Origin of the sequence: Enterobacter sp. UNJFSC 003 (assembly GCF_036903355.1) — a bacterium.
Classification (GTDB): Bacteria; Pseudomonadota; Gammaproteobacteria; order Enterobacterales; family Enterobacteriaceae; genus Enterobacter.
The window spans coordinates 1-384008 of the sequence record NZ_JBAKHK010000004.1; the positions used below are offsets into that span (position 1 = coordinate 1).

352 protein-coding genes, 3 tRNA genes, 7 pseudogenes, 1 riboswitch and 1 other annotated feature are annotated in these 384008 nt (G+C 53.8%); of the genes and pseudogenes, 205 read left to right on the forward strand and 157 right to left on the reverse strand.

Annotated features, from left to right (window positions below):
* Window positions 1–147: 147 nt before the first annotated feature.
* From V5P19_RS12010 to V5P19_RS12025, 4 genes are all read right to left on the reverse strand, one after another.
* The gene (locus V5P19_RS12010; protein WP_023334327.1) at window positions 148–582 is read right to left on the reverse strand and encodes a DUF3828 domain-containing protein; all 435 of its coding nucleotides are present in this window, start codon (window positions 580–582) and stop codon (window positions 148–150) included.
* A 1-nt stretch (window position 583) separates the two neighbouring features.
* Complete coding sequence (locus tag V5P19_RS12015) at window positions 584–946, reverse strand: hypothetical protein (protein WP_017383896.1); 363 nt, start codon at window positions 944–946, stop codon at window positions 584–586.
* Between the two features lie 260 nt (window positions 947–1206).
* Window positions 1207–2211 carry an ornithine carbamoyltransferase gene (gene argF / locus V5P19_RS12020; protein WP_334403512.1) on the reverse strand — a complete coding sequence of 335 codons (1005 nt, stop codon included), beginning with the start codon at window positions 2209–2211 and terminating at the stop codon, window positions 1207–1209.
* On the reverse strand, window positions 2181–2276 hold the full coding sequence (locus V5P19_RS12025) for a hypothetical protein (RefSeq protein WP_213014347.1): 96 nt from the start codon (window positions 2274–2276) through the stop codon (window positions 2181–2183). Before V5P19_RS12025 ends, argF begins: the two co-directional genes overlap by 31 nt.
* 99 nt (window positions 2277–2375) lie before the next feature.
* On the opposite strand from V5P19_RS12025, the gene rraB reads away from it, so the two are divergent.
* The 6 genes from rraB (at window position 2376) to V5P19_RS12055 (ending at window position 7269) form a co-directional block, all read left to right on the forward strand.
* Window positions 2376–2801, forward strand: coding sequence for a ribonuclease E inhibitor RraB (gene rraB / locus V5P19_RS12030; RefSeq protein ID WP_334403514.1), 426 nt, complete (start codon window positions 2376–2378; stop codon window positions 2799–2801).
* A 46-nt stretch (window positions 2802–2847) separates the two neighbouring features.
* Complete coding sequence (miaE, locus tag V5P19_RS12035; protein ID WP_334404152.1) at window positions 2848–3606, forward strand: tRNA isopentenyl-2-thiomethyl-A-37 hydroxylase MiaE; 759 nt, start codon at window positions 2848–2850, stop codon at window positions 3604–3606.
* A gap of 30 nt (window positions 3607–3636) precedes the next feature.
* Complete coding sequence (locus tag V5P19_RS12040; protein ID WP_334403516.1) at window positions 3637–4368, forward strand: topoisomerase II; 732 nt, start codon at window positions 3637–3639, stop codon at window positions 4366–4368.
* Between the two features lie 106 nt (window positions 4369–4474).
* Window positions 4475–4559, forward strand: a tRNA-Leu gene (locus tag V5P19_RS12045).
* 198 nt (window positions 4560–4757) lie between these two features.
* Entirely contained in the window at window positions 4758–6008 is a 1251-nt protein-coding gene (locus tag V5P19_RS12050; RefSeq protein ID WP_334403518.1) for an integrase arm-type DNA-binding domain-containing protein, read from the forward strand.
* A 229-nt stretch (window positions 6009–6237) separates the two neighbouring features.
* On the forward strand, window positions 6238–7269 hold the full coding sequence (locus V5P19_RS12055) for a DUF4917 family protein (protein ID WP_334403520.1): 1032 nt from the start codon (window positions 6238–6240) through the stop codon (window positions 7267–7269).
* A 130-nt stretch (window positions 7270–7399) separates the two neighbouring features.
* Here V5P19_RS12055 and V5P19_RS12060 read toward each other — a convergent pair whose 3' ends face one another.
* The 4 genes from V5P19_RS12060 to V5P19_RS12075 are packed head-to-tail and all read right to left on the reverse strand — an operon-like array spanning window position 7400 to window position 14418.
* On the reverse strand, window positions 7400–10417 hold the full coding sequence (locus tag V5P19_RS12060) for a type I restriction endonuclease subunit R (protein WP_334403522.1): 3018 nt from the start codon (window positions 10415–10417) through the stop codon (window positions 7400–7402).
* Window positions 10410–10649: a hypothetical protein gene (locus V5P19_RS12065; protein WP_193134946.1), complete on the reverse strand. Its 240-nt coding sequence runs from the start codon at window positions 10647–10649 to the stop codon at window positions 10410–10412. Before V5P19_RS12065 ends, V5P19_RS12060 begins: the two co-directional genes overlap by 8 nt.
* Before the next feature lie 11 nt (window positions 10650–10660).
* A complete protein-coding gene (locus V5P19_RS12070) occupies window positions 10661–12004 on the reverse strand; it encodes a restriction endonuclease subunit S (protein WP_193134947.1) in 1344 nt (447 codons plus the stop codon).
* A 5-nt stretch (window positions 12005–12009) separates the two neighbouring features.
* Complete coding sequence (locus V5P19_RS12075) at window positions 12010–14418, reverse strand: class I SAM-dependent DNA methyltransferase (RefSeq protein ID WP_334403525.1); 2409 nt, start codon at window positions 14416–14418, stop codon at window positions 12010–12012.
* Between the two features lie 626 nt (window positions 14419–15044).
* Between V5P19_RS12075 and V5P19_RS12080 the strand changes: the two genes are divergently transcribed.
* Genes V5P19_RS12080 through V5P19_RS12090 form a run of 3 tightly spaced genes read left to right on the forward strand, consistent with a single transcriptional unit; the run spans window position 15045 to window position 17568 of the window.
* On the forward strand, window positions 15045–15728 hold the full coding sequence (locus tag V5P19_RS12080) for a WYL domain-containing protein (protein ID WP_334403527.1): 684 nt from the start codon (window positions 15045–15047) through the stop codon (window positions 15726–15728).
* 38 nt (window positions 15729–15766) lie between these two features.
* Entirely contained in the window at window positions 15767–16771 is a 1005-nt protein-coding gene (locus V5P19_RS12085; protein ID WP_334403529.1) for a GTPase, read from the forward strand.
* Between the two features lie 11 nt (window positions 16772–16782).
* Window positions 16783–17568 (forward strand): hypothetical protein, encoded by a 786-nt coding sequence (locus V5P19_RS12090; protein WP_334403531.1) that lies wholly within the window; start codon window positions 16783–16785, stop codon window positions 17566–17568.
* Between the two features lie 219 nt (window positions 17569–17787).
* Here the strand turns inward: V5P19_RS12090 and V5P19_RS12095 are convergent, their stop codons facing one another.
* Both V5P19_RS12095 and V5P19_RS12100 read right to left on the reverse strand, forming a co-directional pair.
* The gene (locus V5P19_RS12095; protein ID WP_334403533.1) at window positions 17788–18006 is read right to left on the reverse strand and encodes an AlpA family phage regulatory protein; all 219 of its coding nucleotides are present in this window, start codon (window positions 18004–18006) and stop codon (window positions 17788–17790) included.
* A gap of 91 nt (window positions 18007–18097) precedes the next feature.
* Window positions 18098–18745 carry an inovirus Gp2 family protein gene (locus V5P19_RS12100; protein WP_334403535.1) on the reverse strand — a complete coding sequence of 216 codons (648 nt, stop codon included), beginning with the start codon at window positions 18743–18745 and terminating at the stop codon, window positions 18098–18100.
* A gap of 522 nt (window positions 18746–19267) precedes the next feature.
* On the opposite strand from V5P19_RS12100, the gene V5P19_RS12105 reads away from it, so the two are divergent.
* The 8 genes from V5P19_RS12105 (at window position 19268) to V5P19_RS12140 (ending at window position 26055) form a co-directional block, all read left to right on the forward strand.
* Window positions 19268–20224, forward strand: a complete 957-nt coding sequence (locus V5P19_RS12105) for a hypothetical protein (RefSeq protein WP_334403537.1) — start codon at window positions 19268–19270, stop codon at window positions 20222–20224.
* A gap of 148 nt (window positions 20225–20372) precedes the next feature.
* A complete protein-coding gene (locus V5P19_RS12110) occupies window positions 20373–21194 on the forward strand; it encodes a DUF932 domain-containing protein (RefSeq protein ID WP_334403539.1) in 822 nt (273 codons plus the stop codon).
* Window positions 21195–21265: 71 nt separating this feature from the next.
* A complete protein-coding gene (radC, locus tag V5P19_RS12115) occupies window positions 21266–21736 on the forward strand; it encodes a DNA repair protein RadC (protein WP_334403541.1) in 471 nt (156 codons plus the stop codon).
* Between the two features lie 12 nt (window positions 21737–21748).
* Entirely contained in the window at window positions 21749–22072 is a 324-nt protein-coding gene (locus tag V5P19_RS12120) for a type IV toxin-antitoxin system YeeU family antitoxin (RefSeq protein ID WP_334403543.1), read from the forward strand.
* Between the two features lie 35 nt (window positions 22073–22107).
* Complete coding sequence (locus tag V5P19_RS12125) at window positions 22108–22428, forward strand: TA system toxin CbtA family protein (protein ID WP_334403546.1); 321 nt, start codon at window positions 22108–22110, stop codon at window positions 22426–22428.
* Between the two features lie 113 nt (window positions 22429–22541).
* Window positions 22542–23372 carry a DUF4942 domain-containing protein gene (locus V5P19_RS12130; RefSeq protein ID WP_334403548.1) on the forward strand — a complete coding sequence of 277 codons (831 nt, stop codon included), beginning with the start codon at window positions 22542–22544 and terminating at the stop codon, window positions 23370–23372.
* 76 nt (window positions 23373–23448) lie between these two features.
* Window positions 23449–24456 (forward strand): restriction endonuclease, encoded by a 1008-nt coding sequence (locus V5P19_RS12135; RefSeq protein WP_004108748.1) that lies wholly within the window; start codon window positions 23449–23451, stop codon window positions 24454–24456.
* A 345-nt stretch (window positions 24457–24801) separates the two neighbouring features.
* The gene (locus V5P19_RS12140) at window positions 24802–26055 is read left to right on the forward strand and encodes an integrase arm-type DNA-binding domain-containing protein (protein ID WP_334403552.1); all 1254 of its coding nucleotides are present in this window, start codon (window positions 24802–24804) and stop codon (window positions 26053–26055) included.
* Window positions 26056–26152: 97 nt separating this feature from the next.
* Here V5P19_RS12140 and V5P19_RS12145 read toward each other — a convergent pair whose 3' ends face one another.
* Window positions 26153–27433, reverse strand: a complete 1281-nt coding sequence (locus V5P19_RS12145; protein WP_334403554.1) for a hypothetical protein — start codon at window positions 27431–27433, stop codon at window positions 26153–26155.
* Window positions 27434–27479: 46 nt separating this feature from the next.
* Window positions 27480–28184 carry a hypothetical protein gene (locus V5P19_RS12150; protein WP_334403556.1) on the reverse strand — a complete coding sequence of 235 codons (705 nt, stop codon included), beginning with the start codon at window positions 28182–28184 and terminating at the stop codon, window positions 27480–27482.
* 127 nt (window positions 28185–28311) lie between these two features.
* On the opposite strand from V5P19_RS12150, the gene V5P19_RS12155 reads away from it, so the two are divergent.
* Window positions 28312–28548 (forward strand): hypothetical protein, encoded by a 237-nt coding sequence (locus V5P19_RS12155; RefSeq protein WP_334403558.1) that lies wholly within the window; start codon window positions 28312–28314, stop codon window positions 28546–28548.
* A 5-nt stretch (window positions 28549–28553) separates the two neighbouring features.
* Here V5P19_RS12155 and V5P19_RS12160 read toward each other — a convergent pair.
* Window positions 28554–29117 (reverse strand): annotated as a pseudogene (locus tag V5P19_RS12160) (phage polarity suppression protein).
* 28 nt (window positions 29118–29145) lie between these two features.
* Window positions 29146–29274: a hypothetical protein gene (locus V5P19_RS12165; protein ID WP_334403560.1), complete on the reverse strand. Its 129-nt coding sequence runs from the start codon at window positions 29272–29274 to the stop codon at window positions 29146–29148.
* Between the two features lie 419 nt (window positions 29275–29693).
* Here V5P19_RS12165 and V5P19_RS12170 point away from each other — a divergent pair, with 419 nt between their 5' ends.
* The 3 genes and pseudogenes from V5P19_RS12170 to V5P19_RS12180 all read left to right on the forward strand — a co-directional run bounded on the left by V5P19_RS12170 (window position 29694) and on the right by V5P19_RS12180 (window position 32796).
* Window positions 29694–30644 (forward strand): HNH endonuclease signature motif containing protein, encoded by a 951-nt coding sequence (locus V5P19_RS12170; protein WP_334403562.1) that lies wholly within the window; start codon window positions 29694–29696, stop codon window positions 30642–30644.
* 212 nt (window positions 30645–30856) lie between these two features.
* Window positions 30857–31088: pseudogene (locus V5P19_RS12175) on the forward strand (hypothetical protein); the annotation flags it as partial.
* Window positions 31089–31371: 283 nt separating this feature from the next.
* Entirely contained in the window at window positions 31372–32796 is a 1425-nt protein-coding gene (locus tag V5P19_RS12180) for a DNA cytosine methyltransferase (protein WP_334403564.1), read from the forward strand.
* 49 nt (window positions 32797–32845) lie between these two features.
* Here V5P19_RS12180 and V5P19_RS12185 read toward each other — a convergent pair whose 3' ends face one another.
* Window positions 32846–34045, reverse strand: coding sequence for a type II restriction endonuclease (locus tag V5P19_RS12185; protein WP_334404155.1), 1200 nt, complete (start codon window positions 34043–34045; stop codon window positions 32846–32848).
* 528 nt (window positions 34046–34573) lie between these two features.
* Here V5P19_RS12185 and V5P19_RS12190 point away from each other — a divergent pair.
* A complete protein-coding gene (locus tag V5P19_RS12190) occupies window positions 34574–35275 on the forward strand; it encodes a hypothetical protein (RefSeq protein WP_334403566.1) in 702 nt (233 codons plus the stop codon).
* Window positions 35272–35706 (forward strand): hypothetical protein, encoded by a 435-nt coding sequence (locus V5P19_RS12195; RefSeq protein ID WP_334403568.1) that lies wholly within the window; start codon window positions 35272–35274, stop codon window positions 35704–35706. Before V5P19_RS12190 ends, V5P19_RS12195 begins: the two co-directional genes overlap by 4 nt.
* A gap of 37 nt (window positions 35707–35743) precedes the next feature.
* Here the strand turns inward: V5P19_RS12195 and V5P19_RS12200 are convergent, their stop codons facing one another.
* Both V5P19_RS12200 and V5P19_RS12205 read right to left on the reverse strand, forming a co-directional pair.
* Window positions 35744–36328, reverse strand: coding sequence for a class I SAM-dependent methyltransferase (locus tag V5P19_RS12200; RefSeq protein WP_334403570.1), 585 nt, complete (start codon window positions 36326–36328; stop codon window positions 35744–35746).
* Window positions 36328–37341 (reverse strand): HNH endonuclease, encoded by a 1014-nt coding sequence (locus V5P19_RS12205; protein ID WP_334403572.1) that lies wholly within the window; start codon window positions 37339–37341, stop codon window positions 36328–36330. Before V5P19_RS12205 ends, V5P19_RS12200 begins: the two co-directional genes overlap by 1 nt.
* Window positions 37342–37798: 457 nt before the next feature.
* Between V5P19_RS12205 and V5P19_RS12210 the strand changes: the two genes are divergently transcribed.
* The 20 genes from V5P19_RS12210 (at window position 37799) to V5P19_RS12305 (ending at window position 59887) form a co-directional block, all read left to right on the forward strand.
* Entirely contained in the window at window positions 37799–38266 is a 468-nt protein-coding gene (locus V5P19_RS12210; RefSeq protein WP_334403574.1) for a SymE family type I addiction module toxin, read from the forward strand.
* A 67-nt stretch (window positions 38267–38333) separates the two neighbouring features.
* On the forward strand, window positions 38334–38696 hold the full coding sequence (locus V5P19_RS12215) for a hypothetical protein (protein WP_334403576.1): 363 nt from the start codon (window positions 38334–38336) through the stop codon (window positions 38694–38696).
* A 184-nt stretch (window positions 38697–38880) separates the two neighbouring features.
* On the forward strand, window positions 38881–39168 hold the full coding sequence (locus V5P19_RS12220) for a hypothetical protein (RefSeq protein WP_334403578.1): 288 nt from the start codon (window positions 38881–38883) through the stop codon (window positions 39166–39168).
* A 762-nt stretch (window positions 39169–39930) separates the two neighbouring features.
* Entirely contained in the window at window positions 39931–43320 is a 3390-nt protein-coding gene (locus V5P19_RS12225; RefSeq protein WP_334403580.1) for a filamentous hemagglutinin N-terminal domain-containing protein, read from the forward strand.
* Between the two features lie 88 nt (window positions 43321–43408).
* Entirely contained in the window at window positions 43409–45031 is a 1623-nt protein-coding gene (locus V5P19_RS12230) for a ShlB/FhaC/HecB family hemolysin secretion/activation protein (protein ID WP_334403582.1), read from the forward strand.
* A gap of 17 nt (window positions 45032–45048) precedes the next feature.
* A complete protein-coding gene (gene acpS / locus V5P19_RS12235) occupies window positions 45049–45417 on the forward strand; it encodes a holo-ACP synthase (RefSeq protein ID WP_334403584.1) in 369 nt (122 codons plus the stop codon).
* Window positions 45418–45437: 20 nt separating this feature from the next.
* Window positions 45438–46193: an SDR family NAD(P)-dependent oxidoreductase gene (locus V5P19_RS12240; protein ID WP_334403586.1), complete on the forward strand. Its 756-nt coding sequence runs from the start codon at window positions 45438–45440 to the stop codon at window positions 46191–46193.
* Window positions 46194–46196: 3 nt separating this feature from the next.
* Complete coding sequence (locus V5P19_RS12245) at window positions 46197–46754, forward strand: 3-hydroxyacyl-ACP dehydratase FabZ family protein (protein WP_334403588.1); 558 nt, start codon at window positions 46197–46199, stop codon at window positions 46752–46754.
* An 11-nt stretch (window positions 46755–46765) separates the two neighbouring features.
* Complete coding sequence (locus V5P19_RS12250; protein WP_334403590.1) at window positions 46766–47047, forward strand: phosphopantetheine-binding protein; 282 nt, start codon at window positions 46766–46768, stop codon at window positions 47045–47047.
* A 29-nt stretch (window positions 47048–47076) separates the two neighbouring features.
* Window positions 47077–48237, forward strand: coding sequence for an aminomethyltransferase family protein (locus V5P19_RS12255; protein ID WP_334403592.1), 1161 nt, complete (start codon window positions 47077–47079; stop codon window positions 48235–48237).
* A gap of 102 nt (window positions 48238–48339) precedes the next feature.
* Window positions 48340–50898, forward strand: coding sequence for a beta-ketoacyl-[acyl-carrier-protein] synthase family protein (locus tag V5P19_RS12260; RefSeq protein WP_334403594.1), 2559 nt, complete (start codon window positions 48340–48342; stop codon window positions 50896–50898).
* 4 nt (window positions 50899–50902) lie between these two features.
* Window positions 50903–52120, forward strand: coding sequence for a beta-ketoacyl synthase (locus V5P19_RS12265; RefSeq protein WP_334403596.1), 1218 nt, complete (start codon window positions 50903–50905; stop codon window positions 52118–52120).
* Between the two features lie 18 nt (window positions 52121–52138).
* Complete coding sequence (locus V5P19_RS12270; protein WP_334403598.1) at window positions 52139–53089, forward strand: ATP-binding protein; 951 nt, start codon at window positions 52139–52141, stop codon at window positions 53087–53089.
* A gap of 10 nt (window positions 53090–53099) precedes the next feature.
* Complete coding sequence (locus tag V5P19_RS12275; protein ID WP_334403600.1) at window positions 53100–53807, forward strand: ABC transporter ATP-binding protein; 708 nt, start codon at window positions 53100–53102, stop codon at window positions 53805–53807.
* The gene (locus V5P19_RS12280; RefSeq protein ID WP_334403602.1) at window positions 53791–54438 is read left to right on the forward strand and encodes a hypothetical protein; all 648 of its coding nucleotides are present in this window, start codon (window positions 53791–53793) and stop codon (window positions 54436–54438) included. The genes V5P19_RS12275 and V5P19_RS12280 overlap by 17 nt, the downstream gene beginning before the upstream one ends.
* The gene (locus tag V5P19_RS12285) at window positions 54439–55749 is read left to right on the forward strand and encodes an ABC transporter permease (protein WP_334403604.1); all 1311 of its coding nucleotides are present in this window, start codon (window positions 54439–54441) and stop codon (window positions 55747–55749) included.
* Window positions 55750–55758: 9 nt separating this feature from the next.
* Window positions 55759–56547 carry an outer membrane lipoprotein-sorting protein gene (locus V5P19_RS12290; RefSeq protein WP_334403607.1) on the forward strand — a complete coding sequence of 263 codons (789 nt, stop codon included), beginning with the start codon at window positions 55759–55761 and terminating at the stop codon, window positions 56545–56547.
* Window positions 56544–57932: a hypothetical protein gene (locus tag V5P19_RS12295; RefSeq protein WP_334403609.1), complete on the forward strand. Its 1389-nt coding sequence runs from the start codon at window positions 56544–56546 to the stop codon at window positions 57930–57932. The genes V5P19_RS12290 and V5P19_RS12295 overlap by 4 nt, the downstream gene beginning before the upstream one ends.
* Before the next feature lie 10 nt (window positions 57933–57942).
* Window positions 57943–58875 (forward strand): ACP S-malonyltransferase, encoded by a 933-nt coding sequence (locus V5P19_RS12300; RefSeq protein ID WP_334403611.1) that lies wholly within the window; start codon window positions 57943–57945, stop codon window positions 58873–58875.
* A gap of 10 nt (window positions 58876–58885) precedes the next feature.
* Window positions 58886–59887: a hypothetical protein gene (locus V5P19_RS12305; protein WP_334403613.1), complete on the forward strand. Its 1002-nt coding sequence runs from the start codon at window positions 58886–58888 to the stop codon at window positions 59885–59887.
* Between the two features lie 88 nt (window positions 59888–59975).
* Here the strand turns inward: V5P19_RS12305 and V5P19_RS12310 are convergent.
* Together V5P19_RS12310 and trpS are read right to left on the reverse strand one after the other, a co-directional pair.
* Window positions 59976–60119 (reverse strand): annotated as a pseudogene (locus V5P19_RS12310) (hypothetical protein); the annotation flags it as partial.
* 28 nt (window positions 60120–60147) lie between these two features.
* Window positions 60148–61149 (reverse strand): tryptophan--tRNA ligase, encoded by a 1002-nt coding sequence (gene trpS, locus V5P19_RS12315; protein WP_334403615.1) that lies wholly within the window; start codon window positions 61147–61149, stop codon window positions 60148–60150.
* Between the two features lie 199 nt (window positions 61150–61348).
* Between trpS and fosA the strand changes: the two genes are divergently transcribed.
* The gene (fosA, locus tag V5P19_RS12320) at window positions 61349–61774 is read left to right on the forward strand and encodes a FosA/FosA2 family fosfomycin resistance glutathione transferase (protein ID WP_334403617.1); all 426 of its coding nucleotides are present in this window, start codon (window positions 61349–61351) and stop codon (window positions 61772–61774) included.
* Here the strand turns inward: fosA and V5P19_RS12325 are convergent.
* A complete protein-coding gene (locus V5P19_RS12325; RefSeq protein WP_334403619.1) occupies window positions 61760–62767 on the reverse strand; it encodes a LacI family DNA-binding transcriptional regulator in 1008 nt (335 codons plus the stop codon). The two genes, fosA and V5P19_RS12325, sit on opposite strands and share 15 nt — an antisense overlap.
* 185 nt (window positions 62768–62952) lie before the next feature.
* Between V5P19_RS12325 and V5P19_RS12330 the strand changes: the two genes are divergently transcribed.
* Together V5P19_RS12330 and V5P19_RS12335 are read left to right on the forward strand one after the other, a co-directional pair.
* Window positions 62953–64041 carry a cellulase family glycosylhydrolase gene (locus V5P19_RS12330; RefSeq protein ID WP_334403621.1) on the forward strand — a complete coding sequence of 363 codons (1089 nt, stop codon included), beginning with the start codon at window positions 62953–62955 and terminating at the stop codon, window positions 64039–64041.
* Window positions 64042–64091: 50 nt separating this feature from the next.
* Window positions 64092–65441, forward strand: coding sequence for an MFS transporter (locus tag V5P19_RS12335; protein WP_334403624.1), 1350 nt, complete (start codon window positions 64092–64094; stop codon window positions 65439–65441).
* A gap of 45 nt (window positions 65442–65486) precedes the next feature.
* On the opposite strand, the gene V5P19_RS12340 is transcribed toward V5P19_RS12335, so the two are convergent.
* From V5P19_RS12340 to V5P19_RS12355, 4 genes are read right to left on the reverse strand one after another with little or no spacing between them, the layout of a single operon-like run.
* A complete protein-coding gene (locus V5P19_RS12340) occupies window positions 65487–66308 on the reverse strand; it encodes an alpha/beta hydrolase (protein ID WP_334403626.1) in 822 nt (273 codons plus the stop codon).
* Between the two features lie 30 nt (window positions 66309–66338).
* Window positions 66339–67958 carry an MFS transporter gene (locus tag V5P19_RS12345; RefSeq protein WP_334403628.1) on the reverse strand — a complete coding sequence of 540 codons (1620 nt, stop codon included), beginning with the start codon at window positions 67956–67958 and terminating at the stop codon, window positions 66339–66341.
* Window positions 67955–68362, reverse strand: coding sequence for a DoxX family protein (locus tag V5P19_RS12350; protein WP_334403630.1), 408 nt, complete (start codon window positions 68360–68362; stop codon window positions 67955–67957). Before V5P19_RS12350 ends, V5P19_RS12345 begins: the two co-directional genes overlap by 4 nt.
* On the reverse strand, window positions 68362–70233 hold the full coding sequence (locus V5P19_RS12355; RefSeq protein ID WP_334403632.1) for an amidohydrolase: 1872 nt from the start codon (window positions 70231–70233) through the stop codon (window positions 68362–68364). Before V5P19_RS12355 ends, V5P19_RS12350 begins: the two co-directional genes overlap by 1 nt.
* 220 nt (window positions 70234–70453) lie before the next feature.
* On the opposite strand from V5P19_RS12355, the gene V5P19_RS12360 reads away from it, so the two are divergent.
* The 5 genes from V5P19_RS12360 to V5P19_RS12380 are packed head-to-tail and all read left to right on the forward strand — an operon-like array spanning window position 70454 to window position 77677.
* The gene (locus V5P19_RS12360) at window positions 70454–71140 is read left to right on the forward strand and encodes a hydrolase (protein WP_023315321.1); all 687 of its coding nucleotides are present in this window, start codon (window positions 70454–70456) and stop codon (window positions 71138–71140) included.
* Between the two features lie 59 nt (window positions 71141–71199).
* Window positions 71200–71421: a DUF1427 family protein gene (locus V5P19_RS12365; RefSeq protein WP_334403634.1), complete on the forward strand. Its 222-nt coding sequence runs from the start codon at window positions 71200–71202 to the stop codon at window positions 71419–71421.
* On the forward strand, window positions 71418–71678 hold the full coding sequence (locus tag V5P19_RS12370) for a XapX domain-containing protein (RefSeq protein WP_334403636.1): 261 nt from the start codon (window positions 71418–71420) through the stop codon (window positions 71676–71678). Before V5P19_RS12365 ends, V5P19_RS12370 begins: the two co-directional genes overlap by 4 nt.
* 23 nt (window positions 71679–71701) lie before the next feature.
* On the forward strand, window positions 71702–72082 hold the full coding sequence (locus tag V5P19_RS12375; RefSeq protein ID WP_334403639.1) for a response regulator: 381 nt from the start codon (window positions 71702–71704) through the stop codon (window positions 72080–72082).
* Between the two features lie 9 nt (window positions 72083–72091).
* Complete coding sequence (locus V5P19_RS12380) at window positions 72092–77677, forward strand: AAA family ATPase (protein ID WP_334403641.1); 5586 nt, start codon at window positions 72092–72094, stop codon at window positions 77675–77677.
* 8 nt (window positions 77678–77685) lie between these two features.
* On the opposite strand, the gene V5P19_RS12385 is transcribed toward V5P19_RS12380, so the two are convergent.
* Entirely contained in the window at window positions 77686–78303 is a 618-nt protein-coding gene (locus V5P19_RS12385; RefSeq protein WP_334403643.1) for a response regulator, read from the reverse strand.
* 188 nt (window positions 78304–78491) lie between these two features.
* Window positions 78492–78878 (reverse strand): VOC family protein, encoded by a 387-nt coding sequence (locus tag V5P19_RS12390; RefSeq protein WP_334403645.1) that lies wholly within the window; start codon window positions 78876–78878, stop codon window positions 78492–78494.
* Window positions 78879–78966: 88 nt separating this feature from the next.
* Between V5P19_RS12390 and V5P19_RS12395 the strand changes: the two genes are divergently transcribed.
* The 4 genes from V5P19_RS12395 (at window position 78967) to foxA (ending at window position 84081) form a co-directional block, all read left to right on the forward strand.
* Window positions 78967–79569 carry an ATP-dependent Clp protease proteolytic subunit gene (locus V5P19_RS12395; protein WP_334403647.1) on the forward strand — a complete coding sequence of 201 codons (603 nt, stop codon included), beginning with the start codon at window positions 78967–78969 and terminating at the stop codon, window positions 79567–79569.
* 114 nt (window positions 79570–79683) lie between these two features.
* Window positions 79684–80805 carry a cupin domain-containing protein gene (locus tag V5P19_RS12400; RefSeq protein ID WP_334403649.1) on the forward strand — a complete coding sequence of 374 codons (1122 nt, stop codon included), beginning with the start codon at window positions 79684–79686 and terminating at the stop codon, window positions 80803–80805.
* A gap of 86 nt (window positions 80806–80891) precedes the next feature.
* On the forward strand, window positions 80892–81851 hold the full coding sequence (locus tag V5P19_RS12405; protein ID WP_334403651.1) for an AraC family transcriptional regulator: 960 nt from the start codon (window positions 80892–80894) through the stop codon (window positions 81849–81851).
* A gap of 139 nt (window positions 81852–81990) precedes the next feature.
* On the forward strand, window positions 81991–84081 hold the full coding sequence (gene foxA, locus V5P19_RS12410; RefSeq protein WP_334403654.1) for a ferrioxamine B receptor FoxA: 2091 nt from the start codon (window positions 81991–81993) through the stop codon (window positions 84079–84081).
* A gap of 48 nt (window positions 84082–84129) precedes the next feature.
* On the opposite strand, the gene V5P19_RS12415 is transcribed toward foxA, so the two are convergent.
* On the reverse strand, window positions 84130–85545 hold the full coding sequence (locus V5P19_RS12415; RefSeq protein ID WP_334403656.1) for a PLP-dependent aminotransferase family protein: 1416 nt from the start codon (window positions 85543–85545) through the stop codon (window positions 84130–84132).
* Between the two features lie 176 nt (window positions 85546–85721).
* Between V5P19_RS12415 and V5P19_RS12420 the strand changes: the two genes are divergently transcribed.
* Window positions 85722–85883, forward strand: coding sequence for a DUF1127 domain-containing protein (locus tag V5P19_RS12420; protein WP_334403657.1), 162 nt, complete (start codon window positions 85722–85724; stop codon window positions 85881–85883).
* Window positions 85884–85930: 47 nt separating this feature from the next.
* Here V5P19_RS12420 and V5P19_RS12425 read toward each other — a convergent pair whose 3' ends face one another.
* Together V5P19_RS12425 and V5P19_RS12430 are read right to left on the reverse strand one after the other, a co-directional pair.
* Window positions 85931–86185, reverse strand: a complete 255-nt coding sequence (locus V5P19_RS12425; protein ID WP_334403658.1) for a DUF4282 domain-containing protein — start codon at window positions 86183–86185, stop codon at window positions 85931–85933.
* A gap of 78 nt (window positions 86186–86263) precedes the next feature.
* Window positions 86264–87652 (reverse strand): PLP-dependent aminotransferase family protein, encoded by a 1389-nt coding sequence (locus V5P19_RS12430; RefSeq protein WP_334403659.1) that lies wholly within the window; start codon window positions 87650–87652, stop codon window positions 86264–86266.
* Between the two features lie 102 nt (window positions 87653–87754).
* Between V5P19_RS12430 and V5P19_RS12435 the strand changes: the two genes are divergently transcribed.
* A complete protein-coding gene (locus tag V5P19_RS12435; protein WP_008501331.1) occupies window positions 87755–88234 on the forward strand; it encodes a carboxymuconolactone decarboxylase family protein in 480 nt (159 codons plus the stop codon).
* Here the strand turns inward: V5P19_RS12435 and V5P19_RS12440 are convergent.
* The gene (locus V5P19_RS12440; RefSeq protein ID WP_334403660.1) at window positions 88221–89123 is read right to left on the reverse strand and encodes a LysR family transcriptional regulator; all 903 of its coding nucleotides are present in this window, start codon (window positions 89121–89123) and stop codon (window positions 88221–88223) included. The genes V5P19_RS12435 and V5P19_RS12440 overlap by 14 nt on opposite strands.
* 100 nt (window positions 89124–89223) lie before the next feature.
* On the opposite strand from V5P19_RS12440, the gene V5P19_RS12445 reads away from it, so the two are divergent.
* The 7 genes from V5P19_RS12445 (at window position 89224) to V5P19_RS12475 (ending at window position 94842) form a co-directional block, all read left to right on the forward strand.
* Complete coding sequence (locus tag V5P19_RS12445) at window positions 89224–90639, forward strand: aldehyde dehydrogenase family protein (RefSeq protein ID WP_334403661.1); 1416 nt, start codon at window positions 89224–89226, stop codon at window positions 90637–90639.
* A gap of 76 nt (window positions 90640–90715) precedes the next feature.
* Window positions 90716–91039 (forward strand): antibiotic biosynthesis monooxygenase, encoded by a 324-nt coding sequence (locus V5P19_RS12450; RefSeq protein ID WP_334403662.1) that lies wholly within the window; start codon window positions 90716–90718, stop codon window positions 91037–91039.
* Window positions 91032–91427, forward strand: a complete 396-nt coding sequence (locus tag V5P19_RS12455; protein WP_334403663.1) for an amino acid-binding protein — start codon at window positions 91032–91034, stop codon at window positions 91425–91427. Before V5P19_RS12450 ends, V5P19_RS12455 begins: the two co-directional genes overlap by 8 nt.
* Window positions 91402–92097 (forward strand): winged helix-turn-helix domain-containing protein, encoded by a 696-nt coding sequence (locus V5P19_RS12460; RefSeq protein ID WP_334403665.1) that lies wholly within the window; start codon window positions 91402–91404, stop codon window positions 92095–92097. Before V5P19_RS12455 ends, V5P19_RS12460 begins: the two co-directional genes overlap by 26 nt.
* A 144-nt stretch (window positions 92098–92241) precedes the next feature.
* Window positions 92242–92712 carry a MarR family transcriptional regulator gene (locus tag V5P19_RS12465; RefSeq protein WP_334403667.1) on the forward strand — a complete coding sequence of 157 codons (471 nt, stop codon included), beginning with the start codon at window positions 92242–92244 and terminating at the stop codon, window positions 92710–92712.
* Window positions 92709–93776: an HlyD family secretion protein gene (locus tag V5P19_RS12470; protein ID WP_334404157.1), complete on the forward strand. Its 1068-nt coding sequence runs from the start codon at window positions 92709–92711 to the stop codon at window positions 93774–93776. The genes V5P19_RS12465 and V5P19_RS12470 overlap by 4 nt, the downstream gene beginning before the upstream one ends.
* Window positions 93766–94842, forward strand: coding sequence for a DUF2955 domain-containing protein (locus V5P19_RS12475; RefSeq protein ID WP_334403669.1), 1077 nt, complete (start codon window positions 93766–93768; stop codon window positions 94840–94842). Before V5P19_RS12470 ends, V5P19_RS12475 begins: the two co-directional genes overlap by 11 nt.
* Here V5P19_RS12475 and V5P19_RS12480 read toward each other — a convergent pair.
* Complete coding sequence (locus V5P19_RS12480; RefSeq protein WP_334403671.1) at window positions 94839–96110, reverse strand: DUF445 domain-containing protein; 1272 nt, start codon at window positions 96108–96110, stop codon at window positions 94839–94841. The two genes, V5P19_RS12475 and V5P19_RS12480, sit on opposite strands and share 4 nt — an antisense overlap.
* Window positions 96111–96334: 224 nt before the next feature.
* Between V5P19_RS12480 and V5P19_RS12485 the strand changes: the two genes are divergently transcribed.
* From V5P19_RS12485 to V5P19_RS12495, 3 genes and pseudogenes are all read left to right on the forward strand, one after another.
* Window positions 96335–96703 carry a tlde1 domain-containing protein gene (locus V5P19_RS12485; protein WP_334403674.1) on the forward strand — a complete coding sequence of 123 codons (369 nt, stop codon included), beginning with the start codon at window positions 96335–96337 and terminating at the stop codon, window positions 96701–96703.
* Between the two features lies 1 nt (window position 96704).
* On the forward strand, window positions 96705–97220 hold the full coding sequence (locus V5P19_RS12490) for a hypothetical protein (RefSeq protein WP_334403676.1): 516 nt from the start codon (window positions 96705–96707) through the stop codon (window positions 97218–97220).
* Window positions 97221–97712: pseudogene (locus tag V5P19_RS12495) on the forward strand (Hcp family type VI secretion system effector).
* A 21-nt stretch (window positions 97713–97733) separates the two neighbouring features.
* On the opposite strand, the gene V5P19_RS12500 reads toward V5P19_RS12495, so the two are convergent.
* On the reverse strand, window positions 97734–98360 hold the full coding sequence (locus V5P19_RS12500; protein WP_334403678.1) for a LysE family translocator: 627 nt from the start codon (window positions 98358–98360) through the stop codon (window positions 97734–97736).
* A gap of 48 nt (window positions 98361–98408) precedes the next feature.
* Complete coding sequence (locus V5P19_RS12505; RefSeq protein WP_334403681.1) at window positions 98409–99152, reverse strand: AraC family transcriptional regulator; 744 nt, start codon at window positions 99150–99152, stop codon at window positions 98409–98411.
* A 154-nt stretch (window positions 99153–99306) separates the two neighbouring features.
* Between V5P19_RS12505 and V5P19_RS12510 the strand changes: the two genes are divergently transcribed.
* The gene (locus V5P19_RS12510; protein ID WP_334403683.1) at window positions 99307–100677 is read left to right on the forward strand and encodes an NAD-dependent succinate-semialdehyde dehydrogenase; all 1371 of its coding nucleotides are present in this window, start codon (window positions 99307–99309) and stop codon (window positions 100675–100677) included.
* A gap of 57 nt (window positions 100678–100734) precedes the next feature.
* Here the strand turns inward: V5P19_RS12510 and V5P19_RS12515 are convergent, their stop codons facing one another.
* Window positions 100735–101280 carry a YfaZ family outer membrane protein gene (locus V5P19_RS12515; protein WP_334403685.1) on the reverse strand — a complete coding sequence of 182 codons (546 nt, stop codon included), beginning with the start codon at window positions 101278–101280 and terminating at the stop codon, window positions 100735–100737.
* Between the two features lie 549 nt (window positions 101281–101829).
* On the opposite strand from V5P19_RS12515, the pseudogene V5P19_RS12520 reads away from it, so the two are divergent.
* A pseudogene (locus V5P19_RS12520) lies at window positions 101830–102522 on the forward strand (hypothetical protein).
* 231 nt (window positions 102523–102753) lie between these two features.
* A pseudogene (locus V5P19_RS12525) lies at window positions 102754–103147 on the forward strand (Hcp family type VI secretion system effector).
* Between the two features lie 47 nt (window positions 103148–103194).
* Here V5P19_RS12525 and yjiA read toward each other — a convergent pair.
* From yjiA to hpaG, 14 genes are all read right to left on the reverse strand, one after another.
* Window positions 103195–104148, reverse strand: coding sequence for a GTPase (gene yjiA, locus V5P19_RS12530; RefSeq protein WP_334403687.1), 954 nt, complete (start codon window positions 104146–104148; stop codon window positions 103195–103197).
* A 10-nt stretch (window positions 104149–104158) separates the two neighbouring features.
* Complete coding sequence (locus V5P19_RS12535) at window positions 104159–104362, reverse strand: YbdD/YjiX family protein (RefSeq protein WP_003856610.1); 204 nt, start codon at window positions 104360–104362, stop codon at window positions 104159–104161.
* 66 nt (window positions 104363–104428) lie between these two features.
* Window positions 104429–106582: a carbon starvation CstA family protein gene (locus V5P19_RS12540; RefSeq protein WP_334403690.1), complete on the reverse strand. Its 2154-nt coding sequence runs from the start codon at window positions 106580–106582 to the stop codon at window positions 104429–104431.
* 216 nt (window positions 106583–106798) lie between these two features.
* Window positions 106799–107689 (reverse strand): WYL domain-containing protein, encoded by an 891-nt coding sequence (locus V5P19_RS12545; protein ID WP_334403692.1) that lies wholly within the window; start codon window positions 107687–107689, stop codon window positions 106799–106801.
* Window positions 107690–107867: 178 nt separating this feature from the next.
* The gene (locus V5P19_RS12550) at window positions 107868–108380 is read right to left on the reverse strand and encodes a 4-hydroxyphenylacetate 3-monooxygenase reductase subunit (protein ID WP_334403694.1); all 513 of its coding nucleotides are present in this window, start codon (window positions 108378–108380) and stop codon (window positions 107868–107870) included.
* 17 nt (window positions 108381–108397) lie between these two features.
* Entirely contained in the window at window positions 108398–109960 is a 1563-nt protein-coding gene (gene hpaB / locus V5P19_RS12555; RefSeq protein WP_334403696.1) for a 4-hydroxyphenylacetate 3-monooxygenase, oxygenase component, read from the reverse strand.
* Window positions 109961–110107: 147 nt separating this feature from the next.
* Window positions 110108–111025 (reverse strand): 4-hydroxyphenylacetate catabolism regulatory protein HpaA, encoded by a 918-nt coding sequence (hpaA, locus tag V5P19_RS12560; RefSeq protein ID WP_334403698.1) that lies wholly within the window; start codon window positions 111023–111025, stop codon window positions 110108–110110.
* 9 nt (window positions 111026–111034) lie between these two features.
* Window positions 111035–112387 carry a 4-hydroxyphenylacetate permease gene (gene hpaX, locus V5P19_RS12565; RefSeq protein ID WP_334403700.1) on the reverse strand — a complete coding sequence of 451 codons (1353 nt, stop codon included), beginning with the start codon at window positions 112385–112387 and terminating at the stop codon, window positions 111035–111037.
* A gap of 21 nt (window positions 112388–112408) precedes the next feature.
* On the reverse strand, window positions 112409–113206 hold the full coding sequence (gene hpaI, locus V5P19_RS12570; RefSeq protein WP_334403702.1) for a 4-hydroxy-2-oxoheptanedioate aldolase: 798 nt from the start codon (window positions 113204–113206) through the stop codon (window positions 112409–112411).
* 9 nt (window positions 113207–113215) lie between these two features.
* A complete protein-coding gene (gene hpaH, locus V5P19_RS12575; protein WP_334403704.1) occupies window positions 113216–114019 on the reverse strand; it encodes a 2-oxo-hept-4-ene-1,7-dioate hydratase in 804 nt (267 codons plus the stop codon).
* Between the two features lie 8 nt (window positions 114020–114027).
* Window positions 114028–114408, reverse strand: coding sequence for a 5-carboxymethyl-2-hydroxymuconate Delta-isomerase (locus V5P19_RS12580; protein ID WP_334403706.1), 381 nt, complete (start codon window positions 114406–114408; stop codon window positions 114028–114030).
* A gap of 9 nt (window positions 114409–114417) precedes the next feature.
* Window positions 114418–115269 carry a 3,4-dihydroxyphenylacetate 2,3-dioxygenase gene (hpaD, locus tag V5P19_RS12585; protein WP_334403708.1) on the reverse strand — a complete coding sequence of 284 codons (852 nt, stop codon included), beginning with the start codon at window positions 115267–115269 and terminating at the stop codon, window positions 114418–114420.
* A gap of 2 nt (window positions 115270–115271) precedes the next feature.
* Complete coding sequence (gene hpaE, locus V5P19_RS12590) at window positions 115272–116738, reverse strand: 5-carboxymethyl-2-hydroxymuconate semialdehyde dehydrogenase (RefSeq protein WP_334403710.1); 1467 nt, start codon at window positions 116736–116738, stop codon at window positions 115272–115274.
* Window positions 116735–118012 carry a 4-hydroxyphenylacetate degradation bifunctional isomerase/decarboxylase gene (gene hpaG / locus V5P19_RS12595; RefSeq protein ID WP_334403712.1) on the reverse strand — a complete coding sequence of 426 codons (1278 nt, stop codon included), beginning with the start codon at window positions 118010–118012 and terminating at the stop codon, window positions 116735–116737. Before hpaG ends, hpaE begins: the two co-directional genes overlap by 4 nt.
* Window positions 118013–118281: 269 nt before the next feature.
* Between hpaG and hpaR the strand changes: the two genes are divergently transcribed.
* The gene (hpaR, locus tag V5P19_RS12600) at window positions 118282–118722 is read left to right on the forward strand and encodes a homoprotocatechuate degradation operon regulator HpaR (protein WP_334403714.1); all 441 of its coding nucleotides are present in this window, start codon (window positions 118282–118284) and stop codon (window positions 118720–118722) included.
* Window positions 118723–118807: 85 nt separating this feature from the next.
* Window positions 118808–120472, forward strand: a complete 1665-nt coding sequence (gene tsr, locus V5P19_RS12605; protein ID WP_334403716.1) for a methyl-accepting chemotaxis protein — start codon at window positions 118808–118810, stop codon at window positions 120470–120472.
* Here tsr and V5P19_RS12610 read toward each other — a convergent pair whose 3' ends face one another.
* The 19 genes from V5P19_RS12610 to V5P19_RS12700 all read right to left on the reverse strand — a co-directional run bounded on the left by V5P19_RS12610 (window position 120473) and on the right by V5P19_RS12700 (window position 135703).
* Entirely contained in the window at window positions 120473–120982 is a 510-nt protein-coding gene (locus V5P19_RS12610) for a GNAT family N-acetyltransferase (RefSeq protein WP_334403718.1), read from the reverse strand.
* 29 nt (window positions 120983–121011) lie between these two features.
* Window positions 121012–121485 (reverse strand): hypothetical protein, encoded by a 474-nt coding sequence (locus V5P19_RS12615; RefSeq protein WP_334403720.1) that lies wholly within the window; start codon window positions 121483–121485, stop codon window positions 121012–121014.
* Between the two features lies 1 nt (window position 121486).
* A complete protein-coding gene (locus tag V5P19_RS12620; protein WP_334403723.1) occupies window positions 121487–122227 on the reverse strand; it encodes a winged helix-turn-helix domain-containing protein in 741 nt (246 codons plus the stop codon).
* A 127-nt stretch (window positions 122228–122354) separates the two neighbouring features.
* Window positions 122355–123311, reverse strand: a complete 957-nt coding sequence (locus tag V5P19_RS12625; protein WP_334403725.1) for a spore coat protein U domain-containing protein — start codon at window positions 123309–123311, stop codon at window positions 122355–122357.
* The gene (locus V5P19_RS12630; protein ID WP_334403727.1) at window positions 123302–125125 is read right to left on the reverse strand and encodes a fimbria/pilus outer membrane usher protein; all 1824 of its coding nucleotides are present in this window, start codon (window positions 125123–125125) and stop codon (window positions 123302–123304) included. The genes V5P19_RS12625 and V5P19_RS12630 overlap by 10 nt, the downstream gene beginning before the upstream one ends.
* Window positions 125122–125532: a hypothetical protein gene (locus V5P19_RS12635; protein WP_334403729.1), complete on the reverse strand. Its 411-nt coding sequence runs from the start codon at window positions 125530–125532 to the stop codon at window positions 125122–125124. Before V5P19_RS12635 ends, V5P19_RS12630 begins: the two co-directional genes overlap by 4 nt.
* Window positions 125513–126289 carry a molecular chaperone gene (locus tag V5P19_RS12640; protein ID WP_334403731.1) on the reverse strand — a complete coding sequence of 259 codons (777 nt, stop codon included), beginning with the start codon at window positions 126287–126289 and terminating at the stop codon, window positions 125513–125515. The genes V5P19_RS12635 and V5P19_RS12640 overlap by 20 nt, the downstream gene beginning before the upstream one ends.
* 2 nt (window positions 126290–126291) lie before the next feature.
* Window positions 126292–126789 (reverse strand): spore coat protein U domain-containing protein, encoded by a 498-nt coding sequence (locus V5P19_RS12645; RefSeq protein ID WP_334403733.1) that lies wholly within the window; start codon window positions 126787–126789, stop codon window positions 126292–126294.
* A gap of 32 nt (window positions 126790–126821) precedes the next feature.
* On the reverse strand, window positions 126822–127364 hold the full coding sequence (locus V5P19_RS12650) for a helix-turn-helix transcriptional regulator (RefSeq protein WP_334403735.1): 543 nt from the start codon (window positions 127362–127364) through the stop codon (window positions 126822–126824).
* Complete coding sequence (locus V5P19_RS12655) at window positions 127361–127999, reverse strand: EAL domain-containing protein (protein ID WP_334403737.1); 639 nt, start codon at window positions 127997–127999, stop codon at window positions 127361–127363. Before V5P19_RS12655 ends, V5P19_RS12650 begins: the two co-directional genes overlap by 4 nt.
* A 179-nt stretch (window positions 128000–128178) precedes the next feature.
* Window positions 128179–130470 (reverse strand): phosphatidylglycerol--membrane-oligosaccharide glycerophosphotransferase, encoded by a 2292-nt coding sequence (gene opgB, locus V5P19_RS12660; RefSeq protein WP_334403739.1) that lies wholly within the window; start codon window positions 130468–130470, stop codon window positions 128179–128181.
* A gap of 269 nt (window positions 130471–130739) precedes the next feature.
* Window positions 130740–131222: a DUF2501 domain-containing protein gene (locus V5P19_RS12665; protein WP_334403741.1), complete on the reverse strand. Its 483-nt coding sequence runs from the start codon at window positions 131220–131222 to the stop codon at window positions 130740–130742.
* 84 nt (window positions 131223–131306) lie between these two features.
* Entirely contained in the window at window positions 131307–132044 is a 738-nt protein-coding gene (dnaC, locus tag V5P19_RS12670; RefSeq protein WP_334403743.1) for a DNA replication protein DnaC, read from the reverse strand.
* Window positions 132041–132586 carry a primosomal protein DnaT gene (dnaT, locus tag V5P19_RS12675; protein WP_334403745.1) on the reverse strand — a complete coding sequence of 182 codons (546 nt, stop codon included), beginning with the start codon at window positions 132584–132586 and terminating at the stop codon, window positions 132041–132043. The genes dnaC and dnaT overlap by 4 nt, the downstream gene beginning before the upstream one ends.
* Window positions 132587–132709: 123 nt before the next feature.
* Complete coding sequence (locus V5P19_RS12680) at window positions 132710–133138, reverse strand: organic hydroperoxide resistance protein (protein ID WP_334403747.1); 429 nt, start codon at window positions 133136–133138, stop codon at window positions 132710–132712.
* Window positions 133139–133222: 84 nt separating this feature from the next.
* A complete protein-coding gene (locus V5P19_RS12685; RefSeq protein WP_334403749.1) occupies window positions 133223–133675 on the reverse strand; it encodes a MarR family transcriptional regulator in 453 nt (150 codons plus the stop codon).
* 41 nt (window positions 133676–133716) lie between these two features.
* Window positions 133717–134358, reverse strand: a complete 642-nt coding sequence (locus V5P19_RS12690; RefSeq protein WP_334403751.1) for a TetR family transcriptional regulator — start codon at window positions 134356–134358, stop codon at window positions 133717–133719.
* A 104-nt stretch (window positions 134359–134462) separates the two neighbouring features.
* Window positions 134463–134936 (reverse strand): threonine/serine exporter, encoded by a 474-nt coding sequence (locus tag V5P19_RS12695; RefSeq protein WP_334403753.1) that lies wholly within the window; start codon window positions 134934–134936, stop codon window positions 134463–134465.
* Window positions 134927–135703, reverse strand: a complete 777-nt coding sequence (locus V5P19_RS12700; protein WP_334403754.1) for a threonine/serine exporter ThrE family protein — start codon at window positions 135701–135703, stop codon at window positions 134927–134929. The genes V5P19_RS12695 and V5P19_RS12700 overlap by 10 nt, the downstream gene beginning before the upstream one ends.
* A 403-nt stretch (window positions 135704–136106) precedes the next feature.
* Here V5P19_RS12700 and V5P19_RS12705 point away from each other — a divergent pair, with 403 nt between their 5' ends.
* Both V5P19_RS12705 and bglJ read left to right on the forward strand, forming a co-directional pair.
* A complete protein-coding gene (locus V5P19_RS12705) occupies window positions 136107–136844 on the forward strand; it encodes a LuxR C-terminal-related transcriptional regulator (protein WP_334403756.1) in 738 nt (245 codons plus the stop codon).
* Window positions 136841–137476: a DNA-binding transcriptional activator BglJ gene (gene bglJ, locus V5P19_RS12710; protein WP_334404159.1), complete on the forward strand. Its 636-nt coding sequence runs from the start codon at window positions 136841–136843 to the stop codon at window positions 137474–137476. Before V5P19_RS12705 ends, bglJ begins: the two co-directional genes overlap by 4 nt.
* Window positions 137477–137513: 37 nt before the next feature.
* On the opposite strand, the gene V5P19_RS12715 is transcribed toward bglJ, so the two are convergent.
* On the reverse strand, window positions 137514–137972 hold the full coding sequence (locus V5P19_RS12715; RefSeq protein WP_334403758.1) for a YbaK/EbsC family protein: 459 nt from the start codon (window positions 137970–137972) through the stop codon (window positions 137514–137516).
* 328 nt (window positions 137973–138300) lie between these two features.
* Here V5P19_RS12715 and V5P19_RS12720 point away from each other — a divergent pair, with 328 nt between their 5' ends.
* Window positions 138301–139647 carry a PTS sugar transporter subunit IIC gene (locus V5P19_RS12720; protein ID WP_334403760.1) on the forward strand — a complete coding sequence of 449 codons (1347 nt, stop codon included), beginning with the start codon at window positions 138301–138303 and terminating at the stop codon, window positions 139645–139647.
* Between the two features lie 133 nt (window positions 139648–139780).
* Here V5P19_RS12720 and fhuF read toward each other — a convergent pair whose 3' ends face one another.
* Both fhuF and V5P19_RS12730 read right to left on the reverse strand, forming a co-directional pair.
* Complete coding sequence (gene fhuF / locus V5P19_RS12725) at window positions 139781–140569, reverse strand: siderophore-iron reductase FhuF (RefSeq protein WP_334403762.1); 789 nt, start codon at window positions 140567–140569, stop codon at window positions 139781–139783.
* 94 nt (window positions 140570–140663) lie between these two features.
* Window positions 140664–141728 carry a diguanylate cyclase gene (locus V5P19_RS12730; protein WP_334403763.1) on the reverse strand — a complete coding sequence of 355 codons (1065 nt, stop codon included), beginning with the start codon at window positions 141726–141728 and terminating at the stop codon, window positions 140664–140666.
* Between the two features lie 215 nt (window positions 141729–141943).
* Between V5P19_RS12730 and V5P19_RS12735 the strand changes: the two genes are divergently transcribed.
* Window positions 141944–142213 (forward strand): DUF1435 family protein, encoded by a 270-nt coding sequence (locus tag V5P19_RS12735; protein ID WP_334403765.1) that lies wholly within the window; start codon window positions 141944–141946, stop codon window positions 142211–142213.
* Window positions 142214–142253: 40 nt separating this feature from the next.
* Here V5P19_RS12735 and V5P19_RS12740 read toward each other — a convergent pair.
* The 3 genes from V5P19_RS12740 to rsmC all read right to left on the reverse strand — a co-directional run bounded on the left by V5P19_RS12740 (window position 142254) and on the right by rsmC (window position 143652).
* Window positions 142254–142339 (reverse strand) — tRNA-Leu (locus tag V5P19_RS12740).
* A gap of 28 nt (window positions 142340–142367) precedes the next feature.
* Window positions 142368–142454 (reverse strand) — tRNA-Leu (locus tag V5P19_RS12745).
* Between the two features lie 166 nt (window positions 142455–142620).
* Complete coding sequence (gene rsmC, locus V5P19_RS12750) at window positions 142621–143652, reverse strand: 16S rRNA (guanine(1207)-N(2))-methyltransferase RsmC (protein ID WP_334403767.1); 1032 nt, start codon at window positions 143650–143652, stop codon at window positions 142621–142623.
* A gap of 102 nt (window positions 143653–143754) precedes the next feature.
* Here rsmC and V5P19_RS12755 point away from each other — a divergent pair, with 102 nt between their 5' ends.
* The 8 genes from V5P19_RS12755 (at window position 143755) to V5P19_RS12790 (ending at window position 150117) form a co-directional block, all read left to right on the forward strand.
* The gene (locus V5P19_RS12755; protein ID WP_334403769.1) at window positions 143755–144168 is read left to right on the forward strand and encodes a DNA polymerase III subunit psi; all 414 of its coding nucleotides are present in this window, start codon (window positions 143755–143757) and stop codon (window positions 144166–144168) included.
* Window positions 144137–144580 carry a ribosomal protein S18-alanine N-acetyltransferase gene (gene rimI, locus V5P19_RS12760; RefSeq protein ID WP_334403771.1) on the forward strand — a complete coding sequence of 148 codons (444 nt, stop codon included), beginning with the start codon at window positions 144137–144139 and terminating at the stop codon, window positions 144578–144580. Before V5P19_RS12755 ends, rimI begins: the two co-directional genes overlap by 32 nt.
* A gap of 19 nt (window positions 144581–144599) precedes the next feature.
* Window positions 144600–145277, forward strand: a complete 678-nt coding sequence (gene yjjG, locus V5P19_RS12765) for a pyrimidine 5'-nucleotidase (RefSeq protein ID WP_334403773.1) — start codon at window positions 144600–144602, stop codon at window positions 145275–145277.
* 90 nt (window positions 145278–145367) lie between these two features.
* Window positions 145368–146957, forward strand: coding sequence for a peptide chain release factor 3 (gene prfC / locus V5P19_RS12770; RefSeq protein WP_334403775.1), 1590 nt, complete (start codon window positions 145368–145370; stop codon window positions 146955–146957).
* Window positions 146958–147261: 304 nt separating this feature from the next.
* A complete protein-coding gene (gene osmY / locus V5P19_RS12775) occupies window positions 147262–147879 on the forward strand; it encodes a molecular chaperone OsmY (RefSeq protein WP_334403777.1) in 618 nt (205 codons plus the stop codon).
* Between the two features lie 122 nt (window positions 147880–148001).
* Entirely contained in the window at window positions 148002–148163 is a 162-nt protein-coding gene (locus V5P19_RS12780; protein ID WP_003856556.1) for a DUF1328 domain-containing protein, read from the forward strand.
* A 122-nt stretch (window positions 148164–148285) separates the two neighbouring features.
* The gene (locus tag V5P19_RS12785) at window positions 148286–149338 is read left to right on the forward strand and encodes a patatin family protein (RefSeq protein WP_334403780.1); all 1053 of its coding nucleotides are present in this window, start codon (window positions 148286–148288) and stop codon (window positions 149336–149338) included.
* A complete protein-coding gene (locus tag V5P19_RS12790; protein WP_334403782.1) occupies window positions 149335–150117 on the forward strand; it encodes a TatD family hydrolase in 783 nt (260 codons plus the stop codon). The genes V5P19_RS12785 and V5P19_RS12790 overlap by 4 nt, the downstream gene beginning before the upstream one ends.
* Here the strand turns inward: V5P19_RS12790 and V5P19_RS12795 are convergent.
* Both V5P19_RS12795 and V5P19_RS12800 read right to left on the reverse strand, forming a co-directional pair.
* Complete coding sequence (locus V5P19_RS12795; RefSeq protein WP_334403785.1) at window positions 150112–150972, reverse strand: YjjW family glycine radical enzyme activase; 861 nt, start codon at window positions 150970–150972, stop codon at window positions 150112–150114. The two genes, V5P19_RS12790 and V5P19_RS12795, sit on opposite strands and share 6 nt — an antisense overlap.
* A complete protein-coding gene (locus V5P19_RS12800; protein WP_334403787.1) occupies window positions 150947–152482 on the reverse strand; it encodes a YjjI family glycine radical enzyme in 1536 nt (511 codons plus the stop codon). The genes V5P19_RS12795 and V5P19_RS12800 overlap by 26 nt, the downstream gene beginning before the upstream one ends.
* 262 nt (window positions 152483–152744) lie before the next feature.
* Between V5P19_RS12800 and deoC the strand changes: the two genes are divergently transcribed.
* The 4 genes from deoC (at window position 152745) to deoD (ending at window position 157005) form a co-directional block, all read left to right on the forward strand.
* Entirely contained in the window at window positions 152745–153524 is a 780-nt protein-coding gene (deoC, locus tag V5P19_RS12805) for a deoxyribose-phosphate aldolase (protein WP_334403789.1), read from the forward strand.
* A 55-nt stretch (window positions 153525–153579) separates the two neighbouring features.
* Entirely contained in the window at window positions 153580–154902 is a 1323-nt protein-coding gene (gene deoA / locus V5P19_RS12810; protein WP_334403791.1) for a thymidine phosphorylase, read from the forward strand.
* A gap of 53 nt (window positions 154903–154955) precedes the next feature.
* Window positions 154956–156179, forward strand: coding sequence for a phosphopentomutase (deoB, locus tag V5P19_RS12815; RefSeq protein ID WP_334403793.1), 1224 nt, complete (start codon window positions 154956–154958; stop codon window positions 156177–156179).
* A 103-nt stretch (window positions 156180–156282) separates the two neighbouring features.
* Window positions 156283–157005, forward strand: a complete 723-nt coding sequence (gene deoD, locus V5P19_RS12820) for a purine-nucleoside phosphorylase (protein WP_010427122.1) — start codon at window positions 156283–156285, stop codon at window positions 157003–157005.
* 61 nt (window positions 157006–157066) lie between these two features.
* On the opposite strand, the gene lplA is transcribed toward deoD, so the two are convergent.
* Both lplA and V5P19_RS12830 read right to left on the reverse strand, forming a co-directional pair.
* Window positions 157067–158083, reverse strand: a complete 1017-nt coding sequence (gene lplA / locus V5P19_RS12825; protein WP_334403796.1) for a lipoate--protein ligase LplA — start codon at window positions 158081–158083, stop codon at window positions 157067–157069.
* 39 nt (window positions 158084–158122) lie between these two features.
* Window positions 158123–158767 (reverse strand): YtjB family periplasmic protein, encoded by a 645-nt coding sequence (locus tag V5P19_RS12830; RefSeq protein ID WP_334403798.1) that lies wholly within the window; start codon window positions 158765–158767, stop codon window positions 158123–158125.
* A gap of 117 nt (window positions 158768–158884) precedes the next feature.
* Between V5P19_RS12830 and serB the strand changes: the two genes are divergently transcribed.
* Genes serB through nadR form a run of 3 tightly spaced genes read left to right on the forward strand, consistent with a single transcriptional unit; the run spans window position 158885 to window position 162521 of the window.
* On the forward strand, window positions 158885–159853 hold the full coding sequence (gene serB / locus V5P19_RS12835; protein ID WP_334403800.1) for a phosphoserine phosphatase: 969 nt from the start codon (window positions 158885–158887) through the stop codon (window positions 159851–159853).
* 11 nt (window positions 159854–159864) lie between these two features.
* The gene (radA, locus tag V5P19_RS12840; protein WP_334403802.1) at window positions 159865–161250 is read left to right on the forward strand and encodes a DNA repair protein RadA; all 1386 of its coding nucleotides are present in this window, start codon (window positions 159865–159867) and stop codon (window positions 161248–161250) included.
* A gap of 38 nt (window positions 161251–161288) precedes the next feature.
* Window positions 161289–162521 carry a multifunctional transcriptional regulator/nicotinamide-nucleotide adenylyltransferase/ribosylnicotinamide kinase NadR gene (nadR, locus tag V5P19_RS12845; protein WP_334403804.1) on the forward strand — a complete coding sequence of 411 codons (1233 nt, stop codon included), beginning with the start codon at window positions 161289–161291 and terminating at the stop codon, window positions 162519–162521.
* A gap of 54 nt (window positions 162522–162575) precedes the next feature.
* Here the strand turns inward: nadR and V5P19_RS12850 are convergent, their stop codons facing one another.
* Entirely contained in the window at window positions 162576–163577 is a 1002-nt protein-coding gene (locus V5P19_RS12850; protein WP_334403806.1) for a zinc-binding alcohol dehydrogenase family protein, read from the reverse strand.
* 108 nt (window positions 163578–163685) lie between these two features.
* Here V5P19_RS12850 and V5P19_RS12855 point away from each other — a divergent pair, with 108 nt between their 5' ends.
* Window positions 163686–164585, forward strand: a complete 900-nt coding sequence (locus V5P19_RS12855; RefSeq protein ID WP_334403808.1) for a LysR family transcriptional regulator — start codon at window positions 163686–163688, stop codon at window positions 164583–164585.
* 41 nt (window positions 164586–164626) lie between these two features.
* Here the strand turns inward: V5P19_RS12855 and ettA are convergent, their stop codons facing one another.
* Window positions 164627–166294 (reverse strand): energy-dependent translational throttle protein EttA, encoded by a 1668-nt coding sequence (ettA, locus tag V5P19_RS12860; protein WP_334403810.1) that lies wholly within the window; start codon window positions 166292–166294, stop codon window positions 164627–164629.
* Between the two features lie 227 nt (window positions 166295–166521).
* Here ettA and sltY point away from each other — a divergent pair, with 227 nt between their 5' ends.
* Entirely contained in the window at window positions 166522–168459 is a 1938-nt protein-coding gene (gene sltY, locus V5P19_RS12865; RefSeq protein ID WP_334403812.1) for a murein transglycosylase, read from the forward strand.
* A 55-nt stretch (window positions 168460–168514) separates the two neighbouring features.
* Window positions 168515–168844, forward strand: a complete 330-nt coding sequence (gene trpR, locus V5P19_RS12870) for a trp operon repressor (protein WP_334403815.1) — start codon at window positions 168515–168517, stop codon at window positions 168842–168844.
* On the opposite strand, the gene yjjX is transcribed toward trpR, so the two are convergent.
* The gene (gene yjjX, locus V5P19_RS12875; RefSeq protein WP_334403817.1) at window positions 168835–169350 is read right to left on the reverse strand and encodes an inosine/xanthosine triphosphatase; all 516 of its coding nucleotides are present in this window, start codon (window positions 169348–169350) and stop codon (window positions 168835–168837) included. The two genes, trpR and yjjX, sit on opposite strands and share 10 nt — an antisense overlap.
* A gap of 48 nt (window positions 169351–169398) precedes the next feature.
* On the opposite strand from yjjX, the gene gpmB reads away from it, so the two are divergent.
* Window positions 169399–170046: a 2,3-diphosphoglycerate-dependent phosphoglycerate mutase GpmB gene (gpmB, locus tag V5P19_RS12880; RefSeq protein WP_008502057.1), complete on the forward strand. Its 648-nt coding sequence runs from the start codon at window positions 169399–169401 to the stop codon at window positions 170044–170046.
* On the opposite strand, the gene robA is transcribed toward gpmB, so the two are convergent.
* Window positions 170043–170912 carry an MDR efflux pump AcrAB transcriptional activator RobA gene (gene robA / locus V5P19_RS12885; RefSeq protein ID WP_334403818.1) on the reverse strand — a complete coding sequence of 290 codons (870 nt, stop codon included), beginning with the start codon at window positions 170910–170912 and terminating at the stop codon, window positions 170043–170045. The genes gpmB and robA overlap by 4 nt on opposite strands.
* A 211-nt stretch (window positions 170913–171123) precedes the next feature.
* On the opposite strand from robA, the gene creA reads away from it, so the two are divergent.
* Genes creA through creD form a run of 4 tightly spaced genes read left to right on the forward strand, consistent with a single transcriptional unit; the run spans window position 171124 to window position 175131 of the window.
* The gene (creA, locus tag V5P19_RS12890; RefSeq protein ID WP_334403820.1) at window positions 171124–171594 is read left to right on the forward strand and encodes a protein CreA; all 471 of its coding nucleotides are present in this window, start codon (window positions 171124–171126) and stop codon (window positions 171592–171594) included.
* Window positions 171595–171608: 14 nt separating this feature from the next.
* Window positions 171609–172298: a two-component system response regulator CreB gene (gene creB / locus V5P19_RS12895; RefSeq protein ID WP_334403822.1), complete on the forward strand. Its 690-nt coding sequence runs from the start codon at window positions 171609–171611 to the stop codon at window positions 172296–172298.
* On the forward strand, window positions 172298–173722 hold the full coding sequence (gene creC / locus V5P19_RS12900) for a two-component system sensor histidine kinase CreC (protein WP_334403825.1): 1425 nt from the start codon (window positions 172298–172300) through the stop codon (window positions 173720–173722). Before creB ends, creC begins: the two co-directional genes overlap by 1 nt.
* A gap of 56 nt (window positions 173723–173778) precedes the next feature.
* On the forward strand, window positions 173779–175131 hold the full coding sequence (gene creD, locus V5P19_RS12905) for a cell envelope integrity protein CreD (protein WP_334403827.1): 1353 nt from the start codon (window positions 173779–173781) through the stop codon (window positions 175129–175131).
* Window positions 175132–175177: 46 nt separating this feature from the next.
* Here creD and arcA read toward each other — a convergent pair whose 3' ends face one another.
* Window positions 175178–175894, reverse strand: a complete 717-nt coding sequence (gene arcA / locus V5P19_RS12910; RefSeq protein ID WP_003856501.1) for a two-component system response regulator ArcA — start codon at window positions 175892–175894, stop codon at window positions 175178–175180.
* A gap of 95 nt (window positions 175895–175989) precedes the next feature.
* Here arcA and yjjY point away from each other — a divergent pair, with 95 nt between their 5' ends.
* The 7 genes from yjjY to V5P19_RS12945 all read left to right on the forward strand — a co-directional run bounded on the left by yjjY (window position 175990) and on the right by V5P19_RS12945 (window position 182764).
* A complete protein-coding gene (gene yjjY / locus V5P19_RS12915) occupies window positions 175990–176130 on the forward strand; it encodes a protein YjjY (protein ID WP_001541509.1) in 141 nt (46 codons plus the stop codon).
* Window positions 176131–176529: 399 nt separating this feature from the next.
* Window positions 176530–177216 (forward strand): tRNA/rRNA methyltransferase, encoded by a 687-nt coding sequence (locus V5P19_RS12920; RefSeq protein ID WP_334403829.1) that lies wholly within the window; start codon window positions 176530–176532, stop codon window positions 177214–177216.
* Window positions 177217–177427: 211 nt separating this feature from the next.
* A complete protein-coding gene (gene thrL / locus V5P19_RS12925; protein ID WP_015572623.1) occupies window positions 177428–177496 on the forward strand; it encodes a thr operon leader peptide in 69 nt (22 codons plus the stop codon).
* Window positions 177435–177552 (forward strand) — a sequence feature (Thr leader region). (Overlaps the previous gene by 62 nt.)
* Before the next feature lie 24 nt (window positions 177553–177576).
* Window positions 177577–180039, forward strand: a complete 2463-nt coding sequence (gene thrA / locus V5P19_RS12930) for a bifunctional aspartate kinase/homoserine dehydrogenase I (protein ID WP_334403831.1) — start codon at window positions 177577–177579, stop codon at window positions 180037–180039.
* 1 nt (window position 180040) lies between these two features.
* Entirely contained in the window at window positions 180041–180970 is a 930-nt protein-coding gene (thrB, locus tag V5P19_RS12935; RefSeq protein WP_334403833.1) for a homoserine kinase, read from the forward strand.
* Between the two features lie 3 nt (window positions 180971–180973).
* Window positions 180974–182260, forward strand: coding sequence for a threonine synthase (gene thrC / locus V5P19_RS12940; protein WP_334403835.1), 1287 nt, complete (start codon window positions 180974–180976; stop codon window positions 182258–182260).
* A gap of 201 nt (window positions 182261–182461) precedes the next feature.
* Complete coding sequence (locus V5P19_RS12945) at window positions 182462–182764, forward strand: DUF2502 domain-containing protein (RefSeq protein ID WP_334403837.1); 303 nt, start codon at window positions 182462–182464, stop codon at window positions 182762–182764.
* A gap of 31 nt (window positions 182765–182795) precedes the next feature.
* Here V5P19_RS12945 and yaaA read toward each other — a convergent pair whose 3' ends face one another.
* Both yaaA and V5P19_RS12955 read right to left on the reverse strand, forming a co-directional pair.
* On the reverse strand, window positions 182796–183569 hold the full coding sequence (gene yaaA / locus V5P19_RS12950) for a peroxide stress protein YaaA (RefSeq protein ID WP_334403839.1): 774 nt from the start codon (window positions 183567–183569) through the stop codon (window positions 182796–182798).
* Between the two features lie 66 nt (window positions 183570–183635).
* Window positions 183636–185066, reverse strand: coding sequence for a sodium:alanine symporter family protein (locus tag V5P19_RS12955; RefSeq protein ID WP_334403841.1), 1431 nt, complete (start codon window positions 185064–185066; stop codon window positions 183636–183638).
* Between the two features lie 262 nt (window positions 185067–185328).
* On the opposite strand from V5P19_RS12955, the gene tal reads away from it, so the two are divergent.
* The 3 genes from tal (at window position 185329) to V5P19_RS12970 (ending at window position 188392) form a co-directional block, all read left to right on the forward strand.
* A complete protein-coding gene (tal, locus tag V5P19_RS12960) occupies window positions 185329–186282 on the forward strand; it encodes a transaldolase (protein ID WP_334403843.1) in 954 nt (317 codons plus the stop codon).
* A 110-nt stretch (window positions 186283–186392) separates the two neighbouring features.
* The gene (gene mog, locus V5P19_RS12965) at window positions 186393–186980 is read left to right on the forward strand and encodes a molybdopterin adenylyltransferase (protein WP_334403846.1); all 588 of its coding nucleotides are present in this window, start codon (window positions 186393–186395) and stop codon (window positions 186978–186980) included.
* Between the two features lie 122 nt (window positions 186981–187102).
* Window positions 187103–188392 (forward strand): MFS transporter, encoded by a 1290-nt coding sequence (locus V5P19_RS12970; protein WP_334403848.1) that lies wholly within the window; start codon window positions 187103–187105, stop codon window positions 188390–188392.
* A 48-nt stretch (window positions 188393–188440) separates the two neighbouring features.
* Here V5P19_RS12970 and satP read toward each other — a convergent pair whose 3' ends face one another.
* A complete protein-coding gene (satP, locus tag V5P19_RS12975; protein WP_334403851.1) occupies window positions 188441–189007 on the reverse strand; it encodes an acetate uptake transporter in 567 nt (188 codons plus the stop codon).
* Between the two features lie 295 nt (window positions 189008–189302).
* Here satP and dnaK point away from each other — a divergent pair, with 295 nt between their 5' ends.
* The 4 genes from dnaK (at window position 189303) to nhaR (ending at window position 194754) form a co-directional block, all read left to right on the forward strand.
* Window positions 189303–191216 carry a molecular chaperone DnaK gene (gene dnaK / locus V5P19_RS12980; protein ID WP_334403853.1) on the forward strand — a complete coding sequence of 638 codons (1914 nt, stop codon included), beginning with the start codon at window positions 189303–189305 and terminating at the stop codon, window positions 191214–191216.
* An 84-nt stretch (window positions 191217–191300) separates the two neighbouring features.
* Complete coding sequence (gene dnaJ / locus V5P19_RS12985; protein ID WP_334403856.1) at window positions 191301–192446, forward strand: molecular chaperone DnaJ; 1146 nt, start codon at window positions 191301–191303, stop codon at window positions 192444–192446.
* Window positions 192447–192620: 174 nt separating this feature from the next.
* Window positions 192621–193796 carry a Na+/H+ antiporter NhaA gene (gene nhaA / locus V5P19_RS12990; RefSeq protein WP_334403858.1) on the forward strand — a complete coding sequence of 392 codons (1176 nt, stop codon included), beginning with the start codon at window positions 192621–192623 and terminating at the stop codon, window positions 193794–193796.
* Window positions 193797–193854: 58 nt separating this feature from the next.
* Window positions 193855–194754, forward strand: a complete 900-nt coding sequence (nhaR, locus tag V5P19_RS12995; protein WP_334403860.1) for a transcriptional activator NhaR — start codon at window positions 193855–193857, stop codon at window positions 194752–194754.
* Window positions 194755–194811: 57 nt separating this feature from the next.
* On the opposite strand, the gene rpsT is transcribed toward nhaR, so the two are convergent.
* Window positions 194812–195075 carry a 30S ribosomal protein S20 gene (gene rpsT / locus V5P19_RS13000; protein WP_003856458.1) on the reverse strand — a complete coding sequence of 88 codons (264 nt, stop codon included), beginning with the start codon at window positions 195073–195075 and terminating at the stop codon, window positions 194812–194814.
* Between the two features lie 101 nt (window positions 195076–195176).
* Between rpsT and V5P19_RS13005 the strand changes: the two are divergent.
* From V5P19_RS13005 to V5P19_RS13050, 10 genes and pseudogenes are all read left to right on the forward strand, one after another.
* Window positions 195177–195395 (forward strand): annotated as a pseudogene (locus tag V5P19_RS13005) (DUF2575 domain-containing protein).
* A gap of 7 nt (window positions 195396–195402) precedes the next feature.
* Window positions 195403–196341, forward strand: coding sequence for a bifunctional riboflavin kinase/FAD synthetase (gene ribF / locus V5P19_RS13010; protein WP_334403862.1), 939 nt, complete (start codon window positions 195403–195405; stop codon window positions 196339–196341).
* 34 nt (window positions 196342–196375) lie between these two features.
* Window positions 196376–199192, forward strand: coding sequence for an isoleucine--tRNA ligase (gene ileS, locus V5P19_RS13015; protein ID WP_334403864.1), 2817 nt, complete (start codon window positions 196376–196378; stop codon window positions 199190–199192).
* Complete coding sequence (gene lspA, locus V5P19_RS13020) at window positions 199192–199692, forward strand: signal peptidase II (protein WP_334403866.1); 501 nt, start codon at window positions 199192–199194, stop codon at window positions 199690–199692. Before ileS ends, lspA begins: the two co-directional genes overlap by 1 nt.
* A 52-nt stretch (window positions 199693–199744) precedes the next feature.
* Entirely contained in the window at window positions 199745–200194 is a 450-nt protein-coding gene (gene fkpB / locus V5P19_RS13025) for an FKBP-type peptidyl-prolyl cis-trans isomerase (protein ID WP_334403869.1), read from the forward strand.
* A 1-nt stretch (window position 200195) separates the two neighbouring features.
* Complete coding sequence (gene ispH, locus V5P19_RS13030; RefSeq protein ID WP_334403871.1) at window positions 200196–201146, forward strand: 4-hydroxy-3-methylbut-2-enyl diphosphate reductase; 951 nt, start codon at window positions 200196–200198, stop codon at window positions 201144–201146.
* Between the two features lie 205 nt (window positions 201147–201351).
* Window positions 201352–202173 carry a 4-hydroxy-tetrahydrodipicolinate reductase gene (gene dapB / locus V5P19_RS13035; RefSeq protein WP_334403873.1) on the forward strand — a complete coding sequence of 274 codons (822 nt, stop codon included), beginning with the start codon at window positions 201352–201354 and terminating at the stop codon, window positions 202171–202173.
* Between the two features lie 453 nt (window positions 202174–202626).
* A complete protein-coding gene (carA, locus tag V5P19_RS13040; protein ID WP_334403874.1) occupies window positions 202627–203775 on the forward strand; it encodes a glutamine-hydrolyzing carbamoyl-phosphate synthase small subunit in 1149 nt (382 codons plus the stop codon).
* An 18-nt stretch (window positions 203776–203793) separates the two neighbouring features.
* Entirely contained in the window at window positions 203794–207018 is a 3225-nt protein-coding gene (gene carB, locus V5P19_RS13045) for a carbamoyl-phosphate synthase large subunit (RefSeq protein ID WP_334403876.1), read from the forward strand.
* A gap of 139 nt (window positions 207019–207157) precedes the next feature.
* Entirely contained in the window at window positions 207158–207391 is a 234-nt protein-coding gene (locus V5P19_RS13050; protein WP_334403878.1) for a YgdI/YgdR family lipoprotein, read from the forward strand.
* 47 nt (window positions 207392–207438) lie between these two features.
* Here the strand turns inward: V5P19_RS13050 and V5P19_RS13055 are convergent, their stop codons facing one another.
* A complete protein-coding gene (locus V5P19_RS13055; RefSeq protein WP_334403880.1) occupies window positions 207439–210324 on the reverse strand; it encodes an autotransporter outer membrane beta-barrel domain-containing protein in 2886 nt (961 codons plus the stop codon).
* 375 nt (window positions 210325–210699) lie between these two features.
* Between V5P19_RS13055 and kefF the strand changes: the two genes are divergently transcribed.
* From kefF to folA, 3 genes are all read left to right on the forward strand, one after another.
* A complete protein-coding gene (gene kefF, locus V5P19_RS13060) occupies window positions 210700–211230 on the forward strand; it encodes a glutathione-regulated potassium-efflux system oxidoreductase KefF (protein ID WP_334403882.1) in 531 nt (176 codons plus the stop codon).
* On the forward strand, window positions 211223–213088 hold the full coding sequence (kefC, locus tag V5P19_RS13065; protein ID WP_334403884.1) for a glutathione-regulated potassium-efflux system protein KefC: 1866 nt from the start codon (window positions 211223–211225) through the stop codon (window positions 213086–213088). The genes kefF and kefC overlap by 8 nt, the downstream gene beginning before the upstream one ends.
* Before the next feature lie 114 nt (window positions 213089–213202).
* The gene (folA, locus tag V5P19_RS13070; protein ID WP_334403886.1) at window positions 213203–213682 is read left to right on the forward strand and encodes a type 3 dihydrofolate reductase; all 480 of its coding nucleotides are present in this window, start codon (window positions 213203–213205) and stop codon (window positions 213680–213682) included.
* A gap of 38 nt (window positions 213683–213720) precedes the next feature.
* Here folA and apaH read toward each other — a convergent pair whose 3' ends face one another.
* The 6 genes from apaH to lptD are packed head-to-tail and all read right to left on the reverse strand — an operon-like array spanning window position 213721 to window position 220450.
* Window positions 213721–214569, reverse strand: coding sequence for a bis(5'-nucleosyl)-tetraphosphatase (symmetrical) ApaH (apaH, locus tag V5P19_RS13075; protein ID WP_334403888.1), 849 nt, complete (start codon window positions 214567–214569; stop codon window positions 213721–213723).
* Window positions 214570–214573: 4 nt separating this feature from the next.
* A complete protein-coding gene (gene apaG, locus V5P19_RS13080) occupies window positions 214574–214951 on the reverse strand; it encodes a Co2+/Mg2+ efflux protein ApaG (protein WP_334403890.1) in 378 nt (125 codons plus the stop codon).
* Window positions 214952–214954: 3 nt separating this feature from the next.
* A complete protein-coding gene (gene rsmA, locus V5P19_RS13085) occupies window positions 214955–215776 on the reverse strand; it encodes a 16S rRNA (adenine(1518)-N(6)/adenine(1519)-N(6))-dimethyltransferase RsmA (protein WP_334403892.1) in 822 nt (273 codons plus the stop codon).
* Window positions 215773–216762 (reverse strand): 4-hydroxythreonine-4-phosphate dehydrogenase PdxA, encoded by a 990-nt coding sequence (gene pdxA / locus V5P19_RS13090; RefSeq protein ID WP_334404161.1) that lies wholly within the window; start codon window positions 216760–216762, stop codon window positions 215773–215775. Before pdxA ends, rsmA begins: the two co-directional genes overlap by 4 nt.
* The gene (gene surA, locus V5P19_RS13095) at window positions 216759–218045 is read right to left on the reverse strand and encodes a peptidylprolyl isomerase SurA (RefSeq protein ID WP_334403894.1); all 1287 of its coding nucleotides are present in this window, start codon (window positions 218043–218045) and stop codon (window positions 216759–216761) included. The genes pdxA and surA overlap by 4 nt, the downstream gene beginning before the upstream one ends.
* 53 nt (window positions 218046–218098) lie before the next feature.
* Complete coding sequence (gene lptD / locus V5P19_RS13100; RefSeq protein ID WP_334403896.1) at window positions 218099–220450, reverse strand: LPS assembly protein LptD; 2352 nt, start codon at window positions 220448–220450, stop codon at window positions 218099–218101.
* 240 nt (window positions 220451–220690) lie between these two features.
* Between lptD and djlA the strand changes: the two genes are divergently transcribed.
* Window positions 220691–221509, forward strand: a complete 819-nt coding sequence (gene djlA, locus V5P19_RS13105; protein ID WP_334403899.1) for a co-chaperone DjlA — start codon at window positions 220691–220693, stop codon at window positions 221507–221509.
* Between the two features lie 31 nt (window positions 221510–221540).
* Here djlA and rluA read toward each other — a convergent pair whose 3' ends face one another.
* The 6 genes from rluA to araB form a co-directional block, all read right to left on the reverse strand.
* Window positions 221541–222200 (reverse strand): bifunctional tRNA pseudouridine(32) synthase/23S rRNA pseudouridine(746) synthase RluA, encoded by a 660-nt coding sequence (rluA, locus tag V5P19_RS13110; protein WP_334403901.1) that lies wholly within the window; start codon window positions 222198–222200, stop codon window positions 221541–221543.
* 12 nt (window positions 222201–222212) lie between these two features.
* Entirely contained in the window at window positions 222213–225119 is a 2907-nt protein-coding gene (gene rapA, locus V5P19_RS13115; RefSeq protein ID WP_334403903.1) for an RNA polymerase-associated protein RapA, read from the reverse strand.
* Window positions 225120–225247: 128 nt separating this feature from the next.
* Window positions 225248–227605, reverse strand: a complete 2358-nt coding sequence (polB, locus tag V5P19_RS13120; protein ID WP_334403905.1) for a DNA polymerase II — start codon at window positions 227603–227605, stop codon at window positions 225248–225250.
* 74 nt (window positions 227606–227679) lie between these two features.
* Entirely contained in the window at window positions 227680–228375 is a 696-nt protein-coding gene (gene araD, locus V5P19_RS13125) for an L-ribulose-5-phosphate 4-epimerase (RefSeq protein ID WP_334403907.1), read from the reverse strand.
* A 47-nt stretch (window positions 228376–228422) separates the two neighbouring features.
* On the reverse strand, window positions 228423–229925 hold the full coding sequence (gene araA, locus V5P19_RS13130; protein WP_334403909.1) for an L-arabinose isomerase: 1503 nt from the start codon (window positions 229923–229925) through the stop codon (window positions 228423–228425).
* Between the two features lie 10 nt (window positions 229926–229935).
* Window positions 229936–231645 (reverse strand): ribulokinase, encoded by a 1710-nt coding sequence (gene araB, locus V5P19_RS13135; protein WP_334403911.1) that lies wholly within the window; start codon window positions 231643–231645, stop codon window positions 229936–229938.
* A gap of 336 nt (window positions 231646–231981) precedes the next feature.
* On the opposite strand from araB, the gene araC reads away from it, so the two are divergent.
* Entirely contained in the window at window positions 231982–232827 is an 846-nt protein-coding gene (araC, locus tag V5P19_RS13140; protein ID WP_334403913.1) for an arabinose operon transcriptional regulator AraC, read from the forward strand.
* A gap of 128 nt (window positions 232828–232955) precedes the next feature.
* Window positions 232956–233723 (forward strand): DedA family protein, encoded by a 768-nt coding sequence (locus V5P19_RS13145; RefSeq protein WP_334403914.1) that lies wholly within the window; start codon window positions 232956–232958, stop codon window positions 233721–233723.
* Here the strand turns inward: V5P19_RS13145 and thiQ are convergent.
* From thiQ to sgrR, 4 genes are all read right to left on the reverse strand, one after another.
* Entirely contained in the window at window positions 233720–234415 is a 696-nt protein-coding gene (thiQ, locus tag V5P19_RS13150) for a thiamine ABC transporter ATP-binding protein ThiQ (protein WP_334403916.1), read from the reverse strand. The genes V5P19_RS13145 and thiQ overlap by 4 nt on opposite strands.
* Window positions 234399–236009: a thiamine/thiamine pyrophosphate ABC transporter permease ThiP gene (thiP, locus tag V5P19_RS13155; RefSeq protein ID WP_334403918.1), complete on the reverse strand. Its 1611-nt coding sequence runs from the start codon at window positions 236007–236009 to the stop codon at window positions 234399–234401. Before thiP ends, thiQ begins: the two co-directional genes overlap by 17 nt.
* Window positions 235985–236968 carry a thiamine ABC transporter substrate binding subunit gene (gene thiB / locus V5P19_RS13160; RefSeq protein ID WP_334403920.1) on the reverse strand — a complete coding sequence of 328 codons (984 nt, stop codon included), beginning with the start codon at window positions 236966–236968 and terminating at the stop codon, window positions 235985–235987. The genes thiP and thiB overlap by 25 nt, the downstream gene beginning before the upstream one ends.
* A 31-nt stretch (window positions 236969–236999) precedes the next feature.
* Window positions 237000–237100, reverse strand: a riboswitch (TPP riboswitch).
* Window positions 237101–237136: 36 nt separating this feature from the next.
* On the reverse strand, window positions 237137–238792 hold the full coding sequence (gene sgrR / locus V5P19_RS13165; RefSeq protein WP_334403922.1) for an HTH-type transcriptional regulator SgrR: 1656 nt from the start codon (window positions 238790–238792) through the stop codon (window positions 237137–237139).
* 88 nt (window positions 238793–238880) lie between these two features.
* On the opposite strand from sgrR, the gene sgrT reads away from it, so the two are divergent.
* Together sgrT and V5P19_RS13175 are read left to right on the forward strand one after the other, a co-directional pair.
* Window positions 238881–239033, forward strand: coding sequence for a glucose uptake inhibitor SgrT (gene sgrT, locus V5P19_RS13170; protein ID WP_334403924.1), 153 nt, complete (start codon window positions 238881–238883; stop codon window positions 239031–239033).
* Window positions 239034–239152: 119 nt separating this feature from the next.
* Window positions 239153–240331 carry a sugar efflux transporter gene (locus V5P19_RS13175; RefSeq protein ID WP_334403927.1) on the forward strand — a complete coding sequence of 393 codons (1179 nt, stop codon included), beginning with the start codon at window positions 239153–239155 and terminating at the stop codon, window positions 240329–240331.
* A 58-nt stretch (window positions 240332–240389) separates the two neighbouring features.
* On the opposite strand, the gene leuD is transcribed toward V5P19_RS13175, so the two are convergent.
* From leuD to leuL, 5 genes are all read right to left on the reverse strand, one after another.
* Window positions 240390–240995 carry a 3-isopropylmalate dehydratase small subunit gene (gene leuD, locus V5P19_RS13180; protein WP_334403929.1) on the reverse strand — a complete coding sequence of 202 codons (606 nt, stop codon included), beginning with the start codon at window positions 240993–240995 and terminating at the stop codon, window positions 240390–240392.
* 10 nt (window positions 240996–241005) lie between these two features.
* Window positions 241006–242406, reverse strand: a complete 1401-nt coding sequence (gene leuC, locus V5P19_RS13185) for a 3-isopropylmalate dehydratase large subunit (protein ID WP_334403931.1) — start codon at window positions 242404–242406, stop codon at window positions 241006–241008.
* Between the two features lie 2 nt (window positions 242407–242408).
* Window positions 242409–243500, reverse strand: coding sequence for a 3-isopropylmalate dehydrogenase (gene leuB / locus V5P19_RS13190; protein ID WP_334403933.1), 1092 nt, complete (start codon window positions 243498–243500; stop codon window positions 242409–242411).
* On the reverse strand, window positions 243500–245071 hold the full coding sequence (leuA, locus tag V5P19_RS13195) for a 2-isopropylmalate synthase (RefSeq protein ID WP_334403935.1): 1572 nt from the start codon (window positions 245069–245071) through the stop codon (window positions 243500–243502). The genes leuB and leuA overlap by 1 nt, the downstream gene beginning before the upstream one ends.
* Before the next feature lie 91 nt (window positions 245072–245162).
* Window positions 245163–245249, reverse strand: a complete 87-nt coding sequence (gene leuL, locus V5P19_RS24725; protein WP_071830037.1) for a leu operon leader peptide — start codon at window positions 245247–245249, stop codon at window positions 245163–245165.
* A gap of 637 nt (window positions 245250–245886) precedes the next feature.
* Here leuL and leuO point away from each other — a divergent pair.
* The 24 genes from leuO (at window position 245887) to mutT (ending at window position 273064) form a co-directional block, all read left to right on the forward strand.
* Window positions 245887–246831 carry a transcriptional regulator LeuO gene (gene leuO / locus V5P19_RS13200; RefSeq protein WP_334403937.1) on the forward strand — a complete coding sequence of 315 codons (945 nt, stop codon included), beginning with the start codon at window positions 245887–245889 and terminating at the stop codon, window positions 246829–246831.
* Between the two features lie 19 nt (window positions 246832–246850).
* Window positions 246851–246979, forward strand: a complete 129-nt coding sequence (locus V5P19_RS13205) for a hypothetical protein (protein ID WP_334403939.1) — start codon at window positions 246851–246853, stop codon at window positions 246977–246979.
* A 230-nt stretch (window positions 246980–247209) separates the two neighbouring features.
* The gene (gene ilvI / locus V5P19_RS13210) at window positions 247210–248934 is read left to right on the forward strand and encodes an acetolactate synthase 3 large subunit (RefSeq protein WP_334403940.1); all 1725 of its coding nucleotides are present in this window, start codon (window positions 247210–247212) and stop codon (window positions 248932–248934) included.
* A 1-nt stretch (window position 248935) separates the two neighbouring features.
* Window positions 248936–249427: an acetolactate synthase small subunit gene (gene ilvN, locus V5P19_RS13215; RefSeq protein WP_006173870.1), complete on the forward strand. Its 492-nt coding sequence runs from the start codon at window positions 248936–248938 to the stop codon at window positions 249425–249427.
* Window positions 249428–249606: 179 nt separating this feature from the next.
* On the forward strand, window positions 249607–250611 hold the full coding sequence (gene cra, locus V5P19_RS13220; protein ID WP_334403943.1) for a catabolite repressor/activator: 1005 nt from the start codon (window positions 249607–249609) through the stop codon (window positions 250609–250611).
* Between the two features lie 601 nt (window positions 250612–251212).
* Window positions 251213–251671 carry a division/cell wall cluster transcriptional repressor MraZ gene (gene mraZ, locus V5P19_RS13225; RefSeq protein WP_014882537.1) on the forward strand — a complete coding sequence of 153 codons (459 nt, stop codon included), beginning with the start codon at window positions 251213–251215 and terminating at the stop codon, window positions 251669–251671.
* Between the two features lie 2 nt (window positions 251672–251673).
* A complete protein-coding gene (gene rsmH, locus V5P19_RS13230; protein ID WP_334403946.1) occupies window positions 251674–252615 on the forward strand; it encodes a 16S rRNA (cytosine(1402)-N(4))-methyltransferase RsmH in 942 nt (313 codons plus the stop codon).
* Window positions 252612–252977 (forward strand): cell division protein FtsL, encoded by a 366-nt coding sequence (gene ftsL / locus V5P19_RS13235; RefSeq protein ID WP_014830643.1) that lies wholly within the window; start codon window positions 252612–252614, stop codon window positions 252975–252977. The genes rsmH and ftsL overlap by 4 nt, the downstream gene beginning before the upstream one ends.
* A gap of 15 nt (window positions 252978–252992) precedes the next feature.
* A complete protein-coding gene (locus tag V5P19_RS13240) occupies window positions 252993–254759 on the forward strand; it encodes a peptidoglycan glycosyltransferase FtsI (RefSeq protein ID WP_334403949.1) in 1767 nt (588 codons plus the stop codon).
* On the forward strand, window positions 254746–256233 hold the full coding sequence (gene murE / locus V5P19_RS13245) for a UDP-N-acetylmuramoyl-L-alanyl-D-glutamate--2,6-diaminopimelate ligase (protein ID WP_334403951.1): 1488 nt from the start codon (window positions 254746–254748) through the stop codon (window positions 256231–256233). Before V5P19_RS13240 ends, murE begins: the two co-directional genes overlap by 14 nt.
* Window positions 256230–257588, forward strand: coding sequence for a UDP-N-acetylmuramoyl-tripeptide--D-alanyl-D-alanine ligase (murF, locus tag V5P19_RS13250; protein ID WP_334403953.1), 1359 nt, complete (start codon window positions 256230–256232; stop codon window positions 257586–257588). Before murE ends, murF begins: the two co-directional genes overlap by 4 nt.
* Window positions 257582–258664 (forward strand): phospho-N-acetylmuramoyl-pentapeptide-transferase, encoded by a 1083-nt coding sequence (mraY, locus tag V5P19_RS13255; RefSeq protein ID WP_003856353.1) that lies wholly within the window; start codon window positions 257582–257584, stop codon window positions 258662–258664. The genes murF and mraY overlap by 7 nt, the downstream gene beginning before the upstream one ends.
* A 2-nt stretch (window positions 258665–258666) precedes the next feature.
* A complete protein-coding gene (murD, locus tag V5P19_RS13260; protein WP_334403954.1) occupies window positions 258667–259983 on the forward strand; it encodes a UDP-N-acetylmuramoyl-L-alanine--D-glutamate ligase in 1317 nt (438 codons plus the stop codon).
* The gene (ftsW, locus tag V5P19_RS13265) at window positions 259983–261227 is read left to right on the forward strand and encodes a cell division protein FtsW (protein ID WP_334403956.1); all 1245 of its coding nucleotides are present in this window, start codon (window positions 259983–259985) and stop codon (window positions 261225–261227) included. The genes murD and ftsW overlap by 1 nt, the downstream gene beginning before the upstream one ends.
* Window positions 261224–262288, forward strand: a complete 1065-nt coding sequence (gene murG, locus V5P19_RS13270) for an undecaprenyldiphospho-muramoylpentapeptide beta-N-acetylglucosaminyltransferase (RefSeq protein WP_334403958.1) — start codon at window positions 261224–261226, stop codon at window positions 262286–262288. The genes ftsW and murG overlap by 4 nt, the downstream gene beginning before the upstream one ends.
* Window positions 262289–262345: 57 nt before the next feature.
* Window positions 262346–263821 (forward strand): UDP-N-acetylmuramate--L-alanine ligase, encoded by a 1476-nt coding sequence (murC, locus tag V5P19_RS13275; RefSeq protein WP_334403960.1) that lies wholly within the window; start codon window positions 262346–262348, stop codon window positions 263819–263821.
* Complete coding sequence (locus V5P19_RS13280; RefSeq protein ID WP_334403962.1) at window positions 263814–264734, forward strand: D-alanine--D-alanine ligase; 921 nt, start codon at window positions 263814–263816, stop codon at window positions 264732–264734. The genes murC and V5P19_RS13280 overlap by 8 nt, the downstream gene beginning before the upstream one ends.
* A 1-nt stretch (window position 264735) precedes the next feature.
* Window positions 264736–265578 (forward strand): cell division protein FtsQ, encoded by an 843-nt coding sequence (gene ftsQ / locus V5P19_RS13285; protein WP_334403964.1) that lies wholly within the window; start codon window positions 264736–264738, stop codon window positions 265576–265578.
* Entirely contained in the window at window positions 265575–266831 is a 1257-nt protein-coding gene (gene ftsA, locus V5P19_RS13290) for a cell division protein FtsA (RefSeq protein ID WP_010426970.1), read from the forward strand. The genes ftsQ and ftsA overlap by 4 nt, the downstream gene beginning before the upstream one ends.
* A 63-nt stretch (window positions 266832–266894) precedes the next feature.
* Window positions 266895–268046 (forward strand): cell division protein FtsZ, encoded by a 1152-nt coding sequence (ftsZ, locus tag V5P19_RS13295; protein ID WP_131633946.1) that lies wholly within the window; start codon window positions 266895–266897, stop codon window positions 268044–268046.
* 101 nt (window positions 268047–268147) lie between these two features.
* On the forward strand, window positions 268148–269065 hold the full coding sequence (lpxC, locus tag V5P19_RS13300) for a UDP-3-O-acyl-N-acetylglucosamine deacetylase (RefSeq protein WP_334403970.1): 918 nt from the start codon (window positions 268148–268150) through the stop codon (window positions 269063–269065).
* Window positions 269066–269345: 280 nt separating this feature from the next.
* Window positions 269346–269849, forward strand: a complete 504-nt coding sequence (gene secM / locus V5P19_RS13305; protein WP_334403972.1) for a secA translation cis-regulator SecM — start codon at window positions 269346–269348, stop codon at window positions 269847–269849.
* A gap of 59 nt (window positions 269850–269908) precedes the next feature.
* A complete protein-coding gene (secA, locus tag V5P19_RS13310) occupies window positions 269909–272614 on the forward strand; it encodes a preprotein translocase subunit SecA (RefSeq protein ID WP_334403974.1) in 2706 nt (901 codons plus the stop codon).
* 57 nt (window positions 272615–272671) lie between these two features.
* A complete protein-coding gene (gene mutT / locus V5P19_RS13315; protein ID WP_334403976.1) occupies window positions 272672–273064 on the forward strand; it encodes an 8-oxo-dGTP diphosphatase MutT in 393 nt (130 codons plus the stop codon).
* A 33-nt stretch (window positions 273065–273097) separates the two neighbouring features.
* On the opposite strand, the gene yacG is transcribed toward mutT, so the two are convergent.
* From yacG to coaE, 3 genes are read right to left on the reverse strand one after another with little or no spacing between them, the layout of a single operon-like run.
* Complete coding sequence (gene yacG / locus V5P19_RS13320; RefSeq protein ID WP_334403978.1) at window positions 273098–273292, reverse strand: DNA gyrase inhibitor YacG; 195 nt, start codon at window positions 273290–273292, stop codon at window positions 273098–273100.
* Window positions 273293–273301: 9 nt separating this feature from the next.
* Window positions 273302–274045: a cell division protein ZapD gene (zapD, locus tag V5P19_RS13325; RefSeq protein WP_334403980.1), complete on the reverse strand. Its 744-nt coding sequence runs from the start codon at window positions 274043–274045 to the stop codon at window positions 273302–273304.
* Window positions 274045–274665, reverse strand: a complete 621-nt coding sequence (coaE, locus tag V5P19_RS13330) for a dephospho-CoA kinase (protein ID WP_334403982.1) — start codon at window positions 274663–274665, stop codon at window positions 274045–274047. Before coaE ends, zapD begins: the two co-directional genes overlap by 1 nt.
* A 228-nt stretch (window positions 274666–274893) precedes the next feature.
* Between coaE and V5P19_RS13335 the strand changes: the two genes are divergently transcribed.
* Complete coding sequence (locus V5P19_RS13335; protein ID WP_334403984.1) at window positions 274894–275937, forward strand: GMP reductase; 1044 nt, start codon at window positions 274894–274896, stop codon at window positions 275935–275937.
* A gap of 33 nt (window positions 275938–275970) precedes the next feature.
* Here the strand turns inward: V5P19_RS13335 and hofC are convergent, their stop codons facing one another.
* From hofC to nadC, 4 genes are all read right to left on the reverse strand, one after another.
* Window positions 275971–277155 carry a protein transport protein HofC gene (gene hofC / locus V5P19_RS13340; RefSeq protein ID WP_334403986.1) on the reverse strand — a complete coding sequence of 395 codons (1185 nt, stop codon included), beginning with the start codon at window positions 277153–277155 and terminating at the stop codon, window positions 275971–275973.
* Window positions 277145–278527: a type II secretion system protein GspE gene (gene gspE, locus V5P19_RS13345; RefSeq protein ID WP_334404163.1), complete on the reverse strand. Its 1383-nt coding sequence runs from the start codon at window positions 278525–278527 to the stop codon at window positions 277145–277147. The genes hofC and gspE overlap by 11 nt, the downstream gene beginning before the upstream one ends.
* 12 nt (window positions 278528–278539) lie before the next feature.
* Window positions 278540–278977, reverse strand: coding sequence for a prepilin peptidase-dependent pilin (gene ppdD / locus V5P19_RS13350; protein ID WP_334403988.1), 438 nt, complete (start codon window positions 278975–278977; stop codon window positions 278540–278542).
* 174 nt (window positions 278978–279151) lie between these two features.
* Window positions 279152–280045: a carboxylating nicotinate-nucleotide diphosphorylase gene (nadC, locus tag V5P19_RS13355; RefSeq protein ID WP_334403990.1), complete on the reverse strand. Its 894-nt coding sequence runs from the start codon at window positions 280043–280045 to the stop codon at window positions 279152–279154.
* Window positions 280046–280132: 87 nt separating this feature from the next.
* Here nadC and ampD point away from each other — a divergent pair, with 87 nt between their 5' ends.
* Both ampD and ampE read left to right on the forward strand, forming a co-directional pair.
* A complete protein-coding gene (ampD, locus tag V5P19_RS13360; RefSeq protein ID WP_334403992.1) occupies window positions 280133–280696 on the forward strand; it encodes a 1,6-anhydro-N-acetylmuramyl-L-alanine amidase AmpD in 564 nt (187 codons plus the stop codon).
* The gene (ampE, locus tag V5P19_RS13365; protein WP_334403994.1) at window positions 280693–281547 is read left to right on the forward strand and encodes a beta-lactamase regulator AmpE; all 855 of its coding nucleotides are present in this window, start codon (window positions 280693–280695) and stop codon (window positions 281545–281547) included. The genes ampD and ampE overlap by 4 nt, the downstream gene beginning before the upstream one ends.
* Before the next feature lie 18 nt (window positions 281548–281565).
* Here ampE and V5P19_RS13370 read toward each other — a convergent pair whose 3' ends face one another.
* The 3 genes from V5P19_RS13370 to aroP all read right to left on the reverse strand — a co-directional run bounded on the left by V5P19_RS13370 (window position 281566) and on the right by aroP (window position 285458).
* Window positions 281566–282516 (reverse strand): family 43 glycosylhydrolase, encoded by a 951-nt coding sequence (locus V5P19_RS13370; RefSeq protein ID WP_334403996.1) that lies wholly within the window; start codon window positions 282514–282516, stop codon window positions 281566–281568.
* 10 nt (window positions 282517–282526) lie between these two features.
* Window positions 282527–283924 (reverse strand): MFS transporter, encoded by a 1398-nt coding sequence (locus V5P19_RS13375; protein ID WP_334403998.1) that lies wholly within the window; start codon window positions 283922–283924, stop codon window positions 282527–282529.
* Between the two features lie 163 nt (window positions 283925–284087).
* The gene (aroP, locus tag V5P19_RS13380; RefSeq protein ID WP_334404000.1) at window positions 284088–285458 is read right to left on the reverse strand and encodes an aromatic amino acid transporter AroP; all 1371 of its coding nucleotides are present in this window, start codon (window positions 285456–285458) and stop codon (window positions 284088–284090) included.
* Window positions 285459–285994: 536 nt separating this feature from the next.
* On the opposite strand from aroP, the gene pdhR reads away from it, so the two are divergent.
* The 4 genes from pdhR (at window position 285995) to lpdA (ending at window position 293081) form a co-directional block, all read left to right on the forward strand.
* A complete protein-coding gene (gene pdhR, locus V5P19_RS13385; RefSeq protein ID WP_131633930.1) occupies window positions 285995–286759 on the forward strand; it encodes a pyruvate dehydrogenase complex transcriptional repressor PdhR in 765 nt (254 codons plus the stop codon).
* 123 nt (window positions 286760–286882) lie between these two features.
* On the forward strand, window positions 286883–289546 hold the full coding sequence (aceE, locus tag V5P19_RS13390; RefSeq protein WP_334404004.1) for a pyruvate dehydrogenase (acetyl-transferring), homodimeric type: 2664 nt from the start codon (window positions 286883–286885) through the stop codon (window positions 289544–289546).
* A 14-nt stretch (window positions 289547–289560) separates the two neighbouring features.
* Entirely contained in the window at window positions 289561–291459 is a 1899-nt protein-coding gene (gene aceF, locus V5P19_RS13395; RefSeq protein ID WP_334404006.1) for a pyruvate dehydrogenase complex dihydrolipoyllysine-residue acetyltransferase, read from the forward strand.
* A gap of 197 nt (window positions 291460–291656) precedes the next feature.
* Window positions 291657–293081 (forward strand): dihydrolipoyl dehydrogenase, encoded by a 1425-nt coding sequence (gene lpdA / locus V5P19_RS13400; protein ID WP_334404165.1) that lies wholly within the window; start codon window positions 291657–291659, stop codon window positions 293079–293081.
* A 73-nt stretch (window positions 293082–293154) separates the two neighbouring features.
* Here lpdA and V5P19_RS13405 read toward each other — a convergent pair whose 3' ends face one another.
* A complete protein-coding gene (locus tag V5P19_RS13405) occupies window positions 293155–293946 on the reverse strand; it encodes a DUF2950 family protein (RefSeq protein WP_334404008.1) in 792 nt (263 codons plus the stop codon).
* A 10-nt stretch (window positions 293947–293956) separates the two neighbouring features.
* On the reverse strand, window positions 293957–295534 hold the full coding sequence (locus V5P19_RS13410) for a DUF3300 domain-containing protein (protein WP_334404010.1): 1578 nt from the start codon (window positions 295532–295534) through the stop codon (window positions 293957–293959).
* Window positions 295535–295943: 409 nt separating this feature from the next.
* On the opposite strand from V5P19_RS13410, the gene acnB reads away from it, so the two are divergent.
* The gene (acnB, locus tag V5P19_RS13415; protein WP_334404012.1) at window positions 295944–298541 is read left to right on the forward strand and encodes a bifunctional aconitate hydratase 2/2-methylisocitrate dehydratase; all 2598 of its coding nucleotides are present in this window, start codon (window positions 295944–295946) and stop codon (window positions 298539–298541) included.
* A 189-nt stretch (window positions 298542–298730) separates the two neighbouring features.
* On the forward strand, window positions 298731–299093 hold the full coding sequence (yacL, locus tag V5P19_RS13420) for a protein YacL (RefSeq protein WP_334404167.1): 363 nt from the start codon (window positions 298731–298733) through the stop codon (window positions 299091–299093).
* A gap of 31 nt (window positions 299094–299124) precedes the next feature.
* Here yacL and speD read toward each other — a convergent pair whose 3' ends face one another.
* From speD to V5P19_RS13435, 3 genes are all read right to left on the reverse strand, one after another.
* Complete coding sequence (speD, locus tag V5P19_RS13425; protein ID WP_334404013.1) at window positions 299125–299919, reverse strand: adenosylmethionine decarboxylase; 795 nt, start codon at window positions 299917–299919, stop codon at window positions 299125–299127.
* Window positions 299920–300789, reverse strand: a complete 870-nt coding sequence (gene speE, locus V5P19_RS13430) for a polyamine aminopropyltransferase (protein ID WP_334404015.1) — start codon at window positions 300787–300789, stop codon at window positions 299920–299922.
* A 103-nt stretch (window positions 300790–300892) separates the two neighbouring features.
* Window positions 300893–301240, reverse strand: coding sequence for a YacC family pilotin-like protein (locus V5P19_RS13435; RefSeq protein WP_025756784.1), 348 nt, complete (start codon window positions 301238–301240; stop codon window positions 300893–300895).
* A 145-nt stretch (window positions 301241–301385) separates the two neighbouring features.
* Here V5P19_RS13435 and cueO point away from each other — a divergent pair, with 145 nt between their 5' ends.
* Window positions 301386–302945 carry a multicopper oxidase CueO gene (cueO, locus tag V5P19_RS13440; protein WP_334404171.1) on the forward strand — a complete coding sequence of 520 codons (1560 nt, stop codon included), beginning with the start codon at window positions 301386–301388 and terminating at the stop codon, window positions 302943–302945.
* Between the two features lie 78 nt (window positions 302946–303023).
* On the opposite strand, the gene V5P19_RS13445 is transcribed toward cueO, so the two are convergent.
* Window positions 303024–305414: a glucose/quinate/shikimate family membrane-bound PQQ-dependent dehydrogenase gene (locus V5P19_RS13445; protein WP_334404017.1), complete on the reverse strand. Its 2391-nt coding sequence runs from the start codon at window positions 305412–305414 to the stop codon at window positions 303024–303026.
* 205 nt (window positions 305415–305619) lie between these two features.
* Here V5P19_RS13445 and hpt point away from each other — a divergent pair, with 205 nt between their 5' ends.
* Window positions 305620–306156: a hypoxanthine phosphoribosyltransferase gene (gene hpt / locus V5P19_RS13450; RefSeq protein WP_334404019.1), complete on the forward strand. Its 537-nt coding sequence runs from the start codon at window positions 305620–305622 to the stop codon at window positions 306154–306156.
* A 72-nt stretch (window positions 306157–306228) separates the two neighbouring features.
* Here hpt and can read toward each other — a convergent pair whose 3' ends face one another.
* Entirely contained in the window at window positions 306229–306891 is a 663-nt protein-coding gene (can, locus tag V5P19_RS13455) for a carbonate dehydratase (RefSeq protein WP_334404021.1), read from the reverse strand.
* A 107-nt stretch (window positions 306892–306998) separates the two neighbouring features.
* Between can and V5P19_RS13460 the strand changes: the two genes are divergently transcribed.
* The 4 genes from V5P19_RS13460 (at window position 306999) to V5P19_RS13475 (ending at window position 310548) form a co-directional block, all read left to right on the forward strand.
* Entirely contained in the window at window positions 306999–307925 is a 927-nt protein-coding gene (locus tag V5P19_RS13460) for an ABC transporter ATP-binding protein (RefSeq protein ID WP_334404023.1), read from the forward strand.
* A complete protein-coding gene (locus V5P19_RS13465; RefSeq protein ID WP_334404025.1) occupies window positions 307922–308692 on the forward strand; it encodes an ABC transporter permease in 771 nt (256 codons plus the stop codon). Before V5P19_RS13460 ends, V5P19_RS13465 begins: the two co-directional genes overlap by 4 nt.
* A 104-nt stretch (window positions 308693–308796) precedes the next feature.
* A complete protein-coding gene (locus tag V5P19_RS13470) occupies window positions 308797–309237 on the forward strand; it encodes a PTS sugar transporter subunit IIA (RefSeq protein WP_334404027.1) in 441 nt (146 codons plus the stop codon).
* Window positions 309238–309300: 63 nt separating this feature from the next.
* Window positions 309301–310548, forward strand: a complete 1248-nt coding sequence (locus V5P19_RS13475) for a polysaccharide deacetylase family protein (RefSeq protein ID WP_334404029.1) — start codon at window positions 309301–309303, stop codon at window positions 310546–310548.
* Between the two features lies 1 nt (window position 310549).
* On the opposite strand, the gene panD is transcribed toward V5P19_RS13475, so the two are convergent.
* The 16 genes from panD to thpR all read right to left on the reverse strand — a co-directional run bounded on the left by panD (window position 310550) and on the right by thpR (window position 324820).
* Window positions 310550–310930, reverse strand: a complete 381-nt coding sequence (gene panD / locus V5P19_RS13480) for an aspartate 1-decarboxylase (RefSeq protein WP_263610053.1) — start codon at window positions 310928–310930, stop codon at window positions 310550–310552.
* 57 nt (window positions 310931–310987) lie between these two features.
* Window positions 310988–311839: a pantoate--beta-alanine ligase gene (panC, locus tag V5P19_RS13485; RefSeq protein ID WP_334404034.1), complete on the reverse strand. Its 852-nt coding sequence runs from the start codon at window positions 311837–311839 to the stop codon at window positions 310988–310990.
* An 11-nt stretch (window positions 311840–311850) separates the two neighbouring features.
* Window positions 311851–312642, reverse strand: a complete 792-nt coding sequence (gene panB / locus V5P19_RS13490; protein WP_334404036.1) for a 3-methyl-2-oxobutanoate hydroxymethyltransferase — start codon at window positions 312640–312642, stop codon at window positions 311851–311853.
* 116 nt (window positions 312643–312758) lie between these two features.
* Window positions 312759–313976 (reverse strand): fimbrial protein, encoded by a 1218-nt coding sequence (locus V5P19_RS13495; RefSeq protein ID WP_334404039.1) that lies wholly within the window; start codon window positions 313974–313976, stop codon window positions 312759–312761.
* Complete coding sequence (locus tag V5P19_RS13500) at window positions 313969–314571, reverse strand: fimbrial-like protein (RefSeq protein WP_334404041.1); 603 nt, start codon at window positions 314569–314571, stop codon at window positions 313969–313971. Before V5P19_RS13500 ends, V5P19_RS13495 begins: the two co-directional genes overlap by 8 nt.
* 9 nt (window positions 314572–314580) lie before the next feature.
* Complete coding sequence (locus V5P19_RS13505; RefSeq protein ID WP_334404043.1) at window positions 314581–315168, reverse strand: fimbrial protein; 588 nt, start codon at window positions 315166–315168, stop codon at window positions 314581–314583.
* Window positions 315169–315183: 15 nt separating this feature from the next.
* A complete protein-coding gene (locus V5P19_RS13510) occupies window positions 315184–315726 on the reverse strand; it encodes a fimbrial protein (RefSeq protein ID WP_334404045.1) in 543 nt (180 codons plus the stop codon).
* Window positions 315723–318353: an outer membrane usher protein gene (locus V5P19_RS13515; RefSeq protein WP_334404047.1), complete on the reverse strand. Its 2631-nt coding sequence runs from the start codon at window positions 318351–318353 to the stop codon at window positions 315723–315725. The genes V5P19_RS13510 and V5P19_RS13515 overlap by 4 nt, the downstream gene beginning before the upstream one ends.
* 29 nt (window positions 318354–318382) lie before the next feature.
* Complete coding sequence (locus V5P19_RS13520) at window positions 318383–319123, reverse strand: fimbrial chaperone (RefSeq protein WP_334404173.1); 741 nt, start codon at window positions 319121–319123, stop codon at window positions 318383–318385.
* A 70-nt stretch (window positions 319124–319193) separates the two neighbouring features.
* Window positions 319194–319760 carry a fimbrial protein gene (locus V5P19_RS13525; protein ID WP_334404049.1) on the reverse strand — a complete coding sequence of 189 codons (567 nt, stop codon included), beginning with the start codon at window positions 319758–319760 and terminating at the stop codon, window positions 319194–319196.
* Window positions 319761–320067: 307 nt separating this feature from the next.
* On the reverse strand, window positions 320068–320556 hold the full coding sequence (folK, locus tag V5P19_RS13530) for a 2-amino-4-hydroxy-6-hydroxymethyldihydropteridine diphosphokinase (RefSeq protein ID WP_334404051.1): 489 nt from the start codon (window positions 320554–320556) through the stop codon (window positions 320068–320070).
* On the reverse strand, window positions 320553–321947 hold the full coding sequence (gene pcnB / locus V5P19_RS13535) for a polynucleotide adenylyltransferase PcnB (RefSeq protein WP_334404175.1): 1395 nt from the start codon (window positions 321945–321947) through the stop codon (window positions 320553–320555). Before pcnB ends, folK begins: the two co-directional genes overlap by 4 nt.
* 42 nt (window positions 321948–321989) lie before the next feature.
* Window positions 321990–322880 (reverse strand): tRNA glutamyl-Q(34) synthetase GluQRS, encoded by an 891-nt coding sequence (gene gluQRS / locus V5P19_RS13540; RefSeq protein ID WP_334404052.1) that lies wholly within the window; start codon window positions 322878–322880, stop codon window positions 321990–321992.
* Between the two features lie 59 nt (window positions 322881–322939).
* Window positions 322940–323395: an RNA polymerase-binding protein DksA gene (dksA, locus tag V5P19_RS13545; RefSeq protein WP_003829221.1), complete on the reverse strand. Its 456-nt coding sequence runs from the start codon at window positions 323393–323395 to the stop codon at window positions 322940–322942.
* 176 nt (window positions 323396–323571) lie between these two features.
* Window positions 323572–324276 (reverse strand): DNA/RNA nuclease SfsA, encoded by a 705-nt coding sequence (sfsA, locus tag V5P19_RS13550; RefSeq protein WP_334404054.1) that lies wholly within the window; start codon window positions 324274–324276, stop codon window positions 323572–323574.
* Complete coding sequence (gene thpR / locus V5P19_RS13555; RefSeq protein WP_334404056.1) at window positions 324266–324820, reverse strand: RNA 2',3'-cyclic phosphodiesterase; 555 nt, start codon at window positions 324818–324820, stop codon at window positions 324266–324268. Before thpR ends, sfsA begins: the two co-directional genes overlap by 11 nt.
* Before the next feature lie 73 nt (window positions 324821–324893).
* On the opposite strand from thpR, the gene hrpB reads away from it, so the two are divergent.
* The 6 genes from hrpB (at window position 324894) to fhuB (ending at window position 336155) form a co-directional block, all read left to right on the forward strand.
* The gene (gene hrpB, locus V5P19_RS13560) at window positions 324894–327323 is read left to right on the forward strand and encodes an ATP-dependent helicase HrpB (protein ID WP_334404058.1); all 2430 of its coding nucleotides are present in this window, start codon (window positions 324894–324896) and stop codon (window positions 327321–327323) included.
* A gap of 144 nt (window positions 327324–327467) precedes the next feature.
* Window positions 327468–329990: a bifunctional glycosyl transferase/transpeptidase gene (gene mrcB / locus V5P19_RS13565; protein WP_334404060.1), complete on the forward strand. Its 2523-nt coding sequence runs from the start codon at window positions 327468–327470 to the stop codon at window positions 329988–329990.
* A 237-nt stretch (window positions 329991–330227) separates the two neighbouring features.
* A complete protein-coding gene (gene fhuA / locus V5P19_RS13570) occupies window positions 330228–332438 on the forward strand; it encodes a ferrichrome porin FhuA (RefSeq protein WP_334404063.1) in 2211 nt (736 codons plus the stop codon).
* Window positions 332439–332488: 50 nt separating this feature from the next.
* Window positions 332489–333286 carry a Fe3+-hydroxamate ABC transporter ATP-binding protein FhuC gene (gene fhuC / locus V5P19_RS13575; RefSeq protein ID WP_334404065.1) on the forward strand — a complete coding sequence of 266 codons (798 nt, stop codon included), beginning with the start codon at window positions 332489–332491 and terminating at the stop codon, window positions 333284–333286.
* Window positions 333286–334176 (forward strand): Fe(3+)-hydroxamate ABC transporter substrate-binding protein FhuD, encoded by an 891-nt coding sequence (gene fhuD, locus V5P19_RS13580; protein ID WP_334404067.1) that lies wholly within the window; start codon window positions 333286–333288, stop codon window positions 334174–334176. The genes fhuC and fhuD overlap by 1 nt, the downstream gene beginning before the upstream one ends.
* Complete coding sequence (gene fhuB, locus V5P19_RS13585; RefSeq protein ID WP_334404069.1) at window positions 334173–336155, forward strand: Fe(3+)-hydroxamate ABC transporter permease FhuB; 1983 nt, start codon at window positions 334173–334175, stop codon at window positions 336153–336155. The genes fhuD and fhuB overlap by 4 nt, the downstream gene beginning before the upstream one ends.
* Window positions 336156–336248: 93 nt before the next feature.
* Here fhuB and hemL read toward each other — a convergent pair whose 3' ends face one another.
* Complete coding sequence (gene hemL / locus V5P19_RS13590) at window positions 336249–337529, reverse strand: glutamate-1-semialdehyde 2,1-aminomutase (RefSeq protein WP_334404071.1); 1281 nt, start codon at window positions 337527–337529, stop codon at window positions 336249–336251.
* A 112-nt stretch (window positions 337530–337641) separates the two neighbouring features.
* Here hemL and clcA point away from each other — a divergent pair, with 112 nt between their 5' ends.
* Together clcA and erpA are read left to right on the forward strand one after the other, a co-directional pair.
* Window positions 337642–339042: a H(+)/Cl(-) exchange transporter ClcA gene (clcA, locus tag V5P19_RS13595; protein ID WP_334404073.1), complete on the forward strand. Its 1401-nt coding sequence runs from the start codon at window positions 337642–337644 to the stop codon at window positions 339040–339042.
* Window positions 339043–339128: 86 nt separating this feature from the next.
* Complete coding sequence (erpA, locus tag V5P19_RS13600) at window positions 339129–339473, forward strand: iron-sulfur cluster insertion protein ErpA (protein ID WP_234675557.1); 345 nt, start codon at window positions 339129–339131, stop codon at window positions 339471–339473.
* 92 nt (window positions 339474–339565) lie between these two features.
* On the opposite strand, the gene V5P19_RS13605 is transcribed toward erpA, so the two are convergent.
* The 3 genes from V5P19_RS13605 to mtnN are packed head-to-tail and all read right to left on the reverse strand — an operon-like array spanning window position 339566 to window position 341711.
* The gene (locus V5P19_RS13605; protein WP_334404077.1) at window positions 339566–340189 is read right to left on the reverse strand and encodes a TRIC cation channel family protein; all 624 of its coding nucleotides are present in this window, start codon (window positions 340187–340189) and stop codon (window positions 339566–339568) included.
* Between the two features lie 30 nt (window positions 340190–340219).
* Window positions 340220–341020: a vitamin B12 ABC transporter substrate-binding protein BtuF gene (gene btuF, locus V5P19_RS13610; RefSeq protein ID WP_334404079.1), complete on the reverse strand. Its 801-nt coding sequence runs from the start codon at window positions 341018–341020 to the stop codon at window positions 340220–340222.
* Window positions 341013–341711 (reverse strand): 5'-methylthioadenosine/S-adenosylhomocysteine nucleosidase, encoded by a 699-nt coding sequence (gene mtnN, locus V5P19_RS13615; protein ID WP_334404081.1) that lies wholly within the window; start codon window positions 341709–341711, stop codon window positions 341013–341015. The genes btuF and mtnN overlap by 8 nt, the downstream gene beginning before the upstream one ends.
* An 83-nt stretch (window positions 341712–341794) precedes the next feature.
* Here mtnN and dgt point away from each other — a divergent pair, with 83 nt between their 5' ends.
* The 3 genes from dgt (at window position 341795) to cdaR (ending at window position 346198) form a co-directional block, all read left to right on the forward strand.
* Window positions 341795–343309 (forward strand): dGTPase, encoded by a 1515-nt coding sequence (gene dgt / locus V5P19_RS13620; protein WP_334404083.1) that lies wholly within the window; start codon window positions 341795–341797, stop codon window positions 343307–343309.
* A 132-nt stretch (window positions 343310–343441) separates the two neighbouring features.
* Complete coding sequence (gene degP, locus V5P19_RS13625) at window positions 343442–344887, forward strand: serine endoprotease DegP (RefSeq protein ID WP_334404085.1); 1446 nt, start codon at window positions 343442–343444, stop codon at window positions 344885–344887.
* A 153-nt stretch (window positions 344888–345040) separates the two neighbouring features.
* Window positions 345041–346198 (forward strand): DNA-binding transcriptional regulator CdaR, encoded by a 1158-nt coding sequence (gene cdaR / locus V5P19_RS13630; RefSeq protein WP_334404087.1) that lies wholly within the window; start codon window positions 345041–345043, stop codon window positions 346196–346198.
* Window positions 346199–346269: 71 nt separating this feature from the next.
* On the opposite strand, the gene V5P19_RS13635 is transcribed toward cdaR, so the two are convergent.
* The 4 genes from V5P19_RS13635 to map all read right to left on the reverse strand — a co-directional run bounded on the left by V5P19_RS13635 (window position 346270) and on the right by map (window position 351157).
* Complete coding sequence (locus V5P19_RS13635; protein WP_064324896.1) at window positions 346270–346656, reverse strand: DUF3461 family protein; 387 nt, start codon at window positions 346654–346656, stop codon at window positions 346270–346272.
* A gap of 111 nt (window positions 346657–346767) precedes the next feature.
* Window positions 346768–347592, reverse strand: coding sequence for a 2,3,4,5-tetrahydropyridine-2,6-dicarboxylate N-succinyltransferase (gene dapD / locus V5P19_RS13640; RefSeq protein WP_008501915.1), 825 nt, complete (start codon window positions 347590–347592; stop codon window positions 346768–346770).
* Between the two features lie 32 nt (window positions 347593–347624).
* On the reverse strand, window positions 347625–350300 hold the full coding sequence (gene glnD, locus V5P19_RS13645) for a bifunctional uridylyltransferase/uridylyl-removing protein GlnD (RefSeq protein ID WP_334404091.1): 2676 nt from the start codon (window positions 350298–350300) through the stop codon (window positions 347625–347627).
* A gap of 62 nt (window positions 350301–350362) precedes the next feature.
* A complete protein-coding gene (gene map, locus V5P19_RS13650) occupies window positions 350363–351157 on the reverse strand; it encodes a type I methionyl aminopeptidase (protein WP_234675565.1) in 795 nt (264 codons plus the stop codon).
* Window positions 351158–351477: 320 nt separating this feature from the next.
* Here map and rpsB point away from each other — a divergent pair, with 320 nt between their 5' ends.
* The 20 genes from rpsB to tilS all read left to right on the forward strand — a co-directional run bounded on the left by rpsB (window position 351478) and on the right by tilS (window position 374956).
* The gene (gene rpsB, locus V5P19_RS13655) at window positions 351478–352203 is read left to right on the forward strand and encodes a 30S ribosomal protein S2 (RefSeq protein WP_334404094.1); all 726 of its coding nucleotides are present in this window, start codon (window positions 351478–351480) and stop codon (window positions 352201–352203) included.
* A 117-nt stretch (window positions 352204–352320) separates the two neighbouring features.
* Window positions 352321–353172, forward strand: a complete 852-nt coding sequence (gene tsf / locus V5P19_RS13660; RefSeq protein ID WP_334404095.1) for a translation elongation factor Ts — start codon at window positions 352321–352323, stop codon at window positions 353170–353172.
* A 149-nt stretch (window positions 353173–353321) separates the two neighbouring features.
* Window positions 353322–354047, forward strand: coding sequence for a UMP kinase (gene pyrH / locus V5P19_RS13665; protein WP_334404097.1), 726 nt, complete (start codon window positions 353322–353324; stop codon window positions 354045–354047).
* 167 nt (window positions 354048–354214) lie between these two features.
* A complete protein-coding gene (gene frr, locus V5P19_RS13670; RefSeq protein ID WP_006173607.1) occupies window positions 354215–354772 on the forward strand; it encodes a ribosome recycling factor in 558 nt (185 codons plus the stop codon).
* A gap of 93 nt (window positions 354773–354865) precedes the next feature.
* Entirely contained in the window at window positions 354866–356065 is a 1200-nt protein-coding gene (gene ispC / locus V5P19_RS13675; RefSeq protein ID WP_334404100.1) for a 1-deoxy-D-xylulose-5-phosphate reductoisomerase, read from the forward strand.
* A gap of 185 nt (window positions 356066–356250) precedes the next feature.
* Window positions 356251–357009, forward strand: a complete 759-nt coding sequence (ispU, locus tag V5P19_RS13680; protein ID WP_334404102.1) for a (2E,6E)-farnesyl-diphosphate-specific ditrans,polycis-undecaprenyl-diphosphate synthase — start codon at window positions 356251–356253, stop codon at window positions 357007–357009.
* Between the two features lie 12 nt (window positions 357010–357021).
* Window positions 357022–357879 carry a phosphatidate cytidylyltransferase gene (cdsA, locus tag V5P19_RS13685; RefSeq protein ID WP_334404104.1) on the forward strand — a complete coding sequence of 286 codons (858 nt, stop codon included), beginning with the start codon at window positions 357022–357024 and terminating at the stop codon, window positions 357877–357879.
* 11 nt (window positions 357880–357890) lie between these two features.
* Window positions 357891–359243 carry a sigma E protease regulator RseP gene (gene rseP, locus V5P19_RS13690; protein ID WP_334404106.1) on the forward strand — a complete coding sequence of 451 codons (1353 nt, stop codon included), beginning with the start codon at window positions 357891–357893 and terminating at the stop codon, window positions 359241–359243.
* A 31-nt stretch (window positions 359244–359274) separates the two neighbouring features.
* Window positions 359275–361692 (forward strand): outer membrane protein assembly factor BamA, encoded by a 2418-nt coding sequence (gene bamA, locus V5P19_RS13695; protein ID WP_334404109.1) that lies wholly within the window; start codon window positions 359275–359277, stop codon window positions 361690–361692.
* Window positions 361693–361814: 122 nt separating this feature from the next.
* Window positions 361815–362309 (forward strand): molecular chaperone Skp, encoded by a 495-nt coding sequence (gene skp / locus V5P19_RS13700; RefSeq protein ID WP_334404111.1) that lies wholly within the window; start codon window positions 361815–361817, stop codon window positions 362307–362309.
* A 3-nt stretch (window positions 362310–362312) separates the two neighbouring features.
* Complete coding sequence (lpxD, locus tag V5P19_RS13705) at window positions 362313–363338, forward strand: UDP-3-O-(3-hydroxymyristoyl)glucosamine N-acyltransferase (RefSeq protein ID WP_334404113.1); 1026 nt, start codon at window positions 362313–362315, stop codon at window positions 363336–363338.
* A 103-nt stretch (window positions 363339–363441) separates the two neighbouring features.
* Window positions 363442–363897: a 3-hydroxyacyl-ACP dehydratase FabZ gene (gene fabZ, locus V5P19_RS13710; protein ID WP_334404115.1), complete on the forward strand. Its 456-nt coding sequence runs from the start codon at window positions 363442–363444 to the stop codon at window positions 363895–363897.
* Window positions 363898–363900: 3 nt separating this feature from the next.
* Entirely contained in the window at window positions 363901–364689 is a 789-nt protein-coding gene (lpxA, locus tag V5P19_RS13715; protein WP_334404117.1) for an acyl-ACP--UDP-N-acetylglucosamine O-acyltransferase, read from the forward strand.
* On the forward strand, window positions 364689–365837 hold the full coding sequence (lpxB, locus tag V5P19_RS13720) for a lipid-A-disaccharide synthase (protein WP_334404119.1): 1149 nt from the start codon (window positions 364689–364691) through the stop codon (window positions 365835–365837). Before lpxA ends, lpxB begins: the two co-directional genes overlap by 1 nt.
* Window positions 365834–366430, forward strand: a complete 597-nt coding sequence (gene rnhB / locus V5P19_RS13725) for a ribonuclease HII (RefSeq protein ID WP_334404177.1) — start codon at window positions 365834–365836, stop codon at window positions 366428–366430. Before lpxB ends, rnhB begins: the two co-directional genes overlap by 4 nt.
* A gap of 38 nt (window positions 366431–366468) precedes the next feature.
* Complete coding sequence (gene dnaE / locus V5P19_RS13730; protein WP_334404122.1) at window positions 366469–369951, forward strand: DNA polymerase III subunit alpha; 3483 nt, start codon at window positions 366469–366471, stop codon at window positions 369949–369951.
* 12 nt (window positions 369952–369963) lie between these two features.
* The gene (gene accA, locus V5P19_RS13735) at window positions 369964–370923 is read left to right on the forward strand and encodes an acetyl-CoA carboxylase carboxyl transferase subunit alpha (protein ID WP_112012869.1); all 960 of its coding nucleotides are present in this window, start codon (window positions 369964–369966) and stop codon (window positions 370921–370923) included.
* Between the two features lie 100 nt (window positions 370924–371023).
* Window positions 371024–373156 (forward strand): lysine decarboxylase LdcC, encoded by a 2133-nt coding sequence (locus V5P19_RS13740; protein WP_334404126.1) that lies wholly within the window; start codon window positions 371024–371026, stop codon window positions 373154–373156.
* Window positions 373157–373222: 66 nt separating this feature from the next.
* Window positions 373223–373612 carry a VOC family protein gene (locus tag V5P19_RS13745; RefSeq protein ID WP_334404128.1) on the forward strand — a complete coding sequence of 130 codons (390 nt, stop codon included), beginning with the start codon at window positions 373223–373225 and terminating at the stop codon, window positions 373610–373612.
* A 57-nt stretch (window positions 373613–373669) separates the two neighbouring features.
* A complete protein-coding gene (tilS, locus tag V5P19_RS13750) occupies window positions 373670–374956 on the forward strand; it encodes a tRNA lysidine(34) synthetase TilS (protein WP_334404130.1) in 1287 nt (428 codons plus the stop codon).
* Window positions 374957–374984: 28 nt separating this feature from the next.
* Here the strand turns inward: tilS and rof are convergent, their stop codons facing one another.
* Both rof and V5P19_RS13760 read right to left on the reverse strand, forming a co-directional pair.
* The gene (rof, locus tag V5P19_RS13755) at window positions 374985–375245 is read right to left on the reverse strand and encodes a Rho-binding antiterminator (protein ID WP_334404132.1); all 261 of its coding nucleotides are present in this window, start codon (window positions 375243–375245) and stop codon (window positions 374985–374987) included.
* A complete protein-coding gene (locus V5P19_RS13760; protein WP_006173580.1) occupies window positions 375232–375432 on the reverse strand; it encodes a YaeP family protein in 201 nt (66 codons plus the stop codon). Before V5P19_RS13760 ends, rof begins: the two co-directional genes overlap by 14 nt.
* Window positions 375433–375628: 196 nt before the next feature.
* Here V5P19_RS13760 and V5P19_RS13765 point away from each other — a divergent pair, with 196 nt between their 5' ends.
* From V5P19_RS13765 to nlpE, 3 genes are read left to right on the forward strand one after another with little or no spacing between them, the layout of a single operon-like run.
* Window positions 375629–376174, forward strand: coding sequence for a YaeQ family protein (locus tag V5P19_RS13765; protein WP_334404134.1), 546 nt, complete (start codon window positions 375629–375631; stop codon window positions 376172–376174).
* On the forward strand, window positions 376171–376593 hold the full coding sequence (arfB, locus tag V5P19_RS13770; protein ID WP_334404136.1) for an alternative ribosome rescue aminoacyl-tRNA hydrolase ArfB: 423 nt from the start codon (window positions 376171–376173) through the stop codon (window positions 376591–376593). Before V5P19_RS13765 ends, arfB begins: the two co-directional genes overlap by 4 nt.
* A 34-nt stretch (window positions 376594–376627) precedes the next feature.
* The gene (gene nlpE / locus V5P19_RS13775) at window positions 376628–377326 is read left to right on the forward strand and encodes an envelope stress response activation lipoprotein NlpE (protein WP_334404138.1); all 699 of its coding nucleotides are present in this window, start codon (window positions 376628–376630) and stop codon (window positions 377324–377326) included.
* A gap of 50 nt (window positions 377327–377376) precedes the next feature.
* On the opposite strand, the gene proS is transcribed toward nlpE, so the two are convergent.
* The 6 genes from proS to metN all read right to left on the reverse strand — a co-directional run bounded on the left by proS (window position 377377) and on the right by metN (window position 382956).
* Window positions 377377–379095, reverse strand: coding sequence for a proline--tRNA ligase (gene proS, locus V5P19_RS13780; protein ID WP_334404140.1), 1719 nt, complete (start codon window positions 379093–379095; stop codon window positions 377377–377379).
* A 112-nt stretch (window positions 379096–379207) separates the two neighbouring features.
* Window positions 379208–379915, reverse strand: coding sequence for a tRNA (N6-threonylcarbamoyladenosine(37)-N6)-methyltransferase TrmO (gene tsaA, locus V5P19_RS13785; RefSeq protein ID WP_334404141.1), 708 nt, complete (start codon window positions 379913–379915; stop codon window positions 379208–379210).
* The gene (gene rcsF / locus V5P19_RS13790) at window positions 379912–380316 is read right to left on the reverse strand and encodes an Rcs stress response system protein RcsF (protein WP_334404143.1); all 405 of its coding nucleotides are present in this window, start codon (window positions 380314–380316) and stop codon (window positions 379912–379914) included. The genes tsaA and rcsF overlap by 4 nt, the downstream gene beginning before the upstream one ends.
* Window positions 380317–380422: 106 nt before the next feature.
* Entirely contained in the window at window positions 380423–381238 is an 816-nt protein-coding gene (gene metQ, locus V5P19_RS13795; RefSeq protein WP_334404145.1) for a methionine ABC transporter substrate-binding lipoprotein MetQ, read from the reverse strand.
* Window positions 381239–381278: 40 nt separating this feature from the next.
* Window positions 381279–381932, reverse strand: coding sequence for a methionine ABC transporter permease MetI (locus tag V5P19_RS13800; RefSeq protein ID WP_334404147.1), 654 nt, complete (start codon window positions 381930–381932; stop codon window positions 381279–381281).
* A complete protein-coding gene (gene metN, locus V5P19_RS13805; RefSeq protein WP_334404148.1) occupies window positions 381925–382956 on the reverse strand; it encodes a methionine ABC transporter ATP-binding protein MetN in 1032 nt (343 codons plus the stop codon). Before metN ends, V5P19_RS13800 begins: the two co-directional genes overlap by 8 nt.
* Before the next feature lie 188 nt (window positions 382957–383144).
* Here metN and gmhB point away from each other — a divergent pair, with 188 nt between their 5' ends.
* Window positions 383145–383711, forward strand: a complete 567-nt coding sequence (gmhB, locus tag V5P19_RS13810) for a D-glycero-beta-D-manno-heptose 1,7-bisphosphate 7-phosphatase (RefSeq protein WP_334404150.1) — start codon at window positions 383145–383147, stop codon at window positions 383709–383711.
* The last annotated feature ends 297 nt before the right edge of the window (window positions 383712–384008 follow it).

A 384008-nucleotide genomic window follows, 5' to 3' on the forward strand; every position in this document is an offset into this window, starting at 1 on the left:
GTGATGCTCACCGGTAACCTCCCGATGATCAGTCGGGGATCTTCTCCGCCTGAGCGGAGAAGATCAAGACATAAGGGGCGGGGTGAGGGCATCAGGCCGCATCGTCACCCGGCAACAAAGGCGTCTCCATTATTGTTAGCGGGGGCATCAATTATTATCCCGAGCGGCGACAGACTGAATTTTCCAGATCCCATCTTCTTTCACCATGCAATCAATGACTGTGTGCTGGGTCTTTTTGCCAAACGTGATATTCACGTTTACACAGACCGGGTCTGAATCATACGAATCAATAGCCACATTCTCAGCCCAGTCCTCGCCGATATACTGCGATTTCATAAAAAAATCAGCCTCGTAAAATTCAGCGTCGGCATAACGGGGATCGTCTGCATGACGTAATTTTTTCATGGTGCTGGCCGTAACGAACTTATCGATTTCATTTCCCTGTTGGATGGGATAACGATCGTTGTTCACCTGTTTGACGTACCAGCGATTGAATTCAAGGGCGCGCTGCATCGGTATCTGAAAATCTTCGGCCCCCAATGCGGCTGTGCTGAATAACACAATTAAGATGAGCTTATTCATATTAATAATGCCTGTATAAGGTTATTGCTGGCTGAAGTTGGCGATAGGTTGGCCCCGGGTACAGTGTTCTCTGTTTAAAATCTGAATACCAGGTTCCAGCGCCATCGTAAATACAGACGTGCCCGTACTGATTCGGGCCGGGCAAGGCATCAATCACCGCGATATCCCCCTCTATGGGGGTGCCATAGACTTTTGAGAACCCTGCTTTTTCAAGAGAACGCCAGAAATCCTTAGCGTTTGCCCCTTCGATTTTAAGCCCTCCGGCTCGAATGGCGGCGGCGATTGCTCGAGCACAATAGTGTCCAGTATGGGTTAGTGCGTGGCTACGGGCGTATGACACAGCTTCATGCTTATTCCATGACATAAATAATCCTTATTAACGAAATGCAGAAATAAGGAAATATTACGCCGATAATATACACTGATTTGTAATTGATAATGAATTGATATTAACCATCATCTATCCAATAAATAATGGATAATAAAATCATAAATACATATTATGGTTGATGGATATCTGTGGGGTGTATCAGAAAAATAATTTTTTATGCCAATAGGCTGGAAATGATTATCTGCTGAGAAATAATTCAGCAGATAATCACCATCTCAAAATGGAAGAAAGGATCACTCCCCAAGCGTCGCCACCATCACCGCCTTAATTGTATGCATCCGGTTTTCCGCCTGGTCGAACACGATGCTCGCCGCCGACTCAAACACTTCGTCCGTCACTTCCATCCCGCCGTGCAGGTCGAACTCTTTCGCCATCTGCTTGCCGAGCGTGGTCTGGTCATCATGGAACGCCGGCAGACAGTGCAGGAACTTCACGTTCGGGTTGCCGGTGAGCGCCATCATCTGCGCGTTCACCTGATACCCGCGCAGCAGCGCAATCCGCTCCGCCCACTTCTCTTTGGCTTCACCCATCGACACCCACACGTCGGTATAGATAAAGTCCGCGCCCTTCACGCCCGCCGCCACATCTTCCGTCAACGTGACCTTGCCGCCGTTCTTCTGTGCCAGCGCGCTGCACTCCGCCACCAGGCTCTCTTCCGGCCAGCAGGCTTTCGGGGCCACCAGACGCAGATCCAGCCCGGTCAACGCCGCGGCTTCCAGCATGGAGTTACCCATGTTGTTACGCGCATCGCCCGCATAGACCAGCGTCATATCGTTAAATGCTTTGCCCGGCAGGTGCTCCTGCATGGTCAGCAGGTCCGCCAGCAGCTGCGTCGGGTGGAACTCGTTGGTCAGCCCGTTCCACACCGGCACGCCCGCGTACTGCGCCAGCGTTTCCACCACGTCCTGGCCGTGACCGCGATACTGAATACCGTCGTACATCCGCCCCAGCACGCGCGCGGTGTCCTTAATTGACTCTTTATGCCCAATCTGGCTGCCGCTCGGCCCTAAATACGTGACGCGCGCGCCCTGGTCAAATGCGGCAACTTCGAAAGAGCATCGTGTACGGGTTGAGTCTTTTTCGAAGATGAGCGCGATATTTTTACCGGTAAGCTTTTGTACTTCCTTGCCATTTTTTTTATCGGCTTTGAGCTGTGCGGCAAGGGTCAGCAGAGAAGTGAACTGTGCAGGGGTAAAGTCGAGCAATTTCAGAAAGTGTTTCTTGTACAGATCAGACATTTTATCCTCACATGGCGAACGCCACTTATTGAATTAAAATTCACTTTATATGTGTAATTATTCATTTGCAACCCCGTTTCACAAATCTTTCCAACAAAGGTGGAGGCAAACCCGTCCGTGTGTGAAAATAGAAGTATCTGCCGCACTTTAAAGAGGAATGAGCCATGGCAAACCCGGAACACCTGGAAGAGCAACGCGAAGAGACGCGTCTGATTATTGAAGAACTGCTGGAAGACGGTAGCGATCCGGACGCGCTGTACACCATCGAGCACCATTTCTCTGCGGATGATTTTGAAGCGCTTGAAAAAATGGCGGTGGAAGCGTTCAAGCTGGGTTACGAAGTGACCGAGCCGGAAGAGCTGGAAGTGGAAGAGGGCGACACCGTCATCTGCTGCGACATCCTGAGCGAAGGCGCGCTGAAGGCGGACCTGATCGACGCCCAGGTCGAACAGCTGATGAACCTGGCCGAGAAATTTGAAGTGGAATACGACGGCTGGGGAACCTACTTCGAAGATCCGAACGGTGAAGACGGCGAAGAAGGCGACGACGAAGATTTCGTCGACGAAGACGACGACGGCGTGCGTCACTAAGCGTTTCAGGCGGTGGCCCATGCCACCGCTTTTTCAAGGCAGAACCATGGATTACCCGCAGATACTCGCCCCCGTACTCAACTTCCTCCAGTGCCCGACCCCGCAAGCATGGATTGATAAAGCCCGCGACCCGGCTAACCTGCCGCTGCTGCTCACCGACCACATGGTGTGCGAGCTCAAGGCCGCCCAGACCGCGCTGCTGCTGGTGCGCAAATACGTCGCCGATGAAAGCGGTGCCGACGCGCTGCTCGACTGGCTCAAACCCTACGAAGCCTTCACCTTTCGCGACGGCCCGGAGCCGGACTTCATCGCCCTGCACAGGCAGATTAGCAAAAGCGTGATGCCCAAAACCGACGACCCGTGGGGCCAGGCGCTTATCGACAGCATGGTGCTGCTGATTAAAGAAGAGCTGCACCACTTCTGGCAGGTGCGCGAGGCGATGCTGACCCGCGACATTCCGTACGTCAAAATCACCGCCAGCCGCTACGCCAAAGGGATGCTGAAGGAAGTGCGCACCCACGAACCGCTGACGCTGATCGACAAGCTCATCTGCGGGGCGTACATCGAAGCTCGCTCCTGCGAACGCTTCGCCGCGCTGGCCCCGTTCCTCGACGACGACCTGCGGACGTTCTATCTCTCGCTGCTGCGCTCGGAAGCGCGGCATTATCAGGACTACCTGACGCTGGCCCAGCAGGTGAGCGACAAGGATATCTCACCGCGAATAAAGCTTTTTGGTGAAATTGAAGCCACACTTATCTCGACACCGGATAACGCGTTTCGCTTTCACAGCGGCGTGCCGCTGTAACCCGGCATAACTCAAGGATAAGGATGCGAGATGAATAAAACGTGGATCCGTACCATCATGGTTGTCGTCGTGGCCGCCGCCGTGGCGTTCTGGGTATTCTTCGACAAGCAGCGTCAACAGCACACGCCCGAACAGCAGCTTGAGACCACGCTCAACACCATGCCTGCCTGGCAGGTGATTAAGGAGCAAGAGCCTGCGCTGCATCAGCGCATTCTTGACCAGATTGCCGCCCTGCAAAAGGCCGGCGAGCCGGAGCAGCAGATTATCGACACTATCCAGCCGCAGATCCTGCACCTGCAGATGACGCGCCTGCAAAGCGCGCCAGACGCTAACGTGGTGGCGTATATGACCATCAATATGGAACAGACCGCTGCCATTCAGAAGGTGAGCGACGATGCCTGTTTCCGTTTCCTCTACCCGGCGGTGAAGGGCGGCATCAACCCGATGCGCGTGCTGGATAACGAGATCATGGCGCGACGCATGCAGGCCGACGCCGACATGATGCGCGCGGCCTACGGCAAAGACCACCACACGGTGACCCCGGCAGAACGTGAAGCCGCCGTAGCGGACGTGCGCCCAATTATGAAATCACTTGCGGATAAATACGGCGAGGACATCCAGCTGCTGCAGATGCCGGAGAAAGCGGCGGGCAAAGAGAAGCTTTCCTGCGACATGGTGCAGGATATGTGGGCGAAGGTGCTGAAGCTGCCTGAGCCAAAGGCTGCAGGGGTGATTAGACTGGCGGTTTCCGAGCTGGATTGACGGGATGCGCTGGTTTTTTGGGCACTTAGCGTGGGTTTAACGCGTCGCCGCTTGCATGGCGGCGCGCGACAGGTATAATCCACAACGTTTCCGCATCCCCTTCAGTGCCGAAGTGGCGAAATCGGTAGACGCAGTTGATTCAAAATCAACCGTAGAAATACGTGCCGGTTCGAGTCCGGCCTTCGGCACCATCGGAACATCAATAGACGTCAACGGACGTCTTTTTTTGTGCCTGAAATCCAGTATCCGCAAGGCTTTCCTCGCTTTTTCACTCAACCTAAGTCAACCTGATTCAATCTACATCAACTTACTGATGCGGGTACAACTGCGGGTATATCCCGGTTCGATAATGTTTGTACCCACACAGAACCCTTGAAAGGATACTCATCATGGCTCTGAGTGATGTGAAGGTTCGTTCGGCAAAGCCTGAAGCAAAAGCCTACAAACTGACTGACGGTGATGGCATGGTTTTGCTGGTTCACCCTAACGGCTCCAAATACTGGCGACTGCGTTATCGCTTTGGCGGTAAGGAGAAGATGCTGGCGCTGGGGAAATATCCTGAAGTGTCGCTGGCGGATGCTCGGGCACGCAGGGATGAGGCCCGTAAGCTGTTAGCTAATGGCGTCGATCCAAGTGAGAACAAGAAAGCCGTTAAGGTAGAGCAGGAGCAAGAGGCGATAACGTTTGAAGTGGTCGCCAGAGACTGGCATGCCAGCAATCAGAAATGGTCTGAGGCGCATAGTGCACGAGTGCTGAAGAGCTTGGAGGATAACCTCTTTGCTGCCATTGGGAAGCGGAACATTGCGGAACTGAAGACGCGGGATCTTCTTGTACCCATCAAAGCGGTGGAGTCATCCGGGCGTCTCGAAGTTGCGGCTCGTTTGCAACAGCGGACTACCGCGATTATGCGCTTTGCTGTGCAGAGTGGTTTAATCGACTACAACCCCGCGCAAGAGATTGCCGGTGCGGTTGCTACGGTGAAAAGACAGCACCGTGCTGCATTAGAACTTAACCGTATTCCTGAATTACTTCACCGCATCGATCGCTACTCTGGCAGACCGTTAACTAGGTTGGCAGTGGAACTCACTTTGTTGGTCTTCATTCGTTCGAGTGAACTGCGTTTTGCTCGCTGGTCAGAAGTAGATTTTGAAACGGCTATGTGGACGATTCCGGGCGAGCGTGAGCCACTGGAAGGAGTCAAGCATTCTCAGCGTGGTTCAAAGATGCGGACACCTCATCTTGTTCCCTTATCGCGTCAGGCCTTAGTTATTCTGGAAAAGATCAAATGCATGAACGGGAACCGAGAGCTGATTTTCGTGGGCGATCATGATCCTCGTAAGCCGATGAGTGAGAACACGGTTAACAAGGCTTTGCGAGTTATGGGCTATGACACCAAAACGGAAGTCTGTGGGCATGGTTTCAGAACGATGGCGTGTAGTTCGTTGATTGAGTCGGGGCTGTGGTCGAGGGATGCGGTAGAGCGGCAGATGAGTCACCAGGAGCGTAACTCAGTACGTGCAGCTTATATCCATAAGGCCGAGCACTTGGATGAACGCAGACTGATGTTGCAGTGGTGGGCGGATTATCTGGATGCTAATCGGGTGAAGGGGATAAGTCCGTTTGATTTTTCGAAAAAATAATTGAAATGTGCTGAGATACTTTGATGAAAAATCTCAGTGCATTTTCCTATAAGTGTATGATTATTAATCACTATAACATATTTTCTTTCATTTGAAGATCTTCTGCTTATGTAAATGTGATGAAGATTACAGATGTTTACTATCGACTTCTTTAGTCTTAGTGCTGTGAATAATAGCGAATATATCCAAGCTTGGATTGTTTTTAGGAATAAAGAATTAAATGGAAATAATGAGTTTTGAGGAAGTAATTACTTATCTACCTAAGAAATCTCGGCCATACTCCCTACTTATGGGGAATGGTTTTAGTATGGCCTATGATAACGAAATATTCTCTTATAATGCCCTCTACAACTTTTTAACTTCAAGAGATGATCAATTAATAAATAAACTTTTTGATGTGATAAAAACTAAAAATTTTGAATTAGTAATGCAGCAATTAGATACAACATTGGCTTTATTAAAGGCTTTTGGCTCGGATGATAAGTTGCAGAGTGATATTATTTTAGCAAGCAAAAAGTTGAAAGACGGTTTGCTAAGTTCGATACATCAACTTCATCCTGAGCATGTATATAAAATCCCAGAGAAAAAGATAATTGCTTGTGCTGAATTCTTAAATTTATTTATTAAAAGCGGCGGGCATGTTTTTTCTACGAATTATGACATGTTATTATATTGGACCCTTATGAGAAAGCATGTTGAAAATGCTATCGATGGCTTTGGTCGAGAGATAGAAAATCTTGATGAAGTGCTCCGTGGAGAAACGCCAGAATATTCTGATCTTGTGTGGGGGCCAAACATAGAGAACCAAAATGTTCATTATTTACATGGTGCTTTACATATTTTTGACTCAGGGATTAATATCGAAAAGGAACAATATGATCAAAGTAATTTTTTATTAGAGAAGATTAAAAAAAGACTTGATAGAGGAAGTTATCCAATTTTTGTAACAGCCGGAAATGGAGATGAGAAACTTAGTCATATTAGGCATAATAGATATCTATCACATTGCTTTGATAAATTATCATCATTAGATGGCTCTTTGATTACTTTCGGTTTTAACTTTGGTGAGTATGATGAGCATATCATTGATGCGATCAACAAAGCCACCCATGCTCAAAATAAAACACCTCCAAAACTATGGAGTGTGTATATCGGGGTTTATTCTGATAATGATGCGGAACATATTCGTTCAATTCAATCAAAATTCCACGCGAAAGTGAAAGTTTTTGATGCAAAAACAGTTAATGTTTGGGGTGTTTAATTTAAATACTGTAGCGGTTTTCTTATGGCATGAATTAAGTTGAGGTTTATTAACCTCAACTCTTCTTCAATTCTAATTTTTTCGCTGATCTTATCAACAAATACAGAATTATCTCTGGGGAAGCTCCAATTTACTCGCCGATCATTCGTTGCATGCTTTGTGTCCAGGATGCTTTGAATGCTGAGTCCCCTGCGAACAGTTTATAAAGCTCCAGCTCATCCTTACGTCGTTGCAACATGATCTCTTTAAGCATCTTTTCAAAAGCCAAATTTCTGTTATGTGGATCAGGATTATTTTTATACTTAGACTCAAAATCAGGGTGATTACGAATGCTCTCAGCAATGTTTATAAACTTCACTTTCTGCTCTTCAGGCGTAGCGCTCCACCCCTGGAACCATCTCTCATTGAAGGTGCGAATTATTTCGTCTAATGGATCTTTTTCCTTTTCACTGCTATGTGCTCCACGTGGATTTGGGTTTTGTGGATCAAGCTCCGCTTCCTCATCGCTCAACTTGATTGTGTGATTGAGCTTCACACGCTGCAGCCCATAGGAACTCAAATCAACAGAATCTAAAAGCTCATCAATGGCATCTGCATCAGGGTCTTCAACTTTCAGCTTAGGTATGAGGAATTTCAAGAACCAGAACAGTTTCTCCCAAGTCACCATCTCATAAGGCATGATAGAGGCCATTTGCCCATAGATTTTCACGAATTGTTTGGCTTTAATTTTGAAATCAACTTTAGCTTCAGGTTCGAGTTCTAACTCATAGTCAAAACGAGCTGCTGCAACATCGATTATCGGGCTAAGAGTCTGGGCATCCTCATTATTAAAGTAACGAATTACAAACTCTTCAACTTCATGCCACTCATAAACCCCAACATCATCCATTTCATCTTTTAACTCATGCAACACGTTGATATCGGTGGCTTGCGACAAAGATGTGGCTGTATAAAACGGATCAAATGCTAACTGAATGTCTTCCACAGAATTGAAGAAATCCAGTACAAACAAATCTTCTGTTTTCTTTCCAAACTTGGGTGCACTACGGTTGAGTCGCGACAATGCTTGCACACACAAGACGCTAGCTAGCTTTTTATCCACATACATCGCGCAAAGCTTTGGCTGGTCAAATCCGGTGAGATATTTGTTGGCGACAACTAAAAGTCGATATTCATCAGTATCAAACATATCTTTAGTATCAGTTTCGGCAAAGCCATTGATATCGGCTTCAGTGTACTCAATTCCATCAACTTCTTTCGTACCCGAGAATGCAATCAGAATTTTAAATGGGTTGCTTTGTTCTTCAAGTATACGTTTGATGGCTTTGTAGTAACGAATGGCAGTCTCAATGTTTTGAGTTACTACCATTCCTTTTCCTTTGCCTTTGAGCTTTTTCGCATTTACCACGTGAGGCACAAAATGCTCCAACATGATCTCTGCCTTCGTATCAATAGTCTGCTGACTGCGCTCAACATAGGCTCTAAGTTTTTTCTGGGCTTTTTTAGTATCGAACTCTGGGTTGTCAGCTATCGATTTTTCAATCTCATAATAACTCTTGTAAGTCGTATAATTGGCAAGCACGTCCAGAATAAAACCTTCTTCTATCGCTTGTTTCATCGAGTAAAGATGGAAGGGTTTAAATGCACCATCTTCCTGACGCTCTCCAAACTTTTCTAGCGTGCTGTTTTTCGGCGTTGCCGTAAACGCCAGATACGATGCATTACCTCGCATTTTACGCGACTTCATTGCCTGAAGAATTTTATCCTGGGCATCTTCAGTCTCTTCAACTTCAGCCTTACCCATTGCTCGGTTCATGTTGTCATGTGCTGAACCTGACTGAGAACTGTGTGCCTCATCGATGATCACGGCGAAACGCTTATCACTCAGATCGGCAATACCATCAATGATAAACGGAAATTTTTGAATCGTCGTAATTATGATTTTCTTGCCGTTTTCAAGTGCTTGCTTAAGCTCAGATGATTTGTGCGCAGGGGCAATAATATTTTTTACCTCTGAGAACTCTTTAATATTATCCCGCAATTGCTTATCTAACAGACGTCTGTCAGTCACGACAATCACAGAGTCGAATAAAGGTTGCTCCAGGCTTTTACCACCGGCCACGGCTTTGGTAGAAGGATAGGTCTCAATAAGCTGATAGGCAGCCCAGGTAATTGAATTAGACTTACCAGAACCAGCTGAGTGTTGAATTAAATATGTCTGACCAACGCCATGAGTGGCCGCATGATCGACCAATTTTCTGACAACATCTAACTGGTGGTATCGAGGGAAAAACAAGGTTCGCTTCTGTAATGGCTCTTTGCTTGTGCCATCAAGACGGACAAAATGCTGAATGATGTTGGCTAGGCTTTTTTTGGTAAATATTTCTTGCCATAGATATGCCGTTTTGTGGCCAGCTGGGTTAGGGGGATTACCCTGGCCAAGATTGTGTCCTTTATTGAACGGCAAGAAAAATGTATTGCTTCCCGCCAACTTCGTGGTCATATAGACCTCGTCCGTATCCACTGCCATATGCACCAGACAACGACCAAAGGTCAGTAATGGCTGAGTAGCATCACGATCGTCACGATATTGCTTTTGCCCATGGTAGCGAGCCGTTTGTCCCGTCCAGGCATTTTTTAACTCAAGGGTGATTAACGGTATACCGTTGATGAACAACACCATGTCTATTTCTTGTAAAGGATTCGCTACCGAGTAACGTACCTGCCTGGTACAACTAAAAACGTTATCAGCAAAGTTTCGCTTTACCTTCTCACTACTGCTCGCCAATGGTACTGGGTAGAGCAAAATGAAGTGGGCATCATCTACACTCAGGCCTTTCTTGAGTACGTGCAAAATACCGTGCTTTTTGATTAGCCGATCAAACCGTTCCAATAACTTGCGTTGCCAATCTGCTGGATTATTTTTTTGTAATTTAGTCAGTTCAGCTTCCTGTGTCTTTTCTAGAAATTTCCAGAAAAAACGCTCATCAATGGCATATTGCATATTAAAGTCACTAGAAGCACCAATGACATACCCTGCACCGGAGAACTGGGGGCTTAGGCCACCTTTGAGCTCTTCAGTACTGATACCTACCAAACATTTTTCAATGGTTGACTCTAATGCTTGTTCATTGGTTTGACTAACCATAGTTGTAAGATCCCTTATTCAAAATATCTCTATCTAGCGCCAAAAGATCCAGATGTTCACGGGCATCACCAAAACTATCTCCCTTTAGTACCATCTGCAGTTCTTTGCTTAGTGCTTCAGGTCGGTACGCCGTCAATTTCTTAAGACGTTTGTGTGCGGTAAAGCCCCGAAAGCCACATTCGCTGAGCTTTTTGGCCTGAACCTGGCTGGTTTGATAATTCCCCGTGAACATATTACAGCGTCCTATTGTTCCGCCATCTCGGGTGTAATTTTTATTTTGCCTGTTACAGCGCTATTGATCAGAGTGGTTTTGTATTCTTTTAGTTTTTCTATTTGTGCCAACAACAGCTCGATACCCTCATCAGAAGATGTCATAAATGAGCTGACGTAATTCGCAATCTCACGCTGCTCACGGATTGGAGGAATAAACAAATCTACTTGTGAAAAATTATCGAAATTCAAATCCTGCCCGTCTCGAATAAAGCTCGCGGTTTGTTGCAAGGCAGCAATGTAGGAGGGGAGTTTTAATAAATACCCATAAAATGTAGGGTCAATTTCCTCTAATGCTTTAAGAACAACATAGGATGATCGAATACAGCCTTGCGCCCAGGCTCGCTCTAAGCCGCCCTGGAAGCTTCTCATGCTAATTACAAAATCATCCTTTTCGACATGCTTTCTTTTATCCAAATGGAATTGAATTTTAACAACGCGCTTACCTGTTAATTCTTCGTATTGCTCTTGAGGAATGACACCATAAGCCTGTGTAGCTGAAAGCTGAACATCATCTTTCCATGCTCGCTCTTTTCTTTGTGTAAATAGAAATTTACTTCTGCGAACTTCCCAGTGCTCTGGAATCTTGCCAATCCAATCAACACGGGAGTCTTTCAACGGTACGTTTGGATCAAGTCCTTGCGTGACTGCCTGTTGAATGATGATTTGTTTACGCTCTCTCAGCAGGTTGATTTCCTGTTCTTTGATAGCTATCGCTTCGTCGATTTGAGTCGTTTTTTTGGAAAGGAAATTTGCGATATCAATTTGAATGTATTTTTCAGGAATGCAAAAGAATTCTTTTAAATAAGACCTTGTATCCAGATTCTGGATGCCTGTTGTTTGTTTTATAGAGGCATAATTCACGCCTCTACTATACAAGGTGAAGAAGACATATTTCAAATATAGAGAGTCCACCCAATTTTTCGGTGTCATTTTTGCAACGAAATTTGATGTAACTGCTGGATAATTTTTATCAAATAAAACCACTCTGCCAACTAGAGTCTTATCCCCCCCGCCAGATTTCTCTATAAGTAGGTCACCTTTATTTAATAAACGACCTTGGCGATCTTTTTCTGGAATTGATCTGTAAGTAAGTTTCTGATCTGAAATATCTAATCTGATATCATCAAAATCAGCAACTCTGACAACAACTAACTCATCCGAGCCATTTGGGTCATTACCCCATAAACCATTAACATATCCATGTACCGTATTTTTTAATCGTGTAAGATTCCAGTCGGCAGGTATTTCCCCCAACCATTCGACCCCGGAGTCCTTATATTCTTTGTGATTTGGTATTAATGCTGAATTGTTCATCAAGCCTATTCCTCTACCTTAGTCACATTCACGTCAATGATTTGTGCAATTAAGCCTTTGGCTTTTTCCTCCAGACTAATAATATCCTTTGCCACTTCTTCTAGGCTTCTGAGGGTATTGTAACGGTAGAAATATTTGTTAAAGCTGATTTCATAGCCAATTTTGACGGAATCTAGGTTAATCCAAGCTTCATCGACATGCGGTTTTACTTCATCGAGAAAATATTGATAAATGCTTTGTTTCAATGGAACAGACTCAAAGTCACGAAGATCAGCATTAGTCTCGTAAGTAATGTATTCGCCTTTTTTCCCGCTTGGGTAGTAACCGAAATCAGGCAAGTCATCTACTTCGCATTCATAGCGGTCAAGCAGATCATTTAATTTATCACCGCTTAGCTTAACGACTTTTTTAACTACTTTCTTTGCTGATTCGTCATACCAACTGACGGCATTCAAGATAGCATTTTTCTCAGATGCAGATAACTTTACACCGCTCACTTTAAGTGATTTATCGACAAGATTCGTAAATTCATTAAAATCATCAAATTCATTAGCGCCAATGTCAGACATCAGTTTTTGAGCGGTTTCCAGAACGGCTCTAAGTGCCAGCCAATGCTTGACATCAAGCAGTTTGGCCCTGACTTTTGCATTTAAGCTAATTTCGTTCCCTTCACACCAGGCGAAGATATCTTTCTCAATGGATTTCAGGAAACTCTTTTTCTTATCACTGCCGAAACCAGTATTTTTATAGACATTATCACCATATTCGGCATACAAGTGCATCATGACGTCGCTAAACTGCTTATCAAAACGCAATGGTGCAATGGCCTCTTGAGTAAAGCGTGCTTTACGCCGGTCTGGACGTTCAATAGTGACTTTATAGTAACCAAAGTTATCATTGCTAAATACTTTACTGGCAATACCAATAGGGTCATTATTTGTGTCTAACTGCCTTTCAACATCTATGCAGGAAAGGTAGGTATTGGTGATCTCAGTGATATGTTCAGGTGCAAATTCGCAGTTTTTATTGCCTAAATTTTTGCGCAGTTTGCGATACAGTAAACTGGCATCAATCAACTGCACTTTGCCTTTTCGAGAGACGGGCTTATTGTTGTTAATAACCCAAATGTAGGTAGTAATACCTGTGTTATAGAACAGGTTATTAGGTAATTGAACGATGGCGTCCAGCATATCGTTTTCGATAATAAACCGGCGAATATTACTCTCACCACTGCCCGCATCCCCTGTAAATAAGGATGAGCCATTATGAACAGATGCGATCCGGCTACCAAGTGGGCTGACGCCGGGATCTTTCATCTTGTTGACCATTTCCATTAAGAACAGTAGCTGGCCATCACTTGAGCGTGGTGTGGCATCAACTACCTCAACGTTACCCCAATAGTCTTTCAGGCTTACTTTAAAGCGAGGGTCAATTACATCATTTCCGTCTTTGATGTGCTTCTGCTCTGATGCCCAACTTTTTCCGTAAGGTGGGTTGGACAACATAAAGTCAAATCGCGAGGAAGCAAATTCGTCTGTAGATAGTGTTGAGCCTACTTTGATGTTCTCAGGGTTATTACCTTTAATCATCATGTCTGATTTACAGATAGCGTAGGTTTCGTCGTTAATCTCTTTGCCGAACAAATAGATATCCCGGCTGTCGTTGGGATACTTCTCTTCAATGAAATTCTGAGACTCAGTCAACATACCGCCACTACCACAGGCCGGGTCGTAAACAGTCATGGTGAGTGGAAGCTGGTCCTTCACCGGATCAAAAACCAAGTGCGTCATCAGCTCGATCACTTCCCTGGGCGTAAAGTGTTCACCGGCTTCTTCGTTGTTTTCTTCATTAAACTTACGGATCAACTCTTCGAACACATAGCCCATACCCAAGTTGGTGAGGGCTGGCATCTTGTTGCCATCAGGATCTTCCACGATTTCTGGCGTTAAATTGATGTAAGGGGAGACAAATTTTTCAACCACATCCAACAGAACTTGCTTCGAAGCCATGTGGCGAATTTGTGACTTAAGGTTAAAGCATTCAATGATTTCTTTAACGTTATCGCTAAAGCCAAGTAAGTACTCTTCAAAGTTTACCAAGAGTATTTGCTGATTGTTCGTTGCGGTGCTAAACAGTGACTTCAATGTCCATTTTGACGTGTTATAAAACACATAGCCACTGACTGATTTTAAGGGCTCATCATCAAGCTCTGTAGCTTGCATCTCTTCTTTTTGGAACTTAACTTCCGCCAACACAGCTTCCTTGGTTGGCTCTAATAAAGTATCCAAACGTCGCAAAACCACCATAGGTAAAATCACATCGCGGTACTTACCTCGAACGTACACATCGCGTAAGCAATCGTCGGCAATGTTCCAAATAAAAGAGATAAGCTTGTTGTGTACACTATGATCCATTTTTCTTCCTAATCACTGCTCATTTTTACATCTGAATGAAGAGCTAAACTTGGCCTACATGACTCTTGGTATATTCACACAAAGGTACAAGCAGCCAACGATAGTTTCGAATCGTCCCAGTTTAACCAAGTACGCTCCTTAGTCCAGCCCTAAGCTAGTATGGAAAGATCTTGTTAACGAACAGCTTGATATTCATGCTGTATCATGTAGCAGATGGCTACATTCTCGGCCGTTATAGCTGCTTCAGAGCACTGCTTGTAACTACTGCATTTCTCCATGTTTTTAGCCACTCAAGAGAAATCTCACCATAGATCACCTACAGCAACGCAATCATTGCAAGGGTATATATTGGTTTATAACTATTTTCAGAACTAAATCATTTTCGTGAGCAGCAGATATTCTCTTTTTGACAATGCGGAATGCGACAGGTTGTGTCGTTTTTCTGATGATGCTTCCGCCTTGCAATTAACTAATTAACTTACATTTCATAACGTTAGATGGCTGCAGTTATCCCCATCATTTTTTCAATCCACCTCCCTTTGGTACGACATAACGTGTCGAACCAGTACGTCATAATCTCCCATATCAATATCAGGTTATTTTGGGAGTACGGGACTGTTCTCACCATGAAAACACGACATGATCATTATGACCGCCTGTCTGTCAGGTTATCGGTCATTATCAGCCGTTTACTGGCTGGCCAATCCTTGGAATTGAAAGCTCTGGCAAATGAGTTCGGTGTTTCAGAGCGCACTCTGCAGCGGGATTTTCAGCAGCGTCTAATCCATCTGGATCTTGAAAATTTCAGTGGCAGTTATCGACTTATCCGGCGAACGGGTCGAGAGCATTTGCCCAATACCTTCGCGTTTATCCTTAACTCTGGGATTTCGGGGATCATTCCGGCTCAGAACCGCAGATTAATCCGGTTGATTACCAGCAGCCCAGGGGGCTCTCCATGTCTTATCGGGCATGGCGGGCTGCCATCGCCAATCACGCAGACCACCTGTTTTCTGGAACTGGCCGAAGCTATCCGTGACTACCGGGCCGTTACGCTATTAGTCAATGGTAAGAGTTACGAAGGAGTGGCTCCTCGCCGCCTGATCTTCCAGTCCCGAAACTGGTTTCTTGTAGCTACTCGAGCGAGAAAGCTACAGGTGTTTCGGATGGAAGATGTTAACGCTGTGACTGTTCTTGACACCTCTTTTCGCAGAAAGCCTGAACTTGATGCACTCACCGCCAGTGAGGAGTTTATTTCGGCTCTTCCTCACTTTCGTTTTATCAGCGACGTTATTCACACCTTTAGAGAGTAGCTGGCAACGTTCATTTCAACTTAAGCAAGGAGACCTTTATGGGTGACCCGGTAAAGGGTGAAGGCCGGATGATTACTGATGCTAATGGCATCACCAGAAGAGAAGGCGGGATTTCAGGGATATGGAACAATATGTTTAATGATAGCAACGCGATAAAAGCCGACAGCCCGCCGCTCATACCTGACATCAGGGATATTCTCGATGTTTTCCCTCAGTCACTGCGGGAAAACCTGGTTAACAAAATCAGTGAAGCTATCGACTATGAACCCGTTATTGGTGTTATGGGAAAGACCGGCGCAGGTAAATCAAGCGTGTGTAATGCGCTATTCCAGGGCGAAGTGTGTGCAGTCAGTGACGTTGAAGCCTGTACGCGTGAGGCCCAGGAACTGCGCATACGGTTTGGTAAACGTTCGCTGAAGATCATTGATATCCCCGGTGTCGGTGAGAATGCTTTACGCGATGAAGAGTACGAAGGTCTTTACCGTACTTTGCTTCCCTCACTGGATCTCATCCTTTGGGTGATAAAAGGCGATGATCGAGCTTTTTCTGCAGATGAGCATTTCTACAACAATGTCCTGCTGCCTGCAGGTGGTGGTGAGCGCGTTTTGTTCGTCCTCAACCAGGTGGATAAAATTGAGCCCTTCCGTGAGTGGGATACACACCTGCATCAGCCGTCCCCGGCACAGCGCATCAACATCGAAAAGAAAGAAGTCTACATTACTGAACGATTTGGCTTTACGCACTATCCGGTGATCCCCATTTCCGCCGATGAGGGCTACAACATCCTTCGTCTGGTCGAAACGATGATCCGCGCTTTGCCCGATCGGGCTAAAAGCAGCACCGCCTCGCAGTTTAAGGAAGAGTTCAAAACCGAAGAGGTAAAGACGGAAGCGAAAGGCGGCTTTGCCAGCGTGATCTCCGGGATACTTGACGACGTTATTGATTCTGTTCCGTTACCAAAGCCCGTCAAAGAGCTTGCCCGTAAGGGGAAAGATAAGGTTATCGAGTGGGCGGGTAACGTCTGGGACCATTTTTTTGGATAAGGAAGCATTTAATGAAACCACTAATTGTTCCTGCATTGTTTATATCGTTATTTGCTGCCCAGTCTGCTCATGCAGCCGGAGGCTACGACTTGCAATGCATGCTTGAAAACGGCGAGCAAATGACGCTCAGTCATGCCAGTCATACTGTTTATATCAGTTTTGAAAAGCCCGGTGGTGATTCCGAAGAGGGAGGTTCAGTCATTAAACTGGACATTCCTTCCGGTGAGGCGAAGCAAACTGTCATCGCTAAATCAGAGGCGGGAACCGCTTCTTTCATACTTCGCGGAGAAAGTGACGATATCGAAGGCGCTGTTGCTGTCAATTATTCGGAATATGATGGTACAGGCGATGCTTATTACACGACCATGAATTCACTCGGGCAGGAAACCAGCACCGTATCCTGCAAACCCGGTACGATTAACGTTTCCAGGAGTCTCCTCCAGAACGGTATTAATGGCGTGGGTAGCCAGCAGGCGAATAAACCAGCTCCTTCTCAACAACAGCAGGCACAGCAACCTACGACACCTCCGTTTAAAGTACAGTTCGGCAGCACAGTCAGCAATGAAGGCTGGAATACCAGATATGGCGTTATTCAGCTCACTATCACTGAGGACAACGTGGTACTGAAATCCATTCGGGTTAACCGGGGGAACTGTAAAATGGAGAGCGTCGGTAACAGAACTCTGCCAGCCAAATATCAATTCGGTGATGTGGCCACGTTCAAATATATGAAATGTGACCGTATTATCGAAGCCAGTATTGCGACCGATTCCGGTAGCTGGACCTTCAATAATTAAATTTAACTATGGTGAGTCCGGGGGAGTAAGTGTCAGTCAATTATCTGACACCTCCCCTTTTAAATTATATTTAACCTCGCTGGGATGTCATTCATTTCATCCCTACAGCGCCCCTTGACAAATAACGCGTAGCAACAGCCCTGCCAGACGTTTACTGACATAGCGCTTGTGTCGGGTTACTGTTTACGGATAAGGCGTGTGGAAGTGGCCTCAAGGGCATTATTTGCGGGATTCTTCTATGCGCTCCATCAGCCAGCGCCTGACATCACTTTCCCGCCAGCGGGAACTGCGGCCAAACTTGATGGGGCTCGGGAACAGACCGTCCTTAATCAGCTTGTAGAACCACTTATCGGTTAGACCCGTGAAGGTGGTGATGAAGACCATATCCACCAGCTTATCGTTCATCAGGTCGGTATCGGGAGTCGGAAGATTGTTCATGACGATTGTCCTTCTGTCTTTGAGTAGATAAAAGACAGGAGCAGAACTAACCTGTTGATTTAAGGTCATGTTGCGTGCTCCGTCATTACAATCACTTCTCCGGTAATAAATTACTTTTCGCTTTGGCCTTAAACTGACTACAGCCAAAATTACGCTCACCGTCGTCATTTTCTTTGGAGCGTTTTTTGGCGAGGTAGCAGATCCTCTTCAGGTAATCCTCATAATCAGGACTGTGAGTTCCCTCTCTGCGGTTCAGCTCAAATACACCTGCCAGATGATAACTTACGCTCTCCTTCGCTTTACCCTTCAGTTTCAGCGCGTGGCACCACGCCTTAGCTGCCATCGTTAGCAATAATCCTCTTCCGGTACCCTTAACCCCAAGTTTCATCATCATGCAACTGAACACCTCACGGTTAACCAGCAGCGCCAGGTGATAATGCTTATTGCCATTAAGCTCACCGAACTCTCTGGCCCATGCGTAATACACCGGGCAAGGGTATATGCGTTTACCTTCTCTGCTGCGTCTCTTCAGATAAGCGGCTATTTGTGCCTTAAGAGAGGCAATAAAACGGGTTATCACCGCAGATTCATATCCCTTATGTTGGTTATGCTGCGGCAGGCTTAAATCTAGCCCGAAGGCTAGAACACGGGCATGTTCATTCATCACGAAGGCTGTCAGCGCTTCAAGACGCTGCATATAGTAAGCATTCTTCTCGCTGTTACATTCTTTAAGTATCATTTCCGGGCTCTCATGTTGTAGGTAACATACCCATGTGAGCCTCGGTAACTTTTAACGCAGGTAAAGGACGATCAAAGAAAACACTGCCTCACTCTACAACTGGCTTGAGCCTCTGCTGATAGCTTTACTCTCTCTTAACGGTTCTATACTCACTTCCCTGTGATCCCTATTCCTGCTCATACTGTAGAGAACAACAATAGACATATAATTATTACCGGCAGTAAAGAATCACTGATATCGCCGCCTGCTACCTCGTACGCCCCTGCTGTATTGGGTTTTCTGGCTGTTATTACTCCCGCCATTCGGACTAAAACCACTCTTAAGTTATCCCGGTACGCTGACTACGGGCTATTTCTTGCCTAGGTTTACAGATGAACATTTTACTGTCGCTCATGCCACCATACCGGATATTGCCGAAAGTAGTTGCTTTTGTATGAAACACTCTCTTGATTTAAGACACTTTTTAAAAAAGTGCAGCACTGTTAAAATCTAAAAAGTGCTGCACCTTTTAAGGAATGTGTGATGGTAAGTAAAAAAAGGATAACGGTTAATCTTTCCTATCCTGAACTTCATCAGATGATAGTGAGTCTGGCGAAGAGAACGGGTAGTAGTAGTTCGGCTGTTATTCAGGACATGATTTTGGATGCCTTGAAGTACAGGATGGAAAACGATGCACTTTTACCTTCAGGTAAACTGGTGGCGAATAAAAATCTGGTGCCGGAAAAGGTTTTCAATGCAGGTTTTGAAATCAATAATTTGACTATTGATGGAAGAGTTAGGGGGGCAACCGATCCATTTCATCACTTGTTCCAAAGAGGGGAGTTTATCGAGACGCTGCCTTACATTACTTTTTCCGGCATGCCAAACCCGGTGAAAGCAATCAATAGTAGAGAAATACTAGAACGAGTGATTTCATACCTCCAGGCACGACTTCATGTTCTTGATAATACTGATTTCAAACCAGAGTTGTTTTTATTTTTTATAGGGAAGGTAACGGTAAAATATAAACAGTACACCGCTGACGGCCTCGAAGTAAAAATTGGTTATTCATGTAAGGTGATTCCTGTGCGCAGTAACAGATCAAATGGCGATGAAGTACTTTTGTTCGATCTGAGTAACATTAAGTACAGAACTTTCCATGACATGGCCAAAAATGGATGGAACAGGAAAAAACATTCACACCAGTTGTATATTAATGGGCTGGAAGGCATGCGTGGGGGCGGTTTTTTTGTCGGGGTTTTGTATGAGCCGCAATCACCAAATGAACTGGCTACTCCATCAGAGGGAGACTTTATTAGCAGCACAGGTCTCAGATATCGATTTTTTAGTCACCCATCAACGGTTAAAATCATAAAGGATCATTTTCCGAAATTAGTCACTATTGACCCGAATGGAACCACCTACACAGTAAAAGAAAAAACTATACAAGATTTGGACACGCTCAACCGGGCTATCAGGAAGCAGAATGCTGGCTGGTAATATTTAAATTACAGTCATTTTTATCTCTGTACTATCCGTGTGATCTCACCCGAATTTAACACACTCTTTTTTCACCGTTCACTTTCAGAAAAGACCATGCCTCACTCTGAGGCATGGTCTTTTTTTATATCTCAATAAGGAACTAATAATGACACGTTTAGCCGGCCGCTTCGGTGCGGTCAATCTCGTTCGACGCGACCGCCCGCTAACCCGCGATGAATTGGCGCATTATGTGCCGAGTGTATTCAGCGAAGAAAAGCATGAATCCCGCAGCGATCGGTATACATACATTCCGACCATTTCCCTACTTGATAACCTGCAACGTGAAGGCTTTCAGCCATTCTTTGCGTGCCAGACTAGAGTCCGAGACCAGAGCAAACGCGAACATACAAAGCACATGCTACGTCTGCGTCGCGAAGGACAGATCACTGGCAAGCAGGTGCCTGAAATCATACTGCTTAATAGCCACGACGGCTCCAGCTCATACCAGATGCTACCGGGGTTATTCAGATCGGTTTGCCAGAATGGGCTGATTTGCGGTGAGAGTTTTGGTGAGGTGCGGGTGCCGCATAAAGGCAATGTGGTGGAGAAAGTCATTGAAGGGGCTTACGAAGTACTGGGGATATTGGACCGAGTGGAAGAGAAGCGCGATGCCATGCAATCGCTAATGTTACCGCCGCCAGCACAGCAGGCGATGGCGAAAGCAGCATTAACCTATCGCTTTGGTGAAGAGCATCAGCCAGTGACGGAATCGCAAATCCTATCCCCACGCCGCTGGCAGGATGAAAGTAACGACCTGTGGACCACTTATCAGCGTATTCAGGAAAACCTGATTAAAGGCGGTCTGTCTGGACGAACCACTAAAGGTAAACGCGCCCATACACGAGCTGTTAAAGGTATCGACGGTGATGTAAAGCTCAACCGTGCTCTGTGGGTGATGGCTGAGAATATGCTACAGCTTGCTTCATGAACCTTTTTTATTATCCCTTCCCCCCGGCCTTGCCAATAAACCGGCGAGGCTTTTTGTTTTAAGGAGCAAATATGTCTGTATTCAATTTATCTCCGGTATTTCCTACAAACGAGCAACGCATCATTCGTCGGGCGTTACGACTGCTGGAGAAATATCAGCGTCAACCGAGTGAGCCATTTACTTCCACCAGCTTCACTAAGACCTGGCTGCAATTACAGATGGCTCATCAGGAGCGTGAAGTTTTTATCGTGATGTATCTCGACAATCAGCACTGCCTGCTGGGATGCGAAACACTGTTTACCGGCACACTCAGCCATACCGAAGTGCATCCCCGCGAAGTGGTTAAATTGGCCCTGAAACACAATGCCGCTGCGGTAATTCTGGCGCATAACCATCCGTCAGGTACGACAGAAATCAGTCAGCAGGATAAACACATCACCCAGCGGATAGTGAAAGCGTTAGCACTGGTAGAAGTGCGAGTGCTGGATCATTTGGTTGTTGGGAATGAAGTGGTTTCTTTTGCTGAGCAGGGTTTGCTTTAAACGGAGGTGTTCATGTCAATCACACCACCTCATGAATGGGGTCTACAAAGCGATATCACCCCACGATTTGGCGCGAGATTAGTTCAGGAAGGCAACCGGCTGTATTACCTGGCTGACAGGGCTGGATTGACGGGCAGTTTTAGCCCGATACACCTGCAGAAATTAGATCTGGCTTTTCCGCTGTTTGTAGAACAACTGGAAAATATGCTGCGTGCTGGCGAACTAAATTCACATAAGCAACATCAGGTGACCATTCAACTTGCTAGTTTAACCTGTATAGCTGATACCCGTGGAAGCTGCGGTTACGTTTACATTTCTATTTATACAACCCCGTAACACCTTCTCTATTCTTTTTTCTCAGGATTCTACACATGCACATTTCAACTGTACCGGCCACGGTGCCGGTTTCGTCACGCCTGTCGCCCGTACAGGTGTGGAAGCAACTGTTAACGTATCTGCTGGATCACCATTACGGCCTGACACTTAACGACACGCCATTCCATGACGACGCGGCCATTGAGGAGCATATCGACGCGGGAATAACGCTTGCGGATGCGGTTAATTTCCTCGTGGAACGTTATGAACTGGTACGTATCGACCGTAAAGGATTTACATGGTATGAGCAGACATCATTCTTGACCGCTACCGATATTCTCAGAGCCAGGCGAGCTACCGGATTAATAAATACCTGAATTCTTCGAGCCTCATTCCTGATTTTTACCTCTGAACTTCCCACCTTTTGTATTCATCGCATAATGCGCCTGCCACTCCCGGCAGGCGTGTTTGCTTTAATGGACGATTAACGATGCAAACAGAACCCGATGTATTAACGGAGCACAATGAACTCATCCTTTCGACTAGTATCGAGCGCGTTGTCACAGGCCGAGATACCGCCCTGAAACAGATCGAACAGCTCATTCAGCAGCTTGATGCCATTTCAGGGTTAACCTCAGAAATTGGCGGTGGTACAGCGCAAGACTGGGCGATGAAGCCAGGGCACCGCTACGATAGTTGGCTGACTGAGAAGGCTGATAAAGCGATGCCTGCCGTCACCCGCAATATCGACAGTAGTATCTGGCGCGATTTGATGCTGAAGTCCGGCATGATGGCCTTAATGGATGCGCAGGCTCGCGACCAGTGGCATAAGAACCTGGAGGAAGGCGATCTTCCTGCTATCAGTGAGGCGAACATTCTCAGTACTTTTGAACAGTTACATCTGAACAAAATGGAAGTCTTTGAGCGCGGGATCATTAACGTCTTCAAAGGCCTGTCGTGGGATTATAAAACCAATAGTCCCTGCAGCTTTGGTAAGAAGATCATCATCAATAATCTGGTGAGCCACAATCGCTGGGGATTTAGTCTGAACTGGGGTTGGCGGAGGGATCAGTTGGCTGACTTGGAGCGAATGCTGTATTTACTGAGTGGTAAATCAATACCTGACAACCGTAGCGATATAACTACTCGGTTGATGGCGCATATTCGAGATAACCCGGATAAGGATGTTTATGAAGATGAGTTCTTCCGTATTCGCTACTTTCAGAAGGGCACTGCGCACTTGACTTTCAAGCGCCTGGATTTGGTCGAGAGGATGAATGATATTATCGCTAAACACTACCCAGGAATGTTAGCGAAGTAGTTTTGGAGAGTTTTGACGCCTACGGCGAACAAGCTTATGATCCAGCTTAATTTCTTTTCCTAATGAAGGGCCGGGTATGGGCAACAGAATGTGGATGATCCGCGGTGACGGCGGCAAGCTCTATGACGATTTTCGCGATAAGCAAATTGTAGGCATCGGTTGGTCTCAGCTGGCTCCATTAGTCAAACCCGGCCTGTCCCGAGCCCAGTTACTCGCCTTATACCAGGAGGCAGATCCCTTAACAAAGCTGGGAACAGCCCGTTCTGGTGCATCGCAGGTCTGGCGTTTTGTGAATGAGATCCAAAAGGGTGATTGGGTTATTACCTATTCGCCAGCCAACCGTACTTATTTGCTAGGCAAAGTTACTTCAGACTTCCAGTATCATCCTGAATGGGTGGAAGAGGGGATGGGTATCGCTCGGCAGGTTAAATGGAATACTCAAGAAATCGACCGTGATAGACTGTCTGTTGCTACCAAAAACACATTGGGTTCTACGCTGACGGTTTTCCAGCTTCCAGAATATGCGCTAGAAGAGCTTTTGCAGGATAAGAAACCCACTGCAGATGTAATTACTCAGAATCCAATTGCGATGGATGAAGATGAGGTTGTTTCTGATCCGCTTCGCGATATGGAAATGCTGGCGTTTGAGGGTATCAAAGATCGTATCAACTCTCTTGACTGGGATGAGATGCAAAATCTTGTTGCCGGAGTTTTACGCAGTATGGGCTATAAAACGCAGGTCTCACCTGCGGGAGCCGACCGGGGTAAAGACATCATTGCTTCACCTGATGGGTTCGGTTTTGAAAATCCGCGTATCATCGTTGAAGTAAAGCACCGCAGGGAACAGATGGGAAGCCAACAGATACGCAGCTTTATCGGCGGCCGCCATAAAGACGATCGCGGGCTTTATGTTAGTACAGGGGGTTTTACGAAAGATGCTCGATATGAAGCCGACCGTTCGACAATACCACTGACGCTCTGGACACTTGATGATCTCGTCCGTGCGCTTATTGAGAACTACGAACAAGTTGATATCGAGACTAAACTTTTGGTGCCTCTGAAGAAAACTTTCCTGCCTGCCTGAATCTTGCTTTGATAGCCATATCGGTGTTCTACTGGTGTGGCTTTATACCCACTTGCAATGTCTATTTTTTGTACGGATTTTAACTTGTGGGTACAAGTGCGGGTATAACTATTTATCCCTGTTTATAAACTACATTGATATCAGTCTATTGGGTGTGAAATTCGAGTCCGGCCTTCGCACCATTAGTACTTCCAAGACCATCCGAGAAAGTCCACCAAACCCTTTAAAATCAATGCTTGCAGCGATTTTTATGTCCTGAGTCGTCCGAGGTTGTCCGTTGAAATCCGGATGTCATTGGGGGCATAATTGGGGGCATCTTAACTTCGATTAGTAATGTGCCCCCAAATGAAGCTCAACGCCAGACAGGTCGAGACCGCAAAGCCAAAAGACAAAACCTATAAAATGGCCGATGGCGGCGGTTTGTATCTCGAGGTTTCGGCTAAGGGTTCTAAATACTGGCGCATGAAATACAGACGCCCATCAGACAAAAAAGAGGATCGCCTCGCTTTTGGTATTTGGCCTACTGTGATGCTTGCTCAGGCAAGAGCAAAGCGCGACGAAGCTAAAAAGCTGTTAGTGCAGGGCATTGACCCAAAAGCCGAACAGAAAGAAGCTCAGGCCGAGAATTCGGGGGCATATACGTTCGAAACCATTGCTCGTGAATGGCATGCCAGTAACAAGCGCTGGAGTGAAGACCATCGATCACGTGTTCTTCGATATCATGAGCTTTATATTTTCCCTCATATCGGTTCGTCCGACATTCGCCAGCTCAAAACCAGCCACCTGTTAGCCCCGATTAAAAAAGTTGATGCCAGTGGAAAGCATGACGTCGCTCAGCGCTTGCAACAGCGTGTCACGGCCATCATGCGTTATGCCGTACAGAACGATTACATCGACTCAAATCCAGCCAGTGATATGGCCGGTGCACTATCGACAACCAAAGCGCGACATTACCCCGCCTTACCCTCAAGCAGGTTCCCTGAGTTTCTTGCTCGTCTAGCTGCATATCGTGGCCGGGTAATGACACGGATTGCGGTCGAGCTTTCCTTACTCACTTTTGTACGTTCCAGTGAGTTGCGTTTCGCGCGTTGGGATGAATTCGACTTCGATAAATATCTTTGGCGAGTACCTGCAAAACGTGAAGAAATTAAAGGGGTACGTTACTCGTACCGTGGCATGAAGATGAAAGAGGAGCATATTGTACCGCTTAGCCGACAGGCGATGAGTTTGTTAGACCAGCTTAAGCAGATTAGTGGAGATAAAGAGCTGCTTTTTCCGGGGGATCATGATGCGACTAAGGTCATGAGTGAAAACACTGTAAACAGCGCATTGCGTGCAATGGGATATGACACGAAAACCGAGGTCTGCGGACACGGTTTTAGGACGATGGCGCGTGGTGCATTGGGTGAGTCAGGGTTATGGAGTGATGACGCGATTGAGCGGCAGTTGAGCCACACAGAGCGTAATAATGTACGTGCAGCTTATATCCATACTTCTGAGCATTTGGATGAGCGTCGTATGATGGTGCAATGGTGGTCAGATTACCTTGATGCAAATAAATCGAACGAAGTGAGTCCATACGATTATGCTAAAATTTAAAAGAAGTAAATTATTAAAAGGTGATTTTTATTAGTTAATGTGAATATTGAAGCATCAATGGTTAAACGATGCCTCAATATATACATTGCTGTTATTTCTACTCTTCTATTATTTCATCTTCTAAATTTTTGAGTATTTCGCCTAAGGCATCATGTGGTAAAATACTTGCATCTGATATGTATTTTATTTCTACTTGTTGAAATCGACTGCGCCAATTATCAATTGTCTTGGGTATTTTTGTTTTCCAGTTAACATCATTGGTGAAATATTTAATATCATTGTCATCCAAATATGCCAGCCATATTCCTCCTTCTGAAGAGAGCATTATTATTCCCTCCATATAGGTATACATTCCTCTAACTCCGCCATAAAAAACTTTGGCCTCGAAAGTATCTAGGTTTTCGTCTTCACCGATACCTTCCATTCTCTTTTTAAAATCAAAATAATATGAACCTAAAACATTGTAAATTCTTTGTAAATCAAGTTCGTTTAGAAATCCTAATTCAAAAAGGTTATCGCTGGACCATTGGAATTCACCACAAAATATTACACCCATACCTCTATGGCTTGAACAATCAGCTGTTTCATCTATAGTCAGAAATTTTTTTCCATCTATTATGTTACGTCTGAAACTGATTTCACCATATTCACCATTCTGGTTTTGTATTTTTGCATACGCCATATCTCTTGAGACAAAGACAGCTTGTGATGTTATCTTACCAGAATGAGAACCACTATAAACTGAAAGATCAAATAAAAAACCAGCGGAGGACGTTTCTCTTATGAATAAATGCCCTCCATAGCTTCTATTATGATTGTAATTAATCCATTCGCCCCACCATATAGGAGCACTTGAACCGCTTTGTAACGAACCGACGCTTGAGTCTCTCAGTGCATATTTTAAAGCATGTTCAAGTCTGCCTTGTAATATACCTCTTACTTCAGACTTGGTATCATCTTGTGGACCGTAACTATAAGTGACAACTCTGCGCCCGCGTAAATCAAACGGCAATTCCTCTGGCCCACCAAAAAATGTGTTCTGTATAAGAATAATTCTATCCCACCCTAATTGAGAAATAGCGAATCCTAGCTCAATTAAAACATTTGGGTTTGAAGTTTTTTTGCTACTCTCAGAAGCGTTAATAATCGATACATCTGCTATAAAAACATCTGAGGTCGATATTTTTTTAAAAATCGTATCGCTTATTGACGGCGAACCAGGGGTTCCAGCAGTATCTCGATCCAGGACAGGTTCAACGGTTTCACTTGCATCTTTTTTTATGGCAGATAACGATTTTTTTAAAGCGTCCTCAATTATATTTCTGTTTGATTTTGCAGGTAAATCGGATTGCCAAGAGTAAAATATTGTTCTTTTCATTTGTAACTCCTCAATAATGGTTTTTTAATCGCATTAGTGTTATTTATTACCAACTCACCATCGGTTCTGTTTTTTTCATTTCATCAAGTTCTGTTTGGCATCTAAGAAGAAGTACACTACTGGTGTCAATTTTAAACTTCATAAACTTACTATTACTAATTTCATCTATATAGAATAAAGCCTTGCCGTTGTTGCATTGTCTCAAGATAAACTTGTCTTGGTATCGCCCAACTACAACTTTTTCATCATCTGTTTGCCAAATGCTACCTGGGAAAAAACTATGGTAATTAAGCCCGAAGAAATAGGAGAAACTTAGGAAGGCTAGGACTGTTAACATACATGGTTTAGCATTTAATGAATAATATACAGTTTCTTGCTTAATAGCTTTTGGAATTAAGAATAACAAGCATATAAAAAGAATGTAACTAGTGCCAAGATTTATTACAGCCATGACATTTAGGGGCTGGTGATAGCTTAAGACAGCAATTCTTATAAATTTTGTGATGAATGCCACAGTAACAAATAAAATGAAAAATTTAGTTGGTATACGTATAAATAGAGTTAGCGTGATGAGTGTTATTATTACAATTGACAGTTTAAGTAAGGTGTTAATAACTTCATTTGTATCTAAATAAATATAATATGACGGATAGCCAAAAAACATAGCTTCGCCACTTTTGAAAGCATAAACTGAAATGAACATCATTATTGAAAGGATTGTGGCTGCTGAGATCTCATTCTTAATTTTCATGATTACCCTGTATTTTAATATTTAATCATCATCTAATGATGAAAATTTAAGATTCATCATTTTGTTACTTCAATTTCGAATCAGCTCAATGTAACTGTATTACAAGTGTTATAAGGCTACATCATTTATGATTGAAAGGTCATCAATTTCTAATAATGCTTTTGATGTTGGCGCGCAATGCTCTCCCCGCCACGCCTGCCCGCTTAAGGGGGCGCTTTTAATGCAGGTGCATGACCGACCTCAGGGCACGCCAGTGCTGGCGCTGTCGGGGAATTCAGTGTCGGTAAAACGCATGCAAAACCATGCACCTTATGCATGCATGGCTTTTTTACGTAAAAATAGCGGGATTTTCGGGGCTTTTTAGGCGGACTATTGCGCGGCCAGTTCTGCACGGCGGCGGGTGTCATTCAGGCTCTGTGCGGGTGTGAATTTTTCACGATTATCATCGCGCGAAGCCGCGTCAGGTCTGAATCCGATGGCCGTTAAAATGTCATTATCCTGCACCGAATAATTAATTTTTTCACCGGCGGTCAGCCAGACCTACAGCGCCTCACGCAGATAGTCGAGTGAGTGCTGCATGGCGCAGCGCTGAATGGCGGAATGTTGCCCGGAATAATTCATCAGTTCCGGGGCAAGGGCGGCGGCCAGCTCCGCACCGTGCGCCTGCATAAAATCATTCAGACGGTTACGGATGCTGATGCGCTGCACCTCCTCATGCGAGCGAATATAACGTCCGGCAGCCTGATTTATTTCCCACTTTTTCACGTCGATAATCTCGCGCAGCGTTTGCAGGCTCCGGTCGCTGTGCCCGCTGCCGGCAAGCTGTTCGCGGTATGCCTTTTCGGGCTGCGTCAGTTCATCCCGGCGTTGCAGCCAGGTGGATTTGTTTGCCTGACAGGCCTCAAAGGCTTTCTGTAGCGTCAGTGTGGTCACGTATGTTTCTCCTGATGTCTGGCCTTGCTCACGCACCGGAACGTTTAACGGTGACCGCCGGTGCGGGTACAGGGATAACCGGCTCAGTAACCGGTGAACGGATAATTCCGTCAACGGATTCAAGCGTACGGAAGGTTGCCGAACACTTGATGCTCATGGACTGACGGTGATCCGGGCGTGTTCCATAACGTTCTCATGTCGTCGTGTTGTTTCCTAGCTAGGGCGAGCTAGGTGGATTTTGGAGTGGCTAAGGCTTGCGGCACTGTGAGCAAAGCCAGTAACAGAAATGGTGAGCTTTAACTCATGATAATAGTCTAAACAAGCTTGTTCAGGGCAGGGTAGAACAAGGGCAGGTCAATATTCGGCTAAGTATTCGTTTGTGAATAAAAATATTTGCTCCAGTTGGCTTGGTTTTATACTATCTATTTTGAGAGTGAGAAAAACGTATCAATTTCTGCGCTAAATCGTAAAAATAATGTAATGATATTTATGTGTGGGATGGTGAATTATTTTTATTGTATAAATTAATTTGTTATAATGGGTCGAGATTGTGAAATATTCAACTAGGATATAGGTATGAAAAATAAAAGGGCTTGGGCCTTTAAAACAATAAGTAAAAAAGAACTAGTTTATCGTGGTAATGATGGCTATGATGATAATCCATTTGAGTCGTATTCTTATGATAATTTGGTTGCTAATCATAAGCAAGTTGAATCTGGGGATGTTGTTGTAATATATAACAGAGAGCGTGTTATTGGGGTGGCGGTAATAACCTCTCTTATCAAAGAAGATTCTCAAAAAGAAATAAATCAATGCCCTATAAATAACTGTAATGCAGAAAAAATAAGAACCAGAACTAGCAAGAAACCCGAATGGAGATGTAGTAATGGCCATGAATTCGAAAAACCATTAAAAAAAACCATACCTGTAATAAAATCCACGGCATTCTATTCTAATAACTTTAAAATACTAAAAATGAATTATCTTGAGCTGGAGGGTAAAATAATAAACCATAACAAACAATTATCTATCCAGGAAGTAAAATTTGAATGGGCAAAAGATCTATGGGAAGGAAATGGGCGTTATATCGATAATTTAGAAAGCATGGAGGCTAGTGAACCTGAAGCCCTATTCAATAAGGAGGATTTAAGAGAGGTAGTTAATCGTTCTATTAAACAAAGACGAGGACAACGTTCGTTTAGGGAAAAACTTCTCAAAAAAAATAATCATTGCGCTATAACTAAATGTGCGGTTTTAGATATTCTTGAAGCCGCTCATATCTATCCATATAGAAATAAATCACATAACCATATAAGTAACGGTATTTTACTTAGGGCTGATATACATACACTTTTTGATCTTGATTTAATAGCTATTGAGCCTAAGAACTTCACTGTTCATATTAATGAAAAACTTAAAAAAAGTGAGTATTCGATTTATGAAGGTAGTATTCTTAGTATTTCCCACAAACTGTCACAAGATGCATTAGAGGAAAGATGGGAAATATTTATGGATAAAAATAAATAAGTTAAAAGTTTCTAGAATGGTTCATACATATGAATATTATAAACTAAATATAAGACAGCTTTATGGCAGTTCCTTTTCGATAAAAAACTCACAATACAACAGGGGATGTTAATTACTTATAATCACCGTTTATAACTCCCTGCAGCCATCAAGACCGTCATCTAAACCATAAGGCGGTAGGTAGAAACATCAGCATTATGGTACAAGCAATGGCTGCGTTCGAGAAACCGAATGCCATAGGTATTGCTACAAAACTAGTCGATCGTGTTTATACAAAATTGTTATTGATGATATGGTTTGCTGTGCGTGGGGTCGCTCAACTGGTTTAGTGCGCCATGTGAATGACGAAATGAACGATACGATCCATCGATGGTTTAGAGCGATGATGAGCTGAAGGGCGAGATTGACTCTATTTATAATAGCCTTGAGAAGCGTCAGGTTTAGGACAGCGATTTTATAAGCCTCTTACCGGTATTTCTTTAGGGAAAGTTGGATGGAGCTACCGGGTTTTAAAGATTAACTAATTGATTTTTGTATTATTTATTATGCGCTATACCGTGATATTCACTACGCATGCTGCATGTATACCACTTAGAAACATCATTAGCTAAATCTCATAATTACTACTCTCTGTTGAATCCATATACTGATCAAATATCCAGAATAAATCGTTTCATCTGGGTCAAATGAGTGATATATTTTCACCCATAAACCCCTAGGAGGCGTTATGTCTGAATTCGATTTATTTGCTCAGGAACTGCTCGAAAAAGCAGAAGCTGAAGAAAAACAACAACAAGAGCGCGACAGGAAGCTGATTGATCGGGTACTTGAAATTTACGACCAGAAGTATGTCGCAGAACTGCTAAGAAAAATAGGTAAAAACGAGTGGAGTCGCGAAACTCTTAACCGCTGGATAAATGGCAAGTGTGAGCCAAAATCGCTCACTATGGCAGAAGAAGCGCTGTTACGGAAAATGCTGCCGGAACAACCCGCTCATCATCCTGACTATGATTTCCGCTTTATTGACCTGTTTGCTGGGATTGGTGGTATACGTAAAGGATTCGAGGCCATCGGCGGGCAATGCGTTTTTACCAGCGAATGGAATAAAGAAGCGGTACGTACCTACAAAGCAAATTGGTACAACGATGAAGACGCACACACATTCAATCTGGATATCCGCGAAGTCACGCTAAGCGGAGAAGAAGGCATCTCAGAAGAGAAAGCCTATGCCCATATCGATCAACACATCCCGGATCATGACGTCCTGCTGGCCGGTTTTCCCTGCCAGCCATTCAGTCTGGCGGGTGTAAGTAAGAAAAACTCTCTCGGACGTGCACATGGATTCGAATGTGAAGCGCAGGGCACTCTGTTTTTCGATGTTGCCCGCATAATCAAGGCTAAGCAACCAGCCATTTTTGTGCTGGAAAACGTGAAAAACCTTAAGAGCCATGACAAAGGCAAAACGTTTAAAGTCATTATGGATACCCTTGATGAATTAGGCTATGAAGTCGCTGATGCCAATATTACAGGGAAAGATGATCCTAAAATTATTGATGGTAAAAATTTCCTGCCACAACATCGTGAGCGTATTGTTCTGGTCGGATTCCGCCGTGACCTCAATATCCATCAGGGATTCACTTTAAAGAATATTCATAAATTCTACCCTGAGAAAAGACCAACGTTTGGTCAGCTTCTGGACCCTGCGGTTGACAGTAAATATATCCTGAGCCCTAAGTTATGGGAGTATCTCTATAACTATGCTAAAAAGCATGCTGCCAAAGGTAATGGGTTCGGTTTTGGTCTGGTTGATCCGAATAATGAAAATAGCGTCGCGAGAACATTATCCGCTCGTTACCATAAAGATGGATCTGAAATTCTCATCGACAGAGGATGGGATAAAGAACTCGGCGAAATCGATTTCTCTAATCCAGAGAATCAGGAACAAAGACCAAGAAGACTGACGCCTCATGAATGCGCCAGATTGATGGGTTTTGAGCAACCCGGTGGCAAGCCATTCCGGATCCCCGTTTCCGACACCCAGGCCTATCGCCAGTTTGGGAACTCAGTGGTCGTTCCCGTTTTTGAAGCCGTGGCGAAACTGCTTCAACCTTATATTATTAAAGCCGCAGCAAACAAGGCGACAAAAAAATAATATAAACAGATCCCCCGGAATTTATCCGGGGGATAACAGTATAAAATATTCAATCGACATACAATGATTTAGTTTCATTGATAAATGTGTCTAAAGAAATAAGATATTCCCGGATAGCTTTCGGGTACTTATCATGAAGGCTACTGGGTACAACCAACCTCACTCTTTCCTGCTGCATCTCCTGAAATTGAGCAACGGAAACACCTTCCTGAAGGGTAAAGAGATAAATGTCCTGAATTCTATCAGCTTCATTTAATATCTGCCGCCAGCGATCTTTACAGGTCGTTTTTACTGCCAACATGCGAAGCTTCTGCTCAGGGAACGTCTCATCGTGATAAGCTTGCGCAGAGGGGAATAAAAAATCTGGCTTCTTATTTCCTTCTGTTACGGCCTGAGTCTCAAAAGTATTCAGCCCATGCTCATTAAAAAGTTGTTCAAGATGCAGCTCAAGTGATTTACCGGCTCGTGATTTTCGTCTGTTGCTCACGGAATTCGCCAGAGCAATAAATTCATTAACGGAACCAAACCCAGACTGAACTATGCCCAGCACATGCATTTCCTCCACCAGTAGGAAAATTTCATACTCAACACGACGACGTTCAATCAGTTGCTTATCCGGACCTACGACATTTGGGGAATAGTGAGCTGCTGCATACTGGATAATTTCCTTACCTGAAGGGAAATTTGTTCTCCACTCCTCAGGAAGACGATACCCATTGGAAACTGGTTCTTTTAAGGCCAGGCCGCCCAGAATCTCATTTGCGGGGCCATAGACCCACGATCCAGGAACAATTTCTCCGAGCGATGACTCAACGATATCTTCTTCTTCTGCGTCATGACACACCCAAATATCAACAAATTGGCTATCAGATCCCTGATGGTGATCAAACGCCAATAATGCCAGCGCTCCCGTATTCTCCAGGTCTTGCAGAGGATTCTTTCCTCCCCCCCATCGAGTGATACGCTTTTCATTTCGGGTCTTACCAAAGAAACGACCATTGTAAAAAATGGCCCTAGCCTCGCTGTCCGGGCAGCTGTGCGAGGAGGTATGCGCATTCAGCCTTACGGACGGGTTAAGATCCCTTGTATGATTAATTGAAGGGAAAAGATGTCCAACAATGCCAGAGGGTATGTAAATGCCAACCTGATGTCCGCCCGTCGCACCGGTGTCGTTGGCTGACAAGCGCTTGATGAACATAAAGGTGTCACTGGTTGATTTATCTAACAGCCATGAATGTAGCCCCGACATCATCACTTCCTCGCTGTAAAAATATCGCTGATTTTTAGGCGGTTATCCTGCCACAGCTCTGCTTTAGTGAATACTCACTATGCCGTTTTATTTGATGTTGTTATTTTATTCATTCTCCCGGATTTAGCTCAGATTCCGGAAAACCTTATAAACCATTTCTGACCGTTTCTGATCTCTCGGCTAAGAGTTTTTCAAGCTCAGTGGTTCGCAGGTCATGCGTTCACAGACTAACTAATCGTGTGTATTGCTCGCCAAGGCCGCATGAATGTGCCGGTGGATTATTACTAAGCGAATCAGAAAATCGATACTGGAAAAGCTCTAAAACGGTGGTTGATTTTAGTTGGCCACTGCAAAAAATGTACCTTCAGGATCTGGAGTACCTGCAGACCAATCAGCTTTTATCTTTACTCGTCAGTACATCTTGCTCTTCATCAAACCCACCTGCGACTTCATTCTCCATAAGTTGTCTGGACTGCCAAAAAAATCGTCTATAACATAGCCAGTTAGACTACATATGGAGATGTAAGCATGAGCACCAGAAGAGAGATAAAGGATGGGGCACTCTTTGACGTTCTCGACAGAGGGATCGTCTACACCGAGGCGTTGGGCTGGCTTGATATGGGACATGCCCGTGGCAATGATGTGGCAACGCTCAAACGTCAATTCGTTGAGGGAGAGCGTAGCGGTAAGCAGTCCTATTCCGTCATGTATCGTCAAGATATGGGCGTCTTAAAATTCAAATCGCGGTTCGGCGTCGGGAAGTTCTCTCACTGGGGAATTAAGCGTGGCCGGAGCACCGACGACATTAACAGAATCATGCTGGCGATGATGATGAACACCGCATCCAGATTCGAAGGTCTGCAAAGCCTGCGTTCATTCTCCTGGTATACGGACAGCGGCTTTAGCGGTGAGGATTTAGTGTCTGACCTGTTCGGGTTCTACCGGGCAATTATTCCTGGCCGGTACGGCTATCGGCTCAAGCCTGTGAGCTATGAATCAGCCGTTCGCCGCTGGGATTATTACGGCGCTATCGGTTCCCATAAAAACCGTGGCTTCCGCCCGATTCTCTTTCCTGATCCACAGGATCAATGTGTGCGGCATCAGCCGTATATGGTCAATCTTCCGCATTTTATGACATGGCTTCGGCCGTGGGACGATTTCGCATCCGGAGTGGTGAAGGTCATTACAAATGATGGGACATCGCTCTCATTCATTGGGGCTAAATTATGAAAATCCTTTTAAAAGTCCTGAAGTGGTGTGCACTCTCTGTTGTCACCGTCTTTATCCTCGGATGGTTGTTTGTCTGGCTCGTGGCATCGGCCTCTGATGAAACGAAGGTTTACACAGAAAATGACTTTTTCCACTATCACACGCTGACTGACAAGGATATTGAAAACGCCCCGCGTGTTACGGAAGATTACTATTTCGAGGCGCATCCCGGCGATGGTTATGCCCCTTCAAATAGCATCTTTTTTAAAGGGGCCACTGGTGCAGCACCGTTGCGCGCGTATCTCGAAACGCTGGGATACACGAAGGAAAAGCGTCGCCTGGGGGATAAGGAAATCTGGTCAAAACCCGATCAGGTAAAAGGGGATATTTTCTATCTGTACTTCAACGCCGCTACGGGTGAAGTTGAGCTGACCAAAGTGATGAATTACTGAACTCACTTATTCCGTGGCGATTTACATCGCCTGATGATCAAGCTGCGTTTTTTCGTAATATCCCATTCAGCCATGTCTCATTCCTGTCTGGGCGGTTATCCTGAGTCGCCCACAGCGAAGCTATCTCCATCCCCGGAATCGCCTTCAGCAACTCCTGCAATCCCTCTTCATCCAGATCCGTAAACTGTCTTTCACCCTGCACGCGTTCACCGTTGCCATACTTAAAGGACACGTACCAGACGCCGCCAGGCTTAAGCGCATCCGCAAGTTTTTGCATCACGGCAGGCAGCTCAGAAGAGGGGACATGCAGCAAAGAGGCACAGCACCAGATCCCATCGTACTGCGCTTTAGCGTCGATCTCTGAAAACGCCATCAACTGCACGGGTAGCCCGGTATGTTGCCTTGCCAGCTCCACCATCGCGGAAGAGGCATCAAAAGCATCCACTTGATAACCCATCTCATGAAAGGCTTTTGCGTCCCGGCCTGAACCGCAGCCAGCATCCAGAACCCGCGCACCGTGTGGCAGGTGTTGGGTAAAGGCCTCGTAAAGCGGGGTCATATCGACATTGACCGTGCCATCGAAGAAATCCTGTGCGTGGTTCTGATAGTAGTGAAGTGTCATTAAAACGTTGCCTCGCCTTCCGCGTTGGGTTTCCAGGTGTGGATAAGTTTGTCCAGCGCGGCCTGCCAGTTACGCTGAAGAAAGCTTTGCCGTGCTTCAGGACGCTGCCCTGTCTGTAGAACAATCGTCTCATGCAACGGCAGTTTGCTCAGAATAAAATACTCATTGCGGGTGTGTAACCGCTGCAGGAGTCTGAGCTCGGGAATGCGTGCAGATTTGCCTTCGACGCCACGGTTACAACATCGACAGGCCAGCACCAAGTTCCATACGCCGTTAATATTGCTCACTTCTTTGCGGGCAGCCCAGGGAATAAAGTGGTCGACGTCCGCCAGTTCTGCGTCTCCCGGTACCAGGCTGATGGGTTTGAAGCAGTAAAAACACCGTCCTTTCTGGTAACCATTCAGGCTGTTGCGACAGCTGGTGATGTCTACACGACGTGCGTTCACCTTCGTGAACAGCAGCTGATTATCTTCATCGAACTCCACGCCCACAAGATTGCGTGAAATCCCCATCGACCAGGCCTGTTCTACCAGGTTCCAGCGGGCATTGGTTTCAAAGGCGAGGTTTTTATACTGCAGGCGTTCGCCCAGTAAAAAGAAGTTATCCGTCAGGCGGATCCCGTTGTTGGTTTTGCGCTCATCAAGAAAAAAACGTTTATCGATCTCGCCCTGGTTCACGTAATGAAAGGCATCAATCACGTTGTTAAAGCCAAGGCGAACCGTCGCGTCAATGAGCTGGGCGTGGGTGATTTCACCTCTGTTGAACTTCAGACAGGTTTCCAGAAATTGGCTGCTGCGGGAGGTGATCTGTTTTGGCGCATGTTTCAGGTGCTCGCAAAGATAGCGGCTGAACGGCACGGCAAGCTGGTCGAGCGTAATCAAATCGCTGCCCGTCTTATCCACTTCATACAACGCTGACGCCAGCGCAAATTTGTAAGATGCGACATTCCTTCCAAAGAGGATCACACCACGCCAGTAGTTCTCAAGCGTCGGATCGGCCTGATAAAATTCCATCGATGAAGTCCTGTTACGGTTGGCTGGGCAGGGCGTTACTAAAGCCTGTAACAGGATCACATAACAAAATCAGGGTGATGTAAATCGTTAATCTATTGGTTTGATGAATTTTTGAGAGATATGTGAGAAAGGTGTAGCGGCAATTGATGCGGCATTAGCGCCAGATTTGCGAACGAACAGATATCTGGAAGAGGTGAGTTGAAGTGATTTTCAGGCCAAAGCGTTGTCGTTTATCGCATTAAAAATAACCAAATCTATTTCCTGAATCCTCCTCGCAAATTCCAAATTTACCCCACCCAAAACCGCTGTATTTATATTCAGCACGGTATAATGAGCACCAGAAATTACGCCGAACGGCAAAGGAAGTATCAAAGAAATTTAAACGAGGAATTCGCGATATGAAGGTGCTGCAACACCCCCATACCGCTAACCACAAACAACTGAAAAGGAGTTGAAAATGGCTGCGACGAATTTTAAGCCAGAGTTTACTGTTTGCAAAACAGAATCAGACGCTTTCACCGGCATGATTGAAAACCGCGAGCTGGTGCGCAAAAACAGCGCCCGCCGACTTCACGGCAACCAGCTCAACGCGGCACCCATTCATCCTCGCGCAGAGACGCCTAAAGACAGTGCTGCCTGCTGCGAACTGTATGCACGGATAGATATGAAATATCTTCTTCTGGGCGGCGACTGGTTAACCCGTGCGGGCTTTATCAACGGCATGCCCGTAAAAATCCGGGCTATGAAAGACTGCATTGTGATTACGCCACAGCATACAAGAGAATTATGGGGATGCCTGGAAGGTATGAGCGTGGTGAATATAAATAAGCAGAAAGTCGCGCAGTGGTTAAAAACGTTTCCGGGTGCGTTGAATGATACTGGGGATATACCTGTGGTGAAGCGCGGAACTGGTCTGGCAGAATAAGAATAATATCTAAAATTTCCCTTCATTAATCCTGTAAAAGGATAAGTTAATACGGACGTGAATACACATGTCCGTATTTTTCATTTTTTATGAATTATCTAACTCTGCTGGTGCACTCAATAAATCGGTTGTAACATTACCTGCAAAGCGACAGGAAGGTCTGATTATGCTTCATGCAAAGTTAAAAAATAATATCCTTATTGGTCTGGCATGCCTCATTGCTTCCTTCTTTATCGTCCTGTTTCCCCTGGGAGGCTTACTCGATTACTTATCTCAAGCCAGCAATGATTTTTTAAATCGCACCGGTTTGGGGTTTGCTGATGGTGAAGCAGACCCATCATTCCTGTGGGTGTTGGGTGGGATGATGGTTGTCGTTACCGCTTTACTGATGTTCATCATCCGAAAGATATGCAGCCTGAAACGTGCTTGAGATATTTCATTGGCACTTTCTATGACACTCCCCTCAAAAGTCCTAGAGTGGTGCACACTGGGGGTTGCCACGGTGTTTATCCTCGGATGGCTGTTTGTCTGGCTTGTGGCATTCGGTTCTGATGAGACGATGGTTTACACGGGAAACGATTTTTTCCACTACCACACGCTGACAGACAAGGATATTGAAAACGGAGGGTTATGCACCTTCAAATAGTATCGTTTTTAAAAGGGCTACCGGGGTTGCACCGTTGCGCGAGTATCTCACCACGCTGGGATATGTGAAGGAAAAGCGCAGCCTTGAAGAAAAGGAAATCTGGTCAAAGCCCGATCGCTTAAACGGCGATCTGTTCTTCCTGTACTGTAATGCCTCCACGGGTGACGTTGAACTGACCAAGGTGATGATTCACTTAGTTGACCAACTCTGCCATTCCTCCGCACTCACTCCCTGCCAGTGCGCACACTCCCCCTGAACCATCAGCACATTCCTAATAAGATTATTCTCGCACTCTAAATTCAATGAAAAAGCACGCACCTTGTGACCTATTCCGCTGATTTTTTCTCAGTATATTCCTGCTGGAGTTATGAGGTATAAAAGCCTTTTATTAAGATATTCTAATAAATATAAGAACAGAGCTTATAAATACCTAAGAAATATCCCGCATTATTTATTTCTGTACGCTGTTTTTCGCTGAAAATATCAGCGCATCAATGTTGCCAATTCAAAAAAAGGCGCTAGAATGATCTTCAAATGGTTGTTGCAATTAGTAATATTAACGTTTATGCAGGTCATTAATCTGCATGCAGAATGATTCGCGGTTATTCTTGCGTGACGGCATGGCCGCTCCGAACAGGAGCCTTGGTGTGGCGGCGGTATAAGCCGTGGGAAATTATTCACGCTGCTATTTATAGCATTGAGCGAGGTGCGGCTGTATTTAATATGTATGCCTGCACGAACGCTGAATACTTATGACGGATAAAACTTGCAGGTCACGTTTTCAATACGGAAAACGCGGTCATCTTCTCTGACCAAGCGTTAACGACGTTAGGCAAGAGGAAAACAACGCTGAGCCAGCAGGTTAAACACTATGTTCAATACAAACTCTACAATTCTGGATTAAACACAAAGGGGAGAGAAGGAGGTTTATTCGTCAAGGGAAATGAGAGAGTGATTTAGCGTAGAGATGTCACATTTCAACATGGATTTAATTATTCCGTTATAAGAGTAGCTTATTATGAATAGTAAAAAAAATAGCACCCCGCGCTTCGACATGAACTGGCACCCGGTTGCGGCTGCGGTTCTGTTGGCGCTGCCAATCGTCGCGCAGGCCGCGGACATCAGTATTAAAAACGGTGTTGTCGGGTCAGCGAACAATGTACCGGTCATTAATATCAACACCGCCAACGACAAAGGCCTTTCTCATAACGTTTACGATAAGTTAAACGTGGGAAAGGAAGGGTTGATCTTCAATAACAGCGCTACCGGCGCTAACACCACGCTCGGCGGTAATATTCAGGGTAACAGCAACCTGGCGTCCGGGACGGCGAAAGTCATTCTTAATGAAGTGACGTCTAAAAATGCCACGGCCATCAACGGCATGATGGAGATTGCTGGCGACAAAGCTGACTTAATTATTGCCAACCCTAATGGCATCACCGTGAACGGCGGCGGGACGATCAATACCGGCAAGCTGACGCTGACGACCGGCACGCCCGATCTTCAGGACGGCCAGGTGGCGGGTTATTCCGTTAACGGCGGCACCATCACCCTTGGACAAATGACGACGGCCAGCCCGACGGACATTCTGGCCCGTAACGTCGTGGTCTCCGGTAAGGTCACTGCCGGTGAACTGAACGTGGTGGCAGGAAACAACTACGTTAATTCAGCGGGCCAGGCGACCGGCACCGTTTCTGCAAGCGGGTCACGTAACACCAACAGCATTGACGTGGCTGCCCTTGGCGGTATGTACGCCAAAAAAATCAACCTTGTGAGTACCGAAAACGGCGTTGGCGTACGCAACCTGGGCCTGATCTCGGCGGGTTCGGATGGCGTGAACATCGACTCGAAGGGCCAGCTGCTGAACAGCAATGCGCGAATTGAAACCTCTGGTCAGATTAATATCAAGACCAACGGCGCGCTCAACAACACCACGGGGGCCATTGCGTCTACCGGTTCTATCGCGCTGGATACCAACAAAAACAGCCTGGTGAATACCCGCGCGGGCAATATTTCTACCTCCGGCGATCTGTATATCAACAGCGGCGCTATCGATAACACCAACGGTAAACTGGCCTCGTCGGGGACGCTGGCGGTTGATACCAATAACGCCACCCTGACTAACTCAGGCAAAGGAAACACCGTCGGGATCGAAGCGAGTATCGTGGCGCTGAAAACCGGCACCCTGAACAACAGCAACGGCCAGATTAAGGGTGGGTATGTGGGTCTGGAATCGACTGCCCTTAACAACAACAGCGGGCTGGTAGATTCTCTCGGCAATGTCGACGTGATCAGTACCGGCAACGTCGACAACACCCGCGGCCTGCTGCGTTCTGCCGGCGGTTACACCAAAATTTCCGCTAAAGGTGCGGTTAATAACGGTACGACCAAAACGGCGGACACCTCCAGCAATGACTCCTTAGGGATTATTGCCGAGAAGGGCGTGCAGATTGCGGCGAACAGCATCAATAACAACGGCGGGCAGATGGCGTCAAATGGCGATATCTCCCTGGAAAGCAACGGCGCCATTGATAACTACTCGGGCAAGCTGAACTCGTCTGCCAACGTGATCGCGAAAGGAAGCTCCCTGCGTAACGACAACGGCGGCCTCTCGGGTAAAGGTGGCGTCAGCGTATCGACAACGGGCAATATCACCAACTACATCGGCGTTATCAGCTCAGAAGAGGGTGACGTCGCGCTGGGCGCCAATACCGTCAATAACTACGGTGGCTTTATGATGGGGCAAAATATTGGCATCGATGCCCGTGGCGACGTGAATAACAACACCGCGATGATCGTTGCCAGCAAAGCCCTGACCGTGAAGGCCAATAACACTATCGATAACCGTAACGGTGATAATTTCGGTAACGCGTTTGGCCTCTATTTCGGGATGCCTCAGCAAAAAGGCGGCATGATCGGTAAAGGGGGCGTTTCGCTTACCGGTAACAATATTTACAACAATACCAGCCGCATCGTCGCCGAGAATGGCCCGCTGGCCGTGCAGGCTAAAGGGAATATTGATAATACCCGTGCATTGCTGACGAGCGGGGCAGATGCTGTCCTGAAAGCCGGTGGGGTGTTCTATAACAACTACGCGACGACCTACGCCGCGGGCAATCTGAATATCGATACCGTTTCGCTGGAGAACTACAGCAACGGTACGTTAATTGATAACAACGCGACGGGGATTATTGCTTCAGATAAGGATCTTGTTCTGAATGTGAATAACAACGTCAATAACTACGGCTGGATCAGCAGCAAGGGCGATGCGATCGTCAACGTGCTCAAAGGCGTTTTCTATAACCGTAACACGCTCGCTGCCGAGAAATCGCTGACCCTTTCCGCGCTGAACGGCGTGGAAAACTTCAAAAATATCTCTGCGGCCGGCGGCGATCTGACGATCTCCACCCAGCGCCACGTCACCAACAACAATAACAGCAATATGGTGGGAGATAACGTCACCCTCACCGCAGTTAATGATATTAACAACCGCGGAAACATTGTGGGCGATTCAGACCTGATCGTGAAAACGAACGGCAACCTGAATAATAACCTCACCATGAGGGGCGACGGTGATGTCTCCATCAGCGCCAACAGCATTAACAACAACAATGCGACCCTCAAAGCGAACGGTAATATGACGCTGGCGACGACCGCTAACGTGAGTAATAGCCGCGGAAGCATCACCGCTGCGACGGGCGATCTCAGCATCGTGTCAGCGAAAGGCAATCTGGATAATACCTGGGGAATGTTGACCAGCGGTGCCAACGCGATCGTTAAAGCCGCCGGTGTGTTTTACAACAACTATGCCACGACCTGGAGCGCGGGTAACCTGGACATCACGGCCAGCACGCTCTACAACGCCAGCAACGGCAGCATGGCAAACAACACCGCGACGGGCGTCATTGCGTCAGATAAGAACGTAACGCTGAACGTGGATAACAGCTTCACCAACTATGGCTGGATCAGCAGCAAAGACTCGCTGAACGTCAATGTTCAGAAAGGGGTGCTGTACAACCGTAATACGCTCTCCGCAGACAATGCGCTGGCGATTAATGCCCTGAACGGGGTTGAAAATTTCCAGGACATGGTCGCGGGCACTCGCGTGAGTATTGATACGCAGAGACATGTCACCAACAACACCCGAAGCAATATTCTCGCGCAGAATATCGCGATTAATGCGGTAAGAGACATTAACAACCGCGGCAATATTGTCGGTGATTACAGCCTGACGGCAAAAACCTCTGGCAATATCTATAACTACCTGAACATGCTCAGCTATGGCGTGGCGGGCGTCACGGCGAATAATGTGACCAACAGCGGCAAAGACGCGGTATTAGGTGGGTTAACAGGCTTGGAATTGAACGCCAATAAAGTCACCAATACCGGGACGATTGTCGGTATTTAATGTTTAAGCCGTAACACAAGGCAGCAGCTATCTTCTGTTAACACCAGGTCGGAACGAGACCCTGCTGCCTTTATTTTTGAGAAAGTAAATGGAATTACGATTCAAAATATTCTGGCTGTCGCTACTGTTGGTCAGTGTCTGCTCCTACGCCGAGGATGATATTAATCATCTTATTAAGCAGCAGCATAATGCCGATTTAAGCGCCTTTAAAGAACAGAAGGTACAGCGCCAGGACGTGTATTCCAGTACCGATCGTAAAGTATTCAAGCTGGACGACCTGCCAGAAGAAGAACACTGCTTTACGATTAATACGCTGAAGCTTGAAAACGATTTTTTGAAGCACAAAACCGACCAGGCGATAAAAAAGGAGATCCTCGGTCGTTGCGTCGGGAGCGTTGGCGTAGTGAAGATAGCGACTGCCCTGCAGGATTATTATATCAACGCGGGCTATATCACGACGCGCATTACGCTGCCGTCACAAAATATCGCTTCCGGTACCCTGACGTTGAACGTTGAGGCGGGGAAAATCGAGAAGGTCGTTATTGAAGCCGATGATGTTAACCCGTGGATATTACCGTTTAAGAGCGAAGATATCCTCAATATCCGCGATATTGAGCAAGGGCTGGAGACTCTACAGCAGGTACCGAATGCCAACGTAAAAATCAATATCGAACCCGGTACCCGGCATGGCTACAGTACCGTGCGCATCACAACCGATCGCACGAAGAACTGGAATCTGAGAGCGAGCTACAGCAATTGGGGCGACAAGCAGACAGGGCGATATTTGACTTCGGCGGTGGGCTATTTATACAACACGGCCCGGCTGAGCGACCTGTTTTATCTGGCCGGGACGCGCAGCACAACAGGGCAATACGAGAGTGTGAGTGGTTACTACGCGGTTCCTGTGGGCTACTGGAACTATTCGGTCTTCTACAGCAGCAGCACGTCGCGCCAGACCATTCCGCTCAGCTATACCTCCGTGGAATACGTGGGAAAGAGCGATTACTGGAGCGCAAAAGCCTCGCGTACGGTTTACCGGGATAAAACCCGCAAAGTGACCGGTAATGCCGAGCTCATTCGGCGCAAGTCCGGGTACAAAATTGACGGTCAGGAACTGGTATTGCAAAAACGCAATATGGATAACGTCAGGCTGGGCATTAACTATAAACAGCAGCTGAATAATGCCTACTGGGATTCGACGCTGTCATGGCAGCGTTTTATTACCTGGTTTGGTGCCGATAAGACGCCGGACATGGTGTATGGCGACGTCAGCTCGGTTAGCCAACTTTTCAATCTGGAAAGCAGCTATTCGCGCCAGCTTGGAAACACTGTTTACAGCGCCACGTTTTTTGCGCAGTACTCACCGCGAGATCTCACCTTACAGGATCAGATGACCCTGGGTGAACGCTGGAACGTGCGCGGGTTTGAAAATAGCGTGGGCCTGAACGGTAACAGCGGCTATTACCTGCAAAATACGCTCTACCATCCGGTGGGTTTTATGAATGCCAACTACTATTTCGGGTTTGATATTGGGCAGATAAAAAAGGACAGCGCGTATGGCGATGAATTTCTCGCAGGCTCTGCGGTGGGTATACAAGGCAATGTGAAAAGTCTGACCTGGGATACCTCCCTGTCAGCACCGGTAAAATACCCGGGCAATATGGATGTCGACAAGATTAACGTTAACTTCAATATTTCATATCAGCTATAGCAAGGATGAAGGCCATTATGCGCATCGGAACGGATATCGTTGAGGTTACGCGAATTAATCGCGCGATAGACAACGGGAAAATTGATTTTCTGTCTCGGGTGTATACCGGGCAAGAATTAATAAAGATTAACCTTGACGATCTTAACGTCGAACGTGCAGCCGGATTCTGGGCGGCAAAAGAGGCGGCGGTAAAGGCGCTTGGGTGTGGTTACCGGAAGGGAATTACGTTTCATGATATCGAAGTGACGCACGATGATGACGGTTGCCCCTATTTTATTTTCAGCGAGCGAATAAAAGGGATGCTGGCAGAAAAAGGGCTCGTCAATAACTCACTGACTATTTCACATTGCCAGACCCATGCGATAGCGATTGTCATACTTTATTAATCAAATTATTTGTGAATGCTATGTATCAATATAACGACCTTAAGCAAAAAACGGTGTTGGTTACCGGTGCCAGCGGTGATATCGGCCTGGCGATCTGCGCGACGTTTCTGGATCAGGATTGTGACGTTTTTGCCCTCTATAAATCCAATGCTGCACCGTTGGCTGAGTTAAAAGAGCACCATCCTGCCGGGGAAAAACTCTCGCTTATTCAGTGCGATCTTGCCGAGCCGCAGGACGTTGCCGCGCTCTGCGCGCGTCTCACGGAAACGGCCGGAAAACTCGACGTTCTGGTGAATAACGCCGGGGTCGTGAAAGATAGCCTGTTTGCGTCGATGAGCTTCGCGGATTTTAGCCAGGTGATGGACGTTAACATGTTCAGCACGTTCCGCCTGATCAAAGAAGCGCTGATGCTGCTCCGCTCGGCGGAAAGCCCGGCGATCATTAATGTCGCCTCCATTGCTGCCCTTATCCCGAGCATAGGACAGGCGAACTACAGCGCGTCTAAGGGCGCGATCCTCGGCTTTACCCGCACCCTGGCCGCAGAGCTTGCCGCGTATGGGATTCGCGTCAACGCCGTCGCGCCGGGAATGATTGAGTCAAAAATGGTGAAAAAGGTATCCCGCACGGTCGTGCGCGGGGTAACCAACTCCATTCCCCTGCGTCGCCTGGGACAATGTGAGGAAGTGGCAAACACCATCGTTTACCTAAGCTCTTCCGCTTCCAGCTATATCGTCGGTCAGACCATCGTTATCGATGGCGGCCTGGTTATGCGGTGATCTATGTCCAGATACGTGATACCCGCAAAGATCTTTCTGGAAATGGGCGGCTGGCGTCAGCCTCTGCTGATGGTCGATCGCATTGACGATTTTAAATACGGTGAGAATGGCTTTGTGAAAGTGACGAAACACGTCGCCTTTAACGAGCCTTATCTGCTGGGGCATTTCCCCGACGACCCTATTATGCCAGGGGTGATCATTGCCGAAATATTTGGTCAGGCCAGCGAGTATCTCTCATTTTTAACCGATATTTGCGACCTCTATCAGGCCCGGTTTAATGAGGCGCTGATGTCCCTGCGCGACATTCATGCCCACATTACGACAGACGAGATGCTGGCGATTATCCGCGAGCGGCGTGCCCAGGTACGCGGCGTGCTGGCCGCACAAAACCTGAAGTTTAAGGATATCGCTTACCCCGGCGACTCCATTGAGGTCACGAGCAAGTTAGCTTTTTCTGATGCCAACGGCTTCAAACACTACTCCGTGTCGGCGCACGTGGGTAAAAGGCTGATTAGCCATGGCACCATTATTAATTACCGCGAAACTAAACCCCCTCTGTGAGAGAGAAAACCATGACAACGATGAACGACGCTATTCAGCAACGCAGGGAAGTACTGCGTAAGATCAAACAGGAAATTATTCAGCGTTTAAATATTCAGCGTGAGGAGTCGCAGATTGATGACGACACTGCGCTGTTTGGCAACGGCTTAAAACTTGATTCCGTCGATGCCACTGAAATTGTGGTGATGCTGGATAAAGTGTTCGGTATTAAGGTCGGTGAAAGCGATGACCCTTCTTATATGAGAAGCATCAACAGCCTCACCACGTTTATTATCCAGAAGCTAAACGCGTAATTTTCCCCTTTGACTGACAGGATCACGTTATGACGTCTTTGTACGATCTCCATTTGCAGAATAACGCCGTAATGGGCGTTTATAATCATCACTCCGTGCCCGCAGCCTATCATGACCCGATGGTAGAATATAAAGCCGTACGCGAAAACGCGCTGCTGGTGGATTATTCCCATATGTCCATCATCAGCGTCATGGGGGATGATGCATGGGCCCTGGTGAATTATCTGGTTTCTGCCGATGTCTCTATTATTCGCGACGAACAGGCGATTTACTCCCTGATCCTGAATGAAGACGGCACCATTCGCGGTGATGTCTACGTCCTGTGTTCTTCAGAGGGGTATTACATCATGTCGGAGAATATTCCTGCCGATGCGCTGATGGCGAGCCTAACCGCGCTGCTGGAGAAAGCAGACGAGCTCGATATTCAGGACATCCCCGAAATCTGCGACATGCGTGAACAACGTTGGGGAGCCATTCTGCTCGAAGGTCCGTACGCCTGGGAGCTGATGGCGGAAATTCACGGCTTCGATGTGATTGGCCTGCCGTATTACGAGTACATGAATACCGATGATGGACTGATGGTGCTCCGCTGCGGCAAACACGGCGAATTTGCGTACATGGTTATCGGCAATGAGGAGACGTTGCTTGAGCAGTGGCTGCAGCTTCAGCAGTCAGGCGGTAAATATCATCTGCAGACCGGCGGTCTGGACTATCAGAAAATCGTGCGTATCGAAAACCCGGGCTGGGACGCGAGCCTGCTGGCCGACTACAGCCTCAACCCTGTAGAGCTGCAGATGCAGTGGGCGGTTCAGTACGATAAAGAAGGGTTTGTTGGGCAGGAGGCGGTACAAGCGCTGTCGCAGCAGGCCGGTTCGCGCAAGATGATTGGTATGATCGCCGAAGAACCCTGTTCAGGCATTGCGGCGGGCGATAGCGTGCAGGTTAACGGCCAGGAGATTGGTCGCGTGGTTAATGCCGTATTCTCGCCTGCTCTGCAGCGCTTTATTGCCCTTGCGCTGCTTGAAAGCGACTACGCCTGGTCTGATGTGGCGGGGTATACCCTTCAAACCGGTACCGAAACGGTGGTCGCAAGAACAAAGAGTATGCCGTTTATTTATAACCTGAGCATGCTGGTGAATCCGACTGAACACAGCTTTGTGGATGCGTCAAAAGCGAAAAGCGCATTGTAATTCATTCTTTATAAAAACAGCCGGTGGGGAATAGGCAGGGATAATTGCGCCTGTATTCCACCTTGACTGTTTTATTATCTGTACATGGCGGTACGGTGATTTATGAAAACAAACAGGAAACGCGTTGTTATTACCGGGATGGGCATCTTATCTTCTCTGGCTGATAACCTTGAGGATTTTAAAGACGCTTTGGTAAATAAGCGAAACGGCGTGGCTGACAGCAAACGCTTTTCAACATGGTTTGAAAATGCCAGAGCGGCTGAAGTGCTGCATGAAATCGATTATTCAGAACTCCCGGACGAGATAATTGATTCGCTCGATAATGCGGCGCTGTGGGCTTATAAAGTGGGCAAGGATGCGCTGCGTCAGGCGGGTCTGGTTAATAATAAGACACAGCTTAAAGAGACCGGCTTAATTGTGGGCGTCTCTTCTGCCGGTACAGAGGCATTTTTGCCGCTGTTTGAGCAGCGCCTGGGCGATTTTTCCCTGCGTAAGGCGCTCTTTTCGGGCGGCTTTTCCTCCTGTTGTTCCAGCGTGTCGACCCTGCTTGGGTTGCAGGGGGGCGTCGAGCTGGTCGCCACCGCCTGCACCGCCAGCCCGAATGCGGTGGGCATGGCTTTTGACTACATCCAGAACGGCAAAAACAAAACGATGCTGGCAGTCGGCACAGAGCCTATCTACCTGCCGACCTTCGCCGGGTTTTATGCCCTCAACGTCATGCACCCTGAGGCCTGTACGCCGTTTTCGGGTCAGTCCGGCATGTCGATTGGCGAAGGCGCGGGCGCGCTACTGCTTGAGGACTACGACCACGCCGTGGCGCGTGGCGCCACCATTTACGGTGAGATCCTCTCGTATGCCACCTCCTGCGATGCTTTCCACGAGACCGGGCCCGATCCACGCGCCAGCGGTGCCGTGCAGGTTATGCGCAAAGCCATGGAAAATGCGGGTATCACTCCCGATAGGATTGACTATGTCAATGCTCACGGTACCGGGACCGAAGCCAACGACCGTATCGAAACGCTGGCGATGAAAAAAGTCTTTGAAGGCCATGCGATGCCGCCGGTGAGTTCGACCAAATCTTACTTTGGCCACAACATCGGTGCCGCGGGCATTGTCGAGCTCATCGCCTGTCTGGTGACGCTGCCTGACAGCCACATCTTGCCCACCCTGAACTTCACCACGGCGCGTCCGAACTGCGATCTGGACTATGTGCCTAACGCCTTTCGCGAGCAGAAGATTAACCTCTTCATGAAGAACAACTACGCCTTTGGGGGAAATAACTGCAGCATGATCGTGAGCATGGAACCCGGTTCCGTTCCGGTCAGCAGCTTCGACCAGAAGCGGGTCGCCATAACCGGCACCGGCGCGGTTTCGGCAATCGGGCACACCGTGAGTGAGATCCTGGAAAGCGTCTGGAAGCGCAATCATACCGTTGTGCTGGGAGAGGTCACCTTCCCGGAAGACACCCTGGAAGAGGCGAAAGCGCTGCTGACGGTTCTGGAAGAAACCCACCAGTTTGAATTGCTGTTTGGTGATGCGTTCAGCCTGGACGCCGCGCCGCGCCCGGAAGAGAACGCGCAGTTTAAAACCTTCCAGGTGACCGACCTGGAGCCACGCAAGCATCTGCGCCGCTTTGACCCGCGTAAAGCGACGCGTGGCGGCACCTTTGCACTGATTGCGCTGTCCGAAGCGCTGGACCAGGCGAAGCGCAAAATCAAGCGTGATGGCGATGCGTTGGGCCTGGTGATGGGGATGTCCAGCGGTCCGGAGGAGACAACCTACAAATACCTGCAAAGCCTGAAGCCAGACCCCCGTAAGGTCCGGACCTCAGAGTTTCCCGGCTCGCTAATGAATGCGATTCCGACCTTCTGCGGCATTTCTGAAGGGATCAAGGGTTACACCACCACGCTTGCCACCGGGGAGAACGCGGCGCTGGGGGCATTGACTTACGGCTATGAAATTGTGCGTCAGAACCTGCAGCCGCAGGTACTGGTGGGCGGGGCGGATGAGTATTTCCCGTCAATGGCGATGTACATGAATGCGGTGACGCAAAAGCTCCACATGACCTCCAGCGCGGGTGATTATCAGATCTACGGCAAAGCGGCGAAAGGCTATGTGCCGGGTGAGGGAGCCTGCATGCTGCTGCTGGAAGATCCTCAGCGGGCGCACGCGCGCGGGGCGGAGGTGCTGGCGGAGGTCGTCGGGTACGGTAAAGCCTGTAGCAACAGCTACTTTGATGCATCCCTGCACGGTGAAAAAGCATCATCGATGGCGCTCGCCATTGCCCGCGCGCTGGCCGATGCCGGTATCGGGGCGCAGGACATTGACCTTGTGTGCGGCACCAGCAACGGTAGCCCTGATAGCTCGCGCATTGAAGTCGAGGCCATTTATGCCGCCTTTGCCGACGCGAAACCGGATGTGCCGGTTGTGAACTATAACGCCTGCTTTGGTTTTGTCGCCTCCGCCGCCGGTTTGCTCAATCTGATGGTCATTCTTGACTGCTTTAAAAAGCAAGCTGTCCCCGCCATTCCGCATACCCTTGAGTTTTTCGATTCACGAATCAACTTTGTGCGAGAACCGCTGCAGCTGGAACTCAGGCAGGTATTACTCGTAGGGGCGACGGAAGGTGGGAACTATTACGCGTTTGTGATTAAAGGATAACACCGTGGACAATGCCGCTATCATTTCAGGGTTCAGTTCCTGCTTACCCTTTGCCGAAGACAGCCTTCAGCTCATTCATAACCTGAAGCGGGGAATGCGCGTTGAAACAAACGCCTGGTTCAGGTCTGACGACGAGGCAATAAAGTGTGGGTTTAGCGGGAATATCCAGGTCGCCACGCTGGACCATGTGGGTGATAGCGCATTCGATCTGCTCCTTCGCCTGATCGATGATGCTCTCGGCCAGGCGGCACTGGAGGCGCACTGTTTGGCCGAGAGTAACGTACGGGTATATTTGACCGGTATCGGCCCGCGCGTCGACGGTATGGCCTTCAAAAGCTTCTATAACAAAAATGATGTGGAAGATATTCATCTTTCAACATCATTAATGCAGCTGCACGTTGAGAATATGTCGCAGGATCGTCTGGCAGGCGACCTTGCGCGTCGATATCGGCTGCGCCATTTGCCGCCGAATATGAACTGCACCAGCAACTCGTCGCTGACGGCGATCCATTTAGGCTGTCAGGCCATCGAGCATAAGGGTATCGATCTGGTACTGGTGGTTAACTGTTCAAAAATTAAAACGCAGGATCTTTGGTTTCTCACGACCCAGTCCATGCTGGATAGCGATCCTGTTCAGCCCTTCGGTGAGAACAGCAAAGGGGTCTTGTTTGCAGAGGGCTTTAGCGTTCTGCTGCTCGAAAGCGCCCGCCACCGGCGAGCGCGCCAGCGCAGCGGTGGGATACGTTTGCAAAGCACCTATATGCAAATCAGCGCCGGCAGAAGTAACGACAGTTCATGGCTCAGCACCAACATGGTGAAAGTCATGCAGCAGGCGATCCAAAAAGCGGAGATTAATGCTGGCGATCTGGCCGCGATTATTCCTCACGGCAACGGATCGTCCATTAGTGATAAAGCCGAAGCGAAAGCCATCGCCATATTGAGTGACGGGATGCCGATTCCCGTTCTCGCCTATAAAGGCCAGATCGGCTATACCGCCACCGGCTCGGGAATGATTGATTTAATTATTGGGCACCACACGTTATCCCAGCGCGAAATTATTTCTCCCGTCGCCAATGACGCCATTATTGAGACCGTTGCGCAGCAGCTATGGGTGGATCGCGAGGTCACGCCCCATGCGCAATCCCATCTCCTGAAAATGGGGATCGGGGTGGATGGTTCCATTATTGGTGCAGTGATGTCAGATACGCATTCAGGGCGGTAGACAATCGTGGAAAAGCCTATGTATTTATCGTCATTTTCGATGGTTGAGCCAGAAGAGACATTTTATTTTTATCAGCCAAGCTGGCTGAATGCCTGGGAGGCGCATTTATACAATAAGGCGCTGAAGTCTTCCCATGTTAACGGCTGGGGCCTGAAACGCTTTGGCACCGAGGCGGGGCGGTATGCCGGAGAGATGATCCGAAATCCGCAGTATCAAAAATACCTCGAGGCGATGGAACAGTCGGCGGAGGAGGCGCTGCTGGCGCTGCCCGCCAAGGAGCGCATGAGATTATTGAAACGCCGTACGGCGTTTATCTACGTCGATTCCTGGGGCGAGTCGGGACCGTTTGAGAATATCGCCAGCGCCCTGCATATTTCGGCGATCGATACGCTGCCAAAGAATCTGGTCAAACGATTCGCGATTAACGGGCCTACCTGCAAAATCCGCGGTGAGAAGCAGGCCTTTATGCAGGCTGTCTCTCTGGCGAAGGATTACCTGGGCTGGGACGTGTTTGATTACGTGGTGATCTGCGCGGCGTATCGGGCGATCCCCATCCTGGTATTTTCTGACGAGGATCGTCCTCTCACCGGCAGAGAAAATCGGCGCGGCAAGGCGGAAAACGTCAATTTAACCGTCGAACGCACCGGGTGCTTTATTTTCAGCAGTCAGGAAAGCGCGATAAAGGTGAGCGGCGGGCACTATCTTATGGCGGAGACCCTCGAGAACCCGGGGGATGCGAGACGCATTGCCTATGCGGGCGTGCGAAACGATCTGCTGCAGCGTTCAGCAGTGCCTGAAGAAAACCTCCTGAACCTGGCGGAGACCTACGGCGCCAGCGGGTGTCTGACGCCTGCATTGAGCTTCGCCTGGATAACGCAGCACGCCTCTACGGCAGGAAACCTTAGAACAGTCGTCCCGGACAACGTGTTGGGGTACAGCTATTTTGACATCGACTATGACAAGGAATAACGGCAACGCTATGAGCAAAATAATAAACGCGCTCCCTATGCTCTCGTTAAATAATATCTATAAGCACTATGGCGAGGGTGACGGCAAAGTCGACGCATTAAAAAATATCAGCCTGGACATTGCAAAAGGGGAATTCCTGGCACTGTGCGGGCCATCCGGCAGCGGTAAAAGCACGCTGCTGAATATTTTGTCAGGTATTGATAAACCCAGCGGCGGTACCGTTCTGTTCCTGAATAAATTGCTGAATAACCTGAATGAAGAACAGCTTTCAGCCATCCGCGGGAAGCATTTAGGTTTTATCTTTCAGTTTTTTAATTTAATCCCGGTGCTGACCGTCTTTGATAACGTCTATTTCCCGCTGGTGCTGAATGGGCATATCTCTAAAAACGAGGCGAAAGCACGGGCGCTGCAGTTTATTGACAGCGTCGGTCTGGGCGCGTTTACGGATCGTAAGCCGGGGCAACTTTCCGGTGGGCAGCAGCAGCGGGTGGCCATCGCCAGAGCGCTGGCGCACGAACCGCAGATTGTCATCGCCGATGAACCTACCGGCAATCTCGATCTGGGAACGGGAGAAGCCATTCTGGATCTGCTGTTGAAAATTAATCAGGACACACAGACCACTTTTATCATCTCTACGCACTCAAGCCAGCTAAAAGCGCGTGCACGGCGGGTGGTTGAAATTAAAGACGGAGAATTAGTTCATGATTCGCAACGGTAATTTTTTCCTGCTTTGCGGATGTGTGCTTTATCTGCTGCATAGCGGAACCGCCAAGGCGTCAACGATCCCCGTGGCTGAACGGGTCATACAGCACGGGCTTCCGACCCAGCCCGGCGCGTTGGCCGAGGTGACTCAGGCACTGTTTACGGAGTACAGCCGCAATGACAATCCCCTTTCGCTGGTGTTTTACGCCTACGGCATGCTCCGGCAGGCCGATTATTTTCTGACAACTAACGATCTCATTCGGGCGTCAGAATACGCCAAAACCGGCTTTTTTTATCTTGATGAAGCGGTTGAACTGCATGAAGACAACCCGAGAGTCCGCTATTTGCGCGCACGGGTTGATGCATGGCTGGCGTCTGATTTAGGGCGTTGCGTCATCACGCTCAACGATACCGCAGTGATGCTAAATAACGCGACGGGGTTCAGCGCTGGGCTGGTGGAGCATATTAAAGGGATGCGCTATCGCGCGCTGCTGAGCTGTAAGCAGCCCCAGCAGGCAAAAACGTTGCTAACGGAAATTAAAAAACAGGATCCCGACGCGGCGGCGGCGCTGGTATCAGGCCACGCACCGGAATGGGATACCGCCGAAGTCACTCAGATAATGTTACCACTGGTGGAAGGGAAATAAATGGTCTGGCAAATGGTTTTAGCCACTGTGGTTGTTATGGGCATTCTGTTTTTTGTGCTGTGGTGCGCAATATATTGCTCGCGAGACGTGAAGTTTGCTTTTTTAAACCTCTTCCGGCACAAGCGTCGATCGTTTTCTACCCTTGCTGCGATTATGCTGGGTGGGATATCGATATTTCTGTACGGCGGTTTTATCGATTACTCATTCTGGATCCTGAAAGAGCAAACCATTCGAACCAACGTGGGCCATGTTCAGATCTACAAAAATAACTATTTTGAAACGTCAAATAAAAACAAAAGCCTTATTAATGATTATCGGGCGTTGAAAAAGGCGATCCTCAGCGAACCGGAACTGGCGAAGTCTATCTCAACCCTTTCCGGACAGCTGGAGTTCTCAGGGGTGATTTCGCAGTACGAGAGCGAAACCTCGAGTTATTTTTCTGCGCTTGGCGTGGAGCCATTGCCGGCCTTAAAGCTGGGCGCGTTTGATAAGCTTATTTCAGGCAGCGACCTTTCGCGGGTAAAAACCCATGAAATTACCCTCGGCAGCGGACTCGCGAAAACGCTCAATGCCCATTACGACGACTGGCTAGACGTATTGGTGGTTAATGCCCATGGCGGGCAGGGCGCATTATCCCTGAAGCTGCGCGGCGTGTTTCAGTCGGGCATTAAGGATTACGATGATGTGGCAATGAAAATCCCGCTTGATACTGCGCAGCGTATTATGGGAACCGACGGCGTCAGCAAAATCCTGATCCTGCTCAATGAGGATGATACGGCAGCATTCTGCGACAGGCTGCGCCTGTTTATTTCCCAACATAATCTGCCGCTGATCGTCAAAGACTGGAAAGAGGTTTCGCTTTTTTATCAGCAGGTTGAAGGGCTACTAGCCGGGATTTATTTCTTTATTAAGCTCATCGTCAGCCTGATTGTCATCTTTATGATTAGCAACGCCATGACGATGAACATTATTGAGCGCACCCGGGAAATAACCACGCTCAGGGCGATTGGCCTAAAGCCGCTGCACGTTACGCGACTTTTTTTATTAGAGGGTATTTTTACCGGCATGATGGGGGCCGCCGGGAGCCTTGCGATCGGTTACGCCATTGCGGCGGTCATTAATCTTCAGGGAATTCCCATGCCGCCGTCACCGGGACAATCTCAGGGATATACGGCATTCATTAAAACGGACACGCTGGCGCTTAACTGGATAACGCTGGTACTGCCGATATTAACGGCGGCCGGCGCCTCGGTACTGCCCGCCCTGCGTGCCTCCCGGCTGAATATTTCGGATGCGTTTAAATTCTCGTAAGGAAGCGACATGTTAAGCAAGATGACTATCACGCTAGGGTTATGTTTGACCGTCTTTTCGTCCTGGGTTTATTCCTCTCCTGTGGATGAAAAAGCCCTGGAAATTATCCGTCGGGCTGACGAGGTGCGCTCCCCGAATAAGCCTTTCCGCTATACCCTGACGATTAGCGAATATAAGGCGGGTGCGGCTCAGCCTGAGAATAAACAGATCCTTGATATCTCTATGCGCTTTATTAAGCCGGATGGCGAGACAAAAGCGGATGCCCGTTCGCTGGCGCGGTTAATCTTTCCGCCGCGGGACAGAGGAAAAGTGCTGTTCTCGGACGGGTATGCGCTGTGGTTCTATACGCCTGAGCTGCGCCGCCCCGTTCCGGTTTCGCCACAGCAGCGGCTCATTGGGCAGATAGCCAACGGGGACGTGATCGTCACCAATTTTGAGTACGCCTATCGTGCCACCCTGCAGGGAGAGGTTCCTTGTGGCGATAAGATCTGTTATTCGCTGCTGCTTGAACGCAAATCTGCCGAGGCAACCTGGCCAAAAATTCGCTACTACGTCGAGAAAGAGGGCGATAACCGTCCTTTCAAGGCATCGTATTACTCTCTCGACGATCGGTTGTTTAAAGAGGTGACGTACCATGATTTTAAACCGGTGCTGGGCAGAATGCGCCCGACAAAAATTGTGGTACAGGACGCCCGAAGCGGTAAACGTTATTCCGTTATGGAATACAGTGATATTCGCCTGGAATCACTGCCTGAATCTTGGTTTACCCGTGAGTCCATCATGCGTGGTGTGCAATGAAACGCGTGCTGGCGAGGATAGCCCTTGTCCTGTCCAGTGCGCCCCTGAGCCTGCTGGCCGGGTGCTTATCCGGTACTGACGTTGCGCAAAATGCCACGGTGACGTTGTTTGAGCAGATGTCATACGTCAAGAAGCAGACCTCGCCGTGGCAGATTAACGGTAAAAATCCCTACGCCCGCAACAATGTTTTTAACGATGCGGGTATCAACATTGCCAGCCATTGCGCGCTTATCGATAACGCGCTGAACCTTGATTTTTCGCTCTACGGGCTGACCTGGTACGGCGCTCGTCCGCTGGGCGCGTTTGAAGACGATGACCGCCGTTCCAGGGCGATCATCGAAAAACTGCGCGTAATGTACAGTATCTCCGACCAGGTCCAGCTTGAAATGGGCAAGCTAAAACCGAAGCCGGGCCTTTTTTTCCTGCGTTCGCCTGCCGATCTCGTGAGCCAGTATTACGGGGGCTTCAAGCCCACGCGGCTTTATGACCCTCAGATGAGATCGGCGTATCAGTCCTCCTCGTGGGGGGCCACGCTGTCTGCGGACGATCGGCAGCATGCCGTATCCCTCAGCGTGGTGCCGAAGCTGTCGACGATTGATAAACGCTACCTCTCCTCCAGCGCCTGGTCAGACAACCAGCGTGGCAACAGCAGTGAAGCCTGGCTACTGAGCTACGCGTCGCACCAGTTTCGCGATCACACTCCCGGCGTGCGCGTTCTGCTCGGCGATTCCCAGTCGATCGCGCTTTCCGATAGCGTCACCTGGACGCCGCAGGTGACGTTTAAGGGAGAGATGGCGTTTCACCGCGGGCAGCGCTGGCGGCACCTTTCCGACCGGCAGCGCCAGGCGCTGGAGCGATATGAGTTTCCGTCGTCGCTTTACGGCACTGAGGATAAGCCGGGCGTTGAGCTGGCAGTGGGGGGGGAATATACCGCCGATAACTTCTCTCTTTTCGGGCTGGAATATTATTTTCAGAGCGAAGGGTATTCTCGTTCCGAGTGGCAAAAGCAGAACGAACTGTTGCGCTTTCTGAATGCCCGCACCGGCTACGATCCGCTGGATAAGGCGTTCGACTCGTATAAATACCTCATGTCCTCTGAAATCAGTAACACCGGCAATAAGGGCATGCTGCAGAGGAAACATTATCTCAACGCCTGGGGAAGCCTGCAGGCAGGAGGGCAGATCGCGTTGCAGCCTTACATGGTACTGAATCTTGTTGACGCCAGTACCTTGGCTGGTCTCCACGTTAGCGCGCCGCTGAGCGCCATAAACAACAATCTGGAAGCGTTTGGCGGACTGTATGCCGCGCTGGGAGGGGCCGATTCGGAGTTCGCTCTCTTTGGTGAGGCCGTCGGTATGTATGTTGGCCTGAAATATTATTTATAAGGAGATAACGATGACGCTTAATCATTTTGAACATCCCGTGGTGCTGCTTTTTTCCGGGCAGGGAAATCCAGTGACCGGAATGGGAAGCGATCTGTGGGACATAAATGCTGTAACGAAGCGGATCTGGGATTGCGCCAGCGATATTTCCGGCAAGGATCTCCGTCGGCTATGTCTTCGGGGGCCGATGAACAGGCTGATTCAGACGCCGGTACAGCAGATGGCGGTGACAGCCATCAACGTGACGCTGTTCAGCCTGTGGAAAGAGCGTTTTCACCGGACGCCAGTTATCGGCTCCTGCGGGCATAGCGTAGGGGAATACAGCGCGCTGTATGCTGCCGGGGCGCTTTCGCTGGAAACGTTGTTCCGCACGATCCATTTTCGCGCCAGCACGATGGACGCGGTCAGCAAGGTGCATAAAGGGGCGATGCTGGCCCTGAAGGGCATTACGCATACGCAGCTCTCGGAGACGATCTCCCGCTCGGGCATCGCGCTGGATATCAGCTGCGATAATACCCCTCTCCAGCAGGTGATTGGCGGCACGCCGACCGCGCTCAATGAGTTCGCCAGCGTTCTGCTGCAAGAAGGCTATAGCCCTATTAAGCTGGGCGTGAGCGGTGCCTGGCATACGCGCTTAATGGAGGAGGGCGTTCAGCCGATGCGCGATTTCCTTGCCGGGCAGCCCATAACCGCGCCAGAACATGAGGTATTGATGAACGTGACGGCCCGGTCTGAGAATAAGCAGGAGAAAATAAAAGAAAATCTGGCGCTGCACCTGACCCATACGGTGAAGTGGCGCGATACGCTGTCGTACTTTTTGCATCACGACAGCCGCCCGCACGTTGTTGAAATGAGCAACAAACCCTACCTGGGACAGATGCTTAATGATTTTCCTGGGGGCGTTTCTTCCCCGGTTGTCCACTGCAGAAAAGCACTCGAGATGTAACGGTAGCGCTATGATCCCTGATTATTTAACGTTTATTCGCTTTCAGGATAAAAGAAACCTGCTTTTTATTTATATTGTCACGCTGATCCTGCTGGGGTTTTACGGCAAAAATAGCGGCTTCTCGTTCACCCGCGAGGATGCCTGGTGCGTGAGCGGTATATTAGCGCTGGTGCTCTACGCGTTTATTGCCGATCTCCGGGCGTACTGGGCCTATAAGTGCGTGGTCAAAAATGTTGACCTGAGCTGCTTCCTGGGCGAGGAGAGGAAAGAGAGGATGCGTTTTCTCTTTGCACCCTTCACGGTTCTTGCTGGAGCCGCGCTGCTATTTTGCGGGTTAACCTGGGGGCTTTTTTCCCTTGTGCCGCCGGACATGGCGCTTGTTGCTGTGGCGATTGTGGCGCCGCTGCTCATCTGGGGCATATTTGCCCTACTGCGCCCTGTTTATATCAGGCAGGTCATCGTCTCTGCGCGAGATACCATCAAATACAGGCGGCTTACGGGTTATCTGGCGGTGGCGGTTGTCATGTCCCTCATGATGAATTTACTGACGATCGCGCCGCTCGGTAAACGTGCAGAGTTCGATCTTTATGGGCATTACTTTACCCTCAAAGCCATTATCACCATGCTCATACTCTGTGCGGTAGTGCTGGCGATTAATCTGTTATTTTTACGTTTTACCAAACGCTATGTCTTTCTTGGGCATCTGTTCCTGAATGAGATTGACCTCTCCTTTTCGCCATCTCTGCCCTGGCGTTCGCTCTATGTAAAGCCGCTATGGCTGAGGCTAGCTATCCTGCTGGTGGTGGAGTTTGCGTGGCTGCTCCTGGTCGGACTTGTCGTGACGCTGGCGGGATGGTCGCTGTGGTTCGAGGCCTATTTTTTGCTCTGCTACGCTCCTTGTCTGGCCTATTACGCGCTGCACGCCCGGTGGAAATGGCATCACGATTTTATGATGTCATGCGATATGTGCCTTCGCTGGGATGAGATAAAAAGGCAAAACGCGTTATGGTAAGCGGGTAAGAACAACCGGTACCCCCGGCCCTATCTTCACCTCCTGCAGTTGCCGAAAGGGGGCTTATAATGTGAAAGCCCCCTTTAATTCAATAGCGACTAACCGACCGGACACCATGGAACCTCCTGCCATTTGGTTTTTTATTAACTTTCTTCATGATTTGATTAAATACAGGTTTCCCTTCTGAATAACCTGCATGGATAGCATCTACGAAGGGCTGGACGGCATCAGCGCCGCCCAACCTCAATCAACTCACCTAATCAAAACACCGGTACCCCCAGCCCCACCTTCACCTCCCTCAACGTCCTCTGCGTCACCCCCTGCGCCCGTTCCGTGCCGCGCTTCAGCATCGCCATTAGCTCCCCTTTATCCCGCATATACATCGTCCTCCGCTCCCGCATCGGCGCAATCAGCTCCTGCAAACACGCCTCCAGCTCGTTCTTGCACGCCCGGTCGCCCAGCCCGCCCGCCTGATAGTGCGCCTTCATCGCCGCCACTTTCTCCTTGTCCGAATGAAACGCGTCGAGCCAGGTAAACACCACGTTCCCCTCTATCTGCCCCGGGTCGCTCACTTTCAGGTGGTTCGGGTCGGTGTACATCGCGCTCACCGCACGGTGAATGGTCTCTTCGCTGGCCGAAAGGCGCAGCGTGTTGCCCAGCGATTTCGACATCTTGGCGCTGCCGTCGATGCCGGGCAGGCGGCCGGTGTCGCTCAGCATCGCCTTGCAGTGCCGCAATACCGGGGCGGGGAGCAGGCTGTTCATCTTGTGCACAATCTCGTTGGTCTGCTCAATCATCGGCAACTGGTCGTCGCCGACCGGCACGCACTCGGCCTTAAATGCGGTGATGTCCGCCGCCTGGCTGATGGGGTAGGCCATAAACCCGACCGGCAGCGAGCGGGCGAAGCCTTTCTGCACAATCTCGTTTTTCACCGTCGGGTTACGCTCCACGCGGGCGACGGTGACGATGTTCATATACAGCATCGTCAGCTCGGCGAGGGCGGGCAGGGCGGACTGCAGACAGATCGTGGTCAGGTTCGGGTCGATGCCGGCGGCGAGGTAGTCGGCCAGCACTTCGGGGATGTTGTCGCGAATTTTCTGCGGGTTGCTGCCGTTGTCGGTCAGCCCCTGCAGGTCGGCAATCAGCACAAACTGGTTATGCGTCTGCTGCAGCGCTACGCGCTGGCGCAGCGATCCGACGAAGTGGCCGAGGTGTAGCGGACCGGTTGGGCGATCGCCGGTGAGGATAGTTTGCGGGTTCATAAAGACTCCTTAATGTGCAATTGCCGAAAGGGGTCTTAGAAATGTGAAAGCCGCCTTTCGGCGGCTATCTGAAAATGGGGAAACCAACTCCGAGCCGCCTTTAGGAAGGCAGCCACCAGCGGTTTACGGTGAGCACGGGGTGGTTTATGTTCATGCTTTTACCGTACCACGTCCGGCACGAAAAACAAAAGGGCACGTCATGCTGCAATCACTCAATCATCTGACCCTCGCGGTCAGCGACCTGCAAAAAAGCATCACCTTCTGGCACGAGCTGCTGGGGCTTGCGCTGCACGCCCGCTGGAATACCGGGGCCTATCTTACCTGCGGCGATCTGTGGGTCTGCCTGTCATACGATGCGGCTCGCAGGATCCTGCCGCCGCAGGAGAGCGACTATACCCATTACGCGTTTACCGTCGCGGAGGAGGATTTTGACGCGCTCTCGCAAAGGCTTAAGCTGGCGGGCCTCACCGTCTGGAAGCAGAACAAAAGCGAGGGGGCGTCCTTCTATTTTCTCGACCCGGACGGGCACAAGCTGGAGCTGCACGTGGGCAGCCTCGCCGCGCGGCTGGCGGCGTGTCGCGAGAAGCCCTACGCGGGCATGGTGTTTACCTCAGACGAGGCTTGATGCGCGTACCTTCAGCCGGCCCGCCAGCGTTACGTGCGTGGCGGCATCTTCCTGATGGCACAGGTACTCCACAGCGAGCCGTCCCAGCTCGCTGTAGGGCAGCTGGATACTGGTCAGCGGCGGGGTGAGCTGCTCGGAAATCTTCTGGTCGTCGTAGCCCGCCAGCAGCATGTCCTGCGGGATGCGCACGCCGTTCACCGCCAGCGCCTGATAGCAGCCAATCGCCAGCCAGTCGCTGGCGCAGAAGATAGCGTCCGGGCGCTCGTCCAGTTCCAGCAGCGAAGTGGTGGCGGTAAAGGACTCGCTGAACTGCCAGTTAGTCTGGCGCACCAGCCCGTCGTCGCACGCTAATCCGGCCTGCTGCAGCGCGGCCTGGTAGCCTGCCAGACGCTGGCGGGAGGCTTCCATCCAGCTCTCGCCGGTGATGTGGGCGATGCGCGTGGCCCCGCAGGCGATGAGGTGTTTAGTCACCTGGAAGGCGTTGGCGTAGTCGTCCGGGATAAACGACGGCAGCAGCGGCGAGCCGGGGTCCCGCTGGTTGAGCAGCACCAGCGGGAGGCGGGTGCAGTCCTGAAACTCAGTCATGTCGACCAGCGTGGTGACTGGCGACGCGAGAATAATCCCGATGCAGTTGCGCTTCTCCAGCTGGCGAATGATGTTCAGCGCCAGCTCGATGTCGTCGCCGTAGTCGTAGACGGTGAGCAACGTTTCGTTGCGCCACGCCGCTTCCCGCGCCTGGCTGATGGCGTCGATAAACGGGTCGAAGCTCTGCATGGAGCTCACCAGCAGGGCGATCTCCTCCTGGTTGCGCGGAGCGTGAACGGCGGGGAGGCGGTCGTAGCCGAGCTCGGTGGCGACGTTAATCACCCGCTGGCGGGTGTCGTCGCTGAGCTTGATGTTACGGGACTGGTTAAGCACCAGCGATACCGTCGCCTGCGACACGCCCGCCGCCCGCGCAATATCGTTCATCGTCACTTTCGTTTTTCGCTTCATCCGTCCTCTCCCTTTCGCGACTTCGCATCATACCCTAACCGCACGCTTTAGCGCCGCCGATCACGTTTCTCATTCATCGAAGCGTGAACTTTGTGAGGAGCATCGCTTTTCTCAATGCCGTGATTTGCGCATTTATCCCGCAACTAATATTTATTAGCTAAATATTATCAGCAAGAGGACGCGTAATGAAAGAGCAGTGGAGCAGGGAGCAGGCACAGGCGTGGTATCAGCAGAAAGGCTGGCTGTGCGGGTTTAACTATCTGCCGTCGACGGCGGTGAACTGGACCGATATCTGGCAGCAGGAGACCTTCGACGCCGACACCATCGACCGCGAGCTGGGCTGGGCGGCGGACGCGGGCTATAACACCCTGCGCATCAACCTGCCGTTTATCATCTGGGAGCACGACCGTGATGGGCTGATGGCACGCATCGATCGGTTCTTAACCATTGCAGACGATCGCGGGTTCAGCACCATGCTCACCCTGATGGACGACTGCGGCTTTTCCGGCGACGAGCCGTACCTTGGCCCGCAAAAGCCGCCGGTACCGGGCAAGCACAACAGCCAGGCGGCGGCGAGTCCGGGGCGCGATAGGGTGTGCGATCCCGACTGCTGGCCGCAGATTGAGCGCTATATCCGCGACGTTGTCCGCCAGTTCCGCGAGGATAGGCGCGTTCTGCTGTGGGATCTCTACAACGAGCCGGGCAACCGCGGCATTTTCGCGACAGGCACGCAGGAGGTGCAGTACGACGCGAAGCTGGAGACCTGCGCCCATAAGCTTATGAAGCTCGCGTTCCAGTGGGTGCGTGAAGAAGATCCCACCCAGCCGCTCACCGTCTGCGCGTGGCGTCTGCCGCCGGAAGAGGAGGTCGAGACGTTCTTCCGGCATCCGCTGGACCAGACCGCGCTGGCGCTTTCGGACGTGGTGAGCTTCCACGCCTACACCCATACCGGGCGCATGACGGCGATTATTCAGCAGCTGCAAGAACTCGGTCGCCCGCTGTTCTGCACCGAATGGCTGGCGCGCCACGTCGGCAGCACTGTCGAGGAGCAGCTTCCGCTGATGTACATGGCGAAGGTCGCGCCGTACCAGTGGGGGCTGGTGCGCGGCAAAACCCAGACGTGGCTGCCGTGGCCGGTAGTGATGAAGGAGTCCACGGACTACTGCCGTCTGTGGTTCCACGACGTGTTCGAGGAGAACGGCATTCCGTTCTCGCGCCGTGAAATCACCCTGATGCAGCAGCTGCGCAAGATCGCCCCGATGGTGCAGGGCTAATAATATCGACCCGGCGGCCGACCGCCGGGCAACCAGGCAGGCATATATCAATGGCAACGACAATGAAAATACCGTCTCGCGAGCTGTGGTCTTATTTTGGTTATGGATTAGGTCAGTGTTTTAGCTTTGGTTTAGTGGGTTCATTTATTAACTATTTTTACACCGACGTGCTGGGGATCTCGGCGCTGGCGGCGAGCACCATCTTCCTGATTGCCCGCGCGTGGGATGCGGTTCACGATCCGCTTTTTGCCAGCATTATGGATACCATTAACAGCCGGTTCGGCAAGTTTCGCCACTTTTTGCTGATTGCCCCGCTGCTGATTACCGGCGTCACGCTGCTGGCGTTTTATAAAATCGAAGCGGACATGACCACCAAAATACTCTACGCCGGGGTGACGTATATCCTGTGGGGAACGCTGTACGCCATCTCCGATATCCCATTCTGGTCGATGTCGTCAGTGATGACTAACGACTCCGCCCAGCGCACTCGCGCGGTCACGGCGGCGATGCTGGGGGTGAACGCCGGGATTGCCTGCGCCAATATCTTCTTCCCAAAGCTGGCGGCGTTCTTCGCCCAGTACAGCAACGATAAAGGCTACTTTATGGCGGCGCTGGTGATGATGCTGGTGGGACTGCCGCTGATGCTCAACGGCTTTATGCAGATCAAAGAGCGCGTGCCGCCGAGCCCGGAAAAGGTGACCATCCGCGACACCTTCCACAACCTGCGCCAGAACAAGCCGCTGTTTATCGTCCTGCTGTCGTTCTTCTTTTGCGTGTTCCACAACGTGGCGGGCGGGCTCTATATCTACTTCTTTATCAATAACCTGGGCGACGGCAGCCTGCAAATGGCGATTGGCGTGATGGGGATAGTCGCGGCGGTGCTGTGCCTGGTCGCGCCGATGCTGACGCGCCGGATGCAGAAGCGGAAGCTGTTTATGCTCCTCTGCGGGCTGGACGTGGCGGTGCGCGTGGTGATGTGGTTTGTCGGGTATCAGCAGGTGACGATGCTGTTTATTCTGCTCGGCCTGAGCACGCTGTTCGTGATGATGACCAACATCCTCACCTCGTCGATGATTGCCGACACCATCGAGTACGCGGAGTACCACACCCACAAGCGCTGCGCGGCGATCACCTTCTCCGGGCAGACCTTTACCGGCAAGATGTCGGTGGCGGTGGGCGGCGGGTTAATCGGCGTGTTTCTGACGATGATTGGCTACGTGCCGCAGGCGCAAACCCAGAGCGAAGGCGTGCTGTCCGGGTTGTTCTTCGGGATTTGCCTGTTGCCGGCGATTGGGTCGCTGATCCGAATGGGCTTTATGTCACGCTTTACCTTTACCGAGGAGAAGCACGCGGAGATTTGTCGGCTGCTGGCGGAGCGTCGGCAGATCGCGGTGAATTAAACCGAAACGCCGGGCGGCGGCTGCGCCTTACCCGGCTTATAAGACTTAAAGCGACTTCACAAACGCCAGCAAATCCTCGTTGAGCTGGTCCTGGTGGGTCAGCGCGAAGCCGTGCGGCGCGTTGTCGTACACCTTCAGCGTGGCGTTTTTGATCATCTCTGCCGCCACTTTGCCGGTGGTTTCAAACGGCACGATCTGGTCATTGCTGCCGTGAATCACCAGCGTCGGCACGTCGATTTTCGCCATATCCGGGCGGAAGTCGGTTTCGCCAAACGCGGTTACGCAGTCGATGGTGCCTTTCAGCGATGCCAGCAGCGCGATGTTCAGCGTCTGGGCTAGCGCACCTGCAGAAACGGTCTGCCCGGCGTTGATACCGTAGAACGGGGTGGCGAAGTCGCTGATAAACTGGGCGCGATCTTTACGCAGCCCGTCGCGAATGCCGTCGAATACGCTCTGATCCACGCCCTGCGGGTAGCTGTCGGATTTGCCGAAGATCGGCGTTACCGCGCCCAGCAGCGCCAGACCGGCCACGCGCGCGCTGCCGTAGTTGTTGATGTAGCGCGTCACATCGCCGCCGCCCATGGAGAAGCCCACCAGCGTCACGTCCTGCAGATCCAGCGTGGTAATCAGGTCGTTTATGTCTGATGCAAACGTATCGTAGTCGTAACCGGTCCACGGCTGATCCGAGCGGCCAAACCCGCGACGGTCAAAGGCGATGGCGCGGAAGCCGCGCTCTGCCAGGTAGTTCAACTGGCTGTCCCACATGTCGCCGTCCAGCGGCCAACCGTGGCTGAAGAGAACCGGTTTGCCCGCGCCGCCGTCTTTGTAATAAATCTGCGTGCCGTCTTTTGCCTTAAACGTTGCCATAGTGCATACCTCTACAGGTGATTGTTATGTTTATACCGGCGTGACCAGGTAACGAATGGCCGGTGATGTTGTGCCCTGATGGAAAGCCAGAACGCGGCTCTGCAACAGGAGGTCATTCATGGTGTGGCGTTCCTGCTGGCGCAGATGCTCAATCCAGGAACCCATCAGGAAGGTCTCGATAAACAGGCCCGGACGTTCGATATCTTCATATACCGCCCAGCTCATCGCCCCGGCGCGACGGCGCACCCGGCGCAGCTCGTGCACGGCCTGTAAAAACGCGTTCGCGTTCTGTGGGTCGATGATGTACTCGTGCGACACCAGCACCGGACCGCGCTCGTTCGGCAGGTCAATCTCGACGCCGTCCAGCGGCTGACCGCTCAGGTCGAGGTTCAGTTCCGGATCCTTCTCCAGCTTCCAGCGGAACACGGTGGCGCTTGCCAGCACCATGCCCAGCGTGGCGATTACCAGCGAGGTTGGGGTGCCAAACTGCGAGGCGAGTTGGCCCCAGACGGCACTGCCTGCGGTCATCGAGCCAAAGAACACGGTCAGATACACCGCCAGCGCGCGGGCTTTGACCCAGCGTGCCGCGCTGCGCTGGGCGCCGAGGTTCAGGGTCGAGAGCACCGCTATCCACGCGAAGCCGGTGAAGAACTCAAACAGGTTGAGCAGCCAGAAGTGGCGTACGAACGCCAGCGCCAGCAGGGTGAGGGCAAACGTCAGGCTGGCGGCCACCATCAGCCGATCGGCGTTCAGCCGCTGGCGCAGGCGCGGCAGCAGGATCGCCCCGGCGATAGCGCCCAGGCCAATGCAGGCCAGCATTACGCCGTAGCCCGCCGGGCCTAACCCCAGCTCGCGACGAGCCACCAGCGGCAGCAAGGCCCAGCCCGCGCTGCCAAAGACGAAAAAGGCGACGGTACGGATCAGCACGTTGCGCAGCACCGGGGCGGCGTGAACGTAGCGAATGCCGGAGCGTACCGCAGAGAGGAAATGCTCCGGCGGCAGACGCTGCACCGACGGGGCCGGACGCCAGCGCCACAGCACCCACGCCACGCCCATCACCGACAGCGCGTTCAGGGCAAACACCATCCACGGCCCGGCCAGCGACAGCAGAAAACCGCCCAACGCGGGACCAATCGCCCGGCTGATGTTCACCCCGAGCGAGTTAAGCGCCACGGCGGATCCCAGCTCCGGCTTGCTCACCAGGTCAGGCACAATCGCCTGGAACGGCGGCGAGCTCATGGCGGCTCCCACGCTCAGCATAAACGTCGCCACCAGCAGTACGGCGGGCGTGACGTGTCCGGTGAAGGAGAGCACGGTCAGCCCGACGGCGGCGATAAAGACCCACAGCTGGGAGAAGAGCAGGTATTTTCGGCGGTCGACGATATCCGCCATTACCCCGGAGGGCAGGGCGAAAAGGAACATCGGCAGGCTGCTGGCCGCCTGCACCAGCGCGATATCCAGCGGATCGGCGCTGAGCATCAGCATGCTCCAGTTGATGCCGACGTCGCTCATCCATGAGCCGACGTTAGAGACTACCGTGGCGATCCACAGCATGCGGAACACCGGCTGGCTAAGGGGCTGCCAGGGGGAAACCGTCTGCGCGGATGTCGGCTCTACGTGCGCGTCGCGAACGTCGTTAACCTGCGTCATGCAAATCTCTCCGATGCGCTACGCTGCAGCCGCCACTGGCCCGGTCCGGTAAGGGCAAGCGTGGTGAAGATAATCAGCAGCAGCCAGCCAAACTGCCCTTCGGCAATCGACCAGTTCGGATGCACCGCCAGCATCGCCACCAGCAGCACGGCGATAATCGGCAGACAGGCCAGTCGGGTGTAAATGCCCACAATGATAAACACCGGGCAGATCACCTCGGCGACGATCGCCGGGATCAGGCTGGCGTACGGCCCAAAGCCAAACGGATCTTCGATGCGCGTCAGCTCTTCGCTGAAGTGAAACACCTTCGGCAGTCCGTGAACGTACAACAGTAGGAGGCTGCCGGTCAGACGCAGGAAGAACAGCCCCAGATCTATCCGGGGCGAAGCAAATGTATTTTTCATCAGAATGCAAAGCAGCTGCAGCCCAGCGCCCCCCAGAAAGCGTTATCGTCGGATACCGGCATCTCTGACGTGCGCGCAAAGTCGTGCTGGTGGCTGTGAACCCCGCACGGGCCGCTGCAGTGGTGGACGGCGGCCATGCCCACGCGTGCGGCCTGCGGCGGCGCGCTGCGGTAATGGCCTGGGACGTTCACCACCGGAGACCAGTCGGGCAGTACCGGAATGGCCGGCGGGGCGAGCGGGCCAAAGGTGCCAGCGGCATAGACGATATCGCCGTTCACCACGGTGAGGACCGACTCGATCCCTTTGATCTCTTCTTCCGGCACGCGGAAGTAATCTTTGCTCAGCACGGCCAGATCGGCGAGCTGGCCCGCTTTGATCTGCCCTTTTTGATTCTGCTCGCTGGAGAACCACGCGCTGCCCTGGGTCCAGAGCATCAGGGCGGTGTCGCGATCCAGACGGGCGCTGTGATCGTACATCTGCATGCCGCCGACGGTACGGCCAGATACCAGCCAGTAAAGCGCGGTCCACGGGTTATAGCTCGCCACGCGGGTCGCATCGGTGCCTAAACCCACCGGCACGCCGGTCTCCAGCATTTTCGCGACAGGCGGGGTATGGCGTGTGGCTTCGATGCCGTAACGCTCGGCAAAGTATTCGCCCTGGAAGGCCATACGGTGCTGCACGGCAATGCCGCCGCCCAGCGCTTTGATGCGGTCAATGTTGGCCTGCGACACGGTTTCAGCGTGGTCGAAGAACCAGTGCAGCCCGTTGAAGGGGATATCGCGGTTAACTTTTTCGAACACGTCCAGCATGCGGCTGATGGACTCGTTGTAGGTGGCGTGCAGGCGGAACGGCCAGCGATGCTCTACCAGATGGCGCACCACGCGCTCCAGCTCGTCTTCCATGCCCGGCGCGAGATCCGGACGCGGCTCAAGGAAATCTTCAAAATCGGCGGCGGAGAAAACCAGCATCTCGCCCGCACCGTTGTGGCGGAAGAAGTCGCTGCCCTGGCCCGGCGTGAGCATGTCGGTCCATTTTTCAAAATCTTCCAGCTCGTGGCCCGGACGCTGGGTAAACAGGTTATAGGCGATGCGAAGGGTCATCTGCTTTTTCTCGTGCAGCTCGGCAATCACCTCGTAATCTTCCGGGTAGTTCTGGAAACCGCCGCCCGCGTCGATGGCGCTGGTCAGGCCAAGACGGTTCAGCTCACGCATAAACTGGCGCGTAGAGTTGATCTGCTGCTCCAGCGGCAGCTTTGGCCCTTTCGCCAGCGTGGCGTAGAGGATCATGGCGTTAGGACGGGCAATCAGCATCCCGGTCGGGTTGCCGTTGGCATCGCGCTGGATCTCGCCGCCCGGTGGGTTTGGCGTGTCTTTGGTGTAGCCGACCACCTTCAGCGCCGCGCGGTTAAGCAGGGCGCGGTCGTACAGGTGCAAGATAAAGACCGGGGTGTCCGGCGCGGCGTCGTTGATCTCGTCCAGGGTCGGCATGCGGCGTTCGGCAAACTGGAACTCGGTCCAGCCGCCCACCACGCGCACCCACTGGGGCGACGGCGTGCGCAGGGCCTGCTCTTTCAGCATCCGCAGGGCGTCGGCCAGGGACGGCACGCCTTCCCAGCGCAGCTCGAGGTTGTAGTTCAGCCCGCCGCGGATCAGGTGCAGGTGCGAGTCGTTCAGGCCGGGGATGGCGGTGTGGCCTTTTAAGTCGACCACTTTGGTGCCGTCGCAGTGGTGTTGCATCACCTCGGCGACGGTACCCACTTCCAGAAATTTTCCGTCGCGCACGGCAACGGCTTCCGCGACAGGGTTCTCGCGATCGACGGTGTGAAACTGGCCGTTAACCAGAATGAGATCGGCTTTACCGAGGGTAACCATAACTGCTCCTGACTGAGAGGGGAATGGTCAGGATTATGGGAACCGGTTTCGGCAAAGATCCAGTTATACAATAGGATAGGTATACCAAAGTATAACTATACCTAAGGTTAACTATACGAAGAGATAATTACGCCTGAAGGAGGGGGAACATAGGATGGGGTCGACTTTATCGCCGCGCTGTTCGCGACGATTTTCTTTCATAACCTCACTGGAAAATCCTATGACCACTTCAAAGCTCGAAGTCTTAACCCCTGCGAACTGTCAGATTATTTTCATCGACCACCAGCCTCAGATGGCGTTTGGCGTGCAGTCTATTGACCGTCAGGTGCTGAAAAACAACACCGTAGCGCTGGCGAAGGCGGCAAAAGTGTTCAACATTCCGACCATCATCACCACCGTTGAGACCGAAAGCTTCTCCGGCAACACCTATCCGGAGCTGCTGGACGTGTTCCCGGGCCAGGACATTCTTGAGCGTACCTCCATGAACTCCTGGGATGACCAGAAGGTGCGTGACGCGCTGAAAGCCAACGGCAAAAAGAAAGTGGTGGTTGCGGGTCTCTGGACCGAAGTGTGTAACAACAGCTTTGCCCTGTGCGCGATGCTGGAAGGCGACTACGAAATCTACATGGTGGCGGACGCGTCCGGCGGTACCTCTAAAGAAGCCCACGACTTCGCGATGCAGCGCATGATCCAGGCGGGCGTGATCCCGGTGACCTGGCAGCAGGTAATGCTGGAATGGCAGCGTGACTGGGCGCATAAAGAAACCTACACCGCGGTGATGGATATCGTGCGCGAGCATTCCGGCGCCTACGGCATGGGCGTTGATTACGCCTACACCATGGTGCACAAAGCACCGTCTCGCCAGAAGAGCGAGCACCGTACCTTAGCGCCGGTTCCGGCTCGCTAAGTCCCGGCGGCGGGCTGGTCCCTCATCCGGCTCGCCACTGATTGCTTTCGGAGTTCACGATGAGTACAGGGTTGATATCCCTCGCTGCAGGCGTCTTAATTGGCCTGATGTATGCCGTGCTGAAGGTGCGCTCCCCCGCGCCGCCCGCGCTGGCGCTGATTGGCCTGCTCGGCATGCTGGCAGGTGAACAGGCGATGCGTCATCTGTTATCCCGCGACGGCGCGGCCAGCGTGCAGGTGATCGTGCCGCAGGTTCAACACCCGACAGGAGCGTCATCATGAAGGCCTGGATAATTTCGCTGGTGTGTGGCGTAGTGGCTGGGGTAATTTACGCCCTGCTCGACGTGCATTCGCCGGCTCCCCCGGTCGTCGCGCTGCTTGGCCTGTTCGGCATGCTGGTGGGCGAACAGCTGATCCCGGTTGGGCGTCGTTTACTGAGCCGCGAACCGCTTACCCTGGCCTGGTTTCGCCATGAGTGCGTGCCAAAAATCAGCGGTACTGCCCCCCCTGCGCCCGCGAAGGACAGTCGCGACGCGTAATGTTTTGTGTGAGGAAAGACAGCATGACGCTGCCGTGGCGCATTGCCATCATCGATGACGAACGTTCCGTCCGCAGCGGGTTGAGTAATCTCCTGCAGTCGGAAGGGTATGTGACCGATACCTTTGATTCGGCAGAGGTGTTTCTGAGCCACCCTCTTGCGCTGTCCAGCGCAGCGCTGGTGATAACGGACATTAAGCTTCGCGGCATGAACGGCCTGGAGCTGTTCGACAAGCTTCGTCTGCTGGCCGCACCACCTCCTCCCGTGCTGTTTATCTCCGGTCATGCTGATGAAAATATGCAGCGGTACGCTCTCAGCCTGGGCGCCGCTGCTTTTTTGCGTAAGCCTATTAACATCGATATTCTGCTGGATCACATTCAGCGGGAGCTGGCCCGCCGACAATAAGGATCGCGGATGAACAAAAACGATCGGCCTGCATTTTGGCCCGCCCAGGGGAATCTCCATGAAGGGCGGGCTTTTGTACTCAAAGAGGATGTGATTTTTACCATGCTGGCGCAGGAGGGAGGGATCTCCTGGATGAATGCGCGCCATCCTCAATCCGGCGGTTCGTTTATTATTGCCACCGCGGCCAGCGATGAAGAAGAAGAGCGGGCGACGCGCCTGCTTAAAAATGAATTTGCCTTGCGCGATCGGCTTCAGGACAGCTGGGCTATCCGCGCCGTGGCGTCCACCCAGTATCGGGGACGTTTTGCGCTGGTGTACGCGCCTTTTTCCTTTGAACTGCTGGCGCGCCGGGCGGGCAGGGCCATTTCCGGCATCCCCCGTTTTATCGAGCTGGCGATCCGTATCTGCGTGCCCCTGCGTCAGATGCATCTGCAGAACCTGATCCACGGTGATATCAAGCCCGGCAATATTTTTGTTCATCACGATGCCACCTGCCGACTGGGCAGCTTTGGCCTCTCCAGCAATACGTCCGAGGCATTTTCGCAGACCCGGCTTGCGGTTTCCGGCGGGACGCCAGCCTATATGTCCCCTGAGCATACCACCCGCACCCAGCGCCCCGTCGACGGCCGCAGCGATCTCTACAGTCTCGGTATGGTGCTGTACGAGCTGCTGACCGGACGCCTGCCGTTTGAATTGAGCGCGCACGACCAGACAAACTGGGCGCACTATCACATTGCCTCCGAGCCGCTTGCACCGGGCGTAGTGCGCCCGGACGTCCCCGATATGCTGTCGACGATCATTCTCAAGCTGCTGGAGAAGAAGCCTGAGAACCGCTACCAGACGGTCGATGGCCTGATAGCCGACCTCCGGCGCTGCCAGGCCACGCTGACCGTAGAAGGCGAAATTGTCAGCTTTACCCCGGGCCAACAGGACCGTACGCCGGCGATGCCGCTAGCGGAAGCCCTTTTTGCCGCCCATCCGCAGGCCGGTGAGGTGATCGGTGCCTTCGAGCGGGTGGGGCAAAACAGCCTGCCTGAACTGGTGGTTATCGGCGGCCCTTCCGGGATCGGTAAATCCTCCGTGATTGCCACCGCGCTCAAGGCGCTACAGCAGCGCAAGGTGCTGCTGGCCGTGGGCAAAGTCGATCAATTTTCTCCCACGTTACCCTATGGGGTATTGAGCTCGGCGTTCCGCTCCCTGACGCTGCACCTGCTTGGCCTGCCTGCTGACGAGGTAGCGAAGTGGAAAACGCGTTTAGCCCGTGCCCTGGAAGGGTACGAAGAGCTGGCGGTCAGCCTTGTGCCCGAGCTCAACCTGCTGCTGGAAAACAAGCCGCGCCTGTCAGCAGATACGTTTTCCATCGACGCCCGGGCGCGCTTCAACCACATGGTGCAGGCGTTGGTTAAAGCCTTTGCCACGCAAGGGGCGCCGCTGGTGCTGCTGCTGGACGATATCCAGTGGATAGACGCCGTCAGCCTGCAAACGCTTAGCGATCTTCTGGCCACCTGCGGCGCTATTCCGCTGCTGGTGGTCGTGGCCCATCGCGAACTCGGCTCGTTACCGGACGCTAACCTGCAAAAACAGCTGGCGAGCCTGCCGGATGCAGCACAACATGCCACCACCATTGTTCCGCAGCCGCTTTCGGTCAAGGCCGTGGCCCGCTGGCTGGGGGGGATTTTTCACGCCCGCAGCGCCAGCACCACCGATCTCGCGATCCTGATTCATGAGAAAACCGGCGGCAACCCGCTCTTCGTGCACGAGTTTTTCCGCCGCATCGTCGATGACGGGCTGGTCGTTCAGAACATCCATCAGGGCAAGTGGCATTACGATCTGCAGGCGATCCGCGCCCGGCATTACACCGAAAACGTGGTGACGCTGGTGCTTGAACAGCTGGAAGAGATGCCTGACGAAACGCGTCGCCTGCTGGGCAGCATCGCCTGCCTCGGCGGTACGGGCGAGCTGGAGATGATATGCCGCGTGGTGGGGATGTCGGTGGCGGAAATCCGCTACGCGCTCCACCCGGCGGTCAGCGCCCAGCTGATTGTGCTCACGGAAAAAGAGTACGCCTTCACCCACGATCGGGTTCAGGAGGCCGCGTTTGCGCTGTTGGATCAGAATGAGAAAAGCCGTCTGCACCTGACCACCGCCAGCCTGCTGGCCGAGGCCGCACGTCTCGCCGCGGGCAACGAACTGCTGTTCCGCGCCGTCCACCATGTGACCGCCGCGCTGGACTGCATTCAGCCAGCTCCCCAGCGCCAGATGTTCCGCGAGCTGAGCCTGCTGGCCGCCCGGCGTGCGAAGCGCACCGGTGATTACGCTTCAGCGCTGAGCTATATCCAGACGGCCAGAGCCCTGGGCAATGCCGGGACGGTGACGGACTTCATGCTGGATATCGAAGAGGCAGGCTGCGAGTTTGCGCTGGGGCATCTGGATCGCACGCGCGAACTGTGCGACGCCATTCTGGGCTCCCCGGGTGGGCTTACGGAGAAAGCGCTGGCGGCAAACCTGCTGGCAGAAGTCTATCTCCGTCAGTCAGATATTCGTCTGGCGCTGGAGGCGGCCCTCTGCTGGCTGGGCGTGTTTGGTATTCAGATCGGCCGTTATCCGGAAAACGCGGATTGCGACGAAGCCTGGGCGCAGTTTTGCAATCGAACCGGCGGCGCGGCGCAAAACCCGTTCGCACAGCTTGCGCTGATGGAGAACGCCGAGACCGAAGCGGTAATGAATTTGCTCTACAGCGCCAGCATTTTCGCCAGCTTCACCTGCCCGCGCCTGCACTTCTTGCTGCTTTGCCGGATGATGCACCTGACGCTCGACCACGGCATTACCGGGGCATCCACCACCGCAATGGCCTGGTTTGGGGTGCTGATTAGCCACCGTTACGCCGAATACCGACTGGGCTTCCAGTACGGTTCACTGGCCCGAGAGCTGGTGCATCGCCATGGCTATGATGCGTTTGAAGCCAAAACCCTGCTGCCGCTTGACCAGCTAAGCGTGTGGACGCAGCCGCTGTCGTTCACCATCGAGTGTGCGAAAGCCTGCTTCACCTCCGCCGTCACGCACGGCGACATGACGATGGCCTGCTTTGCGGCGTGTCATCAGGTGATCAACTTCCTCACCCGCGGCGATCATCTCGACGGGGTGCTTACCAGCATCGATCGCGGCCTGGCCTTCGTGCGCAAAAGCCACTTCCAGGACGTTGAAACCATCCTGATGGTTCAGCGTCACTACGTGGAGTTTCTGCGCACGCCGGTCATTGGCACCTGGAGTGCGGCTCAGGCTTTGCCTGACGATCTGCTGCCCGCGCCACCGGAACAGGCCCCTGAGCAAACCTCGACCATGCTGTTCTGGTACTGGCTCTATCGCGGCATCGCGCACTTTACCTGCGGCGAATACGTCGAGGCGCAGGCGGAACTTGAGAAGGCAGGGTGGTACGCCTGGTCGGCCCCCGGCCATATTCATCTGCTGGATTACCATCTTTACAGCGCGCTGGCGCTGTCGCGGCAGCTCACGCCGGAGACCTTTTCGGCGGATTACCGCCGCAGCATTCACTCTCACTACGACAACATTGCTCTCTGGGCGCGGATCAATCCGGGGACGTTTGCTGACAAAGAGGCGCTGATCTACGCCGAAATCGTCCGCCTTGACGGGATGAACAGCATCGCGCTGGAGCAGTATGAAAAGGCGGTGCGCCTTTCGCGAGAGGGCGGATTTAACCCGATCAACGCCCTCGCGCACGAGCTGGCGGGGCGTTTTGCGCTGGTTTGTGGCTACCCGACCGCGTCAGATGCCCATTTTCGCGGGTCGATTGCCGCCTGGGGTCGCGCCGGCGCGCAGGCCAAGGTCCGCCAGCTTGAGCAGGATTTCCCGCACCTGCAGGCGTGCGGTCAGGCCAGCGCCTACGACACGGTGGCCTTTGCCCAGAACGAGGTGATCCGCGATCTGCAGAGCGTGATCAAGGCTTCCCGCGCGCTGTCGGAAGAGATCAACCTCGAACGCCTGATTGAAAACCTGATGACGCTTCTCCTCGAACGCGCCGGCGCGCAGCGCGGCTTGCTGCTTCGCGTGAGCGAAAACCACCTCCCTGAAATTGAAGCCAGCGCGTGGACCAGCGCCGACGGCGTGCGGGTGCGGATCCTCAAAGAGGCGCCGGTGGCGACGGATATGCCGCTGTCCGTGCTGGCAGCGGTGATCCGCACCGGGCAGGAGATCCGCACCGGCAAGCCGGAGGCGTTCCATCCGTTTAGCCAAGATCCGTATCTGGTGACCTCGGGGGCGGCGGTGATGTGCGTGCCAATGTTTAAACAGGCGCGCCTGGTGGGCGTGCTGTATCTGGAAAACCGCCTGATGCCTGAAGTCTTTACCGCCGAGCACTCCCGCGTGGTGAGCCTGCTGGGCGCGCAGGCGGCGGTATCGCTGGAAACGGCGCGTCTGTACGCCGAGCTGCTGACGGAGAACATTCACCGTCGGCGCGTGGAGAAAGAGCTGCGAGCCAGTCAGACCTCGCTGATGCTGGGCGAGCAGATCAGCCATACCGGCAGCTGGCGCTGGGAGCTGGAGCAGGATCTGATGTTTATGTCGGAAGAGTACGCCCGTATTCTTGGCCTGCCTGAGCAGCAAAAGATGATCTCGATGGCGGAGTTTCTGACCTTCGTTCACGAGGACGATTATGCCCGTATCAGCGCCCTCGTGACCCAGAGCGTCAGCGACGGGCTGTCGATGCGGGCCGAGTTTCGCATCATCCGCACCGACGGCTCCACCCGCTATCTGCTGGGCATTGGCGATCCGGTGGGCGTCGGTAGCGAGGTGAACGAGTATTACGGCATCATCACCGACATCACCAGCCAGCGTGCAGCGGAAGACGCGATGCGGATGGCTCAGGCGGATCTCGCCAGGGTCTCCCGCGCCACAACCGTCGGACAGCTCACCTCATCTATCGCCCATGAGGTTAATCAGCCGCTGATGTCCATCGTCTCAAACGCCGGTGCAAGCCTGCGCTGGCTCAACCGCGAGCCCGCCAGGCTGGATAAGGTGCGGGAAGGGCTGGAAGAGATCGCCGCAGAGGGCGAGCGCGCGGGGGAGATCATCCGCAGCATTCAGTCCCTGACGCGCAAGCAAGATCCGACGTTTTCACGTATCGATCTGCATTACCTGCTCCACCACATCATCATGCTGTCCCGCAGCGAGCTGGAGCTGCGACACATTAGCGTAGATTATCTGTTGAATGCACGGGACAGTTTTATCATTGGTGACAGCGTGCAGATCCAGCAGGTGTTGCTCAACCTGGTGATGAATGCGGTGGAGGCGATGGCGGAGATTAAAGATCGTCCGTGCAGCATTACCCTTTCCACCAGCAACTGTGCCGAAGGGAAAGTGATCGTGGAGATTGCCGATACCGGCAGCGGCATTGAGCCAGAGCGGATGGAGCAGATTTTTGACTCCTTCTACTCCACCAAGGCGCAGGGCATGGGGATGGGGTTGACCATCAGCGCCAGCATCATTGAACGGCACCGGGGAAAACTGAGCGCCAGCCGCAGAATGCCACACGGAACGGTATTCACCTTCGCGCTGCCCCTTGCCGGTGAAGAGGCGTAACGGCGCGGCTATTCCGCTGCCAGGGTTTTGGTCAGGCGCTCGACGGCCCTGACCAGCTCGGCGACCGAACGCACCTGCATTTTCTCCATCACCCTGCGGCGATGCACTTTCACCGTAATTTCACTTACGCCCAGTTCGGCGGCGATCTGCTTGTTCAGCAGGCCGCTGATCGCAAGCTGCAGCACTTCATGCTCGCGTGGGGTGAGGGACATATGGCGTTGCTTCAGGGCATAGTGCTCTTTCAACTGAACGGCGTTGTTCTGCGCCAGGCGTAACGCCGATTCGATGGAATCAATCAGCGCGGTAGATTCAACGGGCTTGGTGAGAAATTCGTAAGCGCCGCCCTTGATGGCCCGGACGGACATGGGAATGGTGCCATGACCGGTGAGAAAGATAATGGGGATCTCTCGTCCGCTGGCCTTGAGGGCGTCCGCCACGTCAAAGCCGCTGATCGCAGGCATCTGCATATCCAGGATCACGCAGGAGGGGAGGTCTTCAAAAGGGTGCTGGAGAAACGATTGTGCGGATGAGAAGCCGACGGCGCGCAGGTCCGCAGATTCCAGTAGGCTGACCACGGATCGCCTGACAGTGTCATCGTCATCAACCACATATACAATGTGTTCCATTCACCGCCCCGGTGTGTGATCGGTAAAAAATCGAGAAGAAAAGCAGCCTCTTAGTGACCTAAGAGACTGTTTGCTATGCTCATTCATACTAACACATTAGATATCATTATCATTTATGAATATGATAATGATATGAATATGGAGTGTAATAAAAATGTGGCGAAATGGTTAGGAATGAAACGCTGTTTTTATGCACCCACCAGCTCAATGCGGTTTCCGTCCGGGTCTGCAATCACCGCTTCATAAAAACCATCTCCCGTCATACGCGGTGCGCTGAGCAACGTGCCGTTTGACTGCGCCAGCCCCGCCATGCGGTCAACCTCGGCCTTATCGCCGACGTTGATAGCAATATGCGCCCAGCCAACATATTCCGGGTGTGAGGGTGCGTCCGGCACGGCCGGGAGCGTCATCAGCTCGACAGTCGGGCCGCTGTCCAGGGTAATAAAGTGCGATTCAAATCCAGGACGATTTTTACTGACGTAACGCGCGTTGCTGCGCCCGCCAAAAACGGTTTCCCAGAACTGAACCTGAGCCTCCAGGCTGCGGGTCCAGAGTGCGACATGTGCAATGTTCATAATAACCCTCGATGTTTTTGTCAGAGGACGTAGACGGGTAAAACAGGCTACACTCTGATTTTGAGCGCGACAAGCTGAGGACATAACAATGCACTACACACTCAAAAGTGACGATAAAGAAAAAACGGAAGGAACAAACGGCGCGGGCGCTCTGCAGCAAAAACTGCTGGAGTCCCGCTCGATTGTGATCTCCGGCGAGATTAACCAGGAACTGGCGCAGAAAGTCATCACCCAGATGATCCTGCTGCAAAGCGTGAGCAACGACCCTATCAAGCTGTACATCAACAGCCAGGGCGGCCATGTGGAAGCGGGCGATACCATCCACGACTTCATCAAATTCATTCGCCCAGACGTGCATGTGATTGGCACCGGCTGGGTGGCGAGCGCCGGGATCACCATCTTCCTCGCGGCGAAAAAAGAGCACCGCTACTCCTTGCCGAATACCCGCTTTATGATCCACCAGCCGCTGGGCGGCGTGCGCGGTCAGGCAACGGATATTGAAATTGAGGCGCGTGAAATTATCCGCATGCTGGATCGCGTGAACAAGCTGATTGCTGACGCCACCGGCCAGCCGCTGGAAAAAGTGAAAAAAGACACCGACCGTAACTTCTGGATGTCTCCGGCAGAAGCGCTGGACTACGGCATTGTGGGCAAACTGATTACCCATTATGACGAGTTGAAGCTGGACTGATCCTCAAGGCCGGACGTCTGAGCCGGCCTTCTCTCCTCGTTTGACCCATGACAAGTTCCCTCTGAACCGCCTCATCTATAATCGCGCCTGTTTCCCTTCTCACTGGTGTTAACCATGGCGTATCAACTGAACCTGAACTGGCCTGAATTCCTCGAAAAATACTGGCAAAAAAAGCCGGTCGTGCTGAAAAATGCCTTCCCGAATTTTGTCGATCCTATTACCCCGGACGAGCTGGCCGGTCTGGCGATGGAGCCGGAGGTTGATAGCCGCCTGGTCAGTCACGCCAACGGTAAATGGCAGGCCAGCAACGGTCCGTTTGAGCACTTCGATAATCTGGGCGAAACCGGCTGGTCGCTGCTGGCGCAGGCGGTAAACCACTGGCACATGCCTGCCGCTGAGCTGGTGCGTCCGTTCCGCGTGCTGCCGGACTGGCGTCTTGACGATCTGATGATCTCCTTCTCCGTGCCTGGCGGCGGTGTGGGCCCGCATATCGATCAGTACGACGTGTTTATCATTCAGGGGATGGGCAGCCGCCGCTGGCGCGTGGGTGACAAGCTGCCGATGCGTCAGTTCTGCCCGCATCCGGCGCTGCTGCACGTCGATCCGTTTGAACCGATCATCGACGAAGATCTGGCCCCCGGCGATATCCTCTATATTCCGCCTGGATTCCCGCACGACGGCTTTACCCACGAGACCGCGCTCAACTACTCCGTCGGCTTCCGTGGGCCGAACGGCCGCGACCTGATCAGCAGCTTTGCCGATTACGCGCTGGAAAACGATCTGGGCGGCGAGCATTACAGCGATCCGGATCTAACCTGTCGTGAACACCCTGGCCGCGTGGAGCAGTACGAACTGGATCGCGTTCGCCAGATGATGATCGACATGATCGCCAACCCTGACGATTTCACCCGGTGGTTTGGCAGCTTTGTCTCTACGCCACGCCACGAGCTGGACGTCGCCGCCGCCGAGCCGCCGTACGCGCCAGAAGAGGTGCTGGACGCGCTGCAGGGCGGTGAAACGCTGTCGCGCCTGAGCGGACTTCGCGTGTTGAACATCAACGGCAGTTTCTTCATCAACAGCGAACGGCTGGAAACGGTAGACGCGAAGGCGGCGGATGCGCTGTGTCGCTACACCGAGTTTGGCCAGGCGGAGCTGGGGGATGCACTGAATAACCCGGCGTTTGTGGAAGAGCTGACCGGCTTGATTAACCAGGGCTACTGGTACTTCGACGAGTAATCGCCCAGGTAACCTCTGCGGCGACGTAGCGTTTGCGCCGCCGCAGTGTTAAGGTTTTCCCGTTAATCGCCCACGCAAACGCCACTATGACTCACTCTACGCACGTCAGCTCGTCCACCAAGCGCCTCTTCTGCGTGAAAGACTTTATTGGCTTCGGCGAGCGCTACGGTATCGATTACCGCTTCCCCCAGCTACATGATGCCGATGCCGTCGGCAGCCCGGTGCTGCACGGTGACGTGGAGGAGATGACGCTCTCCTCGGGCATTTCGCTGACCCACTCCGACGTTCGCGTATTACAGCCTTACGAAACAACCTCTCGCCACAGCAGCCCGCTCTATATGCTGGTGGTGCTGGAAGGATCCGTCACGCTGACGCTCAGCGGCAACGAATATGTGGTGCGATCCGGTATGGCGTTCAGCTCCCGCCTCAGTGAAGAGCAGGTGATGAGCGCGCGGCACGATGCGGATAGCACTCTGAAGACGCTCTCGTTTGGTGTGTACCCTAATGACGCCCGGCGTGAAAGCCTGCTGGAATCGCTGCTTCTGGAATGGCAAAGCCTGAATGCCTCTACCTTTGTCTGGCAGGTTCCTGGATTCGTGCTGTCCGGCATTCAGCATGCACAGCAGCAGGGCGTGAGCGCGTTAACCCGCAGGCTGCTGCTGGAAGGGCTGATGTATCCGCTGCTTGGACATGGCCTGCATCAGCGCCAGCAGCACCGTCCGTGTCGGCCAGAGCATGTTCGTCTGGAACGCGTGCGGAGCAGGCTGGAACAGTCGCCCGAACAGAATCATACCCTCGCCGAACTGGCCGCCCTTGCGGCGATGAGCCAAAGCAGCCTGCGCAGCAAGTTCCGCCAGCGCTATGGTTGCACGCTCTTTGATTATCTTCGCGATTGTCGTCTCGCGCTGGCGCGTCGCTATCTGCTGGAAGGCTACAGCGTGCAGCAGGCGGCGTGGATGTGCGGCTACCAACATGCCACGAATTTCTCTACCGCGTTTCGCCGCCGCTACGGTATTTCACCGGGAGAGATCCGCAACGCGCGCTAACGCACTTTCCCCGTTCCTGCTAACGCTTCCCGTGCTGTTTGTCATCGCGCATACGTAACCTGGCGGCAGGCATAGCCGTTTGCCCTCTCAAAAAGGTAATAATTCTTATTAACAATAAGAGAACTCTTTGGAGAAGGTCATGTTTGCTAAATCGCGTTTGGCACTGCTGGTGGGATGGGTTACCGGTAGCGTCGCTTTTCCTTTACTGGCGCAGGATGCCCAAAAAACGGATACCGTGGTGGTGACGTCGCAGATGCAGTCTGCGGCCACCAAGCTTGAAACCCCTGATATCGAAACCCCGCAGTCGGTCTCTATCGTCACCCGCGAGCAGTTTGAAGAGCAGGGAGCAACCAGCGTGCGTCAGGCGGTGAGTTACACGCCGGGGGTTTACAGTAACCAGATAGGTGCCTCAAACCGCTTTGACTATATCGTGTTGCGCGGCTTCTCCGACGGCAGCCTGGATAACATCTATCTCGATGGTCTGAAGATGATGGGAGACACCAACTCCCATAGCTCGCTGGTGATCGATCCCTGGTTCCTGGAAAATGTCGAAGTGGTACGCGGCCCGGCCTCCGTACTGTACGGTCGCTCATCGCCGGGTGGGATTGTGGCGCTTACGTCCCGTAAACCGTCGTTCGATCCGGGCGGGGAGATCAAGCTGTTCGCCGGTAACAATAACCAGCGCGGGGCGATGTTCGACGTCACCGGTCCGGTTGACGATAACGACCGCGTGGCGGTGCGCCTCAGCGGGATGACCCGCTACGCCGATTCCCAGTTCGACCCGCTGAAGGAAGAACGTTACGCGCTGATGCCGAGCCTGACCTGGCGCATCACTGATAATACCCGTCTGGAACTGATGGCCTATCTGCACCGCGATCCGGAAGGCGGCAGCCACTCCGGCCTGCCGTACGAAGGCACCGTCGTGCCGCACTACGGCAAGAAAATCTCCAACACTTTCTTTGAAGGCGAGGATGATTATGACAAATACGATCGTCGTGAAAACATGGTGGGCTACAACATCGAGCACATGTTCGATAGCGGCTGGTCGGTTCGTCAGAAGCTGCGCTATGCGCACACCAACGTTGAATTGAATCAGGTTTACGCCGCAGGCTGGCTGAATGAAACCGAGCTTAACCGCGGCTATTCCGGGTCCGACGAGAAGATGAATGCCATCACGCTGGATAATCAGGTCGACGGCAGCTTTGATACCTGGGCGGTGAACCACCGCGTGCTGATCGGGATGGACTACCAGGATCGCAGTAACAACACCACCGGATATTACGGTGGATTCCCGCCCATCAACGCGTTCAATCCGGTCTACGGCGCGAAGCCGGACTACATCACGCAGTACAGCCAGGAAAAGCACAAGCTGCGCCAGACGGGCTATTACCTGCAGGATCAGATGTCCTGGGACCGCTGGCGTCTGACGCTCGGCGGGCGTTACGATCGGGTGAGCGTGTCGAATATCGACAACTTCAACCATACCCGCAGCGATCTGGATAAGAACAACTTCAGCAGCCGCGCGGCGCTGCTGTATCTGTTTGATAACGGCGTAGCGCCTTACGTGAGCTACTCAACCGCCTTTACGCCGACCAGCTTTGCCGACGAGCAGGGCAATATCCTGGAGCCGATGAAGGGCAAGCAGTGGGAAGCTGGGGTGAAATATGAGCCTGAGGGGATGAACAGCCAGTTCAGCGCTTCGGTGTTCCGCATCAACCAGAAGAACATTGCCACCAAAGAGGAGCCGACCGATCCCTACCGCTCGATCGGTGAAATCGAGTCCGAAGGGGTCGAGCTGGAAGCGATTGGACAGCTGACGGACAGCCTGCGCATGCAGGCGGCGTATACCTATACCGACATTCGCTATAAGAAAAGCAGCCCGGAAGAGCAGGGCAAGCGCGCCGTTTATGCCCCGCGTAACATGGCCAGCGCCTGGCTGAGCTACGACGTTAAAACGGGCCCGCTCGACGGTCTGACCGTCGGTTCGGGCGTACGCTATGTGAACGGTGTCACCAGCGATCGTCAGAACACCCATACGCTGCCGTCGTATACGCTGGTGGATATGGTGGTGGGATATGACCTGTCTCACGTTGGGCTGACGGGCGTGAGCGCGCAGCTGAACGTCAATAACCTGACGGACAAGCGCTACGTGGCGGCGTGTAACTCGCTCTCATACTGCTATTTTGGCGCAGAACGCAGCATTGTGGGCAGCGTTTCCTGGACATTCTGATTCGTTAGCCATTGCCCGGTGGCGCTACGCTACCGGGCAAAAAAACCATTACTCTTCCATTGCAATCACGATCGCCTCGCCCATCTTCTTCAACGCATCGCGATTTTTATCCGTTGGCGGTATGGCCACGTTAATGCGCAGGCAGTTGCGGTACTTCCCGGAGGCGGAAAACAGCGATCCGGCCGCCGCCTGGATCTTCAGCCGACACAGTTGCTTGCTCACGCACACCATGTCCACCTTCTCCGGCAGCTCAACCCACAGCAAAAAACTCCCCTGCGGGCGGGTTACGCAGATCTCAGCCGGAAAATATTGCCGCACCCAGCAGGTGTAGGTTTCCATATTCTGCTGATAAATCTGACGCATACGCCGCACGTGACGATGGTAATGGCCGTCGCGGATAAACGCCGCCACCGCCATTTGCGTCCCGGGCACGTTGAACCCGCCCGCGGCGTATTTCATGTGCATCACCCGGTCGTAATAACGTCCCGGCACAATCCAGCCGACGCGCAGCCCCGGCGCGACGGTCTTGGTAAACGAACTGCAGAGCAGCACGCGGCCGTCGATATCCATGGAGTGAATCGTGCGCGGGCGCGGGTATTCCGCCGCCAGTTCGCCGTAAATATCATCCTCGACGATGACGATATCGTGCCGCTGGGCCAGCGCCAGAACCTGCTTCTTACGCGCTTCCGGCATAATAAACCCGAGCGGATTATTGCAGTTGGGCACGAGGATCACCGCCTTGATGGGCCACTGCTCCAGCGCCAGTTCGAGGGCTTCAACGCTGATCCCTGTTTCCGGATCGGTCGGAATTTCAATCGCTTTGATGTCAAACCCGCGCAGCATCTGCATGGTGCCGTGAAACGACGGTGACTCTACCGCCACGATATCACCCGGCTTGCAGATGGAGAGCAGGGCAATCGACAGCGCGCCGTGGCAGCCGTTGGTAATAACGATTTCGTTTGCCGCCACGGTTGAACCGCCGTCCAGCATCAGGCGGGCGATCTGCTCGCGCAGTTCCAGACGACCGTCGAGCACGTCATAGCTCAACATCTCGGCAGGGTTATGCTGCGCAATGCGGCTCATCTCGCGCCACAGAGGTTTCAGGCTTGGCTGATTAACGTCCGGCGAGCCGCCGCCGAAGGAGATCATCTCTTTGTCGGCGCGGGCGTCCAGCAGCATCATCACTTCATCCCACTGGGTCACGTCGACAGGGCGTTGCACCGGGCGCGTCATGGCCGGGACGGGAGGCTTTGCTTTGGGAGGTGAGACAAAATAACCGGAGCGCGGCTGAGGGGTAATCAGCTGCAGATTTTCCAGAATCTGGTAAGCCTGCTGTATGGTACTGATACTCACGCCGTGCTCCTGGCTCAGCGCACGCACCGACGGCAGACGCTCGCCGCTGCGATACAGCCCCTGTTGAATGCGTTCTGCCAGAAGGTTGGCCAGATATTGATAGCGCGTCATGCTGTATCCTTTGTTTTCACCATACAGATTATAAAACCAGTACAGATTGCCACACAAAATGGCATGCAGATACCGTTTTAGCGGATCTGTATGTTAAACAAAAGTTTTTTTTGAGTCTGTATTGCTGAGGGGGATTTCCACGATGATAAGGTCACTGGCACCGAGAGGAGAACATCATGGAATTCTACGCGCATCGTTCAAAACGTCCGTTTATCGCATTTGTCTGGATCGGAAAAACGATCTGCAACTGGTATCGCATCAACCGGACGCGTCGCATCTTGAGTCAGATGAGCGACGAGCAGCTTAAGGACGTTGGGTTATCCCGCAATGACATTTGATCCGTAGGCCGGGTCAGGCGCAGCCGCCGCCCGGCACATCCGGCGAATTATTCGACGGATTTTACCGACGTGTTTTCGGCGATACGACGCAGGTATTCGTTGTTCTTAAAGGCAACCATGATCAATTCGAACATTACGCGACACCCGATCAGGCTGAAGATCATACCGAAAAAGCCCGCGATGAGATGTTCTGTGAACATGGAGTACACGCCGCCGATAAAAATAAGCAGCATGGCGATCCAGTAGAAAAAGACCAGCACGCGTGGCGTTAATAAATAGTCGAACCCCAGAATGGATTTCATTTTCTTTTCCTTAGAAATATAAAGTCTTGCGATTATATTGATAACCCATGTTGGTGCCTTTCGTATAGCTATCTGAATTCAGAGTAGTAATTCCAGCGTTTCTTGTTTCGGCCTCTCGAGCAGCGCCAGCGCTTCCTCGTACGTGCGTACGTTGTTGTATCCCATCACCAGCCCGTAGCGCTTGCCGGACCCGCGATACCACTCTGACAGGGCATTCACCTGCAGCTGCTGCGCCTGCCAGCATTGCGCGATCTCCCGGTCGCAGCTTCCTTTCGCCAGAAAGGCCACAACATGCATTCCGCCGTCGTTTTGCTCGGTGAAAAACAGGTCGCCATACACCGCTTTCAGGGCGGCAATCATCCAGTCTCGCCGGGTCTGGTACAGCGCACGCATTTTCTTGAGATGACGGAAAAAATGCCCTTCGTTGAGAAACGCGGTGAGGATCTTTTGCGTCAGCACCGGCTGGCCGCTGGCGACGATGTCCGCACAGTCGGTAAAAGCCTCAACGGTGCTGGCGGGCATCACGACGTAGCCCATCCGCAGTGACGGCATAATGGTTTTGCTGAAGGTGCCCATAAAAATCACCCGGTCATGTCGGTCGAGGCTTTTCAGCGACGGCAAAACCTTGCGGGTATAGTGAAATTCGCCGTCGTAATCGTCCTCAATAATCCACGCGTCGTTCTGAGTCGCCCAGTCAAGAAGCTGTTGTTTACGGGGCAGGGAAAGCGTGACCGCCAGCGGACTTTGGTGCGACGGCGTGATGATGGCAAAGCGGGCATCGCGATGATGACGCAGCAGGTACTCGGTATCGATGCCTGCACGATCGACCGGCACGGTGTGCAGGCGGGGGACGATCCGCTTGAGCAACTGCTGGCCCATGAAATAGCCCGGGTCCTCAAAGACCACTTTGTCGCTGCGGCTGGCGAGCGTGTCCAGAATCAGGCGCAAGCTGCCGCTGTAGCCGCTGGTGATCAGCACCTGTTCAGCGGTGCAGGAGAGGCCGCGCGAGATATTCACATAGCGTGCAATCGCCTCACGCAGCGGATACCAGCCGAGAACCGGCGGGTTGAGCATCTCTTCCTGGCGCATGGAGCGTGTGGCCTGGCCGGCCAGCAGCAGCCATTTTTTGTACGGAAAACTGTCGAGAGACGGAATGCCCGGGCGTAAAAAACCGGCCCGCTCGCGCTGGCTGATGAGCGAGGCGGGAAGCGTCCCGGTGGGGTGTTCTGCGGGTGCACTTTTGGCGGGCAGCAACAGATCCGGGTTCACCCGCGTGCCGCGCGCGCCCTGGCTCACCAGATATCCTTCGCCCGTCAGGATCGCGTACGCGGTTTCGACGGTTTTACGCGCTACCTTCAGCTCTTCGGCCAGCACGCGAATGGCGGGCACTTTGTCGCCAGGCTTGAGTACACCGCTTGCGATGTTGTCCCGATAGCGGGCGTAAATCTCGTGATAGCCTGACTTCATGTCCTACCTCATTTCATTATTTTTGTATCTTTTTACTATGTCATATTGCCGGTACATTTACCTCATCGCATGACATATGCCGCCTACAAAAGAGGAAAGACCATGAGCACTCGCGTAAACCACCATAAAGCGACACCGGCCCTCGCCAACGCGCTGTCCGCCCTGAGCATGGAAGTGGCGAAAACCTCCATCGATCCGGCGCTGAAGCACCTGATCGACATTCGTGTGTCGCAGCTGAACGGCTGTACCTTCTGCCTGGATATGCACTCGAAAGAGGCCAAAATCGCCGGGGAACGCGAGCTGCGCCTTTACCACCTGGCAGCATGGCGCGAATCGCCGCTGTTCAGCGCCCGCGAGAAAGCCGCGCTGGCGTTTACCGAAGCGCTGACCCAAATCGGCGTTCACGGGGTGAGCGATGCGCTGTACCGCAGCGTGGCGGAGCACTTCTCGGACGTGGAGATTTCAGAGCTGAACTTCGCCATCGTGGCGATCAACGCCTGGAACCGTCTGGGCATCACATCGCGCATGGCGCCTGGCTCGCTGGACGCGGCTTATGGGCTGAATAAGGCTAACCTGGAATAATTCCGCGCTCGCGGATCATCGCCACCAGCGCGCGTAATCCTGGCGGAACGTGGCGATGGCCAGGATAATAAAGGCGCAGCCCGGCAAAGGGCTGCGACCAGTCGTGTAATACGCTCATCAGTTCCCCGCGTTTCAGCTCATCCTGTATATAGAGTTCCGGCAAAAATCCTACCCCTAATCCGGCTTTCACGGTGCGGATAGCGGCGAAAAGATCGGACGTCGCAAACCGCGGCGGCACGGTCAGGGCGTATTCCTCACCGCGACGCGCCAGCTCCCAGCGGTAGATCCCACCGTGAGCCATACGCATGCCGATCCCCTGATGCAACAGCAGATCGTCAGGCGTTTGTGGAATACCGTGACGCTGAAAATACGCTGGCGTGGCGGTGACGAGCTGGCGGATCTCACCGGTTAGCGGCACGGCGATCATGTCCTGCGGCACGGATTCTTCAAGGCGGATCCCCGCGTCATAACCTTCGGCGACGATGTCGATCGTTCGCGCTTCGCTCACCGTCTCCACGCGCATTTTTGGGTAGCGGATCATAAAGTCGATCAGCAGCCGATCCAAAAAAAGCGCGCCAATATTGTGCGGCACGTTCAGGCGGATCGTGCCGGCGGGTTCCCCGGTGTCGCTGTGAAGTTCTTCGCCAGCCAGGCGAATTTCCTGTAATGCCGGGCCGATGCGCGCCACGTATCGCTGCCCTGCGTCGGTAAGCGCTACGCTGCGGGTGGTGCGGTTAAAAAGGCGAGTCTCAAGGCGGCTTTCTAGCCCGGCGATTGCATTACTCACTGCTGTGGCGGACATGCCCAGCTCCTGCGCCGCGCCGCGAAAGCTGCCCCGGCGCACTACCGCCATCACCACTTCCAGCGCTGTCAGACCTGAACGATGCATAGATTATCCTGAAAATCGGTACACCCTTTGCAGCATACCGTGGATTATCGTAGCGGAGAAGCCGTGCCAGACTGTGCCCATCCAGCCTGAGGAGGTTTATATGCACCATATCGAACAGATCTTTATTAACGGCGAGTTTGTTATCCCGCACGGTACGGAACGTTTTGATTTGTACAACCCGGCAACGGCGCAGGTGATGGGGCAGGTCCGGCTAGCGGACGAGGTTGACGCAGAGCGTGCGATTGCTGCCGCCAAAGCGGCCTTCCCGGCATGGTCGCAGACCTCAAAACAGGCGCGCATTGCCGCGCTGAAACGCATGCATGCAGCCGTTGCTGTCCGTCACGATGACCTGCTGGCAGCGGTTATTGAAGAGTACGGTGCGCCCGCCTCGCGCTCGGCGTGGATGGCCAGCTATCCGGCGGACGTGATTGCTCAGGCCATTGAGGCGCTGGAGGCATTTGAGTTCGAGAAGACGGCGGGTGCCGCGACGGTACAAATGACGCCGCTTGGCGTGGCGGGGCTTATCACCCCATGGAACAGCGACGCGGGCTTTATCTGCGGCAAACTTGCGGCAGCCCTTGCTGCGGGGTGCACGGCGGTGATTAAACCCAGCGAGATGAGCGCGCTGCAGACCCGGGTTATCACCGAGGCGCTCCGCGATGCCGCGCTGCCCCCGGGCGTTTTTAATATCATCACGGGCCGGGGGGAGACGGTGGGTGAGATCCTCAGTCGTCATCCGGACGTAGCAAAAATTTCGTTTACCGGTTCGACCAACACCGGCAAAGCGATCCTGCGTAACGCGGCGGAGAGCTTTAAGCGCGTTACGCTTGAATTGGGCGGCAAATCGCCGACGATCCTGCTTGATGATGTCGATCTGAAGCTGGCGATCCCGCGGGTTATCCAGGCCGGGTTTATGAACAGCGGGCAGGCTTGCGTGGCCGGGACGCGCATCCTGGTACCGCTGTCGCGGAAAGTGGAAATCGAGGAGGCGCTGGCGCTGGCCGTCACGGGAGTGAAATCCGGCGATCCGCGCGATAATGCGACGGACGTCGGGCCGATGGTCAGTGAAAAACAGTGGCAGCGGGTACAGGGCTATATTCGCAAAGGAATTGAAGAAGGCGCGCGCCTGCTGGCGGGTGGAGAAGGACGGCCAGCCGGTACGCAGCACGGGTGGTTTGTTCGCCCGACGCTGTTTACCGAGGTGAGCAACCAGATGACCATTGCCCGAGAAGAGATTTTTGGCCCGGTGCTGTGCATCATTCCTTATCAGGATGAGGCCGAGGCGATCGCCATTGCTAACGATACGGAGTACGGCCTGAGCGCGCTGGTGTTGGGCAGGGACGTGGAGTGTGCGCGTCGTGTGGCGCAGCAGATCCTTTCTGGTCGGGTGCTGGTGAACACGCTTGCTCATGAACCGAAAGCGCCATTTGGCGGGTTTAAGCACTCCGGCGTGGGGCGTGAAATGGGCGAGTGGGGAATCGGTGCATTTATGGAGCCGAAGTCGATCCTTGGTTAAAACACTTCGCTCCTCACCGAAGCATCACGCTTTCCGATCCTGCACGCTCTGCTGAACATCACAACGGAGAGACCCCATGATCGCAGTCCTTTTCGAAGCCAAAGCCGAGCCTGCTCATCAGGCGCGCTATCTGCAGCTGGCCGCCGAACTTACCCCCCTGCTTGTGGGTATCGAGGGCTTTATCGATATCGAACGATTCCAGAGCCTGACGACCAAAGGCAAAATCCTCTCCCTCTCCTGGTGGCGGGACGAAGACGCTATCCGTAACTGGAAACAGAACGTGCTTCACCAGGCCGCGCAGGACGAGGGGCGAGAGTCGATCTTCGCGCACTACCGAATTCGCGTGGCGCAGGTCGTGCGGGAATACACCTCTGAAACTGGGGGGCGTGCGGATGTATGACGTTCATGTGATGTTTAACGATACGCCAGGGGAACTGGCGCGCTTTGGTCAACTGCTGGGGCGTAACGGCGTTGGGCTGGAAGGCGGCGGCGTCTTCGGCACAGAGGCGCATTTCCTGGTTGATGAGGGTGAAAAAGCCCGTATTGTCCTGCTTGAGGCGGGATTCAGGGTGCAGGCGGTGCGCAAACCGCTGATCGGCAAACTGAAGCAGGAACGGCCCGGCGAGCTGGGCGAGATAGCAGCAGCGCTGGCCACACAGGGCGTGTCTATCCTGACTCAGTACAGTGACCATGCAAACCACCTTATTCTGCTGACGGATAATGATAAGCTGGCCGCAGAGATCATCAAACCCTGGGCGCCCCATGCTAAAGACGAGCTTACCTCCTGACAGCGGCGCGGTACTGGAACACGCCATCGCGACGGTAGCTGCCGCGATGGCCGATCCGTCGCGCGTGAAAATGCTCTGCGCGTTGATGGACGGTCGGGCGTGGACGGCTACCGAGCTGAGCACGGCGGCGGATGTCGCCCCTTCTACCGCCAGCGGACACCTCGCCCGGCTGCTGGAGGGGAAGCTCATTAGCTGTCTTTCGCAAGGGCGGCATCGCTACTATCGTCTCGCGGGGCATGACGTGGCGGAGCTGGTCGAGCAGATGATGGGGCTTTCCTGGAGCCGTATCGCGCCGCCGGAAACCCGCACGCCGACATCGATGCGTGAAGCACGCACCTGTTATGACCATCTGGCGGGTACCGTCGCCGTGCAGATCTATGATTTCATGCAGGCGGAGCGCTGGCTTGAGGCAGACGGCACCGCGCTGACTCTGTATGGGCGCGAGCAGTTCCTGAAGCTCGGTATTCCATTAAGCCCCCACCCGCGACGCAAGGCCTGCTGTGGATGCCTGGACTGGAGCGAACGACGGTTCCATCTGGGCGGTGAGGCGGGCGCCGCTTTATTTACCTGTCTGGACGCTAAAGGCTGGATCCAGCGGGTTGCGGGTTATCGGGAGGTTGTGGTGACGCCTGCGGGCAGGCGCGCCGTTAAGCGTCATTTTAGCCGCTAACATGCCCGGTGGTGCTGCGCTTATCGGGCTGACCTAACCCTCTCACCGGCCGTTCCTTTCGCAATTCCTGCTCTTTCAACTCTTGTTTCTTGATACTTACCCTGATAACTATTATCTTGCCGGGGTAATACGAGAGGATTTCCTATGAGTGAAGAAGCGCTGTTTAGCCGCAGGCCGATGGGCATGCGGATGGCAATGGTCGTGCGCCAGTGGCGTGCGGTGATAGATGATGCCATTCTCGATACCGGGTTAACCCAGTCGAGCTGGACGGTAATGATGCAGCTTCAGCAGCTTGGGGAGAACGTCTCGGTCAGCGAGCTGGCGGAAGTGCAGGGAATCGAGCTGCCGCCGCTCATGCGTACGCTGACCCAGTTGGAGAAGCAGGGTTACCTGCTGCGCACCGTGTCGCCTTACGACAAGCGTATCCGGCTGCTGACGCTGACGCCTGAGGGAAAGGGCGTTCTTGAAAGGTTGACTCAGGTTATTGAGACATTTCAGGCTCGCGTATCGCAAAACATCGCGCCGGAACATATCGACATTTTCAGCGCTACATTGAATCAAATCGCCTGCAATTTGCGGACAATCCGCGAAGAAGATAACAAGACCGAAAAATAATGACTCCTGAACAAAAGTTTGCCCGCTGGGTAAGGGTAAGTATTGCCTCTTTCCTGCTGATGTTTGTCTACTTTATCGTCGCGGATATCTGGATCCCGCTGACGCCGGACTCCACCGTGATGCGCGTGGTGACGCCGGTGTCTGCGCGTGTCTCCGGCTATGTGGCGGCCGTCCACGTGCATAACAACAGCCAGGTAAAGAAAGGCGATCTGCTGTTTGAGCTGGATGATACGCCGTTTCGCAACAAGGTCGAAGCGGCACAAATCGCGCTGGAACAGGCTCGTCTTTCCAACGATCAGCTGGATGCGCAGATCGCCTCTGCCCAGGCCAGCCTGAAAACTGCTGTGCTAACCGCGCGCAACGATAAAGTGACCTTCGATCGTTACCAGAAGCTCAGCACACTGCAGAACGTCTCGCAATCCGATCTGGATAAAGTGCGCACCGCCTGGCAGAGCAGCGAGCAGTCCGTCAGCTCCCTTCAGGCGAACATCCATAATCTGCGTATCCAGCGCGGCGAGCGCGATGAACACCGCAACGTCACGCTGCAAAAATACCGCAACGCCCTTGATGAGGCGGAGTTAAACCTTGGCTGGACGAAGGTCTATGCCCAGGTGGACGGCACGGTGAGTAACCTGCAGTTAAGCCCTGGCTTTTATGCTTCTTCCGGTTCGGCGTCGCTGGCGCTGGTGAACAACCAGATTGATATCGTGGCGGATTTTCGTGAAAAGAGCCTGCGTCATACCCATCAGGGCACCGACGCGGCAGTGGTGTTTGATGCCTTTCCGGGGCGGGTGTTCCGCGCCCACGTGACCAGCAGCGATGCGGGGATCCTCGCCGGGCAGGAAGCGGTGAACGGTGAGCTGTCTCAGCCGGAAACCTCGAACCGCTGGGTACGCGATGCCCAGCGCATGCGCATCCACGTGGCGCTGGACGAAGAATTGCCGAAGCATTTGCCGACCGGCGCGCGCGCTACCGTGCAGCTCTACAACAGTGAAGGGCCGTTCGCGCGCTTCTTCTCCGGCATGCAAATCCATCTGGTGAGCCTGCTTCACTATGTCTATTAGTACTCTGGCGCGGGTGTTTACCCCGCACGGCAATATCGTCTACACGGCAAATGACTTTCGTCAGACCCTGCGCATCGTCTTTGCCGGGATGATTGCGCTCAGCGTCTCCAGCTTTTACAACACCACCTACGGCGTCTTTTTCGTGGTCTACCCGATCATGCTCCTGTCGCTGGTGCCGGTATTTAACCGCCACGTGGCGAAGCAGTTTATCTTTAGCGCCTCGCTGAACTGCGTCGAAATGGTGCTTATCATCGGCTATCTGTCGCAATGGCCGGTCATCATGACGCTGGTGGTGTTTGCCCTGTACGTGATGCGATTTCGTTTTATGAGTAAGGGGCCTCTTTTCCTGTTCGGATCGATGGGCGTGGTGTGCCAGAGCGTGATGCTCAACTTTATGAGTTATCCCACCACCAGCTGGCACACGCTGCTGTTTTCCAATATCGAAGCGAGCGTGATGGCGGTGTGCCTGAGCGCGCTGATGAACTATCTGCTGCCGGACGTTGAGCCTCGCAAGCCGCCGCCGCTGATTGAGAAAGACGACGCCCGCGTGCGCCATGAGTCGCTGCTCTCCGGCACTGTCGCGACGCTGATTTTCGTTGTTTTTCAGATGAGCGATCTGAGCGACTCGCTTTCGGCGCTAATGGCGGGGGTATTAATCCTGTTCCCGATGCACTATCGCGGGGCGGTGATGAGCTCCGTGTGGCGCGTGGTTGGCGTGGTGCTGGGGTGTCTCTATATTCTGGTGGTACAGCTGATTCTGTACGATCACAGCAGCCATATGCTGCTGATGATGCCGCTCATCGGCCTCGGGCTGGCGTTTGGCGCGCGGCTGCACGTGATGGAAAAGGTCGGTGCAGGCGTTGGCTTTGCCAGCATCACCACCATCGGCATTATGTTCGGACAGAATATGCACCCGGACAGCGACCTCGTGTTTAGCGATCTGTACCGCATCACCTCCGTCACCTTTGCGCTGGTGACGACCCTGACGATGGTGTTTCTGGTGCACCTGATCCTCAATCGCTTTGAGGCGACGCGCTACGTCATTGCGCCGCCAAAAGCGGATTAATGCGCAAGCACGGCGGGCAGTTGCGAAAGTAAAAACAGGATCAGGCCAATCGTCCCGCCCACCAGCGTGCCGTTGACGCGAATAAACTGCAGATCTTTGCCGATGTTGAGCTCAATCTGGCGGGACATGTCTTTGGCATCCCAGCTTTTGACCGTGTCGCTAATGTGGCGCGTAAGAAACGCCGCGAAATCCGGCGCCACGCGGTGTGCAGCCTGTTCCAGATGCTCGTTCAGGGACGCCCGCAGGTTGGCATCATTGGAGAGCGTTTCGCCAAACCAGAGTCCGGCATTGGCGATGCGCTGCTTCACGCGTGAATCTTCACTTTGCATATCGCTTTTCAGCCACTGGCGCAGGTCGGCCCACATCTCGCCCAGATAGCGGTTAAACGCTTCGTCGTTCTTCAGGTAGTGCTTGATGTTCTCCGCTTTCTCCGCCATTTCCGGATCGTTTTTCAGGTTGTCGATAAACTTCAGCGTAGCGCGGTCGAACGCCTGGCGGATCTGGTGCGTGCGGTCGTGGCTGATATCGTCCAGCAGGGCATTTACCGCGTTCGAAACCATCTCCGCACTCTGGTCGCCCAACCACTCGGTGGGGAGCACCATCGCCTTGCGCGGGTGCTCGGTCTTCAGCCAGTGGACAATCTGAGTGGCGATAAATTCTCGCGAGCTTTCGCGCTGAATCAACGTAATCAGGCGGTTAATAATGGCGTCCAACAACACCTGATGGCGGTTATTTTTGGTCATGCTTTCCAGCATCGCGGCGCTGGTCTCCGTGAAGTCGACTTTATCAATGGCCTTATGCACCGCCCGTTTGAGCAGGCGCTGGATGCGCCCGTCGTCGGTGAGTTCCAGAAAACCGCTCATCACCTGTATCAGATGCTGCCCGACCCGCTGGGCGTTGTAGGGCTTGCTGAACCAGCTACCAATCATTTGCGCCGGTTCGTAGCGCCGGATCAACGCCACCAGCGACTGGGTATCAAGAAACTTTTCCTGCACGAACAACCCAAGGTTGTCGCCGATTCGGTCTTTATTTCTCGGGATGATCGCCGTATGGCGGGCGATAAATGGAATCGGCACCCGGCGGAACAGCGCGACCACCGCAAACCAGTCTGCCAGCGCCCCAACCATCGCCGCCTCGGCAATGGCCTTCGCACCGCGTACCCAGAAGGTTTGTGGCAGAAAGAGAGTGGTGATAAACGCCGCGACGGCAATCAGCAGCAGCGACAGCGCCAGCAGCTTGGCGCGTTTGAGTTCGGTATGTTTTTCCATGGGTTAAGGATAGAGGTAAGTGAACCAAAAGTGCAAAGCTTGTGTTAAGTGAGGAAGATGTATTCTCTGGGTGAACAGGCCGCTATTATATTAAAAATATATGCATTGAAATTATCCATTATTAATTTTCTATATTTTTGTGCTCATTCATTATCGACCGAGAGGTTTTGTGACCGTTGAGATGATTTTAACTCTCTGGATAGTCATAAGATAAAGGACAATGAGTGAAGGCGGCGTTATTAATGACATGGGAATATAAAGTATCGACAGGGGTATTAAGTCACAATGGAGAATTTGTTACTAACTGCTATAGCGGTGCTGGCGAATCGAAAGATAAACCTGAATGCGAACGACAACGAAACAGTGGGCCCATACCAAGAGGTGTTTATTTTATTGCCGGGTGGAATAATCACAAAAGTGCAGAGGCAATTATCCTTGAACCTATAGCGGGGACCAATACTTTTGGTCGAGATCATTTTCAAATCCATGGCGATAAGAAAGGTCAACTACCAGGTGCAGCATCTGCAGGTTGTATCATTATGAACGGTCAGGACAAACGACATATGATTCGGGTAACACAATACTGGTGGTGAGATGATGAAATATCGCATTGTATTTTTCTTCTTGTTTTACCCCCTATGTTTATTTGCAAACGGTCATCTACCTGAACAGATTTTGCAAATGATAAATGACAACGGTGCCAGGTCAGTTGTAACGGAACTGGATGCAAATGATCGCGGTGAGTCGGCAGGGTGGAATCTTGTGATCCCGGAGATAAGTAAAGGTACTCATGCATGGTTAGCAGTAGCGAGTGCACTTGAACCAGGTGTGGATGCCAGTACGGCTGAAGATCTGAAAGCGGCTCTTTCTAAAGCTATCCCACATAATCCTGCAGGTGTGTTGGCAATCTTAAAAGACGATAAACCGTTGCTCACAATTGCACAGATCTGCGCTTTCGCAAATTTTCCGGAGACAGAAGCAGAGAGCAATAAGCTTTTTGTCGATTCAATCAGGGAGATGTTTAAGATTAAAAGCACAGAGGGTAAAAAATGTCTCGCCGTTATGATCGAAACCGTTGAACACTCAGTTCCCTTCGATAAGGATATTTAAATGGCTATTCCAGTATATATGTCATTAACTGACGAGATGGGTAATATCATAAAAGGCAGCGTGAGTGTCAAAGACCGTGAAAACCAGATTGAGGTTTCGGGACTCTTTCATAATGTGAGTTATCACTCTGACCTACATAATGGAAGAGCAGTGAGCAAGCGCCAGCATCGTCCTTTTCTTATTGAGAAAGAAATTGATGCTTCAAGCGTTTTGCTAAACAAAGCGTTGAGTACAGGGGGGAACGCTCAGGAAAGCGGCTATTGATCTTTACAGAATTAATAATGCCGGCCAGGAAGAAATCTATTTTACGATAACGCTGGAAGAGGTGAAGATAGTCACATTGTTTTCATTGATGCATGACGTTAAAGATACTTATCATGAAAACAAGGGCATCTTGAGCTTATTCTGCTTCGTTATGAAAAGATCACCTGGCACTATCGTGACGGTAACGTTATCCATTCTGATGATTGGGATTATCGGTTAGGCGCTTAAGAAGAACAGGTTAAAATCCGTTCATAGCAACCGCCACAACACCCCACCACCAAACGCCATCAGCACCACCCCTGCCGTGCGCTCAATCAACCAGAGCGAGCGGCTGAGTTTCTGTTGAACCGCGGGCATCCCCATCAGCGACACCAGCGCCAGATCCCATACCAGCACCACCATCACCATCCAGACGCCGCATGTCGACTGCTGAAGCAGCGTGACGTCCGGCCCCAGTAGGGCCGTCATCAGCGCCAGATAGAACAGCGCATTCTTCGGATTAAGCAGCGCCGAACCGAGCCCCAGCAGGAACTGCTTGCGCAGCGGGGGAAAGCGCTGGTGGGTTTCATTCAGCGCCAGTACTTGAGGTCGGCTGCGCACCAGATGCGAACCTATCCACAGCAGATACAGCGCGCCGCAAAGTTGGATAAGCGTAAACAGCCACGTAAACTGGCGAAGCGCACTCCAGCCGAGAATCACCAGCAGGATATACACGCCGTTGCCCGCGGCGATGCCCAGACACAGTCCGGCGCTGCCGCGCAGTCGGTAGCGTGCGGCGTAGCCCACCAGCAGGAAGAAATCCGGGCCCGGGCTTAACAGGGCAAAAAAATGCGCCAGCGCCAGGGCGAGAAAAGCGGAAGGGAATAACAGTTCCATAGCAACCTCATTGTGAAAATCTGAGGTCAGACTACGGTGATGCAAACGCTATTTATTGTCCGATATTGATCTGCCGGTGGCGTACTGGCGAGGCGTGGCGGCGGTATAGCTCACGAAGGTTTTATGGAAATGGCTCTGATCGGCAAAGCCGCTCTGATAGCCGACGTCGGCGAGGTCATCTCCGGCGCGCAGGCGTGCTTTAGCGAATTCCACGCGCGAGACGTTGAGAAAATTGCCCGGCGTCAGCCCGGTATCCTGTTTAAAGGTGCGTATTAGCGTCTCCTTACGCAGTGAAAATCGTTGTGCAAGCTCGTCGAGTGACGGCGGTGAACTCAGGTCAGAGAGATAGGCCTGCCGTAACTGCTGGCTGGTGGGACGCAGGGGAGGCAAGACATCGGCGCGATGGGGAAGTGCAGAGAGCAGCGCGTCCAGGGCCGGTGCCGAAAATGTCTCGACAATATCAAGGTAATGATTAAACAGCGTTTCGTTTCGAATCACCTCTAGCGCGAGAGGAAGCTCCGCATCGACATAAAGCATGTGGTAGCTGCGCGGCTGTCCCGCTATCGGGTTGCAGCTGTGAGGAACATAAGCCGGGATGACGATGATATCGCCAGGATTAAGCATGTACTCCCTGTCATAAACTGTGCAGCATGTTTGGCCTTCCATTATCGCCCCGATCGCGTGCTGGGGGTGACAATGACGCTTATAGGCCTGGGTGCTCTGCCACGAGCTGCGCAGTTCAAGGCCGAAGGCGCGATGGAAGGTCTGCTGAACGTGTCGGGTAGCCGTCATAGGAACTCCTGTTGGGAATAATTTTTTATACCATGTCTGCGGGCCAACGGGCAGCCGCTCGTTAAGAACGTTCCGGATATACCCAACTTTACGTCCATAGCCAGTCATGTTGACTACCCTTAATACCCTAAGCGGTAATTTAAGGAGATTCGATATGGCTTATCAGACAGTAAATCCTGCCACCAACCAGCTCATCAAAGAATATCCCTCCCACACTGATGCAGACATCGAGGCGGCGCTGAACGCCGCCGATGCGCTTTACCATTCCGACTGGGCGAAAGGCGATATTGAGCAACGTCTGCCGGTGCTGCATAAGCTCGCCGATCTCATTGACGAGCGCGTGGAGGAGCTGGCAAAAATCGCCAGTCAGGAGATGGGTAAGCTCATCGAACAAAGCCGTGGCGAAGTGAAGCTGTGCGCGCAAATCGCCCGCTATTATGCCGATAACGCGAAGCAGTTCCTGGCGCCAGTGAAGTACAAGACCGAGCTGGGTGAAGCCTGGGTGGAACATCACCCCATCGGCGTGCTGATGGCCGTTGAGCCGTGGAACTTCCCTTATTACCAGCTGATGCGCGTTCTGGCACCCAACCTGGCAGCGGGCAACCCGGTTATCGCCAAACATGCCAGCATCGTGCCGCACTGTGCGGAGACGTTTGCACACCTGGTGCGTGAAGCCGGTGCGCCGGAAGGGGCCTGGACGAACCTGTTTATCTCTTCGGATCAGGTCGCGAACATCATTGCTGACGAGCGCGTGCAGGGTGCTGCGCTGACGGGGTCCGAAAAAGCCGGTAGCGTGGTCGCGGCGCAGGCGGCGAAGCATATAAAGAAATCGACCCTCGAACTGGGCGGTAACGATGTGTTCGTGGTGCTGGACGATGCCAACCTGGATAAAGCGGTGAAGATTGGCGTTAACGCGCGGCTCAATAACGCCGGGCAGGTCTGTACCGCAGCGAAGCGTTTTATTCTTCACGAGAAAATCGCCGACGCGTTCCTGACCCAATTCACCGAGGCGTTTAAGCAGGTGAAAATTGGCGACCCGCTGGACGAGAGCACCACTCTGGGGCCGCTGTCATCTAAAGATGCGCTGGAGACATTGACCAAACAGGTCAACGAAGCGGTGAAAAACGGTGCGAAACTGCACTATGGCGGTAAGCCGGTTCAGCGTGACGGGAGTTTCTTTGAGCCAACCATACTGACGAATATCTCCCGCGACAACCCGGCGTACTTCGAAGAGTTCTTCGGCCCGGTAGCGCAGATATACGTGGTGAAAAGTGACGACGAAGCGATCGCGCTGGCGAACGACTCCCACTATGGTCTGGGCGGCGCGGTGTTCAGCGAGGATATTGAACGGGCGAAGAAAATGGCGTCGCGTATTGAGACCGGTATGGTGTACATCAACTGGCTGACTGATACGGCGGCAGAACTGCCTTTCGGCGGCGTGAAGCGTTCCGGCTACGGGCGCGAGCTGTCGGATCTGGGGATCAAAGAGTTTGTGAACCAGAAGCTGGTGGTCGTGCGTAAGTAACCTGAGTCAAAAAAAAAACCTGCCAACTGGCAGGTTTTTTTTGGTCTGTGCGCAGGCTTAGAAGCTTACGCCGCCGCCGAAGTAGGCGCCGTCGATCAGGGTGTGGTTTGGACGACCGTCTTTACCATCAACGCTCACGTGGCGATAACCCACTTTCAGCGTAACAGGTTTGATAGGGGACCAGCTTACGCCGCCGTTCGCTTCGACGTAGTTTTTCACGCTGTTGTTCAGCCCGTCTGGTGCAACGTAACCTTCACCAAACACGTTAATGCTGTCGGTCAGGGCCACGTTCACGCCGCCGCCAATCGGGAAGGCTACGCCGTTATCGCCTTTTTTCGGGCCGATATAGATGGCTTTCGCGCCTGCATTCAGCATCACCGGGCCGACTTCGACGTTGTAACCTGCGCCAACGCCACCGGTCTGGGTGCCGTCATCGGTATTTTTGAGCCAGTTACCTTCGGTATACAGGCCAGAAGAGGATTTGCCCATTTCCACATTCAGGTTGGTAAAGTTTTTACCCTGTTCGATGCTGCCGCCCATTGCCAGTGCGGAGCCCGATACGGCGGTCAGTGCGGAAAGGATAAGAACGTTGAGCTTTTTCATGAGTGTTTCCTCGTCATCAAATTAATCTGAGGACACCTTAACAAGCGATGTTTATGACTGCAAATGTGATGGAGGTCGCGGTTTTATGCTGACTTTGTTAATGAAACTGTTTTTGGATGTTGTTAGATAGTTGGTTAATCACAACGTCAATACGTAATGTTTTGGCGTTTAGAATAAGTTTAATTTTTTTTCTAAACAGAGGTTGAACGGGCAAAGGATATTGATTCAATGTGCATTAATTGAATTTCTAATAATTTCCAAATGTGTTTCAGTTGTAATGGATAAATACGTAAATTTACATTTATCTGATTAAAGTCTACTCAATGAGGCATCATATATACGTATTGAAAGCACGAATTTTTTGCCGTGAATTACATAAGGCCAGAAAGAAGGCATGTAGGACGTTTGTGATTTTTAGGTTGGTTGAAACGATCTCTTATCCATTTAAATTCTGATCGCGATCGCAAAGGGAACGTTGCATCTCCATTTACTCGATACCGGGTTGTATATACACTTTTTCCAGGATGGAATTAATGCCAGGGAGAGACCCTGTATTACAGGAACGACGTCATTCGTTATTTACAGTCAAACAATATTCTCGCATCGAAACTCGACCACGCGGTCGTGGGCGTAAGGGACGCGGTAGCTAACCAAATTGGGACAATCGAGGCGGGCGTAAAGCGGGCACTTTATTACACGTCCTGCTTTACGGATGAGTATCAGGATGTTTGTAAAAGGCAACGAACTGAAGACCTACGATTTCTCTACGGTGTAACCTATCTTTTACAACAAAGAGATGTTGTTTATGAAATACTCAAAGTATATTTTGAAGAAATATTTAAGCATCGAACCTCTGAACAGCTAGAGCGTATTAAGCATATGTTGATGGCGGCGAATGTGCATAAAGCTGCTAGCTCGCTTTCCCGTGTAGGGTTCACATTAGCTACGGCGACGTCTGTCGCTATGGGTCTGGGTCTTAGGCATGAGTTGAGTGTCTTTACAGGACGAGTAGCGGGTACAACTACTGTTGTTGCTAGTTTGTAGGGGGTTGTGCAGAAGGCAGCAGATAGCGCCTAGAGCCTCCATTTTACGCATCCCTCTTACTATGCGGCTTTATAGATGCAGGCGTTAGAAATGATGTATTTCTTAATCGAACCTGTATTTGAACGTGTAGGGGCATTAAAAGAACAATGGGCTTCAGACAGGGATATTGTAAATGTTATTACAAAGATGATTAAGTAGGGTGAATGATATACATAAAGAGAATGTTACTGTGGTTAGGTCGTCAATTATTTGCATTTTATGCACCGCAAGCATGCGTAATTGTCTTTGCGGTATCTTATATATATTTTTTTCGAGAGGGTCCTCTTTGGCCTATTGGTCTATTTTCAATATTCATAATATATATATGCCATTACGTGAAATGGTAAAAGTACGGGCACTGGTTTTGCGAAATATTAATAAGGAAATGATATGTCTACCCCCGCACACTTATGGCTCGATGATGAAAATGGTTCCCCCATTGACGGTGGCTGTTTAATGCCAACGCGTTCACAGTCCTATCACTATCGTCAAAGAATTCGACCAGACGACCCCTATCCTCTATCGTGCTGTCTGTGAAGGCCGTACCCTGAAGAAAGCAACCATCAAGATGTACCGCATTCTGGAGTCCGGCATCGAGGCTGAATATTTAAACATCATTCTTGAGAACGTAAAGCTGACAACGGTTTCGCCTTATTTGTCGCCTAATGGTCTGAGCAGCACACATCTGGAAACGCTTGAATTACGTTATGAGTCGATTACCTGGAAGTACACGCAAGGAAATATTATTTATCGCGATACATGGAACGATCGATGCACTGCCTGATGCCAACACCCTAACCCTCTCCACAAGGAGAGGGTTAGGGACCGGCGCTATTGACGTAATCCCGCAAACGCCGCCCGAATCTCTTCTTCCGGCAGCGCCAGCCCAATAAACACCATGACGCTTCGCGGCGCTTCCTCGCCCCACGGGCGATCCCAGTCGGCACTATATAAGCGCTGCACGCCCTGGAACAGCAGGCGATTCGGCTCGCCGTCAATCCACAGCATCCCTTTGTAACGCAGCAGCTTGTCGGCAAAGGAGAGCAGCAGATTTTCCATCACGCGTGAGACGTCGCTGATATCCACCGGGTAATCCAGTTCGACCACAATCGATGAGACGTCATTTTGCTTGTCGGCCATAAAGTGGAAGCGCGGTGTCGACGTGACGTTCTCTTCCAGCATAAAGCCGTTGGTATTAAACAGCTGAGACAGGTCGATGTCACCGTGGGTCACGGTGAATATCGGCGCGCGGGAATTAATACGCGTCAGACGATCGCGCAGCGTTTCGCTGTTGCCCGCCACGTCGGTTTTGGTCAGCAGGATGCGGTCGGCGTAACCCACCTGAGACTGGGCGATCGTGAACTGGTTCATCTGCTCATCAGCGTGTACTGCATCGACCAGCGCAATCACGCCGTCCAGCAGGTAGCGCTGGCAGAGGATTTCATGAGAGAAAAAGGTCTGAATAATCGGGCCGGGATCGGCCATGCCGGTGCATTCAATCACCAGACGGTCGAAGTCGATGTCACCGTGGTCGCGGCTGTCGAGCAAATCGAGAAGGGCGTCTTCTAATTCGTTAGAGCGGGTACAGCATATGCAGCCGTTGGTCAGGGTTTTGATCTGGGTAGCGCGATCGCCAATCAGCTGGTCGTCTACCGAGACTTCGCCGAACTCGTTTTCGATGACGGCGATTTTGAAGCCGTGCTGTTCGTTCAGAATGTGGCGCAGCAGGGTAGTTTTACCTGCGCCGAGAAAACCGGTCAGCAGGGTGACGGCAATCGGGGTCATGGTCTCTCCTTTAGCAGCAGCGTACGCCGCCTTCTCCACTTCCGCCGTAGCGTGCTTCCTGACGCTCGCGGAAGAATTCGGTGTAGGTCATGTACGGCTTATCCGGATGATTGGTCTTCATATGCTCAACGTAGTTGTCATAGTCCGGAATGCCAATCAGCATTTTCGCCGCCTGACCGAGATATTTTTTCGCTTCGCCTAAGTTACCAAACATAATACGTCCTGATAAGAAAAAGCCCGGTGGCGCTACGCATACCGGGCCTACAGTTACCGTGCTCGCTTAATGGTGTGAAGAGGTCTTCACGCCGCCTTCCGGCACGGGTACGTAAGGGGTTTCTTTATCCGTACGGCCCTCGGCGTTACGCACGTTCATCCAGGTTTTGATGCCGTAGAAGATGATGCTGTACACCACCACCAGGAACAGAATGCTCAGACCCGCGTTGGTGTAGTTGTTCACCACGATATGGTTCATGTTGGCAATCTGCTGCGCGGTGAGGTCTGCGCCGCCTGCGGCAATCTTCTCTTTGTACTGGTTAGCCATAAAGAAGAAGCCTTCCAGCTGCGGGTTGGCACTGAACAGCTTCAGGCCAAGCGCCCAAGTGGTGCAGAGCAGCAGCCACAGCGCAGGTACCACGGTCACCCAGATGTATTTGGTGCGCTTCATCTTCACCAGCACGACGGTGCCGAGCACCAGCGCAACCGCTGCCAGCATCTGGTTAGAGATACCGAACAGTGGCCACAGACTCTTCACGCCGCCCAGCGGGTCGACAACGCCCTGATACAGCAGATAACCCCACAGGCCTACACAGCCCGCAGTGCCCAGTACGCCCGCCACCAGAGAATCGGTTTTCTTCAGGAACGGCACGAAGTTACCCAGCAAGTCTTGCAGCATAAAGCGGCCAGCGCGGGTACCAGCGTCAAGGGCGGTCAGGATGAACAGCGCTTCGAACAGAATACCGAAGTGGTACCAGAAGCCCATGTCCGCCCACGGCAGCACCTTGTGGAACACGTGTGCGATACCTACGGCCAGCGTCGGTGCGCCACCTGCACGGTTCAGCACGGACGGTTCGCCGATGTCTTTCGCGGTTTGCATGATCTGCTCAGGGGAAATCACAAAGCCCCAGGAGCTGACGGTCGCCGCAGCGTGTGCGCTCGCGTCTTTCAGCTGGGCCATGATCAGCGCCGCGTTGTCGCCGCCCATTTCATGCAGGTTTGGCATGGTGATGCCCAGGCCTGCAGGAGGGGTGTTCATCGCGAAGTAGAGGCCCGGTTCGATAATGGACGCGGCAACCAGCGCCATGATTGCCACGAAGGATTCCATCAGCATGGCACCGTAGCCGATCAGACGCGCGTCTTTCTCATTTGCCAACAGCTTAGGCGTGGTACCAGACGCAATCAGGGCGTGGAAGCCAGAGACCGCGCCGCAGGCGATGGTGATAAACAGGAACGGGAACAGGGCGCCTTTCCACAGTGGACCTGTACCGTCGATGTACTGGGTCACTGCCGGCATTTTCAGATCCGGGTTAATCACCAGGATACCGATCGCCAGACCGACGATAACGCCGATTTTCAGGAAGGTTGCCAGGTAGTCACGCGGGGCCAGAATCAGCCAGACCGGCAGCAGCGCGGAGATAAATGCGTAGCCGATCAGCGCGAAGGTGATGGTGGTGTCTTTAAAGGTCAGCGCCGGGCCCCAGTACGGGTCGTGCGCGATCACGCCGCCGAAGTAGATGGAGGCAACCAGCAGCACGATACCAATCACCGACACTTCACCCACGCGTCCTGGTCTCAGGAAGCGCATATAGATACCCATGAACAGCGCAATTGGCACGGTAGAGCAGACGGTGAAGACGCCCCATGGACTTTCCGCCAGCGCTTTCACCACGATTAACGCCAGCACCGCAAGGATGATGATCATAATCAGGAAGCAGCCGAACAGGGCGATAGTCCCCGGCACGCGGCCCATCTCTTCCTTGACCATCTCACCCAGAGAGGCGCCGTTACGGCGAGAGGAGATAAACAGCACCATAAAGTCCTGCACCGCACCCGCGAGCACAACGCCCGCGAGCAGCCACAGGGTGCCTGGCAGGTAGCCCATTTGGGCAGCCAGAACCGGGCCGACCAGCGGACCTGCACCGGCGATCGCGGCGAAGTGGTGGCCAAACAGCACGTAGCGGTTGGTTGGCACGTAGTTCAGGCCGTCATTGTTAATGACCGCCGGCGTGGCACGCGTCGGGTCAAGCTTCATGACCTTCTGCGCGATGTACAAGCTGTAGTAGCGATAAGCCACAAGATAAACGGAAACAGACGCAACGACGATCCACAGGGCGCTTACGTGTTCGCCCCGGCGTAATGCGACAACGGCCAGACAGAAAGCGCCGAGGATCCCGAGTAATGCCCAGGGCACGTGCTTCATGAGTTTTTTAGTATCCATAATAGACCTGGTTTTTATGTGAAGAAAAAAGGGTCAAGGTTCGTTTTTGAGGAGGTATTGATTAATGCTGAGCCGATCTTGCCAGATTGTCGCGCGTGTAAAGGAAGGTAAATGGGTGAGTGGTTGAAAGTGCGAGGTGAGCGGTCAAAGACGGCGGTGAGTGGTTCAGGCTCGCCGCCAGTGGGGGGGATTATGTGATTGTGATCACGTAGTTAGCTATGCCACGGTCGTTGCCAGATAGGTTTCAAGCGTCGAAACCAGCTTCTCCTTCAGCCACTCAGGCTCAAGGATCTGAATATTTGGCAGCCAGTAGAACAGCAGCGGCAGAATTTGATTCTCATGGGCTGCCTGACAGCGGACGGTGACGCCGTCGTTTCGCTCATCCAGCAATTCTTGTTCCGGCAGCAAGTCGCGGCGTTTGAAGTAGTGTGAAATAATAGTATTAATAAATATTTTCACTTCGAAAGTATCTTCAGATACCCAGGGATCGAGGCTTTTTTCCAGCAGCTCAACCGCATGCGGATCGGGAGTAAAAGTGTCGTTAAGAATATCAAGCCAGCTAATCTGACTCAGCGAGAACGATTTTATCCTGCTATTTTCGGTGGCTTGTAAATACCAAATGTTTTTTTTGTTAATCAGTTTGTATGGATTAATCAGTCGGGTTTTGCCTTTATAAACGATCTGACAAATATGACGATGTGTAATCGATTTCTCAATTTTGGGCAGATGGCGCTGAATATCGCGTTGGACGGTGTGCTCCGCTTCATTGTTGAGAATAACAATATGATTTTCGTCAACGCGGTTTTCAAGTTTCTGCCAGAACTCCGTGTTTCTGTCAGGGAAAAAGCTATCGGCATTCAGGAAGTTAGCAAGAGTGTGGTGGAGTCCTTGCCCGCCGGGGGATTGTGCCGAATGAATCAGTCGATATAACCCGTTTCCGGTGTGTTCAACAATCGGGGAGAGCGCATTTAAATCACGGTATACGGTACGCTCGGTAATTTTAAATTTATCCATCAGCGCGCGGCGATTCACCACACCGTTTAAATGTAACTCAACCAGAATATCGACAAGACGTTCAGCCGAGCGGCTCCGCGTCGATTTAGCCATAAGGTCTTCCTGTCAATGAGGGCGTGTGCTGAATGATGCAGAAAGCGCTGACAAGAAATGTCAGTATTCAGGCACAGAAAATTTATCTTATGGTTATATAACGGCGTGATTTAGCGGAAACCTTAGGAGTTTTTGTAGAATTCCGCGCTGGCCGGGCAATGACCAGCGCGGAGGAGGGTTAAACGGCGGCTTCGAGCGCCATCATCACCGGGTGGAAGCGACGTTTGAAATAGATCAGGCCATGTCCCTCTGCGCTGAGAATGATGTTTTTAATTTCCACGAGATAAACCAGATGGGTGCCGATGGTCTGCACCTGGCTTATTTCGCCTTCCAGGCTTGCCAGCGCGCCCTTCAGCACCGGTTGCGCCAGCGGCCCTTTCTGCCAACAGGAGAGGCTAAAACGATCGTCCATCGTCATACCGGTCATCCCGGCGAAGTGGCGGGCCATGATCTCCTGCTCGTGGTTCAGCACGTTAACGCACAGCCGACCGTTCCCCTGAAACACCGGATTCATGGCGCTGTTGGCGTTAATGCAGACCATCAGCGAGGGCGGCGTGTCCGTGACGGAACAGACGGCAGTAGCGGTAATGCCGCAGCGGCCCGCGTCGCCCTCGGTGGTGACAATATTGACCGCGGCCGACAGGCTGGCCATCGCGTCGCGAAAACGCAGGCGTTGTTCATCAGTTTGCATTGAAGCCTCCCGCTGCGCTATTTCAGCAGCTTGTCCAGCATGTTGATATCGGTGTTGTTGTGCAGGTGTGGCACCGTCCAGCCGTGCTGGTCGTACTCGGACATGCAGCGGTCGACCATCGCCATCATCTTGTCCATATTGCCGGAGCTTTGCGCCTGGCGCAGACACTGCAGGCGGATTTCATCCTGGCTGCCGGAGTAGTTGATCTCGTACAGCTCGTGACGGCCGCCAAACTCGCTGCCGATGGCATCCCACATCAGCTTCAAAATCTTGATGCGTTCGACGTGATCCATCCCGTTAGAGCCGCGCACGTATTTCGCCAGATACTGGTCGATCTGCGGGTTGTTCAGATCGCGAGCGCTGGACGGCAGGTAGATCAGCCCGCTGGTGACGTTGCGTTCGATGATGTTCTTGATTTTCGCGTAGGCCATCGGGGCCATGACGCGGTAGGTCTGTAGCGCAGCGTGATCCGGCAGATACGCCCCGTTGACCCACGGGGTGGCTTCGGAGCACATGGAGTCGCTCAGCGCCCAGAACATATTGCGCCAGGCTACCACCTCGCCGAGATCGGCCTGCACGCCGCGGAACTCCAGAGTCCCGGTGCATTCCAGCGATTTCTTCAGCAGGGCGGTGATAAAGTCAAGTTTGACCGCCAGACGCACGCAGGCCTGCAGCGGATACATGCGGGCAAAGCCGCCCTCCATCGTCCAGCGACGGCAGCGGTCGAAATCGCGGTAGATCAGCACGTTTTCCCACGGGATCAGCACGTGGTCCATCACCAGAATGGCGTCGTTCTCGTCAAAGCGGCTGGAGAGCGGATAATCGTATGGGGAGCCGGTTGCGCCAGCCACCATTTCGTAAGAGGCGCGGGAGATCAGCTTCACGCCTTCGGCATCCATGGGGGCGACGAACATCAGCGCGAAGTCCGGGTTTTCGCCCATCACCTGCGCAGAGCCAAAGCCGATCATGTTGTAGTGCGTCAGCGCCGAGTTGGTCGCCACCACTTTCGCGCCGCTGACGATAATCCCGGCGTCGGTCTCTTTCTCCAGCTTGATGTAAACGTCTTTCACCTCGTCAGCCGGCTTGTGGCGGTCGATGGGCGGATTCACGATAGCGTGGTTGAAGTACAGGCCGGTTTCCTGAATGCGGGTGTACCAGCTGCGGGCGTTCTGCTCGAACGGGCCGTAGAAGGCCGGGTTAGCGCCGAGCGCACAGCCAAATGCGGCTTTGTAGTCCGGCGTGCGGCCCATCCAGCCGTAGCTCAGGCGCGACCACTCGGCGATAGCATCGCGCTGCTGGCGCAGGTCGTCGGCGCTTTTCGCCACGCGGAAGAACTTGTGCGTATAGCCACCGCTGCCGGTGTCTGTGCCCCAGCACAGCGTGTCCTGCATGTCTGGCTTGTGCAGCGCGTCGTACATCTGCGCTATGGAGGCTGCCGCGTTGCGAAAAGCCGGATGGGTCGTAACGTCTTTGACGCGCTCGCCGTAGATATAAATCTCACGACCATCCTGCAGGCTTTTTAAATACTCTTCACCGGTTAACGGGCGTTTGGCATCAGTGCGGAAATCTTCAGGCTTCATAGGGACCTCGTATCGGAATTTGATTGTTAAATTTATGTTTTGTTTTTGTTGTTTAATTGAAGCCTGAGAGGAGCGGAACGTGAAGGGACGTTTGGGACAACGGCGGGTACTTTTCGCGAGAGAACGCAGAGTGTGATTTCCCTCACCCTAACCCTCCCTTTGGGCGAGGGGAAAAGGCGACACCGGGACTTTCTGCGCCCGGTACGCGCTGGGCGAACAGCCCATTAGGCGGTTGAAAAAACGGGCAAAATAGGCCGGGTCTTTAAACCCTAGCTGCCACGCGATCTCGCTGACCGTACTGTCGGAAAAGAGCAGCAGCCGTTTGGCCTCGCGCAATTGTCTGTCAAAAATCAGCCGCTTCGGCGGGCGGTTAGCGAAGCGGCGGCAGATATCGGTCAGGCGGGATTCGGTCAGATGCAGTTCGCTTGCATATTCCGGCACCGTCCAGTGTTCATGAAAGCGGGTGTCGATAAGCTGGTTAAAGCGCTGGAACAGCTTCAGCTCACCGCGCATCCCGCTGGCCGCGTGGTCGTCGAGCTTCGCGTTGCGCAGCAGCAGGGTAAAGACCGCCTGGGCTAACAGGACCAGCGTATGCTCGCGGCCGGGCAGTTGTTCCGTGGATTCCCGGGCAATGAGCTGCCAGTAGTGCTGCAGGGCCGCCAGCTCCTCCGGCTTATCAGCCAGCGAGAGGCAAATCCCCGGCAGGCCGAACGCTTCCCGCGTGCCGGGGTAAAGCACCTCCAGCAGGGGCCAGACCAGATCCTCGCGTACCGTCAGCACGTGACCGTCGCTGTCGGATTCGGTGATAAACGCGTGCGGCACCGACGGCGGCGTCAGGACGAACAGCGGGGCCTGCACCGAGTAGCGGTGATCGTCGAGCTGAAGCTCAATCTGCCCGGTATCGAGAAAGTGCATCTGAAAATACTGGTCGTGACGATGCGCCTGCATGTCGCGGCCAAAAAAGGCCGCCATGCGGGCGAAGGACTGATAGTGCACATCGTCGGTACCCAGACTTTCATCGTAGTCTTTGCTGATGTCGATATTGGCAACGGGACTCTGGCACATAGCGGCTTCCTAGTGGATCTTCTGCGCCGCGATGTCCGGTTCGCGCTCAAGGCTTTCCCGCTGGGTCATCGGGATTCGGGTTAAGACCAGCGCGCCAACGACGAGCAGCCCGGCCACAAACCACAGCCCCGAACTGAAGCTGCCGGTGGCATCACGCAGAATACCAATCAGCAGCGGACTGACCGCAGATCCCACGTTGCCGATCGCATTGATCACCGCCAGCGCCACCGCCCGTGACTGCAGGCTAATAACCCGATCCGGTGTGGTCCAGAATATCGCCATGGCGGTAAACGATCCGGTTGAGGCCATGATGATGCCAAGCAGCTGGATCAGACTGTGATCGGTGGCTGAGGCCAGCATCCATCCCGCCGCGGCGAACAGGTACGGCAGGATGGTATGCTTTTTTCGCTCTTTCAGCCTGTCGGAGCGGCGGCTCCACCAGATCATCCCGAGGATGGTACAAAACTGCGGGATCGCCGCCAGCAGGCCGATGACGATATTGCTGCTCCCCGTGTTGAAGCTTTGCAGGATCTGCGGCGTCCAGATGTTGATCGCGCTCAGCGTGTTGGTCAGGCAGAAGTAGGCCAGCGTGTAGAGCAGCACCGCCGGGGTCAGCACTTCGCGCAGCGTGGATTTCGGCGTGACGGGCCGTGAAATAGCGACCTCCTGCTCGCGGGCGATCATGGTTCTCAGCGTCTGCTTCTCTTCATCATCCAACCACGTAGCCTGATCCGGCGTGTCGTTGAGGTAGAACCATGTCACCACGCCGAGCACCACCGACGGCAGCCCTTCCAGCAGGAACAACCACTGCCATCCCTTCAGGTTCCACAGCCCGTCCATCGCCAGAATATAGCCGGAGAGGATAGACCCGAGCATCATGGTCACCGGCATGGCAATCATAAACAGCGCGTTGGCGCGGGCGCGGTAATAGGCCGGGAACCACCAGGTGAGGTAGACCAGTATTCCCGGCAGGAATCCGGCTTCGGCAATGCCTACCAGCATGCGTAAAACATAGAGCGTGTGCGGACTGGTGGCGAACATGGTGCAGGTGGAGGCGATGCCCCACACCACCATGATCCCGGCGATCCAGCGCCGCGCGCCGATCTTCGCCAGCATGATGTTGCTCGGGATCCCGCACAGCACGTAGGTGACGTAAAACAGCGTCGCGGCCAGGCCAAACATGGTGGAGGTGAGGCCCAGATCTTTGCCCATCGTCAGCCCGGCAAAGCCGATATTGATGCGATCGAGAAACGAAAAGACAAACAGGATAAAGAGAAACACGATCAGGCGCCGGAACAGTTTGTTAATGACGCGATGTTCAACAGCTTTATTATCATGGGATTGCAGGGTAGAGGTCGTCATGGTGCGCTCCAGATCTTACGTTTAGTAGACGGATTTATTGTTATTAACTGACGTAACCGGTTTTTCGAAAAAGCGTGCCGCCAGCGCTTCCGCGCCGCGGGCGAGCAGGGTGGTGTCAACGCCGACGGCAACAAACAGCGCGCCGAGGTCGAGATAGCGTTTTGCCAGCGCCTCGTTGGCCATCAGGATGCCGGGGGCTTTACCGGCGGCGCGTATCTGCGCGATCGCCTGTTCGATGGTTGCCTGGACTTCCGGGTGTTGCGGGTTGCCGGCAAAGCCCATGTCGGCGCTCAGATCCGCCGGGCCGATAAACACGCCGTCGACGCCGTCCACGTCCAGGATCTGCGGCAGGTTTTTCAGCGCCTCGCGGGTTTCGATTTGCACCAGTACGCACATGGCGTCGTTAGCCTGCTGCAGGTAATCCGGAATACGGTTCCAGCGCGAGGCGCGCGCCAGGGCGCTGCCCACCCCGCGAATGCCCGCGGGCGGGTAGCGGGTTGCGCTCACCGCAAGACGTGCTTCGCCGGCATTTTGCACCATTGGCACCAGCAGGGTTTGTGCCCCCACGTCCAGCAGCTGCTTGATCTGCACCGGATCGTTCCACGCCGGGCGTACCACCGGCTGGCTGGCGTAAGGCGCAATGGCCTGCAGCTGGGTTAATACGGTTTGCACATTGTTTGGCGCGTGCTCCCCGTCGATCAGCAGCCAGTCGAAGCCCGCGCCTGCTAACAGTTCAGCGCTGTAGCTGCTGGTCAGCCCCAGCCACAGGCCGATTTGCGGACGGCCTGCTTTTAGCGCCGCTTTGAATGCGTTTTGCATGGCTGTCTCCTAGACGAAGCGGCAGCTGATGGAGCCCATGCTGCCGTAGTCAACATGGAAAGTGTCGCCTTTGCTGGCCGTCACCGGACGGGTAAACGATCCGCCGAGGATGATTTGGCCGGGTTCAAGCTGCACGTCATACGGCGCGAGCTTGTTCGCCAGCCACGCCACGCCGTTTGCCGGATGATTGAGCACGCCTGCGGCGACGCCGGTCTCTTCAATTACGCCGTTGCGATAGAGCAGAGCGGAGATCCAGCGCAAATCCAGCGCGTCGGGCTTGATTGGGCGGCCGCCGAGGATCACCCCCGCGTTGGCAGCGTTATCGGAGATGGTGTCGAAGACCTTGCGCGGGCGCTGGGTGTCGGGATCGATGTTGTGGCAGCGGGCGTCGATCAGCTCCAGCGCGGGGATCACGTAATCCGTGGCGTTGTAGACGTCGAAGATCGTGCAGTTAGGTCCGCGCAGCGGTTTTGCCAGCACGAAGGCCAGCTCCACTTCAATGCGGGGAACGATAAAGCGATCGACGGGAATGTCGCAGCCATCGTGGAAGAACATGTCGTCCAGCAGCGCGCCGTAGTCCGGCTCAGCGATCTGCGAGCTGGCCTGCATCGCTTTGGAGGTCAGGCCGATCTTGTGGCCTTTCAGCACGCGGCCTTCGGCGATTTTCAGGTTTACCCATTCGCGCTGTATGGCGTAGGCGTCGTCGATAGCGATCGTCGGGTAGTCGAGTGAGATCTGACGGATCTGCTCCCGGGTCTGTTCTGCCTGATGCAGCCGATGGGCGATCAGGGTATGGGTGTGTTTATCCAGCATAAATGACCTCAGCGAAAGCGCGCGTGCACGTTGTTTTGTTTGTAATTGAGCGTCGGGTGCAGCTCGTCTAGCTCAAACGACAGCGCCAGATAGCGGCTCGCCATCAGCTCGGCAAAGTGCGCGTTGATCAGCGTAAACAGCATTTCACCGACCTCTTCACGGCTTTCAAGGCTGCGCCCGGAACCTATCTTCAGCGTCATATGCACAAAGGCGTAATCCTGTTTACCGTCTGCCATCTGCCAGGTATCCAGCCAGTGGGCGCGGCTGCGGATGCCGCCCAGCGGGAAGATGCCGGTGGCGGCAAGCGCCTCGTTGATTTTGGCAAACAGCCCCGGCAGGTCGGCCTGCTCGCGGATATTGTCGGTACATTCAGCAATAAAATGCGGCACGGTGGATCCTTATGCGGGCAGAGGGAAAACGGCGTTGACCTGGCCGGTGCCGGAGCTGGCGAACAGCTCGGTGAGAAACTCCACCTTACCGCCGTAGTTGTCCCAGCCGAGCATGCCCAGCAGCATCACCGTGTCGTGCATGTTGCCCTCGCCGTAGCAGTAGTCGGCGTACTCCGGCAGCATGCTGCAGAATTCTTTGAACTGGCCTTCGCGCCACAGCTTCACTACGCGCTCGTCCATCTGGCGGTCGAACTCACGGGTGTAGCTGTTCATCCCCTCTTCCGCGCGCTGGTCGTCGATAAAGCGGTGTGACAGCGATCCGCTGGCCAGTACCGCCACGGTGCCGTCGTATTTTTCGATAGCGCTGAGGATGGCTTCACCCAGCCGGCGGCTGTCGGCGAAGTCGTGAACCGTGCAGAACGCCGAGATGGAGATCACCTTGAAGTGCTTATCGCTGTTCATGTAGCGCATCGGCACCAGGGTGCCGTATTCCAGCTTCAGGCTTGGGATGTTATGCGCTTTGGCGCGCACGCCGAGCTTGACCGCTTCGTCGGCAATAAGCTGGCCGAGCGCCGGGTTGCCGTCGTAGTCGTAGGTCATGTCGCGGATAAAATGCGGCAGTTCGTTGCTGGTGTAGACGCCCGCAAAATGGTCCGCACAGTTGATGTGATAGGCGCTGTTCACCAGCCAGTGGGTGTCGAACACGATAATGGTATCAACGCCCAGCTCTCGGCAGCGCTTGCTGATCTCTTTATGTCCGTCGATAGCCGACTGGCGGCAGCCGTGATTTTTACCCGGCAGCTCAGAAAGGTACATTGACGGCACGTGCGTGATTTTTGCGGCTAACGCTAATTTGCCCATATTCAGATCCCCCACTTAGGAATGGGATGGTTGCCCATCGAGATGCAGACGTTCTTCATCTCCGCGAACACTTCGAAGCTGTACTCGCCGCCCTCGCGCCCGGTGCCGGAAGCCTTCACGCCGCCAAACGGCTGACGCAGATCGCGCACGTTCTGGGTATTCACGAACACCATTCCGGCTTCGATATTGCGCGCCAGACGCAGCACTTTGCTGACGTCCTGGGTCCAGATGTACGACGCCAGGCCGTACTCCACATCGTTGGCCAGACGTAGGCCTTCCGCTTCGTCCTTAAACGGCAGCAGGCAGGCCACCGGCCCGAAGATCTCCTCCTGCGCCACACGCATGCGGTTGTCGACGTCCGCCAGCACGGTCGGGCGCAGGAAGTTGCCACCCTTCAGGTGCGCGGGCAGATCGGTCGGTTTGTCCGGGCCGCCCGCCAGCAGGGTTGCACCCTCTTCAATGCCGAGGCGGATATAGCCGGAGACCTTCTCCCAGTGCTGTTGGCTGATGAGCGCACCAATCTGAGTGTTCGGATCGGCCGGGTCGCCCACGCGCAGGCGGTTGGCGCGCTCGGCAAAGCGCTTCACGAATTCCGGATAGATGCTTTGCTGAATAAAAATGCGCGAACCTGCCGTGCAGCGCTCGCCGTTGATGGAGAAGATGGTGAACAGAGCGGCGTCCAGCGCGCGTTCGATGTCGGCATCTTCAAAAATCAGCACCGGTGATTTGCCGCCCAGCTCCATGGAGTATTTCTTCAGCCCGGCGTTTTTCATGATGTTCCGCCCGGTGGCGGTGCCGCCGGTAAAGGAGACGGCGCGCACGTCGTGATGGCGCACCAGCGCATCGCCCGCCGTCGCACCGTAGCCCTGCACCACGTTCAGCACGCCCGCCGGAATGCCCGCCTCCAGCGCCAGCTCGCCCAGACGGTCGGCGGTCAGCGGGGAGAGTTCAGACATCTTCAACACCGCGGTATTGCCTAAGGCCAGACAGGGGGCGACCTTCCAGGTGGCGGTCATAAACGGCACGTTCCACGGGGATACCAGCGCGCAGACGCCTACCGGCTGCACCAGGGTGTAGTTCAGCATCGTGTCGTCAACCGGGTAGGTTTTGCCGTTCATCTGCTGGCACACCTCGGCGAAGAACTCGAAGTTGTGCGAGGCGCGCGGGATCAGGACGTTTTTGGTCTGGTGGATCGGCAGGCCGGTGTCGGCGGTTTCCATGGCGGCGATCTCCGGGACGTTCCGGTCGATCAGATCCCCCAGGCGACGCATCAGGCGCGCGCGTTCCTTCATCGGCAGGTTAGCCCATTTCGGGAACGCCTCTTTTGCTACCGCCACGGCCTGATGGATTTCGGCTTCACCGCCGGAGGCCACCTCCGCCAGCACCTCGCCGGAGGCCGGGTTGGTGGTGTGGAAGTAGTCGCTTCCCGCGACGTTCTTACCGTTGATCCAGTGGTTAATTTTTTTCATTTTGCAGTCTCCTCGCTGACAATTCGGTTCACCAGGCGGCCCACGCCTTCCACTTCCACGACCACTTCATCACCCGGCACCACGTCGGACAGCCCTTTCGGCGTGCCGGTGGCAATCATGTCGCCCGGCTGCAGGGTCATAAAATCGCTCAGGTACGCAATCAGGAACGGGATGCTGAAAATCAGGTCCGCCGTGGTCCCTTCCTGGCGCAGCTCGCCATTCACGAAGGTGCGCAGGGCTAAGTTGTGCGGGTCGGGAATGGCCGCTTTCGGCACGATGTTCGGGGAAATGGGCGTCAGCCCGTCGCGGCTTTTCACCCGCAGGTTCGGGCGGTAGTAGTTTTCGAGATAGTCGCGGATGGCGTAGTCGTTGCAGACCGTATAGCCCGCAACGTAGTCCATCGCGTCGGCTTCACTGACCTTGCGCGCGGTTTTACCGATGACTACCACCAGCTCCGCCTCGTAGTGCATGTACTCAACGTTGTTCGGGCGTACCGAGGTCTGGTTGTCGCCGTTAACGGTGTTTGGCGCTTTGATGAACACCAGCGGCTCGGTCGGCGGCTTGAAGTCCAGTTCGCTGGCGTGATCGGCGTAGTTCAGTCCGAGGGCAAACAGCGTGGGGTGCGGATGCGCGCCGTGAGCGATGGCCACGTCGCGTTCATCCACCACCGGGTTTTCCAGCGGCGGAAAACCTTCCGCCAGAACGCGCACGCGATCGCCCGGCTGAAGAGGGACACGCGAATGCGGGGTACCGATCAGAATGGCATCGCCAGGATTGAGGGTCGCGAATTCGCTCAAGGCACTCAGCAGCTCGGCAGCATTACGCTGCAGGTCGGCGGTGTTCCAGTGGTCCGCTTCCCGGCCATTGATCTCGGTGATGATGGTCAGGTTATCCACGCTGTCCAGGGCGACGGGTTCCCCCAGCGGGCAAAACCCGTCCCTGCACTTGGCCTTGATCGCCGGGCGGTAAAAACTCTCTTCCGGCAGGCTAACCTCGTTAGCCAGCGCATACCCTGCGATATACGCTGCGGCATCTTCAACGCGTACTTTACTCGCCGTTTTGCCTACCACCAGCGCTACGGTTGCGCCACTTAACACCGTCTCACCTTCCGGAAAGGGGATTGGCTCACCTGCGCGGACGACGGTGTTATGCGGCTTGATAAACCACACGGCCGTTTTAGGTGGCGTATTGTAGGGGGCTTTTTCGAACGCCTCGGCCCAGGCTTCACGCTGGCTTCGATGATTCAGCGCGACGGCAAAAACAGTTCCTTTCATTCACATACTCCTCAGGCCGGCGGTCCGGCGTTGATTTCATTAATATGTTAATGATCTGGTTTTATGCTTTTACTGTTCGTTTCGCAATCAGAAGTGAAAGATTTGTGATATGAATAACAATAAATTTACATCTCAAATTTAAATTTTATATTTATCAGTTTGTTAATAAAAATGCGTTGTTTCTGTTAGACTTTTTGGCGTAAAACAGGTTGTTTATAAAAACAGCTTTTAAAATTCGTTTACTTATTAATAATTGTCGGGGAGAGGCTATGCATGACTCATTAACCATCGCACTGTTGCAGGCGCGTGAAGCGGCCATGTCGTACTTCCGGCCGATCGTGAAGCGGCATAATCTGACCGAACAGCAGTGGCGCATCGTGCGCGTGCTGGCCGAACATCCCTCGATGGATTTTCACGATCTGGCATTTCGGACCTGCATTTTGCGCCCAAGCCTGACCGGCATTCTGACGCGCATGGAGCGCGACGGTCTGGTGCTGCGATTAAAGCCGGTGAACGACCAGCGCAAGCTCTACGTGTCGCTGACCAAAGAGGGCAACGCCTTGTATGAACATGCGCAGGCGCAGGTGGAAGAGGCCTATCAACAGATAGAAGCGGAATTCACGCCGGAGAAGATGAAGCAGCTGACGGCGCTGCTGGAAGAGTTTATTGAACTTGGAAACAGGCACGTCGCAGCGCGTGAAGAAGAGTAAAAACCACAAATTCCAGGATGATTTTCGTAAAGTTTTCCCTTTCCAGGCCGAAAATTCTGTTATCTGTCTGATGGAAAGAGAAAACATGTTAAACCGTATAAAGATTGTCACCAGTTTGTTGCTGGTTTTAGCTATTTTTGGCCTTTTACAACTCACATCCGGTGGTCTTTTCTTTAATGCCCTAAAGAATGACAAAGAGAACTTCACCGTCCTGCAAACCATTCGTCAGCAACAATCCACGCTGAACGCCAGCTGGGTAGCGTTGCTGCAAACCCGTAATACCCTGAACCGCGCGGGTATCCGCTACATGATGGATCAGAGCAATATTGGCAGCGGCGCGACCGTTTCCGATCTGATGCAGATTGCCTCTACCTCGTTGAAGCAGGCGGAAAAAAATTGGGCTGATTACGAAGCCCTGCCGCGTGATTCCCGTCAAAGCGACACCGCTGCGCTGGAAATCAAACGTAACTACGATATCTACCACGGCGCGCTGGCGGAGCTGATTCAGCTTCTGGGCGCGGGCAAAATTAATGCCTTCTTCGACCAGCCAACCCAGAGCTATCAGGATGGCTTTGAGAAGCAGTACGTGAATTATCTGCAGCAGAACGACAAGCTGTACGAGACGGCAGTAAAAGACAGCAACAGCTCTTACAGCCAGGCTATTTGGGTGTTGATTAGCGTGCTGGTGGCCGTACTGGTGGTGATTGTTGCCGTCTGGCTGGGCATTAAGCAGGCGCTGATCTCTCCGCTGAACCGTCTGATCGACAGCATTCGCCATATCGCCAGCGGCGACCTCGTGAAGCGTATCGACGTGGAAGGCTCGAACGAGATGGGAGAGCTGGCGGATTCACTGCGCCATATGCAGGGTGAGCTGGTACGCACCGTGGGCGACGTGCGTAACGGTGCGAACGCCATCTACAGCGGCGCGAGCGAAATCTCGATGGGGAATAACGATCTCTCTTCCCGTACTGAGCAGCAGGCCGCTTCCCTGGAAGAGACCGCCGCCAGCATGGAGCAGCTGACCGCGACCGTGAAGCAGAACGCCGAGAACGCCCGTCAGGCGAGCAACCTGGCGCTGAGCGCGTCCGAAACCGCTCAGAAGGGCGGTAAAGTGGTGGATAACGTGGTGCAAACCATGCGCGACATCGCCGGTAGTTCGCAGAAGATTGCTGACATTATTAGCGTAATCGACGGTATTGCTTTCCAGACCAACATCCTGGCACTGAACGCGGCGGTAGAAGCGGCGCGTGCGGGTGAACAGGGGCGTGGGTTTGCCGTTGTGGCGGGTGAGGTGCGTAACCTGGCACAGCGCAGCGCTCAGGCAGCACGTGAAATTAAGAGCCTGATTGAAGACTCGGTGGGCCGCGTGGAAGTGGGTTCTACTCTGGTGGAAAGTGCTGGTGAAACCATGGGTGAGATCGTGAATGCCGTCACCCGCGTAACCGACATCATGGGTGAAATCGCCTCTGCGTCTGATGAGCAGAGCCGCGGTATCGACCAGGTGGGTCTGGCGGTCGCTGAGATGGATCGCGTCACCCAGCAGAACGCCTCGCTGGTGGAAGAGTCCGCCGCTGCCGCCGCTGCGCTGGAAGAACAGGCGAGCCGTCTGACGCAGGCCGTAGCCGTGTTCCGTATTCAGCAGGAGCAGATGAAAGCGCGCGAATTCGCCTCGGCGAAAACCGTGGCAACTCCAGCGACGGCGCGTAAAGCCGCGACTGCCGACGCGGGTGAAAACTGGGAAACCTTTTAATTAATTAAGGGGCAGGCGCATGGCGCAGCGAGATTCAAACGCTAAGCCGTGCGCTGTCTCTTCTTCCCTTTTCTGACGAAGTTCAGGCGTGAGTTCAGTGACATATTCAAACCCCAACCGGGCATAGAACGGCGCATTCCACGCGACGTCCCGGAACGTCGTCAGCGTCAGCGACGCTAGCCCTGCCTTACGGGCATGGTCAGCCGCACGGGCGATGAGCTGCCGGCCAATTCCTTTTCCCTGCCAGGCCAGTTCGACCGAGAGCTCCACGATAAACCGCGACGACGCGTGCGCTTCTGTGAGGATAAACCCCACGGGGCGATCGTTCGCCAGCGCCAGCCAGCTGTGCCCGCGTTCAACATACCCGAGGTGCTGTTCAGCGGTAATCACCTCACCCCCGGCAAGCCAGGCGAGTGCCGGGTCGTCACGAAAACGCCCGGCCGCCGCGCGTTCAATGGCGGGCAGGGCGGTGACGTCGTTAGGGGCGGTGGGGCGAATATGAACGTGCATGGCGGCAAGTATAGCCTGACCCGTCGACATTATTCCGAGCAGATCAGCACCGGCGAGTAAAAATTGCTGATCACCAGCGCGTCTTCCGGCGTGCGCGCTATCGTCAGAAGCCTTTTATTGCCCAGCGTCAGGCCCGCGACGTACTTTTCAAAGACGCCGGGGGGCATGGCATCGTGGCTAAAACGCTCCACTTTTTGAATGACAATCTCATACAGTTCACCCTCAACGTGACGCCATTTAAACATCTCCTGGCGGGAAACCTCCCAGCTGCGCGGCGCATTCACCACGCTACCGTTTAGCGTGATGTACCCCGTTTTGTCGGGATGAAAACGCATAATGATCTCGCCGTCAAAGGTGAAGTCGTGGCTGTCGCGCCTGTCGGAGAAGGTCAGGTTTCCGTCGCAGGCCAACGACAGCGGGGGCGTGTGAAAGTACCACGCCAGCGCGGCGCCCAGCAGCAGCAGGTTGAGGATCAGAATTAGCCAAACTTTTTTGTGTCTCATATCACCACTCGTAATAGTAAAGCGTACGGCAGGCGCTGGCTTTACCCTGCGTGAGGGAACATTGGGAGAGCACCAGCCGCCCTTCGTGGCCGTAGAAAAGCGTTCGCTGAATGTGCATGTAGAAGATGGAGTTTTTCAGGCACGGAAGATGGCCGTCCTGCTGAAGCGTCTGCGCCAGCCCAATCGCCTTATCATGGAAAACGTCTGCCAGCGGCGTAAAGGTGTAGACCGGACACGTGCCAATATGGGTCAGCAGGTGGATCTCCCGCTGCTGGGTTGCTGGCTTGATTGCGATGATCCAGAGACACAGCGCAACGATCGCTATCGTGAGTGCACCGCAGAACAGCACGTCCGGTCGAACGCGCCGCACGGATGTCGCCGTTTCGACTGCCGGGCACGGTGCCTCTAGCGCGGTGACCGTGACGTCAGCGCTGAGCATAAAGCCCGTTTTAGGCACGGTGACAATAAACAGCACGTCGGGAAGCAGGCTTGCCAGCAATTTACGTAAAATGCTGATGTATTGGTTTAACGAATTGTTCGACCCCTGCAGCCCGCGCCTGTCCCAGACCTCCTGAAGAAGCGTCTCTCGTTCGACCACGTTCCCATGATGCTGCACCAGCAGCTTCATGATGGTATTGGCCGTGCAGGTGAGGATCTGCGCATCCTCATCCGGCGCATTGATAAGAGAAACAGAACCGTCCTCGTCGTTGTAGACGAGGGCGTCAGCAAGCAGGTATTTCATAAGTTGTTGTAATACAGACAGAGATAACGAATAAAAGAACAGGCCTTTCGCCTGATTAAGCAGATCTGTTGGCTATTTTAGCGCCATTGTTACCGATAACATTGATCCAGGCAGGATTTTGCGCTGTTTAATAAGTCAGCGTGATTATCACGTCATCGCTGAATTCCCCCGTGCCGCTCAGGGGCTGCGCCGGGACGTCTCCGTAGACGGTGTAATTTTGCGTCCCGCCCGCGGGGTTGATGACCTGCATTGCATCGCCGCTGCTTTGGTCGCCCCAGCGTTGCGTGTTTCCCGCATCCTGCCAGAGGCCGTAGCGCAGGCACTGGCCTTCATCGTTGCACAGCTGCCGCTGGTTGCCGCTGGCATGATTGCCTTTTCCCATCGCGAGCGTGAACGCGGTGCCGGCCGGGCAGCGCGTGGTGAGGGTGGCCGTGGTACGCGTCGGGCGTAGCGTGGCGGCGCTGGTCAGGGTGCCGAAGTTAAGCGGGGTGACGTGCTCTATGTAACATCCCTCGCGAATTTCGGCCTGCGCATTGCTTCCGCCCTGCACCTGTTCGCCCTCGGCGGAGCCGTCTGAACAGTTCTGAAGGGCATCCTGACGGGAGGCGCTGTACCACGCGATGCGTAAATTCATGTTGTAGTTGTAATAGTGGTACGCCGGGAGCTGGCTTTGCCCTGCCGGGAGGGTCGCGATAAGCGGAAAGCTGCCGCTGATATTGGCATTGCTGTCGGCGGTCAGGGTCTGCTGGATAAGATCCCCGCGGCTGGCGGGGCCCAGCTCCTGAGAACGCGCGACGCCGTTAAGAACACGAAAAATCAGGGTGTATTGTTTACCCTCCTGGTCCCCCGGTGAGATCATCTGAAAAGGCGGGGCGTCGATGCTGCTCAGGCAGACATTGATGTACTCCGTCGTACCGATGTTGTCAGCCTGGCAGTTGAATTTGACCTCGGCGTGGGTCGAGGCCGCATTGCCCGCCACGATAGTGCCAAAGTTGATGACGGCGGGCGAGGTGATCCAGCAGGCGGCCGCTATCGTCTTGAGGGACAGCAAAAGCAGCAAAATTAACGACGCTCTCAATGACACAGTTGTTCTCCAATATTTTGTACGGATGACGTCTTCCGGGGCGCCGAAAGCGTAACCCGACATTCTCCCTGCCCCGTTTTCACCACCAGTTCACCCGGCAGGGGCGGGTCTTCAAGCCAGATAAACCCGTCGCGCCCCACGATGGTGGCGCCGCGTGGCGTTGACACGATGCTGCCTAGTGGGAGGGGCGTGCCGCGGCCGTCGACCAGCCTGGCCTGAACCGTCACGGCGTGATGGACGTTAAAATCGACTTTTACCGCGCTGCCGTTACCCGGTCTGGCATACATGTCGGTGACCGGGGCAATCACATCGGAAGGCAGATCCAGCGGATTGATCGTGACTTTGCTGTTGTGGTAGCGCGGCAGGTCGGTCAGCAGAAGATACCCCTCTTCATCGGTTTCGCCTGCCGGGCGGTTTTCCAGCATCACCGGCACGTGCCCGATACCGCGCGTTGAGACCAGCGCCAAACCCTGCTCGCTGTAGCGCAGGGCGTGCAGGCTATTATCCAGCAGCGTCAGGCTGCCTTCGGCTGAGGCATACTGATTGCCCACGTTAGCGCCTTGCTCCAGCCCCACATGCCACTCTCCGGCGTGGCCCAGATAGCCGACGTCAGCATACTTTTCCCGGCGTTCGCCAACGCTTTGCCCCAGCTGCCATGACCAGCCGCCGGTCTGGTCGTCTGGCTGATGGCGATAGTCCATGCGCGGCGAATCCTGGCTGGCCTGGAGTGAGAGGGTGTCCTGGCGGCCCAGCGGGACAGAGAGCATAAGCTGAACGTTACTCGACGAGTCCGTAAACGAGCGGCTATAGCTCAGCGTGGCAGAGAGATGCGCCGGTAATAAAACGGACCAGGAGGCATTGAGATAGCGTTGTTTGTTACCCTGAATATCTTGTTGTACCCAGCCCATGCCTGGCGTCCCTAAGCGGGAGAATGAATGGCTTAGCCATACGCTATCGCTGCGCCTGACGGGCACGGCACCGCTCATGCGGGCATTGTCGGCGAACGCGGCATCGGTACGAACGGTGTTGGCAGAAATGCCCGTTCCGCCGCCGTTCCACTGCCAGCCGAGGTCCCACTGCATCCCCTGACCGTAGGGGCTGTCGCTCGCCGCGACGTGCTGGCTGAGAATGCCTGCGTCGGGGGATATCAACCAGTCAACGCCTGCCCCGAGATTGCGCAGTTTGCGCTGCTGCTCCGTGTGCAGCGCCAGCGTCAGGTGGTTATTGACCCCATAGCGCCAGCCGGCGTCGAGCATCGGCGACGCGGCATAGTCGTCGGAACGCTGGGCGTAGTTTTGCCGCATCCAGCCGATATCCAGCGAGCCGCTGCTGAGACCTTCTGCCAGCATTCCCGGTGCCCCGTACACGTCGAGCTGTACGGTGCGACGCTGGCCGTTGATGTCGGTAATGACCACCTGCGCCTGCCCGCTTCCGGTGAAGGCGGGCAGTGTATCCAGCGTAAACGCCCCCGGCGTAACGCGCTGGCTGCTCTGCTTGAGCCCGTCAATGTAAAGATCGACCGTTGAAGGCAGGACCGCCGTGTCGCTGTAGCGGCTACGCGGTTCGGTGTTGAGCTGCGGATCGAGTTCAAAATTTCGCGCCCAGTGCAGGCCACCAAAGCGAACCTGGCGGCTCCAGCGCGTGCCCGTGGTGATGCTGTCTCCCAGCGCCAGGGTGGTCAGCGAATCGGTGTTGTCCCACTGCCAGCGGGTTTCAAGACGCGTATGGGTGGGCCGGGTGGCACTGTTTTCCTCTCCGGCATGGCTTGAAAAGTTGCTGCTGAGCGTCCCGGGCAGCACCCCGGACGCGTTCAACTGGGTTGGGCATTCAGCTGGCGTTTACCCCGCGCATCGCTGGCGTAGAGGGTGTAGCCGAGCGTAAACGCGCTGATGGGCTGGGCCTCAGGATAGGCGAACTGTGGGGGCGATTTTTCGAGCGTCAGATGCTGCTGTCCCTCGAGCGCCTTTGCCTCGGCCATAATCGACACCTGCTGAGCAAGCAGGTCGATATCAACCTTCATGCCCGGCAGGGCCGTTAGTTCAACCCACCCGCTGTGGTCATCCGGGGCGTGGAGCCCCAGCTTTTTTATGTCGCTGTGGCTAATCCACAGCGCATCTTCTACCACCCGGCAGGCCCACAGATCCCCTCGCGGGGCATTATTCACGGTGATAGTCAGCCATTGTACGGTGTCGGCGACCTCTTCAGTGCGGGCTGACAGCATCAGCGGTAGCCAAAGCAGGAGCGCGAGAAGCGAGCGGGCGCAGGAGTATCTGGCTGGCATGGCGGTCATCGTTGAGGTAGACGCGTAACGCGCTGAGCGTATGTCGTGACGCTTGCTTAAGTTTCACAAGAGCGGTCTGTCCCGGCAGTACATAGCCCGCTAGCCCTTTAACCGAGCCTGCAACCTGCCCTCCGGTCGTCAGGGCCTCAAGATGGCTCAGGCGAATATGGCGTTTTCCGGCGTTATAGCAGCGGATCGTCGCCGGGGAATCGGCCTGTTCACAGCTCAGGGCATCGTGGCTGACGGGCAGATTTGGGTTTCCGGCAATAAACACCGGAATGGAATAGCGCAGCAGGAAGTGCACGCCGTTGGGATTGGCCGCGTGGGAAAGGGTATCCGGCAGCTCATCGATGACCAGCCGGTAGCTTTGCTCCCGTTCGCGGATAGCCGGTTGCATGACAATAATGCGCACCAGCTGCTGCTGGCCCGGCGCCAGCGCGGTCATTGCCGGGCTGCTGACGACCTCATCGGTGGCGGCTAAGACATCGTGACCGTTTTTCTGGGTCCATTCGTACACCCGTATCTGCGCATGAATGGCCGCATTTCCACTGTTGGTAAGGGTGACCGCTGTCGCTCTTTGACCGCTTTGCAGATCGAGCGTAACAGGCGCCACCTGCAGCGTGGCGGCCAGCGCGTAGCGTGACAGCAGCGCCAGCATCATGAGCCACAGAATGAGGCAGGGAAGATAACGACGCACGATCAATACACCAGGTTTAAGGTGATGTCGTCACTGTAGGCACCCGCCTGTGCAGTCGTCAGAGCGCCTGCGTCAATCACGCCATAGAGCGTCTCTTTCTGCTCCTGACCATTTCCGGTATCGGTTAGCCCATCGGTGCTGGTGATTTGCGTCTGTTTGCCCTCGTCAGCAAAGAGTTTCCAGGCAATCTTCTGAGCCCCCGTTTCACCGTTTTCCGGCTTCAGCCAGAAGGTGCCGTTCTCGCTGCTATCGTTGCTGGTGGCAGAGAGAGTGAACGGGGTACCGTTGGTACAGACGACATCGACCTGCGTGCTGGCCTGGATTTCGCTCGATTCATCCGAGCCGTGGCGCGCGAAATTGAGGTCGTTGGCTTTGAGGGTACACGATTTCACGACCTCAAGTGATACGTGCATCGTTGCGCTCTCGGTACTGTCTGCGGCCATTACGGCGGCAGGGAGCAGGAAGGCGGAACAACATAGAGCAGTAGTGATAATTTTCATGATCTTATTTCCTGACGTGAGTAACTGTGCAATTACAAAGAGAATGACTGAGCGTCCAGCAGGCAGAGTTTTCGATGGAATTCCGCCAGGCTGTGGCAGCAAAATTTGTTCATCGCGTTACGCTTGTGGGTGTAGATCGTTTTAGGTGACTTATTGAGGATTTTTGCGATACGAATCGGGCTAAATCCTCTATGCAACAGCATGCAAACCCGCATCTCCTGATACGAGAGCGTGGCGGCGTTTTCGAAGGAAAATGTCGTGTCGCTAAAGCAGTGGCTTAGCTGCGCAAGAGACAGGTTATCCGCGACCACTCTGACCCGCGCATTACGCAACCAGGCGTTAATGTCGCTAACCCGGGTCGCATCCGTAAATACCAGCCAGTTCTGTCCAACGGGCGCGTCGAGCAGCCGTTCCTGTAGACGAGTAAGCCCTTCCGGATCAACGCTGTTGATCCAATACATTTCAGGACGGGGTGTGACGGCTGTCGAAATCATCGAATGGAGGCCAAGCCATAAAAAAGCATTGCTGCTCAGAACGATGACCTGATAACCCGCATTTGGAATGAAGGGCGTCATTTTTGGCCCCACAGATAGCCCTGGCCATAGTCGGCCACGCTGGCACGGGCCAGCGCGAAATCACCCGCAGTTTCGATGCCTTCGATCAGCACCTTGCTGGCGACGTTCTTGAACTGGCGGGTGAGATGGAGGAACTTCGCCTGCTCGGTGCGTCCGCTCCAGAAGGTATGCTTGTCAATTTTGACGCCGCAGAAGCGGATCTGGCTGGTCAGAAGATCGGAAAGAATGTCTTCACAGACATCGTCAGCCCACACTTCGATCCCCCATTGATGGAGCGTCGCGATGCATTTCCGCAGAGCCCGGCTTTGCGAGGCGTCGAGTTGTATCAGCGTATAGAGGTCGGTGACCTCGATAGCAAGCCTCTCTGGGCAGGGGGTATCTTCTTTTAGCCTGTCGAGGAAGTCCGTTTCCAGCAGCAAGTCCGATGTCGCGTTGAGATAAAACTTGTCGACTTCCTCGCAAAACATGGCATGACGAAGCTGCGCAAAGAAGTGGGCTTTACGCTGCGTCGAGGGCAGCGAGCCAAAGTAGTCTTCGAGATTGACGTGGGGCTTTGCCGTGGACAATACCTCCCAGGCAATCACATTTTCGCTGCGCAGTGCCCGGATGGATTCGAACTTATAGCCGGTTAGCATGATAAAAGTGCGGAACGCTCCGTGGTGATTTAAGGAGCTGTACATGTTATGGAATTGTCTTTTTGCGAGATATTTATAAATTAAATTGGCTTATATAAAGCGTTTTAATCTAATTTATAATGATTTTATAGGATTATTTATTTCCATAAGTGCCCGGCAGAATGCCGGGCACGCGCGCGTTAGCCTTGTGTACTCACGATTTTAACTTCGACCATGCCAATCCCGAGTTTACGCGGTGAGTGGCCGAGGATATTTCCTTCGTTAGTCGACTGCGGTTCCGGCGGCACAATCACCAGCGTATTACTGCGCGACGGGTTGTCGAAGTGCAGCGTGGTGGTGGTGACGTCATTTCCCAGCGTCAGCGTCTGCTCTTTATCCCCCACGCGCACCGGAATGGGTTGGTTCGCGTTGGGGCCGAAGGCGCGGGCGGTGATCACCAGATCGAATTTTTCCGGCAGCGGGCGGGCGTACTCAATCTTCACCTCATCGCCCAGCTGCGCGTTTGACCAGCGTCCCCAGGATTCAGGACGCGAGATGCCGCTGAACTGCTTCACCTCTTCCGGGGCACCTGCCACGTTAAAGATAAAGCTGTCTGCTTTATAGCGGATATCGTTATCAACGATTTTCAGCATATCGACATTGCGCTGGTAGCGTGCGGTATCAATCACCGTATCCTTAAAGGCCGTTTTCCCTTTCCACTGGGCTTTATCGACGTGCTGGACGGTCTGTTCTCCGCCCAGCTGCCCCTGAGAAACGCACCAGTCGGTAGAGAGCGACAGCGGCTGTGACCAGAGCTGGCCCATTTTGTAGCATCTGTCGACCCAGACAAAATTATCGCGCGGCGCGAAATCGGCGAGCTGAAAACGCAGCGGCGCGGAGTATTCGCTTTCCGGCAATGGTTCGACCCGGTTATCCGACACACGCACCAGCAGCGGCAGACGGAAGTGGCTGCCGGAGAAGGCAATCATGTTTTTATCCTGGTCGATCGTGAAATCCGTCATCTCTTTTGGGAAGTTCCACAGGCGGATGATATCGGGCTTCCACGCGAGGATTTTTTCCTTCATGTTGAGGAAGACTTCAGACAGAGATTGCCCCGACAACGTGCTGCGGCCGAGGCCGATAAAATTATCCCCGCCCAGGATATCCAGCACCGTTGCGCCGTTATCCATTGAGTTACGTTTGGTGGCAATCACCTCCTGATGAGGCTGGTCGCCGCGCAGGACAAAGAACAGATTGCTGCGGTCCAGCTTGTTGAGTTCATCCCAGGCGCTGTTTTTCATCGCCAGATGATCTGAAGAGACGACGATCACCGTATTTTTGAAATACGGCGAGGCTTTTATTTTTTCGATGAGCGCGGCGATATGCTCCTGGCTGCAGGTCACGGCGCTGAAGGATTTATTGCTCTTGCCATCAATCTCATAGCTTTTGCGCTTACAGGTTTGCGACACAAAGCCATCAGGATGGTGAGTATCCACGGTCAGGGCAAAGAGAGAGAAACGCTTGCCGGTACGGGAGAGCTCCTCGAATTTTCTCCAGGTTTCGTCCAGAACGGTATCGTCGTAAAAACCCCAGTCGTTACGGTAGTTCGGATCGGCAACCGTGGTTTTTAACTCTTCCGAGCCATACAGATGGTCAAAACCGTGCGATTTCAGGAATACGTCCTTTCCGGCAAAGCGCAGGTTGGCGCCCTGCATAAAGTAGTTTTCATAGCCGGAGTTTTTCAGGATATCGCCCAGACAGGTATTCTTCGGGAAGAAGCTCGACATGGAGGCCGAGGCGTTACCTTCAAAGGGGGCAAACAGCGGGATGCCGCATTGGGAGGCGACCATCCCGGCGATGGTGTAATCGGTACCCGGCAGCTGCATGGTGTGGCTGAAGTCGAGGCCTTCGTTTTTAATCGCGCCCAGATCCGGCGTCAGGTTCGGGAAGGCGTCGTTATCAAAATACGTCCGTTCAAGACTCTCGCCGTAGATATAAACCAGATTGAGCTTCGGATTGGCGATAGTTTTTGACGGCTCTTTATAGTAGGCCACGAAATCCGGATCGCCGTCGCGCGACTGGGATTTTACCAGCTCGGTAATCTGATGAAACGCCGGGCTGGCATCAACGGAGGCCAGCGCGAGGAACAGTGCCAGCAGGCTGTAGCCGTGATGGTGCGGATGGTGGCGACGGCGGCGCAGCACCCAGGCAAGCGCCCCAAAAATGGCAACCAGCGCAACAACGACGCCCAAGCCTGGCAGTATGTACTTACCTACACCGGCACCCGTCAGGCTGTTGGTGAGCGTATAGAGCACCGCATCGTTAATGCCGTCTCCGGTAAAGTAATCGCTGGCGTACAGGGTAATGTTTAAAACAATAAAAATGCCGAGCACCACCAGGGTGGCAATAAACCACCATGTGTTACGGCCGGCTTTCCAGGCGTAAACGCCGATGGAAGCCAGAAAAAGGGCAAGGGACATTAACTCTGACAACAGCATATCCTCATGACGCCAGGCTTAAGCTGGCTAAGTAATTATTTTTTGGGTAATACAATGTAATGTCGATGTCATTCAGCTGCAATTTTAGTGTCGCGAAAGTGTGCTGTTGTTAGGATTTGGTTTATAAAAGCGATTTTTTGAAGGTGGTCGCATCCTGACGTGCGGACGCTGAGGCGGTGGCAGGGGGTAAAAATGCCCGTTTCACGCCGCGCTGTAAGACTAACGTAATAAACGCGGCGTGTTGTGGCAGAAGATGGTGTCGATCAGGAGAGGAAATTAACGCCTTGTTTCAGCACCAGATCGCAGGCTTTGGTTTTTACCTGTTTCGCCAGAGACGAGTTGCCGAGGGTGCTCAGATTGAGCTGCTGGCCGTTTTGCGCATTAAGCAGACCCTGAATACCGTCCATATAGTTAGTGTCAGCTTTCTGCTCCTGGGTATCCAGACCTAGCTTGCCCAGCACCTGGTTTTTGATGTTTTGCGCATCGGTGACCGAAGCCAGTTTTTGCTTCGCGCAATATTCCAGAATACCCGCCGCGTTGTTCATCGTTCCCGCGCTGAGGCTCTGGGAACTGTTGCCCAGCAGGCTGGTGAGAGAAGAGGCCGACAGACCGCCCTGAGCGCTGCCGCTCTCTTTGGTAAGTTCGTTAGCGGCGCTCGTCAGAGAATCCTGCCATGACGCGGCATGTGCCACGCCGGATATCAGCAGTGCGCCAAATGCGGCGCTGAGAACTAACTGTTTTTTCATAATAGTGTACTCAAAAAGGTCCGTTTAGGGCCGAAAGTGGTCCCAGTATATACCTCCAGGCCACCGGCAATTCCTGGAAATGTCTTAATACTCTTTGCCGGTAACGCGGCTGCGATAACTTTCCCAGTCGAAGATGACATAAAGGCTGTTACCCAGCTTCATGCGATCCATCACCCGCTCGCCCAGTAGGCGGGTCATCTCATCGATATTGTGGTTGGTCAGCATGCCGGTTGGGCGTTTGGACGAAGAGCGACGATCGACGATCTGGTTGATAATCACTTTTTCGTAACGGGATTCTGTCTGGACGCCAATCTCATCAATGACCAGGAGATCGACGTTACTCAGGTCGTTCAGCAGCTGCTCTTCGCTGGTTTCGCGGTTGCTGAAGGTGTCTTTCATGGCGGACATAATATCGGCCACGGTAATGATGAGGACGGATTTACCGCGCAGGAGGAGCTCGTTGCAGATGGCGGCCGCAAGGTGGTTTTTCCCAGTGCCAGGCTTGCCGCTGAAGATAAAGCTGGCGATGTTGCCATCGAATTCATTCACGTACTGACGTGCTGCGGCGAGGGCGTTCATCTGCCCGGTGGTTTCAATTTTGTAGTTATCGAACGAGCAGTTCTGATGCAGGGGACGAATGCCAGAGCGGTTAAAGGTACGCTGCATTTTCATCGCCCGATTTTCACGAGCGAGGGCGGCCGCGCGGATTTCCCCTTGTTCTTTTTGCCACGCCAGCAGTTCTTCACCCGTCGTGAAGGCCGGCTTCACGTTGGCTGGCATCATTTTTTGCAGACGTTTCATCAGGTCGCCGACGTTTTTCATTTCGCACCTCGGAATCCATTGGGGATCTGTTTATCCGGTTCTGAAAACGCGTTGATGTCGCGTTTGGGCTGGCCATTGTTGCTGGCGCGGTTGATTTGAATGCTACGTGCCAGCTTCTGCTGCCATTGAACGTGGTGGAACACTTTGCCTTCAGCCTGCCAGTAAGCGGTAAATGCGGCCAGCTCTCCGGGGGTGACGGGCTGTGAGAGCGCAATGCCCCACAGCGCCGCCTGGCGTTGAAAATCGGCATCCGGTTGCCAGCCCGCGTACATAGGGAATTTCCCCATGGGCACCGCGACGGGCGCGTTGTCCGGTTCGTCAAAGAACTGGTTATCCAGGATTACATCGCTTGCCGGGCGCATGAGCCGCGCTTCGATATCCAAAAGCTGTGCCAGACGTTCAGGCGTGATCGCGTAGAACGCCGGAGCGTTATCGGCAAACACCGCAAGCGTACCGCCTTCGGCATTGGTCAGTACGCCGCGAGGATCGCGCATAAAAGCATCAATGCCAGCAATGCTGGTGGTCAGAATTCTGGAGGACATAACACTTTCTCTACTGATAACGACGGGCGTGATAGGGGCTTATGGTAGCACAGAGAGGGGGAGGGGATGGAGGGGGAAAGTGCATGCTGTTCCCTCTCCCACGGGAGAGGGAACAGCATCGGTTTATGCAATGATATTCAGGGTCACATCGATATTACCGCGAGTCGCGTTAGAGTATGGGCAAACAATGTGTGCCGCATCCACCAGCTTTTTGGCTTCTGCAGGATCCATACCCTCAACGTGAATGTTGAGTTTAGCTTCGATACCAAAGCCGGTTGGCAGTGGACCAATGCCGACTTCACCTTCAATAAAAGCGTCTTTTGTCAGGGTGAATTTGTCGCGTGCGGCCACAAATTTCATTGCGCCCAGGAAGCAGGCAGAGTAGCCCGCAGCAAACAGTTGTTCCGGGTTAGTCACTTCTCCACCCATGCCGCCCATCTCTTTCGGCACACCCAGCTTAACGTCCAGTACCCCATCGGAAGAGGTAGCGCGGCCGTCACGGCCTCCGGTTGCTTTGGCTTTGGCAGTGTAGACAACTTTTTCTAAAGACATGGCAGGTTCCTCATCGTACATTTATGTGTGCTATTAAATAGCGTGCGATATATATGGGTAAATAAATACGCGTTAAGTATAGCCTTACGCGCGCTGTAGCTGGTGTCGCAAAAGTTCAAGCTGCTGCTTGAGTGTCAGCAGAGCGTCAGTGTCACACTGCGCCGCACATCCTACCGCGTGGGGGATCCCCAGCGCCTGTTGCTGAAGGGCACGGCCCGACTCGCTCAGGGTAACCACAACCTGACGCTCGTCTTTACGCGAGCGGTGGCGGCCGATCAGCCCGGCGCTTTCAAGACGCTTTAACAGCGGCGTTAGCGTGGCAGAGTCAAGAAACAAACGTTCACCGATGTCCGATACCGTAACGTCATCCTGCTCCCACAGTACCAGCATCACCAGGTATTGCGGATAGGTCAGGTTCAGCGGTGCCAGCAGTTGCCGGTACAGCTTGTTAAGCGCAAGGTTTGCCGAATAGAGGGCAAAACAGAGCTGGTTATCAAGCTGTAGCGCTGCAGTGGTGTTGTGCGTTTTTGCGTTCATGAAATGAATATAGATAGTGCGAGATATAATTGCAAGCGATTTTATGGGCAGGTATAGCGAAGTGCCACTTGCACCGCCATTTTCCGGTAGTGCTGCCGCTGCGCTTGTTCATCGGCGCCTTCTTCAAACAGCAATGTAAAGGTGTAGCTGTTGGCGACGTAGTGGAAGCTGAAACTGCTGATCAGGCGATGGAGATCGCGGGCATCCACCGTCTGATTAAAAAGCTGTTTTTCCTTGCCGCGCTGCAGGATTGCCTCGAGTAGCTCAAGCGCACTGCGGTTGACCAGGCGCAGATAATTTGACTGCTGCATAAAGCGGCCGCGCTGCATGTTTTCCATGCAAATGATACGAATGTAGTCCGGGTGGTCGGCATGATAATCAAACGTGGTTTCAACCAGATGCACCAGTGCTTCGACTGGGGGCATTCCCGCAAGGCTTAGCGCTTTTTCACTGGCGCGAATCTGGGTGTAAACATATTCAAGCACCAGAAGATACAGGTTTTCTTTATTCTTAAAGTGATACACAACCATGCGTTTGGTGGTGCCTGCTTTCTCTGCGATTTGCTCCATGCGGGCACCGTTCAGCCCATATTCGGCAAACAGCGCGATGGCGCTCTGAAAGATAGTCTCTTTCAGGCTTGATCCTTCATTGTTCTCAGGGCGTTCGCTGTCAAGGGTTGCCACATCTTTTCCTTATCGTCACCAAACGGAATAGACCCGTCTTCCTGCAACTCGAATTATTTAGGGTATAGAGTGATTATCCCCACGGCAGCGAAATAACTCAAATATCAAACGCGTGGACGTTTGCGGTAGAGCCACAAACCGGGAATCGACAGCCCGATTGAGAGCGCCCCAACAATTGAAGAGGCCTTAAGGAAATTGCTCAGCAGAAGGATCATTTGTGGCTCGCTGTAGCCAAAGTGGCTGATTTTTACTGCTGAAATCATCGCCGTATAGGCTGAGATACCAGGGAACATAGGAATCACGGCGGCGACGGTGAAGACTTTCGGGTGCGCCAGATACCAGCGTGACCATTGAATACCAATGCTGCCGACCAGCATGGAGGCCATGAATGTTGACCATTCGATGTTAAAGCCTGCCGTCATCATGACCATGCGCGAGCCGTGACCTATCGCACCCAACAGAGCACACCACGGGAGCGCACGCTGCGGGACATTGAATACCATTGCAAAGCCGACGGCAGGAATGGCCGCCAGCAGCATATCCTGCGCCAGGGCGAACAGAATCTCTATCACGCCCATCCGCGTAACCCCCATAACGTCATGGCCATAACGACGCCAATGCAGGTCGCCAGCGTCAGCAGGCTAGCGATCGCCCAGCGGGCGAGGCCGGTATTAATATGGCCTTTAAACATGTCGGCAACGGCGTTAATTAACGGGAAGCCCGGCACCAGTAAGAGCACGCTGGCAGCCATTGCAATGGTGGGTGTTTCGGTGAACTGCGGCAGGCGCAGCAGCAAGCCTGAGACCGTGGTGGCGACGAACGCGGTGATACAGAAGTTGATTTGCGGGTGAAGATGGCGAAGCGTCAGCCCCTGGCGGACATACATAGCAATACTGCTGGCGAAAAAGGTGATAACTGCACCATCCCAGCCGCCTTTATTGAGCTTGCAGAAACAGGCGCAGGAAAGGCCCACCATCAACACAACCAACCAGCGCGGATAGCGTAATGGCTTGATTTGGTTAAACCGTTTCTCAATCTCTTTGAGATCGAGAAGCTTATGTTCAGCAAGAATGACAATATGCTGCACTTCTGTGACCACGTGCATATTAATGCCGCGGTCATGATTTTTACGGGTCGAGGTCAGGCACTGCCCCTCTTTGATGGTGGTCAGCACAATGGCGTTTGATGATATCGCGCTCTCAACGCTATCCATACCGAGCGCCAGCCCCAGACGTGTTGATAGCTCCTCGACCAGGGCGCTTTCCGCCCCGTGCTGGAGTAAGAAAAGCCCGCACTGAATACATAGCCGCGTTGTCGCGCGCTGCATTGTCCGATCTGCCTGCATGTGGTGCCCTGAAGAGAAGTGGAAAGCGTGCCTGTTGGCCCAGAATGCTTACTTTTAGCACGAAGTGCGGTCTCTCTTGCTCTGGGTCAGATCAAGATTTATGCAAACTGTTGTCACCCGTTTTGCAAAAGGGAGTGTGATTTGATTTATTTATACTATGAATTAATTTGTGTGAAATATTGATAATTCATATTTAGTTTTACTAATTTTATATTTTCATTCTTTTAATGGCGTTGGAATTAAATTTATTTGTCCTTTGTGAGATATTAGCCCTGTTTTGGGCTTTTCTTAAGTCAAAAAAATAAATCATCTTCTGTTTGTATTAATCAATTTTACATTCAGGAACGAACGCACGTTGAACCATGATGGGTATAAACAACTGAAAAATGGACACGGAGGGTCTATGTCGCCAATGAATGGGAAACATGTGGTGGTCATTAGCAGGGTCCCACTAATGCAAAGCGGCCTGGGAGGCGTGATTGAACGCCATTTTCCTGACACTGACATGACCTATTGCCGCTCCCAGCAGGAACTCACTTTGCTTCAGATCCGCCGTGCTGACATTGTGATTGCAGATGTTTCTGGTGATTACAAAAATCCGCGCGGCACGCTGGAAGAGTATTACGGTTTACTGAATCAATATCGAGATATTCACTGGATATTTTTAGTGTCACGTCCGCTTTATCCTATCGCTGTTGAATTACTTATGCGTCCGGAAACGTCATTACTTTCTGATATGGAACCTATTGAAGGGGTTGTTGATGCTATTTGTGCCGGACGCGAGCGGGCTGAGCGCATAAGCCAGACGTTATTGCTGCCCGAGGCACCTGTTTCTGAAGAGGAAGACGAGCACTTTATTGCGCTCACACACTCCGAACGCAAGGTATTGCGTCTATTAGGTAAGGGATGGGGCATAAACCAGATAGCTACGCTGCTCAAGAAAAGTAACAAAACCATTAGCGCGCAGAAAAACAGTGCCATGCGTCGGTTGTCACTACGTAGTAATGCCGATATGTACGCCTGGATAAGCAGTACACAGGGAATGAGAGAGCTGAATTTGATGTCAGCCTATGGAGAGTACGAGGAATGGAAAAGACCGATACAAAAAGACATATCGCCGTCATCGAAAATTGTGCAATGAGTGCCGTAGGGCTGCAGCACCTCTTTGCTATGCCCGCGCTAAGCCATTATCAATTGCACCTATTCAGTCAGTTCAACAGTTTTAAGGCTGCGCTTCCTCACATTTCCTTTTTCTCGGTGATTTATTCACTTTCCGATGCGCGTGAGGAGCGTCGTAACTGTCTGGTATACCTTAGGGATCTTGCGTTTACGCATGGTGATATCCAGCGCATTATACTGGCATCTGATGAAATGGAAGCGCGGCTCATTAGCCACCTTTCGCCAGCCCGTCTTCATGGCATCATCAGTAAATCGGTACCGCTTAGCGACTTAGAGGAGGAGCTGGTGGCGTTGTTGAGCGAAACGCTTCGAATAAATGACAACATGCTGAACCATTGGTATGTGAATCAAAATCGAATGTTAAGCCCAACGGAGCGCGCGATTTTACGTTATATGTCCTCCGGATATTCTATCCCCGAAATTGCGGCGCAGCTTGAACGCAATATTAAAACCATCCGCGCGCATAAATTTAATGCAATGGTTAAGCTGGGGGTTAACTCTGATGTCGGGCTTCTTGATGCGGCGGATATTCTAACGCATCTTCCCACACGAGACCCGCGTTGTGCGATGCTGGGCATGCCGGCATTCTTATAATCGTTGTTCATGCGCCAGATGTGCTCTGGCGCATTAATCAGATACACACATCGACCCATTTTGCGGATGTCAATTCTGCCATTCTGTCCGGTGAAATTCGCACGGCACTGTGGATTGCACCAGCGGCAGGCAGTACTTCAGGGTACTGCTTCAAAGAGATGTCGCAGTAAACGGAAAGCTGATTTTCCAGCCCGAACGGACATACCCCTCCGACCGGATGCCCGGTAATAGTCACCACCTCATCACTGCAGAGCATGCGCGCTTTGGCGCCAAAGGTGTTCTTCAGTTTTTTATTGTCCAGACGTGCATCACCTTTAGCGACCACCAAAATCACCTCATCCTTGACCTTCAGCGACAGGGTCTTGGCGATCTGGCCTGGTTCAACGCGATGGGCGGCAGCGGCCAGGGCAACGGTTGCGGTACTCTCACTCAGTTCAATGACTTCTATATCCGGCGCGTTGTCGGCAAAAAACTGCTGTACAGACTGCAAACTCATTGTTTCCTCCTGACAAATATCCTGCGTAATCTGTCATAAGAAATTATGCTCTGTAAATATCTCTTAAGTAACAAATATCCTGTAGGGCCAATTTCTGGATCGTCTTCACATTCACGGAAACCGGTTACAGTAACCGGTTGCAGAGCGTGATTCAGAGATTAATACTGAGTACGTAACGTCCCCTGTATCCAATAATAAGAGCAAATTATGAAACCATTCCGTCTGAGCAGTACCGCTGGTACACGAGCCAGCAAGGTTGTGAAGCTGATTTATGGAACAACGTGTGGCGTGATTGCGCCCGTACCGAACGTCTGACAGGAGATCTGCTATGTCTGCCAATCATGCTGCGTTTAATCTGATATTCCGTTTCGTTGAGAATTACGTCAGCCCCATTGCTGGGCGGATCTCTTCCCAGCGTCATGTTATGGCAATCCGTGACGGGTTCATCTCTGCGATGCCGTTCATGATTGTAGGCTCGTTTTTGCTCGTGTTTGCTTACCCGCCGTTTTCACCCGATACCACCTGGGGGTTCGCGCGCGCCTGGCTGGATATGGCGAAGCAGTTTGAAGGCCAAATCCTGACGCCGTTTGATATGACGATGGGCGTGATGTCCATTTATATCTGTGCAGCCATTGCCTATAACCTGGGCAAACACTATGTGAAATCGCATCAGTTAGACCCATTCATGTGCGCCATGCTGTCACTGATGGCCTTTCTGCTGGTCGCTGCACCGAAAACCAAAGGTTCGCTGCCTGTCGATAGCCTGGGTGGCACGGGGATCTTCACCGCGATTCTGGTGGCCATCTACTGTGTGGAGATGATGCGTTTTCTGAAAGCGCACAACATTGGTATCCGCCTGCCTGACCAGGTGCCGCCGATGATTAAGAACTCCTTCGATCTGCTGATCCCTGTGCTGGTGGTGGTGCTTACGCTTTATCCCCTGAGCCTGTTGATTCAGTCCCAGTTTGGCATGCTGATCCCGCAGGCCATAATGTCCGTGTTTAAGCCGCTGGTCTCTGCGGCGGATTCTCTGCCTGCCATCCTGCTGGCGGTGTTAATTGGGCACTTGCTGTGGTTTGCGGGGATTCACGGGGCCGCCATTGTCTCCGGGATGCTGCAGATGTTCTGGTTGACCAACCTTGGCGCAAACCAGACCGCGTTGGCGGCCAGCCTGCCGTTGCCGCATATCTTTATGGAGGCGTTCTGGACGTTCTTTATTGTGATAGGAGGGTCGGGGGCAACGATGGGGCTGGTTATCTGCTATCTGCGTAGCCGCTCTGCTCACCTGCGTTCTATTGGTCGTCTGAGCGTCGTACCGAGCTTCTTTAACATCAACGAACCGGTAATTTTCGGTACGCCGATTGTGATGAACCCGGTGTTCTTTATACCGTTCCTGCTGGCACCGATGGTTAACGCCGTGCTGGCCTGGTCGGCGATGAAGTTTGATCTGATTGGCCGCGTGATCTCCGTTGTACCCTGGACGGCGCCAGCCCCGATAGGTGCCGCATGGGCGCTGGGCTGGGATTTCCGCGCGGCCATTCTGGTGATTGTGCTGGCCTGCGTCTCCGCCATCATCTACTTCCCATTCTTTAAAGTGTATGAGAAGCAGTTGCTGGAGCAGGAAGCGGAAGAAGCGCAGCGTAATGCTGAAGAAGAAAACCAACAGGTGGCCTAGGTAAAAGCAAAACGGCAACAAGGTTGCCGTTTATCGTGTTTGTACCCTCTCCCTGCGGGAGAGGGACAGAATGAGGGCATCAGGCCGCACCGTATTTCTTGGCCAGGTAATCACCAGCGGGCAGAGTACAGCACTACTTCAGCGTGCAATCCCCGCACTGCTGAACGTCCGGCAGGCGATAGCGCTGGCAGCAGGTGCGGCGAACCAAAAGCCCGTCGCGTGGGACGACAGTCCGGTACAGCGGGTTATCGCGGCCATCGGAAAGCTGTTTTGCAAAGAAGCATGACTGGCGTAACGCATCAACCTTTTCGTCGCCGAGCAGCGGCTTCATCTCTGTTAGATACCAGTGGATCAGATAGCCGGTATTACTCCAGATAAGCTTCCCGTTAATTTGACCCGTTTCTTCCAGAATATCGACTACCGGAATCAATGCACGAGTAATCAACTGCTCCATGCGCTCCTGCGCGGAGAGGTGGCCCGCGTTATGGTCTGCATGAACATCAATCCAGAAACAGGCTGCACGCCCGGTCTCGTGGAACTCAACGTGGAAATGTTCCTGAGAGAGATCCAGCATGGTGTCCTGGGTTAACAGCGCCAGCATGATCGGCGGAACCATTAATCCAATGTACCATTGCGCCCAAAGAGACAGCAGTGGTTTACTTTCCCGCGCCAGGGTTGGTTGATTGCGGTAGATATGGTCGGAATAGGCTGCAAGTAATGATTGCAGTTCAGCGGGTCGCTTCCATTGGGCCAAGGTCATGGCATGGTGCGGGTGCGCTTCATCCAGCTTGATAAGATCCAGCAGATGGGCACGGGTTTCAGCTATTTTTTCCCGAATGGCGTCCGCAAGCGTCACGTTCCCCGTGGAGAGACGGGCTCGCCAGATAAGAGGTTCGACTGCATGTGCGGTACGAGTGGCCATAGTTTGGATAGAAATCTAAATGATAATGATTGCCAATCCTAACTATTGATCAAACCGATATCAAGACTTTTGTCCTGGGTGTTTGACGTTGCGCTTATGCCATATGCAGCTCTTCGCTGAGCAGGATATTATTGCGGCCCATATGCTTTGCTTCGTAGAGGGCTTTATCTGCTTTTTCCAGTGCCCCTTCGACGTCTTCCTCATCAAAAATGGCAATGCCAATGCTAATGGTGACGTTTGTGGCGACGCTCTCGTTAAACAAATGTGGGATTTTTAAATCATAAACTTTCTGGCGGATCCGCTCGGCCGTCTGGCGGGCATGTTCAAGCGAGATATTGGTCAGCAAAACCATAAATTCTTCTCCGCCGAATCGCGCAACAATATCACGCGACCGAACGGCATCACGGATCGCTGCAGAGACGCGAATGAGCGCCTGATCGCCCATCATATGGCCGTAGTGATCGTTGTAGGCTTTAAAGTGATCGATATCCAACAGCAGGACAAAGTGCTCGCCGTTTTCCACTGCCGGCAGGTTCTCCAGTCGGCTTTGCAGGCCGCGACGATTATACAGGCCGGTAAGCGGGTCCATCATGCTGAGATCAGTCAGCGTCTCACGTTCTTCCAGAAGCTGGGAGAGCAGCTCCTGAGCGAAACGGTCATTACGCCTTTGCAGAACGTTATGAATCCCAATCGCCACCAGAGGAAGCGCAAAAGAATAGATCATTCTTGACCAGCTTTCGTGATTGCTTAACCAGAGGCAGGCAATAAAGGTAGGCAAAGAGTGAAGGGTAAAGGCTTTGATATTGCTGGCGAATGCAAGAGAGCCGATAAACAACACGGTCAATAATGCGATGACCAAATAGGTTGGCCGATCGTGCGGGATAAACGAAAATTTAGAGACTATTTGCCAGGCCCATAAAAAACCGAAGATCGCTGAAACAACGGGAATATTTATTTTCCGGGTTCGCTTTTTCCAGTGCCACACGAGTAGCCCTGTGCTGATCGCGAAAATAGCGAACAGGGGCGCAGAGAACAGGCGTACAGAATAGAGCGGGTTTGTTACCGAGAACACCACCGACGTCGCGTTCAGAAATAAAAACAAACGTAAAGATAATTGATATTTACTATTGACCAAAGACCGCCAGGATTGTGATGTCATATTAGTGCGTTTTTAATAATATTCAATTAAAACAAACAAATGGGTGTTGGTGTGGAATAATGAAAGCAAAAAAAATGAATTATAATTATCAGATAAACTTTATACGTCGTTAACAGATGTGCAATTTATCACCTTACACATATCCTGTCATTATGGGAAAGGTAAAGGGAGGGTATTTCTCATCGCGCAGGCTGACAAATGATAATTACTGTCATATGATATTGGTTATCATTATCAGTATGAGAGGGCGAATGATGTTGAACAGAGCGCTGGGAAGTGGTTGGGGAGTATTACTGCCGGGGGGGATTCTTGGTGGTTTGATGTTTGCCGATCTCTCCATCGATATCTGGAAGGCCATCATTGTTTCAGGGCTATTGATGACGTCAGCAATGATCTGGCATAAGCAATTAAGGCACTTTGTGCTGTTGCCATCATGCGTCGCGCTGGTAAGTGCAATGCTGGTAATAATGATGAGTTTGAGATAGCAGGGAAAACGAGAATACTTCAGAAGGGATGTAAGATAATTGGTGCGAGGGGGGGGACTCGAACCCCCACATCCTAAGGACACTAACACCTGAAGCTAGCGCGTCTACCAATTCCGCCACCTTCGCCCAGTGCGAGCAATATCAACGTGATTTATGGTGCGAGGGGGGGGACTCGAACCCCCACATCCGTAAGGACACTAACACCTGAAGCTAGCGCGTCTACCAATTCCGCCACCTTCGCATACCATCGACACTCTAAAAGTATCGTAACCACGGAGGCGCATTCTAGATGTTTTCAGCTTTACGTCAACTGAAAATTACGCACCTTTTTGTGATTGATGCAAAAATGGGCGCTAAGAGCGGCAGAAGGGTGGCCGGATTAACGCAAGCGCCATCCGGCAAGGTATTTACGCTTTTTTGGCCTGACGCGTCATCACGGTACGGTACACCTTAAAACGACCGGTCTGGGCAATCACTTCATGGAAGCCAAAGGTTTCATCCAGCACTTTTGGATACGCCAGGAAGGCGTTCGCGACAATACGTAATTCGCCGCCGCTATTGAGGTGGCGTACTGCGCCACGGATCAGCGCTTGCGCCGCTTCCAGGCTGGTCTCCATCCCATCGTGGAACGGTGGGTTAGAGATAATCATGTCAAAGCGGCCGGTCACGTCAGAGAAGACGTTGCTGGCAACCACTTCACCTTCAAAACCATTTGCCGCAAGCGTAGCCCGGCTGGCTTCAACCGCCGGCGCACTGACGTCACACAGCGTCAAACGCACTTTTGGTGAATGGCTGGCCAGCACCGTCGCCAGAACACCTGCGCCACAGCCTACATCCAGCACTTTGCCTTTGGTGTGCGGTGTCAGAGTGGACAGCAGCAGTTTGCTCCCCACGTCCAGATAGTCGCGGCTGAAAACGCCTGGCAGGGTTTTGATGGTCAAACCGTCAAGCTGATACTCGTCCCAGTATGTCTCTGCATCAAATGTTGGCTGCTTTTCCAGACGGCCGTGATACAGGCCGCAGCGACGTGCGCTGTCAACTTTGTTCAGCGAAGCATACGCTTCGAGCATCTGCTCTGCGCTGCGCACGCCGCTGCGGTTCTCGCCGACGATGAAAATATCGCAGCCCACCGGCAGCAGGGAGAGCAGGTTCATCAGCTGGAACTGGGCTTCCGGTTTGTTCTTCGGCCAGTAGTAGATCAGCGTGTCGCAATCGGCTACGTCGCTCTGTTCCGCCACCAGGCTAAAGCGCGCGCGCTCGCCCATCTGACGGCTCAGCACCTGCCAGTGGTGGTAATATTGGGTGTGGGCACGGCTTTCAGCACACTCGAAACGTGCTGGCAGGTCATCCTGCATATCTCCGGCAAACAGAATACGGCTTTGTTCGAAATCATCACTGTGACGCAGCAAGACTTCACTTGCCGGGGTAAATGCAGACATGAATTGTTCCTCAATAAACTCAGGCGGGGATTATAGTAGGTAGATGGCGCACTTTCGACACATTTGCTATATTTGCGCGCCTGAGAGACAGGAGTTTTCGCTATGACATCCCGACGAGACTGGCAGTTGCAGCAACTGGGCATCACCCAGTGGGCCTTGCGTCGCCCGACGGCGTTGCAGGGCGAAATCGCCATCTCCATTCCGGCGCATGTCCGGCTGGTGATGGTGGCGGAAGAACTGCCTGCCCTGAATGAGCCCCTTATCGGTGATGTGCTTCACAGCCTGATGCTGACCACCGACCAGGTTTTACAGCTGACGCCAGAACGGGTTGCGATGCTTCCCCCTGAAAGTCGTTGTAACAGTTGGCGAATGGGAGAGGCCAGCGTTATCCCCTTGCAGGGAAGCCAGATCTGCTCGCCAGCACTTGATGAACTGAAAGCCAACCCAAAAGCGCGTAGCGCACTGTGGCAACAAATCTGCGAATATGAACACGATTTCTTCCCTCACGACGTCTGACCTGACAGCAGCGTTCGCGATTGAAACACGCGCCCACGCGTTTCCGTGGAGCGAAAAAACCTTCGCCAGCAACCAGGGCGAACGGTATCTGAATTATCGCCTGGACGTTGACGGCCAAATGGCCGCATTTGCGATTACGCAGGTTGTCCTCGATGAAGCGACGCTGTTTAACATCGCCGTTGATCCTGCTTTTCAGCGCCGTGGGCTGGGAAGGGAACTGCTCGAGCACCTCATTCGTGAGCTCGAAACGCGTGACGTTTTCACCCTATGGCTGGAAGTGCGCGCCTCGAATGTCGCCGCCATCGCGCTCTATGAAAGCTTAGGCTTTAATGAGGCGACAATCCGCCGTAATTACTACCCCACTGCAGAGGGACGTGAAGACGCCATCATCATGGCTCTGCCGATTGGATAACGAAAATAAGGTTGTAACGATGAAATGGGACTGGATTTTCTTTGATGCCGACGAAACGCTGTTTACCTTTGACTCGTTCGGTGGCCTACAGCGGATGTTTATGGATTATAGCGTTACCTTCACCGCTGAAGATTTTCAGGACTATCAGGCGGTGAACAAACCGCTGTGGGTGGATTACCAGAATGGTGCCATCACCGCGTTACAATTACAGCACCAGCGCTTTGACGTGTGGGCTGAACGGTTAAACGTGAGCCCGGGTTCGCTGAACGACGCTTTCCTGAATGCGATGGCCGATATCTGCGCGCCGCTGCCGGGGGCTGTATCCCTGCTGGACTCGCTGAAAGGCAAAGCCAGGCTTGGGATCATTACCAACGGATTTACCGCGCTGCAGCAGATCCGCCTTGAGCGTACCGGCCTGCGCGATTATTTTGACGCGCTGGTGATCTCTGAAGAGGTGGGCGTACCTAAGCCGGACCCACGTATTTTTGACTATGCGCTGGCGCAAGCCGGCCATCCTGACCGCGAGCGCGTGCTGATGGTGGGTGATACCGCCGAGTCCGACATTCTGGGCGGGATCAACTCGGGCTTGTCCACCGTCTGGCTGAATGCGCACGGGCGCGTGCAGCCTGAAGGCATTAAACCAACCTGGACCGTTACGTCATTGAACGAACTGGAGCAGCTCCTGTGTAAACAATGATTGCCTGCCCCCTATTGATGGGTAAAATAGCCGCAAATTCGTATTCCAAATGCGTGGCGTGCTGCCGCGCTTATTAAAGAAGATTTTACTATGACGTTGTCTCCTTATCTGCAAGAGGTGGCCAAACGCCGCACTTTTGCCATTATCTCGCACCCGGATGCCGGTAAAACCACCATCACCGAGAAGGTGTTGCTGTTCGGACAGGCGATCCAGACTGCCGGTACCGTTAAAGGCCGTGGCTCAAGCCAGCATGCGAAATCCGACTGGATGGAGATGGAAAAGCAGCGTGGTATTTCGATTACCACGTCCGTGATGCAGTTCCCGTATCACGACTGTCTGGTGAACCTGCTGGACACCCCGGGCCACGAGGACTTCTCCGAAGATACTTACCGTACGCTGACGGCAGTGGACTGCTGTTTGATGGTCATCGACGCCGCGAAAGGTGTAGAAGATCGTACCCGTAAGCTGATGGAAGTTACCCGTCTTCGCGATACGCCGATCCTGACCTTCATGAACAAACTCGACCGTGACATCCGCGATCCGATGGAAGTGATGGACGAAGTAGAAAGCGAGCTGAAGATCGCCTGTGCGCCAATTACCTGGCCGATTGGCTGCGGTAAGTTATTTAAAGGCGTTTACCATCTTTATAAAGACGAAACCTATCTGTATCAAACCGGTAAAGGGCACACCATTCAGGAAGTTCGCGTGGTGAAAGGTCTGGACAACCCAGAACTGGACGTTGCCGTCGGCGAAGAGCTGGCTGCACAGCTGCGTGACGAGCTCGAGCTGGTGAAAGGCGCATCCCACGAGTTCGACAAAGAGCTGTTCCTGGCGGGTGAAATTACGCCGGTCTTCTTCGGTACCGCGCTGGGTAACTTTGGCGTTGACCATATGCTCGATGGACTGGTTGAGTGGGCGCCGCGCCCGATGCCGCGTAAAACCGATACCCGTGAAGTGGAAGCCCAGGAAGAGAAATTTACCGGCTTTGTCTTTAAAATTCAGGCCAACATGGATCCGAAACACCGCGACCGCGTCGCCTTTATGCGCGTGGTGTCAGGTAAGTATGAAAAAGGCATGAAGCTGCGCCAGGTGCGTATCGGTAAAGACGTTGTTATCTCTGATGCACTGACCTTTATGGCGGGCGACCGTTCCCACGTTGAAGAAGCGTATCCGGGTGACATTATCGGTCTCCATAACCACGGCACTATTCAGATTGGTGATACTTTCACGCAGGGCGAAATGATGAAGTTCACCGGCATTCCGAACTTCGCGCCTGAGCTGTTCCGCCGCATCCGTCTGCGCGATCCACTGAAGCAAAAACAGCTGCTGAAAGGCCTGGTACAGCTTTCCGAAGAGGGTGCGGTACAGGTATTCCGCCCCATTGCTAACAACGATCTGATCGTTGGCGCGGTCGGTGTGCTGCAGTTCGACGTGGTTGTTGCGCGTTTGAAAAGTGAATATAACGTCGAAGCGATTTACGAATCGGTGAACGTGGCAACAGCGCGTTGGGTGGAATGTTCTGACGTGAAGAAATTCGAAGAATATAAGCGTAAGAATGAAATGCAACTGGCCCTGGATGGCGGCGACAATCTGACCTATATCGCACCCACCATGGTCAACCTGAATCTGACCCAGGAACGTTATCCTGACGTTCAGTTCCGTAAGACCCGCGAACACTAATTCTCTCTCAGAGCACGGCAGCCGCCGTGCTCTTCTTTAATTCCTGTCTTATTAATCCCTTGCGGAATGTTCTTAATTCACCGCATTTTCACGTCATTCGCTCGTTTTTTGCCCGATTCTCAAAGCAGCGCTGAGATTGTGATCTATATTTAACTCAGTGTTTAGCACCGGGCACGGATGAATTAACTGTTCAATGCATGACTTTAGGTTCTCCATTTTGCCCGTGTGTTAATCCACAAAATATAAAACTAGCAATAAGGGAAGTTTGTCGCCCAAATAACGGGCAAAACACAGGAATACATCGATGAATATGACAAGACTGAAGATTTCTAAAACTCTGCTGGCAGTAACTTTGGGTAGTGTTCTGGTGAGCGGTTCTGCACTCGCGGAAACCAGCACCATGGATAAAGCGCAGTCTACCGCCGATAGCGCAGGGCAAAAAATCGATAGCTCTATGAATAAAGTCGGTAATTTCATGGACGACAGCTCGATCACAGCAAAAGTGAAAGCCGCGCTGGTGGATGATGAATCCATCAAGAGCACCGACATTTCTGTAAAAACCGACAAAAAAGTTGTCACTCTGAGTGGTTTTGTTGAGAGCCAGGCTCAGGCTGAACAGGCGGTTAAAGTCGCTAAAGGCGTGGAAGGCGTAGCGTCAGTCAGCGACAAACTGCACGTTCGTGATAGCAAAGACACCTCTGTGAAAGGCTATGCCGGCGATACGGCAACTACCAGCGAAATCAAAGCTAAACTGTTAGCAGATGACATCGTGCCATCCCGTAAGGTGAAAGTGGAAACGACCGATGGTGTGGTTCAGCTTTCCGGTACGGTTGATTCGCAGGCGCAGGTTGAACGCGCTGAAACCATCGCTAAAGCCATTGATGGTGTTAAAAGCGTCAAAAACGATCTGAAAACGAAGTAAATACAATTCGCCCGTCTGGCTAAGGCCGCGGGCGAAATAAGAATGACACTGGAAAAACGCCGGTGAGCACCCTGAGCGCTCACGTTTAGCGGCCGACATTAACTATGGTAAAGGAGAGGCTTATGTTTCGTTGGGGCATTATATTTCTGGTTATCGCGTTAATTGCCGCCGCATTGGGCTTTGGTGGATTGGCGGGTACAGCGGCATGGGCAGCAAAAATTGTCTTCGTCGTCGGTATTATCCTGTTCCTGGTGAGCCTGTTTACGGGCCGACGCCGTCCTTAGTAAAACGCAATATTTCTTCAACAAAACAAAGCCAGTCCTCGGACTGGCTTTTTCTTGTTTGAGTCTCAGGCAGGGAGTGCGTTACTGTGTCAGAACAGAATAACGAAAACAGGAAAGCAGAGGTGGGGCAACGAATTCCCGTAACGCTCGGCAATATTGCGCCGCTGGCGTTAAAGCCATTTCGCGCAGGTCGGCTTGGGCTGGTCTGTGAAGGTGGCGGACAGCGCGGTATTTTCACGGCCGGGGTACTGGACGAATTTATGCGCGCGCAATTTAACCCTTTCGACCTCTACTTTGGCACTTCAGCCGGAGCGCAAAACTTGTCTGCCTATGTGTGTAACCAACCCGGTTATGCCCGCAAAGTCATTATGCGCTACACAACGGCAAAAGAATTTTTCAACCCGGTGCGCTTTGTGCGCGGCGGAAACCTGATCGACCTTGACTGGCTGCTGGATTCTACCTCCAGCCAAATGCCGCTGGCGATGGATACCGCCGCACGTCTGTTTGATACTGGTAAAGAGTTCTGGATGTGCGCCAGCCGCGGGGATGACTACTCGCCGGGCTACTTTTCACCGCAGAAGGAAAACTGGCTGGACATCATTCGTGCATCCAGCGCTATTCCTGGGTTCTACCGTAGCGGCGCGCTTCTCGATGGCATCAGTTATCTGGACGGGGGGATCAGCGATGCGGTGCCGGTACAGGAAGCGGCGCGACGCGGGGCGAAAACTATCGTCGTGATCCGCACCGTGCCCTCGCAGATGTATTACACCCCGCAGTGGTTTAAACGCATGGAGCGCTGGCTGGGCGACAGCAGCCTGCAACACCTGGTTAATATCGCGAAGCAGCATGAAACTACCTATGGTGCAATGCAGCGCTTTATTGAAAAACCGCCGGGTCAGCTGCGTATTTTCGAAATTTATCCGCCCAGGCCGCTGGTGAGCATGGCGCTGGGCAGCCGCCTACCGGCGCTGCGTATGGATTACAAAACCGGGCGGCTGTGCGGGCGCTACTTCCTGGCAACGGTAGGCAAAATGCTGGCTGAGCAACCGCCTCTTCATCGGCATAAGCGGATAATCACGCCACCTGCCAGTGTTGCCAACGATGCGCTGGCGATGCCGCTGGTGGATGCCCCGCAGGCCAACGATGTCCCATTGGATCACGAGGACCTGGCGTGACGTACCGTTTTATCGACACCCACTGCCATTTTGATTTTCCGCCGTTTACGGGGGATGAGGAACAGAGCCTTGCACTCGCCGCGCAGAAAGGCGTGCAGGCGATCATTGTGCCTGCGATTGAAGCCGCGTATTTCGATCGGGTGCTGGATCTTGCTCGCTACCACGACGTGCTCTATGCCGCAGTGGGCCTGCATCCGATCGTCATTGAACACCATCTGGACGAACATATCGACAGGCTGGAGGCGATTCTCCAAACGGCGGAGAAAAAGCGGGTTGCCATCGGTGAGATCGGTCTCGATCTCTACCGCGACGATCCGCAATTTGAACGTCAGCAAAGGATCCTTGATGCGCAGCTCCGGCTGGCAAAGCGCTACGATCTGCCGGTGATCCTGCATTCCCGACGTACCCATGACACGTTGGCGATGCATCTCAAGCGTATCGATCTTCCACGAAAGGGCGTTGTCCACGGCTTTTCCGGCAGCCTGCAGCAGGCGCAGCGTTTTATTGGATTAGGCTATAAAATTGGCGTCGGCGGGACGATAACCTACCCGCGCGCCAGTAAAACCCGCGACGTCATGGCGCAGCTGCCGCTGTCCGCCCTGTTACTGGAAACGGATGCCCCCGACATGCCGCTGAACGGTTTTCAGGGCCAGCCCAACCGTCCTGAACAGGCGGCGGGCGTATTTAGCGCACTGTGTGAGCTGCGTGAGGAACCAGCAGACGAGATAGCCAATGCACTGCTTGAAAATACCCATGCGGTGTTTGGCATTTCCCTATAAATAGAGCGCCGGGCGGATCACCGCGATCCGCTTTTCTTCCAGCGCCCGCGCCAGCGGTTCAATGTCATCCGGCATGGCGCTGCGCCATGACGCAGCCTCGCCGTAAACGCCGTGCGCGTGAAATGCGTTAATACGGACCGGAACATTGCCCAGCCCGCGAATAAAGGTTGTGAGCGGTTTAATCTGTTCCAGATAATCACACTGGTCAGGGATCACCAGCAGCCGCAGCTCTGCGAGCTTTTGATGCTGCGCCAGCCAGCGGATACTTTGCTTGATCGGCGGGTTTTCACGCCCTGTCAGGAAGCGATGATGCTCGTTCCCCCATGCCTTAAGATCCACCATGGCACCTTCAAACACCGGCAGCAGTTTTTGCCAGCCTGTTTCCCCCAGCAGACCGTTGCTGTCCACCAGGCAGGTCAGGTGGCGCAAGCCGGTGTCGGCTTTGATTGCGGTGAAAAGGGCAATGAGAAACGGCAGCTGCGTGGTGGCTTCGCCGCCGCTTACGGTAATGCCTTCAATAAAAGGGGCGGATTTGCGGATCTGGATGAGGATCTCCTCCACGCTCATGCGGTGCGCCATCGGTGTTGCCTGCTGCTGGCATAAGTGCAGGCAGATATCGCATTGATGGCAGTTACCCTCCTGCCACCAGACGCGTCCGGCCTGAATATTCAGCGCATCGTGCGGGCAGTGGGGCACGCAATCACCGCAGTCGTTGCAACGCCCGATTGTCCACGGGTTGTGACAGGTTTTACAGCGCAGATTACATCCCTGCAGGAACAGCGCCAGGCGGCTGCCCGGCCCGTCCACGCAGGAGAAGGGGATCATCTGACTAACTAAAGCGCATCTGCTGTTCATGGCTTATCACGCGCGGCTGACGTTCAAGAATACGGGTATTGCGCGCGGCCTCCTCGCCGAGCCATGTGGTATGAGTGCGTGAACCGTTTTCGCGGTATTTTTCCAGATCCGACAGGCGCACCATGTAGCCGGTGACGCGCACCAGATCGTTCCCCGCGACGTTGGCAGTAAATTCACGCATACCCGCGTTGAATGCGCCCAGGCAAAGCTGAACCACCGCCTGCGGATTGCGTTTTACCGTTTCATCCAGCGTCAATATGTCGCTTATCCCGGAAGAATAGTGTTTGTGGTGAGGGGCCACGGCTAGCAGGTGGCTTATCGGATCCGGCTCGTCGCCGTAGGGCAGACGCGCGCCCGGCGTCGTCCCGATATCAGAACTGATTCCCGACTGGGCGTGCAGCAGCGCGCGATGCTTCCAGCCGTGTTTTACCGGCGTGTTTTCAACAAACGCCGCGAGCTGTTCGCTGATGCGATAGCCTAGCGCGTTGGCTCGTTTGTCCTTACCGTAGCGACCATCGATACCTTCCTTTTCGCAGAGCGTATTGACCGCTTCTGCCAGACCATACATGCCAAACATGGGCACGAAACGATCGGCATCAATCAGACCCTCTTTCACCAGGAAGCTATTCTCAAAGAAGCCAGAGCGTTCATACAAAAAATCGCAGCGCGCGTTGATGATTTCCATCTGCTGCTGGCAATAGTGGGGCAACGCGCGGGTGAAGAAGTCTTCAAGGGAAATACTGTGTTCGGCAATGGCCTTCAGGTTAAGCCGAACCAGGGTGCTGCCACCGCCAGCAAGCGGCAGAGCGTTGTAACAGCTCACCACGCCATAGCGGCTTTTTGTGAAAATTTTATCATTCAGCGGTCCGTTAGAAATATGCGGTTTGCTGCATTCACAAATATTTTTTGCAACCTCAAGCAGCAAATCATCTGGCGTGATGTCCGGATCGTAAATAAAGGTCAGATTCGGTGCAACCTGCTTCAGCTCTGCATCTGCGCGCAGAATGGCACGCGTCACAGGCGTATCGTTCGGACCAATGTTGGCATGCATAAAAGCGTCTGGCAGCGTTCGGTCGAGATAACGCCAGAAACGTTTTATTCGAATATCGATCTCTTCTTGTGTTAGAATTCTAACATATGGTTGCAGCAACGCATCTAGTTGGCCGAGATACACCGGCATGGATGTGACGGATGGAACATGGTGATAGAGGATGGTTAACAGTGAGAGCGCATCATCAAGATCGTTCGCGCCTTCTAGCTCTAGCCATTCTGAGCCGTTCGCGAGAAATTTGGCGTAATCCGGCAAAACATAACGAGGTTTGTAGGGCGCATGGCCTTCAAACATGTCACAGATAAATCCCTCGTCCAGTGCGGCGCGGGCTGGCGAAGCAAGCGTCGGGTAGGGCAGATTATTTTCCGCCTCCAGCGCCAGAAAATGACGTTTTTGCTCGGGGGTCAATACCGGGCTTGTCACAATCTGCTGGCAACGTTGTTGCAGGGCGTCGGACATTTTCTCTTCCTTTACAGTTCAGCGGATGATGAACAGATTGTAGGAAGACGTCCGGTCAGGGCTTTTGATCCGACAGGGGTTATTGCTGCTTTCGTCAGCAATGAGCAGGATAAAATTTGAAGTTGATCTCATTACAGTAATGCAAATTTGTACGAAGTTTTCATTAACTGTGATGAATGTCGAAGTGTGGATGCGGGTGAATGTTAGAATACTCACAGACCCGCAAGGTAAAATTGATACGGCACTGCCGTTGGAGAATGTTATGACCGATTTAACTGCAAGCAGCCTGCGCGCGTTGAAACTGATGGACCTGACCACCCTGAACGATGACGACACCAATGAGAAAGTCATCGCGCTCTGCCATCAGGCCAAAACGCCAGTGGGTAACACTGCAGCCATCTGTATCTATCCGCGTTTCATCCCGATTGCGCGTAAGACGCTGAACGCGCAGGGCACGCCAGACGTGCGTATTGCAACCGTGACTAACTTCCCGCACGGCAACGACGATATTGACATTGCGCTGGCAGAAACCCGCGCGGCAATTGCTTACGGTGCAGACGAAGTTGACGTGGTATTCCCGTACCGCGCGCTGATCGCCGGCAATGAGCAGGTGGGTTTTGACCTGGTAAAAGCCTGTAAAGACGCCTGTGCTGCGGCAAACGTGCTGCTGAAAGTGATCATTGAAACCGGTGAGCTGAAAGAAGAAGCGCTTATTCGTAAAGCGTCTGAAATCGCTATCAAAGCTGGCGCAGATTTCATCAAAACCTCTACCGGTAAAGTGCCGGTGAACGCTACCCCGGAAAGCGCGCGCATTATGATGGAAGTGATCCGCGATATGGGCGTGTCCAAAACGGTTGGTTTCAAACCTGCGGGCGGCGTACGTACTGCTGAAGACGCGCAGCAGTTCCTGGCGATTGCCGACGAACTGTTCGGCGCTGACTGGGCGGATTCCCGTCACTACCGCTTCGGCGCATCCAGCCTGCTGGCAAGCCTGCTGAAAGCGCTGGGTCATGGTGACGGTAAGAGCGCAAGCAGCTACTAAGGTTTACATTGCCGGGTGACGCGTCGCGATCCCGGCCTATTTTCGGGAGGTTACCGTGTTTCTCGCACAAGAAATTATTCGTAAAAAACGTGATGGTCATGCATTAAGCGACGAAGAGATCCGCTTCTTTATCAATGGCATTCGTGATAATACCGTTTCAGAAGGGCAGATTGCCGCTCTGGCGATGACCATTTTCTTCCACGATATGTCGATGCCTGAGCGCGTGTCGCTGACCATGGCGATGCGAGATTCAGGAACTGTTCTGGACTGGAAGAGCCTCAACCTTAACGGCCCGATTGTGGACAAACATTCCACCGGCGGCGTGGGCGATGTTACCTCTCTGATGCTTGGCCCGATGGTGGCGGCCTGCGGCGGTTACGTTCCCATGATCTCCGGGCGCGGCCTGGGGCACACCGGCGGTACGCTCGACAAACTGGAAGCCATTCAGGGCTTCGATATCTTCCCGGATGACAACCGCTTCCGCGACATTATTAAAGACGTTGGTGTGGCGATTATCGGCCAGACCAGCTCTCTTGCGCCGGCAGACAAGCGTTTCTATGCGACGCGCGATATTACCGCGACCGTTGACTCCATCCCGCTGATCACCGCCTCGATCCTCGCCAAAAAGCTGGCCGAAGGTCTGGATGCGCTGGTCATGGACGTGAAAGTGGGCAGCGGCGCTTTTATGCCAACTTATGAACTTTCTGCTGCGCTGGCCGAAGCGATCGTTGGCGTCTCCAACGGCGCAGGCGTGCGCACCACCGCGCTGCTGACCGACATGAACCAAGTGCTGGCATCCAGCGCCGGTAACGCCGTCGAAGTGCGTGAAGCCGTACAATTCCTCACCGGTGAATACCGTAACCCGCGCCTGTTCGACGTGACCATGGCGCTGTGCGTTGAGATGCTGATCTCCGGAAACCTCGCCAAAGACGACGCCGAAGCGCGTGCGAAATTGCAGGCCGTGCTCGACAACGGCAAAGCGGCAGAGATCTTCGGCCGCATGGTTGCCGCCCAGAAAGGGCCGACCGATTTCGTCGAAAATTACGCGAAATACCTGCCGACCGCGATGCTCAGCAAGGCGGTGTATGCCGACACCGAAGGGTTTGTCTCGGCAATGGACACTCGCGCACTTGGCATGGCGGTGGTCTCGATGGGCGGCGGTCGTCGTCAGGCATCGGACACCATTGATTACAGCGTCGGCTTTACCGATATGGCCCGTCTGGGCGACAGCGTTGACGGTCAACGTCCGCTGGCGGTGATCCACGCCAAAGACGAAGCCAGCTGGCAGGATGCGGCGAAGGCAGTGAAAGCGGCCATTACGCTTGGCGATAAAGCACCAGAAAGCACGCCAACTGTCTATCGTCGTATCACTGAATAGCGGTATACTGATCTGATCGCATTTTTATGAAGCACTAAGTACGGAGAACAATTATGAAACGTGCATTTATTATGGTGCTGGACTCATTCGGCATCGGCGCAACCGAAGATGCAGAACGTTTTGGTGACGTGGGTTCCGATACCATGGGTCACATCGCTGAAGCCTGTGTTAAAGGTGAAGCGGACAACGGTCGTAAAGGCCCTCTTACTCTGCCAAATCTGACCCGTCTGGGCCTGGTGAAAGCGCACGAAGGTTCTACCGGTAAAATTGCCGCCGGCATGGACGGCGACGCTGAAGTCGTGGGCGCGTACGGTTGGGCACACGAGCTCTCTTCCGGGAAAGATACGCCGTCCGGTCACTGGGAAATCGCCGGTGTCCCGGTTCTGTTCGACTGGGGATATTTCTCCGATCACCAGAACAGCTTCCCTCAGGAGCTGCTGGATAAGCTGGTTAAGCGTGCCAATCTGCCGGGCTACCTCGGTAACTGCCACTCTTCGGGTACCGTGATCCTGGACGAGCTGGGTGAAGAGCACATGAAAACCGGCAAGCCGATTTTCTACACCTCCGCTGACTCCGTATTCCAGATTGCCTGCCACGAAGAAACCTACGGCCTCGATAAGCTTTACGAGCTGTGCGAAATCGCCCGTGAAGAGCTGACCGAAGGCGGCTACAACATTGGCCGCGTTATCGCGCGTCCGTTTATCGGTGACAAGGCGGGCAACTTCCAGCGTACCGGTAATCGTCACGACCTGGCCGTTGAGCCACCGGCACCTACCGTGCTGCAGAAACTGGTTGAAGAGAAAGACGGTCACGTGGTTTCCGTGGGTAAAATTGCGGACATCTACGCCAACTGCGGCATCACTAAAAAAGTGAAGGCCACTGGCCTGGATGCGCTGTTTGATGCCACTATCAAAGAGATGAAAGACGCGGGTGACAAGACTATCGTCTTTACCAACTTCGTGGATTTCGACTCCTCCTGGGGCCACCGTCGCGACGTCGCGGGCTATGCTGCTGGTCTGGAGCTGTTCGACCGCCGTCTGCCCGAGCTGATGGAGCTGGTGGGTGAAGATGACATTCTGATCCTGACCGCTGACCACGGCTGTGACCCAACCTGGACCGGTACCGATCACACCCGTGAGCACATCCCGGTGCTGGTCTATGGCCCGAAAGTGAAGCCGGGTTCGCTCGGTCACCGTGAAACCTTCGCGGACATCGGCCAGACCATCGCGAAATATTTTGGTACGTCTGACATGGAATATGGCAAGGCTATGTTCTGAGGTTATTGCCCGGTGGCGCTTTGCTTACCGGGCCTACGGTTTTGTAGTCCGGGTAAGGCGTAGCCGCCACCCGGCAAAAACAACAATGTAAAAGGAACTGAAGATGGCAACTCCTCACATTAATGCAGAAATGGGTGATTTCGCTGACGTCGTATTGATGCCTGGCGACCCGCTGCGTGCGAAGCACATTGCAGAAACCTTCCTCGAAGACGTGCGTGAAGTGAACAACGTTCGCGGCATGCTGGGCTTCACCGGTACCTATAAAGGCCGCAAAATCTCTGTAATGGGTCACGGTATGGGTATCCCATCCTGCTCCATCTACACCAAAGAGCTGATCACCGACTTCGGCGTGAAGAAAATCATCCGCGTTGGCTCATGTGGTGCCGTACGCATGGACGTTAAGCTGCGCGACATCGTGATTGGTATGGGTGCCTGCACCGATTCCAAAGTAAACCGTATGCGTTTCAAAGACCATGACTTCGCGGCAATTGCAGACTTCGGTATGGTGCGTGACGCGGTTGATGCGGCAAAAGCGCTGGGCGTTGAGGCGCGCGTAGGTAACATCTTCTCTGCGGACCTTTTCTATGCACCAGACGGCGGCGAGATGTTCGACGTGATGGAAAAATACGGCATTCTGGGCGTGGAAATGGAAGCGGCAGGTATCTACGGCGTCGCGGCTGAGTTTGGTGCGAAAGCGCTGACCATCTGCACCGTGTCTGACCACATCCGTACGCACGAGCAGACCACCGCTGCCGAGCGTCAGACCACCTTCAACGACATGATCAAAATCGCGCTGGAATCCGTTCTGCTGGGCGATAAAGAGTAAATATTTCTCTTCCCGCCCTCTCCCGTTGGGAGAGGGCGGGGGTGAGGGCACCAGACCACACCTAGCGCACTGCCCGCGCAATCCACGCCGACAATTCTCGCAATGCCTTTTCCTGCTCAGGGAAATCGTCGATCAGCGCATCACACGCCTGTTGCAGCCTATCCGCCCGATACAAACAACCCTGCAAGCGTGACGCCAGCGCCTCTAACGGGGCCGGATTAAGGCTGTCGGTAAAGACCTGCGTGCGGGTGATATGACCTTTTTCGACGTCAAAGTGCAGCTCCACGCCGCCCCAGGTAAAACGCTCATCAAGCAGATGGGAAAACGCAGGAGCCTGACCGAAATTCCATTCCCAACTGCTTTGACGGGCAAAGGTTTCGGCAAAATTAGGCAGATCCGGCGTTTTATCTGGCGAGATCACCTCCGCCTCAACGCGCTCGCCGTAATGGGCAAAAAATGCTTCACGGACCGCATCGCATATCTGTTCGTGGGTGATCCCCGGCAGCAGTTCAACCAGGTTCGCCACGCGGCCTCGTACCGAGGTGATCCCCTTAGCCTGCAGCTTTTTCTTATCCGGATTCAGGTAGTTTGCCAGTCGGCTAAGATCGGCATTCAGCAGGAGCGTGCCGTGGTGGAATCCACGATCGAGCGTTTCTCGGTAGGCCGATCCAGAGACTTTCCGATCGCCCTCGGTGGTTTTCACCACCAGGTCGTTTCGCCCGGAGGCTTCCGCTGCTACGCCTAGAGAATTCAGCGCGTTAAGCACAATCGACGTGGAGATGGTTTTGTCGTATTCCGGTTTGCCTGCCATAAAGGTGAAGCAGGTATTACCGAGATCGTGAAACACCGCGCCGCCGCCGCTGCTGCGGCGCGCAAGCCGGACGTTGTCCTCTTCCATTCGCCGCGTGTTGCACTCTTTCCAGGGGTTCTGCGCGCGGCCAATGACCACCGTATCGGCATTGCGCCAGAGAAACAGAACGCGCTGGGTGGCAGGCATCTGGCGGAAGATGCACTCTTCTACCGCGAGATTAAACCAGGGGTCATAAGAGTCAGAGATAAGCAGGCGTAACGTCGTCATGGCAGAGTTCCTTTTCCGAATCATTCGCCTACTTTATCACTATTCTTTCTTCTCGCTCTCTTCGTCTTCAGGCACCGATTTGCTGGCAGTGAGCAGGAACGGTGACTGCTGCCAGCGGGTTCGCTTGCCCTGAAGCAATGTGCGCGCCAGAACAACGCCGATGGCCAGTGAAAGCAACAGCATCAGGCGTAGAATATTGGTGGTGTTATCTACCTGTTTGGCTTCGGTTGGCAGGGTGTGGGTATCGAGCGTCAGGCGCAGATACCCCAGTGGACCATTCTTTCCCTGAATAGGCTCGACGATCTGCTGGTTGAAGTAGCCCCCGGCTTTTTTGCCGTCCAGCGCCAGCCTGTCGCGTACGTCGACGTGCTCGCCTGCGCGGGCAATCAGGTCACCCTGTTCGTCGTAAACGCCGGCGTCCAGAATACGGCTGTTCTCGGTTAACTGGCGCAACACCTGGCCTATGCGCTTATCGTCAGGCGTTTCGGTGCGCATGGACGGGGCGACGTTAAGCGTGACCTGGCGCGCCAGCGTGCGGGCCAGCTCTTCAAATTGTGGGTTGCGTTGCCGTTGATGATTCTGGCTGAACCACGATGCCCCCTGCATCAGCACCACTAATAATGCGAGACAGAAAAGAACAATCACTGCACGGTGAAGCCGGAATTTCAGTTTTGCGCGAGCCATATTCCACCTGCTGAAAATTTACGGCTTAATGTTGCCAGAAGTGATGGTTACAGGGTAGCCTCATGCGTTATTTTCCCTCTGGAACCTTCCGGCGCGAACGAAATTACAGGAGCTTCAATGCCGAACATTACCTGGTGCGACCTGCCAACGGATGTCTCTTTATGGCCAGGATTGCCGCTCTCTTTAAGTGGCGATGAGGTGATGCCTCTGGATTACCACGCTGGCCGTAGCGGCTGGCTGCTGTACGGACGCGGCCTGGATAAGCAACGCCTTACGCAATATCAGGCTAAACTGGGTGCGGCGATGGTCATTGTTGCCGCCTGGTGTGTGGAAGATTACCAGGTCATTCGCCTGGCCGGTTCTCTGACGCAGCGCGCGACGCGTCTGGCGCACGAGGCCGGGCTGGACGTTGCTCCGCTCGGCAAAATTCCTCACCTGAAAACCCCAGGGCTGCTGGTGATGGACATGGACTCCACCGCGATCCAGATCGAATGTATTGACGAGATCGCCAAACTGGCGGGAAGCGGCGAACTGGTGGCCGACGTCACCGAACGTGCGATGCGCGGCGAGCTGGATTTCACCGCCAGCCTGCGGCAGCGTGTGGCGACCCTGAAAGGGGCCGATGCCAATATTCTGCGTCAGGTGCGCGATGAGCTACCGCTGATGCCCGGCCTGACTCAGCTGGTATTAAAGCTGGAGACGCTGGGCTGGAAAGTGGCTATCGCCTCTGGCGGGTTCACCTTCTTCGCCGATTACCTGCGTGACAAGCTGCGTCTGACCACCGTGGTGGCGAACGAGCTGGAGATTATGGACGGCAAACTCACCGGCCAGGTGATTGGCGATATCGTGGACGCGCAGTACAAAGCCAACACGCTGACCCGTCTTGCGGAGAAGTATGACATTCCGGTCGCGCAGACCGTGGCCATCGGCGACGGTGCTAACGATCTGCCGATGATCAAAGTTGCCGGTCTTGGCATTGCCTATCATGCTAAGCCAAAAGTGAACGAAAAGACGGACGTCACAATCCGTCATGCTGACCTGATGGGGGTGTTCTGCATTCTCTCTGGCAGCGTTAATCAGAAATAACGAGGTAAACCGTGGCGAAAGCTCCAAAACGCGCATTTGTCTGTAATGAATGTGGTGCGGATTATCCGCGCTGGCAGGGGCAGTGCAGCGCCTGCCATGCCTGGAACACCATCACCGAAGTGCGTGGCGTGGCGGCTTCGCCGAGCGTGGCCCGAAATGAACGCCTAAGCGGCTACGCGGGCAACGCGGGTGTGTCGAAAGTGCAGAAACTCTCGGACATCAGCCTTGAAGAACTGCCGCGTTTTTCTACCGGATTCAAAGAGTTTGACCGCGTGCTCGGCGGCGGCGTAGTGCCGGGGAGCGCCATTCTTATTGGCGGTAACCCGGGGGCAGGTAAATCGACCCTGCTGCTGCAAACGCTCTGCAAGCTCGCTGAACAGATGAAAACCCTGTACGTCACGGGTGAAGAGTCTCTGCAACAGGTGGCGATGCGTGCGCACCGCCTGGGTCTGCCAACCGGCAACCTGAATATGTTGTCGGAAACCAGCATTGAGCAGATCTGCATGATTGCCGAAGAAGAGCAGCCGAAGCTGATGGTGATCGACTCCATTCAGGTGATGCATATGGCAGACATTCAGTCCTCGCCGGGGAGCGTGGCCCAGGTGCGTGAAACGGCGGCCTATCTGACACGCTTTGCTAAAACGCGCGGCGTGGCGATTGTAATGGTGGGTCACGTCACCAAAGACGGCTCGCTGGCCGGGCCGAAAGTGCTCGAACACTGTATCGACTGTTCGGTGATGCTCGACGGCGATGCAGACTCCCGCTTCCGTACCTTACGCAGCCATAAAAACCGCTTTGGCGCGGTGAACGAGCTCGGCGTGTTTGCTATGACCGAGCAAGGGCTGCGTGAAGTCAACAACCCGTCGGCCATCTTCCTCAGTCGGGGTGATGAAGTCACTTCCGGCAGCTCGGTGATGGTGCTGTGGGAAGGTACGCGCCCGCTGCTTGTCGAAATTCAGGCGCTGGTGGATCACTCGATGATGGGTAACCCTCGGCGCGTGGCGGTGGGGCTGGAACAGAACCGTCTGGCGATTTTGCTGGCGGTATTGCACCGTCATGGTGGCCTGCAGATGGCGGATCAAGACGTCTTCGTCAACGTGGTTGGCGGCGTGAAGGTCTCGGAAACCAGTGCCGATCTGGCGCTGCTGCTGGCGATGGTGTCCAGCCTGCGCGACAGGCCGTTACCGCAGGATCTGGTGGTGTTTGGCGAAGTCGGCCTCGCCGGGGAGATTCGACCGGTCCCCAGCGGGCAAGAGCGTATCTCCGAAGCGGCTAAACACGGCTTTCGTAGGGCGATAGTGCCGGCGGCGAACGTGCCGAAAAAAATTCCGGAAGGGATGCAGATTTTTGGCGTTAAGAAACTCGCAGATGCGTTAAATGTCTTTGACGACTTATAATTACACGTATTCGATTTTTGCAGGAGGCACCGTAATTTATGTCATCATTTGACTACATCAAGACCGCAATCCGTCAGAAAGGCTGCACGTTACAGCAGGTGGCGGATGCCAGCGGCATGACCAAAGGCTACCTGAGCCAGCTGCTGAATGCCAAAATCAAAAGCCCCAGCGCGCAAAAACTGGAAGCGCTACATCGCTTTCTGGGGCTTGAATTCCCGCGTATGCAAAAGAACATCGGCGTGGTGTTTGGTAAGTTCTACCCGCTGCACACCGGGCATATCTATCTGATCCAGCGCGCCTGTAGTCAGGTCGATGAGCTACACATCATCATGGGTTATGATGAAACCCGTGACCGTCAGCTTTTTGAAGACAGCGCCATGTCGCAGCAGCCGACGGTGTCGGACCGCTTGCGCTGGCTGCTTCAAACCTTCAAATATCAGAAAAATATCCGTATTCATGCCTTTAACGAAGAGGGCATGGAGCCGTATCCGCACGGCTGGGACGTGTGGAGCAACGGTATTAAAACGTTTATGGAAGAGAAGGGGATTGCCCCGAACTGGATCTACACCTCTGAAGAGTCCGATGCGCCGCAGTTCCGCGAGCATCTGGGTATCGAGACGGTGCTTATCGATCCTAAACGTACCTTTATGAACATCAGCGGGGCGCAAATCCGCGAAAACCCGTCTCGCTATTGGGATTACATCCCGACCGAAGTGAAGCCGTTCTTTGTTCGTACGGTGGCCATTCTGGGCGGGGAATCAAGCGGTAAATCAACGCTGGTCAACAAGCTGGCGAATATCTTTAACACCACCAGTGCGTGGGAATATGGGCGCGACTATGTGTTCTCTCATCTTGGCGGTGACGAGATGGCGCTGCAGTATTCCGACTACGACAAAATTGCCCTCGGCCATGCCCAGTACATTGATTTTGCTGTCAAATATGCCAATAAAGTGGCATTTATCGATACGGACTTCGTGACCACTCAGGCGTTCTGTAAAAAGTATGAAGGGCGCGAGCACCCGTTTGTTCAGGCGCTGATTGATGAATACCGCTTTGACCTGGTGATCCTGCTGGAGAACAACACCCCGTGGGTAGCAGACGGCATGCGCAGCCTTGGCAGCTCGGTAGACAGAAAAGAGTTCCAGTCCATGCTGGTGGAGATGCTGAACGAGAACAACGTTGAGTTTGTGCATGTCGAAGAGTCGGACTACGACTCCCGTTTCCTGCGCTGCGTCGAGCTGGTGAAGGAGATGATGGGGGAGCAGAGGTAAGCTTTAACCTCCCTCTCCCTTTGGGAGAGGGTTAGGGTGAGGGAATCAGACCACTCAATACTCAACCACCACTTTCCCGCGCATATGCCCCTCCAGCACTTTACGGTGCGCCTCAGTAATGCTTTCCACGCTCAGCCCGTGAAGTGTTTCACTCAGCGAACTTTCCACCACGCCATTATCTACCAGCTTCGCCACCTCATTGAGGATCTCGCCCTGACGCGCCATATCGGCGGTCTGGTACATGCTGCGGGTGTACATAAATTCCCAGTGCAGTGCGGCAGATTTTGATTTCAGCTTATCCTGATTCAATGGACGTTCGTTTTCAACGATAGAGCAAATATGCCCCTGCGGCGCAATCAGTTCGCTGACCGCATCCCAATGGCCGTCGGTATCGTTGAGGATGAAAATATAGTCCACAAAAGTGATGCCCTGTTTCGCCAGTTCACTTTTCAGATCGCGGTAGTTCACGACACGATCCGCACCGCGATCGCGACACCACTGGGCGGAGTCTTCCCGGGAGGCAGTCGCGATCACCGTCACCTTACTCTTGTGCCTGGCAAACGGGATCGCCAGCGATCCTACACCGCCCGCACCGCCGACGATCAGCAGCGTTTTATCCGATCCGGCATCCTGGATGTTCAGCCGTTCAAACAGACCTTCCCACGCGGTGAGTGCGGTCAACGGCAGCGCAGCGGCAGCCGCCCAGCCGAGGCTGGTAGGTTTGCGCCCGACAATGCGTGCATCAATCAGCTGGTGGGTCGTATTGCTCCCCGGGCGTGTGATGTCGCCCGCGTACCATACTTCATCGCCGGGTTTGAATCCGGTTACGCGTGCCCCAACGGCGTTGACGATACCGCTGGCATCCCAGCCGAGAATGCGAGGCTCTTTCAGCCCGTTTTTAGCAATACCCGCGTGCACTTTGGTATCAACCGGGTTGATGGAGATAGCCTTCACTTCGACCAGCACATCGTATTCGCCAGGCTGCGGCATCGGTGGGGTGATTTCAATAAAAGCAGAAGGGTTCGCAGGGTTAACGGCAATCGCTTTAACTGACATGGTGAGCTCCTCAATAGAATGCGTTTTGTTAAGGCTAGTCTATTAAGTCGTCAGTGGCATGATAAGATGGACAATCAAGAACTCAGCGTTCGTACAGGATGAACAATCATGTTTAAACAGCTGCAGGATATGGCGCTGTTTGCGCTGGTGGCAGAGATGGGCAGCTTTACCGCGGCGGCACAGAAAGCGGAACTGCCGAAATCCAGCGTCAGCCAGCGTATCAGCCAGCTTGAACAGCAGGTGGGGATCCGCTTGCTGAACCGCACCACGCGCAGGCTGAATCTGACGTTCGCGGGCGAGCACTACCTTGTGCACTGTCGGGAGATGCTGGCGGCCAGCGAGAGGGCGGAGTATGCCATTCAGCGACTGCGTGAAAACCCCAGCGGACGGCTGCGTATTACCTGCCCGGCAGGCATCGGCGCAACGCTGTTGGCGCATCTGAATGCACAATTTCAGCTCCGCTATCCTGAGGTGTCTCTTGATGTCTCTATTTCTGACGACGTACTCGATCTCGTCGAGTCTGGCTTTGACGTGGCGCTGCGTACCGGTCAGCCGCAGGACTCGTCTCTGATCGGCCGCATGATTGGCCATTGCCCACGCTACATGCTGGCCTCGCCGAATTATTTGGCGCGCAAGGAGCCGCTGAATCATCCCCGCCAGCTGGTGGAGCACCGGTGTATTACCCACAAGGCCTGGTCAGAATGGTTACTGCAAAGCGAGAGCGAAGATTATCGCTATTTGCCGGATAACGCGCATTTGACGGATAACCTGGTCTATGCCCGCGAATGCGCGATTGCGGGCGCGGGGATCACCTTGCTGCCTGCTTTTCTGCTGGAAGATAACATAGAAAAGGGAGCGCTGGTTCAGGTGCTGCCGGCGTGGAACGTCGAAGGTAACGATTTGTGGCTGGCTTACCCGAGCCGCAAGCTGAATTCACCTGCGCTGATGAGCTATATCGAATTTGCGATGCAGTTTGATGAGGTGAAGCGGTTTTACGTGAGGCAGTGAGCTAAACATAAAAAACGGCAACCGAAGTTGCCGTTGTGCTTTTATTTCGAAATACGCTTGTACTTAATACGCTTCGGCTCCAGCGCGTCAGCGCCCAGCGTGCGTTTCTTGTACTCTTCGTATTCGGTGAAGTTACCTTCGAAGAACTCCACCTTGCCTTCATCCTGGTAATCCAGAATGTGGGTCGCAATACGGTCAAGGAACCAACGGTCGTGCGAGATAACCATGGCACAGCCCGGGAACTCCAGCAGGGCGTTTTCCAGCGCGCGCAGGGTTTCGATGTCCAGGTCGTTTGTGGGTTCATCGAGCAGCAGAACGTTACCGCCAACCTGCAGCAGTTTCGCCAGATGCAGACGACCACGCTCACCGCCGGACAGTTCGCCGACGCGTTTGCCCTGGTCGGTGCCTTTGAAGTTAAAGCGGCCAACATAAGCGCGGCTTGGCATTTCGGTGTTGCCGATACGCATGATATCCAGCCCGCCGGACACTTCTTCCCACACGGTTTTGCTGTTATCCATCGCGTCACGGAACTGGTCAACGGAGGCCAGCTTGACGGTATCACCCAGGGTGATCGAGCCGCTGTCAGGCTGTTCCTGACCGGACATCATGCGGAACAGCGTGGATTTACCCGCACCGTTAGGACCGATGATCCCGACGATAGCGCCTTTCGGTACGGAGAAGCTCAGATCGTCAATCAGCAGGCGATCGCCGTAAGACTTACGCAGGTTGCTGACTTCAACCACTTTATCCCCCAGACGTGCTCCTGGTGGAATAAACAGTTCGTTGGTTTCGTTACGTTTCTGGTATTCAGTGTTGTTCAGCTCTTCGAAGCGTGCCAGACGGGCTTTACCCTTAGACTGACGGCCTTTAGCGCCCTGACGAACCCACTCCAGCTCTTTCTCGATGGATTTACGGCGCGCCGCTTCCTGAGACGCTTCCTGTGCCAGGCGCTGATCTTTTTGCTCCAGCCAGGAGGAGTAGTTACCTTCCCACGGAATACCTTCACCGCGGTCCAGCTCCAGGATCCAGCCCGCAACGTTATCGAGGAAGTAACGGTCGTGGGTGATTGCCACAACGGTACCTTCGAAATCATGCAGGAAGCGCTCCAGCCAGGCCACAGATTCTGCGTCCAGGTGGTTAGTCGGTTCATCAAGCAGCAGCATGTCTGGTTTTTCCAGCAGCAGGCGGCACAGCGCCACGCGGCGGCGTTCACCACCGGAGAGCTTCTCAATTTTTGCATCCCAGTCTGGTAGACGCAGGGCATCCGCCGCGCGCTCCAGCTGCACGTTCAGGTTATGACCGTCATGTGCCTGAATAATCTCTTCAAACTTACCCTGCTGTGCAGCCAGTTTGTCGAAGTCCGCATCCGGCTCGGCGTATTTGGCATACACTTCATCCAGACCTTTCAGCGCGTTAACCACTTCGGAAACCGCTTCTTCAACGGATTCGCGCACGGTGTGTTCAGGGTTCAGCTGAGGTTCCTGCGGCAGGTAGCCGATCTTGGTGCCAGGCTGCGGACGGGCTTCACCTTCGATGTCTGTATCGATGCCGGCCATGATGCGCAGCAGGGTGGACTTACCGGCACCGTTGAGACCCAGAACACCGATTTTTGCGCCCGGGAAGAAGCTCAGCGAGATATTTTTAAGAATATGACGTTTCGGCGGAACCACTTTGCCGACACGATGCATGGTATAAACGAATTGAGCCACGTTGGACTTCGCCTCTTTTATCGTGATGAGTTTGGAATTCAGCCTCGAAGTGTAGCCTTTTTCACGCCCTAATCCCAGCCAGGAACGTCGGGAGTGTTAAAACGCGCAAGAAAGGTAAAAAAGTGTCCATGACGTGGCGCGTTGCAGGATGCCTGGTTAGCATAAGTTGATGAGACTTTTATGTGGCAAGACGCTGCAATTGATGAAAAAACAATGAGGAAGAGCTTGTGGAAAAAGCCAAACGGGTGGTCTGGCGTCTGCTGGCTGCCAGCGTATGCGTAATGGCGGTAAGCCAGGCGGTGCATGCCGATTCACTGGACGAACAACGTAACCGCTACGCCCAAATTAAACAGGCGTGGGACAACAAGCAGATGGATACCGTCCAGTCGCTGATGCCGACGCTGAAAGACTATCCGCTGTATCCGTATCTCGAGTATCGCCAGATTACTGACGATCTCATGAATCAACCAACGGTCACTGTTAACAACTTTATTCAGGCGAACCCGACCCTGCCGCCCGCCCGTAATCTGCAGTCTCGCTTTGTGAACGAGCTGGCGCGTCGCGAGGACTGGCGTGGGCTGTTGGCCTTCAGCCCCGAAAAACCGGGCACCACCGAGGCGCAATGTAACTACTACTATGCCAAATGGGCTACCGGCCAGCAGGATGAGGCCTGGGCAGGTGCGAAAGATCTGTGGCTTACCGGCAAAAGCCAGCCAAATGCCTGCGATTCACTCTTTGGCGCATGGCGCGCTTCTGGCAAGCAGGATCCGCTGGCCTATCTGGAGCGTATTCGTTTGGCAATGAAGGCCGGGAACACGCGTCTGGTCACCACGTTGGCAGGACAGATGCCGTCGGATTATCAAACCATCTCCACAGCCGTGATTGGGTTGGCAAACGATCCTAATTCGGTGCTGACTTTTGCTCGTAGTACCGGCGCAACCGATTTTACCCGTCAGATGGCGGCGGTGGCGTTTACCAGCGTGGCGCGTGATGACGTGGAAAACGCGCGGCTGATGATCCCACAGCTGGTGCAAGCGCAGCAGCTCAATGAAGACCAAACCCAGGAACTGCGCGATACCGTGGCGTGGCGACTGATGGGAACGGATGTGACCGACGAACAGGCCCGCTGGCGTGATGACGCGATTATGCGCTCAAACTCCACGTCCCTTGTGGAGCGTCGCGTGCGCATGGCGCTGGGCACCGGCGATCGCCGTGGACTCAATACCTGGCTTGCGCGTCTGCCCATGGATGCCAAAGAGAAAGATGAATGGCGTTACTGGCAGGCCGACTTGCTGCTGGAGCGCGGTCGTGAGGACGAAGCCAAAGCGATCCTTCACGCACTGATGCAGCAGCGCGGGTTTTACCCCATGGCCGCCGCGCAGCGTCTGGGCGAAGAATATACCCTTAAGATCGACAAAGCGCCTGCGAACGCCAACCCAACGCTGATCCAGGGGCCAGAGATGGCGCGCGTTCGCGAGCTGATGTACTGGAATATGGACAATACCGCCCGCAGCGAATGGGCCAACCTGGTGACCAGCCGCACAACCGACGAGAAAGCCCAGCTTGCCCGCTATGCGTTTGATAACCACTGGTGGGATCTGAGCGTGCAGGCAACGATCGCCGGTAAGCTTTGGGATCATCTTGAAGAGCGATTCCCGCTGGCTTACAACGATCTGTTCGAGCGCTATACCAGCGGCAAAGATATCCCGCAAAGCTACGCCATGGCGATTGCTCGCCAGGAGAGCGCATGGAACCCGAAAGTGCGTTCCCCGGTCGGCGCCAGCGGCCTGATGCAGATTATGCCGGGAACCGCGACGCACACGGTGAAGATGTTTACTATTCCTGGCTACAGCAGCCCGTCGCAGCTCCTGGATCCCGATACCAACATCAACATCGGTACCAGCTACCTGCAGTATGTCTATCAGCAGTTCGGCAATAACCGTATTTTTGCGTCGGCGGCCTACAATGCGGGACCTGGGCGCGTGCGCACCTGGCTCGGGAACAGCGCCGGACGCATCGACGCCGTGGCGTTTGTGGAGAGCATTCCATTCTCCGAAACGCGTGGATACGTGAAGAACGTGCTGGCGTATGATGCGTACTATCGCTACTTCATGGGGGAGAAAGATACCCTGATGAGCGATGCCGAGTGGCAGAGACGTTACTGATCGGCGTGGGTTGTGTTATGCTGTACTCGCTAATGAGTACAAGAGGCAGCATAACATGACCCAGCATTCCCCGTATTCCTCGGCAATGGCCGAACAACGCAATCAGGAGTGGCTTCGTTTTGTGGAGTTGCTCCGCCAGTCTTACGATCAGGATTTGCATCTACCCTTGCTGCAGCTGATGCTCACGCCCGACGAGCGCGAAGCGCTGGGCACGCGCGTGCGCATTATTGAAGAACTGCTGCGCGGCGAGATGAGCCAGCGCGAGCTGAAAAACGAGCTGGGCGCGGGCATCGCAACGATTACCCGCGGCTCAAACAGCCTGAAATCCGCACCCGTCGAGCTGCGCCAGTGGCTGGAGTCTGTGTTATTGGGCGTTCAACGGTAAATGGCGTTATGGAACGGGCTTAACGCGAGGATCACCGCCTGGTGGTAAACGCTTGAGCGCGTCAGTGCGCCGGCGGTAAAGACGCCAATAGCCCCGTCTTTACGGCCAATCTCATCAATGCCGGTGTACTGCGACATCACCGGCCCCAGCGCTTCACCCGCGCTGACTTTCTCCAAAATAACATCCGGCAGCGGCAGAGTGGCTGAGCGGGCTTCGCCTCGTTGTTCACGACTTTCGATCACCACCCAGCTAAAGGTGGCCCCTTCGTCGATGCCCGCTTCAATCGCGACCCAGAAGTCAGCGTCCGGCGCGGCAGCCTTCGCATTCTCTACGCGATTTCGTGCGCCAGCGCGCGTTTCATCGCTTCCAAACGGCTGTTCAGGAACGCCGCTCTCGACGCCGACGGCATCAATATGGCAGGATCCTTCGCCGAAGATCTCTTCAAATGCCCTTAGAATTGCCTGAATTTTGGCAGGATTGGTGGTAGCAGAGACAACATGGTGCATAATTAAGCTCGATTCAAAAAATTCATCGCAGTATAACGGAAAAAAAGCATGTTACAGGTATACCTTGTTCGCCACGGTGAGACGCAGTGGAACGCCGAGCGACGTATTCAAGGCCAGTCAGACAGTCCTCTCACCGAGAAGGGTGTGCAGCAAGCGTGGCAGGTGGCAGAACGCGCCAGAACGTTGGGCATTACGCACGTTATCACCAGCGATCTCGGTCGCACACAGCAGACGGCGCGCATTATTGCTGATGCCTGCGGCTGTGATGTCATGCTTGAGCCACGCCTGCGTGAGCTGGATATGGGCGTGCTGGAAAAGCGCCATATCGACACGTTAACGGAAACAGAAGAAGGCTGGCGTCGCACGCTGGTTAACGGCACGGAAGATGGCCGTATTCCGGAAGGTGAATCCATGCAGGAGCTGAGCGTTCGCATGCACGCTGCGCTGGCGGAATGCCTTAAGCTGCCAGCAGGGAGTCGTCCACTGCTCGTCAGCCACGGTATTGCGCTGGGATGTCTGGTGAGCACTATTTTGGGGCTGCCAGCGTATGCTGAACGCCGCCTGCGCCTGCGCAACTGTTCGATTTCCCGTATCGATTACCAGGAAAGCGCGTGGCTGGCGTCGGGCTGGGTTGTGGAGATGGCAGGGGACATTTCGCATCTTGATGCCCCTGCGCTGGACGAACTGCAGCGTTAACGACGTACCGGAATCAAGAATTCCATACGCAGATCGATTGGGCGTTCTTCCGGCTTCACATCGCTTGCCGGATAGTAACGCTCAATGTCTTTACCCTTACGACGATTCAGATTCAGCATTGGCATGCAGGTTCCGTAAACGGTCAGGATAAACTCCTGAACGCCCGTTCCTAGCCCTTCGTACGTGAACATGACATATTCGCCACCTTCCAGCACCACCGGCTTTGAGCCCTGAATATAGCCATTTGCCATGTCTGGCGTGAGCGCGGTGGTGTAGAACACCTCCTGCTCGTCGTCTTTTTCCTGGCTAGGGTGCGTTTCGTTCAGACCATAAAGCAGCGGTGGAATGGACGGCGCGTGGCTCAGGAAATCGCGCCAGAACTGCACGCGCATTTGATGACGGAATTCGGAAATCTGCTCCAGAGAACACGAGTAGCTTTGCGTTGTACCGATCAAATGGGTTTCAGGTAGGGTGACCATTTCATATTTCGGCATGGCAAACTCGCCCAGACGCAGCGGCGGGCGCATACCAAACGAGCTCCAGTCAGGCGAACGGCGATAGAGCGCCGGCGTCAGCGAGAACTGTTTTTTAAAGGCGCGGGTAAAGGTTTGCTGCGAATCGAAACGATACTGCAGAGCAATATCCAGAATCGGGCGCGCGGTCAGACGCAACGCCACTGCAGACTTTGAAAGACGACGCGCGCGAATATAGGCACCGATAGCATGACCGGTAACATCTTTGAACATCCTTTGCAGATGCCACTTGGAATAGCCTGCTTTTGCCGCCACATTATCCAGTGACAAAGGCTGGTCGAGATGACCTTCCAGCCAGGTTAGCAGGTCGCGAATAATTCCAGCCTGATCCATATACTATCCTCATCCTTAAAACAGCAGGTGCCTGATAACAGGTTAGCGGATAATAGCATTTTTTGATGTTTTAGCATTCAGTGTTTTTTTTGCTCATAAATGCTTTTTGTGGTGTGTTTTGGGCGAATATATTCTAATCCTGTGATCTTGCTACATTTTTGTCTAAAGTGTTGAATAATCGCCCAGTGTAATTTTAAAGAATGGTAACAATATGAAATACAAGACATTACTCTTTACTGCGTTGCTGTTGATGGTCGGACGTGTTGCGCAGGCGGAGCAGATCGGCTCCGTCGATACCGTGTTCAAAATGTTCGGCCCTGATCATAAAATCGTTGTTGAAGCGTTCGACGACCCGGATGTGAAAAACGTTACCTGCTATGTTAGCCGGGCGAAAACCGGGGGAATTAAAGGTGGACTTGGGTTAGCGGAAGATACCTCGGATGCCGCCATTTCGTGTCAACAGGTTGGCCCGGTTGAACTGAGTGACAAAATCAAAAACGGCAAAGCACAAGGGGACGTGGTATTCCAGAAACGGACCTCGCTGGTCTTTAAAAAGCTGCAGGTGGTGCGTTTCTATGATGCAAAACGCAATACCCTGGCCTATCTCGCCTATTCCGATAAAGTGGTTGAAGGCTCGCCTAAAAACGCGATCAGCGCGGTGCCTATTATGCCGTGGCATTAATACAGGAACGCATCATGCAACAACCTGTGGTTTGGCTGGTTGAAGATGAAATCAGTATCGCGGATACGCTTATCTACATGCTCCAGCAAGAGGGATTCGCGGTGATGGCCTTTGAGCGCGGTTTACCTGTGCTTGAGGCCGCGCGGCTGCAGGTTCCCGCGCTGGCGATTCTGGATGTTGGCCTGCCGGATATTAGCGGCTTTGAGCTGTGTCGGCGGCTTTTGGCCCAGCATCCGCTACTGCCTGTGCTGTTTCTGACGGCGCGCAGCGATGAAGTGGACAAGCTGCTCGGTCTGGAAATGGGGGCCGATGATTACGTCGCCAAACCCTTCTCACCGCGCGAAGTCTGCGCCAGGGTGAGGACGATATTACGACGGATGCAAAAATCCGCCGCGCCTTCTGACATTCTCCGTATCGGGGAATTTGAGCTAAACGAGCCTGCCGCGCGCATCTGCTGGTGCGGCGAGCCTTTACCGCTGACTCGCTACGAGTTCCTGCTGCTCAAAACGCTGCTGCAGGCGCCGGGCCGTGTTTTCTCCCGTCAGCAGCTCATGGACAACGTGTGGGGCGAAGACGGTGACAGCTTCGACCGTACGGTCGACACCCATATCAAAACGCTTCGCGCCAAGCTGCGGGCAGTGAATGATACATTGTCGCCCATCAACACGCATCGCGGGATGGGTTATAGCCTGGGGCTCGGTTAATGCGCATTGGCATGCGGCTGTTGCTGGGTTACTTCCTGATCGTTGCCATCGCCGCGTGGTTTGTGCTGTCAATCTTTGTGCAAGAAATCAAACCCGGCGTGCGCAGGGCAACGGAAGGCACGTTGATTGATACGGCAACCTTGCTGGCTGAAGTCGGGCGCGACGATCTCCTTTCGGGAGATGCCCAGAAGGGCAGGCTGGCGCAGGCCTTCTCCCGGCTCCATCAGCGGCCCTTTCGCGCCAATATCGGCGGTATCCATAAAGTTCGCAACGAGTATCACGTCTATATGACCGACGCGCAGGGAAGGGTGGTGTTTGATTCCGCCGGGCTTGCCGTAGGTAAAGATTACTCGCGCTGGAACGACGTCTGGTTAACGCTCCGTGGCGAATATGGCGCGCGCAGTACCCAAGCCAATCCTGACGATCCGCAGAGTACGGTGATGTATGTTGCCGCACCGGTTGTGGATCAGGGCAAGATTATCGGCGTCGTTTCAGTCGGGAAACCTAACAGCGCAATGGCACCGGTGATTCACCGCAGCGAGCGTCGGATCCTGTGGGCGGGCGGGGCGCTGCTCGGCATTGCTTTGCTGATTGGTCTGGCCGTGGCGTGGTGGATTAACCGTTCCATCAGCACCTTATCGCGCTACGCTGACTCGGTGACGACGGATGCGCCTCTCCCGTTGCCTAATCCTGGCAGCAGTGAACTGCGCAAGCTGGCGCAGGCGCTGGAAAACATGCGTATTCGTCTGGAAGGGAAAAATTACATTGAACATTACGTCTATGCGCTGACCCACGAGCTGAAAAGCCCGCTGGCTGCGATTCGCGGTGCAGCAGAGATCCTCTCAGAGCAGCCGGCGCCGTCCGTGGCGAGCAGGTTTATCGACAATATTCTGGTGCAAAACGCGCGTATGCAGTCGCTGGTAGAAAAATTGCTTGCGCAGGCGCGTCTGGAAAATCGGGTAGAGATTATTCCCGAGAGCGTCAGCATCGACGTTCTGTTTACGCGGCTGGCTGAGGCGCGCTCGACGCTGCTGGCGGCGAAAAATATTACCCTTAGCCTTCGGGAAACCTCGCTCCAGGCGATCGGCGATTCTGACCTGCTTGAACAGGCGCTGGGTAATTTACTGGATAACGCCATCGATTTTACGCCACTGGGCGGTTCCATTGAACTGGCGGCGCATGAGGTGCAAAAGCAGGTACAGCTCACGGTCATCGACAGCGGAAGCGGGATCCCGGATTACGCTCTGGCGCGTATTTTTGAACGCTTTTACTCTCTCCCGCGAGATAACGGTCTCAAAAGCAGCGGCCTGGGATTGGCATTTGTCCAGGAGGTGGCGCGTCTGCATCAGGGTGAGATAGTTCTGCAAAACCGAAGTGAGGGGGGCGTTAAGGCCACGCTGACACTTCACCGTCCCTTCACATAACTTCAAACTGGCCCCACATAGCCGGGTTACGCTCTTCCCATCACAAAGGAGACGTAATGATGAAATCCCCCCTGTTCTGGAAAGTAAGCACCCTGTTGGGGTGCATCCTGCTGCTGTTAGTCCCGCTGTTTATGGTCAGTAACCTGATTTCAGAGCGTGAAAGTTACCGCAATGATGTCGAAGATACGCTTCGTCAAAGCACCAGCGGCCCGCAGAAACTGATCGGCCCGCTGATTGCCATTCCGATCACGGAAATCTTTTATAAGATGGAAGACGAGAAAAAGGTCGAATACAAGCAAAGCTATATCCATTTTATCTTGCCGGAGTCGCTGCTTGTCGAAGGTAATCAACATGTTGAATCCAGGAGTATTGGCATTTATGACGGACAAATCTGGAATACGGACCTGAAAATCAAAGCGCAATTTAACACAGAGAAGCTGGCGCAGCTGAAGGGCGAAACGATGACGCTGGGGCAGCCGTTTATCACGGTAGGCGTGGGTGATGCCCGCGGCATTGGCACGGTTAAGGTCTCTGACATCAACGGTGAAGCCGTGAGCGTGGAGCCCGGGTCGGGCGTTTATGGGTCACTGTCCGGCATTCACATTCCGTTGACCGACAAGGCGCTGGAGGCCAAAACGTTTGCGCTGGAGATGTCCCTGAATCTGGCGGGTACCGGCAGCTTTGCGGTGGTGCCGGTGGGACGCAACAGCGAAATGACGCTCAACAGTAACTGGCCGCATCCGGGCTTTATGGGGAATTACCTGCCGGTGAAACATCAAATCGGCGAGTCTGGATTTCAGGCTAACTGGCAGAGCAGTTGGTTTGCCAACAATATGGAAGGCTGGTTTGACCGGCAAGAGTCCCCGCAATGGGAAACGATCCCGGCCTTTAGCGTTACGGTTGCTACCCCTGCGGATCAGTATCAGCTGACAGACCGTGCGGTTAAGTACGCGATTTTATTGATTGCGCTGACGTTTATGTCCTTCTTTGTGTTCGAAACCTTAACAGGACTGCGACTGCACCCCATGCAATACCTGCTGGTCGGGCTGTCATTGGTGCTTTTTTATCTGGTGCTGTTGGCCTTGTCTGAACACGTTGGCTTTACGCCGGCCTGGATCATCGCCAGCCTTGTAGGGGCCGCAATGAACGGGATGTATCTGCACGCCGTGTTGAGAAGCCTGAAGCGAAGCGGGATGTTTGTTCTGGCGCTGCTGGGGCTGGACGTGGTGATGTGGTTCCTGCTGCGATCGGAGGATAGCGCATTGCTGCTCGGCTCTGCGGTTCTTGCCCTGGCGCTGTTCGCCGTGATGTATCTGACGCGTCACTTTGACTGGTACTCGCTTTCTCAGCCGAAGCGCCCGCAGCCCCCGGTTGAACCTGATAACGATCCCCTGCGTATTTGGAAATAAAAAAAACGGCGCGAATGCGCCGTTTTTTTATGCCTGACGTGCGGGATTACTCCTGCAGGTCACCGCAGAAACGATACCCTTCGCCGTGAATAGTGGCGATGATTTCCGGCGTATCAGGCGTAGATTCGAAGTGCTTACGAATACGACGGATGGTCACGTCTACGGTACGGTCATGAGGCTTAAGCTCGCGGCCGGTCATTTTCTTCAGCAGTTCTGCACGGGACTGAATTTTGCCCGGGTTTTCGCAGAAATGCAGCATCGCGCGGAACTCACTGCGCGGCAGTTTATACTGCTCGCCGTTCGGGCTAATCAGTGAACGGCTGTTGATATCAAGTTCCCAGCCGTTGAACTTGTAGCTGTCTACGCTACGGCGCTCTTCGCTGACCGTACCCAGGTTCATGGTGCGGGACAGCAGGTTGCGTGCACGAATGGTTAACTCGCGTGGATTGAACGGTTTGGTGATGTAGTCATCCGCACCGATTTCCAGGCCAAGAATTTTATCAACTTCATTGTCACGGCCCGTCAGGAACATTAACGCGACGTTCGCCTGTTCACGCAGCTCGCGTGCCAGAAGAAGACCGTTTTTGCCCGGCAGGTTGATATCCATAATGACAAGGTTGATATCATTTTCAGAAAGGATCTGATGCATCTCTGCGCCATCGGTCGCTTCAAAGACATCGTAGCCTTCTGCTTCGAAAATGCTCTTTAACGTGTTGCGTGTAACCAACTCGTCTTCAACGATAAGAATGTGCGGGGTCTGCATGTTTGCTACCTAAATTGCCAACTAAATCGAAACAGGAAGTACAAAAGTCCCTGACCTGCCTGATACATGTCGCAAATTAACATGACCGGCCTAACGTGACTAAAGTACGTAATTGCGTTCTTGATGCACTTTCCATCAACGTCAACAACATCATTAGCTTGGTCGTGGGTACTTTCCCTTTGGACCCGACAGTGTCAAAAACGGCTGTCATCCTAACCATTTTAACAGCAACATAACAGGCTAAGTGACACCGGACACCCAATAAAACTACGCTTCGTTGACATATATCAAGTTCAATTGTAGCACGTTAACAGTTTGATGAAATCATCGTATCGGAATGCTAGCCTTTGTCACAATTTTTCAATAAACCAACTAGTTGCGGAGAATGATTGATAAACGATACGAATCCAATCATAAAAGGGTATTCACACGACCATTATCATTACAAAACATAAGGATAAGCCGGTTCTGTTAACATTCTAACTGATTGTTCAGCCACAAAATAGTTTAGCGTTTTTAATTTGTTATGAAACGCTATTTCGGTGATTTGTGTTGCAATTTTGTAAATTCGTGCTGCGTAATATGTTGAAGTGCATCACGTTTCCCCCCGCTAACTGATTAAAAAGAGAGCATAAATGCATCTGTCGATAGTACTGGTCGCGCCCGCCAGAGCCGAAAATATAGGCGCTGCGGCGCGTGCAATGAAGACCATGGGTTTTACCGATTTACGTATCGTAGACAGCGTCGCACACCTGGAACCTGCGGCTCGCTGGGTGGCGCACGGTTCGGGCGATATCCTCGATAATATAACGACTTACGCGACGCTCGCCGAGGCGTTGCACGACGTCTCCTTTACCGTTGCCACCACAGCCCGCAGCCGGGCAAAGTTTCACTATTACGCCACGCCTGCGGAACTGGTGCCCATGCTGGAAGAGAAAAGCCAGTGGCTGACGCACGCTGCGCTGGTGTTTGGCCGTGAAGATTCCGGATTAACAAACGAAGAGCTGGCGCTGGCGGACGTCCTGACGGGGGCACCGATGGCCGCGGATTACCCCTCGTTGAATCTAGGCCAGGCGGTGATGGTGTATTGCTATCAATTAGCATCCTTAATGCAAATTGCGTCGCCCCCAGTCACCGGCACAGATGAAAACCAGCTGGCCGCGCTGCGCGCACGCGTGGAGAATCTCTTATCGCAGCTAGGCGTGGCTGACGATCAGAAAATGGCGGACTGGCTACACCAGCGTTTGGGGCGTCTTGAGCAACGTGACACGGCAATGCTGCACCGTTTGTTGCATGATATTGAAAAAAAATTGGCCGAGTAAAATGCTGTCATATGTTTTTAGTATGGATTAAGCTTCTGATCGTAGGGGTTGCATCTGGGGGAATCGGATGAAAATAATTCTGCAAACAGCGGGACGTGAGAGCGTGCCGAAATGTGATCAAATTAAAAATTCATTGACTTAAGGTGCCCAATCCTTTAACCCTAAAAGAATACAGCACAGACAGATAATAATGACAGAGTACACAACATCCATGAAACGCATCAGCATCACCACCATTACAACAACCATCATCATTACCACAGGTAACGATGCGGGCTGACGCGTACAGGAAAAACAAAAAAAAGCCCGCACCCAAACAGTGCGGGCTTTTTTTTCGGCTAAAGGAAACGAGGTAGAACCATGCGAGTGTTGAAGTTCGGCGGTACATCAGTGGCAAATGCAGAACGTTTTCTGCGTGTTGCCGATATCCTGGAAAGCAACGCCAGGCAGGGGCAGGTTGCAACCGTGCTTTCTGCCCCGGCAAAAATCACCAACCATCTGGTGGCGATGATTGAAAAAACCATCGGTGGTCAGGATGCCCTCCCGAACATTAGCGACGCTGAACGCATTTTTGCTGAACTGCTGCAGGGGCTGGCGGATGCGCAGCCAGGTTTCCCGCTGGTACAGCTGAAAGCCGTTGTTGAGCATGAATTCGCCCAGCTCAAACATGTGCTACACGGCATCAGCCTGCTGGGTCAGTGCCCGGACAGCATCAACGCGGCGCTCATCTGCCGTGGGGAAAAACTGTCTATCGCCATCATGGCGGGCCTGCTGGAAGCGCGCGGTCATAACGTTACCGTTATTGACCCGGTTGAAAAACTGCTGGCGGTGGGTCATTACCTCGAATCTACCGTTGATATTGCCGAATCAACCCGCCGCATTGCCGCAAGTAAAATCCCGTCTGACCACATGATCCTGATGGCGGGCTTCACCGCGGGCAACGAGAAAGGTGAGCTGGTGGTGCTGGGCCGTAACGGCTCTGACTACTCTGCCGCCGTGCTGGCCGCCTGTTTACGCGCAGACTGTTGTGAGATATGGACTGACGTCGACGGCGTATATACCTGCGACCCGCGGCAGGTACCCGACGCCCGACTGCTGAAGTCGATGTCGTATCAGGAAGCGATGGAGCTTTCCTACTTCGGCGCAAAAGTGCTTCACCCGCGTACCATCTCTCCGATCGCTCAGTTCCAGATCCCTTGCCTGATTAAAAACACCGGTAATCCGCAAGCGCCAGGTACGCTGATAGGCGCCAGCACCGATGAAGATGGGCTGCCGGTAAAAGGTATTTCCAACCTGAACAACATGGCGATGTTCAGCGTCTCTGGTCCGGGCATGAAAGGGATGGTTGGCATGGCGGCGCGCGTCTTTGCTGCCATGTCCCGTAACGGTATTTCGGTGGTATTAATCACTCAGTCCTCTTCTGAATACAGCATCAGTTTCTGCGTGCCGCAGGGTGACTGTCTGCGCGCTCGCCGTGCGCTGGAAGAAGAATTCTATCTGGAGCTGAAAGAAGAGCTGCTGGAGCCGCTATTTATTCAGGAACGTCTGGCAATAATCTCTGTGGTCGGTGACGGCATGCGCACGCTGCGCGGCATCTCTGCCAAATTCTTTGCCGCGCTGGCGCGGGCCAATATCAACATTGTGGCGATTGCACAGGGCTCGTCTGAGCGTTCAATCTCCGTGGTTGTCGATAACGACGATGCCACCACGGGCGTTCGCGTGGTTCATCAGATGTTGTTCAATACTGACCAGGTCATTGAGCTTTTCCTGATTGGCGTGGGCGGCGTCGGGGGCGCGCTGCTGGAGCAGGTGAAGCGCCAGCAGGAGTGGTTGAAGAAGAAACATATTGATTTGCGCGTGTGTGGGATCGCGAATTCAAAAGCGCTGCTGACCAACGTACACGGCCTGAATCTGGAAAACTGGCAGGCGGAAATGAGCGAGGCGAAGGAGCCGTTCAACCTGGGCCGCTTGATCCGTCTGGTGAAAGAATATCATCTGCTTAACCCGGTGATTGTTGACTGCACGTCGAATCAGGCCGTTGCCGATCAGTACGCAGACTTCCTGCGTGAAGGGTTCCATGTGGTAACGCCAAACAAAAAGGCGAACACCTCGTCGATGGATTACTATCACCAGCTGCGCCTGGCGGCGAGTAAGTCGCGCCGTAAGTTTCTGTACGACACCAACGTAGGCGCAGGTTTGCCGGTTATCGAGAACCTGCAAAATCTGCTGAATGCGGGTGATGAGCTGCAGCGCTTCTCCGGCATTCTTTCCGGCTCTCTGTCGTTTATCTTCGGCAAGCTGGATGAGGGAATGAGCCTCTCAGAAGCGACCCGCGCCGCCCGCGAGCTAGGTTACACCGAGCCGGATCCGCGTGACGATCTCTCCGGCATGGACGTGGCGCGCAAGCTGCTGATCCTTGTCCGTGAAACCGGACGCGAGCTGGAGCTTTCGGATATCGTGATTGAACCCGTATTGCCGGCAGAGTTTGATGACGGTGGGGATGTCACTGCCTTTATGGCGAATCTGTCACAGCTTGATGATGCCTTTGCCGCGCGTGTTGCGAAAGCCCGTGATGAGGGTAAGGTATTGCGCTATGTTGGCAACATTGAAGAAGATGGCGTTTGCCGCGTGAAGATTGCAGAAGTGGACGGGAACGATCCGCTGTTCAAAGTGAAAAACGGCGAAAATGCCCTGGCGTTTTACAGCCACTATTATCAGCCATTACCGCTGGTCCTTCGCGGCTATGGCGCAGGGAACGACGTGACGGCGGCGGGCGTGTTTGCCGATCTGCTGCGTACCCTGTCATGGAAGTTAGGAGTTTAACATGGTCAAAGTTTATGCCCCGGCTTCCAGCGCCAATATGAGCGTCGGATTCGACGTGCTGGGCGCGGCGGTCACGCCGGTGGATGGCTCGCTGCTGGGCGATACGGTGACGGTTGAAGCGGCGGAAAGCTTCAGTTTGAATAATGTTGGCCGCTTCGCCAGCAAACTGCCGTCCGACCCGCGCGAGAATATCGTTTTTCAGTGCTGGGAGCGTTTCTGTCAGGAGATCGGTAAAAACGTGCCGGTCGCCATGACGCTGGAAAAAAGCATGCCGATTGGCTCTGGTCTGGGATCCAGCGCCTGTTCCGTCGTCGCCGGGCTGGTGGCGATGAACGAGCATTGCGGTAAGCCGCTGAACAATAACCGTCTGCTGGGCTTAATGGGCGAACTGGAAGGCCGCATCTCTGGCAGCATCCATTATGATAACGTCGCGCCATGCTTCCTTGGCGGAATGCAGCTGATGATTGAGGAAAATGGCATCATCAGCCAGCAGGTGCCAGGGTTTGATGAATGGCTGTGGGTGCTGGCCTATCCGGGGATTAAAGTCTCCACGGCTGAAGCGCGTGCGATCCTGCCAGCGCAGTACCGCCGCCAGGACTGCATTGCCCACGGGCGTCATCTGGCCGGCTTTATTCATGCCTGCTACACCCGTCAGCCGCAGCTAGCCGCAAAACTAATGAAAGACGTCATTGCCGAGCCCTACCGCACTAAGCTGCTGCCCGGCTTTAACGAGGCGCGACAGGCATCAATGGATATCGGCGCACAGGCTTGCGGCATCTCCGGCTCCGGCCCGACGCTGTTCGCCCTGTGCGACAAGCCAGACACGGCGCAGCGCGTGGCCGACTGGCTCTCTAAACACTACCTGCAAAATCAGGAAGGCTTTGTTCATATTTGCCGTCTGGACACGGCTGGCGCACGAGTACTGGGATAAATAATGAAACTCTACAATCTTAAAGATCATAACGAGCAGGTCAGCTTCGCGCAGGCGGTGACTCAGGGGCTGGGCAAAAATCAGGGGCTGTTCTTCCCCCATGACCTGCCAGAATTTCCGCTTACCGATGTTGATGCGCTGCTGAAGCAGGATTTTGTTACCCGCAGCGCCAAAATTCTGTCTGCGTTTATCGGCGACGAAATCCCGCAGGAGCTGCTGGAAGAGCGCGTGCGCGCGGCGTTCGCTTTCCCGGCGCCAGTAAAGCAGGTCGAGCCGGATATTGGCTGTCTGGAGCTGTTCCACGGACCAACGCTTGCGTTTAAAGACTTCGGCGGGCGCTTTATGGCGCAGATGCTGACCCACATCAGCGGCGACAAGCCGGTGACAATTCTGACCGCGACCTCCGGTGATACCGGTGCGGCAGTGGCTCATGCCTTTTATGGGCTGAAGAATGTGCGCGTGGTGATTCTCTATCCGAAAGGCAAGATCAGTCCGCTGCAGGAAAAACTCTTCTGTACCCTTGGCGGCAACATTGAAACCGTGGCGATCGACGGTGATTTCGATGCCTGTCAGGCGCTGGTTAAACAGGCGTTCGATGACGAAGAACTGAAAGTGGCGCTGGGCCTGAACTCGGCCAACTCCATTAACATTAGCCGCCTGCTGGCGCAGATCTGCTACTACTTCGAAGCGGTGGCGCAGCTGCCGCAGGAAGCACGCAATCAGCTGGTGGTCTCCGTTCCAAGCGGAAACTTTGGTGACCTGACGGCAGGCCTGCTGGCAAAATCTCTTGGGCTGCCGGTGAAGCGCTTTATCGCTGCAACCAATGCTAATGACACCGTACCGCGCTTCCTGAAAGACGGTAAATGGGCGCCAAATGCGACTCAGGCTACGCTGTCTAATGCCATGGACGTGAGCCAGCCAAACAACTGGCCGCGCGTGGAGGAGCTGTTCCGCCGTAAGGTGTGGCGTCTGGGCGATCTGGGCTACGCGGCGGTAACCGATGAAACCACCAAAGCCACCCTGCGAGAGCTGAAAGCAGTAGGTTACACCTCTGAGCCGCACGCGGCGATTGCTTACCGTGCGCTGCGCGATCAGCTTAATCCGGGTGAATATGGTCTGTTCCTGGGCACCGCGCATCCTGCGAAGTTCAAAGAGAGCGTGGAAGCGATTCTGGGTGAAACGCTGCCGCTGCCAAAAGAGCTGGCTGACCGCGCCGACCTTCCGCTTTTGTCCCATGAGCTGCCAGCGGACTTTGCCGCGCTGCGTAAGCTGATGATGACTCGAGCGTAATGTCCCTGGCCGGGATGGCGCTGCGGTGCCACCCGGCTTTTTTATGGAGAAATTAAGGAGAAAAATAGCAGTAAAAAAGCAAAAATTCTCAATAAATGCGGTCACTTAGCGTTTAGGATTGCAGAGAATTACATCCCCTATTCCTCTCGCGTAATCTCCTTACATCGGCCCACGTTGGGCAAGAATAATAAGGAGTCACCTATGTCAAAACTGAAACCCGCGCTCATCGCACTTTCACTGATGCTGGTCGCTCCTATGGCGGTTCAGGCTGCGGAGATCACTCTTGTGCCCGCTGTAAAACTGCAGATTGGCGACCAGGATAATAACGGACACTACTGGGACGGCGGCCGCTGGCGCGACCATGACTGGTGGAAATCTCATTATGACTGGCGTGATAACCACTGGCGTCCACATGATGAGCATCGTAAACATGACGATCGCCATGAAGACCACCACGATCGTCACGACGATCGCCACTCAGGCCCGGACTGGAAGCATCACTAATGCAAACCCCGCCAACTGGCGGGGTTTTGTTTTACAGCTCGTGGCGTTTAAACACCAGTTCGCCTTTCCCTGACGCTTCTGCGTCAAAGAAATAGCCCTCACTCTTGAACCCGGTCAGCTGCTCGGGTTTTGTCAGGCGGTTTTGAATGATGTAGCGGCTCATCAGTCCACGCGCTTTTTTGGCATAGAAGCTGATGACCTTAAACTTACCGTTTTTCTCATCGAGGAAGACGGGCTTGATGATGTCCGCATTCAGCTTCTTCGGCTTCACGGACTTGTAGTATTCATCAGAAGCCAGGTTAATCACGATATTATCGCCCTGAGCATGCAGCGCAGCGTTAAGTTTGTCGGTGATGATGTCACCCCAGAAATGGTACAGGTCTTTGCCTTTGGCATTTTCCAGACGAATACCCATTTCCAGACGATAGGGTTGCATTAGGTCCAGCGGGCGCAGTACGCCATACAGACCTGACAGCATGCGCAGATGCTGTTGGGCAAAATCGAAGTCGGCTTCGCTGAACGATTCCGCCTGCAGGCCGGTATAGACATCGCCTTTAAAGGCCAAAAGCGCCTGACGTGCGTTCGCTGGCGTGAAATCCGGGTGCCATTCATGGAAACGGGTCGCGTTCAGATCCGCAAGTTTATCGCTGATGCTCATCAGCGAGGCGATTTGCGGCGCAGAGAGCTTGCGCGCTTCGCGGATGAGCTGTTGCGAATAGTCCAGCAGTTCAGGCTGGGTATAACGCTCGGTAGCGAGCGGGCTCTGGTAGTCGAGCGTTTTGGCAGGTGAAATCAGAATCAGCATATCCAGTCCTTGCAGGAAATTTAGAGCGACTTTAACAAAAAATCGCCCTGAATTGATCGATAGCTGTTATTGCCGCGGTAAATCATTCCACGCGCCGGGGGCGATTTGCGCTTCAATGTCGGGGTAACGCGAGGCATCAAATACCGGCGGGATCCCAAGCTTGCGCTGGCGTAGGTAGTCCCGGGCAATGAGCGTGACCACCGGAGAGAGCAGCAATATTGCCGTCAGGTTGGTGATTGCCATCAGCGCCATAATGACGTCCGCCAGTTCCCAGACCAGCGGCATGCTGAGCAGGGCACCGGACATTATCATGGCTACTACCCCCACGCGCAGCAGGTTACGCGAATGCCTCGAGTCTACCTTCAGGAAGATGAGGTTGTTCTCCGCATAGATGTAATTCACCGTGATCGAACTAAAGGCAAAAAGTCCCACGATCAATGAGACGAAGCCTGCCCCCCAGACGCCGACAAGATTAACCAACGCCTGCTGGACAAGCTGGATCCCAACGGTCTCTGATGGATGAGGGAGAGGGCCGGCCAGCAGCACGATCATCGCGCTGGCGGAGCAGATGATGATGGTATCCGTAAAAACGCCAATCATCTGTACGATGCCTTGTGCGGCCGGGTGAGGGGGCCACGATGCGGCGGTGGCGGCGGCATTCGGCGTTGAGCCCATGCCGGCCTCATTGGAAAACATGCCCCGCTGAAAGCCTGCCGTTAGCGCCTGGCTAAGGGTATAGCCCAGCGCCCCTGACGCCGCTTCTCGCCAGCCAAAGGCACTCTTAAATATGGTGGCTATCACGCCCGGAAGCTGTTCGATGTTGAGCACAGTCACGAGCAGACTGGCGGCAACCCAGAGCAACGCCATGATGGGAACAAACCACTGCATCAGACGGGCAACGCCCTTAAGGCCGGTAGAGATGGCGATCAGGGTGAGAAGTGCTAAAACGGCGCCGCTGACCCACTCAGGCCACGCGAAGGCGTAGCGCAAAGCATGGGCAACGGAATTGGCCTGCACGGTATTGAAGATGAGGCCGTAAGCGATAAGCAAGAAGACGGAGAACAGCACGCCCATCCAGCGCATTCCCAGCCCGCGTGCCATGTACCAGGCCGGGCCGCCGCGAAACTGGCCGTTATTGTCTTTTTCTTTGTAGAGCTGTGCCAGAGAGCATTCGGCAAATGCGGTGGCCATGCCGATCATTGCCGTGACCCACATCCAGAAGATGGCACCCGGCCCCCCGGCGCTAATGGCCAGCGCCACCCCCGCCAGATTGCCACTGCCGACGCGCGCGGCGAGGCTGGTGCAGAGGGCCTGAAACGACGTTAATCCGCCCGGCTGTGGGGTGACGCTGTTTTTCAGACTTCTGCCAAATTTGCGAATATAGCGAAACTGGATAAAACCGCTGCGTAACGTAAACCAAATACCTGCTCCCAAAAGCAGGTATATCATTATCGAACCCCATAGGATTTCATTGATAAAGAAAAGGAAATCAGGCATTAACGTCCCTCATGTTGATGCCAAAGTGAATATGTAAGCGCTACCACTGATTGAGCATGCTGTTGCTTAGCAGCCTGTTAATAATCGCAGTTTATCATACTCTGTCTAAGCGCACTGTCTGCGGTTGCGCTGCCTCTCCGTCGTGTTATCATCAGGGCAGACCGGTTACATCCCCCTAACAAGTAAACCTGTCATTTTTCCGCTGCAGGCATGCTGTCGGTAGCGTGAATTATCCAGGGCACGTTAAAAGAGAAACACTATCATGACGGATAAATTGACCTCCCTTCGTCAGTTCACCACTGTCGTAGCTGACACCGGAGATATCGCGGCAATGAAGCTGTACCAGCCGCAGGATGCCACAACCAACCCTTCTCTGATCCTTAACGCCGCGCAGATCCCTGAGTATCGCAAACTGATCGACGACGCTGTGACCTGGGCGAAAGCACAGAGCAACGACCGCGCGCAGCAGGTTGTTGATGCTACTGACAAACTGGCAGTGAACATTGGTCTCGAGATCCTGAAACTGGTTCCGGGCCGTATCTCTACCGAAGTAGATGCACGCCTTTCCTACGACACCGAAGCATCTATCGCGAAAGCAAAACGTCTGATCAAAATGTATAACGATGCTGGCATCAGCAACGACCGCATCCTGATCAAGCTGGCTTCTACCTGGCAGGGCATCCGCGCTGCAGAGCAGCTGGAAAAAGACGGCATCAACTGTAACCTGACCCTGCTGTTCTCCTTCGCGCAGGCACGTGCATGTGCTGAAGCGGGCGTATACCTGATTTCTCCGTTCGTGGGCCGTATTCTGGACTGGTACAAAGCCAACACCGACAAGAAAGAGTACGCACCTTCTGAAGATCCGGGCGTGGTTTCCGTTACTGAAATCTACGAATACTACAAGCAGCACGGCTATGAGACTGTTGTTATGGGCGCAAGCTTCCGTAACGTCGGTGAAATCATTGAGCTGGCTGGCTGTGACCGTCTGACCATCGCCCCTGCACTGCTGAAAGAGCTGGCAGAGAGCGAAGGCGCACTCGAGCGTAAACTGTCCTACACCGGTGAAGTGAAAGCACGCCCAGAGCGCATCACTGAATCCGAGTTCCTGTGGCAGCACAACCAGGATCCAATGGCGGTAGACAAACTGGCGGACGGTATCCGTAAGTTTGCTGTTGACCAGGGCAAACTGGAAAAAATGATCGGCGACCTGCTGTAATCATTCCGCGTGACCGGGCTTCCGGTCACGCTACTTCTTTCGTACTCTGTCTGAATTTCCCCTCTGCGTGTATCATTCCCTTTAATCAGTATTTTTTGAATGGAATGGCTATGAATACCTTACGCATCGGCCTCGTGTCGATTTCTGACCGCGCCTCCAGCGGTGTTTACCAGGATAAAGGCATCCCTGCTCTGGAAGCGTGGCTGGGCGCTGCACTGACAACCCCTTTTGAAATTCAAACCCGCCTGATCCCCGATGAACAGCCGATCATCGAGCAGACCCTGTGTGAACTGGTGGATGAAATGAGTTGCCACCTTGTGCTGACCACGGGGGGAACCGGGCCCGCTCGCCGCGACGTGACGCCGGATGCCACTCTGGCCATTGCCGATCGTGAAATGCCGGGCTTTGGCGAGCAAATGCGACAGATCAGCCTACACTTTGTGCCTACGGCGATCCTCTCCCGCCAGGTGGGCGTGATCCGCAAACAGGCGTTAATCCTGAACCTGCCGGGCCAGCCGAAGTCGATCAAAGAAACGCTGGAAGGGCTGAAAGCGGAAGACGGCAGCGTCATTGTGCAGGGTATCTTCGCCAGTGTACCGTATTGTATACAGCTGCTGGACGGTCCGTATGTGGAAACTAACAATAACGTCGTAGCAGCATTTCGTCCTAAAAGCGCGCGTCGCGAAACAATCTCCTGAAATTAACCAATATGTGACATTAGCTGAAGCGACGGTAGCGTGGTAAAGGTTTTACGGTATAGTAATTTTTTCTTTACGTTTACTGTAAAAATAAATCCACAATACAAGACAAATGGTTCGCTATGTCACATAACACCCGACCTCTGAATCGACAGGACTACAAAACGCTCACCCTCGCCGCGTTGGGCGGGGCGCTGGAGTTTTACGATTTCATCATCTTTGTCTTCTTCGCCGCCGTGGTGGGAGAGCTTTTCTTCCCGGCGGATATCCCGGAGTGGCTGCGTCAGGTGCAAACCTTCGGCATTTTTGCCGCCGGATATCTCGCCCGTCCGTTGGGCGGCATTGTAATGGCACACTTTGGCGATCTGGTGGGTCGTAAGAAGATGTTTACCCTCAGCATTCTTCTGATGGCCGTGCCAACGCTTGCCATTGGTCTGCTGCCGACCTACGCCTCCATGGGCATTGTTGCTCCGTTACTGCTGTTGCTGATGCGCCTCCTGCAGGGGGCAGCGATTGGCGGAGAAGTGCCCGGGGCATGGGTGTTTGTGGCCGAGCATGTGCCGGCGCGCCGTATTGGCATCGCCTGTGGCACGCTCACTGCGGGGCTGACCGTCGGGATATTGTTGGGATCGGTGGTGGCTACCCTCGTCAACACCAGTATGACCCAGCAGGCCGTGCATGAGTGGGGCTGGCGTCTTCCTTTCCTGTTGGGGGGCGCATTTGGTCTGGTGGCGATGTACCTGCGCCGCTGGCTGCAGGAGACGCCGATTTTCCTCGAAATGCAGCAGCGCAAGGCCCTGGCTCAAGAACTGCCGGTTAAGGCCGTGGTGGTACGCCACAGAAGTGCGGTCGTGGTGTCGATGCTGCTTACCTGGCTGCTGTCGGCGGGGATCGTGGTGGTGATTTTGATGTCACCTGTCTGGTTGCAAAAGCAGTACGGTTTCGCCCCAGCGGTGACGCTGCAGGCCAACAGTATCGCGACCATTATGCTCTGTTTTGGCTGTCTGGCTGCTGGCCTGGCCGTTGACCGTTTTGGCCCAAGCTTGACTTTTATCGTCGGCAGCCTGCTGCTGGCGGCGTCGAGCTGGGCGTTCTACCATCTTGCGGGCGGCCATCCTGAGCAACTGTTCTTATTGTACGGAGTGGTGGGGCTGTGCGTCGGTGTGGTCGGCGCCGTGCCGTACGTGATGGTGCGCGCGTTCCCGCCTGAGGTTCGCTTCACCGGCATCTCGTTTTCCTACAACGTCTCTTATGCCATCTTCGGTGGATTGACACCGATTGCCGTGACCGTGCTGATGAGCGTGTCGCCGATGGCTCCGGCCTGGTATGTACTGGCGCTTTCGTTGATGGGGCTAGTGCTAGGCGTTTGGCTGCATCAGAAACCGATTGGAGAGCCGATACTCGGCAGATAATGCCTTACAGGAAGGCGATACGTGCCCGCAGAGCGGGCACGTAGAGGATCAGTGTTTTTCACCAATCGGCAGAATGGTGCGGCCGAACTGTTCGTTCAGCACTTCACCCATTGCCAGGTATATAGCGCTTGCGCCACACACCAGACCAATCCAGCCTGCAACGTGAACGATGCCTTCGTTGTCCACCAGATGACCCATCGCCAGCAGGGCGAACAGCACGGTCAGGCTCAGGAAGACGAACTGCAGTGCGCGGTTAGCCTTGAGGGTGCCGAAGAACATGAACAGCGTGAAGACGCCCCACAGGCCCAGGTATACCCCAAGGAAGTGTGCGTTTGCCGCGTCTGCCAGCCCCATTTTAGGCATCAGAAGAATCGCCACCAGAGTCAGCCAGAAGGAGCCGTAAGAGGTAAATGCGGTTAAGCCGAAGGTATTGCCTTTCTTATATTCCAGCAGGCCCGCGAAGATTTGTGCGATACCGCCATAGAAAATGCCCATCGCCAGGATAATGCCGTCCATCGGGAACATCCCAATATTGTGCAGGTTCAGCAGGATAGTGGTCATGCCAAAACCCATCAGGCCCAGCGGAGCCGGATTAGCCAACTTAGTGTTGCCCATAAGTCCTCAAAAAATCATCATTAATATGGTGAAATGGTTAAACCCTCGTCAATTCTCCCTGACGGGGCGCGGCATCATAATGGGCGCCATCGATGCCGTCTATGATCTGATCAGGGTGAAATTAAAAATTTTTTTATCATTGCCCCCTTGATGGATGCCGTTGCGACCCCATCTTGTAAGCAACCGCAGTGTGTGGACCTGAAAAAAACAAATCTGGGCAGTTGAAAAAGCACGTTCTGCCCTTATTACAGGTACACAACCACATGTTGACTGAATTTTTAGTGGAGACGTTTAGATGGGTAAAATTATTGGTATCGACCTGGGTACTACCAACTCTTGTGTAGCGATTATGGATGGCACTACTGCACGTGTGCTGGAGAACGCCGAGGGCGATCGCACCACGCCTTCTATCATTGCATATACCCAGGATGGTGAAACTCTGGTTGGTCAGCCGGCTAAACGTCAGGCAGTGACAAACCCGCAAAACACCTTGTTTGCGATTAAACGCCTGATTGGTCGCCGCTTCCAGGACGAAGAAGTGCAGCGTGATGAAGCGATCATGCCGTACAAAATCATCGGTGCTGACAACGGTGATGCATGGATTGATGTAAAAGGTCAGAAAATGGCACCGCCGCAGATCTCTGCTGAAGTGCTGAAAAAAATGAAGAAAACGGCTGAAGATTACCTGGGCGAACCAGTAACTGAAGCGGTTATCACCGTTCCTGCATACTTCAATGATGCTCAGCGTCAGGCAACAAAAGATGCTGGCCGTATCGCAGGTCTGGAAGTCAAACGTATCATCAACGAACCAACCGCAGCGGCTCTGGCCTACGGTCTGGATAAAGAAGTTGGCAACCGTACTATCGCGGTTTACGACTTGGGTGGTGGTACCTTCGATATCTCTATTATCGAAATCGACGAAGTTGACGGCGAAAAAACCTTTGAAGTTCTGGCAACCAATGGTGATACCCACCTGGGTGGCGAAGACTTCGATAGCCGTATGATCAACTACCTCGTTGATGAGTTTAAGAAAGATCAGGGCATCGACCTGCGCAATGACCCGCTGGCAATGCAGCGCCTGAAAGAAGCCGCTGAGAAAGCGAAGATTGAACTCTCTTCTGCTCAGCAGACCGACGTTAACCTGCCGTACATTACTGCAGATGCGTCTGGTCCAAAACACATGAACATCAAAGTGACGCGTGCGAAACTGGAAAGCCTGGTAGAAGACCTGGTAAACCGTTCAATCGAGCCGCTGAAAGTTGCACTGCAGGATGCGGGCCTGTCCGTTTCTGACATCCAGGACGTAATCCTGGTGGGTGGTCAGACACGTATGCCAATGGTTCAGAAGAAAGTGGCTGAATTCTTTGGTAAAGAGCCACGCAAAGACGTTAACCCGGACGAAGCCGTTGCTATCGGTGCTGCTGTTCAGGGTGGCGTACTGACAGGTGAAGTGAAAGACGTACTGCTGCTGGACGTTACCCCGCTGTCTCTGGGTATCGAAACCATGGGCGGTGTGATGACTGCACTCATCAACAAAAACACCACCATCCCGACGAAGCACAGCCAGGTGTTCTCTACCGCTGAAGACAATCAGTCTGCGGTAACCATCCATGTGATTCAGGGTGAACGTAAACGTGCGTCTGATAACAAGTCTCTGGGTCAGTTCAACCTGGACGGTATCAGCCCAGCACCTCGCGGCATGCCGCAGATCGAAGTCACCTTCGACATCGATGCCGACGGCATCCTGCACGTGTCAGCGAAAGACAAAAACAGCGGTAAAGAGCAGAAGATCACCATCAAGGCATCTTCTGGCCTGAACGAAGCTGAAATCGAAAAAATGGTTCGTGATGCAGAAGCTAACGCTGAATCCGACCGTAAGTTCGAAGAGCTGGTTCAGACCCGTAACCAGGGTGACCATCTGCTGCACAGCACCCGTAAGCAGGTTGAAGAAGCAGGCGATAAACTGCCAGCGGAAGACAAAACGGCTATCGAAGCTGCACTGAGCGCGCTCGAATCCTCACTGAAAGGTGAAGATAAAGCAGACATCGAAGCGAAGATGCAGGCGCTGGCACAGGTTTCCCAGAAGCTGATGGAAATCGCACAGCAGCAGCACGCACAACAGCAGGCGGGCGCTGATGCTTCCCAGAACAACGCGAAGGACGACGACGTTGTCGACGCTGAGTTCGAAGAAGTGAAAGACAAAAAATAATCGCCCTTTGAACGGGTAATTACTGGCACGGGCGAAGAGGTTTCCTCTCCGCCCGTGCACGCATGTTAGGGGCAGATAAAAAAGATGGCGAAGCTAGACTATTACGAGATTTTAGGCGTTTCCAAAACAGCGGAAGAGCGTGAAATCAAAAAGGCGTATAAGCGCCTGGCCATGAAATATCACCCGGATCGCAATCAGGGTGATAAAGAGGCTGAAGCCAAATTTAAAGAGATTAAAGAAGCCTACGAAATCCTGACCGATGCACAAAAACGTGCGGCCTATGACCAGTACGGTCATGCAGCCTTTGAACAGGGCGGCATGGGCGGCGGTGGATTCGGCGGCGGCGGCTTTGGCGGCGGCGCAGATTTCGGCGATATCTTCGGCGATGTGTTCGGCGACATTTTCGGCGGTGGCCGCGGTCGTCAGCGTGCCGCGCGCGGGGCAGATCTGCGTTACAACATGGATCTGACGCTGGAAGAAGCGGTTCGCGGCGTTACTAAAGAGATCCGTATCCCGACGCTGGAAGAGTGTGACATTTGCCACGGCAGTGGCGCGAAAGCGGGAACCCAGCCGCAAACCTGTCCAACCTGTCACGGTTCTGGTCAGGTGCAGATGCGTCAGGGCTTCTTTGCGGTTCAGCAGGCCTGTCCACACTGTCATGGTCGCGGAACGCTGATTAAAGATCCGTGCACCAAATGTCACGGCCACGGTCGCGTCGAGAAAACCAAAACCCTGTCCGTTAAAATCCCGGCAGGCGTTGATACGGGCGACCGTATCCGTCTGACAGGCGAAGGTGAAGCAGGCGAACACGGTGCGCCAGCTGGAGATCTGTACGTTCAGGTACAGGTTAAGCAGCACGCTATTTTCGAACGTGAAGGCAACAACCTGTATTGCGAAGTCCCTATTAACTTCGCGATGGCGGCACTGGGCGGCGAAATCGAAGTACCGACACTGGATGGTCGTGTCAACCTGAAAGTGCCTGGCGAAACCCAGACCGGTAAGCTGTTCCGTATGCGCGGCAAAGGTGTGAAATCTGTACGCGGTGGTGCGCAGGGGGACCTGCTGTGTCGCGTGGTGGTAGAAACGCCGGTTGGCCTGAACGACAAGCAGAAACAGTTGCTGAAAGAGCTGCAGGAAAGTTTTGGCGGCCCGACGGGCGAGAAGAACAGCCCACGTTCCAAAAGCTTCTTTGATGGCGTCAAAAAATTCTTCGATGATTTGACCCGCTAATCCGCTAGTCGATTTTCATCCTCAAAAAGCCCGGAAGTGATTCCGGGCTTTTTCTTTTGTAGCAATATAGTTCGGCAAAACTGAATATATACTCAATATTAACCTGCTTTTGCCGATCTATTTAGCTTGGTATTATGGTTTTAACGAGGTATTGTTGTAAAAGAGAGAATTAAAGTGAAATTACTCCACCGTTTCTTTAGCAGTGAAGCATCCAGCGGCGTCATTTTGATCATCGCTGCTGCGGCCGCAATGGTGTTAGCCAACTCAGGCATCACCCGCGATCTCTATCATGCGTTTCTGGAAACGCCCGTCGAACTAAAAGTGGGTGTACTGGAAATCAACAAGAACATGCTGCTGTGGATCAACGATGCGTTGATGGCGGTGTTCTTCCTGCTGGTAGGACTTGAGGTGAAGCGTGAGCTGGTGCTGGGCTCGCTTGCCAGCCGTCAGCGTGCTGCGTTTCCGATGATTGCCGCGCTCGGCGGAATGATCGTTCCGGCGCTGCTCTTCCTGGCGTTCACCTGGCAGGATCCCATCGCCCGACATGGTTGGGCGATCCCGGCGGCAACGGATATCGCGTTTGCGCTCGGGGTGCTGGCATTATTGGGAAGCCGCGTACCGGTCGCGTTGAAAATCTTCCTGATGGCGCTGGCGATCATTGATGACTTGGGCGCAATTGTGATTATCGCGCTGTTTTATACCAGCGAGCTTTCACTCCTGTCTCTGAGCGTTGCCGCCGGAGCTATTGCGGTACTGGCATTGCTGAATATTTTTAATGTCCGTCGTATCGGTATCTATGTGCTGGTCGGGATGGTGCTGTGGACGGCAGTGTTGAAATCGGGCGTTCATGCCACGCTGGCTGGAGTGATTGTCGGGTTCTTCGTTCCGCTTAAGCCGCAGGATGGCAAATCACCCGCGAAGCAGCTGGAGCACGTACTTCACCCGTGGGTAGCCTTTATGATCCTGCCGCTGTTTGCGTTTGCCAACGCGGGGGTGTCGCTTGAAGGGGTGACCCTGGAAGGGCTGACCTCAATGTTACCGCTGGGCATTATTGCCGGGTTATTCATCGGTAAGCCGCTCGGCATTAGCCTGTTCTGCTGGCTGGCGCTGAAATTGAAGCTGGCGTCGCTGCCGCATGGTACCTCCTTCAATCACATTATGGCGGTGGGCGTGCTGTGCGGAATTGGCTTTACGATGTCGATTTTTATCTCGACGCTGGCGTTCGGTGCGCACGCGCCTGAACTTATCGTCTGGGCAAAACTCGGCATTCTCATCGGCTCATTACTGGCTGCAGTTGTTGGTTATACCTTGCTAAAGGTGAAATTGTCCGGACAGGTCGTCCAGGCATAACAGGAAACCGGGAGAAGGGTGACCTTCTCCCGATACACGATCAGGGAGCGAAGACGCGATGTCTCATTTAAATTACAACCATCTTTACTACTTCTGGCACGTCTATAAGCAGGGCTCGGTCGTAGGCGCAGCAGAAGCACTCTACCTAACGCCGCAAACCATCACCGGGCAAATCAAGGCGCTGGAAGAACGTTTGCAGGGCAAGCTGTTCAAGCGTAAGGGCCGCGGGATTGAACCAAGCGAACTGGGCGAACTGGTTTTCCGCTATGCGGACAAGATGTTCACCCTGAGTCAGGAGATGCTGGATATCGTCAACTACCGCAAAGAGTCTAACCTGCTCTTTGATGTGGGGGTGGCAGATGCGCTGTCGAAAAGGCTGGTAAGCGGCGTGCTGGATGCTGCCGTGGTTGAAGATGAGCAAATTCACCTGCGCTGCTTTGAATCCACCCACGAGATGCTGCTGGAGCAGCTTAGCCAGCATAAGCTGGATATGATTATCTCAGACTGCCCCATCGACTCGACGCAGCAGGAAGGGCTGTTCTCGGTAAAAATTGGCGAATGCGGTGTAAGCTTCTGGTGCATTAACCCGCCACCGGAAAAACCATTCCCGGCCTGCCTGGAAGAACGCCGTTTGCTGGTGCCTGGAAGACGTTCAATGCTGGGACGCAAGTTACTGAACTGGTTTAACTCGCAGGGACTGAAGGTGGAGATCCTGGGAGAATTCGACGATGCGGCGCTGATGAAAGCCTTTGGCGAAGCGCATAACGCAATCTTTGTGGCACCAACGCTTTACGCGCACGATCTCTATATGGACAACAGGATTACGGAGATTGGCAGGGTGGATAATGTGATGGAGGAGTATCACGCGATATTTGCTGAAAGAATGATTCAGCATCCGGCAGTACAGCGTATCTGCAATCGTGACTACTCAGCGTTGTTTACGCCACCTGCAAAATGAAGGTATAAAAAAACCCGCGTTAAGCGGGTTCTTTAAACAAGCAACAACAAGTAGCGATTAAGCCAGTTTGTTGATCTGCGCGGTCAGGTTTGCTTTATGACGCGCTGCTTTGTTTTTGTGGATCAGACCTTTAGCAGCCTGACGGTCCACGATTGGTTGCATTTCGTTAAATGCGTTCTGCGCTGCAGCTTTGTCGCCAGCTTCGATTGCTGCGTATACTTTCTTGATGAAAGTACGCATCATAGAGCGACGGCTTGCGTTGTGCTTACGAGCCTTTTCAGACTGTACGGCACGTTTCTTAGCTGATTTGATATTAGCCAAGTCCAACTCCCAAATATGATCTATGTGGACAATTCAAAGGCCGAGGAATATGCCCTCTCTGCCTTCTTTTGTCAATGGATTTGTGCAAATAAGCGCCGTTAATTAGCGACGCTTGGTTACGTAGTGATGGCGCAGGATTCTACCAGCTTGTCTTCCGTGAATACAGCTTTTCGGCATAAAAATCGCAGTTCGCGGGCAGATTTTTTTACTGAGAAAGGTCAGCATGATGAAATCATTACGGCTTTCTGTTTTGTGTGAACAATCGTCGGTTAACCTTAACCGCTGTACAAGGTATACTTTGGCGATTTTCACTGTTTTGAGCCAGACATGAAGCTGATACGCGGCATACATAATCTCAGCAAAGCCCCGCACGGGTGCGTGCTGACCATTGGTAATTTCGACGGCGTGCATCGTGGGCATCAGGCGCTGTTGCAGGGATTGCGTAAAGAAGGGGAGGCGCGTGGCCTGCCCGTTGTAGTGATGATTTTCGAGCCTCAGCCGCTGGAACTGTTTGCCGGCGATAAATCGCCTGCCCGCCTCACTCGCCTGCGTGAGAAGCTGCGCTATCTGGCTGAGTCCGGTGTGGACTACGTCTTGTGCCTGCGTTTTGATCGTCGCTTTGCCGCGCTGACAGCACAAAATTTTGTCAGTGACCTGCTGGTCAATCGTCTTGGCGTACAGTTTCTGGCAGTGGGGGATGATTTCCGCTTTGGCGCTGGTCGTCAGGGCGATTTCTTGCTATTACAGAAGGCTGGCCTGGAGTACGGTTTTGACGTCACTAGTGCGATGACCTTCTGTGAAGGCGGCGTTCGCGTCAGCAGCACGGCGGTTCGGCAGGCGCTCGCCAATGATGAACTGGACACGGCAGAAAACCTGCTGGGGCATCCGTTCACTATTTCAGGTCGCGTGGTCCACGGTGATGCGCTGGGCCGTACCATTGGTTTCCCGACGGCGAATATCCCGCTGCGTCGTCAGGTCTCCCCGGTTAAAGGGGTCTATGCGGTGGAAGTCGCAGGCCTCGGCGATAACCCGTTCTACGGTGTCGCCAACATTGGCACACGCCCAACGGTCGCGGGAGTGCGACAGCAGCTAGAAGTCCATCTGCTGGACGTTGTAATGGACCTTTATGGTCGCCATATAGATGTAATACTGCGTAAAAAAATACGCAATGAGCAGCGATTTGCTTCGCTGGACGAACTTAAGGCGCAAATCGCGCGAGATGAATTAACGGCCCGTGAGTTTTTTGGGCTATCAAACCCGGCTTAAATGCCTACGTGATAAATACGGAACCGAGAATCTGATGAGTGACTATAAATCAACCCTGAATTTGCCGGAAACAGGGTTCCCGATGCGCGGCGACCTCGCCAAGCGTGAACCGGGAATGCTGGCGCGTTGGACCGATGATGACCTGTACGGCATCATTCGTGCAGCCAAAAAAGGCAAAAAAACCTTCATTCTGCATGATGGCCCTCCATATGCGAATGGCAGCATTCATATTGGTCACTCTGTTAACAAGATTCTGAAAGACATTATCGTGAAGTCCAAAGGCCTCACGGGATTTGACTCGCCTTACGTTCCGGGCTGGGACTGCCACGGTTTGCCAATCGAACTCAAAGTTGAGCAAGAGTTTGGCAAGCCGGGTGAGAAGTTCACCGCCGCAGAATTCCGCGCGAAATGCCGCGAATATGCCGCGACGCAGGTTGATGGTCAGCGCGCTGACTTCATCCGTCTGGGCGTCTTGGGCGACTGGTCGCATCCGTACCTGACCATGGACTTCAAAACCGAAGCCAACATCATCCGTGCGCTGGGGAAAATCATCGGCAACGGCCACCTGCACAAAGGCGCGAAGCCGGTGCACTGGTGCGTAGACTGCCGCTCTGCGCTTGCCGAAGCGGAAGTGGAGTATTACGACAAAACCTCTCCGTCTATCGATGTGGCGTTCCACGCGGTCGATCAGGATGCAGTGAAAGCTAAATTTGGCGTCTCCTCCGTTAACGGCCCGATCTCTCTGGTTATCTGGACCACTACTCCGTGGACGCTGCCAGCCAACCGTGCGATCTCGCTGTCCGGCGAGTTTGAATATGCACTGGTGCAGGTTGACGGTCAGGCGGTAATCCTGGCGAAAGATCTGGTTGAAAGCGTGCTGAAACGCGCGCACATCGCGGATTACACCGTGCTGGGCACCGTAAAAGGCGATGCGCTGGAGCTGATGCGCTTTAAACACCCATTCCTGGATTTTGATGTTCCGGCGATCCTGGGCGATCACGTGACGCTGGAAGCGGGTACCGGTGCGGTTCATACCGCCGGTGGCCACGGTCCTGACGACTACAACATCAGCCTGAAGTACGGTCTGGAAATCGCAAACCCGGTTGGCCCAGACGGCTCTTACCTGCCTGGCACCTACCCGGCGCTGGACGGTATCAACGTCTTTAAAGCGAACGATATTATCGTCGATATGCTGCGCACCAGCGGCGCGCTGCTGCACGTTGAAAAAATGCAGCACAGCTATCCGTGCTGCTGGCGTCACAAGTCACCGATCATCTTCCGTGCGACCCCGCAGTGGTTCGTCAGCATGGACCAGAAAGGCCTGCGCGAGCAGTCGCTGAAAGAGATCAAAGGCGTGCAGTGGATCCCTGACTGGGGTCAGGCGCGTATTGAATCCATGGTCGCTAACCGTCCTGACTGGTGTATCTCCCGTCAGCGTACCTGGGGCGTACCGATGTCTCTGTTTGTACACAAAGAGACGCAGGAGCTGCACCCGAACACGCTCGAACTGATGGAAGAAGTCGCTAAGCGTGTCGAAGTGGACGGTATTCAGGCGTGGTGGGATCTCGACTCCCGCGATATCCTGGGCGCTGATGCTGATAGCTACGAAAAAGTACCCGATACCCTGGACGTGTGGTTCGACTCCGGTTCAACCCACTCTTCGGTAGTGGATGTGCGTCCTGAGTTTGCGGGTCATGCTGCCGATATGTATCTGGAAGGTTCTGACCAACACCGTGGCTGGTTCATGTCATCGCTGATGATCTCCACCGCCATGAAAGGCAAAGCACCTTATCGTCAGGTTCTGACCCACGGTTTCACTGTTGATGGCCAGGGCCGTAAGATGTCCAAGTCTATCGGTAACACCGTCTCTCCTCAGGATGTGATGAACAAACTGGGTGCGGATATCCTGCGTCTGTGGGTGGCATCTACCGATTACACCGGTGAAATGGCGGTGTCTGACGAAATCCTGAAACGTGCTGCCGACAGCTATCGTCGTATCCGTAACACCGCACGCTTCCTGCTGGCGAACCTGAACGGTTTCGATCCGGTAAAAGACATGGTGAAACCGGAAGAGATGGTGGTGCTGGATCGCTGGGCAGTCGGCTGCGCGAAAGCGGCGCAGGACGATATCCTGAAAGCCTATGAGTCTTACGATTTCCACGAAGTGGTTCAGCGCCTGATGCGTTTCTGCTCCATCGAGATGGGGTCGTTCTACCTCGACATCATCAAAGACCGCCAGTACACCGCGAAAGCGGACAGCGTGGCGCGTCGTAGCTGCCAGACCGCGCTCTTCCACATCGCAGAAGCGCTGGTGCGCTGGATGGCGCCGATCATGTCCTTCACCGCAGATGAAATCTGGGGCTACCTGCCAGGCGACCGTGAGAAGTATGTCTTCACCGGCGAGTGGTACGAAGGTCTGTTCGATCTCTCCAGCACCGAAGCGATGAACGATGCCTTCTGGGATGCGCTGCTGAAAGTACGTGGCGAAGTGAACAAGGTTATCGAGCAAGCGCGTGCCGACAAGAAAGTGGGTGGCTCTCTGGAAGCGGCAGTGACCCTGTACGCAGAGCCAGAGCTGGCGGCGAAATTGACGGCGTTGGGCGATGAATTGCGATTTGTCCTGTTGACCTCAGGGGCGAAAGTTGCGGATTATGCCGCGGCGCCTGCTGATGCTCAGCAGAGCGAACTGCTCAAAGGGCTGAAAATCGCGCTGAGTAAAGCCGAAGGTGATAAATGTCCGCGTTGCTGGCATTACACCACTGATGTCGGTCAGGTGGCGGAACACGCAGAGATCTGCGGACGCTGTGTAAGCAACGTCGCCGGTGACGGCGAGAAACGTAAGTTTGCCTGATGAGTAAAACTCTCTGTTCAACGGGACTGCGCTGGCTGTGGCTGGTTGTGGCGGTGCTGATAATTGATTTGGGTAGCAAGTACCTTATCCTCCAGAACTTTGCTCTGGGGGATACGGTTCCGCTGTTCCCGTCGCTTAACCTGCACTATGCACGTAACTACGGCGCGGCGTTTAGTTTCCTTGCTGATAGCGGTGGCTGGCAGCGCTGGTTCTTTGCAGGTATTGCTATCGGTATCTGCGTGATCCTGGCGGTGCTGATGTACCGTTCGAAAGCGACGCAAAAGCTGAATAACATTGCCTACGCGCTGATCATTGGCGGTGCGTTAGGTAATCTGTTTGACCGCCTGTGGCACGGCTTTGTGGTCGATATGATCGACTTCTACGTCGGCGACTGGCATTTCGCGACCTTTAACCTGGCCGATACTGCAATTTGCATCGGTGCAGCGTTAATCGTACTGGAAGGTTTCTTGCCTAAACCGGCGGCGAAAGAGCAGGCGTAACACACTCGCCCGGTGGCGTTATGCTACCGGGTAAAACAAGCGAGTCATTTGCATGTCTAAATCCGTACAGAGCAACAGCGCGATCCTCGTTCACTTCACGCTGAAACTGGATGATGGTTCCACGGCAGAATCCACCCGCAACAACGGCAAACCTGCCCTGTTTCGCCTTGGCGACACCTCTCTTTCTGAAGGCCTTGAGCAACAGCTTCTTGGCTTGAAAGAGGGTGAGAAAAAGGCGTTTTCGCTAGAGCCTGACGCGGCATTTGGTGTGCCAAGCCCGGACCTGATCCAGTATTTCTCGCGTCGTGAGTTTATGAACGCGGGCGAGCCGGAAATGGGGGCAATTATGCTCTTTACCGCTATGGACGGCAGCGAAATGCCTGGTGTGATCCGCGAAATCAACGGTGATTCCATCACGGTTGACTTCAACCATCCGCTTGCCGGGCGTACCGTTCATTTTGATGTTGAAGTGCTGGAGATTGACCCAGCACTGGAGGCCTGAAATGCAGATCCTGTTGGCTAACCCGCGCGGCTTCTGCGCCGGTGTAGACCGCGCTATCAGCATTGTTGAAAACGCGCTGGAGATTTACGGCGCGCCGATTTATGTGCGTCACGAAGTGGTGCATAACCGTTATGTGGTTGATAGCCTTCGTGAGCGCGGCGCTATCTTCATCGAGCAGATAAGCGAAGTGCCGGATGGCGCGATTCTGATTTTCTCCGCGCACGGCGTTTCTCAGGCAGTACGTAATGAAGCGAAAAGTCGCGATTTGACCGTGTTCGACGCCACCTGCCCGCTGGTAACCAAGGTACATATGGAAGTGGCGCGCGCCAGCCGCCGTGGTGAAGAGTCGATTCTGATTGGCCATGCGGGCCATCCGGAAGTGGAAGGCACCATGGGGCAGTACAGCAATCCGGAAGGGGGGATGTATCTGGTCGAGTCGCCGGAAGATGTCCTCACGCTGAACGTGAAAAACGAAGGGCGACTGTCGTTTATGACGCAGACAACGCTTTCCGTAGATGATACGTCCGACGTGATTGACGCATTGCGCCAGCGCTTTCCGAAAATCGTCGGGCCGCGTAAGGATGATATTTGCTACGCCACGACAAACCGCCAGGAAGCGGTGCGTGCGCTGGCTGAACAGGCTGATGTGGTGCTGGTTGTCGGCTCCAAAAACTCCTCTAACTCCAACCGACTGGCAGAACTGGCCCAGCGAATGGGGAAAGCTGCATTCCTGATTGATGACGCGACGGATATTCAGGAAGCGTGGGTCAAAAACGCGAACTGCATCGGCGTGACGGCAGGCGCTTCCGCACCGGATATTCTGGTGCAGAACGTCATTACTCGTCTGCAGGAGCTGGGCGGTGGCGAAGCCGTACCGCTGGAAGGTCGTGAAGAGAACATTGTTTTCGAAGTGCCGAAAGAGCTGCGTATCGACGCCCGTGAAGTGGAATAATCCCTTTTCTGATAAAAGGCCAGCACCTCCTGTGCTGGCCTTTTTTTTATCCCTTACTTTATCGTGACCACAAAATCATGTCTTTTACTGATATTTAAGGCGGTTTCACGTTAAATTCTAATTATAGGTGTTTTCAGTTGGCAGCCTCAGCGAAGGGTGGTTACTCTGAAAACGGTTTACATCATTTTAACGTAAGAGAATAACTATGCATGATGCACAGATCCGTGTCGCCATTGCGGGCGCGGGTGGACGTATGGGCCGTCAGCTGATTCAGGCGGCACTACAGATGGATGGCGTGGCGCTTGGCGCGGCGCTGGAGCGTGAAGGTTCATCGCTTCTGGGCACGGATGCGGGCGAGCTGGCTGGCGCTGGAAAGACGGGGGTCTGCGTGCAGAGCAGCCTGGATGCGGTCAAAGATGATTTTGATGTGTTCATCGATTTTACGCGCCCGGAAGGAACGTTGAACCATCTGGCATTTTGCCGTCAGCACGGTAAAGGAATGGTCATCGGTACCACTGGTTTTGATGATGCCGGTAAGCTTGCCATACAGGATGCTTCAAACGAGATCGCGATTGTCTTTGCTGCCAACTTTAGCGTTGGCGTCAACGTGATGCTGAAGCTGCTGGAGAAAGCAGCCAAAGTGATGGGCGACTATACCGACATTGAGATTGTCGAGGCGCATCACCGCTATAAAGTCGACGCGCCATCAGGCACGGCGCTTGCGATGGGTGAGGCAATTGCCCATGCAATGGATAAAGATTTGAAAGACGTCGCGGTCTATTCCCGTGAAGGGTATACGGGCGAACGCGTTCCGGGAACGATTGGTTTTGCCACCGTACGTGCGGGCGATATCGTCGGCGAACATACAGCGATGTTCGCCGATATTGGCGAACGTGTCGAGATTACGCATAAAGCCTCAAGCCGTATGACATTTGCGAACGGTGCCGTACGATCCGCTTTATGGTTAAAAGGCAAAGAAAATGGCCTTTTTGACATGCGAGACGTGCTAGATCTCAATAATTTGTAAGTATTATTACCCATCGTGATGTGGTTATTGCAGTCGTAATTACTTGATTGCATAGGGCAATATTTTATTGCCCTTTTATTTTCTCTTCTTTGTCTGTTTTTTTTCTCTAAATGCGCAAAAGATAACGACTTGATTGTATTTTGTGTTGCTTGAATGTAAATTTTGACCACTTGGTCCACTTTTTATTGTTCATACGGCTCTGTTTCTATTAAAGTCTCTGCGCAAGCGTTTCCCACAGTGATTTACCTGATCTTTTTATCGCTTAATCTGCATTTCAGCCACCAGGCGTGCAAAAGAATAAACAAAATATCCGTTTTCAGTTGACTTTCACCCACCAAATCCCCAGAATGCCGCCGTTTGCCGAAAATCCGCCGGCAGCAAATTTGCGTTGCTCATAACGTTGTTGTGAATTAATATGCAAATAAAGTGAGTGAATATTCTCTGGAGGGTGTTTTGATTAAGTCAGCGCTATTGGTTCTGGAAGACGGAACCCAGTTTATCGGTCGGGCCATAGGGGCAACAGGTTCGGCGGTTGGGGAAGTCGTTTTCAATACTTCAATGACCGGTTATCAAGAAATCCTCACTGATCCTTCCTATTCTCGCCAAATCGTTACTCTTACTTATCCTCATATCGGCAATGTCGGCACCAATGCTGCTGACGAAGAATCCTCTCAGGTGCATGCGCAAGGTTTGGTCATTCGCGACCTGCCGCTGATTGCCAGCAACTACCGCAACACTGAAGACCTCTCTTCTTATCTGAAGCGCCATAACATTGTGGCGATTGCCGATATCGATACCCGTAAGCTGACGCGCCTGCTACGGGAGAAAGGTGCGCAGAACGGCTGCATTATTGCGGGTGATAACCTGGACGCAGCCCTGGCGCTTGAAAAGGCGAAAGCCTTCCCGGGTCTGAACGGTATGGACCTGGCGAAAGAAGTGACCACCGCAGAAGCCTACAGCTGGACACAGGGGAGCTGGACGCTGGAAGGCGAATTGCCGGAAGCAAAACCCGAGAGCGAGCTGCCGTTCCACGTGGTGGCCTACGATTTTGGTGCCAAGCGCAACATCCTGCGCATGCTGGTTGACCGCGGCTGCCGCCTGACGATTGTTCCGGCGCAAACCTCGGCTGAAGAGGTGCTGAAGATGAGCCCGGATGGCATCTTCCTCTCCAACGGCCCCGGCGACCCGGCACCGTGCGATTACGCCATCGCCGCTATTAAGTCCTTCCTGGAAACCGACATTCCGGTATTCGGTATCTGCCTCGGCCATCAGCTGCTGGCGCTGGCGAGCGGTGCGAATACCATCAAGATGAAATTCGGTCACCACGGTGGTAACCATCCGGTGAAAGACATTGATAACAACACGGTGATGATTACCGCACAGAACCACGGTTTCGCGGTGGACGAAGCGTCCATGCCGGCGAACCTGCGCGTCACGCATAAATCACTGTTTGATGGCACCCTGCAGGGCATCCATCGCACCGATAAGCCTGCGTTCAGCTTCCAGGGACACCCGGAAGCCAGCCCGGGCCCGCACGATGCCGCGCCGCTGTTCGATCACTTCATCGAACTTATCGAGCAATACCGTAAGACCGCTAAATAATCAGGAGCTGAGAAGACAATGCCAAAACGTACAGACATAAAAAGCATCCTGATCCTCGGCGCTGGCCCGATTGTTATCGGCCAGGCCTGTGAATTCGACTACTCCGGCGCGCAGGCGTGTAAAGCCCTGCGTGAAGAGGGTTACCGCGTAATCCTGGTCAACTCTAACCCGGCCACGATCATGACCGACCCGGAAATGGCTGATGCAACCTACATTGAGCCGATTCACTGGGAAGTGGTGCGCAAAATCATTGAGAAAGAACGTCCGGACGCGGTGCTGCCAACCATGGGCGGCCAGACGGCGCTGAACTGCGCGCTGGAGCTGGAGCGTCAGGGTGTATTGGCAGAGTTCGGCGTCACCATGATTGGTGCGACCGCCGATGCGATTGATAAAGCAGAAGACCGTCGCCGTTTCGACGTGGCAATGAAGAAAATCGGTCTCGACACCGCGCGTTCTGGCATTGCGCACAACATGGAAGAAGCGCTGGCCGTTGCCGCTGACGTTGGCTATCCATGCATCATCCGTCCTTCCTTCACCATGGGCGGTACCGGCGGCGGTATCGCCTACAACCGCGAAGAGTTCGAAGAGATTTGCGAACGCGGTCTGGATCTTTCCCCAACCAAAGAGCTGCTGATTGATGAATCACTGATTGGCTGGAAAGAGTACGAGATGGAAGTGGTGCGTGATAGAAACGACAACTGCATCATTGTCTGCTCCATCGAAAACTTCGATGCGATGGGTATCCACACGGGCGACTCCATTACCGTTGCGCCAGCGCAAACGCTGACCGACAAAGAGTACCAAATCATGCGTAACGCCTCGATGGCGGTACTGCGTGAAATCGGCGTCGAAACCGGCGGCTCAAACGTGCAGTTCTCGGTGAACCCGAAAACTGGTCGCCTGATTGTTATCGAAATGAACCCGCGCGTGTCTCGTTCTTCAGCGCTGGCCTCTAAAGCAACCGGCTTCCCGATTGCGAAAGTGGCGGCGAAGCTGGCGGTGGGTTACACCCTCGACGAGCTGATGAACGACATCACCGGTGGCCGCACGCCTGCGTCCTTCGAGCCGTCCATCGACTACGTTGTCACCAAAATTCCACGCTTTAACTTCGAGAAGTTCGCGGGCGCGAACGACCGTCTGACCACCCAGATGAAATCAGTCGGCGAAGTGATGGCGATTGGCCGCACGCAGCAGGAATCCCTGCAGAAAGCGCTGCGCGGTCTGGAAGTGGGCGCGACCGGCTTTGACCCGAAAGTGAGCCTGGACGACCCGGAAGCGCTGACAAAAATCCGCCGCGAGCTGAAAGACGCGGGCGCAGAGCGTATCTGGTACATCGCCGATGCCTTCCGTGCGGGCCTGTCCGTCGACGGCGTGTTCAACCTGACCAACATCGACCGCTGGTTCCTGGTGCAGATTGAAGAGCTGGTGCGTCTGGAAGAGCAGGTAACAGAGCTGGGCATTACGGGTCTGGATGCTGACTTCCTGCGCGTGCTGAAGCGTAAAGGCTTCGCCGATGCGCGTCTGGCAAAACTGGCGGGCGTACGTGAAACCGAAATCCGCAAGCTGCGCGACCAGTATGACCTGCACCCGGTCTACAAGCGCGTGGACACCTGCGCGGCGGAATTCTCTACCGATACCGCGTACATGTACTCCACCTATGAAGACGAGTGCGAATCCAATCCGTCCGTAGACCGTGACAAAATTATGGTGCTGGGCGGTGGCCCAAACCGTATCGGCCAGGGCATCGAGTTTGATTACTGCTGCGTGCATGCCTCTCTTGCGCTGCGCGAAGACGGTTACGAGACCATCATGGTCAACTGTAACCCGGAAACCGTGTCTACCGACTACGATACCTCTGATCGTCTCTACTTCGAGCCGGTAACACTGGAAGACGTGCTGGAAATCGTACGTATCGAGAAGCCAAAAGGCGTTATCGTGCAGTACGGCGGACAGACCCCGCTGAAGCTGGCGCGCGCGCTGGAAGCGGCAGGTGTACCGGTTATCGGTACAAGCCCGGATGCGATTGACCGTGCAGAAGACCGCGAGCGTTTCCAGCAGGCGGTTGACCGCCTGAAGCTGAAACAGCCAGCAAACGCCACCGTCACCGCCATTGAGATGGCTGTAGAGAAAGCGAAGGATATCGGCTACCCGCTGGTTGTGCGTCCATCATACGTACTCGGCGGCCGCGCGATGGAAATCGTCTACGACGAAGCTGACCTGCGCCGTTACTTCCAGACGGCTGTCAGCGTCTCTAACGATGCGCCAGTGCTGCTCGACCGCTTCCTTGACGATGCGGTAGAGGTGGACGTTGACGCCATCTGCGACGGCGAAATGGTGCTGATTGGCGGTATCATGGAGCACATCGAACAGGCGGGCGTACACTCGGGTGACTCGGCATGTTCTCTGCCCGCCTACACGCTGAGCCAGGAAATTCAGGACGTTATGCGCCAGCAGGTGCAGAAGCTGGCCTTCGAACTGCAGGTCCGCGGCCTGATGAACGTCCAGTTCGCCGTGAAAGACAACGAAGTCTACCTGATTGAAGTGAACCCGCGTGCAGCGCGTACTGTCCCGTTCGTCTCCAAGGCCACCGGTGTTCCGCTGGCGAAAGTGGCGGCGCGCGTGATGGCAGGTCAGACGCTGGCTCAGCAGGGCGTGACCAAAGAGATCATCCCACCGTACTACTCGGTGAAAGAAGTGGTGCTGCCGTTCAACAAATTCCCGGGCGTTGACCCGCTGTTAGGGCCAGAAATGCGCTCTACCGGGGAAGTGATGGGCGTTGGGCGAACCTTTGCTGAAGCTTTCGCGAAGGCACAGCTGGGCAGTAGCTCTACCATGAGAAAATCGGGCCGTGCGCTGCTCTCCGTTCGCGAAGGCGATAAAGAGCGCGTGGTTGACCTGGCTGCTAAGCTGCTCAAACAGGGCTTCGAGCTGGATGCAACCCACGGTACGGCGATTGTGCTGGGTGAAGCTGGCATCAACCCGCGTCTGGTGAACAAGGTGCATGAAGGTCGTCCGCACATTCAGGACCGTATCAAGAATGGCGAATACACCTACATCATCAACACCACTGCTGGCCGTCAGGCGATTGAAGACTCCAAGCTGATTCGCCGCAGCGCACTGCAGTACAAAGTGCACTACGATACGACCCTGAACGGCGGTTTCGCTACAGCCATGGCGCTGAACGCAGACGCGACCGAGAAGGTGATTTCGGTGCAGGAAATGCACGCACAGATTAATAAGTAAGCCTGAATGCCCGGCAATCAACGATTGCCGGGCATTATCCCCACCTTCAGAACCTTCTGGTTTTCCATCCGCATTCAGTCAGTTAGCCTAAAATGGTTAGGTCGATAACGAAATTCAACTGAGAGCAGGGGAAAACACCATGCAAAATAAATTACTGATCGCTTCTATTCTGGCTGCCACTGCAATGTTTACCGTTGCGGGCTGTTCGTCTAATCAGGCAGTTAAAACCACAGACGGCCGCACCATCGTCACCGATGGCAAACCGCAGGTGGATGACGATACCGGACTGGTGTCCTACAAAAATGCCGAGACCGGTCAAACTGAGCAGATTAACCGCGACCAGGTGAAATCCATGGGCGAACTGGACAATTAAAAAAAGCAGTGGCCTTAGCCACTGCTTTTATGCTCCATTCTGATCTACTACCAGCGGTGGTTTAGCAGAATATGACCGCCGTAAGCGGCATAGCTGTTTTCACCCCACTCGCCGCTGGCACGAAGAGAGAGCGTCGTGGTCTCGTTTAGATTGCCGGTAATACCCAGCTCTAATTGACCACGATCTTCCGGAGTATCATTACTTACGGTTTCGTCGTTAAACGCCAGATCGTTTTGACCTGAGCCCTTCAGCCAGTTAACCGCAACGTATGGCTGCCAGGCCGTGACGTCCTTCTGCTGGAAATAGCTGGATTTTACGCCGAGACGACCAAAGACGCTGTTGTTGTCCCGTGTGGTAACACGTACACCATCGAGATCGGTATGATTGTCCTGATCAAGATAGCTGTAAATGACCTGCGCCTGCGGCTCGATTTTCAAGGTGCGTTCGTTTTCAGAATCAACAACCCATGCGTGACCCATTTCCAGCGAGGCGGCAAAGCCTTCGCTGTCGTAGTCTTCATCGTTGCGGCTACTGGTTACCTTGTTGTTATACCAACTGTAGGCCGCCCAAGTATCAATGTAGCTGCCAAGCCGCGACTTTTGATCTTCCTGCCAGGTTGCGTACAGACCGACATTGAAGCCGTCTACTTTGCCCTGCGCATCACGCGCATTGTGTTTTGCATCCGCGTGGGTTTTCGCCTGACCCGCACCAAACATACCGCCAGCACGCAAGATACCGTTATCCAGAGGCTTGCTCATAAAGTCGCTGCCTACCTGAAGTACGGTCGTTGTCGTGTCATAGTTAACTCTGTCACCACCTGCGTCATTTTCGTGATAACGGCCTTTAACGTACATCCAGGTATTGAGATTTTCTTCGTTTCGGAAGGTGAGCTGATCGCGATCGTCGCGCTTGTGGAGGAACATGCTTTGTGCGGCAAGATAGTTACCTAAATAAGCCCCAACTTCGGGAGCCATCACTTCAGGGCCATTATTGTCACCGTTGTTACTATTGCCGCCGTTGCTGCTGTTACTTCCGTTGTCTCCGTTGTCGCCGTTGTCGCCGTTGTCTCCGTTGTCGCCGTTGTCGCCGTTGTCGCCGTTGCCACCGTTGTCGCCGTTGTCCCCGTTATCGGTGCCGTCAGCAGGTGTGTCGGATGGCGTTGCCTTAGATTCAAGATACCAGTTGCCGTCGTTATGTTGATAAAGATTGTATTCCCACGCGCCGGCGACGACAGGCTTGGCGAGCGTCAGCTGGGCCCCGGAGCTTCCTCCAACACTGACGATTTCCATACCATTGACCGTCTGGGCACCTAATCCACCGATATTAGAGATGGCAACATCGGACTGCCCGAAGCTACTGCCGGTGATGGTTAAATGATCGGTAGGCGCATTATCATTACCCAAGGTGCTGTTCATAACGATTTGGCTGCCTGCAGAGCCGGTATAATCACCTTTGATGGTGAAATTATTACCTACAGAATCATCAGTTGCACTGAGTAAAAGGGTGCCACTGTTGGTGATATTCCCATTAATGGTATCGGCCCCTGTTGCACTCGACGTTGAATTACCCTGAATAGCGCTCCATGCGGCCAGCGTGCCGCCGCTCAGGATGTTGACGTTATTGTAAACCGTTCCGGCTGTGGCGAAGTTTGCACCACTCTGTACGATCACCGTGGCATGACTGTTTTCAACCCCCAGCGTCGCGCCTTCTGCAACCAGCGTAGTACCACTGTGCAATGTGGTATCACCGGTATAGGTGTTGTTGCCAGTGAAGGTTAGTGTGTTGGAGTCAACTTTCTCTACGTTCCCGCTCCCGGTCATGTTGGTTGCAAATGAGAAGTTGCTGCCCTGATTGAAAAGAACCGTGCCGTTATTGGTTAGGCCACCACTAAGGCTCGCCGTCTTCTGACCGTTGCCCAACTGCAAAGTGGCATCGTTAGCAACCACTGTATTACCACTGTTGGAGACTGTACCCGCCAGCGTCAAATTACCGCTGTTAATCTGTAATGAATCACCGTTGCCGATAATGTCTATATCCCCAGTCAGAGCCCAGTCTTCACCGTTCATTTTGACAGAAGCAAAACCGTCGTCATCGTTTAGCCCGATAAAATTGCTGTCCTCGACGCCTGAACCGACCAGAGTTAATGTATTTCCTTTCGAGACTGTCGATATAACGTCACCCATGAGGGATGAGCCAGTATTAAGGACCAGGGTGTTATTTTTATCGCTGGCAAAAAAGACGGCTGCATGCTCGCCTCCGAGCGAACCGCTATTCGTGATGTCGACTTTAGCGTTGCCGGAGGCATGAATACCGTTTTGGGTGCCTTCTATAGTGCCGCTGTTGGATATTTTTGAGTTGCCATTTTTAAGTGCAACACCATCGCCGTTCAGGCCATTAATTGCGCCTTCATTATTAATTGCAGCGGCAACGTCAGTACTCAGTCCAGTATTGCCTTCGATGATCCCTGTCGTTGTATTTGAAATATTTACCGTTGAGGAATTTTCACTAATGAAAATTCCTGTTTGAACCCCTTTTATACTCCCTTCGTTAATTAAACTCCCTTGTGCTGAGTCGATGTTCACCGCGTTTGCTTCGGTGGACGAGATGGTCGCTCCAGCTTCGTTTGTCACGACGACACGTTGTGCTCCAGTATTAACATAAAGTCCGTTTGCCGTTCCGGAAATATTGCCTTTATTTGTTACTGACGTGACATTAATACCCGACACGGACACGGCTGCATCATTATTTGAGGAGGATATTGTCACATCGTTATTGATAACGTATTCGGTATCAGCTGAAAAGTCTTGCGGGGCGGAAGTAGATTGGTCAATAGTGCCTGCGGTAGTTATTGCTGGGGTGAATGCTAATAAGGCGGGGAAAAATCTCCCAAGCATCCGGGTTGTCCTGTTTAATTCAATGCGTTTAATACTCATGCACACATCCATTTGAATGAAAGGTCGTGAAATGTTCAGGTTAATGATTACGTAATTTTTTAAAAATGATCGTCACAAAACAATGTAAAATTATTATTTTTTCAATGTGTTATGTATACTTCATTTTATTAAAGATGGGTTTTAATAATTCTTAATATATCAGCATTGTATGTATTAATGGGGTTGGATATATCTGTGTTTTATGAGTTCCAGTTAATTCAAGAATGCGTAAATATGGGCAAAGCAGTGACCAGAGAGGCGGTAGCAATACTTGCGATTTGCTTTCAGGCGGCGATGGGACACTTTCAGTGAGCGAGTTAAATGTCTACACTCATTGCTACCAGAGAGAACGGAACGGTAAAGACAGGCTAACTGATGATTTTGATAATTTATGCACATCCTTATCCGCAGCATTCGCATGCGAATAAGCGCATGCTTGAGCAGGTAAGGACGCTCGAAAACGTAGAAATACGTTCCCTCTATCAACTCTATCCCGATTTTAATATCGATATCGCCGCCGAACAGGAGGCACTTTCTCGTGCCGATCTGATTATCTGGCAGCACCCCATGCAGTGGTACAGCACGCCACCGCTTCTGAAACTGTGGATCGATAAAGTCTTCTCCCACGGATGGGCATATGGCCATAATGGTAAAGCCCTACAGGGCAAAAGCCTGATGTGGGCCGTAACCACCGGCGGCGGCGAAAGTCACTTTAATATTGGCTCTTTTCCGGGCTTTGACGTGCTGGCACAACCGCTACAGGCGACCGCACTTTACTGTGGGCTAACCTGGCTTCCCCCTTTTGCAATGCACTGTACGTTCGTTTGCGACGACGAAACCTTGCAGGCACAGGCTCGCCACTATAAACAACGCTTACTCGAGTGGCAGGAGACGCACAATGGATAGCCATACGCTGATACAGGCGCTGATTTACCTCGGCGCAGCGGCGCTGATTGTGCCCGTGGCAGTTCGTCTGGGCCTGGGTTCCGTGCTGGGCTATCTGATTGCCGGGTGTGTCATTGGGCCCTGGGGCTTACGTCTGGTGACGGACGCAGAGGCCATTCTTCATTTCGCCGAAATTGGCGTTGTGCTGATGCTGTTTGTGATTGGCCTGGAGCTGGATCCGCAGCGCTTGTGGAAACTGCGCGCCTCGGTATTTGGCGGTGGCGCGTTGCAGATGGTGGCGTGCGGCCTGCTGCTGGGCGGCTTCTGTATCCTGCTGGGCATGGACTGGAAAGTCGCCGAGCTGATTGGCATGACCCTGGCGCTTTCCTCTACGGCTATTGCCATGCAGGCTATGAACGAACGTAATCTGACGGTTTCCCAAATGGGCCGCAGTGCGTTTTCGGTCCTGCTTTTCCAGGATATCGCCGCTATCCCGCTGGTGGCGATGATCCCGCTGCTGGCCGCGAGCGGGGCATCAACCACCCTCGGCACATTTGCGCTGTCTGCGCTGAAGGTGGCTGGGGCGCTCGCGCTGGTTATCCTGCTTGGCCGCTACGTGACGCGTCCTCTGCTGCGCTTTGTCGCCCGCTCGGGTCTGCGTGAAGTGTTCAGTGCCGTCGCCTTGTTCCTGGTGTTTGGCTTTGGTCTGCTGCTGGAAGAGGCCGGTCTGTCGATGGCGATGGGCGCATTCCTTGCTGGCGTTCTGTTGGCAAGTTCTGAATACCGTCATGCGCTGGAAAGCGATATCGAGCCGTTCAAAGGGTTACTGCTGGGGCTATTTTTCATCGGCGTGGGGATGTCTATCGACTTTGGTACGCTGGTCACGCATCCACTGCGCATCGTCATCCTGCTGGTTGGTTTCCTGGCGATCAAAATGGCGATGCTGTGGCTGATCGCCCGACCGCTTAATGTTCCCAATAAACAGCGCCGCTGGTTCGCCGTGCTGCTTGGGCAGGGAAGTGAATTTGCGTTTGTGGTCTTTGGCGCGGCGCAGATGGCGAACGTCCTCGATCCGGAATGGGCAAAAGCGCTGACGCTTGCCGTCGCACTGTCGATGGCGGCGACGCCAGTCCTGCTGGTGCTCTTAACGCGCCTGGAGAAATCGGACAGCGGACAGGAACGTGAAGCCGATGAGATCGACGAGGAGCAGCCGCGGGTGATCATTGCCGGATTTGGCCGCTTTGGGCAGATTGCTGGCCGTTTACTGCTGTCGAGCGGGGTGAAAATGGTCATCCTCGATCACGATCCGGATCACGTGGATACCCTGCGTAAATTCGACATGAAAGTGTTCTACGGTGATGCTACTCGCGTTGACCTGCTTGAGTCGGCTGGTGCGGCGAAAGCTGAGGTGCTCATCAATGCGATCGACGATCCCCAAACGAGCATGCAGATGGTGGAGTTGGTGAAGGCGCATTTCCCGAATCTGACCATTATTTCCCGCGCGCGCGATGTTGATCACTACATCCAGCTGCGGCAGGCCGGTGTGGACGCGCCGGAGCGTGAAACCTTCGAGGGGGCGCTGAAATCTGGCCGAATGGTGCTGGAAAGTCTGGGGCTAGGCGCCTATGAAGCCCGCGAGCGGGCTGACATGTTCCGCCGCTTTAACACCGATATGGTCGAGGAGATGGTGGCAATGGCGAGCAGTACGGCCTCGGAACGCGCCGCGGTATTTAAACGCACCAGTGCGATGCTGACGGAGATCATTAACGAGGATCGCAACCATATGTCACTGGTTCAGCGTCATGGCTGGCAAGGCACCGAAGAGGGCAAGCATACCGGTGATCCGGCGGACGAGCCGGAGAGTAAACCTTCCGCGTGAAGTGGAGTTGCCAGCAATATTAAAAAATTTCTCTTTCTTTACCCTGCCGCCAGTCGACGAAAGATTAAGCTTTCCGTATAGTGACGGCAATTTTTTGCATCCGGGAAATTTTCAATGATCAGTCTGATTGCAGCGCTGGCGGTAGACCGCGTTATCGGTATGGAAAACGCCATGCCGTGGAACCTTCCTGCCGATCTTGCATGGTTTAAACGTACGACGTTAAACAAGCCGGTAGTGATGGGCCGCCTGACCTGGGAGTCGATTGGTCGTCCATTGCCAGGGCGTAAGAATATCGTTATCAGTAGCCAGCCAGGCACTGACGATCGCGTCGAATGGGTTAAATCCGTCGACGAGGCTATTGCTGCTTGTGGCAATGCCGAAGAGATCATGGTGATTGGTGGAGGACGTGTGTATGAGCAGTTCCTGCCGAAAGCGCAGAAGCTGTATCTGACCCATATTGATGCGGAAGTGGAAGGGGATACGCATTTCCCTGACTACGATCCGGATGAGTGGGAATCGGTATTCAGCGAATTCCACGATGCGGATACGCAGAACTCGCACAGCTACTGTTTCGAGATTCTGGAACGTCGCTAAGTCTTTTCCCTCTCCCCGTCTGGGGGAGAGGGAAATATTCAGGAGGCCACGGCCTCGCTTTCCCCTAAGTCTCGCTGTCGGTTAGACGGCTGCACGAAATACGTTTTATCTTCCCAGCGTAAGCAGGTTAAATCCCCACCCCAGCAGCAGCCGGTATCAAGACCGTAAATCCCTTCAGGTGTGCCTTTCCCTTCCAGCGCTGCCCAATGACCAAATACCACGCTGTACTCGCTGGTGACCGGCCCAGGAATAGCAAACCACGGTTTGAGCGGAGCAGGTGCACTTTCGGGCGTCTCTTTGGAGTACATATCCAGCTGCCCGTTCGGGAAGCAGAAACGCATGCGCGTGAAGGCGTTAGTAATAAAACGCAAACGTGCCAGGCCGGTAAGATCTTCGCTCCAGTGATTCGGCATATCGCCATACATGGCATCGAGGAAGAAAGGATAGGAGTCGCTTGCCAGCACCGCCTCTACGTCACGCGCGCAGGTTTTTGCCGTCTCAATATCCCATTGAGGCGTGATCCCGGCATGGGCCATGACCAGCTTTTTCTCTTCATCGACCTGCAGCAGCGGCTGACGGCGCAGCCAGTTGAGCAAGTCATCGGCGTCGGGTGCATCAAGCAGCGGAGAGAGCCTGTCTTTGGGCTTGTTACGGCTGATCCCGGCGAATACCGCCAGCAGATGCAGATCGTGATTGCCGAGCACCATGCGCACGCTGTCGCCCAAGGATTTTACGAAGCGTAAAACATCAAGGGAGCCTGGGCCACGCGCCACTAAATCACCCGTCAGCCAGAGCATATCCTGCCCCGGGGTGAAATTGACCTGCTTTAATAATGCGATCAGTTCATCGTAGCAACCGTGAACGTCGCCAATCAGATATGTAGACATGAGATTAGTGAATGAATGTTGTTACGGCGAGACGGAACACAGGAATGGCAACGCGGAACGTATTGCCATCGACGTCGACCATTTCATAATGGCCCTGCATGGTACCCATTGGCGTTTCAATGACCGCGCCGCTGGTGTATTGGAACTCTTCTCCAGGATCGATGTGGGGTTGCTCACCGACCACACCTTCACCCTGTACTTCGATTTCACGGCCATTGCCGTTAGTAATAAGCCAGTATCGCCCTAGCAGCTGCACAGGCATCCGCCCCAGATTGCGAATGGTCACGGTGTAAGCGAAGACAAACCGTTCTTCGTCCGGGGAGGACTGCGATTCAACATAGACGCTTTGGACATGGACACAGACGCGGGGCGAATCAATCATGGCTTAACTCTCCTTCGGCGGGGCATTTTCGCTGATGTAATTAGCCAGCTTGCAATATTGCTCCACGGAAATGTTCTCCGCACGCATTGCCGGGTCGATCCCCAGCTCAGCTAATACCTCAACGGTAAACGAATTGCTAAGGCTGTTACGGATCGTTTTACGGCGCTGGTTAAAGGCTTCGGTGGTAACGCGGCTCAGTACGCGCAGCTCTTTAACCGGGTACGGTTTCACTTTATGCGGCACAAGGCGCACAACCGCAGAATCCACTTTTGGCGGCGGCGTAAAGGCAGATGGCGGCACTTCGAGCACCGGGATCACGTTGCAGAAATATTGTGCCATCACGCTTAAACGACCATACGCTTTACTGTTCGGGCCTGCAACCAGACGGTTAACCACCTCTTTTTGTAACATGAAGTGCATGTCAGCAATGGCATCAGTATAGCTAAACAGATGGAACATTAGCGGGGTGGAAATGTTGTACGGCAGGTTACCAAACACGCGCAGCGGCTGACCCATTTTCTCTGACAGCTCGCCAAAGTTCATGGTCATGGCATCCTGCTGATAGATCGTCAGCTTCGGCCCCAGGAACGGGTGCGTTTGCAGTCGAGCAGCGAGATCGCGGTCGAGTTCGATAACGGTCAGTTCGTCCAGGCGTTCACCTACAGGTTCAGTCAGCGCGGCAAGACCCGGGCCGATTTCGACCATTGCCTGGCCTTTCTGCGGATTAATAGCAGACACGATGCTTTCGATCACGAACTGATCGTTGAGGAAGTTTTGCCCGAAGCGTTTACGGGCTAGGTGGCCCTGATGGACTCGATTAGTCATTGAGTATTAACAATCATTTTGATGGCGAGATTAAGCGCCGTAATAAAACTGCCGACATCCGCTTTCCCCTGGCCTGCCAGATCCAGCGCAGTACCGTGGTCAACGGACGTTCGAATAAAAGGTAAACCGAGGGTAATATTCACCCCGCGGCCAAAGCCCTGGTATTTTAGCACGGGCAGGCCCTGATCGTGGTACATCGCGAGCACGGCATCGGCATTATCCAGGTATTTAGGCTGGAAAAGGGTATCCGCAGGCAGTGGCCCGCTTAAGTTCATCCCTTTTGCCCGCATTTCCTCAAGCACTGGGATGATGGTATCGATCTCTTCAGTGCCCATATGTCCGCCTTCACCGGCGTGCGGATTCAGGCCGCAAACCAAAACGTGCGGCTGTTCAATGCCGAATTTGGTCTGCAGGTCGTGATGCAATATCCCAATAATCTCACGCAGGAGTTCTGGGGTGATGGCGTCGGGGATGGCCTTGATGGGCAGATGGGTGGTCACCAGCGCAACGCGCATCTCCTCGGTTGCCAGCATCATCACCACTTTCGGGCTGTGCGAACGCTCTTCGAAGAACTCCGTGTGCCCGGTAAACGGAATACCGGCGTCGTTAATCACCCCTTTGTGTACGGGTCCGGTGATCAATGCGGCGAACTCACCGTTCAGGCAACCGTCACAGGCGCGCACCAGCGTATCAACGACGTAATGACCGTTATCCATGCTGAGCTGACCCGGAACGACAGGCGTACGAAGGGGTATCGAAAGAAGAGTGAGGCTGCCAGCCTGCTGCGGGGCGGGCTGTTGGCCTTCAACGTAAGGAATGAGCGTTAAAGGCAGACCGAGCAATGTTGCTCGGTCTTGTAACAGTGTTGCATCTGCGCAGACAACCAGCTCTACCGGCCAGCTGCGCTGGGCAAGTTGGACGACGAGGTCAGGCCCAATCCCGGCGGGTTCGCCGGGTGTGATCACAACACGATGCGGTTTCATCAGTTGCTAAGAACTTTCACGTAAGCGCTGGCGCGTTGTTCCTGCATCCACGTGGCCGCTTCTTCAGAGAACTTACGGTTAAACAGCATACGGTAGGCTCTGTCTTTTTGCGCCGCATCGGTTTTATCAACGTGACGGGTATCCATCAGTTCGATCAGGTGCCAGCCGAACGAGGAGTGCACCGGCGCACTTATCTGGCCTTTGTTCAGCTTCATCAGCGCATCGCGGAAGGCTGGATCGTAGATGTCGGCTGCTGCCCATCCCAGATCGCCACCCTGATTAGCAGAGCCCGGATCCTGAGAGAACTCTTTCGCTGCATTGGCAAAAGAGGTTTTACCGCTCTTGATATCCGCAGCAATTTGTTCCAGTTTCGCACGTGCCTGATCGTCAGACATGATTGGCGATACTTTCAGCAGAATGTGACGAGCATGCACCTCCGTAACGGAAATATTTTGGCTTTGGCCGCGCAGATCGTTCACTTTCAGAATGTGGAAGCCAACACCTGAACGGATTGGACCCACAATGTCGCCTTTTTTCGCCGTGCTCAGCGCCTGGGCAAAGAGAGAGGGCAGTTCCTGAATACGTCCCCAGCCCATCTGGCCGCCTTTCAGCGCCTGCTGGTCAGCAGAATAGGTGATGGCCAGCTTGCCGAAGTCGCCACCGTTACGCGCCTGCTCAACGATAGAACGCGCCTGACTTTCCGCTTCAGCTGCCTGAGCGGAGGTTGGGTTTTCTGGCAGCGGGATCAGGATGTGGCTTAGATTCAGTTCTGTGCTGGCATCATTCTGGCTACCCACCTGTTTTGCCAGCGCGTCCACTTCCTGAGGCAGAATGGTCACGCGGCGACGCACTTCGTTGTTACGCACTTCTGAAATCAGCATCTCTTTGCGGATCTGATTACGATAGGTTGCATAGCTGATGCCATCGTAAGCCAGACGACTGCGCATCTGATCCATGCTCATGTTGTTCTGCTTCGCAATGTTAGCGATCGCCTGATCGAGCTGTTCGTCAGAGATCTTCACACCCATTTTCTGACCCATTTGCAGGACGATCTGATCCATGATCAGACGTTCCAGGATCTGGTGGCGCAACGTTGCATCATCCGGAAGCTGCTGACCTGCTTCGCCCGAGTTGAGCTTCACAGATTTCATCAAACCGTCAACGTCACTTTCAAGCACTACGCCGTTGTTAACCACAGCCGCGACTTTATCGACAACCTGGGGGGCCGCGAAGCTGGTATTCGCAACCATAGCGACACCGAGCAGCAGCGTTTTCCAGTTCTTCATACTTTTTCCATTTCAATTAACCGCAAAGCGGATTACGTTGCACATCAAGCACATTACAAGGAACTGCGGTACGGCAGTATGTTCGAGCGCAGCATCTGCTGCGTGCCCAGGCCGTAGTTAGAACTCAGACCGCGCAACTCAACATTAAAGCCAATCACGTTATCGTATTTGCTCTGATTGTTTTGAGTATCCCAACCGTTAAGTTTGCGTTCGTAGCCGACGCGCAGCGCGTAACAGCAGGAGTTATACTGCAGGCCGACCATCTGGTCTGCAGCTTTGTTGGCATTGGTATCGAAGTAGTATGCCCCGACGATAGACCAGCGATCGGCGATCGGCCAGCTTGCTGCACCGCCCACCTGCGAGATCCCGTCTTTATACTGGTCTGCATTGGCATAGTTCGGCAGCGTTGCCTGAATGTATTCCGGGCTGGCATAGCGATAGGTAAACTGCACCAGACGATCTTCATCACGGCGGTACTCAATTGCAGCACTGCTTGTTGCAATATTGTCGAGACGCGTATCGTACTGCAGACCTCCGCGTAAACCCCAACGATCGGTCATACGCCAGTAGGTATCACCCGCCCACACCAGGGAACCCGTTTTGTTGTCTTTCTCCCAGTTGATGTTGTCATCACCGGTACGAGACTCGGTGAAATAGTAGATTTGACCAACAGAAACGTTAAAACGTTCAACGGCAGATTCATCATAAACGCGCGTTGTGACGCCCGTCGTCAACTGATTAGCGGAAGCAATACGGTCGAGACCGCCATAGGTGCGGTCGCGGAACAGGCCGCTAAAGTCAGACTGCAGGAAAGAGGAGTCGTAGTTCTGGATTTTACTCTGATCGCGATACGGCACGTACAGATACTGCATGCGTGGCTCAAGCGTTTGGGTATAACCATCGGCCAACATTGCCATATCACGTTCGAAGATCAGCTTGCCGTCCATTTTGAACTGCGGCAGAACGCGGTTAACTGACTCTTCAAGGTCGGTGCCATAGCGGTTGTTGTACCAGTCCAGATTTTTCTGCTGGTAGTGGGTGGCCATCAGTTTGGCTTCGGTATTCAGGCTCGACCAGTTGTTGGACAGCGGTAAATTGATCGTAGGCTCAAGGTGAACACGCGTCGCTTCTGGCATATCAGAGTTGGTGTTGACGAAATGCACCGCCTGGCCATAAACACGGGTATCGAATGGACCGACATCGTTTTGATACCAGTTCACGTCCAGCTGCGGCTCAGCACCGTAGGTACTTGTTGTCTGGGTGTTAAAGACCTGGAACTGTTTGGTCGATATCGTGGCGTTGAAGTTTTGAATGGCGTAACCAACGCTGAATTTCTGCGTGGCGTACCCATCGGTACTGGAACCGTATTTGGAGTCGAAGTCGTTAAAATAGTACGGATCGCTGACTTTGGTATAGTCGACGTTAAAACGCCAGACCTGATCCATCACCCCAGCATGCTTCCAATAATACAGCCAGCGATGTTTATCGCCTTCGGTTGGGTGTTCATCCTGGAAGACTTTATCCGATGGCAGATAATCCAGCTCCATCAGACCTGTACCCGCCTGGGTCAGATAGCGGAACTCATTCTCCCACATGACGTTGCCGCGCTTATGGATATAGTGCGGCGTGATCGTCGCGTCCATGTTGGGCGCGATGTTCCAGTAATACGGCAGGTAGAACTCAAAATAGTTCGAGGTGCTGTATTTGGCATTGGGAATCAGGAAACCTGAACGACGCTTGTCGCCGACAGGCAACTGCAGGTAAGGGCTATAGAAAACAGGTACAGGACCGAGTTTAAAACGGGCGTTCCAGATTTCTGCCACCTGTTCTTCACGGTCGTGAATCACTTCGCTCCCAACCACACTCCAGGTATTCGAACCCGGCAGGCATGAGGTAAAGGTCCCGTTTTCAAGAATAGTATAGCGGTTTTCACCGCGCTGTTTCATCAGGTCGGCATCACCACGCCCCTGACGACCCACCATCTGGTAATCACCTTCCCAGACGTTAGTATCTTTGGTATTCAGGTTTGACCAGGCTTTCGGACCTTTCAGGATGACCTGATTGTCGTCATAGTGCACATTACCCAGCGCATCCACCGTACGCACTGGTGCAGCTGCGCCTTCTGGCTGCTTCTGGTGCAATTGCACCTCATCGGCCCGCAGACGGCTGTTGCCCTGGTTAATATCCACATTGCCCGTAAAGGTGGCATTGTCAGGATAGTTACCCTTTGCACTGTCGGCAGTGATGGTTACCGGCAAGTTATTTGTATCGCCCTTCACCAGCGGGCGATTGAAACTCGGGACGCCAAGCATACACTGCGAGGCGAGATCGGCCGCCAGCCCCTGTTGAGTGTACAGGGCGGTGCCAATCATTGTGGCCAGGAGGGTGGGGATACGTTTTTTCATACGTTGTATTTTATTGTTCCGTCATCAGTGGCTACGGCTTACAAACGCTCAGAGACTATCTTACTCATCAGCGCAGTACCAGCGTTAATCCTGCCCGTTTGCGCGCCAGAGTGTTAGGCTCGCTATCGAATGACGAGTATGATAATGCAAATTATAGGCGATGTCCCTCAATTGACCGTGGCGAAACCACTGTAATGATGGCGTTGCGTCGAATCAGGACCATGACTATTCGGGGAGTATATGCAGTATTGGGGTAAAATCATCGGCGTTGCGTTTGCGTTAATCATGGGGACGGGGTTCTGGGGCGTCGTACTTGGCCTCATTATTGGCCATATGTTTGATAAAGCACGCAGCCGCAAAATGGCCTGGTTTGCTAACCAGCGCGAGCGTCAGTCACTGTTTTTCTCAACCACCTTTGAGGTGATGGGGCATTTAACCAAATCAAAGGGGCGCGTCACCGAAGCCGATATTCAGGTAGCCAGCGTCTTTATGGATCGTATGAACCTGCACGGTGAGTCACGCGTTGCAGCACAAAACGCGTTCCGCATTGGCAAGTCCGATAACTATCCACTGCGTGAGAAAATGCGTCAGTTCCGCAGCATCTGCTTCGGGCGTTTTGATTTAATTCGGATGTTTCTGGAAATACAGATTCAGGCGGCGTTTGCCGACGGTTCTCTGCATCCTAACGAGCGCGATGTTTTATATGTCATTGCCGAAGAGTTGGGCATTTCTCGCATGCAGTTCGATCAGTTCCTGCGCATGATGCAGGGGGGCGCACAGTTCGGCGGCGGTTATCAGCAACAGCAATCGTCCGGCGGTGGTTGGCAACAGGCACAACGTGGCCCGACGCTGGAAGACGCCTGTAACGTACTCGGCGTGAAGCCCTCTGATGATGTGACCACCATCAAGCGCGCTTACCGCAAGCTGATGAGTGAACATCACCCGGATAAACTGGTCGCGAAGGGCTTACCGCCAGAAATGATGGAGATGGCGAAGCAGAAAGCGCAGGAAATTCAGAAAGCGTACGAGCTAATAAAAGAGCAAAAAGGTTTTAAATAAAAAAGGGCCCGACATCGTCGGGCCCTTTTTTTTAGAAGTCTACCGGGGCATTAAAGGTCATGGCGTTGCCAAAAACAGGATGGGTAATGGTAAGCGACTGCGCATGGAGCTGCAGTCGTGGCGCACGCGCCAGTGCTTCTGGCGGGGCGTAGAACCGGTCTCCCAGAATCGGATGACCCATGGCGAGCATGTGCACGCGCAGCTGGTGCGAACGCCCGGTAATCGGCTTAAGCAGAACGCGCGCGGTGTTATCCGGTGCGTACTCCAGAATTTCATACTCGGTTTGCGCGGCTTTGCCGGTTTCATAACAGACCTTTTGCTTCGGTCGGTTCGGCCAGTCGCATATTAGCGGTAAATCCACCAGACCTTCTGCCTGAGCCGGATGGCCCCAAACGCGCGCCACATACTGCTTTTTCGGCTCTCGCTCGCGGAACTGACGCTTCAGCTCGCGCTCAGCCTCTTTGTTCAGCGCCACCACAATCACGCCGCTGGTTGCCATGTCCAGACGATGAACAGACTCTGCCTGAGGGTAATCACGCTGAATGCGCGTCATGACGCTGTCTTTGTGCTCCTCAAGGCGTCCCGGTACGGACAACAGGCCGCTTGGCTTGTTGACCACCATGATGTGCTCATCCTGATAAAGCACCACGAGCCAGGGCTCCATCGGTGGATTGTAAGGCTCCATTACCATTTTCTGCTCCGCTTACTGATGCGTCACAACGATAAGACGCAGGGCATCCAGACGCCAGCCAGCCTGATTCAGGCTTTCCAGAACCTGCTGGCGGTTGCTTTCAATCGCGGCCAGTTCGTCGTCACGGATGTTCGGGTTCACCGCTTTTAACGCTTCAAGGCGAGAAAGCTCCGCAGAAAGTTTCTCGTCGGCTTCGGAACGCGCGGCATCAATCAGCGCTCGGGCAGCCTGTTCTGCCTGCGTTTCACCCAGTTGCAGAATCGCGTGTACATCCTGCTGGACTGCGTTGACCAGCTTGCTGCCCGTATGACGGTTCACGGCGCTTAGCTGACGGTTAAAGCTCTCGAACTCAACCTGTGAGGCCAGATTCGTTCCGTTTTTGTCCAACAGCAAACGCACCGGCGTCGGCGGCAGGAAACGGGTCAGCTGCAGCTGTTTTGGTGCCTGGGCTTCAACAACGTAGATCAGCTCGACCAGCAGGGTTCCCACCGGCAGCGCTTTGTTTTTCAACAGCGAAATGGTGCTGCTGCCGGTATCACCCGAGAGGATGAGATCCAGACCGTTGCGGATCAGCGGATGCTCCCAGGTAATGAACTGGGCATCTTCGCGGGACAGGGCAACATCGCGCTCAAAGGTGATGGTGCAGCCATCTTCCGGCAGACCCGGGAAATCCGGCACCAGCATATGATCGGACGGGGTCAACACAATCATATTCTCGCCACGATCGTCCTGGTTAATGCCGACAATATCGAACAGGTTCATGGAGAAGCTGATCAGGCTGGTGTCATCATCCTGTTCTTCAATGCTCTCAGCCAGCGCCTGCGCTTTTTCACCGCCATTGGAGTGGATCTCCAGCAGACGGTCACGGCCCTGTTCCAGCTGGGCTTTCAGCGCTTCGTGCTTCTCGCGGCAGGATGCAATCAGCGTATCAAATCCTTCCGTCGTTTCGGGGGCGGCCAGATAGCCGATCAAGTCGTTATGGACGTGATCGTAAATAGTACGGCCAGTTGGGCAGGTATGTTCGAACGCGTCCAGACCTTCGTGGAACCAGCGCACCAGAACGGACTGGGCGGTTTTTTCCAGATAAGGAACGTGGATCTGAATATCGTGCGCCTGACCGATACGATCCAGACGGCCAATACGCTGCTCCAACAGATCCGGGTTAAACGGCAGATCGAACATCACCAGGTGGCTTGCGAACTGGAAGTTACGGCCCTCTGAACCAATTTCGGAGCACAGCAGAACCTGCGCGCCGCTGTCTTCTTCACCGAACCATGCCGCGGCACGGTCACGTTCAACAATGGACATGCCTTCATGGAACACGGCGGCGCGGATACCTTCGCGCTCGCGCAGTACCTGTTCCAGCTGCAGTGCGGTCGCGGCCTTAGCGCAAATCACCAGCACTTTCTGGGAACGGTGAGCGGTCAGATAGCCCATTAGCCATTCTACGCGCGGATCAAAGTTCCACCAGGTTCCGGTATCACCTTCAAATTCCTGATAAATCTGCTCCGGATAGAGCATGTCACGCGCGCGCTCTTCCGCAGTTTTACGCGCGCCCATAATGCCCGAGACTTTAATGGCGGTCTGGTACTGGGTTGGCAGCGGCAGCTTGATGGTGTGCAGTTCGCGTTTCGGGAAGCCTTTCACGCCGTTACGGGTGTTACGGAACAGGACGCGGCTAGTGCCGTGGCGGTCCATTAACATATCGACCAGTTCTTTACGCGCGGGCTCAGCGTTATCGCTCTCGCTATTGGCAGCCTGCAGCAGAGGCTCAATGTCCTGTTCACCGATCAGATCGCTCAGGGTATTGAGTTCGTCATTCGACAGGCGCTTGCCGGCCAGCAGCAGAGCCACGGCATCCGCGACCGGACGGTAGTTATTCTGTTCTTCTACAAACTGCTCGAAATCGTGGAAACGGTTTGGGTCGAGCAGACGCAGACGGGCGAAGTGGCTCTCCAGACCCAGCTGCTCCGGCGTTGCGGTCAGCAGCAGGACGCCCGGTACACGTTCGGCAAGCTGTTCGATAGCCATGTATTCACGGCTAGGGGCATCTTCGCTCCACACCAGGTGATGAGCTTCGTCGACGACCATCAGGTCCCATTCGGCATCACACAGATGTTCCAGTCGCTGCTTGCTGCGGCGGACGAAGTCCAGGGAGCAGATCACCAGCTGTTCGGTTTCGAACGGGTTATCGGCGTCATGCTGGGCTTCAGCATAACGTTCGTCGTCAAACAGAGAGAAACGCAGGTTAAAGCGGCGTAGCATCTCGACCAGCCACTGGTGTTGCAGGGTTTCCGGTACCACAATCAGCACTCGCTCGGCGGCGCCGGAGAGCAGCTGTTGATGCAAGATCATGCCCGCTTCAATGGTTTTACCCAGCCCCACTTCGTCTGCCAGCAGTACGCGAGGAGCATGGCGACGGCCCACGTCATGGGCGATATTCAGCTGGTGTGGGATCAGGCTGGTGCGCTGGCCGCGCAGGCCGCTCCACGGCATGCGGTACTGTTCGCTCTGGAACTTACGCGCGCGATAGCGCAGGGAGAAGCGATCCATACGATCGATTTGCCCGGCAAACAGGCGATCCTGCGGCTTACTGAAGACCAGTTTGCTGTCGAGCAACACTTCACGCAGGATGACATTGGTTTCGTCGGTATCCAGACGCGTGCCAATGTAGGCGAGCAGTCCATTCTCTTCTTTTACGTCTTCAACTTTCAGCTGCCAGCCGTCATGGCTGGTCACGGTGTCACCCGGATTGAACATCACGCGGGTCACAGGGGAATCATTGCGAGCGTACAGGCGGTTTTCACCAGTGGCGGGGAAAAGGAGGGTAACCATGCGCGGATCTATTGCAACCACGGTTCCTAATCCAAGTTCGCTTTCTGTATCGCTGATCCAGCGTTGACCAAGTGTAAAAGGCATAGTTGTTCGGCTCTAATCTTAAATTGCAGGCAATAGTTCAACCACCGTCAAAAAAGACGGTCGTCGAAAAATGGGTCCGGGAATGGAAAGGGCGCTATGGTACTGGATGGCAGCGATTTCGTCACGCGTCAAAATAGGCCAAGTTGCCCTGTCACTAGTGTAGCAAAATCATCGTCCATGAAGGGCAAAATTCCATCCGCGACCGGCTGAAGCTGGCGCGTCAGGTAGTGATCGTAGTCCAGCGGCGATTGCTGATAATCTACCGGCTCTGGCCCGTTCGTTGTCCACACGTATTTTATCGTTCCCCGGTTTTGATACTGCGGAGCACGGCCCCGACGCAGGTTTTCTTCATCCGCCAGACGCGCGGCGCGCACGTGTGGTGGGACGTTTCTCTGGTACTCCGCCAGCGGGCGGCGCAGCCGCTTGCGGTACACCAACTGGTTATCCAGCTCACCGCCCATCAGGCGGGCAATCGTCTCGCGCACGTAATCCTGATAGGGCTCATTGCGAAACACCCGCAGGTAGAGCGTTTGCTGGAACTGTTGGGCCAGCGGCGTCCAGTCGGTACGCACCGTCTCCAGCCCTTTGAATACCATTCGCTGCGTTTCACCGTCCTGAATCAGCCCGGCATAACGCTTTTTACTCCCCTGATCGGTACCCCGAATGGTGGGCATCAAAAAGCGGCTGAAATGGGTTTCAAATTCGAGTTCTAATGCGCTGGTTAACCGCTCTTTTTGCAACGTTTCGCGCCACCAGTCGTTCACGAAAGTGACCAGCGCTTTACCAATTCGCGAGGCATCGTCTTCTGAATGTGCCCCTTTTAGCCACACGAAGGTGGAATCGGTATCGCCATAGATGACGTCGTAGCCCCTGGATTCAATCAGCGCTTTGGTCTGGCGCATAATCTCATGCCCGCGCATGGTAATTGACGACGCCAGGCGCGGGTCAAAGAAGCGGCAGGCGCTGGTGCCCAGCACGCCGTAAAAGGCGTTCATGATGATTTTCAGCGCCTGAGAAAGGGGCTTATTCCCCTGACGCTTGGCCTCGTCGCGCCCGTGCCAGATATTACCCACAATCTCAGGCAGGCAGTTTATCTCGCGCGAGAAGCGTGCCCCGAGGAAGCCTTCCGTGCTGTGCTCATCGTCCGGGTGTGCCATGCCTTCTACCAGCCCAACCGGATCAATCAGGAAGGTGCGGATAATCGACGGGTACAGACTTTTGTAATCCAGCACCAGAACCGAGTCGTATAACCCCGGACGCGAATCCATTACATATCCGCCGGGGCTTGCCTGCGGCGGGACGTCACCGAGGTTGGGTGCGACGTATCCCACCCGGTGCATACGGGGAATATAGAGATGGCCGAATGCGGCAACCGAGCCCCCGTGCCGATCGACCGCCAGGCCGTTCACCGTCGCGCGCTCCAGCAGAAAAGGCATGATCTCGGTTTTGTGGAAAATCTGTGTGACCAGCTCGCAATCCTTCAGGTTATAGGTGGCGAGCGCCGGCTTATCTTCATTGAAGCGCCGGTCGATCTCATCCATTCGGTCCCACGGATTGTCGATGGATTTCCCCTCTCCCAGCAGTTCCTGCGCGACGGCTTCAAGGGAGAAAGAGGAGAAATTCCAGAAGGCCGATTTCAGCGCCTCGATACCGTCAATAATCAGGCGGCCGTTGGCCTGCGCGAAGAAAACGCCGTTCTTAAAACCGTGCTCGCGCCACTCCAGCTCGCTGTTAGCGCGCCCCAGCATCAGCGGAATGCGATAGCGCTCGGCGTGTTTTTGCAGCACGCGCAGGTCGAATTGCACCACGTTCCAGCCGATCAGCACGTCGGGGTCGTAATCGGCAAACCACTGATTCAGCTTCTCCAGAAGCTGTGGACGGCTGTTGACGTACACAAGTTCAAAGTCGAGTGCCGATGCATCGCCGTTTGGCGGCCCAAGCATATAGACAACCCGTTGCCCGCACCCTTCGAGACCGATGCAGTACAGCTCACCGTGGCGGGTCGTCTCGATATCTAATGACACCCACTTGAGCGGCGGACGATAGTGCGGGTTGGGTTTCAGACGTGCCTCTGTCAGCCTGCCATTGTGGGCAGTACCGTCGACCCAGACGGGCGCGGTGATGAACCGCTCCATCAGAAAACGTTCCGGAGGCCGAATATCGGCTTCGTACAGCGTGACGCCCGCTTCACGAAGCAGTTTGTCATAACGCATTAGCTGGCGATGGGCGCGACAGTAGAGGCCGTAAACCGGATTGCGGTGGAAGTCTTTCAGTTCAAGGGGAGTGATGCGCCAGCCATTTTCACCGTGCAGCAGCTGTTTTACCTTCTCGACGTGGGATGCAGGGATAAACGCCACGGATTCCTGCGGCGGTAGCGTGACGTTCAGCGGGCCGTTATCCGTAGCCAGCCAGAATTCAACCTCGGTTCCCTGAGGCGTATCCCGCCAGTGTCGGGTCAGTAAAAAGCCTTCTTGCGCCTGCGCCACGCCGTTATCCCATCAAACAAAACCAGGCCTGAGTATAGCCTGGTTAATGATGTAATGCTGGGTTTATATACAGTTTATTGTCCGTAATAGGCTTTCGCGCCGTGCTTACGCAGGTAATGTTTATCCAACAGCGTCTGCTGCATATCCGGGAGCTGCGGTGCCAGCTGGCGACAGAAGATCCCCATGTAGGCGACTTCTTCCAGCACGATGGCGTTATGCACCGCATCTTCCGCGCTTTTTCCCCATGCAAACGGACCGTGTGAATGCACCAGCACACCCGGCATCTGAGCCGCGTCGATCCCCTGTTTTTCGAAGGTTTCGACAATGACATTGCCCGTTTCCCACTCATACGCTCCGTTAATCTCCGCATCGGTCATCAGACGGGTACAGGGAATGGTGCCGTAAAAGTAGTCCGCGTGGGTAGTGCCGGTTGCCGGAATGGACTGACCCGCCTGCGCCCAGATGGTGGCATGGCGCGAATGGGTATGCACAATGCCGCCGATGGTCGGGAATGACTGGTACAGCAGGCGATGGGTTGGCGTATCGGAGGAGGGTTTTTTCATACCTTCCACGACTTCGCCGGTCTCGATGCTGACAACCACCATATCTTCCGCCGTCATGACCGTGTAATCCACGCCGGAAGGCTTGATCACGAACACGCCCATTTCGCGGTCAACGGCGCTCACGTTGCCCCAGGTCAGCGTCACCAGGTTATGCTTTGGAAGCGCCAGATTGGCTTCAAGTACCTGACGTTTGAGATCTTCTAACATTGTTGTCTCCCTGCCCAGCGGCGCAGCACCGCCGGGCATTCCGTGCTTTAGCGTTTTGAACCGTAATAGACTTCATTCCAGCGCAGCGAATCTTTGAAGGCTGGCAGGCGGGTATCGTTATCAATCACGGTCAGTTCGATGTCGTGCAGCTCGGCGAACTGACGCATATCGTTCAGATCCAGCGCATGGCTAAACACGGTGTGGTGCGCACCGCCTGCGACGATCCAGGCTTCTGACGCGGTCGGCAGATCAGGTTGTGCTTTCCACAGAGCGTTGGCGACCGGCAGTTTTGGCAGAGAGTGTGGCGTTTCAACCGCATCGACGCAGTTCACCAGCAGGCGGAAACGATCGCCCAGATCGATCAGGCTGGCGTTGATAGCCGGGCCGGTGCGGGTGTTGAAGATCAGACGAGCCGGATCGGCTTTGCCGCCAATGCCGAGGTACTGAACGTCAAGGATCGGTTTCTCTTCGACAGCAATAGACGGGCACACTTCCAGCATGTGTGAGCCGAGCACCAGGTCGTTGCCGTTTTCGAAGTGGTAGGTGTAGTCCTCCATAAAGGAGGTGCCGCCCTGCAGACCGGTTGACATCACCTTCATGATGCGAAGCAGAGCGGCAGTTTTCCAATCGCCTTCGCCCGCAAAGCCGTAGCCCTGCTGCATCAGACGTTGTACCGCCAGGCCTGGAAGCTGTTTTAGGCCGTGGAGGTCTTCAAAGGTCGTGGTAAAGGCGTGAAAGCCGCCCTGTTCCAGGAAGCGCTTCATCCCCAGTTCGATACGCGCCGCATCCAGTACGTTCTGACGTTTATCACCGTGAATTTGTGCCGCTGCGGTCAGGCGGTAGCTGCTTTCGTACTCATCGACCAGCGCGCTCACGTCACCCTCGCTGATTTCATTCACGACCTGTACCAGATCGCCAACTGCCCAGGTGTTTACGGAGAAACCGAATTTGATCTGTGCAGCGACTTTATCACCGTCAGTGACCGCCACTTCGCGCATGTTGTCGCCAAAGCGGACCACTTTCAGATGACGGGTATCCTGTTTGGAGACTGCCTGGCGCATCCATGAACCCATGCGCTGCTGTGCGTGCCGATCCTGCCAGTGGCCGGTAATGACACCATGCTGTTGACGCATACGCGCGCCAATAAAGCCGAACTCGCGGCCGCCGTGTGCGGTCTGGTTCAGGTTCATAAAGTCCATATCAATGCTGTCCCACGGCAGGGAGGCATTGAACTGGGTGTGGAACTGCAGCAGCGGTTTATTCAGAATCGTCAGGCCGTTGATCCACATTTTGGCTGGGGAGAAGGTGTGCAGCCACACCACCATCCCGGCGCATTTATCATCGTAGTTCGCGTCACGGCAGATGTGGGTGATTTCGTCCGGCGTTGTACCCAGCGGTTTCAGTACCAGCTTGCACGGCAGGTTGGCTTCCGCATTCAGGGCATTAACAACGTGTTCGGCATGTTTCGTCACCTGCTGCAGTGCTTCCGGACCGTACAGATGCTGGCTGCCAATGACAAACCACACTTCATAATTATTAAAAATGGTCATTATTGTGTCCTTAATGTGTCAGGGTTGCCGGGGTGTCCGCGGTCTGTTTCGACGGGGCAGCGACAGGGAGATAGTGGAGCTCGGCGCTTTTTGCCCATTGCTGGTAGCGTTGATAAAGCTGTTCGAAGCGTTGTGCCTGCTGAGCGCGAGGCTGAAGCGTGTTTTCGACGGCACTCGCCATATGCTGTTGTGCGGCAGGGATATCGGCGTGAACGCCTGCGGCCACAGCGGCGAAAATCGCTGCGCCCAGGGCACAGCATTGATCGGAGGCCACAATTTGCAGCGGGCGGTTCAGAACATCGCAGCAGGCCTGCATGATCACCGGGTTTTTACGCGCAATGCCGCCGAGTGCCATCACATTGTTGACCTCGATGCCCTGCTCGGTGAAGCATTCCATAATGGCGCGGGCACCGAAGGCAGTCGCCGCAACCAGGCCGCCAAAGAGTGCCGGTGCGTCGGTCGCCAGATTGAGATCGGTAATAACTCCCTTCAGACGCTGGTTAGCGCCGGGCGTACGACGGCCGTTAAACCAGTCAAGTACCACCGGGAGATGATCAAGAGAGGGATTTTTTGCCCAGGCATCGGTGAGCTGAGGCAGAAGCTGTTTTTTACTCTCTGCAATCTGGGTTTTCAGTTCTGGATGCGCTGCCGCCAGCCGATCCAGCGGCCAGCCCAGCACCCGGCCAAACCAGGCGTAAATATCACCAAACGCGGACTGACCTGCTTCGAGGCCGATAAAATCTGGCACCACGCTACCGTCAACCTGCCCACAGATGCCTTTTACCGCACGGTCGCCCACGCTGGCTTTATCCGCCGTCAGAATGTCGCAGGTGGACGTGCCGATGACTTTCACCAGCGTATTGGGCTGTGCACCCGCGCCGACGGCACCCATGTGGCAGTCAAACGCACCGCCGGAGATCGCCACGTTTTGCGGCAACCCTAAACGTTTCGCCCATTCTTCACAGAGCATGCTTACCGGGACGTCAGCGGTGAAGGTGTCGGTAAATAGCGGATACTTCAGGTTCTTGTTAATAATCGGGTCGAGTTCATCGAAGAACGCGGCAGGAGGCAGACCGCCCCAGCTTTCGTGCCAGAGTGATTTATGACCGGCGCTGCAGCGGCCGCGGCGGATATCCTGTGGGCGGGTGGTGCCTGAAAGCAGGGCCGGAACCCAGTCGCACAGTTCAATCCAGGACGCGGCAGCCTGCGCCACCGAGGCATCTTCACGGGTGACGTGCAAAATTTTGGCCCAGAACCATTCGCTTGAGTAGATGCCGCCGATATAGCGCGAGTAGTCTGTTTTTCCGGGCTGGTGGCACAGGCGGGTGATGGCTTCGGCCTCTTCGACGGCGGTATGGTCTTTCCACAGCACGAACATGGCGTTCGGGTTGTCGGCAAACTCGGGGCGCAGCGCCAGCACGCGGCCTTCGGCATCGACAGGCGCTGGGGTAGAGCCGGTGCTGTCGACGCCAATCCCGACGATCTCGGCTCGCTGTGCGTCTGAAAGGTCAGCCAGTACGGTTTTGACTGCCGCTTCCATCGACTCAATGTAGTCACGCGGGTGGTGACGGAACTGGTTATTTGGCGCATCGCAGTAGCGCCCCTCTTGCCAGCGTGGGTACCACTCGACGCGGGTCGCTATTTCCTGACCGGTCGTACAGTCCACTGCCAGCGCGCGAACCGAGTCGCTGCCAAAATCGAGGCCAATCGCAATTGCCATGGTGTTGCTCCATCAAAAAACAGGTATGAGAGAACATTAGAGACTGGGCGCGAAAATCGTCAGGCAGGATCCGCTAATCTTATGGATTAAATTGCTGTTGCAATGGAAAGTGTGACGCCGTGCAAATAATCAATGTGGACATTTCTGCCGTACTTATAGACACTTTTGTTACTGCTTATCTGGCCACTCTGGCGGAAAAATCAGGGGAAAAGGCTGAAACATGGCGGACGTAAAAGAGGCGTGATGCTTTTTGGAACTTTTCGCGGCCCATTTTTAACCTGCTTTTAATGATATGGACAAATGGTTTCCTTCAGGACCCTTGGGAGAACTGAATCTATGGCCGAAACGCAAAACGATCCCTTACTGCCGGGCTACTCGTTTAACGCCCATCTGGTGGCAGGGCTTACCCCGATTGAGGCCGAAGGCTACCTCGATTTCTACGTCGATCGACCGCTCGGGATGAAAGGTTTTATTTTGAACCTTACCGTGCGTGGGGAAGGGGTCATCAAAAACGGTGACCAGCAGTTTGTCTGTCGCCCTGGCGATATGCTGTTGTTTCCGCCGGGGGAGATCCACCACTATGGCCGTCATCCGGATGCGAAAGAGTGGTATCACCAGTGGGTTTACTTCCGCCCGCGCGCCTACTGGCAGGAGTGGCTCTCGTGGCCCGCTATTTTTGCGCACACCGGATTCTATCGTCCTGACGAGGCTCATCTGGCGCAGTTTCGCGAGCTATTTGCCCAGATTATCGAGGCCGGGCAGGCAGGCGGGCGCTACGCCGAGCTGCTGGCCATTAATCTGCTGGAACAGGTCTTACTGCGCAGAATGGAAGCGATTAACGAATCGCTTAACCCGCCGCTGGATAACCGCGTGCGCGACGCCTGCCAGTACATCAGCGATCACCTTGCCGACAGTCAGTTTGATATCGCCAGCGTGGCCCAGCACGTCTGCCTTTCACCGTCACGTTTGTCACATCTCTTCCGCCAGCAGCTTGGCGTGAGCGTGCTGAGCTGGCGTGAGGACCAGCGTATCAGTCAGGCCAAGCTACTGCTCAGCACCACTCGAATGCCTATCGCTACCGTTGGCCGCAACGTGGGCTTTGAAGATCAGCTCTATTTTTCCCGCGTATTTAAAAAATGCACGGGCGCCAGCCCCAGTGAATTCCGCGCAGGGTGTGAATAAAGGGTAAAAAAAGAGAAACAAACAGGTGAACTCTGGCAGCTACTTGTAAACTATTCAGACAATTGTTGTCTTGACGCGGCGCTGGGCGCTAATCAGAATCGCTGATTCGTTTTCTGACCGGAATAGTTATGCAGGCATTGCTGGAACATTTTATCACCCAGTCCGTTACGTATTCGCTCATCGCCGTTGCGCTGGTGGCGTTTCTGGAATCGCTGGCGCTCGTCGGGCTAATCCTGCCCGGTACGGTCATGATGGCAGGGCTTGGGGCGCTGATTGGCAGCGGTGAAGTCAATTTCTGGCAGGCGTGGATGGCCGGTATCGTCGGCTGCTTGCTCGGCGACTGGATCTCCTTCTGGCTGGGCTGGCGCTTCAAAAAGCCACTGCACCGTTGGTCGTTTATGAAAAAGAACAAAGCGCTGCTGGATAAAACCGAGCACGCGCTGCACCAGCACAGCATGTTCACGATCCTCGTGGGCCGCTTTGTCGGGCCAACGCGTCCGCTTGTGCCCATGGTTGCCGGGATGCTGGATCTGCCTGTCGCAAAATTCATCGTGCCAAACATCATCGGCTGTGTGTTCTGGCCGCCGTTCTACTTCCTGCCGGGGATCCTCGCCGGTGCGGCCATCGATATCCCTGACGGCATGAATAGCGGTGAGTTTAAGTGGCTGCTGTTGGGCACGGCGGTGCTGTTGTGGCTGGCGGCATGGTTGTGCTGGCGGCTGTGGCGCAGCGCAAAAGCGAGTGTCGATCGCCTGACGCGTTATCTTCCACGCAATCGCCTGCTCTGGCTGGCACCCTTGACGCTGGGCGTTGCGGTTGTGGCGCTGGTTGCGCTTATCCGCCACCCGCTGATGCCGGTATACGGTGAGATCCTGTTGAAGGTCGTGAGCCGCTAATGTATTCCCAGCAGGTGCGACGCGCTTGCTTTTCCGCCCATCAACGCTTCAGTTTCACCATCCCATAAAATACGTCCCTCCGCGATCACCACCGATCGCGGCGCAATGCGCACAGCATCTTCAATGCTATGTGACACCATCAGCATGGTCAGCTGCTGGCGCTGGCAGACGTCCTGCACCAGGGCAAGCATCTCCTGTCTCAGCGCGGGATCGAGTGCGGAGAAAGGTTCATCCAGCAGCAGCACCGGCTGCTCGCGTACCAGACAGCGGGCCAGCGCCACCCGCTGCCGCTGGCCGCCGGAAAGCTCGCCGGGCAAGCGGTCAAGAAAGGCGGTAATGCCCATCTGCTCGGCAATCCTTTCCAGCTTTTGACGCTGCGCGTCGTTGAGCTTTAGCCCCGGATCCATACCTAGCCCGATGTTTTGCCGTACCGTCAGATGGGTGAACAGGTTATTTTCCTGAAACAGCATCGACACCGGACGTTTTGCCGGTGGAGTATGGGTATGATCGCGGTTTTCAATCTCTATCGATCCGCTTGCCGGCTGCAGAAAACCGGCGATCAGATTAAGCAAGGTACTCTTTCCTGCTCCGCTCGGGCCAAGCACCGCAATCATCTCGCCCTGACGTACCGAGAGGGTGAAGCGCATGGGCAGGTGCTGGTAGAGCCAGGTTACATCAATCAGTTTTAACATCACGCCCCGGAATTTTTTCGATAACGGTAAATAACGCAAAGCACAGCAGCAGCAGCAGCAGCGCGGTGACGGCGCCGTCCTGACTTCGGTAAGAGCCAATTTGCTGATACAGCCAGAACGGCAGCGTGCGGAACTCTTCATTGCCGAAGAGCGCTACCACGCCAAAATCACCAATTGAAAGCACGCAGGCGAAGGCCAACGCCTGAGCCAGCGGGCGTTTCAGGGCACGCAGTTCGACAATTTTCAATCGCCGCCATCCCTGCATGCCGAGCGACTGGCACAGCAAACTGTAGCGGCTGTTGATATCGCGCATCGGGTTTTCCAGCACCTTCAGGGCGTAAGGGATCGCCATCAGGGCGTTGGTGAAAATCACGATGCCGTCAGCGCGTTCCGGCAATCCAATGGTGCTGTTAAACAGTAAAAAGAATCCCGTCGCCAGCACGATCCCCGGCATTGCCAGAATCAGCATGCCTGTCAGTTCCAGCGCGTGTCCGGCTTTTTGGGCCTGACGTGCATAGAGTTCGCGGCTGCTCCACAGCAGCATCATGGTCAGGATGACGCACAACAGCCCGGCGGCCAGCGCAATGCGCAGGGATGTCCAGGTTGCTTGCCAGAGGACGGGCTGTTGCAACACGGACAAAAGGCTAACGTTCAGGCCATCAACGATGACGGCCATCAGGGGCGGCAGCAGAAGCAGTAGCGACAGTGCGATAAGACACGCATCGCTGATGCGGCTGTGCAGGCTATCCTGCGGATCGCGCCAGCCTGTAATCTGATTACTACCTGGCGGAATGGCTTTGCTTAAGCGCTGGCTCAGCAGGACCAGCGCAAGGCAGCACATCATCTGCACCATTGCCAGCAGCGCGGCCCGGCCCGGATCGTAGTCGTAACTGAGCGCCTGATAAATGGCCAGCTCAATGGTTGTTGCCTGCGGTCCACCGCCGAGCGAAAGTACGGTGGCAAAACTGGCGAAGCAGAGCATAAAGATAAGGGCTGCAACGGGCGGGATTTGCCGGCGCAGCCATGGCCATTCAACAAAGCGGAAGAATGATCCGCCGCGCATTCCCAGCTGCGCGGCAATCTGCCGCTGTTCGCCGGGGATATTCTCCAGCGCCTGGAGGAAGAGTCGCGTTGCCATCGGCATATTGAAAAAGATATGCGCCAGCAGAATACCCTTCAGCCCGTAAGGGGAGAAGGTCCACTCCAGTCCGAGAGCCGCAAAGAGCGACGCCAGCCAGCCCTGGCGACCATACACGCTCAGAATGCCGAATACCGCCACCAGAACGGGCAGGATCAGCGTCATGGCACACAGTCGTAAAAGCGCCTGCCTGCCGGGGAAGCGCCTGCGGTAGAGCGCCCGTGCCAGGAAAATAGCCGGAATGACGGACAGCAATGCAGAGAGAAATGCCTGCCAGAAAGAGAAACGGATGACGTGCCAGAGATAGCTGTCGTGCCAGATCGCGCGCAGGTCGCTTTCTGGCGCGTTAAGCCACAGCGCCAGAAATGCGCCCAGGCTGACCGCCACCATAAGAATAGCGGCGAGCAGACCCGGGACCAGCCAGCCGGGAATTAGCGGCTGACGGCGCGTTGCCATTCACTTACCCATGCTGCACGCTGCGCGGCGACTTGCTGCGGCGTAAACTCCAGCGAGACCTGTGGTTTGGTCAGTTGCTCAAAGCCCGTCGGCAGCGCCACGTTGGTCACCGGATACATCCAGTTGCCGGTCGGAATGGCATTCTGGAATGCAGTTGAGACCATAAATTTCAGGAACTTCTCGGCCAGTTCCGGCTGTTTACTGGCGGCGGTTCGTGCAGCCACTTCCACCTGCAGGTAATGGCCTTCAGCGAAATTGGCGGCGGCGTAGTTGTCTTTCTTCTCGGCAATAATGTGGTAGGCCGGGGACGTGGTATAGCTCAGCACCAGGTCACTTTCCCCTTTCAGGAACAGTCCGTAGGCTTCGCTCCAGCCCTTAGTCACGGTGACGGTTTTAGCCGCCAGTTTTTGCCATGCTTCTGGCGCTTTATCGCCGTAAACTTTCTGCATCCACAGCAGCAGACCCAGCCCCGGCGTGCTGGTGCGCGGGTCTTCGTAAATGACACGCCATTTCTGCGTGCTCTCAACCAGCTCTTTCAGGCTTTTAGGCGGGTTTTTCAGCCTGTTTTTGTCATAGACGAATGCAAAGTAGCCGTAGTCGAATGGGACAAATGTGTCGTTTTTCCAGCCGCCCGGAACGTTGACGGCATCTGCGGCTACGCCGCTTTTGGCAAACAGTTTGGTTTGCGACGCGGCATCCAGCAGGTTGTTGTCCAGACCAAGGACCACGTCGGCTTTACTGTTTTTGCCTTCCATACGCAGACGGTTAAGCAGCGAGACGCCATCTTCCAGCGCCACGAACTTCAGCTCGCACTGACAATCGGCTTCGAAGGCTTTTTTGACCACCGGGCCAGGGCCCCAGTCGGCAGAGAACGAGTCGTAGGTGTAGACCGTCAGGACGGGCTTAGCAACGGCTGGTAGCGCAAACAGCACCAGCAGTGGAAGAACTTTTTTTAACACTTTGCACCTCAATGTTGAGTGGCAAAGGATTTTGAGCGACAGCCTCAAATCCCTTCGCCGGCGTTATCCGGATCAGGTTCGACGGGTATTATCTCAGCGCACATCAGTGATGCAGCACCCCGTTGAGAACGGCGGTATTGTAATGATTTGGTGAATATTACGAAAGCGTTATGGATCCGGCGGTGCAAACCAGGCAGATTTAAAATCAAACCAGCCGAGCGTGTTCATTCTCAATCCTCGCATACTGCGCTGGCCCTGGATCATCAACCAGTGGTGGATCAAGGGGACGATCGCCTGTTCTGCCAGTAGCTGCTGACACCATGCGGCCAGATTCATCTCTCCTGCGCGCCACAGGGCGGCATCCTGCTGCCAGTCCCGTTCGATACAGTGCTGGATCAGCGGGACCTCATACAGGTGTGAGAAGAGCGAAAAATCAAGCGGTAGGGTGAAGTTGGCGCTGTTCAGCCAGATGTCGCTCACGATATCGCCGCGATGCCATTCATCATAGTCGACTTCCTGAATCTCCAGCCTGACCCCAACGTCTGCCAGCAGTTTGGTCATGATCCTGGCGATAAACCGATGCTCAACGTGTTCACGGTAGTAGCTCAGGGTAATGGACTCCAGTCCGGCGGGTTTCTCACTGTACACCGGGCGGGCGTGGTGCCAGCGGGGAAGCAGGCCGTAAGCGGGGAACCAGTAGGTCTGATAATGCTCTTCCGCATGATAAATCAGGTTGGCAGGGGCCAGAATGTGGCTTACCCACTGGCGCACCTCACGATTGGCCCCGCGATGGGTACGGCTGTCAAAAAGCATATAATAGCAGCCTTCCTCAAGACGACTCTCGACGGCCTTTTCACCCGTCGTCGGCCCTTCCAGCGTTAGCCCCGCGCTCAGCTCCTCGTTAAGATCCGGCAAAACCCAGACGTTCACCTCATCAATCAACGCCCGGTAGCCAAAATAATCATCAAACGCACGGATCTTTAGCTGGTTGTTGTTATTGCGGGCAACAGAGTAGGGGCCGGTGCCGATGGGCTGGCCGGAAAAGTTGTTCATCGATTCCCACTCGGCTGGCAAAATCATCGACGGAACATACCCCAGCAGCCACGGGAGCCATTTGTCCGGCTGCGACAGTTCAATATCCAGCGTCCATGCCGTTGGAGAATGAATGCGTGAAATATGCGAGTAGAGCGGCAGCTTGCGGGCGCGTTCTAAGGAGGCGATAACATCATGCATTTCCAGCTCACGTCCGTGGTGGAAATGGACGCCGGGACGTAAAAAGAAGCGCCAGTGGAGTGGGGAAAGTTGCTGCCAATGGTGTGCGATATCCGCTTCCAGTTCCCCATTTTCCTCATTTATCCGGGCCAGTCCGCTGAATATTTGTCGCGCCATATGGGTTTCTGAACGCCGTAACGCCGTGCCCGGTAAGAGGTTTTTCATCGGGCGGTAGTAGAGCACCCGCAGAATGTGGCGGCCCTGACGAAAACTGCGCCCGAGATGGGAGACCAGCATTTGGCGCACTGCCGCTTTGTCCCCCACCAGTTGCACCAGCTGATCGATCCTGTCCTGTTCCAGCAAATCTTCAGCACGCTGCTGCTGCAGCGCCAGTCCGGTATAGAGAAAAGTCAGCCGCGAGCGCTTCCCGCGCCCGGCCTCTGCCTCCCAGTTTAACCAGCCCTGCTGCTGCATGGTGTTGAGCAGGGTGCGCATATGGCGGCGCGAACAGTTGAGCAGGTCAGCCAGCTCGTTCAGCGTGGTCTCCTGGGGTTGCCCCTCACAGCACTGCCAAAGGCGGATGAATTGTTGTTGCAGACGACCGGACGCCATAAAAGGGGAACTCCTGACAAAAAATCAGCAATTTATTTATCCCTATATTAGGCCAATAATTCTTCCCGATGAAGCGAGGAGGTAAATTATGAAGAGGTCTACCGCACGTCAGTTTTATCAGCAGTACTTTTCGGCGACACAGGGAATGTCCTGGCTGGCCCGCCAGTGTGCAGAGCAACGGCTGAAAATGTTAGAGGAACTGATGCAGTGGGACGTTACGAGACCGGCCTCTTCTCGCTAACTCGCCTCGATCATGTGTGACTGAGTATTGGTGCTAATCACCCGCCAGCAAAATGTTTTTGCTGGCTTTTTTCGTTTACTATTTCACCCAATTCGATTTGCTTTCACAAGGACTTGCGCATGCTCTGGTTGATGACGATGGGGCGACGCCTGAATGGCGTGTATGCCGCTTTTATGCTGGTCGCCTTTATGATGGGCGTGGCGGGGGCGCTTCAGGCACCGACGCTGAGTCTGTTCCTGAGCCGGGAAGTGGGGGCTCAGCCGTTTTGGGTAGGACTCTTTTATACCGTCAATGCCATTGCAGGTATCCTCGTGAGCCTCGCGCTGGCGAAACGATCGGACAGCCAGGGCGATCGCCGTAAGCTGATCCTCTTTTGCTGCGCCATGGCGGTGGGCAACGCGCTGCTCTTTGCTTTCAATCGTGATTACCTGACGCTCATTACCTGTGGCGTCCTGTTGGCGTCGCTGGCGAACACCGCCATGCCGCAGCTTTTCGCCCTGGCCCGTGAATATGCGGATAACTCGGCGCGGGAAGTGGTGATGTTCAGCTCGGTGATGCGTGCACAGCTCTCGCTAGCATGGGTCATCGGTCCGCCGCTGGCCTTCATGCTGGCGCTAAACTATGGCTTTACCGCCATGTTTTCCATTGCGGCAGGGATTTTTGTCATTAGCCTGGCGCTGATTGCTTTTGCGCTGCCGTCCGTGGCTCGGGTCGAACAAACGACTGATAAACCCCTTACTCAGGTGAGCGGCTGGCAGGACAAAAACGTCCGCATGCTGTTTATTGCCTCTACGCTAATGTGGACCTGTAACACGATGTACATCATCGACATGCCGCTGTGGATCAGCAGCGATCTGGGCTTGCCGGACAAGCTCGCCGGGATCTTAATGGGCACCGCGGCCGGGTTGGAAATTCCGGCAATGATTCTGGCGGGTTACTACGTTAAGCGTTTCGGAAAGCGTCGGATGATGATCGTCGCGGTGGCGGCTGGGGTGCTCTTTTACGCGGGGCTGATCCTTTTCCATTCGCGCGAAGCGTTACTGGCGCTGCAGCTGTTCAACGCCGTGTTTATTGGCATTGTTGCCGGAATCGGCATGCTCTGGTTCCAGGATCTAATGCCCGGGCGTGCAGGCTCTGCAACCACGCTCTTTACCAATAGCATCTCGACGGGCGTCATTCTGGCAGGGGTCATTCAGGGCGCATTGTCGCAAAGCTACGGCCATGCGTCGGTCTACTGGATGATTGCGGCAATCTCGGTGGTCACGCTGGCGCTGACCTGCCGGGTAAAAGATGTGTGATCCGGGAAGGCGAATTCACGAAACTTAGCAATGGCCCGCACGCTGCGGGCCATTGCTTTTAGCCCATAAATGCAGGCTGTTTTTTCTCGTAGGCGGAGATCGCTTCTTCATGCTGCAGCGTCAAACCAATGCTGTCCAGACCGTTCAACATGCAGTGACGACGGAAAGCGTCAATGCTGAAGCTGTAGGTTTTTTCCCCGGCTTTCACCACGCCTGCTTCCAGATCCACCTCAAATGAAATGCCCGGATTCGCCTGAACCAGTGCGAACAGTTCATCGACCTGCGCATCGCTCAGCGTCACGGGCAGCAGCTGGTTGTTGAAGCTGTTACCGTAGAAGATATCCGCAAAGCTTGGAGCGATAACCACCTTAAACCCGTAGTCGGTCAGCGCCCACGGCGCGTGCTCGCGCGATGAGCCGCAGCCGAAGTTTTCTCGCGCAAGAAGGATGGATGCCCCTTTAAACGCCGGGAAGTTCAGCACGAACTCCGGGTTAGGCACTTCGCCTTTTTCGTCAAGGAAACGCCAGTCGTTAAACAGGTGCGCACCAAACCCCGTGCGGGTCACTTTCTGCAAAAATTGCTTAGGAATGATTGCATCGGTATCGACGTTAGCGGCGTCCAGTGGGACAACCAGGCCCGTATGTTGGGTAAATTTCTCTGCCATGATTGTCTCCTTATTTCAGGCTGCGAATGTCGGCGAAATGGCCGGTGACTGCCGCAGCAGCGGCCATTGCCGGGCTGACCAGGTGTGTGCGGCCACCACGGCCCTGACGACCTTCAAAATTACGGTTGCTGGTGGAAGCACAACGCTCACCCGGATTCAGACGGTCATTGTTCATGGCCAGACACATGGAGCAGCCCGGCAAGCGCCATTCGAAGCCCGCGTCGATAAAGATTTTGTCCAGACCTTCAGCTTCCGCCTGAGCTTTAACAGGACCCGAGCCAGGAACAACCAGCGCCTGCACGCCTGGCGCAACTTTACGGCCTTTAGCAATCTCGGCAGCCGCACGTAAATCCTCAATACGGGAGTTAGTGCACGAGCCGATGAAGACTTTATCAATGGCGACGTCCGTCAACGGGATGCCCGGCTTCAGCCCCATATAGGCCAGCGCTTTTTCGGCACTGGCACGCTCGACCGGATCGGCGAACGAGGCCGGGTCAGGGATGCTGTCGTTGACGGAGATGACCTGTCCCGGGTTGGTGCCCCAGGTGACCTGCGGGGCAATTTCTTCCGCCTGCAGGGTGACCACGGTATCAAAGCTGGCGCCGTCGTCGGTTTTCAGGGTTTTCCAGTACGCCACGGCATCAGCATAATTTTGATCTTTAGGCGCGTGCAAGCGTCCCTTCACGTAGTTGAAGGTGATGTCGTCTGGCGCAACCAGACCCGCTTTTGCCCCCATCTCAATGGCCATGTTGCACAGGGTCATTCGACCTTCCATGCTCAGCGCCTGGATGGCTTCGCCGCAGAATTCAACGACGTGTCCGGTACCGCCCGCGCTGCCGGTTTTACCGATGATGGCCAGCACGATGTCTTTTGCGGTGATACCCGGCGCAGCTTTGCCCTTCACTTCAATCTTCATGGTTTTCGCACGGCCCTGTTTCAGGGTCTGCGTAGCCAGAACATGCTCAACCTCTGAGGTGCCGATCCCGAACGCCAGTGCGCCAAAGGCGCCGTGCGTCGCGGTATGAGAATCGCCACAAACAATGGTCATACCCGGCAGGGTTATGCCTTGCTCTGGGCCCATTACGTGGACGATACCCTGATACGGGTGGTTAAGATCGTACAGCTCGACGCCAAACTCGTTGCAGTTTTTAATCAGCTCCTGCATCTGGATACGCGCCATTTCACCCGACGCATTGATATCTTTAGTCTGGGTGGAGACGTTGTGATCCATGGTCGCGAAGGTTTTACCCGGCTGACGCACCGGGCGTTTGTGCGCGCGCAACCCGTCGAACGCCTGAGGGGAGGTCACTTCGTGCACCAGATGCCTGTCGATATACAGCAGTGGGGTTTCGTTTGGCGCCTCGTAAACGACGTGGGCATCAAACAATTTTTCATATAACGTCTTTGCCATGATTACACCCCTTCAGCGACATAGCGGGCAATGATATCGCCCATTTCATCGGTACTGACTGCCGCCGTGCCGCGTGCTAAATCACCGGTACGGACGCCTTCTTCTAACGCCCGGTTAATGGCGTTTTCAATTGCGGTTGCTGCATCGCCGGCATCAAGGCTGTAGCGCAGCAGCAGGGCCAGGGAGAGGATCTGCGCAATCGGGTTGGCAATGTTTTTACCCGCGATATCCGGCGCAGAGCCGCCCGCAGGTTCATACAGGCCAAAGCCTTCTTCATTCAGGCTGGCTGAAGGCAGCATGCCCATGGAGCCGGTGATCATTGCACACTCGTCCGACAGAATATCGCCGAACAGATTGGAGCACAGCAGCACGTCAAACTGTGACGGATCTTTAATCAGCTGCATGGTTGCGTTGTCGATATACATATGCGACAGCTCAACGTCAGGATACTGTTTCGCGATTTCACCGACGATTTCACGCCACAAAATGGACGACTGCAGCACGTTCGCTTTATCGATAGAGGTCACTTTATGGCGACGTTTGCGCGCAGACTCAAAAGCGATATGGGCGATACGCTCAATTTCGAAACGATGGTAGACCTCGGTATCAAAGGCTTTCTCGTGTTGGCCGCTGCCTTCACGACCTTTTGGTTGGCCGAAATAGATGCCGCCGGTCAACTCGCGCACGCACAGAATATCGAAACCGTTCGCGGCGATGTCCGCGCGCAGCGGGCAGAACTCTTCCAGACCCTGATACAGCTTCGCCGGACGCAGGTTGCTGAACAGTTTGAAATGCTTACGCAGCGGCAGCAGGGCACCGCGTTCCGGCTGCTCTGCGGGTGGCAAATGCTCCCATTTCGGGCCGCCTACGGAGCCAAACAGCACGGCATCAGCATTCTCGCAGCCTTCAACGGTGGCTTTTGGCAGTGGCGTACCGTGATTATCGATAGCAATACCGCCCACATCGTAGTGGCTGGTGGTAATTTTCATCGCAAAACGCGAACGAACGGCTTCCAGTACTTTCAGCGCTTGTGCCATCACTTCCGGGCCAATACCGTCACCCGGCAACACAGCAATATGGTAACTCTTCGACATTACACGGTTTCCTTTTTGTTCTCTTTATTCTGAGCTTTGCGTTGCAATTCTTTTTCAACTTCGGCGGCGCGCCAGATATTGTTCAGGACATGCACCATCGCTTTTGCGGAGGATTCAACAATATCCGTCGCCAGACCCACACCGTGGAAACGGCGGCCATTGTAGTTGACGACAATATCCACCTGACCGAGGGCATCTTTACCGTGGCCTTTGGCCGTCAGGTCATATTTAACCAGCTCAATGTCGTACTCGGTGATGCGGTTAATCGCCTGGTAGATAGCATCGACCGGACCGTTGCCGTTTGCAGCTTCAGCTTTTATTGCCTCACCGCAAGCCAGTTTGACCGAGGCGGTGGCAATGTCGCTGGAGCCTGACTGCACGTTGAAGTAATCCAGGCGGAAGTGCTCCGGCTCTTCCTGCTGCTTGTTGATGAAGGCCAACGCTTCCAGGTCATAGTCGAATACCTGACCTTTTTTGTCGGCCAGCTTCACGAATGCGTCGTACAGCTGATCCATGTTGTATTCGCTGTCTTTGTAACCCATCTCTTCCATACGGTGCTTCACGGCCGCACGGCCGGAGCGAGAGGTCAGATTCAGCTGAACCTGGTTCAGGCCAATGGATTCCGGGGTCATGATTTCGTAGTTTTCGCGGTTCTTCAGCACGCCATCCTGGTGAATACCCGAGGAGTGAGCGAACGCACCGGTGCCGACAATGGCTTTGTTGGCAGGAATAGGCATGTTGCAAATCTGGCTGACGGTCTGGCTGGTACGCCAGATTTCGTTGTGATTAATGCGCGTATTGACGTTCATGATGTCTTTACGCACTTTAATCGCCATGATCACTTCTTCCAGCGAGCAGTTACCCGCGCGCTCACCGATACCGTTCATCGCGCCTTCAACCTGACGCGCACCGGCGTGGACGGCGGCAATGGCATTGCCTACGGCCAGACCTAAATCATCATGGGTATGAACGGAGATAATCGCTTTATCGATATTGGGTACGCGGTCATACAGGCCGGTGATGATATTGGAGAATTCAAACGGCATCGTGTAGCCGACGGTATCCGGGATGTTGATGGTTTTCGCGCCCGCATTGATGGCCGCTTCAACCACGCGCGCCAAATCTTCAATTGGCGTGCGGCCTGCGTCTTCGCACGAAAATTCAACGTCATCCGTATAGTTACGCGCACGTTTAACCATGTACACCGCACGTTCAATCACCTCATCCAGCGTGCTGCGCAGCTTGGTGGCGATATGCATGGGGGACGTCGCAATAAAGGTGTGAATACGGAAGGCTTCGGCGACTTTCAGCGACTCGGCCGCAACGTCGATATCTTTCTCAACACAGCGGGCCAGGCCACATACGCGGCTGTTTTTAATCGTGCGCGCAATGGTTTGTACCGATTCAAAATCACCCGGAGAAGAGACAGGGAAACCCACCTCCATCACGTCGACACCCATACGTTCGAGAGCCAGGGCAATCTGCAGTTTTTCTTTCACACTCAGGCTTGCCTGTAATGCTTGTTCACCGTCACGCAAAGTAGTATCGAAAATAATAACTTGCTGGCTCATGGGTTAGGTCCTTGTCAGTCTGAGGGCGCCATGCTACGAGCATAAAAAAACCCGCGCAGTGGCGCGGGTTTCTAGTCTTACTGGTGACGATTCAACGCTGAATTTCGCCCGCCAGTCTACCGCGCACAGAGGATGCGTTTAGTAGTAGTAGACCGGTGAAACGAATGGTGCGAATCATGAATCGTGCTCCGTGAAATGTAATATGCTTTTAGTGGTACTGGATACGGCGACGCATGTCAATACCTGAGACCAGAATTGAACCTTATCACCCGATTTGACGGGGTGGTCACTTTAGCTAATTGTGCTGGTTCGTCGCTGGTAGTCCCCTTTAATTGTCTATTTTTGGACTGAGAATTCATTTCTGGAATGATTTAAATATAATTAGTAGCAATTCAACATACGTCGCGTAAGCCAATAGCGTGTCTTGAAATGTCTTTTATTTCATAAATTTATAGATGTGGTGAATGTTTCTCGGGCTTACGATGCGGATATTGTGATACGTGATTGTTAATTATTGAGGGTGGTTTTCCATTAATAGTTTAATAAAACTTAAGTCATCATTAACCTGTGGACGATTGTTTATTTGTCTGAATTATGGTTTCATGCCGGTCATAATCTAATTGTTATCCCTTAGACTAAATTTTATATTTTCATCAATGAGATGTGAATTACCCATTTTTTAAGGGTGTTTTCTTTATATTATCCGAATTTTAAACAATTCTCTTTCGCTGGTTTTATCTGCATGGTAAATCATATTTTTCGAACTTATTACTTTACCTTGGCAAAGGGAGTTTAGCGTGACAGTGGAGTCAGAAATGCCAGAAAATAATATTACTCAACCTCAAGTTTATAATGGGGTAAAACCTCAGTTACGCACAGTGGATCTCAATCTGTTAACCGTATTTGATGCGGTGATGCAGGAACAGAATATCACTCGAGCAGCCCAGTCTCTGGGCATGTCTCAGCCCGCCGTAAGTAATGCCGTCGCCAGGCTTAAGGTGATGTTTAATGACGAATTGTTTGTTCGCTACGGGAGAGGGATTCAGCCCACAGCGCGTGCATTTCAGCTATTTGGTTCTATCCGCCAGGCGCTGCAGCTGGTTCAGAATGAACTGCCGGGTTCGGGCTTTGAACCCTTAAGCAGTGAGCGAGTTTTCCATCTTTGCGTATGCAGCCCCCTGGATAATTATTTAACATCAGTTATCTACAATAAAGTTGAGGAAATTGCGCCAAATATTCATCTGGTGTTTAAATCATCGTTGAATCAGAACACAGAACACCAGCTTCGTTATCAGGAAACCGAATTTGTTCTGGGATATGAAGAGTTTCGTCGCCCGGAATTCTCCTGTGTCCCCCTGTTTAAAGATGAAATGGTTTTAGTCGCCAGTAAAAAGCATCCGCGTATGAATTCCCCTTTGCGTGAAAGCGATGTTTATAGCGAGCAACATGCCGTGGTTGCGCTCGACAGATATGCCTCATTTAGCCTACCGTGGTATGACACACCGGATAAACAGGCGTGCGTTGCCTATCAGGGCATGGCAATGGTTAGCGTATTAAATGTGGTTTCCCAGACTCACCTGGTGGCAATTGCGCCGCGTTGGCTCGTGGAAGAGTTCTCCGAGCAATTAAACCTGCAGATTCTGCCATTACCGCTCAAATTAAATAGCCGTACCTGTTATCTTTCCTGGCATGAAGCCGCGGGCCGGGATAAAGGGCATCAGTGGATGGAGGAGCTGCTTATTAGCGTCTGCCGGCGATAAACTCCTCAGGATAAATCGCATGACTGATGTGGTTTATCCTGGTTTTTTCAGAATTGGTGCTATTTTATCCTGTGGTGGTTTTTTTCTGGCTGTTGCCAACCTCTCAAAAATAGATGATTTCCTGAATCCTCCCGCTTTTAAGCGATGATTAATCATCGCGCTCGCTAATCCCAGATGAATTCACCATATCCTCATTTAATGGCTGTGTTTTCTGCTTTGAACGCTGCTTGTCTCGTTCGGTTTGCTAATTGCCTGCCTCATAACGAGCGGTTAAGGTAACGATCACTCTGCAAAATATAAGATTGGGTCAATCCAATCGTAAGACGGCGTGGAAATGAATTCTGCAGCCGTCTATAACAAAAAGCCTGGAGGCGAAGCATGGAGATGTTGTCTGGCGCGGAAATGGTCGTCCGATCGCTTATTGATCAGGGCGTGAAGCAAGTGTTTGGCTATCCTGGGGGCGCAGTTCTCGATATCTATGATGCGCTTCATACGGTAGGCGGCATTGACCATGTTCTGGTTCGTCATGAACAGGCGGCGGTTCACATGGCTGACGGGCTGGCCCGTGCTACAGGTGAAGTGGGCGTGGTGTTAGTCACCTCTGGCCCTGGTGCCACAAATGCCATTACCGGTATCGCGACGGCGTATATGGATTCTATCCCGCTGGTTATTCTTTCCGGGCAGGTGGCAACGTCGCTGATTGGCTACGATGCCTTCCAGGAGTGCGACATGGTGGGGATTTCACGCCCCGTGGTTAAGCACAGCTTCCTGGTGAAGCAAACGGAAGATATTCCCGGCGTGCTGAAAAAAGCTTTCTGGCTAGCAGCAAGCGGGCGTCCAGGACCGGTGGTGGTCGATCTGCCGAAAGATATCCTGAACCCGGCGAATAAACTCCCTTACGTCTGGCCGGAGTCGGTCAGTATGCGGTCCTATAATCCGACAACGCAGGGGCACAAAGGCCAGATTAAGCGTGCGCTGCAAACACTTCTGGCAGCGAAAAAGCCGGTTGTCTATGTTGGTGGTGGTGCGGTTAACTCGGCATGCGAAGCTCAGCTTCGTGAGCTTATTGAAAAACTGAATCTTCCTGTTGCCTCATCACTGATGGGCCTGGGCGCGTTCCCGGCGACACATCGTCAGTCTCTGGGTATGTTAGGTATGCATGGCACCTATGAAGCCAACATGACGATGCACCATTCCGATGTCATCTTTGCGGTGGGTGTGCGCTTTGACGATCGCACCACCAATAATCTGGCGAAATACTGTCCCGATGCCACGGTACTGCATATTGATATCGATCCTACCTCCATCTCAAAAACGGTTCCGGCAGATGTACCGATCGTCGGAGATGCGCGTCAGGTTCTTGAGCAGATGTTGGATTTACTGGCTCAGGAAACCGCTTCACAACCGCTGGATGAGATCCGTGACTGGTGGCAGCAGATTGAACAGTGGCGAGCACGCCAGTGCCTGAAGTACGACACGCAAAGCGAGAACATTAAACCGCAGGCCGTTATTGAAGCTATCTGGCGTTTGACGAACGGCGAGGCGTATGTGACGTCTGACGTGGGTCAGCATCAGATGTTTGCTGCGCTGTATTACCCGTTTGATAAACCGCGTCACTGGATCAACTCGGGTGGCTTGGGCACGATGGGTTTTGGTCTGCCAGCCGCGTTGGGCGTGAAGCTGGCTCTGCCGAATGAAACCGTCGTCTGTGTAACGGGTGACGGCAGTATCCAGATGAATATCCAGGAGCTCTCTACGGCACTACAGTATGAACTGCCGGTTCTGGTACTGAACCTGAATAACGGTTACCTCGGCATGGTGAAGCAGTGGCAGGATATGATTTATTCTGGCCGTCACTCTCAGTCTTATATGAAGTCATTGCCCGATTTTGTTCGTCTTGCGGAATCCTACGGGCATATCGGCATGCGAGTAACCGATCCGGCAGAGCTGGAAGCAAAACTCGGTGAAGCGCTTGAGCACGTTAAGAACAACCGCCTCGTTTTCATGGATGTCATCGTTGATGGTACTGAACACGTTTATCCGATGCATATTCGCGGTGGCGGTATGGACGAAATGTGGTTAAGCAAAACGGAGAGAACTTGATATGCGCCGGATATTATCTGTATTACTGGAAAACGAGTCGGGCGCACTGTCACGCGTCATTGGGCTCTTTGCACAGCGCGGCTACAATATTGAAAGCCTGACGGTTGCGCCCACTGATGACCCGACGTTGTCACGCATGACGATTCAGACCGTCGGTGATGCCAAAGTACTTGAGCAGATCGAGAAACAGCTGCACAAGCTGGTCGATGTACTGCGGGTGAGCGAGCTGGGGCAGGGGGCCTACGTTGAGCGTGAAGTGATGCTGGTTAAAATCCAGGCCAGCGGCTACGGGCGCGAAGAGGTCAAGCGCAACACCGATATCTTCCGCGGGCAGATCATTGACGTTACGCCTTCTATATATACTGTTCAACTGGCTGGAACGAGCGATAAGCTGGACGCCTTCCTGGCCTCCGTGCGGGATGTGGCAAAAATAGTTGAAGTTGCGCGCTCGGGCATTGTTGGCCTGTCGCGCGGCGATAAAATCATGCGTTAGTCATCAAAAAGGTTCGCCTCTTTCTGCCCGGTCGCCAAAGCCGGGCTTTTTTTTGCACAAACCGCCGCGAATGCAGATAAAAGCGATTGCCGCGGTGACTATTCTGCGTTTAGATGTTAAAAGATTTAACCATAACCTTGACAGGGCCATGGACTCTTTTCTTTTTTTAAGGGGTAATTGTGAAACTGGATGAAATCGCCCGGCTAGCCGGCGTGTCACGAACGACGGCCAGCTATGTGATTAACGGTAAAGCAAAGCAGTACCGTGTCAGCGATAAGACCGTTGAAAAAGTTATGGCGGTGGTTCGTGAACATAACTACCATCCGAATGCAGTCGCTGCTGGCTTACGTGCCGGTCGCACCCGCTCTATTGGTCTGGTGATCCCGGATCTGGAAAACACCAGCTATACCCGAATCGCCAACTATCTGGAACGTCAGGCTCGCCAGCGCGGCTATCAACTGCTGATTGCCTGCTCGGAAGACCAGCCTGATAACGAAATGCGCTGTATTGAGCATCTGCTCCAGCGCCAGGTCGATGCGATCATCGTTTCAACATCGTTACCGCCAGAACATCCTTTCTATCAACGCTGGGCCAACAACACGTTCCCTATTGTTGCCCTGGATCGTGCGCTGGACAGAGAGCATTTCACAAGCGTTGTCGGTGCCGATCAGGATGATTCAGAAATGCTGGCTGCTGAACTGAGAACCTTCCCGGCTGAAACCGTGCTTTATCTGGGCGCGTTGCCGGAGCTTTCGGTGAGCTTCCTGCGCGAACAAGGATTCAGAACTGCCTGGAAAGACGATCCGCGTGAGGTTCATTATCTGTATGCCAACAGCTATGAACGCGAGGCCGCCGCGCAGCTGTTTGAGAAATGGCTGGAAACGCACCCGATGCCTCAGGCGCTGTTCACCACCTCCTTTGCCCTGCTGCAGGGCGTAATGGACGTGACGCTGCGTCGAGACGGTAAATTGCCATCCGACCTGGCGATTGCGACATTTGGTGATAATGAGCTGCTCGATTTCCTGCAATGCCCTGTCCTGGCCGTGGCTCAGCGCCACCGTGACGTGGCTGAGCGCGTGTTGGAGATCGTGCTTGCAAGCCTGGATGAACCGCGCAAACCTAAGCCGGGGCTGACCCGAATCAAACGTAATCTCTACCGTCGCGGAATTTTAAGCCGCCATTAAAGTAATTGAGGGGTAGTTAAAACTGCCCCATTTCGCTCGAATAATTCGCAAGGTTAATTCCCGAATGAGAATTAGGATAAATCCTTAGGAATCATAGCCTGCTATTTTTCTTAATTCTTTCTGGCTTTTAAATTGTCTTTGAAAGAACAATTAGCGGCTTTTTAAACATCTCATTTGTATTATTTTGTTACAAACACCCTTCAGTCGATGAATATTCAGACGTTTTTCTCCCGTCGCTCCTGATGAACATGCCTGCCCGCGCATTTACGCGATGTTGTAATGAATCTGGCGCTGTTAACCCCAAGCGATATGTCTTAAAATGCTGCCCGCGTCGCAAACTGACACTTTATATTTATCTGCGATGATATTGAGTGAGCCTTAACGCTAGTGTGCATATTCGGTTTTTTTCTTACAAATATTCATGACGTTAATTTTGCCTCGCCAGTTGTGCAGTTATTAACCAGGTCTGTTTATCTCTGTAAATAGAGGGCTTTCGAGTCTTTATAGAGAGAGTCCTGGCTTGACAAGCTTTTCCCTCGCTCCGTAAACTCCTTTAGGTGGGAATTTGTGGGTTAATGTGGTGAGGAGGGGTGAGGCTGGCATGTTCCGTGGAGCTACGTTAGTCAATCTCGACAGCAAAGGGCGTTTATCGGTCCCAACCCGATACCGCGACCAGCTGATCGAGAACGCTTCAGGTCAAATGGTTTGCACCATTGACATCAACTCCCCCTGCCTGCTGCTTTACCCCTTGCCTGAATGGGAAATTATCGAGCAAAAGCTGTCGCGACTGTCGAGCATGAACCCGCAGGAACGCCGCGTACAGCGGTTGTTATTGGGACATGCCAGTGAGTGTCAGATGGATAGCGCTGGGCGATTACTGATTGCACCTGTGTTACGGCAGCATGCCGGTCTGACTAAAGAAGTGATGCTGGTCGGGCAGTTCAACAAGTTTGAACTGTGGGATGAAACGACCTGGTATCAACAGGTCAAGGAAGATATCGACGCTGAGCAGTCTGATTCCGCAACCTTATCGGAACGGCTGCAGGACTTGTCTCTATAAATATGATGGAAAATTATAAACATACAACGGTGTTGCTGGATGAGGCTGTTAACGGCCTGAATATTCGTCCGGACGGCATCTACATTGATGGCACTTTTGGTCGCGGTGGTCACTCGCGTTTAATCCTCTCTCAGCTTGGAGCGGAAGGACGCCTGTTGGCAATCGATCGCGATCCGCAGGCGATCGCCGTTGCGCAAACCATCGATGATCCGCGCTTTTCCATCGTGCATGGACCTTTCTCTTCGCTCGCAGATTATGTTGCTGAGCGGGGCCTGACGGGCAAGATCGACGGGATTCTTCTCGATCTTGGCGTCTCTTCACCGCAGCTTGATGATGCAGAGCGCGGTTTCTCCTTTATGCGTGATGGTCCGCTGGACATGCGCATGGACCCAACGCGCGGGCAGTCTGCCGCTGAGTGGTTACAAACTGCGGATGAAGCCGATATCGCTTGGGTGATCAAAACCTTTGGTGAAGAACGTTTTGGCAAACGCATTGCGCGCGCCATTGTTGAGCGCAACCGCATTGAACCGATGACGCGCACCAAAGAGCTAGCCGAGGTAATTGCAGCTGCAACTCCGGTGAAGGATAAACACAAACATCCCGCGACCCGTACCTTCCAGGCGGTTCGCATCTGGGTAAACAGTGAACTGGAGGAAATAGAGCTGGCGCTAAAAAGCTCGCTTAACGTGCTGGCCCCGGGTGGGCGGTTATCCATCATCAGTTTCCATTCGCTGGAAGATCGCATTGTGAAACGCTTTATGCGTGAACAAAGCCGCGGTCCACAAGTTCCTGCGGGGCTGCCGATGACGGAAGAACAACTCAGCAAGCTGGGTGGCCGTTATTTGCGAGCATTAGGCAAGTTGATGCCGGGTGAAGAAGAAGTGGCAGAGAATCCACGTGCCCGTAGTTCAGTGCTGCGAATTGCAGAGAGGACGAACGCATGATCAGCAGAGTGACAGAGACCCTAAGCAAAGTTAAGGATTCGTTAGGAAGCAACGAGCGCCATGCCTTGCCTGGCGTGATCGGCGACGATCTTTTGCGGTTTGGGAAGCTGCCACTCTGCTTGTTCATTTGCATCATTGTGACGGCAGTGACGGTGGTGACAACAGCCCACCATACGCGTTTATTAACTGCGCAACGCGAGCAGATGGTACTGGAACGCGATGCGCTGGATATCGAATGGCGAAATTTAATTCTTGAAGAAAATGCGCTCGGCGATCACAGCCGGGTAGAACGGATCGCAACGGAAAAGCTGCAATTGCAGCATGTTGATCCTTCGCAGGAAAATATTGTAGTACAAAAATAAGGGAAAACGCGACGCATGAAAGCAGCGGCAAAAACGCTAAAACCAAAACGTCAGGAAGAACAGGCCAACTTTGTCAGTTGGCGTTTTGCGTTGCTATGCGGCTGCATTTTACTGGCGCTGGGTTTCCTGCTGGGACGCGTGGCGTGGTTGCAGATTATCGCGCCTGACATGCTGGTCCGCCAGGGAGACATGCGCTCTCTGCGCGTACAGGAAGTCGCAACATCCCGTGGAATGATCACCGACCGTTCTGGCCGTCCGCTGGCCGTGAGTGTGCCGGTAAAGGCGATTTGGGCCGATCCAAAAGAGCTGCATGATGCTGGTGGGATCACCCTCGATAATCGCTGGAAAGCCCTGTCGGATGCCCTGAAGATGCCGCTCGATCAGCTTGCATCACGCGTTAACGCCAACCCGAAAGGGCGTTTTATCTATCTGGCACGTCAGGTGAACCCTGATATGGCGGACTACATTAGAAAACTGAAGCTTCCGGGGATCCATCTGCGTGAAGAATCACGTCGTTACTATCCTTCTGGCGAAGTAACTGCGCACCTCATTGGTTTTACGAACGTCGATAGCCAGGGGATCGAGGGGGTCGAAAAGAGCTTTGATAAGTGGCTCACCGGCCAACCGGGCGAGCGTATTGTGCGTAAGGACCGTTACGGCCGCGTCATTGAAGATATCTCTTCAACCGACAGTCAGGCGGCGCACAACCTGGCGTTGAGCATTGATGAACGCTTACAGGCGCTGGTTTATCGCGAGTTGAATAACGCCGTTGCCTTTAACAAAGCTGAATCCGGCAGCGCTGTGCTGGTCGACGTTTCTACGGGCGAAGTGCTGGCGATGGCCAGTAGCCCGTCTTACAACCCAAATAACTTCGCTGGCACTGCTAAAGATGCGATGCGTAACCGGTCAATCACTGACGTGTTCGAGCCGGGCTCCACCGTAAAACCTATGGTTGTAATGACTGCGCTTCAGCGCGGCATTGTGAATGAAAGTACCGTTCTAAATACAATTCCTTACCGCATTAACGGGCACGAAATCAAAGACGTGGCGCGTTACAGCGAACTGACCCTGACCGGGGTCTTACAGAAGTCGAGTAACGTCGGTGTTTCAAAGCTGGCGTTAGCGATGCCGTCCTCAGCGTTAGTAGACACTTACTCACGTTTTGGGCTGGGAAAAGCGACCAATTTGGGGTTGGTCGGAGAACGCAGTGGCTTATATCCTCAAAAACAACGGTGGTCTGACATAGAGAGGGCCACCTTCTCTTTCGGCTACGGGCTAATGGTAACCCCGTTACAGTTAGCGCGAGTCTACGCAACGATTGGCAGCTATGGCGTTTATCGCCCGCTGTCGATTACCAAAGTTGATCCACCGGTTCCGGGCGAGCGTATCTTCCCGGAATCTATCGTTCGTACCGTTGTGCATATGATGGAAAGCGTCGCGCTGCCCGGCGGCGGCGGCGTGAAGGCGGCGATCAAAGGCTATCGCATCGCCATTAAAACCGGTACGGCGAAAAAAGTGGGGCCAGACGGCCGTTACATCAACAAATACATTGCCTATACCGCAGGCGTTGCGCCTGCAAGCAATCCGCGTTTTGCGCTGGTGGTCGTCATTAACGATCCACAGGCGGGTAAATACTACGGCGGCGCCGTCTCCGCGCCTGTTTTCGGGGCAATCATGGGTGGCGTACTGCGCACCATGAACATTGAACCGGATGCGCTGGCGACGGGCGAAAAAAGTGAATTTGTAACTAATCAAGGCGAGGGTACAGGTGGCAGATCGTAATTTGCGCGACCTTCTTGCTCCGTGGGTGCCACATGCACCGGAGCGAGCACTGCGAGAGATGACACTGGACAGCCGGGTGGCTGCTTCTGGCGATCTTTTTGTGGCGGTGGTGGGTCATCAGGCGGACGGGCGTCGTTATATCCCGCAGGCGATTGCGCAAGGTGTTGCTGCCATTATTGCTGAGGCCAAAGATGAGGCAACAGATGGTGAAATCCGTGAAATGCACGGTGTGCCGGTTATCTATCTTAGCCAGTTAAATGAGCGTCTTTCCGCGCTGGCAGGGCGTTTCTATCATGAACCTTCCGACCAGTTACGTCTGGTTGGCGTAACGGGCACGAACGGAAAAACCACTACCACGCAGCTGATGGCGCAATGGGCTCAGCTACTGGGTGAAACCGGCGCAGTAATGGGCACGGTGGGTAACGGCCTGCTGGGTAAAGTCAGCCCGACTGAAAATACCACCGGTTCAGCGGTCGACGTACAGCATGTGCTTGCGGGGCTGGCTGGGCAGGGGGCAACTTTTGCTGCCATGGAAGTCTCCTCTCATGGTCTGGTACAGCATCGCGTGGCCGCGCTGAAATTTGCTGCTTCTGTATTCACGAACCTGAGTCGCGATCATCTTGATTATCATGGTGATATGGAACATTACGAAGCCGCAAAATGGCTGCTTTACTCCACGCATCACTGTGGTCAGGCGATCATCAACGCTGATGACGAAGTGGGTCGCCGCTGGCTGGCAAAACTGCCGGATGCCGTGGCGGTGTCGATGGAAGACCATATCAACCCGAATTGCCGAGGCCGCTGGCTGAAGGCCGTTGAGGTTAACTATCACGACAGCGGCGCGACTATCCGTTTCGCCTCCTCATGGGGTGATGGCGAGCTTGAAAGCCGTCTTATGGGGGCGTTTAACGTCAGCAATCTTCTTCTGGCGCTGGCGACGCTGCTGGCGCTGGGTTATCCGATGGCAGAACTGGTGAACACCGCTGAGCGCCTTCAGCCCGTTTGTGGCCGTATGGAAGTATTCAGCGCGCCGGGTAAACCTACCGTGGTGGTGGATTATGCCCACACGCCGGATGCGCTTGAAAAAGCGCTGGAAGCGGCTCGTCTGCACTGCGCGGGTAAACTCTGGTGTGTCTTTGGCTGTGGCGGTGACCGCGATAAAGGCAAACGTCCGTTAATGGGAGCGATTGCTGAACAGTTTGCGGATATTCCGGTTGTCACCGATGACAACCCGCGCACCGAAGAGCCGCGCGCCATTATTAACGATATTCTTGCGGGTATGCTGGACGCAGGGCGCGCCCGCGTGGTGGAAGGCCGTGCGGAAGCGGTAACCAATGCCATTATGCAGGCGCGTGAGAACGATGTTGTTCTGCTGGCCGGTAAAGGCCACGAAGATTATCAGATTGTCGGGAATCGTCGTCTGGACTACTCCGACCGCGTAACGGCAGCACGTTTGCTGGGGGTAGTGGCATGATTAGCATTACGCTGAGCCAGGCCGCTGCGGTATTGCAGGGCGAGCTGCTGGGCCAGGATAAAGTTATCGACGCAGTGACCACGGACACCCGTAAAGTGACCGCGGGCTGCCTGTTTGTGGCGCTAAAAGGCGAGCGTTTTGACGCGCACGATTTTGTGGAACAGGCCAAAGAGAAGGGGGCGGGCGCGCTGTTGGTCAGCCGCAGGCTCGATATCGATTTACCGCAGATTGTCGTAAAAGATACGCGTCTGGCGTTCGGTCAGCTGGCGGCATGGGTTCGTCAGCAGGTTCCTACCCGCGTTGTGGCGCTGACGGGCTCATCGGGTAAAACGTCGGTAAAAGAGATGACGGCGGCGATCCTCAGCCAGTGCGGAAACACACTTTATACCGCGGGCAATCTAAATAATGACATCGGCGTGCCGATGACATTACTCCGCCTGACTAAAGAACATGAATTTGCGGTGATCGAATTAGGTGCAAACCACCAGGGCGAAATCGCCTGGACCGTGAGCCTGACTCGCCCGGAAGCGGCGCTGGTGAACAATCTGGCTGCCGCGCACCTGGAGGGTTTCGGGTCGCTGGAAGGGGTGGCGAAAGCTAAAGGTGAGATTTACACCGGACTGCCGGTTGACGGTATTGCCATTATGAATGCCGATAATAACGACTGGCTGAACTGGCAAAGCATCATTGGTGGGCGTAAGACCTGGCGCTTCTCGCCGAATGCGGCCAACAGTGATTTTACCGCAACCAATATCCATGTGACCTCGCATGGTACGGAATTCACGCTTAATACCCCTACGGGGGGCATTGACGTGCTGTTACCGCTCCCGGGGCGCCATAACATCGCTAATGCGCTCGCGGCAGCAGCATTGTCGATGGCGGTAGGTGTACCGCATGACGCGATTAAAGCCGGTCTCGCAAATTTAAAAGCCGTGCCGGGGCGTCTGTTTCCGATCCCGCTGGCGGAAAACAAACTGCTTCTGGATGACTCCTACAACGCTAACGTTGGTTCCATGACGGCGGCGGTTCAGGTGTTGTCAGAAATGCCAGGCTATCGCGTGATGGTCGTTGGCGATATGGCCGAGCTGGGCGACGAAAGCGAAGCCTGTCATACCCAGGTGGGCGAGGCGGCGAAAGCTGCAGGGCTGGATTGCGTGCTGAGTGTAGGAAAATTGAGCCAGGCCATTAGCGATGCTAGCGGCGTGGGCGAGCATTTTGCCGATAAAGCAGCATTGATTGAACGTCTTAACTCATTGATTAACGAAAAACAAATTGTGACTGTGCTAGTTAAAGGTTCACGTAGTGCCGCCATGGAAGAGGTTGTGCACGCATTACAGGAGAACGGGACATGTTAGTTTGGCTGGCCGAACATTTGGTCAAATATTATTCAGGCTTTAACGTCTTTTCCTATCTGACGTTTCGCGCCATTGTCAGCCTGCTGACTGCGCTGTTCATCTCTTTGTGGATGGGCCCGCGCATGATTGCCCGTCTGCAAAAACTCTCTTTCGGCCAGGTTGTCCGTAACGACGGCCCGGAATCGCACTTCAGCAAGCGCGGTACCCCGACCATGGGCGGGATCATGATCCTGACCGCCATCGTCGTTTCCGTGCTGCTGTGGGCCTATCCGTCTAACCCGTACGTCTGGTGTGTGCTGACCGTGTTGGTGGGTTACGGCATTATTGGCTTCGTCGATGACTATCGCAAAGTGGTACGCAAAGACACCAAAGGTCTGATTGCCCGCTGGAAGTATTTCTGGATGTCGGTCATTGCGCTGGGCGTGGCCTTTGCGCTGTATCTTGCAGGGAAAGACACGCCAGCCACCGAGCTGGTGGTGCCGTTCTTTAAAGATGTTATGCCGCAGCTGGGTCTGTTCTACATCTTACTGGCGTACTTCGTGATTGTAGGTACCGGTAACGCCGTGAACCTCACCGATGGTCTGGATGGCCTGGCGATTATGCCGACCGTTTTTGTCGCCGGTGGGTTCGCGCTGGTGGCGTGGGCGACCGGTAACATGAATTTTGCGAACTATCTGCACATTCCGTACCTGCGTCACGCTGGTGAACTGGTGATCGTCTGTACGGCAATTGTCGGTGCGGGGCTGGGCTTCCTGTGGTTCAACACCTATCCGGCTCAGGTCTTTATGGGCGACGTCGGTTCGCTGGCACTGGGCGGTGCGCTGGGTATTATCGCCGTGCTGCTGCGCCAGGAGTTCCTGCTGGTGATCATGGGCGGCGTGTTTGTGGTTGAAACCCTGTCGGTCATTTTGCAGGTCGGTTCCTTCAAGCTGCGCGGTCAGCGCATCTTCCGCATGGCACCGATTCACCACCACTATGAACTGAAAGGCTGGCCGGAGCCGCGCGTAATTGTGCGCTTCTGGATTATTTCGCTGATGCTGGTGCTGATTGGCCTGGCAACGCTGAAGGTACGTTAATCATGGCAGATTACCAGGGCAAAAAAGTCGTTATCATCGGGTTGGGCCTGACCGGGCTCTCCTGCGTGGACTTTTTCCTCGCGCGCGGTGTGACGCCGCGCGTGATGGATACGCGTGTTTCTCCGCCGGGTCTGGATAAACTGCCGGAACAGGTTGAACGCCACCTTGGTGGTCTTAATGATGACTGGCTGCTGGCTGCCGATCTGATTGTGGCGAGCCCGGGCATGGCGCTGGCGCATCCTTCACTTAGCGCAGCTTCCGATGCAGGCGTTGAGATTGTCGGTGACATCGAACTGTTCTGTCGCGAAGCACAGGCTCCTGTTATTGCCATTACCGGTTCTAACGGCAAAAGCACGGTTACCACGCTGGTCGGAGAGATGGCTAAGGCTGCGGGTAAGAATGTTGGCGTGGGCGGTAACATCGGTCTGCCTGCGCTGATGCTGTTAGATAAGGGCTGCGAGCTGTACGTACTGGAACTTTCAAGCTTTCAGCTGGAAACGACCTCAAGCCTTCACGCAGCCGCAGCGACGATCCTGAACGTGACTGAAGATCATATGGACAGGTATCCATTTGGCCTGCAGCAGTATCGTGCGGCCAAGCTGCGCGTCTATGAAAATGCCAAAGTGTGTGTGGTCAACGCCGATGATGCGCTGACTATGCCGGTGCGTGGTGCAGATGAGCGCTGCATTAGCTTTGGTATCACGATGGGTGATTATCACTTGAACCGTCAGTTGGGTGAAACCTGGCTGCGCGTGAAGGGTGAGAAGGTACTGAACGTGAAAGAGATGCCACTTTCTGGCCTGCATAACTACACCAATGCTCTGGCTGCACTGGCGCTGGCGGATGCTGTTGGCCTGCCGCGCTCGTCCAGCCTGAAAGCGCTGACCACCTTTACCGGTCTGGCTCACCGCTTCCAGCGGGTACTCGAACACAACGGCGTGCGTTGGATCAATGATTCAAAAGCGACCAACGTGGGAAGCACCGAAGCTGCACTGAACGGTCTGGACGTTGAAGGCACGCTGCATCTGCTGCTTGGCGGCGACGGTAAATCAGCCGATTTCTCCTCGCTGAAGCCCTATCTCGCCGGAGACAATGTCCGTCTGTACTGTTTTGGCCGAGACGGTGGCGAGCTGGCGGCACTACGCCCTGAGGTTGCCGAGCAAACCGAGACGATGGAACAGGCGATGCGTCTGATTGCTCCGCGCGTGAAGCCGGGCGATATGGTGCTGCTTTCCCCGGCCTGTGCCAGTCTGGATCAGTTCAAGAATTTCGAACAGCGCGGTGATGTCTTTGCCCGCCTGGCGAAGGAGTTAGGCTAATGCGTTTATCTCTCCCTCGCCTGAAAATACCGCGCCTGCCAGGATTTGGCATCCTGGCGTGGGTGTTTGCAGCGCTTAAAGGCTGGGTGATGGCTTCGCGGGATAAAGATTCCGACAGCCTTATCATGTACGACCGCACGCTATTCTGGCTTACGCTAGGGCTGGCGGCGATCGGCTTTATCATGGTGACGTCGGCATCGATGCCCGTTGGTCAGCGACTGGCTAACGATCCTTTCCTGTTTGCCAAGCGTGACGGTTTGTACATCATTCTCGCATTCTGTTTGGCGATGGTGACCTTACGTTTGCCCATGGAATTCTGGCAGCGGCACAGTACGGCCATGCTGATCGCCTCAATCATTATGCTGCTGATCGTACTGGTGGTGGGGAGCTCCGTAAACGGTGCATCGCGCTGGATTGCTTTCGGCCCACTGCGTATTCAGCCTGCGGAATTTACCAAGCTGTCCCTGTTCTGCTATCTGGCTAACTACCTGGTGCGTAAAGTTGATGAAGTGCGTAATAACCTGCGCGGCTTCTTAAAACCGATGGGGGTTATCCTGGTGCTGGCGGTGTTACTGCTTGCGCAGCCTGACCTCGGTACGGTGGTGGTGCTGTTTGTAACCACGCTGGCTATGCTGTTCCTGGCCGGCGCGAAGCTCTGGCAGTTCATCGCCATTATCGGCATGGGGATTTCGGCCGTCGTGCTGCTGATTCTTGCTGAACCTTACCGTATCCGCCGCGTAACCTCGTTCTGGAACCCGTGGGAAGATCCGTTTGGCAGCGGTTATCAGTTGACGCAGTCGCTGATGGCGTTTGGCCGCGGTGAAGTCTGGGGTCAAGGTCTGGGTAACTCAGTGCAGAAACTGGAGTATTTACCCGAAGCACATACGGACTTCATCTTCTCCATTATTGGGGAAGAACTGGGTTATATCGGTGTGGTATTGGCACTATTAATGGTATTCTTCGTCGCTTTCCGCGCCATGTCGATTGGCCGGAAAGCGCTGGAGATCGATCACCGCTTCTCAGGTTTCTTGGCCTGTTCAATAGGTATCTGGTTTAGCTTCCAGGCATTGGTCAACGTCGGGGCCGCAGCGGGTATGCTGCCGACCAAAGGTCTGACGTTGCCGTTGATCAGTTATGGTGGGTCCAGTCTGTTGATTATGTCGACGGCCATCATGTTCTTGTTACGCATAGATTATGAAACGCGTTTGCAGAAAGCTCAGGCGTTTACTCGAGGTTCACGATGAATCAACCGAAGCGGTTAATGGTGATGGCAGGCGGTACCGGTGGGCATGTGTTCCCGGGCCTGGCGGTTGCGCACCATTTAATGGATCAGGGCTGGCAGGTACGCTGGCTGGGAACCGCAGACCGCATGGAAGCCGATCTGGTACCGAAACACGGTATTGAGATCGACTTTATTCGTATTTCAGGCCTCCGTGGCAAAGGCATTAAAGCTCAGCTTCTGGCACCCGTGCGCATTTTTAATGCCTGGCGCCAGGCGCGTAACATCATGAAGCGCTTTAAGCCGGATGTGGTGTTAGGGATGGGCGGCTATGTTTCTGGCCCCGGTGGGTTGGCCGCATGGTCGCTGGGTATTCCTGTTGTGTTGCATGAGCAGAACGGCATTGCTGGGTTGACCAACAAGTGGCTGGCGAAAATTGCCACCAAAGTGATGCAGGCCTTCCCTGGCGCGTTCCCGAAAGCGGACGTCGTTGGGAACCCGGTGCGTGTGGACGTGCTGGCATTGCCGCTCCCCGACGTCCGACTGAATGGTCGTGAAGGACCGGTACGCGTACTGGTCGTCGGCGGCTCTCAGGGTGCACGCATTTTAAACCAGACGATGCCGCAGGTTGCCGCAAAGCTGGGTAGCGCAGTCACGATCTGGCATCAAAGCGGTAAAGGCGCGCAGCAGACCGTTGAGCAGGCTTACGCAGCAGAAGGTCAGCCTCAGCATAAAGTGACGGAATTTATCGACGACATGGCGGCAGCTTATGCCTGGGCCGATGTCGTGGTGTGCCGTTCGGGTGCGTTGACGGTGAGTGAAATCGCCGCCGCAGGTTTACCCGCCCTGTTTGTGCCGTTCCAGCACAAAGACCGACAGCAGTACTGGAATGCGCTGCCGCTTGAGAAAGCCGGCGCCGCGAAGATTTTTGAGCAGCCACAATTTACCGTTGATGCGGTCGCCACCACCCTGGCGGGCTGGAACAGAGACGCATTGCTGGAGATGGCACAACGCGCTCGCGCGACCGCCATCCCGGATGCGACGGAACGGGTGGCAAAAGAAGTGAGCCTGGCAGCCCAGGTTTAACCCTCGCAGCGCGTATTGCGTTGCACGAATTTTTAAGTAGTCGATGGCGTTTAGAGAATGAATACACAACAACTGGCAAAACTGCGTTCAATCGTGCCCGAGATGCGTCGCGTCCGGCACATTCACTTTGTCGGCATCGGTGGTGCTGGCATGGGCGGTATTGCCGAAGTGTTAGCTAACGAAGGTTACCAGATCAGTGGTTCCGATCTGGCGCCAAACCCTGTTACGCAGCAGCTGGCGTCGCTTGGGGCGACTATCTATTTCAACCATCGTCCGGAAAACGTGCGCGATGCGAGCGTGGTTGTAGTATCCAGCGCCATCTCTTCTGAAAACCCAGAGATCGTAGCCGCGCACGAAGCGCGCATCCCGGTTATCCGCCGTGCTGAAATGCTGGCAGAACTGATGCGGTTCCGTCACGGCATTGCGGTTGCTGGCACGCACGGTAAAACCACGACGACGGCGATGGTGTCCAGCATTTACGCTGAAGCGGGCCTGGATCCTACGTTTGTGAACGGTGGTCTGGTGAAAGCAGCAGGCGTGCACGCGCGCCTGGGGCACAGCCGTTACCTGATTGCGGAAGCGGACGAGAGCGATGCGTCGTTCCTGCACCTGCAGCCGATGGTGGCGATTGTCACCAATATCGAAGCCGATCACATGGATACCTATCAGGGCGACTTCGAGAATTTGAAGCAGACCTTTATCAACTTCCTGCACAACTTGCCGTTTTATGGTCGTGCGGTGATGTGTGTTGACGATCCGGTGATCCGCGAGCTGCTGCCGCGCGTTGGCCGTCAAATTACCACCTACGGTTTCAGCGAAGACGCTGACGTACGCGTGGAAGATTACAAACAGAGCGGGGCGCAGGGGCATTTCACCCTGGCGCGTCAGGACAAAGAATTGCTGCACGTGACGCTGAACGCACCTGGACGTCACAACGCACTGAACGCCGCCGCGGCGGTTGCCGTGGCAACCGAAGAAGGCATTGACGACGACGCTATCCTGCGCGCACTCGAAAGCTTCCAGGGCACCGGGCGTCGTTTCGACTTCCTCGGCGAATTCCCGCTGGAGGCTGTGAACGGTAAACCGGGTACCGCCATGCTGGTGGACGACTACGGTCACCACCCGACCGAAGTGGACGCGACCATCAAGGCCGCGCGCGCGGGCTGGCCAGATAAAAATCTGGTCATGATCTTCCAGCCGCACCGCTTCACGCGTACTCGAGACCTGTATGACGATTTCGCCAACGTGCTGTCCCAGGTGGATACGCTGCTGATGCTGGATGTCTATTCTGCGGGCGAAGCGCCGATTCCGGGCGCTGATAGCCGTTCTTTATGTCGAACTATTCGCGGACGCGGTAAAGTGGACCCTATTTTGGTTTCTGATCCGGCCCAGGTGGCAGAGATACTGGCGCCGGTTCTGACGGGTAACGACTTGATTTTGATTCAGGGTGCGGGAAATATCGGCAAAATCGCCCGTACCTTAGCCGAAATCAAACTGAAGCCGCAAACTCAGGAGGTCGAACGTCATGGCTGATAAGATTGCGGTCCTGTTTGGCGGCACCTCCGCCGAGCGCGAGGTTTCCCTGAATTCCGGCACAGCCGTACTGGCGGGTCTGCGTGAAGGTGGCGTGGATGCACATCCGGTCGATCCAAAAGAGGTCGACGTTACGCAACTGAAAGCGATGGGCTTTGATAAAGTCTTCATTGCGCTGCATGGCCGCGGTGGCGAAGACGGGACCCTGCAAGGACTGCTGGATGTCATCGGTATGCCCTATACCGGCAGCGGCGTAATGGCATCGGCTATTTCTATGGACAAGCTACGCAGCAAACTGCTGTGGCAGGGCGCGGGTTTACCCGTTGCGCCATGGGTCGCATTAACGCGTCGCGAGTTTGAATTGGGCCTGTTGGACAGCGTTAATACACGCATTGCCGCTTTGGGCTTACCGGTTATTGTAAAGCCGAGCCGCGAAGGGTCGAGCGTGGGCATGTCGAAAGTGGATAAAGCTGATGATTTAGCCGCTGCTTTGTCTCTGGCATTTCAACATGATGAAGAAGTTCTGATTGAAAAATGGCTTAGCGGGCCGGAATTTACCGTCGCGATGCTTGGCGAAGAAATTTTACCGTCGATTCGCATCCAACCCGCTGGAGTCTTCTATGATTATGAGGCGAAGTATCTCTCTGATGAGACGCAATATTTCTGTCCAAGTGGTCTTGAAGAAGAACGTGAAGCAGATTTACAGTCCCTGGTGCTTAAAGCCTGGCATGTTCTGGGCTGTCAGGGTTGGGGTCGCATTGACGTGATGCTCGACGGTGACGGGCAATTTTATCTGCTGGAAGCAAACACCTCCCCTGGCATGACCAGCCACAGCCTGGTGCCAATGGCCGCTCGTCAGGCGGGAATGAGCTTCTCACAGTTAATCGTACGTATTCTGGACCAGGCGGGCTGATATGTCTCAGGCTGCATTGAACACGCGCAACCGCGATGAAGAGGAAGAATATTCGTCTTCACGCCGGAGTAATGGAACGCGTCTTGCAGGGATTATTTTCCTGCTGGGGGTGCTGTGCACCGTGTTTATCAGCGGCTGGATGGTACTGGGGTGGATGGAAGACGCACAACGGTTGCCGCTTTCGAAGCTGGTGGTAACCGGTGAACGTCACTACACGCGTAACGATGATATTCGCCAGTCAATTCTGGCACTGGGTTCGCCTGGCACCTTTATGACCCAGGATGTCAATATTATCCAGAGTCAGATTGAACGACTGCCCTGGATAAAACAGGCAAGCGTAAGAAAGCAATGGCCTGATGAATTGAAGATTCATCTGGTTGAATATGTGCCCATTGCGCGTTGGAATGATCAGCACATGGTTGACGTAGACGGAAATTCCTTCAGCGTCCCAAGCGATCGTGTCAACAAGCAAAATTTACCGATGTTGTATGGCCCGGAAGGCAGCGAGAATGAAGTATTACAAGGTTTTCGCGAAATGGGTCAGGTGCTGGCGAAGGACAGGTTTACGTTAAAAGACGCAGCGATGACGGCGCGCCGTTCATGGCAGCTGACGTTAACAAACGGCATTAAGCTTAACCTGGGTCGCGGCGACACAATGAAGCGTCTGGCGCGTTTTGTAGAACTTTACCCGGTTTTACAGCAGCAGGCGCAGACGGACGGCAAACGGATAAGCTACGTTGATTTGCGCTATGACTCAGGCGCAGCAGTCGGTTGGGAGCCGGCTCCGGTCGAGGAACCTAATCAGCAACAGAATCAGGCACAGGTACAGGCAGAACAACAATGATCAAGGCGACGGACAGAAAACTGGTAGTTGGACTGGAGATTGGCACCGCGAAGGTTGCCGCTTTAGTAGGGGAAGTTCTGCCCGACGGTATGGTCAATATCATTGGCGTGGGCAGTTGCCCTTCCCGTGGTATGGATAAAGGTGGGGTAAACGACCTTGAGTCGGTAGTGAAATGCGTACAGCGCGCTATCGATCAGGCTGAATTGATGGCAGATTGCCAGATTTCCTCTGTCTATCTGGCCCTCTCTGGTAAGCACATTAGCTGCCAGAACGAAATCGGTATGGTACCGATTTCAGAAGAAGAAGTGACGCAGGAGGACGTTGAGAACGTCGTGCATACGGCAAAATCGGTGCGCGTGCGCGATGAGCATCGTGTGCTGCACGTGATTCCGCAGGAATATGCGATTGATTACCAGGAAGGGATTAAGAACCCGGTTGGTTTGTCCGGCGTGCGTATGCAGGCAAAAGTGCACCTGATCACATGTCACAACGATATGGCGAAGAACATCGTCAAAGCTGTTGAACGTTGTGGCCTGAAAGTTGACCAACTTATTTTTGCAGGACTGGCCGCAAGCTATTCCGTGCTGACCGAAGACGAACGTGAACTGGGCGTCTGTGTGGTGGATATTGGTGGTGGTACAATGGACATGGCCGTATATACCGGCGGTGCGCTGCGCCACACAAAAGTGATCCCTTATGCTGGGAACGTTGTGACCAGCGATATTGCTTACGCCTTTGGTACGCCACCGAGCGATGCAGAGGCGATTAAAGTGCGTCACGGCTGTGCACTGGGTTCTATCGTTGGCAAAGATGAGAGCGTTGAAGTGCCGAGCGTAGGTGGTCGTCCACCGCGTAGCCTGCAGCGCCAGACGTTGGCAGAGGTCATTGAGCCGCGCTACACCGAGCTGCTCAATCTGGTCAACGAAGAGATTTTGCAGTTACAGGAACAGCTTCGTCAGCAGGGGGTTAAACATCATCTTGCGGCGGGGATTGTATTAACCGGCGGGGCAGCGCAAATTGAAGGTCTTGCGGCCTGCGCTCAGCGCGTGTTCCATACGCAAGTGCGTATCGGTGCGCCGCTGAATATTACCGGTTTAACGGATTATGCTCAGGAGCCGTACTATTCAACGGCCGTGGGCCTGCTCCACTACGGGAAAGAATCCCATCTGAGTGGTGAAGCAGAAGTGGAAAAACGCGTCTCGGTGGGGTCGTGGGTCAAACGACTCAACACCTGGTTGCGAAAAGAGTTTTAATTTTTTTAAGAGACCGGAGAGAATTAGCGGTCTCGGGCGACAGGCACAACGGAGAGAGAAATTATGTTTGAACCTATGGAACTGACCAACGACGCGGTGATTAAAGTCATCGGCGTCGGTGGCGGCGGCGGTAACGCCGTAGAGCATATGGTGCGCGAGCGCATTGAAGGTGTTGAATTCTTTGCGGTCAACACCGATGCACAGGCGCTGCGTAAGACGGCGGTTGGCCAGACGATTCAGATCGGCGGTGGTATCACCAAAGGTCTGGGGGCTGGGGCTAACCCGGAAGTTGGCCGCAACGCGGCTGAAGAAGATCGTGAAGCACTGCGCGCTGCACTGGAAGGTGCGGACATGGTCTTCATTGCTGCAGGCATGGGCGGCGGTACCGGTACCGGTGCAGCACCTGTTGTTGCTGAAGTGGCAAAAGATTTGGGTATCCTGACCGTTGCTGTCGTGACGAAGCCTTTCAATTTTGAAGGCAAGAAACGTATGGCATTTGCGGAGCAGGGTATCACCGAGCTGTCCAAGCATGTGGACTCCCTGATTACCATCCCGAACGACAAGCTGTTGAAAGTTCTGGGTCGCGGTATCTCCCTGCTGGATGCCTTTGGCGCAGCAAACGACGTGCTGAAAGGCGCGGTTCAGGGTATCGCTGAACTGATTACTCGTCCTGGCCTGATGAACGTTGACTTTGCAGACGTTCGCACCGTGATGTCCGAAATGGGCTACGCGATGATGGGTTCTGGCGTGGCAAGCGGTGAAGACCGTGCAGAAGAAGCGGCTGAAATGGCTATCTCTTCTCCTCTGCTGGAAGATATCGACCTGTCTGGCGCGCGCGGCGTGCTGGTCAACATTACCGCTGGCTTTGACCTGCGTCTGGATGAGTTCGAAACCGTGGGTAATACCATCCGTGCGTTCGCTTCTGATAACGCGACCGTGGTAATCGGTACCTCCCTTGACCCGGAAATGAACGACGAGCTGCGCGTGACTGTTGTTGCGACAGGTATCGGTATGGACAAGCGTCCAGAGATCACTCTGGTAACGAACAAACAGACTCAGCAACCGGTGATGGATCGTTACCAGCAGCACGGTATGGCTCCGCTGACTCAAGAGCAGAAACCGGCCGCGAAAGTGGTTAACGACACAACGCCACAAACGGCGAAAGAACCAGATTATCTGGATATCCCAGCGTTCCTGCGTAAGCAAGCTGACTAAGAATTGGCTGGAATTTGGGGATTTTCGCTCTTTGTGCTAAACTGGCCCACCGTTAGTGATATACACTCTCGGTTGGATAGTTAATTTGGCGAGATTATACGATGATCAAACAAAGGACACTTAAACGTATCGTTCAGGCGACTGGTGTCGGTTTACATACCGGCAAGAAAGTCACACTGACGCTGCGCCCTGCGCCGGCCAATACCGGGGTCATCTATCGTCGCACCGACTTGAATCCACCGGTAGATTTTCCGGCCGATGCCAAATCAGTGCGTGATACTATGCTCTGTACTTGCCTGGTGAACGAGCATGACGTGCGGATTTCTACCGTAGAGCACTTGAACGCCGCCTTGGCGGGGCTGGGTATCGACAACATCGTTGTTGAAGTCGATGCGCCAGAAATCCCGATTATGGATGGTAGTGCTGCTCCGTTCGTTTATCTGTTGCTGGATGCTGGCATCGAAGAACTGAACTGCGCGAAGAAATTTGTTCGCATCAAAGAGACCGTTCGTGTCGAAGATGGCGACAAGTGGGCTGAATTCAAACCGTACAATGGTTTCTCGTTGGACTTTACCATCGACTTTAACCATCCGGCGATTGACTCAAGCACCCAACGCTATGCGATGAACTTCTCTGCTGATGCTTTTATGCGCCAGATCAGCCGTGCACGTACGTTTGGCTTCATGCGTGATATCGAATATCTGCAGTCCCGCGGCTTGTGCCTGGGCGGCAGCTTCGATTGTGCCATCGTTGTTGACGATTATCGCGTACTGAACGAAGACGGCCTGCGTTTTGAAGATGAATTCGTTCGTCACAAAATGCTGGATGCGATCGGCGACCTCTTCATGTGTGGTCACAATATCATTGGTGCATTTACCGCGTTTAAATCCGGTCATGCGCTGAACAACAAGCTGTTGCAGGCTGTCCTGGCAAAACAGGAAGCTTGGGAATATGTGACCTTCGAAGACGAAGCTGAACTGCCGCTGGCCTTCAAAGCACCAAACATGGTTCTGGCGTAACGGTTCATACCGTTTCGTAAAAAATCGACTGGTTAACCTGGTACTCTCTCCGGCCAGGGAGACCAGTCGTTTTTATTTTTACCCCTCTTCGTTTTTACCCAGTCCCGTCTCCTGCTCGTTGTTGGGGAGAGAATCTGTGCGTTAGCTGCATTCTTGACCGTTTTTCCCCGCTGCTATACGTCATTCCTGCTGCTGCGCATGAGCTTTAGTGGTAATATCTGGGCGCTAAAAACAATATCTGAACTCAGTCTGTATAAGGCTGGCTTATGTGGTGGAGCAGGTGAGCGGAATACTGACGCGCTGGCGACAATTTGGCAGACGTTACTTCTGGCCGCATCTCTTATTAGGGATGGTCGCGGCAAGCCTCGGCTTGCCTGTACTCAGCAACACCGCTGAAGCGGCGACGCCCGCGAAAACCTCCACAACCAAACACGATCTCAGCACGCGGGTTAACTTTACTAACCTCGCCCTGCTTGAAGCCAATCGCCGTCCGAACTTCTCGGTTGATTACTGGCATCAACACGCCATCCGCACGGTTATACGCCATCTGTCTTTTGCGATGACGCCTCAGGCTCTGCCTGCTGCTGAAGAGATATTGCCGGTTAAAGCTCAGCATCTTGCTCTTCTGGACACGCTGAATGCGCTGCTCACTCAGGACAGCCAACCGCCCGTTATTGTCCGTCAAACGGGGCAGTTCGCGTTCGTTGCACCACTCACTTTCTCTGTCTCGGCATGGATAAGCCAGGTTCACGGCATCCGCGCCGGGCCTCAGCGCCTCAGTTAAATTAACCTTTTTCAATACCTTAATTTATCTGCCCATTATGGGGCGTTTGAGAATTTATTATGCTAATCAAATTATTAACCAAAGTTTTTGGTAGTCGTAACGATCGTACCCTGCGCCGTATGCGTAAAGCCGTCACCGTCATCAATGGTATGGAACCGGCGATGGAAAAGCTGTCTGATGACGAGCTGAAGGCCAAGACGGGCGAATTCCGTGCTCGCCTGGAGAAAGGTGAAACCTTAGAAAGCCTGATCCCTGAAGCATTTGCCGTGGTGCGTGAAGCGAGTAAGCGCGTGTTCGGTATGCGTCACTTCGACGTGCAGCTGCTGGGCGGTATGGTGCTTAACGAGCGTTGCATCGCTGAAATGCGTACGGGTGAAGGTAAAACGCTGACCGCAACGCTGCCGGCGTACCTGAACGCACTGACCGGTAAGGGCGTTCACGTGGTTACCGTCAACGACTATCTGGCTCAGCGTGATGCCGAAAACAACCGCCCACTGTTCGAGTTCCTGGGCATGAGCGTCGGTATCAACATGTCGGGTCTACCTGCTCCGGCTAAACGTGATGCGTATAACGCGGACATTACTTACGGCACTAACAACGAATACGGCTTCGACTACCTGCGCGACAATATGGCGTTCAGCCCAGACGAGCGCGTACAGCGTAAACTGCACTATGCGCTGGTGGATGAAGTGGACTCCATCCTGATCGATGAAGCGCGTACTCCGCTTATCATCTCCGGCCCGGCTGAAGACAGCTCCGAGATGTATCGCAAAGTCGATAAAATCATTCCTCATCTGCTGCGCCAGGAGAAAGAAGACTCTGACACCTTCCAGGGTGAAGGCCACTTCTCTGTCGATGAAAAAGCACGTCAGGTGAACCTGACTGAACGCGGTCTGGTGAAAATTGAAGAACTGCTGGTTGCAGAAGGCATCATGGAAGAGGGCGAGTCGCTGTACTCCCCAACAAATATCATGCTGATGCACCACGTGACCGCCGCATTGCGTGCCCACGCGCTGTTCACCCGTGATGTTGACTACATCGTGAAAGACGGTGAAGTGATCATCGTTGATGAACACACCGGTCGTACTATGCAGGGACGTCGCTGGTCCGATGGCTTGCACCAGGCAGTTGAAGCTAAAGAAGGCGTTGATATTCAAAACGAAAACCAGACGCTGGCGTCCATTACCTTCCAGAACTACTTCCGTTTGTACGAGAAACTGGCGGGGATGACCGGTACCGCAGATACCGAAGCGTTTGAATTCAGCTCTATCTACAAGCTGGATACCGTGGTCGTCCCAACCAACCGTCCAATGATCCGTAAAGATATGCCGGATCTGGTGTACATGACCGAAGCGGAAAAAATTCAGGCCATCATCGAAGATATTCGCGATCGTACTGCCGCTGGCCAGCCTGTGCTGGTGGGTACCATCTCCATTGAGAAATCCGAAGTGGTTTCCAATGAGCTGACCAAAGCGGGCATCAAGCACAACGTGCTGAATGCTAAATTCCACGCCAAAGAAGCGGATATTGTTGCGCAGGCCGGTTATCCGGGAGCCGTGACTATCGCGACGAACATGGCGGGGCGTGGTACGGATATTATGCTGGGCGGGAGCTGGCAGGCCGAATTGGCTGAGCTGGAAAACCCAACGTCAGAGCAAATTGCCCAAATTAAAGCTGACTGGCAGGTTCGTCATGATGCGGTTCTGGCATCCGGTGGTCTGCATATCATTGGTACCGAGCGTCACGAATCGCGTCGTATCGATAACCAGCTGCGTGGCCGTGCGGGTCGTCAGGGGGATGCTGGTTCTTCCCGCTTCTACCTGTCTATGGAAGATGCGCTGATGCGTATTTTCGCCTCCGACCGCGTTTCAGGCATGATGCGTAAACTGGGCATGAAACCAGGCGAAGCTATTGAGCACCCGTGGGTCACAAAAGCGATTGCTAATGCGCAGCGTAAAGTGGAAAGCCGCAACTTCGATATTCGTAAGCAACTGCTGGAATATGATGACGTGGCGAATGACCAGCGTCGTGCGATCTACACCCAGCGTAATGAACTGCTGGACGTGTCTGACGTCAGTGAAACCATCAACAGCATCCGTGAAGACGTATTCAAAGCCACCATTGATGGCCACATTCCGCCGCAGTCACTGGAAGAAATGTGGGATATTGAAGGTCTGCAGGAACGTCTGAAAAATGACTTCGACCTTGAGCTGCCAATCAAAGAGTGGCTAGATAAAGAGCCAGAGCTGCATGAGGAAACTCTGCGCGAGCGTATCTTTGAAAACGCTCTTGAAGTTTATAAGCGTAAGGAAGAGGTTGTTGGTGCAGAGATGATGCGCCATTTCGAAAAAGGTGTAATGCTGCAGACGCTGGATTCCTTGTGGAAAGAGCACCTTGCGGCGATGGACTATCTGCGCCAGGGTATCCACCTGCGTGGCTATGCGCAGAAAGATCCAAAGCAGGAGTACAAGCGCGAATCCTTCTCTATGTTTGCTTCAATGCTGGAGTCACTGAAGTATGAAGTGATCAGCACCCTGAGCAAAGTTCAGGTGCGTATGCCGGAAGAAGTGGAAGCGATGGAGCAACAGCGTCGTGAAGAAGCAGAGCGTCTGGCACAGATGCAACAGCTGAGTCACCAGACTGACGAGGGTGAAGCAGCTGCTGCGATCGCGGCGCAGACCGGTGATCGTAAAGTCGGTCGCAACGATCCGTGCCCATGTGGCTCCGGTAAAAAGTACAAGGCGTGCCACGGTCGCCTGAGCTAACAATATAACAAGTTGAAAAGGCGCAGAAATCTGCGCCTTTTTTATGGACGTGACACGATGAAAAAACTGCAAATTGCCGTCGGGATTATTCGCAACCCGCAAAACCAAATCTTTATTACCCAGCGCGCTGCCGACGCTCACATGGCGAACAAGTGGGAATTCCCGGGCGGGAAAATTGAGGCAGGTGAAACACCTGAACAGGCGCTGGTCCGTGAGCTTCAGGAAGAGGTGGGGATCATCCCCCTGAGCGCAACGTTGTTTGACAAGCTTGAATACCAGTTCCCGGATCGTCACATCACGCTCTGGTTCTGGCTGGTGGAAAGCTGGGAAGGAGAACCTTGGGGGAAAGAGGGGCAACCGGGTAGCTGGGTTGAGCTTCAGGTCAGCGATGCCGAAAAATTCCCTCCGGCAAATGAGCCTGTGATCCGCCGGCTAGCGGAAAACGCGTAAGCCTGCAAACGAAGCGCCTGCAGGCATTGAACGCTAGTGCTGCTCTTCGCTCCAGTCATCGCTGTCCGAGAGATCGCCTTCGCTCGGAATACGTTTCTCTTCCGCCGCCCATTCGCCCAGGTCAATTAACTGACAACGCTTGCAGCAGAACGGGCGGAATGGACTGATTTCGCCCCAAACAACAGTTTTGCCACAGGTGGGGCAGTTTACGGTGGTTACATCAGACATTGGCACTCCTTAACAACAGGCCAGTTCAAAATCGAGGCGTTCCGGCACGGTGCCATTTTCGCTGTCCAGCGGCATAAAGCGAATGGCAAAACGGCTCTTATGCCCTGAAATTTGTGGATAAAGCTGCTCGCCAAGGGACAGGTTCAGTCGCAGAAGATCGGCATCATCACCGTTGTCCTGGTAGAAACCGTTCAGGCTGGTTTGCTTGCGGAACGGTGCTGAATTACGGATCAGATCGAGGATCAGTGATAACGTCTGACTCATCGGTTCAAGGCTTGCCAGCCAGCTATTCACCTGAGCATCACGCTGAGATTGCGGCATATGCAGCCACATATGGAGCGTTGGTAGATCAAAGCTGCAGCAGCCACCGGGAATACTCAAGCGCTGGCGCACCAGGGCGATTAAGCGGTCTTCACGTAAAAACTGCCCAACGCGTGGCGCAGCCATCAGAATGCCGCTGCTGTTTTTCAATTGCTGGCGCAGGGAGTCGATACGGCTTTGATCGACGCCAGGCACCTCGGTCCAGGCCTGTAATTTACGCTGTTGGCGCTCCAGTTCTTTCAGGAGCTCGGTGCGAACATCGCCACGTTCAATCACATCCAGCAAATCACCTACGTTGCGGAAGAAGTGCAATGCAGCCGCATGATCGTTCACGGGCAGATGGTGCGAAAGCTGTTGAATGAGAAATTCTATGCGCAGCCAGGTACGCATTTTTTCATTGAGTGGATGCTCAAAAAGGATGTGAGTCGACATTATGGTTTTTCCTGTGCAACGGCCTGCGCGGCAAACGTGAGATACTGCGCGTGCAGACGGGCAACATCCGATGCAATGGCACCTGGTGCGCCGTTATTATCAATAACATCATCCGCAACGGCAAGGCGCTGAGCACGCGTGGCCTGTGCGGCAAGAATTTTTTCAGCATGCTCGCGTGAGACATGGTCGCGCGCCACGGTTCGCTGGATCTGCGTTTCGGGCGAAACATCAATAACCAGCACCCGGTCGGCTTTACTCTGCAGCTGATTTTCTACCAACAGCGGAACGACCCACAGAACATAGGGCGAACGGGCAGCGTTAATCTGGCGCTGAGTTTCCTGGTGAATAATGGGATGGAGCAGGGCATTAAGCCATACCTTTTCTGAAGAATCAGAAAAAATGCATTCGCGAAGCTGGCGGCGATCGAGCCTACCGTCCGGATTGATAATGGCCTGGCCAAAATGTGCTTTTATGGCCTTTAATGCGGGTGTATTGGGCTCTACCACCTGACGGGCAATGATATCGGCATCGATAATCGTGATGCCCAGACGAGCAAATGCCTCTGCAACGGTGCTTTTTCCACTACCGATGCCGCCGGTTAATGCGACGATATACCCCATTAACTTAAATCCTGGGAATTATTCATTATTGAAATCAGTTGCTTAAAATTCAAACATGCTACCGCAAATGTTTAGCTCTCTTTACCGGCTTTTTACCAGGTAAATTTATAGGATTGTAGCGTAAAAAAAGAGAATTTCGCAGTCTTGCGGAGCAGGTATTAGTGCGTATGATAGCGTCACTGGAGTTGTGCTTTTAACATATTTGCCTCTAACCCCAGGAATCCCCACATGCGTATCGAAGAAGATCTGAAGTTAGGTTTCAAAGACGTTCTTATCCGCCCTAAACGCTCTACACTGAAAAGTCGCTCAGACGTTGAACTCGAACGTCAATTTACCTTTAAGCATTCCGGTCAGACCTGGTCTGGCGTGCCGATCATCGCCGCTAACATGGATACCGTGGGTACCTTCGAGATGGCTACGGCGCTGGCGAAGTTTGATGTGCTCACTGCAGTACATAAACACTACAGCCCTGAACAGTGGAACGCATTTGTCGCATCTGCATCCGATGACGTAGTGAAGCATATAATGGTTTCTACCGGCACATCCGATGCAGATTTTGAGAAAACCAAACAGATCCTGAACGCTAACCCTGCGCTTAACTTCGTTTGCATCGATGTAGCGAATGGTTATTCCGAGCATTTCGTGCAGTTCGTTAGCAAGGCGCGCGAAGCCTGGCCGACTAAAACGATCGTCGCGGGCAACGTGGTGACCGGTGAAATGTGTGAAGAGCTGATCCTCTCTGGCGCGGATATCGTGAAAGTAGGCATTGGCCCGGGCTCTGTCTGCACCACGCGCGTCAAAACCGGCGTCGGTTATCCGCAGCTGTCTGCAGTCATTGAGTGTGCGGATGCCGCGCACGGTCTGGGCGGCCAGATCATCAGCGACGGCGGCTGCACCATGCCGGGCGATGTCGCTAAAGCTTTCGGCGGTGGCGCCGATTTCGTGATGCTCGGCGGTATGCTGGCGGGGCATGAAGAGAGCGGCGGCACCGTGGTTGAAGAGAACGGCGAGAAATTTATGCTGTTCTACGGTATGAGCTCAGAATCTGCGATGACGCGTCACGTCGGCGGTGTGGCGAAATATCGTGCAGCAGAAGGCAAAACCGTGAAGCTGCCCCTGCGCGGGCCTGTCGAAAATACGGCGCGCGATGTTCTGGGTGGCCTGCGTTCAGCCTGTACCTACGTTGGGGCTTCACGCCTGAAAGAGCTGACTAAACGCACCACCTTTATTCGCGTTCAGGAGCAGGAAAACCGCGTGTTCAATAGCCTGTAATGGCTCTTGCTGGCGCATACCCTTGCGCCAGCATTATCCCGCGCTCATTGCATCCCCCAGATGGAAGATTGGCAGATACATCGCTACCACCAGCGTGCCGATAATGACTCCCGTCACAATCAATAGTAAAGGCTCCAGAAGCGCAGCCAGGCTATCTGCCAGCTGAAACGTTTGCTCCGTGTGGTGGCGAGCAAGATTTGCCAGCATGACGTCGAGCGATCCTGATATTTCTCCGGTTCTGACAAGCTGGATGCATAAAGGGGTGAAGACCGCTGCTTTCTGAAGAGATGACCATACGGGTAACCCCATTTCAATATCCTCGCGTACACCCCGAATTTTACTCTGCCAGTACCGACTCTCTACGGTTTCCTCCACGCTTTCCAGCCCCTGTAAAAAGGCGATACCTGCCCGCTGCGTAAGAGACAACACGGTAAAAATCTGCCCCAGCTTTTGCCCTCGAGCAAGCGGCCCCATGACGGGCACGTATAGCAAAATTTCCTGCCAGCGTGGATGGTTCCGCAGAGCGTATGCGGCGGTAATGGACAGTAAAAGCAACCCAATTAGCACTATGGCGTATGAGTGTATAAACGTCGCTAGCCCGATGACCTTCTGCGTCAACCAGGGAAGCGGTGTGTTAAACGTTTTGTAGATAGCGGCAAATTCCGGCAAAACCAGCGTGACCATGGCCAGCACGACCAGGACCGCGAGCGTCAGGATGATTGTTGGATACCGCAGCGCTTTTTTCACTTTTGCACTGAGCTGCTGTTGGGATTTTTGTTGCTGCGCAAGCTGATGACAGCACTCTTCCAGCTTTCCCGTTAGCTCACCCGTTTTCACCATTGATACGTAAAGGGGACTGAATACGTTGGGCCATTTTTGTAGCGCACCCGAAAACGCGCTGCCTTCGCTGAGATCGTCGGCAATGTTTTGAAGCAGTGCCTGCCACTGTTTTGACGGGTGCTGCTCTGCCAGCATTTGCAGGCTGTGCGATAGCGTCAGGCCGGCCTGTAACAACGTGGCAAGCTGATGAAATAACGCGTAGCAGTGATGCGGTCGCCAGCGATGTCTCTGCGAGCAGCGGGTGATCGTCAAAGGATGCAGATCTTTATGCATCAATCTGGCGAACGCGGCAGCTCGGTCTGGAGCCCACAGCGCTCCGCTCCGGGGTTCACCATCTGCGGACAGCGCCCGCCAGCGCCAGAGATAATTAGCTGACATCGGGCATACCCAGCACGCGCAGCAACTCTTCGAGCGTTGTGAGCCCTTCCTCTACGGCCATACAGCCGTGCTCAAATAAGGATGTCATGCCTGCCTGACGAGCGCTGGCTTCTATCACCTCAATGCTCGCACCACTGGCAATGGCCTGCCGGAGTGCATTATCGATGACGAGCACCTCAAAAATGGCCACACGGCCATAAAAACCGTGATAACAACGATCGCAGCCTCCGGGTTGCCAGCGGGGGAGGGTTCGAGGCCAAATTGAACGGGGTAATTCCGTACGGTTTTTGGCGTCCTGTCGACAGTGTGGACACAGGCGACGCACCAGTCGCTGGGCAATTACCAGTGAAAGCGCGGAAGAGATCATCCAGCGTGCGACCCCCATTTGCTGTAGGCGAACCAGCGTTTCTGCCGTCGAGTTGGTATGCAGCGTCGACAGCACCAGATGCCCGGTCTGCGCCGCGTTGATGGCGATTTCAGCCGTTTCGCCGTCGCGGATTTCACCCACCATGATGATGTCGGGATCCTGACGAAGCAGCGCCCGCAGGACGCTCTGGAATGTTAAGCCCGCACGCGGGTTAATTTGCGTCTGGTTCAGCCCTGCCAGTGGGATCTCGACAGGATCCTCTACGCTGCAGATGTTTACATCCGGGCAGTTACGCGCCTGCAATGCGCTGTAAAGCGTCACGGTTTTACCGCTGCCGGTGGGACCGGTGACCAGAATCAGCCCCTGTGGCTGATGGAGCACCTCGTTAAAGGAGTCCAGCTGCTGAGCACTCATCCCTAGCTTCCCGGGTTCCAGCGTCTGTTGAACCTGATGAAGCAAGCGCAGCACAATTTTCTCACCGCCGTTACAGGGCAATGTGGCAATACGAAAAGAGACCGGCTCGTTTGCCAGTTCAACCGTAAACTGACCGTCCTGCGGTAAACGCCGCTCCGCAATATCCAGATTACCCAATACCTTTAGGCGTGCGCAGAGCATGGTCGCCAGCGCGGCAGAGAGGGGCGGCTGCGGGCAAAGCACGCCGTCAATGCGTAATCGAATTTGGCATGCATGCTCCATCGGTTCGATATGGATATCGGACGCGCGCTGATTTAATGCTTGTTGCAGCGTGTGGTTGAGGATATCCACCGCCGAGTGCGGCGTTGAAACGCTGGGCAGATGCGATTGCGAGTTCATCTGCCGGTGCTTCTCCATGCGTTCAGCGCTCCAGCACTCAATATCAACGCGCTTTTGCGTCGCGAAGCGCAGGGCTTCCATCAGTTCAGGCGCCGGTTTTTGCACCACGGCGATACGTATTATGTCGGTATCGCTGTTTAGCAGCAGGGCATGATGGCGCTGGCACAGCGCGACGAGTTGATCTGAATTCATCATCCGCTCCTGTCAGTGAGTGTCGAAGCGGAAAACATCTTCACAGGCCTGTTTGAGCGCGCCGTCGTTGCTGATGTTGCAGCTGCGCGTCCAGCCCGTCATTCCGTTGCCAGTATTCCATTGTGGCGTCATGACCACCTCAAGGCCGTTAAGGCTCTCCTGGCCTGTTAACGTCACGGTACCTTGCGTCACGCTCATTCCAGAAACATAACGGGTGGTCGTCGGAGACGGGATACCGTTTGTCCCTGCATCACAGCTGGTCACTCCACCATGATCCAGCGCACAGAGCTCGATGGCCGTGCGATAAGGGACGAAGGTTTGTAGCATGTCGGTCAACGCCGCTTTTCGCAGGTAGTTCTGGTAGGCGGGTACCCCAATGGCGCTCAGGATAGCAATAATGCCTATCACCACCATTAGCTCAATGAGCGTGAATCCGTGTTGTCTGTTCATGTCTGCTCCTCAGGTTAGGTGGCGCTACTCTGGCAGCGCAAAGGAACAGAAACGAGGGGTAAAAAAACAAATGGGAACGGGCTTTCAGGGAATTAGTACGGGGTTGCAGAGAAGTACAAGGGAATTGCGTGCCGTGCCGAATATCCCCTCTGCGGGCACAGAGGGGAGCCCACGTTATTTAAAGCGCATCGAGAGATCGAGAGCGCGCACGTGTTTGGTGAGTGCACCTACAGAAATGTAATCAACGCCGGTTTCGGCAAATTCGCGAATGGTATCGAACGTCACGTTGCCGGACACCTCAAGCTGCGCCTGGCCGTTGGTGATTTTCACTGCCTCGCGCATCTGTGAGGTGTCGAAGTTGTCGAGCATAATGATATCGGCGCCTGCCTTAATGGCCTGCTCCAGCTCTTCCAGGCTTTCCACTTCCACTTCGACAGGAACATCTGGGTGGAGCCAGAAGGCTTTTTCGACCGCCTGACGCACAGAGCCGGAAGCAATAATGTGGTTCTCTTTAATCAGGAAAGCGTCGGACAACCCCAGGCGATGGTTCGCACCGCCGCCGCACAGCACCGCGTACTTCAGCGCCGTACGCAGACCCGGCAGCGTTTTGCGGGTGTCCAGTAGCTGTGTACGGGTGCCTGCGAGCAGGTCAACATAGCGACGCACTTCGCTTGCTACGCCGGATAACGTCTGCACGAAGTTAAGTGCAGTACGCTCGCCGGTGAGCAGCACGCGGGATGGGCCATCAAGCTCAAACAGAGGCTGGTTGGCCGCAATCGCATCACCATCGTCGACATGCCACGTGATTTGCACATCATCGGCGGCCAGTTGAGTAAAGACTTCCTCAACCCAGCGCTTACCACAAAACACGCCCTCTTCACGGGTGATAATCACCGCATGCGAGCGTGTCTCTTTTGGCAACAATTGTGCGGTAATATCGTTGTCGGCATTGACGTCACCGCCCAGATCTTCTTTCAGGGCATGGGCAACGCTTGCCGGAATATCCATATTAATACGTTCCAGAAGCGCGTCACGTCGGTGGTCGGGGTTATAGCGGCGAGGCGGCATGATAAAACTCCAAAATGGTAACGAATCATAATATTGAAACATGCTACTCTGAACCGAGTAACAGCACCATACATAAGGAGTTCCAGCATGTTGTTAGAAAACGGATGGCTGGTGGATGCGCGGCGTGTACCCTCGCCGCACCACGATTGCCGCCCGGAGAATGAAAAACCCACACTGCTGGTCGTTCATAATATTAGCCTCCCACCGGGCGAGTTTGGCGGTCCGTGGATCGATGCCTTATTCACAGGAACGATAGATCCCAATGCCCATCCTTTCTTCGCTGAAATTGCCCATCTGCGCGTGTCGGCCCATTGTCTGATCCGCCGTGACGGTGAAGTGGTCCAGTACGTTCCTTTTGATAAGCGTGCCTGGCATGCGGGTGTATCAATGTATCAGGGACGCGAGCGTTGTAATGATTTCTCGATTGGAATCGAACTGGAAGGTACTGACACCACGCCCTACACCGATGCACAATATCAACAGCTGGTTGAGGTGGCCCAAACGCTCATCGGGCTGTATCCCATGATTGCTGAGAACATCACCGGGCACAGTGATATTGCCCCTGTGAGAAAAACTGATCCCGGCCCGGCATTCGACTGGCTCCGGTTTCGCGCCATGCTTACCGCGTCGTCAGATAAGGAGATAACATGACGTTGTTTACCATGCTGCTGGTTATGATCGCTGAACGCCTGTTCAAGCTAGGCGAGCACTGGCAATTGGATCACCGGCTGGAGGTGCTTTTCCGCCGGATTAAACACTTTTCCCTGCTGCGAACGTTGCTGATGGCCGCCGGCGTCATGGTCATTACCTTCCTGTTGTTGCGCTCGCTGTATGGCCTCTTTTTCAACGTGCCGCTGCTGGTGGTGTGGATCCTGCTTGGCGTGCTGTGTATTGGCGCGGGCAAGGTGCGTTTGCATTATCACGCCTACCTAAAAGCAGCATCTCGTCATGACGCCCATGCCCGTGGCGCAATGGCGAGCGAGCTCACGTTGATTCACGGCGTGCCGCCGGATTGCGATGAACGCGAGTTTCTGCGCGAACTGCAAAATGCGCTGTTGTGGATTAACTTCCGTTACTACCTGGCACCGCTGTTCTGGTTCGTGGTAGGCGGCCCATGGGGGCCGGTACTGTTGATGGGGTACGCGTTTCTGCGCGCGTGGCAAAGTTGGCTTGCCCGTTATCTGACGCCCCATGAACGTCTGCTGTCCGGTATAGATGGCATTCTGCATGTGCTCGACTGGCTGCCGGTGCGTCTGGTGGGGGTGGTCTATGCGCTGATTGGTCACGGAGAAAAAGCGTTGCCAGCGTGGTTCGCGTCTCTTGCAGACCGTCATACCTCGCAGTACCAGGTATTAACCCGTCTCGCCCAGTTCTCACTGGCGCGTGAACCCCATACCGACAAAATCGAGACGCCAAAAGCGGCTGTCTCCATGGCGAAGAAAACCTCGTTCGTGGTCGTGGTGATTGTGGCGCTGCTGACCATTTACGGCACGCTGGTGTAACCCAGCGCGTCATCGCGATTAAGGCGTATCTGCAGGCGGGATGCCGAAATCAGGCATCCCATTTTGATCCCAGCGGACGAGCTTAAGGCGGGTATGGCGGTTCGGATCGTAAAGCGGGTCGCCTTCAATTTCAGTGTAATTTCTTGCGTGATACACCAGCACATCTTCCCCATCCGGCGTCTGCGTAAAGCTGTTGTGGCCTGGCCCATACTGTCGATTTTCATTGCTGGTCACGAATACCGGGCGCGGCGCTTTGTGCCAGTTCGCCGGATTTCGCGGATCGGCCTGCTTATCGATCCACAGTAATCCCATACAGTAGTTTTCATCAGTGGCGCTGGCGGAGTAGCTGATAAACAGCGTGTCGCCGTGGAATAGCACTGCCGGGCCTTCGTTGACCCAGAACCCGCGGCACTCCCAGTCATACTCCGGTTTACTGAGCATTACCGGCTCGCCTTTTAGCGTCCATGGGTTCTCCATTTCACATAAATAGAGGTTGGAGTTCCCTGAGATATCCGGGGCTTTTTGCGCCCACAGATACCAGCGTTTGCCCTGATGCACAAAGGTCGTGGCGTCCAAAGCAAAGGTGTCGAACGGCGTTTTTATGTGCCCTTTTTCGACCCACGTTCCAGTAAGCGGATCGCGATCGCGGCATTCCAGGGCGAACATTCGATGCTGGAACATGCCGAGCTTATCGAGTTCCTGCGTATGCGTGGCCGCAAAGTAGATATACCACTTGCCGTCGATATGATGCAGTTCCGGCGCCCAGATAAGCTGACTCATCGGGCCAGTTTCGGGCTTACGCCAGACGGTTATTTCATCAGCGCAGCGCAGTCCTTCAAGGGAATCAGCGCGGCGGATCGCCAGCCTGTCGTACTCCGGCACGGAAGCAATAAAATAGTATTGTCCCTCGTGAAGCAGAATATACGGATCGGCGCGTTGTTCAATAAACGGGTTTGGCCAGGTGTGCATTCGGCTTTCCTTATTTCGTCTCAGCGGTTTTGAGTTCCTGATAGTCCTGCAGTTCGCGATAGTTGTTGCGACGCTTTTCTAAATCGGACTGGATCTGTTTCATGGTTTCACGGTCAACCTTGAGCAGACGCACCACGCCCGCGGTAAGCAAATATCCTACCCCTGGAATAACAGTAAAGAGCAGCACAATGCCGTTGATGGCATCTGCGCTTTGTGCTTTCGCACCGGCATCATAACCGTACCAGGAGAGCAGGAAGCCGACCATCGCACCGGCAATCGCCAGCCCAAGCTTGAGGAAGAAGATATTGCCGGAGAAGCTGATACCCGTGATGCGCTTACCGGTTTTCCACTCGCCGTAGTCGTCCACATCCGCCATCAGGGACCAGTGCAGTGGAGACGGGATCTGGTGCAGGATGTTCAGCAGGAAGTAGAGCACCACGATGGTCACCGTGGCTTTAGGGTCAAAGAAATAGAACGCGCAGGAGAACATCGCCAGCGCGATGTTGGTCCAGAAGAACACTTTCAGTTTGCACCAGCGGTCTGTCAGCACTTTTGCCAGCACGCTGCCGAGCATCATGCCCACGACACCCAGGCTGATAAACAGGGTCGCGAAGTGCGTTGTCTGGCCCATTACCCAGGTGACGTAATACATGGTGGCGGCCATACGGATAAAGCCCGGACAGACGTTACACAGCGTCAACAGCAGAATGCGTACCCACTGATCGTTCTTCCACACGTCTTTCAGATCGTTTTTCAGCTCGTCATTGGTTTGAACTGCCGGACGCACGCGCTCGCGCACGGTCGAGAAGCTAAACAGGAACATGCAGGTGCCAATCAGCGCGAGTACGGTCATCGCCATCTGGTAGCCTTTGGCTTTATTGTCCCCACCGAACCAGTCGGCCATTGGCAGCAGCGTGAGTGACAGCAGCAGCGTGGCGATACCCACCATCACAAAGCGATAGGACTGGCAGGCAACGCGCTCTTTAGGGTCGTTGGTAATCACGCCGCCCAGCGAGCAGTAGGGAATGTTGATTGCCGTATAGGTTAAAGAGAGCAGGAAGTAGGTCACAAAGGCATAGATAACTTTGCTGTTATAGCTCCAGTCTGGCGTGGTGAACATCAGGATGCTAAACAGCGCATAGGGGAAGGCGATCCACAACAGCCATGGACGAAACCGGCCATATTTACTGCGGGTGCGGTCAGCGATAGCCCCCATGATCGGGTCGGTTACGGCATCAATCACGCGGACTGACAGCAGAAGGACACCGACCAGCGCAGGGGCAAGACCAAAAATATCTGTATAAAAATAATTAACAAACAACATGATGGCGCCGAAGATGATGTTGCATCCCGCGTCGCCCATTCCATAGCCGATCTTTTCTTTTACTGACAGTTTGTTGTTATCCATCGACAGCTCTCCGGTTTACGGTATGGAGAGAATTATTCGCTGGCTTATGAATATATGCGTTGCAGGATAAGGTCGGTGATATGGATTAAATTGCTGTAGGAATGAATTTGTGAGGAAGGTAACAACACCCTGTACCCGCAAAACGGGTACAGGGTAGAGACGATTAGTGGGCTTTCGCCGTTTTGGCATTTTTCTGTTTAACCAGATAGCCCACGCCGAGGATCGCAATCCAGACCGGGATCAGGTACACAGAAATGGCCATGCCCGGGGTGATCAGCATGATGACCAGCACGGCCGCCATGAATACCAGGCAAACCCAGTTACCGAGCGGATAGAGCAGGGCCGGGAAGCGAGTGGCTACCCCTTGTTGCTGTTTGGCGCGACGGAACTTGATGTGCGCCAGGCTGATCATCGCCCAGTTGATGACCAGGGCAGAGACCACCAGCGCCATCAGCAGACCAAACGCGGATTCTGGTGCCAGGTAGTTAATCAGCACGCACAGCGCCGTAACAACGGCCGACACGATAATGGTGTTCACCGGAACGCCACGCTTATCCACGTTGAGCAGCGCTTTCGGGGCGTTACCCTGTTGAGCCAGACCGAACAGCATGCGGCTGTTGCAATAAACGCAGCTGTTATACACGGAGAGTGCTGCGGTCAGCACCACGATGTTCAGCGCGTTCGCCACGAAAGTATCGCCCAGCTCGTGGAAGATCAGAACAAACGGGCTGGTATCGGCGGTTACGCGCGTCCACGGCAGCAGAGAAAGCAACACGGCCAGCGAGCCCACATAGAAGATCAGAATACGGTAGATAACCTGGTTTGTGGCTTTCGGGATGCTCTGTTCTGGGTTATCTGCTTCTGCGGCAGTAATACCGACCAGCTCAAGACCGCCGAAGGAGAACATGATAATCGCCATCATCATGACGAGCCCGGTCATACCGTGAGGCAGAAACCCGCCTTGCTCCCAGAGGTTGCGCACCGTCGCCTGTGGGCCACCGTTGCCGCTGAACAGCAGCCAGCCGCCAAAGATGATCATCGCCACAACGGCGACCACTTTAATAATGGCGAACCAGAACTCCATCTCACCGAACACTTTAACGTTGGTCAGGTTGATGGCATTAATCAGGACGAAGAAGACGGCAGCTGATGCCCAGGTTGGGATCTCCGGATACCAGAACTGCACATATTTCCCGACGGCAGTGAGTTCGGCCATGGCAACCAGAACGTACAGCACCCAGTAGTTCCAGCCAGAGGCGAAGCCAGCAAAGCTGCCCCAGTACTTATAGGCGAAGTGGCTAAACGAACCGGCTACCGGCTCTTCAACGACCATTTCACCTAGCTGACGCATAATCAGAAAGGCAATAAAGCCCGCGATCGCGTAACCCAAAATAATGCCCGGCCCGGCTGACTGGATAACGGACGCGCTTCCCAGAAACAGACCAGTACCGATAGCACCACCCAATGCGATGAGCTGTATGTGGCGGTTCTTAAGCCCGCGCTTTAGCTGATCGCCGTGCTGTTGAGCTTCCATTTGAAACCTCGTGTGTGGTTGTTATGTTCACGCTGTGCGTGTGTAATTATGAACATCCGTTTTCTGTATTTATTTCTTTACGGTTAATGAGACCGAAAAAAGCGGAGATGACTTCCGTAAGCGCAAGAATAGTGATAAGTGCCTGCGAATGCACCTGCTTTATGAAGGGGTGATGACGACTTGAATAAAAAGAAAGCATTTGTAAATTGGCCGGCTAACCCTTCTTACCCAACCTATAGAATAGAAATGCTCCATAAGGGGGCGAATTTTCATTATTTGCCTTGTTGAATCGCTTCAGATTGCAAAAACCCTCGTTTCAATATGGTTAAAACCCCCTCCAAGGGAGTAACCAACTCATTTGTGCAAAGTTACATTCCTGAAACGTTATTTCTGTAAGGTTGTTAAAATGTGCAGGGTTTACTGATTTCAATCAAAACCAATATGGACAGAAGGTGAATACTTTGTTACTTTAGCGATACGAACTTGAAATTGGTAAGACCAATTGACTCCGGGCAAAAAGGCGTAAGACAGGGAATATGGCCTACAGCAAAATTCGCCAACCAAAACTATCTGATGTGATTGAGCAGCAGCTGGAGTTTTTAATCCTTGAAGGGACGTTGCGCCCGGGTGAAAAGCTTCCGCCAGAACGCGAACTGGCAAAACAGTTCGATGTTTCCCGTCCCTCTCTGCGTGAGGCGATTCAACGTCTCGAAGCAAAGGGCTTGCTGCTTCGTCGCCAGGGCGGCGGAACCTTTGTGCAAAACAGCCTGTGGCAGAGCTTCAGCGACCCGCTGGTAGAACTTCTCTCTGACCACCCAGAATCCCAGTTTGATCTGCTTGAGACCCGTCACGCGCTTGAAGGTATCGCGGCCTATTATGCCGCCCTTCGCAGCAATGATGAAGATCGCGTGCGTATCCGCGAGCTGCATCAGGCCATTGAACGGGCACAGCAGTCCGGCGACTTAGACGCCGAATCCAGCGCCGTCGTCCAGTATCAAATTGCCGTTACCGAAGCTGCACACAATGTGGTGCTCCTCCATCTGCTACGCTGCATGGAGCCTATGCTTGCCCAGAACGTTCGTCAGAATTTTGAATTGTTGTATGCCCGTCGGGACATGCTCCCATTGGTAAGCAACCATCGCACCCGAGTATTCGAGGCGATAATGGCCGGGGAACCGGAGCAGGCGCGCGAAGCGTCGCACCGCCATCTGGCTTTCATTGAGGAAATCTTGCTGGACCGCAGCCGTGAACAATCGCGTCGCGAACGTTCATTACGTCGCATACAGCAACGAAAGGATTAAGCGCCAGGTATTTTTAGAGCGCGGCAACTAAACGCAGAACCTGTCTTATTGTGCTTTCCTTCGAAAACACAATGGGACAGGTTCCAGACAAATCAACGTATTAGATAGATAAGGAAAACCCCCATGTCAGAACGTCTCCAAAATGACGTGGATCCGATCGAAACTCGCGACTGGCTACAGGCGATCGAATCGGTCATCCGTGAAGAAGGTGTTGAGCGCGCTCAGTATCTGATTGATCAGCTGCTTTCAGAAGCTCGCAAAGGCGGGGTGAAGGTTGCTGCAGGTGCAGGGGCTAACAACTACGTAAACACGATTGCCGTCGAAGACGAACCGGAATACCCGGGCAATCTGGATCTGGAACGTCGTATCCGTTCTGCAATTCGCTGGAACGCCATCATGACCGTTCTGCGCGCGTCCAAGAAAGACCTGGAGCTGGGTGGCCACATGGCGTCCTTCCAGTCTTCTGCAACCGTTTACGAAGTGTGCTTCAACCACTTCTTCCGTGCTGCTAACGAGAAAGACGGCGGCGATCTGGTGTACTTCCAGGGCCACATCTCTCCGGGCATCTATGCACGTGCATTCCTGGAAGGTCGTCTGACTGAAGAGCAGATGAACAACTTCCGTCAGGAAGTTCACGGTAAAGGTCTGTCTTCTTATCCGCACCCGAAACTGATGCCTGAATTCTGGCAGTTCCCGACCGTATCTATGGGTCTGGGTCCAATCGGCGCGATTTATCAGGCTAAGTTCCTGAAATATCTGGAACACCGTGGTCTGAAAGACACCTCTGAGCAAACCGTTTACGCCTTCCTGGGCGACGGCGAAATGGATGAGCCAGAATCTAAAGGCGCGATCACCATCGCGACCCGTGAGAAGCTGGACAACCTGTGCTTCATCATCAACTGTAACCTGCAGCGTCTGGATGGTCCGGTAACCGGCAACGGCAAGATCATCAACGAACTGGAAGGCATCTTCGCAGGTGCAGGCTGGAACGTGATTAAAGTCATGTGGGGCGGTCGTTGGGATGAGCTGCTGCGTAAAGATACCAGCGGTAAACTGATCCAGCTGATGAACGAAACCGTTGACGGTGACTATCAGACCTTCAAATCCAAAGACGGTGCCTACGTTCGCGAGCACTTCTTCGGCAAATATCCTGAAACCGCAGCACTGGTTGCAGACTGGACTGATGAGCAGATCTGGGCCCTGAACCGTGGTGGTCACGATCCGAAGAAAGTCTACGCTGCACTGAAAAAAGCGCAGGAAACCAAAGGTAAAGCGACTGTAATCCTGGCCCACACCATCAAAGGTTACGGCATGGGTGATACCGCAGAAGGTAAAAACATCGCTCACCAGGTTAAGAAAATGAACATGGACGGCGTGCGTTATATCCGCGACCGTTTCAACGTTCCAGTGACCGATGAGCAGGTAGAAAACCTGTCTTACATCACCTTCCCGGAAGGTTCTGATGAGCACAAGTACCTGCACGAACGTCGTCAGGCGCTGAAAGGCTACCTGCCAGCTCGTCAGCCTAACTTTACCGAGAAACTGGAACTGCCAGCGCTGGAAGACTTCTCTCAGCTGCTGGAAGAACAGAACAAAGAGATCTCTACCACTATCGCTTTCGTTCGTGCCCTGAACGTGATGCTGAAGAACAAGTCGATCAAAGATCGTCTGGTTCCAATCATCGCCGATGAAGCGCGCACTTTCGGTATGGAAGGTCTGTTCCGTCAGATCGGTATCTACAGCCCGAACGGCCAGCAGTACACCCCGCAGGACCGTGAGCAGGTTGCATACTACAAAGAAGACGAGAAAGGTCAGATCCTGCAGGAAGGTATCAACGAGCTGGGCGCAGGCGCATCCTGGCTGGCTGCTGCGACCTCTTACAGCACCAACAACCTGCCGATGATCCCGTTCTACATTTACTACTCGATGTTCGGTTTCCAGCGTATCGGTGACCTGTGCTGGCAGGCAGGCGACCAACAGGCTCGCGGCTTCCTGGTCGGCGGTACTTCTGGTCGTACGACGCTGAACGGTGAAGGTCTGCAGCACGAAGATGGCCACAGCCACATTCAGTCTCTGACTATCCCTAACTGTATCTCTTACGACCCGTCTTACGCGTACGAAGTAGCAGTCATCATGCATGACGGTTTGCAGCGCATGTACGGTGAAGCGCAAGAGAACATTTACTACTACATCACCACCCTGAACGAAAACTACCACATGCCGGCAATGCCAGCAGGTGCCGAGGAAGGTATCCGTAAAGGTATCTACAAACTCGAAACCCTCGAAGGTGGCAAAGGTAAAGTTCAGCTGCTGGGCTCCGGTTCTATCCTGCGTCACGTTCGTGAAGCAGCACAGATCCTGGCGAACGACTACGGCGTAGGTTCTGACGTGTACAGCGTAACCTCCTTCACTGAACTGGCGCGTGATGGCCAGGATTGTGAGCGCTGGAACATGCTGCACCCAATGGAAACTCCGCGCGTTCCGTACATTGCTCAGGTAATGAACGATGCACCAGCGGTAGCGTCTACTGACTATATGAAACTGTTCGCTGAGCAGGTTCGTACTTACGTACCTGCTGATGATTATCGCGTACTGGGTACTGACGGCTTCGGTCGTTCTGACAGCCGCGAAAACCTGCGTCACCACTTCGAAGTTGATGCTTCTTACGTAGTGGTAGCAGCACTGGGCGAACTGGCTAAACGTGGCGAAATCGATAAGAAAGTGGTTGCAGACGCAATTACCAAATTCAATATCGATGCAGATAAAGTTAACCCGCGTTTGGCGTAAGAGGTAAAAGAATAATGGCTATCGAAATCAATGTACCGGACATCGGGGCTGATGAAGTTGAAATCACCGAGATCCTGGTCAAAGTAGGCGACAAAGTTGAAGCTGAACAGTCGCTGATCACCGTAGAAGGCGATAAAGCCTCTATGGAAGTCCCGTCTCCTCAGGCTGGCATCGTTAAAGAGATCAAAGTCTCTGTTGGCGATAAAACCGAGACCGGCAAACTGATCATGATTTTCGATTCCGCCGACGGTGCAGCAGCTGCTGCACCTGCGCAGGAAGAGAAGAAAGAAGCCGCTCCGGCCGCCGCTGCTCCAGCAGCTGCCGCAGCAGCGAAAGAAGTGAACGTGCCTGACATCGGTGGTGATGAAGTTGAAGTCACTGAAATCCTGGTGAAAGTGGGCGATACCGTTGCGGCTGAGCAGTCTCTGATCACCGTAGAAGGCGACAAAGCCTCTATGGAAGTTCCAGCTCCGTTCGCCGGTACTGTTAAAGAGATCAAGATCAACACCGGTGACAAAGTGTCCACTGGCTCCCTGATCATGGTCTTCGACGTGGCGGGTGCAGCACCTGCCGCCGCGCCTGCACAGGCAGCTGCTCCGGCTCAGGCCGCAGCACCAGCCGCTGCCGGTGGCGCGAAAGACGTGAACGTACCGGACATCGGCGGTGACGAAGTTGAAGTGACCGAAGTGATGGTAAAAGTGGGCGACAAAGTTGCTGCTGAACAGTCACTGATCACCGTTGAAGGCGACAAAGCTTCTATGGAAGTGCCGGCACCGTTCGCGGGTACCGTTAAAGAGATCAAAATCAGCACCGGCGACAAAGTGTCTACCGGCTCTCTGATCATGGTCTTCGAAGTGGAAGGCGCTGCGCCTGCCGCGGCTCCGGCTGCTGCTGCTCCAGCCCCTGCTGCTGCACCGGCTCAGGCGGCTAAACCTGCTGCGGCACCTGCTGCTAAAGCGGAAGGCAAATCTGAGTTCGCTGAAAACGACGCTTACGTTCATGCAACGCCGCTGATTCGTCGCCTGGCGCGCGAATTCGGTGTGAACCTGGCAAAAGTGAAAGGGACGGGCCGTAAAGGTCGTATCCTGCGCGAAGACGTTCAGACCTACGTGAAAGACGCGGTGAAACGCGCCGAAGCTGCACCTGCTGCAGCCGCTGGCGGCGGTATCCCGGGCATGCTGCCATGGCCGAAAGTGGACTTCAGCAAGTTCGGCGAAATCGAAGAAGTGGAACTGGGCCGTATCCAGAAAATCTCTGGTGCGAACCTGAGCCGTAACTGGGTGATGATCCCGCACGTTACGCACTTCGACAAAACCGATATCACCGATCTGGAAGCGTTCCGTAAACAGCAGAATGCTGAAGCTGAGAAGCGTAAACTGGACGTGAAATTCACCCCAGTTGTCTTCATCATGAAAGCGGTTGCTGCGGCTCTGGAACAGATGCCACGCTTCAACAGCTCTCTGTCCGAAGATGGCCAGAAGCTGACGCTGAAGAAATACATCAACATCGGTGTTGCGGTTGATACGCCAAATGGTCTGGTTGTTCCAGTCTTCAAAGACGTGAACAAGAAGAGCATTACTGAGCTGTCCCGTGAACTGACCGTGATCTCCAAGAAAGCGCGTGATGGTAAGCTGACTGCTGGCGAAATGCAGGGCGGTTGCTTCACTATCTCCAGCATCGGCGGCCTGGGTACCACCCACTTCGCGCCGATTGTGAACGCGCCGGAAGTGGCTATCCTCGGTGTGTCCAAGTCCGCGATGGAACCGGTATGGAATGGCAAAGAGTTTGTGCCGCGTCTGATGATGCCAATCTCTCTGTCCTTCGACCACCGCGTGATCGACGGTGCTGATGGTGCGCGTTTCATCACCATCATCAACAACACCCTGAGCGACATTCGCCGCCTGGTGATGTAATGGAAAAGCCGGCCAATCGGCCGGCTTTTTTCTGTTAATCTCATGTTGTTTGTGAGGTTAATGGCGAAAGCGACAATTCGTGAGCCGTTTGTTGTTTCAAAATTGTTAACAATTTTGTAAACTGCGGGCGGATAGAACGTCCCGGTGGATGAAGGGCGAGAAGTACCTGGACCGCCGGAAATCAATAAGAGGTCATGATGAGTACTGAAATCAAAACTCAGGTCGTGGTACTTGGGGCAGGTCCCGCAGGTTACTCTGCAGCCTTCCGTTGCGCTGATTTAGGTCTGGAAACCGTAATCGTAGAACGTTACAGCACCCTCGGCGGTGTTTGTCTGAACGTTGGCTGTATCCCTTCTAAAGCTCTCCTGCACGTAGCGAAAGTTATCGAAGAAGCCAAAGCGCTGGCTGAACACGGTATCGTCTTCGGCGAGCCGAAAACCGATATCGATAAGATTCGTACCTGGAAAGAGAAAGTTATCACTCAACTGACCGGCGGTCTGGCGGGTATGGCTAAAGGCCGTAAGGTCAAAGTGGTAAACGGTCTGGGTAAATTTACCGGCGCGAACACCCTTGAAGTGGAAGGCGAAAACGGTAAAACCGTGATTAACTTCGACAACGCGATCATCGCTGCGGGCTCTCGTCCAATCGAACTGCCGTTCATTCCACATGAAGATCCACGCGTGTGGGATTCTACCGATGCGCTGGAGCTGAAAACCGTTCCTAAGCGCCTGCTGGTCATGGGTGGCGGTATCATCGGTCTGGAAATGGGTACCGTGTACCATGCGCTGGGTTCAGAGATTGACGTGGTTGAAATGTTCGACCAGGTTATCCCGGCTGCCGATAAAGACATCGTTAAAGTCTTCACCAAACGCATCAGCAAGAAATTCAACCTGATGCTGGAAACCAAAGTCACTGCCGTTGAAGCGAAAGAAGACGGTATCTACGTTTCCATGGAAGGCAAAAAAGCGCCTGCAGAAGCACAGCGTTACGACGCCGTTCTGGTGGCTATCGGCCGTGTGCCGAACGGTAAAAACCTCGACGCGGGCAAAGCTGGCGTGGAAGTTGATGACCGTGGTTTCATCCGCGTTGACAAGCAGCTGCGCACTAACGTGCCTCACATCTTTGCAATCGGCGATATCGTCGGTCAGCCTATGCTGGCGCACAAAGGTGTTCACGAAGGCCACGTTGCCGCTGAAGTTATCGCCGGCATGAAGCACTACTTCGATCCGAAAGTGATCCCATCTATCGCCTACACCGAGCCAGAAGTTGCCTGGGTGGGTCTGACGGAGAAAGAAGCGAAAGAGAAAGGCATCAGCTACGAAACCGCCACCTTCCCGTGGGCTGCTTCTGGCCGTGCTATCGCTTCCGACTGCGCAGATGGCGTAACCAAACTGATCTTCGACAAAGAAACTCACCGCGTCATCGGTGGTGCGATTGTCGGCACCAACGGCGGCGAGCTGCTGGGTGAAATCGGTCTGGCTATCGAAATGGGCTGTGACGCCGAAGACATCGCGCTGACCATCCACGCTCACCCAACTCTGCACGAGTCTGTGGGCCTGGCTGCTGAAGTGTTTGAAGGTAGCATCACCGACCTGCCAAACGCCAAAGCGAAGAAGAAATAAGTTTCTTCCTGCTTGCTAAACGCCTCCTTCGGAGGCGTTTTTTTTGTCTGCTCAAACGCAGCGCAATCGTCAGTCAGGGGGCGACAGGCTGCCATGATTTATCAAGATGGTACGCCGTTAATGCCTGCGCTTTCTGCTCTGAATCGCTGCCGAAATTGGTCTGATAGACCTTGTCGTCCTGATTAATCATGAAGCTCATCACGCCCGTCTGACCGTAGCTGACCGGCCAGGCAACCATCGCAAAGCCGTTACTGTCTGGCAGAATACGAAATCGATAGCCGTGATAGCCTGTACCGGGCTCTTTCGGACTGAATGCCGGGCCAAGCGGGCTTGGCGCTTCGCCGGGTTCAGCAGGCCAGTACAGACCGTCCTTTTTCCCTGCTGAACTCACAATCTTCTGGGCGTACTTCTGGTTCATCGCATAATAGCTTTGCTGGGCATCAACATAGGCATGAAGCGCTTCGATGGCGGCAAGTTCATTGCGTCCGATCTCGCGAGTCTGAATTTCCTCGGCGGCTTGCTGAATATCGAACTGCCAGCCGGACGCCGTTTTGATCGCCGGAATGGGGAGCTGCCAGCTGCTGTCTCCAACGACAAGATGGGCCGTCTCGCCGTCAACAACCGTATCATGACGAACTTTCCAGTCGCGCAGGAAGCGATCGACGGCATCGGGGTCGACCCCTTCAGGCGGCAGAAAATCGCGCCAGTTTTCCCCTAACAGGTTGCTCATCGCCGTTTCATTTTGCGTGCCGATTGCGCTGACCAGCGCATCGGTTGCCTGGCCCGGCGTGCTGAAGGATTGTTGCGCCATTGCCGTGACCGACATCATGAACAACACGATTCCACTGAGTAATTTATTTTTCATGTCGGCTCCCTTAGCGATGACGAAATTCACGATGTTCACCACGTCCGGCTTGTGTCTGTCGTGGCTGCTGATTGCGCGATGACGCCTGTCGGCTCTGAGCACCTCGCTGCTGTTGTGCCTGCCAGTTGGCGGAGCGGCTGTCGTTGCCGCTTAGTGCGTTGGCGCGCGGCTGGCCGATTCGCTGCTGAATATGCTTCTGCTGTGGGCTGCGCTGTTGTGCCGTCTGTGAAACCCGTTTCTCTTGTTTCTGAGCGGTGGCCTGACGATTCTCTCGTTGCTGTGTCGTGACCCGTTTCGCGGCTTGCGGTTTGGTGTCGTAACCCCGGTAGTTGCTGCGCTGCGAAATTTGCTTCAGCTGTTGGCTGGAGGCCTGACGCTGAGCCTCTTTGGTTCCCGGACGCGCAGTTTGAGGGAAAGTTTTGCCCGTCGATTTTTCCATTTGGTTCATTGCGGCCTGGCGTTGGCTATCGCGGTTGAGGGGTTTTTGCTGCGTTGAACTGAGCCCTGTTGCCGCGTTCGTAGTGTGGAAGCGGTTATTGAGCTGGCTTGTGGGGTAGGGCACCCCTTCACGATAAGCCGGGTTATGCTGCCAGGTTCGGTTAGCATCTGTGAGCCGGTCTCCGCTGATCTTATTGAAGTTTTCGACGTTGATGTTGATGTTGTTATCACCGTTGCGGTTGTAACCGCCGTGATGATCCCAGTCATCATCATGATGGTGATCCCAGTCGTCGTCCCAGTCGATGCTGCTGAATATCGCATAGGTTGTCGCCACCCCCAGGCTGAAGCCTAAACCGTTAACAAAGCTGCTGCCAAACTGCTCGCCGGGCGTGGGCGGAAGGTAGGTTGGCGGATAGGCGGTGTTTGGCCATGTCCCGTAAACCGTATTCGGATTATAGGTGGGGACATAAACGACCTGCGGGTCGGCGGATTCAATCTTGATAACCGTTGGGTTTGTGGTGGCAGTGGGAGCGCTGGTAAGGGGCGTTGACGCGCTCGTGGCGGTTTTCGCGGGGGCCGGTTTTGTCTCGGTGGTGACCTTCTGCTGGGGCGTCGATTGTAGTGCGCCGGTTTGCTGTGCCAGCAGGCGCAGTCGCTGCACGGAATCCATCACATCTTTCGGCTGCGCGAGAAACGCATCGCCCAGATTTTGTACCCACGGCGGATTTTCCCCTAACAGCGACATGAGCTGAGGGAAGGCAACCAGCGATTTTACGCTCGGATCCCAGGGCTGGCTGGCTACAGCCTGGATAGCCGCATCACCTTGCATTTTAGGATTATCTTTTGACCACTGGGCAGCCTGGATAACGTTGGACGGGTAGGTTGACGCCATCAAAATTTGCGACAGTAGAGCATCCGGATAGAGCGCAACAGGTGCCACCCACTGATCGATTTGTGCAGCACTGTACGTCGGCGGCGCAGCCGGTGCGGGCTGTACGGCGGGTGTCGGCGTAGCTGAAGGGGGTTGCGTGGCGGGCGCGGGGGCTGCAGGCTCCGTTGCACGGCTTTTGACAAACATCACGCCAGAGGCGGCAAACAGCCCGGCACTGCAGAGAAGGACAAGCAGGTATGGCTTAAAGGGCAACTTCATAAATTGACTCCAACGAGACAAGCGCTGTGCCGTGAGGCGTTCTTGTTGCCGCGAGTATTATTCACCCGTGTATGACTGTTTTGACTTTTCTAGGGAAACCCCCGGCGTGTCCGGATAAAGAGTGTGAGCATTTATTACACAATTATATCGGATAGCTGAAAAGCCGCTGGGATAATGAGATTGTCATGATGGTTTGCGAGCCATTAAATCGTTCTTTCTTCCCGCTACACTATCCTTAACGATTCAGCAAATTTTTTAATGTTGCTTTTTTGTAAACGGATTAACACTGTGCAGAAATCCTGCTATGCTGCCCGACGCGGTATCGGGCATTTACCCTACAAACTGCTGTCTCACAGGAGCGTGAAGAAAACGCCCGCCGCATATGACAATGAGAGCGAGGAGAACCGTCGTGCTAGAAGAATACCGTAAGCACGTAGCAGAACGTGCCGCCGAGGGAATTGTACCCAAACCTTTAGATGCAACCCAAATGGCCGCGCTCGTCGAGCTGCTGAAGAATCCGCCCAAGGGCGAAGAAGAATTCCTGTTAGATCTGTTGATCAACCGCGTACCGCCTGGCGTAGATGAAGCTGCCTACGTAAAAGCCGGATTCCTTGCCGCCATCGCCAAAGGCGATGCAACCTCCCCACTGGTTACTCCTGAAAAAGCGATTGAACTGCTCGGCACCATGCAGGGCGGTTATAACATTCATCCGCTGATTGATGCGCTGGATAACGATAAGCTGGCTCCGATCGCCGCCAAAGCGCTCTCTTCCACGCTGCTGATGTTCGATAACTTCTACGATGTAGAAGAAAAAGCCAAAGCAGGCAACGCTTACGCGAAGCAGGTTATGCAATCCTGGGCTGATGCAGAATGGTTCCTGAACCGTCCAGCGCTGGCTGAAAAAATGACCGTGACCGTGTTTAAAGTGACCGGTGAAACCAACACGGATGACCTCTCTCCGGCGCCGGATGCCTGGTCTCGTCCGGATATCCCTCTGCACGCCCTGGCGATGCTGAAAAACGCGCGTGAAGGCATTGAGCCGGATCAGCCGGGCAGCGTGGGGCCGATCAAACAGATCGAAGCCCTGCAGAAGAAAGGTTTCCCACTGGCTTATGTTGGTGACGTAGTTGGTACGGGCTCTTCTCGTAAATCCGCAACCAACTCCGTGCTGTGGTTTATGGGTGATGACATTCCTCATGTGCCGAACAAGCGCGGCGGTGGCCTGTGCCTCGGTGGCAAAATTGCCCCTATCTTCTTCAACACCATGGAAGATGCTGGCGCATTGCCAATCGAAGTGGACGTAAGTAACCTGAACATGGGCGACGTGATTGACGTTTATCCGTTCAAAGGTGAAGTGCGTAACCACGAGACAAACGCGCTGCTGGCAAGCTTCGAGCTGAAAACCGACGTGTTAGTTGACGAAGTGCGTGCCGGTGGTCGTATTCCGCTGATCATCGGTCGTGGCCTGACCACCAAAGCGCGTGAAGCGCTGGGCCTGCCGCACAGCGACGTGTTCCGTCAGGCGAAGGACGTGGCTGAGAGCGATCGCGGTTACTCCCTGGCGCAGAAAATGGTTGGCCGCGCGTGCGGCGTAGCCGGTGTCCGTCCAGGCGCGTACTGTGAACCGAAGATGACGTCCGTGGGGTCTCAGGATACCACTGGCCCAATGACCCGTGATGAACTGAAAGACCTGGCATGTCTGGGCTTCTCTTCTGACCTGGTGATGCAGTCTTTCTGCCACACTGCGGCCTATCCAAAGCCGGTTGACGTGACCACGCACCACACGCTGCCTGACTTCATCATGAACCGTGGCGGTGTTTCCCTGCGTCCGGGTGATGGTGTTATCCACTCCTGGCTGAACCGCATGCTGCTGCCAGATACCGTGGGTACCGGCGGCGACTCCCACACCCGTTTCCCGATTGGTATCTCTTTCCCGGCGGGTTCAGGTCTGGTGGCGTTTGCTGCTGCGACCGGCGTGATGCCGCTGGATATGCCAGAGTCCGTGCTGGTCCGCTTTAAAGGCAAAATGCAGCCAGGGATCACGCTGCGCGACCTGGTTCACGCTATCCCGCTGTATGCCATCAAACAGGGTCTGCTGACCGTTGAGAAGAAAGGTAAGAAAAACATCTTCTCTGGGCGTATCCTGGAAATTGAGGGTCTGCCGGATCTGAAGGTTGAGCAGGCATTCGAGCTGACCGATGCGTCCGCCGAGCGTTCTGCAGCAGGTTGTACCATCAAGCTGAATCAGGCTCCGATTGAAGAGTATCTGACTTCCAACATTGTGCTGCTGAAGTGGATGATTGCAGAAGGCTATGGCGACCGTCGTACGCTGGAACGTCGTATTCAGGGCATGGAAAAATGGCTTGCCGATCCGCAGCTGCTGGAAGCAGATGCTGACGCAGAATACGCGGCAGTGATCGACATCGATCTGGCTGATATCAAAGAGCCGATCCTGTGTGCGCCGAACGATCCGGATGACGCACGTCCACTGTCTGCCGTGCAGGGAGAAAAGATCGACGAAGTGTTCATCGGTTCCTGCATGACCAACATCGGTCACTTCCGTGCTGCCGGCAAGCTGCTGGATACCCATAAAGGCCAGCTGCCAACCCGTCTGTGGGTGGCACCGCCTACCCGTATGGATGCGGCTCAGCTGACCGAAGAGGGTTACTACAGCGTGTTTGGCAAGAGCGGTGCGCGTATCGAAATCCCTGGCTGTTCCCTGTGTATGGGCAACCAGGCGCGTGTTGCTGACGGTGCGACGGTAGTGTCTACGTCTACCCGTAACTTCCCGAACCGTTTAGGTACGGGCGCAAACGTCTTCCTGGCATCTGCGGAGCTGGCGGCGGTTGCCGCGCTGATTGGCAAACTGCCAACGCCTGAAGAGTATCAGACCTTTGTTGCTCAGGTTGATAAGACGGCGGTGGATACCTATCGCTATCTGAACTTCGACCAGCTCTCTCAGTACACCGAGAAAGCTGACGGAGTTATCTTCCAGACGGCGGTATAACAGCAAAACCGTCTCGTAGAGACGGTTTTTAGTGTTTGTACCCTCTTCTGTGGGAGAGGGACGGGGTGAGGGCATCAGGCCGCAGGGTCTTGCTCTCACCTTTTTATTTTCATTCCTCCCACCTCCCACGCTTTTTTTCTTTCTCTCTGCTGCGATAATTACCCTAATGGCTTTGCAGAGGAAAATATGATGGATTACGAATTTCTGCGCGACATCACTGGAGTGGTGAAAGTGCGTATGTCGATGGGCCACGAAGCCGTTGGACACTGGTTTAACGAAGAGGTGAAAGACAATCTTGCGCTTCTTGACGAAGTTGAACAGGCGGCGAATACGGTAAAGGGCAGCGAGCGCTCCTGGCAACGCGCCGGGCATGAATACACGCTGTGGATGGATGGCGAAGAGGTGATGGTGCGTGCCAACCAGCTCGAATTTTCAGGTGATGAGATGGAAGAGGGCATGAACTATTACGACGAAGAGAGCTTGTCGATGTGCGGCGTGGAGGATTTCCTTCAGGTTGTGAACGCCTACCGCGAGTTTATGAAACAGAAATAACACACCGGAGCGTCCCTGCTCCTCGTGCTGTCTACACGGCCGGAATATTGCGGCCGTAGTAGATTTCGCGCATCTCTTTCCAGAGCAGGTCGGTAATCATCTTCCGCTCTTCTTCGCTTAACTCTTCCGGTCGGGTATGGAACATGTAGTGCTTAAGGTCGAACTCCTTAAGCATCATCTTGGTATGGAAGATATTCTCCTGGTACACATTCACGTCCACCATGTCGTAAAGCGCCTTCATGTCGTCGGACATAAAGTTTTGAATGGAGTTGATCTCGTGATCGATAAAATGCTTCATGCCGTTGATATCACGCGTGAAACCGCGCACGCGATAATCAATAGTGACAATATCGGATTCCAGCTGGTGGATTAAATAGTTCAGCGCATTCAGCGGTGAAATCACGCCGCAGGTGGACACTTCGATATCGGCACGGAAGGTACATAGCCCGCCTTCCGGGTGGCTTTCCGGGTAGGTATGAACGCAGATATGGCTTTTGTCCAGATGCGCCACCACCACTTCAGGGAGCGGGCCCGGGTGTTCAGTTTTGTCGATAACATCCGGATCGATCGGCTCTTCGCTGACCAGTATGGTCACGCTCGCGCCCTGAGGTTCATAATCCTGACGGGCGATATTGAGGATATTCGCGCCAATAATCGAGCAGGTTTCTGACAGGATCTCGGTCAGTCGGTTGGCGTTGTAGAGTTCATCGATATAGGCGATATAACCATCGCGCTCTTCCGCTGTTTTGGCATAGCAGATATCGTAAATACAAAAACTCAGGCTTTTGGTCAGGTTGTTAAAGCCATGCAGTTTCAGCTTTTTCAATTAGCTCACCCCCTTAGAGGATAACGCGTCTTGCAGATACTGCGGCAAGGCAAACGCGGCGGTATGAATGGCCGGGTTGTAATAGCGGCATCGCAGACCCGCCTGATGGAAGCGGGCCTGGATAATTTCGGTCGAGAGATGACGCAGCACCTCGTTATCGCTTGCCCAGGCGAAGGTCATGATCCCGCCGTAGTAGGTGGGAATCGCGGCTTGATAGAAGCTGACATCGCCAAAGTACGTGCTCAGCTTGCGGTGGCTATCAAGCGCTTCATCCTGCTGCAGGAAGCAGACACCGTTTTGCGCCACGAAGATACCGCCTGGCTTCAGGCAGCGCTTACATCCTTCATAGAACGATGAGGTAAACAGCGATGCGCCGGGGCCAATAGGGTCGGTGCAGTCGGAGATAATCACGTCGAAGGTTTGTGCAGTTTGGTTAACAAAATTGACGCCGTCGTCGATAACCAGATTGAAGCGCGGGTCGTCATAGCTCCCGGCATTGTGGTTCGGCAGATACTGGCGACAGAAAGAGACCACGCCCGCATCAATTTCAACCATGGTGATGGTTTCAACGGTTTTATGGCGAGAGACTTCACGCAGCATGGCACCGTCGCCGCCGCCGATGATCAGCACGTGTTTCGCGTGGCCGTGCGCCAGCAGCGGAACGTGGGTCATCATCTCGTGGTAAATAAACTCATCACGCTCGGTGGTTTGCACCACGCCGTCAAGCGCCATCACGCGGCCAAAGGCCGCGTTCTCGAAGATAATCAGATCCTGATGGTCGGTTTTTTCGTGATAAAGCACGTTATCAACGGCAAAGTATTGACCAAACTGGTCGTGCAGCGTTTCTTGCCATACCGTTTTCTCGGTCATGGGCTGTCCTCTCCTTCGTTAACATCCATTACTTCCAGCAGGATGGGCGCAACACATAACCGCCGTTAAGCGGTTAGCGGTCAACAAGGGGGCGTCGGGAAGGTTACTTCACGTAGGCGAGCAGGCTGAGTGAATCGCGAGCCAGCGCTTTGCATTTTTTTGCAGTGGGGATGCCAATACCGCTTAAGTCACGGTAGCTGTCTTCACCGAGCGCCTTCATGTCGAAGCTGTCGTAGTTGCTGAGATCCCATTGGTTCTGCTGGGCAAAAAAGACCAGTGCGCGACGAATTTGCCCGTTGGGTAAATTCTGGTAACCACAATCGTTTTTCAGAAACACAAAAACTGCCGTCAAATCGGCCATATCTTCTGCTTCGTTTTCACTCAGCGCGTAACTGTTCGCACACATCGCCATCAGGCTACTGAACAAAATTGTTCTGAAAAACGTCTTCATTGCTTCTACCACTGCATCACGGAAAATTAACGTTAGCATACTTGATGCCAGGCCGACGATCTTTATTATTGCCGCCATGCTTGACCTTCCGGTAAGGGAAGGGTTTATGCTCAAAATATCGTCTGCAGGAAATAAGGAAATGAATATGCAACGCCGTGATTTTTTAAAATATTCCGCTGCGCTGGGGGTTGCCAGCGCATTACCGCTGTGGAGTCGCGCGGTATTTGCAGCCGACAGGCCAGCCTTACCCATTCCCGATCTCCTGACTGCGGATGCCCGTAGCCGCATTCAGCTTATTGTTCAGTCCGGCAAAACGACCTTCGGCGCACATAACGCGACGACTTGGGGCTATAACGGCAACGTGCTGGGACCGGCACTTCAGCTGCGCAAAGGCAAAGCCGTCACGGTCGATATTCACAACACGCTGGCGGAGGAGACAACGCTGCACTGGCACGGGCTTGAAGTGCCGGGCGAGGTAGACGGCGGCCCGCAGGGTGTGATTAAGCCCGGCGGTAAGCGCAGCGTCACCTTTACCCCCGATCAGCGCGCGGCCACCTGCTGGTTCCATCCGCATCAGCACGGCAAAACCGGCCACCAGGTCGCCATGGGGCTGGCGGGGCTGGTGCTGATTGAGGATGACGAAAGCCGTCTGCTGCGGCTGCCAAAACAATGGGGCATCGACGATGTGCCGGTCATTGTGCAGGACAAAAAATTCACGGCAGAAGGCCAGATTGACTACCAGCTGGATGTGATGAGCGCGGCGGTAGGCTGGTTTGGCGATACGCTGTTGACCAACGGCGCTGTTTATCCTCAGCACGCAGCCCCTAAGGGCTGGCTGCGCTTACGCCTGCTTAACGGCTGCAACGCACGTTCGCTGAATTTTGCGACCAGCGATAATCGCCCGCTGTATGTGGTCGCAAGCGACGGCGGTTTTTTGCCGGAGCCAGTGAAGGTGAATGAACTGCCAATGCTGATGGGCGAGCGTTTTGAGGTGCTGGTAGATATCAGCGACGGTAAATCCTTTGACCTGGTGACGCTTCCCGTCAGCCAGATGGGAATGGCCGTTGCGCCATTCGATCGGGCTCACTCGGTGCTGCGCGTTCAGCCGCTGCAAATCGCCGCCTCCGGTACGCTGCCGGATGCCCTAACCACGCTGCCTGCACTCCCAACGCTTGAGGGATTAACCCAGCGTAAGCTGCAGCTCTCTATGGATCCGATGCTCGACATGATGGGCATGCAGGCGCTAATGAAGAAATATGGCGACCAGGCGATGGCGGGTATGCACCACGGGCAGATGATGGGGCATATGAACATGGATCACGGCAAGATGGGCGGGATGAACCACGGCGGCCACGGATTTGATTTCCACAATGCCAACCGCATTAACGGCAAAGCGTTCGACATGAACACGCCAATGTTTGCCGCCAGCAAAGGGCAGTTTGAACGTTGGGTAATTTCAGGCGAGGGCGACATGATGCTGCATCCGTTCCACATCCACGGCACGCAGTTCCGTATTCTCTCTGAAAATGGGAAAGCACCTGACGTGCATCGTGCAGGCTGGAAGGATACGGTACGGGTAGAAGGCGGGGTAAGCGAAGTGCTGGTGAAGTTCGACCATGATGCGCCGAAGGAGTTTGCCTATATGGCGCACTGCCATCTGCTGGAGCATGAAGATACGGGAATGATGCTGGGTTTTACCGTATAGGATGATGCGGCCTGATTCCCTCACCCACAGGTGAGGGAACAGACACGAAAAACGGCAACTTTCGTTGCCGTTTTGCTTTTATTTTGCGTCATCCGGCAGAGCATACGCGACAATGTAGTCGCCCATCTTCGTGCCAAACGAACCGTGACCACCTGCCGAGATAACAACGTACTGCTTGCCATCCACTTCATAGGTCATCGGTGTTGCCTGTCCACCTGCCGGCAGACGGCCTTGCCACAGTTTCTCACCGTTGGTCATATTGTACGCGCGCAGGTAGTTATCTGCGGTTGCCGCGATGAACAGCACGTTACCGGCGGTGGAGATTGGGCCACCCAGCATTGGCATACCCATATTGAACGGCACGGGAACCGGCATCGGGAACGGCATGCTGTCCTGCGGCGTACCAATACGTTTTTTCCATACGATCTGGTTAGTTTTCAGATCCAGACCGGAGATGTAACCCCAGGCCGGCTGTTTACACGGCAGGCCGAACGGAGACAGGAACGGGTTCAGGGTCACGCCAAACGGTACGCCGTACTGAGGCTGAATACCGGCTTCGGTACCGCTGCCTTTGGCGTCTTTTGGCTGTTCCATTGGGTTACCCGGACCGCGTGGGATCAGTCGTGAAACAAACGGCAGCGCCATTGGGTTAGCAATGGCAACCTGACGGTTTGGATCAACGGAGATACCACCCCATTCGAACATCCCCAGGTTACCCGGGAAGACCAGCGTGCCTTGCTCAGATGGCGGTGTGAAGATGCCTTCATAGCGCAGCTGATGGAACATCACGCGGCACACCAGCTGGTCAAACATTGTGGCACCCCACATGTCTGCCCCGGTCAGGTCTTTCTTCGGACGGAAGCTCAGGTCAGAGAATGGCTGCGTTTTACTGACATAGTCGCCTTTGGCTGCACCCTGCGGAACCGGTTTTTCCGGCGCAGGCACAACCAGCTTACCGTTGCTGCGATCCAACACGAAGATGTTGCCGGTTTTTGCCGGAGCGTAAATCACCGGAACGGTTTTGCCATTAACGGTAATGTCCGCCAGCGTCGGCTGGGACGGCATATCCATGTCCCACAGATCGTGATGAACGGTCTGATAGCTCCATGCCAGCTTACCGGTGGTCGCGTTCAGCGCCACGATCGCGCTCGCGTAACGTTCCTGCTCAGGCGTGCGGTTACCGCCCCAGATATCTGGCGTGGTCACACCCATAGGCAGGTACACCAGGTCGAGCTTAGCGTCATATGCCGCAGGTGCCCAGGAGTTAGGCGAGTTAAAGGTAAAGGTGTGTTCGTCCGACGGGATCGCGTTTGGATCTTTCGCGCCCGGATCGAAGGCCCACAGCAGTTTACCGGTGTTCACGTCAAAACCACGGATAACACCGGAGGTTTCGCGGGTGGAGAAGTTATCCGTTACCGAACCGGCAATCACGATCGTTTTGTCGGTGATAATCGGCGGTGAGGTCGGCTCGTACAGACCCGGCGTGGTGTCCGGCATGTTGGTCTGCAGATTCAAAACACCTTTGTTGGCAAAGGTTTCGCACAGCTTGCCCGTTTCGGCGTTAATCGCGAACAGACGGCCGTCGTTCACCGGCAGCATAATGCGGCGAGGACAGTCGGCAATCACTTCCGGACTTGCGTTGTCCGCACGCGCTTCGTGGTAAGAGACGCCACGGCAGGTCACATGCTGGAAGGACGGGTTGGAGTTCAGCTGCGGATCGAAGTGCCATTTCTCTTTACCGGTGGCCGCGTCGAGCGCGAACAGACGCTGGTGCGCCGTACACAGGTAAAGCATGTTGCCCACTTTAATGGGGGTCACTTCGTTAGTCAGTTCACCCGGATCGTTCGGCATCTTCAGGTCGCCGGTACGGAATACCCAGGCTTCTTTCAGATTTTTAACGTTATCCGCGTTGATCTGCTTCAGCGGGGAGTAGCGTTGACCTTCCTGATTACGACCATAGGCAGGCCAGTCGCCATCGGCCACCTGCGAGATTGCCGCAGCAGGGGTGGATTCTGTATTCAGCGTCCCGTTGATTTCCTGCGGGTCGTTAAACCCGGCCCAGGTCAGGATACCGCCGGTGATGACCAGAGACACCAGCAGACCGGCGACGGCACCGCTGGAAGGGTAGATCAGACGACGCCAGACGAACGGCAGGATCAGCCAGATACCAAAGAAGACCAGAATGTCACTGCGCGGCGTCAGTGCCCAGAAGTCGAATCCGACTTCCCAAACGCCCCAGATCATGGTGGCAAGGAGTAATGCGGCATAAAGCCACAGTGCAGATTGTTTTCTACGCAACAGCAGGATGGTTACGCCAACCATAACCAGACCCGCAATCGGGTAGTACCAGGAGCCGCCAAGTGCGACCAGCCATACGCCACCGATTAACAAATACAGCGCACAGAAAGCTGCGAACGCTGCCGTTAATGTCACCAGTAGACGCGGCTGTGTAGATTTTGATTCAGCCATAGAAAAGTACTCGTCAGTTTTGTTAATTATTTGCTAGCAATTAATTATAGGTATTAACAAGTGTGATCGGAATCACAAAATTTGCTTTTATAACTCATGCGCCAGGGATCGTCATTTGCTGTTATAATGGCTGGCTTGCGTTTCGATGCCGAAATAACCTTCATTCGCATTGAAAGATTTTATTTAAAATCATATGGTTAGTAATATGAAACATACTGTTGAAGTGATGATCCCGGAAGCCGAGATCAAAGCGCGTATCGCCGATCTGGGTCGTCAAATCACCGAACATTACAAGGACAGCGGCAGCGAAATGGTGCTGGTGGGTCTGTTGCGTGGCTCGTTCATGTTCATGGCAGACCTGTGCCGTGAAGTGCAGGTGTCACATGAGGTCGATTTTATGACCGCCTCCAGCTACGGCAGCGGCATGTCCACAACCCGTGATGTGAAAATCCTGAAAGACCTGGATGAAGATATTCGTGGCAAAGACGTGCTGATCGTTGAGGACATCATCGACTCCGGTAACACGCTCTCTAAAGTGCGCGAAATCCTCAGCCTGCGTGAGCCAAAATCGCTGGCGATTTGTACCCTTCTGGACAAACCAACCCGTCGTGAAGTGCAGGTGCCCGTAGAGTTTGTCGGTTTCTCGATCCCAGACGAATTTGTCGTGGGCTACGGCATTGACTACGCGCAGCGTTATCGCCATCTGCCGTATGTCGGGAAAGTGGTGTTGCTGGACGAGTAATGTTGATCGGGTGCGGGCTGATGCCCTCACCCCAGCCCTCTCCCATGGGGAGAGGGGAGAAAACCTCAGACTTTATTTATGGTTTACATGCTTGAGCTTGAGGTTAGCAATGCCGGAACGGTAACGCTGTTCCAGCGTTTCTCGGTTGGTGGCCGTCACTTCAAGGTTGCGCAGCAGACCGTCATGAATACCGTACGCCCAGCCGTGGATGGAGACCTTCTGCCCGCGTTTCCACGCAGACTGCATAATGGTTGAGTGGCCCAGGTTATAAACCTGCTCCATCACGTTCAGCTCGCACAGCGTATCCAGGCGACGCTCCTGCGGCATTTCGCCCAGCAGTGAGCTATGTTTGAACCAGATATCGCGGATATGCAGCAGCCAGTTATCGATTAATCCCAGCTCCGTATTTTCGACCGCTGCCTGTACGCCGCCGCAGCCGTAGTGGCCGCAGATAATGATGTGCTCGACTTCCAGAACGTCAACGGCATACTGGACAACAGAAAGGCAGTTGAGGTCGGTATGAATCACCAGGTTGGCGACGTTGCGGTGAACAAAGAGCTCACCCGGTTCGAGACCGGTCAGGCGCTCTGCCGGAACGCGGCTGTCGGAACATCCAATCCATAGAAAGCGCGGGTTCTGCGCTTGCGATAACTTTCCAAAAAAACCGGGATCTTCTTCCACCAGCATTTTTGACCATAGTGCATTGTTGCTGATGAGTGTATCTATGTCATTCATGGAAGTTAACGACCTGTAACCGAGTGATTGCGATGCGCTAATATAGGGTAACTCGGCTTTTAATGAAACCACACAACGTGTGTCAGAACTATAGGTAAGTCTAATTCATGGCAATTGCACTCGAGCTTGAGCAGCTCAAAAAAACCTATCCGGGCGGCGTTCAGGCGCTGCGTGGGATAGATCTCAAAGTAGAGGCGGGAGATTTTTACGCGCTTCTGGGGCCGAATGGGGCGGGAAAATCCACCACCATCGGCATTATCAGCTCGTTGGTTAATAAAACCTCTGGCCGGGTGAGCGTGTTTGGTTACGACCTGCAGAAAGACGTCGTGAACGCCAAACGTCAGCTGGGGCTGGTGCCGCAGGAGTTTAACTTCAACCCGTTCGAGACCGTGCAACAGATCGTCGTCAACCAGGCTGGCTACTATGGTGTGGAGCGTAAAGAGGCGGTTGAACGTAGCGAAAAGTACCTCAAACAGCTGGACCTGTGGGAAAAACGTAACGAGCGGGCGCGCATGCTGTCCGGCGGCATGAAGCGTCGCCTGATGATTGCCCGCGCGCTGATGCACGAGCCAAAACTGCTGATTCTGGATGAACCTACCGCGGGCGTGGATATCGAACTGCGTCGCTCAATGTGGGGCTTCCTGAAGGATCTTAATGACAAAGGCACCACCATTATTCTGACCACGCACTACCTTGAAGAAGCAGAGATGCTGTGCCGCAATATCGGCATCATTCAGCACGGTGAGCTGGTGGAAAATACCTCGATGAAGGATTTGCTCTCCAAGCTGAAGTCAGAAACGTTCATACTCGATCTTGCGCCAAAGAGCCCGCTGCCAAAGTTGGAGGGATACCAGTATCGTCTGGTGGATACCTCAACGCTGGAAGTGGAAGTCTTGCGCGAGCAGGGTATCAACAGCGTTTTCTCCCAGCTAAGCGCTCAGGGCATTCAGGTATTGAGTATGCGTAACAAAGCGAACCGACTGGAAGAGCTGTTTGTCTCTCTGGTGCATCAAAAACAAGGAGACAACGCATGACGCATCTTTTTTGGGTCGCGCTGAAGAGTATCTGGGCGAAAGAGATAAACCGCTTTATGCGCATCTGGGTGCAAACCCTGGTGCCGCCGGTCATCACCATGACGCTCTACTTCATCATTTTCGGTAACCTGATTGGTTCCCGCATTGGTGAGATGCACGGCTTTACCTATATGCAGTTCATTGTTCCTGGCCTGATCATGATGGCGGTGATCACTAACGCCTATGCGAACGTGGCGTCGTCGTTCTTTAGCGCTAAGTTCCAGCGCAATATTGAAGAGTTGCTGGTGGCTCCGGTACCGACGCACGTGATTATTGCCGGTTACGTTGGCGGCGGCGTGGCGCGCGGTCTTTGCGTGGGGATCCTGGTGACGGCAATTTCACTGTTCTTTGTGCCGTTCCAGGTGCATTCATGGCTGTTTGTGGCGTTGACGCTATTGCTGACGGCGATTCTGTTCTCACTGGCGGGCCTTCTGAACGCGGTGTTTGCAAAAACCTTTGATGACATCAGCCTGATCCCAACCTTCGTGTTAACGCCGTTGACCTATTTGGGCGGGGTGTTCTACTCCCTGACGCTGCTGCCGCCGTTCTGGCAGGCGCTGTCACACCTGAACCCGATTGTGTATATGATCAGCGGTTTCCGCTTTGGCTTCCTGGGCATAACTGATGTGCCGCTGGTTACCACGGTGGCAGTGCTGGGGGTGTTTATCATCGCTTTCTATCTGCTTTGCTGGTATCTGATCCAGCGCGGACGTGGTCTTCGCAGCTAATCTTCGGCCCGGCGACAGTCTGTTTGCCGGGCACTTTCTTTGACAGTTATCACCAAAAGCTAACCTTCACTCCGCTAAACTACTCGCCTGCTAAGGAGAGAGTTATGCTGGGATGGGTGATCACCTGCCACGATGAACAGGCGCAGGACATGTTGTTAAAGCTTGAAGCCAGGTTTGGTCCGCTGGCGCAATGTCGTGCGGTTAATTACTGGCGCGGATTGAGTACGAATATGCTCAGCCGGATGATGTGCGATGCGCTGCATGAAACCGACACCGGCGATGGTGTTATCTTTCTTACCGATAAATCCGGCGCTGCCCCCTACCGCACGGCGGCATTGATGAGCCATAAGCACGACAATTGCGAAGTGATCTCCGGCGTCAACTATCCCCTTCTGGAAGTGATGTATCCATTGCGTGAATCGTTAAGCAGCACGGATTTTCGCAATATCATCGTCGGGCAAGGGATCGCCGGGGTCAGCAGTTTGTGGCATCAGCAGCAGAAAAATCCCCCATTTGTTCTCCTCCACGACCTGTATAAGAATTAAACATTGGTATTGATGGTGCTTTTGTTACAATGGCATCAGTTTATTCGTATCGATATCACATACATGTTCACGCGTATTATTTTCCTGTTCCTGCTGGCGATCTCCGGTGGGGCATCAGCCAGTTTAGTCAGTCAACAAGGTCTTCCAGCCCAGTACATGCAAACCACCGAAGATGCGGCGATTTGGGCGCAGGTCGGTAATGACGTGGTTAACGTTGGCAATGTTCGTGCCGGGCAGATCCTGGCCGTCGTGCCCACCGCAGCGGATTACTACGAGTTTCGCTTTGGCTTCGGAACGGGGTTTATCGATAAAGGCCACCTGGAAAAGGTGCAAGGGAAACAGCGCGTTGAAGACAGCCTCGGCGACCTGAATAAACCTCTCAGCAATCAAAACCTGATGACCTGGAAAGATACGCCTGTGTATAACGCGCCCGCCAGCGGCAGTGCGCCGTTTGGAACGCTAAGCGCGAATCTTCGCTATCCAATCCTGAACAAGCTTAAAGATCGACTTAACCAGACCTGGTATCAAATTCGTATCGGCAATCGTCTCGCGTGGATCAGCAGTCTTGACGCGCAGGAAGACAATGGCCTACCGGTCATCACCTACCATCATATTTTGCGTGATGAAGAGAACACCCGCTTTCGTCACACCTCTACGACCACCAGCGTGCGCGCGTTCAATAACCAGATGGCCTGGCTGCGCGATCAGGGTTATACCACCCTGACGATGTATCAGCTTGAAGGGTACGTGCGTAACAAGATGAACCTGCCAGCGAAAGCGGTGGTGATTACCTTTGACGACGGGTTGAAATCCGTGAGCCGCTACGCTTACCCGATTTTGAAAGAGTATGGCTTTAACGCTACGGCATTCATTATCTCATCGCGTATTAAGGGACACCCGCAGAAGTGGGATCCCAAATCGCTTCAGTTTATGAGCGTCCGGGAGATTAAGGATATCCAGGATGTGTTTGATATTCAGTCTCATACCCACTTCCTGCACCGCGTCGATGCAAACAAACATCCGATTTTGCTCAGCCGCAGCTATCACGTGATCCTGTTTGATTTTGAACGCTCACGCCGCGCGCTGGCGCAATTTAACCCGCGCGTGCTGTACCTGTCGTACCCGTTTGGTGGCTACGATAACAAGGCAATTAAAGCGGCGAATGATGCCGGTTTTCACCTGGCGGTGACCACGGTGAAAGGGAAGGTAAAGCCGGGGGATAATCCGTTCTTGCTGAAGCGTCTGTACATCTTAAGAACGGATTCGCTAGAGACGATGTCGCGGCTGATCAGTAATCAGCCGCAGGGGTAAATCAGGCAACCTGGACTGGAATCGCCTTCGCAGTGCGTTTCATCTCGTTGTCGCCTTCGAAATAGGCCACTTTCGGCTGCCAGCGACGCGCTTCTTCGTCAGACATCATGACAAAGCTCGCGATGATCACAATGTCGCCCACGTCCGCGCAGTGCGCTGCCGCGCCGTTGACGGAGATGATTTTAGACCCGCGCTCGGCGGCAATCGCATAGGTGGAGAAGCGTTTGCCGTTGTTCACGTTCCAGATATCAATCGCTTCGTTTTCAAGAATCCCCGCCGCGTCGAGAAAATCCTGATCGATCGCGCAGGAGCCTTCATAGTGCAGGTCGGCCTGCGTGACTGTCACACGGTGAAGCTTACCTTGCAGCATTTTGCGAATCATTACGTGTACCTTTAATCATCATGCGTTAACCCCTCCGTTAAGAGGGGAGGGTAATCACTACGCCAGCTCAACGACCTTGTTGTCGATAAGACGCGCCTGACCGAGCCATGCGGCAACCAGCAGAACGGCGCGTTTGCTGGAATCCGTCAGCTCCAGCAGCGTGTCCGCGTCGCGAATTTGCACGTCGTCGGCGCGAAGCCCTTTATCGTTCAGGGCTTGCTCTGCGAGGGCAATAATCTCTTCGGCGGTTAACTCTTTGGCCAGCAGTTGCTCAGCCATGGTATTCATGACTTTGCTCAGGCCCGGCGCAATTTTACGCTGTTCAGCCGTCAGATAGCCATTGCGTGAGCTGAGCGCCAGACCGTCTTTAGCACGCACAATCGGTACGCCAACGATCTCGATGTCATAGCCCATGTCGGCCACCATCTTACGGATCAACGCCAGCTGCTGGAAATCTTTCTCACCAAAGCAGGCGATGTCCGGCTGCACCAGGTTGAACAACTTGCTGACGATGGTAGACACGCCGCGGAAATGGCCCGGGCGGCTTGCGCCTTCCAGCATGGTGGAAATGCCGGGGACGTCAACGTAGGTGGCTTCCTCGGTCCCCTGCGGATAGATATCCCCCGGTGCGGGCGAGAAGACGATGTCCACGTGGCGCTTTTTCAGCTTCTCGCAATCTTCCTGCAAAGTGCGCGGGTAGCGCGCCAGGTCGTCAGCGCGGTCAAACTGCATTGGGTTAACGAAGATACTGACCACCACGATATCTGCACGCGCTCTCGCGTCGTCGACCAGCTTCATATGGCCGTCATGCAGGTTACCCATGGTAGGGACCAGTGCGATACGTTTACCTTCCTGTCGTGCGCGACGAATATGCTGGCGAAGCAGCGGCAGGGTTTCAATGATTAGCACAACGAGACTCCTTAATGGAAACTGTGTTCTTCAGCCGGGTAAACACCGGATTCAACGTCGGCAATATACTGCCTGACCGCGGCGCGCATGTCGCCCGCTTCCGTGAGGAAATTTTTGGCAAATTTAGGGATGTGACCACCGGTAATGCCGAAGGCGTCATGCATCACCAGAATTTGGCCATCGGTCACGTTTCCTGCACCAATCCCGATAACCGGAATCGACAGTGTTTCAGTGATGCGTTTTGCCAGTTCAACGGGTACACACTCCAGCACCAGCAGCTGTGCACCTGCGGATTCCAGGGCGACGGCATCATCAAACAGCGTTTGTGCAGCATCGCCACGGCCCTGTACCTTATAGCCGCCAAAGATGTTCACCGACTGCGGCGTCAGGCCTAAGTGCCCGCATACCGGTACGGCACGTTCGGTGAGCATTTTTACCGTTTCAACGAGCCAGGCACCGCCCTCGATTTTAACCATATTGGCACCGGCACGCATGACTGTGGCAGCATTTTCAAAGGCTTGTTCTGGGGTGGCGTAGGCCATAAACGGCAGATCGGAAAGGAGCAGGCAAGTCGGCGCGCCACGGCGCACCGCGCGGGTATGGTAGGCGATGTCTTCAACCGTAACCGGCAGGGTGGAATCATGTCCTTGTACCGTCATCCCTAACGAGTCCCCAACCAGCATAACGTTGATACCCTCTTCGGCAAAAAGTTTGGCGAAGCTGTAGTCATACGCGGTGATGGTGGCGAAGCGTTTCTTTTCCTGTTTGCATTTCTGCAGCAAGGAGATGGTGGTTGGTTTCAAGATAATCCCCTAAAAAATAGATAGAGTGAATAGAATTTTCACATTGTAGGGGATACGAAAGAGGAGCGTTAGCGCTTTTATGGCGAAAGGCGGCAGGTTAACCCTGCCGACACGTGTTAAGGGTAAGTTATTGAAAAAACACCGGTTGCCTTAAAGGAGCCCGGCTGAATGGTTGTACCATCCGCTTTCAGGGTGGCGGTGAAATTCACTATCTCCGAGGTTGACTGGTGTGCGGTACCCGCAGTGAAGTACATCGGGAACTCCGTGATCGTTTCGGTTTCATAATCTTTGTAGACCGAGGTCGTTGTATTCGGCTGCAGTGCCATCTCGCTGGAAACGCCGTTTGCCATTCCCTTGATCAATACGCCTGCCCCTGATGCACTGTCGGTCATACCCTCATTCTGGTTGCCTAACAGCAAGGTGTTGTTACTGTTCACCTTGCTGGTAGTTAACCTTACCTCAATATTTTTAACGCCTACGCAGGAAGCGAGATTGATGGTGAAAGGAACCTCTTTCGTATTGCTCGCCAAATCTGAGGCGGTATAGCTGCCTAAATTGAGAACATTGCCGCTGGTACTGCTCAGGGTGCTGAAACAGGTGGGAAAAGAAATATGGATACCGTTCACGTTAGCGGCAATATCCACAGCGCCACCTTCTTCATCATTTTGAATTGTGAAGAGGTATGCGCCTGAAGAGGGCGTTAAGACAATAACAGGTGCATTACCCATTGCATCGGTACCGGTTTCAGGAATGGTTAACGTGTTATCCGTATAAAATTCGACCTCCAGGCTCATGGTAAACCCCCCCATATAATCTTCACTTAAATTACATGAGTAAGTGTTGTTGGCAACAACATTTTTGATGCTTGAGTTAAGATAAAAGGTCGGATTGCTAAAGGTTGTATATGCTGCTTTAAAGTTTTTGATATAAAGGGTGTAATAAAGCCCTTTTATCGAGGTTTTATACAGCATTGCATTTGTTTTATCAGGAGCGGCTATATAAGGTTCCATGCCTTTAGTTGGTCGAATATAAAACGTACTTTTATTGGTACCACCTGTATCTTTATCGCACCAGATACCGGAACCTGAACGGTTGGTGTCAATATTATCAAAAGTATAGATAACCCCGGTGCTTTTTAGGACGGAGGTTCTGTTTACAACCAGTGCTGATATTCCTGGGGCTGCAGGTGTTGAGGATGTCGAAAATACAGCATAACCATGGCCAGAGGAATTGGATGAGGTGCCTGCATAGTATTGTAGCGACGCAAAAGCAGGTGGGGACAGAAATAACGCTCCCAATAATATAGCAAATAAACGCTGCATAACTTTATTCATAATAAACATCCACTATTATATTTGACGTAACCCGTCCTGGGGTTACGGCGTCGAGCCCAACTTTTTGATAGCGGGTGTAAAAGGTATAAATGCTATCTTCCAGTTCTGCTGACGTGAGGGTATAGGTTGCCTGGGTTTGTCCGCGAGCGCTCCAGACGTTTAGCGTACTGCCACCGGCATCGACCTTATCGATAACGATGCCCACGTTTTGTGCACCATCATCCATGGCCGCAATTTCATTCGGGAAAACCTGGGTGGTGCCAGACGCGAATTGACCGCTGCGGGGCGTGAAGGTCATGTTCAGACGAATTGCGCTGCTATCCGCCCCTGCGCCGCAATCATGAAGGGTGACGGTAAAGGTTTTACCGCCTCCCTGATACGTATCAGGCGTTGTCTCATCTCTGAAATAATCCTTACCCACCGTGCCGAGACCCACACTTCCGCCGTTACTGATTTGCGTCAGGCAGGTGCCGTTCAGAATGTTGGCGGACATCTCGACGTTGAGACCTCCCGCATAGCTCTGCCCGGCAGCAGGGAGTAATATGACAAACGCAGTGTTAATCCACCCGCGAATGATTGGGTAAAGTTTATTCATAGATTTCATTTATTTATATGACACGACAAAAATGGCCGAAGAAGAGAACTCACCTGCGGTGACGTCGCTCAGGCTGCGCGTCGGCGCGATGACCATACGGGCGGTGAGTGGAACGACAACCTTTCCACTGCCAGCGGCATTGGTTACGTCCTGGCTGACCACGTTTTTCTGCGCGCAGTTGAACTGCGTGCCTCCGGCATCCGGCGTGCCCGTCCAGACTTCCACTGCCGTGGCGGATGCACCCCCTGAGATCGCGTTGGCAAAACTGGCACCTGGCGTTGGGCCAGCACAATTTATGCCGCTTGGCTCCAGGGTGATATCAGCCACGTGATCCATCAACCCGGTACACTTACTGATAGCCAATTGGAAGTTTTGCACCTTAGATTTGCTTTGCAGTTCTGGCTTATACACATCCCCAAAGGCGACGGTGGTCAGATTCTGGCCGGCGGTGGTTTGCAGCTGGGTCTGACAGGTGCCCGCTTTGACCGTGGTCTGAATATCCAGAATGAGTGCATTCTTATCATCTGCGGCAGATACAGTAGAGATCGCGCCAATGGACAGACTGGCGATAATGAGTGCGGCTAATTTTCTCTTCATTATTGTTCTCCTGCCTTATTCGTAACTGAAGCTAAAGGTTGCCGTAGCGTTAAAATCACCGGTGGTGCCTTTACCTGCCGTGGTTTCTGCTAACGCCGTCGTAAGCTCCAGACCGTTGGCTATTTCATCCTTGGTCCAGATAATTTGTCCATCAGCGTTTAGCGTGAACTGTTGGCTGGTATTATTCTTCCGTGAGAATGCAGCGCCGATATTGCTGGTTGTGGATGTTCCCGTTTGCGAAATCAATAATTTGGCATTACTGCCTGACGCCGTTCCTGTTATTTTGGTGCTGATTTTACTCGTTCCGGTTGAGCAATTTGTGGCGGTTATTTTAAAATCGGCCGTGGCGGTGCCATTGATAATTTGATCCAGGCCCACCGCCCCATTAGAGCCAATGGTTAAAATCTGATGCGAATCCGTGCCGGCGCCGCCTGAAATTTTCATTGAACAGGTAGACTCTTTAATAGTGGCCGTAAAATCAATGCTAATATCTGCTGCCATAGCGGGCGTGCTACAGAACAGTAATAAAGCAAAGGGCTTTATTTGGGTTATCTTCATTTTTTATTTTCCGTATCAAAATGCGCGGGCGCAGAGTTACACATCAAGTTATCGAGATAGATTGTTTTGTTGAGCATGGTCGGGTTTTCTGGGACGATATAATTCACCGTGCAAGACCGATCGGGTTTGGCGCCCCAGGATATTTTCAGCGTGCCGTTATCGGCCAGTCCGCGGACGTAGGCCTGGCCCCCCTGACCCATATTACCCACGCTATTCCCTTCAGCGTCATACACATCTGCCCCGAGTGGAATAACGCTGCTGTCGTGACGTTTGATATTCAAGATCGCAGAGCGACCTTCGTTTGTTTCAAAGTTGACAAGCGTCACGGCACCATAGCGCGGCACGCTCGTCCCGCTGGTGCTCAAAAGCTCGACGTCATTTTCCATGGTGTTGATATCAAGGGAGACGTTGTTTTCCCTGTAAGGAGTCAAGCTATTTGAAATACCGTAGCCCCAGCGGTCGATGGAACTTGCGCCAGCGTTCAGCCTTGCGCCTTTCGCGCCCGGGGCTTTAACCAGCACAACGGTATCGGTGTCGTTGATGGAGTCATTGGTAAAGGTCAGCCCACCAGAATGCAGGACGAAGCTGCCATCGGTATTTAAGGAATACTGACGGCTGTTATCTGACGCGGCCGATGCGCTTGCTGACCAGGTACCATACTGGCTTTCATAACTCCCATACGCGCCTACGCTTTGCGTTTCAGGGCCACGCCCCGACGTGTATGCGGTGTTAATGCTGTAGTTAGTGCGGAAATCTTCGCTGTTGCCGTTGCTGCTGGCGTTGAAGGCATTTCCGCCTTTCATATCCGTATTGTAGGAGGCGTTGAATGAGCTAAAGCCAGAGTGGCGTCTCTCACCACCAGACAGGATATTCAGCGGTATGCTGACGCTGACGTAGATGCTGTCATCCGCATCGTTATCTTCGTTATAGCTTCGCTGCAAATTGAGGCTGTAGCTGCCCCACCATGCAGAGTTACTGTACCCCAGGGAATAATCACGCTGCGTGTAGACTGTCTGCCAGTAATCTCGCCAGTTAAGGTTGGCATACAGAGAACCATAGTCCTTTTCACCAAACTTCAGAGGCTGGTTGACGCTCAGCATGATCTGGTTACGTGCCCGGTAGAAGTTACCCATGCTGTAACGTTCACCGTCATCGTTCAGATCATGGCTGTTGATATTGTTGATTAACGTCATGGCATCATTCAGACCCAGGTATTCCTGAGTTGAATAACGGTAGGCCGCAATGTTGAGTGATGTGTTGGTCTCGCTCAGCATTTTGCTGTACGACAAGCGGTAACTCTGCCCAGAGTAGGTGGCGTCATCCGGGATTTTGGTTTGCGAATGAGTGAGGTCGAACGAAAATGCCCCAACCGAGGTGTTCATACCCAGCCCCATCAGCCCGGCAACGTAGTCGTTATCCGTGATCTGTACACCGGTATAGCCGGTGAACAGGTTGCTCAGGCCGTAGTAATATGTTCCCTGTAAGAGGCGAGGCTTATCCCGTAATGTATCCTGGTTTATTTCACCAGCGTTGATATCCCAGCGTGCTGTACCCGGGCGCAACAGCTGAACGACGGACGAGAAGGGCACGCTAAAAGTGCGTCTACTGCCATCCGCCTCTTCGACAGTGACCTGCAGGTCGCTGCCGTATCCCGACGGGCTAAGATCGTCAATTGCGAACGGGCCGGGGGCAACCGTCGTTTCATAGATCTTGTAGCCGTCCTGCGCAATCGTGACTTTTGCGTTGGTGTTTGCCACACCGCGAACGACGGGGGCATAGCCGGTTAACATTGGCGGGAGCATGCGCTCGTCGCTGTAGAAGCGCACGCCACGTAAGCTGACGGAATCGAAGGTCTCGCCTGTGGTGTTACTTTCACCCAGACGCAGCTGAGAACGTAGAGCAGGAATATCGTGTTGAGCGTAACGATCCTGATACTGGATGTCCGTTGAGCCTCTGTCGCTATCCCAGGTGAAGTTACCGCGCGCGCGGAAATGCCAGCCAAACAGGTTAAGCCCTGCATTCAGACCCGTATAGAGCGAATCTCCAGAACCATTATCCCCTTCGTTGTGGTAGGCGTTGGCATTGTAAGAGAGCATGGCGGCGTTGATCCCATCTTCCCACAGGGAAGGATCGACGTAGTTATCATACTGTTTTATCAACCAGATCTGCGGCACGCTCATATCCAGCCGCTGATCGCCACTGTTATAGGCGAGCGAGGACTGGGGATAGAGTTTGTCCGTGTTTAAACACGCATCTGAAGGGGCGCTGTTGGCTGAACGGGATAACAGCTTGTTTTCTTCTTTTTCAACATCTTCAGGGATTTTTAAGTGAAGCTGATGAAGCTGCTTTAACGTCAGGCAAGGGGCTGCGGATTTTTCGCCAATATCAACGAAATCCATCATCAGATTGCTGCTTAACTGATCGTTGATATAGACCGTGGTTTTGAACAGCCCCACAGGGGCGGGGTTCCCGTCTTTATAGCGGGATAAATCAATCGAGTGCGCATTCTCGCCAACCAGAAAGGCGTTATCAAATTCTACCGCTTCGGCTGCATAGGACGTTCGGGCCACCAGGCAATTTGCCATTAGACCCGCCAGGCAGCAGAGGTAAAGATAATTATAGGGCATGCAGCTTCCCTTCAGGAAATAGACAATAATTAAAGCTGGGTGGTCGTTTGCGAACTTCCGCCAAAATCATTAATGGAAATATATTCAAGCGTTCCCTTTTGAGGCGAAGCGAGGCCATCAACGATAAAAGATGCCTTGCTCATTGGCGAAAGCATGTTTGTTTTGACTTTGTATTTCTTACCAGAGACAACATATTGAACATCAGAAAAAGAAATGAAATATGGCGAGTTATTCTGTGCCTGAATAATCACACCCTGGCTTTCTTTACTGATACTCCATTTAATGTTTTTCGCAGCATCAGCTGCATTACCCGCCAGTCCTTCAGGACGATAGAAAAGTTTAATGCGTGTTTTAAAGGCGAGTTGCAGCAGATTTGTGTTGCCCGCTTTATCGTCAGGGAGCTTTGGGGGGACTTCCAGCACGTTTAGCCAGAACACGCTTTCACGGTCTGCTGGCAACGGTGAACCGTTGTACATAATTCTCAGCGTCTGTCCGCGCTTGGGTTCCATGCGGAAAACGGGTGGGGTGATGGTAAAGGGAACGGACAGCGAGCCGGGATCGGCATCTTCCTGGCCTCTGTCTACCCAGGTTTGTACCAGAAGCGGCTTGTTGCCTTTGTTATCCAGACGCAGGGTTTCGTCTTTATCTTTGGCATTATAGATAACGCGCGTGCCGGAGAGCACAATATCGGCTTTCGCATAAGAGCAACAGAGTGCGGCTGCCGCAATGAGCAAAGGCGCTGCTATCTTTTTTAACGAAATGGGATCCATCATTATTATCCTTAACTATGACGTCTAAAAAACACCCTCTGGTAATGAGAGGGTGTGATAGCGCGAGATATTACTGATAGGTAACATCAAAGGTAGCGGACGTACTGACCAGACCGCCTTCAACCACAGTAGAATCACCAGCGGTGACGTAGGACGCGACAAACTTGAAGATGCCCATTTTGCTGGTGGTATCGATTTTGGTTTCTTGTGGCACGTCATCCGGACGGCCAATCAGAACCTGGCTCACGGTAGCGGTATTGTTGTGCAGAGCGACGTTAACGCCTTTCGCCGCGTTGGTGAGCATGTTGTTGTTTTTCAGCGTACCGCTAGAAAGGTCAACGTAGTTAGGGGAAGAGAAGCTAATGGCTGCAGAGGCTTTATCGCAATCAGACAGCAGCAGTTCAAAGGTGGTGGCACCGGCACCAGCTGCGGCTTTGTCAAGCGCTTTGACATCGGCTTTGGTGACGGTTGGCATCTGCAGCGTCACGTTGGTTGCCAGCTGGCCATCTTTGGTAGTGATTTTACAGGTTTGATCGGATACCGCACCGTTAATGGTAACCAGACCCGCGTCAGAAGCCATTGCTGAAGAAACACCCGTAGCCAACAACAGACCTGCCAGAATTACGTTCTTATTCATTTTAAATATCCATATAAATTATTAATTGATGTGCGTGACATATTTATCCTGCACATAACGATTTAAAAGCGTATTTAAATCGATGCGGGATTATAATTAACATCATTAAATTGAATTAATAATTAATACTTAAAATGTTATTTAGTATAAATTGAAAGCTTGAAAGGGTATTATGCGTTCATGTTATCGCTAAGAAAATAATATTTCAATCAGAGATTGCTGTTTTCATTAATTGTGTGAATAGTGGGTTTTACATATTAATAAATAATGGGTCGGCTTTGATATGTTTATTAAGCTGGAAGATAAATTAGCGTGAACCCCAGCGCTCAGGGCATGGGCAATCCAGTTTTTTTAACAGCGAGGAGAGGGATGTTCCATCAGGGAAAGATAATTCCGGGGCAACCTCAAACAGGGGCCAGAGCATAAACCCGCGGTTTTTCATATCGTAATGCGGCACCGTCAGGCGCTCAGTGCTAATCACGGTGTCGCCAAACAGCATGATATCCAGGTCGAGCGTACGTGGCCCCCAGCGCTCTGCTTTGCGTACGCGTCCCTGCTGCAGTTCGATACGCTGGGTGTTATCCAGCAGCGTTTCGGCGTCAAGAGCGGTTTCAAGTACGACGGTCGCGTTCAGGTAGTCAGGCTGATCCTGCGGCCCCAGCGGGGGGGTACGATAAAACGAAGAGACAGAGACAATCCGGGTTTGCGGGATCTCGCCCAGCGCCTGAACGGCAGCATTAACCTGCTCCAGAGGAGAGGCTAAATTGCTGCCGATAGCGATGTACGCGAGGGTCATGCCGTACCCTGACGCGGTGCGCGCTTGCGCGGCCGACGGTGACGGCGACGTGGCTCTGGCTCATCATCCAGGTTGGTCAGCATTCCTTTTTGCTCAGGCGGCGCAGAGACCTGGAATTCGCTCCACCACTGCGCCAGACGCTGCAGTTCCTGATTCTTTTCGATCTCAGCACGCAGTGCCAGCAGATCGAACGCGGCGCGGAACTTAGGATGCTCCATTAGCTTCCAGGCGCGCTTACCCTGACGACGGGACATCCGCAGCTGAAGCTGCCAGATATCGCGCACCAGCGTGGTGATGCGTTTTGGAATAGCCAGCGTCCGACAGCCTTCGTCCAGCACGTCATTGGCCGCTAATGCAAAAGCATCGTAATAGGCCAGACCGCTCTCCTGGGCAATGCGCTGTGCGGCTTCCAGCAGGGGATACCAGAACATGGCGGCAAACAGGAACGCCGGGTTCACGCGCATATCATTGTGGATGCGGGTATCGGTATTCTTCAGCACCTGCGCAATCATGCGCTCCATCGGGCTGTCGCCGTTTTCGGTGAAGCAGCGCGTAATGGTCGGGAACAGTGGCTGGAACAAATTGTATTCGCGCAGCAGGTTGTAGGTTTCAAACCCGTAACCGGCCTGCAGCAGCTTCAGCGTTTCTTCAAACAGACGAGCGGGCGGCACGTCGTTAATGAGCGTCGCCAGGCGAGGAATCGGCTCTGCCGTTTCCGGGCTAATACGCATATTCAGCTTGGCTGCGAAACGTACGGCGCGCAGCATGCGCACCGGATCTTCACGATAGCGCGTTTCCGGCGTGCCGATCAGGCGAATCAGACCTTCTTTCAGATCCTGCATGCCGCCGACGTAATCACGCACGGTGAAGTCTGCCACGCTGTAGTAGAGGCTGTTGATCGTGAAATCGCGACGCTGGGCATCTTCTTCGATTGAACCGAAGATATTATCGCGCAGCAGCATGCCGTTTTGGCCGCGCTGGGACGTTGTGCGATCGCTGACGTCCGCTTCGTGATGCCCACGGAAGGTCGCCACTTCAATAATTTCTGGCCCAAACATCACGTGAGCCAGACGGAAACGGCGGCCAACGAGACGGCAGTTGCGGAATAACTTGCGCACCTGATCGGGCGTCGCGCTGGTCGTCACGTCGAAATCTTTTGGTTTTTTGCCCAGCAGTAAATCTCGTACCCCACCGCCGACGAGATAGGCCTCGTAGCCCGCTTTATTCAGACGATAGAGCACCTTGAGGGCATTTTCACTGATATCTTTGCGGGAAATATTATGCTGCTCACGCGGAACGACAGACATGTGGTTTTGAGCAATAGCGTCATTCGCCATGCTCTCTTCGCGGCTTAGCACTTTACGGCAAAAATTAGCGACTCGGGTAAAAATGGTACACCTCGTAGTGTGTTTTGTTATGAAAAAAGCGGCTAATCATAGCTCAGCGCAACGCATTTGAGAATGCTGGATTTTTGGCACGGCGTTAAGCGTCCATTTGGCAACGGCCAAATCCAGCAGTTCGTCAATTCGCAGATCGTGCCATTCGTTGGTTACATTCTGGTTGAGAAATCGCAGCGCGTCGATCAAAACAGGGCGCGGATCGCCATCTGGCAGAGCGGGGGCATGATTCTGTTTTGACAGCTTATGTCCCTGGTCATTGACCGCCAGCGGCAGATGAATGTAATCCGGTTCCGTCCAGCCAAACTGATGATAGAGCGAAATTTGTCGCACCGTGGGCTCAACCAGGTCGGCCCCGCGCACAATTTCCGTGACGCCCTGGAAATGGTCGTCAACCACAACGGCCAGGTTATAGGCAAACAGACCGTCGCGGCGGTGGATAATAAAATCTTCACGCGCCAGGCGAGCATCAGCACAGATCTCACCGGAAAGCCGATCGTTAAAATGGGTCACGGGTGAGCGCTGGCGTATGCGTACCGCAGCATTTTCGGGGCCGTTGTTCAGCATACGACAATGACCGTCATACACGCCCCCGATGCTCTGAATGCGCGAGCGGGTGCAGGTGCAGTTGTAGGAAAGTCCTTGTTCAGCGAGCCAGGCCAGGCGTTCCCGGTAGGCGTCGTGACGTTTTGACTGCCAGAGAACGTCCCCGTCCCAGTGAAGACCGTAATGTTCCAGCTGACGCAGAATGGTCTCTGCAGCACCGGGAACTTCACGCGGAGGATCAATATCTTCGATGCGCACGAGCCATTTTCCCCGGTGGGCGCGAGCCTGCAGGTAGCTGCCGAGCGCGGCAATTAACGAGCCGAAGTGTAATTCACCGGAAGGAGATGGCGCGAAGCGCCCAATATAGTGAGATTCAGACATATCAACAGTAACAAGGCGGGAGAGACTCCCGCCTTTGCAGAGTATTTAGAAGACCGGCATTAACCGGCCATCTGTTTTTCGCGAATTTCTGCCAGCGTTTTACAGTCGATGCACAGATCGGCTGTTGGACGCGCTTCCAGACGACGAATACCGATTTCAACACCGCAGGATTCGCAGTAGCCAAAATCTTCGTCCTCGACCTTTTTCAGCGTTTTCTCGATCTTTTTGATCAGTTTGCGCTCGCGGTCACGGTTACGCAGTTCGAGGCTGAACTCTTCTTCCTGAGCGGCACGGTCTACCGGATCCGGGAAGTTAGCAGCTTCATCCTGCATATGAGTAACGGTGCGATCGACTTCATCCCTGAGTTGATTACGCCATGCTTCAAGAATACGCCTGAAGTGCGACAGCTGGGCTTCGTTCATATACTCTTCGCCCGGCTTCTCTTGATACGGCTCCACCCCAGCGATGGCGAGAATACTCAGGGACGATGTTTTACGGTTTTGCCCTTCTTGCATGTTGCTTCTCCTTAACACGCACTATCGATCCCCGTGTAGGGGGAAAAATCAGGTCGCTATAAATAGCAGATGCTTTTCCGTAAGGCAATTATCTAAACGTAACACTTGACAAGCCTGTGAGGAAAAGCGTATTTGCGCACGCGGCCAGAACACTTAATAGTCAATCGTCTAATCCCTTATAAGACAATGGGAAGAGAGGATCTCAGAGTCATATTATCGGCAGAAAGTTCCGCTTTATAAGCGAAAAGCTCTACCCCCTGCTTTTGTGCCTCATTCAACAATTGCGCGTATTTAGGATCAATATGGCGGGCGGGAGAAAAACGTTCAATCGCTGAATGCAAAACTGCAAACAGCAATACGGCGCGTTTGCCCGCTGTCGCAACGCTCATCAGCTCCCGCAGATGCTTCTGGCCACGTAGCGTTACCGCATCCGGGAAGTAGCCATTTTCCTGTTCCGCTAACGTCACTGATTTCACTTCAATATAGCACTCAGGTCGGTCTTCCGCCTGGAGCATAAAGTCAATTCTGCTGCCTTCATCGCCATATTTCACTTCGCTTTTTTGCGTGCCGTAACCGACCAGTTCCGGGAGCGTGCCGTTCGTCAGCGCCTCCTTCACTAATTGGTTTGCCCGCAGGGTGTTAACGCAAATAAATGCCCCTTGTTGGGTCTCGGTCATTTCCCAGGTATGGGGATATTTGCGTTTAGTATTTTCTGATGTGGAGTACCAGACCCTGTCACCCGGCGTCGCGCAACCGGTCATCGCACCGGTATTGGGGCAGTGCAGCGTCAACTGTTCACCCTCAGGAGTGACAACGTCGGCGAGAAAACGTTTGTAGCGTTGAATAAGCGTGGCGTGCTGTAGAGCAGGACTAAACTTCATCAGAATTCCTTTGAGTGTTGCCCAGCGTCCAGCGCTGTAGCGGCGTATAGCGGGTGCGTCCACGGGCAAAGACAGATTCGTAAAGCGCAAATTCCTTCACCGGAAAAGCCCATTGAAAGCCTGGCGGAGGGATGGCGACGGCCTGACCCGCATCGCGCAGAAGCGTTACATGCGGATGAAACGGTTGGGGGCTTTGGTGGCAGCCGCTGCGCGCCGCTTGTGCCCGCAGCATATTCGCGAGCTGCAGTAATCCACGCGGCGGCTGGCGCGTGCCAAGCCAGACGACGCGCGAGCGCAGCCATTGTCCGGCATCATCAAGCTGAAGCGTAAATTCCGGCTGGGTAATCCGTCCTGCCTGGGCGGCCAGCGCGCGTTGTTTTTCGACGCTCACGTCGCCGAGAAAAGCCAGCGTCAGGTGCAGGTTGGCCGCCGCCACAGGGCGACCCGCTTCAGACGGGAAGTGCTCGGCGCGCCAGCGAACGATTTTCCGTTGTACGGGGGCGGGCAATTCAATGGCGAAAAACAGGCGTTTCGACTCAGGCATACGGGGGACTCGGTAATGATATGCGCCGATGCTACAATGTACGCCGACTAATGTTAACCCTCTGGAGCTGTTAGTGTCCTCATTGCCGGTCGCCGTCGTCCTTCCTGAGCTACTCGCTGCCTTACAACGTGCCCCGCAGGTGCTGCTCAACGCCCCTACAGGCGCGGGAAAATCCACCTGGCTGCCGCTGCAGATCCTCAGAGAAGGGGCTATCCCCGGAAAAATTATCCTGCTTGAGCCGCGCAGGCTTGCCGCACGTAATGTGGCACAGCGTCTGGCGGAGCTGCTGAACGAGAAACCGGGCGAGACGGTGGGGTATCGCATGCGTGCCGACACCTGCGTGGGCCCGGCCACGCGGCTTGAAGTGGTGACCGAGGGCATTCTCACTCGCATGCTGCAAAACGATCCTGAGCTGGCCGGCGTCGGGCTGGTGATTCTGGATGAATTCCACGAGCGTAGCCTGCAGGCGGATCTGGCCCTGGCGCTGCTGCTGGATGTCCAGCAGGGGCTACGTGATGATCTTCGGCTGCTGATTATGTCCGCGACGCTGGATAACGAGCGGCTGCAGCAGACGTTACCGGACGCGCCGGTCATTTCTTCTGAAGGGCGTACTTTCCCGGTTGAGCGCCGCTACCAGCCCCTTCCCGCGCATCAGCGATTTGATGAAGCGATCGCCGTCGCGACCGCAGAACTGCTTCGTCAGCAGTCCGGTTCGCTGCTGCTTTTTTTGCCCGGCGTGGGCGAGATCCAGCGCGTGCAGGAGCAGCTTGCCTCACGCGTGAGTAGCGACGTGGTGCTTTGCCCGCTGTATGGTGCGCTGTCGTTGGGCGACCAGCGCAAAGCGATACTTCCCGCGCCAGCCGGGCAGCGTAAGGTAGTACTGGCAACCAATATTGCCGAAACCAGTTTGACCATCGAAGGCATTCGCCTGGTGGTGGATTGCGCGCAGGAGAGGGTGGCGAGCTTTGATCCGCGTACCGGGCTGACCAGACTGCTTACGCAGCGCATCAGTCAGGCCTCGATGGTTCAGCGAGCAGGCCGTGCAGGCCGTCTTGAACCGGGTATCTGTCTGCATTTAACCAGTGCAGAACAGGCTGATCGCGCTGCCCAGCACGCTACGCCGGAAATTGTACAATGCGATCTCGCAGGCCTGGTGATGGACCTGTTGCAGTGGGGATGTCCGGACCCCGGACAACTGACCTGGCTCAACCCGCCGCCCGCCGTGAACCTGGCAGCAGCACGTACGTTGCTGATCCAGCTCGGCGCTCTGGAAGGCGAACGTTTGTCATCACGCGGGCAAAAAATGGCCGCGCTGGGTAACGACCCTCGTCTGGCAGCGATGTTGGTGGCTGCCGAGGGAGATGATGAAATTGCTACGGCTGCGAAACTGGCGGCTATCCTTGAGGAACCGCCTCGCGGAGGAAACAGCGACCTGGGTTTGGCCTTCGCGCGTAATCAGGGAAACTGGCAACAGCGGGCTCAGCAGCTCTGTAAACGGCTTAATAGCCGCGGTGGCGTGCCTGACAGCGAGATGATTGCTCGCCTGTTGGCGCAGGCCTTTCCTGACCGAATTGCACGTCGTCGCGGGCTGGACGGGCGTTATCAATTAGCCAACGGTATGGGCGCTATGCTGGACAGCGATGACGCCCTGACGCGCCGTGAGTGGCTCATTGCGCCACTCTTACTGCAGGGAAGTCACTCTCCTGATGCGCGTATTTTGCAGGCGCAGGCCGTCGATATTGATGCCCTGACGCGTGCCTGTCCGCAGCTGCTGCAGCACTCTGATATCGTCGAGTGGGATGACGCTCAGGGCACCCTGAAGGCATTTCGTCGCAGCCAGATCGGTAAAATAACCCTGGGCGCACGGCCGCTGGCAAAACCGTCGGAGGAAGAACTGCATCAGGCGATGCTGAACGGTATTCGGGAAAAAGGGCTGAGCGTGTTGAACTGGACGCCGGAGGCAGAGCAGTACCGTGTTCGTCTACACTGCGCCGCGCGCTGGCTCCCGGAGTATGACTGGCCGGCGGTAGATGACGAGACGCTGCTGGCTACGCTCGAACGCTGGCTGCTGCCGCAAATGAACGGCGTTCACTCGCTGCGGGCGTTAAAAGCGCTTGATGTTAAGGTCGCGTTACAGAATTTACTGGACTGGTCATTACGTCAACGTCTGGATAGTGAACTGCCTGGGCATTACACTGTGCCGACCGGAAGCCGGATTGCCATTCGTTATCACGAAGATAATCCTCCTGCACTGGCGGTACGTATGCAGGAGATGTTTGGCGAAGCGACAACGCCCTCTATTGCTGAAGGGCGCATACCGGTAGTGCTTGAACTGTTATCGCCCGCGCATCGCCCGCTGCAGATCACCCGCGACCTTGGCGCGTTCTGGTCGGGGAGCTACCGCGAAGTGCAAAAAGAGATGAAGGGGCGTTACCCAAAACATGTCTGGCCGGACGATCCGGCGAATACGGCGCCGACGAGGCGGACGAAGAAATATTCGTGAAAGGGGAGTGCGGCCAGATGCCCTCACCCCACTCCTCTCCCACGGGGAGAGGGAGAAAACCCATTTTGAGAGATTTCTTCTTTCACGATGATGTGGAAGAAAAGAAAATCTGGCCTTTGCGCCTGAATGTTGCGGAGAAAAAGCATGGCGGGGAATGACCGCGAGCCAATAGGACGTAAGGGAAAGCCAACGCGTCCGGCGAAAGAGAAAGTGAGCCGACGTCGCCTCAGAGATGAGGATTATGACGATGACTACGAAGACGATTATGAGGATGATGAGCCGATGCCGCGTAAAGGAAAAGGCAAAGGGCGTAAGCCTCGGGGCAAACGTGGCTGGTTCTGGCTGCTGCTTAAGCTGTTTATTGTTTTTGTTGTGCTGATCGCCATCTACGGCGTTTATCTGGATCAGAAGATCCGTAGCCGTATTGACGGGAAAGTCTGGCAGTTACCTGCGGCAGTGTATGGCCGTATGGTGAACCTTGAGCCGGACATGTCCATCAGCAAGAACGAGATGGTGAAACTGCTGCAGGCCACACAGTATCGTCAGGTCACGAAAATGACGCGTCCGGGCGAATTCACGGTGCAGGCGAAAAGCATTGAGATGATCCGTCGTCCGTTCGACTTCCCGGACAGCAAAGAAGGGCAGGTGCGTGCGCGGCTGACCTTTGACGGCGATCGTCTGGAAACCATTGAGAACATGGATAACGACCGCCAGTTCGGTTTCTTCCGTCTCGATCCGCGTCTGATCACCATGCTCTCGTCGGCGAACGGCGAACAGCGTCTGTTCGTGGCGCGTAACGGTTTCCCAGACCTGCTGGTCGACACCCTGCTGGCAACCGAAGACCGCCACTTCTACGAGCATGACGGTATAAGCCTTTATTCCATAGGCCGTGCGGTGCTGGCGAACCTGACGGCCGGACGTACGGTGCAGGGGGCGAGTACGCTGACTCAGCAGTTGGTGAAAAACTTGTTCCTCTCCAGCGAGCGCTCTTACTGGCGTAAAGCCAACGAAGCCTATATGGCCGTGCTGATGGATGCCCGCTACAGCAAGGATCGTATCCTTGAGCTGTACATGAACGAGGTGTACCTCGGTCAAAGCGGCGATAACGAAATCCGCGGTTTCCCGCTGGCGAGCCTGTATTACTTTGGCCGTCCGGTGGAAGAGCTGAGCCTTGACCAGCAGGCGCTGCTGGTGGGCATGGTGAAAGGGGCGTCCATTTATAACCCGTGGCGTAACCCGAAACTGGCGCTGGAGCGTCGTAACCTGGTGCTGCGTTTGCTGCAGCAACAGCAGGTGATTGACCAGGAGCTGTACGACATGCTGAGCGCGCGTCCGCTGGGCGTGCAGCCGCGCGGTGGCGTGATCTCTCCACAGCCTGCGTTTATGCAGATGGTGCGTCAGGAGCTGCAGTCTAAGCTCGGCGACAAGGTGAAAGACCTCTCCGGCGTGAAGATCTTTACCACCTTTGACTCCGTGGCCCAGGATGCGGCTGAAAAAGCGGCCGTTGAGGGCATTCCGGTTCTGAAGAAACAGCGCAAACTGAGCGATCTGGAAACCGCAATGGTGGTGGTTGATCGTAACACCGGCGAAGTGCGTGCCATGGTGGGCGGCGCTGAACCGCAGTTTGCGGGTTACAACCGTGCGATGCAGGCGCGTCGTTCGATTGGTTCTCTGGCAAAACCGGCGACCTATCTCACCGCGCTGAGCCAGCCGAATCAGTATCGTCTGAATACCTGGATCGCCGATGCGCCGATCTCCCTGCGTCAGCCTAACGGCCAGGTTTGGTCTCCGCAGAACGACGATAAACAGTTCAGCGGCCAGGTGATGCTGGTAGACGCGCTGACCCGTTCCATGAACGTGCCAACGGTAAACCTGGGTATGGCGCTGGGTCTGCCAGCGATCACCGATACCTGGCAGAAGCTGGGCGTGCCGAAGGATCAGCTGCATCCGGTTCCGGCAATGATTCTGGGCGCGCTAAACCTGACGCCGATCGAAGTGGCGCAGGCGTTCCAGACTATCGCCAGCGGCGGTAACCGCGCACCGCTTTCTGCGCTGCGCTCGGTGATTGCCGAAGACGGTTCCGTGCTGTATCAGAGCTTCCCGCAGGCGGAGCGCGCGGTTCCGGCTCAGGCGGCCTATATGACGCTGTGGACCATGCAGCAGGTTGTGCAGCGTGGTACGGGGCGTCAGCTGGGGGCGAAGTATCCGGGTCTGCATCTGGCGGGTAAAACCGGGACCACCAACAACAACGTTGATACCTGGTTCGCCGGTATCGATGGCCGTGAGGTGGTGATTACCTGGGTTGGTCGCGATAACAACCAGCCAACCAAACTGTATGGTGCGAGCGGGGCGATGTCGATTTACCAGCGTTATCTGGCGAATCAGTCTCCGGTACCGCTGAATCTGGTGGCGCCGGAAGATGTGGTCGATATGGGCGTGGATGATGCCGGTAACTTTGTCTGTGGCGGCGGTATGCGTACCCTGCCAGTCTGGACGACAAACCCGGACTCTCTGTGCCAGCAAAGCCAGCCAGAACAGCCGACGGGTAACCCGTTTGAGCAGTCTTCTCAACCTCAGCAGCCGCAGCAACAGCCGCAGCAGCAAAATGAGAAAAAAGACAGCGACGGTGTCGCAGGCTGGATTAAAGATATGTTCGGCGGTAACTAACCCCTCCAGATACCCCCTTCTACGGAAGGGGGTATTTTTTTACCTCTACACCCCACTTTTTTAACCCAAACGTTAACCCTGATTAACGTCGTATTCTCTGTTGTTTATTTCTTAAACCCTTAATTCTTGTAGGGCCGCATACTGCTTGCTATACCGCCAGCGATTCGCATATTATTCTGCGGTCATAATAATAATTCTCGTTTACGTTATCATTCACTTTTCCATCAGAGATTCAACATGGCGCTTTCCAATACTGCTCAGCCAATTAACACGTCGCTGCGTAAAATCGCAGTCGTCGTAGCCACAGCGGTTGCCGGCATGTCTGCATACGCTCATGCGGCTGAAACCCCAAAAAAAGAAGAAACCATTACCGTCACGGCCGCTCCGGCTGCACAGGAGAGCCCGTGGGGGCCTGCGCCGACGATTGCGGCAAAACGCACGGCAACGGCGACGAAAACCGATACGCCTATTGAGAAAACCCCGCAGTCTATTTCCGTGGTCACGCGTGAAGAAATGGACATGAAACAGCCGGGTACGGTTAAGCAGGCTTTGGCCTATACGCCAAGCGTCTTTGCCACTCGCGGTGCATCCACGACGTACGACGTAGTGTCTATTCGTGGCTTCACAACTTCCAGCACTGTGAATACCAACCAGTATCTGGATGGGATGAAGCTGCAGGGTGATAACTACTCTGAAGCGTCCATGGACCCGTATTTCCTTGAACGCGTTGAACTGCTGCGCGGCCCAACGTCCGTCCTGTACGGAAAAAGCCACCCGGGCGGCGTCGTCAGCATGGTCAGCAAGCGCCCGACCACCGAGCCGCTGAAAGAAATTCAGTTCAAGATGGGCACCGATAACCTGTGGCAAACCGGGTTTGATTTCAGCGATGCGATTGACGATGACGGCGTGTGGTCATACCGCCTGACCGGTCTGGGCCGAAGTGAAAATGCGCAGCAGGAGATGGTCAAATCCACCCGCTATGCCATTGCGCCTTCCTTCAGCTGGCGTCCTGACGATAAAACCGATTTCACTTTCCTGAGCAACTTCCAGAGCGATCCGGATGCGGGCTATTACGGCTGGCTGCCGCGGGAAGGTACCGTTGTGCCTTACTATGACGCCAACGGAAAAGCGCACAAGCTGCCGACCGATTTTAACGAAGGCGAGGAAGACAATAAGATCTCCCGTCGCCAGAAGATGGTGGGCTACAGCTTCGCGCATGAATTTGACGACACCTTTACCGTGCGTCAAAACCTGCGTTACGCCAAAATTAACACCCTTTACCGCTCGGTCTACGGTAATGGCTATATCGCCCCGGCACAAATCAGCCGTGCCTACGTGCGTTCTGATGAAGATCTGAACTCATTCACAGTGGATACCCAGCTGCAGTCTAAATTTGCGACCGGTGCCGTCGATCATACCCTGTTAACGGGGGTTGATTATCTGCGTATGCGCAATGACATTAATGCAGACTATGGCACAGCCGATCCGATCAGTATGACCAAGCCTGCGTATGGTAATCCGAATGTTGACGTTTACTACCTGTACAAGGTGCTTAATCGTCAGGAGCAAACTGGCCTGTATGCGCAAGACCAGGCAGAATGGGATAAGTGGGTGCTCACAATGGGGGGGCGCTATGATTTCGCCAAAACCTCCGCACTGACCCGTACCTCCGGCACAACCGCAGAAATTAACGATCGGGCATTCACCTGGCGCGGCGGTATTAACTACCTGTTCGATAACGGCATCACGCCGTACTTTAACTACAGCGAGTCCTTCGAACCGATCTCGGGTACCACCCAAGGCGGTAAACCGTTCGATCCGGCGCGCGGCAAGCAGTACGAAGCGGGCGTGAAATATGTACCGAAAGATCTGCCTGTTGTTGTCACGGCGGCGGTCTACCAGCTGACCAAAAACAACAACCTGACTGCCGATCCGGCGAACCCGACCAGCGGCTTTAGCGTGCAGGGCGGTGAAATTCGCTCGCGTGGCTTTGAACTGGAAGCCAAAGCAGCGGTGAATGCCAATGTCAACGTGACGGCATCCTATAGCTACACTGATGCAGAATATACGCACGATACCTGGTATGAAGGCCGTCGTCCGGCGGAAGTGCCACGTAACATGGCCTCATTGTGGGCGGATTACACCTTCCACGAAACGGCGCTGAGCGGTCTGACCGTGGGTGCAGGGACCCGTTACATTGGTAACACGGTTTCTTACTATTCAGCCGCCTCTCCAAAAGCGTACCAGTCATTTAACGTGGCGGGTTATGCGCTGGCGGATGCGACCGTGAAATACGATCTGGCGCGCTTTGGACTGCCTGGTTCTTCGGTCGGCGTTAACGTGAACAACATCTTTGACCGTGAGTATGTCTCCAGCTGCTACAGCGAATACGCATGCTACTGGGGTGCAGGACGTCAGGTTGTCGCCACTGCGACCTTCCGCTTCTAATCTCTTTTTGGGCACGGTTCGCCGTGCCCTTTTTATTTAAGTTGGCTGACATGCAGGATAATAAAACGCAATCCGACACCACCTTTACGCTCAATCATCTCTCCTTTTGCGTACCCGGGCGCACCTTACTGCATCCGCTCTCTTTGACGTTCCCCGCAGGTAAAGTCACCGGACTGATTGGTCACAACGGTTCCGGAAAATCGACCTTGCTCAAGATGCTGGGCCGCCATCAGCCACCGTCAGACGGTGGCATTCTGCTGGATGGCCAACCGCTGGAGAGCTGGAACAGTAAAGCCTTTGCCCGCAAAGTGGCGTATCTGCCGCAGCAGTTACCGCAGGCCGAAGGGATGACGGTGCGTGAGCTGGTGGCGATTGGGCGTTATCCGTGGCACGGAGCGCTTGGGCGCTTCGGCGTCGCCGACAGAGAGAAAGTGGAAGAGGCGATCGCATTGGTGGGGTTAAAACCGCTGGCGAACCGTCTGGTCGACAGCCTGTCCGGAGGCGAGCGTCAGCGCGCGTGGATTGCGATGCTGGTGGCGCAGGACAGCCGCTGTTTGCTGCTTGATGAACCCACCTCCGCGCTCGATATTGCGCATCAGGTCGACGTGCTGGCGCTGATACATCGTTTAAGCCAGCAGCGCGGGCTGACGGTGATAGCTGTCCTGCATGATATCAACATGGCGGCGCGTTACTGCGATTATCTGGTGGCGCTGCGCGGTGGTGAAATGATTGCGCAGGGCACGCCGTCAGAACTGATGCGCAGCGAAACGCTCGAACACATCTACGGTATTCCAATGGGTATTTTGCCTCACCCTGCCGGGGCTGCACCGGTGAGCTTTGTCTACTGATGCTGGATTCCACGTTGATTAGCCGCCGTCGCTTGCTGACGGCCATGGCACTCTCCCCGCTGCTGCTCAAAATGAACGGGGCGCGGGCCGCCACAGTCGATCCGCACCGCATTGTCGCGCTGGAATGGCTGCCGGTTGAGTTGATGATGGCGCTCGGCATCACGCCGTACGGGGTGGCTGACATTCCTAACTATAACCTGTGGGTGAATGAGCCGACGCTGCCGGACTCCGTGATTGATATTGGCTTGCGCACGGAGCCTAACCTCGAACTTTTGACCCAAATGAAGCCGTCGTTTTTGTTCTGGTCTGCAGGCTATGGTCCGTCTGAAGAGACGATGGCGCGCATTGCGCCCGGACGAGGTTTTACCTTCAGCGACGGCAAAAAACCGCTGACGATGGCGAAAAACTCCATCAACGAGATGGCGCAATTCCTCGACCGCGAGGCGGAGGCGAAGCAGCATCTTGCTGAGTTCGACGCGCTTATTGATTCCCTCAAGCCGCGCTTTGCCCACCGCGGTGACCGTCCGCTGCTGATGGTGACGCTGCTGGATGCCCGCCATATGCTGGTTTTTGGTAAAAATTGCCTGTTCCAGGAAGTGCTCGACAGCTTTGGTATACGCAATGCCTGGGAGGGGGAGATGACCTTCTGGGGCAGCACCGCCGTGGGCATTGACCGTCTGGCCGCGTTTCGCGATGTCGATGTGCTGTGCTTCGACCACGGCAACGCGCGCGACATGCAGGCCCTGATGGCGACCCCGCTCTGGCAGGCGATGCCCTTCGTTCGCGAACAACGCTTCCAGCGCGCACCTGCTGTATGGTTCTACGGCGCGACGCTCTCGGCCATGCACTTTGCCCGCGTGCTGGACAATGCGCTGGGAGGCAAAGCATGAGTACGCGTGTTGCCCGTTTCCCGGCGCTGTTGTTGTTATTGATTTTCCTGGTCGCCCTGGCGCTGACCGGGGTCAACCTGTCGACCGCGCTCCCGCGCGAAGCGTGGGGCGCCGCTTTTGCCTCGCCGGACATCGACAATATTCAACAGATGCTGTTCCACTACAGCCTGCTGCCGCGCCTGGCGATTTCATTGCTCGTGGGTGCCGGGTTGGGGCTGGTGGGCGTCTTATTCCAGCAGGTGTTGCGTAACCCGCTGGCGGAACCGACTACGCTGGGCGTGGCGACGGGCGCACAGCTCGGGATCACTATCACTACGCTGTGGGCGCTGCCGGGGGCGTTAACCTCGCAGTTTGCGGCGCTCGCGGGCGCGTGCGTGGTCGGTGCGCTGGTCTTCGGCGTGGCCTGGGGCAAACGTCTCTCACCGGTGACGCTGATCCTCGCCGGGCTGGTGGTGAGCCTCTACTGCGGTGCGATCAACCAGCTGCTGGTGCTGTTCCATCACGATCAGCTTCAAAGCATGTTCCTGTGGAGCACCGGCACGCTCACCCAGACCGACTGGAGCATCGTACAGCGCCTGTGGCCGCAATTATTAGGCGGGGTGGTGCTGACGCTGCTGCTGTTACGTCCGCTGACCTTAATGGGGCTCGACGACGGCGTGGCGCGTAATCTGGGGCTGGCGCTGTCGCTGGCTCGTCTGGCGGCGCTGACGCTGGCGATTGTGCTCAGTGCGCTGCTGGTTAACGCAGTGGGGATTATTGGCTTTATTGGGCTCTTTGCGCCACTGCTGGCGAAAATGCTCGGGGCGCGTCGTCTGCTGTCGCGCCTTATGCTGGCTCCGCTGATTGGCGCTCTTATACTCTGGCTTTCCGACCAAATTATTCTCTGGCTGGCGCGCGTCTGGATGGAGGTCTCTACCGGCTCGATGACGGCGCTGATCGGCGCGCCGCTGCTGCTGTGGCTGCTGCCGCGCCTGCGCAGCATCAACGCACCGGCGATGGATGCGGGCGATAACGTGCACGCTGAGCGTCAGTCGGTGCTGTGGTTTAGCCTTGCCGGGCTGGCTGTGCTGATTATCGCCTGCGTTGCCGCGCTCTCTTTTGGGCGCGATGCGACGGGCTGGCACTGGGCGACGGGGGATTTACTTCACGAGCTGTTGCAGTGGCGCTGGCCGCGTATCTTCGCAGCGCTGATTGCGGGCGTGATGCTTGCGGTAGCGGGCTGTATTATTCAGCGTCTGACCGGCAACCCGATGGCCAGCCCGGAAGTGCTCGGTATCAGTTCCGGCGCGGCGTTTGGCGTGGTGCTGATGCTGTTCTTCGTGCCGGGGAATGCCTTTGGCTGGCTGATGCCTGCCGGAAGTATCGGGGCGGCAGTCACGCTGATGATTATTCTGATTGCTTCCGGCCGCGGCGGTTTCTCTCCGCACCGCATGCTGCTTGCCGGGATGGCGCTCAGCACCGCGTTTACCATGCTGCTGATGATGCTGCAGGCGAGCGGCGATCCGCGTATGGCGAAGATCCTCACCTGGATTTCCGGCTCCACGTACAGCGCCACCGGCAGTCAGGTCGTCCATACCGGGATCGTGATGATTGTATTGCTGGCGATAGTACCGCTGTGCCGTCGCTGGATGACCATTTTGCCGTTGGGCGGTGAAACCGCACGGGCGGTGGGGATGGCGCTGACGCCAACGCGCGTGGCCCTGCTGCTGCTGGCGGCGTGTCTGACGGCTACGGCAACCATGACTATTGGCCCGCTCAGTTTTGTGGGGCTAATGGCGCCGCATATCGCCAGAATGATGGGCTTCCGTCGGACGATGCCGCATATCGTGATGTCGGCTCTGACGGGCGGGGTGATACTGGTCTTTGCGGACTGGTGCGGCAGGATGGTGCTATTCCCGTATCAGATCCCGGCGGGTCTGCTGTCGACCTTTATCGGGGCACCGTACTTTATTTATCTGTTGAGAAAGCAGAGCCGGTAATAAAAGTAAACGGCAATCCTTTGATTGCCGTTTTAGTGTTTGCTCCCTCTCCCCGTGGGAGAGGGTTGGGGTGAGGGCATCAAGCCGCACATCTTACAGCTTCGCAAACACCTTACGCGCCGCGTCGATGGTGTTATTGATATCTTCTTCGCTGTGCGCCACGGACATAAAGCCCGCTTCAAACGCTGACGGTGCCAGGTAGACGCCTTCTTCCAGCATCAGGTGGAAGAAGCGTTTGAAGCGTTCAACGTCGCACTTCACCACGTCCTGATAGCAGGTCACGGTTTTCGCATCGGTGAAGAAAATCCCGAACATCCCACCCACGTGATTAACGACCAGCGGAATACCCGCGTCCCTGGCCGCGTCAAGCAGACCGTTTGCCAGCTGCGTGGTCAGGCTGGTCAGGGTTTCATGAATACCCGGCTGCGCCACTTCGGTCAGACAGGCATAACCCGCTGCCATGGCAATCGGGTTGCCGGAAAGCGTACCCGCCTGGTAAACCGGGCCGGTGGGGGCCAGCGCTTCCATCACATCCTTACGGCCACCAAAGGCACCGACCGGCATACCACCGCCGATGATTTTACCCAGACAGGTCAGATCCGGCTCAACGTCGTAGTAAGACTGCGCGCCTGCCAGCGCCACGCGGAAGCCGGTCATCACTTCGTCGATAATCAGCAGGGCGCCGAATTCATCGCACAGCGCGCGCAGGCCCGGCAGGAATTCTGGCTGTGGTGGAATGCAGTTCATGTTGCCCGCAACCGGCTCAACGATGATGCACGCAATCTCCTGCGGATACTGCTCGAAGGCCGCGCGGACGGTATCGAGATCGTTATAGGTGCAGGTCAGGGTGTGTTTGGCGAAGTCGGCAGGGACGCCCGGGGAGTTCGGCTGGCCGAGGGTCAGCGCGCCGGAACCCGCTTTTACCAGCAGGCAGTCGGCATGGCCGTGGTAGCAGCCTTCAAACTTGATGATTTTGTCGCGACCGGTAAACCCGCGCGCCAGACGGATAGCGCTCATGGTGGCTTCCGTACCGGAGTTCACCATACGCACCATGTCCATGGTAGGAACCAGTTCGGTGACCAGCGCCGCCATGTTGACTTCCATTTCGGTTGGCGCGCCGAAGCTCAGACCGCGCTGTGCCGCTTCAATTACCGCATTACGGATAGCCGGGTGGTTATGACCCAGCACCATTGGACCCCAGGAGCCGACATAATCGATATAGGCTTTGCCGTCGACATCAAACAGGTACGCGCCGTCAGCGCGTTCAATGAACAGCGGCGTTCCACCTACGCCGGTAAAGGCGCGAACGGGCGAGTTAACGCCGCCTGGAATAAGTTCGCGGGCTGCACTGTAGAGGTTTTCAGACTTGCTCATGGCGTCGTTCCTGATTCGTAGAAATAAGTTAAGGGGGCTATTCTAAGTGATCTACAGAAGGTGTGTCTGGTAAAATCCCGCTAGCGATTTGTATGACGAAAAAGAACAGGTAATGAAAGCAAACTCTCCGTCTTTTGAAGAACAACAATTTACCCGCGCGCAGCACCGTATCAGCATCCGACGACTGCTCAACCGCGATAAAACGCCGCTGGCTATCTTGCTGGCTGCCGCCGTGGTGGGGAGCGTGGCCGGGCTGGTGGGTATCGCATTCGAAAAAGCAGTCAACGCCGTGCTGAACTGGCGTATTGGCACTATTGCGGGCTTCGCCGATCGTGGATGGCTGGTCTGGGTGTCGGCGTTTGGCTTATCGGCGCTGTTAGCGATGGTGGGCTATTTTCTGGTGCGTAAGTTCGCACCAGAAGCCGGCGGATCAGGTATTCCAGAAATTGAAGGGGCGCTTGAAGAGTTACGCCCCGTGCGCTGGTGGCGGGTCATCCCGGTTAAATTTATCGGCGGCATGGGAACGCTCGGTGCCGGAATGGTGCTCGGGCGAGAAGGACCAACCGTTCAGTTGGGCGGCAACATCGGGCGCATGGTCGGCGATCTGTTTCGAATGCGAAGCGCCGAAGCTCGGCATACCTTGCTGGCCACCGGTGCCGCAGCGGGCCTCTCCGCCGCGTTTAATGCGCCGCTGGCGGGGATCCTGTTTATCATTGAGGAAATGCGCGCGCAGTTTCGCTATAACCTGATCTCCATAAAAGCGGTATTTACCGGCGTTATTATGTCGAGCATTGTCTTTCGCATTTTCAACGGCGAGGGGGCGGTGATTGAGGTGGGAAAACTCACTAACGCACCGGTGAATACGCTGTGGCTGTATCTGATCCTCGGCATGATTTTTGGTGTGGTCGGCCCGCTCTTTAATACTCTGATCCTACGCGCTCAGGATATGTTCCAGCGCATCCACGGCGGAAACACCACCAGATGGGTGCTGGTGGGGGGCTTACTGGGCGGGATGTGCGGCATTATTGGCCTGATTGAACCTAATGCGGCGGGCGGCGGCTTTGGGTTGATCCCTATCGCGGCGGCGGGCAATTTCAGCGTTGGCCTGCTGCTGTTTCTGTTTGTTTCGCGAGTGATCACCACGGTGCTCTGTTTTTCTTCCGGCGCGCCGGGGGGCATTTTCGCTCCGATGCTGGCGCTGGGTACGCTGCTGGGTACCGCCTTTGGTATGGCAGCGGAATCGGGATTCCCCGCATATCACCTTGAGGCAGGGACCTTTGCCATTGCCGGAATGGGGGCGTTGCTTGCCGCATCCCTGCGTGCGCCGTTGACCGGGATCGTGCTGGTTCTGGAGATGACCGATAATTACCAGCTCATTTTGCCAATGATCATTACCTGTCTCGGCGCGACACTATTAGCCCAATTCCTGGGTGGAAAACCGCTATACTCCACCATTCTTGCCCGTACCCTGGCGAAACAAGAGGCTGAGCAGGCCTCGACGCAGAATACTTGAATGAATTACCAGGGTATTAGATAATGAAAATAAGAATTGGGTGATTTTTACCCAATAGCAGTAAGCAGTATTCATGGGAGCATAAGATGAGTGATGACGTAGCGTTGCCGCTGGAATTTACCGAAGCAGCAGCCAACAAAGTGAAAACCCTGATTGCCGACGAAGACAATCCGGATCTGAAACTGCGCGTATATATTACCGGTGGCGGCTGCAGCGGCTTCCAGTATGGTTTTACCTTTGACGACCAGGTTAACGATGGTGACATGACTATCGAGAAGCAGGGCGTCGCGCTGGTGGTTGACCCGATGAGCCTGCAATATCTGGTGGGCGGTGCGGTTGACTACAGCGAAGGTCTGGAAGGTTCACGCTTTGTGGTGACCAACCCGAACGCGACAAGCACCTGCGGGTGTGGTTCTTCGTTCAGCATCTGACAGAGTGCGGGCTGATGCCCTCACCGCGCGCTCTCCCACAGGGAGAGGGCGAAAACACGCAAAACGGTAGCCTGGTGGCTACCGTTTTGCGTTTATCTGCCATTCTCATCTAGCGCAAACGTCGGCAGCTTAAGATGCCAGCGTATTGCCGCTAAGCGGATCCCCAGCGTCACCACCATTCCCAGCATCGCTGCATTTTCTAACGGGATAGCAAAGGTGTAGTACGCCGTGGCGTGAACAATTCCGCCAACGATACAGGCCGTTGCGTAGATTTCGGTTCGCAGGATCATTGGTATTTCGCGCGCCAGAATATCGCGAATAATCCCGCCGCCCACGCCGGTTAGAACGCCCATGCAGATTGCTACCATGGGGCCCGTACCCGCATTAAAGGCTTTATTCACCCCAATACCGACAAACACGGCCAGACCGACCGCATCCAGCACCGGAAGTATCCATTTTGGTAATCTGCGTGGCTGGCGAACCAGCGCGATGGTTAACAGGCAGGTGACCATCGCCACCACCAGATCGGTCGGATCTTTTACCCAAAATACCGGGCCATTTGCCAGCGCCATATCGCGGATCGTACCACCGCCAACCGCGGTCACAACGCCAAGCACCAGTACGCCAAAAGGATCCATGCGTAGTTTTCCCGCGAGCAATACGCCGGAGATAGCAAAAACGGCTGTGCCAAGAATATCCAGCCAATAGACGAGCATCGTTAAATCCTCGAAAAGTATGTATCTATGTTAGTGACTCTCTGCCAGCGCGGCACAGAGTTGTTTTGCGGCGAGGATAATACGCGGGCTGGCGCGTTCAAACCAGTCGCCGTTAAGCGCTATCACCGGAATTTTGAGCTGACGTTGCCAGAATTGTTCAATTTTAGGAATCTCGCTCGCATTTCCGACCACTACAATGGCCTGGGGCTGGCGGGCCAAAACCTGTTCTCGACTCACCTGCGGCCACGGCACACGGCTGGCGGCAAAGATGTTCTCGCCGCCACAGACTTCAAGCACCTGATTCTGAATCGAGCCCTTACCGGTGGTGAACAGCGGCTGGCTGCCAAACTGCAGGAAGATGCGTTTTTTTGTGGAAGTGTCGTATTTGGCTTTTAACGCTGCATAGTCGCTGAGCAGCTGATTTGCCGCGGCCTCGGCTTTTTTCGGCGTAGGGCTGTAAGGTGCCAGAGCACGAAGCGCCTGCGCAACTTGCTCGATGCTCACAGCATCGACCCACATCACTTTGATCCCAAGTGAGGTCAGCTGGTTGACCTGTCGTTCGGCATTACCGCCGCGCCAGGCCAGCACGAGATCGGGCTTGAGCGCCACGATCCGCTCAATGTTCATTCCTTGCCAGGTCGCTACCTGCTCAATACCCGAAGCCTGCGGGGGATAATCTGAAAAGCTGCTCACGCCAATCGGGGTGATCCCGGCGGCGAACGCCAGTTCGGTGTTGGCAGGGGAGAGGGTGATTACCCTCGACGCAGCAAGAAGCCATGCCGGGGCGAGCAGAAACAGGGCGGCCAGCGCCCTGAAGGTATGGTTAGCCACGAGCCAGATTCTGCACCAGGCGTTCCACCATCACGGTGGACTGTTTTGCCGCAACGGTCAGGAACTCGTCAAAACTCAGGTGCGACTGTTGGTCGGCCACGTCAGAAATGGCGCGAACCACCACGAACGGGACGTTGAAATTGTGGCAAACATGCGCAATCGCGGTGGCTTCCATCTCAACGGCAACCGCCTGCGGGAAGTTATGTCGAATTTTTGCCAGGCCGACAGAGCCATTGATGAAGGCATCGCCGCTCACTATCAGGCCGCGCACCGCGTTGAGGTTCAGCTCTGCGATACAGGTTTCTGCTGCCGCAATCAGCTTATCGTCGGCTTTAAACCCGGCCGGGCAACCCGGAAGCTGGCCGTATTCGTAGCCAAATGCGGTAACGTCGGCATCGTGATAACGCGCTTCGTCAGAGACCACGATATCACCCACTTTCAGCGTCGGCGCAAGACCACCCGCAGAGCCGGTATTGATAACCACGTCCGGCTTGCAGCGCTCAAGTAACAGTGTTGCGCCCAGCGCTGCGGCAACTTTACCGATGCCAGATTTCAGCAGAGCAACCTCAACGCCGTTCAGTTGGCCGGTATAGATTTCACAACCACCAAGAGAGAGGGTCTGACGGTTCTCAATTTTGTCACGCAGCAGCGTAACTTCTTCTTCCATTGCACCAATAATGCCGATTTTCATAGATTTACTCGCGATGTGCCTTGTTAAGATGCATAGTCTATCATGGGCTTTAGTGGAAGCGCATTTCTCACGCGGGGGAGCACATGGCGCAGATCGATTTTCGCATCAAAATTAACTGGCATCGACGTTTCCGGTCGCCGCAGGGTGACAAAAGCGAACATGAGATCCTGCGTATTTTCGAAAGCGATCGTGGGCGTATTATTAACTCGCCGGCTATCCGTCGCTTACAGCAGAAGACCCAGGTCTTCCCGCTTGAACGTAACGCCGCGGTGCGCACACGCTTAACCCACTCGATGGAAGTGCAGCAGGTGGGGCGCTATATTGCCAAAGAGATTTTGAGCCGACTTAAAGAACAACGGCTGCTGGAAACCTATGGCCTTGATGAACTGACCGGGCCTTTTGAGAGCATCGTTGAGATGGCTTGCCTGATGCACGACATCGGTAACCCGCCTTTTGGCCATTTTGGCGAGGCAGCGATCAACGACTGGTTCAAACAGCGGCTTTTTCCGTCGGATGCGATAAGCCAGCCGCTTAGCGATGACCGCTGCGTGGTGCGGGATTTACGTCTGCGCGAGGGCGAAGAAGGGGTGAACGATGTGCGGCGTAAAGTGCGCCAGGATCTCTGTCATTTCGAGGGAAATGCACAGGGAATCAGGTTGGTTCATTCCCTGATGCGGATGAACCTGACCTGGGCACAGGTGGGCTGCATCCTCAAATATACGCGACCAGCCTGGTGGATGGGTGAAGTGCCCGCCTCACACAGTTATTTGATGAAAAAGCCCGGGTATTATCTCTCCGAAGAGGTCTATATTGAGCGTTTACGTAAAGAACTTTCATTGACGCCAAACGGCCGCTTCCCGCTCACGTGGATTATGGAAGCCGCTGACGATATTTCCTATTGTGTAGCCGACCTGGAAGACGCCGTTGAGAAAAGAATATTCAGCGTCGAGGAGCTGTATCAGCATCTTTATGAGGCTTGGGGTAAGCATGAAAAAGGATCGCTATTTTCTCAAGTCGTCGAAAATGCCTGGGAAAAATCACGTTCAAATACATTAAGCCGCAGTACGGAAGATCAGTTCTTTATGTATTTACGGGTCAATACATTAAATAAACTGGTGCCCTATGCGGCATCGCGCTTTATTGATAATTTGCCGACGATCTTTAGCGGGGAATTCAATCATGCACTGCTGGAAGATGAAAGCAGCTTCAGCCAGCTCCTTGAACTTTATAAACATGTTGCGATGCGCCATGTGTTTAGCCATCCGGATGTTGAACAGTTGGAGCTTCAGGGATACCGGGTTATCAGTGGCTTACTGGAAATTTATCGTCCGCTGCTGCAATTATCGCTCGATGAGTTCAGCGAGCTGGTAGAAAAAGAACGCGTGCGACGGTTACCCATCGAATCACGGCTCTACCAGAAACTCTCCACCCGCCACCGCCTTGCTTATGTCGAAGCCATCAGCAAGCTGGATCGGAAATCGGCTCAATGGCCGGTGATGGAATATTATTATCGCTGCCGTCTTATCCAGGACTATATCAGCGGCATGACAGATTTGTATGCCTGGGATGAATACCGCAAACTTATGGCCGTTGAATAAATCCGGAGTTTTGTAAAGACGGCCAATAAATTTTTACTTTTTCCATAAACTTAATCCCGGAACTAAGCGGTATAAAATGAATCTGAGTTACACAGCAATTTTGCGTTATTGGGTAAATCGAGATTGAGAAACATGAAAAAAACCACATTAGCAATGAGTGCACTGGCTCTGAGTTTAGGTTTAGCGCTGTCTCCTCTGACGGCTACTGCAGCTGAGACCGCGTCGTCGGCAGCAACCGCGCAGCAGATGCCAAGCCTGGCACCGATGCTCGAAAAGGTGATGCCATCGGTGGTAAGTATCAACGTTGAGGGCAGCACGACCGTCAACACGCCGCGTATGCCGCGTAACTTCCAGCAGTTCTTCGGTGACAACTCGCCATTCTGCCAGGACGGTTCGCCATTCCAGAGTTCTCCGTTCTGTCAGGGCGGTGGCGCAGGGGATGACAGCCAGGGCGGCAACGGCGGCGGCCAGCAGCAGAAATTTATGGCGCTGGGTTCTGGCGTAATCATTGATGCGGCCAAAGGCTACGTGGTGACGAACAACCACGTTGTGGATAACGCCAGTACCATTAAAGTTCAGCTGAGCGATGGGCGTAAATTTGACGCCAAAGTGGTGGGTAAAGATCCGCGCTCTGATATCGCGCTGATCCAAATTCAGGATCCTAAAAACCTGACGGCGATTAAGATTGCCGATTCTGACGCGCTGCGCGTCGGTGACTACACCGTGGCCATCGGCAACCCGTTCGGTCTGGGTGAAACCGTGACCTCGGGTATCGTCTCCGCGCTGGGTCGTAGCGGCCTGAACGCAGAGAACTATGAAAACTTTATCCAGACGGATGCAGCCATTAACCGTGGTAACTCCGGCGGTGCGCTGGTGAACCTGAACGGTGAACTGATTGGTATCAACACCGCGATCCTGGCCCCAGACGGTGGCAACATCGGTATCGGTTTTGCTATCCCAAGTAATATGGTGAAAAACCTGACCGCACAGATGGTGCAGTATGGCCAGGTAAAACGCGGCGAGCTGGGGATCCTGGGTACCGAACTGAACTCTGAACTGGCGAAAGCGATGAAAGTTGACGCCCAGCGCGGCGCGTTCGTCAGCCAGGTTATGCCGAACTCCTCTGCGGCGAAAGCGGGCATTAAAGCAGGTGATGTGATTACCTCCCTGAACGGTAAGCCTATCAGCAGCTTTGCCGCCCTGCGTGCCGAAGTGGGTTCCATGCCAATTGGCAGCAAAGTTACCCTCGGCCTGCTGCGTGATGGTAAGGCCGTTAATGTGACTCTGGAACTGCAGCAGAGCAGCCAGAATCAGGTTGATTCCAGCACTATCTTTAGCGGTATTGAAGGCGCTGAGATGAGCAACAAGGGCGCTGATAAAGGCGTGGTGGTCAACAATGTGAAGGCGAACAGCCCGGCTGCCCGTATCGGCCTGAAGAAAGGTGATGTCATCATGGGTGCGAACCAGCAGCCGGTGAAAAACATCGCTGAACTGCGCAAAATTCTCGACAGCAAACCTTCTGTGCTGGCGCTGAATATTCAGCGTGGTGACTCTTCCATTTACCTGCTGATGCAGTAATCCCCAAGCCCCTGCGTGTTCTACGCAGGGGCTTTTCTCGTTTCTGTGACCTTTCCCACAAGTCCATACTTCTCCCCCCTGACTTTGTGCATCCGCACAATGCGGTCGTAAAGGAACTCCCCTATGCTTGAGCTCTGCTCACGGGAGGGTTACATGGCTGGCTGGCATCTTGATACCAAAATGGCGCAGGATATCGTGGCGCGCACCATGCGCATCATCGATACCAATATCAACGTAATGGATGCCCGTGGGCGCATTATTGGTAGCGGCGATCGTGAGCGCATTGGGGAATTGCACGAAGGGGCGTTACTGGTGCTTTCTCAGGGCCGCGTGGTAGATATCGATGATGCGGTAGCAAAGCATCTTCATGGCGTTCGTCAGGGCATCAATTTACCGCTGCGTCTGGAAGGGGAGATTGTCGGGGTTATCGGTCTGACCGGCGAGCCTGAATCTCTGCGTAAGTACGGTGAACTGGTTTGTATGACGGCAGAGATGATGCTGGAACAATCGCGTCTGATGCACCTGTTGGCGCAGGACAGCCGTTTGCGTGAAGAACTGGTGATGAACCTGATTCAGGCCGAGGAACACACGCCCGCGCTGAGCGAATGGGCACAGCGTCTGGGCATCGATCTGAATCAGCCGCGCGTGGTGGCGGTGATTGAGGTGGACAGCGGGCAACTGGGCGTGGATAGCGCAATGGCCGAGCTGCAGCAATTGCAAAATGCGCTGGCGACGCCGGAGCGTAACAATCTGGTGGCGATTGTCTCTCTGACGGAAATGGTGGTGCTCAAACCCGCGCTCAACCCGTTTGGTCGCTGGGACGCCGAAGATCATCGTCGTCGTGTGGATCAGCTGATCGCGCGAATGAAAGAGAACGGCCAGCTTCGTTTTCGCGTCGCCCTCGGCAATTACTTTACCGGGCCAGGCAGTATCGCCCGTTCCTGGCGTACGGCGCGCACCACGATGATGGTGGGCAAGCAGCGCATGCCGGAAAGCCGCAGTTACTTCTATCAGGATCTCATGCTTCCGGTGCTCCTCGATAGCCTGCGTGGTGGCTGGCAGGCAAACGAGCTGGCGCGTCCGCTAGTGCGCCTGAAGGCTATGGACAACAACGGCCTGTTGCGTCGCACGTTACAGGCGTGGTTTCGCCACAACGTGCAGCCGCTGGCAACCTCAAAAGCGCTGTTCATACACCGTAACACGTTGGAGTATCGGCTTAATCGGATCTCAGAACTGACGGGGTTGGATTTGGGAAATTTCGACGACAGGCTACTGCTGTATGTGGCGCTGCAGCTGGACGAGCAGAGGTGAGGGTTCCACACGCTTTCTGAGGGAGAGGGCGCAAACGCTAAAAACGGCAATCAAAGATTGCCGTTTTGCTTTTATTTTCGCGTTAACTTCTCAAGATCCGCTTCTATCTCGCTGATCTTGTGGGTGACAACGCTTTCCAGATGACGCAGGTCATCAAGGATCTTACGTTTGAGATCGACTTCGGTGCGATCGCGCTGACAGATCTGATCGAGTTCATCGATCACATAGCGCAGGTTAGGGCTGATTTCCTGTACTTCTTTGTATCCCTGTCCTACACCGTCAGCAACGACGGTCTTACGCTGGCGTGGGTATTTAAACTTCACGCTCTTGGCGAAAAACTCTCCTTTGTCCTTGTGAAAATAGATTTTTAAAATGTCGTTATTAGCTTCCTGGCGAAGGCTGTAACGATCGATTTCATCAGGATTGGTAATGCCCAGACTTTTCAGATTATCGTACATAGCGGTACCCTTGATCTCAACATAACCTTTGAATAATTAACGAAAAAATCTATTTTCGCCACCCTCAGATACAAAAAAAGCGGGGTTGCCCCCGCTTTTTGTTATACCTGATTAATCGATGGTGCGCAGCAGTTCGTTGATACCGACTTTACCGCGGGTTTTCGCATCCACTTTCTTCACGATAACCGCACAGTAGAGGCTGTATTTGCCATCTTTAGACGGCAGGTTGCCAGAAACAACAACGGAACCGGCTGGCACGCGACCGTAATGGACTTCACCGGTTTCGCGATCGTAAATACGGGTGCTCTGGCCGATATAAACGCCCATAGAGATGACGGAGCCTTCTTCTACGATCACCCCTTCTACCACTTCAGAACGTGCGCCGATGAAGCAGTTGTCTTCGATGATGGTTGGGTTAGCCTGCAGCGGCTCCAGTACGCCGCCGATGCCGACGCCGCCTGAGAGGTGAACGTTTTTACCGATCTGCGCGCAAGAACCGACGGTTGCCCAGGTATCCACCATGGTGCCTTCGTCAACGTAAGCACCGATGTTCACGTAGGAAGGCATCAGAACGGTATTTCGCGCGATAAATGCGCCCTGGCGAACCGCTGCTGGTGGTACCACACGGAAGCCTTCTTTCTGGAAACGTGCTTCGTCGTAATCAGCGAATTTCATTGGCACTTTATCGAAGTAGCGGCTTTCTGCTCCGTCGATAACCTGGTTATCGTTAATACGGAAAGAGAGCAGCACGGCTTTCTTCAGCCATTGATGAGTGACCCACTGACCGTCGATTTTTTCTGCCACGCGCAGCGCGCCGGAATCCAGCAGGGAAATAACCTGGTTTACCGCTTCACGCGTCACGGTATCCACATTTGCCGGGGTGATCTCGGCGCGACGCTCAAAAGCGGACTCAATAACGTTCTGTAACTGCTGCATTGTTTACTCTTTCCATTTCACTAAAAAACACGTCACCCTTTATCGTTTGGATTGAGGGCTGCTGTCAACCGTTGTTGTACCTCAAGTTGCAGGTCATTATTAAGAGCACGCCGGTCGGCAGTCGCGATTATAAATAAATCTTCTACTCGTTCACCAATGGTTGTAATTCTGGCGCCATGAAGCGAAATTCCCAGATCGGCAAACACCTGGCCGACGCGGGCGAGCAGTCCGGGTTGGTCGAGCGCGATCAGCTCGAGGAACGATTTACGATCGGTATGGGTCGGCAGGAAATTGACCTCGGTATCGACGATAAAGTGGCGTAATTTCGACGGCTGACGGCGCGGCTGCGGTGGCTGCCAGCTGTGCTGAGTAATGGCCTGCTCCAGACCAAAACGTATCCCTTCATGCCTGTCCGACGACAGCGGGCTGCCGTCCGGCTCCAGCACGATAAAGGTGTCCATCGCCATACCGTCACGGGTGGTAAAAATCTGCGCGTCGTGGACGCTCAGGTTTCGACGGTCCAGCTCGGCGCAGACCGCGGCAAAGAGATACGGCCGGTCCGGGCTCCAGATGAAGATCTCCGTACCGCCGCGCGTCGCCTGCGGGCTGAGCAGGATCATCGGCTGAGACAAATCATGCTTGAGCAGATGACGTGCATGCCAGGCAAGCTGATTTGGGCTATGGCGTACGAAGTAGTTCGCGCGACAGCGTGCCCAAATCTGATGCAGCGCTTCTTCATCAATGTTATCCATCCGCAGTAGCGCCAGCGCCTGAAGCTGGTGATGGCGCACGCGTTCGCGCATGTCCGGCGTGTTTTGCATCCCGCGACGTAGCTGTTTTTCGGTGGCAAAATACAGCTCGCGCAGCAGGCTTTGCTTCCAGCTGTTCCAGAGCGTCTCGTTGGTGGCACAAATATCCGCCACTGTCAGACAGACCAGATAGCGCAGGCGGTTCTCCGTCTGGACCTCTTCGGCGAACTGCTTGATGACTTCGGGATCCTGTATATCACGGCGCTGCGCGGTGACCGACATCAGCAGGTGATGACGAACCAGCCAGGCCACGAGCTGCGTTTCCCGTGAGTTAAGACCGTGCAGCTCGGCAAATTTAAGCACGTCCTGCGCGCCCAGCACCGAGTGGTCACCGCCGCGACCTTTGGCGATGTCATGGAACAGGGCGGCAATCAGGATTAGCTCAGGATGGGCCAGGCGCGGCCAAAGTTCCACGCAGAGCGGATGGCGAGAGCGGGTCTCTTCTTTGGCGAAGCTTTCCAGCTTCAGCATCACGCGGATCGTGTGTTCATCCACGGTGTACGCGTGGAAAAGATCGAACTGCATCTGCCCAACGATATGCGACCATTGTGGCATATAGGCCCAGAGCACGCTGTGGCGGTGCATTGGCAGCAACCCGCGGCTAACGGCGCCCGGGTGGCGGAGCATGCTGAGAAACAGCGAGCGTGCTTCCGGGATATAGCACAGCGGTTGCCTCAAATGGCGACGCGCGTGGCGCAGATGACGCAGGGTGGTGGAGTAGATTCCGGTGATCGTGCTGTTGCGCACCATGGTGTAAAACATCCGCAGGATCGCTTCCGGCTCGCGGATAAACAGCGTGTCGTCACGCAGATCGATAAGCGTACCGCGCAGTTGGAATTCGTCATCAATCGGGCGCGGTTTTTCGTCGGCCGGCAGTGCCAGAATCGCCTCGTCGAACAGCTGCAGCAACATCTGGTTCAGTTCGGTGACGCGGCGGGTGACGCGGAAGAAATCCTTCATCATGTGCTCGACCGGCTCATTGCCTTCGCCGCGGTAGTTTAAGCGCTGGGCAACGCTGAGCTGGCGGTCGAACAGTAAGCGGTTATCGTAGCGCGTCACCTCCAGATGCAGGGCAAAGCGGATACGCCACAGCAGGTGCAGACATTCGTTTAGCTCGTTACGCTCGGCCTCGGTCAGGAAACCAAAGCCAACCATCTCATCCATTGAGGTGGCGCCAAAGTGGCGACGAGCTACCCACTGCAGCGTGTGGATATCGCGCAGGCCGCCAGGACTGCTTTTGATATCAGGTTCGAGATTGTAGCTGGTGCCGTGATAGCGCTGATGACGCTGGTTCTGCTCCTCGACCTTGGCGGCAAAGAACTTCTCGGAAGGCCAGAAGCCGTCGCTGAAAATGTGTTTTTGCAGCTCCAGGAACAGCGCGACGTCGCCAATCAGCAGACGGGTTTCAATCAGGTTGGTGGCGACGGTCAGGTCAGATAACCCTTCCAGCAGGCACTCTTCAAGCGTGCGCACGCTGTGGCCCACTTCCAGCTTCACATCCCAGAGTAACGTCAGCAGTTCGCCAATCTTCTGGGCCTGGTCGTCAGGCAGCTTCTTGCGGCTTAAGATCAGCAGGTCGATATCGGAAAGCGGATGAAGCTCACCGCGGCCGTAGCCTCCGACGGCGACCAGCGCAACGTCGCTAATTTGCCCAAATCCGTAGTCAATCCACAGGCGCTGCAGCAGCTGGTCGATAAATTCGGTACGCGCTTCAATGAGCTGCTCGGCTGAAATCCCCGCGTCAAACGCGCTGCCCAGCCAGCGTTGAAAAACGTCCATATGCGCCTTAATGTCGGCACACTTTAGCTCGTGCGGTGGCCAGACGCCCGGGTTGTCGGGCTGATCGGGGAGGGTGGGGAGGGCTGTGTTAGCATACTGTTCGGGTAAAAGATTACTCATCGCGTGCCACCCATAAGAAAAAGCTATCGCCATTAAAAAAGCCGGCATTTGCCGGCTTTTTATCACTCAATGTTCGTCAGTATCGCCGGGATGGTGTCATCCTTGCGCAACGTCATAATTTCGCAGCCGTTGTCTGTTACCACAATAGTATGCTCGTACTGCGCAGACAAGCTTCTGTCTTTGGTTTTCACCGTCCAGCCATCTTTCATGGTACGGATGCGGTAATCGCCAGAGTTAACCATAGGTTCGATTGTGAAGGTCATGCCTTTTTGCAGTACTACGCCGCCGTCATCCGCATCGTAATGAAGCACTTGAGGTTCTTCATGGAACACACGACCAATGCCGTGGCCGCAGTATTCGCGAACCACAGAGAAACCTTCCGCTTCGACGAATTTCTGAATTGCGGCACCGATAGTGCGCAGACGGATACCTGGTTTCACCATCTTCAGCGCCAGGTAAAGGCTCTCTTGCGTGACTTTGCACAGACGCTCGCCGAGGATCGTTGGCTTGCCCACGATGAACATCTTAGAGGTGTCACCGTGATATTCGTCTTTAATGACGGTGACGTCGATATTGACGATGTCGCCGTCTTTCAGCAGTTTCTCGTCATCCGGAATGCCGTGGCAAACCACTTCATTAATAGAGATGCAGACGGATTTCGGGAAGCCGTGGTAGCCGAGGCAGGCGGAAACCGCGTGCTGCTCATTAACAATATAGTCGTTACAGATGCGATCCAGTTCGCCAGTGCTGACGCCTGGTTTAACAAAGGGCTCGATCATTTCCAGCACTTCCGCGGCCAGACGACCGGCGACGCGCATCTTTTCAATTTCTTCAGGTGTCTTAATAGAGATAGCCATGTAATCTGTCCATCGGTGTCGATTTTTCGACAATACTTATTTACGTGTCATCAATGGTATCAGTCAGGCGCACCCCGTGCCAAATTGAGAATCATTAACGGCACACTCCGCCAACAACAGTTGGTTTCTGGTCGTGTTTTGTGGTATAAAGCGCGCCGGACTTCCGATCCATTTCATATGCACAGAATGGACGGAGGCGACAAATCTCACTTTGTGTAACAACACACACGTATCGGCACATATTCCGGGGTGCCCTTTGGGGTCGGTAATATGGGATACGTGGAGGCATAACCCCAACTTTTAATATAGAGGTTTTAAACATGGCAACTGTTTCCATGCGCGACATGCTCAAGGCTGGTGTTCACTTTGGTCACCAGACCCGTTACTGGAACCCGAAAATGAAGCCTTTCATCTTCGGCGCGCGTAACAAAGTTCACATCATCAACCTTGAGAAAACTGTACCAATGTTCAACGAAGCCCTGGCTGAGCTGAGCAAGATCTCTTCCCGTAAAGGTAAGATTCTGATGGTTGGTACTAAACGCGCTGCAAGCGAAGCTGTGAAAGAAGCTGCTAACAGCTGCGATCAGTTCTTCGTGAACCATCGCTGGTTGGGCGGCATGCTGACCAACTGGAAAACCGTTCGTCAGTCAATCAAACGCCTGAAAGATCTGGAAACTCAGTCTCAGGACGGTACTTTCGACAAGCTGACTAAGAAAGAAGCGCTGATGCGTACTCGTGAACTGGACAAGCTGGAAAACAGCCTGGGCGGTATCAAAGATATGGGCGGCCTGCCAGACGCGCTGTTCGTAATCGATGCAGACCACGAGCACATCGCAATCAAAGAAGCTAACAACCTGGGTATCCCGGTATTTGCTATCGTTGATACCAACTCCGATCCGGACGGTGTTGACTTCGTTATCCCGGGTAACGACGATGCAATCCGTGCTATCAGCCTGTACCTGGGTGCTGTAGCTGCTACCGTTCGTGAAGGCCGTTCCCAGGATCTGGCTTCTCAAGCGGAAGAAAGCTTCGTAGAAGCTGAATAATAAGGTTTTACCCCTTATTAGTACCGTGTATGAATAGGGGCCCATTACCGGCCCCTTTTTTCAATTTATACTGTTTGGCTCCCGGCCGGGCAGTTCACATCTCCCGAGGATTTAAGAATGGCTGAAATTACCGCATCCCTGGTAAAAGAGCTGCGCGAGCGTACTGGCGCAGGCATGATGGATTGCAAAAAAGCGCTGACTGAAGCGAACGGCGACATCGAGCTGGCAATCGAAAACATGCGTAAATCCGGTGCGATCAAAGCAGCTAAGAAAGCAGGCAACGTTGCTGCTGACGGCGTGATCATCACCAAAATCGACGGCAACTACGGCATCATTCTGGAAGTTAACTGCCAGACTGACTTCGTTGCTAAAGATGGCGGCTTCCAGGCATTTGCTAACAAAGTTCTGGACGCAGCTGTTGCGGGCAAAATCACTGACGTTGACGTTCTGAAAGCTCAGTTCGAAGAAGAACGTGTTGCACTGGTTGCTAAAATCGGTGAGAACATCAACATCCGTCGCGTTGCTTCCCTGGAAGGCGACGTTCTGGGTTCTTACCAGCACGGCGCACGTATCGGTGTTCTGGTTGCTGCTAAAGGCGCTGACGAAGAGCTGGTTAAACAGCTGGCAATGCACATCGCTGCAAGCAAGCCAGAATTCGTTAAGCCAGAAGACGTGTCTGCTGAAGTGGTAGAGAAAGAGTACCAGGTTCAGCTGGACATCGCGATGCAGTCTGGAAAGCCAAAAGAAATCGCAGAGAAAATGGTTGAAGGCCGCATGAAGAAATTCACCGGCGAAGTTTCTCTGACTGGCCAGCCTTTCGTCATGGATCCAAGCAAGTCTGTTGCTCAGCTGCTGAAAGAGCACAATGCTGACGTAACTGGCTTCATCCGCTTCGAAGTGGGCGAAGGCATCGAGAAAGTTGAGACTGACTTCGCAGCAGAAGTTGCTGCAATGTCCAAGCAGTCTTAATGATTGAAAAGGAGCCGCCTGAGGGCGGCTTCTTTTTATCACCCGTCATACAAAATCAGACAGGTTACTGTATCCCTGCGCTGGTTTGCGGCATAACATGTCGCCAGAATTAACCCCATCTTAATCGTTGACAGTCTCAGGAAAGAAACATGGCTACCAATGCAAAACCCGTGTACAAACGCATTCTGCTTAAGCTGAGTGGCGAAGCGCTGCAGGGAACGGAAGGCTTCGGTATTGACGCAAGCATCCTTGACCGTATGGCACAGGAAATCAAAGAACTTGTCGAACTGGGCATTCAGGTTGGCGTGGTCATTGGCGGTGGCAACCTTTTCCGTGGTGCTGGTCTGGCGAAAGCGGGGATGAACCGCGTTGTGGGCGACCACATGGGGATGCTGGCAACCGTAATGAATGGCCTGGCGATGCGTGATGCGCTTCATCGCGCCTATGTGAACGCCCGCCTGATGTCCGCTATTCCACTGAATGGCGTTTGCGATAACTACAGCTGGGCAGAAGCCATCAGCCTGCTGCGCAACAACCGCGTGGTGATCCTCTCCGCCGGTACGGGTAACCCGTTCTTTACTACCGATTCCGCAGCCTGCCTGCGCGGTATCGAAATCGAAGCCGATGTGGTTCTGAAAGCGACCAAAGTGGATGGCGTGTTTACTGCTGACCCGGCAAAAGATCCTGCTGCGACCATGTACGATCAGCTGTCCTATAATGAAGTGCTGGATAAAGAGCTGAAAGTGATGGATCTTGCCGCCTTCACGCTGGCTCGCGACCACAAACTGCCGATTCGTGTCTTCAACATGAACAAACCTGGCGCACTGCGTCGCGTTGTCATGGGCGAAAAAGAAGGCACTTTGATCACGGAATAATTTCCGTCGGCGATAAATAGAGGTAAGATTCCGCTTTATTTTGTAGTGGTATCTTACCCGGACGCGCCTTTGGCGTTGTCATGAATTAAACGCGACTATACTTAGCACATCTGTAGCGCTGTGCTGGCGGATAGTCTGCCTGAGACAAGTTTTCAAGGATCCGTAACGTGATTAACGACATCAGAAAAGATGCTGAAGTACGCATGGATAAATGCGTTGAAGCGTTCAAAAACCAAATCAGCAAAATCCGTACTGGCCGTGCCTCACCAAGCCTGCTGGATGGCATTATCGTAGAATACTACGGCACGCCAACTCCACTGCGTCAGCTTGCGAGCGTTACCGTAGAAGATACCCGTACGCTGAAAATCAACGTATTCGATCGTTCAATGAGCCCGGCAATTGAGAAAGCGATCATGGCATCTGACCTCGGTCTGAACCCAAGCTCTGCGGGTGCTGATATCCGTGTTCCACTGCCTGCACTGACTGAAGAGCGTCGTAAAGACCTGATCAAAGTAGTACGCGGTGAAGCTGAGCAGGGTCGTGTTTCCGTACGTAACGTACGCCGTGACGCGAACGATAAAGTAAAAGCTCTGCTGAAAGAAAAAGAGATCAGTGAAGATGATGACCGTCGTTCCCAGGATGATGTGCAGAAAATGACTGACGCAGCTATCAAGAAAATTGATGCGGCGCTGGCAGATAAAGAAGCGGAACTGATGCAGTTCTGATTTCTGTCGTACACTGATAAACGCCGCTCAGAGGGACTTAATGTCTTGCTGGCGGCGTTTTGCTTTTCTCTGGTCTAACTTTTCGGGCATCTCATGAAGCATTTAACTCTCCTTGGCTCAACCGGCTCTATCGGTTGCAGTACTCTCGACGTTGTACGCCATAATCCTGAACTCTATACCGTGACGGCGCTGGTGGCCGGTAAGAACGTGCAGCGAATGGTCGAGCAATGCCTGGAGTTTACGCCCCGCTATGCGGTGATGGATGACGAAGAGAGCGCCCGTCAGGTAAAAGCGTTGCTGCAGGAGAAGGGCAGTCACACTGAGGTGCTAAGCGGGCAACAGGCTGCCTGTGATATGGCCGCACTGGATGAGGTCAATCAGGTCATGGCTGCCATCGTCGGGGCGGCGGGACTTCTGCCGACGCTTGCGGCGATCGATGCGGGTAAAGATGTCCTGCTGGCGAACAAAGAGTCGCTCGTGACCTGTGGAAGGCTGTTCATGGAGGCGGTAAAGCAGCGTGGCGCACGCCTTTTGCCGGTCGATAGCGAACACAACGCGATTTTTCAGAGTTTACCGCAACCTTTTCAGCAGAACCTGGGGTACGCTGACCTGGAGCAGAATGGCATAGTGTCGATTCTGCTCACCGGGTCAGGTGGCCCGTTCCGTGAAACGCCACTGTCTGAACTGAGTGTAATGACGCCAGCTCAGGCGTGCCGGCATCCGAACTGGTCGATGGGACGTAAGATCTCCGTCGATTCAGCCACCATGATGAACAAAGGTCTGGAATACATTGAAGCTCGCTGGCTCTTTAATGCGTCGGCGAAACAGATGGAAGTGCTGATCCACCCGCAGTCTGTGATTCATTCAATGGTGCGCTATCAGGATGGCAGCGTGCTGGCACAGCTGGGTGAACCGGATATGCGTACGCCAATTGCGCACGCAATGGCGTGGCCAAATCGCGCGAAATCCGGGGTGAAACCGCTCGATTTTTGTAAGTTGAATTCACTGACGTTTAGCGAGCCAGATTATGACCGCTACCCGTGTTTGAAACTTGCAATGAATGCCTTTGACCAGGGGCAGGCGGCGACGACGGCACTCAATGCAGCCAATGAAGTTACCGTTGAGGCATTTCTGAATCAGCAAATCCGCTTTACCGATATTGCACCACTGAATTTATCGGTACTGGAGATGATGGATTTGCGTGAACCACAAAGCGTGGAAGAAGTGCTGGCGGTGGACGCGCAGGCTCGAATTGTCGCGCGTAAACAGGTGACACGTCTCGCAAGCTGGTGATAAAGCAAGCACTAGTGGTCGTGCTATTTGTTAGCGTTGGGCTTCAGTGATATAGTCTGCGCCACCTGATCGCAGGTATTTGACTTTATGTGGTCAGGTAAGCCGTGGTTCACACGGCTTTTTTACGTATAGGCTTCAGTATTCCTGAGTACCGTTAAATCCTTTTCAGGGACCAAAAACGCGTTATGTTGTCTGCGAATCAACCAATGAGCGAAAACTTGCCAGCGCATGGCTGTCGTCATGTAGCAATCATCATGGATGGCAACGGCCGCTGGGCGAAAAGACAAGGGAAGATACGAGCCTTTGGGCATAAAGCTGGGGCGAAATCTGTTCGCCGCGCCGTTTCTTTTGCCGCCAACAACGGCATTGATGCGTTAACGCTCTATGCTTTTAGCAGTGAAAACTGGAATCGACCTCCGCAGGAAGTGACTGCGTTGATGGAATTGTTTGTGTGGGCGCTCGACAGCGAAGTAAAAAGCCTGCACCGCCACAATGTCCGCTTGCGTATTATTGGCGAAACCAGTCGTTTTAACTCACGTTTGCAGGAACGGATTCGCAAAGCAGAAGCGCTGACTGAAAATAATACTGGTCTGACGCTGAACATCGCGGCGAATTACGGCGGGCGATGGGACATTATCCAGGGCGTTCGGCATCTGGCTGAACAGGTTCAGGAAGGGCTGTTGAGACCCGACCAGATTGATGAAGAGGCGCTGGGTCAGCAAATCTGCATGAATGAACTGGCACCTGTGGATTTGGTAATTAGGACAGGGGGAGAACATCGAATTAGTAACTTTTTGCTCTGGCAAATTGCCTATGCCGAACTTTACTTTACGGATGTTCTTTGGCCCGATTTTGATGAACAAGACTTTGAAGGTGCGCTGCATGCCTTTGCCAATCGAGAGCGTCGTTTCGGCGGCACCGAGCCTGGTGGCGACAAAGCCTGATGGGGGTAGCTTTTGCTGAAGTATCGCCTGATTTCCGCTTTTGTATTAATACCCATTGTCATTGCGGCGCTGTTTTTACTGCCCCCGGTGGGATTCGCTATTGTCACGCTGGTGGTCTGTATGCTGGCCGCGTGGGAGTGGGGACAATTTAGCGGTTTTACCTCACGAACACAGCGGGTATGGCTGGCGGTGCTCTGTGGCCTATTGTTGGCTCTGATGCTGTTTACCTTACCGGAATATCACCATGATATTCATCAACCGCTGGTTGCCGGCTCCCTGTGGGTTTCGCTGGTCTGGTGGGTTGCCGCCCTTGTGCTGGTTCTGTTTTATCCAGGATCCGCAGCCCTATGGCGCAATTCAAAAGTGTTGCGCCTTATTTTTGGCCTGCTCACAATTGTTCCTTTTTTCTGGGGTATGCTCGCGCTGCGCGCCTGGCACTATGATGAAAACCACTATAGCGGTGCGCTCTGGCTGCTTTATGTGATGATTCTCGTCTGGGGGGCTGACTCTGGGGCCTATATGTTTGGTAAACTGTTCGGCAAACATAAACTGGCACCGAAAGTTTCTCCGGGCAAAACCTGGCAAGGTTTCATCGGCGGCCTGTTTACTGCGGCGATCATCTCTTGGGGCTATGGCGTCTGGGCAGATCTCAATGTCGCACCGTCGATACTGCTGGTGTGCTCGATTTTTGCTGCACTGGCTTCGGTATTGGGTGATTTAACCGAAAGTATGTTCAAGCGTGAAGCAGGGATAAAGGACAGTGGTCATTTGATTCCAGGCCACGGCGGGATACTGGACCGTATTGACAGCCTGACGGCTGCAGTCCCAGTATTTGCATGTCTGCTTTTACTGGTATTCGGGACGATTTAACGGAAGGTTTTATGCTGAGCATTCTCTGGAATCTGGCGGCGTTCATTGTTGCACTGGGTGTACTGATTACCGTGCATGAATTTGGCCATTTCTGGGTTGCTCGCCGCTGCGGTGTACGCGTAGAGCGATTCTCCATCGGTTTTGGTAAATCGCTCTGGAAGCGAACTGACCGGCGCGGTACCGAATTCGTTATTGCCCTTATCCCGCTAGGGGGCTACGTTAAAATGCTCGACGAACGTGTCGAGCCTGTGGCCCCTGAGCTTCGACACAGCGCGTTCAACAACAAAACCGTTGGACAACGTGCTGCCATCATTGCTGCCGGACCGGTAGCCAATTTCATCTTTGCTATTTTCGCCTACTGGCTGGTGTTTATCATCGGCGTACCTGGCGTGCGTCCGGTCGTGGGTGAGATTGCCCCTGACTCTATCGCGGCGAGTGCGCAAATTACGTCAGGGATGGAACTTAAAGCGATTGATGGCATCGAAACCCCTGATTGGGATGCCGTGCGACTGCAGTTGGTCTCCAAAATCGGTGATAAGCAGACCACCATCAGCGTTTCACCGTTTGGTACTGACCAGCGGCAGGACAAAGTGCTGGATTTACGCCACTGGCGTTTCGAGCCTGACAAAGAAGATCCTGTATCCGCATTGGGTATTCGCCCGCGCAGCGCGCAGATAGAGCCGGTTTTAGCCGAAGTACAGGCAAACTCGGCAGCGAGCAAAGCAGGTTTGCAAGCGGGCGACAGGATCGTTAAAGTCGATGGTCAACCATTAACACAGTGGATGACCTTTGTTACTCTTGTGCGCGATAATCCGGGTACGTCGCTCGCGCTAGAAGTTGAAAGGCAGGGGAGTCCGCTTTCTCTGACGCTTACCCCGGATACCAAATCGGGCGGCAAAAAGGCAGAAGGGTTCGCTGGTGTAGTGCCGAAAGTGATCCCGCTGCCAGATGAGTACAAGACAATACGCCAGTATGGGCCGTTTAGCGCCATCCTTGAAGCCACGGATAAGACATGGCAATTGATGAAGCTAACGGTCAACATGTTGGGGAAATTGATAACCGGTGATGTGAAACTGAACAACCTCAGTGGGCCAATTTCGATAGCTCAGGGGGCTGGGATGTCAGCGGAATTCGGGGTGATTTACTATCTTATGTTTCTCGCGCTCATTAGCGTGAACCTTGGGATAATCAACCTGTTCCCGCTTCCCGTGCTAGACGGGGGTCATCTGCTGTTTTTGGCGATTGAAAAGCTAAAAGGCGGACCGGTATCCGAGCGAGTTCAAGACTTTAGTTATCGCATTGGCTCGATTTTGCTGGTGCTGTTAATGGGGCTTGCACTTTTCAATGATTTCTCTCGGTTGTAAGAGAGTTAGTTAGGAAGAACGCATAATAACGATGGCGATGAAAAAGTTGCTCATAGCGTCGCTGCTGTTTAGCAGCGCCACCGTATACGGTGCTGACGGGTTCGTAGTGAAAGATATTCATTTCGAAGGCCTTCAGCGTGTCGCCGTTGGTGCGGCCCTCCTCAGTATGCCAGTTCGCCCAGGCGATACGGTTAATGATGATGACATCAGTAACACCATCCGCGCCCTGTTTGCCACTGGCAACTTTGAGGACGTTCGCGTCCTGCGCGATGGTGATACGCTGCTGGTTCAGGTAAAAGAACGTCCAACGATCGCCAGTATCACTTTCTCCGGCAACAAATCGGTGAAAGATGACATGCTCAAGCAAAATCTTGAAGCATCCGGTGTTCGTGTGGGGGAATCTCTGGACCGCACAACCCTTTCAGACATTGAAAAAGGTCTGGAAGATTTCTATTACAGCGTCGGTAAGTACAGCGCCAGCGTGAAAGCGGTTGTTACTCCGCTGCCACGTAACCGTGTAGACCTGAAACTGGTCTTCCAGGAGGGTGTCTCTGCGAAGATCCAACAGATCAACATCGTAGGGAACCACGCGTTCAGCACTGACGAACTGATCTCAACCTTCCAGTTGCGCGACGAAGTGCCGTGGTGGAACGTGGTCGGCGATCGTAAATACCAGAAACAGAAGCTGGCAGGCGATCTTGAAACCCTGCGCAGTTACTATCTGGATCGCGGCTATGCTCGTTTCAACATCGATTCGACGCAGGTGAGTCTGACTCCTGACAAAAAAGGGATCTACATTACGGTAAACATCACTGAAGGCGATCAGTACAAGCTTTCTGGTGTTGAAGTGAGCGGGAATCTGGCAGGGCATTCTGCTGAAATCGAATCGCTGACCAAAATTCAGCCGGGCGATTTGTATAGCGGTTCTAAAGTAACCAAAATGGAAGACAGCATTAAGAAGCTGCTCGGCCGCTATGGTTATGCGTATCCGCGCGTACAAACTCAGCCAGAAATTAACGACGCTGATAAAACCGTTAAGCTTCACGTCAACGTTGATGCGGGTAACCGTTTCTACGTACGTAAGATCCGCTTCGAAGGTAACGACACCTCCAAAGACTCCGTCCTGCGTCGCGAAATGCGTCAAATGGAAGGGGCATGGTTAGGTAGCGATCTCGTTGACCAAGGTAAAGAGCGTCTGAACCGTCTCGGTTACTTTGAAACGGTTGATACCGACACCCAGCGTGTACCCGGCAGCCCGGATCAGGTTGATGTCGTTTATAAGGTCAAAGAGCGTAACACCGGTAGCTTCAACTTCGGTGTCGGTTACGGTACCGAAAGCGGCGTGAGCTTCCAGGTGGGCGTTCAGCAGGATAACTGGCTGGGTACGGGCTACTCCGTTGGTATCAACGGTACCAAAAACGACTACCAGACTTACTCTGAGTTTTCTGTCACCAACCCATACTTCACCGTTGACGGTGTGAGCCTGGGCGGTCGTATCTTCTATAACGACTTCAAAGCAGACGACGCAGACCTGTCTTCCTACACCAACAAGAGCTACGGTGTAGACGGTACGCTTGGCTTCCCGATTAACGAATACAACACCCTGCGTGCTGGTTTAGGTTATGTGCATAACGACCTGTCCAATATGCAACCGCAGGTGGCGATGTGGCGCTATCTGGACTCTATCGGCCAGTCAGCAAGCACCTCCAGCGATAACAACGGTTTCGCTGCGGATGACTTCACCTTTAACTACGGCTGGACGTATAACCGCCTCGACCGTGGTTACTTCCCAACGGAAGGTTCTCGCGTCAACCTGAACGGTAAAGTGACTGTTCCAGGCTCTGATAACGAGTTCTACAAGGTTACGCTGGATACAGCCTCTTACTTCCCGGTCGATGACGATCATAAATGGGTTGTTCTGGGTCGTACCCGTTGGGGCTATGGTGACGGCATCGGCAGTAAAGAATTACCGTTCTATGAGAACTTCTACGCGGGTGGCTCAAGTACCGTTCGTGGCTTCCAGTCCAATAACATTGGTCCGAAAGCGGTTTACTACGGTGGGAACGATAAGGACAACTGCGACAAGTCTTCATCTTCCGAAGTGTGTAGCTCTAACGATGCAGTAGGTGGTAACGCGATGGCGGTAGCCAGCCTTGAGTTCATCACGCCAACGCCGTTTATCAGTGATAAATATGCGAACTCAGTCCGTACGTCCTTCTTCTGGGATGCCGGTACTGTGTGGGATACCAACTGGCAGAATACTGCTCAGATGCGCGCGGCAGGCGTTCCTGACTACAGCGATCCGAGCAATATTCGCATGTCTGCCGGTATCGCATTACAATGGATGTCACCGCTGGGGCCGTTGGTCTTCTCTTACGCCCAGCCGTTTAAGAAATATGATGGAGATAAGTCGGAGCAATTCCAGTTTAACATTGGTAAAACATGGTAATAATCCGCAGCAATGGAATGCGTTAGCTGTGTAGCGCTGACAATTGGCGATCGGTAACACGATCGCCTTGCCACGCAAAGAACGGTACCTTCGGGTGCTAATGGGATGGTAAGGAGTTAATTGTGAAAAAGTGGTTATTAGCTGCAGGTCTCGGTTTAGCGATGGCAACTTCTGCTCAGGCAGCAGACAAAATTGCAATCGTCAACATGGGTAATTTGTTCCAGCAGGTTGCACAGAAAACAGGTGTTTCTGCGACTCTGGAAAACGAATTTAAAGGCCGTGCAAGCGAACTGCAGGGTATGGAAAACGATCTTCAGTCCAAAATGCAGCGTCTGCAGCGTGATGGTTCTACTATGAAAGCGAGCGACCGTAGCAAACTGGAAAAAGACGTAATGGCTCAGCGCCAGACGTTCTCCCAGAAAGCGCAGGCTTTCGAGCAGGATCGTCAGCGTCGTTCTAACGAAGAACGTGGCAAGCTGGTTACTCGCATTCAGTCTGCTGTTAAAGCAGTTGCTGCCGATCAGAGCATCGATCTGGTTGTTGATGCGAACGCCGTTGCTTACAACAGTAGCGATGTTAAAGACATCACCGCTGACGTTCTGAAACAGGTTAAATAAGTAATGCCTTCAATTCGACTGGCTGATTTAGCTCAGCAGTTGGATGCAGAATTACACGGTGATGGCGATATCGTCATCACCGCTGTTGCGTCCATGCAATCGGCTAAAGCTGGCACTATCACCTTCATGGTAAGCCCTAAGTACCGTGAACATCTGGCTCAATGCCAGGCGTCAGCCGTGGTTCTGACGCAGGACGATCTTCCGTTTGCCGCAGGTGCTGCACTGGTAGTGAAAAATCCCTACCTGACGTATGCGCGAATGGCCCAAATTCTTGATACTACGCCGCAGCCGGCGCAGAACATTGCTGCCAGTGCAGCAATCGATCCAACGGCGACGCTGGGCAACAACGTGGCAGTGGGTGCGAATGCCGTTATCGAGGCTGGCGTTGTTCTGGGCGATAACGTAGTCATTGGCCCGGGTTGCTTCGTAGGAAAACAGACAAAAATCGGTGCCGGGACCCGTTTATGGGCCAATGTCTCCGTGTACCATGAAGTTGAAATCGGTGAAAATTGCCTCATTCAATCCAGCACAGTGATTGGATCTGACGGCTTCGGCTACGCAAACGATCGTGGTAATTGGGTTAAGATCCCGCAGCTTGGTCGCGTAATTATCGGCGATCGTGTTGAGATCGGCGCCTGTACTACCATTGACCGCGGTGCGCTCGACGACACCATTATTGGTAATGGTGTTATCATCGATAACCAGTGTCAGATTGCACATAACGTTGTGATTGGCGACAATACCGCAGTTGCGGGCGGCGTTATCATGGCGGGCAGCCTGAAAATTGGCCGTTATTGCATGATTGGCGGCGCAAGCGTGATCAATGGTCATATGGAAATATGCGACAAGGTGACGGTGACAGGCATGGGCATGGTTATGCGTCCTATCACTGAGCCGGGCGTTTATTCCTCTGGCATTCCGCTGCAACCGAACAAGGTATGGCGTAAAACAGCTGCTCTGGTGATGAATATTGATGATATGAGCAAGCGACTCAAAGCGATTGAGCGCAAAATCGATCAACAAGACTAAGCGTTCATCCGTTTAACGCTAAATTTCTCGGCCTGTCGGCTTTTTTATAAACCGGCAGGCCGTGTTATTATTGCTACTTAGTACATTTGACAGGAAGAGTATTTTGACTACTGACACTCATACTCTGCATATTGAAGAGATTTTAGAACTTCTGCCGCACCGCTACCCGTTTTTACTGGTAGATCGTGTGCTGGATTTTGAAGAAGGTCGTTTTCTGCGCGCAGTGAAAAATGTTTCCGTTAACGAACCGTTCTTCCAGGGACATTTCCCTGGTAAGCCAATCTTCCCGGGTGTGTTGATCCTGGAAGCAATGGCACAGGCTACCGGTATTCTTGCGTTTAAAAGCGTAGGTAAACTGGAGCCGGGTGAACTCTATTACTTCGCGGGTATCGATGAAGCGCGCTTCAAGCGTCCGGTCGTGCCTGGTGATCAAATGATCATGGAAGTCACTTTTGAAAAAACGCGTCGCGGCCTGACTCGCTTCAAAGGCGTAGCTACGGTTGACGGCAAAGTTGTTTGCGAAGCGACTATGATGTGCGCGAGAAGCCGGGAGTCCTGATACGTGATTGATAAATCTGCCTTTATTCATCCTAGTGCTATTGTGGAAGTGGGTGCCATCATTGGTGCTAACGTTCACATTGGCCCATTTTGTATTGTTGGACCCCATGTCGAAATTGGTGAGGGTACAGTACTGAAGTCTCACGTTGTCGTGAATGGTCATACGACCATTGGCTGCAACAACGAGATCTATCAGTTCGCCTCCATCGGCGAAGTAAACCAGGATCTTAAGTATGCTGGTGAGTCGACCCGTTTGGAAATCGGCGATCGTAACCGTATTCGCGAAAGCGTCACCATTCATCGTGGAACAGTACAGGGTGGTGGGTTGACGAAGGTAGGCAGCGATAACCTGTTTATGGTTAATGCGCACATTGCGCACGACTGTACCGTGGGTGACCGCTGTATTCTTGCCAACAATGCAACGCTGGCAGGACACGTATCGGTTGATGATTTCGCAATCATTGGCGGCATGACCGCAGTCCATCAGTTCTGCATCATAGGTGCGCATGTGATGGTCGGCGGGTGCTCTGGTGTGGCGCAGGACGTCCCACCTTATGTGATTGCGCAGGGTAACCATGCCACGCCATTTGGCGTGAATATCGAAGGCCTTAAGCGTCGTGGCTTTAGCCGCGAAGCGATTACAGCCATCCGTAACGCGTACAAATTGTTGTACCGTAGCGGTAAAACGCTGGAAGAGGCGAAGCCGGAAATTGCCGAGCTGGCGAATAAGTACCCTGAAGTGAATGCGTTCATGGAGTTCTTTGAACGTTCCACGCGTGGTCTGATTCGTTAATGATCCACAGTCGTCCGCTTACGATTGCCCTGGTCGCCGGAGAAACCTCCGGCGATATTCTTGGTGCTGGTCTTATCCGCGCGCTTAAGGCTCGCGTACCTAATGCACGCTTTGTTGGCGTTGCAGGCCCGCTGATGCAGGCAGAAGGCTGTGAAGCTTGGTATGAAATGGAAGAGTTGGCCGTGATGGGCATCGTTGAGGTGCTGGGTCGCCTACGCCGCTTGCTGCATATTCGTGCCGATCTCACCCGCCGTTTTACCGACCTCAAACCCGATGTATTTGTCGGTATCGATGCGCCCGATTTCAACATTACCCTTGAAGGGAATCTGAAAAAGCAGGGCATTAAAACCATTCACTACGTCAGTCCGTCTGTGTGGGCGTGGCGACAGAAACGTGTTTTCAAAATCGGGCGGTCTACCAATCTGGTACTGGCTTTCCTGCCTTTCGAAAAAGCGTTTTACGACAAGTTTAATGTTCCGTGCCGTTTTATCGGTCATACCATGGCAGATGCGATGCCGCTGGATCCCGATAAAAATGCGGCCCGTGACGAACTGGGTATCCCACATGATGCTCACTGCCTGGCACTGCTGCCAGGAAGCCGTGGTGCAGAAGTTGAGATGCTGAGTGCTGATTTCCTGAAAACGGCGCAAATTCTCCGCCAGACTTATCCTGACCTTGAAGTGGTCGTGCCGCTGGTGAATGCCAAACGTCGCGAGCAGTTTGAACGTATCAAAGCTGAAATCGCGCCGGATCTTCATGTGCACCTGCTGGATGGGAAAGGCCGTGAAGCGATGATTGCGAGCGACGCCGCGCTGCTTGCCTCCGGCACGGCGGCGTTAGAATGTATGCTGGCGAAATGCCCAATGGTTGTAGGCTATCGTATGAAGCCTTTCACCTTCTGGCTCGCACAACGTTTGGTGAAAACAGCGTATGTTTCACTGCCCAACCTGCTTGCTGGCCGCGAGCTGGTGAAAGAGCTGTTGCAGGATGAGTGTCAACCGCAAGCATTGGCGGATGCACTGCTGCCGCTGTTGGCAAACGGTAAGACCAGCCATCAGATGCACGATACGTTCCGCGAACTGCATTTGCAGATCCGCTGTAACGCCGATGAGCAAGCGGCAGAAGCGGTGCTGGAGTTAGCGAAATAATGGAATTTATTTATCCCCACACCCACCTTGTGGCGGGTGTAGATGAAGTCGGGCGTGGTCCGTTAGTGGGGGCCGTGGTAACTGCAGCGGTGATCCTCGATCCCGCGCGTCCGATTGTCGGGTTGAATGACTCGAAGAAACTCTCCGAAAAGCGCCGACTGGCCTTGTTTGATGAGATCAAGGAAAAGGCGTTGGCCTGGAGCCTGGGCCGCGCAGAACCGCATGAAATCGACGACCTGAATATTTTGCATGCCACCATGCTGGCGATGCAGCGTGCGGTGGCGGGTCTGAAGATTGTCCCAGAGTATGTTCTGATTGATGGTAACCGCTGTCCGGCACTGCCAGTGCCATCGATGGCCGTTGTGAAAGGCGATAGCCGGGTACCTGAAATCAGTGCGGCTTCTATTATTGCCAAAGTGACTCGCGACGCCGAAATGGCCGCGCTGGACCTCACTTATCCCCTGTATGGTTTCGCCCAGCATAAGGGGTATCCAACCGCTTTCCATCTGGAAAAGCTGGCTGAACATGGCGCAACCGAACATCATCGGCGCAGTTTTGGCCCGGTGAAACGTGCGCTGGGACTGGTGTCCTGAATCAAGACGCAAGCAATTAAGTTACGCGGAATCTGAAGATGGCTGAACCACGTTTCGTACACCTGCGGGTGCATAGCGACTACTCCATGATCGATGGGCTGGCGAAGACCGGGCCGCTGGTAAAAAAGGCGGCTGCACTTGGCATGCCTGCACTGGCGATCACCGATTTTACCAACCTGTGTGGCCTGGTGAAGTTCTACGGAACGGCGCATGGCGCAGGGCTGAAACCCATCGTCGGTGCAGATTTTCATGTGCAGAGCGACTTACTTGGCGATGAATTAACGCAGATTTCCGTGTTAGCGATGAATAACACGGGTTATCAAAACCTCACTCTTCTTATCTCGAAGGCTTACCAGCGTGGTTATGGTGCGCTCGGCCCGTGGATCGACAGGGACTGGCTGGCGGAGCTGAATGAAGGGCTGCTGCTTGTTTCCGGAGGCCGTTTGGGCGATGTGGGCAAAAGCCTGCTGCGCGGCAACAGCGCACTGGTGGAGCAATGTGTTTCCTTCTACGAAGAGCATTTCCCGGATCGCTACTATCTGGAGCTGATCCGCACCGGCCGGGCAGATGAAGAAAACTATCTGCATGCGGCGGTAGCGTTGGCTGATGAGCGTGGGCTGCCCGTTGTCGCGACCAACGATGTGCGTTTTCTTGAGTCCGGTGACTTTGACGCCCACGAAATCCGTGTCGCTATCCATGACGGCTTCACCCTCGACGATCCGAAACGTCCACGTAACTACTCCTCGCAGCAGTACATGCGCAGCGAAGAAGAGATGTGCGAGCTCTTTTCCGATATCCCGGAAGCGCTGGAAAACAGCGTCGAGATTGCTAAGCGCTGCAACGTCACGGTACGTCTGGGTGAATATTTCCTGCCGCAATTTCCGACGGGTGACATGACCACCGAAGATTTTCTGGTGGTGAAATCAAAGGAAGGTCTGGAAGAGCGTCTGGAATTCCTGTTCCCGGATGAAGCGGTACGCAAAGAGAAACGTCCGCCTTACGATGAGCGTCTGGATATTGAACTCCAGGTGATCAACCAGATGGGCTTCCCTGGCTACTTCCTGATCGTGATGGAATTTATCCAGTGGTCGAAAGACAACGGCGTGCCGGTAGGCCCGGGGCGTGGTTCCGGAGCGGGCTCCCTGGTGGCTTACGCGCTCAAAATTACCGATCTCGACCCGCTGGAATTTGACCTGCTGTTCGAACGCTTCCTTAACCCGGAACGTGTCTCTATGCCCGACTTTGACGTCGACTTCTGCATGGAAAAACGCGACCAGGTTATTGAGCACGTGGCAGACATGTACGGTCGTGACGCGGTATCGCAGATTATTACCTTCGGTACGATGGCGGCGAAAGCGGTTATCCGCGATGTGGGTCGTGTGCTGGGGCATCCGTACGGTTTTGTCGATCGCATCTCTAAGCTGGTGCCGCCTGATCCAGGCATGACGCTGGCAAAAGCGTTTGAAGCCGAGCCGCAGCTGCCTGAAATCTACGAAGCCGACGAAGAAGTCAAAGCGCTGATCGACATGGCGCGCAAGCTGGAAGGCGTCACGCGTAACGCCGGTAAACATGCGGGTGGCGTGGTTATCGCTCCAACCAAAATTACCGACTTTGCCCCGCTGTACTGTGATGAAGCTGGCCAGCACCCGGTTACCCAGTTTGATAAAAACGACGTGGAATACGCCGGGCTGGTGAAGTTCGACTTCCTTGGCCTGCGTACATTGACGATCATCGACTGGGCGCTAAAGATGATCAACCCGCGCCGCGAAAAGCAAGGTCTTGAGCCAATAGACATTGCCGCTATCCCGCTGGATGACAAGAAAAGTTTCGACATGCTGCAGCGCTCGGAGACCACCGCCGTCTTCCAGCTTGAATCCCGCGGCATGAAAGACCTGATTAAACGTCTGCAGCCAGACTGCTTCGAAGATATGATCGCGCTGGTGGCCCTGTTCCGTCCGGGACCGCTGCAGTCGGGGATGGTTGATAACTTTATCGACCGTAAGCACGGTCGCGAAGAGATTTCCTACCCGGACGTTCAATGGCAACACGAATGCCTGAAACCTGTACTGGAGCCAACCTACGGCATTATCCTGTACCAGGAGCAGGTTATGCAGATTGCTCAGGTGCTCTCTGGCTATACCCTTGGCGGTGCGGACATGCTGCGCCGTGCGATGGGTAAGAAAAAGCCGGAAGAGATGGCTAAGCAGCGTGGCACCTTTGAAGAAGGCGCGAGAAAAAACGGTATTGATGGCGAACTGGCGATCAAAATCTTTGACCTCGTAGAGAAATTTGCGGGTTACGGATTTAACAAATCTCACTCCGCCGCCTATGCTTTGGTCTCATATCAGACGCTGTGGCTGAAGGCACACTACCCGGCCGAATTTATGGCAGCGGTAATGACTGCTGATATGGATAACACCGAAAAGGTGGTTGGCCTGGTGGATGAGTGCTGGCGTATGGGGCTGAAGATCCTGCCACCAGACATTAATTCAGGTCTGTATCATTTCCATGTGAATGAACATGGGGAAATTGTTTACGGGATCGGCGCGATCAAAGGCGTGGGTGAGGGGCCGATTGAGGCGATCCTCGAAGCGCGAAACAACGGCGGTTACTTCCGCGAGCTGTTCGATCTTTGTGCCCGTACCGATACCAAAAAACTGAACCGCCGCGTGCTTGAAAAGCTGATCATGTCTGGCGCGTTCGACAGGTTGGGGCCGCATCGTGCCGCGCTGATGAATTCTCTCGGCGACGCGTTAAAAGCGGCAGACCAGCACGCGAAAGCGGAAGCCATTGGTCAGGCTGATATGTTTGGCGTACTGGCGGAAGAGCCTGAGCAGATCGAGCAGTCATACGCCAACTGTCAACCGTGGCCAGAGCAGGTGGTGCTGGATGGAGAGCGTGAGACGTTAGGTTTGTACCTGACGGGGCACCCGATCAACCAGTATATTAAAGAAATTGAGCGCTATGTCGGAGGCAACAGGCTAAAAGACATGCATCCGACAGATCGTGGTAAAATCACCACGGCTGCGGGGCTCGTGATTGCTGCAAGGGTAATGGTCACCAAGCGCGGCAATCGTATCGGCATCTGTACGCTGGATGACCGTTCCGGGCGTCTGGAGGTGATGTTGTTCACCGACGCGCTGGATAAATACCAGCATTTGCTGGAAAAAGACCGCATACTTATCGTCAGCGGACAGGTCAGCTTTGATGACTTCAGCGGGGGGCTTAAAATGACCGCCCGCGAAGTGATGGACATTGACGAAGCCCGGGAAAAATATGCTCGCGGGCTTGCTATCTCGCTGACGGACAGGCAAATTGATGACCAGCTTTTAAACCGACTCCGTCAGTCTCTGGAACCCCACCGCTCGGGGACCATTCCAGTACATCTCTACTATCAGAGGGCGGATGCACGTGCGCGGTTGCGCTTTGGTGCAACGTGGCGTGTCTCTCCGAGCGATCGTTTACTAAACGATCTCCGTGGCCTTATTGGTTCGGAGCAGGTGGAACTGGAGTTTGACTAATACAGGAATACTATGAGTCTGAATTTCCTTGATTTCGAACAGCCGATTGCAGAGCTGGAAGCGAAAATCGATTCTCTGACAGCGGTAAGCCGTCAGGATGAAAAACTGGATATTAACATCGACGAAGAAGTGCATCGTCTGCGCGAAAAAAGCGTAGAACTGACGCGCAAAATCTTTGCCGATCTCGGCGCATGGCAGATTGCCCAGCTGGCCCGTCATCCACAGCGCCCATATACCCTGGATTATGTCCGCCTGGCGTTTGATGAGTTTGACGAACTGGCAGGCGATCGCGCTTACGCTGACGACAAAGCTATTGTTGGCGGGATCGCACGTCTGGACGGGCGCCCGGTGATGATCATTGGTCATCAGAAAGGCCGCGAAACCAAAGAGAAGATCCGTCGTAACTTTGGTATGCCAGCACCAGAAGGCTATCGTAAAGCTCTGCGTCTGATGGAGATGGCTGAGCGTTTCAATATGCCAATCATCACCTTTATTGACACCCCGGGCGCTTATCCTGGCGTGGGCGCAGAAGAACGCGGTCAGTCTGAAGCCATTGCACGTAACCTGCGTGAGATGTCTCGTCTGAAGGTACCGGTCATCTGTACCGTTATCGGTGAAGGGGGTTCCGGCGGTGCATTGGCGATTGGCGTGGGCGATAAAGTGAATATGCTGCAGTACAGCACCTATTCCGTTATCTCCCCGGAAGGCTGTGCATCCATTCTGTGGAAGAGCGCAGACAAAGCGCCGCTGGCTGCCGAAGCGATGGGCATCATTGCCCCACGTCTGAAAGAGCTGAAGCTGATCGACAGCGTGATCCCTGAACCTCTGGGTGGCGCGCATCGTAAGCCGGAAGTGATGGCCGCTTCCTTGAAAGCACAGCTGCTGGCGGATCTGGCGGATCTGGACGTGCTGAGCAAAGAAGACCTGCTCAATCGCCGTTACCAGCGCCTGATGACTTACGGGTACGCATAAGCTTCACAATTATCTGAAAAGCCGCACAGTGTTGCGGCTTTTTTTATACCTGCGGTTTACCCTGGCTATGCTTAGCTAATGTTTTTAAAGGAGGAAGCCCGTGAATATCATTGCCATTATGGGGCCACACGGCGTCTTTTATAAAGACGAGCCGATCAAGGAGCTGGAGCAGGTCCTGCAATCTCGCGGATATCAGCTGATCTGGCCGCACAACAGTGCCGACCTGTTGAAGTTTATCGAACACAATCCGCGTATCTGCGGGGTCATCTTCGATTGGGATGAATACGATTTGGAGTTGTGCAGCGAGATCAACAAGCTGAACGAATACCTCCCGCTGTACGCGTTTATTAATACCCACTCGACGATGGACGTTAGCGCCCACGATATGCGTATGGCGCTGTGGTTCTTTGAATACTCTCTAGGCGTTGCACAAGATATTGCGACCCGCATCCAGCAGTATACCAACGAATATCTCGATAACATCACCCCGCCCTTTACCCGCGCGCTGTTTACCTATGTGAAGGAAGGAAAATATACCTTCTGCACGCCAGGCCACATGGCGGGAACGGCCTATCAAAAAAGCCCGGTGGGTTGCCTGTTCTATGACTTTTTTGGTGGGAATACCCTTAAGGCAGACGTGTCGATTTCGGTTACGGAGCTAGGCTCTTTGCTCGATCACACCGGTCCACATCTGGAAGCCGAAGAGTACATCGCCCGTACGTTTGGTGCTGAGCAGAGCTATATGGTGACCAACGGCACCTCGACATCGAATAAAATCGTCGGGATGTACGCCGCACCCGCCGGAAGCACGCTTCTCATCGACCGCAACTGCCATAAGTCGTTGGCGCACCTACTGATGATGAGCGACATAGTGCCGCTGTGGCTGTCGCCCACCCGTAATGCGCTGGGTATCCTGGGCGGTATTCCTCGACGCGAATTTACCCATGCGGCAATTGAGAAAAAAGTGGACGTAGTCCCAGACGCCAGCTGGCCGATCCACGCGGTGATCACCAACTCAACGTACGATGGTCTGCTGTACAACACCAACTGGATAAAACAGACGCTGGACGTGCCATCGATTCACTTTGATTCCGCGTGGGTGCCCTACACCAATTTCCACCCGATTTACGCGGGAAAAAGCGGCATGAGCGGCGAGCGCGTGCCGGGTAAAGTATTTTTTGAAACGCAGTCGACGCACAAAATGCTGGCTGCGTTTTCTCAGGCCTCGTTAATTCATATCAAAGGTGACTATGACGAAGATACCTTTAACGAAGCCTTTATGATGCATACCACCACCTCACCAAGCTATCCGCTTGTGGCATCCATCGAGACGGCGGCAGCGATGCTGCGCGGCAATCCGGGCAAGCGTTTGATAAATCGTTCGGTGGAACGGGCGCTGCATTTCCGCAAAGAAGTTCAGCGCCTGAAAGACGAAGCTGACGGTTGGTTCTTCGATATCTGGCAGCCAGAAGAGATTGATGAGGCGGAGTGCTGGCCCGTCGCGCCGGATGAAGGCTGGCATGGTTTCCGGGATGCGGATGCGGACCACATGTTCCTCGACCCGGTTAAAGTCACGATCCTGACGCCCGGTATGGATGAACAGGGCAATATGAGCGACGAGGGGATCCCCGCCGCGTTGGTGGCGAAATTCCTTGATGAACGCGGCGTCGTGGTCGAGAAGACTGGCCCTTATAATCTGCTGTTCCTGTTCAGCATTGGTATCGATAAAACCCGTGCGATGGGGCTGCTACGCGGTCTGATGGAGTTTAAGCGCGCTTACGATCTTAATCTGCGGGTGAAAAACATGCTGCCGGATCTCTACGCAGAGGATCCTGACTTCTACCGCAACATGCGCATTCAGGATCTGGCGCAGGGGATCCACAAATTGATCCGCCAGCACGATCTGCCGCGCCTGATGCTGCAGGCGTTTGACGTGCTGCCGGAGATGAAGATGACGCCGCACAAGGCCTGGCAGCGGCAGGTGAAAGGCGAGGTCGAAACCATCGAGCTGGAAAATCTGGTTGGACGCGTGTCGGCCAATATGATCCTGCCTTATCCACCGGGCGTACCTTTGCTGATGCCCGGCGAGACGATCACCGAAGCGAGCCGGGCAGTGCTCGATTTTCTGCTGATGCTGTGTTCGATCGGGCGTCATTATCCGGGCTTTGAAACGGATATTCACGGTGCAAAGCGGGACGAGCACGGTAGTTATTGGGTGCGAGTCCTAAAATAATGGTGACCCCTTGCAAGGCGCGGGTTTTCGGTTGTAACGTGCAGGGCATCATAAAAAGGAGAAGCTATGCTGGGTTTAAAACAGGTTCACCATATTGCGATCATTGCCACCGATTACGCGCTAAGTAAGGCGTTCTACTGCGATATACTTGGCTTCACGTTATTAAGCGAGGCATACCGCGAAGAACGCGATTCCTGGAAAGGAGACCTGGCGCTAAACGGGCAATATGTGATTGAGCTGTTTTCTTTTCCTTTTCCGCCTGCGCGTCCGTCTCGTCCGGAAGCCTGCGGCCTGCGTCACCTGGCCTTCAGCGTGGATGACCTTGATGGCGCGGTGAAACATCTGGAAGAGCATGGCGTGCAGTGTGAAGCAATTCGCGTCGATCCCTTCACCGACAAGCGCTTTACCTTTTTCACTGACCCGGACGGTCTGCCGCTGGAGCTTTACCAGCAGTAATCCCCATCATGTGTGATAATGCCCGCTCAGTTCGGGCATCTTTATGTGTAATCTCCTATGACCTTACCCGCTATCGCGCAAGCCGTTTCTCCGTACCGCCAGCTGTTGGTGGGGTTTAGCGGTGGCCTGGATTCCACCGTTTTACTTCATCGTCTTATGCTTTGGCGCGATCTTGAACCCGACGTTCAGCTCCGGGCAATGCATATCCATCACGGATTAAGCCCCTACGCTGACGACTGGCTAGCGCACTGCAAAGCGCTGTGCGCGGCGTGGGAGATTCCGTTAATCGTTGAACGGGTGGCGCTTAAAGAAGAGGGACTGGGCACGGAGGCGCATGCGCGAAAAGCCCGTTATGCCGCCTTTACCCGTGCGCTACGGCCTGGAGAAGCGCTGGTGACGGCACAACATCTGGATGACCAGTGTGAAACCTTTTTGCTGGCGCTCAAACGCGGAAGCGGCCCCGCCGGGTTATCCGCGATGCCTGAGCGTGCTGATTTTGCCGGTACGCAATTAATTCGTCCGCTGCTGGGCGAGGCGCGCGCTTCTCTGGAAACCTGGGCACGAGAACATCAGCTGAGCTGGATTGAAGATGAGAGCAATCAGGACGACAGCTATGACCGCAACTTTTTGCGTTTACGTGTCCTGCCGCTGCTGACCGAACGCTGGAGACATTTTCCCGACGCAACGGCAAGAAGCGCCATGCTTTGTGCTGAACAGGAGAGTCTGCTGGATGAGTTACTGAGCGAAGAGCTTGCTGAACTGATTTCTGCCGAAGGAGCGCTGGCGATTGCGCCACTGCAGGCGATGAGTCCGGTGCGACGAGCGGCACTGATACGACGCTGGCTGGCATTCCATCGTGCCGCTATGCCGTCACGGGCGATGCTGACTCGGATTTGGGATGAGGTGGCTGTGGCGCGGGAAGATGCTGCCCCGAGCATACATCTGAACGGTTTTGATGTGAGGCGTTATAAGCGGCAGCTCTGGTGGATTAAATCCACTCCGTCGCTTTCTGATGTCGTTCTCGATTGGCCGTCCCTGGAGGAGCCGCTGGCGCTGCCCCATGAGATAGGGCGCGTTTCGCTGGTAAATAGAGGGCATGTGCGTCTGCCGGAAAGCGATGAACGTGTCACCGTGCGCTTTAAGGCGGGCGGTATGCTGCATATCGTCGGGCGTAGCGGGGGGCGGAAGCTGAAGAAAATCTGGCAGGAGTGTAATGTGCCACCATGGCTGCGCGATACCACGCCACTGCTGTATTACGGGGAGACGCTGATTGCGGCTGCAGGCGTATTTATCACGGAAGACGGGTGGGCAGACGCGGGGATGGCATTTGAGTGGGAAGCGTAACGGGCAGCCTGGCTGCCCGTGATTGTCATCAGGATTCGCTTACCACGACGGTACCGATTTGCGGGTGGCTGAAGCTGGCAATTTTGTCCAGGCGCAGCTCACGCGTTGCACCGGCATCTTCCACGATCAGGTATTCCACATTCTTACGTGAAACCAGATCGCTGGCTTTTGCCTTCAGTGCTTCGCCATCTTTTAGCTCCAGCGCCAGTATTAAATGTTGCTGGCAGGCGAGTTCGAGGGTGTCATAGTCATCACAATTGATGGGTTGATAAGTTTCATTCATCGACATAATCGCTCACCAATAAATTCGCCGCAGCATACGCTGCTTTTTCCCTGACCGATTCCGAAAGGCTCTCATCAGAGGCCACTTCATTAAGCACTTTTAATACACAGCCCAACGCATCCGGGATATACCCCAGATCTCCGCTGGCGATTTCCGCATACCGTTTGCGAATTAGCTCACAATAATTATTCACATCCCCTCCCGCCAGCGCACTGACTTACTGTGAGATATCATTAAGCCTACGAAGATAAACTCGGTTTAGCAAGGTGACTATACCATACTCATTTAAGCAATATCAGAGCCTTGATAGGAGGCTAATCATCACCTCGTAACAGCCTTTTGCCTCGGTTTTCGCTACAATGTGCGCCTTAATCGAAAGGAGTTCTCTCATGGCGCTGAAAGCGACAATTTATAAAGCTGTGGTCAATGTGGCGGATCTTGACCGTAACCAGTTTCTGGATGCGTCATTAACGCTGGCACGTCATCCTTCTGAGACCCAGGAACGCATGATGTTGCGCCTGCTGGCGTGGATTAAATATGCCCATGAGCGCCTGCAGTTTTCCCGTGGATTAAGTGCAGAAGACGAGCCTGAAGCCTGGCTGCATAACGATCATATGGGTATCGATTTATGGATTGAACTGGGTCTTCCCGATGAGCGCCGGATTAAAAAGGCGTGCACCCAGTCTGCTGAAGTGGCGTTATTCACATATAATCAACGCGCTGCAGAGATTTGGTGGCAGCAGAACAAGAGTAAATGCGGGCAGTTTAAAAACCTCACCGTCTGGTATTTGGATGATGAGCAACTGGCGCAGCTGAGCGCATTTGCTGGCCGGACGATGGCGCTACAGGCAACCATTCAGGACGGCGCGATTTGGCTTTCGGATTCTCAGAATAATCTGGAAATTCATTTTGCGGCGTGGCAGCCCGCGTCATGATTGTTTTGTCCCGAAACGTGAGCATTCCTGACAATGAGCTGGAGATTACGGCTATACGCGCTCAGGGAGCGGGGGGGCAGCACGTTAACAAGGCTTCAACGGCGATCCATTTGCGCTTTGACATTCGGGCCTCCAGCCTGCCAGAGTATTATAAAGAGAGCTTACTTGCCGCCAGTCATCACCTGATCACCAGTGATGGGGTGATTGTGATTAAAGCCCAAGAGTACCGCAGCCAGGAATTAAACCGGGAAGCGGCGCTGTCCAGGCTTGTGGCGGTTATCAAAGAGTTAACCGCAGTGCAAAAAAGCCGGCGGGAAACGCGGCCGACCCGTGCATCGAAAGAGCGCCGGCTGTCGTCGAAGGCGCAAAAATCCACAGTGAAAGCATTACGCGGTAAAGTTCGTCGCCCTACGGAGTGACGAAAGGGAAAACACTTTTCATAAGGAATTCATTGTGAAAAAAGCATTATGGTCCGCGCTGGCAGTCAGTACGCTGTTTGCGCTTTTCGGCTGTAACAACCGTTCGGAAACGCAGGTTGTCCAGCCAACGCAAAATGAAGAATTAAAACCGATGCAGCAGAGCTGGCGCGGCGTCCTGCCATGCGCTGACTGCGAAGGTATTGAAACGTCTCTGTTTCTGCAGAAAGATGGTACCTGGGTAATGAATCAGCGCTATCAGGGTGCAAAAGAGCCTTCCTCTTTTGCCTCTTACGGTACCTGGGCGCGCACGGCGGAGAAGCTGGTGCTGACGGATACCACTGGGGGTAAAACCTGGTTCCGCCCTAAAGGTGACAGCATGGAGATGCTCGATCGCGAGGGTAATCCGATTGAGTCACAGTTCAACTACACGCTGGCACCCGTGAAGGCGGCGCTCCCTGCTACGCCAATGGCGATGCGCGGAATGTATTTCTACATGGCGGATGCAGCGATCTTTACCGACTGTGCCACCGGCAAGAAAGTTAGCGTAGCGAACAATGCGCAGCTGGAGCGTGATTATGCCGTCGCGCGTGGCAATGACAGCAAACCCGTTTTATTGACGGTTGACGGCCACTTTACGCTGGAAGCAAATCCGGATAGCGGAGAGATGGTGAAAACGCTGGTGGCGGATAAAGACGCGAAGTTTGTTGCCGGTAAAGACTGCGGCAGTCAATAAGCTGGCGTTGAGCCATTAAAAAACCCCGCTGATGCGGGGTTTTTGTTTTCTTAACCTTTGATGGCTTTCACCAGATAATCAAGAACGTCACCGGTCTTGATCATCTGCTTCTCGCCGCTGCGACGGTATTTATATTCGATTTCGTCGCTGTCGAGGTTACGGTCGCCGATAACCACGGTGTGCGGAATACCGATCAGCTCCATATCTGCAAACATCACGCCTGGACGCTCTTTACGGTCATCCATCAGCACTTCAATACCCTGCGCACGCAGCGCTGAGTACAGCTTCTCGGCCAGCTCCTGCACGCGGTAAGACTTGTGCATGTTCATTGGCAGAATCGCAACCTGGAACGGTGCGATGTTGTCAGGCCACACGATGCCACGTTCGTCGTAGTTCTGCTCAATCGCCGCCGCGACTACGCGCGTCACCCCGATACCGTAGCAACCCATAGTCAGAACCTGGTTACGACCGTCTTCCCCCTGAACGGAAGCGTTCAGCGCGCGGGAGTATTTGTCACCCAACTGGAAGATGTGGCCCACTTCGATACCGCGTTTGATCATCAGGGTACCCTGACCATCCGGGCTTGGATCGCCAGCGACCACGTTACGGATGTCGGCCACTTCTGGCGTTGCGACATCGCGATCCCAGTTGATGCCAAAGTAATGTTTACCGTCGATGTTCGCGCCAGCGGAGAAGTCGCTCATTGCCGCAACGGTACGGTCGATAACAACCGGAACGGGCACGTTCACTGGACCCAGAGAGCCAGGACCGGCATTCACGACGGCGCGGATTTCAGCTTCCGTCGCGAAGGTCAGTGGGCTGGCAACCTGCGGCAGCTTCTCAGCTTTGACTTCGTTCAGTTCATGATCGCCGCGTACCAGCAGGGCGACCAGCGGGTATTCACTGCCTTCGGTGGATTTCACCAGCAGCGTTTTCACCGTTTTCTCAATAGGCAGATTGAACTGCTCAACCAGCTCGGCGATGGTTTTCGCGTTTGGCGTATCAACCAGCTTCATCTCTTCGGTTGCAGCGGCGCGCGGCTCTTTTGGTGCCAGGGCTTCTGCAAACTCGATGTTAGCGGCGTAATCAGACGAGTCAGAGAAGATCACATCATCTTCACCGCTCTGCGCCAGCACCTGGAACTCATGGGACGCGCTTCCACCGATAGACCCGGTATCTGCCTGTACAGCACGGAAATCCAGACCCATACGGGAGAAGATTTTGCTGTAGGCCGCGTACATTTTGTCGTAGGTCTCTTGCAGCGATTCCTGAGAAGTATGGAAAGAGTAGGCGTCTTTCATCAGGAATTCGCGAGAGCGCATGACGCCAAAGCGTGGACGCACTTCGTCACGGAACTTGGTCTGGATTTGGAAGAAGTTCAGCGGCAGCTGTTTGTAAGAGCTCAGCTCGTTACGGATAAGGTCGGTGATGACTTCTTCATGGGTTGGACCGAGAACGAACGGACGCTCGCCACGGTCAACGAAGCGCAGCAGTTCCGGGCCATACTGCTCCCAGCGACCGCTCTCCTGCCACAGGTCAGCGGGCTGAACCACAGGCATGGACACCTCGATAGCACCGGCGTTGTTCATCTCTTCACGCACGATGTTTTCGACTTTTTTCAGGACGCGCACGCCGGTCGGCAGCCAGGTGTACAACCCGGAGGCCAGCTTGCGGATCATCCCGGCGCGCAGCATCAGCTGGTGGCTGATCACCTCGGCGTCGGCAGGTGTCTCCTTCAGAGTGGAGAGCAGATATTGGCTAGTACGCATGTTGTTACGGTTCCGTTTCGACGAGTGGGACAGGCTGAAAGGCCAACCTGACACAAAAAAAGTGGTTTAGTTTACCAGTGTGGCAAAGATGCCAAAAGAGAGGAAAATAAAATTACCTGGGTTCCAGGGCAAAGACTTCAAAACCTGCCTCTGTAACACGCCAGCGAACGTTAAAATCCAGTAGCCAGACGGCGTAGGTTTTCCCTGCTTCCTCTTCTTTGCGGTAGGCCGGTCGCGGGTCCTGAGCCAGAACCTCAACGATAAAGTCCCGCAAACGGGGATAGCGTTTTTCAAGCAGACTCATCTCTGCTGCGAGCCCTGGCGTGAAGTAAACAGGCATATCCGCCGGCGGTGCTTCCTGAGCATAACTTGCCCGTGCATCTGGCAGCGCTTCAGCGAACGGCAAATAGGGCTTAATATCGATAACCGGCGTGCCGTCGACCAAATCAAGACTGCCTAATTCCAGAATCACCTGCTCCTTCTTACAGCGTATGCCTTTCAGTTCGACCAGCGACATCCCGATTGGGTTGGGGCGAAAGGTAGAACGGGTCGCGAAGACGCCCATTCTGGCATTGCCACCCAGACGGGGAGGGCGCACGGTTGGACGCCAGCCACCTTCCATTGTCTGGTGAAACACAAAGACAACCCAGAGGTGACTGAACGCTTCAAGCCCGCGTACCGCATCGGCCTGATTATAAGGTGCCATCAAGTGAAGCTCGCCACCGCCGTAGGTAACCAGCCCAGGCTGGCGCGGCACGGCGAACTTCTCTTTATAAGGCGAGCGGATAATGCCTATCTGCTCGAACTGAAATGAACTCATTTCGCCGTGACGTTCAGCGCAGAACCGATGCAAACCGCCTGACGATAGCAGCCTGGAGTGCCGCTGGTGACTTCGCAACTGTGCAACAGAACCGCGTTGGCCTTCATTTTCGCCGCGTTAATCTGCATACGTTTGCGGGCTGTCGGGATATTCGGAGGGGAATCCTGATTGCTTGCCTGGCAGGACTCACCGCTCACTTCCCCCAGTTCACGGAAAGGCTTGCCCACGAGATCGTCGGCTTTGGTAATAATACGTACCGGCGCAGGGCGAGGCGCTTTCGGTTTTGCTGGCTCCGCTTTTGGCGGGGTTGCAGTGCTTTGAACAGGTTCAACAGGAGATCTGCTTAGCATAGAACAGCCGCTCAGCATGAGTGCTAAAAGACAGATCGGTAAAGCACGCATAATAATTCCTCAGTGGATAATCAAAACGTCAGATATTGAATCAGTTGCCCGTACAAATGACAAGACGGGCATAAGCCCGTCCTGATGATATTACACTGAGGTGAGATTACCAGCCTTTAACAGCGCCGCCGTTAAACACCTTGTTGGCTTCCTGGTAAACTTCGTCTGACTGATAAGCCTCAACGAATTTCTTCACGTTTTCTGCGTCTTTGTTGTCTTCACGCGTTACGATCAGGTTGACGTACGGGGAGTCTTTGTCTTCTACAAAGATACCGTCCTTCGCAGGCGTCAGGCCAATCTGGCTGGCATAAGTGGTATTGATCACGGCCAGAGCGATCTGCGCATCGTCCAGGGAGCGTGGCAGCTGTGGTGCTTCCAGCTCAACCAGTTTCAGATTTTTCGGGTTCTCGGTGACGTCCAGGACGGTCGGCAGCAGACCAACGCCGTCTTTCAGCTTAATCAGACCCACTTTCTGCAGCAGCAGCAGGGAGCGGCCAAGGTTAGTTGGATCGTTAGGAATGGCTACCTGAGAGCCCGGCTGGAGTTCATCCAGAGATTTAATTTTCTTGGAGTAACCGGCAATTGGGTAGACAAAAGTATTCCCCGCCGCAACCAGCTTATAACCACGATCTTTGATCTGCTGATCCAGATACGGTTTGTGCTGGAAGGCGTTGGCGTCGATGTCACCTTTGCTCAGTGCTTCGTTCGGCAGAACGTAATCGTTAAAGGTGACCAGCTCAACGTCCAGACCATATTTCTCTTTAGCCACTTTCTGCGCGACTTCAGCAACCTGCTGTTCTGCACCCACGATAACGCCCACTTTGATGTGGTTTGGATCTTTCTCGTCCTGACCACAACCCACCAGGGCCAGAGAGCCGATCAGCGCGCCTACCGCTGCAATGGTCTTTAATTTAAACGCCATGTTTTATCCTTAACTCGTCGAGTTTGTGTTGTGTGTAACGTTATTTATGAGTAACAGCCCGGACGATGCGATCGCCAGAGAATTGGATTAAATAAACCAGAACAACCAGCAATACCAGAACGGTATTCATTACGGTAGCGTTATAACCAATATAGCCGTACTGATAACCAATTTGGCCTAAACCGCCCGCGCCCACGGCGCCACCCATTGCCGAATAGCCGACCAGCGTAATCAGCGTAATGGTTGCCGCATTCACCAGGCCTGGCAGCGCTTCTGGCAACAGAACTTTGCGCACGATCTGCATCGGCGTGGCACCCATTGCACGAGAGGCTTCAATCAGACCGGTTGGGATTTCCAGCAGAGCATTTTCTACCATGCGCGCGATAAAGGGCGCTGCGCCCACGGTCAGCGGAACGATAGCCGCCTGCAGGCCGATAGACGTCCCGACAATTATGCGGGTAAAGGGAATCATCCACACCAGCAGAATGATGAACGGGATAGAACGGAAAATGTTCACCAGCGCAGAGAGCGTGCGGTAAACCTTTGCGTTCTCAATGACTTGCCCTGGGCGCGTGACGTAAAGCAGTACGCCGACCGGCAGGCCAATGACGAAACCAAAGAAACCCGATACGAAGGTCATAGCCAGCGTTTCCCAAACGCCGCGAACCAGTAACCAAATCATTGGCTCAGACATAACCCAGTACCTCTACTTTTACGTGATGTTCTTGCAGCCAGGCAATTGCCGCCTGGGTTTCTTCTTGCGTGCCGTGCATTTCCGTCAGCATGATGCCGAACTTCACGCCACCGGCGTAATCCATCTGCGCGCTGATGATATTGTTGTTCACGTTGAAGCGACGCGCGGTTTCAGAAAGAAGTGGCGCGTCAACTGACTGGCCGGTGAACTCCATGCGCAGCATTGGGACGCTGTCTGCCGTCTGTTCTGTTTTTAAACGTGCCAGATAATCTTCCGGAATATCCAGATGCAGCGTGGACTGAATGAACTGCTGTGCCAGCGGCGTCTTCGGATGTGAAAACACTTCACTCACCGTATCTTGCTCAATCAGTTCGCCATTGCTGATCACCGCGACGCAGTCGCAGATGCGCTTAACCACATCCATCTCATGCGTAATAAGGAGAATAGTGAGGCCAAGGCGACGGTTAATGTCTTTCAACAATTCAAGAATAGAACGCGTCGTTGCCGGGTCCAGTGCGCTGGTGGCTTCATCGCACAACAGCACGTTAGGATTGCTTGCCAGCGCACGGGCAATAGCCACACGCTGTTTTTGCCCACCGGACAGATTCGCCGGGTAGCTATCATGCTTATCACCGAGGCCAACGAGGTCCAGCAGTTCGGTTACGCGCCGCTTAATTTCGTCTTTTGGCGTGTTGTCCAGCTCCAGCGGCAGTGCAACGTTGCCAAAAACGGTGCGGGATGCCAGCAAGTTAAAGTGCTGGAAAATCATGCCAATCTGGCGACGTGCTTTGGTCAGTTCTTTCTCTGACAGGGCGGTAAGATCCTGGCCGCCAACTTCTACGCTACCTTGGGTTGGACGCTCAAGCAGGTTAACACAACGGATCAGCGTACTTTTACCTGCACCCGATGCGCCAATGACGCCATAAATTTGACCAGCAGGAACATGCAGGCTGACGTTGTTCAGCGCCTGAATGGTTCGGTTCCCCTGCTGGAATACTTTGGTGATATTGGAAAGTTTAATCATTAGATTATTTTTATCGTATGTAAGTTAGCCGTGGCATTTTCTTCTGCCAGATACGGGTAATGACCGTAAACAAAATGGATGTTAAGGCATCCAGACGTCTAAATCAATCCAGCAGTGTGCGATGAGCACTTTATTGCTCTGCAATTCATGAGATACTAGTTGAACATGCCTTTTTCAGGAGCAAACCGGTGGCAAAATCAGTACCCGCAATTTTTCTCGATCGTGATGGCACTATTAATGTGGACCACGGTTACGTCCATGAGATTGATGAGTTCGAATTTATCGAGGGCGCAATAGAGGCAATGCGCCAGTTGAAAGAGATGGGCTATGCGCTGGTGGTGGTGACCAATCAGTCTGGTATTGCGCGTGGAAAATTCACCGAAGCGCAATTTGAAACGCTGACCGAGTGGATGGACTGGTCGCTTGCCGATCGCGGTGTTGATCTTGATGGTATCTATTATTGTCCGCATCACCCGCAGGGAACAGTAGAAGAGTACCGTCAGACATGTGATTGCCGTAAGCCGCATCCGGGCATGCTGATTTCAGCTCAGGAATTCCTGCACATCGATATGGCTGCTTCTTATATGGTGGGCGATAAACTGGAAGATATGCAGGCAGCCGCAGCGGCTGGCGTGGGAACCAAAATACTCGTGCGCACCGGGAAACCCGTAACCCCCGAAGCTGAGAACGCAGCTGATTGGGTGATTAATAGTCTGGCAGAGCTGCCTAAAGAGATTAAAAAGCACCAAAAGTAACCTTTTTGGTGAAAAGGTGAGCGGTTGAAATAAAAATGCATTTTTCCGCTTGTCATTCCTCGGCGGCTGCCTATAATGCGCCTCCATCGACACGGCAGATGTGAATCACTTCACAAACAACCCGGTCGGTTGAAGAGAAAAAATCCTGAAATAACGGGTTGACTCTGAAAGAGGAAAGCGTAATATACGCCACCTCGCAACGGTGAGCGAAAGCCGCGTTGCACTGCTCTTTAACAATTTATCAGACAATCTGTGTGGGCACTCAAAGTGACATGGATTCTTAATGTCTTCGGACAA

Bases quoted from the DNA above. Each gene is read 5' to 3' on its own strand.
- kefC (WP_334403884.1), top strand. From the start codon at position 211,223: ATGGATAGCCATACGCTGATACAGGCGCTGATTTACCTCGGCGCAGCG.
- V5P19_RS13470 (WP_334404027.1), top strand. From the start codon at position 308,797: ATGCTGGGATGGGTGATCACCTGCCACGATGAACAGGCGCAGGACATG.
- osmY (WP_334403777.1), top strand. From the start codon at position 147,262: ATGAATATGACAAGACTGAAGATTTCTAAAACTCTGCTGGCAGTAACT.
- aroP (WP_334404000.1), bottom strand. From the start codon at position 285,458: ATGGAAGCTCAACAGCACGGCGATCAGCTAAAGCGCGGGCTTAAGAAC.
- V5P19_RS12620 (WP_334403723.1), bottom strand. From the start codon at position 122,227: ATGAAATACCTGCTTGCTGACGCCCTCGTCTACAACGACGAGGACGGT.
- metQ (WP_334404145.1), bottom strand. From the start codon at position 381,238: ATGGCGTTTAAATTAAAGACCATTGCAGCGGTAGGCGCGCTGATCGGC.
- rsmH (WP_334403946.1), top strand. From the start codon at position 251,674: ATGATGGAAAATTATAAACATACAACGGTGTTGCTGGATGAGGCTGTT.
- V5P19_RS12040 (WP_334403516.1), top strand. From the start codon at position 3,637: ATGAATAAAACGTGGATCCGTACCATCATGGTTGTCGTCGTGGCCGCC.
- V5P19_RS12215 (WP_334403576.1), top strand. From the start codon at position 38,334: ATGTCCGTATTTTTCATTTTTTATGAATTATCTAACTCTGCTGGTGCA.
- V5P19_RS12170 (WP_334403562.1), top strand. From the start codon at position 29,694: ATGAAAAATAAAAGGGCTTGGGCCTTTAAAACAATAAGTAAAAAAGAA.
- V5P19_RS12105 (WP_334403537.1), top strand. From the start codon at position 19,268: ATGGTAAGTAAAAAAAGGATAACGGTTAATCTTTCCTATCCTGAACTT.
- ftsZ (WP_131633946.1), top strand. From the start codon at position 266,895: ATGTTTGAACCTATGGAACTGACCAACGACGCGGTGATTAAAGTCATC.
- leuC (WP_334403931.1), bottom strand. From the start codon at position 242,406: ATGGCAAAGACGTTATATGAAAAATTGTTTGATGCCCACGTCGTTTAC.
- araD (WP_334403907.1), bottom strand. From the start codon at position 228,375: ATGTTAGAAGATCTCAAACGTCAGGTACTTGAAGCCAATCTGGCGCTT.
- V5P19_RS12800 (WP_334403787.1), bottom strand. From the start codon at position 152,482: ATGTCCGACGCCCTGCAACAACGTTGCCAGCAGATTGTGACAAGCCCG.
- V5P19_RS13460 (WP_334404023.1), top strand. From the start codon at position 306,999: ATGGCAATTGCACTCGAGCTTGAGCAGCTCAAAAAAACCTATCCGGGC.
- deoB (WP_334403793.1), top strand. From the start codon at position 154,956: ATGAAACGTGCATTTATTATGGTGCTGGACTCATTCGGCATCGGCGCA.
- V5P19_RS12345 (WP_334403628.1), bottom strand. From the start codon at position 67,958: ATGACGCAGGTTAACGACGTTCGCGACGCGCACGTAGAGCCGACATCC.
- V5P19_RS13410 (WP_334404010.1), bottom strand. From the start codon at position 295,534: ATGAAGTTGCCCTTTAAGCCATACCTGCTTGTCCTTCTCTGCAGTGCC.
- V5P19_RS12425 (WP_334403658.1), bottom strand. From the start codon at position 86,185: ATGAAATCCATTCTGGGGTTCGACTATTTATTAACGCCACGCGTGCTG.
- V5P19_RS13435 (WP_025756784.1), bottom strand. From the start codon at position 301,240: ATGAAGACGTTTTTCAGAACAATTTTGTTCAGTAGCCTGATGGCGATG.
- leuD (WP_334403929.1), bottom strand. From the start codon at position 240,995: ATGGCAGAGAAATTTACCCAACATACGGGCCTGGTTGTCCCACTGGAC.
- V5P19_RS12730 (WP_334403763.1), bottom strand. From the start codon at position 141,728: ATGACATCACAATCCTGGCGGTCTTTGGTCAATAGTAAATATCAATTA.
- hemL (WP_334404071.1), bottom strand. From the start codon at position 337,529: ATGAGCAAGTCTGAAAACCTCTACAGTGCAGCCCGCGAACTTATTCCA.
- V5P19_RS13465 (WP_334404025.1), top strand. From the start codon at position 307,922: ATGACGCATCTTTTTTGGGTCGCGCTGAAGAGTATCTGGGCGAAAGAG.
- V5P19_RS12655 (WP_334403737.1), bottom strand. From the start codon at position 127,999: ATGCTAACCGGCTATAAGTTCGAATCCATCCGGGCACTGCGCAGCGAA.
- leuO (WP_334403937.1), top strand. From the start codon at position 245,887: ATGCCAGAAAATAATATTACTCAACCTCAAGTTTATAATGGGGTAAAA.
- thiQ (WP_334403916.1), bottom strand. From the start codon at position 234,415: ATGTTAAAACTGATTGATGTAACCTGGCTCTACCAGCACCTGCCCATG.
- can (WP_334404021.1), bottom strand. From the start codon at position 306,891: ATGAATGACATAGATACACTCATCAGCAACAATGCACTATGGTCAAAA.
- folK (WP_334404051.1), bottom strand. From the start codon at position 320,556: ATGACCCTCGCGTACATCGCTATCGGCAGCAATTTAGCCTCTCCTCTG.
- lpxB (WP_334404119.1), top strand. From the start codon at position 364,689: ATGATCCACAGTCGTCCGCTTACGATTGCCCTGGTCGCCGGAGAAACC.
- V5P19_RS12540 (WP_334403690.1), bottom strand. From the start codon at position 106,582: ATGGATACTAAAAAACTCATGAAGCACGTGCCCTGGGCATTACTCGGG.
- yjjX (WP_334403817.1), bottom strand. From the start codon at position 169,350: ATGCACCATGTTGTCTCTGCTACCACCAATCCTGCCAAAATTCAGGCA.
- V5P19_RS13175 (WP_334403927.1), top strand. From the start codon at position 239,153: ATGCTCTGGTTGATGACGATGGGGCGACGCCTGAATGGCGTGTATGCC.
- V5P19_RS12850 (WP_334403806.1), bottom strand. From the start codon at position 163,577: ATGTCAGTTAAAGCGATTGCCGTTAACCCTGCGAACCCTTCTGCTTTT.
- lpxC (WP_334403970.1), top strand. From the start codon at position 268,148: ATGATCAAACAAAGGACACTTAAACGTATCGTTCAGGCGACTGGTGTC.
- V5P19_RS12955 (WP_334403841.1), bottom strand. From the start codon at position 185,066: ATGCCTGATTTCCTTTTCTTTATCAATGAAATCCTATGGGGTTCGATA.
- rapA (WP_334403903.1), bottom strand. From the start codon at position 225,119: ATGCCTTTTACACTTGGTCAACGCTGGATCAGCGATACAGAAAGCGAA.
- V5P19_RS12545 (WP_334403692.1), bottom strand. From the start codon at position 107,689: ATGGCTAAATCGACGCGGAGCCGCTCGGCTGAACGTCTTGTCGATATT.
- dksA (WP_003829221.1), bottom strand. From the start codon at position 323,395: ATGCAAGAAGGGCAAAACCGTAAAACATCGTCCCTGAGTATTCTCGCC.
- accA (WP_112012869.1), top strand. From the start codon at position 369,964: ATGAGTCTGAATTTCCTTGATTTCGAACAGCCGATTGCAGAGCTGGAA.
- V5P19_RS12705 (WP_334403756.1), top strand. From the start codon at position 136,107: ATGTCGCCAATGAATGGGAAACATGTGGTGGTCATTAGCAGGGTCCCA.
- V5P19_RS13445 (WP_334404017.1), bottom strand. From the start codon at position 305,414: ATGGCTGAATCAAAATCTACACAGCCGCGTCTACTGGTGACATTAACG.
- thrC (WP_334403835.1), top strand. From the start codon at position 180,974: ATGAAACTCTACAATCTTAAAGATCATAACGAGCAGGTCAGCTTCGCG.
- serB (WP_334403800.1), top strand. From the start codon at position 158,885: ATGCCGAACATTACCTGGTGCGACCTGCCAACGGATGTCTCTTTATGG.
- V5P19_RS12445 (WP_334403661.1), top strand. From the start codon at position 89,224: ATGCACCATATCGAACAGATCTTTATTAACGGCGAGTTTGTTATCCCG.
- rseP (WP_334404106.1), top strand. From the start codon at position 357,891: ATGCTGAGCATTCTCTGGAATCTGGCGGCGTTCATTGTTGCACTGGGT.
- apaG (WP_334403890.1), bottom strand. From the start codon at position 214,951: ATGATTGATTCGCCCCGCGTCTGTGTCCATGTCCAAAGCGTCTATGTT.
- V5P19_RS12735 (WP_334403765.1), top strand. From the start codon at position 141,944: ATGATATTGGTTATCATTATCAGTATGAGAGGGCGAATGATGTTGAAC.
- V5P19_RS12335 (WP_334403624.1), top strand. From the start codon at position 64,092: ATGGCAACGACAATGAAAATACCGTCTCGCGAGCTGTGGTCTTATTTT.
- metN (WP_334404148.1), bottom strand. From the start codon at position 382,956: ATGATTAAACTTTCCAATATCACCAAAGTATTCCAGCAGGGGAACCGA.
- V5P19_RS13520 (WP_334404173.1), bottom strand. From the start codon at position 319,123: ATGGATCCCATTTCGTTAAAAAAGATAGCAGCGCCTTTGCTCATTGCG.
- arfB (WP_334404136.1), top strand. From the start codon at position 376,171: ATGATTGTTTTGTCCCGAAACGTGAGCATTCCTGACAATGAGCTGGAG.
- V5P19_RS12120 (WP_334403543.1), top strand. From the start codon at position 21,749: ATGTCAATCACACCACCTCATGAATGGGGTCTACAAAGCGATATCACC.
- gpmB (WP_008502057.1), top strand. From the start codon at position 169,399: ATGTTACAGGTATACCTTGTTCGCCACGGTGAGACGCAGTGGAACGCC.
- creB (WP_334403822.1), top strand. From the start codon at position 171,609: ATGCAACAACCTGTGGTTTGGCTGGTTGAAGATGAAATCAGTATCGCG.
- V5P19_RS12145 (WP_334403554.1), bottom strand. From the start codon at position 27,433: ATGAAAAGAACAATATTTTACTCTTGGCAATCCGATTTACCTGCAAAA.
- V5P19_RS12210 (WP_334403574.1), top strand. From the start codon at position 37,799: ATGGCTGCGACGAATTTTAAGCCAGAGTTTACTGTTTGCAAAACAGAA.
- V5P19_RS12390 (WP_334403645.1), bottom strand. From the start codon at position 78,878: ATGAACATTGCACATGTCGCACTCTGGACCCGCAGCCTGGAGGCTCAG.
- thrA (WP_334403831.1), top strand. From the start codon at position 177,577: ATGCGAGTGTTGAAGTTCGGCGGTACATCAGTGGCAAATGCAGAACGT.
- V5P19_RS13525 (WP_334404049.1), bottom strand. From the start codon at position 319,760: ATGAATAAGAACGTAATTCTGGCAGGTCTGTTGTTGGCTACGGGTGTT.
- V5P19_RS12330 (WP_334403621.1), top strand. From the start codon at position 62,953: ATGAAAGAGCAGTGGAGCAGGGAGCAGGCACAGGCGTGGTATCAGCAG.
- V5P19_RS12970 (WP_334403848.1), top strand. From the start codon at position 187,103: ATGTCACATAACACCCGACCTCTGAATCGACAGGACTACAAAACGCTC.
- degP (WP_334404085.1), top strand. From the start codon at position 343,442: ATGAAAAAAACCACATTAGCAATGAGTGCACTGGCTCTGAGTTTAGGT.
- hpaG (WP_334403712.1), bottom strand. From the start codon at position 118,012: ATGAAAGGAACTGTTTTTGCCGTCGCGCTGAATCATCGAAGCCAGCGT.
- V5P19_RS12400 (WP_334403649.1), top strand. From the start codon at position 79,684: ATGGCGTATCAACTGAACCTGAACTGGCCTGAATTCCTCGAAAAATAC.
- arcA (WP_003856501.1), bottom strand. From the start codon at position 175,894: ATGCAGACCCCGCACATTCTTATCGTTGAAGACGAGTTGGTTACACGC.
- V5P19_RS12380 (WP_334403641.1), top strand. From the start codon at position 72,092: ATGAACAAAAACGATCGGCCTGCATTTTGGCCCGCCCAGGGGAATCTC.
- V5P19_RS13745 (WP_334404128.1), top strand. From the start codon at position 373,223: ATGCTGGGTTTAAAACAGGTTCACCATATTGCGATCATTGCCACCGAT.
- V5P19_RS12855 (WP_334403808.1), top strand. From the start codon at position 163,686: ATGTTTAAACAGCTGCAGGATATGGCGCTGTTTGCGCTGGTGGCAGAG.
- creD (WP_334403827.1), top strand. From the start codon at position 173,779: ATGATGAAATCCCCCCTGTTCTGGAAAGTAAGCACCCTGTTGGGGTGC.
- V5P19_RS12350 (WP_334403630.1), bottom strand. From the start codon at position 68,362: ATGAAAAATACATTTGCTTCGCCCCGGATAGATCTGGGGCTGTTCTTC.
- V5P19_RS12230 (WP_334403582.1), top strand. From the start codon at position 43,409: ATGGAATTACGATTCAAAATATTCTGGCTGTCGCTACTGTTGGTCAGT.
- V5P19_RS12475 (WP_334403669.1), top strand. From the start codon at position 93,766: ATGTCTATTAGTACTCTGGCGCGGGTGTTTACCCCGCACGGCAATATC.
- V5P19_RS12165 (WP_334403560.1), bottom strand. From the start codon at position 29,274: ATGAGCATCAAGTGTTCGGCAACCTTCCGTACGCTTGAATCCGTTGAC.
- V5P19_RS12610 (WP_334403718.1), bottom strand. From the start codon at position 120,982: ATGCACGTTCATATTCGCCCCACCGCCCCTAACGACGTCACCGCCCTG.
- V5P19_RS12245 (WP_334403588.1), top strand. From the start codon at position 46,197: ATGTCCAGATACGTGATACCCGCAAAGATCTTTCTGGAAATGGGCGGC.
- thrB (WP_334403833.1), top strand. From the start codon at position 180,041: ATGGTCAAAGTTTATGCCCCGGCTTCCAGCGCCAATATGAGCGTCGGA.
- V5P19_RS12435 (WP_008501331.1), top strand. From the start codon at position 87,755: ATGAGCACTCGCGTAAACCACCATAAAGCGACACCGGCCCTCGCCAAC.
- V5P19_RS12100 (WP_334403535.1), bottom strand. From the start codon at position 18,745: ATGATACTTAAAGAATGTAACAGCGAGAAGAATGCTTACTATATGCAG.
- V5P19_RS12550 (WP_334403694.1), bottom strand. From the start codon at position 108,380: ATGCAAACTGATGAACAACGCCTGCGTTTTCGCGACGCGATGGCCAGC.
- dnaJ (WP_334403856.1), top strand. From the start codon at position 191,301: ATGGCGAAGCTAGACTATTACGAGATTTTAGGCGTTTCCAAAACAGCG.
- V5P19_RS12465 (WP_334403667.1), top strand. From the start codon at position 92,242: ATGAGTGAAGAAGCGCTGTTTAGCCGCAGGCCGATGGGCATGCGGATG.
- map (WP_234675565.1), bottom strand. From the start codon at position 351,157: ATGGCTATCTCTATTAAGACACCTGAAGAAATTGAAAAGATGCGCGTC.
- panD (WP_263610053.1), bottom strand. From the start codon at position 310,930: ATGATTCGCAAAATGCTGCAAGGTAAGCTTCACCGTGTGACAGTCACG.
- erpA (WP_234675557.1), top strand. From the start codon at position 339,129: ATGAGTGATGACGTAGCGTTGCCGCTGGAATTTACCGAAGCAGCAGCC.
- deoD (WP_010427122.1), top strand. From the start codon at position 156,283: ATGGCAACTCCTCACATTAATGCAGAAATGGGTGATTTCGCTGACGTC.
- V5P19_RS13800 (WP_334404147.1), bottom strand. From the start codon at position 381,932: ATGTCTGAGCCAATGATTTGGTTACTGGTTCGCGGCGTTTGGGAAACG.
- V5P19_RS13500 (WP_334404041.1), bottom strand. From the start codon at position 314,571: ATGAATAAACTTTACCCAATCATTCGCGGGTGGATTAACACTGCGTTT.
- V5P19_RS12355 (WP_334403632.1), bottom strand. From the start codon at position 70,233: ATGGTTACCCTCGGTAAAGCCGATCTCATTCTGGTTAACGGCCAGTTT.
- V5P19_RS12255 (WP_334403592.1), top strand. From the start codon at position 47,077: ATGACGTCTTTGTACGATCTCCATTTGCAGAATAACGCCGTAATGGGC.
- V5P19_RS12920 (WP_334403829.1), top strand. From the start codon at position 176,530: ATGCATCTGTCGATAGTACTGGTCGCGCCCGCCAGAGCCGAAAATATA.
- satP (WP_334403851.1), bottom strand. From the start codon at position 189,007: ATGGGCAACACTAAGTTGGCTAATCCGGCTCCGCTGGGCCTGATGGGT.
- trpS (WP_334403615.1), bottom strand. From the start codon at position 61,149: ATGAACCCGCAAACTATCCTCACCGGCGATCGCCCAACCGGTCCGCTA.
- dnaC (WP_334403743.1), bottom strand. From the start codon at position 132,044: ATGAAAAACGTCGGCGACCTGATGAAACGTCTGCAAAAAATGATGCCA.
- V5P19_RS12340 (WP_334403626.1), bottom strand. From the start codon at position 66,308: ATGGCAACGTTTAAGGCAAAAGACGGCACGCAGATTTATTACAAAGAC.
- creA (WP_334403820.1), top strand. From the start codon at position 171,124: ATGAAATACAAGACATTACTCTTTACTGCGTTGCTGTTGATGGTCGGA.
- murC (WP_334403960.1), top strand. From the start codon at position 262,346: ATGAATACACAACAACTGGCAAAACTGCGTTCAATCGTGCCCGAGATG.
- fhuA (WP_334404063.1), top strand. From the start codon at position 330,228: ATGGCGCTTTCCAATACTGCTCAGCCAATTAACACGTCGCTGCGTAAA.
- hpaX (WP_334403700.1), bottom strand. From the start codon at position 112,387: ATGACGACCTCTACCCTGCAATCCCATGATAATAAAGCTGTTGAACAT.
- V5P19_RS12450 (WP_334403662.1), top strand. From the start codon at position 90,716: ATGATCGCAGTCCTTTTCGAAGCCAAAGCCGAGCCTGCTCATCAGGCG.
- yjiA (WP_334403687.1), bottom strand. From the start codon at position 104,148: ATGACCCCGATTGCCGTCACCCTGCTGACCGGTTTTCTCGGCGCAGGT.
- leuL (WP_071830037.1), bottom strand. From the start codon at position 245,249: ATGATTCGCACCATTCGTTTCACCGGTCTACTACTACTAAACGCATCC.
- V5P19_RS12360 (WP_023315321.1), top strand. From the start codon at position 70,454: ATGACCACTTCAAAGCTCGAAGTCTTAACCCCTGCGAACTGTCAGATT.
- fkpB (WP_334403869.1), top strand. From the start codon at position 199,745: ATGTCTAAATCCGTACAGAGCAACAGCGCGATCCTCGTTCACTTCACG.
- yacG (WP_334403978.1), bottom strand. From the start codon at position 273,292: ATGTCTGATGTAACCACCGTAAACTGCCCCACCTGTGGCAAAACTGTT.
- V5P19_RS13510 (WP_334404045.1), bottom strand. From the start codon at position 315,726: ATGAAGATAACCCAAATAAAGCCCTTTGCTTTATTACTGTTCTGTAGC.
- dnaE (WP_334404122.1), top strand. From the start codon at position 366,469: ATGGCTGAACCACGTTTCGTACACCTGCGGGTGCATAGCGACTACTCC.
- ilvI (WP_334403940.1), top strand. From the start codon at position 247,210: ATGGAGATGTTGTCTGGCGCGGAAATGGTCGTCCGATCGCTTATTGAT.
- lplA (WP_334403796.1), bottom strand. From the start codon at position 158,083: ATGACGACGTTACGCCTGCTTATCTCTGACTCTTATGACCCCTGGTTT.
- tsr (WP_334403716.1), top strand. From the start codon at position 118,808: ATGTTAAACCGTATAAAGATTGTCACCAGTTTGTTGCTGGTTTTAGCT.
- coaE (WP_334403982.1), bottom strand. From the start codon at position 274,665: ATGGGGTATATCGTCGCATTAACCGGCGGCATCGGTAGTGGAAAAAGC.
- gspE (WP_334404163.1), bottom strand. From the start codon at position 278,527: ATGAATTCAGATCAACTCGTCGCGCTGTGCCAGCGCCATCATGCCCTG.
- V5P19_RS12250 (WP_334403590.1), top strand. From the start codon at position 46,766: ATGACAACGATGAACGACGCTATTCAGCAACGCAGGGAAGTACTGCGT.
- fhuF (WP_334403762.1), bottom strand. From the start codon at position 140,569: ATGGCCACTCGTACCGCACATGCAGTCGAACCTCTTATCTGGCGAGCC.
- yjjG (WP_334403773.1), top strand. From the start codon at position 144,600: ATGAAATGGGACTGGATTTTCTTTGATGCCGACGAAACGCTGTTTACC.
- mraZ (WP_014882537.1), top strand. From the start codon at position 251,213: ATGTTCCGTGGAGCTACGTTAGTCAATCTCGACAGCAAAGGGCGTTTA.
- ribF (WP_334403862.1), top strand. From the start codon at position 195,403: ATGAAGCTGATACGCGGCATACATAATCTCAGCAAAGCCCCGCACGGG.
- V5P19_RS12755 (WP_334403769.1), top strand. From the start codon at position 143,755: ATGACATCCCGACGAGACTGGCAGTTGCAGCAACTGGGCATCACCCAG.
- V5P19_RS12680 (WP_334403747.1), bottom strand. From the start codon at position 133,138: ATGTCTTTAGAAAAAGTTGTCTACACTGCCAAAGCCAAAGCAACCGGA.
- V5P19_RS12415 (WP_334403656.1), bottom strand. From the start codon at position 85,545: ATGACGCGCTATCAATATCTGGCCAACCTTCTGGCAGAACGCATTCAA.
- V5P19_RS12945 (WP_334403837.1), top strand. From the start codon at position 182,462: ATGTCAAAACTGAAACCCGCGCTCATCGCACTTTCACTGATGCTGGTC.
- mog (WP_334403846.1), top strand. From the start codon at position 186,393: ATGAATACCTTACGCATCGGCCTCGTGTCGATTTCTGACCGCGCCTCC.
- gluQRS (WP_334404052.1), bottom strand. From the start codon at position 322,880: ATGTCTGAATCTCACTATATTGGGCGCTTCGCGCCATCTCCTTCCGGT.
- V5P19_RS12405 (WP_334403651.1), top strand. From the start codon at position 80,892: ATGACTCACTCTACGCACGTCAGCTCGTCCACCAAGCGCCTCTTCTGC.
- V5P19_RS12430 (WP_334403659.1), bottom strand. From the start codon at position 87,652: ATGAAGTCAGGCTATCACGAGATTTACGCCCGCTATCGGGACAACATC.
- V5P19_RS12125 (WP_334403546.1), top strand. From the start codon at position 22,108: ATGCACATTTCAACTGTACCGGCCACGGTGCCGGTTTCGTCACGCCTG.
- V5P19_RS12795 (WP_334403785.1), bottom strand. From the start codon at position 150,972: ATGAACAGCAGATGCGCTTTAGTTAGTCAGATGATCCCCTTCTCCTGC.
- V5P19_RS12240 (WP_334403586.1), top strand. From the start codon at position 45,438: ATGTATCAATATAACGACCTTAAGCAAAAAACGGTGTTGGTTACCGGT.
- V5P19_RS13765 (WP_334404134.1), top strand. From the start codon at position 375,629: ATGGCGCTGAAAGCGACAATTTATAAAGCTGTGGTCAATGTGGCGGAT.
- V5P19_RS12010 (WP_023334327.1), bottom strand. From the start codon at position 582: ATGAATAAGCTCATCTTAATTGTGTTATTCAGCACAGCCGCATTGGGG.
- nadC (WP_334403990.1), bottom strand. From the start codon at position 280,045: ATGCCGCCTCGCCGCTATAACCCCGACCACCGACGTGACGCGCTTCTG.
- creC (WP_334403825.1), top strand. From the start codon at position 172,298: ATGCGCATTGGCATGCGGCTGTTGCTGGGTTACTTCCTGATCGTTGCC.
- hpaD (WP_334403708.1), bottom strand. From the start codon at position 115,269: ATGGGCAAATTAGCGTTAGCCGCAAAAATCACGCACGTGCCGTCAATG.
- carB (WP_334403876.1), top strand. From the start codon at position 203,794: ATGCCAAAACGTACAGACATAAAAAGCATCCTGATCCTCGGCGCTGGC.
- tilS (WP_334404130.1), top strand. From the start codon at position 373,670: ATGACCTTACCCGCTATCGCGCAAGCCGTTTCTCCGTACCGCCAGCTG.
- dapB (WP_334403873.1), top strand. From the start codon at position 201,352: ATGCATGATGCACAGATCCGTGTCGCCATTGCGGGCGCGGGTGGACGT.
- ispC (WP_334404100.1), top strand. From the start codon at position 354,866: ATGAAGCATTTAACTCTCCTTGGCTCAACCGGCTCTATCGGTTGCAGT.
- sgrT (WP_334403924.1), top strand. From the start codon at position 238,881: ATGAAGAGGTCTACCGCACGTCAGTTTTATCAGCAGTACTTTTCGGCG.
- V5P19_RS13495 (WP_334404039.1), bottom strand. From the start codon at position 313,976: ATGAATAAAGTTATGCAGCGTTTATTTGCTATATTATTGGGAGCGTTA.
- ftsQ (WP_334403964.1), top strand. From the start codon at position 264,736: ATGTCTCAGGCTGCATTGAACACGCGCAACCGCGATGAAGAGGAAGAA.
- V5P19_RS12275 (WP_334403600.1), top strand. From the start codon at position 53,100: ATGAGCAAAATAATAAACGCGCTCCCTATGCTCTCGTTAAATAATATC.
- lpdA (WP_334404165.1), top strand. From the start codon at position 291,657: ATGAGTACTGAAATCAAAACTCAGGTCGTGGTACTTGGGGCAGGTCCC.
- mrcB (WP_334404060.1), top strand. From the start codon at position 327,468: ATGGCGGGGAATGACCGCGAGCCAATAGGACGTAAGGGAAAGCCAACG.
- hpaB (WP_334403696.1), bottom strand. From the start codon at position 109,960: ATGAAGCCTGAAGATTTCCGCACTGATGCCAAACGCCCGTTAACCGGT.
- V5P19_RS12095 (WP_334403533.1), bottom strand. From the start codon at position 18,006: ATGAACAATCTTCCGACTCCCGATACCGACCTGATGAACGATAAGCTG.
- ampE (WP_334403994.1), top strand. From the start codon at position 280,693: ATGACGTTGTTTACCATGCTGCTGGTTATGATCGCTGAACGCCTGTTC.
- ppdD (WP_334403988.1), bottom strand. From the start codon at position 278,977: ATGAACAGACAACACGGATTCACGCTCATTGAGCTAATGGTGGTGATA.
- tsaA (WP_334404141.1), bottom strand. From the start codon at position 379,915: ATGAGTTCATTTCAGTTCGAGCAGATAGGCATTATCCGCTCGCCTTAT.
- hpaH (WP_334403704.1), bottom strand. From the start codon at position 114,019: ATGCTGGATAAACACACCCATACCCTGATCGCCCATCGGCTGCATCAG.
- V5P19_RS12700 (WP_334403754.1), bottom strand. From the start codon at position 135,703: ATGCAGGCAGATCGGACAATGCAGCGCGCGACAACGCGGCTATGTATT.
- bamA (WP_334404109.1), top strand. From the start codon at position 359,275: ATGGCGATGAAAAAGTTGCTCATAGCGTCGCTGCTGTTTAGCAGCGCC.
- hpaR (WP_334403714.1), top strand. From the start codon at position 118,282: ATGCATGACTCATTAACCATCGCACTGTTGCAGGCGCGTGAAGCGGCC.
- fhuD (WP_334404067.1), top strand. From the start codon at position 333,286: ATGCTGGATTCCACGTTGATTAGCCGCCGTCGCTTGCTGACGGCCATG.
- V5P19_RS12295 (WP_334403609.1), top strand. From the start codon at position 56,544: ATGAAACGCGTGCTGGCGAGGATAGCCCTTGTCCTGTCCAGTGCGCCC.
- nhaR (WP_334403860.1), top strand. From the start codon at position 193,855: ATGTCTCATTTAAATTACAACCATCTTTACTACTTCTGGCACGTCTAT.
- V5P19_RS13205 (WP_334403939.1), top strand. From the start codon at position 246,851: ATGACTGATGTGGTTTATCCTGGTTTTTTCAGAATTGGTGCTATTTTA.
- V5P19_RS13375 (WP_334403998.1), bottom strand. From the start codon at position 283,924: ATGGATAACAACAAACTGTCAGTAAAAGAAAAGATCGGCTATGGAATG.
- V5P19_RS12375 (WP_334403639.1), top strand. From the start codon at position 71,702: ATGACGCTGCCGTGGCGCATTGCCATCATCGATGACGAACGTTCCGTC.
- V5P19_RS12535 (WP_003856610.1), bottom strand. From the start codon at position 104,362: ATGTTTGGTAACTTAGGCGAAGCGAAAAAATATCTCGGTCAGGCGGCG.
- V5P19_RS12685 (WP_334403749.1), bottom strand. From the start codon at position 133,675: ATGAACGCAAAAACGCACAACACCACTGCAGCGCTACAGCTTGATAAC.
- apaH (WP_334403888.1), bottom strand. From the start codon at position 214,569: ATGTCTACATATCTGATTGGCGACGTTCACGGTTGCTACGATGAACTG.
- murF (WP_334403953.1), top strand. From the start codon at position 256,230: ATGATTAGCATTACGCTGAGCCAGGCCGCTGCGGTATTGCAGGGCGAG.
- prfC (WP_334403775.1), top strand. From the start codon at position 145,368: ATGACGTTGTCTCCTTATCTGCAAGAGGTGGCCAAACGCCGCACTTTT.
- V5P19_RS12060 (WP_334403522.1), bottom strand. From the start codon at position 10,417: ATGGTTAGTCAAACCAATGAACAAGCATTAGAGTCAACCATTGAAAAA.
- V5P19_RS12080 (WP_334403527.1), top strand. From the start codon at position 15,045: ATGAAAACACGACATGATCATTATGACCGCCTGTCTGTCAGGTTATCG.
- V5P19_RS12615 (WP_334403720.1), bottom strand. From the start codon at position 121,485: ATGAGACACAAAAAAGTTTGGCTAATTCTGATCCTCAACCTGCTGCTG.
- leuA (WP_334403935.1), bottom strand. From the start codon at position 245,071: ATGAGCCAGCAAGTTATTATTTTCGATACTACTTTGCGTGACGGTGAA.
- yaaA (WP_334403839.1), bottom strand. From the start codon at position 183,569: ATGCTGATTCTGATTTCACCTGCCAAAACGCTCGACTACCAGAGCCCG.
- dapD (WP_008501915.1), bottom strand. From the start codon at position 347,592: ATGCAGCAGTTACAGAACGTTATTGAGTCCGCTTTTGAGCGTCGCGCC.
- proS (WP_334404140.1), bottom strand. From the start codon at position 379,095: ATGCGTACTAGCCAATATCTGCTCTCCACTCTGAAGGAGACACCTGCC.
- rof (WP_334404132.1), bottom strand. From the start codon at position 375,245: ATGTCGATGAATGAAACTTATCAACCCATCAATTGTGATGACTATGAC.
- rpsB (WP_334404094.1), top strand. From the start codon at position 351,478: ATGGCAACTGTTTCCATGCGCGACATGCTCAAGGCTGGTGTTCACTTT.
- radC (WP_334403541.1), top strand. From the start codon at position 21,266: ATGTCTGTATTCAATTTATCTCCGGTATTTCCTACAAACGAGCAACGC.
- V5P19_RS12090 (WP_334403531.1), top strand. From the start codon at position 16,783: ATGAAACCACTAATTGTTCCTGCATTGTTTATATCGTTATTTGCTGCC.
- hofC (WP_334403986.1), bottom strand. From the start codon at position 277,155: ATGTCAGCTAATTATCTCTGGCGCTGGCGGGCGCTGTCCGCAGATGGT.
- trpR (WP_334403815.1), top strand. From the start codon at position 168,515: ATGACCCAGCATTCCCCGTATTCCTCGGCAATGGCCGAACAACGCAAT.
- V5P19_RS12185 (WP_334404155.1), bottom strand. From the start codon at position 34,045: ATGTCGGGGCTACATTCATGGCTGTTAGATAAATCAACCAGTGACACC.
- sfsA (WP_334404054.1), bottom strand. From the start codon at position 324,276: ATGAAGTTTAGTCCTGCTCTACAGCACGCCACGCTTATTCAACGCTAC.
- ampD (WP_334403992.1), top strand. From the start codon at position 280,133: ATGTTGTTAGAAAACGGATGGCTGGTGGATGCGCGGCGTGTACCCTCG.
- V5P19_RS12205 (WP_334403572.1), bottom strand. From the start codon at position 37,341: ATGGAATTTTATCAGGCCGATCCGACGCTTGAGAACTACTGGCGTGGT.
- V5P19_RS12270 (WP_334403598.1), top strand. From the start codon at position 52,139: ATGTATTTATCGTCATTTTCGATGGTTGAGCCAGAAGAGACATTTTAT.
- V5P19_RS12140 (WP_334403552.1), top strand. From the start codon at position 24,802: ATGAAGCTCAACGCCAGACAGGTCGAGACCGCAAAGCCAAAAGACAAA.
- V5P19_RS12490 (WP_334403676.1), top strand. From the start codon at position 96,705: ATGATGAAATATCGCATTGTATTTTTCTTCTTGTTTTACCCCCTATGT.
- V5P19_RS12780 (WP_003856556.1), top strand. From the start codon at position 148,002: ATGTTTCGTTGGGGCATTATATTTCTGGTTATCGCGTTAATTGCCGCC.
- V5P19_RS13515 (WP_334404047.1), bottom strand. From the start codon at position 318,353: ATGCCCTATAATTATCTTTACCTCTGCTGCCTGGCGGGTCTAATGGCA.
- glnD (WP_334404091.1), bottom strand. From the start codon at position 350,300: ATGAGTAATCTTTTACCCGAACAGTATGCTAACACAGCCCTCCCCACC.
- hpt (WP_334404019.1), top strand. From the start codon at position 305,620: ATGAAACATACTGTTGAAGTGATGATCCCGGAAGCCGAGATCAAAGCG.
- hpaI (WP_334403702.1), bottom strand. From the start codon at position 113,206: ATGCAAAACGCATTCAAAGCGGCGCTAAAAGCAGGCCGTCCGCAAATC.
- surA (WP_334403894.1), bottom strand. From the start codon at position 218,045: ATGAAGAACTGGAAAACGCTGCTGCTCGGTGTCGCTATGGTTGCGAAT.
- ftsW (WP_334403956.1), top strand. From the start codon at position 259,983: ATGCGTTTATCTCTCCCTCGCCTGAAAATACCGCGCCTGCCAGGATTT.
- rcsF (WP_334404143.1), bottom strand. From the start codon at position 380,316: ATGCGTGCTTTACCGATCTGTCTTTTAGCACTCATGCTGAGCGGCTGT.
- V5P19_RS12110 (WP_334403539.1), top strand. From the start codon at position 20,373: ATGACACGTTTAGCCGGCCGCTTCGGTGCGGTCAATCTCGTTCGACGC.
- araC (WP_334403913.1), top strand. From the start codon at position 231,982: ATGGCCGAAACGCAAAACGATCCCTTACTGCCGGGCTACTCGTTTAAC.
- deoC (WP_334403789.1), top strand. From the start codon at position 152,745: ATGACCGATTTAACTGCAAGCAGCCTGCGCGCGTTGAAACTGATGGAC.
- V5P19_RS12370 (WP_334403636.1), top strand. From the start codon at position 71,418: ATGAAGGCCTGGATAATTTCGCTGGTGTGTGGCGTAGTGGCTGGGGTA.
- V5P19_RS12510 (WP_334403683.1), top strand. From the start codon at position 99,307: ATGGCTTATCAGACAGTAAATCCTGCCACCAACCAGCTCATCAAAGAA.
- V5P19_RS13405 (WP_334404008.1), bottom strand. From the start codon at position 293,946: ATGAAAAATAAATTACTCAGTGGAATCGTGTTGTTCATGATGTCGGTC.
- rsmC (WP_334403767.1), bottom strand. From the start codon at position 143,652: ATGTCTGCATTTACCCCGGCAAGTGAAGTCTTGCTGCGTCACAGTGAT.
- V5P19_RS12460 (WP_334403665.1), top strand. From the start codon at position 91,402: ATGCTAAAGACGAGCTTACCTCCTGACAGCGGCGCGGTACTGGAACAC.
- V5P19_RS12650 (WP_334403735.1), bottom strand. From the start codon at position 127,364: ATGACGCCCTTCATTCCAAATGCGGGTTATCAGGTCATCGTTCTGAGC.
- V5P19_RS12285 (WP_334403604.1), top strand. From the start codon at position 54,439: ATGGTCTGGCAAATGGTTTTAGCCACTGTGGTTGTTATGGGCATTCTG.
- hpaE (WP_334403710.1), bottom strand. From the start codon at position 116,738: ATGAAAAAAATTAACCACTGGATCAACGGTAAGAACGTCGCGGGAAGC.
- foxA (WP_334403654.1), top strand. From the start codon at position 81,991: ATGTTTGCTAAATCGCGTTTGGCACTGCTGGTGGGATGGGTTACCGGT.
- rluA (WP_334403901.1), bottom strand. From the start codon at position 222,200: ATGGTAATGGAGCCTTACAATCCACCGATGGAGCCCTGGCTCGTGGTG.
- pdhR (WP_131633930.1), top strand. From the start codon at position 285,995: ATGGCCTACAGCAAAATTCGCCAACCAAAACTATCTGATGTGATTGAG.
- V5P19_RS13370 (WP_334403996.1), bottom strand. From the start codon at position 282,516: ATGCACACCTGGCCAAACCCGTTTATTGAACAACGCGCCGATCCGTAT.
- V5P19_RS12440 (WP_334403660.1), bottom strand. From the start codon at position 89,123: ATGCATCGTTCAGGTCTGACAGCGCTGGAAGTGGTGATGGCGGTAGTG.
- lptD (WP_334403896.1), bottom strand. From the start codon at position 220,450: ATGAAAAAACGTATCCCCACCCTCCTGGCCACAATGATTGGCACCGCC.
- V5P19_RS12225 (WP_334403580.1), top strand. From the start codon at position 39,931: ATGAATAGTAAAAAAAATAGCACCCCGCGCTTCGACATGAACTGGCAC.
- V5P19_RS12515 (WP_334403685.1), bottom strand. From the start codon at position 101,280: ATGAAAAAGCTCAACGTTCTTATCCTTTCCGCACTGACCGCCGTATCG.
- robA (WP_334403818.1), bottom strand. From the start codon at position 170,912: ATGGATCAGGCTGGAATTATTCGCGACCTGCTAACCTGGCTGGAAGGT.
- V5P19_RS13145 (WP_334403914.1), top strand. From the start codon at position 232,956: ATGCAGGCATTGCTGGAACATTTTATCACCCAGTCCGTTACGTATTCG.
- ftsA (WP_010426970.1), top strand. From the start codon at position 265,575: ATGATCAAGGCGACGGACAGAAAACTGGTAGTTGGACTGGAGATTGGC.
- ispU (WP_334404102.1), top strand. From the start codon at position 356,251: ATGTTGTCTGCGAATCAACCAATGAGCGAAAACTTGCCAGCGCATGGC.
- V5P19_RS12455 (WP_334403663.1), top strand. From the start codon at position 91,032: ATGTATGACGTTCATGTGATGTTTAACGATACGCCAGGGGAACTGGCG.
- V5P19_RS12050 (WP_334403518.1), top strand. From the start codon at position 4,758: ATGGCTCTGAGTGATGTGAAGGTTCGTTCGGCAAAGCCTGAAGCAAAA.
- ftsL (WP_014830643.1), top strand. From the start codon at position 252,612: ATGATCAGCAGAGTGACAGAGACCCTAAGCAAAGTTAAGGATTCGTTA.
- V5P19_RS13050 (WP_334403878.1), top strand. From the start codon at position 207,158: ATGCAAAATAAATTACTGATCGCTTCTATTCTGGCTGCCACTGCAATG.
- murG (WP_334403958.1), top strand. From the start codon at position 261,224: ATGAATCAACCGAAGCGGTTAATGGTGATGGCAGGCGGTACCGGTGGG.
- leuB (WP_334403933.1), bottom strand. From the start codon at position 243,500: ATGTCGAAGAGTTACCATATTGCTGTGTTGCCGGGTGACGGTATTGGC.
- mraY (WP_003856353.1), top strand. From the start codon at position 257,582: ATGTTAGTTTGGCTGGCCGAACATTTGGTCAAATATTATTCAGGCTTT.
- cdaR (WP_334404087.1), top strand. From the start codon at position 345,041: ATGGCTGGCTGGCATCTTGATACCAAAATGGCGCAGGATATCGTGGCG.
- tsf (WP_334404095.1), top strand. From the start codon at position 352,321: ATGGCTGAAATTACCGCATCCCTGGTAAAAGAGCTGCGCGAGCGTACT.
- djlA (WP_334403899.1), top strand. From the start codon at position 220,691: ATGCAGTATTGGGGTAAAATCATCGGCGTTGCGTTTGCGTTAATCATG.
- V5P19_RS12305 (WP_334403613.1), top strand. From the start codon at position 58,886: ATGATCCCTGATTATTTAACGTTTATTCGCTTTCAGGATAAAAGAAAC.
- V5P19_RS12635 (WP_334403729.1), bottom strand. From the start codon at position 125,532: ATGCTGTCAGCCCGCACTGAAGAGGTCGCCGACACCGTACAATGGCTG.
- V5P19_RS13055 (WP_334403880.1), bottom strand. From the start codon at position 210,324: ATGAGTATTAAACGCATTGAATTAAACAGGACAACCCGGATGCTTGGG.
- V5P19_RS12065 (WP_193134946.1), bottom strand. From the start codon at position 10,649: ATGTTCACGGGGAATTATCAAACCAGCCAGGTTCAGGCCAAAAAGCTC.
- folA (WP_334403886.1), top strand. From the start codon at position 213,203: ATGATCAGTCTGATTGCAGCGCTGGCGGTAGACCGCGTTATCGGTATG.
- acpS (WP_334403584.1), top strand. From the start codon at position 45,049: ATGCGCATCGGAACGGATATCGTTGAGGTTACGCGAATTAATCGCGCG.
- V5P19_RS12075 (WP_334403525.1), bottom strand. From the start codon at position 14,418: ATGGATCATAGTGTACACAACAAGCTTATCTCTTTTATTTGGAACATT.
- V5P19_RS13240 (WP_334403949.1), top strand. From the start codon at position 252,993: ATGAAAGCAGCGGCAAAAACGCTAAAACCAAAACGTCAGGAAGAACAG.
- hpaA (WP_334403698.1), bottom strand. From the start codon at position 111,025: ATGTGCCAGAGTCCCGTTGCCAATATCGACATCAGCAAAGACTACGAT.
- V5P19_RS12830 (WP_334403798.1), bottom strand. From the start codon at position 158,767: ATGGCTCGCGCAAAACTGAAATTCCGGCTTCACCGTGCAGTGATTGTT.
- dgt (WP_334404083.1), top strand. From the start codon at position 341,795: ATGGCGCAGATCGATTTTCGCATCAAAATTAACTGGCATCGACGTTTC.
- V5P19_RS13605 (WP_334404077.1), bottom strand. From the start codon at position 340,189: ATGCTCGTCTATTGGCTGGATATTCTTGGCACAGCCGTTTTTGCTATC.
- V5P19_RS12055 (WP_334403520.1), top strand. From the start codon at position 6,238: ATGAGTTTTGAGGAAGTAATTACTTATCTACCTAAGAAATCTCGGCCA.
- V5P19_RS12190 (WP_334403566.1), top strand. From the start codon at position 34,574: ATGAGCACCAGAAGAGAGATAAAGGATGGGGCACTCTTTGACGTTCTC.
- dnaK (WP_334403853.1), top strand. From the start codon at position 189,303: ATGGGTAAAATTATTGGTATCGACCTGGGTACTACCAACTCTTGTGTA.
- V5P19_RS12015 (WP_017383896.1), bottom strand. From the start codon at position 946: ATGTCATGGAATAAGCATGAAGCTGTGTCATACGCCCGTAGCCACGCA.
- fhuC (WP_334404065.1), top strand. From the start codon at position 332,489: ATGCAGGATAATAAAACGCAATCCGACACCACCTTTACGCTCAATCAT.
- murD (WP_334403954.1), top strand. From the start codon at position 258,667: ATGGCAGATTACCAGGGCAAAAAAGTCGTTATCATCGGGTTGGGCCTG.
- V5P19_RS12395 (WP_334403647.1), top strand. From the start codon at position 78,967: ATGCACTACACACTCAAAAGTGACGATAAAGAAAAAACGGAAGGAACA.
- fosA (WP_334403617.1), top strand. From the start codon at position 61,349: ATGCTGCAATCACTCAATCATCTGACCCTCGCGGTCAGCGACCTGCAA.
- yacL (WP_334404167.1), top strand. From the start codon at position 298,731: ATGGATTACGAATTTCTGCGCGACATCACTGGAGTGGTGAAAGTGCGT.
- araA (WP_334403909.1), bottom strand. From the start codon at position 229,925: ATGACCATTTTTAATAATTATGAAGTGTGGTTTGTCATTGGCAGCCAG.
- V5P19_RS12135 (WP_004108748.1), top strand. From the start codon at position 23,449: ATGGGCAACAGAATGTGGATGATCCGCGGTGACGGCGGCAAGCTCTAT.
- V5P19_RS12300 (WP_334403611.1), top strand. From the start codon at position 57,943: ATGACGCTTAATCATTTTGAACATCCCGTGGTGCTGCTTTTTTCCGGG.
- V5P19_RS13335 (WP_334403984.1), top strand. From the start codon at position 274,894: ATGCGTATCGAAGAAGATCTGAAGTTAGGTTTCAAAGACGTTCTTATC.
- mutT (WP_334403976.1), top strand. From the start codon at position 272,672: ATGAAAAAACTGCAAATTGCCGTCGGGATTATTCGCAACCCGCAAAAC.
- zapD (WP_334403980.1), bottom strand. From the start codon at position 274,045: ATGTCGACTCACATCCTTTTTGAGCATCCACTCAATGAAAAAATGCGT.
- ilvN (WP_006173870.1), top strand. From the start codon at position 248,936: ATGCGCCGGATATTATCTGTATTACTGGAAAACGAGTCGGGCGCACTG.
- rimI (WP_334403771.1), top strand. From the start codon at position 144,137: ATGAACACGATTTCTTCCCTCACGACGTCTGACCTGACAGCAGCGTTC.
- V5P19_RS12200 (WP_334403570.1), bottom strand. From the start codon at position 36,328: ATGACACTTCACTACTATCAGAACCACGCACAGGATTTCTTCGATGGC.
- V5P19_RS13505 (WP_334404043.1), bottom strand. From the start codon at position 315,168: ATGAAGAGAAAATTAGCCGCACTCATTATCGCCAGTCTGTCCATTGGC.
- rraB (WP_334403514.1), top strand. From the start codon at position 2,376: ATGGCAAACCCGGAACACCTGGAAGAGCAACGCGAAGAGACGCGTCTG.
- V5P19_RS12505 (WP_334403681.1), bottom strand. From the start codon at position 99,152: ATGACGGCTACCCGACACGTTCAGCAGACCTTCCATCGCGCCTTCGGC.
- V5P19_RS12195 (WP_334403568.1), top strand. From the start codon at position 35,272: ATGAAAATCCTTTTAAAAGTCCTGAAGTGGTGTGCACTCTCTGTTGTC.
- clcA (WP_334404073.1), top strand. From the start codon at position 337,642: ATGAAAGCAAACTCTCCGTCTTTTGAAGAACAACAATTTACCCGCGCG.
- V5P19_RS12325 (WP_334403619.1), bottom strand. From the start codon at position 62,767: ATGAAGCGAAAAACGAAAGTGACGATGAACGATATTGCGCGGGCGGCG.
- V5P19_RS12715 (WP_334403758.1), bottom strand. From the start codon at position 137,972: ATGAGTTTGCAGTCTGTACAGCAGTTTTTTGCCGACAACGCGCCGGAT.
- secA (WP_334403974.1), top strand. From the start codon at position 269,909: ATGCTAATCAAATTATTAACCAAAGTTTTTGGTAGTCGTAACGATCGT.
- ispH (WP_334403871.1), top strand. From the start codon at position 200,196: ATGCAGATCCTGTTGGCTAACCCGCGCGGCTTCTGCGCCGGTGTAGAC.
- V5P19_RS13475 (WP_334404029.1), top strand. From the start codon at position 309,301: ATGTTCACGCGTATTATTTTCCTGTTCCTGCTGGCGATCTCCGGTGGG.
- aceF (WP_334404006.1), top strand. From the start codon at position 289,561: ATGGCTATCGAAATCAATGTACCGGACATCGGGGCTGATGAAGTTGAA.
- rsmA (WP_334403892.1), bottom strand. From the start codon at position 215,776: ATGACTAATCGAGTCCATCAGGGCCACCTAGCCCGTAAACGCTTCGGG.
- dnaT (WP_334403745.1), bottom strand. From the start codon at position 132,586: ATGTCCTCCAGAATTCTGACCACCAGCATTGCTGGCATTGATGCTTTT.
- sgrR (WP_334403922.1), bottom strand. From the start codon at position 238,792: ATGGCGTCCGGTCGTCTGCAACAACAATTCATCCGCCTTTGGCAGTGC.
- araB (WP_334403911.1), bottom strand. From the start codon at position 231,645: ATGGCAATTGCGATTGGCCTCGATTTTGGCAGCGACTCGGTTCGCGCG.
- miaE (WP_334404152.1), top strand. From the start codon at position 2,848: ATGGATTACCCGCAGATACTCGCCCCCGTACTCAACTTCCTCCAGTGC.
- V5P19_RS12645 (WP_334403733.1), bottom strand. From the start codon at position 126,789: ATGAAAATTATCACTACTGCTCTATGTTGTTCCGCCTTCCTGCTCCCT.
- lspA (WP_334403866.1), top strand. From the start codon at position 199,192: ATGAGTAAAACTCTCTGTTCAACGGGACTGCGCTGGCTGTGGCTGGTT.
- V5P19_RS12290 (WP_334403607.1), top strand. From the start codon at position 55,759: ATGTTAAGCAAGATGACTATCACGCTAGGGTTATGTTTGACCGTCTTT.
- nadR (WP_334403804.1), top strand. From the start codon at position 161,289: ATGTCATCATTTGACTACATCAAGACCGCAATCCGTCAGAAAGGCTGC.
- speE (WP_334404015.1), bottom strand. From the start codon at position 300,789: ATGACCGAGAAAACGGTATGGCAAGAAACGCTGCACGACCAGTTTGGT.
- V5P19_RS12385 (WP_334403643.1), bottom strand. From the start codon at position 78,303: ATGGAACACATTGTATATGTGGTTGATGACGATGACACTGTCAGGCGA.
- kefF (WP_334403882.1), top strand. From the start codon at position 210,700: ATGATTTTGATAATTTATGCACATCCTTATCCGCAGCATTCGCATGCG.
- V5P19_RS12130 (WP_334403548.1), top strand. From the start codon at position 22,542: ATGCAAACAGAACCCGATGTATTAACGGAGCACAATGAACTCATCCTT.
- V5P19_RS12500 (WP_334403678.1), bottom strand. From the start codon at position 98,360: ATGGAACTGTTATTCCCTTCCGCTTTTCTCGCCCTGGCGCTGGCGCAT.
- V5P19_RS12280 (WP_334403602.1), top strand. From the start codon at position 53,791: ATGATTCGCAACGGTAATTTTTTCCTGCTTTGCGGATGTGTGCTTTAT.
- V5P19_RS12180 (WP_334403564.1), top strand. From the start codon at position 31,372: ATGTCTGAATTCGATTTATTTGCTCAGGAACTGCTCGAAAAAGCAGAA.
- V5P19_RS12665 (WP_334403741.1), bottom strand. From the start codon at position 131,222: ATGAAAAAACAGTTAGTTCTCAGCGCCGCATTTGGCGCACTGCTGATA.
- lpxD (WP_334404113.1), top strand. From the start codon at position 362,313: ATGCCTTCAATTCGACTGGCTGATTTAGCTCAGCAGTTGGATGCAGAA.
- pyrH (WP_334404097.1), top strand. From the start codon at position 353,322: ATGGCTACCAATGCAAAACCCGTGTACAAACGCATTCTGCTTAAGCTG.
- V5P19_RS12695 (WP_334403753.1), bottom strand. From the start codon at position 134,936: ATGGGCGTGATAGAGATTCTGTTCGCCCTGGCGCAGGATATGCTGCTG.
- V5P19_RS12260 (WP_334403594.1), top strand. From the start codon at position 48,340: ATGAAAACAAACAGGAAACGCGTTGTTATTACCGGGATGGGCATCTTA.
- thpR (WP_334404056.1), bottom strand. From the start codon at position 324,820: ATGCCTGAGTCGAAACGCCTGTTTTTCGCCATTGAATTGCCCGCCCCC.
- V5P19_RS12155 (WP_334403558.1), top strand. From the start codon at position 28,312: ATGATTGAAAGGTCATCAATTTCTAATAATGCTTTTGATGTTGGCGCG.
- V5P19_RS12150 (WP_334403556.1), bottom strand. From the start codon at position 28,184: ATGAAAATTAAGAATGAGATCTCAGCAGCCACAATCCTTTCAATAATG.
- V5P19_RS13280 (WP_334403962.1), top strand. From the start codon at position 263,814: ATGGCTGATAAGATTGCGGTCCTGTTTGGCGGCACCTCCGCCGAGCGC.
- V5P19_RS12420 (WP_334403657.1), top strand. From the start codon at position 85,722: ATGGAATTCTACGCGCATCGTTCAAAACGTCCGTTTATCGCATTTGTC.
- thiP (WP_334403918.1), bottom strand. From the start codon at position 236,009: ATGGCAACGCGCCGTCAGCCGCTAATTCCCGGCTGGCTGGTCCCGGGT.
- V5P19_RS12085 (WP_334403529.1), top strand. From the start codon at position 15,767: ATGGGTGACCCGGTAAAGGGTGAAGGCCGGATGATTACTGATGCTAAT.
- bglJ (WP_334404159.1), top strand. From the start codon at position 136,841: ATGAGTGCCGTAGGGCTGCAGCACCTCTTTGCTATGCCCGCGCTAAGC.
- tal (WP_334403843.1), top strand. From the start codon at position 185,329: ATGACGGATAAATTGACCTCCCTTCGTCAGTTCACCACTGTCGTAGCT.
- fhuB (WP_334404069.1), top strand. From the start codon at position 334,173: ATGAGTACGCGTGTTGCCCGTTTCCCGGCGCTGTTGTTGTTATTGATT.
- mtnN (WP_334404081.1), bottom strand. From the start codon at position 341,711: ATGAAAATCGGCATTATTGGTGCAATGGAAGAAGAAGTTACGCTGCTG.
- V5P19_RS12365 (WP_334403634.1), top strand. From the start codon at position 71,200: ATGAGTACAGGGTTGATATCCCTCGCTGCAGGCGTCTTAATTGGCCTG.
- ileS (WP_334403864.1), top strand. From the start codon at position 196,376: ATGAGTGACTATAAATCAACCCTGAATTTGCCGGAAACAGGGTTCCCG.
- cueO (WP_334404171.1), top strand. From the start codon at position 301,386: ATGCAACGCCGTGATTTTTTAAAATATTCCGCTGCGCTGGGGGTTGCC.
- V5P19_RS13635 (WP_064324896.1), bottom strand. From the start codon at position 346,656: ATGTACGATAATCTGAAAAGTCTGGGCATTACCAATCCTGATGAAATC.
- V5P19_RS12025 (WP_213014347.1), bottom strand. From the start codon at position 2,276: ATGAATAATTACACATATAAAGTGAATTTTAATTCAATAAGTGGCGTT.
- aceE (WP_334404004.1), top strand. From the start codon at position 286,883: ATGTCAGAACGTCTCCAAAATGACGTGGATCCGATCGAAACTCGCGAC.
- V5P19_RS12480 (WP_334403671.1), bottom strand. From the start codon at position 96,110: ATGGAAAAACATACCGAACTCAAACGCGCCAAGCTGCTGGCGCTGTCG.
- V5P19_RS12720 (WP_334403760.1), top strand. From the start codon at position 138,301: ATGTCTGCCAATCATGCTGCGTTTAATCTGATATTCCGTTTCGTTGAG.
- argF (WP_334403512.1), bottom strand. From the start codon at position 2,211: ATGTCTGATCTGTACAAGAAACACTTTCTGAAATTGCTCGACTTTACC.
- V5P19_RS12070 (WP_193134947.1), bottom strand. From the start codon at position 12,004: ATGAACAATTCAGCATTAATACCAAATCACAAAGAATATAAGGACTCC.